Genomic DNA, 461373 nt, shown 5'->3' with positions numbered 1-461373 from the left:
CCGACCGCAAGACATTAAGCGAGCTTCTACAAAAGCTCGTTATTCAGGTTCACCTCTTGCCTATAGCTTTTCTGAATCAGGCTATACCAAATCAGTAACGATACTCGATGGGAAGCCGGGAAAAGAAATGAAAGTAACAGAAATTCCTTTATCAAGCGGAAGACCACTTACAAGATGGAGAGCGAAAAACGGTATCGCAGAAGTCTATCAGTGGTTGGATGAAGGAAAAGATAGCACTGCTTGGATTGATTTAGAGATTCACTTAGAAGATGCGCTGTCCCTTGAAGAAATTCACCGATTACGCAAGCTACACAAAGGGTTTATTCATATCCGACCGATTTTTAAAGAGGAAGAAACTGTTGATGTGCAACAAGAACAGCGAAACGTTCCGGTGGAAGAGTCTTTTGCGAAGTTCTACCGTAAGCAAACAGGTGGAGCAACGCCAAGTGACGAGTTGGTTCACCTCTTTTTATCATTGATTCATACACAAGAGGCAGAAGAGGAGGAGTAGAAGATGAAGCCTATTACTTTAACAATAGCAGGCTTGCACAGCTTTAGGTCAAAGCAAATTATCGATTTTACAAGCCTATGTTCAGGCGGTGTGTTCGGTATCTTCGGCCCAACCGGTAGCGGTAAATCTTCTATTTTAGATGCGATGACGCTTGCGCTTTACGGCAAGGTAGAAAGGGCAGCTAACAACACACACGGCATTTTAAATCATGCTGAAGACGAAGTGAAAGTTGCTTTTACGTTTGAATTAGAAAATGCAACTCATAAAAAGCGCTATACTGTTGAGCGTAGCTTCAAACGTTCGGATGAAATGCGGGTAAGATCAGCAACCAGCCGTTTTATTGAAGTAGGAGATGAAACCATCGTACTGGCTGATAAAACAAACGATGTAAACCAGCAAGTTCAATCGTTATTAGGTTTAACAATTGATGACTTTACGCGCGCTGTTGTACTGCCACAAGGGAAATTTGCTGAGTTCTTATCGTTAAAAGGAACAGAACGTCGTCAAATGCTGCAGCGTTTATTTAATTTAGAGCAGTACGGTGATCAGCTTAACAAAAAAATTCGTTCCAAGGTTCAGTTGTTAAAAGGTGAAATTGATACGATTTCTGCAGAGCAGACGGGATTAGGGGAAGCATCAGAGCAAAGCGTTAAGCAAGCGGAGCAAGTCCTTCAAGAACGTATCATTTTACTTGAAAAGCGTGAGCGCGAACTAAAAGATATCGAAACGTTGTATGATGAACAAACTGCAATTTGGAATGATATGCAGGTTAAACATGAATTAGAAGAAACGTTAAAAGGGTTGAAGGAGCAAGAGGGGCTTATAGAAGGGAAGCGAAAACAGGTAGCTATAGCTGAAGAAGCAAAAAAGTTGTTGCCCTATCTAAATGCGTACGAGCAGCTTGCGATGAAAAAGCAAACGACTCGTCAAAACGTATTAGTTATTCAAGAGAAGCTGCGTGCACAGTATGACAAGTATGAAAAAAGTCAGATAGCGTATGACCAAGCACGGTTAACAAAACAGCAGGAACAACCAAAGCTCTTTATTCGCAAAGAACAGTTAGAACAAGCCAAAAAAATTCAAGAATCAATACGGGAATTAGAAAAGAAATACGATGAAAAAGAAAAAGAGTGCAATCAGCTTTCAGCTGATGTAAAAGAGCGGGGGCAAATTCTACAAAAGCTTGAAGAGCAATTAGAAAAAGGTAAATTGCTGCAAAGTAGCTTAAAAGAAGAGTTAGAACAGGTAAAGGTCTCTGATGAAGAGCGTGAACAGACATATGAAGCTACTGTCAAAGCTGAGAAAGTAATGGAATTAAACAAGATAATAAAAGAACATGAGGAAAAAGTGAACAAAAAGCAGCTAGATCTAAAAGCAGCTGAAGCAAAACTTGCAACCCAAAAAGAATTAAAACAACGCCAAACTTCTCAAGCACAACAGCTATTTGTATCTACCCAGCGCATCTATCATGTTGTTTGTGAGCGTGAGCGTGAATTTGAACAATTTTTTCGCTCGATAAATCGTCAATTACAGTCACTGCGTGAGCAGCAAGTAAAGGAAAGAATTAATCACTTAGCCCATCAGCTGGCCGAAGATCTCAGTGAAGGAAAACCTTGTCCAGTGTGTGGTTCAATGGATCATCCTTCACCTGCTGTATCTAGTGAAGGACACGCGAACTTAAAACTGGATGAACACATTACGAGCTATGAAGAAGAAAAACATGTACTGGATGAGCAAAAGCAGGAGTACGGAGCCATGAAGCTTCGTTTAGAACAGCTTCATTCAATGTTACTCGATGCGTATCCTGGAATCACAGATACGAAGTATGACTTGCCGGTTATTCAACTATTAGAGGGAAACGGCGATGAATATAGCACTAAGTTAAAAGTTGAGTTAAAAGCGTTACAGCAAGATTATATTGAAGTTCGTGAGAAGCAAACAGAGCTGTTACAGAGCTATAAACAAAGTGAACAGCAGCAGCAAGATTTACTGTTCAGCATGCAGCAACTCATAAAAGAAGTAGAGGGTCTTGCTGAAGAGCTAAGTAAGTATCAAAATGATTTTAGCGTGCTTATTGAGGAATGGAATGAGCTATATCCACATCTAGAAATGAGTAAAATTTATGAAGTTCAAGAAAAAATGAAGGTGCGAATTGCAGAAGAACGAACGCTTGTAGAACGCATTAATAAAAGCTATCAGTTTTTTGACGAACAACAAAATAAAATTGCGTATGCGAGAGAGGGTTATGATCAAGCGACGCGTAAGAATGTTCAGTTAGAAGCAGAGCAAAAAAACGTTCATCAAGCGCTCCAACAACAAAAACAGATGCTTATGGAACTTTCAAAAGCAGGGGATGTGACGTCAGAGCTAAGAGAGGTTGAGCAGCGCATTATTGAGCTTGATCAAACGGAAAATACTTGTTATGAAATGCTAAATAGTATGCAAGTGACTTATCAAAAGCTACAGGCAGATGAGCATGCAGAGCGTAAGGTATTAGAGGATTTAACGGAACGATATGAAGAGGTCAAAAAAGACTGGGAAGAGCACCTTCAGCCATCATGTTTTTCAGAAAAAGAAGAAGTCAAAAAAGCGGTTCAAACAAGTGATGACATACAGAAATTAACTGAAGAAATTCAAGCGTTTGAGGATAAGCTAAAACAAGCCAAAGCTGATATAGCTAAAGTTGAGGGGAAACTTAATGGTAAATCTATAACTCAAGATAAGTGGGAAGAAACCAAATCGCTATTAGTAAATATAAAAGCAGCAGTTAACGAAGCAAATCAGCTAAAAGGTGGAGCAGAAGAGACCTTAAAAGACATATTAAAGCGACATGAACGCTTTAAAGAGCTTGAAAAGCAGAGAGTAGAAAAAGAAGCTTTGTTTGAACAATATCAAAAGCTACAGTCTGTGTTTAAAGGTAATACATTTGTTGAATACATGGCTGAAGAACAGCTGATGGCGATTAGTCGAGATGCTTCGGAGCGATTAGCCATTTTAACACGTCACCGCTATGCAATTGAAGTAGATTCTCAAGGTGGTTTTATTATGAGAGATGATGCTAACGGTGGAGTTAAGCGTCCGGTTTCAACTCTTTCAGGAGGAGAAACGTTCTTGACATCACTGGCATTAGCTCTATCGCTATCTGCACAAATTCAGCTTCGCGGAGAGTATCCTTTACAATTTTTCTTTTTAGATGAAGGGTTTGGAACACTGGATGGAGAGCTTCTTGATACGGTTGTTACGGCCTTAGAAAAGCTTCAGTCAGATAATTTATCAATCGGAGTTATTAGTCACGTGCAAGAGCTTAGAGCACGCTTACCTAAGCGATTAATTGTACAACCTGCTGATGCTACTGGTATGGGAACAAAAGTAGCTGTTGAAACTCTATAAAGGAAAGGGTTGAAAAGCAGTGGGAAAAAAAGATCGTCACGTTGGCTGGTGCGAATTATGCGAACGAGAAGATGTCGAAATTACGGTTCACCATCTTACCCCAAAAGAAATGGGAGGTACATTTGAGCCGACTGCTAACCTTTGTATTCCGTGTCATAAGCAAATACACGCTCTTTATACAAATACAGAATTAGCGATTCGCTTAAATACAATTGCCTTACTAAAGGATGATCCACAGATTCATTCGTTTATAAAATGGATTCAAAAGCAGCCATCTTCACGAGTGCCTAAAATTAAAAAGTCGAATGAGCGAAAAAAAAGATAAAAAACAGCTGGAATTCCAGCTGTTTTTATGCATTGGCAACGTTGTTTTGATCTGCAAGATCGGGATCAAGCGTATTTGTTCCAGAGATTCCGGTATTGGTATTGACGAAGTTACCGGTATTAACTGCCCCGGAGCCCGTATTGGTTTTTGATGAGCTTTTTGGGGACACATAAAAGGTATCTCCAAACGTCACAACACCGCCACCCACACTTGTGATACTAACAGGACCGATTAAAGCTGGCATGTTATCCACCCTTTATTATCGTGATAATAATCTAGTGTATGATAAAGCAGTAAGATTTGTTCATTCTGTGGAATCGTCTTCAAGAGTAGTTTCAACATCATCTGCTGTCATGTTAAGCTCCTTTTCTAACCCAACATCAGGTGTTTTAGATTCAATTCCATCCAGTTGTCTTATATGCTTAATGCGAGATTCTGCATCAAGCGTACAGGTCGAACCAATATGAATAACCGAAGAGAATGAACACCCTTTAATATTAATACGATTTACTTTAATGATAGGAGCAAGGTTAGTTACTTGCATATTTACAGCTTCAATTATTGGTTGTGGGATAGGTTCATTAAAAACATCATAATCATCAAAGTTTCCTTCTCTTCCATAGAAAAAAGGGAACTCTCGCTTGACAGCTAGTGCTCTTGTCTTTAACACCATCTGAGTAGAATCACCAATTTGACAAAGTGAACTGGATGACACAGAATTTATTGTTAAATGATCTACCTGAGACATTCGGGATAGCATAGTTAATTTCTCCTTTAAGATAAGGATAATGGAACGTAAGGACCAATTATGAGAGATTCTGCAGGTGTATCAAATGTTGCTGATAAATTTATATAGTGAGCATCTCCAATTAAAAGAACAGAAGAAGAAGATACGCCGGTAATATCAATATTTCCTACCATTAATTCTCGATTAATGACCGTATAATTCATTGGTTATGACCGCCTTTCTTTAACGAATCGGGTAAATAGGTTAAGAAAGCATCGATGCCTTTTTTGATGTCTTCATAGATTTTCTCAATAATTTGGGGTTTAATTGCTTCAAAGTTTTGCTCTAGCTCTTCAGATTGAACTTGATTTAAATAATAAGTAATACGTTGTTCTAACTGCTTTTTTACGTCTTCAATTATAAAGTCATAGTAGGCTCCTTCAATTGTCATGGAGCGTTGGTCAAGAACATGCTGAACCATTGAGTAGCCATGCTGGTCAAGTTCAGATGTCATAGATGCATATATATCTTCAACCCACTGCTTCGTTATATTGCGGTCAAGTGGCTTTAAACTTGGGTTTTGTGGCCCTTGCTGTGGAAGCGTAATTTCAGGGGTTTGGTTATTTATAATAATGTCTTCTAGGTTGTCTGGTGTAAGCGGGTTTAAGCCAATATTTAATGTGCCATCAAGCGAGTCGATTTTTAGCTGTTCAAATTTATATTCAATTTTTTCAATATTAATAGGAGTTTTTTCTTCTAGCTCTTTTATCTGCTGTTCTAGTTTTTGAACAGTTGATTCAAGGGTAGCAACTCGCACTGATAGTTGCTCAATATAACGATGCATTTGCTGCGTATAGTCCATGCTTTTCATGTTCCGCACCTTCTTTCACCCTGTATGCAAATTGTCATTTAAAAATGATATATTTTATACATATGGTGAGGAAGTTATGAACATGTCAGTTGTTCACCCGAACGGGTGGAGTGAGCGACTGAGAATAAGGTGCTGGAACTGCTGAAGATTGTGTCGGTGTGAAAGTAGATGGAGAAACTGATCCTAAAATTCCTTTCTTTTGTTCATCAGGTGCGGCTTCAGTAAAGCCACCTGTATTAAATAGGTTGGAGTTCGGTTTGATGATGCCTGCGCTTCCAATTTGTAATACAGAAGAGTTACTGACAGCACTTACCTTTAAGCTTTGGATACAAATGCTTTGATTTACATAGAAGTTCAATGGAGGTAGCTCCTTTCTGTTACAACTTAAGCATTAGCTGTAATGTTTTGGTCATTTACATCACTATCTTGGGTGTTCGTTGCGCTTTGCTGGTTAATGACATGAAGACGATCTCCAGTATTAAAAGATCCTGCTCCGGCAAATGTTTTAGCCGTTGAGATGGGAGCAATACTGTATACGTCGCCAATGTGCAGAACACTAGCAGAACCGACACTATTTACGTTGACAACGCCGACGATGGCTGGCATAGGCAAACATCCTTTATCATTATAGTCTCTTATCATGGTATGAAAAGAATGTTAAAAAGTTCTTTCTGTTCATATGTATTCATAGTTGAAGTAATATATGGCAGATATGTGAAAGTGATAAGTGCATTGCTGTTTGATGCTTATGTACAGTGGTGAGAAAGCTTGTATTCATGGTATGATATGGAATGAAAGGAGAGGATAAGATGATTCATTTACATGTAACATTATGGACATTATTGCTGATTGGTTTTGTGGTAGCGCTTGTTTTAACGAAGTCCGGTAAAGAAAAAGGCGCAAAGATTGTACATATGATTACTCGTCTGTTGTATGTGCTTGTGTTGTTATCAGGTGCTCATTTGCTAGCAGATTGGTATCAGTTTAAAGGACAAGCTCTTATTAAGGGACTGGCTGGGGTTCTAGTGCTAGTTGGTATGGAGATGGTACTTGTTAGGACAAAAAAAGCCAAAGCAACAGGAGGCGCATGGGCACTTCTAGTCGTAGCGCTTGTACTAGTATTCTACTATGGATATGTTGTTTTAGGTTAAAAGCTGCTGATATAAGCAGCTTTTTTTGTTGTTTGAAAGAGGAAAGGCACGCATACAACAGGAGGGATTTCCACTCGGATATGCTCCCTTTCCGCAGGGCTCGGCCTGAGCCTCCTCGTAAACTGCGGGGTCTCAGAACACTCGCTAGTCCTGCAGGAGTGTCACAACCGTCGTTGCAATCCCGAGCGTCTCAATAAAGAAAAAATCAGTCATCTTCATTGTATTTGTCTATAGTAGAAGGGAGGGAAGCACACAGAATTAATCTTTCTAAGAGTTTACCTATCTACTCGTAAATTAACGAACGAAAATATAGCACTTACAAAAAGTTTTTGAGGGGTTATTAGGAAAAAAGCTAACTTGTATGAAAGCTTAAAAAGGGGAGAAACTAAGAAAAATTAGTTTTTATACGGAGGACCGGAAAATTGCAAAAAAAGAATGAATTAACATCTCCTGAAATTGCAAACCTATGGACACATTATATCCGTGAAACCTTATCTATATGTGTAAACAAATATATGCTTAATACAATCCAAGACCCTGAAATACATAGCCTTTTTCAAACAGCTCTTCAGTACTCATTTAACCATGTAGATATGTTAAAAAAGTTATTTAAAAAAGAGAACTTTCCTATTCCCAAGGGGTTTACAGAAGAGGATGTTAATTTAGAAGCTCCTGCTCTATTTACAGACGTTTTATGCCTTGAATCTCTTTACATGATTAGCACACATGGACATAACGAAATAAGCCTATCTTTTACGACTTCTATACGCCAAGATATTGTAGATTTTTATTATCAATGCAACCTTGATGCGATGGAAATTTATAAAAAATCTAAAGATCTCCTTATTTCAAAACAACTGTATCAGCAATCACCTACTTATATAACACCTAGTAAGGTAAAAATGATTGAAAAATACCACTACGTAACAGATGTTTTTGGTAAACAGCGGCCGATGAATGCAATCGAAGCTGGACATACTTATTTTAATTTACAAAAAACATTGGTTGCAAAAGCGGTGATCCTTGGCTTTTCCAAAGTTTCAAAAAATCAAAACGTACGAGTATTATTAGAAAAAAGCCTAAAAGTCAAAAACAAACACATTGCTACATTTTCATCTTTATTAACAAAAGATAACCTTCATTTACCCAAATCATGCGAAACGGAGGTTACAGATTCTATTGTTTCCCCTTTTTCAGAGAGACTTATGCTTCTTCAAACTGGTTTCTTCTTTGGTGTAGCAGTGACGTATTATAACGCATCCCTTATCGCAAGTATGAGAGCTGATATTTCAGCGCGTTGTGAAAAGGCAGCCTTGGATAGCTTATGGATATATAGTCGTATTGGGAAAGATTTAATTGATAATCAGTGGATGGAACAACCTCCCCAAGCAGATGACCGGAAGAGATTAAATTATTAGATACACATTGTTAGTAAATAGTGTTTGACCCTTGGAGTATAACTCATCACTTAGTACAAAGTTACACGTGAGTAGAAAAAGCTACTGTTCAGAAGCAGTGGCTTTTTTGTTTTTCGCTACTTATGAAATGCTTAGTTGTCATAATATGAATTTTCAGAACTAACAATAAGAAAGAACCCTTGTTACACAAGGACCCTTTCACTTTATCCGTTTATTTTGCTTTTTATATAACCTTGATTTTTCATCATCTTGAGTGAATCAACAGTCTTTTTCATGCATGGAAAAGGTTACTTGTATTCACCTTGTTTCCTCCATAGCCCTTTTATATTCCTTGTGTTGCTTATTGACGTATGGTTGCATTTCTACACCTTAGTGAAGAATTAAATTCATAGAACGACTTCCATCGCTTAACGTGTATTCGAAACGGTCTAAACCATTTTCGCCACGCTCAAATAAGTGTTGAACGGAACAAATCATTTCTTCATTATCAAAAATGAGAAAATTTGCTCCTTTTGTATGTTTATCTTCCGGCAGGAAAATAAGTGTGTTATGACAATAGATGCAGTCATAAAGAGAGATGTTTAGAGAGTTTAAGTGGCTCGTAAGCGTGTGAAACGCTTCTTTTTTTAGGTGTTTCAGTAGTTGTTCATATGCGTATGGGAGCTTTCTCGTTACGCGAAGCTTATCACCATTTTTAATTCGATAAATCATATTGTGAAGCTTAAACTGGTGATCTGAGATAAATAGTCCCTTTTCCCAACTCATATTGATGTATACCTCAACGGATTCATTGAGGATATCGTTTAGCATAGATGCTTCATCTGTTTCTTCATCAAAGAAAATCCATTCTGAATCAATGTATTCAACAGTTCCCGTCATAAACGAACGAGGCTGGTTTTGTAGAATTGAATATTTTGAATTACTCTTCATTTTTAAGACCTCCATATACGAAATTGTTATTTGTTTGTATTTCCTAAAACGAAGGCGTTTATAACTAAAATAATTGAAATAAAATAGGTGGACAAATCAACTGTGCGAATTCCATGCATACAATGGCATTATTTCATTCATTACAAAGCGCGTAAGGAAAGGATGATAACTAATGTGTGGTATCACCGGATGGGTTGATTTCAAACGCTCCTTGTTAGGTGAACAAGGCACCGTTAAAAAAATGGCGGAAACATTAGAAAAGCGAGGTCCTGACGATACAAATGTATGGATTCAACAGCATGCGGCGTTTGGACATAAGCGATTGGTTGTGGTAGATCCACAAGGCGGCAAGCAGCCGATGACTAGAAAGAAAGAGCAAAAAGAATATACGATTTGCTATAATGGTGAGCTTTATAATACAGAAGATATTCGCAAAGAGTTATTAAAGCGAGGATATCAATTCCAAGGGCACTCTGACACGGAAGTACTACTAACAGCTTATGTTGAATGGAAAGAGGAGTGTGTGGACTATTTTAACGGAATTTTTGCTTTTGCTATTTGGGATGCATCTGAAGAAAAGTTATTTATTGCACGTGATCGTCTAGGCGTCAAGCCTTTATTTTATCGGTCGTACGACGGAGGGTTACAATTTGCATCAGAATTAAAAGCGATTTTAGCTCATCCAGAAGTACCAGCTGAAATCGGGTTAGATGGGTTAGCTGAAGTGTTAGGATTAGGTCCTTCACGCTCTCCAGGGCACGGTGTCTTTAAAGGAATAGATGAATTAAGACCTGCTCATGCCATGACGCTAAGTAAAAGCGGGCTTAAAGTGTGGAGATATTGGAATGTGAAGAGTGCAAAGCATACGGATTCATTAGCAGAAACAACGGAAAGAGTAAAGTTTTTAGTTGAAGATGCTATTGTGCGTCAATTAGTATCAGATGTTCCAGTGTGTACATTTTTATCAGGCGGAGTAGATTCTAGTGCGATTACAGCAATTGCAGCTAATTCATTTAAAGAGAATGGAAAAGGTCAGCTTCATACGTATTCAATTGATTATGAAGATAATGACAAATTCTTTAAAGCAAATGAATTTCAGCCGAATTCAGATTATACGTATATTCAACTTATGTCTGACACCTTCCAAACCAATCATCATCGTTGCGTTATATCAACGGAAGACCTTGTGCATCATTTAACAGAAGCGGTAATAGTACGTGATTTGCCTGGAATGGCTGACGTAGACTCCTCATTATTATGGTTTTGTAGAGAAATCAAGAAGGATTTTGTGGTTGGCTTATCCGGAGAATGTGCAGATGAAATCTTTGGTGGATACCCATGGTTTCATCGCCAGCACGATTTGCAATCCGATACGTTTCCTTGGATGCGTTCTTTAGAAGGACGAATGAACTTACTGCAAGATTCCTGGAGAAAGAAACTTAATTTAGAAGACTATGTAAGAGCTACCTACGATAAGACGATTAAAGAAGTGCCTGAACTAGATGGGGAGTCAGGTGAGGATGCGCAGCGCCGCAAACTATTTTATTTAAATATGGTTTGGTTCATGACAACGTTATTGGACCGAAAAGATCGTATGAGTATGGGAGCTAGTCTGGAAGTACGCGTTCCATTTGCTGATCATCGGCTAGTAGAATATGCATGGAACATTCCATGGGAGATGAAAATGGTTGGTAATAAAGAGAAGGGGATCTTGAGAAAAGCATTAGAAGGAGTATTACCTCATGATGTTTTATATCGTAAGAAGAGCCCGTATCCTAAAACCCATAATCCAGCCTATACAAAAGCAGTAACACTCTGGCTAGAGTCGCTTTTAGAAGACAAATCTTCAGCGCTTCACGAATTCTTTAATCGTGAGCAATTAAACACAATTATTAAGTCGGGTGGAGAAGACTTTAAAGTGCCTTGGTTTGGTCAATTAATGACGGGACCTCAACTTCTTGCTCACTTAGCACAAATTCACGTGTGGTTTGCACATAATAATATTCAAATTAAAGAGTAAAGTCATGTAGCCTTTTGATTCAGAGATTTCTACTGAATCAAAAGGCTTTTTATATGGCATGCTAGAGACGTCTATTTTATTTGGACAACACATACATATTTTTATAGAGGTAGGGTAAAAGATGGATAGATACTACTACTTATGCAATTGTATGAGCAGTAATTTTAAGTATTTTTTACTAAATAATAGATTGAAAATAAATTCCACATATTTTTAATTGTGTTTAGGAAAGAAGATTTGTATAATATTTGTATAATAAATGTATAACTATTAGGGGGTTTATCATGCGAAAGCGTGTTATTGTAATTGGAGCAGGTCCAGGTGGTTTAGCGGCAGCTATGCTATTAGCAGGTCATGGGTATCAAGTAGATGTATTCGAAAAACAGCCGTACGTTGGTGGACGAAATGCTTCCATTCATATTAATGGATTTACCTTTGATATGGGTCCAACGTTTCTCAGCATGCCTCAAATTTTTGAAGAGCTGTTTGAATCTGTAAATCGAAACGCATACGATTATATGGATTTAAAGCGGTTGAATATGATGTATGAGCTAATATTTGATCGCTATAATATAAAGATGACGGATAATCATGAAGAAATGAAGCGGGAGATCGAGCGCGTTTTTCCAGGAAACGGCGAAGGGTACGATCGTTTTATGAAAGAAACAGAAGAGAAAATGAATGCACTTATGCCTCTGTTGCAAGGTCAGATGGATCGATATCATCACTATTTAAAGCCGGAAGCGTTAAAGGCTTTACCGCATCTATCGCTTGGTAAAACATTATACGACGTATTGAGCTCTTATTTTACCGAAGAAGAGCTGCGCTTAGCTTTTACATTTCAATCGAAGTATTTAGGAATGTCACCTTGGGAGTGTCCCGGTGCTTTTTCAATTTTGTCATTTATGGAGCACGCATACGGTGTTTTTCATCCAATTGGTGGCGTTAATCAGTTGTCTAAAGCAATGGCGAAGGTGATTCAAGAACATGGAGGAACCATCCATCTCAATCGAGGGGTAAAGAAAATATTAGTTGAAAATAAACAAGCCAAAGGTGTACTTCTTGAAAATGGAGAGGAAGTATTTGCTGATCAAGTGGTGGTAAATGGAGATTTTGCTCATGCTATGACGAATTTATTTGATGAAGGCGTTTTGAGAAAATATAAACCTGAAAAATTAGCAAAGAAAAAATATTCATGCTCAACTTTTATGATTTACTTAGGAATCGATAAGCAATTTGATTTACCTCATCATACAATTGTGTTTTCAAAAGATTACAAGAAAAATGTAGAGGAAATTACGAAAAGCTTACTGCTTTCAGAAGATCCTTCCATTTATATTCATAACCCAGTTGTAACGGACAAAACACTAGCGCCTGAAGGGAAGTCTGCTTTATATATTTTAGCACCCGTTCCAAATAATTTTAGTGAAATTGAATGGGATGAGAAGCAAAAAGAATTTCGTGATCTTATCTTAAAAATCGTAGCGCAAAAAACTGGCTTTAAAAACTTAGAGGCGCATATTGAAGTCGAAAAAATCTTATCACCAAAGCAGTGGGAAGAAGATGTACTTGTATACAAAGGGGCAACATTTAATTTAGGACATCAGCTGTCACAAATGATGGTCTTGCGTCCCCATAATCAATTTGAAGAAGTGAAAAACTGCTGGCTTGTTGGTGGAGGAACACATCCAGGTAGCGGATTGCCTACTATTTTAGAGTCAGCGCGCATTACGGCAAAAGCAATCTTAAAGAAAGATCAACAGCTATTAAATGAACCATATAAAACAACGAATGAATTGGAGAGAGCCTTATGAAAATAGGAATTGTTGGAGGAGGTATAGGAGGTTTAACAACCGCTTTACTGTTGGCAAAGCAAGGGTTTCAAATCGATATATTTGAGAAAGAAAATCGGTTGGGAGGCCGTTTAGCGTTTGTTGAACACAATGGTTATCGCATCGATGAAGGACCAACAATTGTTTTATTACCAAAAATGCTAACAACAATTCTAGAGGAAGCAGGAATATCTTCAGACCAGTACGAATTAATCCAGTGTGATCCTCTTTACAAAATTCACTTTTCTGATGGTACAACATATACCAAGAGAGCTAAAGAAGAAGAGCAACTACGTGAAATTGAACGTTCGTTTCCGGGTGAATCCGAAAATTATAAACGTTTTATGATTGATATGAAAAAACGCTTTGAAGTGGGAGAGAAAGCCTTTTTGCAAAAGTCTTTCGTAAATAAATGGGATTTTTGGACGTGGCAAAATGTAAAGTTTTTAAAGCAGCTAAATGCTAATCAGTCTATGCATAAATTTGTGTCACGTTATTTTAATGATGAGCGCTTAGCTAGTGCTTATGCTTTACAATCTCTCTATATTGGTGGCAACCCCTATTCATCACCAGCAATTTATTCATTAATTCCATATAGTGAGCATGCTCATGGCATTTTTTATGTGAAGGGGGGCTATGCAAGCTTAGTTCCAGTACTAGAGAAAGCTTTAAAAAAAGCTGGTGTGCAAATTCATTTAAATGCGCCTGTAGATGAGCTAATTATTGAAGAGAATGAAGCTAAAGGTTTAAAAGTACGCGGTGAAATTAATGAATTTGACTCCGTGGTTTTAAACGGTGACTTTCCAAGTATGGCAAAAGTCTCAAAAGTAAAAGAAAAGAAATATGTACCTTCTTCAAGTTGCTTATTATTTTACTTTGGATTAAATAAGCGGTACGCTCATAGTAATATACATCAGTATTTTATGGGACAGGATTTCAATGAGCATATGGATCAAGTATTTAAGAATAAAACTGTTCCAACTGACCCTGCTATTTACACGTTTTATCCGTCTCTTATTGATGACACTCTTGCGCCGAAAGGAAAAGGTGTACTTTATGCGCTTGTTCCAGTACCCTCGGGTCATGACATTGATTGGGATACAGAATCCGCATTTATGGACCGAATAATTGATACGCTGGAGCAAAAAGGGTTCCCTGGCTTGCGACAAGCAATTGAATGGAAGCAAATTCGTACACCAAAGGATGCTTACGAATTTGGATTGTATGAAGGAGGTTCTTTTGGAATTGCGCCAGAGCTTTTTCAATCCGGTGTGTTTCGTCCACAGCTTCAACCCTACGAGTACAAAAATGTATACGCCGTTGGAGCGTCCATTCACCCTGGTGGAGGAGTACCTATTGTGATGCAAGGTGCTAAACTGCTAGCGGACTCGTTGGTTCAAGCATCTCATCAATCGTTTGAAAAGTTGTCATAAGTGAACATCATGAAAGATGGTAGACTGTATTGAATATTAATTATCCTTTTAAAACGAGAGGAGTAACGACTATGAGCCTACTATTAACGGAAGCTTATAAACAATGTGAAGTAATTATTGCAGCGAATTCGAAAACATTCTATAAGGCTTTTTCCATGTTGCCATCTAAACAAAAGAACGCGGTTTGGGCTGTTTATGCATTCTGTCGCCAAGTGGATGATATTGTCGATGAAGGAAACAACCCGAAAGCAGAATTAGAGCATTTTAAAGCGCAGTTCTCTAGATTTAGAAAGGGAGAATCGATAGATACAGCGATGTGGATTGCTTTAAGAGATGTATTTGATCAGTACGAAATGAATGAAAAAGCTTTTGAAGATATGGTTATTGGTCAAGAGATGGATTTAGTGAAGCATGAATATGAAACGCTTAACGAAGTTAAATTGTATTCTTATCATGTTGCTAGTACAGTAGGTTTAATGCTATTGCCGATACTAGCTCCGAAAACGCATCGCGAATTGGAAGCAGATGCAGTTTCTCTTGGAATTGCGATGCAAATTACAAATATCTTACGTGATATAGGAGAAGATCTAGAACGGAAGCGAGTATACTTACCAAAAGATATCATGGAAGAGAAAGGCTATACGATGGAGATGCTTTATAATCAAGAAGTTAACCCTGCATTTGTTTCAATGTGGGAAGAACTTGCGACTGAAGCAGAGCGGCTTTATGAAGAAGGGTTACAGTCTCTTCACAAATACCCAATTTCTTCACGGCTTCCTTTAAAAGGAGCTGCCCATTTGTATCGAGCGATCTTAGAGAAAATTCGAAAAGAAGAATATCGTGTATTTACTCAAAAGCATTACGTAACAAGTCTACAAAAACAAACGATTTTAACATCAATTTCCTAAAAAAGCGAGTAGTTGAACTACTTGCTTTTTTGTGTCTAAAAACATAATAAAATTCAATTTTTTTACAATAAATACAAACTTTTCTCTTAAAAATTTAATGATAACGATTACATAACGTGTTTTTGAAAAAAATCTTATTTTTTATTGAAATTAGCTTGAATTTTTTGAAAAATCATCATATGATATTAAACATAACATACAATGTAATAAAATCTTACATCAAAACAGGGGGAACGATGAATGAAGAAGGTGGAAGCAATTATCCGTCCAGAAAAGTTTCAGTCGTTACGTGAGAAGTTAGAAGAAGTGGGAATTAACGGTTTAACCGTTTCAGAAGTTGCAGGCTGTGGTCAACAAAAGGGAGAGCAAGGACTATTTAGAGGTCAAAGTTTTGAAATTAAGCTCGTTCCTAAAGTGAAGGTTGAAATGGTTGTAGAAGCCGAACACGTTGATGAAATTATCAAAATCGTTCAATCTACGTGCTCCACAAACCAAATTGGTGACGGTAAGATTTTTGTATATTCAATTGAAGATGCAGTTCGTATTCGCACAGGCGAAGCGGGTTTACAAGCTATATTATAAAAACAGTCTGAAAGGATGATCATTGTATGAAGAAGAAAATAGGTGCTTTGTTGATGTTAGGTTTATTAACATCAACGACAGCTTACGCTGCAGATCCAACAGTGGAATCGGTCAGTGCTTCAATCGATATGATGTGGGTCATGTTTGGAGCGGTACTAGTATTCTTAATGCATGCAGGCTTCGCCATGGTAGAGACAGGTTTTACACGTTCTAAAAACGCATTAAACATCTTGATGAAAAATATGCTCACAGTGGCAATTTCGTCAGTCCTATATTTTGTTATTGGTTTTGCTTTAATGTTTGGAGATTCAAGCGGTGGCTTTATTGGAACAAGTGGATTTTTCTTAAATGGTCAAAGTGATCAAATGAGTTTCTTTGTATTCCAAATTGTATTTGCTGCTACATGTGCAACGATTATTTCAGGTGCTGTTGCAGAACGTATGAAGTTATCGAGCTATATGTTGTTAACGATTGTAATGGTAGCCGTTATCTATCCGGTTGTAGGCCACTGGATTTGGGGTGGTGGCTGGTTATCAGAACTAGGCTTTGTTGACTTTGCAGGCTCAACAGTTGTCCACTTAACAGGTGCATTAGGTGCAGTCGTTGCAGTTTCATTCTTAGGAGCACGTCTTGGTAAATATGGTAAAGATGGTTCTGTAAATGCAATTCAAGGACATAATATTCCTCTTGGAGCGCTAGGCGTATTCATTTTATGGTTTGGTTGGTTTGGGTTTAATGGTGGAAGTACACTAGCTGCTGATCCTTCACTAGTGCCTTCAATTATCGCTACAACGTTAATGTCAGCATCGTGTGGAGTATTATCTTCAGCTCTTTATACGAAGCTACGTTATAAGCGTATAGATGCAAGTTTAACGTTAAATGGTGCTTTAGCTGGATTAGTTGGTATTACAGCTGGAACAGCAAATGTATCAATTCCAGGTGCAATCGTAATTGGTTTAATCTCCGGTGTAATTCTTGTTGAAGCTGTTAATATTATCGATAGTAAAATGAAGCTAGATGATCCCGTTGGAGCAATTACAGTTCATGGTGTATGTGGAATTTGGGGAACGTTAGCAGTTGGGCTATTTGATACAGCAAATGGGTTGTTCTACGGTGGAGGCGCTCAATTACTTGGAGTTCAAGCAATTGGTATCCTAGCGGTTATGGCTTGGACAATGGGGACAGTTGGAATTTTCTTATTCCTCTTAACAAGAATTACATCTATTCGTGTATCAAGTGAAGAGGAAATTGCTGGTCTAGATTTTGCAGAGCATGGCTCATCAGCTTACGAATTCCGTGAAAACTTATTATCTAAAGGAAATTCGGATATCAACCCAGAATTCGGATTAGGGCTGATTGACCGCTTAAACAGCGTTGGAAAAAGCTCTAGTAAAGTAAATAGCGGTGTGAAGGAATCGGTTTAGAAAGATGTTGAGCTAGGTGTTTATCACCTAGCTTTTTTTGTGTGTTAATAAGAGTTGATAAGAAAGCGTTGACGTTTAATTGTTAAAAGCGATACTCTAGAGAAAAGGCTCTATGACAGGGGAGATGAGGAGTGGGGAGAAAATTGATTAGCTTGCTGTTAGGAATGCTGTTTGTTAGCTTTATTCCTGTACAAGCTGATGCAAGAGAACCAATTAAAGACGAGATTATGTATCATGTGATGGTGAATCGTTTTCAAAACGGAGACGAGCGTAATGACTTGAACGTAGACTATAATAATCCTCTCAGTTTTTACGGTGGAGATATAAAAGGACTGCAAAACCGAATTCCATACATAAAGGACATGGGGTTTACAACGATTATTATAACGCCAGTATTTAAAAACGATGAACGTGGATACCACGGTTATAACGTTACCGACCATTATCAAATGGATGAGCGCTTTGGAACGTTGCCACAAATGAAACAATTTATTGAACAAGCTCATAAAGAAAAAATGAAAGTGGTAATGGAACTGCCTTTAACAATTAGTGAAAAACACCCGATGCTCAAAGATTCCAGTAAGAACGATTGGTTCACTAAGCAAGGAGAAACGATAAGTTTAAAAAGTGATCAACCTGGTGTGCAAGCATATATAGAAGATGTCGGAGAGTGGTGGATTAAACAGACAAATTTAGATGGCTACTATTTAACTGATATCAATGATTTTCCAGCGGCTTTTGTAAATCGATTGTCAGAACAATTTAAGCATGAGAAAAAGGGTTTTTATTTAATTGGTGAAGGTAAAAATGGAGAAGATATAAAATCTCGCTCATTAGATTTATTTGTGAACCAAGAGCAATCAATTGAACAAGCAAAAGAATTAAGTAGAAGCGGTTCATTTCCTCAGCTAAGCAATCATTTTAATCAAGTTGGCGGTGCTTTCTTAGACAGTCCGCGAACGGAGCGTTTCACGCGAACCATACTCCAGGCTAGCGAGCATCCAGTGGTGCGTACTAAGCAAGCATTAACGTATTTATATTTGTCTTCTTCAGTGCCTATTGTTTATTATGGTACAGAAATTGCGCTAGACGGGGGCAAAGGAACTGACGCGCATCGTCTGATGAATTTTCAATCGAACCCGGAAATTATTGAGTATATCACAAAGTTGGCAGGAGTGAGAGCTGAACTTATGTCCGTCCGTCAAGGCGAGGTCACTCAACTTTCAAATGACAAAGGAATGGGCGTGTACCTTTATAAAGATGAAGGTGAGCAAGCGCTGTTTGTGATAAATAATAATTCCCGTGCACAAGTTGTTCAAATAGAAGAAAAAGAAATCGGTGAAGATCAAGAGCTAAGAGGCCTTGTAGAGGGCGGCATCATCCGAGCTCGAAATGGACAGTATAGCATACAACTAGATTCAGATTCTTCTAATATATATCGAATAGCTAAAGATAAAGGAGTTAATATATGGTATATTAGTATGATGGTTTTTGTTTATGGCGGCTTTTTGATTTTTTTAATTGCAGCTTCTAAAAAAAGAAAAAAACGTAAGTTAACCAATGCTGAAAAACAATAGGATTTTCAATCGTTTGATGATACTATTTGATTATAAAATGTCAGCGCTATCAAGTGATGAAGAGATGATCATATAGGAGGGGACATACGGTGAGCGTCACAATAAAAGATGTAGCAAATTTAGCAAAGGTAGCTCCTTCTACAGTCTCACGCGTAATTGCAAATAGTTCAAGAATTAGTGAGAAAACAAAACAACGAGTACGTGAAGCGATGGAAGAGTTAGGCTATCATCCTAATATCATTGCTCGTAATTTAGCTAATAAAACAACAGAAGCAATTGGTATAGTGATGCCAAGCTCTGCTGGGAACGTTTTTCAAAATCCATTTTTCCCAGAAGTGCTACGCGGGATTAGTACAGGTGCTCACGAAAAAAAGCGAGCTATTTATATGTCAACTGGTGAAGCGGAATCAGAAATTTTAAGAGAAGTAATGCAAATGGTACAAGGGAGAAGAGTAGACGGACTAATTCTCTTATATTCTAAAATTGATGATCCAGTATTAGCGTATTTACAGGAGCAAAATATTCCGTTTGTTGTAGTTGGAAAGCCATTCAAAAATAGTGAGCATATCACGTATGTAGACAACGATAACTTTAAAGCAGCAAAAGAAGCAACAGAATACTTAATTGAACTAGGGCATAATCGAATTGCGTTTATTGGAGGTAGTTTAGATCTTGTTGTAACGATTGATCGTTTAACAGGTTACGATAAAGCAATACAAGGAGCCGGGATTCCCTATCGTAGTGAATATGTAATTCATGAAGAATTTTTACAAGAAGGTGGGAAAGAAGCTGTTTGTGAGTTATTAAGTTTAAAAGAACGACCAACTGCTCTCGTTGTAGCTGATGATTTAATGGCTTTAGGTGTACTCAATACCCTTGATGAGATTGGAATTTCAGTCCCAGAAGATATGTCCATTATTAGCTTCAATAATGTACTAATTGCTGAAATGGCAAGACCCGCACTTACATCGATTGATATTAATATCTTTGAATTAGGCTATCAGGCTGTCCGTAGCTTGACGAAAAAAATTGAAGCGTCTTCTCAACCAATTGAAAGTATTCGTATTCCACATTCAATTGTAACAAGGCACTCATGTAAAAAGCGGTAATAGGTAAGAAACGACTGTATATATACAGTCGTTTTTTCTATTAATCAAACGTTTGTTTAAATGTCAAAAACCTTGTGGTAGTAAGTGCGAATAAGATTACGCAAAAAAATTTTGCTTATTAACAAAAACTTTTTTTGCATGCAAATATTTTTTGCTATTAATTTGAGCTTAATTTCTTGAAAAATAAGAAAAAAACGGAGATACGCATGTTGGCATCAATCTTGCAATAAAGATTAGTGAGTAGAAAAGTTAATCTTAGGAGGTATTTACATGGTACGTACATATCAACATGAACCATTTACTAATTTTAAAGATGAAAAGAATCAACAGCTATTTCAAGAAGCTTTATCATACGTGAGTACACAATTGGGAAAAACATACCCACTTATTATTAACGGTGAGCGTATTGAAACAGAAGAAAAAACAACGTCTATTAACCCTTCAAACAAGACAGAAGTAATTGGCTACGTCTCATTAGCAAATCAAGAGCTAGCTGAAAAAGCAATGAATGCGGCGTTAGAGGCTTTTGAAGAATGGAAAAAGTGGAAAGCTGAAGATCGAGCAAATATTTTATTCCGCGCAGCAGCAATGCTAAGACGCCGTAAGCACGAATTTTCTGCCTATTTAGTAAAAGAAGCTGGAAAGCCTTGGAACGAAGCAGATGCAGATACAGCAGAAGCTATTGACTTCATCGAATATTATGCAAGGCAAATGCTGGAGCTTACAAAAGGACAGCCGGTTAACAGCCGTCCAGGTGAATATAATCAGTATAACTATGTTCCGTTAGGTGTGGGTATCATTATTTCACCTTTTAACTTTCCGTTAGCAATTATGGCTGGAACGGCAATTGCAGCCATTGTGAGTGGAAACACTATTTTACTAAAACCAGCTGATGCAACGCCGGTTATTGCTGCTAAATTTGTAGAGCTCATGGAAGAAGCAGGTTTGCCAAAAGGTGTTCTTAACTTTACTCCTGGTAAAGGATCTATTATTGGAGATTATTTAGTTGAACATCCAAAAACAAGATTTGTTTCGTTTACGGGTTCTCGAGAAGTGGGATGTCGTATTTATGAACGCGCAGCGAAAGTACAACCAGGCCAAATTTGGCTAAAGCGTGTGATTGCAGAAATGGGTGGTAAGGATACGGTATTGGTTGATCGCGATGCCGATTTAGAGTTAGCTGCTTCATCCATCGTTTACTCTGCTTTTGGTTTTTCTGGTCAAAAGTGTTCAGCAGGATCAAGAGCCGTTATTCATGAAGACGTATATGATGAGGTTGTCGAAAAGGTTGTCTCTTTAACACAAACTTTAACAGTCGGGAATCCAGAGAGCGTAGATACGTACATGGGACCAGTTATTCACCAAGCATCGTTTGATAAAATTATGAGTTACATTGAGATTGGTAGAACAGAAGGAGATTTATTAGTAGGAGGAGAAGGAGACTCATCTAACGGTTTCTTTGTCCAGCCAACTGTATTTGGAAACGTAGACCAAGACGCTCGTTTAATGAAGGAAGAAATTTTCGGGCCAGTTGTGGCAATTTGTAAAGCAAGAGACTTTGATCACATGTTAGAAGTTGCAAACAATACAGATTATGGATTAACAGGCGCAGTCCTATCGAATACGCGTGCTAATATCGAGCGTGCGCGCGAAGAGTTTCATGTTGGAAACTTATATTTTAATAGAGGGTGTACGGGAGCGATTGTTGGTTATCAGCCATTTGGTGGGTTCAATATGTCAGGCACTGACTCAAAGGCTGGTGGTCCTGATTATTTATTACTTCATATGCAGGCGAAAACAACATCTGAAATGTTCTAATCACATACGTAAGATAAAATGAAGGAGGATGACTTGAATGGTACAGGTAAAACAAACAGACACAATTATTCAACAAACGGAAAGATTTGGCGCAAATAACTATCATCCACTACCAATTGTTATTGAAAAAGCAGAAGGAGTGTGGGTGCATGATCCAGAAAATAATAGATATATGGATATGCTGAGCGCGTATTCAGCGGTTAACCAAGGGCATCGTCACCCTAAAATTATTGAAGCACTAAAGCGTCAAGCAGATAAAGTTACGTTAACGTCACGCGCTTTTCATAATGACCAGTTAGGTCCATGGTATGAGAAAATTTGTAAAATGACAAATAAAAATATGGCACTACCGATGAATACGGGAGCCGAAGCGGTTGAAACAGCAGTTAAAGCTGCTCGTCGTTGGGCTTATGATGTAAAAGGCGTTGCTGAAAATCAAGCACAAATTATTGCTTGTGAAGGGAATTTCCATGGCCGTACAATGACTGCTGTTTCGCTATCATCAGAAGCAGAGTATAAGCGAGGATTCGGTCCGATGCTACCAGGGATTAAAACAATTCCATATGGTGATTTAGAAGCATTAAAAGCTGCTATTACACCAAATACAGCAGCGTTTCTTATTGAACCGATTCAAGGTGAAGCAGGGATAGTGCTTCCGCCAGAAGGATTCCTAAAAGCAGCCTTTGATCTTTGTAAAGAAAATAACGTTCTCTTCATTGCAGATGAAATTCAAGTAGGGTTGGCTCGCACTGGTAAGCTATTTGCTTACGAGTGGGAAGGTTTTGAACCTGACATGCTGATTTTAGGAAAAGCATTAGGAGGAGGCGTGTTCCCAATTTCATGCGTTGTTGCAAATGATGATATCTTAGGTGTATTTAATCCAGGATCGCACGGTTCTACGTTTGGAGGAAATCCACTCGCTTGTGCTGTTTCCCTAGCATCGTTAGAAGTAATTGAAGAAGAAGAATTAGCAAACCGCTCATTAGAATTAGGCAATTACTTCAAAGAAGAGCTAAATAAAATTGGAAACCCGATTATTAAAGAAGTTCGCGGTCGCGGTCTATTTATTGGTGTAGAGCTATACGAAGCAGCTCGACCATATTGTGAAAAATTAAAAGCAGAAGGTCTTTTATGTAAAGAAACGCATCACACAGTTATTCGATTTGCTCCACCGCTCACAATTTCAAAAGAAGAGCTTGATTGGGCAATTGAGCGAATTCAAAAAGTATTTTATGCCTAAAAAGCCCAGTCGTACGGTGTTAAACCGTGCGGCTGAGCTTTTTTATAATAGAAGGAGATGTTGCGAATATGTATGAACAACTTGCTCACTTGTCATTAGAACAAAAAGTAGAAGTTCTTACAAAAACATTGGTAGAAATCGAAAGCGTCAATGGAACAGAAGGAGAGGAGAAGCTTGCTGAATTTGTAAAAGAGTTACTTCAAACATTTCCTTATTTTAGTGAAAATCCTCATCATCTATGGATACAACATGTTCCTCATGACCCCGTGAACCGGAAAAATGTTTTTGCATTTGTGAAAGGCGCAAAGCAATCAGCAAAAACCATTGTATACCATGCGCATTTAGATACAGTGGGGATAGATGATTATGGACATCTTAAGCATATTGCATACGATGCTGATGAATTAAAGACATATTTCATGATTCAGCAAAAAGATCCAGAAGTTCAAGCTGATGCAGCATCAGGTGATTGGCTGTTTGGGCGTGGAGCCCTTGATATGAAAAGTGGAATTGCCGTTCATCTTGTTAACATCCTTTACTTTACAGAAAAGATCAAGGAGCTGGAAGGAAATATCTTATTGGTCATTAATGGAGATGAAGAAAGTGAACATAGAGGAATTTTAGCTGCTGTTAAAGAATTGAAACGCTTGAAAATAAAATATCAGTTAGACTATGTAACAGCCATTAACAATGACTTTATTGCGCCTTTGTATGAAGGAGATCAAACCCGCTATCTCTATACAGGTACAGCTGGAAAAGTATTGCCATGCTTTTATGTTCATGGTCGTACGGTACACGTAGGCGATACGCTACGAGGAATTGATCCAAATGTGATTGCCTCTGAGCTTACACGAAGCATTCATAATAACATGAGCTTAGCGGAGGAGATTGAAGGTGAAATGATTTTACCACCGACTTGTCTGTACCAGAGAGATGGCAAAGAAACATATAATGTGCAGACAGCTGTATATACGCATTTGTACTTTAATTACTTCATGTATGAAAAGAAAATCAATGAAGTAACGAATGAATTGCTGAAGGTTGCACGTCAAGCATGTCAAGAGGTTGAAAACAGACTTAATCAAGCGTATGAAGATTTTTGCAGAAGAGCTCAATTGCCTAACCGCACCCTATCATTTGAGATAGAAGTTGTCACGCTACATCAATACCTTTTAGACTTACAGACACAAGGCATCGATCCGCGCCCCCATATCGAGAAAACCCTAATTAAATATGAGCTGTTAGAAGCTCGAATGAAAGCTTTTAAGTTAGTAGAAGTACTTCAAGCTTTGGATACTTCTCATAAGCCGCGAGTTATTTTGTTTTATGCACCACCTTATTTACCGCATAATCACGTCGATATAAGTACTGAAAAGGGAAATGAGGTTTTGAACGCGATACATGCTTGTGTAGAAAAGTTCACATCTGAAACGAATGAGCAATTCGAAGTGCGAAAGTTTTTCCCTTATCTATCTGATGGAAGTTTTTTGTCATTTTCAGAAACAAACGAAGAAATACATTCGTTCACGAGGAACTTTCCAGGTTGGGAATTTAATCAGACCATTCCGTTTCAAGAAATTAAAGAGTTGGACCTTCCGTCTATCAACCTTGGCGTATACGGAAAAGATGGTCATAAATGGACGGAAAGAGTCTATAAGCCTTATTCATTTAAGATTTTACCTCAATTTATCCAACAGGTGACAACGGAGCTGTTGAAAGCGAAATAAGGCAGAAGCCTTATTTCGTAATGTTCAAACGGCGCATTCGATATTGTAAGCTCTGCCTGCTCATTCCTAGTGCCTTAGCTGTCTGAGAAATGTTGTCATCATGTTGCTCTAGTGCTTCTTTAATACAGTGAGCTTCAAACTGCAAAAGCTGACTTTTTAAGGGGACATAAGCTTGATCTTCGTTCCGGACATGGCTTATCACTCTGGTATTAACAGGCGGAAGGAAGCGATTTTGATACTGGAATGGTAAGTGATGGTAGTGGATTTCCTCTTCACCAATCATCAAGTTCATCGCACCTTCAATAACGTGTTCTAACTCTCTAACGTTACCAGGCCATTCGTAATGTAAAAAAGATGACATGACTCGCTCATCAATTCCCATTACCTCCATTTGAAAGCGATCGTTGTACTTTTGAATAAATGTTTTAACGAGCGCTGGTATATCTTCTTTACGCTCTCTTAGAGGTGGAATCTGTATCGTGACAACCCCTAAGCGATAGTATAAGTCTTTTCGTAATCGATGTTCGTTAATAGCATTAATAGGGTCTTCGTTCATATTAGCGATAATACGAACATCTATCGTTCTTTCTTTCGTGTCGCCAATGCGACGAATCGTTTTTTCCTGCAAAACACGAAGCAGCTTCGCTTGAAGATTTGTAGGAAGCGAATTTATTTCATCTAATAGTAAAGTTCCTCCATTAGCTTGTTCAAAAAGTCCAGGCTGGTCTGCTGCGCCTGTAAAAGCACCTCGAACTGTTCCAAAAAGGAGGCTTTCCATTAAAGTATCTGGAATTGCAGCACAGTTTTGTGAAATAAACGGTTTAGCCGATCGACTGCTTCCATTATGTATGCTTTGAGCAAACAATTCTTTTCCCGTGCCTGTGTCACCTACAATTAAAACGGATGAAGGAGTGCGCGTGGCTCGTTTCGCGACATTTACTACATCTTGCATAGCTGTACTGCTACCGATAATCTGCTCAAATGTTATCATTTTTGGCTCTCGATGTCGGTTGTTCTCACGGATAAGCTTCTCAAGCTGAGTTACATCTTTCGCAATTTCAACTGCGCCTTTAATTTTCTCATTATCAATGATTGGAAATGTGTTATTGATGGTCGTAATTTCTTTTCCTTTATTGTTGAAATACGTTTGTTTTACGTTAATAGTTGATTTACCCTCACGTAGAGCTTTGACAAGCGTACTCTCTTGATTATCTTGAAACATGAAAACATCCAGCACGTTCTTGTGAAGCACATCGTGCTTTTCCATGGATTCCATTTGCATCATTTGTTCATTATAAATAATGGTTGTACCATGTTCATCAATTGCATGAATACCAGCATCAACCTCATTAATAATTTTTTCAAAGATGGACTGAACCAGCGGTGTAGAATAGTTAGACTTTGTCATTTCCTCAATCCCCTTTAAAGCAGCATCGTATCATCTATTATTTAAGCAGATATGTCTTTTATATGCAAAAAGAAGAAGCTGTAGAGAAGTCTACAGCTTCAATAACAAATTATCCATTTACAATGGTTCCACCGTTTATATGGATAACTTGTCCAGATATATATGATGAATCGCTGCTTGCTAAAAATACATAAGCAGGTCCAAGCTCAGAAGGCTGACCAGCACGCTGCATCGGCGTGTCTGCTCCAAATGAAGCTACTTGCTGTTCATCAAATGTTGAAGGGATAAGAGGTGTCCAAATAGGTCCAGGAGCAACGCCATTTACTCGAATCCCTTTTGCTGCTAATGATGCTGACAAAGAGCGAGTGAATGATACAATGGCTCCTTTTGTTGATGAGTAATCAATAAGCTGATCGTGACCATGATAAGCAGTCACAGACGTTGTATTAATAATAGAACTTCCTTTTTTTAAGTGAGGCATGGCTGCTTTTGTAAAATAAAAGAATGAGAAAATATTTGTTTGAAACGTTCGCTGTAGCTGTTCTGCACTAATCTGTGTAATATCTTTTTGAGGATGCTGCTCAGCTGCGTTATTTACCAAGATATCAAGTTGTCCAAACTTCTGAATGGCTTCATGAACCACTTTTTCACAAAACAGCTCTTCACCGATATCTCCAGAAAGAGCTAAGCACGACACCCCACATTCTTCAATGGTCTTTTTCGTTTCACCTGCATCGTCATGCTCATCTAAATACGTAAGAACAATATTGGCACCTTCCTTTGCGAAATGGTATGCAACCGAACGTCCAATACCGCTGTCACCTCCTGTAATAATCGCTACTTTTCCAGAAAGTTTTCCACTGGCTTTATAGTCTGTGGCAATAGAAGTTGGTTTTGGATTCATTTCTGATTCAATGCCAGGTTGTGTTTGCTGATGCTGTGGGGGAAAGGTTTGTTTTTGCTGTTGTTGACTCATTTGCTCATACACTCCTTTAAAAGTAATTGATGATATTGAACGTAAATAGTATGCGTGGTGCTAGAATAAGTATGCGTAAAGGAAAAAAAGACCAATAGCATAGCTACTGGTCTTTACCCTTAATAATAATGAATAAACTTAGCGATAATTAATAAACTGCACGTCAATTGATAAATCTGCTTCTCTAATTGCGGCAATGACTTGTTGTAGATCATCGCGGCTTTTAGCGCTTACACGCAGCTGATCATCTTGAATCTGGCTCTTTACTTTTAATCCGCTTTTTTTGATTAGAGCAGTAATCTTTTTAGCATTTTCTTTATCGATACCTTGAATCAGCTTACCGCGCTGGCGGACTGTACCACCTGAAGCGTTCTCAACTTTACCATATTCAATATTCTTTGTTGGTACACCGCGCTTAATTAATTTTGAAACCATAACATCCTTCAGTTGTTCCAGCTTAAACTCATCATCTGAAACTAATACGAGCTCTTCCTTATCAACAGAAATGTCGCTTTTGCTTCCTTTAAAATCATAGCGGTTTCGAATTTCTTTTAAAGCCATTGTGATTCCATTTGTTACTTCTTGTAAGTCAACCTGTGATACTACGTCAAATGAGCTATCTTTTGCCATAGAATCCTCCTTGTTTTTTTCTTTAATTATAAATAAAACGAAAAGGGGATACAACTGATATTGAACAAGCATCTTGAAATTGATACAATACAATTTTGAACGTTTGTTTTCGTAGTGTAGAATCAATGATGAGAGTACAATTCGATTATAAAAGGAATAAATGAACTTCACATAAAGGATGGATAAAAAATGAGTAGAGTAGAACCAGGCCAAAGAGCATATTTGACTGTAAGCCGTGAAACGCCGATGGGATATATGCTTGATAGCGAAGATGGAGAGATTCTTCTTCATAAAAATGAAACAACGCAAGAGTTAGCAGAACAAGAAGAAGTAGAAGTGTTTGTATACTTAGATAACCAAAGTCGACTAACAGCTACGATGCATATGCCAGTTGTTGAAGAGGGAACGTATGCGTGGGTTGAAGTAGTTGACGTAAATGATGATTTAGGTGTATTTGTGGATATCGGTATGAGCAAAGACATGCTTATCGGTTCAACGGACCTTCCAGCTCTAGAAAGCCTGTGGCCTGATGTAGGCAACAAGCTTTATTGTACGATGAAAATATCAAAGCGTGGAAAAATTTATGGCAAAGTTGCCACAGATGACGTTATGAAAGCAATGGCTAAGCCGGCTCCAAGTCATCTGTTTAATCGCGAAGTCACGGGTCGTATCTATCGCGTGCTACGAGTAGGGTCTTTTATTATGACAGAAGAAGGTTATGTTGGATTTATTCACGAATCAGAACGTAAGGAAGAGCCGAAGATTGGAGCGCTTGTAACGGGACGTGTTGTGAATGTAAAAGAAGACGGTACATTGAATGTTTCGTTACTACCCCGAAAACAAGAAAGTATGGATGAAGATGCGCAGGTGTTATACGATTACATGGAAAGTCGCGGAGGCGTTATGCCATTTTGGGATAAAAGTTACCCAGAAGATATTCGTACACGTTTTAATATGAGTAAAGCAGCGTTTAAGCGCGCCTTAGGAAAGCTAATGAAAGAAGACAAGGTGTATCAAGAAGAGGGCTGGACATACTTTAAAAAAGATAAATAAAGACGAAACAAAACCGCTTGGAACCATCCAAGCGGTTTTGTCATGAATTTATAGGTGATCTGTCTTTTTAGAAAATGAATGTTTTCCTGCTTGTCGATTTCTTTGTTCATGTAGATTCTTTTGTTCTTGCTTTGCTTGATTATCTTTTGCTTTTTTATCATTATCACTTGTATGAGGCATTCTAACACACACTCCTTTTTAGAACATATCGTTAGATTACCCTGAACTATAAGCATTATTCGATAATGTCGTTTAAAAAGAAAAGTGCAATCGTCCCAGGTCCAGCGTGAGAACCAACAGCTGCTCCAATCATGTTAATTAAAAACGATTTGGAGCCAAATCGCTCTTCAATTAGTACTTTTAACTGCTTAGCTGTTTCTTCATCATCACCGTGGCTAATTGCGATTGTTTGGTCCCTTAGATTTTTTGCACCGCGTTCTTCCATGATATCGACCATACGCTTTAACACTTTCTTGCGTCCTCTTAATTTTTCAATTGGAACGAGCTTACCATCTTCAACATGTAATAAAGGTTTGATATTTAGCAATCCTCCAACAAATGCAGAAGCTTTGCTTACGCGTCCACCTTGTGCAAGAAAATCAAGGTCGTCTACCGTGAAGATATGCTCCATGCTAGTCGCATATTGTTTTGTCTTTGCTACAAGTTCTTTAAAGCTGAGGCCAGTTGCCAGCTGTTGAACGGCATAGTGTACAACAAGACCCTGCCCAAGAGAAGCGCATTTTGTATCAATAATTTCTAGCTCGAAGTTAGGGTACGTTTCTAATAGTTCATTTTTAACCATCACAGCCGTTTGATAAGTTCCTGAGAGTTCAGAAGAAAATGCAATATAAACACATTGCTCGTCTAATTTGGCCAACTCTTCAAATGTTTCATATAAAGTAGTTGGAGCAGCTTGAGATGTTTTCGGCATTGCTCCTTCTCGAATGGCTTTGTATACTTCTGCAGGGTTGATTGTTTCTAAATCTAAATATTCTGTATCGCGTAAATGAACACGAAGAGGGAGTAACGAAACGTTATTTTCTTCGAAAAAAGAACGTGGTAAGTCACTAGCACTGTCTGTTAAAATTTTTATTGACATAAATGTCACCTTCCTACTACATTTATCTAAGCGTTTACTTTTTTACAGTTTGACGGAAAGAAAATAAATACAATAATAATACTAGTGTATAAGTACTGAGGAAAAAATACAATTTATGAATAATTTTTTTATAAAGTAAAAATGTTCATACTATAAAAAAAGAATGAGCAAATACTACATGTATACATAGTTTGGAGGTCTGAAACAATTGAACAAGTGGCTGGAAGTCAAAAAAATTATTGTTGTTACAGTTGGTGCTTTATTAAACGCAGTTGCTTTAAACTTATTTCTAATTCCAGCGAATGTTTATTCCAGTGGATTTACAGGAGTTGCCCAATTAATTTCAAGTGTTGTAACTGACTATACGCCATTTACAATTTCTACAGGTATTCTGCTGCTTTTATTAAACATTCCCGTAACGATTTTAGGTTGGAAAAAGGTAGGTAAGACATTTACGATTTATAGCTTCTATAGCGTCTTAGCTACAACGGTGTTTTTAGAGTTTGTACCGATTGAAGCTTTATCTCAAGACATCATTTTAAACGCGGTATTTGGAGGAGTCATTTTAGCTGTAGGAGTAGGAATTACGCTGAAGTTTGGTGCTTCAACGGGAGGGTTAGACATCATTGCTATGGTGTTATCACGTATGAAGGATAAGCCAATTGGTGGTTATTTATTTACGTTAAATGCTGTCATTATTGCAGCTGCAGGTTTGTTATATGGTGCGGAAAAATCATTATATACGTTGGTTGCTTTATATACGACGACAAGGGTCATCGATGTTATTCATACGCGCCACGTGAAAGTGACAGCTATGATTGTGACCAAAAAAGGCGAGGAGCTTAGAAAAGCCATTCATTCCAAATTAGTACGAGGTATCACTGCTGTTCCTGCAAAAGGTGGTTTTACAAATGAAGAGAAGGAAATGCTAATGATTGTTTTGACAAGGTATGAGCTGTTTGATTTAGAAAAAACCATTAAAGAGGTTGATCCTCATGCATTCACAAACATTGTACAAACGACAGGCATATTTGGGTTATTTCGCAAAGACGAATAAAAGATAAAAGCACGCTATGATATGTAGCGTGCTTTTGTCTTTGTTAATTCTTTTTCTCTAAATCTTCAGCAAGCTCATGTAGCTGTGCTTGTTCAGATGGAGAGGCATTGTTTTCAATATGAGATAACATATCTTCCGCAATTTCCATCTGACCTGCTGGTGTGTGTGATGAAGCAGCTTGCTTTGTGTTATATGTTTGATTTAAAGAATTTTCAAAATGCTGGATTTGCTCTTGTTCTTGAGGTGAAGCATCAGTCATTACGGCTTTTAACATTTCGCTTGAAATATCAAGTTCGCCGTTATGGCTTTTATGATTTTCATGATTTGACTGACCTTCTCCTTTATGATTCTCAGAGCGATTTGAAACAACATTTTGGATTGTTTCTTTTACTTGTTGAAAAAACGAATGTTTCATACGTTACTGACCTCCATGAGGAGCTTGACTTTGCTGGGCTTGAAACGCTTCAGCCTCCGCCATTGTCATATGATAAGGAATACGTTCATCATGCTTTTGTACTGAATCTGCACCTTGTTTGACAAAACGCTTTGATCGATTGCTTCTACCCATCATATCTTCCTCCTCTAAAATAAAGAAAATCGACACTTAACTAAGCGTCGATTATAGTGTGTGCAGCTTTAATGAAAAGATAGCGTAAAAAAATTACCTGTGCTTTCAAAAAATAGTTAAGTTATAAATTTAAGGTCTTTTCCAAATAATAAGCAATACCATTATCTTCATTTGAATACGTGACTTCACGAGCAATATCTTTTAGTTCCTGAATTCCATTGCCCATTGCAATCCCATGACCAGCAAATTTAATCATTTCAAGGTCGTTGTCTTCATCACCAAAGGCAATAATATTTTCTTGGGAGATTCCGTAATAATTTGCGACGCGTTCAAGCCCAACAGCTTTATTTAATCCTTTTTTGACAACCTCAATAACGTGCCAAGGAGCGCCCCAGCGGCGATGTTCAATCACTTCAGCATGTACATCAGATAGGTGAGACCTAATGTCAGCTACGTGTTCTTCATCCGCATGGATAAGTAGAGAAGTTGGGTTGTGATGAAGTCGTTGACGCAAATCTCCTGTTTCCAAGCGTGGATTTCCTAAGCTTAGAACATCCATCAGCTTTCGATCTTCAAAGTGTAGATACACATCATCTTTTACTTCAGCCAAAATGTTGTTAATGCGGAAGTTGCTCATTGCTTCGACAATATCATCAACGGTTTGTTTATGAAGCGGCTCATGATACACTCCCCAATTTTTTTCACGTGGATGATGAACCAATGCTCCGTTAAAATTAACGATAGGGGTCGTGAGTTCCATTTCTGCATAATACATCGCGCTTGAACGATAAGGTCTTCCAGTAGCAATCATGACGATATGTCCAAGTTCTTTCGCTCGTTCAAGCGTCCGTTTTGTTTTAGGTAGAATGGTTTTATTATCAGCTAATAACGTGCCGTCTAAATCTAAAGCGATTAAATGTTTTTCTGTATTCATAGGATCTCCTTTACACATCTTAATAAGTAATCGAACTTAATTAGTTGGTTTTATATATATTAAAAATCAGCGTAATTCATTCGCTTATTTTCTATCTTACATAAGTTTGTGAAAAGAACAAAGCACAACGTTTGACAGATAGAAACGAGATTGTTACGGTAAAACAATCGAAAAAGAATCTCATAATATGAAAGGAGATTGCGACATGGATGAACAATTAAAAGAAAAGATTATGGAATCACTTGAAGAGGTAGTTGATCCTGAACTAGGCGTTGATATTGTAAACTTAGGCCTTGTTTATGATGTAATGATGGAAGAAAATCAAACAGTTGTTGTGACGATGACGCTAACATCCATTGGTTGCCCATTAGCGGGAGCAATTACAGAAGATGTGAAGAAAAACGTAATTGGGCTAGATGGCGTTGAAAATGTCGAGGTGAATATTACCTTTAACCCTCCGTGGGAAAAGGAGAGAATGTCACGCTATGCGAAAATTGCACTAGGCATTCAGTGAAAAAAAGTACTTCAGCTTAAAAGTTGAAGTACTTTTTTTGAGTGTTTTTTAATAAAAATAAATTTGTGTGTATATTTAAAACAAATTAACAAACTTAAAAAAAGATAAAATTTTTTTAAATATTCGTTTGATTTTATTTTTATACAGTATTATAATGAGAAATAATTCAAATAGTTACGTAGAAAAAGGAGTAGTATTATGACACAGATTAACGTCGGTATTGTTGGAGCAACAGGTTATGGTGGCGCTGAACTAATTCGGTTGTTAGACGGTCATCCATATTTAAATATTCATTCAGTGTATTCATCTTCACAGAATGATTTGCCAATATCTGAAGTTTATCCTCACTTATCACATTTTGCATATAAATTAAAAGAAATTAACCCTAAAGAAATGGCGGAAGAGCTTGAAATGGTTTTTACAGCAACTCCTTCAGGTGTATCGAGTAAGCTAGTTCCTACATTAATTAACGAAGGATTAAAAGTAATAGATCTCTCGGGAGACTTTCGATTAAAAGATGAAGAGCTATATGAAAAATGGTATAAAAAGCCTTCTGCTAGTTTGGAAGACTTAGAGAAGGCCGTTTATGGTTTGTCAGAATGGTTTGCAGATGAAGTATCATCCGCTGATTTCATTTCAAATCCGGGGTGTTATCCAACGGCAACGTTATTGGGGTTAGCACCGCTTGCTCAAGAAAAAATAGTGGTTTCTAATTCCATTATCGTTGATGCAAAGTCCGGTATTTCAGGAGCAGGTCGCGGATTATCTCAACTGGCACATTATGCTGAAATCAATGAAAATATGAAAATTTATAAAGTTAACAAGCATCAGCATATTCCTGAAATTGAATCAGTTTTATCGCGATGGGATTCTGAAATTGGTAACGTAATGTTTAATACGCACCTTGTTCCGATGACGCGGGGGATTATGACCACGATGTATGCAGAGTTAAAGGAAGAGAAGTCGATAGAAGAACTTCATGAGTTGTATGTGCAAGCGTATGAAGCAAAGCCGTTTGTTCGAGTGAGAAAGCTAGGAGAATTTCCGTCAACAAAAGAAGTGAGCGGATCAAACTATTGTGATATAGGCCTTGATTATGATGAGCGCACGAAAAGGATCACAATCGTCTCAGTGATTGATAATTTGATGAAGGGTGCAGCAGGGCAAGCGGTACATAATGCAAATATCATGCTGGGCTTTGAAGAGAACTTGGGTATTAACGGATTACCTGTTTATCCATGATGAGCAGCGTAGGAGGGAATAATGTGATTACAGCAAAAAAGAGTTTGCTAGATATTAAAAAAATCGAGAATGGTACGATTGTTAGTCCAAAAGGATTTTCCGCTGCGGGAATTCATGCCGGACTTCGATATGAGAAAAAAGATATTGGCGTCATTATGAGCGATGTGCCTGCTAACTGTGCGGCGGTTTATACGCTAAATACGTTTCAAGCAGCACCTTTATATGTGACAAAAGATAGCATCAGCCAAGAACAAAAGTTACAAGCTGTTGTTGTGAACAGCGCTTGTGCGAATGCTTGTACAGGTGAACAAGGGTTAAAAGACGCATACGAAATGCGGGATACAAGCGCCGAACAGTTTCAAATACCTGCTCATTATGTAGCCGTCGCTTCTACAGGTGTGATTGGTGAACTATTAAATATGAAGAAGATTAATGCAGGAATCAAGCAGCTTCAACCAGCAAATACAAAGGAAGGAGCAGAAGCTTTCCAAACGGCGATTTTAACAACTGACACAGTAATGAAAACTGCTTGCTACGAAGTGGTTGTCGATGGAAAAACCGTTACGATTGGTGGAGCGGCGAAAGGATCAGGGATGATTCATCCGAATATGGCAACTATGCTTGGATTTGTCACGACAGATGCCAATATTGAATCAATAGTTTTACAAGATGCCCTTCGATCTATTACGAATAAAAGCTTTAATCAGATTACGGTTGATGGAGATACATCCACAAATGATATGGTGTTAGTCCTTGCAAATGGAAAAGCTGAAAACGAAATGCTAACGGTAAATCACTCTGATTGGAACGCATTTTATGAGGCACTTCGACTTGTGTGTGAGGATCTTGCCAAGCAAATTGCTCGCGATGGAGAAGGTGCAACAAAGCTTATTGAAGTAAATGTTGAAGGTGCTGCTACAAATGAAGATGCCAATACAATTGCGAAGCAAATTGTTGGATCAAGCCTTGTTAAAACAGCTGTGTACGGAGCGGATGCAAACTGGGGAAGAATTATTTGCGCAGTTGGCTACAGCGGGGTCAAAATTAATCCAAATGATATAACAGTGGCGTTAGGTGACATCGTGATGTTGCAAAATAGTCAGCCTCAAGCTTTCGATGAAGAAGCGGCTAAGAGCTATTTACAGCAGGAACATGTAGCTTTGAATGTATTTCTTAATGAAGGAACAGCTAAAGGAAAAGCATGGGGTTGTGATTTAACTTATGATTACGTGAAAATTAATGCAAGTTACCGAACGTAAGGAGAGAAGACGATGTCGGATGCAAAAACAATTGTTATAAAGTGTGGAGGAAGCATCATTAATCAGTTAACAAATTCATTTTTTAGAGACTTAAAGAAGCTGATTGAGAGTGGCCATAACATTGTATTAGTACATGGTGGGGGGCCAGATATTGCGAATATGTTAGCAAAGCTTGATATTAAAGCAGAATTCGTAGATGGCTTACGACGAACATCTAAAGAAGCTTTAGATGTGGTGACAATGGTGCTATCAGGAAAGGTTAACAAACAGCTTGTGCGTGATATTCAAATTCAAGGTCTTCAAGCAATTGGTTTGTCAGGGTGTGATGCTCAGCTTTTAGAAGCTGAAGCTATTGATTTTGAAAAATTAGGTTATGTTGGGGAAGTGGTTTCTGTCAATGAAAACCTTTTAAAGCAGCTGATAGAAAAAAGCTACATCCCTGTTATTTCATCGATTGGTGTAAATAGTCAAGGTGAGATGTTTAATATTAATGCTGATGTAGCAGCAGGTTCAATTGCTAAGGCACTCGGAGCACAGAAGCTTATGTTTGTAACAGATGTGCAAGGAGTTTTAAAAGACCAGCAGTTGTTAACAGAGTTGACGGTAGAAGAAGTGAGCCAGCTAATCGAAGAGAAAACCATTTATGGAGGGATGATTCCTAAGGTTATGTCAGCAGTCAAAGCATTGTCTCCAACGCTACACGAGGTCAATATCATCAGTGGTATTAACGGCTTTTTAGATCAAAGTGGAAACTTAGTTGGAACTGCAATTAAACATATTATTAAAGGTGGAGAGGATAAAGATGAGCTCGTTATTTCCAACGTATCAACGTCTTGATATACATGTAAAAGAAGCGAATGGAACGTATTTAACGGATGAAAATAACCAAACATATTTAGATTTCATTTCAGGAATTGCTGTATGTAACGTAGGGCATCGTCACCCTGAAGTTCAAAAAGCAGTAGAAGAACAGTTAAATAAAGTGTGGCATGTGTCTAATTTATTTCACCAATCCATCCAAGAAGAAGTAGCCAACTTACTTGTTGCTAATTCAAGCGGAGACGCAGTGTTCTTTTGCAATAGTGGAGCAGAAGCTAACGAAGCGGCTATTAAACTAGCAAGAAAGCATACCAAAAAGCATAAAATTATTACGTTTACGAAATCGTTCCATGGCCGTACGTTTGCAACGATGACGGCAACTGGGCAAGCAAAGATTCATGAAGGGTTTGGACCACTCGTTAATGAATTTGTTTATCTTCCTTATAATGATGTAGAAAGCTTAGAGGCAGAAATGGATGATACGGTAGCTGCAATTATGACTGAGGTTGTTCAAGGTGAAGGCGGAGTAGTGCCAGGAACAGAAAGTTTTTTAACAACTATTCAAAAGCTATGTCAGGAATACGGTGCGCTGTTTATTGTCGATGAAGTACAAACAGGAATTGGCCGAACAGGTAAACCATTTGCTTATCAGCACTTTAATTTATCGCCTGATATTATCACAGCTGCGAAAGGCTTAGGAAGCGGAATGCCTATTGGTGCAATGATTGGGAAAGGTCTTTTAAAGGAATCATTCGGACCTGGAACCCATGGTACGACATTTGGGGGGAATCCAATTGCCTTAGCATCGGCTAAAGCAACGCTGCAAATTATTTTTAATCAACAATTCTTAGAAGAAGTAAATGCCAAGTCAGCCACTTTCAAAAAACAGCTAACCGTCATGTTAGAAAGCTATTCAATTGTGAAAGAAGTTCGTGCAAAAGGTTTTATGATTGGTATTGAGTGCGGGAAATATCAAGCCCAGTTAATCACTGCTATGCGTGAAAAAGGACTGTTAGTGTTAGGTGCAGGTCCTCACGTAATACGTTTACTACCACCATTAACAGTTAGCAGTGAAGAGTTATCAGAAGCACTGACTGTTATTGAGCAAGTATTTCAAGAGCTTAAGATAACGATATAAACAGTTATTTTTTTGAAAGTGATGTATAAAAATTCTTTAAAATAAATAATTATTCGAAGAGGGATGCAAAATGAATGGATATTTACATTTAGCAAACGGAGATTCATTTGAAGGTAGTATTGAAAATACTGCCTCTCACCAAGCAAGCGGAGAAATTGTCTTTTTTACAGGAATGACAGGCTATCAAGAAGTTGTGACGGATCCTTCTTATAAAGACCAAATTATTGTTTTTACCTATCCATTGATTGGAAATTATGGGATTAATGAGAAAGACTTTGAAAGTAAAAAGCCTCATGTAGCAGGCGTTGTCGTATACGAATGTTCCGATGAAGGATTCCATTATGAAGCGATGTATAGCTTTAAGCAATATTTAAAAAAGTGGAATATTCCTCTTATCACACATGTGGATACGAGAGCGGTCGTTAAACGAATTCGAAAAGAGGGAACAATGCAAGCAGCCTTTTCCGCTTCTGCTCAAGGTAACGTAGTAACGGACTCTGAACCATACGTGGTTAAGCAAGTATCAACGAAAGAGGTTGTATCACACGCTGGAGATAAACAACATATTGTACTAATGGATTTTGGTTATAAAAAATCAATTTTACAAGAGCTATTAAATCGCAACTGCCAAGTGACGGTGGTTCCTTACTCGACTTCACTTGAAGAAATTAAAGCGTTAAAGCCAGATGGGATTGTTCTATCAAACGGACCGGGAGACCCAATGCAAGTAGCAGATCAATTATCAGAAATCAAAGCAATTATCAGTAAATATCCAACGCTTGGAATTTGCTTTGGTCATCAGTTAATCGGGTTAGCATTCGGTGCAAAAACCAAGAAATTAATGTTCGGTCATCGTGGAGCAAATCAGCCGGTTATTGATTTATTTACAAATAAAGTATGTATGACATCACAAAACCATAGCTATGTGGTAGATGAAGTGACAGTCGAGCAAACGCCTCTTAAAGTACGATTTAAAAATGTTAATGATCAGTCAGTTGAAGGTCTTGTACATGAGCAACTTCCGGTGTTATCGGTACAGTATCACCCAGAAGCACATCCAGGACCAAGTGATAGCACATATATCTTTGATGAATTTATGAAGCAAGTACAGCAAGTTGGGAGCGAAAAAGTATATGCCTAAAGATAAAACACTACAAACCATTTTAGTTATTGGCTCTGGTCCAATTGTGATTGGGCAAGCAGCCGAATTTGATTATTCAGGTACACAGGCGTGTCTTTCACTGAAAGAAGAAGGATATGAAGTCATTTTAATTAACAACAATCCGGCTACAATTATGACGGATACACATATAGCTGATCGTATTTATTTTGAGCCACTTACGGTTGATTCTGTTGAAAAAGTTATTGCAAAAGAAAAGCCTGATGGCCTTTTAGCAACGCTAGGAGGACAAACGGGACTGAATTTAGCATTAGAGCTACACGAACATCAAATTTTAGAAAAATACGGCGTGAAGCTGCTAGGTACACCAATTGAATCCATTAAGCAAGGAGAAAGTCGTGAAGAGTTTCGTGCCCTCATGCAGGAATTAAATGAGCCAGTTCCTGAAAGTGAAGTTGTAACTGAAGTTGAGCAAGCGTTAACGTTTGCGAAAGAAATTGGTTTTCCGGTTATTGTTCGACCAGCTTACACTCTCGGTGGAACGGGTGGAGGAATTGCACATTCATTAGAAGAGCTTGAAAAGCTTGCCACATCAGGCCTTCGAGAAAGTGCTATTCATCAATGTTTAATTGAGAAAAGCATCGCAGGATTTAAAGAAGTAGAGTACGAAGTTATGCGTGATGTTAACGGAACGTGCATTACGATTTGTAACATGGAAAACATTGATCCAGTTGGTGTACATACAGGAGATTCTGTTGTAGTCGCACCTTCACAAACATTAACAGACGTTGAGTATCAGATGCTGCGATCATCATCAATTAAAATTATCTCGGCTCTCGGTATTATTGGTGGTTGTAATATCCAATTTGCACTTGATCCTAACAGCAAACAATATTATCTAATTGAGGTCAATCCCCGCGTCAGTCGTTCGTCTGCTTTGGCATCAAAAGCAACGGGATATCCAATCGCAAAGATTGCAGCAAAACTATCGGTCGGGTATAACCTTCATGAGCTATTAAATCCTGTTACAGGAGATACGTATGCTAGCTTTGAACCAGCGTTAGACTATGTGGTTGTGAAGTTTCCTAGATGGCCCTTTGATAAATTTTTCTATGCAGAAAGAACGCTAGGAACGCAGATGAAAGCAACTGGTGAAGTGATGGCCATTGACCGCACCTTTACAAGAAGCTTCCAAAAAGCATTATCATCTCTTGAAATTGATTTAAATGGACTAGAAGTAGAAGAACTACAGGCTTTATCTTTAGATGCTTTATTTGATAAGCTAGCAGACCAAAGCGATGAGCGTATCTTTATCATTTTAGAATTGTTGCGTCGTGATGTGACAACAGCAGAAATTCATGAAAAGACGAAAATTGACTACTTCTACTTAAATCATTTCAGTCATTTAATTGATCAAGAACAAGAATTAAAGAACGTTAATTTTGATTCAATTGATAAAGAAGCACTAAAGCATGCAAAAGAACATGGCTTTACGGATGCATATTTAGCTTCTATTTGGAATGTGTCAGAGCTGCAGGTGCGCGCTAAGCGTAAAGATTTAAAGATTTATCCAAGCTATAAAATGGTTGACACGTGCGCAGCAGAATTTGAATCATCCACTGCATATTTTTATTCTAGCTACTATGGAGAAAACGAAATTGAACCGTCTTCAAATAAAAAAGTAGCAATTATTGGATCTGGTCCGATTCGAATTGGGCAAGGTGTAGAATTTGACTACAGTTCAGTACACGGTGTGTGGGCGCTTGAAAAGGCGGGTTATGAAACCATTTTGATTAACAATAATCCGGAAACGGTTAGCACAGACTTTGAGGTAGCAGATCGTCTCTATTTCGAACCAGTTACGGTTGAAGATGTCTTAAATGTCTTAGAAGCAGAAAACGTAAATGATGTTATTGTTCAATACGGTGGACAAACGGCTATTTCATTAGTTAAAGGTCTTGAAGAGGCAGGAGTTAACTTGCTAGGTATTACTAATAGCATGATAGACGCCTTAGAAGATCGCGAGCAGTTTTATCAGCTGTTAGACGATTGTGACATTCCACATATTCCTGGTGAGATGGCAGATAGTGAGCAACAGCTGGTTACAAAGGCAAAAGAAATGGGCTTTCCACTATTAATTCGTCCTTCTTACGTTATTGGAGGGAAAGGAATGCTTACGCTTCAAAATGAACAGGAACTCATGGATTGTTTATCATCGATTAAATCATCACATTTCCCAATGCTGCTTGATGCTTACTATCCTGGGCAAGAAGCTGAAGTGGATGTCGTTTGCGACGGAAAAGACGTTTTAATTCCAACGATCGTTGAGCATGTTGAAAAAGCAGGTGTTCACTCTGGTGACAGCTATGCGCTTTTACCAGCCCAAAGTGTAACGAACGCTCATAAACAACAAATGGTTTTATATGCTCAAAAAATTGTTCAAAAGCTTAACTATAAAGGGATTATGAATATTCAATATGTAATCTATAACGATGAAGTATACGTTTTAGAGGTAAACCCTCGTGCAAGTCGTACAGTTCCTGTTGTAAGTAAAGTATGTGATGTTCCGCTTATTTCGCTATCAACGCAAGTATTACTCGGGAAATCTTTGTCGGAAATGAGCGAACAAACAGGTTTATTGCCAGACCCAGCATACGTAACAGTAAAGTTTCCTGTCTTCTCGACAAGTAAATTATCAGGAGTAGATCCACTTGTTGGACCAGAAATGAAATCAACAGGAGAAGGAATTGCGATTGCTTCTACAATCGAGGAAGCGTCTAAGAAAGTATTTCATCAGTATGCAACGTCTAAAAAAGAAGCAGTTGAAATCTATATCGATGCAGTAGAAGTACCAGAAAAATTAAAAGTAGCGATTACTCAGGCTGGTTTGAAACTTGTAGATACGAAAGATCTACAAGCTTGGACAAAAAGCAAAGAAGCATTACTATTTGTAAGTTTTGATTCTGCAAAGAAAGATAATCGTATGCTTGCATTAAAGCACGGTCTGCTAGTATTAACAGAACTAGAAACGTTCGAACTGTTCTTACAGTCATATCATGTAAGTGAGTATAGCGTATCGTCATTACAAGAGTGGTTTCAACATAATGAAAAGGAAGTGACAATCTCATGAGTACTGTATCAGCATCTGCAAATTTAAAAGGTAAAGATTTGCTGACATTAAAAGATTTAACACCAGAAGATATTATGTTTTTACTAGAAAGTGCTATTAGCTTAAAAGAAAAGCATAAAAATGGAGAAATCGTTAAAACGCTTGAAGGAAAAACTTTAGGCATGATCTTTGAAAAGTCTTCAACAAGAACGCGAGTATCGTTTGAAGCAGGTATGCTTCAGTTAGGCGGAAATGCACTGTTTTTAAGCAGTCAAGACCTTCAAATTGGTCGTGGTGAAACTATCGGTGATACGGCTCAAGTGCTGTCTCAGTTTATCGATGCAATTATGATTCGTACGTTTGAACATTCTAAAATAGAAGAGCTGGCGGAATACGCATCTATCCCAGTAATTAATGGCTTGACGGATGATTATCATCCGTGCCAAGCACTAGCAGATTTGCTCACAATTTATGAGCATAAACAAACGTTCCGCGGCTTAAAGTTAGCTTACGTAGGTGACGGAAATAATGTAGCTCATTCGTTAATGATTGCATGTGCAAAAATGGGGATTGATTGTTCAATTGGTTGTCCTTCTGGCTATGAACCAAAGGCATTTGTAACGGAATATGCAAAAAAAGTTGCAAACGAAACTGGAGCAACCATTACTATTACAGAAGATCCTGTTGAAGCCGTTCAAAATGCTGATGCAATCTATGCAGATGTATGGACGAGTATGGGACAGGAAGAAGAAGCGAAAAAGCGTTTAGAAGTATTTGCTTCGTATCAAGTAAACGATGAACTTGTTCAACATGCCAAGTCAGATTATCTGTTTTTACACTGTTTACCTGCACATCGTGAAGAAGAAGTAACGGCGAGCATTATTGATGGGCCAAACTCTGTTGTGTTCCAGCAAGCTGGAAATCGCATGCATGTACAAAAAGCCTTGCTACAAGCAATCTTAGCTTAATGATGGTATAAAAAGGCCGTGACATAAGGGTTTTAATTGATGAAATATCCGAACTATTAAAAGTTAATTACTTTTGGTAGCTCGGATATTTTTTGGTAGAACGAAAAATTATTAACAACTAGTGGAGCACAATGGAAGGAACGTGGTTTTTTTAACCTAACTAGTCTAGAAACGTCATGATTCGTCTTTAAGGTGGAATTAGTTCGTTAGATCCAAGCCTGTTGTCTATATGTTTCTTTCATATCGGGTTTAATTTGTACATTCCAGGGGAACACCATAAACATATTAAGCAGAACGAAAGGTGAGGACATCTATGAAAGTTTTAGTAGTAGGAGCAAATGGAACAACGGGTAAACAGGTAGTGGAATTATTAGCTAACTCCAGTCAACATCAACCATATGCCATGATACGTAAAGAAGAGCAAAAGAAAGCTTTTGAACAGCAAAATGTAGATGTGATACTAGCGGATTTAGAAAAAGATGTATCAGAAGCGGTTAAAGGAATGGATGCTGTCATCTTTGCAGCGGGTTCTGGTGGTCACACTGGAGATGATAAGACAATTGCTGTGGATCAAAATGGAGCGAAGAATGTCATTGATGCGGCCAAAAAAGCAGGAGTGAAGCGCTTTGTTATGTTAAGTTCAATGGGAACAGACGCGCCTGAGCAAGGCCCAGAGGGGCTTCAACTTTATCTTCGTGCTAAAGCAATTGCTGATGAATACTTAAAGCAATCAAATTTAGCGTATACAATTGTTCGCCCAGGAAGTTTATCCGATGATCAAGCCACTGGAAAAATTGATGTGAACACAGACATTGCGGACAAATCTGCAACAATTCCTCGAGCAGACGTAGCAAAAGCACTGGTAGCAAGCTTAGATGAGGAAACAACAATTGGAAAAACGTTTGAAATACTAAGCGGAAAAACAGAAATTGAACAAGCGATTCAATTTGCTCATTAAAAAAATGCGGATGGTTTTCCATCCGCATTTTTTTAAAGAAAAATAACCACTAATGCACCGACAATAAAACAATAAAAAGCAAAATATTTTAAGTTTCCTCGCGCCATAATACCCATAAACCACTTTAATGAGAAATAAGAAGCAATTAATGAAGCAAAGAAAGCTACTGTATAGGGTAATAATAGCTCAGAAAAGTTTGGATCATTTAAGATGTCGCTAATCCCTAATACTGTTACACCTAAGCTTACGGGAATGTAAAGTAAGAATGAGAAACGAAGAGCCGTTTCTTGTTTTGTTCCGCGTAGCATAGCAGCAACAATAGTTGCTCCTGAGCGACTAATTCCAGGGATAAGTGCTACAGCTTGCGCTAGTCCAATAATAATAGCGTCTTTTACAGAAAGCGCTGCGTCATTTTTTCGTCCTCGAAGGTTACGAATAATCCAAAGGGCAATACCCGTAGCAATTAAAGCAAAACCAAGTACTTTCAACGATTTTAGATTTGCTTCAATCACATCACCAAAAAGTACTCCAATAATACCGGCCGGAATTGTTCCGATGATTAAGTAAATGATAAATTGAAAATCAGATTTTGCGTCTTGATCCTTTGTTTTTAAGAACTTAAGACCATTTACAATAAGTCGAAGAATATCTTCACGATAAATAATAAGTACTGCAATCAAAGAAGCTGTATTTACTAAAATTTCGAAACTGAGGCCTTCAATATTTAAACCAAATAAATGTTGAGCAAGTACAATATGTCCGCTAGACGAGACGGGAATCGGTTCTGTAATCCCTTGGAAAAGGCCTAAAAATAAATACTTCAAAAGCAAATAAAATTGTTCCATGCGTAAATCCTTTCTACATTTTCAATAGTTAATTTAAATATTTGTTAAAGGTACATCTTTCAGTATAAAAAAACTTTGCTTCACTGTGAAGTAAAAAGAGAAATTCCTTTAAATGTAAACACTTTTTCTAATGTTTTCCTAGTTCATATCCTGATTATGAAATGAAAAACAGGGGGCATAGTATAAGAGAAGAGCTGGATTTTTTATTAATGAAGGAGGAAGGGAAATGGGACAAAACCGTCATTTTACAGCAGGTCAAAAAGCACCAAATAACGGTGTTTATATAGAAATTGGTGAAACGGGAAGCAACGTAAATAATCCTAAAAAAGTGAAGTTGCAAGCTGGAGATCGTTTTCCAGAAACGTCGAATGATGATCGTCATTGGACATATATTAGAAAGCCTTAATATACAAGTAAAGCCATCTCCTGCAGATGGCTTTACTTGCGTACAAAAACCATTTTATAATATGAAATAAAGGTCAAGAATAGTCAAAGGTGGAGGGATTACAATGGATGTAAATAAAATGACGCAAAAGCTTCAGGAAGGAGTTATGAGTGCACAATCTGAAGCCATTAAGCGAGGTCATCAAGAAATTGATAGTCTTCACGTACTTTACTCGTTAGTTCATCAGCCAGATGGCATTGCGGTTCGTATTTTAGATCATTTACATATTGAAACAGAGCAGTTTATAAAAAGCCTTGAAGCAGAGTTAGCTAAAAAGCCATCTGTAACTGGTTCAGGTGTTGAAGCTGGTAAAGTATATATTACGTCGGCTCTACAGCAGCTGCTTGTTAAAGCTCAAGAAGAAGCAGATAACTTAAAAGACGAATATATGGCAGTAGAGCACCTGTTTTTAGCCGGGGCTAATAAAGATTCAAAAACTAGTTTGGGAAAGCTGTTTAACCAATACGGAATCACGAAGCAAAAGCTAATGGACGTTCTGCAAAAAATTCGTGGCAATCAACGTATTACGAATCAAACACCTGAAGGGACATACGAAGTCTTAAGCAAGTATGGTCGTGATTTGGTAGCAGAAGTAAGAGAAGGAAAAGTAGACCCTGTCATCGGCCGAGATCAAGAAATTCGTCGCGTCATTCGAATCCTTTCTCGTAAAACAAAGAATAATCCAGTGTTAATCGGAGAGCCTGGAGTGGGGAAAACAGCGATTGTGGAAGGGCTTGCACAGCGGATTGTGCGAAAAGATGTTCCCGAAGGATTAAAGGATAAAATGGTGTTTGCTCTAGATATGGGAGCCTTAGTAGCAGGAGCAAAATTTCGCGGTGAGTTTGAAGAGCGTCTAAAAGCTGTGTTACAAGAAGTAAAAAAGAGCAATGGACAGATTTTATTATTTATTGACGAGCTGCATACTATTGTAGGAGCTGGTCGTACAGACGGAGCCATGGATGCGGGAAATTTACTTAAGCCAATGCTTGCTCGTGGTGAACTTCACTGCATTGGAGCAACAACCCTTGATGAATACCGTCAATATATTGAAAAAGATCCAGCGCTAGAGCGCCGTTTTCAGCAAGTATTAGTTGAAGAGCCAACAGTAGAAGATACGATTTCTATTCTTCGAGGATTAAAGGAACGATTTGAAATCCATCACGGTGTAAATATTCATGACCGGGCTCTTGTTTCAGCCGCAGTTATGTCAGATCGCTACATATCTGACCGGTTTTTGCCTGATAAAGCAATTGACCTAATAGACGAAGCGTGTGCAACCATTCGAACAGAAATTGATTCTATGCCAGCGGAGCTAGACGAAGTAACAAGAAGAGTCATGCAGCTGCAGATTGAAGAAGCAGCATTAAGTAAAGAAACGGACTTTGCTAGCACACAGCGCTTAGACGCTATTCGAGAAGAAGTGGCAAACTTAACTGAAAAAGCCGATGTGATGAAGCTTCAATGGGAGAAGGAAAAGCAGTCTATTCAAGCTGTCCAAGATGTCAGAGAAAAGTTAGAGAAAGCAAAGCGAGATTTAGAAGAAGCAGAAGGACGTTATGACCTAAATAAAGCTGCAGAGCTTCGTCATGGGCATATTCCAGCCTATGAAAAAGAATTAAAACAGCTTGAGGCTGAAGCTTCGAAAAAACAAGAGTCACGCTTGCTTCGTGAAGAGGTTACAGAAGAAGAGATTGCAGAGATTGTGGGACGCTGGACAGGTATTTCAGTATCAAAGCTCGTAGAGGGAGAGCGAGAAAAACTGTTAAAAATGGAGTCCATTTTAAAAGCGCGCGTAATTGGACAGGATGAAGCTGTATCACTTGTAACTGATGCGGTGATTCGAGCGCGAGCAGGTATTCAAGATCCAAACCGGCCAATTGGTTCGTTTATCTTCTTAGGTCCAACTGGAGTTGGAAAGACGGAATTAGCTAAAACGCTTGCTGAAACGTTGTTTGACAGTGAAGATCATATCATTCGTATTGACATGTCTGAGTATATGGAAAAGCATGCGGTTTCACGCTTGATTGGTGCTCCTCCAGGCTATGTTGGGTATGAAGAAGGAGGTCAGTTAACAGAAGCCGTTCGCAGAAAGCCGTACTCTGTGGTCTTACTAGATGAAATTGAAAAAGCACATCCTGAAGTGTTTAACGTACTCCTTCAAATGCTGGATGATGGAAGAATAACTGATTCAAAAGGAAAAACAGTTGATTTTAAAAATACGATTATCATTATGACATCTAATATTGGTTCACAAACACTGCTGGAAGGTTTAACAGAAGATGGAAACATTGAGGAGGAAAGTCGGGAACAGGTACTTCAGCAGCTTCGACAGCATTTTCGTCCTGAGTTCTTAAATCGTGTAGATGACACAATTTTATTTAAGCCATTATCAGTGAGTGAAGTAAAATCAATTATTGAAAAGCTATTAAAGCAGCTTGAAAATCGTTTGCAAGAAAGACATATTACGCTGACGCTAACTGAGGGAGCAAAAAATTACATCGCAAAAGCAGGTTTTGATCCTGTCTATGGTGCGCGCCCGCTGAAACGGTTTATTCAGAAGTATGTTGAAACAAAAATTGCTAGGGAATTAATTGCTGGACATATCACCGATCACAGCGATGTAGTTATTGATAATAAAGGAGACCAGTTCGTTATTGAATAATAAAAAAAGACCATTTAGTAGTTGCTAAATGGTCTTTTTTTGCTTTGGAAAAATGAAGTACATTATCGTAAATGGTAGGAATATAGTATCTGTGTTTCCGTTGAGCAAAAAACTACCTTTGTGAGCATGGATTTTTACTATTGACTATAATTGTAAGCGCTTATAGAATGAGTATAAATTATTGAATTCGCTTTCTTAGTAAAGCACTATTTAGGATCCTAAAAGAAACAATGGACAGTAAACAATTATGCATGTACTTGTTTGGTTTCAAAAGAACTTATAGAGATAAAGGAGGAAAGCAATAGTAAACTAGATAAAGGTGATGCTAACAAAATAAGCGATGTTAAAGGATAACAAGCTAATAGCAGAGCACCTAATGAAACAGTCAATAATCCGGTTCTTTTCATTTCTATAAAGAGCTGAAGAGAAAGCCAGATTAAAATGAAATAGAATGGAATCATACATACGAGCGTAAATAAGCGATAACTATGCAACACTTGCTCGTTTACAAATGAAAAAATTCCATTGAAAATTACGACCATATATAATATGAAGAAAAACAAGTCGTTAATTTGCACAAAAAGAAGACAGGCTCTTACTTTCATTACTTTGTTTAATGCTTGCTGAATCAATAGCACATAAAAAAAAGTAAGTAGCAGTATAAATAGATTCACTAAAGAGGTATAGCTATCATCTAACTGTCTGACAAAAAACAGTATGATAATATGAAAACAACTAATTGTAAGCGGTACAAAAATAGATGGTTGGCTCAAAAGTATCTCTCCTTCATCAAAAATGCACACGACAGAAAATAGAAAAGGGTGTTCATCAATGAATATAGTCACTGTGGGATCGTTTATATTCTTTACCGTTTTAGTAGCATATATTTCATATCGCTTCACTCGCGATGAAAATTTAGAAACATCAGACGGGTATTTCTTAGGTGGAAGAAGCTTAACAGGCTGGGTAATTGGAGGCTCTCTTTTATTAACGAACTTATCGACAGAGCAGCTTGTAGGCTTAAATGCTGATGGCTATTCGTTTAATATGTCTGCAATGGGCTGGGAAGTAGGGTCTTCAATCGCTCTTGTATTGGTTGCATTATTTTTACTTCCACGCTATTTAAAAGGCGGAATTACAACGATTCCGGATTTTCTAGAATCTCGATTTGATTCAGGTACTAAACAGATTGTTACCATTTTATTTTTATTTGGTTATGTACTAAATTTATTACCCCCTATTTTATATTCAGGAGCCACTGCACTGAGCAGCATTTTTAATGTACAAGGTATGTTCGGAGTAAGTTCCACAACAGCACTTTGGATTACAGTATGGACCATTGGTATTATCGGTTCAATTTATGCAATATTCGGAGGATTGAAAGCGGTTGCTGTATCAGATACAGTAAATGGAATTGGATTATTAATCGGAGGGTTAATGATTCCAGTATTAGGACTAATGGTTTTAGGCGATGGATCTCCAGTTGATGGATTTAATAAAATTATGGAAAATACACCTGAAAAGCTAAATTCAATTGGTGGAGAAAAAGATCCTGTACCATTTGGTACAATGTTTACTGGAATGCTACTCGTTAACTTGTTCTACTGGGGTACAGCACAGCATATTATGCAGCGTGCATTGGCTGCCAAAAACCTTAAAGAAGGACAAAAAGGTTTACTCATTGCGGCTTTCTTGAAGTTATTAGGACCAGCATTTTTAATTATACCTGGTATTATTGCGTTTAATATTTTTGGCCCAGGGCTTGCACCTATGGAAGCGTATCCTAAGTTGGTTAACCATGTATTACCTACGCCGCTTGTTGGATTCTTTGCAGCTGTGTTATTCGGAGCTATTTTATCATCATTTAACTCAGCGTTAAACTCGAGCGTTACGCTTTTTGTTTTAAACATTTACAAGCCTTATTTTAAGCCAAAAGCAACAGATAAAGAACTTGTTAAAAACGGTAAGGTAGTAGGTGTATTCTTAGCTATTTTTGCAATGTGTGTTGCACCTTTAATTGCAAATGTACCAAACGGATTCTTTGAATACTTGCAAATGGTTAATGGATTCTACAATGTTCCAATCTTTACAATTGTGTTCATCGGCTATGTGACGAAAAGAGTGCCTGCACTTGCAGCCAAAGTGTCATTAGCTGTATTTATCTCAATCTATGCGGTAACGCAGCTAGTATGGGATACAGGTTTACACTATCTTCATATTTTAGCAATCCTATTCGTTTTATGCAGCGGATTAATGCTTATCATTGGAAAAATTGCTCCAAAACAAGATGTATATGTGTTAGAAGATCAAAAAGCAGTAGACTTAACTCCTTGGAAGCTTTTGTATCCGATGGGAATTGCAGCGGTTCTTGCAATGTTAGTGGTTTACGCGCTCTTTTCACCAATTGGAATTGCTTCATAAGACAAAAGAGGCTTGGACATAATTATTTCAGTCAACGAGATATCCGAACAATTGCTAGTCTGCAATCGTTCGGATATTTTTGTTTGTTGGGAAAACAAGTTAAAAACTAGTGTTTGGAGCGCGATGTAACAAAATTGTCTTTAGAGAGTACAGGATCTTACATATGGAATGAATATTTCTTGTCTTGCATATTGTCGAACGAAGTACTATCCTTTAAGATAATAAGCACAAAGCGTAATTCGATTAGAGGTTAAAGAAAGGAATCGATTGAATTTATGAAAGAACATGTTGAGCGCGTATATGATGAGGCATATGACTTTATTGATCAAGCACTTCAACAAATTAGAAGCGTTGAATGCACTGAAGAAGCAGATGATGAAATAAAAGAAAAAAGACAGCGTACAGAAATTGCTTTGCAAGCAGCACGCGATATCTTAGAGAATATGATTATTCCGGGTAAGAAGCTTACTTTTATTTATGAAAATGGATCCGTTGTTGTCGAGATACCGGAAAAATAAATAAAAACCCCCTTGTTGTCGAGAGTCCTAGACAACAAGGGGGATTTTTTTGCTTAAACGATTATTTTGGAAGAGTAAAAAGTTCATCAATTGATGAATTGCTCTTTCGATACTGTCCAGGCGTCATGCTTGTAGTTTTTCTAAATACCTTTGTAAGATAATTTGCATTTGCATAGCCTACGTTTTCTGCAATCTCTTCAATTGAGTATTTTGTTTGGTTCAAAAGTTCAGCTGCTTTTTGAATCCGCATTTTTGTTAAATATTGAATCGGAGTTAAGCCCGTTGTTTGCTTAAATAAGCGGCTAAAATGATAACGCGATAAATTTGCTGATTCCGCCATTTCATCTGGACCAATCTCTTCATGGTAATGGTTTCTAGCAAACAAGATAGAGCTAATAATGCTCTCAGGCCAGTCTTCAGTAAAAGAGTCCATATTCTTTACATATTGATAAAGCTCCATTACAAAGCGATAACACAGGCTTGATGCATAAAATGGGTCTGTGATATTTTTTTCACTTGCACGCTTATAGATTTGAGCGAGAAGTTGTATCGGTGCTGATTCAGGGTGAAATCGGATGACTGACTGGAACTTTGTTTGGATGTAATCCCAGCATTTTTTCACCTCATCACCATACAACGTTAAAAAAATAAATTCCCAATTTTCACTCTCTTTAGGTAAATAATATCTATAGTCGCCAGGCGTGCTGACAATAAAGGCTTTACCTGCATCTACCTTATATTGAGTTCCGTCAACTTCAATCATTCCATATCCAGACACTGTATATTGAAAAATATATTTTCCTACTTCTTTTCGCTGTTTCCCGCTCCAATTATAAAGAGGAGAGTATACCTCGTCCCATCCTACTGACCATAGCTGTGCAACATCACTAGTACGAGATTCAAAGAAACGATAAGCATAGGTGGCATATTCCTTTGTTTGAAATTGTGGTAGCAAATTTTCACCTTCTTTTTTAAAAAATATTGTTATTTATACTTTAACGTAATCGTTTTCATTTTGCTACATATATTTCACTTTATTTATGAAAATATTAAAAAAGGCTTTTTATAGTCTTAACTAGCTTCACATTATCGACAGATATTCACCGTTTTTATTAGCAGAAGGTGTTCATGAATGTTAGTTTGTTTCTTAGCAAGAAATTACCGTTTACAGGGATTATTTTTACCATTGAGAAAACGGGCTTAACGCTTTTAAAATAGAGTCATGAATACGTTTACAGTTTAGAGATAACGATATAAAAAAGAAACAGGTGATGTGACATGATGGGTGAATTAATTAAAAAGTTTCAGGAAATCTTTCAAACAACGGAAAACGTTCGCTGCTTCTTCGCGCCAGGACGTGTCAATTTGATTGGTGAACATACAGATTATAACGGGGGGCACGTATTTCCATGTGCTTTAAGTATTGGAACATACGCAGTTGTGTGCAAACGAACTGATCAGAAGATTCGTATGTACTCGGCCAATTTTGAGCATAAAGGTGTCATTGAATATAACCTTGATAATCTTGTATATGAAGAACAACATGATTGGGCTAATTACCCAAAAGGGGTAATCAGTACATTTATTAAAAATGGCCATCAACTAAGAAATGGATTTGACGTGTTATTCTATGGCAATATTCCAAATGGTGCTGGGCTCTCCTCTTCAGCATCTATTGAATTAGCAACAGCTGTTTTATTAAATCAATTAGAAGATTTAGATATTGATATGGTTGAAATGGTTAAGATATCACAACAAGCGGAAAATGAATTTATTGGCGTCAGCTGTGGAATCATGGATCAATTTGCAATTGGAATGGGAAAATCAGACAAGGCAATTCTTTTAAACTGTCAAACTCTTGACTACACGTACAGTCCGCTCCAGCTAGAAAATGCAGTGTTAGTAATTGCAAACACAAACAAGCGAAGAGGATTAGCAGATTCGAAATATAATGAGCGTCGATCTGAATGTGATCAAGCATTAGCAGATTTAAAAAGCGGTTATGAACTTGAATCATTAGGAGATTTAACGAAAGCACAGTTTGAGCAGTTAAAACATTTGATTAAGAACCCGACGAATCAAAAGCGAGCAAAACATGCAGTTTATGAGAATGAACGAACAAAAGAAGCTGTGGTAAAACTGAACAACGGCGACTTGCAGGGGTTAGGTTTATTAATGAATGAATCTCACCGTTCATTGCGAGATGATTATGAAGTTACGGGGGAAGAATTGGATGCATTAGTTGAAGCAGCCTGGGCTCAAGAAGGTGTAATCGGCTCTCGAATGACAGGAGCAGGTTTTGGGGGTTGCACAATTAGCATAGTAAAAGAAGATAAGGTGAATTCATTTATTGATGAAGTAGGTGCTGTTTATACAAAAGCAACAGGTTTACAAGCAGATTTCTATGTGGTAGAAGTCGGAGAAGGCGCACGAGAATTAGCATTAGAAACGGTATAAAAGGAGGAGCAAGAATGGCTGTATTAGTATGTGGAGGCGCTGGTTATATCGGTAGCCATACAGTAGCAGAGTTATTGGATAAAGGGAAAGACGTAGTCGTTGTTGATAACCTTCAAAAAGGCCATAAAGAAGCGATTTTAGAAGGTGTACGTTTATATGTTGGAGATTTAAGAGATACCGAGTTTTTAGATGAAGTTTTTCAGGAAAATGAGATTGAATCCGTTGTACATTTTGCAGCAGATTCGCTTGTTGGAGAAAGCGTAACGGACCCTTTAACGTATTACGATAACAATGTGTACGGTGCACTTTGCTTGTTAAAGGTGATGAATAAACACGGTGTTAAGCACATTGTATTTTCATCCACGGCTGCAACCTATGGAGAAGCAAAGAATTTTCCAATTTTAGAAGATGATCCAACAGAGCCAACCAACCCTTATGGTGAAACGAAACTAGCGATTGAGAAAATGCTGAAATGGTCAGAGAAAGCATATGGACTTCGTTATGTTGTTCTTCGCTACTTTAACGTTGCAGGTGCTCATTTGGATGGGAAGCTAGGGGAAGATCATACGCCAGAAACACACTTAATACCAATTATTTTACAAGTAGCTCTTGGGAAGAGAGAGCATATCTCAATTTTCGGTGATGATTACGATACAAAAGACGGCACGTGTATTCGAGATTATATTCACGTAACAGATCTAGCTGACGCGCATGTATTAGCGCTTGAAAAGTTAGCTCGTGACAATACGAGCGGTACTTATAACTTAGGGAACGGAAATGGTTTTACGGTTAAAGAAGTAATTGATGCTGCGCGTAAAGTAACGAATCACTCCATTCCAGCTATTGTTGCACCAAGACGTGCGGGAGACCCAGCCAAACTGGTAGCGTCTTCTCAAAGAGCAATGGATGAATTAGGATGGAATCCACGCTATACATCAATGGAGCAAATGATTGAAAGTGCATGGAAATGGTTTCAAGCACATCCAGAAGGATATAAACAGCCTCAACGATAAAAGCTGTGAGAAAATAGCTTATCGATAGATTACGGAACGAGAAGAAAGGAAGATTGTATGTCAGTCAACATTCATGAACAAATTCAAAGACTTATTCAATACGGATTGCAAAAAGAGCTTATAACAGTATGGGACGTTGATGTTGTTCGGAATAGGCTATTAGAGACACTGCAGCTCGATGAATATATTCCAGCAGCTGTTGATCAAGAAATCTATGAAAATCCGGTTGATATTTTAGAGAAAATGCTTGATTGGGCGGCTGAACACAATCTAATAGAAAATACCATCACTTACCGAGATTTACTGGATACGAAAATCATGGGCAGTTTTGTCCCACTTCCATCTGAGGTTAATCGTCGTTTTTATCAAACATTCCAACAAGAGGGTGCTCAGCAAGCTACGCAAAATTTTTATCAATACTCAAAAGATGTTCACTATATTCGAACAGATCGAATTGCTAAAAATGAAGGGTGGCTGACTGATACACCGTATGGCCAGTTAGAGATTACAATTAATCTGTCAAAACCAGAGAAAGACCCAAAAGCAATTGCTGCAAGCAAGACACTGAAGGAGAGCTCGTATCCAAACTGTCTGCTTTGCAAAGAGAATGCAGGCTATGCCGGACGTGTTAATCATCCAGCTAGGCAAAATCATCGCATCATCCCTGTTGAACTTGCAGAAGAACAGTGGTACCTGCAGTTTTCACCTTATGTTTATTATCATGAGCATGCCATTGTCTTTTCAGGTGAACATACGCCAATGAAGATTTCAGCGGCTACGTTTGAACGCCTGCTGTCATTTACGGATCAATTTCCGCATTACTTTTTGGGATCAAATGCAGATTTGCCAATTGTAGGAGGATCCATCTTAACTCACGATCATTTTCAAGGTGGAAATCATGAATTTCCAATGGCTAAAGCAAAAGTAGAAGCAACTTTTACAATGGAAGATTATCCAACAGTTCAAGCGGGGATTGTAAGGTGGCCGATGTCCGTTATCCGCTTGCAGAGCACGGATAAAAATGAACTAGTAGAATGCGCTAATCATGTATACAAAACATGGCAGCAGTACAGTGATGAAAGCGTTGGGATTCATGCTTTTACAGGTGATACGCCACACAATACGGTGACGCCAATTGCAAGGCGCAGAGAACAGCTATTTGAGCTAGACCTTGTGCTTCGAAATAACCGAACGAGTGGTGAGCATCCCGATGGCATTTACCATCCTCATAAAGAAGTCCACCACATCAAAAAAGAAAACATTGGACTAATTGAAGTGATGGGGCTTGCAGTATTACCGGGCCGCTTACAAGAAGAAATGCGTCTAGTCAGTGAATACTTGATTAATGGAGATTGTGCGATTCGAGATGAGCATGCGCATATTCAAAAGCATGAAGCATGGATGAAACAGCTCCGCGAAAGCTATGAGGATTTTACTAAAGAAACTGTTCAGCAAATTATTCGTAAGGAGCTTGGTACCACGTTTATGACGATTTTAGAGCATGCTGGTGTGTTCAAGCGAGACGAACAGGGGAAAGAAGCTTTTCATCAATTTACAAAACAGCTACAAAAACAAACGGCGCGTAGCGAATAACCTAGAAAACATTCTTATATTCATGTGATAAATAAACAGCTAAAGGGAGACTGAAAGATATGTATATTGGTGTTGACTATTATCCAGAACAATGGCCTAAAACAAGATGGGCAGAGGACGTACGCTTAATGAAGGAGCTAGGTATTAATGTTGTACGTATTGCTGAATTTGGTTGGCAGTTAATGGAGCCCAAAGAAGGAGTATACGACTTTTCACTATATGATGAAGCCATTGAACTATTAACAAGTAACGGAATCAAAGTAGTGCTTGGTACACCAACTGCTACTCCACCAGCTTGGATGATTCACAACTATCCAGAAATTTTACCGGTTGATGAAAATGGAGTAACGATCTCGTTTGGAGCGCGTAGACATTACACGGTCAATAGTGAAAAATACCATCAGTTTACGAAAAAAATCGTAACAAAAATGGCAGAAAAGTATGGTCAGCACCGTGATGTCATCGGTTGGCAGGTAGACAACGAATATGGTCATGAGAAGTCAGATCGTAGCTATGGAGAGCTTGACCGAGTTGCGTTTCAGCGCTGGTTACAAAAGAAGTATCAGTCGCTTGATCAATTAAACGAGAAATGGGGAACGGTATTTTGGAGTCAAACGTATACGGACTGGGCGCAAATTCCAACCCCGCGTAAAGTTTATCAAGAGCATAATCCGAGTCTTCTTTTAGATTTCGACCGATTCTGCGCAGATGCTTATACTGCTTATAATAAACTTCAAGTTGATATCTTACGTTCTATTGTTCGTAAAGATCAATTTATTACACATAACTTTGTATTTACAGACCAAGCCATTAATCAATGGGATATGTCAAAGGATTTAGATTTTGTCTCGTTTGATAATTATCCTGTCTGGGGCGGGTTAGCTGAGCCAATTAAACCAGCAGCGATTGCTCAACAGCATGATCTTTGTCGATCTGCAAAAGGTGGGAAAAACTTTTGGGTAATGGAAGAACTATCGGGAGCGCAAGGATGGAGTCGTATTGGCTACTTACCGCGTCCGGGTCATATTAAGTTGTGGACGTACCAAGCTATTTCTCGAGGCGCAGAAGCAATTGTTTATTTCCGCTGGCGCGCAGCGCAGTTTGGTACAGAAGAATTTTGTCACGGCATTTTAGATCATGATGGACTACCAAAGCGCAAGTACGAGGAAGTAAAAGAAGTTATTCAAGAACTAAAAACGTTTGGTGATGAGTGGATTAATGCTCCATATGAAGCGGAAGTAGCAGCTTACTATGATATTGAGAATGCATGGGCGTGGGGAATTCAGCCTCAAAGTGATGCATTTGCTTACAAGCAAGAGTTTCTGCGTTTCTATCGCCCGGTGCATAGTGCAAACGTATTAACGGACTTGGTTACCGCTGCAGATGACTTAGCGCGCTACAAAGTGGTTATCGTGCCGATTTACTTCTTAACAAATAGTGAGTTTACGGAAAAGCTACAGCAGTTTGTCTCAAATGGCGGAACAGCTATTTTATCATACCGTGCAGGTGTAAAAGAAGAAAATAATTTTGTCACAGGACAAACGCTTCCTGGTGCATTATCGGAGTTTACGGGTATTCAAATTCATGAATATGAATCTCTACAAACATCACAGCAAAATACGATTGTAGGTACAAAAGGTGCGATAAAAGGGCAAGCATCAACAGCAACAATTTGGTGTGATTTAATTGAACCAACAACGGCTGAAGTACTGGCAGAGTATAGAGATTGTTTCTATGAAGGTACTGCAGCTATTACAAAAAATAGCTTTGGAAAAGGAACTGTGTATTATATCGGTACAGCCGTTGAAGATGCTATGCTAGACGGATTGTATGATGATATCTTAGCTGAAGCACAAGTAGATACATTTAAAACCAATGGTGAAGTTGAAGTTGTAAAAAGAGGTCAATTCTATAGCTTCTTGAATCATTCAACAGCAGAGACAACATCAGTTGCGCTTCCGAACGGAAAATGGAAGGCAGCCGCAACCAATGAGCTTGTAAAAGGTGAATTAACGCTGAAGCCGCTTCAAGCGGTAGTGTTAATCAAAGAATAAAAAAAACCGCTAGCTTTTGCTAGCGGTTTTTTAATGATGATTTTCAACCGGTTCGTTTGGAACACCAGCTTCACCAAGTATAATAACAAGCAACGTGAATACCACGCTGATAATCGAAGCGGTTGCAAAATCAAACGCTTGACCAGACATAGAAGAAATAACGTATACAGACATGTTAATTAATAAAAATCCCCAAAATAAAGCAGCAATAACGCGCACAACTTTCACCCCATTCACAGTACAGTTTGACTTTATTTTATCATAGCGTTTACAAAGAAGAAATTGAATTTTTTATGAATAGTATTTTCTATTAAGTTTGTTTATACACAGAGCTCGTTTTTATTTTAAAAAAGTGTATACCTTATTGATAAACTCATGAATAAATAGGCATTCGAATCGGTCACATTGTGACGCTTTATCATAAGCTGTATGAAAGGAAAGTAGCTTTTTATACGGAGGATCAGTCATGATGCATCGGCGTTTTTTTAGTCTAGATACTCAATGGAATGTCGTACATGTACCAGAAAAGCCGAACGGTTTCGGTGTGTTAGTACTTGGTGATAAAGACCACTTTGTTGAAAGCTCTACAAGTCTTTGGATTCAGCACGGTGGCAGATCTCAACTGCTGCAATATTTACAAGATGAAGGCTATACTGTTTTTTATTCCAATTTATACGGACGCCATTGGGGCAGCCCGAAAGCAAACCGCTTAGCCAAACAGTTATATCACTTGATTATGAAACAAGAAATCTTAAATAAACGCATTCACATTTTGGCAGAAGGTATGGGGGCACTGCTCGCCATGCAATTAATGGAAGGCGGAGAAACGTTTATTCGATCGGTAGCTCTTTTGAATCCGTGTATTGATTTGCATACGCATGCTAGTCATGAGAAACAGAATAAATTTTTTTACAAGCAATTTACAAGAGATATGACGCTAGCCTATGATGTAGAGCGTAAACAAGTTACGAAAATGATTGCTCAGTATCCTACATGTGAACAACTAACGTCTACACTGCCTGTGAAAATTTGGACCACTGCTAATGAAGTGACTCACTATCCGCTTATTCACAGCAAGCAGTATGAGCAGCACCGCCTAAGCTTACAATCACCGATTTCATTGTCGCTTTATCTAATGGAAAAAAAATATCTGTTTGAACGTTCGCTTTTACAATTTTATAAACTAAATGAAAAAGTGTTATAAGGAGAGCTCCTATGATTATACATATCATAGGGGCTTTTTTTATGAATAAGACTGGGGGAGAAGAAATGGGGAATTGTGTAGTGATAGGAGCGAACCGTTTTTTGGGGTTCCACCTTTGTACGGCGCTGTTAGAAAATGGAGAAGAAGTGAGTGGATCTGTTCATAAAGCTCATAATTCTGAAACAAGTTTGCAAAATGAAATGGGGTTGCTGTTAGGACGGAATGCTAATTTTGAAAAGCGAACAGATCATGATGTTCTAGATATGATTACATTCGAAACAGATGCTGTATACTTTGCATACTTTGACGGTGGCGATTTTTATCATGATGATTTTTTACGAGAAGAGATGAACAATGCATATCAAACGCTGCGTGATGTAGTAAAAAAGTGCATTCAAACTCATACTAAGCTAATCTTGACATCATCTTTACGCGTATTTGGAAAAAAACAGTTAAAGGTAAGAGAAGAAACAAAACCTGAACCTGACAATAGTGAAGGGCGCCTCTTTCTCCAGTTTGAGCAGCTTATTAATAAGTATCGAGACAAGGGGTTAACGTGCATTATTGTCCGAATCCCCAGCTTGTATGGCCCGTGGCAGCCGCTTTCCATGTATTATTCACAGCTATTAAGTAACCAAAAGCCAGCGGATATAAGAGAAGGTACCGACTATATTGCGTATATTGAAGATGTTGTACCTGCCTTTTTAAAATGTAAAGAAGAAAAAACAAATGGAAATGAAGTAATTCACTTACTTGACCCCAAAATAGAAAAATGGGAGCATGGTGCACAGTTGCTGAATAAAGACTACGTGGAGGAAAATAATCGACACGAAGTTTACGAGTATAGTAAAAAAGCAAAAACACTTTTAAACTATGAAACAAAAACAACTTTAAAAGAGGGAATTCGCGCTCAAAGAAGGCATATGAGAACATTCTTTTAAAGATGTTCATGAGTGAGTAAAAGGAGAAGCTGTACTGGTTGTGCTTTTGCATAATAATCGCTAATATAAAATGTGAAACGAAAGAATAGATTTTTATTATGAAGGAGAAAGAATAATGGAACAACAAATGCAGTTTATGCAAATCGCAATGAAGTATTTACCAGAAGCAAAAGAGATTTTAGATCAAACAGGCGTAGAACTATCTATGGAGCATGTTCAACCAGTTCTGGGGCTTCTAACAAAAGTAATGAACGATGCTTATGAACTTGGTAAAGAAGACGCGTTAAAAGAACAGAATGAAAAATAACAGTCCAGAGTGGACTGTTATTTTTTGTCGAGGAAGCGATCAAGCAGTGGAGAAAGCTCCAGAAGCAGAGGAGCTAATTCATCGATTGAAACGATAATCTCATCGATTTGAGCAAGCAAGGATTCCCAGTCTACTTTTTCTTCCTCTTGCTTAGGAGAACGACCAAACATCACTTGTGAGAAAAAGTCAGGTGAGCGTCTGCGCGCCATGTTGGCTCATCCTTTCTTGGTAAGAGTAAAAACATTGCGTATAAACACTATATGTAGAAGCGATTAAATTCGACTAGGACAAACACCTATATAGACAAAAAATAAAAAATGAAGTAAAATTAGTACCAACTCATAATATTTGATTATATAAACTGTAAAAGATATAGAAACGATCATCTTAGTAGCGAGGATTGATCAAAAAGAGGCTGCTTTGTTCCATAAAGGCAGTCGTTAAGGTGTGTAGTTCCCACATCTTCTATAAAAGGAGTGAAGAGTATGAACGCTGGTGTAATTGGAATTGGACGCTATGTACCAGAAAAAATTTTAACAAACTTTGACCTTGAAAAAATGGTTGATACTTCAGATGAGTGGATTCGTACAAGAACGGGTATTCAGGAAAGACGAATCGCTGCAGACAATGAAGATACATCTGATTTAGCGTATAAAGCGGCAGTGAAGGCACTAGAAGATGCAAATATCTCAGCTGAAGATCTTGATATGATCATCGTCGCAACGGTAACACCAGACCAACCGTTTCCAACCGTTTCTTGTATGTTACAAGAAAAGCTAGGAGCGAAAAAAGCAGCAGCTTATGATGTGAGCGCAGCTTGTGCGGGCTTTATGTATGGCGTCATTACTGCAAAACAGTTCATTGAAACGAATGCTTATAAAAATGTCTTAGTGGTTGGTGTTGAAAAACTTTCAAAGATTACAGACTGGAACGATCGTAATACTGCCGTGTTATTTGGTGACGGTGCTGGCGCGGTTGTTGTTGGACCTGTATCAGAAGGTCGAGGCATTCTATCATTTGAACTAGGTTCAGATGGTACAGGTGGAAAGCACCTATATCAAAATGAACATGATCACATCATCATGAACGGCCGAGAAGTATTTAAATTTGCGGTACGTCAAATGGGTGAATCAGCTATTAATGTTCTTGATAAAGCTGGGTTATCAAAAGAAGATGTGGATTTCTTAATTCCACACCAAGCGAACATTCGTATTATGGAAGCATCAAGGCAGCGATTAGATTTACCAGAAGAAAAGATGTCAAAAACGATTCAGTACTACGGAAATACATCTGCTGCGTCAATTCCGATTTCAATTGTGCATGAGTTGGAGCAAGGTAAAATTAAAGATGATGATCTACTTGTAATGGTAGGTTTTGGCGGTGGCCTTACATGGGGGGCAATCGCAATTAGATGGGGAAGATAATTGTAGATAATTTTTTGAAGGAGATGAAGCTAACATGAGTAATAAACGTGTTGTTGTAACAGGTCTTGGAGCGGTAACGCCATTAGGAAATAACGTGGACACAACTTGGGAAAATGCAGTTGCAGGTGTATCAGGTATCGGTCCATTAACTCGCTTAAATCCAGAAGAATTTCCTGCCAAAGTAGCTGCGGAATTAAAAGATTTTAATGTTGAGGAGTTTATCGATAAAAAAGATGCACGCAAAATGGACCGCTTTACGCAGTATGCATTAGCAGCGTCTCTAATGGCAGTTAAAGATGCAGACTTAAACATCACAGATGAAATCGCACCAAACGTAGGAGTCTGGATTGGGTCTGGAATTGGTGGAATGGAAACGTTCGAAAACCAGTTTGAAACATTGCTTTCAAAAGGTCAGCGTCGCGTAAGTCCATTCTTTATTCCAATGATGATTCCGGATATGGCTACTGGTCAAGTATCGATTGCTCTAGGTGCAAAAGGCGTAAACTCTTGTACCGTGACGGCATGTGCAACTGGTACAAACTCAATCGGAGATGCGTTTAAAGTTATTCAGCGCGGAGATGCTGATGTGATGATTACGGGCGGAACAGAAGCGCCAATCACAAAGCTGTCAATCGCTGGTTTCTGTGCAAACAAAGCGCTATCCACTAATCCAGATCCAGAAAAAGCTTGTCGTCCTTTTGATAAAGACCGTGATGGCTTTATCATGGGTGAAGGTGCAGGAATTGTTGTATTGGAAGAGCTTGAACATGCGCTAGCACGCGGTGCACGCATATATGCAGAAATTGTTGGCTATGGTTCTACAGGCGACGCGCATCATATCACAGCGCCAGCTCCAGGAGGAGAAGGCGGCGTTCGCGCGATGAAAAAAGCCATCTCTGATGCAGGTCTTGAACCACAAGATATCAGCTACATCAATGCTCACGGTACAAGCACTGAGTACAACGACAAGTTTGAAACAATGGCGATTAAAGAAGTGTTTGGAGAGTATGCTAAATCAGTAGCAATCAGCTCGACAAAATCAATGACAGGTCATTTGCTAGGGGCAGCTGGTGGTGTCGAAGCAATCTTTAGCGTAAAAGCAATTGCTGATGGTATTATTCCACCAACAATCAATTATGTAACCCCTGATGAAGAGTGCGATTTAGACTATGTTCCAAATAAAGCTAGAAAGCAAGAAGTTAAGGCAGTATTAAGTAACTCTTTAGGCTTTGGCGGTCACAACGCAACAATTATCTTTAAAAAATATGAAGCTTAATTAAAAAACACAGCGGTTTAGCCGCTGTGTTTTTCTATGTCCATTCTTATAACTTTTCACCATTTGTTTGAATAACTTGCTTATACCAGTTGAATGAATCTTTTTTCAAGCGTTTCATTGAACCATTTCCGTCATTGTCACGATCGACATAAATCATACCGTAGCGCTTTTTCATTTCGCCTGTTGTAAAGGACACGATATCAATAATTCCCCAAGGTGTATATCCAAGTAAGTCCACTCCATCATACGTAACGGCTTTTTCAAGAGCTTCAATATGAGATTTTAAATAATCAATTCGCTGAGCGTCATGAATTGATCCATCTTCTTCTAGCGTATCGATAGCGCCAAAGCCATTTTCGACAATGAATAATGGGATTTGGTAGAGATCATAAAAGCGGTTTAACGTATATCTTAAGCCAGTAGGATCAATTGCCCAGCCCCAGTCACTTGACTCGATGTATGGATTTTCAACGCTGTTCGGTAATCCACCGTTCACAACGTCACCAGTATTGTCGTTTTGAACATCACTTTTTACAGTGGTAGACATATAGTAGCTAAATCCTAGATAATCAACTTTACCGTTCTTTAAAATCTCTGAATCTCCGTCTTCAAATGGAATATGATAGCCTTCTCTTTCGAATTCTTTTAAAGCATAGCTTGGATAATAACCGCGAACTTGAACATCTGGGAAGAAGTAGCGCTGTCTCATTTCTTCTTCAGCTAACATTACATCTTCTGGATTAGAAGAATAAGGGTAGATAGGAACATGTGAAACCATGGCACCAATTTGGAATTCAGGATTGATTTCTTTTCCTTTTGCCACAGCTAAAGCACTAGCTAATAGCTCATGGTGTCCAGCTTGATACATAATTTCTTTTGCGTTTTCTCCTTCTTTAACGATTACTCCTGAATTCGTCCATAAAAATAGGGGGTTATTCACGTCCATTTTGTTGTTGATTTCATTAAAAGTCATCCAATACTTCACTTTATGTTCATAACGTTTGAAGCATACTTCTGCGAATTTAGCAAAATGGTCAACTACTTTTCTGCTGCGGAATCCGCCGTATTCTCGCGCTAAATGAAGTGGCATTTCGAAATGAGATAGAGTGATAACAGGTTCAATACCGTGTTTTAGTAGTTCATCAAAAACGTTATCATAAAATGCTAATCCTTCTTCATTTGGCTCTTCTTCATCACCACAAGGGAAGATGCGACTCCATCCAATTGATGTGCGAAGGCATTTTAAGCCCATTTCAGCAAATAAAGCGATATCTTCTTTGTAACGATGGTAAAAATCAATCGCTTCATGATTTGGATAAAACTCATTTTCTTCAACTTTGTCAGTAATTCGACGCGGTACGCCATGTGCGCCCGCTGTTAAGACATCCACAACGCTCGGTCCTTTGCCTCCGGCGTTCCACCCACCTTCAAATTGATGCGCAGCTAAAGCGCCTCCCCATAAAAAGTTCTTTGGCATGTTCTTCATTGTTATTTCCTCCTTATTTCACAATGGTAAATAGGTTTGTTGTTACTGTGCTGGATTGAACATCTTCAGCAATGACTTTTTTATAAGCATGTGAATTTGTAATGATGATTGGCGTAATCGTTTTTAAGTTTGCTTGTTTAATAGATTCAAGGTCAAATTCAGCTATTAAATCGCCCTTTTTTACTTTATCTCCATCTTTAACATGTAAAGTAAACGGTTGTCCGTCTAGGGTTACAGTATCTAGACCGATATGAATCAAAAGTTCAATACCGCTGTCTGAACGAAGGCCTATAGCGTGCTTTGATGGTGCAATCATGATAACAGCACCGTCAAATGGAGCAACAAGTTTGTTATCAGAAGGTTCAATTGCTATTCCTTCACCCATGGCACCAGAGCTGAATACTTCGTCAGGAACTTGTGATAAAGGAATGACTTTTCCGGTCATTGGGCTCGTCATTTCTTCATCTTTATTCATTGTTTGACTGTCTGAAGCGGCTGCTACCTCTTGATTTTCAATAGCATTGCTGTCCGCACCGTCTGTTGCAGTATCTTCACCAAAACCAAAAATTTGAATAAGAACAATTGGCATAATAATTGCGATAGCACTTCCAATTAAAATTCCCCAAATGGAACTTGGGTAGTCTGAACTGATACCATTTACAAGTGTTAGAGGACCTGGTAAACCTGCATATGCAAAATAATATGGATTAAAAAAGCTTGCTACAACCGCTCCGGTCGCACCTGATAAGCATCCAAAAATAAATGGCTTTTTAAAGCGAAGGTTAACTCCATAAATGGCCGGCTCTGTGATACCAAAAATACCTGTAATGCCAGCAGAGACACCTACTTTTTTCACTTCCTGACTTTTTGCTTTTAAGAATACCCCAAGTACAGCACCAACCTGAGCAATAACCGCAATGGTTTGATATGCTTGGAAAGAATCTCTGCCGTATTGATCGAAGTTAGCCAGCACCATTGGCGTTACACCCCAATGGACGCCAAAAATAACGATTGCTTGCCAAAAACCTCCGATAATTGCTCCGGCTAAAGCAGGGACATTTTCTGCTAAAAAGTTGTATCCGTTTGCAATTCCATTAGCTCCCATTGTTGAAGCTGGACCAATTAACAAGATTGTTAGAGGAACCATGATGACCATGCACAGCAATGGTACAAATAATGGTCGAACGATAACGTTAATTTGCTTATTTAAGAACTTCTCAACATAAGACAAAATCCAAACTAAAAATAACGGTGGTAAAACAGAAGACGTATACACAGTTTCTGTTAAAGGTAAATTTAAAAACGTAATAGTATTCCCGTCTGCGATGCTTGCTGCCATTTCTGCCCATGTCGGACTAACGAGCGCAGCGCAACAAGCAACTGCAATATACATGTTTGTTTTAAAATGCTTGGATGCGGTAATGGCAATAAAGATTGGTAGAAAAGTGAATGGGGCCCAAGATAAAAAGCTCAATACTTGGTAAGTCCCGGTCGCGGCAAAGCTTTCCCAAGCCAAGTTAACTAAAATAAGCGTCCCTTGCAAAATACCCGCAGCAGCCAAAATATAAATAAAAGGTGCGAATACTGCGGACATAGTCGCAATAATTCGGTTTAAAATAGTTCCTTTATTCTCCTGAGATTCTTCATTTGTTTCAATATTGACTAAGCCGATAAATTCGTCATATACTTCCCCGACGTGTTGACCAATAACCACTTGAAATTGTCCGCTGTTTTCAACGACTGTAATAACGCCAGGCATTGCAGCAACCTTACGCTTAGCATCTGATTGCGATCGTTTTAATACAATTCGAAGCCGAGTTGCGCAGCGAGTCGCGCTAATGATGTTATCTTCACCACCAACTGCTTCCACAATATCTCCTGCAAGCTTACGGTAATCTCTTATTTTTCCCCCCATATAAATCTCCCTTTCGATTTAGTATACGCTTACATTATAATTGTATCGATACAATTTATCAATACATAAATAATTATATTGTATATATATAATGGGTGGAGTAATTCTTTTTTCTTTTATGATATAATTGTCGTACAATAAATTTAGAAAAAATATTTTGGGTAAGAACTTTACTAAAGCTTGTGGAAAATAGTCTAAGTTAAAGAGGAATGTTGTATGGTTAAGTATCAACAAATTGCAATTCACATTGAAAAGTATATTGAAGAGAATAAGCTTCAACAGGGAGATAAGCTGCCGGTATTAGAAGATTTAATGACAAAGTTTACCGTTAGCAAGAGCACAATTACTAAAGCATTGGATTTATTAGAGAAAAAAGGCGTTGTGTTTCAAGTTCGAGGGAGCGGTATTTTTGTAAGAAGACATAGACGAAAAGGCTATATTAGTTTGCTTTCAAATCAAGGGTTTACAAGTGAATTAGAAGGTTTTCGTTTAACATCTGAAGTCTTGGAGTTAGAAGTAAGAAAACCAACTCAAGAGGTAGCACTTAACTTAAATATTGATGTAGAGGAAGATGTTTACTATATCAAGCGAATTCGTTATATCAATGGGCAAGCGTTATGTTTGGAAGAGTCTTTTTATAATAAAAACATTGTTACATATTTGAATAAAGAGATTGTATCAGAGTCTATTTTTAACTATCTTCAAGAAGCATTGGGATTAAGGATTGGATTTTCAGATTTGTACGTGCATGTTGGGAAGCTAACAGAAGAGGTAGCTCATCATTTAAAACTTTACAAGGATGATCCCGCAATGTCTATTGAAACTGTGTTTCATTTAGCAAATGGTCAGCCTTTCGATTTTTCAAAGGTAACGTATAACTATCAGCAATCCCAGTTCTTTATTCAAGCAACTACTCATATTTTTTAAGATGAAAAGAGGCTGGTACATAAGTAATTCAGCTAATGATAAACCTAAGCGATTGAGAGTTTCTCACTTTTATTCGTTTAGGTTTTTTATTGGTTGTGAAAATGATTTTGGAAACACAGAGGAATGAAGCGAGCGGCCGTAGTGCAATGAAACAAACATGTTCTGACAACGTAAAGAAGTGAGAAAAGGGAGTCTTCGTCTGGTTGAAGATTTGTTTTGTTATATCCCAGCTTCTTTTTTATGCTTAAATATAGAGACCAAAAAAACGTCTACTACATAAGATGAAAGCGACAGTAATTTAAATTGAAGGTGATATAATGCCGATTGTCGCTACGTTAAAATGGACAAATGAAAAGGAAGTTGTGACCCGCCTTGAACGCTATTTTAAAGGTTTATCAAAAGACAAATTCTTAGATGTTTTAGTCGGATATGGGATGTGTCCACCTTCATCAACCTTCATGAGTGAATTGAAAAAAATAGGGGAAAGGCGTACTCTATGGAAAAAGATAAAGAGAAAATTTGAACTCTTGAAGCATGAGTGGGGAGGGCCAGATATACCGGTATTTTTGCTGCCCAGCAATCCTCATAATCATAAAATGCAAAGGGAATTTCATGGTAGAGCAGGAGTAGCGTTTACAGATAAAATCTTCGTACTGCTCACTACTCAAACGACTGATGAAGAAGTCCTCTCTGTTTTGACACATGAATATCATCATGCTTGTCGGTTAATGCAGATGAAAAAAAGTGATCGAACTATTACGTTGTTAGATGCTATGCTGATGGAAGGCTTAGCTGAATTGGCCGTAAACGAGTATTGTGGAAAAGCATATCTAGCGCCTTGGACAGCTTATTATACGTATGAAGAAGTAAAAAGGTTTTGGAACAAGTATGTAGAGGAATATATAAAATTAACACCTCGTGATAAAAAATACGATGATTTATTATATGGTCATAAGTGGTACCCAACAATGCTAGGGTACAATATCGGCTATCAAATGATTAACAAAATATCTCAGCAGTTTGGATATAACACAAAACAATTTTTTCAGCTTACATCAGAAGAAATTTTAAGTAAATCAACTTTTTAAAATGAAATCGATATATGTGTTTGTCAGAAGGTCTGACAAACACATTATATAATAGTAGAAACTTGAAAAAAGAAAGAAAATAACGATACAAAAAGCTTTGAAAAAATTAGAAAGAAAATAGTATGTTTTGGAATAAAACTTCCTTTGTCTGCCTATACTGAGGGGTAACAAACAGTTAGTAAGTGAGGGGTAAAAAATGCTATATCTTCATGATGTATGGGTTAATTGGTTTGAAGGCGAAGAAAATGGTTACAATGTTTGTCATTTTCATGAATGGCGAAAAGATGATTGTGTGGAGTTGCTAGATCAAGCGCCGTTGTTAAAAGTAAGTCCTTTATTATTCAGTTATATTGAAAATGATCTTTCCGAATTACCTCAACAGTTACTACAAGATGTTTATCAAAAAGCTTATATTCGGAAAAATCATGAGCGTACGCAAGTAGAGTATTGCTTTATTGTAACAGATGGAACGAATATCCTGGCAGTAGATACAATGGGGTATCAAATTCCAATTCGTAAAAGCAGGCTTATTCCAAGACAGGAACAGCTGGTGTATGAAATGATTGCTGATCAAGAAGTAATCGATTATAAATTTACAGAATCTGAATTGGTGGGCAAAGAATATCATATTTTATCGCCATCACCTGTAACAATGAGTGGGTTAACTCGAAAAGAGCGTCAGTTAAAACAGCTGTTGTTTATGGCATTAGATCAATTACATACAACGAAAAACACAGCTCAAATTCGCTATTGGTATACAGAGTGGAATCCAACGGAATACGAAGAAATTCAAATTATGTCATTTGAAGACGTCTGGTCCAAGCTCTATGAAGAAACAAAGCGAGGATGGTCATCAAAGCACAGGCAATTATGTGAGCATCTAATTAAAGGACAACCTTTCTTTGAAAAGCTTTGGGAAATTGAGCAAGAGCCAAAAGTAAATTAAAAAAGCTGTGCAGGTTTTCCTGCACAGCTTTTTTATCATGTGTTTTATCGTTTGCGTCCTAGTCCCATAGCATTGCGCATTTTACGCAACATTTTATTAGCTACGAAATTCGCTTTTTCAGCACCAGCATCTAGTATCTGGTCTAACTCTTCTGAATCAATTAGTTCATAGTAACGCTGCTGAATCGGTGCAAGTGCTTCTACAACAACTTTTGCTGTGTCCGCTTTAAAGTCACCGTATCCTTTTCCATCATACATTCTTTCGATTTCCTCAATCGATACATTTCCAAGGATTGAATAAATACTCATTAAGTTTGAAATTCCAGGCTTGTTTTCTTTGTCAAAACGTACGATGCCTTCTGAATCCGTAACAGCACTTTTAATTTTCTTTTCAATAACTTTTGGCTCATCCAGAATGGTAATGAACGCTTTTTGGTTTGGATCTGATTTACTCATTTTTTTCGTTGGTTCTTGAAGAGACATCACACGCGCTCCTACCTTCGGAATGCGCACTTCAGGAATTGTAAAGATATCATTGTATTTTTTGTTGAAGCGTTCAGCTAAGTCGCGCGTTAATTCTAAATGCTGCTTCTGGTCCTCACCAACAGGTACTAGATCTGTTTTGTATAGTAAGATATCGGCTGCCATCAAAGGTGGGTAAGTTAATAATCCTGCTGAAACAGCTTCTTTTCCAGCAGATTTATCTTTGAACTGCGTCATGCGCTCAAGCTCACCGATATAAGCAACGCATTGAAGCATCCATCCCGCTTCAGTGTGAGCTGGAACTTCTGATTGAATAAACAGCGTTGACTTTGTTGGATCGATACCAACTGCAATGTAAAGCGCAGCCAGGCTACGAATATTTTTTCGTAGAGCGAGTCTATCTTGCGGTACTGTAATGGCATGCTGGTCAACAATACAAAAATGACAGTTATAGTCATCTTGTAGCTCGACAAATTGTTTCATTGCTCCGATATAGTTTCCTAGTGTAATTGTACCGCTTGGCTGTATGCCTGAAAAAATAGTTTGCATAGCGTACTTCCTTTCTTTTTTTGAAAATAAAAAAGGTTTATGCAAGCCTAGCCGGAGCTAGGGACGCATAAACCGTGGTACCACCCTAATTAGATTACAAAGTAATCATCTTCATTTACATAACGCCAATTAGCGTTCAAGCTTTGCACTTGAAAGCTCCAAAGTCCATTCCATAGGCTTCACTGTTTGTTTACACCAACCACAAACTCTCTAAAAATGAAGGAACTATGTACTATTCTTTTTCATCGCTTTACAGTATGAAATTTTTCAGTTTGTAGTCCATTATAACGCGATTTTTAAAAAAATTAAACCGAAATCCTAAAAAAAAACATTTGCAAGTAAATCATTTTATGCTATATTTTTTGTAACATTATTGCAATATCTATTCTACAAAAAAGATTTTAGATGTCTGACAAGAAGTCATAATCCTCATAAAACCGGCTTTTGTAGGGTGTATCAAAAAAATACCAGTAAATAATAGTATTGCAATAAATTTTTAAAATATTTATAATAGGCGTAACAAACATATTTTTTACAAAGATATTACAATATCTTAATTTTTCAGAAAATATAAAATAGAAAATGTTTTATTACAACTAAGTAGCACGTCTTTTCTTACTAAATGGCATACATATAAACGCATGTACCACCGTTTTAAGAATTAAGGCATTCTTTTTGCTACAGGGGCTTTAATGCTCTACCAGGTGAAAAACTTTCTGACTATTTTGTATTGAAAAATGATTAAAAATTATGTTTGTCAGTCATACAATTCCAATGGGGGGTAAGATTCAATGAAGAAAAGATTATCCATTCTTTTCAGCATGCTGCTGGTAATGAGTCTTTTCTTGGCTGCGTGTGGATTCGGCGGTAGCGATTCTGGTAGCAGCAAAGACAAAGAAGGTGGAAGTGGCGACGGCTCAAAAGAGCAAGCACTTCGCGTAAACATTAACACAGAACCATTCTCTTTAAATCCAGGTTTAGCAAACGATAGCGTATCTGGTAACGTATTACGTCAAACATTTGAAGGTTTAACTCGTTTAGATAAAGACGGGAAGCCTACAGAAGCAATGGCAGAGTCAATCGATGTAAGTGAGGATAAATTAACTTACACATTCAAAATCCGTGAAGATGCAAAATGGACAAACGGTGACCCTGTAACAGCACAAGATTTCGAATATGCTTGGAAATGGGTTTTAGATGCTAAGAACGAATCACAATATGCTGAAATGATGTACTACTTAAAAGGTGGAGAAGCAGCACACAAAGGTGAAGGAAGCATCGATGATGTCGGTGTTAAAGTCGTAGATGATAAAACTTTAGAGGTAACGTTAGATCACGTAACTCCATATTTCTTAGAGTTAACAGCATTCTATACGTACTTCCCTGTTAACAAAAAAGTTGCTGAAGCAAACGACAAATGGTACACAGATGCTGGTGAGAACTACGTATCAAACGGACCATTCAAAATGACTGAGTGGAAGCACAACGATGAAATCGTATTAGAAGCAAACGACACTTACTGGGATAAAGACACAGTAAAACTTGAAAAAATCAATATGTATATGATTAACGATCCAAATACTGGACTTTCAATGTTTGATAAAGGTGAACTTGATTGGGCTGGTAGTCCATTAGGTACATTACCTACTGATGCAATTCCTCAGTTAAAAGAAAAAGGTAACCTGAATATTGAAGTGAAAACGGGTACTTACATGTACAAGTTTAACACTCAAGAAAAAGCTTTAAGTAATGCAAAAGTTCGTAAGGCATTAACTTACGCAATTGATCGTAAAGCGATTGTAGAAAACGTTACAAAAGCTGAGCAAGTTCCAGCATTAGCAATGGTTCCACCACAAGCATATGGTGATGAAAAGAACGAACTATTCAAAGATGCTGATGTTAAAGAAGCGAAAAAACTTCTTGACGAAGGTTTAAAAGAACTAGGTATGTCTGAATTACCTGCAATTAAGGTTTCTTATAATACTGATGAAGGCCACCAAAAGATTGCACAAGCAATCCAAGATATGTGGAGCAAAAACTTAGGTATAAAAGTTGAACTAAATAACCAAGAGTGGAACGTATACATTGATGAGTTACAAAAAGGTAACTATCAAGTTGGACGTATGGGCTGGATTGGTGACTTCAACGATCCAATTACATTCTTAGAAATGTTCAAAGATAAAGACGGTGGAAACAACGATACGTTCTGGGAAAATGCAGAGTATAAAAAGCTAATTGATGCTTCTCGCGGTGAAACAGACGTTGAGAAACGCTTAGACATCTTAAAACAAGCAGAAAAAATCTTAATGGATGAAATGCCAGCGGCACCAATCTATTACTATACTGATTCTTGGGTTCAAGATGAAAGCTTAAAAGATGTTGTTGTACTATCTACAGGTGATATCCAGTTAAAATGGGCTCACTTTGAGTAATAACTAGTTTTCACAAGTATATGGGGGTGATTCCTTACCCCCATATACTTTTCTGTTTAAAGAGCGAAAAATGTTAAATTATGGAGGTGTTTGTCGATGCTTAAATATATTAGTAAACGTTTGTTGTACATGTTCCTATCGCTTTTCCTTATTGTTTCAGCAACGTTCTTCTTAATGAGAGCAGCACCTGGGGGACCATTCTCAGCAGAGAAAAAGCTTCCACCAGAAATTCAAGCAAACCTAAATGAATTCTACGGGTTTGATCAACCACTATATGTTCAATACTTCGACTATCTAAAATCTGTTGCAACCCTTGATTTCGGACCATCGTTTAAATACAAAGGTCAAACAGTTAATGATCTAATTAGCAACGGTTTTCCAGTTTCTTTTATGCTAGGAATGGAAGCTATTTTATTAGCGCTTGCACTTGGAGTGCTGTTAGGAGTCATTTCGGCTTTAAAACATAATAAATGGCAGGACTACACGGCGATGATTATTGCAGTGCTTGGAATATCGGTACCAAGCTTTATCATGGCAACAGCATTACAATATTTCCTGGCTATGAAATTAGGGATTTTTCCGGTTGCGCGTTGGGAATCATGGGCACATACATTTTTGCCAGCCCTCGCTTTAGCATCTACTCCAATGGCGTTCATCGCAAGGTTAACGCGTTCCAGTATGCTTGAAGTTCTGAGTAATGATTATATTCGAACAGCAAAAGCAAAAGGTTTAAGTAAATCAGTTATTACGGTGAAGCATGCAATGCGAAACGCTATGCTACCAGTTGTTTCTTACATTGGACCACTGACAGCAGGTATTTTAACAGGAAGTTTCGTTATTGAAAAAATCTTTGGTATTCCAGGCTTAGGCCTTCACTTCGTAACAAGCATTACAAACCGTGACTACACGGTTATCATGGGCGTAACGGTCTTCTATAGTATCTTATTATTAGCGTCTGTTTTAATCGTTGATATCCTATACGGATTAATTGATCCACGTATTAAGCTAAGCGGCGGAAAGAAAGGAGCGTAACGAGCGATGCAACAAATTCCAAAAAATATGTTTGAACCAGCATCAGTTGATGCAAACGAAGCAGAGAAGATTTCAAAGCCAAGTTTATCATTTTGGAAAGATGTAGGCTTGCGCTTTCGAGAAAATAAATTAGCGATGTTTGGTGTTATATTACTAGCCTTATTAGTATTCATGGCAATTTTCGGGCCGATGATGACGCCTTATGATTACAAAACAAATGACTTAATGAATACGAACCAACCACCTTCATCAGAACATTGGTTTGGAACAGATGACCTTGGTCGTGATGTGTTTACAAGAACATGGGAAGGTGCGCGTATCTCGTTATTTATCGGTTTATCTGCGGCTTTAATTGATTTATTCATCGGTGTTATTTGGGGAAGTATTTCTGGATATCGCGGTGGACGTACAGATGAAGCAATGATGCGTTTTGCAGATATTTTATACGGTGTTCCATATTTGCTTCTTGTTATTCTTTTAATGGTTGTATTAGAGCAAGGTTTAGGTACAATGATTCTTGCGATGACCATCACTGGATGGATTAACATGGCACGTATCGTTCGTGGACAAGTACTACAGTTGAAAAACCAAGAGTACGTGATGGCAGCTCAAACGCTTGGAGCAGATACAAAACGAATTTTATTTAAGCACTTAATTCCAAACTCGATGGGACCAATTTTGGTAACAATGACGTTAACAATTCCATCAGCAATTTTTACAGAAGCTTTCTTAAGTTATTTAGGACTAGGTGTTCCTGCACCTCTTGCAAGTTGGGGAACAATGGCTTCTGATGGATTACCAGCATTAGAATACTATCCATGGCGTTTATTCTTCCCAGCAACGTTTATCTGCTTAACAATCTTAGCATTTAACGTAATTGGTGACGGACTGCGCGATGCATTAGATCCAAAACTACGTAAGTAAGGAAGTGAAACCTATGTCACGTTTATTAGATGTAAAAGATTTGGAAGTTTCATTCCAAACATACGGTGGAGAAGTTAAAGCTGTGCGAGGTGTTAACTTCCACTTAAATAAAGGTGAAACGCTCGCAATTGTAGGTGAGTCGGGCTCAGGAAAAAGTGTAACATCACAAACAATTATGCGCCTTATTCCAATGCCACCAGGCCGAATTAATAAAGGTCAAATTTTATTTGACGGTGTCGATCTTGTACAGAAAACAGATAAACAGATGGAAGCAATCCGCGGGAAAGATATCGGGATGATTTTCCAAGACCCGATGACATCTTTAAACCCAACAATGAAAGTTGGTAGTCAAATCTCTGAAGTGCTTGTTAAGCATTCTAAGATGTCCAAAGCACAAGCAAAAGAGCGTGCAATTGAGCTATTAAAGCTTGTTGGTATACCGTTCCCAAACCAGCGTGTTAACCAATATCCTCATGAGTTCAGTGGTGGTATGAGGCAGCGTGTTGTAATTGCAATGGCATTGGCATCAGATCCAAAGCTATTAATTGCCGATGAGCCAACAACAGCTCTTGACGTAACAATTCAAGCTCAAATTTTAGAGTTAATGAAAGAAATTCAAAAGAAAACAAATACATCTATTATTTTCATTACGCATGACTTAGGAGTAGTGGCTAACGTTGCAGATCGCGTTGCTGTTATGTATGCTGGTCAAATCGTCGAGACGGGTACAGTGGATGAAGTATTCTATAACCCACAGCATCCTTATACATGGGGACTACTTGCATCAATGCCTAGCCTTGACAGCGATACAAAAGAAGAGCTAGCTGCGATTCCAGGGACACCACCAGATTTAACTAACCCACCAAAAGGTGATGCGTTTGCTCCGCGTAATCCATATGCGATGAAAATTGATTTTGAGCAAGAACCACCAATGTTTCAAGTATCAGATACACACTATGCGAAAACATGGTTATTACATCCAGACGCGCCAAAGGTAGAACCACCAGCATCTGTGGTAAACCGTATGCGTCCGGTTAAAGGGACTTATACAAAACCAGTTTTATCCGGAAAGGAAGGTGAATAAGATGGCTGAAAAGTTACTCGAAATTAAAAATTTAAAGCAGCACTTTCCAACATCAAAAGGGACGATTAAGGCTGTTGATGGTCTGACATTCGACATCTACAAAGGTGAAACATTAGGTCTTGTAGGAGAGTCTGGTTGTGGTAAATCAACAACAGGTCGTACTATTATTCGCCTTTATAACGCAACGGATGGTGAAGTGCTATTTAACGGTGAAAATGTTCACGGTCGTAAGTCAAAATCAGAATTAAAGAAATTCAACCGTAAAATGCAAATGATTTTCCAAGATCCATATGCATCACTAAATCCGCGTATGACGGTAGCTGACATTATTGCAGAAGGAATTGATATTCACGGTTTAGCAACAAGTAAAGAAGAGCGTATGAAAAAAGTTCAAGCGCTTCTTGAAACAGTAGGGTTAAACCGAGAACATGCAAACCGCTATCCTCATGAATTTAGTGGTGGACAACGCCAAAGGATTGGAATTGCTCGCGCGTTAGCTGTTGAACCAGACTTCATTATTGCGGATGAGCCAATCTCAGCACTTGACGTATCAATTCAAGCTCAGGTTGTTAACTTAATGAAGAAGCTACAGCGTGAACGTGGATTAACATACTTATTTATCGCCCATGACCTTTCAATGGTAAAGTACATTAGCGATCGTATCGGCGTAATGTATCAAGGCAAAATTGTAGAGCTTGCGACAAGCGAAGAGCTATACCGCAACCCAATTCATCCTTATACAAAAGCATTGCTGTCAGCAATTCCATTGCCGGATCCAGATAGTGAGCGTACGCGCCTGCGCCAAGTATATGATCCAAGTATTCATAATTATGATGGTGAAGAACCTGAACTTCGCGAAGTATCACCAGGGCACTACGTATCTTGCTCACAAACTGAGTTTGCTAAATATACGAGTTGATAAAAACGATCTCACAAGAGGTCGTTTTTTCTACTTGTATAAGATAAGGAAATTATGTTACATACTCTGACATCTTACTTTAAAAGTATTATACATGAAAGTAGATTTAAATACTATTATAAATTTTCAGAAATTTATAATATCGCTTTCTTTATGCATCTTCTTCTTCTTTTTATCTCGGTTTATTCGACTGTTTATTCTGTTTTCTTGTATAAATATAAAAAGGGAACAATAGTTATATAGTTCCCTTTTAAAGAAATTACAGCTCAGATAGAATATCTGCATCTTGACGATTTTTATCTAATACTAACACTTCTTCAACAGGTTGATATTTTTCTCCGTAAATTTCTTTATCCTTGTAAGTGTGAATTAATTCATACGTTTTTTTCATGCTATTTAAAATGCTTTCTTCGCTTTCTTCAGAGGGAGACCAGTAGAGAATTTCCATCTGGTTGACTTCGTTTGTCGCTAGAGATCGACGTTTGTAGCCAATAGAAGTCGCGTGCTTAAAGCCTTCTCTTTTATAGAAGTGAAGACGTTTTTCAGTGTCTGAATCCGCATAATCGACAGGCTCAACTTCTAAGATAATAGGCTTGTGGTGATCTTTCAGCTTATTGATTAACTTTCCACCTAAACCTTGCCCTCGTGCATCTTTTGACACAAATAAGTAGTCAACAAAGATAAATTCATCTGTCTCGACATACATCAAGACGTGGTGAGGACCTTCGTCTTTGTTGTAAATCTCACTTTGCTCACTTAGTAATAGCTCTAAATGCTTCTTTGATTTCATTTCTTCTATAGGAAAGTATTGACTTAACTTTTCATACCAATTCATCATACCGCTCCTTTGGGATTAAGTGACTCACTTTGTTTTCTTTTTAGAGTTACCCGTTTTTCTTTAAAATAAACGACAATATAAATAGAAAAACCACTCATAACGGTGACTAAGTTGTTAGTCATCAGAATGAGTGGTTTAAGAGTAGAAGGTTAGCCTTCCTCAATCAAATTTTGTTCTTTTTTTGCTTTCTTTTTCAGCTTTCGCTTTTCAACCAGGTAGTAAATGACTGGAATGAAAATTAGCGTAATAACAGTCGCAAAGCTTAGTCCAAACACAATGACAATTGCCATTGGCTGCTGTAATTCTGTTCCTTCCCCAATACCTAATGTAAGAGGAATTAGACCGATAATCGTCGTAAGTGTTGTCATTAAAATAGGACGAAGCCTCGTTGGGCCTGCAAGTAAAATCGCTTCTTTTAATTCGTATCCTTCTTTACGAAGCTGCTGTAAATAATCGACCAACACAATCGCGTTGTTTACAACAATACCTGTCAAAATCAAAATTCCAATTAAAGAGCCTACGCCTAAAGGTTGATTGGTAATCAGTAATCCGCTTATAATTCCAATAAAAGTTAAAGGAACGGAAAGCATAATGATAAATGGATACAAGAAGGACTCAAACTGACCGGCCATGACCATATAAACAAGTACAACCGCTAGAGCTAATGCTAGTGAAAGTTTATAAAAAGCATCATTCATTTGTTCATTTTGACCACCAAATACAATTTTATATTGTTTATTCGGTAATGAAATTTCGCTTTTTAGCTGCTTTTCAATGTCATCTGTAATACTGCCAAGGTCACGTCCAATAATATCAGCTGTCACGCGAATTTCTCGCAAGCGATCTTCACGCGTAATTTGCGATGGACCTTGTCCTCTAGATATATCAGCAACTGCCTTTAGAGGAACTGTTGAACCAGTTGGCGATTTAATCAATAAATTTTCTAAGTCAGATGTTGACGCTGTATCTTTGCGATCAATTAATAAACGGACGTTTAGCTCTTCGCCGTCACGTGCAAGTTGACTAGCCACAACGCCTTGTGTAGCTTCTGAGATTGCGTTTGAGATTTGTGCGCTTCCAATTCCATACTGCGATGCTTTATCACGATTGATTGAAATCACAACTTCAGGGTTACCATCGTTATAGCTTGACTCCGGTTCCCTAACCCCATCAATTTTCGATAAAATATCAACAGTTTGATCTGAGATTCGAACTAACTCATCGAGATCAGGACCTGAGATTTCAAGAGAAATTGGGTCACCCGTAAAGCCTCCGTCACTTGCTGATACGGTTGCATCAACGCTTGGGATGTCTTTAAGCTTATTGCGGATTTCATCCGCAACTTCTTTATCTGAACGATTTCGCTCACCTATAGGCTTTAATAAAATATTATACGTAGCTTGATTGGTATTGGACCCAGCGGAGCCAGAAAAGTTATTCGACCCACCTACGGTAACGGATGATAAGTTAACCTCTGGAATACCTTTAAGAACTTCATTAATCTCTTCCGTTTTCTCATAGGTTGCTTCTAAGGCTGTTCCTTGAGGTAGCTTAGCTGTAACGGAAACCGTACTTTGATCTTGAGCAGGAAGGAATTCTGTTCCGATAAAAGGAATTCCTGCAAAGGATAAAGCAAATAGAAGTAAGACTGCACCAACTGTTTTCTTCGGATGGCGTAAAGCGGTATCTAATCTTTGTTTATAAAAATGTTTTACTTTACCAAACAACTTTCCGTCTGTATCTCTTTGTTCTTTTTCACGTGTTGTTAATTTAAGGAACAGTGAAGAAAACAGCGGTACAATAATTAAAGCTGTAAATAAAGATGCAAGCAATGAAAAGCTTATGACTAAAGCTAACGGTTTAAAGAGCTGTGCAGCCAGTCCATCTACGAATACAATTGGCAAAAAGACAACAACTGTTGTTAGAGTAGAAGCAATAATAGCTGTTCCAACTTGATTTGTCCCTTGAATGGCCGCATCCTTTTTTGATAATCCTTGTTTTCGAAGCCGGAAAATATTTTCAAGAATAACGATAGCGTTATCTACCATCATCCCAATTCCAAGAGCCAGTCCACCTAATGTCAGTAAGTTAAGGGTCTGACCGCTAAAATACATAAATACAAAGGTCGTGACAATTGAAAGGGGAATCGCAAGGCCAATAATAATTGTACTACGAAGATTTCGTAGAAATAGATACAGGATAATAGATGCTAAAATGCTTCCAACAATCATATTGGATGATACGGATTTAATGGACTGATTAATAAAGTCACTTTGATCCAAAATTGTATCTATTTTTATTCCTTCAGGAAGCGTTTTGTTTAGCTCTTTCAATCTATTATCAATTTCGTTTGCTACGGAAACTGTATTTGCGCCTGATTGCTTTAAAACCGAGATTCCTACAGCTTCTTTTCCATTTAAATAGCTGAGTTGGTCGGATTCTGCATAATCTTCTTTTATCTCCGCTAAGTTTTCGAGCTTAATAACACCGGATTGTGTAGGAATTGGAAGCTCTTTGATATCTTCAATTGAAGTAAATTGCCCTGTAATCCTTATTGGTAAGTTTTGATTTTGATCTTGAACATTACCAGCCGGTAAATTTAAGTTTTCTGATCCGATGATTTGTTGAAGATCTTGCAAGGTTAAGTTATAAGAGGACATCTTTTGCTGATCAAGTGTTAGTAAAATTTCTTTTTCAGCTCCGCCCGATACCGTAACGGATGCAACGCCATCAGCTCCATCTAGAGCAGCTTTAATATCTTCTTCTGCAATTCGTTTTAAATCTTCAAGGCTTTGCTCGCTTTCACTTGTTAGTGAGAGTTGAACAATTGGTAAATCACTTGGATCAAATCGCATGACTCGCGGTAGGGAAGCACCTTCAGGTAAAGCTTCGCGCGCCATGTCGATCCGCTCGCGCATATTTAACGTAGCGAAGTTCATATCGGTTCCCCAGGTAAACGAAACAAGCACGAGTACGCCACCATTTTGAGAGACAGATCGTACGCTTTCAACATTAGGAAGCGTACTCATCGAACTTTCAAGTGGTTCTGCAAGCAGGTTTTCAATTTCTTTTGGTCCCGCTCCGTCATATGTAGCGGTCACAGCAGCTACAGGGAAAGTTAACTCAGGAAATAAATCAACGGGCATATTTCTTCCACTAACGCCGCCAAGGATGAGAAGAAGAACAAGAACCATTGACATGGCAACAGGGCGAAGAACTGATAGCTTAACTATTTTCATCTTGTTCTTCACTCGCTCGTTGCTTTACTTCATTGCCGTCTTGTATCTGGTCTTTTCCATCAGTAACAACGATATCATTGGCTTTTAAACCATCGACAACTTGGTACTGATCATCATTTGTAAACCCTAATGTGATAGGTGTTTTAACCGCTTTTTTTCCATTAACAATGTATACATACGCTTGTTCTTCATCGTAGGAAATAGCGCTGGATGGAATGACTAATGCATCTGATAAAGAATCAATCGTTACTTCACCGGTTGCTTTCATACCACCTTTTACTTGGTTCTTTGCATTTTCAATAGGTGCTTTTACTGTAAAAAGTCCAGTTTCAGGATCAGCGGTAGGAGACACAGTTGAAATCGTACTAGTAAATTCTTGGGTTACTCCGTCAAATGTAAGTTTAATTGGGTTTCCAGCTTTTAATTGTGATACTTGATAGCTGTTAACTTGAAAGGTAGCATCCACGTTTGATTGATCGATGACCGTCATCAGTGGAGTATTAGGAGCCGCAATTCCATTTTCAACAGCACTGACATCCGCAATTGTTCCGCTTATTGGAGCGGTTAATCGAGTAGATGCAACAATCTGTTCAGCCTGGGCAACTGCTTGATTTGCTTGCTGTTTTTGTTGCTTTAACTGCGGAAGCATATCAGGAGTTAATGAAATTTGTGACAGCGACTTTTGAGCTAACTTTGCTTGCTTTAATGAAACTTCAAGTCCACTTTGTACTAAATCAGAAGAGGATACATCTCCGCTTTGCGCTTCTTCTAATAAAGATTCTGATTTGTTCATTGAGGCCTCAAGCTCTTTTTGAGCCTGTTGAAGTTCCTGTGATTGGTCAGGGATAGCCTTGGCTTCCGCTTCTTTAACTGCTTTATCAATATCAGCAGCTGCTTGTCTAGCTTCATTAAGTTGTTTAGTTGCTTCTGAAGCATCTAAAGACACGAGCAGATCACCTTTTTGGACAGTATCACCTACTTTAACATGAACTTTTTCTACGTTTAAGGGATTTGCTGTTAGAATAGGGACTTGTTTTGAAGGCATCGCTATTCCCGATAGTTCAGTGGTGTTGACTAAGTCACTTTTTGAAACTTTTGCTGTTTCTACTACCGGTACGTTATCTTTCGTATCTTCAGTAGTAATTTCTTGCGGAGCACAAGCTGCTAATAATAAAACAGTTGCCACAGCGCTAAGCTGCAAGATTTTCATGTGTAAATCACCTCGTTGGCCTAAATTTCGTCATAATAAACTACACGTCTCGGTTTGCATGTTATTTCTTATAAAATTATGATTCTTTTTGACAAAAGTCATGCAAAGATTGACGAATACCTATCTTTTAATATACACATATCCTTCTATTATTTCGCGTCATAAGGTGCTTATGTAACAAAAAATCCAAATCTATGATCTACATTGCGAAAGGAAACAAATAAAAGTTTGACAAAAAAGTGAACAAATAAAAAATTTGAAACTTAATTCGAGGTTTGAACGTATTAGTAATGTGGTAAATAATTAATGACAGATTTTAAAAATGGTTTTGCACAATAAAATAAGGATACCATTTCAATAAAAATTGTAGTATAATGCAAAATAGATATTATCTTATTTAAAGTAATTATAAAATAATATCGATTTTCATTATCAGTCATTAACTATTTACAATCGTTAATTTTTTATAAAACAGCACGATGTTAGTATAAAGCAAAACAACTTAAAGCTAAGGTTTTTGCCCATTATGACCGATTATGATAGAAGGAGTGAAGGATTAAATGGTTACATTATATACATCACCAAGTTGTACGTCTTGTCGAAAAGCGAAAGCATGGTTAGAAGAAAATGAAATTGCATATGTAGAACGAAATATCTTTTCAGAGCCTTTATCAATTGATGAAATTAAACAAATCTTACGAATGACTGAAGATGGAACGGATGAAATTATTTCAACGCGTTCTAAAACATTCCAAAAGTTAGATGTTCAAGTAGACGCAATGCCTCTTCAAGATTTATATGAGTTAATTCAACAAAACCCAGGTTTATTACGTCGCCCAATCATCATTGATGAAAAGCGTCTTCAAGTTGGATATAACGAAGATGAAATTCGCCGTTTCTTACCTCGTAAAGTTCGTACATTCCAACTTCGTGAAGCTCAACGCCTTGTTAATGGTTAAGTAGAACGTTAGATATAATATAAAAGCCTTCATGTTATACATGAAGGCTTTCTTGTTCCTATATTATGCTTATTGTGAGCGGAATTTATTAATTAATAGTCCGCTCGCTAAGACTAAGATGACAGTGATCGCTGGAATTGATGTATCAAGCGTATGATTATTGGCAAAGAAATCGTGTAGGTTCTTTTCATGTCGAATCATATTTCCGGCTGTGTAAGCTAGAATACCCGCTCCACCATAAATAAGTAGAGGAAAACGTTCCATTAAGTATAGGATAAGCTTACTTCCCCATACAATAATAGGAACAGAAACGAAAAGGCCAATAATAACGAGTAAAATGTTTCCATGAGCTGCACCAGCTACGGCGATGACGTTATCTAAGCCCATGACAAGGTCAGCAAATACAATGGTACGAACAGCTGCGCCTAATGTAGCACTTGCTTTGATAGTGGAGGAGTCGTCTTCATTCGAAATGAGCAGCTTAAATGCAATGACTACTAATAAAATTCCACCAATTAGTTGTAAATAAGGAATAGTTAATAAATAAACAGCTAAAATAGTAAGTAAAATACGAACTACAACAGCTAGCCCTGTACCAAGAACGATTGCTTTGTTGCGCTGTTTCTCTGGGAGGTTTCGGCTAGCAAGGGCAATTACAATTGCATTGTCTCCACCTAGTACGATATCAATACCGATAATGAGTAGGATGGAGGTGAGTAATTCCAAGTCCAATATACGTCGCCCCCCGATTTATGTAATAGTTTGTACTATTACACAGTATTGAGCCTTCAGTCGTATCACATTAAAGACGATAGCAAAACCGCCGGCTCGCATGGTTAGCAGAGTGTTTTATTTCCCTTCCATAGGATTTTATCATAGAATAGATATATGAGGTGTACAGAAAGATTCTATGCTTGTTCACGTGGAGTTAGAATACTTTACAAATTTGTAAAGTCCATGTAGTATTGCTTTAACATAAAGGAAAATAGTCCTTATTACGTTAAGGTAATGAGAAAGAAAGACCGTATTGCCTTCACTGATTTTTCCGAAGGGAGAGATGATAATGGAAATCGAACGCATTAATGAAAATACGGTAAAATTCTTTGTCACATACGTTGATATTGAAGAACGAGGATTTGACCGAAATGAAATTTGGTTTAGCAGAGAACGAAGCGAGGAACTGTTTTGGGAGATGATGGATGAAATTCATCAAGAAGAAGAGTTCGTAGCAGAAGGTCCGCTTTGGATTCAGGTACATGCACTTGAAAAAGGCTTAGAAGTTATTGTAACAAGAGCTCAAATTTCAAAAGATGGTCAAAAGTTCGAAGTACCAGTTGGCGAAAATGATAAAATCGATATCCCTGTAGACGGAAAAGTTGAAGCGCTGTTGGATCAGCATCAAGCGAACCAAAAGAAAAAGAATGAGCTTGAAGAGGATGTCATTGAAGATGAAGGCCTGCATTTTGTAGCTCGTTTCCGTGACTTAGAAGATTTAATCATGTTAAGCCACCATCTAGAATTAGATGAGCTAATCAACCATATGTATGTGTTGGAAGGCAAATATTATTTATATGTAGAATTTACAGATGATGAAGACTTCGTCACTGAGATTGATAATATATTGAGCATCATTTTAGAGTATGGAAACGAGTCTCATTTAACTGTGCACCGTTTAATGGAATATGGAAAGCAGTTAATGAGCGATAACGCATTAGAACAATTAAAGGCTCATTTTCCGTTAAGATAAAAGTGGCCGATTTCATGTATGTGAAATCGGTCTTTATTATGAACGAACAGCATGTTCATTCGTAGGATAGGTGGATAAAATTGAAAAATCGTTTACAGCTACTTGTGTTTATTGCAGGTCTTGTTGTCGTTCTTGTTTTGACAAAAGAATATTTGAGTGGTCAAATTATTGGGATTTTGAGTTTGCTCATTACAATTAGCGTAATCTTTATTGGATTGGTTATTTCGCTTGAAAACCGTCATCCAACTCAAACGTTAACGTGGCTTGTCGTTTTAGGCAGCTTTCCTGTTGTCGGCTTTTTCTTTTATCTACTCTTTGGACGAAACATTCGAAAGCGACGATTGTTTGCAAAAAAAGCGAAGCTAGATGAGCAGGTTTTATTGAAGATGGAAAGGGATTCTTCAATCTTCGACGAACAAGTTGAACGCTTTGGTGAAAAGCGTAAACAGTTATTAACGTTGGCTACTCAGCTAGGGAAAGCTCCGGTTTCATTTGCGTCTGATACACGAGCACTCACGAATGGTGACGAAACATTTGACGAAATACTGGAAGCCTTACAGCATGCACGTCACCATATTCATATGGAATATTACATTGTTAGGCATGACGATCTAGGGCAAAAAATTAAGGATATTTTGATTAAAAAAGTACAAGAAGGCATTTATGTGCGCTTCTTGTACGACGCAGTTGGAAGCTTTAAGCTTTCTAAGCACTACATTCACGAAATGCGAGAAGCAGGCATAGAAATGGTCCCATTTTTACCTGTGCGCTTGCCGTTGTTAAATAATAAAATTAACTTTCGAAATCACCGTAAAATTGTGGTGATAGACGGAACGATTGGATTTGTCGGAGGATTAAATATTGGGGATGAATATCTTGGTCAGAGCCGACACTTTGGCTTTTGGCGTGATACGCATCTGCAGGTTCGCGGTGAAGCGGTGCGCTCTTTACAACTAATTTTCTTGCAAGACTGGTATTATATGACGGGTCAAACGCTACTAACCCAAACGTATCTGTCACCCGACTTAATTGATGTCGATGAAGAAAGCTGCGGTGGAGTTCAAATGATTGCTGGAGGTCCTGACCGAGAGTGGGAAGTCATTAAACATTTATTCTTCTCGATGATTACGTCAGCTCGAGAGTCCATTTGGATTGCATCGCCATATTTTATTCCTGATGAAGATATATTCACAGCATTGAAAGTAGCAGCGCTTAGTGGAGTAGATGTTAGGTTGCTTGTACCAAAAAAACCTGATAAAAAAATCGTTTTTCACGCTTCACGCTCTTACTTTCCAGAACTACTAGCAGCAGGAGTGAAAGTATATGAGTACGAAAAAGGCTTCATGCACAGTAAAATTGTAATTGTGGATAAAGAAATTGCATCGATTGGCACTGCCAACATGGATATGCGAAGCTTTCATTTGAACTTTGAAGTAAATGCCTTTCTCTATAAAACAGCAAGTACTCAAAAGCTTGTTTATGAGTATATGCAAGACTTGGAGGTCTCTTCGGCACTTCATTTAGATCAATTTCAAAAGCGCCCCATTTTGCAAAGAATTTTTGAGTCAACATCTCGTTTACTATCACCTTTACTCTAAGAAAGCTACCTAACAAGGTAGCTTTTTTTTTTGAGAAAAGAAGGAATTTACTAAAGGATAACGAATAACAGTAAGAACCCAATAAGGAAGGAGTGTTAATTATTGCTCGTCGCAAAAACAGACCATAATCGTTTAGTTTCATTAGCCAGTGGCTTTACAGAGGCAGAGCTGCGGCGCTTGCAAAAAACGGGGGATTTTTATTGTCCAGCTTGTAATGAATCCGTTATGCTTCGCGTAGGAATAAAGCGCTGTTCCCATTTTGCACATCGAAAAAAAGAGTGTACAGTTGATCAGGAAGGAGAGAGCGATTATCACGTAACGGGAAAGCTGCAGTTATTTCGTTGGTTAAAAACTCATACCTCAGCTCAGTTAGAGCACTATTTGCCTCAACTTCAACAACGTCCCGATTTGTTTGTTGAAGTTGGAAAAACAGCTTATGCACTAGAATTTCAGTGTGCTTCATTGTCTACTGAAGCGTTCGTTCAACGGACGAATGGGTATAAATCGCAAGGTTACTATCCTTTTTGGGTAATGGGGGCAAAGCGATTAAAGCGCTTAGGTGCCTCACTTTTTCGCCTATCTCCTCAAGAATGGCAGTACCTCACTATCAGCGAACAATCGCCAACGCTTTATTATTTTTCACCCTTCACAAATGAGTTAATCAAACTTGAGCATATCATTCCGTTTTCCTCCCAAATTGCTTTTGCTGAATTGAAAATTTTCACGCCTAATTCCCATACATTTTCAGAATGGCTTACTTTGCATACGTCTCCTTCTTATCATGAAGGGTGGATTCAGAAAAAAAGGAATTTCCGCACGACGTACATGCTATATCCAGGCTTACAACATAAGCACTTTTTAGAAAAGCTCTATACTCTTCAAATTCCACCCACTCATTTTCCTTCTGAAGCTGGTTTTCCAATACCTTCTGCTTTTATGCTTGAAACACCTGCAGTAATATGGCAAGCTTGGCTCTTGCTTGATATTATGCACGTAAAAAAAGTGGGAGAAATAGTGAACCTAAAGCAGATATATATGCAGTTTAGTGCTAGGATTCGCCAAAAGCTTATTAAAGTACGCTCCGTTCCTTTTATGCATTCTACAATTGAAAAGCCACTGCTAGAGTATGTCGAAGTATTATGCAAGCTAGGTTTACTTTCTCCTGTTACGCATGATTCTTATCGAATTGAAAGAGGCTATACAGTTCCTTTGCTCAGCTCTGATGCTTTTTTGGAAGATGGGTTATTAATGAAAAAATGGTTAGACCAAGCAAAAGAAGTGACACGTTAGTAGAAAATAAGTACGCTTAAATAGAAACTCTGTTTAGGCGTGCTTACAAGCTGACTAATTTTTGAAAAGCCACATACAATAAAAAAAGGATTCGTCTTTTGTATAGCGAAGTTAGTAACAGAGTCGAAGTAAAAGATGGAAGGGTGTTAATATGAGTGAACAATCTACAGTGAAAAAGTTGCCAAACCGCAGTGAAATTAAGATAGAAGATACATGGAGATTAGAAGATATCTTTGAAACAGATGAAGCGTGGGAGAAGGAATTTCAAGCTGTTAAAGCGTTAGTTCCAGAGATGGAGCAATATCGCGGAAAGCTTGGAGAATCAGCAGACACGCTTTTTAAAGCATTGCAGCAGCAAGATGAACTAACAATGCGCGTCAGTAAGCTTTATACATATGCACATATGAGGTATGACCAAGATACAACCAACTCATTCTATCAAGGATTAAATGATCGAATTAAAACGTTGTATACAGAAATCGCGAGTGCATTATCTTATGTCACGCCTGAACTTTTAGGAGTAGATGAGGCAACGCTAAAACAATATCTAGAAGAAAGCAAGGATTTACAGCTGTATGCACACGCGTTAGATGAAGTAAATCGTGAGCGTCCTCATATCCTTTCTGAGAGTGAAGAAGCTATTTTAGCACAGGCGTCCGAAGCGCTAGGAGCATCAAGTAATACGTTCGGTATGCTGAATAATGCGGATTTAGAGTTTCCATCTATTAAAGATGAAAACGGGGAAGAAGTGGAGATTACCCATGGTCGTTATATACGCTTTTTAGAAAGCAGTGATCGCCGTGTTAGAGAAGATGCGTTTAAAGCCGTCTATGACACGTATGGTAAATTTAAGAATACATTTGCGAGCACTCTTAGCGGAACAGTTAAAAAAGATAACTTTAGCGCTAAGGTCCGTAACTACGAATCAGCTCGTCATGCAGCTCTAAGCGCAAACAATATTCCAGAAGAGGTATATGATAATTTAGTTGCCACGGTAAACGAATATCTGCCTCTGTTACAGCGCTATATTGACCTGCGAAAGAAAGTGTTAGGCGTTGATGAGCTTCACATGTATGATCTTTATACACCGCTTGTGCAAGACGTCAAAATGGAAATACCATATAGCGAAGCAAAAGATTATTTATTAAAGGGCTTGGCACCACTTGGAGAAGAGTATATTTCCATTTTAAAAGAAGGATTTGAAAACCGTTGGGTGGATGTGCACGAAAACAAAGGAAAGCGAAGTGGTGCTTATTCTTCTGGAACATATGGAACAAATCCATATATTTTAATGAACTGGCAGGACAACGTGAACAATCTTTTCACATTAGCTCATGAGTTTGGTCATTCTGTGCACAGTTACTATACGCGTAAAGAACAGCCTTACCCATACGGCGATTATTCAATCTTTGTCGCTGAAGTAGCATCTACGTGTAACGAAGCGTTATTAAATGATTATTTATTGAAAACAATCGACGATGAAAAGAAGAGATTGTACGTATTAAATCATTATTTAGAAGGCTTCCGCGGTACCGTGTTCCGTCAAACGATGTTCGCTGAGTTTGAGCATGAAATCCACGTTCGAGCTCAAAATGGTGAACCGCTAACACCAGAGTTGTTAACGAAGCTATACTATGATTTAAATAAAAAGTATTTTGGTGATAATTTAGTCATTGATGAAGAAATTGGCTTAGAGTGGGCGAGAATCCCACACTTCTACTACAATTACTATGTGTATCAATACGCAACAGGCTTCAGCGCAGCTGCAGCGTTAAGCAAACAAATTCTTGAAGAAGGGGATGCGGCTGTTGAACGTTACCTTGGCTTCTTAAAAGCTGGAAGCTCTGATTACCCAATTGAAGTGCTGAAACGCGCAGGAGTTGATATGACAACTGCTGAGCCAATCAAAGAAGCATTAGAAGTATTTAAAGAAAAGCTTGAAGAGATGGAACGTTTGTTAGAGAACAATTAAATGAAAATAAACAAAGCTTTGCGCATCCGCAAAGCTTTGTTTATTTAAATCCTCGAAATCGATTAAATGAATTAAGAAGCATAATAGTAATGAACAGAGAGAGAAGTAAAAGAGGAGCAGCAATTAGAAGCGGTGCAAGCTTCATTAACGACAGTAAATAAAAGATAAAGGAAAAACAGAGAATGGCGATGCTGATGATCACTCCGATTAGCTTTATGGTTGGTCACCTCGCTTGCTTGTCATGCTTGAACTATATGAAGTAAGGTATCAAAATATACTTTTTTTTAAAAAAATCATGAAAATCTCAAAAAGGGGTTGTCAAAACTCGACATAATTTGCTATAGTAATAATCGTGAAGTTTATCACAAAACAAACATATACCCCTTTGTTTGACCGTGAAAAATTTCTCCCATCCCCTTGTTGTCTTAGGACAAACAAAAAGACTTGGCATTTGCCAAGTCTTTTTTGTATACTAACAGCCTTTTTCTAAGCTTCTCCAAAACGTACCGTATTTCACTGGAACTTGTTCTACCAGGCGTTGAAGCTGAAGTTTTTTTAGTTCTCGCTCAGCTTGCTCAGTAGAGATATCATAAACAACGGCTACTTCTTTTGCTGCGACAAATTGAAAATAAGCTAAAAACGATCGCAGAGGTGGAAGCGGAAGTGGATTGATTTGTTCTTCTTCTAACATTTCATAAATGATGTGTACATAAGTTTCGTATGAATAATGACCAGAAATCTTAATTCCTTCTTCTTCAACTTTTTCGTTAAAAAACACAAGTGTCGGAATGTCAGTTACGTCCATTTCTGATGTGATTTTTAAATCGCATTGGAAGGCTTTTGTAGCATGCTCAGCGTGTAAATCTCGCACAAATTCGTCGACATCGAGTCCAATTTCTTCTGCACATTTTACAAGCACATCTTCTTTTTCAACGTTTTGTTTTTCTAAAAATAATGCTTCTCGAAGTTTTCGTAAAAAGCGAATGCCTTGTTTTTTCCCCTGTAAACCCGCAGCTTTAATTGCAATAGATGCGGCGAATGGTGTTGAAATAGGGTTTTCAAGCCACAGGTTACCGTCGCACGACATACCGGATCGGCAAGCTGTTTGTTCCCATGTTTTAGCCATATCTTCAAACTTCTTTTTTGTCCCAATGTTTAGCTGTTGTAAATTGCTGGTTAAAACATGTTTGAGGGTAATCCAGTTTCCATACTCAATCTGCAATTTTTTTAAGATAGGTTCTAGCGCCCAGCATTCTGGACAAAGTGGATCAACAAATACGTAAATTTCTAGTGGCTTCTGATTAGAACCCTGACAAAGGTGTCGCAATGATTGATGTTCGCTGTGTAAATTCTTCAATGTGAAAATCCTTTCTCATCGTTCTGTTCGTGTGAATTAACCATATGTTGAGCAGTCAGAATGAGCCGGTGATAAAGTTCATCTCGTAACGGACCTTCTAAGCCAATTTCATCCATTGCCTCATGCATACAATGAAGCCATGCTTTTGCGCGAGCTGGCGTAATCTCAAAAGGCAAATGTCTTGCACGTAACATAGGGTGTCCATGTTCTTCAGTATATAGAGCCGGCCCGCCTAAATATTGTGTTAAAAATTGTTTTTGCTTTCGTGTTGTTTCCGTTAAATCTATTGGAAAGATAGGGGCTAAATCTGGGTGACTAGCTACCCTATTATAAAAAGCATCAACAAGTTTGGAAATCGTATGTTCACCGCCCAATAGTTCGTAGGGAGATTTGACTTTTTCTTTCATGTTGATAACTCCTTTATCCTAGAAATATACTCCATCAAGTGTAATGGAGTAGTACCATCGTTTTTCTTAATTTTAGCAGTGTACCTTATTTATCTCAAACTATCCGCTTCAAAAAGAAAAGGTGATAGGGTAGCTAGATAAAGAAATCAGTGAAAAAGTAGCAGAGTTCATAGAAAAAATTTCTTCACATACCTTTTCCGAAAATGATGAGTTGCTTTCTATGCATTATAAGTAGACGTAATTTTAGCAACATAATTTTGTGTTTCTTTAAAAGGCGGAATACCACCGTATTTATCGACATTTCCTGGCCCTGCGTTATAGGCGGCAAGAGCAAGCTTAACGTTCCCGTTATATTTATCAAGCATTTGCCGTAAATATTTTGCGCCTCCTAAAATGTTTTCTCGAGGGTTAAGCGCATTTTGAACGCCAAGGTAGTTAGCCGTTGCGGGCATGAGCTGCATTAATCCTAATGCACCTGCATAGCTTTTGGCATTAGGATTAAAGTTAGATTCTTGTTTAATCACAGCTGAAATTAATTTAGGATCTAGATTATATTTCGAAGCTGCTTCATTAATCAGATCATCAAAGCGTGATCCAGTGATTGGTGATGTAGGCGAACTGCTTTTTTGAACCTGCTTATTGACATAAGGATCCGCATTCATTTTCAGAGGCAGAACATTAGATGCAAAAGTGAGTTGAGCTGTTGGCTCATTAGCACCTGTCTCTTCAGATATATATTGTGCCAAAATGTTTGCAAATATCGACGGATTTAAAAGTGTTGCAGGTGAAGTTGTCGGTTGCTTTGCCGTAAATGTTTGCAAAGTCTGTAGCTGTAACCACGTTTGATAAGCTCGAACATCCATTGATTTATTCCTCACTTAATAATTGATATTTGCGATCGTAAAAACGTTTGATCTTGTTCGCTGTATTACGCTTAGGGATTTCAAAGTCTTGCAGTAAGTTCTCGAATGCAAGTAGTCCTTGTTTTTCATCCTGAACTTCATACTCAATCTCTACATCATCGGTGTCCAAATAAAAACTATGGTCAAATACAAGCAAACCGCTCTTGTATTCAATTTCTGCTCGGTACGTTTGGAGTGTGCCAAAGTAAGTGAGGTCTGCTGATGATACACCAAGCTGCTGGAGAGCTACCGCCATTTCAGTTGGAAAGTTCTCTTTTTCAGTCATCAGCTCTTGTGCTTGTGGCTCTGTAATCTCAACATGTGTTTCTAATAACCCATTTTCATGAGGCTGCTTTAAAGTTAAAACAAACTTTCCATTTTTGTTTCGAATTCGTAAAGCAGCTCCTGCGCTTTTTAGCTGAAAGTCATTTGTATCAAAATAATGATTTTCCTGCATGATAAAATCACGGTCTGTTAGTTGGAAATAAGCTAGTAATTTTTTAAATTCACTCTTGTTTACTAAGTTTTTAAACTCAATTTCAATTTCTTGTTTCATGCTACATAAGCTCCTTTATGATGGATCTGTAAGGATATATTTAATAAGACGTTTTTTTATAATGTTTAGCATACCTATGTTTCTCTTTACGATTAGAAAAACAACTGCATTGTTATCATAAGATTTCATTTATAATCTATCATAAATTGGTTAATTTGTATCGTTAATATCTCGAATCAATCAACGTTTTGTAAAAGAGACGACATAGAAAGTAGGAGAAAACCTGAATAGATTTCGTTTCGCTTTATTAAACCGGGTTTGAATGTGTTAAAATAAGAACGAATTGTATAGTTGGAAGGAGTATATATATGCAAAATCGAATCGAGATCACAACCTGTGTGATGAAGAAAGATGAACTACATTTAAAGGCAGAGGCTATTGAACAACAAATCGAGCAGATTGAAGATATGAAGCAAGTGCTTGCTGATTCAGACAATATGTCATTCGTATACATTGTGGAGGTCAACGAGCAGTTTATGTATGTTGGACTAAGTGACAATATGTGGCCACACCTAAAGAACGTTTTACAAGATGATAAAAAAGTGTTTTTAGAAGTTAATAAGCAAGTCGTTGAGCTAACGGCTATGAAAGAAGAGTTAACATACTTAATCAGCAACATTGAAGGTAATGTAAACTACGGAGATGATATGGTAGCAAGAGTGGAAGAGGTTTTCTTAGATAAAAAAAGCAGTTAACAAGGTGAGGGGGATAGCAATGGTAAGGCATTGGGACTTATTTTTAGCACCGTATAAACAAGCGGTAGAAGAACTTAAAGTAAAGTTAAAAGGCATGCGCTCTCAATACGATATGAGGTCTACGCATTCTCCAATTGAGTTTGTAACAGGCCGAGTGAAACCCATTGCTAGTATTTTAGATAAAGCGGCGAGAAAAAACATTTCTTTAGAGCGTTTAGAGGAAGAGATGCAGGACATTGCAGGTCTACGTATGATGTGTCAATTTACAGATGACATTAAAGCAGTAGTTGAAATCCTAAGGCAGCGTACAGACTTTAAGGTAGTAGAAGAGCGAGATTATATTACTCATCAAAAAGAAAGTGGGTATCGCTCCTATCACATGGTCATTTGCTATCCTGTTCAGACCATACACGGAGAAAAGCAAATCTTAGCAGAAATTCAAATTCGTACGCTAGCGATGAATTTTTGGGCCACGATTGAACATTCTTTAAACTATAAATACAGTGGCAATTTTCCTCAAGAGATTAAAGAACGACTTCAACGAGCATCAGAAGCAGCTTTTCAGCTAGATGAAGAGATGTCAAAAATTCGAGGGGAAATTCAAGAAGCTCAGGTATTCTTTTCGCGTAAAAAAGAATCAGAGAAAACGGAAAATGAATAAAGAATAAAAATTCATATCAGGTTTTTCAACACAGATAGGGGGGAAGAAGGTGAGTAATATCAAGTTTGCTATTACGTCCAGGGGCGATCAAGTTTCAAATACATTAATGCAACGAATGAAAACGTACTTATTAGATTTTCACTTAGAGCAAGACGAAGATGAACCAGATATTGTGATTTCAGTGGGTGGAGATGGCACGTTATTGTATGCCTTTCACCATTATCAATATCGGTTAGACAAAACGGCTTTTGTTGGAGTACATACAGGACATTTAGGGTTTTATGCAGACTGGACACCAGATGAAATTGAGAAGTTAGTCATTGCTATTGCCAAAACACCTTATCAAGTTGTTGAATATCCACTGCTTGAGGTTATTATTCGTTACACAACCGGAGAAAAGGAAGCACGTTCTTTAGCACTCAATGAGTGCACGGTAAAAAGCGTGGAAGGCTCACTTGTTATGGATGTTGAAATTAGAGGTCAGCAGTTTGAAACATTCCGAGGGGATGGATTATGTATTTCAACTCCATCAGGAAGTACAGCTTATAATAAGTCCCTTGGAGGTGCTATTTTGCATCCGTCACTGCATGCGATTCAGATTGCCGAAATGGCTTCTATTAATAATCGTGTGTTTCGTACAATCGGATCTCCTCTCGTGTTACCAGGACACCATACCGCTTTATTAAAACCTGTTAATTACTCAGATTTCCAAATCACCATTGATCATTTAACGTTGCTACACCAAAACGTTAAGTCTATTCAGTGTCGAGTTGCGAATGAAAAGATTCGTTTTGCACGCTTCAGAGCTTTTCCATTTTGGCAGCGAGTAAGAGATTCATTTGTATGTGACTAAGTGGAGAGATATGATATGCACAAGCTATTTACGTTAACCTGGAACGTAACGGATTCATTTAGTGGCTCTTTATTACGTGACTTTTTAAAAAGACAACATATATCTCGAGCTGCATTAACAGATATTAAGTTTAAGGGTGGCTGTATTGAAGTAAATGACGAGAAAGTAAATGTTCGGTATAAACTTACTACTGGAGACTTTGTAAAAGTAACGTTTCCACTTGAATATCCAAGTGAAAGTCTTAAACCTGCATGCCTACCGTTAGATGTGATTTATGAAGATGACTACTTGTTGGTCATTAATAAATCCGCTGGGATGCCTAGTATTCCAACACGAGAGCACCTGGATGATTCGCTAAGCAATGCGCTGCTGTTTTACTATGAGCAAAACAGTATTGCTTCTACCATTCACTTAGTAAATAGGTTAGATCGTGATACTTCAGGTTTATTAATAGTCGCTAAGTATCGACACGTTCATTTCTTATTTTCTCAAGCTCAAGAGCAACGAGCAATTAAGCGTACATATCGTGCGCTTGTTCACGGAACCCTTTCTAAAAAAGAGGGGGTAATTAACGCTCCAATTGGAAGGAAGAACGATAGTATCATTGAAAGAGTGGTACGTTCAGATGGTCAGTATGCTGTTACGCACTACAAAGTGATTGAAGAGTACGATGGATTTTCCGAAGTGGACTTACAGCTGGATACAGGGCGTACGCACCAAATTCGTGTTCATATGGAGTATGTGGGGAATCCTTTACTCGGCGACTCTCTATACGGTGGAAGCAGAGAGAGAATAAGCAGACAGGCGCTACATAGCTATAAGCTCACATTCTTTCATCCCATTTTGCAACGGGAAGTATCATTTCAATCACCGCTTCCTGATGATATGCAGCGTTTGGTTCAACAAAGCAGAGGGTAAATACGATAAGAGCACTACTCGTGAGTAGTGCTCTTATGCTATCCTTTAAACTTTTCAGCTACATAAGGCATAGAAGAAGACACGGAAACAAGCTCTTTTTCAGGGTAGCGAAACGCAGTTAACTTGCCGCCAAATACAGCTCCCGTATCAATATTAATAGTGTTGTTACGTAGCTTAGGAGACGTAATGGGTGTGTGACCGTAAACAACCAATGGTGTTCCATTGTAGTGTTGAGCCCAGTCATTCCGCACAGGTGATCCGTCTGGATGGGTTTCTCCAGTAATGTCTCCGTATAAAACAAACGTTTTAACTTTTTTATCGCTTCGACCAATATAGTCTGCCCGAATTCCAGCGTGTGCAATAACAAGCTGTTCATGTTTTAAGTGAACATAAAGAGGGGCATTCTCATAAAGTTCCATAAACTTATGTTTAATATCTTGCTGCTGCGTTTGGGAGAGGGCATTATATTCAGCTACGGTTGTTTCTAACCCATGTTTAATTTGGACTTTGTTTCCTTTGAAAAATCGATAAAGCTTATTGCAGTGGTTTCCAGGGCAGTAATAAGCTTTTTTTTGTTTAACAACGAGATGCCAAACAAGCTCGATTACCTTTAAGGAGTGAGGTCCTCGGTCCATCAAGTCTCCTACAAAGGCTAAGTGTCTATTTTCTGGATGGACGGGATAGGAAGAGTTCCAGCTATAGCCTAGTTTAGTTGTTAATTCTACAAGCTCATCGTAGCAGCCATGAATATCTCCGATTATATCTAGCTTCACATTTCTTCACGCTCTTTTCTAATGAATTTTGTATCGTTTGAAAAATAAACCTTTTAGGATGTAGAAATTTCATTCTATATTGTGCAAACTATCGATAAGATTTATCACATAATACTTAGATAAACAGAAGTTTTTAAGATTTTACTACGAGTTATGAGTTGAAATCTAGTTCATTTCATAATACAGTAAGGGAAGTTTTGTTCTGAGAGGAGGAAATAGTTATGACTGAATCAATGGAAAGAGAAGAACAAAAGAGACTTCAAGAAGACTTGATTAACTTGCTCAAAGAAAATAAAATTGATGCATTTCGAGAAGAGTTTCTAGAGATGCACCCGTATGATCAAGGTCAGTTTTTTGAAGAGCTAGACGAAGATTTGCGATTTGCTCTCTATGAAATGCTTTCTCCAGAAGAAATGGCTGACATTTTCGAACAGGTGGAAGTGCCTGAAGAAGACTATCAGGATTTGCTTTCAGAGATGCACCCAACCTTTGCTGCGGATATGCTAGCTGAGATGTCAACGGATGACGCAGTTGATGTTTTAAACGAGTTGGATAAAGAGCAAGTAGCGAGCTATTTAACCATTATGGATGAAGAAGCAGCGGATGAAATTAAAGAATTACTTCACTATGAAGAGTACACGGCCGGCAGTATCATGACAACAGAGTTTATCGCAATTAAAGCAAACCAAACGGTTCGCTCTGCGATGCAAATTTTAAGGAAAGAAGCTCCAGGAGCTGAAACCATTTACTATACGTTTGTTGTGGATGAACAAAAACATTTAGTAGGTGTTATTTCCTTAAGGGACTTAATTGTTGCAGATGAAGAAACCATGATTAGTGATGTCATGAGTGAACGTGTTGTATCGGTATCCGTTGCGGAAGACCAAGAAGAAGTTGCACGCATTATGAGGGACTATAATTTCTTAGCGTTACCCGTAGTAGACTTTCAGCAGCACCTTCTTGGAATCATTACCGTCGATGATGTGATTGATGTAATGGATGAAGAAGCATCTGACGATTACTCTAAACTCGCAGGTCTTAGCGACGTAGACGATACGGCAAGCAACAACCCTTTTAATGCAGCTAAAAAGCGTTTACCTTGGTTAATTATTCTTTTGTTTTTAGGTTTGATGACGGCGAGTTTAATTGGGCGTTTTGAGGATACGCTAAATCAAGTAGCTATTTTAGCAATCTTTATTCCTTTAATTGGCGGAATGGCAGGGAACACCGGTACTCAAGCGCTAGCCGTAGCCGTTCGGGGAATTGCAACCGGAGAAATTCAAGAAGAAGGAAAATTAAAGCTTCTCATTCGTGAAGCATTAACAGGTCTAATTACAGGAGGATTCTCTGGTATTGCCGTAACGCTAATTGTATACGTATGGCAGGGTGACTTGATTTTAGGAGCGCTGGTTGGCATTTCTATATTTGCAACGCTAACTGTTGCAACGATAACGGGCGCATTTATCCCGCTATTCATGCATCGTTTGAAGATTGACCCTGCGGTGGCATCTGGACCGTTTATTACTACGATTAATGATCTTATTAGTATTTTAATTTACTTTGGATTAGCAACAACTTTTATGAGCTATTTAAAATAGAGTTGTTGACAGATTAGGCATCGCCTTTTATGCTTGACATTTAAATTTAACACTGGCTTAATATACTTTCATTATACTAAGCAGGTGAAGGAAAAGGAGGGAAAAGTAGATGGAACATCATGCATCCGTAACCTCACTTGTTATTGTAATTACGGTCGCTTTTTTAACACCAATTCTACTTCATCGCTTTAAACTCAACGTTATCCCTGTTGTAGTAGCTGAAATTATTATGGGGTTAATTATCGGAAAAAGTGGATTTGATCTCGTTCAACAAGATATGTGGTTAGAGACGTTGTCTACCCTTGGCTTTATCTTTTTAATGTTTTTAAGCGGGCTAGAAATTGATTTTTCTGCATTTGCAGGTGGACAAAAGAAGGAAAAGACGAAATCAGGTAAAACGATCCCAAATTCGTTTGCTGTATCAACCATTGTATTTATTGCTATTTTTGCTGTTTCCTTGTTATTATCCTATATCTTTGTCTGGACAGGGTTTATTGACAATGCGTTTCTAATGACGCTTATTATTTCAACGATTTCACTTGGCGTTGTTGTTCCAACGCTAAAGGATGCCCAGATTATGAAGAAGTCCATTGGGCAAACCATCTTACTTATTGCAGTTATTGCAGATCTTGTGACGATGATTCTTCTTGCTGTTTTTGCATCAATTTATGCAGAGTCGGGAGGAGGAAACACATGGTTACTGCTTATTCTGTTTGCTGCCGGTGTTCTCTTCTACTTTATCGGTAAGCAGTTTAAGCATCGCTCATTCCTTGAAACAATGTCTAAAGGAACGGTTCAGATTGATACGCGGGCAGTATTTGCTCTTATTATTATCCTAGTGGGACTTTCTGAATCAATTGGAGCGGAAAATATCTTAGGAGCCTTTTTAGCGGGTGTGCTTGTATCACTGCTTGCTCCAGATAAAAATCTCGTGCATAAACTAGATTCCTTCGGCTACGGGTTTTTAATTCCCATCTTTTTTGTAATGGTTGGAGTAGACCTTGATATTTGGTCGTTGTTTGGAGATTCAAAAGTACTTCTTCTAATGCCTTTATTGCTGTTAGCTTTATTGTTATCAAAGCTGTTACCAGTAATGATTATGCGCATTTGGTACGATACAAAAACAGTGTTGGCATCAGGCTTTCTATTAACATCAACGCTTTCACTCGTTATTGCCGCAGCTACGGTTGGTGAAAATATTGGTGTCATTGATTCACAGATGTCAGGGGCTCTCATTCTAGTAGCGGTCATTACGTGTATTATTACGCCAATCGTCTTTAGAAAGCTGTTTCCAAAGCCAGAAATCAATGACAAGAAGCTTAAAATCAACATGCTTGGTGCGAATCAATTTACCCTACCAGTAATTCGAGATCTTGATTTAAATATGTATGACGTAACGATTTATCATACATCAAATGAAAAGCTGGATAACCGTACGTCTGATTCTATCTTCAATATTAATGACATTGAATCTTATGATGTAGAGTATTTACAACAACAAGGTATTTTAGATACAGATGTACTCGTTGTTACAACAGGAGAAGAAGAGCGCAATACATCAATTGCTTTAGCTGCCAAAGAATATGGGACAGGTCGAGTCATTGCGCGTGTTGAAACGCCAGAACTCGATGAAAAGCTAAAAGCAAATCAAGTGGAAGTCTTCTCTGTACTATTATCAACCACAGCGCTATTAAAAGCGTTAATTGAGTCACCTACGGTTTTAAATATTTTAACGAACCAAGAGTCGGCTCTTTACCAAATCAATATGCGTAACCCAAAATATCAGGGAGTAGAGCTTCGTAAATTTCCATTTACGGGTGATGTCATCTTTGTTCGTATCTTTAGAGGGAAAGACTCCATCGTTCCTCACGGCGATACGGAACTTGCGTTAGATGACCGGTTGATTGTAACGGGATCACGTTCCTACGTAAATGAGCTCAAAATGCTTTTAGAGTATAAAATTCGTTAATAAAAATAAGCCTTTCAGTCAATAAGCTATCCGGAAAATTGAGAGTTAACTCTTAATTTTCCGGGTTTTTTAATATGTAAGCTAATTTAAAAGAGTAGTGAAGAGAAATGAAGCGAACTTGTACCTGTATTAGAAACGTCATAATTTGTCTTTAAAAAGCGAGCATTTTATTATGTCTCAGCTTCTTTTGTAGATATAAATGATAGCTTTTTAGACTTCTCCTATGTTATACTTATATTAATACCAGGTACTAATAACTTGTAATAAGTAGGAGGATATTAAAAGATGTTAAAAAGCTTATCCTTAGAGAACCGCACATTTGTTGTTATGGGAGTAGCAAATAAACGAAGCATTGCGTGGGGAATTGCTCGTTCATTGCACGAAGCAGGCGCACGTTTAGTATTTACATATGCGGGAGAACGCTTAGAGAAAAATGTTCGCGATCTTGCAGCTTCATTAGAGCGTGAAGATACGCTTGTATTACCTTGTGACGTAACACAAGATGAAGACATTAAAGCATGTTTCACAAAAATTAAAGAAGAAGTAGGCCATATTCATGGCGTAGCACATTGTATTGCGTTTGCAAATCGCGAAGATTTAGATGGCAATTTTGTAGATACGTCTCGTGATGGTTTCCTTTTAGCTCACAATATTAGCTCATATTCACTTACAGCTGTTGCTCGTGAAGCAAAAGAGCTAATGACAGAAGGCGGAAGCATCGTAACGCTAACTTATCTAGGCGGAGAGCGCGTTGTTCAGAACTATAACGTAATGGGCGTAGCTAAAGCTTCATTAGATGCTAGCGTACGCTATTTAGCTTCAGACTTAGGTCAGCACGGTATTCGCGTTAACTCAATTTCTGCAGGACCAATTCGTACGTTATCTGCAAAAGGAATTAGCGACTTTAACTCAATTTTAAAACAAATTGAAGAGCGTGCACCGCTTCGTCGCACAACAACTCCAGAAGAAGTTGGAGATACGGCAACATTCTTATTCAGCGATTTATCACGTGGAATTACAGGCGAAAACCTACACGTGGATTCTGGTTTCCATATTATTGGACGTTAATCGTTCTTGTAAGAGCGCTACAACATGTAGCGCTCTTTTTTTGTATGGTCATAAAAAAAGAAACAAGTTTTCTAGAAAGCAAGCATACATTTTTAAGAGAACGATAACAAGCAATGGGAGGTATGCTTCATGACTGACTCTCGCTCAAGGTCCGAAGACAACGAGCCTTTAATGTATATTGTGCAGCCCACTCAAGCACAAACAACAAGATCGATGCAATATTTTTATAGTTCAAAGCAAAACGAAAAAGAGCAGCAGCCTTTAAAAGAAGAACCAACTTTCTCACCTATTCAGGACGTAAAATCACAGGAAGTTAAGCCTGAGAAAGCTGGGTTACCTGCGAATGTTCATAAACACAAAGAGCAAAAGAAACCAAATAAAGCATTTCAATATATGAACATTAGTGAAAAAATTAATTTTCTATGTGGATTTCCAAAACATATGGCACAGCCCATTTGTGAAATAAGCGTAGAAGGAAAGTCATTTATTGGAACGATTGTAGAATCTGCAGACGGTGAATTATCGATTTTAGTTCCCCCACATGACAAGCCCAATCGTGTGCCTGTCAAAGATATTATAACGATTTCAATTGTTAAGATTTAAAGAAGCAAAAAGCTAACAAACGAATTTTTCTTGTTAGCTTTTTTCAGTAAAGGTGGGTTTCACATGACCTGGATTTATTTATTTTTATTTGTTTTTGCTACGTTTCGCCTCACAAGGCTGATTGTATTTGATAAAATCACAGGTTTTATTCGCCAGCCGTTTCACGAAATGGTTAAGGAAGTTGATGAACAAGGCAATGAAATGACTTACTTAACAGTAAAGGGAAAAGGGCTTAGGAAATGGATTGGAGAACTCTTAAGCTGTTATTGGTGTACAGGCATGTGGTGTGCAATTGCAATTTATGCAGGCTACACGTTTTTTCCACAGGTAGCTATTCCAGCAATCATTATTTTAGCCATTGCTGGATGTGCAGGCATTATTGAATCATTTATGAAATAAATGGACGGGCATAGAAAAAACAATCGACTTACAGCCGATTGTTTTTTATTCTTCTGTCGGAAGAGTGAGGACGATTTTATTTAGAAAAGGGATGCCTTGCTTCCATTCTTCACTGTAAAAATAACCTTCTACAATAACAAAAGATGAGCTTAGTTCTTTTGGAACGAGAAGCTGAAATGATTCAAAGCGCAATGGCTGATTAGGTGCTAGCTGGGCAGAGCGGGTAGGTCTAATCCAATATTCACCCTCTTGTTTGATTCTTTCTCGCCATTTTGGATGAGCATACTTCCACTGAATGGCTGATGGTGGAATAGTGGAATCTTCAATTTCTTTTTCATCCACAATCTTTCCAATTAGTGCTACGTTTTCGTGAGGTTTTACTTTTAAGCAGATAACGGGTGAAGCAAGCGGTTTGCTTGTTTGATTTGTAATCATAGCGTTTCCAAGGATCATCATTTCTTCCTCATCTGGAGTTGGCAACAAGACAGAGTGTTGAAAATAACTAATGACGTCAGTCGCTTGAAAGCGATCAACTTTTACTTCTACACGCTTTTCTACCACTTTCTCAACAGGTTTTTCGATGATTTTCTCAATGACTTTTTCTTCGATAATGGGATGCTTGCGAGAAATTCTTTCTTTTAAAGACTCAATGATAATAGCTTGCTCTGAGTGCTCATTTTTAAGCTGATAAAGCTCTCTTTCAAGCTCTTCAAGCTCTGTATCTTTGTCATTGATTGAATAGGCTTCAGCGTGCTTGTTTTTCCAAAACAAGGCGTTTTCTTTCTCTCGGTCGAGTGCTCGTTCCAGCTGTCTCAGCTGATTTTCATAATTTTTTAGTTCAGATTTATAGTGAATGAGCTTTTGGCGCATTACCATTGAATCATCTTTAGATGAAGGGGACATTATATAATCTCCTTTCGTAACGTAGCTATCAATATTTCATATGTATGCGAAGCAACGGCTATCGATGAAAAAAGAGGAGAAAAATTCTCCTCTGATTATGCATTGACTTATTCGAATTCGTATTCTCCACCGTGATCTTCTTCGTGTGAGTGATGAGTACCAGGGAATAACTCGTGGCATTGTGGTGGATGAATAATTGGTCCGCATCCTAACGTTTCTAGAAGCTCTGGACGAGGGTGGCAATAGCTGCCTTCTACTTCAATATTTACATAACGCTCTACTTGAACACTAACGCAAAGCATAATTTCTAAGTCTAAGCTTTCGAATCCACCAGTTGGCAAGGATTGAACGTCTCCTTGACCATCAAAGTTGTCTAAGCGAACAACTGGATATGTGCCTTCTGGTGCACATAAGTAGAAGCGCTGTGTTGTAGACCATGGTAAGACTGGTGACAAGTAACATCCTGGCGTACCTAGATCGTCACAACCGAACTCATTTCTTGTAAATTTGATACGAAAGAAACCACTCATAGATACTTTTACTTCGTGTAGAGTAACTACTTCTCCATCCGGTAATAAAATTTCTTTGTGCTTGCGTCCATGTTTTTTACATGTTGGAATTTCGATCACTTCTGCAATTGCATCTTCATCGTTTAAGTCAAGCGGATTGCCTGCTGCATCTGTTAAGATAACCTCAACGTCTACATAAGGTGATGTAGGATCAAAGTTGCCAAACTCTAATGAACCGTTGCTATAAAGACGCGTTAAAGAGATTTCACGTTTCACCCAATCATATACTTTAGGAACGCGAATACATAATGAATCTAAATGTTCTCCCATTCTTTTTTACCTCCTAATCGTAATTGTCCTTCCTTTATGCTATTCGTTAACTAGGTATCGGACTACTATAGTGTATGAATGACCCGGTTTTGTGTGACCGTGACAAAAGCGGAATTTAGAAAAGTTTGCTGCATGCATAAAATTTGAAGGAAATAATAAACTCACTTACAGCATATTCATATTAAGAAAAAGTGTTATTCATCTAGAAAGAAATTTTATGAGTAATTAGCTTACATGAAGGAGTGAATCGCTGTGGCTGAAGTAAAAGTAAGAGAATATATTGCAAGCTTAAAAGCTGAGTTAGAGTTTTATAAGGAAGAATATCAAAAATATAAGAGTGAAGAGTTAAATTATGAAGAACTTAAGGAAGACTTAGAGAATTTCAGAGAAAAAAATAAAAAATTAGTTGAAGAAATTGACTGGTTAAAAGCAATGATTAATGAACAAAAAGAGCAGGAGAAAAAAGCTCAGCAAAAGCCGAAGGCAAAAGTAGAGGAAGATGAAACACCGATAGAAGCAATAGAGGCATATTCATCATTTGATAAATCAATTAATCAAGGTCTTAGTGAACTTCAGCAAAAGCTAAGCGGGGTTCAGCGACATAAAATGAGACAACAAGCGGTGAATCGAGAGCGTGATATGAACAGTCAGGATCTATTTTTAAAGCTGCAGCGTAAAATGGACAAATAACACTGAACTTCTTACTACAAGCTGAATATAATGTCATAGATTGCATTTTGTGAAAAGGAGGGACCATAGGATGTATTATAATCAAAAACAAGCATACCCTCACCCGCACCCTCATTACTATCAGCAGCCTGTAATGAAAAAAGCAGTTCAATATCCTTCAAAGCCTGTACAAAAGCCAATGCCAAAGCAAGGTGGATGTGGTTGCGGATCTAAATTACCGAAGCGTTAAACCGTTTGTACTGCCTATCCTGGCAGTACTTTTTTTCTTCTTATACATAGTATAGATGGAGGTGAATGACGTGGCAGATTTTTTTGAGCAATTAGAGAAATTTTTTGAAGAGCAAATCATTGGTTCTCATGAAAAAAAGATGGATGAAGTGGAAAAGTTATCTCAGCGATTTGAAAAGCAAGAGCGTCAATTACAGCAGCAAGAAAAGCAGATTGATGATATTTATAATGATGACCCGTTTGGACAATAAAAATATTTCTTGACCAAAAGCCCATACCAATTCATGCCCCATCACATATTGTATAGAGAAGAAGGACAGAGGGGGTGTAATTATGGGCTTTGGATATGGCGGCGGATATGGCTGTGGCTACGGTGGTGGTTACGGCGGTGGTTTTGCGCTAATCGTAGTACTATTTATTTTATTAGTTATTATTGGTTGTGCATGTTACAACTAATCCCTTCTACTGAATATAGTAAAAGAGAGTACGAGTGAGCGTTCACTCGTACTTTATTTTGATATTGTACCTCACAAACCGTCGATTAAAAGTGGTCACCATCTGGGCAGCAGTTGCATACGATAAAGTATTCCGTACAGAACCGCTTCTTCTCACACAATATGGCGGCTAGAAACAATTTGGTTTCATAAGCTTTATATGCCAAAGGAGGCAATGTAAATGGATAACAATATGTTTAAGAATATTGAAAAGAAAACAGGCGTTAATATGAAGGATATTTTCGAGCTAGCGAACTCCGTGCAAAACGCCAATTTTAAGGATGAACAAACGGTGCGTAATATTGTAAAACGTGTAGCTCAAATTGCAAATAAACCAATTTCAAAACAAAAAGAAGATCAGATTGTCAAAGCACTTGCTAGCAACAACCAATCAATTGATTTTAGTACAATTTCTAAAATGTTGAATGAGAAGAAGAAATAAGTAAAGAGCCGGGATTCCCCGGCTCTTTACTTATGAAATGACTAGTATGTTTTTAAAAAAGGTTTTAAAAAGCGAGAAGGGTAAGCTGTTTTTCCTCTTCGCGTTTGTAAAATGGATAGGTATAGGGATAGCTTTGCTCGCGTCATGGCTACATAAAGCAAGCGTCTTTCTTCTTCCAATGCACCAACCTCACCGTTTCGGTACGATTCAAGCGCATAGTCATGCGGAATACCCCCGTCTACGTTACCTAAAACATATACGTGTTTATACTCCAGACCCTTAGCCCGATGAATGGTTGTTAAATGAACGCTCTCATTAAACTGCTTACTTAAAACCTTCATCTCTTTGTTCATACCAATCATGTGATCTGCGTGGTCAAGCAGTTCTTTGACGGTTGAAAATTTACGTACAACAACTCTTAAGTCCCGAACGTCATCTGACCCTTTTTCCATGGCATTCCCTTCATTTCCGCGCTTTTTGACAAAGTCATCAAAGCCCATATCTTTTGAAATAGTTTCAATGGCATTAACAGGCGTCATCTTTTTTAAGCTTGAAAACAGCGGAATAATCTTTTTCAACTTCTTTTGTTGAAACGATTTTAAATCCTTTAAATGGCCAAGCGCCTCGACAAATGATACGTCATTTAAAATACTTATTGCCTTTAAATCATTTAAGACATTTTTCTTTAAAAATAATGCCTGAACGATGCTAGTCAGGGATTGATTATCGTTTGGATCTAAGCTAAGGCGTAAAAAAGCAAGCATTGTTTTTACAATCCGACGTTCATAAAATGAATCTGCATCTTGCTCAATGGTAAACGGAAGATTTGACTGTGACAACCGTTCAAAGACCGCACGTGAAGAAGCATGAGTACGATATAAAATGGAAAAGTCAGAAGGAGATGCACCGGCTTGAACTTTCTCTTTTATATCTCGCACAATCATTGTGGCTTCTTCTTCTTCATCATAAGGAAAGAAAAAAGTTGGTATATGATCATGGTGAAACTGTGCTTTCATATTTTTTGGATGTCGCTCTGTATTGCGTTCAACGACCTTATTGGCAGCTGAAACAATTGAATGAGCAGAGCGGTAGTTTTGGTGAAGCGTTACTTTTTTCGTTCCTGGAAAATCTCTTTCGAAATTCAAAATAAAGCTTGGGTCACTGCCACGAAACGCGTAGATGGACTGATCATCGTCACCTACAACGCATAAGTTTTTAGAGTCAGCGCTCAACATTTTCATAATAGCATACTGAACTTTATTAATATCTTGAAATTCATCAATCAGAAAGTATCTGAATCGTTTTTGATAACGAACAAGAAGCTCAGGGTTATCTCTAAGCATTTGATAGCAGCCGTCCAGCATATCATCAAAATCGAATAACCCTTGCTTTTGCTTTGTTTGTTCGTAATGAGTATACAGGTGGTGAACTTGCTCTTCCCACTGGCTAGCAGGGCGAATATCTTTCACACCCAAAAGCGTATTTTTCCAATAGCTAATCTGTTGAATGGCTTGGTCGAATGGAAAATCTTTTTCGTCAAGATTTATTTCTCGTCCTGCTTCTTTTAAAAGTTGTTCCTTTTGCCAATCCCATTTTAACAATCGACTCATTTGCCAAGAATCCGGGGCATGATGAACAACCATCCGCAGAAAAATACTATGGAATGTGCCGACAAGCATCTGCTTAATGATTGATGGTGACATTCCAGGATAAGATGTGAGACGGTTCTTCATTTCTTTTGCTGCTTTTGATGTAAACGTTACGAGCATAATTGAACGCGGATCAATTTTATGCTCTTGGATCATATAAGCAGTACGAGCGGTTAATACTCTCGTTTTTCCACTTCCTGCCCCAGCCAAAATTAAAAGGGGACCTTCAAAGTGAGTAACTGAGCTCCACTGATTTGTATCTAACACGATTTGATGTTCCTGCAATGCATGAGAATAGGATGATTTCGCTTCTTTCACTTCCGCTTTTGATGCTGAAAAAGCAGGAATTGGGTTGAAAAAAGTGGAATTTTTCCATTGAAGTTCATTTTTTACTTCGCTTTTCCCAATGGCTCTGCTTTTTGGAATTCGAAACCCTCCTTGTTCTTCATAGCTTGTACTTGAAGCCAGCACAGGAACGGGTTGTTTTTGGGTGAATGGTTTCATACATTCTGAGCGTTCGTGAGGGGCATTGCGATGATAAAAATAAGGAGCTTGGTGAATTCCGATTGCAAGATGAACAGTTTCCTTACAATGAGCACAAGTTAATTCATTTCGAATTCCTGCTTCATAAATCATTTGAAACTGACTGCGACCTAATGTGTCGAGTGAAATCGTCTTCCCGTTATGTAGAGCATTTTGCATACAGCTGACCTCCTTTATCATTTCATTTCTGTTAAAACAGCTAAAAACTATCATACCATATTCAAATGACTATCGAACAGGTAGAGAGTAAAACAACTTGTCTAAGCAAAATGTCGAATATCTTTTGTTCAAACGGGAAAAAGATTATAAAAGGAGGAGAGGGTATGGGGTATATCTTACCTATTACGCCGTATCAATCGATTCAATATGCACAAAGAAGCCAGCTGAAAACCTACACTTTGCGAACCGTACAATCTGTCCAGCCAATCGTGAGCTTACAAAATAAGCGAAGCTCTACTTTACCTTTATCTTCTATGAACAACTATACGCACTATCGATCTAGGCAAGATCCGCAAGTAATTGAGCAAGATATTCCAAAAGGAACCTATATCAACGAAAAAGTCTAAATATTCTCGAGATGTTAATCTAAAAATAAAGAAGGCAATGCTTTTATTCTGTATTAACAAATGCTAATACTTTTGAATAAAGAGTTCATCGCCTTGTTGCCATTCTGCGTATAATACTTGTTTAACGCTAGGAATTCCTTGTTTTTCGATTTCTTGATGTAACCATTTTTCTGTAAAGCCTGACTCCGTTAAATTTTTAGTCAAAATGCGTCCGTCACTGATAAAGGCAATTGGAAGGGTAGGTTGTGTAACAGGTAATTGAAAGTCACCTTTAGTAGGGGCCGCATAGTCGGACTTTAATAAAACGCTCATTGTGCCGTCCGTTTCTAAGATAGCATATGCTACTTCGCGAATAGAAAAAGCGTTCTTAGAGCGGAGCATGTGCAACAATTGATCTACGTCTAATCGGTTACGCTGTAGTTCTCTGTAAGAAAGCTTGCCATTCCGAATAATAATGGAAGGTCGCCCTTCGAGAAACAAACGAAAAGGAATATTTTTTTGTGTAATAACTTCCGTAAAGTAAATGAGTGCACCCCAAACAGTTACAGCAAATGCAATCTTTCCAATCCCTATTTCAGAATCATACAGCGCGTTTCCGACCAATTCACCCAGCACAAGCGCTGAAATAAAGTCGAACGTTGTGAGTTGCGTAATGGTGGCGCGCCCCAGTAATTTCGTTAAAAAAAATAAGCAAACAAAGCCTACAAACAACTCTGAAGCAATCCTGATAAATTCCATTATTTCACCTTGTTTCCATCTTTGTTTATTAGTATGGAAAGATAAATGCTCTTTTATCCAATGAAATTTGACATGAAAAAGCTATGTATACAAAGCGGATTTTTGCTTGTATCTACATCAAAGCGTACCTACCTCTTTTTGCGTCTGTCCTTCCAGGAGAAATAAAATGCTTGGACAAAAAAAAGAAGGACAAGTAACCAAAGAGTAAAAGTTTCTCCAATGCCCATTAAGCGAAATGGACTTATAGCATTGTTTAGCGCCTCATGAACAGTGAATTGTTGAGAAATATCAATAACCAAGGAAAAGATTATTAAACAGCTTAACATTAGAAAAGCAATACCTATAATTTTCATCGCTTACACACTCCATTTAAGTAACCTTCCCTTTTTATCTCAATTTATAAAAAGATATAAAATGCAAAATCTCACATAAGAAATCCCTGTAAGGTTAAGATAATAGAAATAAAAAGAAAGGTGTTTCATTTCATGCCTTCGTTCTTTAAGAATCAAAAAAAACAAAAGAATTCGCATACGGCCAATGATTCTAATTCTTGTGTAGAATCTTCTCTAGAAGCAAACCGTCAGTACATCGCACGGAAAATGGGTGACAGTTCGGATATAGTTGTTCGACATTTAAAATTAGGGCTGAATTTGGAGATAGAAGTTGCAATTATTTATATAGAAGGAATTGTAGACAATCAATCTATTCAAGATTCTTTAATTGATTCTATAACCAAAGAGCCAAGCAAAACGAATGTAACTGTAAACAATGCTTTAGATGTGATTTCGAAAAGTATCGTAACTACTGATGATTTATCGGTTATTAATAAGTGGGAAGATGTGTTTTTATCCTTAACAGCAGGTGACACAATTATACTCGTAGATGGAATAAATAAAGTGCTAAGCGCTAGTACTGCTGGGGGAGAAACTCGAGCTATCTCTGAATCAACTACTGAAATGGTTGTTCGTGGGCCAAAAGCTGCATTTACAGAGTCTATAGGAGTAAACCTAGCAATGGTAAGGCGTATTATTAAGAGCCCTGATTTATGGACAGAGTCTTTGAAAATAGGCCGAATAACGAAAACGAAGGTCAATCTAATGTACATAAACGGCGTTGTGAAAGAAGAAATTATTCAAGAAGTACGCAACCGGCTGAAAGAAATCGATATCGACAGTATCCTTGAATCGGGGTATATTGAACAATTTATTGAAGATCAAACATTGACGCCGTTTCCTACTGTTTATAATACGGAAAGACCAGATGTAGTAGCGGGGAATTTATTAGAAGGGCGAATCGCTATATTTGTGGACGGAACGCCTTTTGTATTAATTGTTCCAGCTGTTTTTACGCAGTTCTTTCAATCTCCAGAAGATTACTATGCTCGCTTTGACATTGCAACATCTATTCGTTTATTACGAATCTTTATGTTTCTTATTTCGCTCATTGCTCCAGCTATTTATGTCGCTGCCACAACTTTTCACCAAGAAATGGTACCGACAACGCTCATTGTAGCGATTGCCGCTCAGCGAGAAGCCGTGCCGTTTCCCGCTTTTGTTGAAGCACTCCTCATGGAATTGACTTTTGAAATCCTACGGGAGGCAGGAATCAGGTTACCAAAAGCAGTTGGATCAGCCGTATCAATTGTAGGAGCACTCGTTATCGGGCAAGCAGCAGTACAAGCAAGTATTGTATCTCCTGCGATGGTTATTGTTGTTTCAATTACAGCTATAGCTAGCTTTGCCACTCCAGCTTTTGATATGGCTATTTCCGCTCGGTTAATTCGGTTTTTATATATGCTAGGTGCAGCAACGTTTGGGTTTTATGGAATTATCTTAGTGCTACTGTTAATGATTGTTCATCTCTGTAGCTTACGTTCATTTGGTATTCCATACATGGCTCCTTTTGCACCGTTTATACCAGGGGACAATCGAGATACAGTTATAAGATTACCGTGGTGGAATTTAAGAAATCGTCCACGACTAGTGAGTGATAATTCAGTTCGAGAAGAAAACGAGAAATCTGGTCCTCCCACAGGTCGGAATATGAAAAGAAATATTTCTCAAGAGGGTGACAACAGTGAATCATAATAAGAGAATTTTTCTATTAATACTTATACTTTTTCTTTTAACAGGCTGTTGGAGCAAAAAAGAATTAACCGACCTGGCTATTGTAGCAGCAATGGGCATTGATAAAACAGAAGATGGTAAATATGATTTAACACTTCAGATCATTAATCCTAGCAACGTAGCTGGAAGCTTTCAAGGAGGAGGAGGTTCTCAAAGTCCCCCCGTTACGGTGTATTCAGCTCAAGGTGATAATTTAGTTGAGGCAAGCAGGCGTGCTTCAACTAAAATCTCAAGACGATTATATTATGCTCATACAAACCTTGTTGTAATTGGGGAGAGGCTTGCAAAGGAAGATGGCGTAAATCTTTTAATTGATGCATTAGATAGAGATCCAGAATTCCGAATTACCTCTACCTTTACAATTGCAAGCAACTCAACAGCTGCAGCTCTTGTCAAAGCATTAACTCCTATTGACAAAATTCCAGCAAATAAAATTTTAAAGACCTTGGAATTTTCTCAAAGGCGGTGGGGAGGAACGATAAAAGCATCACTCCAAGACGTGATGAAAGGTATTCATTCTCCTGGGAAGCAAACCATTGTTTCTGGATTTCGTGTAGTTGGTAATGAAGAGCAAGCACAAAAATTAGGGAATTTGGAGGAGAGTGCGCCAGAGGCAACGCTCCGTGCTGCTGGAATTGCAGTTTTGAAGGAAGGGAAGTTAGTAGACTGGTTATACGGAGAAACAGCCAGAGGAACAGTATGGATTCTTGATAAGATTCAAGGTACGGATATTAATATCGATTGGGAAGGCACCAAGGAAGCAATAGCTTATCAAACGGTTCGTCAAAAAACAAACGTATCTTCACAACTAAAAAGCGGTAAGCCTCATATGACTGTTCATACTCGTGTGGAAGGGGAGATTGGGGCATTAAATGTACCGATAGATATAACGAACCCAAAGGTTATTAGAGAAATCGAAGAGGCGATTGGGAAAGAAATTAAAAAAGAACTAACGAAAAGCATTGAACATGCGCAGAGCAAAAAAACGGACGTTTTTGGCTTTGGAGAAGTTGTTCATCGTACCAGTCCAAAAAAATGGAAGAAACTAGAGCCTGAGTGGAGCGATGCTTACTTTCCTGAACTAACTGTGGATGTGAAAGTAGAGGCCTATGTTCGTCGCGCTGGATTACGAAATAAATCGTTTCTTTCAGATGTAAAATAGAGATAAAAGGAGGTGCCAATGAAATGGAGAAAGCAAGAATTAGTGCTATTCAGCTCTTCGTCTTAATGGTTCTTTTTCAAATGGGAAGTGCTTTATTGGTACCTCTTGCAATGGATGCTAAGCAAGATGCGTGGTTAGTAATCTTGATGGGGATGATTGTAAGCTTTGTTCTCTTTTTAGTCTATCATAAAATTTATTGGTACTATCCAAATCTTTTACCTACAGAATACATGCAAGAAATTTTGGGGAAAGTGATTGGAACAGTAGTGGCATTTCTATACATTGTTTATTTTATGTATGATGCTGCAAGGGTTCTACGTGATTTTGGTGAAATGCTATTAACGTTTGCCTATCCAGATACGCCTCTATTTATAGCGAATGCTTTACTAATTCTTGTGATTATCTATATGGTTTACAATGGGATTGAAGTCATTGCTCGTTCAGGGGAACTGCTTTTTATCTTTATGTATATTCTTGCTGTTACAGGTTTTATCTTAATTGTAACGTCAGGTTTAATCGATACGACAAATTGGAAACCGGTGTTAGAAGAAGGGTTGTCTCCTCTTTTAAAAGTAGTATTTACAGAAACATTGTATTTTCCATTTGCAGAAGCTATTGTATTTACAATGATTTTGCCTTATTTAAATAACCCTAGACATGCTAAACGAACGTTGCTAGGGGCAACAGCACTAAGCGGAATTAATTTAACTATTACGATGCTGATTAACATAGGCGTACTAGGAGTAGATTTAACTTCTCGTTCGCAGTTTCCACTCCTGACTACTGTTCAAACCATACAGGTAGCCAACTTTTTAGAACGATTAGATGTCTTTTTTATGATTGCGATGGTAACAGGGATTTTTTTGAAAGTAAGCATTTTGTTTTACGCGGCTGTTATAGGTGCATCAAGTTTATTTAACGTTCAATCACCTTCACGCCTTGCCTATCCTTTTGGAATCATTATTCTATTCACATCAATCATGATTGCAAGCAATATTCAAGAGCATCTTGAAGAAGGCTTAAAGATAGTAATGAAGATTTTACATATTCCTCTTTTTGTAGTTATTCCGCTTTTACTTCTTTTTGTAGCATTTTTACGAAATCGAAAGAAAACCTCTAGCAAAAAAGTTTGAAGTAATGCTGACGTAAATAAACAGCGCGCTGCTTGGAGGCAGCGCGCTGTTTAGTATGACTGTAAGAAACTACGGTTTTACAGCTTTTTAACCATTTCTACATGTGGGATACCGGCATCCATAAATTCACCTGACACCGTTACGTACCCGAGCTTTTCATAGAAGCCTTCGGCATGGGTTTGACCATGGAGCTTTAGCTTCGATAAGCCTTTATCCACGGCTAGGCTTTCCATTTTGTTCATGATAAGCTTGCCAACTCCAGCTTGTCGATGTGAAGGCATTACGCAAATACGCTCCATCTTGCCATAGCCATCCACTACGCGTAAGCGACCAGCCCCAACTGGTTTTCCCTCATCATACACAACAAGATGCGTTGCTTCTTCTTCGTACTGGTCGATTTCTTCTTCCACATCGACTTGTTGTTCTTCAACGAACACTTTTAGTCTTACATAGTAAGCATCTTCACGCTCGTCTTGTGTTGTTACTACTTTAATTTCCATAGGACTTTATTCCTTTCCAAATCTAAATGTTTCAAAGACCGTCCATGTATCGTTTTCTAATTGGTACATTAAGTGAAAGCGGTCGATAACTTCTTCGTGCGCAACGTCTACTAATTTAAGCTGACTGTATACATCTAGATGTTCATCATCTGAAAGTCTTTGCCCGATAGTGACATGTGGAATAAACGTATGTTCAGTCGGCTGTTCGAGTTGCCCTTCATGTAACATATTGTAAAGAGCCGTTAGTTCAGCTTTTTGTTCAACTTTTAAATAAATCACATTGTTCACAGGAGAGAATGAACTAACTTTGGTTACGTTTAGCGTAAATGGCTTAGCATCTTTTGCAACTTGACGAAGCTGAGTAGCAATATGCTCTATTTCAGTTTCTGAAGCTTCAAATACTTCTTTTACCGTTAAATGTGGTGCAATTAATGAATAATGAGGGTCGTAACGCTTTCGGTAAGAGTTCGCTACATCTTGCAGTTTTTTTGATGGAAAAAGAACAACGCCAAATTTCATAAAAAATCCCTCCAACATAAATGATTTAAAATATGTATATCATTTGTTTAGTATAACAAATTTTCCGACAATGTGACATCTTTCTAACGAAGCATCATTTCAAGTGAACGTTTAATATCTTTTTGCCAATATTTCCACGTATGATCGCCATCAAATTCATCGTAAAAGACAGCATAGCCTTTAGAATTCATTGCTTCATGAAGCTGTCGGTTCGGCTCTATAAAATTTAATACGCCGTCTTTTGTTGTTTTCACAGCTGTTTCTTGTGTGCCGATAACGTGATAAAAATCAAGCAGAGAAGGAGTTGAGAATTCATTTACGGCTTGTAGTACAGCTTCGTTCACAAACGGTGAGTGCATAATAACGTTGCCGAACGTGTTTGGGTACTGGATAGCTGTTAATAAAGAAACGGTAGCAGCCAACGAATCCCCGATAAGTGTGCGGGTTTTGCCCATCTGATAAGTAGGATACTTCTCATCAAGAAACGGAATAAGCTCATGAGCTAAAAAGCGAATATATGCTTCGTTCTGTGAGCCGTTTGGGTGATATTTTTCACGACGATCAGACGGATCCTTATAAGGGATACCAACAAAAATGGTGCGATCGATGGCCGATTCTTTCATAAGCTCATCAATTAAGCGAGGCGCTCGGCCGTACATGACATAATCTTTCCCATCTTGTGCGATAAGCAGTGAGTACTTATACAGCGTTGAATAGTTTGAAGGCAAATACACAAGTAGCGTCACGTCTTCTTGAAGTGACTCGCTGTAAAAAGATAGTTCCTCTAAATGACGTTTGCTTTCTGACATGATATCGACTCCTATACTGATAGTGAATGAAAACGCTACCTTTATTGTAGCATATTTATAAGTAAGTGGGATAAAGAGAAAGCCATCGTCTGAGCAATTTAGTCAGACAATGGCGTGAATTTCTTCAAAAGAGCTTTCTCTTCTTGATTATTTGGATCAATTTCTCGAACAATATACTCTTCTTCTTGTTCATTAATCACGACGTATTCGTCTTCATTTTTAATATAGCTGTAAACAGCGTTATTTGAGTAATACCCATTCACGTTATCTAAAATGACACCTTGAGTCTTTTTGTCGTATAAGCGATACGTGCCATCCTCATTAATGATGGAGTAGTGGTTTCCTGCGAAAAACGCAACTTCGTCTTTATTGCTGCTAAATCCTGAAATGAGCAAAAAGATAATTTGACTAATAAAAAACAGTGCTGTGATGACGATTGCAGCTAATAAAATAATTTTCCCAAGCCTTTTCGGCTTATATTCTTCTTCGTGTTGTGCCATGCTGGTGCGTAATCAATACCTAAAGGGATGATTTTACGCTGTCCCTCCTTTTTTCTTTCAATTAATAAAATGATTATACCAATTAATAAGCAGATTCGCATAATTGTGTATGGTAGAAGTCTTAGTGAAAAAGGGTTTTGAGTGGATGTGTAGAACTATTGAAGGTAAGTAGCATGTACATCATTAGACAAAGGAGAGGGAGAAGATGACATCCAAAAAAATCCCAACAAGTAAAGAAGTAACGGCAGCGACGCTGAGTTTATTGGAAGAAAGAGGCGTTTCAGTATTTGATATTGCAGAAATTGTGTATGATCTTCAGCTTCCTTACCACCCAGACTTAACCATTCAACAATGTGGAGAAAGCGTTGAGCGTGTCTTGCAAAAACGTGAAATTCAGCATGCGCTTTTAGTCGGTATTGAACTAGATAAATTAGCGGAACAAGGTAAGCTTTCAGAACCTCTTCAAAGCATTGTAGAGCAAGATGAAGGGCTATTCGGCATTGATGAAACCATTGCGTTAGGAGCAGTTCTTACATATGGAAGCATTGCTGTAACGACGTTTGGTTATCTAGATAAGGTAAAAGTAGGCGTAATTAAAAAGTTAGATTGTAAAAAAGAGAATGAGCATAAGGTTCATACATTCTTAGATGATTTAATTGCGAGCGTTGCTTCAAGCGCAGCAAGTCGCTTGGCTCACCGTCAGCGAGATGAACTAGAAAGCTACCAAGAATCTCTGGAGAAACGATAATTATTTCGTGAAAAAAGCGAGAATATGCATCTCGCTTTTTTTGTTAGAGTTTAGTAGAAAGAAGGTGACTAAGAGAGGTGAGTCCAAGGTTCTCGTAAAAGGATTTGGCTTTTTGGTTAAAAGCCCATACGGTTAGCTGCAGCTCACTTGCTCCTTTTTTACGCCCCCATTCTTTCGTTCGATGAAATAGCTTTTTTCCAATTCCGTAATTATGCCACTCTTTTCGAACACCAAAATATTGAATGTAGGCAGTGTACATGAAAGATTGATCGTCAACAGGAGGAGAATATTTTAGCTCAACAACGGAAGCACCGATGATACGACCGTTGTGTTCAGCGACTAGAATGTCAGTGGAGTTATAGTATAGGATGGCCTGATACTGTTCGAAAGAAACGACGACGTGGTCTGTGGTAAATAAAGAGGGTAAAGCGTGGGCGTGAAGCTCTAAAGATTCTTTTAAAACCGCATTAACGCCGTGATAGTCATTTATGCTTGCTGTTCGGTAGACGATTTCCATTTTTCGTTTCACCTGCTTTTTTATCAGTTTACGTTTGACTAATTAAAAGCCCACTTAGCGTGAATACTTATAGCATATGAAAAAAAAGAAGGAATGTTAAAAAGCCTGCGTTATCGTATCACAGGCTTTTAAATGCGTGTTTCTGAGATGGCGTCTCGTACTCTTTCTAAAGAGTGCTTTGCTTTCTCCTTATTGGCAATCATAATATTGACGTAAAGAGCATCAATTAAGCTAAGTTGGCCGATTCGAGAAGCGAGGGCTTCAGAACGATATTCCGTTTCCTCAGAGCTTGTATATAGGGCAACGTCTACATTTTGACTAAGAGGTGATTTTGGAAAGCCCGTGATTCCAATTGTTTTCGCACCGTGCTGCTTTGCCGTGTTCAAAATGTTTAACGTATCTTTATTTGTACCTGAATGGGAGATAATGACTGCGACATCATGTTTTGCTAGCTGTGATGCTGACATAAGCTGAAAGTGAGAGTCAATAAACGCAAACACTTCCGTACCCGTTCGAACAAATTTATGGTAAGCATCCATGGCGATAATAGCGGATCCTCCTGTACCGTAAAAGTAAACTTTTTTGGCTTGCTGCAGGAGGTTAGTTGCTTTTTCAATCGCTTCTTTGTCTAAAATTTGAAGCGTGTTTTCAAGCGTTCGAATATTTGAGCGGAAAATTTTTTCAGCAATGACGCGTTCATTATCATCCTCATTAATTTCTTCATGGATTTGCTGAATAGGCGTCATAATTTCAGCTGCTAAAGAAATCTTCATAGCTTGATAGCCTTTAAAGCCGATTCGTTTGCAAAAGCGAAAAACCGTCGCATCGGCAACGTTTAGGTTATCAGCAACTTCATTAATCGTGCTGTGAATAATATCTTCTGGGTGTTCTAAAATATAATTCGCGATTTTCTTTTCCTTATCGCTAAAGCGAGCATAATGAGATCGAATGTTTCCTAAGCAGTTTTGCGTCATAAACTAATTTCCTTTCAGAATATTTGTAAAGCTAGTATAGCATAGAATAATTAACGAAAAAAATTTTCTTGTAATCGTTTGCGGTCATGAAAAAAATTTCGTATAATAGTAAATAGACAAGAAAATTTTTTTCTGGAGGACATACATCATGAAATTAGGTTTAGTAGGTTTAGGAAAAATGGGTTACAATTTAGCATTAAATTTACGTGACCACAATCACAATGTCGTAGCATTCGACTTAAATAAGGAAGCAGTAACAAAAATGAATGGTGAAGGCGTAGAAGCGTTTGACTCATTAGAGCAAGTAATTGAAAAATTACCATCTCCAAAAGTTGTTTGGGTAATGGTTCCAGCAGGAGATGCAACAGAACAAACGTTAGCGCAGCTTAAGGGTTTATTAAATGAAGGAGACATTGTCATTGACGGAGGTAACTCTAACTATAAAGAATCTGTACGCCGTGGCAACGACCTGAAAGAAAAAGGTATTTTCTTCTTTGACGTAGGTACAAGCGGTGGTATGGAAGGTGCTCGAAACGGAGCATGTACAATGATTGGTGGAGATAAAGAAGTATTTGGCACAATCGAGCCATTATTCCAAGATATCTGTGTAGAAAACGGCTATTTATATGCTGGTGAATGCGGAAGCGGCCACTACTTAAAAATGGTTCATAATGGTATCGAATACGGCATGATGCAAGCAATTGCTGAAGGATTTGAAGTGCTTGAGAAAAGCCAATTCGACTACGATTATGAAAAGGTAGCGCGCGTTTGGAACAACGGATCAGTTATTCGTTCATGGTTAATGGAACTAACGGAGAATGCGTTCTCTAAAGATCCGAAATTAGATGAAATTAGAGGGGTTATGCAGTCGTCTGGTGAAGGAAAGTGGACGGTTGAAGAAGCGCTTGATTTACAAGCACCAACGCCTGTGATTGCACTATCCTTAATGATGCGCTACCGTTCATTAGAGGAAGATACGTTTACGGGGAAAGTAGTAGCAGCTCTTCGCAATGAGTTCGGAGGACATAGCACAGTTAAGAAATAATCAAACAAGGGGGAAAGCAGCATGAGCACCAAATATGCAATCGGAGTTGATATCGGTACAACAAGCACAAAGTCCGTTCTATTTTCAAAAGATGGAACGGCTCTTTCACGAAAGGGAATTGAGTATCCTTTATATGCACCCGTACCGGATGTAGCAGAGCAAGACCCGGAGGAAATCTTTCAAGCTGTCATTACAACGATTAAAGGTGTGATGAAGGAAAGCGATGTGAATCCGGAAGATATTCTTTGCGTATCGTTTAGCTCTGCGATGCACAGCGTCATCGCAGTAGATGAAAGCGGTAAGCCAATCACAAAGTGTATTACGTGGGCAGACAACAGAAGTGCGAAGTGGGCAGAGAAGATTAAGAATGAGTGGAACGGGCATGAGATTTATCTGCGTACGGGAACACCTATTCATCCAATGTCACCATTAGCAAAGCTGACTTGGCTATCTCATGAGCATACAGATATTGTGAAAAGAGCTCATAAATTCATTTCCATTAAAGAATATGTGTTTCATAAGCTGTTTGGCGAATACGTAGTGGATTATTCAATTGCATCAGCTACAGGTATGTTTAACTTAAAGAGCTTAAACTGGGATGAAGAAGCGTTAAAAGTAAGCGGCGTATCAGCTGAAAAGCTATCAAAGCCGGTATCAACGACGCATTGTATGAAAGGCTTAAATCCAGAGCTTGCAAACGAAATGAACCTTTTACCTACGACTTCATTTATTGTTGGAGCAAGTGACGGAGTGCTTTCAAACCTTGGTGTAAATGCAATCAAACCTGGAGTTGTAGCGGTAACAATTGGAACAAGCGGTGCCATTCGTACCGTAACGGATCGTCCGGTTGTAGATCCAAAAGGCCGTATTTTCTGCTATGCGTTAACAGAAAACCACTGGGTAATTGGTGGCCCGGTCAACAATGGTGGAATGATCTTCAGATGGGCAAAAGAGCAGCTGGGTGCAGCCGAAGTCGAAACGGCTAAGCGCTTAGGGAAAGATCCGTACGAAATGCTAACGGATATTGCAAACACGGTGAAGCCAGGAGCGGATGGCTTGCTGTTCCATCCTTATTTATCTGGAGAAAGAGCGCCGCTTTGGGATGCTAATGCTAGAGGTTCATTCATTGGCCTTGGCTTACATCATAAAAAAGAGCATATGATTCGTGCCGTACTAGAAGGTGTTATCTTTAACCTTTATACAGTTTTATTAGCACTTGAAGAGCTTATTGGTGAGCCCAAGCAAATTCAAGCAACAGGTGGGTTTGCTCGTTCACCGCTATGGCGTCAAATGATGGCTGATATCTTTAATCAAGACGTATCGGTGCCTGAAAGCTTTGAAAGCTCTTGTTTAGGAGCAATTATTTTAGGCATGTACGGTTTAGGAGAAGTCGATTCTCTTGAAGTTGTTTCCGATATGGTAGGAGCAACGCATCATCATAAGCCAATTAAAGAGAATGTTTCTATTTATGAAGAACTAACACCTATCTATATTCGCTTATCTCGTTTACTAGGTGAAGAATATGCGAATATCGCAAGCTTTCAAAAGAAACATGTGGAATAATAAAATCACAAAAAAAGTACCTTTTGGTACTTTTTTTACATTAAAATATTATTTTTTCGAAAATAAGGTTGAATTAAGAAAAATTTTTTCATATAATCTAAGTAATTGATGAAATCGTTTTCGGCTAAAAGGTAATTGAAAGCGATGACAAGTTTAATAGTTTGGAAGCTTACAAGGCTTCAATTTATTTAAATGAAAAAAGAAACCGATTACATATCAAACAAGAGAGGCGGAATGAACATGGATACTTATTTATTACTGATGACTTTAGCATCGATTGTAATCGTTATCATAGGGGTTTCAGTGTTTAAATGGCATGCATTTATTAGCTTAACAGTAGCCAGCATCTTCTTAGCGGTTACGTCAGGCTTGGAATTAGATCAAATTGTAAAAGCGTACGAAACAGGAGTGGGCAGTGTACTTGGACACTTAGTTGGAATTTTAGCTCTTGGAACCATCCTTGGTAAATTAATGGCGGACTCCGGAGCAGGTATGCAAGTGGCAGACTTTTTTGTTCGTTCGTTTGGTGCAAAGCGTTTACCGTGGGCGATGCTTATCGCAGGATTCATTATCGGAATTCCCGTTTTCTTTGAAGTTGGTATCTTAATTTTACTACCGCTCGTTATTTCAATTCATAAAACAACAAAACAAAATATCTTATTAATTGCTTTACCAGTTATCGCAGGGTTGTCGATTGTACACGGATTGGTACCACCCCATCCAGGTGCACTAGCTGCCATCAGCATTTATGATGCAAATCTTGGACGTGTTCTTTTATACTCATTAATCGTTGCCATTCCAGCAGCTATTATTGCGGGGCCAGTATACGCAAAATGGATTCATAAGCGCGTTGTTCCACAAGGTGAGCCAGAGCTTATTCGCGTAACAACTGTTTCAAAAGAATTACCTGGAACAGGGATTTCATTCTTTGTTATTTTATTACCAGTTTTACTCATGATTTTATCAGCGGTTGCGCCGTACTTACCGTTAGGAAGCAGCCTTGAAAAGCTTTTAGTCTTTATCGGTAGCCCGTTAATCGCACTATTGATTGCGTGTTTTGTCGCTTTCTATTTCTTAGGTATGAAGCAAGGGATGACAAAAGAAACAATTAAAAAGCTATCAGAAGAGTGCTTGCTGCCAGTTGGTTCAATTATTCTAATCATCGGTGCAGGTGGAGGATTTAAAGAAGTTCTAATTGAAAGCGGTGTAGGTACAACAATCGCTCAAATGTCAGAGAATCTTTCACTATCACCACTTGTTCTAGCGTTTATGATTGCAGGGTTAATTCGTATCGCAACCGGTTCAGCAACAGTAGCACTCACAACGGCCGCAGGAATTGTATCACCGGTTATCGAGCATATGTCAGGTGTAAATCTAGAACTTCTTGTTATTGCAACAGGCGCAGGTTCACTGATGTTCTCACACGTTAACGATGCAGGTTTCTGGATGGTAAAAGAATACCTAGGCTTAACGGTAAAAGAAACGTTCCAAACATGGACGGTACTTGAAACATTGCTTTCATTTATTGCGTTCGGTACGGTGCTTATCGTAAACCTAATTGTTTAATTTTGAAACGCTCTTTCTACATAGGAAGAGCGTTTTGTGCTACATTAGAGAAGTAAAGCATAAAGGGGGGAAAACATGCCACAGACGTTTCACGGAACAGAACTTTTAAAGGATTTCAAATGGTTTTCAGAGCCAATCCATTTCGAATTAAACGAGCAACATCTTGTCATCAAACCTGAGGCCAATACAGATTTCTGGCAGCGAACGCACTACGGTTTTCAAGTAGATAACGGTCACTTTCTTTATAAAGAAGTATCTGGAGATTTTCAGCTTACTACGAAAGTGCATACCAAGCCTGTGAACCGCTACGATCAAGCTGGATTAATGGTACGCGTCTCAAAGGATACGTGGATTAAATCATCCGTTGAGTACATTCCGAACGAAGCAAACAAGCTAGGAGCGGTTGTTACCAATAACGGCTACTCAGACTGGTCTACGCAGGATTTTGAAGAAGATCAGTCAGCTCTTTACTTTCGAATGAAGAAAGTAGGGCAAGACTACTCACTCTATTACTCTATTGACGGTGAGAAGTGGAAACAGTTAAGAATTGCGCATTTATTCACAGAAGAAGAGACTGTGCAAATCGGTATCTATGCATGCAGTCCGCAGGGAGAAGGATACGAGGCTTCGTTTGAATTTGTTGAAATTCAGCAATAAAAAAGCAGCGGGATGTTTAAAAGAGATATAACTCTTTTGCGTCCCGCTGCTTTTGCTTATCTTATGAAAAGCTGTCCATTAAAAATAAATAGAAGTGCTGTTGAAGAAGCATAGGAAGGTCTTCTTCCGCAATCGTTTCTTTCGTTTTCTGTCCATTTTCTGTAACGATGAGCGTCGAATCAGAAAGCGTTTTGCGTCCTTCCTTTGTGGCAATTGTAACTAAGCGCTTATGCGTAAAAGGCGACTCTGGTGACGTTTGATTAAACTCACACATCGGCGCAAACTCATGAAATTCTTTTGGCACTGTCGACACGCGGTGCAGCGTTTTCCATTGATTGTCTTCAAAGCGTTGAAGGTCATAGTGAGCTTCGTCTATTTGAAGCGCTCGGTATTCACCGCTAACGTCCTTAACAACCTCTCCAGAAAGCGGGACAGGTTTTCGAACTGAATCGCCAAAACCAACGTCCACCAGGTACGTTTCACCGTCTAGATAAACAAGATTCGTTGCGTGGCTGCCTTCAATCGTCCACGAACCGTCGGGCTTTTTCACCGTCGCTCCCACGTAGTGAGCATCATAGCCGATTTCACGAAGCAGCCAGCCAAACAAACCGTTTAGTTCATAGCAAAAACCCCCGCGAAGATTGATCACCACTTTTTCAAAAATGCGCTCAAGGTCCGTAACAATCGGCGTCTTGCTGATTACGTCCAGGTTCTCAAATGGAATATGAAGCATATGCTTTTCCTGCAAAAATGCCAGGTTCTCAAGCGTTGGCTCAGCGGGACGCTTAGCCAAAAAGCGAGTAAGGTAATATTGACTATTCAAAGGAACATCCTCCTTTAGTTGAAAGCGTTCTATATCCGATAAAGAAAGTATTGACAACTCATCAGATTCATCTCTATAATAATATCAATACATACATCATATTGCGACTTGTTAGCTCAGCGGGAGAGCACTTCCTTGACAGGGAAGGGGTCGGGGGTTCAAATCCCTCACAGGTCATATTTAAATAATGCTCAAATCCTTTTGTATAAAGGATTTGGGCATTTTGTTTTGATTATCCTAACCAAATAAATAAAATTTGACGATGAGTTATTGTTACCATATTTTAGATATTTTCACTTATATATAAAGTCAGCAATAAACTAATTAATAAATAATAAGGTTTACTTCAGTAAAATAAGGTATAGTATATTTGGTGAAGTAATTTTTAAAGGACAAGAAATGTAGGTGAACAAAGTGAGCAAATATCTATTGGATACCAAAGGCCAGATGGCTATGACAAAGTATCATGAAAAACAAAAAAATACTAAAGTTGATAAAAAGCAGCACCTTGAAAAACTTCGTGCGGAGTATTTGAAAAAGAAGCAAAAATAAATAGATGAATAAGGTGAATGAAAACATAGGAAGATGAAGATCTTCCTATGTTTTTTTATTTGAAGTTCTTTTTTAATTGATGATAGAGTTTATCATTTTCAAGAATTTTAATAGAAAAACTAATTTCTTTAGTGTTTTTTAATATTTTCCAGCTCAAATTTAGTAAACTAGTATAGATTGAGGAGAAATATAGGAGGACTTACTGATGAGCACTCAGACATTTGAAATGAACATAGATGGAGAAACAATTAGATGGGAAGAAACATCTCATGCTCAAATTTTTCGTAATTTCTGGCAGTTTTTTGTGGAAAAAGATTTACAAAAAACAATTGAAATAATAGAGCTGACAGGTATACGCACGGCCGATTCAGAATATATGGTAGGTAAAAATGGAATTAAAAGAAAAAATCTTTTTATAAAAGATAATTACTACGTCCACATGCACTTAAACCCAGCAGCAATGCAAAAAGTATATGAAAAATTCATAAAGAGCTGGCAGAGTATTGATAAACAATCTAAGGATGAAACTCTTAGCAGGGAACAACAGCAAGTGTTCAAGGAACTACAAACAGCAGAAAAGAAGAATGTGAAATCTATTTATGAAAAAAACCCTGCAGTTGCTGCAGTTGCGGCGAACCATAACTTATATGATAGCTCTGTAAGTGTAGAACCTGTCGTTACGAAACTATCTGACGGCACAGAACCTCTAAGAATTCTTTTTGGTCATTCAGCGAGCAATAATGAACCATTGTATTGGTACCCAACTACGACTAGCAAGATTATGCATACAAATACAGGTATCGTTGGTACGATGGGGACAGGGAAAACTCAGTTTACGAAATCTCTTATTAAACAAATACATGAGGGCTCTCTATCCAATTTAAATGGAACGCCTATTGATATTCTCATTTTTGATTATAAAGGTGACTATATTAAAGACGACTTTGTGGAAGCGACAAATGCTACAATTTATCAGCCATATCACCTTCCATATAATCCGCTATCGTTATATAGGGGGAAACAACCAAAGCCGTTATTACCTTTACATACAGCTAGTACCATTAAAGAAACCATTTCGAATGCATTTAATTTAGGTATAAAGCAACAGCAATTATTAAACGATTTAATTGTTGAATCTTATTCACAAGTTGGTATTCATAAAGCCGATATGTCTACATGGGATCTGGTACCACCTACATTAAATAATGTGTTTGAACGATTTATGGATAGAGAGGATGTAAAAGAAGACAGTCTGTATGCAGCATTAAAACAAATTTATGACTTTGAAATTTTCTCTCCAACTAGCGAGGAGACACAGTCTCTATACGACATGATACAAGGTGTAACGGTTATCAATCTAGCTGGTTATGACCAAAGTGTTCAGAATTTAATAGTAGGAATTACCTTAGACACTTTCTATTCTCAGATGTCTACAAAAGGGCACAGCACAATCCAAGGAGATTATCGTGAGTTAACAAAAATGATCCTTGTTGATGAGGCAGATAATTTCTTGAGTCAAAACTTCACTTCTTTAAAGAAAGTTATGAAGGAAGGGAGAGAATATGGAGTTGGTGTGATTTTATCAACTCAATTTTTAGATCATTTTGCAACAGCGGATAATAACTATACGCAATATATATTGACTTGGATTATACATAGAGTGTCTACGATTAAAAAGAAAGAAGTACAAGCTATTTTCAGTCCAGAAACCCAAACTGAGGGTGTACATATCGTTAATAAGATAGCACAACTTCCAAAGCACTATAGCTTAGTTACATCTGTTACCAATAATAAATACGAAATTATGGAAGATATGGCGTTCTGGAAGCTTTTAAGTTAAACATAAATTTCTGGTAAAGAACCCTTTGCGTAAGAACAATGGAGTGGATTGCAGGAGGTTAAAACATGAAGGGTTATATTGGAGTTACGTCTAGGGAGTGGTTTACGTATTTATCTTTGCATAATAAAGCAAGCGAATTTAACTTTTGGCGTAAGGATACTAAAAACTTTCAATCCCTAACCAAGGGAGAACCGTTCTTTTTTCTTGTGAAAAATGATAAGAGAGTTAAAGGCGAAAGAGCGGTATTGGGAATGGCTACGTACCTGCGTTTCGAGGTACTAAAAGCATCAGAAGCATGGGACAGATACCGTAATGCCAATGGTGATGACGAGAAAGAAGTTTTTATAGGTAGAATGAATACTATGTTTGGAGCTGGTGCACATACGGGGCAAATAGGATGTATCATTCTTACAGACTTCAAACTATTTTATAATCCAGTGTTATTAAGCGAAATAGGGATACCGTTTAAAAATAGCGTTGTATCTGGAAAAGGGATAACAGAAGCAGAAGTAGAAGCCGTTTTAGAGTATGGATTTAGTACGGTTGGTGATGTAATACGTAAGCTGACCGAAGCAGATCTTATTGGCTTTACGGAAGATGATGAAGGATTTTCAGAAGGGAAAATAAAGCTAAAACAACACTTAGTCAGAGAACGTAATCCTGAAGTGATCAAGCTAGCAAAGGAACGTTTCTTACAAAAGCACGGTAAGTTATTTTGCGAGGTATGCAAGTTTGATTTTCAGCAATACTACGGTGAGCTAGGAAATGGTTATATAGAAGGTCATCATACGAAACCTGTATCAGAAATGGACGACAATCATGAAACAAAAGTAGAAGATATCGCTCTAGTATGTGCTAACTGTCACCGTATGCTACATCGTAAACGACCATGGTTGTCAATAAGTGAACTCCAGCAATTACTACATATAAAAAATCCATGGATTTCATAAAATCCATGGATTTCATAAAATCCATGGATTTTTTATATGTCATTCACCTAAGCATAACTGATTCTTTCCAGCTCGGAATGTAAACTTCTCCGTTATACTGAACTTCACATATCGTTCTTAAACTGATTCTTCTTAATCTATACTCAATATTGTTTCTTATAAAAAACTGCTTATCATCATAATTTATAGAGGTAACGTTGATGTTTTGATTGTTTAATAGGAATCTCAGTGTTACATCTTGTCCGTCTTCATTGGCTTTTATAGTTCCTTTAAAAGGGTTTATTTTAATGTTGAATTGTTCCGACAGCTCTTTGGCAAATAGAGCTACCTGAGATCCATTGAGTTCCCATGTTGTGATCATTAAATCTAACAGCAACTTTTTTTGGTTTTCGAAATCCACAAAAATCACTCCTTTTTACTCTTAATAGTTACATAGGTATCGTAGACATTTATGCTAGAGGTTAGCAATTTTGTACACATATTTTTGTATTTTAATACATATTGTATCATAAATTTTCATATAATTTGAGGAATATTTTTGTTTTTGTGAATGGAATAACTTTGTTATTAATTAACTTAAAGAGAATTAATTAACAAAATTAAAAAGAATCTTTTATATAATCCATTCTTTTTGTGCCACTATTGATATGGTATACCCCTTATTAAAGGTAAAAAAATAGTATGATTTACATAGTTCTGAATTGGGTGATGTATTCTCTGATAAACACCATTTAAGAAAAATACTTATGGTATATTTTATTCCTATATAATTATTTTTGCATAAAACAAGTATATATATTGCATTCTTATTCTGTGTCTACATTCTTTCAAAAAGGTGATTAATGAAATTTTATTTCTTCTATATATAATAAAAAACTATTTATATGAAATTAGATGTATAAGAGATTACTAGTCGGGGAATAGTAGAACTAGAAACTTTTATATGGGAGGGAAATTCAATGAGCGAAAACAAAAACATTTTTTCTACATTTGTTAGTGAAGATCAATTTGACCTACGTTCATACATTACTTACTTATTTATTAATGAGTGCGAGCAAGGTGAATCAACAAGCTAAATTAAATACAAAACTTAAGGTCAAACTGATTACGGATAAAAAGACTTCTTACAAAATCTGCCGACTCTATGAAAGTTGTAAAATCCAAAACAAACTGGTTTTTATAAGTAATAACTCTCGAATTAGCTATTAAACGAAAATTACATACGCATAGTTTCACTTTTAATGGCATTGTCTTTATTCTCTAAAAAGAAAGAGAGAATGATAAATAAGAGAGACACACAAGAAGGTTTGCTAAGGATGTAGGGCAATCATGGGTTGCACTTCTTCAGCTACATCCATTGTCAATTCTACTTCAATAAAAAGCTCTCGACGCTTGTATATAAAGTATAAATAGATATAAATAAAAAGAGCCAGCCAAAACCTTTACTTTTATTTTGAAATTGTACCAGTCCTATTATTAACATGACTAAACCGAAAAGTAACGTCGCGTAGGGCTGCAAAGTATAATCCTTTGTTATGAAACTATATACGATAAGAGGAAGAGCTATAACCGACAAAATAAGTTGTAAACGGATTAACATTTGTAAGTACTCTTTTAGAATTATTTGCACGGTCGGCAGGACCCGCAATGCTAATGAGCGGATAGCATTGAACTTGTACCGGAATCTTCCTTGGGTGTATCATCATCGCTAGAATCTTCAACTGGTGGCACTGGAAAGTTCCTTTAAAGAGACCTCCTATTTCGCTAGATAGTCATAATGATGCTATATAATAGTCTTTAGAAAATAAAAAAGTATGAGAGTCATTGTTGGAAACATAATGGCTCTTTTTTATGTCTAGGTAAATAAAGTTGGTCAACCTTCTGTGCAAGAGCTTCCAATGAAATAACAATAAAAAGAATGAGAAGTAGTTCTAGGCTACCTCTCATTCTTTTTCTACTTTCGATGGGGATCTTTATTAAATACTTTACCTTTGTCTAAAAAGTTTCCTTAGGTAAAATATTTGGTATTATTATATTCCCTCATTCATAAAATATCAATAGAATCGGTTTATTTTACTTTTTTTATTCGAATAAAAAAATGTGCATTTTAAAACTGTTCTTAACCCTCTATAAATAGAGCTTGTTTGACCAACTCAATGAGAAAATGTTTACAAAATTGCGCATGGGCTATATAATTTGATTAATATAAAAAAGTTTCCTTAAGGAAAAATATTTTTACCCTGTTAGTAATGCAGCGGTATTATATTTTTTTACCTAAGTTTTGCCCATATGCAAAAAAGTTAAATGAACACAAAAGAAAGGAGATAACGTAAAATGACTGATGCAATCGTTGTAAAAGACTTGTTTGTATCGTATCAAGGTAATCAAGTAGTAAAGGATGTTTCGTTCACCATTGAAAAAGGGCTTCTTGTTGGAATCATTGGTCCGAATGGGGCTGGCAAATCAACGTTAATGAAAGCTATTTTAGATTTAATCCCTAATGATAAAGGACATATTGAAGTCCTAGGACAGGATATCCGAAGCGCTAGGAAGCAAATTGCCTACGTGCCCCAGCGAAGTGCGATTGACTGGGATTTTCCAATTACCGTTTTAGACGTTGTATTAATTGGGACGTATCCATCCTTAGGAGTAATGAAAAGACCTAAGAAAGAGCAGAAGAGCTGGGCGTTGCAGTGTTTGCACAAAGTGGGAATGGAAGAATTTAAAAACCGTCAGATTGGCGAATTGTCAGGTGGTCAACAGCAACGCGTATTCTTAGCAAGAGCGCTTGCTCAAAAAGCAGAGGTACTTTTCTTAGACGAACCATTTGTTGGAATAGACGTAACGAGTGAAGAAACCATTATTAATATTCTAAGAGAGTTGCGTCAACAAGGAAAAACAACGGTCGTTGTACATCATGATTTGAGTAAAGCAGAGTCTTACTTTGATAAATTGCTTCTTTTAAATAAAGAGTTGATTCATTATGGAGAAGTAAATAGCGTACTGGAACCAGCTGTGATGGTAAAAGCCTACGTCAATCAAGAACTATTCTTTAATCCCCAAACGGAGGTGCATTCATCATGAAAGTTGTGGAGTTTATGAATGCCTTAATGCAATATAGCTTTCTACAAAAAGCTTTGTTAACGTCCGTTATGGTGGGAATCATTTGCGGAGTGATTGGCTGTTTTATTGTTTTAAGAGGAATGGCCCTGATGGGAGACGCGATTTCACACGCGGTTCTTCCGGGAGTTGCGATTTCCTATATGCTTGGCATCAATTATTTTATCGGTGCAGTTTTAACAGGCGTTATCACTGCTCTTGGAATAGGGTTTGTTAGCCAAAATAGTCGTATTAAACACGATATGGCAATTGGAATTATGTTTACATCCGTATTTGCTATAGGAATTATTTTAATTACCTTTATGAAGAGCAGTTCTGACCTTTATCACATTTTATTTGGAAACGTGCTTTCTGTACGTTCTTCTGATATGTGGACTACACTCATTATCGGTTTCGTTATTATCGGGCTTGTGTATTTATTTTATAAAGAGCTTTTGGTATCAACGTTTGATCCAACCATGGCACAAAGCTACGGCTTGCCAAATAAATGGATTCATTACGGACTCATGGTTCTTTTAACGATGGTGACAGTTGCCTCGCTTCAAACTGTCGGAATTATTCTCGTAGTTGCCATGCTAATAACGCCTGCTGCTACAGCCTACCTATTAACAAACAGGTTATGGGTCATGATTCACTTAGCTGCTGGTATCGGAGCGCTTTCTTCTATAATAGGGTTATATTTTAGCTTCTCATACAATCTTGCTTCAGGAGCGACCATCGTTATTGTTGCGACACTCCTATTTGCACTAGCATTTTTCTTTTCACCTTCACAAGGATTATTTTGGAGAACGCTAAAAATTCGTAAAAATAGAGCTAAGCTTTCATAAGCGATTGGAGGATAAAGATGAAGTCAAAAATTTGGTTACTGTCGGCAATTAGTCTACTGATTTTTGCACTAGCTGCGTGTTCCAGCAGCACCAATGGAAACGAAGCGAATAGTGAAAAGTTGAAAGTTGTTACGACCTATTCCATTATCTATGATATTGTTAATCAAATCGGGGGGGAAAAGGTTGAGATTCATAGTTTGGTTCCAATTGGAAAGAACCCTCATGAATACGATCCGCTACCAAAAGACGTAATGGAAATGACGGATGCAGACGCTGTGTTTTATAATGGGTTGAATCTAGAAGAAGGTGGAGCTTGGTTTAACAAGTTATTGACAACAGCAGATAAATCAGGTGAGAATGCGCCTGTTTACCGGGTGAGTGAAGGGGTAGAGCCTATTTATCTAGAAACAAAAGGATTAGAAAAAGAGCCTGATCCACACGCATGGATGAACATTGAAAATGGCATCCTATACGCTGAAAATGTAAAGAAAGCACTTGTTAAAGAGGATCCTGATAACAAAGAGTATTATGAGAGAAATGCTAAAGAGTATATAGCAGAGCTTCAAAAACTACACGATGATACGGTAAAAAAAATCCAACAGCTTCCTGAAGAAAAGCGCTTCTTAATTTCGAGTGAAGGAGCTTTTAAATACTTTGGAGATGCATACGGAATAAAGACGGGTTATATCTGGGAAATCAATTCCGAAAGCCAAGGTACGCCTGATCAAATTCGAGACGTGGTAAGTTTAATTGAAACAAATAAAATTCCAGCATTGTTTGTAGAAACAAGCGTAGATAAACGCAGTATGGAAACTGTATCAAAAGAAACGCAGGTACCGATTGCAGGTACAATCTTCACGGACTCACTTGGAAAGAAGGGAGAAGACGGAGATACGTATTTAAAAATGATGCAGTGGAATACGGATACGATTATTAAGGGGTTGCAAAAATAAGCTAGTTTATATTAGAAACGAACAATGAATCAAAATGTGAATTTTAACGTAAGAAATATAAGTATTTGGTGCTAAAGCTCCTGTTTTCTTTATAGTAAAACAGGGGCTTTTATAAATAATTCAATAATATAGCTATTAACTTATTCAAAAGTCGGTGAATTCTTTATATCATGTATTAGATTAATTAACGCTTCACCATCAATTAGCTGAATAGGTTTGTCTTGTACATATTGTATAGATGTTTTAGCAAAACAGCTAGTAGTGACAAAAAAGCCTTCAATGGCTTGAGAATCAATTAGCGCACTGTGAAATTTCTGTATATCCGGACGTCCAATTTTTTTATGAGCATACCTTTTGCATTCTACTACTGAAGTTTTTCCTTCTCTTGTTAAAACAATATCTTTGCCACCATCTCCGCTTGCTGATGTTACAATGGCTTCGTATCCTTTAGTCGAAAATAAATCAGCTATGTAAAACTCAAATTCTCTAGGATGCATAGCTTTTAACTTATCCAGGTCGGCTAACTTTTTTAATTCTTGTAATTTCTTTTCTTCGCGTTGTTTCTCAATTAACATTTGGTTATGCGAGCGCATTTTTTGTTTTAATGAGCGGTAATTATAAAGAGAGTAAAGAAAAGCTATAAAGAGAGCGACTCCATATCCCCATTGAAGATAGTTCCAGCCTTTAGATACAGCTATAAAATAATCGATAAAAAAAGCAATCCAATATAAAACATAGCCTACTAAAAAGATACCCGTAAAGAGTATAAGTAATATAATTTCACTACTTTTTACTTTCACGTTACTTTTTCTTTTTCTCACCGCGATCCCTCCTACATTTAGTTTGACTCATAAAAAGAAAATAAATGAGATGTATTTACAACAGAATAAATTATTTATAGCAGCTATAAACAAAAGATAGAATTCTCCTCCAATCCCCATTACAATGTAAAGTTAAAGAGATGATATTTAGAGGAGGAAGACAGTTGTTTAAAGATTCACTTGAGTCGATGACGGAAGCAGCTCGCCAGAAAACAGATCACCTTAACAAACAGCTGCCGAGCTATTTACTGTTGGCAATTCTAGCGGGGGCTTATGTAGGAATTGGCGTTGTACTGGCCTTGTCAGTGGGAGCTCCGCTTGCACAAATGTCGCTGCCGGTTGTATCGCTAGTTATGGGCTTATCATTTGCGGTAGCGTTATTGCTTGTGACGTTCGCTGGAGCAGAGTTGTTTACGGGGAATCATATGTTTTACACAATTAGCACGTTGTCCGGAGTGACGACGTGGAGAGATACGCTGAAAAACTGGGCGTGGTGTTTTGTTGGGAATTTACTTGGTGCTTTCATCCTTTGCTTGTTAATAGTAGGAACAGGGTTATTTAAAGGAATTGATGAGGGGCATTTGATGATGACAATTGCTTCGAAAAAAATGAATTTGCCGATGAGCGAGCTGTTTTTTCGAGGGATTCTATGTAACTGGCTTGTGTGCTTAGCGATTTGGACAGCTTCTCGAACGAAAAATGATGCTGCTAAAATGATGCTGATTTTTTGGATGTTGTTTGCGTTTGTGGCCTCTGGATATGAGCATAGCGTAGCGAACATGACGTTTTTAGGCTTAGCTTTATTGCATCCCAACCCTGAGTCAGTGTCTTTAGCTGGCATGGTTCATAACCTAATTCCCGTTACTCTAGGAAACATTGTAGGAGGCGCTTTGTTTGTTGGAAGCGCGTATTGGTTTGTACAGAAAAAGAAAGCAGAACAAACACAAGAGGTGCAAAAGATTTCAACTGCATTAAAAGAAGAGGAATTATCAAAATAGTAGGAACATGCTTATTTTTCACTCGTGCAGAAAAAAAGATAATAAATCCAGTGGAAAGACTGAGCCCCACAAGCGTAGCGAGGAGGCTCAGGTTTCTCCTCACGTAAAGCGAGGGGCCGTAGCACAATGAAACGAACGCATCTTTACACCTAATGATGGTAGAAGCGAAATCATTCTTCTTTGAGAAAGAATGATTTTGTTTTTTCCGAGACTCTCTTTTGTACATAAACGGAAAGGCTTGACTAAAACTTCATGCTGCTGTATGATTCTTTAGTATTTGCGTAAGACGTGGTTCGGAACCATCCCACGTAAAAAAACTAAGGAGAGTATGCAGTATGAAAGTAAGAACACTTGCAGTCAACGGCATTATTGCAGCCATGTATATTGCGGTAACGATGTTTATTCAGCCGTTTGGCTTTACAAATATTCAATTCCGTATTGCGGAAATGTTTAATCATTTGATCATTTTTAATAAGAAGTATTTATATGGAATTGTCCTAGGCGTATTTTTAGCCAACCTATTCTTCTCACCAATGGTAGCGTATGATTTAGTATTTGGGGTAGGACAATCACTTATCTCGTTATTACTAATGATCTTTGCGATGAAGTTTGCGAAGGGTACAGTTGCTCGTATGATTATAAATACGCTCATCTTTACGTTTACCATGTTTATCATTGCGTTTGAGCTTCATTTAGCACTAGGGTTCCCGTTTTTATTAACATGGTTAACAACTGCAATCGGTGAGTTTGTAGTCATGCTTGTTGGAATTCCAGTAATGCTAGCAATTCATAAACGCGTGAACTTTACAAAGTTAATCGATTAATACGAAAAAAGCTTACAATCCTGTAAGCTTTTTTCATATTTAAATGGTTTTAATTTATAGAAAAAAGGCACAATATATGACAGAATTAGAGAGAAGTTGTTAATTACGCTAATACATAGTGGAAGTCACGCTTTATACTATACTTGAGAAGGAGAGAAGAGCTTGCTTGCAAATGATGATCATAAGGTAGAAGAACTAGCATTTATTAAAAAAGCCCTGGACTTTACAAGAGCTGGATTAATTTTAACTAACCCTGCTTTACCCGATAACCCGATTGTTTATGCGAACCAAGGTTTTCTGGATATGACCGGATACACAAAAGAAGAGATCGTAGGACAGAATTGCCGCTTTTTACAAGGCGAAAAGACCAATCGAGATACGGTACAACAAATTCGAGATGCTATCCGTGAAGAAAAGTCAGTCAATGTACAAATTCTAAACTATACAAAAGAAAACCAACCTTTTTGGAACGACTTATTTATTGATCCAACATGGATTGATGATGAGCTTTATTTTATCGGGGTTCAAAAAGATATTACGGAAAAAAAGAAGCAGGAAGAAGTAATTTATGATTACTACGAAAAGATGCAGGAGATGTCAGCGCCGATTGTTCCAGTAAAAGACGGGGTTTCTGTTCTACCGATTGTTGGTGTTTTGAATGAACAGCGATATCATATGATTGCATCCAAAGTATCAACATACATTGATGAAAGTAAAGATGATCATTTTATTATCGATTTCTCGGGTTTATTAGAAATGGATGAAGATGTGGTAGCCTATATTTATAACCTGCATGATTTAATTAAGATTACTGGAACGGAGGTTATTGTAACGGGTATTACGCCTTCTGTAGCGAAAAAAATGAGAGACCTCCAAGTAAACTTTACAATCTTAAAAACCTACACGCATGTCAAGGCCGCTTTAAAAGTACTTGGATATGCAGAATAAGTTCTCGAAAAAGTCCGTAAAACAATACGGACTTTTTTTGTTTATAAATCGTAATATATATATAAACCTAACCTAAAAAGCGAGTAAGTCCAGAATTGAACAAACTTCCAGCATTTGATATATTGGTTTTATGAAAAGAGAATTGATTAAACCCATTAAACGTTTATCACTGCGAGAAGAAATTTATCAAACTTTAAAACAAGGAATTATTACGTTAGAGTTTCCACCGGACCAACGCTTGAATGATAAGGAGCTAGCTGAAAAATTTAGCGTCAGCAGAACGCCGGTACGAGAAGCGTTAAAACGCTTGGAAGATGAAGGGCTTGTTGAATCGATTCCAGGCTCTATTACCAAAGTGTCTTCGCTAAATCCTGAAGAAGCAAAGCATGCGTTTACCGTTGTTGCGGTCCTTCACGCATTGGCAACTAAGCTTGCCGTTCCGCATCTGACAGAAGAAGATTTCAAAGCATTGGCTCGTCATAATGCGGAACTTGAGAGTGCGGTCGAACAAAACAATATCATTGGTGCAATTGAAGCGGATCAAGCTTTTCACCGCGTATTCTTGGAAGTTGCTGCTAACCCTGAAATTGTGTTAGCGTTAGAGCGAAGTGAGTCAAAAATTTACCGGTTGGAAGTGGCGAAATTTTCTTCAGAACAAGGATTTAAATCTGTAAATGAGCATCAAAAAATCATTGAAGTCTGTCAAAGCCAGGAGACAATACAAGCAGCGGGTCTTGTTGAGAAAAACTGGCTAAGTCTTGGAGAACTATTGGTGTAAAGAGTCTTCACAAACGTGAGGACTCTTTTTTATACGCTAAAATAGCATTGAATAAATAACCAAAATGCGATATATTGGTTTTACAATTTATTTACATTATTATGTGCTACATACGGGGGTTAAGGAATTGAAACCAATTATATTAGGCGTGTGCTCCGCGTTTTTCTTTGCGTTTACATTTGTTTTAAATCGTATGATGGAAGTTGAAGGTGGAAGCTGGATTTGGAGTGCTTCCTTACGCTTTTTCTTTATGGTTCCACTACTGTTAATCATCGTCATCGCTAGGAAAAAGCTGAACGCTACGTTTGCGGAAATGAAGAAAGCACCGATGCAGTGGGTGATGTGGAGCACCATTGGCTTTGGATTATTCTACGCGCCGCTTTGCTATGCGAGTGCGTATGGCCCGAGCTGGTTAATTGCGGGAACGTGGCAAATTACGATTATCTCAGGTTCGCTTTTAGCTCCTTTATTTTATGAAACAATCCAAACGAGTAAGGGACCTATTCAAGTAAAAGGAAAAATACCTTTTAAGAGCTTAGCGATGTCGCTTATTATTTTACTCGGCGTAGCGGTTATGCAAATTGAACACGCAACAACGCTATCGCTTATGAGCGTATTGCTTTGCACATTGCCGATTTTAGTTGCTTCGTTTGCTTATCCGCTTGGCAATCGTAAGATGATGGTAATTGTATCAAATCGCCTAGATGCTTATCAGCGCGTGCTCGGAATGACCATTGCCAGCTTGCCGTTTTGGATTATCTTAGCAATTTATGGTTTATTTACTGCTGGCCCACCTAGCGCTTCACAGGTCATTCAATCGGGCTGGGTTGCTTTGTTTTCAGGCGTTATTGCGACGGTCTTATTCTTTGCAGCAACTAATATGGTTACAGGTGATATGAAAAAGCTCGGAGCAGTCGAAGCTACTCAGTCGCTTGAAGTATTGTTTGCGTTACTTGGTGAAATGATTCTGCTTGGCATGCCGCTACCTACATACGTTTCGTGTATTGGAATTATACTTGTTATTGCTGGTATGGCGTTAAATAGCTACGTATCAAGCAGGAAAGGGAATAGGGAAACCAAACCAGAAATGAAGCAAGCAACAAATCTGTAAAAGTAGATGAAAATTTTGGAGAAAAAGGCTTCATTTACGTACATTAGTGGTAAAATAGAATATATATATTCTATAAAGGAGGAATGTCAGGTGAGTGCCTTAATTGTAGGCTTAGTAGCTTCCGTTCTTTCCGTTTGTTTACTGTTTTCCAATCGTCAGAAGCGTGTTAATAAGGTCCAATCTACGCAGTCGTTACATGCACAAAATATGAACAAGCAGAGTGAGCAAGACGATTCTCTCATGTATTATATATAGGAAGCTGTTACAGTAAAAGTAGGCCGAGAAGATGTAAATGCTTCTCGGCTTTTTCTTGTGGTTTTAGTTGCGATGTGAAAGCTGGGGTCCGCACTATATAAATATTTTAAAATTGAAGCAAGCGATAATCTTAACAACTTACTTAGTAAACGTTATAGTTTCCCTTACAATCTTAGCATTATAAATTTGAAAGTGTGTTGTACCTAGTATATTTTTAACCTTTTCATTTGATAACCTTGTCTTCCAATTGACTGATACGTCCCAATCATTTAATTCGCCTATTCTATTACAAGTTAAGCTATCTATGAATATAGATCTTTCCCCGATATCAACCATTGTTTTAATAATTTCAGCTTTTATCTGAGCACTGGTTATAAATTCTTTCTTATTATATATAACTCCTTGGCTGTCATAATAAGAAGGGATTTCATTTAGCTTATTTTGATTCCAAACATAATTGTAAAAATTGAAAATAAAAGAGGTGATTTCAAATGAAGTTAACTCTTTAGGTTGTTTATATGTTTCTAAGGCTAATTTAGTTTGCATCTCCATTCTCCTGTACATTGAATATAGTATTATAAATATAAAAAACCTCTCTATTTATAAAATAGAGAGGTTACATATTCTGCAATATGCTTCTTATCTTGCAAAGTAACTAACTTTGCAGGAATTAGCACCTTTTCAAACAAATGTTTGAAGGTTGCTGGGTTTCATAGGGCCAGTCCCTCCACCTCTCTGGATAAGTAATATAAAGTTAGAGATAATTTTACCATATATAACAAACATGTAAAGTGGTCGGGAAGCAATTAACTGAAATAATTTGTTTATTTTTCACAAAAAAAGTATACTTGACACATCGGAATAATATGTTTTATTATATTAATATAAATTAAAGCACATTAAATACAATTCTTGCCGACTAGAAAGCTAGAGGCTCCCATTTGAAACTAAATGGGAGCCTCTTTATTTCTACAGAAAGGAGAATACATTATGACGTCTTTCAATCAAAAAGCGTTGGAATTAACAGAGTATGAGATTACAAGTGGAATAACCAACAGCAAATATCTTAATCTGCCAGATTTGGAGTTCTCCTTATGGTGTCAAAGGAAATATAAAGTGACTAAAGGTATATATAATGAGCTCGATTGCTGGTTTTACGAGTACGACATTGTAAATGTCCATCATCGTCGCATTTATATTCTTGCGTTTTTAGAATTTATTAAAGAACAGAGTAATGATAAAAAGAAGTATTTTCAATTCGGAGCAGGGGGGTTAAATGGTAAACTCCATCAGTTTATAAGAAATTGTGAAATAGAGAGTTACAAAATATAAGAGAGTGTTGGAAAGTTAAGCAGCGGATGAAGGGTTAGCCATGAAGTTGTAGAACTTTTGCCAAAGTAGATGGTTCAGTTGCATATTTATTTGCCTACCACTTTCTATGCTTATCATCTATTCATTTATTTGGTTCTTCAGAGCAAACGAATAAACATTACAAGGAAGCATTAGAAAATCAGCTGTTTTGGACAAAAACAAACGGATAATGGCACAGTAGTATTTAATGAAGTAGAGATACTGTGTTCTTTTCAAACAGAGGAAAGTCAGCTAATCTCAACAATCAGACCGCATATTGCAAAAATAATCTTAATCTATATTCTACTTGGTATAGCTGAGGGGGCATTGGAAGAAGCCAAGAAATATACTAAGAATGAATCAAGGCCATGGGTAACCTCAAATGTTAATCATGCAACTAATGATCCTTATATCGGTGGGCACTCAATTATAAACTACCCGAGGTTACACCATATTCTTAAATATATACCCTAATTAAAAGGAGCGATCGTTTATGTCAAGCATAGTAGTTATTTCAGGAAGTCCGACTAAGCCCTCTAGGAGTGAGGCAATAGCTTCATATTTAAAGAAATATTTTGAAAGCAAACAACACCAGGTAGAAACAATAAATGTTCGTGACCTTCCCGCAGAAGACTTGCTACATGCTAATTTTAACAGCGGAGACATCAAGTATCGTTTGTCACAAATCAAACAAGCTCAAGCTGTAATAGTCGTTAGTCCCGTGTACAAAGCTAGCTACACTGGCATTTTAAAATCCTTTTTAGATTTAATTCCTGAAAAAGGGTTAGCTGATAAGATTGTATTACCAGTCGCAACGGGTGGTTCGTTTGCACATTTATTGTCATTGGAATATGCTTTTAAGCCTCTTTTCTCAATATTAGGTAGTCAACAAATTAATAGTGGGGTTTATTTGGTTGATTCCCAAATTAGCTATCAGCATCTTGAGCTTACTTTTCTTGATGACGAAATTAAAAGACGAGTAGATACAGCTTTACAGCAACTTTCAAATCAGCTAATCGAAAACGAGTCAGGTAGGAAACAATTTTAATTTCTTGTAAAAATAAAAAGGGTTTTGTGTTTATGTAAAAGAATGTTCTTGTGTTGAAATCAAGACAAGGGGAGGAATGATTATGACGCAAAAAAGAGAGTTGAAGCTTGAAACAGTAGCTATTCATGGAGGACAGGAAGTTGATCCGACGACGTTGTCAAGAGCAGTTCCAATTTATCAAACGTCCTCGTATGTATTTCATGATAGTGAACATGCGGCTAGTTTGTTCAGCTTGCAGAATGAAGGGAATATTTATAGCCGCATTATGAATCCTACTACGGATGTGTTTGAAAAGCGAATAGCTCTACTAGAAAAAGGAACAGGAGCGCTCGCGGTAGCATCTGGCCAGTCGGCCATTACGTTTTCAATCTTAAACATTGCGTCAGCTGGCGATGAAATCGTGTCGTCATCCAGTATTTATGGAGGAACGTACAATTTATTTGCCCATACGTTAGGGAAGCTTGGCATTAAGGTGCATTTTGTGGATGCTAGTGATGTCCGTAATTTTGAACATGCGATTACGGATAAAACAAAAGCTATTTTCGCTGAAACAATCGGTAACCCTAAAGGGAATATTCTTGATATTGAAGCAGTGGCAGACGTGGCTCATCGTCATGATATTCCTTTAATCGTAGACAACACGTTTCCAACACCGTACTTACTTCGTCCCATTGAACACGGAGCAGATATTGTGGTTCACTCCGCCACGAAGTTTATAGGCGGGCACGGTAGTTCAATCGGTGGTGTCATTGTGGACAGCGGTAAGTTTGATTGGAAAAAAAGCGGGAAGTTTAAAGGTTTAACGACACCAGACCCAAGTTATCACGGAGTGGTTTACACGGACGCAGTTGGAGAAAATGCTTATATTATAAAAGCACGCGTTCAATTACTGAGAGATGTAGGAGCAGCCCTATCACCATTTAACTCTTTTTTATTTTTACAAGGGCTTGAAACCTTACATTTACGAATGGAACGTCATAGCCAAAATGCACTGGCTGTAGCTCAATTTCTCGAGCAGCATGAAGCGGTTAAATCAGTAAGTTACCCGGGTTTAGAAAGTCACTCATCTTATGTACTAGCTAAAAAATATTTGCCACAAGGCCAAGGCGCCATTATGACGTTTGAAATTAAAGGAGGAATTAAAGCAGGTCAAAAGCTTATTGATTCTGTTCAGCTATTTTCTCATTTAGCGAACGTCGGAGACTCCAAATCACTAATTATTCATCCAGCGAGTACGACACATCAACAGTTGGCTCCTGAAGAACAGATAGCAAGCGGAGTCACGCCGGGGTTGATTCGTTTATCAATTGGAACAGAAGCAATTGAAGATATTATTGATGACCTTAAGCAAGCTATAAGTTTAAGCCAAGAATAATAAAAAAAGAGCAAAAGTGTTCATGGTGGCGAACTCTTTTGCTCTTTGTATTGAGCAAATGTAATACCTTCTCTCAGTAGTGGACAGGAGAATCAACTACATTCAATGAAAATATCTTTTTTGTTTCATCTTCTCTACAATTTAAGAATCCTAGCTCTACAAATAAAGATAAGTTTTTATAAACCGTATCGAAGCTGATTTTTTTATTTGTATTCTTCAAGTGATCAATTACTTGCTGAGCAGACAGCTCGGCATTTTGGCGACTACAGAAAAAGGATAGCAATACGCGACGTTGGCTAGTAATATGATAGCCATTTCTTTTTAAAAAAGTGATATATTCTTCTTGCATCATGTATGAACTCCTCAGTATAAACTGTATGAAGCAATAAAAAATTGCTTACTATTAAAATACTTGTTTAAACAAGTATTTGTCTAGTGATATGTTTTCTAACGTTTGTACGTATCCTAGTAGTTCCTTGTTAGTATAAAACTGGAAAAAAGACAAGGCTATTCTGCATTTTTCTAAACCTATTGAATCAAAATGACGAATTGTAGTAATCAGCAGAGCTCATTTTCTTATAATTAAGAGTGACACTTAGTCATAAAGTGGACTTTACAAATGAGGTGATGAGTTTTGAAGTGGAAAAAAACAATTGGAAAAGGCGTCGTGACAGCCGCTGTGCTCTCGTTTGGCATGTGGGTTTCAGCTGGTGATGCATCTGCTCATGGGTACATACAGGAGCCGGCAAGTAGAGGGTACGTTGGATCGCTTGAAAAGCAGGTCATTGGCTGGCAAGCTGCGATGGAGAAGTACGGAAGAGTCATCGACAGTCCTCAGTCTGTAGAAGGCCTAAAAGGCTTTCCAGAACGCGGGCCTGCTGATGGGCATATCGCATCAGCAGAAGGAGGACTGGGACAAATTGATCAAGTAATGGATCGTCAAACGGCAGATGCTTGGAAAAAGCAAGATTTAAAAGGTGGGTTAAATACGTTTACGTGGAAGTACACGGCTCCCCATGCAACTTCAAAGTGGCATTATTACATTACGAAAAAGAGCTGGAATCCCAATGAACCTTTAAAACGGTCAGATTTTGAACTAATTGGTACAGTGAATCATAATGGAACACCAGCAAATACAAATTTAAGTCATAAAATTAACGTGCCAACAGATCGGAATGGCTATCACGTTATTTTAGGTGTATGGGACGTAGCGGATACACCTAATGCTTTTTATAACGTCATTGATGTGAATTTAATCAACGATGAAGCAACTGACAAAGAGCCACCGTCAGCTCCTGCAAGCGTTGAAGCGTTAAGCGTTACAGATCGAACGGTTGAGCTAAGCTGGGGTAAATCAACAGATAATCAAGGAATTAAAGAATATGAGGTTTACCGCAACGGAGAAAAGGTTGCGACAACTACCAATACAGTTTACAAAGATTCCAGCGTTATGCCGGAAACGAGCTATGAATATTATATAAAAGCTATTGACTTTTCAGGGAACAGCAGCTCTGCTAGTCGAGTAGTTGCGGTGACAACTCAAAAATTGATTGAAGATACGGAAGCTCCAACAGCTCCAAGCGGTCTTCATAGTATGAAAGAGTCAGAGAGTTCCATTGAGTTAATGTGGTCGCCATCCGAGGACCAGGTAGGCGTTAAAGAATATGCAATCTACCGTGATGGACAGCTAATTGCAACGACTTCGAATACGTACTATGTAGATAAAAACCTGCAGCCGGCTACGAACTATACGTATACGGTCTTTGCCATTGACGCAGCGGGGAACGTTTCGGCTTCAAGTTCGTCACTAGAAGTTTCGACATTAAGCAGCAATTCTTCAGCAGAAGAGTGGAGTGAAAATAAAATTTATACTGCTGGTATGGTTGTTCAGTATAAAGGACTTGAATATAAAGCGAAATACTGGACCAAAGGCAATCAGCCTGATTCATCAGATGCGTGGGAGTTAGTAAGTGATGCCGTAGTGGAATGGAATGTCCAAAAAGCCTATCCAGGTGGTTCGAAAGTAAGGTATGGAAACCGCACATATGTAGCGCAATGGTGGACGCTTGGTGATACGCCAGGTACATCAGCCGTATGGAAGTTAGTAGAATAAGATTGTAGAATCAAGGAGGACATTCGTTTCAATGAGTGTCCTTTTTCATGTCACAGATCGGTATACCAAATTTATTTTTTGTAAATTCAAAAAAATGATTGAAATCAAAAACTGAAGGTGCTTTAATAAATGTAAGCGATAACATATCACATATGTGATAACTGAAAGGTGGGTGTTATTGTGAACGTAGAACGAATCGCTCGTAAAAAAATCTCAGAGTCAATTGAAGAGCAAATTGAAGCTATGATTGCTTCAGGTCAGTTCAAGCCGGGAGAAAAGCTTCCTTCTGTGCGAGAGCTATGCACATTATTTGGTGTAGGGCGCTCATCGGTTCGCGATGCCATTACCGCGCTTAAAGGTAAAGGGATTGTTGATGTGAAACAAGGAGAAGGAACGTTTATTTGTCAGTTCGATTCATCTAAAATGTTTCAGTATACGATGCTGTTGCCAAGCGAAGAGGATGTTCGAGAACTATTTCAAGTCCGAAAGATGCTGGAGCCAGGCATTGCTGAAATGGCTGCCAAAAATCGATCTCCAGAAGATTTAAAGAAATTAAAGCTAGCCCTCTCAAAAACATTTGAAAATGATTGGGAGGCTGATTACCACTTCCATCAAGTGATTGTCCATGCAGCCGGCAATAAAATGTTAACTCAATTCATCCAGTTTATTTCCACGACCATGCAAAAAGCAATGATTGATTTTTATCAGTACATTCAACCACACGAAGCAATTTTAAAAGAGATTGCGTCACACCACTATCACATCTATGAATCCATTAAACAATCAAATTCAAAAGATGCCTACATACACATGCTGAATCATTTAGAACTTGTTGAAAATATTCTACAAACAAGCTTAGCGCGCATCCAGCGCTAAGTCTTCATAAAAATTGAATTTCGATGGGGGAGTTTGATGATTGCAGAACGACTTTTTTCTGACCTTCAAGCGCTTTTTTCTGCTGAACAAGTGCAGGAAACAACAGAAGCACACCTGCTTGGAAATGGAGGAGAGGTTACGGTTTATCCCACTTCTGAAGCCGAAATTGCAGCTGTTTTAACGTATGCGAACCAACATGGATATACGGTATCCACCATGGGTGCAGGTACGAAGCGAGGCTTTGGCGGATTAGTGCAGTCTGCTAATATCTTGCTATCTCTTTCTCGCTATAAGGGAATTGTGGAGCATGTACCGGGTGACATGACGGTTACCGTAAAAGGGGGCACACCGTTTAAAGAGCTACAAGATTATTTAGCTACGTACGGCCAGCAACTTTCTTTGGACCCGTATTGGCCAGAAATAGCAACAGTTGGTGGCGTTGTAGCAGCAAATGACAGCGGGCCTAAACGCCATGGATATGGGTCTTGTCGAGATATTGTCATTGGCATGAGGCTTGTATATCCTGATGGGCAAATCATTCGTTCTGGCGGAAAAGTTGTCAAAAACGTAGCCGGCTACGATATGAATAAGCTTTTCATCGGTTCAATGGGGACGCTTGCAGTCATTTCTGAAATTACGCTAAAGCTTCGGCCGCTTCCAAAGTGTGAATCACTTGTTGTTATTGCGTTTCGGAGTCGAGCTTTAATGAATATCAGGTCTCTCGCAACTCAGATTTTGGATTCTATGCTAGAGCCTATATCGCTACAACTCATGAGTCCTTCTTTGAGTAGAGAGCTAATTGGAGAAGACGCTTACTGTTTAGCCATTGCGTTGGAGGACGTTGAGAGCTCCGTTCGTTACCAGGAAAAAGTGCTTCAAAAATTAGGAGCACCACAAGCAGTTGTTTCCATTCAATCCGAAGAAGAGCGAATTCGCTTTTGGCACCAGTTTTACCGAACAGGGATTAATGGAGCTACTTTTACACAAGGTGACTCTCTAACAGTGGGTTTAAAGATAGGAGTAAAAAATCTCGATGCCCTCAAGATAGTAGAAACCGCAGATGTGCTTGCAAATTCATATGATGTCCGCATTCGGGCACACGGAGGAATCGGTCAAGGCCTTTGTCAAATCGACATTAGTGGTGACTCTAAAGGTGTTCTAGCAGCGATTGCTGAGATGCGTAAGCAAGTTCATGAGCTAAAAGGGTATGCAGTTGTTACGCACGCACCGCTTGTACTTCGTCAGCAAATTAATGTTTGGGGAGAAAAGCCAGCTCACTTCTTTTTATACGAAGGAATTAAATCAAAGATAGACCCGAACAAAATGTTAAATCATAAGCGATTTGTGGGAGGGATTTGATTTATGAGTGGAGAGGTTGTAAATGAGCCGGCCTGTACAGAGAAGAGCTTAACAAACTATTTATGGAAAGATAAGCCGGATCCAACGAAATGGGCTGACTGTGTGCACTGTGGTATGTGCTTGGAATCATGCCCAACCTATGAAATAACAGGTCAAGAGCAGCATTCACCAAGAGGGCGCGTTCACCTCATTAAGTCCGTAGCTGAAGGAAAGCTTGAAGTAAACGAACAGCTGATTGATCCAGTTTTTGATTGCTTAGACTGCAGAGCCTGTACGACGGCCTGTCCAGCTGATGTGGACGTTGGGGGGCTGATTGAAGAAGCGCGCGGACAAATCCGCCAAGCGATGCCGCTTACCGGTGTGAAAGGAACCGTAAACGAGTTCTTTTTAAAAGGGTTATTTCCACACCAGCGACGTCTAGAGTCCGTCGGTTCACTGCTAAAGTTTTATCAAAAAAGCGGGCTGCAAAAAGCTGTTCGAAAGACGGGGCTTATGAACGTAATGCCAAAGCATTTAGCTGAAATGGAAGCAGTCATGCCAGATATTAAACAGCCTGTACAAAAAAAATATAAGAAACAAACAACGATTCCTGCCAATAATGAAGCAAAAGCAAACGTAGCCTTCTTAACTGGATGCGTCATGGACGTGATGTTCAGCGATATTAATGATGCGACCATTCAAGTGTTAACGCGCAACGGAAACAACGTGACGATTCCGAAAAACCAAACGTGCTGCGGTGCTTTGCATGTGCATGCTGGTGACCGAGATATGGGAAGGAAGCTTGCAAAACAAAACATTGAAGCATTTGAAAATGACGAAACCATCATTGTAAATGCAGCGGGATGCGGCTGTATGCTGCAAGAATATCCCGAGCTGTTTCGAGAAGAAGAAACGGAATGGTACGACAGAGCCAAAGCATTTTCCAGCAAAGTTCAGGACATTTCAAAATACCTATACGATACGGGTTATGAAAAACCGAACGCGTCTTTACACACAACGATTACTTATCATGATGCTTGCCATCTTGCGCACGGTCAAGGCGTGAGAAAAGAGCCGCGCGATTTACTTCTTAACATACCGGGAGTGGAAATGGTGCATATGCCAAATGCCGATCGGTGCTGTGGCAGCGCTGGGATTTATAATATGACCAATCCAGAAATGGCAGGTGAAATTTTAAAAAGCAAAATGGAAAGCGTGCCCGAAGATGCTGAGCTAATCTCTATGGGAAATCCCGGCTGTATGCTTCAAATGGCAATGGGTGTAAAAAAATACGGTCGCAGCCAAAAGATTGTCCATACGGTTCAGCTGCTGCAGTGGGCGTATGAAAAAGAAGATGAAGAAAAGGGGTATCGCTCATGAAGAAGAAAAAAATTCGTTCAAATGATGTGCATATCCTAGCGCTGGCTGCTCTTGTAGAAGGGAGAGGATCCATCTTATATGAAGAAGCGGATCTGCTCGCTTACGACTGCGATGGGTTTACCGTTCATCGCAAGCTGCCAAGAGCAGTGGTTTTCCCTGAGAATGCTGAAGAAGTGGCAAAAGTTGTGCGCTACTGCTCAAAGCATAATCTACCGTTTTTAGCTAGGGGAGCTGGTACAGGTCTAAGCGGTGGAGCAATTCCTCTCAACAATGAAGTAGTTATTAGCCTTGTTCGAATGAAGCGCTTGGTGAGCGTGGATCTTGAAAACCGACAGGCAGTTGTTGAGCCTGGATTCATTAATTTAAAGCTCACAAACTCAATTGCAGATAAAGGCTATTATTACGCTCCCGATCCATCAAGTCAATACTGTTGTACAATTGGAGGCAACGTTGCGGAAAACGCAGGCGGCGCTCATTGTTTAAAGTATGGCGTCACAACAAATCATATTTTAGCACTTGAAGTAGTATTGCCAAATGGTGAAATCATTACTATTGGGGGAGAAGGTATTCAGGATACGCCAGGCTATGATCTTTTGGGACTGTTAACTGGCTCCGAAGGAACGCTTGGAATCGTAACGAAGATTACAGTTCGGATCTTAAAAAACCCTGAAGCCAAGCAGACGGTGCTAGCTTATTTTGACCATGTTTCAGATGGAAGCCAAGCGGTGTCTGACATCATTTCAGCGGGTATCGTTCCAGCTGCTCTTGAAATGATGGATAAGATTGCGATTGAAGGTGTCGAGGCAGCGGCATTCCCAGTGGGCCACCCAAAAGACATTGAAGCGGTATTGCTTATTGAAGTGGATGGAATCTTAGCTGGCATTGGGGAACAAATTGATGAAATTCTTGCCGTTTGTCGACGGCATCACGTCAGAGAAGTAAAAGTAGCAAAAGATGAACAAGAGCGAGCAAGCTGGTGGGCAAACCGGAAAACGGGTTTTGGAGCGATGGGAGCAATCTCACCCCATTATCTAGTACAAGACGGCGTTATCCCGAGAAGCAAACTGCCAGAAGTGCTGGAGCGAATTAACGAAGTTAGCAAGCAATATGAGTTAAGAATTGCGAATATCTTTCACGCTGGTGATGGTAATCTACATCCGCTCATTCTATTCGATATGGCAAAACCGGGAGAAACGGACAGAGCGTTAAAAGCAGGCAGTGAGTGTTTACAGATTTGTGCAGATGTTGGCGGAACCATTACAGGAGAACACGGTGTGGGTATCGAAAAGAAAGAAGAAATGAAATTTGTCTTTACGGATGAGGAAATTTTGGCTCAGACAAACATTCGTGAAGTGTTTAACCCAGAAAATTTACTAAATGCGGGTAAGCTGTTTCCAACTCCAAGTCGTTGCGCTGAAATTAAGCGTGATTTAAAGGATAAGCAAACAGCTGGACGTCCGTAATTATTAAGAGGAGGAAGTAAAATGGTAGCTTATAAACAAATTGGAAAACTTCAAGTAGCACCTGTTTTGTACAAATTTATTAATGAAGAAGCTCTGCCCGAGACTGGATTACAAGAGGAGGCATTTTGGAAAGGATTTGAACAACTTGTTGATGAGCTGACGCCAGAAAATAAAGCACTGCTTGCTAAACGTGATGAACTGCAAGCCAAATTAAATCGATGGCATCGTGAAAATCGTGATTCCTTTGACTTTAATGCGTACAAAGCATTTCTTACGAGCATTGGCTATTTAGAAGCAGACGTAGCTGATTTTCAAATTTCAACAGCTAACGTAGACGATGAAATTGCGCTTCAAGCTGGGCCTCAGCTTGTTGTACCAGTTAACAATGCTCGCTACGCAATTAACGCGGCGAATGCTCGCTGGGGCAGCCTATATGATGCGCTTTACGGAACGGATGCAATCAGCTCAGAGAATGGAGCAGGAGTTCAAGGTCAGTATAATCCAATTCGAGGTGAAAAGGTCATTGCATTTGCAAAATCCTTTTTAAATCATACAATTCCATTAAAAGAAGGAAAGCATGAGAACGTTGTGCAGTACGTTGTGACGAATAAGGTGGAAGCTACGTTGGAGGACGGAACAATAACGGAGCTTAAAGAGCCGAGCAAGTGGATTGGTTATCAAGGTGAAGGTTCAAACCCAAGTGCGCTGCTGTTTAAAAATAATGGTCTCCATTTTGAAATTCAAATTGATCGTCAAGATGCGATTGGGAAAAGCGATGATGCAGGTGTAAAAGATGTGCTGCTTGAATCAGCTGTTACAACCATTATGGACTGTGAAGATTCGGTAGCTGCAGTAGATGCTGAAGACAAAGTGGAAGTGTATCGAAACTGGTTAGGCTTAATGAAAGGTGATTTAACAGCGACGTTTAAAAAAGGTACAAAAACAGTGACTCGTACGCTAAATAGCGATCGCCAGTATGAAACGACAAGCGGAAATACCGTGACGCTTTCTGGACGCTCTTTGATGTTTGTACGCAACGTAGGTCATTTGATGAGCAACAGCGCCATTTTAGACGCCAATGGTGATGAAATTCAAGAAGGTATCCTAGATAGCGTGATTACAAGTTTAATAGCAAAGCATACGCTGCTTGGAAACGGTAAGTATCAAAATTCCCAACAGGGCTCTGTGTATATTGTAAAGCCGAAAATGCATGGCTCTGAAGAAGTAGCATTTGCTAATAAGCTGTTTAATCGCGTAGAAGATTTAATCGAACTGCCTCGCTATACCCTTAAAATTGGAGTGATGGATGAAGAGCGCAGAACGTCACTGAACTTAAAAGCGTGTATTGAAAAAGTCAAAAATCGCGTTGCGTTTATTAACACAGGATTCTTAGACCGCACCGGAGATGAAATGCATACGTCTATGGAAGCAGGCGTCATGATTCGAAAAAATGATATGAAATCATCCGCTTGGCTAGCAGGCTATGAAAAATCAAATGTACTAACAGGATTAGCAAGCGGATTTCAAGGAAAAGCGCAAATTGGAAAAGGCATGTGGGCAATGCCAGATCTAATGGCTGAGATGTTGAAACAAAAAGTGGGTCACTTAAAAGCGGGAGCAAATACGGCATGGGTTCCATCACCAACCGCAGCTACGCTACATGCTCTTCACTATCATGAAGTCTCGGTTGTAGACGTTCAAAACCAACTGATGAACGATTCTACTAATTTGCGAGATGATATTTTACAGGTGCCGCTTGCTGAAGAAGCTAACTGGACAAAAGAAGAGATACAGCAAGAATTAGATAACAACGCACAAGGTATACTGGGCTATGTAGTACGCTGGATAGATCAAGGAATTGGATGCTCAAAGGTTCCCGATATTAACGATGTAGGCTTAATGGAAGACAGAGCAACGCTTCGTATTTCAAGTCAGCACGTAGCAAACTGGTTACATCACGGAATTTGTACAAAAGAGCAAGTTCTTGCGACGCTACAACGAATGGCGAAAGTCGTAGATAGCCAGAATGTGGGTGACGCTAACTATAAACCAATGGCACCTCATTATGAAAAGTCAGTTGCATTCCAAGCAGCGTGCGACCTTGTTTTTAAAGGATATGACCAACCAAACGGATACACTGAGCCAATCTTGCATGCGCGCCGTATTGAAGCAAAAGCAAAGCAAGCAATCCAACAAAAATAAGCGAAGCAAGGAGCGAGGTTACGTATGAAATTTGCGCGTTTTGAATTAGAAGGTGCGATACGCCAAGGAGTAGTAGAAAAAGAAAGCATTCGTGAAATAACAGGTAATGTATTTACGGAATGGGAATACACGGGGCGCACGTTTATACGAGAAGATGTAAAACTGTTAGCACCAATACAGCCAAATCAGATTATTGGTATTGGGGCTAATTACGTGAAGGCTGTGAGCGAGCTGCCTGAAAAGCTTCCTGACATTCCGGTATTTTTCTTTAAACCAACTTCATCTGTTATTGGGCCAGGTGAAGATATTATCATTCCGGAAGGAATTGAAGAAGTGAAATTTGAATCTGAGCTTGCGGTTGTTATCGGAAAAGAAGCAAAAAATCTTTCAGCTTCGAATGTTCGTGAGCATATCTTTGGCTATACGATTGGAAATGACGTAACGGCACCGCAATTTATTCATCCGGACGGCCATTGGACGGTAGGAAAATCGTTTGATACATTCACGCCGCTTGGTCCTTATATTGAAACGGAGCTTGATCTTACAAATATCCGTGTGAAAGCGACGCTGGATGGAGTAGAAAAGCAAAATAGCGGGATGGATCTTATCATCGTCTCAGTTGAAAAAATGGTTGCTTATCTCTCTAATGTGATGACGCTCAAACCAGGAGACGTTATTTTAACGGGTAGTCCGGTAGGGGCCGAATTAGTGGGCGCAGGAAGCACTATTGATTGTCATATCGATGAAATTGGTTCACTGAACAATGCTTTTAGCAAAGTAAAAGTCAGCGTGAATTAACAAGAAAGAATGATTTGAAACAGCTTGGTATCTGCGATAAACTTGCGTGTCTACACGAATAAAACAGGTTCAGGCTGCTTAGTATTTCAATCATAACAAAAAATGACCTGTTCGAATTGCGACGTAATCGGATTTCGAGCAGGTTTTTATTTATGAAAAAAGGTAATAGCTTGACTGAAAAGAATGTTCTCTCACATAAAATAAACTGTTTTTAACACTTGTTGAAAAGGGGGAAGAAAAGCATGAGTACTGGAATGTTAGCGCTTCTATCACTTTTACCGATTTTAGCCGTTGGTATTTTTTTAGTAGGCCTGAGGTGGCCTGCTAGCAAAGCGATGCCAATTTCTTACGTGGTGGCTGTAGGGTTAGCCTTGTTTGTATGGAAGGTACCTGGTGTAACAATTGCTGCAGCTTCTATAAATGGTTTGGTCGTCGCAGGGACGCTTTTATATATTATTTTTGGTGCAATTTTATTACTGAATACTTTACAGGAAAGCGGTGGTATTAAAACGATCCGTCAAGGCTTTACAGATATATCGCCGGATCGTCGCATTCAAGTGATTATTATTGCCTGGTTATTTGGTTCATTTATTGAAGGCGCTTCTGGATTTGGTACTCCAGCTGCCGTTGCGGTACCGCTTTTAGTAGGCCTAGGCTTTCCTGCCATGGCAGCGGTTATTGCAGGGATGGTTATTCAAAGTACGCCGGTTTCATTCGGTGCAGTAGGAACACCAATGCTAGTCGGCGTTCAAACAGGATTATCAGCAGATGCAAGCATTACGGATAATTTTCTAGCACTAGTAACTGAAATCGGTGGACAGGTAGCAATTTTACACATGATTGCGGGGACATTTATTCCACTGTTTGTTGTGGCACTCATGACAAAGTTCTTTGGGAAGAATAAATCGTTTACGGAAGGAATCCGTGTTTGGAAGTTTGCGCTCTTTGCAGCGTTTGCGATGACCATTCCATATGTACTGGTTGCAAATCTACTAGGTCCTGAGTTTCCATCCATGATTGGCGGGTTAGTCGGACTTGCTGTTGTTGTTTTTGCTGCTAAAAGAGGATTTTTAATGCCGGATAAAGAAGAAGCATGGGACTTTGAAGAAAAAAGTAAGTGGAATTCGGAGTGGGTAGGTAGTTTAGAAATAAAGGATGTTGCGTATCATAGTGGACAAATGAGCATGTTGCGTGCGTGGCTCCCTTACGTATTAGTTGGGGCATTCTTAGTATTATCAAGATTGAAAGCGCTTCCTATTTTGGGGTGGCTACAGTCGTGGACCGTTTCGTTTCCGAATATATTTGGTTCTGAAGTAAGTGCAAGTTTTCAGCCACTGTATCTTCCCGGAACAATTTTTATCTTTGTATCTTTAATCACTTATTTTCTTCATCATATGAATAAAAGCGCGTACAAAGCAGCATGGAAGCAGTCTGCTAAAACAACTGTTGCTGCGTCTACAGCGTTAATTTTTACGGTGCCAATGGTGCAGGTCTTTATTAATTCAGGAGGAGGAGCAGCGGGATTCGATAAAATGCCAATTGAATTAGCGAATGGTGCAGCTGCTTTAGCAGGCGAGTATTGGCCGTTGCTTTCCACTTTTATTGGAGGGTTAGGTGCATTCATTGCTGGCAGCAACACCGTAAGCAATATGATGTTTTCATTGTTTCAATACGATGTTGGTACACAAATTGGCGTAAATCCAACTTGGATTGTTGCTTTGCAAGCGGTGGGCGGAGCGGCTGGAAATATGATTTGTGTTCATAATGTGGTGGCAGCTTCGGCCGTTGTAGGGTTGGTTGGAAAAGAAGGAGCCGTTATTCGAAAAACATTGCTGCCGTTTATGTACTATGCACTATTATCAGGAGCAGTTGGGTATGCAATCGTTTGGTATGCTGAAAAAGGGTTACTTAATATCGGATCAATTATTGTTGTAGGTGTCTTCTTTGTAGCAGTTTATATAATCAGTACAAATAATCGTCGCACGCAGTTCATCTCTTCTGGAAATAAAACAAAGTTTTTAGACTAATAACCAAAAGCGAAGTGGAGAAAAAATTCCACTTCGCTTTTGGTTATTTTTGAACATAATCAGGGAAATCAGTAATAATGGCGTCTACGTTCATCGATAAAAGAAAATCAGCGGTTTGCTGATTGCGCACGGTCCAAGAGGAAATCTTCATTCCATTATTATGTACATTTGTCACTAACTCGCTTGTAACGAGCCCATAATGGGGATTAAAATAATCAGCATATGTGGCAAACTGCTGGAGCTTTTCCACTGTTATGTCTGCTTTAGATCCTGTTAAGACGCCAATTGGAACGCTTGGAAGCAGCTGGTCCATCTTTTTCATCGAGTCGAAATTAAATGACTGAACAATAATCTTCTCATTATTTGGCTTGTCCATATTGCGTTCTTGTAACTCATCAGCAATTTTTGCTTCAATACCTGGATAAAGTTCGGGCGACTTTAGTTCAATTAGAATCCCAATTTTTCCGCGGTATCGATCCAAAATTTCTTCAAATGTTGGAATGGGCTCTCCAGCAAATTCAGTTCCTTTCCAGCTTCCAGCATCTAACGATTGCAGTTCTTCTAACGTTAAATCTTTAACGGAGCCTGTACCGTTTGTCGTACGGTCTACGGTTAAATCGTGAATGACTACAAGCTCCCCATCTTTACTTTGCTGTACATCAATCTCAATATAATCTGATTTCATTTCAAACGCTTTATCAAATGCAGCAATCGTATTTTCTGGAGCATATCCAGATGCACCACGATGCGCTACGTTGTCTACGTCATGTTTTGCAGCTGATGCTTGCTGTAAAGGGCTTAGTAATAAAGCAAATGAAATCCCAACGCCTGCTAATACTTTCTTATTCATCTCTTCATCTCCCAACTCAAACTGTTTTCACGTTTCAGTATAAAATTGGAATATTGACACTGTATGAATCGTACATTGAGATTTGATTACAAGAAGATGAATAAAAATAGATACAAAGCCTTACTTTTATTTACAAATCAGCTAATGTTTCGACAGCTTTTAGACAGAATGGATCTCTTTTACACGCCCTACCTGTCCATCTGTTAGTCGAACTTTGATGCCGTGAGGGTGAAAAGAGGACTTGGTTAACAAATCTTTCACAATTCCCTCCGTTAATTTTCCAGTTCGTTGATCTGCTTTCAGAACGATCGATACCTTCGTTCCAGGAGAAATATCACTTCGATTTTGTCCGCTCATTTATAGCCACTTCACTTTCACGATGTGCTGACAAGTTAGTCAACCTGTACAAGCACATCTTCTTTATTTGGGTATGTTTTTTCAATATGATGCTCGCCCCATGCACAAAGAGCATCTAAAATTCCTTTAAGAGACCAGCCGTATTCCGTTAAAGAATACTCAACTTTCGGAGGAACTTGGTTATAGACTTCACGTAAAATAATGCCATCCTCTTCAAGCTCACGAAGCTGCTGGGTTAACATTTTTTGAGTGATTCCTGGCATCAAGCGCTTTAGCTCTCCGGTTCTCTTTTTTCCTTTTATCAAGTGACATAAAATCACTACTTTCCACTTACCACCAATTACTTCGAGAGAAGCTTCCACTGGAATATTGTACATTTTCATTGATAAAAGCCCCCTTATCTAACACTTTTATTTATTTTCTCATGCCACATGCAAGTGTCAACCTTGCATGGATTTGAATTAAGTTACTGTTATTGTACCGCTTTACGCCTAAAATAGTCCATTAGGTACTTTTTGGTGCCTATCGTACTTGAAAGTGCGTACTTTTTTTATGGATTTGTATCTTGCATAATGACTAACAGAGCTAGCCGGTCGGTGCTAGTTAGTTAAAAGTTTGACTCAGGAACTAGAAAGGCGCCTGTACTGAGATCAATATAAAGAGTTATCAAATCATGAAGGAGGAAAAAAGATGAATTCACTTTCACATACAAAAACAAATGAGAAAGGTGGAACCTTTGCATTATTAGCACTGGCTATTAGTGCATTTGGTATCGGGACAACTGAGTTTGTTCCAGTTGGTTTATTATCTAGTATATCGAATGATTTATCTATTTCAATTACGCTAGCGGGATTATTAATTTCTGGTTATGCAATTGGTGTATCCATTGGTGCCCCCGTCTTAACAGCTTTAACAAGTAAAGTGAACCGAAAAACATTGTTGATGGCACTAATGGTTGTATTTATTGTTGGAAACGCAGCAGCAGCAATGTCTACAAGCTTCTCACTATTGCTTATTGCTCGTTTCATTACGGCATTTTCACACGGGATATTCTTTTCAATTGGTTCAACTATTGCAGCTGATCTTGTGCCACAGCATAAAAGAGCAAGCGCAATTGCGTTTATGTTTACAGGGTTAACTGTTGCAACCGTAACAGGTGTTCCGCTTGGTACGTTTATCGGTCAAACATTTGGTTGGAGAGCAACCTTTGGGGCAGTGGCTTTACTTGGAGTAATTGGAATCATTGCAAGCGCCATTTTAATTCCAAATAACTTAAAAGAAGCACCGCCTGCGTCGTTTAAAGAACAAGTGAAAATTTTAAAGAATGGTCCGCTTTTATTAGCATTTGCTATTACCGCATTAGGGTACGGAGGTACGTTCGTTGCGTTTACTTATTTAACACCTCTTTTGGAAAATGTAACAGGCTTTAGTGCCAAATGGGTAAGCATTATCTTACTAGTCTATGGTGTTGCGGTGGCAATTGGTAATACTGTAGGTGGAAAAGCAGCAAATAAATCACCGCTTAAAGCATTGTTTTGGATGTTTATTTTCCAAGCTATTGTCTTAATTGTACTAAGCTTTACGGCACCGTTTAAGGCAGTTGGTCTAATTACAATTTTCTTAATGGGACTGTTTGCTTTCATGAATGTTCCAGGTCTGCAAATTTTAGTAGTAAACTTAGCTGAAAAATATGTTCCATCTGCTGTTAATGTTGCATCAGCGCTTAATATTGCTGCTTTTAACATCGGAATTGCTATTGGCGCATTTGTTGGTGGGATTATTGTAGATTCGATTGGCATCATTCATACACCGTGGATTGGTGGAGTAATGGTTATTGGGGCAGTACTATTAACAGCATGGAGTGCTCGCATAGAAAAAGCATAATGAACATAAAAGGCTTTAATCATTGAGTTCTAATGGTTAAAGCCTTTTTTTATGTACTTATTTACCGGTCTCTGTTTTTTGAAAATATTCTTGTTAAATTAACATAATTTCTTAAGTTGATTCATGATGAATTTTCTATAAATACTCATTTAGCAGGAGGCATATCATTGATATACCTATTGGAGTTATCTATAATGACTGATAAGAATTATTGTCAAATATGATAGGTGATGTTAATGGACTTAAATTATTTCTATACATTTAAAGAGGTTGTAAAGTGGGGGAGCTATACAAAAACAGGTGAACAATTGGGATATGCACAGTCTAGTGTGACGACCCAAATTAAAAAGCTTGAAGATCATTTTCAGGTTAAATTGTTTGAGAGAGTTGGGCGAAAAATGCGTCTTACTCAGTCAGGTGAAGAGCTCTATTATTACGTAAATCAGATTTTACTCCTCATGGATGAAGCAGAAGAGCGAATTTCAAACGAGCATAATTTGCGAGGTACTTTACGAATAGGTACAGTTGAATCACTGGCAGCATACTTTATAACGCCATACATTAAAGAGCTGAAAACTCGGCATCCTGACTTGAAAATTTTATTGGAATCAGGGCTCTGTCCAAAGTTAAAAGAAGGAGTGCTTGAGGGTGCGTTTGATCTGGCTATTGTGCTCGACCGGTATATTGATCACCCGGAATTGACCACAATTCCAATTCGTGAAGAAACACTAGTGATGATTGCTCCAAAGAATCACCGACTTCAGCAGCTTAAGGAAATGAACTTGCAAGAGCTTGAAGGTGAGACGCTGATCTTAACTGAGGAAGGATGTCCTTATCGAGTATTATTGGAACAGCTTTTAATGAACGAAACTATTCAAGTTAAGTCGGTTATTTCGTTCAGCAGCCTTGAAGCTATTAAACAGTGTGTAGCTGATGATTTAGGAATAGCAATTTTACCTGAAATTGCAGCAAGAAAAGAGATTGAATCCGGCAAAGTCACTCAGATTCCATTCGACCATGAAGAGATTCGCATTTATACTCAGATTGTTTATCAAAATAAAAAGTGGTTAACTCCGCCTTTAAGCCAGCTTATTACGTCTTTAAAAGATAACATCAAAAAAAATGATGAATAGCATAGAAAAGTATCGTATTTATTAATGTAAATGACGTGCTATACTATCTTCAAAACCATTCTAAGAGGTGCTCATTTTGAAGACATTTTTGCAATATAATCCTACAAAACTATACTTTGGACAAGGGCAAATAAAGCAACTATCAAATAGTTTGAATAAACACATAAATATACTGCTCGTATATGGCGGTGGCAGCATAAAGCGCAATGGCGTTTATAATGATGTGATGAATCAACTTAAACAGCTGAAAGCTACTGTATTTGAGTTAGCGGGTGTTGAGCCCAATCCCCGTTTAAGCACCGTTCGTAAGGGAGTAGAGATTTGTAAAAACGAAAACATTGACTTTATTTTAGCTGTAGGGGGAGGTAGTGTAATCGACTGTACAAAAGCTATTTCAGCAGGTGCTAAGCATGATGGAGATGCTTGGGATCTTATTAAAGGTATTGCTCCTATTGAAGCCGCCTTGCCGTTTGGTACAGTGCTGACATTAGCGGCAACTGGATCTGAAATGAATAATGTATCAGTTATTACTAATTGGGAGACAAAAGATAAGTTAGGCTGGAGTTCCCCTCATGTGTTTCCTGTATTTTCAATCTTAGACCCAACGTATACTTTCTCTGTTCCTCTTGACCAAACCGTTTATGGAATCGTTGATAGCATGTCACATGCTCTTGAGTATTATTTTCATCGTACGGAGAATACACCGATGATTGATGGATTTATCGAATCGTTATTGCGCACAGCGGTTGCAACAGGTCCAAAGTTAATTGAAGACTTGCATTCCTTTCAGCATAGGGAAACGATGATGTATCTTAGTACGACGGCTTTTAATGGACTACTGGCAAGCGGAACAGACGGAGGAGATTGGGCAACTCATCGTATCGAGCATGCAATTTCAGCTATCTATGATATTCCGCACGGAGGAGGACTTGCTATTCTATTTCCTAACTGGCTAGAGCATGTTCTTGAAGAGGACCCTTCGCGTGTCAAGAAGTTAGCTGTCAATGTATTTGGTGTTTCTACTGAAGGGAAAGACGATATGGAAGTAGCGAAAGAAGGTGCAAAAGCGCTGCGTGAGTTTTGGAATTCATTAGGAGCACCAAGCAGGCTGGCTGATTATAAGATTGATGACAAGGACCTTGATGCCATGGTAGAAAAGACGTTCATCAAACCAGGGGTCGGTACCTACAAAGAAATGAACGATGAAAGTGTACGTGATATTCTAAACCGTTCATTGTAATCTTATATAATAAAAGACTGGATAATAGGAATAAATGAAAACGAGCTCCTACTAAACGTTTAGTAAGAGCTCGTTTTCATATCGATTCTTAGTAATAACCAGGGCATTTTCTAATAAAGGGAAGGCATCTAATAAGAATGTCCTTTTACTCTTTAGACCATAGAGAAAGTAAAGGCCCATCCTCTCCGTAGACGGGATCTGTTTTAGGAAGAGGCACGTCTTCTATTTGCTCAACAGCCTCTGCATATTCAGCTGAATTTCCAGTTTTTAAATTATAGCTGATTCCGCCCGGATAAGCGCCAACTACTTGGAAATCAGCAGTTGATTGAAGACGCTTGTGACCTGTACCGGCTGGTAACACAATAACATCACCGGCATGCACAACAATATTTTCACCTTTTGGACCACCTAACTGCAAGCGAGCACAGCCCTTGATGATGCCAAGAACTTCATGGGCGTTACTGTGATAGTGGTGGAAATCATAAATACCATTAACCCAGCTATTCTTCCAATTGTGATTATGGAAAATAGTCTCGATCTTATCCTTACGATCAATTAGTGCATGTTCATAGAGTAAAACAGGAAGGGAAGGGTGATTGGGAATAACCCCATCATCATCAAAAAACAAAACTTTTACATCTGACACAATCTCTCCTCCTCCAAACATCGTATTTTCTTAACATTCCCTCTTCGTAAAAGAAATAAACTAATGGTGGATTAATTGTAAAAAAATGAAATATAAATAAATCTAAATTCCTAAAAAGGGGCGTTTGGTTCATTTGAACTATATGGGTTTATCTTGATAATAAAAAGTAAAAGTGGAATCTGAAAAAAAAGGAATGTACATGGTAAATATTATCATGGTAGGTTTTGTAAAGGGAAGAGTATATTGTTAACTAATTAAAAAATCGAATGAATTAGTGGGACGAAGTGAGTCGAAATACTTACAAAAATACTCTGGTGATTTAATGACTTATGGAAGATTGAAGATGTTTCAGGATTTCCTTATGATGGTAAAGGAGAATTAAGTAATGAACTTTATCAAATAATTGTAAAAAAGTAATTCGAAATAAATGATTGTGGGTATAGCAATTATGAATTAGTCGATGATGGAGTTCATGAAAACATAAAGAGAAACGGAGAGGATTACGTGAAAAAAGCAGCAGGTTTACTCTTAGTTGGAGCTCTCTCACTAGGCTTAGCAGCGTGCGGGTCAAGTGAAGAAGGAGCAAGTGCAAATAAGTCATTTGAAGCAAAAATTGCTGATGCACAGTACATATTAGTATCGGAGCAAGACGGTGGCGTAAGCGGAGATGAAGCTTTACTTGCGGTAGAGTTAGAAGTGAAGAATACGTCCAAAGATGCCATTTCGTTGTCTAGCAATGATGTTAGTCTTTATGATGGTGACGAACAATTAGAACCTAATACAGACGTATACAGCGATGAAATTGAAACGTCAATGCGATCCGGGAAAATTACGTCTGATAAATCGAAAAAGCTGACGTATCTTTTTAACGTAGAAAAAGATAAAGAATATGAAATTGGTGTTCAGCCAATTAGTCAAGACTATGAAAATAAGATTGAAGAAGTAAAGCTAAAATTAGACACAGCAAAGTATGAAAAAAGCTTAAAAAACTTAGAAACACCTGAAAAAGCATTAGCAGCCTATATTGACGTGTTGTTCTTAGGGAAAGAAAATGAAGACTTCGATAAATATGTAGTAGCGGATAAGGAAGAAGTTGAAAAGTCTGCTAATAAAGCATTCCGTGAGTCAATTAATAAAGTGTTTTCAAATGATTTAACAGAAGAAGGTGCGTCTAATTTATACAAAATATATAAAGACGAACTAAATTCAAAAGCGACGTTTGAAGCTAAAACGGTTGAAAATGTGAATGGAAAAGCAGTTGTTGAAGTGAAATATTCAAGTATCGGCGTATATAACTTATACAATACAGTTTCTGATTATAAACGCGCTTATTATCAAGAAACAAAAGAATATGATACGAAAAAACAAGAAGCTTATGCAATTTCAAAATTCAAAGATATTTTAGGTGGAGCAGAGCTTAAAGAAAGTAATTATCCATTAGAAATTGAAATGGTTGAAAAAGACGGAAAATGGGAAGTTAAGCCAAAAGATAAGTATAGCGATACAGTTGAAAAAGCATTCGCTGCGGGTGACATTAACTAAAGATGTAAGCCTAGAAAGAGAGAAGAGATAATCTGCTCTCTTTTTTGATTTTATAAAGCGCTTACTGTAAATTTTGTTTGTGTTTTGAGCAAATTTTAAAGTTATTTTTATGAAGATGTGCTAGTATGATGGTCTCAATAAAAGTTTTTACGTATATAGTTGGAGGAATGGAAGATGAAAGCAAAATATTGTAGAGAATCAAAAGCAGTTAGAACGAGTCGCGTGTTTCCAAATGATACAAATAATCATCAAACATTATTTGGTGGTAAGCTCATGAGCGATATTGATATGATTGCTTCAATTTCTGCTTCTCGTCATAGCCGAGCAGAATGCGTAACGGCATCAACAGATTCTGTGCATTTCTTACATCCGATTACTCCACAGGATTCGGTGTGCTTTGAATCATATGTCTCTTGGACAGGACGATCATCAATGGAGATCTTTGTGAAAATTATAAAAGAAAACTTAAAATCAGGAGAGCGAAAAATTGCCGCTACGTCCTTTATTACGTTTGTTGCGCTTGGAGAAGATGGCAAGCCTTGTGAAGTGCCGAGCGTAATCCCAGAAACGGATGAAGAAAAGTATTTATATCAAACAGCACCTGAGCGAGCAAAAATTCGAAAAAGTGTGCGCGCAAACAGCAATAGTTTAGCCAAATTCTTAAGTCTCAATCAGCCGTGGAGCTAATTGTAAATTATCTGTCAGCTAACCTTACCAACTAACAGACGAATGGTGCTGGAGATGCTAATCTTTAAATTATCATTTTCGTCTACAAACTGGAGGGGAAGCAGATGTTTAAAGATGCTGTATTAGCAAAAGAGTGGTTGCCAGTTGCGTACAGTCAAGATATAGGTACAGATCCACTTGCTGTGAAGGTATTAGAAGAGAGAGTAGTGCTTTTTCGGGTAAGAGGAACAATTAAAGCCTTTAAAGATCTTTGCATTCATCGAGGTGCTGCTTTATCGCTTGGTAAGGTAAAAGATAATTGTATTGTTTGTCCTTATCATGGATGGGAATATAATGTGGATGGACAGTGTACAAAAATTCCACAGCAGCCACCGAATAGAGCGATTCCACTCAAAGCAAAAGCTATTGTGTATCAGTGCAGAGAAGAATACGGCATGGTTTGGGTTCGACTCAGTGAACAAGGGTCGGATGCTGCTGAGCCTTTTCCTTATTATGAGGAATATGACCACTCATCTTTTAAGACTGTCCATGCATATTCTCACACGATGAACGCAGCTGCACCTCGTGTGGTCGAAAATTTTTTGGACGTGAGCCACCTTGCGTTTGTTCATGAGGGAAGCTTAGGACACCCAGACTATACGGAAATCCCCGATTACAAGGTGCACTGGCGTGATAACCATTATATCTCAGATGAGATTGAAGTATATGCCGATGCGGATGGTACAGGAAACTGGTCAACGATTTACTATACGTTTGAAATTCTTCGTCCGACAGTTGCGAGGTTGAAAAAAGTAAATTATCAAACCAACGAAATCTTCTCCATGCTATTTGCAGTATTGCCCCAAGAACAGCTAAAATCAACCGTCTTTGCACTTGTATCACGAAACTATGAGCTCGATAAGCCTGATGAATACTTTCAAGAATTTCAGCAGCTTATCATCGAACAAGATACAGACATTGTTGAAAGTCAAAAGCCGGAAGAGCTTCCGTTAGACTTACAAGCAGAGCTGCACCTTAACCCTGATCGCGTGAGCATTGCATACCGAAAATGGTTAGGAGAAATTGGCGTTGAGTTTGGAAGCGATGTGGGAAGAAAGGCAAAAACTATATAATAAGGAAGAAAAGGTGCTGTTTATCTTGATAAACAGCATCTTTTTTGTTGAGTATAAAACTATAAAAGTAAAAATATAGTAAATTAGTAAACTTTATAACATTTTTATGTTAAAATGTTACTGATTTGTTTATAACTTACCAATAGTGCTTGTGAAGGTAAACAAATAAAAATTTATTCAAAAAAGGAGCTATTATATGAATCCAGAAATTGCGACGACCGAGCAGGAGCAGGGTCCAAAGCCGTCCGTATTTAAGTTTATTTTTAGCCCAGGCGCTGAGTTTGACAAAATGAAGCAGCGTCCGGCGATTGTGGCTTCACTCATTCTCGTTATCTTACTAAGTGCCGCGGCATTCGCACTTAGTACCATTACGCCAGAAAACTTGGCTTCTTTACAAGAACTTGGGCTTGAGCCAGATGATTCTATGAAATTGTTTAGTATGATTGGAGCTGGAATTGGAGCGTTAATTGTCACGCCTATTGCGATGTTAATTGGTGCAGGAATTCTTTTACTTATTGTGAAAATCGGAAAAGGAACAGCAAAGTATAAGCATATGTTTAGTTTAACAGCATTCATTACGTTCATTACAATGCTTGGATTATTACTAAATACAGTCATTGCAGTTGTAGCTGGAACAGGAACAAACATAACGTCTTTAAACGGTTTAGTTGGAGCTGAAGGAGCTGTTGGTGGCGTATTGGCAAGCATTGAAATTTTCTCAATTTGGTCGCTAATTTTAACAGCAATGGGTTTACAAAAAGTAGGCGGTTTATCTAAAAAAGCGGCAATTATTATTGCTAGTGTCTTCTTTGTACTGTCTGTTATTTCACAAATTATAGGAAGTGTTATGGCATAATGAAAAAAGGTATCATCATCACAGTTGTTTCTCTCTTAATCGTAGTACTAATTGGCGTAAATGTGTTTAAAGCACAGAAAAGTGAAGACGTACAAGTTAGCGTGACGTCATTAAAAGATATGACGTTGCGCAGTACGGTAATGATCCCAGGTACCCTTAAGCTTGCCGATGAGCAGTATGTGTATTATCAGCCAGAAAATGGTGAGATCGAAGATATTAAAGTCACAGAAGGTACAAGGGTGCAGGTTGGTACACCGCTTGTCACGTATACAAATGATGATTTAGAGCTTGAAAAAGAACAAAATAAACTTGGCGAAAAATCAAATGATCTACAAGTTAGCTCACTAAATAAGCAGATTGCTAAATTAAAAGATAAGCAAAAACAACTTGAAAAAGAACTTCCAAAAGAAGAAGCGAAAGCACAAATCGAAGATGAGCGAACGCAGCTTAATTTAGACCTTGAAACAGCAAAAATTGAAGCTGAACGAAATAAGCTAGAGCGCAAGTCGTTAACAAAGAAAGAAAATAACCTTATTGAAAAGAGTGAATTAGCTGGCACAGTGCTGTCTGTAGATAAAGAAGCTGCTCATAATACAACTGAGGTTCAAAAGCCGCTTATACATATTGGTAATACGGATCAATATTTGGCAACGGGCGTTTTATCAGAGTATGATGCTCTTAACATTGAAGTAGGTCAGCCAGTGAAAATTACATCTGACGTAGTGCCGGACAAAGAGTGGGAAGGTTCTGTCCAGCAAATTGATTTTTTGCCACAGCAGTCCGATGCAGCGAGTGGTGGAGACGGAGCGAATCAATATCCAGTACAAGTGAAAGTAACGGATGAAGAAATTAAAAGCATTCGCCCAGGCTTTAAGCTTTTATTAGAAATTGAAACTGAAAGCAAAAAAGCAAAAGCTGTTCCATCAAAAGCGATTGTTAATGAAGGTGATGAGAAATACGTATATATTGTAAAAGATGGAAAAGCAGTTAAGCGAGAAGTGAAGGTTGGCCAAACAACAAACAAGTCAATTGAAATTGTTAAAGGCGTTACAAGTAAAGATCAAATCATCTCAAATCCATCTAATAAACTCGCAGATGGTGTGGAAGTGACAGTAAGATGATTAAATTAGAAAATATCTCTAAAAGCTATTATCTTGGTAAAGAAGAAGTGCCTATCTTAAAAGGAATCGATTTAGAGATTAGAGACGGTGAATTTGTTGCTATTATGGGTCCCTCAGGTTCAGGTAAATCAACCTTAATGAACATTATTGGCTGTTTAGACCGACCGACTTCCGGTGCTTACTTTTTGAATGAACTTGAGATTTCAACGTACAGCGATGATCAGTTAGCCAAGGTTCGAAACGAACAGCTTGGGTTTGTGTTTCAGCAATTCCAGCTGTTGCCACGTTTAAAAGCTGTGGAAAATGTAGAGCTACCGATGGTCTATACGGGTATATCTCGAAAAGAGCGACGAGAGCGTGCTGAAGCTGCGCTGTTAAAAGTAGGGTTAGGTGAAAGAATTAACCACTTACCAAATGAGTTATCCGGTGGACAAAAGCAGCGTGTTGCTATTGCTCGTGCCATTGTTAATAAGCCTAGCCTTATTTTAGCGGATGAGCCGACCGGAGCACTTGATACGAAAACAAGCGTATCGATTATGGAGGAATTTGCTGCTTTAAACAAAGAAGGAACAACTGTAGTGGTGATTACTCATGAGCCAGAAGTGGCTGAATATGCTTCAAGAACAATATTAGTTCGTGATGGAAATATCGTTGCGTACAACGGTAAGGAGAGTCTTGAACTATGAGCATGATGGAAAATATTCGCATGGCTTTGGCGTCGGTTGTTGCCCATAAATTACGCTCGATCTTGACGATGCTCGGTATTATTATAGGGGTTGCAGCAGTTATTATTGTAGTGGCGATTGGGCAAGGTGGAGAACAGATGCTTAAATCGCAAATTACAGGCGATAGCAATACGGTTGAGCTAATGTATGAACCTTCAGAGGAAGAAATACAAACAAACCCAAACATTTGGGAGCAGGCGTTTTTTACGTCGCAAGATATTGATAATCTAGGCAAGTTACCAGGTGTTGAAAACGTTGTGGCATCTCTGCAGGAAATGATGTCGGTCCGTTATAAAGAAGACACGTTAGATACAACGGTATATGCTATTAACCAGTCGTATTTGGACGTAAATGACGTAAAAGTTGCACAGGGACAAAGCCTAACCGATGGTGATTTCTTGTCCGGTAACCGAGTTGCCCTTATCAGTGATGAGTTAAATAAGGAAATGTTTAAAGATAGCAGTGGTATTGGTGAAATCATTTGGGTGAAAAATCAGCCAATTGAAGTTGTAGGAATCTTAGAAAAGCCAACCGGTATATTAGGGTCCTTTGGCATGATGGAAGTGTATATGCCAAGCAACACGTATAAATCAAGCTTTGGAAAAGTAGACTATACGTCTGTAAGCCTTCAAGCTTCTAATCCGGATGAACTACAAGCCGTTGGAGAGAGCGCAGCAAATCTATTAAATGAAACGTACGGAACAGAAGATTCCTACACGGTTATGAACATGGAAGCTATTGCAGATGGTATTGGTCAAGTCACAACCATTATGACAACCATTATTGGTTCAATTGCGGGAATCTCATTATTAGTTGGTGGCATTGGCGTTATGAATATCATGCTTGTATCGGTTACAGAACGAACAAGAGAAATTGGTATTCGTAAAGCTCTAGGTGCAACCAAAAGGCAGATCTTAACACAGTTCTTGATTGAATCAATGACGTTAACGTTAATTGGTGGTGTCGTTGGTATTTTACTTGGAGCAGGCGGTGCTTCTATCGTTTCTATGTTTGCAGGATGGCCACCGTTAATTTCATGGCAAATTATTGTCATTGGACTATTGTTCTCTATGACAATCGGCGTAATTTTTGGGATGCTTCCAGCAAACAAAGCAGCCAAGCTCGATCCAATTGAAGCATTAAGGTATGAATAAAGAAGAAAATCACTCAAAACCAGAGTGATTTTCTTTTTTTAGAAGAATCTATAATATAATAGAAGAAAAGGGGATATGAACAGGGGGAGAGAGGATGACTATTTCACTTTTTCTTATTATGTTTGTGGGAATTATTTCGCTAGTCGGAACGATATGGATTGCAAATAACGATGACAAACAATATAAAAAGACTGGAAAGAAACGAATTCGGAACTTATCATTTATTTATGTAGCGCTGCTAGTAGGTTCTGCGATTGCCGTTGCTGTTTATATTGTGAATATTTAATTGTGAAGCTATGTTAACCTCAAACTTCAATTTTCACATAGTAGAGGTTACTGAATTAACATATTTGAAGAAGAGGTTAAACTGTTGTGGTCGCTAGCTAAAGTATTTCAGTCAACTAGATATCCGAACGATTGCTACCTGCAATTGTTCGGATATTTTGTTGATTGCGAAAATAAGTTAAAAAAGCGAGTGTCTGTAGCACAATGAATGTGTTCTCACAGCCATGCTTTTTCTTTGAGATGAAAAACTGCATTGCTTTATCGTAAATTAAAATCTCCGCTTGAGACATCTACGTCCATTCGATGCGTACCTTTCCCATTTGTAGCTTCAATTTTACCTTCTTGTTCTTTGATTGTTTTAAAGTTAAACCGGTTATGAATATCTCCTACGCTCGCTTTAGCTTGTAGCGTAATATCAGCTTTAGGTGGCAGCGTAACGGTCATATCCCCAGAACTAACGTGAGCTTTAATCGAGTCAACCACTCTATTTATAGAAATAGAAGCATCTCCTGAAGATACGTGAGAATTCAATTTTCCTTCGTAGTTTTTAATCGCAAGATCTCCTGACTGTACATCAATTGAGCCTTCTTTGGTTCGCACTTTGTTGACTATGAGATCTCCTGAGGAAACATTGATGTCTAATTTATCTGCATCGATTCCTTGAATAACAGTATAGCCAGATTGTACTTTAATCGAAAAACTATCAAGTGATAAAGAGGTTTCGTTAAATTCTACATCTCCTGAACCAACGTTTAACTCTAAATGATTGCTGTATTCTTTTGGAATATAAATTGTTAGTTTACTACTATTTCCAAATGAAAAGAACGAAAAAGGCTTATTCTTATACGTAACGGTAATTGTTTTTCCGTTGCGCTGAACATTTACTTTTCCCTTGCCTTGTAAATCCGCTTTTACTTCTTTTTCATTGTACTCTTCAACGACTGTATTCACATTTGCAGTTTCAAGCTTAATACTTTCAATAGAATTTGTTAGAGCTGCTTCGGTTTTTGATAATCCCAATGTCCATGTAGATGTGGTAAATGGATTAGTTAAAAGAAAAGCAGCACCAATAAATATTAGAACTAAAAACAATAATCTTTTCATGCTTCACCCTGCTTTCAATTTTATAAAGAAATAAGATACATAACTAATTTTATCCATTTTGTGGTAGTTAATCAATGGCCCGAGGAATGAACTATAGGTAAGACCTGAGATGTAGTTAGAGATTGGTAGATGTTTACTTATTTTTCTAAAATAATGAATGAAATTCAGTTAGTGAAAGGTAAAAGTAAAAATAATCCATAAAATTCAAGTAACAGTCATAAAAATGTTAGTTTTATTACGAATTTTAAAGGAATTATATGGTTTGTAATATTATTATTTCTCTTGTAAGAAACTTAATCCAATCTGAACAAATGTTACCCATTCTTTCAATGAAATTGGCTTTCTCTATGCTAAGATAATGTCAGGTTATTTTTTCGGGAGGTATTTTTATGAAAAAAGGAAAATTGACAAAGTGGGTCATTACATCAGCTGCATCACTTTCATTTTTTGCAGTACAAGGAACGGCTGCATCAGCAGCATCTCATAAAGTATCGACAGGAGATACGCTGTGGAAGCTTAGTCAACAAGAAGGCGTATCCGTAGATGAACTAAAACAAGCAAATAATCGTACGAACGATATGATTTATGTTGGAGAAGTCCTAACAATTCCAGAAAAAGAGACGGTACATACGGTAGTACAAGGTGAGACATTGTTTAGTATTTCACAGACATATAATACAAGCGTAGATCGTTTGAAAGACTTAAACGGATTACAAAGTGATCTTATTAATGTAGGGCAACAGCTAGTGGTAACAGGAGAAAGAGCTTCTGAAGCAGCACCAGCACCACAGCCTACAGATGTAGGAGTTGCGGAAGCAGAAAAAGATTTATTAGCAAGATTAGTAGAAGCAGAAGCGAAAGGTGAACCGTACCAAGGTAAAGTAGCGGTAGCAACCGTGGTTATGAACCGCGTATCGTCACCAGAATTCCCTAACAGCATTACAGAGGTGATTAATCAGCCTTTAGCTAACGGCGGCTACGAGTTTTCTCCAGTCGGCAATGGAACAATTAATCAGCCTGCTTCTGATGAGTCAAGACGTGCAGTAGAAGAAGCGCTAGCAAATCCAGATCATCAAAACCCTGCGCTGTTTTTCTATAATCCGCAGATTGCAACAAATTCGTGGCTAGAAACAAAGCAGGTAACAGCAGTTATCGGAAATCATGTATTTGCTAAATAAAAAGAAGCGAGGACATCCTCGCTTCTTTTTTATTGCTTATAGGTATGCTTGTAGCTGTTGCGATAGTTTAAGAAATTCCTGTTTGTTGCGATTTAATAAGGCATGATCAATTTCTTTTTGAAGCTGTTGTTTTTGAAACATCCGAAGCGCATGGTCTAATACCATTTCAGCCGTTAATGAGTTCATTGTATCTTCTTCATTTTGTTTCTGGATATGATTCAAATGTTTTTCCACGGGGAAATCAACTCCTCAGAAATTTTTAATTACCTGTTCATGCTATAAGCTATGCGATGTTTCTAAAAATGGTTCGTAGTTCACAGCGCATATGGGGAGATAAGAAAGTCATATAAAATCGAATTGAGTAAAGATAATTGTACTATAACAGAATGTATATATCAACATTGTTATATAATTGATTGTCGTCTTTTTTTGACAAAAATCTATGGTCTAAACAAGGATGTTCTACCATAGGCGACCCTCTTATTCTTTATGAGTGTTTCCGATATTCCATTTGCTTATTCGCATTATTCTATTTGTTTATTGTACATAGAGGGTAGTATTCGTGTAAGATATGTATAAACATCAATATTGAAAGCGCTAACATTAATTGTGAGAGGGGAACATACAATGTCATTGCTTACATTGAAACGCTATGTTTTAAGTGAAAGGGATCGTGAAAAATTGGAAGATGCATTGCTTACTAGCTTTCCAGAATGTGAATCTGTTGTGTGGCATTTAGATGATGTAGAGCTTGGAAAGTTGTATCACGAAAAAATGCAAATAAAAGCTTAATTATAAAAAAAGGGCAACGTTTCATCAGAAAACGTTGCCTTTATTCTTGCTTGGACGAATCAATGCCGTATGCAAAGGGAACTAATGCACAAATTAAAGCAGCAGTGAGTTCAAACGTGAGCTGTAAACCGTTAAGTTCATGGCTTTGAAACATTGAAATTTTTTCTACTGTACCAAATACAATAAAACCTAAAATAAGATAGCGTGCAATCCAAATCGCTTGTCGATAAGAAAGCAAGCCTTGTTTTAAATGTGCTGTAATAGTCTGAATCATGCTTTTTCCTCCCTACCCAAACTAGTTATCTTTTAAACCTATTTTTATTGTAACAAATTATTTGATATTTTTAATTATTTAATGTTTTCCATTCAAAAAAACCTTCCTCAATTAGCTGAGGAAGGTTCATTTTTATTTTGCGACTGGTAGTGAAGAATCTGGACTTTGAGTTGGAACTGGCGGATGAAATTCATTTTCCATTTTTGAAACAACAACGGTTGCAACACCGTTTCCAATTAAATTTGTAATAGCACGAGCTTCAGACATAAAGCGATCCACACCAATTAATAATGCAAGGCCTTCAACAGGAATCATTGGGAAGGCTGCTAATGTTGCTGCTAGGGTAATGAAACCAGAACCCGTTACGCCAGCGGCACCTTTTGATGTTAACATTAACACACCTAATAATGTTAATTCTTGCCAAATTGTTAAGTCAACGCCATACGCCTGCGCAATAAAAATTGCTGCCATTGATAGGTAAATGGACGTTCCATCAAGGTTGAATGAATAACCAGTAGGGATAACAAGACCTACAACAGATTTAGAGCACCCATATTGTTCCATGCGATTCATCATTTTTGGTAAAGCTGATTCAGATGATGATGTACCAAGCACTAGTAAAATTTCTTCTTTAATAAACGCAATGAATTTTAGAATGCTAAACCCATAAAATTTAGCAATTGCACCTAAAACAAAAATGATGAATAAAAACATCGTGATATAAACAGAGCCCATTAATTTACCAAGTGAAACGAGTGAACCGATTCCAAAGTTACCAATTGTATAAGCCATTGCTCCAAAAGCAGCGATTGGAGAAATCTTCATAATCATATTAACGATTCCAAAGAAAATATCGGTTACGCGTTCAAAGAACGTAATAACGGGAGCTGCTTTGTCACCGAGAGCTGCTGTTGCAAGCCCAAATAATACGGCAAAGAATAAAATTGGAAGAAGTTCTCCGTTAGCCATTGCTCCAAAGACGCTGTCTGGAATAATGCTCATTATAAAGTCCATAAATCCATGCTCAGCTTCAGCTGCTTGCTTCGTATATTGTGAGACATCAGCTCCCTGTGCTCCGCTTATGTTAAAGCCCTCACCAGGTTTTACGAAATTAACAACGATGATGCCGATGGCTAAAGCAAAAGTTGTGACGATTTCAAAATATAGAAGTGCTTTACCTCCAATACGCCCAACCTTCTTCAAATCACCCATACCGCCAATTCCAATTACAACTGTTAAAAAAATAATGGGTGCGATAACCATTTTAATCAGTTTAATAAAGATGTCAGCCAAGACTTTCAGCTGTGCACCGAATTCTGGGAAAATAAACCCAACCATGATTCCTAAGATAATACCAATAATAACGCGAACTGTTAGGTTTTTAAAATTAATCTTCATCTTTCATCCCCCTTGACTCATGTATTGATAACGTTTTCATTAATCTTGTAAACTTATAGTACCGCATATGAAAGGGGGGTGAAATTTCTGGTGATAATGGTCTTTTTGTTCATTAAGTTCTTAGAATTTTCATAGAAAAGAGTTTGAGACATGACAAAATGAGTAATTTTAAAAGGCACACAATAGATGTTCCCATCTGTTTCTAAAATAGTTTTCCAAATCAGCAAAAACCCTGACCAATTAAAAGTTGTAAACTCTCAATCAGTTAGGGATAGTAGGGGGTGAACTGCCTATGTCTCAGTCTCTCTAATCACTTCTTATATGTTTCTTCCACAATCTCTTTTGTTAATCGCTTTTCAAATTCTGTGTAAAGGGGAGTAAAGCGCTGTTTCCATCTCGCTTTTTCTTGCTCTGTTAGGTAGTGAACTTGAATAGTAGACTCCCGTTTAATTTTTTCGAGCTGCTGATCATTCATTTCTTTCGAGTGTTCCCACATCCAAGCTGTTGTTTCATCCATTGCATTTGAAAGAAGAAGCTGAACATCGGAAGGTAAGCTGTTCCAATAGTTTTCGTCCATCATTACAGTGTAACCTAAGTAGCCGTGGTTACTAATGGTCATATACTGCTGTAACGTATATAGACGCTTTGAATAGATATTTGAAATAGTATTTTCTTGACCATCAAACTCCTGCTTTTCAAGTGACTCGTATACTCGGTTAAATGTAGCAGTGGTAGGTTTAGCCTCCAGAAGTTCAAACTGTTTTTTGATAACTTCGCTTGGCATAATGCGAAAACGTTGACCTTTAAAGTCATCTGGTACAGCTAGCTTCTTTTGATTACTCGTCATTTGTTTAAATCCGTTGTTCCAGAATGCTAGTCCTTTTAAATTCTCTTTTTTGAGGGATGCTTGCAGACTTTTGCCAATTTGACCATTTAAAGCTGTCTCAACTTCACCTTCATCTTTAAACATAAATGGGAGGTCAAAAAGTAACCAATCTTCGTTTATATCTGCAAGCTTTGAGAAAGAAGGAGCAATCATTTGAACGTCATTTCGCCTTAAAGCATCTACTTCTTCTTTATCAGAATAGAGCACACCATTTGAAAAAACTTCAACTTTAACTTTGCCATTTGATCTTTCATTAACAATCTTGGCAAATTTTTGCGCTGCTAACCCTTTTGGGGTATTCTCAGCTACAACATGACTAAAATTAATGACGATTTGCTCATCTAGCCCTTGTTGTTCATCATCTCTATAGACGTGTTCCGAATGTAAAAAAGAAGGAGGGAAAAGTAAAATATAAATAAAGAAAGCGCTAACAAATAAAGCTGTGATAATAAATACTCGCATAAGCTTTTACTCTCAGCTCCTTGCATCTCAATGAGAAGAATTATAATCTTATGATTTATTTTACCACGCAGATTTAGAGCATGGTAAAATAAATAAAGATGACATAGTTGAGAAAGAAGAGGGATTTTGGGCTTTATGAATCGATTTTCAATGCAAACGAAGATGACTGCCTTAATCTTCTTTATTATCGTCTTTGCGCTGTTTTTAGCTGGTATTGTCGTCATCAAAGAATTTATTGAATTAAAGGAAGAAGACTTGAGGCAGCGAGCGCTCGTGACATCAAGAACCGTCGCTGAAATGACGGAGGTTAGTGAAAAGATAACGGGAGATGAACGAAAAAGGCAGAAAATTAACACAATAGTAGATCCCATTCGAATTATTCACGGAGCAGATTACATAGTCGTGCTTGATATGAAAAAGACAAGGCTCTCTCATCCGGTCAACGCTATGATTGGTACGAAATCGCACGGAGAAGATGAAGGACAAGCATTTGCTGAACATACGTATACTGATAAAGCCAAAGGGGAGAGAGGGACTGTCATACGCTCGCTCGTTCCCATTATTAATCATCATCACGAACAGGTTGGTGTCGTGATTAGTGGCTATCTATTACCAACCTTTTCTGAAGTTATTCGTAGTGTAAAGAAGGAAATCTCTATCATCAGCCTTTTAATTTTACTGTTTGGAGGATGGGGAGCTTGGGTATTAGCTTCTCACATAAAAAAGCAAATGTTTGAGCTAGAGCCAGATGAGATTGCACGGCTGTTTGTTGAGCGAACTGAAACGTTTAATGCTATGCATGAAGCTGTAATTGCCATAGATAAAGATGAATATATTACTATTTTTAACGATAAGGCAAAAGCAATCATGAATATTCATGATGAAGTGATTGGACAATCAATCTATGATGTGATTCCAGATACGCGCTTACCAGAAATCCTACAGCTAAATCAACCGGTATATAATAAAGAGCTTCAAGTGCGTAATTTAACCATTCTAAGTAATCGTGTTCCCATAAAGGTAAAAGGAGAAACGGTGGGAGCGGTTGCGGTTTTCCAAGACCGAACAGAAGTAAAAAAACTTGCTGAAGAGTTAACCGGAGTAAAAGCATTTGTAAGCGCGCTTCGCGTACAGAGTCACGAGTACATGAACAAGCTGCATACTATTGCGGGATTAATCCAGCTAGGAAATAACGAGAAAGCGTTAGAGTATGTTTTCGAAGTTTCAGAAAAGCAAGGAGAACTGACGAACTTTTTGCACAAGAACATTAAAAATGAAAGCGTATCAGGACTGTTAATTAGCAAAGTAAGCAGAGGGAAAGAGCTGGGAATTACGTTAACCATTGATAAGCACAGCTATTTAGAAACATTTCCTAAACATTTAGATCACCATGACTTTGTTGTTGTTATCGGAAATTTGATTGAAAACGCTTTCGATTCTTACGTTGACTCATTCCAGGATGATAAAGAAGTTTATGTAAGTATTGAACAAACAGAAGACGTATTATCAATTTTGGTAGAGGATAACGGGTGCGGCATGACAGAAGAAGAGGTGAAACATATTTTTGAAGAGGGTTTTTCAACAAAAGCAAAAGAAAACCGAGGTATCGGACTTTATTTAATTTATCAAATCGTTCAAAAAGGCAATGGAGATATTTCGGTTGAAACAGAGCATGGGCATGGAACAGCGTTTACCATTACATTCGTAGTGTAGGTTATAAGCGAAAAGGGGATGGAAGCATGACGAAAAGCCAATGGAAGGTACTTGTGATTGAAGATGATTTAATGGTACAAGAAGTAAATAAGCAATTCATCGAGCAGGTAGAAGGATTTGTAGTAACAAGTGTGGCATCAAATGGCGTAGAAGGGTTACGAATGATTGAAAAAGATCTTCCTGATTTAATCATAATTGATATGTATATGCCTCACCAAGATGGAATTACTACCCTCCAAAAAATTCGCTCAAAAGGTTATCAGTCTGATGTAATTGCGGTCACAGCGGCCAGTGATAGTGAAACGATAAAGCGTGTATTACAATACGGCGCGGTGGATTACATTATGAAGCCATTTAAGTTTGAGCGTATGAAGCAAGCATTAGAAAATTATCGACAGCGCCAAAACAAACTAGGAAAAAGCCAAACCATTACGCAAGATGAAGTGGATACCCTGTTATTTAAAACAGCCTCTGAGAAAAGCACAATGTTACCCAAAGGACTGAACACAATTACATTAGCTGGAATAAGGTCATATTTACATAGTCAAACAGATCCGATTTCAGCAGAAGAAGTTGCAGAAGGAATGGGTATCGCAAGAGTTACAGCTCGTCGCTATTTGGAGTATTTAGATCAAGAAAAAGAAGTTGAGCTTTACGTTGAGTATGGACGAGTGGGCAGGCCTGTTAATCGCTATTTACTACAACAAAAATAGTCGCAAAAAAAAAGACCGGTTCTTTGCTAGACCGGCCTCTTTAGCTATGATTCATAGATTTCTTTAATTCCTGACAAGCGTAAAGATAACGTGTTGTGATTTTCATCCTGTAAAGATAATGTTTGCTCGACTAGGTTTAACTGTTTTACTTTTCCTTTGAAAGTCTCTAATAAACCATCACGATAATAATTAACTGTCACAGAACCGTTTTTTCGTAAAGCTTTTAAAATCATTAGATAATCTCCTCTCATGGTATGTTTTATTTATGAAAACCGAAGTAAAATGTAAGCGTTTTTTTATCTACTCTTAGTATACACAAAAATAGAAAGCGTTTTCACTTAAAAATTGAACACTTTGTGAAATTTTGCACAGTTATTTTTAAAAAGGCTTTTCACACTGTTAATCTTACCTTTTCTTTATGAAATTCAAGTGAAAAAACTGTTAATCTCATGTTAAGAGTTTGTTACCTAAAGGTTTCCTTGACAAACACCTTCGCCTCTATTAGACTGTTCAACATATTTGAAATAATCTGAAAGGTGGCTTTAAAAGAGTTTAAACTCTACATCCTATGAACCCAATTCAACATATTTTACATACACACCCTCTTGTTGTGCTCGACGGCGCATTAGCCACAGAATTAGAACGATACGGCTGTGATTTAAATGACAGCTTATGGTCAGCGAAAGTGTTAGTTGAACAACCAGAAGCCATTAAACAAGTACATAAAGATTATTTTGTAGCAGGAGCTGACTGTGCGATAACGGCTAGCTATCAAACAACAATTGAAGGTTTTGCAAAGCGCGGTATTAATAAAGCAGACGCGGTTCGTTTAATGAAGCTCTCTGCCCAGTTAGCGATTGAGGCAAGAGATGAATTTTGGCAAAACAATCAAACTGCCGCTCGACCAAAACCATTAGTAGCAGGCTCTGTAGGGCCATACGGAGCATACTTGGCAGATGGATCTGAGTATACGGGAAACTATAGCTTAACAGAAGAAGAGCTCATGAATTTCCATCGTCCTCGCATAAAAGCATTACTTGAAGCTGGTGTGGATTTATTAGCCTGTGAGACAATTCCAAGTTTACAGGAAGCAAAAGCAATCGTGCGGGTGCTTAAAGAGTTTCCCGATGCTTATGCGTGGATTAGCTTCAGTGCCAAAGATGAAGAACACATCAGCAATGGAACAGCGGCTGCAGCATGTGCAGAGTGGCTCGACTCGCATGAACAAGTGATAGCGATAGGCATTAACTGCACGCCTCCTCAGTACGTAAAAAGCCTAGTTCACAACATGAAAGCAAACACGAAGACACCGATTCTGGTATATCCTAACTCTGGTGAACAGTATGATCCAACAAGCAAAACGTGGAGTGGATCAGAAGCACAGCAGTCCTATCAGTGCTTTGCATCCGACTGGCGCCAAGCGGGAGCACAGCTTATTGGTGGCTGTTGCCGAACAACTCCTGAAGACATTGAATCAATTACAAAGCTCACAAGGTAACACGAAAAGACATCTTTGCTAGGCGAAGGTGTCTTTTTTAGTTTATGACGGGAAATCAGAAAGTAGAACATATATAGAAGTAAAGTCAAAGGGTAATATGATATTTTACAGCGTGCTCTTTATAAATCATACCAAGTAAAGGGTGTTGTTAGAATAGAAGAGTAACCTTATCAAGTTTTTCCCTATTCAAAAGTCCCGTGATTGAAATGAAAGGTGCGCCACTCCAGCAGGATTAGCGGGCCAGATGAGACCCCGCAGTTTACGAGGAGGCTCAGCGCTCGCCCTGCGGAAAGGAAGCAACCTGAAATGGAAATCACGCTATGCAGAGAACAAGTGCTTCCCCCTCTAAAAACAAGTTAAATCTGACATAACTAAATATAATAGCTAACGATAAAAAAACGATATTTTAACTATGGCTATAAATATCATATAGTTAAGGTAACAAAGAATTAATCGATTGTAGAGGAGGCGACAAGATGTTTTGGAAAAAAGATGAACCTGTAGCTGTTCATGGTGTACTTTTTTACGGATTGCTGAGTAAAAAGCAACGAGCAATTCTCAAAGAAATTGAAAAAGTTACTTCTCCTGAAGCCTGGAACGGTGTAAAGGGCGTTTATTGCCTTGGCAGTGTTAAGGTACAAGGGAGAGACGTTCTGGGCGTTTATTATGGACAATTTCCAAAGCAAACCTCCGCAAAGAAGCAGGCGCTACACTTTGAAATTAACTATAAAAAATACACAGTAAAGGAATGTCCAATTGTCTTTATTGACACCATGAAAAACAAAAAAGCTCATCAGTTTGCTTTCATTGTTCTTCATGAACTAGGCCATCACGTAGATCGAACTCAAAATCAAGTTGTATTAAGAGAGGGAAACAAGCAGCAAGAACTGTTTGCAAACACATATGCAATTGAACATTTTTTACAGATAGAAGGAATGGAATCCAAGCAGCTATATAACATTCCTTATCTTCAAGAAGCAATTCAGCAATATCAACAAGTGCATTCTCCACTACGCTCTCCGCTTACTCTTCGTGTTGAATAACAAACCTACTCCTATCTATGTTTTAAAAGTCATGAACAAAAAGGATTTAATTATATAAAAAGTTTTAAAAGTATTTATATGACGAATTATTTACAGCGAACCGAATCTTAAATTATGATTATTTTAAGAAAAAACAGAAAATTAAGGTGCTGTAAAAACAGAAGCTAGTGTAACTGGCAGCTCAATGTTTAACATCATGTAAATACAGATAAAACCATGGCTTTGTCACCTTTAATGAAAGCGTATACAAAACAAAGGGGTAGGGGGATTTATATGTTAGCAATACTTGGTTTTGCAATGGTATGTACCTTCATGTTTTTAATTATGACAAATCGCTTAACACCATTAATTGCACTGATGGTTATTCCCGTTATATTTGCAATCATTGGTGGATTTACAACAGATATAGGTGAAATGGCGTTAGCCGGTGTGAAGGAATTAGCACCAACGGGCGTAATGCTCATGTTTGCTATTTTGTACTTTGGTATTATGATTGATGCAGGTTTATTTGATCCAGTCGTAGGTAAGATTTTAAAGATTGTTAAAGGGGATCCACTGAAAATTACGGTTGGTACAGCCATCCTTGTTCTAACTATTTCGTTAGACGGTGACGGAACAACTACATATATGATTACGCTCTCTGCAATGCTACCACTTTATAAAAAGCTAAACATGAGTACGATGATGTTAGCCTGTATTGCCATTATGGGAAGCGGGGTTATGAACTTAACGCCTTGGGGTGGCCCAACTGCTCGTGCGATGAGTGCATTAAACCTAGATGCTTCTCAAGTATTTACACCGTTAATTCCAGCAATGGTTGGAGGAGCAATTTGGGTTATTTTCACTGCTTACTTGTTTGGTAAAAAAGAACGTCAACGCTTAGGGGTAATAGATTTGAAGGATATTTCACCTGTACAAGTTGCGTTTGCAGAGCAAGCAGCAGCAGTGGAACAGCCAAGCTATAAGCGACCAAAATTACTCTATGTGAACCTTGGTTTAACAATTTTATTAATGGTTGGGTTAATTAGTGGAATCATGCCTTTACAAATCTTATTTATGATAGCGTTTGCTATTGCGATTATGATTAACTATCCAAACTTAGAAACACAAAAAGAGCGAATTACTGCTCATGCCGGTAACGTACTAGCCGTTGTATCACTGGTTTTCGCAGCAGGGATCTTTACAGGAATTTTATCTGGTACAAAAATGGTTGATGCGATGGGCAATAGCTTAGTGTCGCTTATTCCAGATGCATTGGGACCTTACATGTCAGTCATCACAGCTATTACAAGCATGCCGTTTACATTCTTTATGTCAAATGATGCTTACTATTATGGGATTCTACCAATTATCGCACAGGCAGCAGCAACATATGGAATTGATGCAGCTGAAATTGCTCGTGCGTCATTAATTGGTCAGCCCGTTCACTTACTCAGTCCACTTGTTGCTTCTACATATCTATTAGTAGGTATGGCAAAAGTTGACCTTGGAGAATTCCAACGCTACACGTTAAAGTGGACAATTGGTACATCAATGGTCATGCTGCTTGTTGCTATTATTACAGGAGTCATCACCTTATAACATGAGAACTTATTCGCTTTCAAGCGGGTAAGTTCTTTTCTATATAATGAATAGATGAACTCAAGCTACAAAAGATAGTCTACTTCAATAAGAATGCTTTGAAATAATTAAGAAGGCAATAGAGTTCTTATCTTGAAGCTTCAAAGTAAAGGGACTCTTTTAAACTACCAAAAGAATGAAAAGTTCTCATTAAAAGTCAACTTAATAAAAAAGCCGTGATTGTAATTTTTATTAGTAGTGGTCCTTCCTTATCTGAAGTAGGGATTTCATATTTATAAAAGTCAGACAAATCAAAACGTAAGATAAAAACTTTGGTAGAATAAAAGAGGAGTGCAAATAGAAGAAGGATGTCAAACTAGAATGAAAAAAACAATTTCCATTTCGTTAGAAACAAAAACAGTTGGTCTGACCGTGGGTTTGGTCCTGCTTGTGGTTACGTTACTTGCTAGTATATTTTCTTATATGCAAGCAGTCGAATCAAAAAAGCAAGCGGAACAACTAGCTTTGCAGGCTGCCAAATCAATTTCCTTTATGCCAGAGGTCAAACAAGCTTTCAATGATAAGAATCCTTCAAAGGTCATTCAGCCTTTAGCAGAGCAAGTGCGTGAACAAATTGGTGCCGAAGCGGTTATCGTTGAAAACCGAAAAAAAGCCATTTATTCACCTGACGATGAGAAAATAAAAGACCGCCAATCTAATGCAAGTTCGAACTACCGTGCGCTTATGTTTGGAGGGTACTATACGCTAGAAGGCATGGGAACTTCCGGTCTATCTATTATGGGGAAAGCTCCGGTGATTAGCGAAGAAGGAAACTACCGCGAAATTATTGGTGTCGTTACCGTAGAGTTTTTAGAGCGAGACGTTCATGCTCATTTAATTAAACGCATCCAACAAATTATATTTTACGCTTTTCTTGTGCTTCTTCTTGGAATTGTTGGGGGAGTCTTGCTCGCCAAAAGCATTAAGAAAGATACTCTTGGATTAGAGCCAAACGAAATTGCTTCTCTGTATCGAGAGCGTAGTGCGATTTTGCGGTCAATAAAAGAAGGCATTATCGCCATTGATGCGAAAGGTCGAATTACGATGATGAATACATCAGCGAGGCATATGCTTGGCTTACAGGATAACTATATACCAAAGTCTATTATTGAAGTATTTCCTTATACAAACATGATGCGAGTGTTGGTAGATGGGCAAGCGCAAAATGATCAAGAAATTCGCTTTCATAATAAGCTTTTCATTTTAAATTTACTGCCCATTATTGAAAATGACAAAATCGTTGGTGTAGTAGCAAGTTTCCGCGATAAAACAGAGCTGAATCATTTAATTCATACGCTAGGAGAAGTACGAAGATACTCTGAGGACTTACGAGCACAAACACATGAATTTACAAACAAGCTTTATGTGCTGTCTGGACTGCTTCAGCTGGGGGAGTATGATGAAGCCTTTGAATTTATTCAAAAAGAATCCAATGCGCACCAAACGCAAAATCGGATTTTATTTCATCAAATCTTGGATGCTAAAGTACAAGCTGTGCTATTAGGCAAGATGGGAAAAGCGTCTGAAAAGAAAGTAGAGTTTACTATTGCGGAAGATAGCTTATTAAAAGAGTTACCTTCGCATATTGATGTCTCACACTTAATCATCATTATTGGAAACCTAATTGATAATGCTTTTGATGCAGTCAGTGCGCAAGAGGATAAGCAAGTCTCATTTTTTATTACAGATATTGGTCAAGATATCATTATTGAAGTAAGTGATAATGGAAGTGGAATTTCAGAAGATATAATTGATAAATTGTTTTCAAAAGGGTTTTCAACGAAAGGACAAAACCGAGGATATGGACTTTCAAATGTAAAAGAAATGATTAATGAGCTTCAGGGTTGGATTGACATTCATCCTGAAGAAGAAGGTACCACATTCTCCGTTTATCTACCGAAGCGAAAGTAAACGCAATTGGAATGAGAGAAAATCAAACAAAGGAGAGAGACATCATGTTAAAAGTAGCCATTGCAGAGGATGATTTTCGAATCGCTCAGGTTCAAGAACGATTTTTACAAGAAATAGAGAATGTGAAAGTAGTAGGAAAGGCTTTAAATGCTAAAGACGCCATAGAAATGCTTGAGCAAGAAAATATCGATTTGCTTATTTTAGATATTTATATGCCTGATAAAATGGGAACGGATTTATTACCACGCATTCGTGAACGGTTTCCAAAAGTAGATGTTATTGTGGTGACGGCTGCCACTGAAAAGGATATTCTAGAGCGATGCTTGCGCAACGGTGTGGTCAATTACTTAATTAAGCCTGTAAAAATGGAGTCATTCATTGAAGCAATCGAAGGGTACCAGAAAAAAAGAAGGTTATTGCAAGCTCGAGATGAAGTGGACCAGTCATTTGTTAACTCGTATTTTGGTTATGATAAGCAGCAGACAGTGGAAAAAGTCTTACCATCTGGAATTGACGGAATTACGTTAAAACGAGTGAAGGCTATTTTAAAAGACCTCACAGAAGGTATTACAATTGAAGAAATGGGCAAAACGATGGGCGTCTCTCGAACAACGGCCCGTCGCTATTTAGAATATTTAGTATCGGTGCAAGAGTGTCATGTTCAGTATGATTATGGGATTGTTGGTCGGCCGGAGCGAAAGTATCATTTAACATAGGTCAGGGTGAATACATGAAGAAGTGGGTTAGTTTAATAAGCGTAATTCTTATGTTAATGAGCTGCAGCAACCGTGATCAAAACGTTCAATTTGATCACGTAGAATTAGTAGCTCCAGGAGCGGTTGGAGGTGGAGCAGACTTAACCGCTAGGACTATGCAGCATGTGTTACAGCAAGAAGTAATGGATATACCTGTTTCTGTTGTGAATAAAACACAAAGTCAAGGAGAAGAAGCATGGCGGTATGTACAGAAACATGAAAAAGGCAATGTCATTTCAGGTAACTCTAGCTTATTAATTACGAATCATTTACTAGGACAAAGTCAGTTAACGTATAAAGACTTTACACCTCTTGCGATTTTGGCAACCGAATGGGAAGTCATCGTTGTTCCAAGCTCTTCCTCCATTACGACGATGAAGAGTTTGATGGATGCTTTAAGAGAAAACCATCATTTATTAAAGATTGGATTATCTCCTCGATTAGGAAATGACGATCATTTGTCGTTTGTACAAGCAGCGCAGAAAGCAAACGTTGAAACTTCTCGCTTAGCTTTTTATGTATATGGAAGCAGCCATGGCGTACTAGATGCGCTCCAAGAAAATGAAGTTCAAGTAGCTCCTATGTCGCTATCAGAAGCAAAAAGTGCGTACAAGCGAGGAGACGTTCGGATTTTAGGCATTTCAGCTCCACAGCGCTTAGCGGAATTTAACAATGTTCCAACTTGGAAAGAAGAAGGGGTTGACGTTGTTTTTAGCCACTGGAGAGGATTGATGGGTCCACCGAATATGACGCAAGAAGAAATTGATTACTGGAATCAAACCATATACAAAATGGTCAATACGAAGGCGTGGAAACAGCTTTTAAAAGAAAATGATTTTTACCCTTTTTATAAGAATAGCAGCGGTGCGTCTGTATTTTTGGAAAGACAAAGTAAGCTATATGAAGAATTAATGAACGGCAAGTAAAAAAGCTATATGATTCCATATAGCTTTCTTATCCGTTTAATGAATATCGTGCAGATTAATCTCTTCAATAAATTCAATAAAGGCCTTAACAATTTTAATTTCAAGTGACTCTTCATGAAAGTACATCCACGTCTTTCGAAGTAGAGCGGTTCCATCTTCGTTTTGCATCGGAATGACGTGAAGTCCTTCAACATCTTCAACTAGCATGTGAGGGAGCATCGCGTATCCAAGCCCATTTTCAACCATCTTTTTACACGTATCCGCTTTGTCTACGTGAATACTGACGCTTGGAGGTTGATTGAAATTTTCGCTCCACCAATGGTCAACAGCGGTCTTCAAAAAACGGTCTTGATGATAATCGATTCGAGGTAAGTGTGGGAGATCATCTATCTCAATAGGTTTTTTAGAAGCAATGCAAATGGTTTCTTCAAAGAGAAGTCTCTTTTCATTGCGCCAGTTATAATCACCTTTTACAAAAGCAATATGAACATCTTGATGGTGTAAGAGGTTTACAACGTCACTGCTCCATCCGGTGGTAACTTTAAATTCGACATCAGGATATTTGTCTTTAAATAAGCGCAAAAGTCCTGGTAATTTGTAATCCGTAAAGAAATTCGAGACGCCAAGCCTTAGTGTACCCGTTAGCTTATCGCCCATATTTAAAACGTGGTCTTTTATGTGTTGGAGATGCGCAATCATTTTATCAGCAGATTTTGCTAAATATTCTCCTTGAGGTGTAAAATGGATACCTCTGCGCCCACGATTAACAATTTGGACACCGAATTCTTTTTCCATCTGCTGCAAGCGGTTCGTCAGGGCTGGTTGTGAAATATAAAGTAGCTTTGCAGCTTTTGTGATATTTTTTTCTTGGTATAAAAGCTGTAAAATGAGCCAATCTCGATCGTCCATTTCTTCCTCCTTTATTTAGGTATTAATTTTTTTTATCTTTCTACATACAAATCCGATATTTCAATTATCTCTAAAAGTATACTATAGTTTAAATAGATAGAAAACGTAAAGCTCATCCGTATGGGCAAGAAGGTTTAGACCCTTTGTTTTTAGACTGACAAAGTAATCGTAGCAAAAATAGAAAGAAGGATTTGAAATGAAAGCAACATTATCTTTTTCATCTACGTTTTTATTGATTACACTAAGTGCTTTAGGCGGACTGCTACTATCTTCATTAGGAATGTCAATCGGCTGGATGATCGGCACACTTATTGTCGCAACAACTTTAGCAATTACTCGTCCTCAATTTTTGAAGATTCCTTCGAATTCTAAAGGAATGCCAAAGATTTGGCTGTACGTTGGTCAACTCATTCTAGCAATTGAGCTAGGGCAACAAATTAATCTAACAGTTGTCAGCACATTTGTAGACAATTGGCTTCCTGTATCTATCATTTTATTAATCTCTATTTTATTTTCATTAGGTTCTGGGTTTATTCTGTTTAAATTCACCTCAAATGATTTGTTAACAAGCTTGTTCAGTACAGCTCCCGGTGGATTAAGTGCCATGCCAGGGATTGCAGAAGAGGTTGGGGCAAACACCGCAACGGTAAGTGTTGTTCAGATTATGCGGGTGTTTCTTGTTGTGCTTACGGTTCCACTTCTTGTTTCATCGTTAGGCGAGAAAGCAATAGTAGCAACAACCTCTGAGGCAGCTTCTTCTTTTAGTTTGGAGTCAGTATTATGGACGTTTACATTAGTTGTTGCAGCTTTTATTGGATACCTAATTGGCAAGCGTTTCAAATTTCCGGCTCCCTGGCTTGTTGGAGGGATGTTGACTGTAGGTATTACGCAAGTGGCAGGCTCAGCGCTTGTGGGCTATAACTTAACGGCTTGGTGGCCACATCTTGTTTTAATTATGGCTCAAGTAATCATTGCAACAAGTATCGGTTCACGCTTTCGCGCTGATATGTTTCAGGGTATGAAACGAACGATTGGAGTGGCTTTTATTAGCACAATTGTGTTAATTGGTACAATGTTTATATGTGCATATATCGTATCTGAGGTTGGAGGCATTCCATTTATTACAACAGCACTTGCTTTTGCTCCAGGAGGAGTTGCGGAGATGGCGACTACTTCTGTTGTATTAGGAGCAGATGCACCGTTTGTGGTAGCTGTTCAAGTCTTTCGTATTTTAATTGTTTCGCTGTTATTACCACCCATCTTTAGATGGTTCTATCGCGTTGGGGAACAGAGAGTTCATACTCATGCCAAGGTTCAAGAAAGGTAATAGCTAAATTATAAAGAGAGGTAGTGGTGGGAGATGAATCATGAAAAAGAGCTAGTGGTGAGTCAATTTGGCAGTAATGCTAAAAACTATGTGAAAAGCAAAGGCCATTCCAAGGGAGCTGATTTAATTTTCTTAGCAGAAGCAGCGGCTGATTATGCGGGAGAAAAAGCATTGGATATCGCAACGGGTGGAGGTCACGTGGCTAATAAGCTTGCCGGTTTATTTGGTGAGGTAGTAGCTTTTGACCTTACTCCACAAATGCTTCTTCATGCAGAAGAATTTATTAAAAGTAACGGTCATGAGAACGTATCGTTTGTGCAGGGGGAAGCTGAGAAATTACCGTTTTTAGACGAAGCGTTTAATCTTGTAACATGCCGAATTGCTCCTCATCATTTTACAGATGTGCAAAGCTTTGTGAATGAATCGGCTCGGGTATTAAAAAAGGATGGAGCGTTTATAGTTGTCGATAACGTGGCGCCAGAAAGTGATGCGCATGATGCTTTTTATAACGAAGTGGAAAAGAAGCGAGATCCTAGTCATCATCGTGCTTATAAAAAAACAGAGTGGTTTAAAATGTTAGAGGAAGCGGGCTTTACAATTGAGCTAATGACGCGCTTTCCAAAAACATTTCTGTTTGATGATTGGTGTGAAATGATGAAAGTACCTCAAAACGATAAGCAAGAACTCACAGGAAAGATGCTGAGTGCTTCAAATGAATTGAAAGCGTTCTTTCATATTCAAACAGACGGCACAAGTATTCAATCGTTTCAAGCAGAATCGGTTTTAATTATTGCTAAAAAATAAGAGAAGCCGCGCTCCGGTGAGAGCGCGGCTTTTTAGTTAGCCTTATACTTTGATTGGTAGGCGGACGAACGTTTGATCCGTTCCCGAAGCGGTTAGATTGTCTTCTAATATAAAATCTGAAGCGGCTTCGTTTCTCGAAAATCTCTGAATAAAAGCTTCTAGCGCCACTTGCATTTCAAGTCGTACCAGCTGAGCACCTAAGCGAAAGTAAGGGCCATTTCCAAATATTCAATGCTTTTTATTTGTAGAACGATGAATGTCTAGAGTAAAAGGATTGCTAAACATTTCTTTGTACCAATTAATCAGAAAAAACTCTTCTGAACACGTTTGGGATTTTGGTATCTCAGTGACCGGAATTCCTTCTTGTTTCATTTTCGTTCCTCCTTCTGAAGAGATGAAAAAGAGCAAATGATTTCTCATTTTTTATACTTTTAGTCTAATATAAAAAGTTGAGCGTAAAGAAATAAGAAGATGTGAATCATATCCATATGCGGATGTGCTAGGTAAAGCGTATACTTGTAGCTCTACTCAGAAGAACGTGATAGGATATTAACTAGAATTGAGGTATAAAGGCGGTATGAAAGATGATTAAAGCAATTGTATTTGACTTTGATGGATTAATTGTAGATACAGAATCAGTTTGGTATGAAGTGTATTGCGATATGTTAGAACCTCGTGGCGTACATTTAAAAATTGAAGAGTTTGCGTCTTATATAGGAACAGATACTACAGCGCTTTACGACTTTTTATATGAGCAGTTTGGTCGTGAATTAACGAAGGACGAGATTGCGAAGGAGTCGTTAAAACGTCATCAAGAAAAAATGAAGCAGCTGGCAGCTCGTGAAGGTGTTCTGGAGTATTTAAAAGAAGCGAAAGAATTAGGTCTGAAAATTGGTTTAGCCAGCAGTTCAGACCGTGCGTGGGTGACGTCGTTTTTAAAGGAATTAGATCTCCTTGATCATTTTGAAGTGATGCAAACGCGTGATGACGTGGAAAAAGTTAAGCCAGACCCGGCTCTTTATAAGCAAACAGTTGAAAAGTTAGGCGTACATCCTTCTGAAGCCATTGCTTTTGAAGATTCTGCAAACGGTGCAAAAGCCGCTATCGCAGCAGGTTTACAATGTGTAATCGTACCGAATCGTCTGTCTGCACATTTGACTTTTGAAACGTATCATTTACGTATTGCTTCCATGAAAGAGAAGTCACTACAGGAGGTAATTGAACAGGTAAGTCATTAAGAAAGTGGAGCTAGCATTAGCTCCACTTTTTTACGGCTCTAAATGTATTTTTGGAAATGGGATGTGAGGAGGCTCTTCAAGCCAGCCTTGCTCAATACTAATGCGGGATGTTTCTTCAGCAAATTGTAAGATTTCATTTGTAAACTTTGTATATTTAGCGGATAAATCAAGCCTTGGATTAGTGGCCATAGACATGCCGTAGTTTCGAACGCTTTCCGATACCATTGCTGATACGTGAAACATCATGAGCTTTTCTGAAAAAGGTGGTACAGCAGATTTTTCAACTCCATAATCCCATTCCATGATGATGGGAATGTTTTCAACCATCAGTGGCTCAGACAGCTGTTCAATATGAGCCTGCATTATATGACGTCCTTTTAGTAAAAATGCTTTAATATCTTCAGAAGTTGCTGTCTGTGCAAAGCCAAGTAGCAAATCTTTTGCGATTAGATTCGTTTCAATATTTGAAATGAGATGTGATATCTCAATGACAGTAAGCGGTCTTTTTTCATCAAAAAAGTGACCCAAAAACATTTCTTTTCCAGCCATATCAGAAGAGTCTGCAATAGGGATTGGCGGGAGCTGAATATATACTTTTTTGGCTAAAAGTAAGTCGGTTACCTGTTGGTTTAACTGCTCGGCTAATAGCAGCAGTTTTCTGAAAAAAGTCCGAATGTCTTCACGTTTTGCAATGTCTACTCCATATGTAGCGGATAATAACAGCAAATTGGAAACATGCTTTAAATATAGTAAATAAAACGAATCCGAAAAGAGTCTAGGAGCGTCAACATGTAAATCTTCTTCATTAAATCCAAGCGGAATTGGCATGTTTTCTTTTAAAAACAATGCGCTTAAAACGTCTAGATTTCGTTCAATAATATGCTGAGTAGCTTTTAATGACTGCTCAATTTCTTGATCATCCACATGGCGCAGAAAGTGTAGTAACGTGCATGAGACAGCTTTATCATTCATGTACTGTTGCCAAATCGCAGCCATTTCAGAAGCGGATAATGGTAAAAATGTACTCATAGTATACTCCTTTATAAATATATGTGTTGTTGTTAGTTTTGACCGTTTAGATGTAGATATTCCATTAGTGTAGGGAAAGGAAAAATAACTGTCTATTTTAAATGTGCTTTCAAGCCTACTCATTCTTGAATTTTCTTTAAAACCTAATGAAAATAGAAAAAGTAAGAGAGTAAAGGAGATGTTAATATGCCGGAAGGGCCAGAAATTCGAAGAGCAGCAGATGAAGTACAAAGAGCGATTACTTCTAGGCCTGTAGGAGAAGTATGGTTTGCGTTTGAAGCATTAAAAAAATACGAAAGCATGCTTACGGGAGCATCGGTTAAGAGAGTTGATACAAAAGGGAAAGCAATGCTTATTCGCTTTGATAATGGATATACGATTTATTCACATAATCAGCTCTACGGTAAATGGTATATCAGAAAGGCGTATCAGTATCCAAAAACAAATCGGCAGCTCCGCTTAGCCATTCACAACGAGCAAAAATCAGCTCTTTTGTATAGCGCATCGGATATCGAAGTGCTGCTTGATGAAGAAGTTCTTGCTCATCCGTTTGTTTCGAGAGTCGGACCAGACATCTTAAGTGAACAAGTGAGCGTAGAGGACTTAATTGAACGTTTTACAAGCAAAGCATTTTATCGCCGAAAATGGACGTCTCTATTGCTTGACCAGAGCTTTGTAGCGGGCATTGGGAATTATTTGCGCAGTGAGATCCTGTTTTTAGCAGGTATTCACCCGGATAAGCGACCTTGTGATTGTACAGAAAAGCAGATTAAAAAAGCTGCGGAAGCAACAATTTTGCTAATGAAGCAGTCGTATGAAACGGGAGGGATTACAAACGATTTGTCTTTAGTTGAAAAGTTAAAGGAAAAAGGAGTAAAACGTTCTGCTTATCGACACTGGGTATTTAACCGAGAGGGAGAAGCGTGTCGAATAGATGGAACGGAAATTCAAAAAATTCCTGCTGCTTCGAGGCGGTTGTATTACTGTCCAACTTGCCAAAAGAAGTAAGCATACAAAAGCCGGAACTCTTAATTCCAATAGCTTGTCCCTAGTCTTGTATAATCAGCAGGGTTCTCAATTTTCTATGATAAGGTTAAACATAGCTCTTTTGTTAGTGTAGAGTTCAAATTGGAATTCTGTAAATTATATTGAACTATATGAGGTAGTGTGGTACAACTAATAGAGATAATAATCAGATAGCTTTACAAATAAATAGTCATTATTAAACCACTAGGGGTGCTTCTTGAAGCTGAGAGAGACATGGTCTTAACCCTTATAACCTGAACTAGGTAATACTAGCGTAGGAAAGAGGTATTGTGTGCTACATCTATGGACTTTTACAGGATGTAAAAGGGATATATGTGTATATTCAAGCGCTTCTTTTCTATGAAAAGAAGCGCTTTTTTATGTGGTTTAGAGGGAGGGGATTAGTATGAACATTACAGATGTGGTAGAGCAGGTGGATACTAGACAAGATGAACTTATTGAGCTTTTGACCAAGCTCGTCTCGTATAAAACACCAGCACCACCTGCACGTAATACAAAAGAAGCGCAGATATATATTGCAGAGCTGTTGGAAAGCTATGGTTTTGAAATTGACATGTGGGACGTGTACCCAAATGACCCTAACGTTGTAGGAACGTTAAAAGGAACAAGTCAAAGCGAATATCAGAGTTTAATTATTAATGGACATATTGATGTTGCGGCAGTCAACGAAGGCGAAGCATGGGATATAAGTCCTTTCCAAACGAAATTTGAAGAAGGATTCATAATGGGGAGAGGCGTTGCTGATATGAAAGGTGGACTCGCTGGAGCGCTGTTTGCCATTAAGCTTCTACATGAAGCTGGAATGGAATTTCCGGGGGATTTAACCTTTCAATCGGTTATCGGGGAAGAGGTTGGAGAAGCTGGGACCCTTGAATGCTGCAAGCGAGGATACAGCGCAGACTTTGCGATTGTGGTTGATACAAGTGAGCTGCAAATCCAAGGTCAAGGTGGAGTCATTACGGGGTGGATAACCGTGAAAAGTAAGCAAACATATCATGATGCCACAAGAAGGCAAATGATTCATGCAGGGGGCGGCTTATTAGGAGCCAGTGCAATTGAAAAAATGGCGAAATTAATTGGTGCACTGCAGGAGCTTGAGCGCCACTGGGCTGTTGTCAAAAGCTATCCCGGTTTTCCGGTTGGAACAAATACAATCAATCCAGCTGTTATTGAAGGTGGCCGCAACGCAGCCTTTATCGCAGACGAATGCAGGCTGTGGGTGACCGTTCATTATTATCCAAATGAATCATATGAAGAGGTAATGAAAGAAGTAGAAGACTATCTGTTACAGGTTGCAAAAGCAGATCCGTGGCTAAGAGAAAATCCTCCAACGTTTAAGTGGGGAGGCACATCAATGATTGAAGATAGAGGAGAAATTTTCCCTGCATTTGAAGTAGATAAAAATCATCCAGCAGTTCACTTGTTAGTCGGTGCTCATAGAGAAGTAACAATGAAAGAAGCGCATGTCAACGTTTCGCCAACGGTTACGGACGGTGGCTGGCTAGCTGATGCAGGTATAGCTACAGCTATTTATGGTCCAGGAGACTTAACGGAGGCTCACTCTGTTAATGAAAAGCTATCTGTTAATCAATTGCTTGATTACACGAAAGTGATGGTTCAATTTATTTATGAATGGCTACATACAAAAAAGGAGAATGCAAAATGAAATTTAGTGAACGTTTGTATGAAAAAGTAAAGCCGATTTGGAAGCAAACGCATGAGCATCCTTTTGTAAAAGGAATGGGAGAAGGAACGTTAGAACAAGATAAGTTTCGCTTTTATATGGTGCAAGATTACGTGTATTTGATTGACTATGCGAAGCTGTTTGCTCTTGGAGCAGTAAAAGCAACAGATGTTCAAACAATGGGGAAATTTGCAGCGTTATTACATTCAACAATGAATGAAGAGATGGAGTTACATAGACAATATGCAAAGCGTTTTTTAATTACCCCTGAAGAGTTAGAAACAGCAGAGGCAGCTCCAACAACGCTTGCTTACACGCACTACATGCTTCATGTTTCTCAAAACGGAACCTTAGCGGAACTTGTTGCGGCACTCCTGCCTTGCATGTGGAGCTATTGGGAGATTGGAAAAGAGCTTCGCACCAAGCCTGGTGCAAAGCATGAACTTTATAGTGAATGGATTGATATGTACAGCTCAGCTGAATTTGGTGAACTGGCGACTTGGTGTATTGATTTAATGGATCAACTAGCAGAAGGAAAATCAGAAGCAGATCTTACTAAGTTAGAAGAAATTTTTATTAATACGACGCGCTTTGAATACTTATTCTGGGATATGGCTTACGAAAAAGCGATGTGGCCTGTTCATGTATAAAAAGGCTTTGGAGTTTGAAACGGTGACTTTTTCATATGAAGAAAGCAGAGGAGCGATCTTGGAATCTCTTAATTTTGATATTGAAGAAGGAGAATTTGTAAGCATTGTCGGCGCAAGCGGTTCCGGAAAGAGCACGTTATTTCGCCTTATTACCGGGTTAGAGATAGAGCAGGCGGGACGAATTTTAATTAATAATCAGCAGCACCACAATCGCTTTGGGCATGTGGGATACATGCCTCAAGAAGATCTTCTTTTACCTTGGAGGACCATTCTAGATAACGCTGCTTTGCCTTTAGAGTTAAAAGGGGTACCAAAAGACGAAGCGTATATACAAGCAAAAGAACTGCTCAGTGAATTTGGTTTAAAAGGATATGAACAGAGGTTTCCATCTGATTTATCAGGAGGAATGAAGCAGCGTGTTTCATTCCTACGCACGGTACTGAGTGGCTCGAACGTGCTTTTGCTGGACGAACCGTTCAGTGCTTTGGATGCTATTACTCGTCTATCCATGCAGGAGTGGCTCCTTGAGCAGTGGCAAAAGCGTAATCAAACCATTTTGTTTATCACGCATGATGTGCAGGAAGCGTTGTTCTTATCAGACCGTATTTTTATCTTTGATAAGCAACCTTTAAAGGGATTTAAACAAGTGAAGGTACCTCTTGAAAGACCAAGAGCTCTGCAGGACATAGATCGACCAGAGATTGTAAAGCTGAAGCACCAACTAATGCAAGAGCTCAGGATGAAGGTGGATGCATGAAAAGGATACAAGAGTGGAGCTTACCTATTGTTTTAACGTTCGTATTACTAATTATTTGGCAGGTTACCGCTTATATTGTGGGAATGCCCTTTATTTTACCATCTCCAGTTGAAGTGTGTGTGAGAATATGGGAGCTAAAGGAAGTGCTTTTCATTGAACATTTACCTTCAACGTTACTGATTATTTTAATAGGTTTAGCTATTTCGATTGTTGTAGGCGTCTTAGTTGCAATTTGGATGAATAACAACAAAACCATCGAGCGGGCTATCTATCCTATTTTAGTAGCTTCACAAACTATTCCAATCATAGCGTTAGCGCCTATTTTTGTACTTTGGTTTGGCTATTCCATCTGGAGCAAAGTAGTGGTAACGGTCTTAATTACATTTTTTCCTATTACCGTGAACACGTTTGATGGTCTTCGCTCAACGAGACGTGAACACGTTGAACTTTTAAAAACGATGGGAGCGACCAAGCGAGACCTTTTTATGAAGCTAAGCGTACCAGCCGCTTTACCTCATTTTTATTCAGGCTTAAAGGTAGCGGTAACCTTAAGCGTTATTGGAGCTGCTATCGGTGAGTGGCTCGGTGCACAAGCAGGTTTAGGTTATTTCAGTCGACGAATGATGACACAGTTTGATGGAGCCGGTGTATTCGCTCCAATCGTTGTGTTATCTCTTATTGGCATCATCTCTTTTATTGGCATTACATGGATTGAACGTAGATCACTAAAATGGAGGAAAGCTAAATGAAAAAATGGCTAGTTAGTTTATCACTGCTGCTTTTAGTAGTAACGACTGCTTGTAGTAAAGATGAAACAAGTTCAGCAACTCATAAGAAAGAATTAAAAGAAGTATCGGTAATGTTGGATTGGTATCCAAATGCTGTACATAGCTTTTTATACGTTGCACAAGAAAAAGGCTATTTTGAAGAGGAAGGTGTAAAAGTAGACATTCAATATCCAGCCAATCCAACTGATCCGTTAAACTTAGCAGCGACAGGTAAAATTACGTTAGGATTTTACTATCAGCCAGATGTCGTAATGGCAAGGGCTAACGAAAATGTTCCCGTAAAGTCAGTAGGAGCGATTGTTCGTTCTCCATTAAATCACGTTGTCTTTTTGGATGAAAGTCCTGTTAAGCGTCCAAAAGATTTAGAAGGAAAGACAGTGGGATATACAGGAATTCCTTTAAATGAAGCGCTGCTGAAAAAGATGATTAAAACAGATGGAGGGAATCCGGACAAGGTTAAAATGGCTGACGTAGGCTTTGAATTAGGATCTTCAGTTGTAACGAAAAAAGTCGACGCGGTAATCGGTGCATATATTAATCACGAAGTTCCTGTTTTGAAAGACAAAGGGTATGATACGCGCTACTTTAACCCAACAGATTATGGTGTTCCTAATTATTATGAGCTAGTAGCAGTAACGAGCGATCGTACATGGGACACAGATGAAGAATCTATTCGCGCGTTTTGGAAAGCAGCAACAAAGGGCTATGAGTTTATGAATGAACATCCGGATGAAGCTCTTGACATTTTATTAAGCAATCAAGACAAAGCGAACTTTCCATTAGTGGAAGGAGTAGAAAAGCAAAGCCTTGATATCTTGCTTCCAAAGATGGAATCAGCTGAAGGGTTTGGCAGTCAGACAGCGAAGTCTTGGGAAGAAACGGCGAAGTGGTTAAAGGATTCCGGTTTAATTAAAAAAGAACCCAAGGCAGAAGATATGTTTATAAATCTCACAAATTAATGAAACATAAAAACGCATCGATTGATGCGTTTTTATGTTTAAACAGGGAATAAAATGATAGTCGATAACAAAAAGTATATAGAAATTCAATTTCTATATTAAATATGAAGAAAAATATTTTAAATTATAATTGACCTACTGTTTGTGAGTATGATAACATTAATCAGAACTTGATGACCGTATTTGTTTTTTGGTCAAACGGTCGATTTAACTGAAAAGCTATTGGGGGATTTAACGATGAATATGCTGAAGGGAGAATGGAAATCCATTATTTCAAAGCCGATGAATATTTTAATTATTGTTGGCTTATTATTTGTTCCGTTCTTATATAATGTAATTTTTTTATCAGCTTATTGGGATCCATATGGAAAAACAGATCAAATTCCTGTAGCGGTTGTCAATGAAGACAAAGGCGCTACTTTAGATGGGAAAGAACTTCACGTCGGTGATGATTTTGTTGAAAATTTAAAGGATAACGATACGTTTGACTGGCGTTTTACGAATAAAGAAGAAGCGCTAGAAGGCTTAAAGGATGAAAAATATTACCTCGTCCTAGAACTGCCAAGGAATTTCTCTGAAAACGCAACAACTTTAATGGATGAAGATCCAAAGAAAATGAAGTTTGTCTATCATACGAACGCTGGTAAAAACTACTCCGGCGCGCAGATTGGTTCAAATGCAGTAACAAAAATAAATGAACAAATTAAAGAAGAAGTAACAAAGCAGTATGCAGAAACTGTGTTTGATAGTTTTAAAGAGGTAGCAGATGGCCTTCAAGAAGCAAGCGATGGTGCTGGCAAAATTGAAGATGGTTCTAAAACGCTTCGTGATAATCTAAAAAAGTTAGCTGATAGCACTGTTACTTTTGAAGAAGGCGTAACAAAATTAGCAAGTGGTATTAGCGATGCCAATAAAGGTGCTAAAACTATTAATGAAAATCAAGTTAAGCTAGCAAGTGGATTAGGTGAGTTAACAGATGCTGGTGGGAAATTAGAAACGGCTTCTGGAGAGCTAAAAGGTGGAGCAGTAGCCATCGATGACGGCTTAAATCAGTTAGAAGGAAAACTTCCTGCTTTTGTAGGTGGTTTAAATCAGCTAGAGCAAAAACTTCCTGAATTCGTAAGTGGCTTAAACGAAGCAAATACAAAAGTAAATGAAGTTGCTAAGAAAATTGAGCAAAAGAAGCAAGAAATTAACGCAGTGAAAGAAAAAATTGATTCAGCTCAAGAAGCGTTTGATACTAGACAACAGCAAATTGTAAATTCTATTAACGAAAATGAAAATATTCCAGATGAAGAAAAGCAAAAGCTTATTGATGAAATTACAAAACTTTCTTCTGAACAATTTATGGAGCAGCAGCAGGCTCAAGTGAATGAATTAAAAGCGCAGGTTGATCAAGTTCAAGTACTAGCAGATGGCCTGAAAGAGTTATCAGCAGCCGGTGGACAAATTCAGGGCGCAGTGACTGATCTATCAGACGCTAGTAAACAAATTCAAAGTGGAGTCACAGAACTATCAAATGGTGCGACTAAGCTAGCAAGTGGTCAAGAAGAATTTAATAAAAATTTTACAACATTTAATAACAAGTTAGGGGAAGCAAGCGAAGGTGCAAACAAGCTTGCTGAAGGAACAAAAGACTTGGTGAGCGGCTTAGGTGAATTAGACAAAGGTGGTTCTCAGCTTGTTAGCGGTACAAAAGAGTTAGAAGAAGGCTCTGGTAAGCTTTATGATGGATCTTCTGAATTAGCAGAAGGTACAAGTGAGCTTCATTCCTCTCTACAAGAAGGGGCAAATGATGCCAAAGAAGTGAATCCAAATGATAAAACGTACAGCATGTTTGCTAGTCCAACTGACTTACAAGATGACAAACAGAACAATGTTGATAAGTATGGAGTGGGCTTAACACCGTATATCTTATGTATTGGATTATTTGCAGGAGCGTTGATGTTCTCTTCTGTTTATTCATTAAAAGACCCAGCCATTACGCCGACGTCTGGTTTGGCATGGTTCTTAAGTAAGTTTAGCGTAATTGCCTTTATGGCTGTTTTTCAATCAATTCTCGTAGCAACAGTACTGCTGTGGGGACTTGATTTACACGTAACGAGCGTGTGGAGATTTTATGTGTTTACAATAATTACAGGCTTAACATTCTTCACCCTCGTGTTATTTTTAACAACAGCTTTAGGTAAGATAGGGCAGTTCTTAACGTTTATCATGCTTCTCCTTCAAATTGGAGGAAGCTCAGGAACGTTCCCGAAAGCGTTGGTACCTGAATTTTTCCAAGTAATTAATCCATTCTTGCCAATGACGTATGCCATTCGAGGATTCCGTGAAATCATTTCGGTTGGTGATGATTATGGATTTGCTTGGAGCCAAGCAGGCGTGTTAGGAATATTTGCGCTTGTATTTATTATCTTAACCATTATTGTCTTCAGCTTGAATGTGCGAAAGTTTCGCAAAGTAAACGAAGACGAAGAAGCAACAGCTTAATAGAAAAAAAGCTTAGCCCTCACCAGGCTAAGCTTTTTTAGCATTCCTTAAACAAATTAATAGCATCTGGGCTTTGTGCTATGCGTTCGCTTCCCCAAGCACACATTAGGTTTAACACTTCTCTTAGCGTTTCCCCTTCAGTTGTTAACGAGTATACGACCTTTGGTGGTATTTCGTCATATAAAGTACGTTTAATAATGCCGTCATGTTCTAACTCTCTCAGCTGCTGAGAGAGCATTTTTTTTGTGATGTTTGGAATGACGCGCTGTAGCTCGCTGAATCGAAGAGCTTGCTCTTTCAAATGACAAAGGATTACAACCTTCCATTTCCCTCCAATCACTTCGAGAGTAGCTTCTACAGGAATATTATATTTAGTAGCCTTCAACGTTATCTCTCCTTATGCAATATAATAGAAGGATGTCAATTGGATAATCTATTAATTGAATTCGTTAAGGAGGTTACTTCTTGGTAACCTGGTTACACGAAAGTGCCGTCTATTCATGGATGTACGATTCCATTATACTGAAACCAATCTTAAATATGAAGGAGGAAACAATAATGAATCAACCATATCCACGTTCGTTTTCACATATCGGGCTTTCTGTTCCTAATGTGGACGAAGCCGTTAAATTTTATAAGGAAGTACTAGGGTGGTACGTCATTATGGAGCCATCTGAAATTATAGAAGATGACAGTGCAATTGGACAAATGTGTACAGATGTTTTTGGCTCTGGCTGGGGGAAGTTTCGTATTGCGCATTTAGCAACAGGAGATAAAATTGGTGTAGAAATCTTTGAGTTTCCTCAAAATGAAACGCCTGAAAATAACTTTGAATTTTGGAAAACAGGCATTTTCCATTTCTGCGTTCAAGACCCTGACATTGAAGGACTTACAGAAAAAATTGTTGCTCATGGTGGAAAGCAACGTATGCCAATTCGTGAGTATTATCCAAATGAGAAGCCTTACAAAATGGTGTACTGTGAAGATCCATTCGGCAATTTAATTGAAATCTATACGCATAGTTACGAACTGACATATTCAGAAGGAGCATACTAGGATGAAAGCTTTACTTTTAGAAGAAAAGGGACAATGGGAACACATGAAGGTGAGAGATAGTGAAAAGCCTGTGCCTGATGCTGGAGAAGTAGTCGTACGCGTACGAGCTGCTGCTCTTAATCCCGTTGATTATAAAACGGCAACGGGTGGAAACCCAAGCTGGTCATATCCCCATATCTTAGGATTAGACGTAGCGGGTATTGTTGAAGAAGTAGGTGCACATGTGACCGATATTCAAGTCGGGGATCGTGTTGTCTATCATGGTGACTTAACGAAAAAAGGTGGTTTTGCTGAATATGCTGTGACAACGGCTCATACGGTATCTGTTATCCCACAAGGCGTATCGTTTGAAGCAGCGGCAGCGTTACCTTGTGCCGGCTATACCGCATACCAAGCGCTATTCTCTAAGCTTCATATCGAGAAAGGTCAATCTATTTTAATTCATGCGGGAGCTGGTGGAGTAGGCGGTTTTGCGATTCAACTTGCCAAGCAAGCGGGGTTGACCGTCATTACGACAGCATCTAAAAAAAATCATGCGTACGTAAAATCACTAGGTGCTGATTATGCCATTGATTATAAAGAGGGGAATTTTGTGGAAGAAACGCTTGCCATTACAAACGGGTTAGGTGTTCATGCTGTGCTGGAAACGGTTGGAAGAGAAAATGCAAATAAATCACTAGAAGCACTTGCATTTAACGGGCAAATCGCTTTTATTGCAGGGCCACCTGACGTGAATAGCGCCATTTCATTTGCACATCCACTTTCTTTTCATCAAGTTGCATTAGGCAGTGCTCACCAATCAACTAATCGTCAAGAGCAAACAGCTCTAAAGGAAATAGGAGATGTCATGCTGCAACTTGTGAAAGAAGGGAAGCTAGATCCGCTTGTTGAGAAAACCATCTCTTTAGATGAGATTCCACAAGCATTAACACAGTTAGCTAGTCGTACCGTGACAGGAAAAATCATTGCAGTTCTATAAGCGTAAAGAAATAGCTCCCCTTGTGTAGGGAGCTATTTCTTTGTTTATTAATGCTTTACAGGACCTTGAATGCCCATGCCTGTGTTTGCTTTAACTAATACTTCATCAAACTTCTTCGCATCTGCTTTTTCACTTGAGACAAGCGTACCGATAATAGCAGCTAAGAATCCAAGTGGAATTGAAATGATCCCTGGGTTAGTGAGCGTAATAAGCGGTTCCCCAACAAAGATGGCTGCTCCTGCCTCAGGTGACCAAACGTTAGGACTAATTGCTACAAGAATAAGGGAGCTTAGTAAGCCTACAAGCATCCCTGTTACTGCACCTGTAGTATTAAATCGTTTCCAAAAAATCGTAAACAAAATGATTGGTAAGTTTGCACTAGCTGCTACTGCAAAAGCAAGTGCTACTAAAAAGGCTACGTTCATATTTTGAGCAAATAATGCAAGAATAATGGAGATAATTGATACACCGATTGATGCCCAGCGTGCCGCAACAACCTGTTCTTTTTCCGTTGCCTCACCACGACGAACGATATGGCTATAAAAGTCATGTGCAAAAGCTGAAGCTGCTGATAAAACGAGCCCCGCAACAACTGCTAAAATCGTTGCAAACGCAACGGCTGATACAAAAGCAAATAAGAAATCTCCGCCTAAAACTTGGGCTAATAGCGGAGCTGCCATGTTACCAGCAGAGTTTGCCGCAATAATTTCATCGTATCCAACAAAGGCTGCTGCACCAAATCCTAAGAAGATAGTCATAATGTAAAACGCACCGATAATCCATGTTGCATAAATAACGGATTTTCTTGCTGTAATTGCGTCTTTTACCGTAAAGAAACGGATAAGAATATGAGGTAATCCTGCAGTACCAAGCACTAAAGCTAAGTTTAAAGAAATCATATCAAGCGGGTTGGTAAACTTGTTTCCAGGATTTAAAAAGCCTTCGCCAAGAGGTGTTGCTGTCTTCATCTCTGAAAACATTTTTACGATGCTAAAATCAAACTTTGCAAACACCATCACGGAAATAATAAATGTCCCGATCATTAATAAAATAGCTTTGGCAATTTGAACCCAGCTTGTTGCTGTCATGCCACCAAATACCACGTAAATTGTCATTAAGATACCAACGATTAAAACAGAGTAGACGTAGTCAAGTCCTAGTAATAAATGAATAAGTGCGCCTGCGCCTACAAGCTGTGCAATCATATAAAAGATTGAAATCGTGATAGTATTTAAAGCCGCAACTCCACGAACTTTCTTTTGGTCAAAGCGTGCAGCAATCATGTCAGCCATCGTATATTTTCCAAGATTACGAAGTGGTTCTGCCACAACATACAACACAACAAGGTAAGCAACTAAAAATCCGATGCTGTAAAAGAAACCATCGAATCCAGAAAGCGCTACCATTCCTGCGATACCTAAAAATGATGCGGCAGACATATAATCTCCAGCAATCGCCATTCCATTTTGTAGACCTGTTAAGCTTCCGTCAGCCGTATAGAAATCACTGGAAGTTTTGGTTCGTTTAGAAGCTAAGTATGTGATTACGAGCGTTAATCCAACAATTACGAGAAATAGTGAAAATGCAAGTCCATTCATTAACAGATCCTCCTTCTTTAGCGAGCTTCAGCTTTAATTACTTCAACTAGTTCGTCAAATTTAGCTGCACGACGGGTATAAAGAATACACAGTGTCCACGTCATAATAAATTGAGCAAAAGCAAATACCCATGCCCATGTCATTGATAAAAAAGCAGGTTGATTTAATACGTTAGAATAAGCTGTTAAAATAGGTAGTGTAAAATAAAAAGCTAGGAAAAATAGTGATAATGGTAAAATGAAATTTCGTTTTGTTTTTAAGAGCTGTTGGAAAGATGGAGATTGAACAATTTTCGTATAGTCTGGTGAGGTAGGTTGTTCTTCGGTTTTTTGTAACGAGCTTCCGTTCATCGCCAATGAAAATACCCCCTTTAAATTAAGTTTGGAACATATTGGATAGATGTTCCTGTACACCGTCATTATATTGTTTTCAGAAAAAAAAGTAAATTTAGATTATATGACAAAAACTAAGAAATATCGACATTTCCTCTAGAGGTAAAAAAGTAAAAGCTAGAGAAGAGATAACTATGAAAGAGAATTGGATATAATTGTAGCATAATATGAACAAGCTCAAAAAAGGCTATTTACATCATAAAAAAGTTATTTTACCTAATGATATTTTTTATTGAGATAATAAAAAGATAGGTTTATTTATTAAAGAAACATTTTTTACTAAGAAGGTATTTATATGATTCTGTTATACATTGTATAGATAATATAAAAATATGTTATATAACAGAAAATGAGATGATAGAAAAAGGTGACACGATGGCATTTGGATTAAAGCGTGAAGAGTTATATGCATGGAAGGAAGCTGTGAATCGAGGAGAAATTGCATTTTTAACTCACTATTGGATTGATGAACGATTTCCGGGTGCAACAACGGTAACAAAAGTAGGTTGCAGCGATATAGCAAAGCTCATTCAGTGGGGAAAGAAATATAATATTCCTTCTAGATATATTGATAATCGTTCAGGCTACCCTCATTTTGATTTACTGGGACAACGGCAGCGCGAAATACTAGCAGCAGAAAATAAGTTAGATCAGCTAGAGAGATTTGAAAACAACGGCTCGAAATGAGCCGTTATTTAAACTGATTGTTTTTGGGTTTTCTTTATGACAATGAGCATATAAACACTAATTGCGGCGTATGAAATTAGTGAACTTACTACTAACCCAGTAGACTCTGATATTGAAAGAAAATCTATAATAACTTCAGGTAAATAAAGCAAAATAGGAATTAAAATGCTCACCCATGTTTTGGACCAAACTGATACGGCTACTAAGAATGTGATTGCTGCTAGTGCACTTACCAAGCCACTCAGTGAGTACAAGCCACCAGAAACAACAAAAAGTTTTATTTCTGCCTTTCTCTCTAGAAATACAAGCGCAATAAACCCACCAATCGATAAGACACTGTAAGGGATAAACAGAGTGAGCAAAGCTAATCCTGACAATTGTCTAGCTGCCACAACACGAAAGAGACTTAGCAAAATAAGCACCATAACCATGATGAAAATAGGCATGCCAATAAGCGTGTAGGCAGAATATGCAATATCACCATGAATGGCATCGCCAAGCAAGCTGTAAGCAAATACGCCTAAAATAATCATTGGCAAGTACTTCAACCATCCCATTAAGTCAGGCTTCATTTCACTTGATAAGCTTTCCATGTATGCTTTTGGGGATTGACCGATAATGTGGTGAACACTTTTCCCGTCTTGTTCTGCATCTGATAAATGATGAGATAACTCAAGAATAATATCTTCTGTTTCCCTTTCGTTTTTTCCGCTTGAAAACAAATAAAGGCGTAAATTTTGTAAAAAATCCGTGCTTTCTTTTGATAACGTCATATTCATTCCCCTTTCTATTTTTTGTTGTTCATTAACTGATTAACGCTGTGTGATAACAAATTCCAACGTTCTTGAAAGTCCTTTAGCTCTTGTTGTCCTTTCGGTGTTAACGTATAATACTTTCGTTTTGGACCATTAGGCGAAGCTTTCATAATGCTTGTGATAAGCTGTTCTTTTTGCATACGGAGAAGGAGTGGGTAAATGCTGCCTTCACTTACCATATGAAAACCGTGGGCTTCCAATTTTTCAATCATTTCATATCCATATGTTTCCCCTTTTGAAATGACTGCTAATAAACAGCCTTCTAAAATTCCTTTTAACATCTGAGTTGAAGACACAAACCGTTCCTCCTTAACTACCTTGTAATATAAGATAGTGGGTTAAAAAATGTTACTATTTTGTATTACAAGATACATAATACTAATTTCTGTAAAAATATTCAAGCGCTTTCTTGTTTAATTAGTAAAAATCGTGGAATACCAATTGTAGAAGGGTTTGATATTCTCTTTTATAGGGAATTTTAGTGAAGTGAGTTTCTTTATTTGATAAAAAATTATACCGTAATTATAATAAAATTATTATTCGGCTAAAGGAGGAGCTTAAAATGTCTGAAGTGGGTACATTAAAAAAAGGATTAGATATCTTCTCTTTATTAATAAAAGAGCCGAATATGACAATTTCTGAAATGATGAATGTGCTTCAATATAATAAAAGCACAATGTATCGCTTAGTGAGTACGCTTGAACAAAATGAGTTCATTGAAAGAACAGCCGATCACCGCTATCGCGTTTCTGCTGTGCTATTATCTCAGCTATCTGGTGGGAACAGCTACGATTTAAACTGGTTTTCTGTTCCACCAATGGAGAAGCTGAATCAACAAACAAACGAAACTATTTATGCGGGAGTTATTTCTGATAACAAAATGGTGACAACTCAAGTTGTGAGCGGCGAATACTATAGCACGCGTACACATTCAGAAGTAGGGAATAAAAAAGCAATTCATGCAAACGGCATTGGAAAGTGTATTCTTGCCTATCAGTCAGAAGAAGTGCAAAATCAAATCATTGAACAACTGGCGTTTGAAATTTTTACTTCTCATACTCTTACATCTCGTACAGCTTTGGAAGCGGAGCTGCATAAAATTCGTGAGCAAGGCTATGCGGTTGATAATGAAGAGGGGGAAATTGGATTAAGGTGTATTGCAGCACCTGTAAGAAAAAATGGGCAAGTCGTTGCTGCTGTAGCACTTTCAGGACCTTCGGGTCGGGTTTCTCAAGATAAAGATGAACATCATGCTAAGCTTGTCAAAAAATGTGCCGATGCAATTTCTCACACAATGACTCACAAGTTGTGATTCAAATATACAGTTATAGAGGGGATGAATTCTAATGAACAATTTACAATCAACAACAAAGTTAGCAAATGGCGTTGAAATGCCATGGTTTGGTCTAGGTGTATTTAAAGTAGAAGATGGACAGCAGGTAGTTGACTCAGTGAAATGGGCAATTAACGCAGGTTACAAAAGTATTGATACAGCCAAAATTTATGAAAATGAAGAAGGCGTAGGACAAGCAATTAAAGAAGCAGGTGTACCACGTGAAGATCTTTTCATTACAACAAAAGTATGGAATGCAGACCAAGGCTATGAGTCAACGTTAGAAGCGTTTGAAACAAGCTTAAATAAACTAGGTCTTGATTACTTGGATTTATATTTAATTCACTGGCCGGTAGAAGGAAAATACAAAGACACTTGGAGAGCGCTGGAAAAGCTATATAAAGATGGCAAAGTAAAAGCAATTGGTGTATCGAATTTCCAAATTCATCACTTAGAAGATTTAATGAAAGACGCTGAAGTAAAACCAATGGTTAACCAAGTAGAGCTTCATCCATTATTAACTCAAGTAGAGCTTCGAGACTTCTGTAAAAAGAATGACATTCAAATTGAAGCATGGTCTCCATTAGCTCAAGGTGAATTATTAGATAACGCGGTACTGAAAGAGATTGCAGATAAGCATGGTAAATCAACAGCACAAGTTATTTTACGCTGGGATTTACAAAGTGAAATTGTAACAATTCCAAAGTCTGTTAAAGAGCACCGCATCGTTGAAAATGCATCAATCTTTGACTTTGAACTTTCTCAAGACGATATGGCTAAAATCGATGCACTAAATAAAAACCACCGCGTTGGTCCAGACCCAGATAACTTTGACTTTTAATAAAGAACGACTCATAAAGAGCGTCGCTTGTTCCAAAGCGACGCTCTTTTATTGTTCATGTTGTCTTATTGTATACAAAGCATATAACAGATACTTTCGATATAGTTAACGAGTTTCTTCTATTATATAGTTACTATATAATTAAGCTTTACTAAGCTTCTTTTGAATCGGAATGTACAAATCAATTTGTTTATCTGTTTTTCCAAAGCATCTTTCATCATACAGCTCAAACTCCATTGAACCGTAATGTTCGTATCCTGATTGTGGAAACCACTCTGTGAAAACATAGTTCCATGTAGATTGAATGGAGAACGTAAAGTCGTCTTCACTGGACTTAGGCGTCGTGAAAACGGCATAGTCTATTTTAGGAAAGCTACGATATGTTAAGCCTTCAGGTGCAGCAGTATCTTCTTGCACTTCCATTCCAATTATATACGTAAATTCACCCGTAGAAGGGGTAAAGTCTGTGCAGATTCCTAGCTCTTTGTTTTTATATAATGGCTTGGGTATCTTAGTACTAAGCTGATTTTTGAGATAATGAGTCCAAAACGCAGGAATATCTTTGTTGTTTTGACCGTCGACGTTTTTTGTTCGTAATTCATATCCTATAATGTGAAAAGCATCTTTTGTGATTAACATAGGTTTCACTTTGTTTCCTCCTGTTACTGGTTTTTGTAGGTAGGCTTTTCCACGCAGGGGTCCACACAGCGTATTGGCACTGCGATATTCTTTTGGCGATAGTCCATATACCTTTTTAAAAGATCGATTAAAAGATTCGGTGTATTGAAAGCCAAGGTCAAATGCAATATCGATTACTTTATCATTTGTGTAAAATAATCGTTGAGCTGCAGCCGTTAACTTTCGCTTTCGCACGTATTCCATGACGGATTCACCAACTAGCGTTTGAAAGACTCGGTGGTAATGAAATGGAGAAAAACACGCTACTTCAGCTAACTGCTCTAAAGTAATTGATTCATGCAAATGATCTTCAATATAATCAATGGTGTTTAAGACACACTGTTCATACGTCAATTTGTTTCACCTACCTTATTGTTACTATACCAATAAACATCATGTGATTCTTAACATTACTTGCTCAATATTTACAGGTATTTAAACGAGTTTCTTCTATTATATATGTACGTTTTTTTTGAAAAAGAAAATAGGTGAAAATATTTGTGTTGTCATCAAAGCAATTTCATGATATATTATTAATGTAAACGGTTACATATAAAGGGGGGGGCATTCGTATGGTAACAATTCGAGACGTAGCGAAGCATGCTGGTGTATCTGTTGCGACGGTTTCTCGCGTGCTTAATAGCACAGGCTATGTACGCGAAGATACGAGAGAAAAAGTCATGCAAACAATTACATTACTAAACTATAGTCCAAATGAAGTAGCACGATCTCTATATAAGCGTGAGTCACGCTTGATTGGATTGTTGCTTCCAGATATTACGAACCCATTCTTTCCACAGCTTGCGCGCGGTATTGAAGATGAAGTGCATAGCCAAGGATTTCGTCTTTTATTTGGAAATAGTGATGAAAATCTAAAAAAAGAAGCGGCTTATTTACATACGTTTACTCAAAATCACGTTGTTGGTATGATTACAGCCAGAACGATATCTGATGATGAAACGTATGAAGGTTTAGGCTTTCCGGTTGTCTTTTTAGACCGTACATCGCCTCAATATCCATCAGTATATGCGGATGGAAGAGAAGGTGGGAAAATTGCTGCACAAGAAATTATAAAAAGAGGAAGCAAACAAATTACTCTTTTAAAAGGTCCTCCAAACGTAAAGCCAGCTCAAGAGCGTTTTCAAGGTGCACTTGAAACGTTAAGCGCAGCAAACGTCGATTTTCAAGTGATGAATACGACTTCATTTTCGTTTCATGAAGCGAAGAAATGGGCAAAAGAACTGTTTGAAAAGCATGCCAATACAGATGGAGTAATTGCCAGCAATGATATTGTAGCAGCAGCTATTTTACATGAAGCTTTGCGGCTAGGAAAGATAATTCCAGATGAGTTACAAATTATTGGATTTGATGATATTCCTCAAAGTGAACTGTTATTTCCAGCACTTTCAACAATTAGGCAGCCCGCTTATGAAATGGGAAAAGAAGCAGCAAAATTGTTATTAAAATATATCAAAAAAGAAATTGTTCAGGATAAACATATTGAATTACCGGTTACGTTTATTGAAAGAAATACAACAAGAAAGGTTGATTAAGATGGTGAAAATTTCGGTTATTGGTAGCTCATCAATGGATTTAGTAGTTACTTCAAGTAAACGTCCAGGCGCTGGAGAAACAGTGCTTGGAGAATCGTTTAAAACGGTTCCGGGAGGAAAAGGTGCAAACCAAGCGGTAGCAGCAGCAAGGCTTGGAGCAGAGGTATACATGATTGGCCGAGTAGGTGATGATCATTATGGAAAAGCCATTTTAAATAATTTTAAAGAGAATGGCGTTAACATAGATTATGTGAAACCGGTTACATATATGGAAAGTGGAACTGCCCATATTATTCTAGCTGAAGGTGATAACAGTATTGTTGTTGTAAAAGGAGCGAACGACCTTATTACGCCAGAATATGTAGACCAGGCAAAAGAAATTGTTAAAGCATCCGACATTGTACTTATCCAGCAAGAGATTCCAGAAGAGACAGTTGAATACGTAGCTTCGCTTTGTAAAGAAGTTAATGTGCCTCTTTTATTAAATCCAGCCCCAGCAAGAGAATTAAAAGAAGAGGTTATTGAACAAGTGACGTACTTAACGCCAAATGAGCATGAAACAACGGTTTTATTCAAAGACAAACCGAAGGAAGAAGTGCTCCATAAATATGCGAACAAGCTGTTTATTACGGAAGGTAAAGCGGGCGTTCGTTATTTTAACGAAAAGGAAGAAGTGCTTGTTCCTTCATATAAAGTAGAAGCCGTAGATACAACAGGTGCAGGAGATACATTTAATGCTGCTTTTGCTGTAGCGCTAGCGGAAAAGAAAAGTCTGAATGATAGCATTCGTTTTGCAAACAGAGCAGCTTCATTATCTGTCACAAAATTTGGAGCTCAAGGCGGTATGCCAACTAGAGAACAAGTTGAAGGGAACTTATAGAGATGAAACGTCACGGAATCTTAAATAGTCATATTTCAAAAGTGCTAACAGATCTTGGCCATACGGATATAATTGTCATTGCTGATGCAGGTTTACCAATCCCAGACGGGGTACCCCGTATTGATTTGTCTTTAAAGCTAGGTGTTCCTAGTTTTAAAGACGTCGTAGATACAGTAAGAGATGACATGGTTATTGAAAAAGTAATTCTTGCACATGAGATTAAGGAAAATAACAAAGAAACAATGAACTATATGAACGAAGCCTTTCACGACACAGAAAAGCAGTTTGTTTCACACGAAATACTGAAAGCGTTAACAAAGGAAGCGAAAGTCGTTATCCGAACAGGAGAAGTAACGCCCTATGCAAACTGTATTTTACAAGCAGGAGTTATCTTTTAAAAGGGGTGAATAGTATGCACATTAAAATGTCCAATGTTTATAAAGCATTTGGTACAAACCAAGTACTTTCAGGTGTTGATTTTGAACTGCTACCTGGAGAAGTTCATGCATTAATGGGAGAGAACGGTGCAGGAAAATCAACGTTAATGAATATCTTAACCGGACTTCATAAGCGAGATGAAGGCAGAATTGAAATTGATGGCCAAGAGCGTTATTTCTCAAATCCAAAAGAAGCAGAACAAGCAGGAGTTACCTTTATTCATCAAGAATTGAACGTTTGGCCTCATATGACGGTTCTTGAAAATTTATTTATTGGAAAAGAACTTTACTCACCGTTTGGAATTTTGAAAACAAAAGAAATGAAAGCGCAGGCCAAAAAGCAATTTAATCGCTTAGCTGTCAACATTCCACTAGAGCAAGAAGCAAGCTTATGCTCTGTGGGTGAACAGCAAATGATTGAAATTGCCAAAGCATTAATGACGAATGCGAAAGTAATTATCATGGATGAACCAACAGCAGCGTTAACGGATCGTGAAATTGAAAAGCTATTTGAAGTAATAAATGGATTAAGAGCCCAAGGTGTATCCATTGTTTACATTTCACATCGAATGGAAGAGATTTTTACCATCTGTGATCGTATTACTGTTATGCGCGATGGAAAAACAGTAGACACAACACCGATCCCCGAAACAAACTTTGATGACGTTGTGCGTAAAATGGTAGGGCGCTCACTGACCGATCGATTCCCAAGCAGGCAAACTAAAATTGGAGAAACGGTATTGGAGCTAAAAAACTTAACAAGAAAACATGCCTTTCATGATATTTCGTTTTCTGTAAAATCAGGAGAAGTTGTTGGAGTAGCTGGTCTTATGGGAGCTGGACGCACTGAAATTATGCGTGCTATTTTTGGTCTTGATCCTATTGATTCAGGAGAAGTTTTGGTAAACAACCAGCCTGTCAAAATTAAAACACCAGACGAAGCAGTAAAGCATGGAATCGGTTTTATTACAGAAGATCGAAAAGACGAAGGGCTTGTATTGGATTTTTCAATTCGAGAAAACATTGCGCTTCCAAACCTAAAAAGTTTTTCAACAAAAGGAATGATTGCTGAAAAAAGTGAGCGAGAGTTTGTCGAGTTGCTTATTAAGCGTTTAACGATTAAAACGCAGTCAGCCGACATTAGTGCGGGTAGCTTATCAGGAGGAAACCAACAAAAGGTAGTTATAGCGAAATGGATTGGTATCGGACCGAAGATATTAATTTTAGATGAACCAACTCGCGGAGTAGATGTTGGAGCCAAGCGTGAAATTTATCAGCTTATGAACGAGTTAACAGAACGTGGAGTGGCAATTATCATGGTCTCTTCAGAACTTCCAGAAGTATTAGGTATGAGTGATCGCGTTTTAGTAATTCATGAAGGAAAGCTAGCGGGAGAATTATTAAAAGAAGAAGCAACGCAAGAAAAAATTATGACATATGCAACAGGAGGTCAGTAATATGAATACGCCTAACGATTTACAGTCAAGCAAAGGAAATTATATGTCTAACATGATGCAAAAGCTAGGACCACTACTTGGACTCTTTATTTTAGTAGTCATTGTATCGGTATTAAATCCTAGTTTTTTGGAACCGCTTAATATTTTAAACTTGCTTCGCCAAGTAGCGATTAATGCATTGATTGCATTTGGAATGACATTTGTTATTTTAACAGGAGGAATTGATTTATCAGTCGGTTCAATTTTAGCTCTATCCAGTGCGTTAATGGCTGGGATGATAGTCTCAGGAATTGATCCAATCTTAGCGATTTTAATTGGGTGTTTATTAGGAGCTGCAATGGGCGCAGTAAACGGCTTGTTAATTACAAAAGGGAAAATGGCACCTTTTATTGCAACACTTGCTACAATGACTATTTTTAGAGGCTTAACGCTCGTTTACACAGACGGTAATCCCATCACTGGACTTGGAGACAATTATTATTTCCAACTATTCGGTCGTGGTTATTTCTTAGGCATTCCAGTACCAGCTATCACGATGATGCTTGCATTTATTGTATTATGGGTTATTTTACACAAAACACCGTTTGGACGTCGCACGTATGCAATTGGCGGTAATGAAAAAGCTGCGTTTATTTCGGGAATTAAAGTACCGCGCGTTAAAATTATGATTTATTCATTAGCTGGATTATTAGCTGCATTAGCCGGAGCAATCTTAACATCACGTCTAAATTCTGCTCAGCCAACTGCTGGTACTTCTTATGAATTAGATGCCATCGCAGCAGTTGTTTTAGGTGGTACAAGCTTAACAGGTGGTAAAGGACGAATTGTTGGAACGTTGATTGGTGCACTTATCATTGGAACATTAAATAACGGCTTAAATTTACTCGGCGTTTCTTCGTTCTATCAGATGGTTGTGAAAGGGATTGTTATCTTAATTGCGGTACTAATTGACCGTAAAAAAGCAGCGTAGGAGGGATCAACGTGAAAAAAGTATTATTACTTATTATGTCTTTGTCCGTTTTGTTACTAGGGGCATGTTCCTTAGAACCACCAACTTGGGCAAAGCCTTCTCAAAGTGGAGATATCAAAGATATGAAAATTGGATTATCGGTTTCTACTTTAAATAACCCATTTTTTGTGTCATTAAAGAATGGTGTCGTAAAAGAAGCAAAAAAACAAGGTATTGAAGTAATTGTAGTTGATGCACAAAACGACTCTGCCAAACAAATCAATGACGTAGAAGATTTATTGCAGCAAGGAGTTAACGCGCTGCTTATTAACCCTACGGATTCTTCTGCTATCTCCACAGCAGTTCAGTCAGCAAATGGTATCGGAGTACCGGTTGTGACGCTTGACCGTTCATCTGAAAAAGGAAAAGTAGAAGCGTTGGTAGCATCTGATAACGTAAAAGGTGGCCAAATGGCTGCAGAGTATGTGGTGAAAACATTAGGAAAAAATGCAAAAGTTGCAGAATTAGAAGGAGTACCTGGAGCTTCAGCAACGCGTGAGCGAGGAAGCGGATTTCATAATATCGCAGATGAGCAATTAGACGTTGTAGCTAAACAATCTGCTGATTTTGATCGTACAAAAGGGTTAACCGTGATGGAAAATGTCCTGCAAGGAAACCCTGATATTCAAGCGGTATTTGCCCATAATGATGAAATGGCGCTAGGAGCTATTGAAGCAATTACTAGTTCAGGAAAAGACATTGCAGTCATAGGTTTTGATGGCAACGAGGACGCTCTTAAAGCTGTTGAGTCAGGTGCATTAACTGCGACTGTTGCTCAGCAACCAGAACTTATTGGAGAACTTGCTGTAAAAGCAGCAAAAGATGTGTTACAAGGTAAAAAAGTTGAAGAAAAAATCTCTGCACCATTAAAACTTGTTACAAAGGAATAATAAAAACATAAAGCCTCTTGTCTAGTTTACTAGGCAAGAGGCTTTACTATTGTGAGAAAGTAAGAGACATGTGATGTTTTTACTATAACACCCAAGAAAAAAGTAAATAAAACCCTATAAAAGTAAGTAAATGTAAAATAATTACGTGAATTAGTTCACAAACACCCCATTTTTCGTTGTAACAATGTAATATTTCTGTAACATAACGACTTTTTGACAAAATTCTTCATTGTATATTGGACATTTTTTTACAGTCATTTAAAAGATGAGAAGTTAAAAAAACCTTTATACAGCAGGGGTTCACGTAAATGTATGAATAAAAAGTTATACTTATATACAGAAAATGGGAAACTTTTAACGGTATTGTAACATAACTCGCCTCTTTTTTATGGTATAACTATGTCTATGAGGAAAGGGGACTATTACTTTATGAAAATTTTAAAGCGTATGACTCTTGTAGCAGTCACGGGAATGTTCTTCACGGCAGGCATAACAGAGACTCACGCCCAATCGAATGAAGAAGCGCTCCAAAGTACTGAACAACAGCTTAAAGAAAGCGAAAAGACTGTTCAACAAAAAGAAAAAGAGAAACAGTCAATCGATACGGACGTAAAAGCATTACAAAGCGAATTAGATTCTTTACATAAAGTTATTTCTGATAATGAGAAAGAATTAGCTTCAACTGAAAAGAAAATTAAAGAAGCGAAAAGCATGATCGAGAAAAAGAAAGAAGAGATTGTAGAGCTTCAAGAAAAAGTTCTTAGTCGTAAAGACATTATTGAAGAGCGTTTAGTTGCATTGCAACATGATGATAAATCGAATGCTATGCTTGAAATGGTAATGAACGCTGAAAGCTTTGGTGACTTAGTTGCGCGCATGGGTGCAGCAACAACGCTTCTATCAGCAGACAATGATATTTTAAAGCAGCATCAACAAGACTTAGATCAGATTGAAAAAGATAAAAAAGAAATTGATAAGCAAGAAAAAGTACTAGAAAATGAAGAAGCTAATTTAAAAGCAAAAAAAGCTGAATTAGAATCAAATATCTCAAAACAAACAGCTGCTCTAACAAAAATGCAAGAGAAGTACAGCGCAGTTGTAAATGATATTGAATCAGCTTCATCTGAAAAAGCAAGCCTGCAGTCACAGTTAGCAACAATTCAAGATAAAATTTCTGCAGAGCAACAAGCGGCAAAAGAGCAAGCTGAAAAAGTAGCTAAAGAGAAAGAAGAAGCAGTTAAAGCTGAAAAAGAAGAAACTCAACGTCAAGCAGAGCTTGCAACAGCTAAAGCTGAAGTAAAGCAAGAAAAGAAGGTTGAAAGCACAAAACCAGTTGCTAAAACAGAATCAAAACCAGCTGCAAAGCCAGCATCTAAGCCTGCTTCTGAGTCTAAACCAGAAAAAGTAAGTGGCAAAGAGATGTATGTTCAATCAACAGCATATACGGCAAGCTGCGCAGGCTGTAGTGGTAAAACAGCAACAGGCATTGATTTAAAAGCTAACCCTCACTTAAAAGTAATTGCAGTTGATCCATCAGTCATTCCTTTAGGTTCTAAAGTGTATGTAGAAGGATACGGAGTCGCGGTTGCTGGTGATACAGGTGGCGCAATTAAAGGTTATAAAATTGACGTATTCGTACCAAGCCAATCTGCAGCGATGTCATGGGGACGCCGCACAGTAAAAATAACGGTACTTAACTAACAAAAAGCATGGGACTCTTCCCATGCTTTTTTATTACCCGATTTTACAAGCACCAAACTGTTATATATAAGTTACTAGAGGCAAGAAATGTTTTTATCAAAAGTTTCTCCTGTGAAAAAGCCCTGCAGTTTACGAGGAGGCTGCTGAAAGGAAGCAAGCTATAATGGAAATTACGCCAAGTAAAGAGGGGGGTTAAAATTATAAGAAACAAGTAATGTGGTCATTAAAAGCATGCCAAGTAGAGAGAATCGTTAGTGCCTTTAAATAAATTATTGCTGCTAAAAGGTCACCTTAGCAAAAAAGTCTCTTTGCAATAGCAAAAAAAACTGTTTTCCTTTTTCACCAGCTAGCAAACTACATTTTTGTAGCGTGAAATACAATTGTTTACAACTTTATAAAGGAAAGAGTGCTAAATACCTAAATTCCAACAAGTGATTGAATTTTCAAATTACTTATACGGAGGGGTTTTAGTTAACAAATGGTTAACTTATTCTAAACTCTTCTCTTTACTAGCAAACGTTATCCTTCTTTTAGCAAAGCCTTCCTTACTGTATAAATTTAAACAAAAGGCAAAAATGTATCATTTTTGCCTTTTATTTTTACCATTGAGTAAATGGTCAATCCTTCATATAATTTAACTAAGTTAATTGTATCCGCTTACATAAAGCTTGCAAAAAGGCAAAAAAGAATTATGTAACGTTTACATCAAACTCAAATTTTGTAAGAAAAAGAAAATGAGTTTATTCAGAGGGGGATTATGATGAAGCGTTGGTTTGGTCTTATCAGCTTTACACTTATTTTCACGCTGATCTTAGCGGGATGTGGAGGAAAATCAGCAGACGAAGCAAGTGGAAGCGGTAGTAATGGAAAAGAAGTAGTTGCTTGGGCATGGAACATTAACGTTCCTGTTTTAGAAAAGGCAGCTGAAGAATACCAAAAAGAAAATCCAGACTTTAAATTAAAAGTTGTAGATATGGGGCGTGAAGACGTTTACTCAAAACTAACAACAGGTTTACAAGCAGGAGGTAAAGGTCTTCCAGATATCGTATTAGTGGAAGATGATCGCTTCCAAGGATACGTTAATTCATTTCCAAAAGCATTCTTAAACCTATCGGAAAAAGGCTTTGATGAGCACGGTGATAAATTCCCTGAATTTAAAAAGCAGCTGCTTTCCAAAGATGGTGACATGTATGGCTTCCCATTTGACGCTGGTCCAACAGGTGTCTTCTATCGAACAGACTTCTTTGAGCAAGCTGGCGTAGATCCAGCTACAATCGAAACGTGGGATGATTACATTGCTGCTGGTAAAAAAATTAAAGAAAAAGTCGGCGTTGATTTACTAGGTCTTGATTTAAACAATGATGACGGATTATTCCGTATTGCATTAACACAACAAGGTACCTTCTATTTTGATGATAAAGGTGAACTTAATTTAACATCTAAAGAGTCTCAACAAGCAATGGAACTTAACAAAAAGTTAAAAGATGCTGGTGTTGTTCGTAACACAGTTGGTTGGGATGCTTCAATCAGTGCATTAGCTGAAGGCAAAGTAGCATCTTCTCCATCAGGCGCATGGTTATACGGTTCAATCGAGCAACAAGCACCTGATTTAAAAGGAAAATGGGGCGTGTTTTTACTTCCATCATTTGAAAAAGGTGGAAATCGTGCTTCAAACCTAGGTGGCAGTAACTATGTCGTAACAGCAAACAGTAAAAAAGCTGATGAAGCTTACAAATTTATGGAATACTTCTCGACAACAGATTCAGTTCAAGAAGCAGCAATGGAAGGTGGATTATTCCCTTCATTAAATACTGTATATGATTCAGAGTTATTCACACAGCCTGATGAGTACTTCAGCAACCAAACGATTTGGAAAACGTTCGCAGATGAAATGCAGGATATTAAACCAGTTAACTTTACTGGGAACTATTCGCTTGCGAATGATGAAGCTGTAAAAGCTGTATCAGAAGTAACGAATGGCAAAGACATTAAAAAGACATTAGAAGCAGCTGAAAAGCGTTTGGAAAATCGCATTAAGTAAGCATTTACTAAAAAAATAGAACGTTAAGCAAGCATTGAATTGGCCAGATCCCCTGCTTTTTTGAAGCGGGGGATTCAACTCAAAGTCTCATGCTTGCGGTGTAAAACGGAGGTCATCATGAAAACAAATAAATCATTGCCATATGTCTTTATTGCACCTGCCTTGATCTTGTTTGCATTATTTACGATTTATCCAATCTTTTCTTCATTTCTGTTAAGCTTTCAAACAATGGATGCAGGTGAATATACCTTTACAGGTCTTTCAAACTACACGCGCCTACTTGGAGATGATATTTTCTGGACAGCGCTTGGTAATACGGGAATCATTTTAATTGTTCAAGTTCCAGTAATGATTCTACTTGCATTAATATTAGCAAATGCGTTAAACAGCCAGCTCCTGAAGCTAAGAGGACTTTTCCGCGTATCCTTCTTCTTACCAGCGGTGACGTCTTTAGTTGCATATTCAATCTTATTCTCCATCATTCTTCAAGATGAAGGAATCATGAACACGTTACTTGGGTTTATCGGTATAGATCCAATACAATGGCTAGGAGATCCTTTCTGGGCGAAAGTTTCAATTATCGTGGCCATGACTTGGCGCTGGACAGGCTACAATATGGTTATTTTCTTAGCTGCATTACAAAGCTTGTCTCACGAAGTTTATGAAGCTGCCGATTTAGACGGAGCTAATCGCTTTCAAAAGTTTTTCCATGTGACGGTTCCACAGCTTAAACCAGTTATCTTATTTGCAACCATTTTATCAACGATTGGAACGCTACAATTATTCGATGAGCCTTTTAACTTAACTAAAGGTGGTCCAGCCGACTCAACGATGACGCTTGGTTTATACATTTATCAAAATGGCTTCGAATATTTTGATTTTGGTTATGCATCAGCAGTTGCATATGTTGTTGTATTACTAGTGGGTGTATTAACATTCTTCCAATTTAAATTTACGGGTGATAAATAATGAGTGTAGTAGAGAGAGTACAGACGACAACTGTTAATACAAAGTTAAATGCGAATAAAAAAAGAAAAAGTGGATTGCTGAGAAAAATTGGTTTGTACCTTTTATTAGGTATTTTTACCGTCATTTCTATATTTCCATTTTATTGGATGTTTATCGGTGCTACAAACGAATCGGGTAAGATGTTTACCAACCCGCCAACGTTAATACCTGGCGATCAGTTTATGACGAACTTTCAAAATTTAAATGCCTCTATTGACTTAGGACGCGTGTTCTTTAATTCAATGTTTGTATCCATTGTATATGTCATTGTAGCGCTAATGGTTTGTTCGACAGCGGCTTATGCATTATCTAAGTTTGAATTCAAAGGAAGAAACCTTATTTTTACAACGTTTTTACTATCAATGATGATTCCATATCAAGCAACATTAATACCGCTGTTTCAAATGATGTCTAATTTCAACTTATTGGATACGTATTTCGCGTTAATCGCACCGCAGCTTTGCTATCCATTTGCTATCTTCTTACTAAGACAAAACTTTTTAGCTTTTCCAACGGAGTTAATTGAGGCTGCGCGACTCGATGGAGCTGGAGAGTTTAGGATTTTCTTAACGATTGTGCTGCCTTCTATGAAACCAGCAATGGCAGCAGCTGCAATCTTCCTGTTTATGACGCAATGGAACAATTTCATGTGGCCTCTTGTTGCGACCACATCAAATGAAATGGCAACATTACCTGTTGCGTTATCTAGCTTAATTGGCTTATCGTTTATTGACTATGGACAAGTGATGATGGGCGTTACAATTGCAACAATTCCAATCATTATTTTCTTCCTTGCACTTCAGCGTCATTTTATCTCAGGGATGTTAGGAAGTGCTGTAAAATAAGAAAAAGCTCCGATTATCGGAGCTTTTTTGTTGGAAATGATTACGTTTTCAATGTATGCTAGAAACAAATCAAAAACAAAGGGGAGAAAAAATATGACAAGGATTCCAGTAGCAGTACAGCTTTATACGCTACGAGATGAGTTAGAAAAAGACTTTAAGGGTACGATTAAAAAAGTGGCGGAGTTAGGCTACGAAGGCGTAGAGTTTGCAGGTTATGGGGGATATTCAGCACAAGAGGTAAGAGAGCTTTTAGAGCAAGTAGGCTTACAAGTTGCAGCTAGTCATATCTCGTTAGAACAGCTTGAAGAGAACCTGGAAGGTGTTATTGCGTTTGAAAAAGAGCTTGGTAATACAGCGATTGTATGTCCGTATTTACTGCCAGAGCGACAAACAGAAGATGGCTATAAACAACTAATCAGCGTATTAAATCACGCGGAGGGTCGCTGTTCAAAAGAGGGTATTAAGCTTTATTACCACCATCATGACTTTGAATTAAAGAAACTACCAAATGGTAAGTCAGCTCTTGAAACAATTTTAGATGAAACAAATGTAGGCGTAGAGTTTGATGTATACTGGCTTACAAAAGCAGGAGAAAATCCTGTTGAATGGATGAAGAAATATCAAGATCGCGCTCGTTTAATTCATTTAAAAGACATGACGACAGATGACAAGCAGCTATTTGCACCTCTTGGAACTGGAGGAGTGGACATAACTGCCATTTTTAATCAAGCTGAAAGTATGGATGTTAAATGGTGGATTATTGAGCAAGATCAATGTGAAGGTTCAGCGTTAGAAAGTGTTAAACAAAGCTTAAACTATTATTTACAGCATGCATAAAAAACACATCTGCACATTCGTTTCGTTAACGAACTGTTGCAGATGTGTTTTTGGTTTTAAGGGGTCCATTCAATTTCACCGCATTGGTTATCATAGTCAATTTCAACGTGGAAGTCGTGTTTTTCATAAAAATGAACTAGTCGATTAACATGATCCCAATCGCGCTTTGCGATATCGCCTTTAATAGTGTGTATATTTTGATCAAGAGCTACTTCTTTTAAATAGTTCATGCAGATAGAACCATACCCTTTGTTAACTGGCCCTTTAATGTCACCAATATGAATGGTGTGGTCGTCTTCATATACCCCATGAATGGCAAAATCCCAAACGCCTTTATACGCTTTATGACAATTGTTAATCATAATTTTGCATTCATTTCCGTCATTTTGTGCCGATACAATAACTAGTTCATTTTCTTCAGGTTGATCAACACCAATGACCTCATATTTTTTAGCAATTTCTTTTAAGTTATCTTGCATGCGATATAACTGAAATTCTAATTCATCTAATGTTTCTTGTAATTCTTCCGCATCTTTGGGTTCTGATGGAGTAAATGCACTCAACACTGATATAATCTCCTTTCATCTAATTTACATTTTAGGAAAAATAATAATTGTGGAAAAAGCGTAGTGGTTATAGATTAAATAATTAGTCATAAGAATAAAAACTGAGGTGCTCTTTTTATCATTTATAACTAGGATATATTGTTCATATCATAAAATAAACAACGTTAACTACCCTAACAAATGAAGTAGTGATTGTCAATCATAAGCCCATATTTTAATAGATTGAAGAGGTTGTTTGCAATTGTAAAATGAGGTATATTTTTCTAGAGTAATAGTTTGGAAATTGGTAGGTCTTTATAACTGATAAAAAGTAAACCATTATATGTTAATATTAAGGTTTTTTATATAGCATAATGAAAAAACAAAAAAGGTGTTGTCTAAAATGGAAAAATATCAGGTAGCTTTGCTAATGAATATACGCAAGCAGTTGCAGGAATGGTTTGAAAAAAGTCAACCCGTACAGTACCAAGATGTAAAACGTTTCTTGCATTCGTTGGCTGGTACGTCTCAAACAATTGGTCTTGAATATTTAGGAAAAGTATCAGCAGAGCTTTTGGATGGAATATCTGAAAATCCACATTCAACTTGGGATACAAAAGAACTACAGAGCCTGCTAATTGATATTATAAAAATTTGTTATAAAGATGAGATTGTAGAAGTTGAGCAAATTATGGCCAACGATAAGCCACCTCAAACATCAGCTAGTATTTTATTAATTGATGATGATTTATCCATTTTAATTTACTTGAAAGAGCAATTTGAACAGCAAGGCTGGCACGTCTTTGTAGCGTCAAATAGAGAAAAAGCGATTACTGCTTTTTATGAATTAAAACCCGATTGCCTTATTTTAGATGTATACATGCAGGAAGAAGATGGATTTGAACTACTTTCTTATTTTAACGAGCAGGCGAGGCAACGTTTCATTCCGACAATTATGATTAGTGCAGATAACAGTAGAGAAACAAGGATTAAAGCATTTCAAATGGGAGCAGATGATTTCTTAGCGAAGCCTCTTGATATGGAAGAGTGTCTAGTAAAGATTGAGCGTCACTTAGAACGCCGTAAGCTGTTTACTGAGTATTTATTGGTAGATGAATTAACAGGTGCTTATAACCGCAAGTATTTAACCGAAGTGTATAAGCAGCAACAAACAAATTACATTCGTAATAAAGAAGCTTATTGCATCGCTATGATTGACTTAGACCATTTTAAAAAAGTAAACGATACATATGGTCATTTAATGGGAGATGAAGTCCTACAGAGATTTGTGAAGCATGTAAAGTCAAATATTCGAACAACAGACCAGCTGTTTCGCTATGGGGGTGAAGAATTTGTATTACACCTTCCAAGGACGAATGCTGAAGAAGCACAAACAACATTGAATCGTATTTTAAGTAGCTTTGGAAAAGAATCTTTCCATATTAATAATCAGACTTTCTTTGTCACATTTTCAGCTGGGATAGTTGAAGTGAGTAGTGAAAGTACTCTGGAAAACATATTAAATCAAGCTGACCGCGCACTTTATACAGCAAAGGAAAAAGGGCGTAACCAAGTAGTAGTATCGTGTCATCACCAACAAATGAAGCTGAAGAAATTTAATTTAGCCATTATTGATGATGATCCAATCATTCGTACTATGTTAACCGAATTACTCGGGCGAATTGATCTTGGAAATCGCTACGAGGTGCAAATTCATACGTATAAAGACGGTTTAGAGTTTATGAATTCAACTATTATAAATGAAGATACTCATTGCTTTGTTATCTTAGACGGAATGATGCCAAAAATGGATGGATTAGAAGTACTCCAGCGATTGAGAAAAGAAAAACGCCATGATCAATTTACAGTGGTGATGTTGACATCAAGGAATAGTGAAAATGATATTCAAAGAGCCTTGCAGCTAGGAGCAGATGATTATATGACAAAGCCGTTTAAGTTAATGGAATTAGAAGCAAGAATGCAGCTGTTAATGAAGAGAGTGAAATAATATGGAAATCATCAAGATTCAGTGGGTGTTTTATTTGTTTTTGATTTTGTTTATATTGTTGATTGTTTTCTTTGTATATTTACTTATGAAAAAAGCACGTGTAAATCGTAAAAGAGAGCAAGTAGAGAATTATAAAGAAAGTATTCAAGAGTCATTTATGCAGTATATGTACTTACAGGATGAAGGTTTAAGGATAAGTCCAAAAAATAGTGTGCAGATTATAGCTGTCGAAGAACTACTACTAGGACTTGTAAAAGTAGTGAATGGCGAAGAGTTGCTGGAATTTATTCGACGCTATGCAAAAAAAGAATTTGGGAATGTATATCGCAATCAGCTGAAACATCGAAGGTGGAGCGTGCGAATGAATGCTTTATATGCAATTGAAGAGCTACACATGGTATCACTCCTGGATGATGTTCTAAAGGTATTGGATAAAAAGAGAGTTACGATAGCGGAGGAAAGTCAAATATTAAGAATGCTAGTGCTTTTTCAACATCCAAAGTATGAACAATATCTATTGAGTAATCGTTATAAACGCTCAGAATTTACGTACCGATCTTTGTTAGGAATGATGAGTGCTGAACAATTTGAACGGTTCGTTGTTCGATTTAAAGAACACAAGGAAGCTGTACAGCTTGCAATAATAGATGTGATTGGGATTAATAGGAAAATTGAGCAACTTTCGCTTTTAGAAAGCCAGCTTTATTCTACATCAGATGAAGCTCGTATTAGAGCTTTAAAAGCACTACATCAACTTTCCTACGTTTCAGAGACATCGCGTTTGGTGAAGCATGTAAAATCAGATTTATGGGAAGAGAGAATGATGGCAGCAAAGTTATTAAGTAAAGTACAGGAAGAAGATGCACTGCTGTTGCTAGAGAAGCTATTAAATGACCGTAGCTTTCTTGTTCGGTCTAATGCAGCTCAAGCTATTACTCAGGCTCCAAATGGATATGAGCGGCTACGTGTGATTTCAGCGGAAACACAAGATCTCTTTGCACGTGACATGGCGAATGAATGGCTAGAAAAAGGCGGTGAACGAAGTGTTTAATACCATATGGCATTATGTTTTATATTTCCTTGGTACAGCTGTATTGATCTATATGGCAGTTGTACTCCTTTTTTATTTTGTTATGTTTTTAATTTCAGCTGTGCAATTAAGAAGACAGTACCAGCTGAATGATAAACAGCCTTATGAAGACTTACTGAAGGTTAGCTACACAACACCACTATCTATTTTAGTTCCTGCGTATAACGAGGAAAAAGGAATCATCGGCAGCGTTCGTTCTCTTCTTAGTATCGAGTATCCAGAATACGAGATAATTGTCGTTAATGACGGTTCATCAGACGGTACGATGAAGCAATTAATTGAAGAGTTTCAGCTGAAAAAAGTGAATCGAGTTATACGACAGCAGTTACAAACAAAGCAAATAAAAGCACTTTATCAATCAGAGATCTACGAATATTTATATGTAATTGACAAAGAAAATGGAGGGAAATCGGACGCTTTAAATGCGGGGATTAACATCTCACATTATCCTTATTTTTGTTCAATTGATGGAGATTCGGTACTAGAACGCGATGCATTTTTAAAAGTAATGAAACCAATTATTGATTCAAATGGCGACGTAATTGTTTCTGGAGGGAGCGTTCGGATTGCCAACGGTTGTCGAATTGAAAATGGAGCCGTTGTATCTGTAGGTTTAGCAAGAGAGCCACTTGTTGTAATGCAGGTCATCGAATATTTACGGGCATTTTTAATGGGGAGAATTGGATTGAGTCGACATAACTTATTGCTAATTGTTTCAGGAGCATTCGGCGTATTTTCAAAACGCTGGGTCATTGAAGCTGGTGGATATTCAAAAACAGTTGGTGAAGATATGGAGCTTATCGTTCGCCTTCATCGCCTCTTAAAAGATAAGAAAGAAAAAAAGCAGATTGTGTATATCGCCGATCCTGTTTGTTGGACGGAAGCACCAGATGAAATAAAATATTTAAGTCGTCAGCGTAACCGTTGGCATCGGGGCTTGTTTGATAGTCTTTGGAAACATAAGAAAATGATGTTTAACCCAAAGTACGGAAGTATTGGAATGGTATCGATGCCCTATTTCTTTTTTATTGAGTTAATTGGCCCAGTTGTGGAATTAGCAGGTTACTTATTTATTTTAGTTTCTCTTATTGTAGGCGGAGTATATCTAGAATTTGCTTATTTACTGTTTATGATTATGGTTATTTATGGTTCGCTCTATTCAATGGCAGCAGTATTGCTAGAAGAGTGGAGTCTCAAAAAATTTCCAAAAGTACGAGATATTGCTGTTTTATTTTTCTTCTCGCTTACAGAATCATTTTGGTATCGACCGTTAACAGTAATTTGGCGCTGTCACGGGCTCATTGATGTTTTACGTAAGAAAACAGGCTGGGGTGACATGCAAAGAAAGGGTGTGTCGCAATGAGAAAATGGCTTTGGACAGCAGGGATTACGGTTATTATATTGCTAGCTGTATCTCCATTTATTGTATGGGCTTTAAAAGGAAAAACGGACTTTAGTGTATTAATTATTGATAAAACAGTACCAAATTCAGAGTATCGGGAGCATCAAGGGCTTGTGTGGATGTTAAAACAGTCTAAGTTAGTTAAAGGCGGGAAAGCCTATGACCCCAAGAAAGACTATGTAGGATTTGTTCCAGAGGATAACGGTAAGTATACAATTCGCTCGTTACCAAAGAACAATGACTATGACATGATTTATTTAGCAGATGGATACGGAGTATATGAAGAGGATTTGAAGGACGGTGTGCAAGAAGGCAATCGCTCTAAGCTGTTGTATGGGGGAGTAACATCAGAAGATATTGCCTTTATCCGCACGTCTTTATATGATCACCATTCAACTCTTGTTGGAGAATTTAATACGTTTGCAAGTCCAACTCCCAAAGAGGTACGAGCAGAGCTTTACGATCTCTATAATGTCACTTGGACAGGATGGATTGGTCGTTATTTTGAAGATTTTAGCAGTAGTGAAGTTCCAAATTGGGCTAAAGTAGCGTATCGAGAGCAGTTTGGAGAAGGATGGGCTCTCAAAGGTAAAGGGTTATTATTTGTAAATGAACAAAATGAACTAATTGTAATTACCGAAAAAGAATTAAAAGATAATCCAGTTTGGTTTCAGTACACCAAGAGCGGTCAGAAGGAACTTGGGCTGAATGATGAAGCAGCATATCAGTATTGGTTTGATGTTATCCAAGCACAAGATGAAAGGGAGATTCAAGCAACCTATACGTTGAACTTAAAAGGCTCAGCTAAGCAAAAACTTTTAGAGCACAATATTCCAACAACGATTCCAGCAGTAACGTATCATAAGACTAGTAAATATGATACGTATTACTTTGCAGGGGATTTCGCAGATGAAGGAGAAATACCTGCTTTCCATCAAGCATCTTTTTATCCAACTTGGAAAAAATGGATCACATCTTTGCGAAGAGATGATTCGACTGCTTTCTATTGGAATGTATATATTCCGCTAATGAAAGAGGTTGTCACTCAAAGTAAAGAGGCGAAAGACCAAAAGCTTCCGATTGAAGTCTATAGTGGCAAGGACTATCAATCTACTGGAAAAGCAGGAGACGATTATCTGCAGGTTTATAAAGACGGAAAGTGGCAAGACATTCTAGTAAAAGGTGTTAATATGGGGATTGCGAAACCTGGACATTTTCCTGGAGAGACGGCTATTACAAAGGCAGAGTACATGAGATGGTTTAAGCAAATAGGTAAAATGAATGCCAACGCTATTCGGGTATATACGATTCATCCTCCAGGTTTTTATGAAGCTCTAGCTGAATACAATCAGCAAGCAAAAGAGCCTCTTTACATTTTCCATGGTGTGTGGATTAATGAAGAAGTATTTTATGAGTCGCAAGACGCTTTTTCAAAAGAAAATACATCTGAGTTTGTAGATGAAATTAAGCGCGTAGTTGATTTAGTTCACGGTAACGCAACACTACCAAAGCGTGCAGGGCATGCAAGCGGGACGTATAAAGCAGATGTTTCGCCATATGTACTTGGATGGATGATTGGAGTGGAGTGGGACCCAGACGTTGCATTATCAACTAATGAGAAGCATCAAGGAATGAAGGATTTTAAAGGTAAGTATATTTATACACAAGGAGCACAGCCGTTTGAGGTATGGCTCGCTGAAATGATGGAACAAACCATTGATTATGAACAGGGAAATTACAAATGGCAAAGGCCTATGAGCTTTACAAACTGGGTGACGACGGATTTATTGACGCATCCATCTGAACCTTCAGTAGACGAAGATAAAGTAACAGTTAATCCAAATCTAATTCATGCAACGGATGAGTTTGAACCAGGGCTGTTTGCTTCGTATCATATTTATCCTTACTACCCGGATTTTTTAAACTATGAATCTCGCTATGTGAGTTATGTAGATCACCGTGGCCAAAAAAATAATTACGCTGGTTACTTGCAGCATATGAAAGAAGTTCACGACATGCCGCTCCTTGTTGCTGAGTTTGGTATTCCAGCTTCCCGAGGTTTAACACACCGCAATCGATACGGATGGAATCAAGGATTTCATTCAGAACAAGAACAAGGAGAAATGCTAACGCACTTGTTTGAAGACATCGTCGAAGAAAAAATGGCTGGAGGACTTGTTTTCACATGGCAAGATGAGTGGTTTAAGCGAACGTGGAATACAATGGACTATGACAATCCTGACCGCAGACCGTTTTGGAATAATATGCAAACTAATGAACAGCATTTTGGTTTACTAAGCTTTGAACCGGGACGAGAGCAAAAAGTAATTATTGACGGAAAAGAGGATGATTGGAAGAAAGCAACAACAGAAAGCAGTTCCTCTTCTTCATTAAAGAACTTCCAAGTAACGAGTGATGAAGGATATTTATACGTAAAAGGGAAGTCAGACAATCTTAAAGATGAAAGTTTATATGTGCTTTTCAACACAATTAAAGATCAAGGTCAGTCGAACATAAAGCAGCTACCAGGCTTAAAAACACAAGGCATTGATTTTGTCGCTGAACTTAATGGAAAAGAAAACAGTCATCTTTGGATTGATAGCTACTATGATACGTTTTATTTTTCTTATGCACATAAGCTGCAGATGATTCCAACTGTACCGTATGCGAATCAAAAAGATAACGGGGTGTTCCATCCAATTCGATTAACGCTTAATAAAGAGCTTAAAATTAAAAATGAAAGCGGACAGAAAGAAACTATTCCGTTTGAATCATACGAAGCTGGAAAGCTTAAGTTTGGTACCACAGATCCCAAAGACAAGGATTTCGATAGCTTAGCAGACTATTATTTGAATCAAAAAACAGGTGTCTTTGAGATTCGTATTCCATGGGCGTTATTAAACATGAAAGATCCGAGTTCTAAAGAAGCAATGGGAGACGTATGGAAAAAAGGTGAGCTATCAGAAAGTGTAACTTTGGATGGAATTGATCTGGCTGTTGTAGCAGTCAATCACAAAACAAAAGCAATAACGGATACAATTCCAGTTATGAAAGAGAACCGTTTGCCATCTGAAAGCTTTTATCACTATACATGGGAAACGTGGCAGGAGCCAACTTATCACGAGAGGTTAAAATCGTCTTATTATATTTTACAAGATACTTTTAAAAACCAGCATTGAGGAGGAGAATAATGGCGAAAATTTTACTTGCTGAAGATGAAGCGGTGCTTCGTATGCTAATTGTAGATACGTTGGAAGATGAAGGGCATGAAATAGTAGAAGCACACGATGGTCAAGAAGCTGTTGAATATGCACAAAAAGAAGACTTTGATTTACTTATTGTGGATTATATGATGCCTGTGTTTACCGGTTTAGAAGTAATTCAGAAGCTAAAAGCAATCAATAGCGAGAAGTATAAACACATTCTCGTATTGTCAGCTAAAAATCAACTTGCTGATCAGTCTAGGGTCATTGAAGCAGGGGCCACGCACTTTATGTCAAAGCCATTTAGCCCTTTGGCACTAGCGGAAAAGGTTGAGGATATTTTAAATGAAAACTAAATTAAAAGTGGGAAGAAAGAGTATTTCTTCCCAGTTTATTTTACTGATACTAGTGTTTTTTGTTATGTTTGCAATCGGTTCTGTTGTGCTTATTAACGCTCAACAAAATATTGCCGAAACGTTTGACGAGCAGCGTAAAGAGTTAACGAAAAAAGAAAAGCTAATTATTGCGATTAAAAAGGATTTAAATGAAGCTTTTCTTCAAGCTCGAGGCTACATTGCATTTGATAATGAGAGCATGTATGAGCAAGCATTGAGTAGAAAAGAACCTCTACAGCAAAATATTGATGAGCTATTCCTTTTAGCTGACGAAAAGGATCAAGCTATGATTCGCAACCTTGATAATTTTGTAAATGTTTATTTCACCGAGACGATGCCAACATTTAAAGATGTGTATGTTAAGAAGGGAATAGAGGAAATACGTAAGAGTCAAAAGCGCAAAGATGCCACAGCAGGCGTTGAAAAAGTTCAACAAGACTTAAACGCATACCAACAGCAACTCTCAGATGAAATAGATGTAGCTTATGCAGATGCTTCTACGAATATGAATCAAAGCCAATGGTTCTTTATTGGTCTGTTAGGGTTCAGCTTACTAGTGCTCGTTGTATTAACAAGGGTCCTATTAAAACGAGTTGGAAAGCCCCTGAACGAGCTTGCTTATGTGGCTAGTGAAATTGCTGATGGTAAAGATTTATCTTATGAGCTAGATGAAAAGCGTGAGGATGAAATTGGCGTACTATCCAACGCTTTTTATAAAATGGTACGGAGCTTACAGGCGAATGAACAGGAATTGCTCGCTCAAAACGAAGAGCTAACTGCACAACAAGATGAGCTGCATAGTCAGCAGGATGAATTGCAAAGTGCATTAGATAAAATGAAAGAACGAGAGCATGAATTAGAATCGCGAAATGATTTTATAGATGAATTGAAAAATTCTCTGAAAAAACAAGAGGTCTTAGATAGCATTGTAAAAAACATGCGAAAAGTAATGAGAGTAGATTATGGATTCATTGCTCTTTTAAATGAAAAAGGGCATGCTTCAATTGGACTGTCAAATAGTGCCGTAGACCAAGCTCTTACAAACTTAGATAGTCATTTAGCTCTGCTTAAAGAAGAACATCAGCCTGTTGTTATTAAGCGGCTATGCCAACAGTCAGAGAAGCTTTATCATGAGAAAGAAATGTATGTATATGACGTTGTTGTACCAGTCATTTCATCCAAAGGTGAACTGATTGCTTGTATGTGCTACAGCCGATACACTAACGATTTTTCAAGTAACGATCTAGATACTTTCTCTGCTTTAAGTAAACAAGTAGCGCTTACATTAGAGAAAATTAATATTTACGAAGAGTCTGAGCATGATCGTTTATTGTCTCAGGATGTACTCAATTCTATTAAAGAAGGCATTCAGCTTGTGGATGTATCAGGTAAGGTTTTACAAGTGAATACAAATATTTGTGAAATCTTCGGGTGTCAGCATTCAAAAACTGTTCTTAACTCACCGTTGGATGAATGGACGAAGCAAATTAGTGAACGAGTAGATAATAGTGAAGAGCTGCTAGCATTCATTACTGACACCATTAATATGTCTAAAAATCGCCAGTCAACTGTCATATATCAAGTAAATATTGCAGGAGTAAATCGTGTAATTCAAGTATACAGCGAATACGTTTATCGTAACCGTCAGCATTTTGGCGTTTTATTTGTTCACCGAGACATTACAAAAGAGTTTGAAGTAGATCAAATGAAATCTGAATTTGTTAGTACAGTAAGCCATGAACTTCGAACACCGCTAGCGAGTGTATTAGGCTTCACAGAACTTATGTTAAACAAAACGCTTCGACCAGAAAGGCAAACGAAATATTTAAATACCATTTACCAAGAAGCTCAGCGTTTAACAGCTTTAATTAACGATTTTCTTGATGTGCAAAAAATGGAATCTGGAACGCAAACGTATCACAAAAATTATGTGAATTTAGTTCCGGTTTTAAAGCAAGTGGTAAACGTTCAGCAGGTGAATGCAGGAAAGCATACCTTTGATATCATTACAAGTAGTGAAGATCTTATTGTTTTTGGTGATGAGGATAAGCTCATACAGCTATTTAACAACTTAATTCACAATGCTGTTAAGTATTCGCCAGATGGTGGGAATGTACAAATAAAAGCACTTGCAGAGCATGATAAAGTGCATATCTCAATTAAAGATGAAGGAATTGGAATTCCAGAAGAAGCAATAAATAAGCTATTTACAAAGTTTTATCGCGTAGATAATTCAGATATGAGAAAAATTGGTGGAACAGGATTAGGGCTTTCTATTGTAAAAGAAATCGTTAAATCACACCAGGGTGAGATTAAAGTTAATTCAGAATGGAAAAAAGGAAGCACATTCACCGTTAGCTTGCCTTTAATGACAACTCATTCTGTTGAACAAATTGAGCAAGAAAAAGAAGACGGAAAGCGCAGCATCATCATTATTGAAGATGATAAAAGTTTAGCAAGCCTGTTGCAAGTAGAGCTAAAAGAAAGCGGTTTTTACGTTCGACATTTTGATCGAGGCGAAGCTGCAATAGAAGCGATACAAGCTAATCCGCCAGAAGCTATTGTGTTAGACATTATGCTGCATGAGCATGAGATGAACGGGTGGGATATTTTAAAGACGCTGAAAGGTGATCCAACTACTGAACATATTCCAATTTTTATTTCTTCAGCTCTCGATGAAAAGAATAAAGGCATGGAATTTGGAGCGTATGCTTATTTAGTGAAACCGTACCAACCTAGCAAATTAACAAATACAATTTTGCAAATGATTGTAGAAAAAAATGAAGGAAACGGGGAGATCTTAGTTCCACGATCAGACACAGAATAGTGTAAAGTACAACGCTAGAGCGAGACATGAAAAAAGAGTGGTGAAAGCCATTCTTTCTTTTAAAAATAACTTGAAAACGCTATCATAATGTGGTTTTATTAAACTATAGGCATAACAATGATGACCTTTGAACAACTTTTCACCTCCTTATTTGATATAAGGAGGCTTTTTTTATAAATTAGTCATAACTGGTCGATAGTATATAAAAAGGAGGGGGAATATGGATATTGCCCACATTATCGCGGAAGAAAAAATCAAGCAAGCGATTAACGATGGTGATTTCGATAATTTACCAGGAGCAGGAAAGCCGCTAGAGCTAGAAGACCTGAGTCATATTCCAGAAGAGCTGCGTCAAGCATATCGAATGATGAAAAATGCGGGCATGGTTTCAGATGAGAAACAGCTAAAAAAAGAAGTCATTACGCTCGAACAGCTGGCAGCTGTTTGTAACGGTGATGAAAAAGCTGATGTAGAACAAAAATTAACAGAAAAAAAAGTAAGGCTACAGCAAATCGTGAAGCAAAAAGGCATGGCGTCTTCTCCCTCTTATCGTCAGTATCAACGAAAGATTCATGCGAAATTTTTTGACTAACAAACGAGAGACAGCTAATATAGGAGTACAATCTTTTAGAGAAATAGTATGGTAAAGGCACGATCGGAGGCTAGCAGCTTGAGAATATTCATTTTGCTTCTTAGCATTATATTATTAGTAGCTTTTTGCTGGTATATTTTCTCGTCCCAAACAAAGCGTGCAAGTTCGTCGGGAGAAATACCTGTTTTGTTTATACATGGATATTTAGGAAATCAAAATAGCTTAGGTACGATGATAAAACGATTTGAAGAAAACAATTGGGGGCAAAAATCAGCTTATTGTATTGTGAGAAGTGATGGAACAGTACAGTGGAAACAAAAAGGGAAGTTAGCGGGGCAGCTGCCTATGGTACACATTGTGTTTAAAAAGGCAGATGCAAGCCTGGAACAGCAGACGAAATGGGTTGGACGTATTATCGATGACTTAAAGAAAATGTACCATGTTTCCTCTGTTGATTTATTAGGCCATAGTATGGGTGGTGTAACTGCTACAGCAGTTAGCTTAGAAAGACCTAAAGATGTTCATAAGTTGGTAACGCTTGGATCGCCGTTAAAGGGATTAGACTATGGTGAACTAATGGAAATGTATCCACATGCAAAGAGTCATCAGGCGTCTGAAGGAGCTCGCGATTTGGTCTTTCAATCTGCTGCATTAAGAGACATCCATGCTAAAAAAGAAGGTTTCGCAAAACATATTGATGTGTTTTCCGGAGCTGGAGATATTGGCGATGGGACTGATGGAGTTGTGACGATTGAAAGTGCCTATGGACTGGATTCGTTTACTGAGCATATTCACTTTCATACGTTTCATGAATCGCACTCAAATTTACATGAGAGCAACGAAGTAGATGAAGCCGTTTATCAATTTTTAAAAAGAGATTAAAAGCATGTATATGATGACATATACATGCTTTTTTTGTTTATTTAAAAAAGTATAGTTGACATTGATAATCATTATCATATAAACTGATAATAATTATCAATTACTAATTGGAAACAATAAGATTTTTTAACATAAGGAAGTCTTAGAGAGACTGAATTGAAATTTATAAATAGAAAGGGAGAAAAATCAATGGATAAACATTTAGTCGTAGTAAAGGCATTTAGTCATGAAGTAAGCTGCTGTTGTCCTGGAGAAAGTCACCAACACGTCATTACCTTTCATCAAGGAGACGCATGGACATTGACTGATGAACGGAAATATATTGATTCGTTAGGCTGGCATTCCTTAATGGATGTCAATCGAGAGTTTCAATGTTTCATAAGCACTGAAGAGCTTCAAGATTTATATCTGAACGGAGTCATTTGTTCAATCCTAGATTTAGATCTTCAAATGAATCATTTAAACTTTAAGATTAACGAAGCTCTCGATACGCAAAACCGCGAACTATTTCATTCAATGGTTAGCAAACGGTTTAAATTGCAAAAGATAAGAGATAAAGTGGATACAATTCATGCACAAATTGTTTAAATGCGAGTAAGAGGAGTAAAGAAATGGCAAAAATTCTAATTGGATATGCAAGTATGTCTGGTAACACAGAAGAGATAGCTGATCTGTTAAAACATAAAATTCAGAGTGCAGGACATGAAGTACATATGGAAGAGCTTGAATTATTAGATGTACAAGATTTACAAGCGTACGATGGTATTTTACTCGGAGCGTATACGTGGGGGAACGGAGATTTACCTTATGAAGCTGAAGATTTCTATGACAATTTAGGTGAAATCAACTTAATTGGTAAAAAAGGCGCTACTTTTGGTTCTGGGGACCGCGTTTATCCAGAGTTCTGTGCGGCGGTAGACTTACTTGAAGAAAGGTTAAAAAAGTGCGGAGCGGATATTGTTTGCACCGGTTTAAAAATTGAAATGGCTCCTGAGATGGAAGAAGATATTCGAGCCTGTGAAGCATTTGCTGTTACTTTTTTAAATGAACTAAATATTAGCGCTTATTAACAAAAACCTTCTGTACGATTACAGAAGGTTTTTGGTTTAACTGAATGAATAAAACTGGAAAAACACAGGTTTTAAAGAGATACAAAGTGGAATAGTAGTGGTAACAAATCGTATGATAAAGGAGATGGAACTGTGTTTGGATTAGATGATATTCCTAAATTTTTGTTTTCGTTTTTGCTCATTGTTCCTATTGTATCTATTATCCATCAGTCAGGTCATTCCTTTATGGCCTTACTATTCGGAGGACAGGTAAACTTTACAATTGGAAAAGGAAGAACAATCTTTAAATGGAAGAAAATTAAGTTGAAATCAATATATTTTTTAGACTCCGTCTGCGTATATGAAAAGCTAAAATATGATAACCGTTTTTCTCATGCTTGTGTCTATGCGGGAGGATCATTGGCTAATTTAGCATCCATCTTTATTGTAAATAGTTTAATTGAATCTAGTTTTTTTACAGCAAATCTGTTCTTTTATCAGTTTGTTTATTTTTCAGTTTACTATACGGTATTTTCTTTATTACCCGTTAGATTTTCGGAGAACTCTTCAAGTGATGGTCAAGCAATCTTTGATGTGCTTCGCCATGGAAAAGCATCATGTAATCCTGATTAAGATAAACTTTTCACCTGAATATCCCTTAAACTTTCTTTATAATAAAGAATAAAGGGAAAAAGGAGTGAGGGTATGCTGTACTTAATCCGTCATGGACAGACCGAATGGAATAAAAAGAAGCTTATTCAAGGGCAGCGCAATATAGGACTTGATGAGCAAGGCATGAAGCAAGCTCAGCAAGTTGCACGATTTTTAAAGAATGAAGGAATTGAAAAGTTATATTCAAGCGATTTAACAAGAGCTTACGATACGGCAGCAGCAATTGCGACTGCATCCGGTATTAATAACATTGAAACATGTGAAAGATTGAGAGAGCGCTCTTTTGGCCAGCTAGAAGGAAAGCCGGTTGCTTCGTTAAGAGACCTAGTTCCCAATTATGATACAAATTGGGGAAGCGAAGCTTTATACGATATGGAAGCACTAGAAGTCATTCAAGAGCGCCTTTTAAAACGTCTAACGGAAATTATGGAGGAATCCAAAGGAAGAAAGGTAGCCGTTGTGAGCCACGGAGCCATCATTAATACCTTTATCCACTACGTAACAAACGGAGAGCACGGCACAGGAAAAACAGCCCTGCAAAACACGAGCATCACAACCTTTACTTACGAGGACAAAAAGTGGAAGCTCCAAATATTAAACAACCATAGTCATCTTGTTTAATAAGATAAATTTTATCGTTATTTGTATGGATACTATAAAAGACTGGGACATAAGTAATTCAACTAATAAAAACTTGAACGGTTGAGCGTTCAGGTTTTTTGTTGATTGTGAAAGCAATGTTGGAAACTGAGTAGCCGTAGCGCATTGGAACAAACTTGGAGTTGGTTCATAAAGGTTTAATTTACTTTTTATGGTATTATGAGTGAGAGACTAGGTTTTAATTGTGAAAAGGAGAGGGAGTAATGATAGAATCACTGATTTTTGATATGGATGGAACGTTGTTTCAAACGGATAAAATTTTAGAGATATCACTGGATGATACCTTTAACCATTTACGTTCACTAAATGAATGGAATGCTGAGACGCCTATCGATAAATACCGTAACATTATGGGGGTACCTTTGCCGAAAGTATGGGAAGCTTTATTACCTAATCATTCCAATCAAATAAGAATGCAAGCAGACGCTTATTTCTTAAATAGATTAATTGAGAATATCAAAAGAGGAAAAGGTGCTCTGTATCCTAACGTAAAAGAGATTTTTAATTATTTAACAGAGAATGATTGTTCCATTTACATAGCCAGTAATGGTTTAAAGGATTATTTAGAAGCTATTGTAAGTTATTATCGTTTGGAGAATTGGATCACTGAAATATTTAGTATTGAACAAATAGAAACCTTAGACAAAAGCGATTTAGTTAAAGAGATTATAAAAAAATATGATATAAAACAAGCGGCAGTAGTAGGAGATCGACTATCGGATATCAACGCTGCCAAAAATAATAGTTTGATTGCAGTAGGATGTAATTTCGATTTTGCACAAGAACATGAACTCGCTCAGGCTGATATCGTAATAAATGATTTAATTGAACTCAAAGCAATTGTACCTATGTGTAAAGGGTTAGTGGTCAGTGAAAATCACGCCAAATAAAGAGCGTTCTCAGAATAAAAGAGTAGCCTCATTAAAAGTTGTTCCTATAAAAAGCCCGTGATTGGAATGAAGGATGCACCACTCCAGCAGGACTAGCGAGGTAGGTGAGACCCCACAGTATACGAGGAGGCTCAGCGCTCGCCCTGCGGAAAGGAAGCAATCCGAAGTGAAAATCACGCCGAATTAAGAGTGATTTTTAAATTATACTAAGAAAAGAAGCCATCCCTACTAACTAAATAAGAACTACTAATTACCATAAAAAATTTATATATATGCAATTGATTTTTATAAAAATACATAGTAGAATAAAACGGAAATATTATTCTATCAAAGTTTTACTAACAGATTAAAAAAGAAGAAAAGCATAAAAATAAAACGAATCTACTTTATATACAAATCCTATAGAGTCGTAGTTTAGGGTGGAATCAATATTCTTAAAACCCTCATTTACACCAGCATACACATCATTTATGATAAAGACATCAAATGTTTTTAGAATATTTTTAATAATTTGTTAGCAAACAGGAGGATTACTATGTCAAACGATTGGAAACATCTATTTAACAGAATGCCTGAGCTTTTAGCACCTACCATGGCAAAAGATCATCCAAATCTACCCGTTGTAAAAGAAGAAGGATGCTACTATTACGGATTAGACGGCAAACAATACCTAGACTTTACATCTGGAATTGCAACAACCAATGTTGGGCATCGTCATCCAAAAGTTGTGCAAGCTATTAAAGATGGAGCTGACCAGTTACTTCATGGACCTTCTGGCGTTATCATGTATGAGTCTATCTTGAGATTAGCTGACGAATTAGGAAAAGTTACGCCTGGCAACTTGGACTGTTTCTTCTTTGGAAACAGCGGAACGGAAGCAATTGAAGGCGCGTTAAAGCTTGCTCGTCACGTAACAAAACGACCTTACGTCGTGTCATTCTTAGGCTGTTTTCATGGACGTTCAATGGGAGCATTAAGCGTCACAACTTCAAAAAGTAAATACCGTCAGTTTCAGCAGCCTTCTGGGTTAACATATCAAATTCCATATGCCAATCCAAAAGAATGTCCAGACGGTGTTAATGTAGATGCTTATTTTGAAGACAAGCTTGAAAAAGACTTTAATACTTTGTTTAAGCATCAAGTAACGCCAGAAGAAGTGGCTGCTGTTATTTTAGAGCCCGTTCTTGGTGAAGGTGGCTACATCATTCCACCAAAAAGCTGGATGAAAAAACTTCGTGAAATCTGCGATCGTCACGGCATTTTACTTATTTTTGATGAGGTACAAACGGGATTTGGACGTACTGGCGAATGGTTTGCTGCGCAGACATTTGATGTCGTACCAGATATTATGGCAATTGCAAAAGGAATTGCTTCAGGCATTCCACTAAGTGCTACCGTTGCTTCACAAGAGCTTATGAAGAAGTGGCCTCTTGGGACGCACAGTACTACGTTTGGCGGTAATCCAATCGGATGTTCAGCTGCGCTCGCTACGCTTGAAGTACTTCAAGAAGAAAATCTTCTCGAAAACGCAAAAGAAATGGGTGCTTATGCGCTCAAACAATTGGAGCTGTTAAAAGAAAAGCATTCGCTAATTGGAGACATCCGCGGAGTGGGACTTATGATTGGAATTGAAATTGTACACCCTGAAACAGGTGAACCGAATGGGGATGCACTATTTGAAATTCTAGACTTAGCTCTTGAACAAGGCGTGCTCTTCTATTTCTGCGGCAATGCAAGCGAGGTAATTCGCATGGTTCCACCTTTATCCGTAACGAAAGAGCAGATTGATGAAGGTCTTGCTATGCTAGATCATGCCATTTATTTATATGAGCAAAAAGTTGCTATTAATGTATAAAGAGAGTGCTTAAAGCACTCTTTTTTTTGGTCTAGTCATGATAGCGGTATCATATTGTTAGAAAGAAAAATCTTTTCAGAAAAGTCATTGACATTCCCTTGTTCAGCGTGTAACATAGGATTTAAGTTATCAACAAGATTCTACAATATTCGACAAACTTCTTATCCAGAGAGGTGGAGGGACTGGCCCTGTGAAACCTCGGCAACGGACATTTGAACCGTGCCAACTCCAACAAGCGGTGCTTGATAGATAAGAAGAGAGCTGGTTCTTACATTACGTGATCCCAACCTCTTCTTACAGTCATTAAGCCACTGTAAGTGGAGGTTTTATTATTTTACAAATACATACTGTACGTTTTCTTATCTAGAGAGGTAGAGGGACCTGGCCCCATGACACCTCAGCAACAGGCTGATTGCACTGTGCTAATTCCAGCAAGCTTTTAGAAGCTTGGATGATAAGAAGCAGGTTCTTTAGTTAAGGAAGCTTCTTCTATGAAGCTTCCTTTTTATTTTTAGTAAATGAGGTGTAGGAATGAATTCAAAGATAGAAAAGCTTAAAGAAAGCATTATTGAGTATATTAACCAGCAAGCTCAAACTTACATAGATACAAGTCATGCGATCCACGACCATCCTGAAATCGGAAATGAAGAGAAATTTGCATCTTTTCTTTTATGTAAGCTTCTAGAAGAAGCAGACTTTACTGTAGAGCGTGGGGTAGCAGGTCATGCTACATCCTTTTTAGCAAGAAAAGCATCTGCAAGGAAAGGGCCGAAAATTGGGTTTCTTGCTGAGTATGATGCGCTTCCAGGGCTTGGACATGCTTGTGGACATAATATTATTGGAACAACTAGCGTAGGAGCAGCAATTGCACTTAGCCAAGTTCTTGACGAAGTAGGAGGAGAACTCGTTGTGTTAGGAACACCAGCTGAAGAAGGTGGACCAAATGGAAGCGCAAAGGGAAGCTTTGTAAAAGAGGGTCTTGTGCAAGACTTAGATGCTTGTATGATGGTTCATCCAGGGAAAGAAACGTGTATTACAGGGACAACGCTAGCTGTGGATCCTATTGATTTTGAATTTTATGGACAAGCATCTCATGCAGCATCAGCTCCTGAAGAAGGTATTAACGCTTTAGATGCTGTTATTCAGCTATTCAATGGAATAAATGCACTTCGTCAACATGTAAAGAGTAATGTGAAAATTCATGGTATTATCACAGATGGAGGAACAGCTCCCAATATTGTTCCCGACTATGCAAAAGCTCGCTTTTATATTCGCGCACAAACGCGTAAAGAGTGTGATCAAGTCACAGAAAGAGTACAGCAAATCGCAAAGGGAGCTGCTATGGCAACAGGAGCCAAGCTCAACGCATTTTTTATCCAAAACAAAGTAGATCATATGCAGCTAAATCGCGCTTTTGATCAAGTATTTAAAGAAGTCTTTACGGAATTAGGAGAAAACGTAGGTACGGCCCATAAGTCTGGAATTGGTTCATCTGATGCAGGAAACATTAGTCAAGTGGTGCCAACGATTCATCCTTATATTAAAATTGGTCCCGAAACGCTTTCATGGCATACAGATGAATTTCGTGAAGCGGCTAAATCTCCAGAAGGCGATAAAGGATTGATTCAGGGAACAAAGGGCCTTGCTATCATCGGTTTGCGCTTATTAACGGAAGGGGATACGCTTTTTACTATAAAAGGCGAATTTAATAAGAGACATAAAAATCTAGGTTAGAAAACACCTCTTCTTTCATTCACATAAAAGCTTCCTTTCACTCGTATGATAAAGAGAAAGTGAGTGAAAGGGGGACGCACTTATTATTATTGTGCAGGGTCGTGCACTAAATGTGAATGCCGTACCATATAGCATGCTTGAAGCGAATAAAGCACAGATTTTGAGAAAAATGGCTCAGTATCAAACAATCTATCGTTATGATAATATCGTGCAGTTAGATTTTGAGCTTACTACCCGCCTGCGAATTGTAGAAGCATCGTATTTGTTATATAGAAGTGGTGCAAGGTTTGCAACTTTTAAAGAATCTAAATGTAACGAAGCATATTGGCTTCGTACTGAAAAGGGAGGGTTCAAGCTAAAAGAGAACGTGTTGCCATCCGTCGCGTTAAACGATATTTTCTTTAACGGTTCGCTTTATGCGTTTGAATGTGCAGTTGCCATTGTCATGGTGTTTTATAAAGGCGTGTTAGAGAGTATCGGAGAGAGAAATTTCAATCAATTATTTACGAATCTAGTGTTGTATAGCGGTAAGTTTGATGAAGATCTGAATCTAAAAAATCATAATGGTTATGATTTTTTAGAAGGGGACTGCGCTTATTTCAAGAACCCTGATTACCATGAAGACACCCCTCAGTGGCAAGGTGAAAATACCATTATCGTCGGGAACGACTTGTATTTTGGACACGGCGTAGGCGTTAAATCCGCTGAAGGAATTATTGAGCGCCTAAATGAAAAAAGAAAAGAAAACGCAACAGAGTCTGCCTACTTAACGTCATACATTACGCGTGTTGGTTTCCGCTACCTTAGCCAATTTTATATTCATCGAGATGTCTTGGTTGACGTTGACTATGATAAGCTTCCGCTTGTTATCAGTCAAATTGGCTCAAGCACATACATTGGTTAATAAAAACCCCCGCTTTCACAAAGCGGGGGTTTCTTATAATAAATGATAGTAGTGAAACAATAAACATGCCTTAGTTACTATAGAAAGAGGCATATCCTGCTATAATAAATAAAAGAAGTAGTGCAATTGTGATACTAATAACCCACAACGACAATTTCTTCATAAAGAATACCTCCTCAATTTATTTAAAGAGTAGAAGATGAACCACCTGATGAACCGCTAGCTGTGCCGTATACAGTTTGGCGTTTTACACCAGCTGTTTTAAATCCAACCTTCCAATTCCAATCAATTTGTCCGTAAGCACGGTTAGAAGAAATCCATGTCTTGGAGCTTTGTTTTGAAATTGAAACTAGAGGATTGACGTTTTTCACTACTTTTCCACTCACGCTTTGTACAGATGTAACCTTCGATCCACTTGTAGAATAATAGACTGTAGCTTTCACTTGCGTTGTAGTAAATCCCGCAATTGTATACTTTGCTGTATAGGAAGCTGTGCGTGATATACTAGACGGTAATGTGGCAAAACGTGGCGTTGCATATGCAGATGCTACGGCTGTATTGCTTGTAGGTGCGTCATCGTAAACAACGGTCTCTGTAACTTCAATCGAATCAAGTAGTTCGTCTGGGTGATTTAAGTAGTAGATAACTTTTTCTTGCTTTTCAGGAGATAAAGCTGAAAATTGTTCTGCTGAATCCGACTCCCCTTGGCTATTAAGGTAAGCAATATATGAAGAGATAGTATATCGCTCAGACTCTGTGCCCATTGCTGAAGCAGGTTTTGTTGCAAGAAAAGAGAAGCCTAAAAGCATGATTGATAAACAAAAAATCATTTTCTTTTTTAACATTTGATGTCGGCCCTTTCCATAATTACTAGGTAAATAGAATCGTAACGACTATTACTTTACCATATTTTCCTGAAGAAACGACAAGTTTCTTTTAAAACAATCTAGAATAACTAGGTTAAGATGCCTTTAAAAAATTTCAATTTGCAAAAAAAGTATGTGAGGTTTTCTAACATCTTTCTGGCATTACTGTTAAAAAGAGAATATGATGTATTCAAGATCACATTATTCTCCTGCGATTTCGTATAACCTCTTGAAAAAGGGACTTAGGATTTTTCGTGAATCCACCTTCCTAGCTGTGTAAAACCAGCTAGGAATTTTTTTTACCTTTTCAATAGACAGAATAATTAGTTATTTGTTTATATATAATGAAACGCAAGAGAACGATGGATTTAAAGAGAGATTAGGGGGCTTGAAGAAATGCAGCACATTTTAATTAAAAATGCAGAAATTATTACAATGAATGAAAGGAATGACATTGTATATGGAGACCTATACATAGTAGGAGACCGAATTGCTGCTATTGGTAAAGAATTATCACCAGAAAAGGTCGATAGAGTCATTGATGGAACAAACCGGACAATTGTTCCTGGTTTCATTCACACTCACATTCATTTATGCCAAACAATGTTCCGTGGTCAAGGCGATGATTTGGAGTTGATGGATTGGCTTCAAAAGAAAATTTGGCCTTTAGAAGCTGCGCATGATGAGGAATCCATTTATTACTCCGCATTATTAGGTATTGGAGAGCTAATTAAAAGTGGCACCACAACCATTGTAGATATGGAAACCGTGCATCATACCGATTCAGCATTTGAAGCCATTGCACAAAGTGGTATTCGTGCTATCGCTGGCAAAGTAATGATGGATAAAAAGGCGGACAATATGCCAAAAGCATTACAGGAAACAACGGCATCTTCAATTGCGGAAAGTGTTAGGCTGCTTGAGAAATGGCATGGCTCTTATAACAATCGCATTCAATACGCGTTTTCTCCCCGATTTGTTATTTCGTGTACGGAAGATTTACTAAGAGAGGTTGCCCATTTATCTGCAGCATATGATGTGCATGTACATACGCATGCGTCTGAAAACCAAGAGGAAATCCGAATAGTAGAAGCAGAAACAGGCATGCGAAATATTTTATATTTAGATCATTTAGGATTAGCTAATGAGCGGTTAATTTTAGCGCACTGCGTCTGGCTGAATGACCAGGAAAAGGCAGTGATTAAAGATAGAGGAGTGAAAGTGAGTCATTGTCCAGGTTCCAATATGAAGCTTGCTTCAGGGTTTGCTGAGATTCCACATCTTCATGAGCAGGGTATTTGCCTCAGTTTAGGAGCGGATGGTGCGCCTTGTAACAATAACCTTGATATGTTTAATGAAATGCGCCTTGCGGCAACGATTCATAAGCCTTCCTATGGACCTACAGCGATGAATGCAAAGCATGTATTAGAGATGGCGACCATTGGTGGAGCAAAAGCTGTTGGGCTTGAAAATGAAATTGGAAGTATTGAAGTTGGAAAAAAGGCAGACTTAGCGATGCTGAATCTTTATCAGCTTCATACATTTCCATCTTACGGAGTCGACCCAATTTCACGCGTTGTTTATTCAGCTACGCGAGGAGATGTGGAAATAACGATGGTGGACGGCCAAATTGTGATGGATAACCGAGTTTTAAAAACAATTGATGAGAAGATTGTTTTAAAAGAAGCAAATGGCTCCATTGAACGTTTATTAAAAAGGGTATCGCTGCTTACGTCATAAGTAGCTAAATTTTTTATTCCTATTTTAATTTGAAAATTAAAAATAAATCGAATATAAAAAGTTTTATTATGATAACGTTTTCTGTCTTTGCATCTTTTAGAATTAGGACTATAATAGGACAAAAGATTTTACTTCAAGATGTGAAAAGTGTACGTTCTAGCCATAATAAGTGGTGGAGTTTTCTCTGCCGCTTATTATGTTTTTGTATGAGCTCTAATGAAAAAATTAGTTGTTCAAGACGCCTGATCACCACAGATTGAGGTTATTTTATAACAATAAACAGGGAGGCGCATGTTTTGGAGCGTAGTAGTATATTAGAGCGCGTGTTTAAACTCTCAGAACGTCAAACAACGCCAAAACAAGAAATTTTGGCGGGCTTAACCACCTTTATGACCGTTAGTTACATGGTTATCGTCAATCCGCTTATTTTATCTGACGCTGGGATTCCAAAAGAAGCAGCGTTAGCGGCAACGATTTATGCTATCGTATTCAGTACGTTACTAATGGCGTTATGGGCTAACTTTCCAATTGTTACTGGTCCTGGTATGGGATTAAATGCATTCTTTACGTATTCGGTTGTGTTAGGACAAGGTCTATCTTGGCAAACGGCTCTTGGTGCAGTCTTTATATCTGGTATTTTATTCTTTTTATTAACCGTAACTGGTATTCGTAGCAAAATCGTTGATGCCATTCCGAATGTTTTAAAAGCATCAATTGCTGTTGGAATTGGCTTGTTTGTTGCGTTTATAGGGTTAAAAAACGCAGGGCTTGTTGTAGCCAATGAATCAACATTTGTTGGTGTTGGAAACGTGTTGGACAAGGGGCCGTTATTAACAATATTCGGCTTGATTTTAGCCGCTGTTTTAATGGCTAAACACGTAAAAGGTGCGTTAATTATTAGTATTTTTGCTACGACTGCAGTAGCAATGATTGTTGGGTTTCAAGCTCCGCCAACCGCTATTAGCGACGTGTTTTCAGCAACTCCGCCAACAATTGGTGACACGTTTATGCAGATGGATCTAAAAGGTGCCATTGCATATGGAATTTTCTCTGTTGTTTTCTCATTTACAATTGTAGAACTTTTCGATACGCTGGCAACGCTAATTGGTTTATCTAAAAAAGCAAATTTAGTTGATGAAAATGGCAAGATTCCAAACTTAAATCGTGCGCTAGCAGCTGATTCAGTTGGAACAATGGCGAGTGCTATATTTGGTAGTACAGCTTTGAATACGTACATTGAAAATGCAACAGGAATAGCAGAAGGTGGACGTACTGGGTTAAAAGCATTAACAGTAGCTGTGTTGTTTTTATTTACCCTTTTCTTTGCTCCGTTAATCGACTTTATTCCATCAGTTGCAACGGCTCCAGCATTAATTATTATTGGTTCCTTAATGCTTAGCGATATCAAAAACATCAACTTTGATGATTTTACGGAAGTAGTTCCAGCGTTTTTAACCATTATTATGATGCCGTTAACTTACAGCATTGCTGAAGGGTTAGCGTTCGGTTTTATTTCATATACTGCTATTAAACTCTTCACTGGACGCTACCGAGAAATTCACTGGATGATGTACGTTATTACAGTTGCTTTCTTTATTAACTTCTATATGATGAGTCATTGAGAAAAGACGCCTTCTGCACAGCAGCAGAAGGCGTCTTTTAGTTTTCCTTAAGAACAAAGCTAATAATTTCATCAGCTACTTCTTCAGGTGTTAAGGTATCAGTTACAATTTTTTGATGATAGGATTGATAAATGGCTTGGCGATTATAAAATAGTTCTTCTATCTCTGCTAAACTTTTTCCTTGTAGAATAGGGCGTGTTGGAAGTAAATCATCCAATCGTTCTTTCCACGCATCAAAAGACAGAGATAAACAGATAACAATGCCGTCTTGTAAGCAAGCATCTCGAATGGCATCTTGTAAAAAAGCGCCTCCTCCAAGAGACAAAACGGTCTTTTTCTCTTTTACGAGCTGAGAAATCGTTTCTTTTTCTTTTTGCCGAAAAAATGCTTCTCCATGAACACGAAAAATTTCCGTTGTTTGCATGCCCATACTTGCTTCAATACGCTGGTCCGTATCAATGAATTGAAAATCTAGTTTGCGTGCAAGTGCTTGTCCAATCGTTGTTTTCCCTACGCCCATAAACCCAACTAAAACGATGGTTTGCTCCATGTTGTAACCTCTTTCTATCTATGAAATATTAATGGAATTATAATATAGGTTGAAGTATTTGTAAAAGTGAGACAAATTAGTCCGCTTGCTTTAACTCCATTGATAAATAAACCCGCGTCGTTTTACGATTCGTATATTTAGGGTTATTGCTTCGATTATATTCAGGGGACTGGTGTTTGATAGTGTAATGTTTTTCGAAGCTTTTAATCATTTCTTCAATTTCTTTGGCGTCCCCTGCGAGCCGTACCTCAATCATGTATAAGCGCTCCTTTTTCTGTGTAATTGCTACGCTATCATATCACGAAGAGTCGATTTTCGTAATTATTTCGAGTAAAGAATATCTAGAAATTCAACTATATTAGCGTTACAATAGAGAAGTTGAAAATAATGGATAAGAGCAGTACGTTAGGTGGGAGAGTTATTGAATAAATATAAAATTTACGGTGTTTTAGTATTCGTCATGTTGTTGTGGGGAGTGAACGTTGTTGCGCTCAAGCTACTTGTAGGCGCATTTGCTCCTGTTACGATGACGGCTTTTCGAATTCTTTTTGCGGGGATTGCCGTTTTGGTTTTTCTTAAAATTACAAAATCACTGCGTAAAATTACGTTAAAAGAGCTTGGGTTTATTACGATGGTTGGTTTTTTTAACGTTGTTTGCCATCATTTCTTTTTGTCAACGGGATTAAAAGAAACCAGTGCGTCAAACGGAGCGTTAATTTTGGGGCTAAGTCCAATTTTAACGACGATTTGTGCAGTTTTCTTTTTAGGCACGAGGCTAACATTCTTCCGTTTTGTTGGCGTAGTGAGTGGGTTTTCTGGAGTTGCTTTTATCGTATTAGCTGGAAGCGGAGCGGTCACGGGTGGAACAAAAGGTGATTTGTTTGTCTTTTTATCTATCTTAACGCAAGCCATTAGTTATGTGTTTATTCGACGTGCTTCAACAACATTGGATGCGCGTTTAATGACAGGATGGATGCTAATAACAGGGTCAGCGTTTTTACTTGGAATTAGCTTCATTATAGAACCACACGGATTGCAAACGATGGCACAAACAAGAATAGACTTATGGCTATTGTTCTTAGGTTCCGCACTGCTAGCAACAGCATTTGGACATATGGTTTACAATCAAGCCGTCCAACATATTGGACCAGCAGAGTCATCCATTTTTGTAAATTTAAATCCATTTTTTGCGCTTGTTAGTTCAGCTGTTTTTTTACAAGAAGAAATTCAAGCAGCTCAGCTGTTTGGCTTTCTATTTATTGTAGCAGGTGTATTCTTAGGTAGTGGCTTAATTGATAAATGGTTCAATCAAAAGAAAAATACAATACATTCACATGTGTAAGAGAGGCATTCTTTTAAAGAATGCTTTTTTATTGTTGACTAACTTGTATATACAGGTTAGTATAGAACACGTAATACATGTATATACAAGTTTTAGTTACGTTATGTTTTATACGTTAGCGCAATTAAAAATATGGGTACCTCTTTTATAAGAAATGAAAGCGATAACAAGGAGGAAGAGGATTATGGCTGTGAATCGTACATCTGTCGAGCAAATCATTGAAGCCGTTGGGGGAAAAGAAAACATTTCAGCAGCAACTCACTGCGTGACGCGTTTGCGCCTAGTGCTGCATGATGAAAAGAAAGTAAATGAAGAAGCGCTAAATAATCATGATTTAGTCAAAGGCTTCTTTTCAACAAATGGACAGTTCCAGGTGGTCATTGGCCAGGGAACAGTTGATAAAGTTTATAAAGAAATGGTAACGATTACAGGTATCGGAGAATTATCAAAAGACGAAGTGAAAAATGAAGCTGCGAAAAATTTAAACCCGTTGCAGCGAGCTATTAAAACATTAGCTGACATCTTTATTCCAATCTTGCCTGCCATCGTAACGGCTGGTTTGTTGATGGGGATTAACAACATCTTAACGGGGCCAGGGATCTTCTATGATGATAAGTCGCTAGTAGATGTTCATACACAATGGAAAGATTTAGCGAGTATGATCAACTTGATTTCAAATACCGCATTTGTCTTTTTACCGGGTCTTATTGGTTGGTCAGCTGTGAATCGTTTTGGAGGAAGTCCACTGCTCGGTATTGTGCTAGGGTTGATGCTTGTTCACCCAGACTTATTAAATGCATGGGGATATGGTGAAGCACTTCAAAAAGGTAACATTGATACATGGAACTTATTTGGTTTAGAAGTTGAAAAGGTAGGTTATCAAGGTCAGGTCTTACCTGTACTAGTTGCATCATTGGTGCTTGCTAAAATTGAAATCTTTTTAAGAAAGCGTATTCCAGATGGTTTTCAGCTTTTAGTTGTAGCACCTGTTGCGTTATTACTAACGGGATTCCTGGCATTCATTGCAATTGGGCCTGTAACGTTTGCAATTGGAAACGCTATTACAGCAGGAGTTGTATGGTTGTTTGAAACAGCTCCGTTTATCGGTGGTATCATTTATGGTGGACTGTATGCACCTCTCGTTATTACCGGGATGCATCATACGTTCTTAGCTGTGGATCTTCAGCTCATTGGTAGCATCGGTGGTACGTTCTTATGGCCAATGGTGGCATTATCAAATATTGCGCAGGGGTCAGCTGCATTTGCCATGATGACATTGGCTAAAAATGATGAAAAACTTCGCGGGTTATCACTAACATCAGGGGTATCTGCATGGTTAGGAATTACAGAACCCGCCATGTTTGGAGTAAACTTACGTTATCGATTTGCGTTTATTTCAGCCATTATTGGTTCTGCTATTGCAGGTGTTATCGTTACAATGAATGGTGTAAAAGCAGCATCCATTGGAGTGGGTGGAATTCCTGCACCGCTATCCATTTTACCAAGCGATTGGGGAGCTTTTTTAATCGGAATGGCAATTGTAATTGTTGTGCCGTTTGTTTTAACGCTACTTTTTGGAAAGCTACAGAAGAAAAAAGTATAATATCAAAATGAATTGTAAAGAAAGTGATGGTGATGAAGATGACGCAGCCGTGGTGGAAAAAGTCGGTTGTTTATCAAATTTATCCGAAGAGTTTCTATGATACGTCTGGCAATGGCGTTGGAGATATTAATGGAATTATTGAGAAGTTAGATTATTTAAAAACACTTGGGGTTGATGTCGTATGGCTTACTCCAATTTATCAATCGCCACAGCGCGACAATGGATATGATATTAGCGATTACTTTTCAATTCATAGTGAGTATGGCACGATGGAAGACTTTGAACGCTTATTAAAGGAAGCTCATAGCCGCGATATTAAAGTTATCATGGATATTGTTGTGAACCATACTTCAACAGAGCACAAGTGGTTTCAGGAAGCACGAAAATCGAAGGAAAATCCGTACCGTGATTTTTACATTTGGAAAGATCAAAAAGAAGATGGTTCGGCTCCTACGAATTGGATTTCCAAATTTGGTGGATCTGCGTGGGAGCATGATGAACTAACAGATCAATCTTATCTTCATTTGTTTGACGTAACGCAGGCGGACTTAAATTGGGAAAACGAAAAGGTTCGTAAACAAGTGTATGATATGATGCACTTTTGGTTTGAAAAAGGCGTTGATGGCTTTCGATTAGATGTTATTAACTTAATTTCAAAAGATCAGCGCTTTTTAGATGACGATGGGAAAACGCCTCCTGGAGACGGTCGTAAATTTTATACGGATGGACCTCGCGTTCATGAGTATATGAAAGAAATGAATGAACAAGTATTTTCAAAATACGATAGTATGACAGTCGGAGAGATGTCTTCAACAACGATCGATCATTGTATTAACTACACGCGTCCCGACCGTCAAGAGTTAAGTATGACGTTTAATTTTCATCATTTAAAGGTTGATTATCCTAATGGTGAAAAGTGGTCAGTTGGTGACTTTGATTTTCTAAAGCTTAAAGATATTTTATCAACCTGGCAAGTTGAGATGAATAAAGGCGGAGGGTGGAACGCACTATTTTGGTGTAACCATGATCAGCCAAGGGTAGTTTCTCGCTATGGAAATGACAAGGAGTTTCACGACAAGTCTGCTAAGATGCTTGCCACAACTATTCATATGATGCAAGGTACGCCCTATATTTATCAAGGTGAAGAGATTGGGATGACTAATCCAGGCTTCAATGATATTTCCGATTACCGTGACGTAGAATCACTTAACATCTATGAAATTAAGCGTAAAGAAGGCATGAGTAAGGAAGAGATTATTTCAATTTTAAAAGCAAAGTCTCGCGACAACTCACGCACACCCGTACAGTGGAACGACAAAGAACACGGTGGGTTTACGTCAGGAACACCTTGGATCAACGTGGCTTCTAACTACAAAGAGCTAAACGTAGAGGGTGCTTTAAAAGACAAAACATCCGTTTTTTATCATTATCAAATGTTAATTGCGCTTAGACAAGAATATGATATCGTTACAAGCGGAGATTACGAGCTTCTTTTAAGCAACCACCCAGAGATATTTGCATATGTGCGAAACGGAACGAATGAAAAGCTTCTCGTAGTGAATAATTTCTATGGTAAAGACGTAACGTTTGAGCTACCTGAAACGGTTGATGTCGAAGGCTATAAAAGCGAAATCTTATTATCAAACTATGATGATTCATCATTAGAATACGCTAAGGTGCAGCTTCGCCCTTATGAATCAATTGTATATCGTCTTAAAAAGTGAACGATGAGTGACAACTCATCGTTCTTTTTATAAAATAAACGAAGGTAGGTGAAGTCATGAAAGAAAATAAGTTTATGCAAATCTATGAAGAACTAGTGGAAAATATTAAACAAAAGAGATGGCCACCTCATACAAAGCTACCTTCTGAAAATGAGCTAGTGGTGGCGTATCACACGTCTCGTGAAACAATTCGAAAAGCCTTGAATCTTTTATCACAAAACGGTTATATTCAAAAAATTAAAGGCAAGGGATCTTATGTGTTAGAAGTATCGCGATTTGATTTCCCTATTTCAGGACTTGTTAGTTTTAAAGAGATGGCTGAAAAACTTGGACATGAATCAAGAACAGTGGTTGAAGACTTTGAATTAATTAAGCCTGATAGTGAACTGTGCACGCAGCTAAACAGTACATCGCGAGACTCCATTTGGAAGGTGGTACGTGCGCGTGAAATAGATGGTGAGAAAATTATCTTAGACAAGGATTTCTTTTTACAAAAAAAGGTTCCTCATTTAACTCGTGAAATTTGTGAAGGGTCTATCTATGAGTATTTGGAAAAAGAAGTAGGTTTAAGCATTAGCTTTGCTAAAAAAGAAATTTCGGTAGATGAAGTAACGGAAGATGATGAGCGCTATTTAGATTTAAAAGATTATACTCACATCGTCGTTGTAAGAAATTACGTTTATCTTAATGACGCAAGTTTATTTCAATATACGGAATCGAGACACAGGCTGGATAAATTTCGGTTTGTAGATTTCGCAAGAAGAGGCATTTAAAGAGCAGAGGGGGAAAATTCTCTTAATTCTTTAGTGCTTTTTCTTTTGCTTTGCCAAATCATAATCCGTGTCTTTTGGCACAATTATGATCGAAAGCTTGAAATAACGAGATTATTTTGATTAATTGAAACGTAGTGTGTAATTTTTTTGAGGTAGGAATTGAACGATTACATTCAAGAGACAATAGAAGGGAAGAAAGGAGTGGATAACGAGTGAACACTGAATACAACATTTATCCATTGGGAGATAGCGGTATCGTTGTCTCATTCGGTGAGGTTATTCATCCAGCAATACATACAAAGGTCCAACAGTTTATAGCGACTCTTGAAGCTAATCGTTTTGAAGGCATAATTGAATATGTACCTGCTTTTACAACAGTAACGATTTACTATAAGCCTTCTAATTTTGCTAATCGAGTTGGAAAAACCCCCTATGAAATCGTAAAAAATAAAGTAGAAGCCCTTCTTCAGCTCCTAAAAACTGAAGGCGAATCAACGTCTCGTATTGTTGAAATACCGGTTTGCTATGGTCATGAGTTTGGGCCTGATTTAGACCATGTTGCAAATTATCATCAACTTACGGAAGAAGAAATAATTAAGATTCATTCATCCGAAGACTACCTAGTTTATATGATTGGGTTTGCACCCGGCTTTCCATACTTAGGTGGAATGAACAAACGATTAGCTACTCCACGAAAGGGAAATCCTCAAGCGGCCATACCAAAAGGGTCAGTTGGTATTGCAGGAGAACAAACAGGAATTTATCCGCTTGAAACACCAGGAGGATGGCAAATCATTGGACGAACGCCCCTATCATTATTTAAGCCACTAAATCAAAAGCCAGTTCTTTTAAAAGCGGGAGACTCCATTCGTTTTATACCGATTACCAAAGAAGAATATGTGGCTCAAAAGGAGGGTGACCATGAGTATTAATATCATCCGGCCAGGGTTACTAACAACTGTTCAGGATTTGGGAAGACAAGGATTTCAAAAACAAGGAATTATCGTGAGTGGAGCTATGGATGCTCTTGCTTTTCGAATTGCAAATTTGCTTGTTGGAAATGAAGAGGGAAAAGCAGCACTAGAAATCACCTTAATGGGACCAAAGATTAAGTTTGAAGAAGATACGCTTATCGCAATTACGGGAGGAGATTTGTCACCAACAATTGATGATGAACCCGTTAAGATGTGGCGTCCTGTTTTTGTATCAAAGGGCAGTATGTTAGCATTTGGTTTTCCAAAATCAGGATGTCGTGCTTATTTAGCTGTATCTGGTTCATTTGCTATGAACCCAGTGATGGGAAGCTTATCGACGTCATTACGTCCAGAAATCGGTGGCTTTAAAGGGCGTGCGCTGCAGGCGGGAGATCGGCTACTTTGTCACCCTAAAACAAAAGTAGGAGAACTAATTCGTAGTCGGCTTATAACCAAGCAGACGGATAAGCCTTTCAAGCAAGCATTTTGGACCATTCATCCAGATTTTCTGCCGCGATACGAAGAAAATCCAATAATTTCAGTAATTGAAGGACCGGAATACAGTTGGTTTACGGAAGAAAGTAAGGTGTCTTTTTTTAATACAAGCTATTCAGTTACTCCTCAATCAGATCGAATGGGATATCGATTGCAAAATGAGAGTACAGTACTGAAGCAAACAAACCAACGAGAGCTGCTATCAACTGGGGTTACGTTTGGTACTATTCAAGTTCCAAATGACGGTCAACCGATTATTCTATTAGCTGACCACCAGACAACAGGTGGTTATCCGAGAATTGGTCAAGTAGCGTCAACTGATTTTTCTACACTTGCACAAGTACCGCCTGGAAAACAGCTGACGTTTAAAATGATTTCATTAAAAACGGCGCAAAAGTGCTTAATGAAACAAGAGAAATTACTTGATCATTTAAAGATAATGCTGAGGATGAAAAACTAAGGGAGGTGTCTTTTTGGTAACAATTGATTTGAATTGTGATTTGGGTGAAAGCTTTGGTGCTTACATTATTGGAAATGACGAAGCGATATTACCGTACGTAACGTCTGCTAATATTGCTTGTGGCTTTCATGCTGGGGACCCTTCTGTCATGCAAAGAACCGTCGAGCTAGCGCTTCGAGAAAACGTCGCAATTGGTGCGCATCCAGGACTGCCTGACTTAAGTGGATTTGGTCGAAGAAACATGGCTATTTCCGCACGCGAAGCGTTCGATATAACGCTGTATCAAATCGGTGCCTTATCAGCTTTTTGTCAAGCTTTAGGAGCACCGTTGCATCATGTAAAGCCTCATGGTGCATTATATAATATGGCGGCAGTGAACACAGAGCTAGCAGAAGGAATTGCAGAAGCGATTTACACAATAGGTGAAGAGTTAATTCTGTACGGACTAGCAGGAAGTGCGCTTGTTACAGCTGGAAAGCGAATTGGCTTATCAACCGCAAACGAAGTGTTTGCAGACCGAACGTATGAAAAAGATGGTACGTTAACGCCTCGAACGATTAAAGGCTCTGTTATTCATGATACCCAACAAGCCATCAATCAAGTTATTACCATGATCAAAGAAGGAAAAGTACATACCCGTCAAGGGGAACAAATAAAAATTGAAGCAGATACAGTTTGTATTCATGGGGACGGACCGAATGCTATTGTATTTGCAAAATCCATTCATCATCAGCTTAAGGAAGAAAGAATTATTATCCAAACAAGATGAGGTGACAGCATGAAAACAAACCGCAATTGGAGCGTCTTGCTGGGCGCTGCGTTCTTAATGGCTACATCAGCTGTAGGGCCAGGCTTTTTAACTCAAACTACGGTGTTTACCCAAGCATTAGCTGCTAGCTTTGGGTTTGTTATTTTACTTTCTATTTTATTAGACATTGGTGTTCAGCTAAATGTTTGGCGAATCATTGCAGTTTCAGAAAAGCGAGCGCAAGATATTGCCAATATGGTTGTACCGGGACTAGGTTTATTTCTAGCTATTCTGATTGTAATTGGAGGTCTAGCGTTTAATATTGGAAACGTAGGCGGAGCTGGATTAGGACTAAACGTATTATTTGGCATTTCACCACAGGTAGGAGCGATTATTACGGCAGTTATTGCCATTGGTGTGTTTCTTGTAAAGGAAGCTGGCAAGCTAATGGATCGATTTGCACAGCTGATGGGAGGCATTTTAATTTTACTTATGATTTATGTTGCCTTTTCGTCTTCTCCACCGGTAGGAGAAGCAATTGCTAAATCGTTTATGCCAGATCAAATTGATGTCATCGCAATCGTAACGTTAGTAGGTGGAACAGTAGGAGGTTATATTACGTTTGCTGGTGGTCATCGCTTGTTAGATGCTGGGATTAAAGGGAAAGCTGCTATTCCAGAAGTGACAAGAGGTGCTGTATCGGGTATTACCATAGCATCACTCGTTCGAATCTTTCTTTTTCTTGCAACATTGGGCGTCATCAGTCAAGGGTTTACGTTAAACCCTGATAACCCACCCGCATCTGTATTTCAGCTCGCAGCAGGAAATATCGGGTATAAGCTGTTTGGCGTAGTAATGGCGGCAGCTGCAATTACATCCGTCATTGGTTCAGCTTATACGTCTGTATCATTTATTAAATCATTTAATAAAAAAGTTGCTCAATATGAAAACTGGGTCATTATCGGTTTTATCACTATATCAACATTGGTGTTTTTAACTATTGGTCAGCCCGTTACCCTCTTAATTTTAGCAGGTGCTTTAAATGGGCTAATCTTACCAATCTCGCTTGGTACAATGCTTGTAGCTGCCTATAAGAAAAAAATTGTAGGAGACTATCAGCATCCACTTTGGCTTACCATTTTCGGCACCTTCGTTGTAGTTATTATGGCTGTTATGGGTGTGTATACGCTTTTTAAGCAGCTAGGACAATTATTTTAACGTAGCAGAGAACTGAGACATAAGTAGTGAAGTCCCTACTGTACCTGAACAATCAAAAGTTTTATAACTTTTGATTGTTCAGGTTTTTTATTTATTCGAAAAAAAATATTTGGAAACAGGAATGGACCGCAGCGCAATGGAACGAAGTTGTCTAGTGAACCCAAAGGTATGGCCATAGTTATTGTTTGTCTTCTAGAAGTAATCATTTTGTTGTGTCCCAAACTCTTTTTATGATTTCTAGCATAAATACTCTACTATTCCTCATATGGTAGTTAATAGATTCACATAAAAGTACTTAATGGAAATGATAGAACAGCCGGAGGTGGATGATAGAGTATGACGCTATCAAAAGTAAGTAAAGAGTTAGTTGGATTGTTGCTGCTGCTGTTGTTTGGGTATTGTTTTTTCTTTGTTGATATAGATACAAGTAACTTAGCTATTCCCACATCTTTACTGAATGTCAATACGATCTTTCTAAGCATTGTTTTTGAAGCTATACCATTTATTTTGCTTGGTGTGTTTGCATCAGCTCTGATTCAAGTGTTTATATCAGAGCGAGCGATTCAGCGAATGATTCCAAAAAATCCATATCTTGCACTCGTATCGGCCGTCGTAGTTAGTGCCATCTTACCGGTTTGTGAATGCGCCATTATTCCGGTTGTAAGAAGGCTTTTGAAAAAAGGAATGCCGTTGCATGTTGGAATGGTTATTTTAGTTGGAGCACCCATTCTAAATCCAATTGTATTTGCTTCTACGTTTTATGCATTTCAATCCGATTTGTCTATTGTATATAGTCGAATGGGACTTGCTGTGATTGTGTGTTTGCTCATTGGGTTAGCGATTTATTGGACGTTCCGCAATCAAAATCAGCTTAAGGATGTCCACGTCCACGTTCATTCAGATCATGGAAAAGGAAATCGTCTGAAGCAAACACTTTATCATGCGAGCGATGAATTTTTTGATATGGGAAAATATTTATTATTTGGCGCACTCGTTGCCAGCCTTTTTCAAACGTTTTTGGATCGACAGGTTCTTGTCAGCTTAGCCAGCAATGAATACGTATCGTCTGCAGTCATGATGGGGTTTGCTTACGTGCTTTCCTTGTGTTCAGAAGCAGATGCATTTGTTGCTTCATCTTTTGCTCATACGTTTACACCGACTGCGCTGCTTGCCTTTTTAGTGTATGGACCTATGATTGATTTAAAAAATACAATTATGCTATTTGCTTTTTTCAAAAAGAAGTTTGCTATTCGATTTATTTTAATGATCACGGTTATTGTTTACGGAGTTGTGATGATGTATGGATGGCTAATGGGATGAGGAGGATATTATGAAGCGAATGGATGAACAGTTTATCACCTATATCCGAGGCATTTTCTTAATTGGGTTTGCGCTTTTAATGTTTAAGCTTATTTTGACTGAGCAAATGGTTTACTTTATTGCTCCAAAAATGATGCCGTTTATTTATTTTTCTAGCATTACATTCTTTCTCTTAGGAGTTGTGCAAATTTGGCGAAGCAGTATAAAGGTTGAGGAGGGGGGAAGCTGCGCTTGCGAACATGATCATTTTGAAAAAGGGAAGGTTAAGACCTTGTTTATTTATCTCTTATTTTTACTGCCAATTATGACCGGCTTTTTATTACCTAATCATTCATTAGGAAGCTCAGTGGCTGAAAAAAGAGGAATTAAGTTTGCAGAAGGAGTAAAAGAAACTCCTACGCCAGAGCAACGCCAAGAATTGCAAGAGAGCGCAGATGCTGAACTAGAAGACTATATGAACCAAGTATTAGGAGCGGAAGTTGAAGAGCCACAGGAAGATGGAGGCGTTCCTTTGGAGCATCCCAAAGGGTTCGTACCTCAGCAGGCACCAGAAGGGTATTATGAAAAACTAGAAGCTAAGCTAATGAAGCAAGATCATATTGTAGTAAGCGATAAAGAATATATTCCAATCATGAATATCATCGAGACAAACGTTGAAAAATTTGTTGGAAAGACGATTGAAGTAAAAGGTTTTGTGTATCGGGAAGAAGGGTTTAAAAGAGATCAATTCGTAGTCGCCCGCTTTGGCTTATCTTGCTGCGTAGCGGATGCATCCGTATATGGAACGCTTTCAACCGCTTCGAATGCTACAAAACTGGAAACGGACGAATGGATTAAAGTACAAGGAACCATCGGCCAACAAGCTTATAACGGCGCTTCATTGCCATACGTAAACATAGAAAAAGTCGAATCCATTGATCGTCCAAAAAATCCGTATGTCTATGAGATGTATCAAGGTGAACAGCTTGTAGCACCTGGTGGGTCTTAAAATAAAAAAGAGGCGATAAATCGCCTCTTTTTTATTGAATTGCAATCGGTAGTACATATAAAAGAACCGCAAGAAAATGCGTGACTGTTCCCCCAAGTACAAATAAATGCCAAATCATATGATGGAAGCGAAATCCTCGCCAAACGTAAAAAATAGCGCCAATCGTATAAAGAACTCCACCGATAACAAGCAAAACTAAGCCTGGTGTTTCTAATGTTGCTTTTAGAGAATTCCATGCAAAGACAATCATCCAACCCATTAATACGTATAGGACTGTTGAAATAAAGAGGAATTTTTTTACGAAGAAAGCTTTAAACACAATTCCTGCAATCGCAATCCCCCATACAACAGCAAAGAGGGTCCATCCCATTGTTCCTTTCACAACGACGAATAAAAACGGCGTATAGGTTCCAGCGATAAATAAATAAATGGAGGAATGATCAAAGATTTCAAATAAATCTTTTACCTTGCCTTCAGGAAAGCTGTGAACAAGCGTTGATGATACGTATAGTAATAACATGGTAATGCCATAAATCGTAAAGCTAACAATATGCCAAGGTGTACCTTGTAATGAAGAAAATACAATAAGAAGAGTGAGTCCAACAATGCTTAAGATGACTCCAACTCCGTGCGTGATTGCATTTGCAATCTCTTCACCTTTTGTAAATGTATGTGTATTCGCCACTTACAAAATCCTCTCTTTATCAGAATATATGGTCTTATTATAGACCATTTTTTTAAAATTATCTAATTTAACAACAACTTGTACCAATAGATGAATGTGATTCATAGCTGTAAAACACATGTATGAGAAGGTAAGATAAATTTTTCCAAAAAGATAGAAAAGTTGTCATGCCTTTGCTATTTCAAAATACATATAGAATGAAATGATAGAGAAGAGGGTGATTGGGAAGTGAAAAGAGAAGCGATATTCGACGAAGAAGGAACATATCAATATTCTTTTAAAGTAGCTTGGAGTGCAAAGAATGATCGGACCGTAACGTTCATCTTATCATCTCCAATGAATACAGGTACTCAACAAAGTGAAGAAGAATTGCAGAAATGTATGCAGTTAGCACAACAGTGGGGCTTTGGTTCTTTAGAAATTGTCTATTTATTTAGCTATCAAGCTGAAGATGAGAGATTATTAGCGAAGCTCTCAAAGCAAGAAGCCGTCGGAGTTGGAACCAATCAATATTTGACGCAGGCCGTTAATCGTGCACATTTAGTAATTGCCGCATGGGGAGATAAAGGTGAAATTCACAATAGGCAAGAGGATATCTGTACAAATGGAAAGACACCGATGTACTGCTTAGGGATGACTGATAATGGCTGCCCTATAGCCGTTGAAGATATTCCACAAAGTGTTGAACTACAAAGATGGTCTTTCTCAGAAAGTGAGAAAGAAACAAAAGAGATTTACTCCTATATTGAAGAGGTGAACGATCAATTTTCTGAGCCTACATTTACTGAGATAAAGTCGTTTGCACAAGAGGAAGATCCTTCTGCTGTTATTGAAGAAATTATTGATATTTTCCGCTGAAGACCGTAATGAAATGAACTCTTGCATCATAGAATTGTATGAACCATGCTGTATAGGAGGTCATTACATGACAATTGATGAAGCGCTCAAAAGAGTGGAAACGTTGTATGAAATCATTTATACAACTTGCTTTCAATATGTAGAAGGAGCCAATGTCCAGGAAGTAGAAATTGATTTAACTATCATTGATGAACTTGGAAGTTTATTAAACTATTTATATGAATTAGATGTTCATGACGAAGCGTTATTACGCTCCATTTTAAATAAATTAGAATATGGACAACCTGTTTATGATCTCGCCATTTTGAATCCAATTTCTTTGGATGGAAATGAAGAGAAAATTGATGTTCTGTATGAAGAAAAGATTAAGGTTGAAAAAATGCTGCATGAAAGCTATAAGAAGCAACACGAGAGATTATTAACAAAAGCCATACCGCACTTAAAGCAGATGCAGTGTGAACTCCAAGCATTTTTGTATATTTGCAGTGTCAAACAATAATATATACAAATAAAATACTGCGTGTTAGAATGAAAAAAAGACCTTTCTTAATAGAGAAAGTCGTTACAACGGTATAGGTAATCATCTAAAGCATGAAGGTGATGGTAATGGTAGTTACCTTTTCCTTTGTGCTTTATTTATTATTGGCCAATTAGGTGAGTTACGGCTGCTTGCTGGGTCAAAAAGGAACGTTAAAATATGGATCAATATTTGTGGCGCTCCTTATCGTATTTTCATCTAGTAAGGCGTAAATATCATAGATTGACATCACTCTAGTTAAAAAATATTGAGGTGAAAAAGTCATGCTTAATCATGAAGAAAAAGAAGCAGTATACAAAGCTATTTATGGTCGACGAGATGTTCGAACATTTTTATCTAAGGAAGTATCAGAAGAAAAAATTAATCGTATTTTAAATGCTGCTCACCACGGGCCATCCGTAGGGTTTATGCAACCTTGGAATTTTATTTTAATTTCGTCAAATAGCGTAAAAGAAAAATTAGCTTGGGCAGCTGACAAGGAAAGACGAGCGTTGGCTATTCATTATGAAGGCCAAAAAGAGAAAGATTTTTTAGAGCTGAAAATTCAAGGACTGAAAGAAGCGCCGCTTACAATTTGTGTCACATGTGATCCAACAAGGGGAGGTTCACACGTCCTGGGGCGTAATTCAATACCTGAGACGGATATTATGTCAACAGCCTGTGCCATTCAAAACATGTGGCTTGCTGCTTACGCTGAGGGACTGGCGATGGGATGGGTGAGCTTTTATAAGAAAAATGATGTACGAGATATTTTAAATATCCCCCCGCATATTGATCCCGTAGCGCTCATGTCCGTAGGATATACGGAAAATTATCCGGAAAAACCAATTTTAGAACAAGCGAATTGGGCTCAGCGCCGATCTCTAGAACATCTCATCTATGAAGATGTGTGGGGAGAGAAAAATCAATAAATTGATTGATTCAAAATCAGTTGAGCTCATATAAAAAACGAACGAATTAACAATTATAAATTAAAATATTCGTTTTTATTGTTGACAAGCATGTCGAAACGAGGTATCTTTATATCAAGAAAAAGCTGAATACGGTCACTCATATATGTTTGAGAATATGGCTCGAACGTTTCTACCTTGTTACCGTAAATAACAAGACTATGAGTAAAAAGTAAATCTAGGTTCCCGCTTTTCAATATGAAAAGGTCTGGTCCAAGCGATTTACATGCTTAATGTTTTTGACAGAACGGCATGACACCGAAGGGATAAAAGCCCAGGCGGGTAGGTTTTTGCTCATCAATTATGAGATACCTACCTTTGCTTTGGGCTTTTTCTTATTGTATCTATTGCAACACTGTGTATGCTTGTCGTTGGGTGTGCCGTTAGCTTTCTGGGGAGACAAGCTAGCGGAGGGAGACGAAGCTACACGCTTTAGCATTTCTGCAAGCCCTCATTAACCATTGGAAGTACATTTATCTATTTTCTAGCATTTTTCTTTGTGTAAGCAGTGTGGGGACACTGCTTCTTTTTTTTTTGCTTGAATTTGTCGAGTGTTCGAATGATTTATCGAAAGAAAAAGAAGGTATTTTGGGTAATTTAGCGAATTAGTGCAAACAAGAGCTTCAGCTCCCCAATATGCTGAAGAGATAGTATCGCTTGCAAAAAAGAAAAGATTATAGAGGAGAGGGTTAAGATTGTTACATTTAGTTAACGTCCGCTTACCATTAATTCATGATCACGCACTTTTTGAAGTGAAAATTACAGATGGAATGTATACCTCAATTGTGTTGCAAAACGGCTATATGGAAGATGATGAGTTTGAAGAGCTGCACGCAGATATTTTGGGAAAAGAAACGGCTTTAGATGCTCAAGGGCGAGTTATGCTACCTGGATTTGTAGACATGCACATGCATTTAGATAAAGCTCACTCTTTACCTCAAGTGCCTAACCTTTCTGGTACTCTAGCTGAAGCAGTTGAAAGCTATGCGTCTAGCATTGCGCTGTTTTCTGAAGAAGAAATTAGACAGCGTATTGTAAAAACAGCACTACAGGCGTTAGCAAATGGAACGACAGCTATACGCACACATATTGATTTTAATTGTTTATTAGAAGAAGATATTCTATTTAGAGGACTTCAAGCAGCAGCGGATGCACGAGATGAGCTCAGTCCGTACATGGAAATCCAGCTTGTTCCGTTATTTGGATCGGTGAACATACATGATGACCATATTATGAGAAAAGTTGAGAGAGCAGTAGAGTTAGGAATCGATGCAATTGGAGGTTGTCCTCATTTAGCTAGTCATCCTAACGAAGATATAGACGCCTTGTTTATTCTTGCTAAAGAGTATGACTTGCCACTGGATTTGCATATTGATGAAAGTGACAATCCGGATGTCGATACAATCATTTATTTAGCTGAGCAAACCATTGCTCATAAGATGCAGGGAAAAGTAGTAGCTGGTCACTTGTGTTCGTTAGCAGGAATGGATGAAGAAAAAGTTCAGAAAATTTTAACTTTAATGCATGATGCTAAAATTGGAGCAGTAACGCTTCCAGCTGCAAATCTTTATTTACAAGGGCGTGAAGATCGAGGCATTATTCGAAGAGGAGTAACGCGAATTAAAGAGCTCCAAAAATCAGCTATTCCCGTAGCAACGGCTTCAGATAACGTTCATGATCCCTTTCATCCGTTTGGCAAAGCCGATTTATTACAAATTGGCTTGTTAACAGGATATGTTGCTCATATGGGGAGTCCTGAAGAACAAAAGCAGCTTCTTCGAATGATTACTAGTATTCCAGCAAAATTAATTGGAAAAAGAAAATATGGAATTGAAGAGGGAAATGAAGCAAACTTCGTCCTTCTAAACGTGCAGTCAATGCCAGAGATATGGACTGAAATCCCAGAGACACGCTTTGTTTATGTTCAAAACAGGTGGGTTAGTGTGAAAGAGACGCATCAGCGCTTAGCTGATCATAACTTGACAGCTCTATGGAAAGAGAATCAGTTATTAATTGGATAAAAAAAGAAGCACTCACGCTGTGAGTGCTTCTAAATTATTACTTTTGAACGTTAGCAGCTTGTGGTCCACGAGCGCCTTGTTCGATTTCAAATGATACGTCTTGACCTTCTTCAAGTGTTTTGAAACCGTCGCCTTGGATAGCTGAGAAGTGTACGAATACATCGTCTTGACCTTCAACTTCGATGAATCCAAAACCTTTTTCTGCATTAAACCATTTTACTTTACCTTGTACCATTGTAGTACCTCCTGTGTGGAACAATCCACGAATATATTACTATCTCTGCTCAATTTCAATAAAAATCACTTTAAAGAAAGTCTTTCTATTTCCAACACCGAACAAGAAATAATATACCTAGTATAACACTTTTTCTTTAAAAAGAAACCTTTTTTTCGAAAAAAACTATGTTAACTTCAAAAAAGAACTTAATATGTTACAATTTGGATAAAGAAGGGGAGGCGACTAGAATGGAAGACTTGTTTTCTCTATTAATATTTATTTTTGTTTTAATTTATGTTGTAGTGGCAAATCGAGAAGTGGTGGAAAAGCTAACTTGGCAACAACGTATTGGTGTTGCTGCTACTTTTATCATGACCATTGGACTTGCAGTTGGTTGCTTTTACATAGTTGGTCATGTGCTTCAAAGTTATATTGAAAATGGACTTGTACAAATGATGGGCAAAATCATCACTGTTGTTGCTGTTATGCTAGGAGCAACTAAATGTATGCATATGGTTTTTAGAAAGATTACGAACGGTTTAGTAGGAAATGATGTATGAGAGGATATAGAAATTAATTATTTTAACATATAAATACGTTATTTTTTATATTCATAAAGAGCTGTTACTAAGTGGTAAGAAAGACTGTTAAATTAAGAATATATAAAAAGCTGCATAAAGAATAAATTTAGAAAGCAAACGAGCTCTTATGTATCCAGGGCTCGTTTTTTTCTTTTTTGGTAAGTTTCGGAAATAATATTTATGTAAACTAGCAATATATATGATATACATAGTAATTAGAAGTTATATTATTGATAAAATGGTATAAAATCCAACGTCGAGGTATTCGTATGTATTTATTTGAACATGAACAAAAAAGAAAAAAGTTAATTCACAACTCATATTTGTCCATTTTTATTCTTTCTTTGCTGCTAAGTTTATGCTTTTTCCTGACAGACTACGGATTAGGAACGCAATTTATTGCAAGAGGGACAATCTCTGTATTGTTTTATGTTGTTGTTTTTTACTTTGCCATAAATGAAAAGAAGTGGGCCTTATTCCTAGTTAAAGTTAATGTATTAATGCTAATTTTTATGTTGGTTGTAGTTATTATTAGCTTAATATTTGGGCGTTAAAAACAATATGTTTAGTTTATTTAGCTTGAGTAACCTTTATTATACAGAATTTCTCATAAGAGAAGCCTTAAATTTATATACCATCTAAATTTAAGGCTAAGTCAATTAATGCAAAGATAAGACCTAATATGAATGAAAGGATAAATATGAATTTCCATTTCATTTTTTTCTCTATCTGATAAAGATTTAGTTTTTCTAACGCAAATGAAACAAGCCACATTATAATAATTGTTTCAACGAATTCAACTATAAAATTAAAAACAAAGTTCATTTGTTCTCCCTTTCTTGTTTTGAAATATTTACTCTTCTATTAAAACACTTTTATCTCTATAAAAAAATTATGTTAATCACGAATGAATACAAAATGATAAAATGTAATCGTGAGGAAAATAATGGAATAGAGGAGTTGTTTACTTGTTTTTAAATTTTCTCGGTATGTTAGCAGGGCTTATAATAGCTTTAAGCCACATTTTTGATCCTAGATTCGATGGGTTTATGCGTTGGGTAATGGTTACTTGTGGTTTGCTGATATTTATCTATCATTTAAGCATAGCTCTAGATAAGAAGAAAAATAGAGTAGTTAACCAAAATGAAGAAAAAAATTAAAACGTTATGAAAAAGCATCTAATACTGCGATTAGATGCTTTTTTGCTTCCTAAGCTTTTTGTTATTGAAAGAAATTACTATGCTTCCTTAAAATATATCATCAGGTCAGCTCACAAACGTTTATACCAAGAATCAAGGAGCATAACCTTATATGTGAAGGAAAAGAGTGTAAGCAATATATTGCAGAACAGACTGATTTATATGCTATAAAACAATTTGTAAGTAAACATGGATACCTCTTTAATATAGGAATCCAGCAGTAACGTGAGATTTTCATTCAACCATTACCACTTCTTACTATCTAAATATCCTCAAGTCTAAAAATCTTATTGACCTACACATCTAAAAACCTAAGAAGCATCTGTATAAAAAATACCGATAATTTACAATTTGAATATTTCAAAGTACCAAAGGGTGGATGCTACTTAAATTTATAAAGCCTAGTATTTCATGAATTAGAATACATTATTTAGGTTTTTATTTACATTTATTTCTAAAAGTGATATCATAATAATATGAAAAAGATATAAAGACAAAGGGGAGATTACTTTGCAGGAGCGTCAAGCGTGGATTTTAAATGGTTTTGTGGGTATTCTGTTGATTTTAGCAGCCATCATAGGCGGTATTTTTATGCTCATTCAAGAGGTGCCGCTTGTAGGACTTCCGCTTATTGCTATTGGTGGATTGTTAGCTTCCGGTGTGACGGTTGTACAGCCAAATCAATCTCAGGTTGTTATTTTCTTTGGAAAATATTTAGGAAGTATTCGTAGCAGTGGTTTGTTCGTAACTGTTCCACTAACAATTAGACGTACCATTTCACTACGAGTTCGAAATTTCAATAGCAAAAAGTTAAAAGTAAATGATGTAGAAGGAAACCCAATTGAGATTGCCGCAGTTGTTGTGTTTAAAGTAGTCGACTCTGCCAAAGCGGTGTTTGACGTAGATTCGTATGAAGAGTTTGTGGCGATTCAAAGTGAAACAGCAATTCGAGCAGTAGCGACACGTTATCCTTATGATACGTTTGAAAATGTAGAGCTTACGCTTCGCGGAAACGCAGATGAAATTTCTGATGAATTAGCAAAAGAGCTGCAAGACCGTCTTGAGGTTGCCGGTGTAGAAGTAATTGAAGCGCGTTTAACACACCTTGCATACTCAACAGAAATTGCAAGCGCTATGTTACAAAGACAGCAGGCAACAGCTATTTTATCAGCTCGTAAGAAGATTGTTGAAGGCGCAGTATCCATGGCACAAATGGCAGTTGAGCAATTAGAACAAGATGGTATACTAGACTTAGATGAAGAGCGTAAAGTCAATATGGTTAACAACTTGATGGTCGCAATTATTTCAGATCGAGGAACACAGCCTGTGGTGAATACAGGTAGCTTATACTAATTGGTTGTGAGAAGGAATGGCAAAAAAGAAAAGTTTCCCACTGCGAATTGACCCCGAGCTCTATAAGCTATTAGAGCGTTGGGCACATGATGAATTTCGGAGCGTTAACGGACACATTGAATTTTTACTCCGTGAGGCTGTGCGTAAAGAAGGACGGCTTAGTAAGCAAAAAGAGCAAAGTGACGAAACCTAGCAAGCTGGCGATATGCCAACTTGCTTTTTTCGTATACAAAGGAAAAGTACCTATTCGTAAATATGAAGATACCATGCCAAACAGAGAATGTTCTTTGATTTATCAGAAGAGAGACCAAGCCTCATCAAAGGCTGATCTTGCCCAAAAGCCTGTGACTAGAATGAAAGATGCGCCACTCCAGTAGGATGAGCGAGACAGGTGAGACCCGCAGTATACAAGGAGGCTGAGTGCTCGCCCTGCGGCAAGGGTGCAATTTGAAATGGAAATCAGGTCGAGCAGAGAAAATGTTTCATAGAGCTGAAAAGAAAGTCATATTCCGCTCATTGTGAATTATTAAAACGATTTCATTGCACTTTTAATTTGAACCAGGCTACAATAAGACGTATATGTAAAAAAAGGAGTGAATCAAATGATTCGTTTTGGCGTTATCGGAACAAACTGGATTACAGAATCATTATTAGAAGCAGCAAGTCACGTAGAAGACTTCAAATTAACCGCTGTGTACTCAAGAACAGAAGAGCGCGCACAGGAATTTGCTTCTAAATATAACGTAACAACAACGTTTACTAACCTAGAAGAAATGGCTACAAGCGATCAACTCGATGCAGTTTATATTGCGTCACCTAATGCGTATCACGCTGAACAAGCAATCTTATTCATGAAAAATGGAAAGCATGTTCTATGTGAAAAGCCACTTGCAGCCAATGCCACGGAAGTAACGCAAATGATTCAAGCTGCAAAAAACAACAATGTTTTATTAATGGAAGCAATGAAATCTACGCTTATGCCAAACTTTAAAGTCATTGCAGAAAATCTACATAAAATTGGGCCGGTTCGTCGTTATTTTGCGAGCTACTGTCAATACTCTTCTCGCTACGATAAATATAAGGAAGGCATTGTACTAAACGCCTTTAATCCTAAATTCGCTAACGGTTCTCTTATGGATTTGGGCGTATACTGCTTATATCCGCTGATCACATTATTCGGTGCTCCAAAAGAAGTTAAGGCAACTGGTGTTATGCTGGAATCAGGTGTTGATGGAGAAGGTGCTGTAGCCCTATCATATGATGATAAAGACGCTGTCGTGATGTACTCTAAAATCACAAACTCACACCTTCCAAGCGAAATTCAAGGTGAAAAAGGCAGCATGATTATTGATAAAATCAATAGTGCCGAAAAAGTAGAAATTCGCTACAACAATGGTGAAGTAGAAGAACTTACAGTCGAACAGAATCATCCGTCGATGTATTATGAGATAAAAGAATTTGTCGACCTGTTAAAGAGTGGGCAAACAGAATCAACTGTAAACTCATTTGAAAATTCATATGAAACAATGCATGTGATGGACAAGGTTCGCAGTCAGCTCGGCCTCGTTTTTCCAAACGATAACTAATACATATCAACAAAGAAGCAGAAGGATTACCTCTGCTTCTTTTTGATTTTTGAAATAAACGCTCCCCACTAAGAAATACGTAAGCTCGATTAGAAATGGTAGGGACTAATTTTTAAAGTAAGTATCTCCTAACAGAGAAGCGAAACTAAACACAAAAAGAAGAAGCCAGTCCAAAATGTCACTTTTCCATTAATAATAGATGTTTTAACGTCGGAATCTTTTTATCCATATTTTCATATATAGGATTAATTTATTGGTAATAACATGCTTGAAAACCACAGTTTGACTTTTAACATACTTATCCTTTAATATAAAAAAAGAACAAATGTTCTTGTTTTTGTTGTTTTTTTCTCAGCTTATCCCTTTTTATTTACTATATTTAAAAAAATAGGAGGTTATTTATATGGTTAATGAATCTGTACATCATCTTATCCCCCCATATTTAGAAACATCTTTTTCTGCATTTTACCGAAAAAATAGAGCAGCACTTTCTTCTCCTTTATTAAAGAACTTTTTAAAAAATGATCATCACTACGATTTATTACAAATGACGTTTCGCCACAAGAGTGAGCACTACGCTTCGTTAGTGGATGAAGTGTTCAAAGAATTTTATAGTGAAATTCGCTTTTTGTCTTACATTTCAATGTTATGTAAGCACTTTGTACGGGATAAAGTGCAGCTTTACCAGAAGACACAGTATGTAAAAAGCTTGGATCAGCCGATTGTAATGGAAGAGCAGCGAACGTACGGCGAAATGCTTGGTGTAGCAGATCGAGACTGGTGGAATAGATCATTTTTAAGCCATCAAATTGAAGATGAAGAGCTTTATAAAGCATTCGTATCCTTGCCTTGGAAGCAGCAGCTTATTTTGCATCTTCGCATTGTTGAAGGATGGACCAATGGTGAAATTGCTTCTTTTTTTCATGTTTCGCCTCAGGCCGTTTCTTTTAAGTATCGACGCTCACTTATGCACTTAAAACAACAATTAGAAGGAAGGGATGCACATGGTTGAATGGTTATCCGTTATTAATCAAGTTGGCTTTCCTATCGTGGTTTCGTTTTACTTATTAGTGAGGCTTGAAGCAAATATTAAGCAGCTGGAAGAAGCTGTAGAAAATCTTTCAAGTGACTTAAGAAAGAAGTGATGATGAATGACAACTCTTTATAAATTAATTGAACGAGTGAAAAAAGATGATGAAAAAGCTGTTGAAGAACTTCTGCAAAGACTATCCCCGAAAGTGAAGAAAGCAGCTCAAACAGCGTGCACAACAGAACGCGAAGACATTAAGCAAGAGCTGAATGTTAAAATTGTACAAGCAGCAAAAAAATTTAGTGTTGAGTATACACCAGGCTTTTGGGAAACTGTCTTAAAAGAAGAGCAGCAAAAGTAGTAAATAAAAAGCAGATGTCTACATGGACATCTGCTTTGTTTATGTGTTATGACTAAGAAGTAGGGTCATACTTGCTTTTGTGTTTTCTTTGTCTTATCATCTTCATCGTCTTCCATCATTCCTTTGGTAGCAAGCTTAAACTCTCGCAGCGTTTTTCCTGCTGCTTTTCCAAGCTCAGGCAGCTTTTTCGGACCGAATAAAAGCAAAGCAACAAAGACAATTAGCGCAATTTCTCCAAAACCAAGGTTCATGGTCATCGTCTCCTAGTCAAAGAATAGATACAAGTTCATTATAGCATGGATTATGTTGTTAAGATGTGAATTTTAATCCAATTACGCCAATGACGATAAAGGAGATAAATAAAAGACGCTTCCAATCTTTCTTTTCATTAAAAAGAAACATCCCTAACAATACGCTTCCTACCGCCCCAACACCAGTCCAAATGCTATACGCCGTACCAATTGGGATTTCGCGTAGAGCTAATGAAAGTAAATAAAAGCTCGCAAGGCTAAATACGCTAAACCCAATAGAAGGAAGCAGGCGCTTAAAACCATCTGACAGTTTTAAAAAGATAACAAAACCAACTTCACATATTCCTGCTCCAATTAAAGCAATCCAAGCCATATTAGCCTTCCTCCTTTACATCGTCTTCGCTTGATACCAGTTTAATGCCAACAATACCAACAAGCATCAATACCAAGAAAAAAATTCTTGTTAAGCTTGCATCTTCGTTTAAGGCAACCATTCCAATGACAGCTGTTCCAGCTGCGCCAATACCTGTGAAAATGGCATAAGAAGTCCCAACTGCAATGTCTTTTAGTGCTTTTGAAAAGAAGAAAAAGCTGATGACAATCGCAATTAATGTTGCAACAGAAGGCCAAAACTGCGTGAAACCTTCTGAATACTTCAACCCCATCGCCCACACAATCTCAAACAAACCTGCAATAATTAAATAAATCCAAGCCATGAATAAAACTCCTTTATTATTCTTTTATTCCTTTTTAATACCTAACCAAAAAATGCTCCAAGCATCTTCTATTTTGGTAGAATAGCGCTCTTGGTCGTAGTAAAAGCGTTGAACAAATAGCCCATCCGTTAAGCAATAAAAACTGTTAATGTAGCGGTCAATTTTCTCGTTTCGCATCGTTCCCTCCGTAATACCTTGTTCAAAGATGGAGGTTAATAATCGATCAGATAACTCTTCACTTGCTAAAAAGCGTTCTTTTACAAAGGTTTGCAAATGAAAAGGAGGAAACATAATTAAGCGCCTATACATTTGCCCAAAGCTATCTTCTTGTAGCGCAAAGCAGAGCTGAAATAAAAATTGCTTTAACTGATCAGGAGCGGGTGCATCTTTCTGTTCATCAAAAATCTTCTGCATCTTTTGAGTAAAAACAGCTACTAGGTCATCGACCGTAGCTAAAAAAAGCTCATCTTTATTTTTGAAATGTGCATATAACGAAGGTTTTTTTATGCCTACTTGCTCAGCAATATGAGCTAAAGAAGTGTCAGTGTAGCCTTTCTCGCCGAAAGCTGTCATTGCGACAGCTTTTATTCTGTCAACGGTTGATGGATGCTCCATACTTTATAACCTCCCTTTTAATCTACCTAACGTTCGGTAGGTAAAACTATATCAAACTATAAAAAAAGAAGCAAGGCTTATCCTGCTTCTTTTGGAAGGAATTTTGACATGGTCATAAATAATGCTGTCATAAAAATAAGTTCAAATGTATTCGTTACGGCACCGCTCTCGATTGGGAGCGGCATAGCACTTCCTAGAATCATTAAAATAACGCCAAGCATCATCACGCTCCATTTAGTATGACGAAAAAGTGAGATGCTCACTAGCAGTAAAATAAACGTAACGATTAACACCATAATTGGTGGTCCACTGCTCCCACCAACTAGTGTATAACGAAGCACGCCGTATTCTACTACTGGTTGAAGGGTTTGGTGCGTAATTTCTGTGAGTTCATACAGAATTAAGGCAATGGTAATAAGGAGAAAGCTATAAAGAGTAACGCTTTTCTTGGCCCATTGCAGTTCCGCATGCCTCCCAATACCCAAAGCAAAAAGCACAAGAGTGGGAGTGAAGAAAGCATGACCTAGAAACCTCCATAAGTTTAGCGTCTCAAGAGTTGATCCTTCGCCGATAAATATGCCTGTTGCTAATAGACCGTTATCATAAATGAGTCCCAGCGTCACGACTAATAAAAAGTATGCAAAAGATTGATTTATACGATTCCTATAAAGAAATAAGCCCCAGCCTAACAAGGCGATGTATAAAGCAGTAAAAGAAAAATAAAGCGCGGTATCGACCATTAAGTATTCACCCTTTTTATTGAATTTATATTTGTCTACGAGCTTTATACCCAAAATATTTAAAGCCCAATCCTAAAAAAGAACATCTATCTTCCTAAAAAAGAACTGGTTATAAAGTTTGTCTATGTATGTGAATTTGGTAGTTAGTGTACCCTTTCTGACTACTCTCTTTGTGAGTCTATTATATTATATATTTTACTTTTTCTTTAATGACTATAGGAATATGTTCATTTTAGTGAAAAGTCAGTATTTTAACAGTTTCTTTAGAAAGACATGAAGCAAAAAGTAAAATTAAGTTCAGTTTTAATCTTTTTATGGGTTTTACGTTACAGGAATGTTTCATGTGTTAAAGATATTGCATCTTCGTAATGTAGATGTGTAAAAAATATAAAAAAAAGATAAAGGATTAAAGGGCTTTTATTAGGCGAATGGTCACAAAGTATAGAGGAAATGCTTAGAAACAACAGGGTTATGAAAGTTCCTTGACCTTTCATAACCAATACAAAAAACATGTATCGTTTGAGCTATTGACCGTTTCTTCGTACGAGTGGTAGGTTTAGACCTGTTGAATTTGGTGCTCGAGCCCAAAAGTAAAAATGAAATTAGACAAAGAGAAGAGAAACGAAATCGCAGATGAACGCTAACTGTTTCAGCGGTCAGCGCTATTTTGGAAGGAGAAGGATAAGAGATGATCTTAATAGTCCTATGCTGCTTATTTTTACTAGGCTATGGCATTTGGGAGTATCGTAGACATTTGCGTAAACTACGTTCAATTCCAGTTCGAGTAAATGTTAACGGTATTCGAGGGAAATCAACTGTTACGCGTCTAATAACAGGAATTGTAAAAGAAGCAGGTTACAAAACAGTTGGGAAAACAACTGGTACCCAAGCACGAATGATTTATTGGCACACTTCAGAAGAAGAACCGATTATCCGTCGTAAAGAAGGGCCAAATATTGGTGAGCAACGACGCGTTGTAAATGAAGTTGCTGATATGGGAGCCGAAGCACTTATATGTGAATGTATGGCCGTTCAGCCAGATTATCAAATTACATTTCAAAATCAGCTTATTCAAGCCAAAGTGGGCGTTATTGTAAACGTACTAGAGGATCACATGGATGTAATGGGCCCAACTTTAGATGAAGTTGCCCAAGCTTTCCTAGCAACAATTCCTTATGATGGACACCTTGTTACAATTGAAGGTCCTTATTTAGAGTATTACAAAAAGGTTGCAGCAGAGCGAAATACAAAAGTAATCGTGGCTGATAATGATCGTATTTCTGAAGAGTATTTACGTAAGTTTGATTACATGGTATTCCCGGATAATGCTTCAATCGGTTTAGCTGTTGCTGAAGCACTAGGTATTGATGAAGAAACGGCAATGAGAGGAATGCTAAACGCTCAGCCAGACCCAGGTGCAATGAGAATTACGAAGTTTGGAGATACAAGCAATCCAGCGTTCTTAGTAAACGGATTTGCAGCCAATGACGCTTCATCAACACTTCGTATTTGGGAGCGCGTAGATTCTATGAACTACAGTCCTAAGCTTCCGATTGTCATCATGAACTGCCGCCCTGACCGTGTGGATCGTACAGAACAATTCGCAGTGGATGTAATGCCTTATATAGAAGCAGACGTGATGATTGCTATTGGTCAGACAACCTCACCTATAGCGGATGCTTATGCAAAAGGAACGTTACCAACGAAAGAGTTCTGGGATATGGAAGGTGCATCAACAGAGGAAATCCTTGAGCGCATGAAACCATACTTAAAAGATCGCATTGTCTATGGTGTCGGAAATATTCACGGTTCAGCAGAGCCGCTTGTAGAAGCGATTATTGAAATGAAAACGATGAAAAAAGCAGTTTAATCTAGGAGGCCATTTCATGTTCGGATCAGATTTATATATTGCCCTTGTATTGGGTATAACGCTCAGCTTAATTTTCACAGAAAAAACAGGTGTATTGCCTGCTGGATTAATTGTTCCAGGTTACTTGGCACTGATTTTTGATCAGCCAATGATGATTGTGGTTGTATTCGTTATTAGTTTACTAACCTATGTAATTGTTGTTTATGGTATTTCAAAAGTAGTTATTTTATATGGACGTCGTAAGTTCACCGCAATGTTGATTACAGGAATTGCAATTAAAGTTATTTTTGATTATTTCTATCCAGTCCTACCATTTGAAATATTCGAGCTACGCGGTATCGGGGTTATTGTACCAGGATTAATCGCTAACTCTATGCAAAAACAAGGTGTACCATTAACAGTTGGGACAACAGTATTACTAAGTGGAATCACATTTGGTGTAATGCAAATTTATTACCTGTTTTAATAAAAAGATAGAAGAAAGGAGGGCCAACGTCAGTGAAGAAAAAACAGCTTAACTTTCAAGAGAAAGTATTAATGTTTATTAAAAAAACAAAGCCAAGCAGCGGAAAGCAAGCACTTATCCTTACACCTATTTTAATCCTTGTTTTGGCACTAGCAGGCTGGGTTCAGCGTTCGGATGCGCTTCAAGATCCTAATCTTGCAAAAAAAGAGTCCAGTGATGATATCACCTTAACAATGGTTGGAGATATTATGATGGGTCGACATATTAAAGAAGTGACAAGCCGTCACGGAGAAGACTTTGTATTTCGCAATGTTCAGCCTTTCTTTGATGAGTCTGACTATGTAAGTGGAAACTATGAGTCTCCAGTTTTAACAAATAAAGAAAGTTCTTATGAGAAAATTGATAAAAGCATTCACTTATACAGTGAAGAAGAAGATTTAAAAGCTGTAAAAAATGCAGGCTTTGATGTATTAAGCCTAGCCAATAACCATGCGATGGACTACGGGACAAAAGGTCTTGAAGATACGCTTGCATCTTTTGAAAAAAATCGTATGAACTATGTTGGTGCGGGTCGCAATAAAGAAGAAGCAAAGCATGTTTCATATAAAGAAGTAGATGGTGTAAAGATTGCCTCTGTTGGGTTCACAGACGTATATGTTGCCGGAATGAAAGCAGGCAAAAACAACCCTGGAATCTTGGATGCAGATCCAGATGTTATCTTTGAGACGATTCAAGAAGCAAAAGAAAATGCAGATTTAGTTGTTGTAAATGCGCACTGGGGTGCAGAGTACGACGTAGAACCGAGTGAACGTCAACAAGGATTAGCAAAAGCGATGGTTGATGCAGGTGCAGATATCATTATTGGACATCACCCACACGTTTTACAATCATTTGATGTTTATAACGGTTCAATTATCTTCTATAGTCTAGGAAACTTTGTTTTTGACCAAGGATGGTCAAGCACGAAAAATACAGCAATGGTTCAGTATAACCTAAACAAAGAAGGTCAAGCTACGGTAGACGTCATTCCAATGGTGATTAAAGAAGGTACTCCAACGCCAACGGATAACCCATGGCGTATGAAGCGAATCTACAACGACTTAACAAAGTATGCATCAAATGAAGGTCGTTTAGAAAAAGAAGATAAGAAATTCCAAATTAAGCTTGATCACTCACACGTAATGAAACGATCACAGGAACGCCAAAATCAAAGTGAAGACGCTCCTGTTAACAACAAAGAAGAGGTATACACACAACAATAATTCAGCTAAAGGAGATGAAAGATGATGAAAAAACGAAAATTGCTTTTTGTAGCTGTTATCATCTTCTCTCTCATTATTAGCGTCGTAGCGTATCAATTTTTGTTTCCTAAAAAAGAATATGCCGTTAGTACGTCCGATCCTTATGCAACAAAAGTTGGGATGGATGTACTGAAAAACGGTGGTACTGCTGTTGATGCAGCGATTGCAATCTCCTATGCACTAGGCGTTGTCGAGCCATATGGCTCTGGTGTCGGTGGAGGCGGTGGCATGCTGATTGATCCAGCCGATGGAGATTCTACGTTTATTGATTATCGCGAAGTCGCTCCGAATTCAGATAAAGATGAGCAAGAAGGAGTTCCAGGATTTGTAGCGGGAATGGAATATATTCATCAGAACTATGCAACAAAACCAATGGGTGAACTAATGAACCCAGCCATTTCCTATGCCAGAGATGGCTTTAAAGTAGATCAAGATCTTCATGACAGGTTAATTTCCTATCAAAAAAACTTAGATGGAGATGAGCTTGAGCAGTTTTATCCCAATGAAGAAGCCATTAAAGCAGGGGGAATTTTGAAGCAAAAAGATTTAGCTAAGACCCTTACAGCGATTAAAGAAGAAGGTGCTTCTGCTTTTTATCGTGGGGATATTGGTGATGAGCTTGCTGATGAGACGGAGATTTCCAAAAAAGACTTGCGCGATTATGAAGCAATTGAGCGAAAGCCTTTAGAAACCAACTATAAAGGTAATCGCATTATAAGTGCTCCGCCACCGTTTTCAGGCGTAACGCTTATTCAAATGCTAAAGCTAGCAGATGAAGAAAAGATTTGGGAACTAAAAGGTGAGAAACCAAGCTTATTTAATCACTATTTAGGTGAGATTTCCAAAGTAACTTATCAAGATCGATTAGATAAAGTGGCTGATCCATCTTTTATTAAACAGGCTCCTGAAGACTGGATTGATGATCGTTACGTTCATTTGTTAGGCAATAAAATTAATGAAACACGCACGAAAAAAACGAAAGTTAGCGATGTGGAAGAACACGAAAGTACAACACATTTTGTTGTAATTGATAAAGAAGGAACGGTTGTTTCTACAACTAATACGCTAAGTAACTTCTTCGGAAGTGGAAAAAACGTTGAAGGCTTCTTTTTAAATAACACGCTTGGTACTTTCGGTGAAGGCATCAATAAAATCGAAGAAGGTAAACGACCACGTACCTTTACAGCGCCTACTATTATCCGCGGTGACGACGACGAGTGGGTAATGGGAATCGGTACACCTGGAGGAAATCGAATTCCACAAGTATTAACGCAGGTACTAGGCAACTATTTTGATGGTGGTCAATCAATTGATAAAGCAGTGCAGTCAAGCCGCGTCATTTTTGATTCTGACAAACTTTACCCTGAGAAAGAGCCAGAAAATAATGTGAAGGATCGCCTTAAAACGTATGGTTATGACGTCAAAGAAAACGATAATCCAATGTTTTACGGAGGCGTACAAGCCCTCATTCAAGACAGGAATGAGCATACGATTTCGGGGAGTGCAGATAAAAGAAGGCATGGTTTGTGGGATAAAAGTACAGAATAATTGAGGAGGAATAGTCATGGTAGTTAAACGTATTGTAGGAGTAGTAGCTCCAGTTGTCATTGTAGCAGGAGTTGTTGTTACGTTAGGAGCTTTAAAGCATCCAACAACTTTATCAACAATTGAAGAGCAGAAAATTGAGAAAAACTTAAAGATGATGGAGCAAACTGAACAACAAACAACAGCTGAGCAGCCTTCATTATCTTTAAATAAGTAAGTAAATCATCGCCGGTTAGCATGATAAAAAAGGCATCGTCATACACGATGCCTTTTTTATACTACATACAACAAAGAAAGAAGTGAACAGCATGTGGAATAAAAGGAGAGCTCTTATAGGAGGAGTTTCTTTATGTGTATTAATTGCGGGTTCAGTATGGTTTGTTCGTAATAACGATGAAAATAACACGCCTTTATTTAGCAATGGTGACTCATCTTATGGAGTTAGCTCTTCCAATCCCATTGCTGTTGATGTAGGTATGAACGTATTAAAAGAAGGAGGCAACGCTGTAGATGCAGCAATTGCTGTATCTTACGCGCTGGGTGTTGTCGAACCGTATGGCTCGGGCATCGGTGGAGGTGGTGGTATGCTGATTGCTAAAGAAGGTGAAGAGCCAACCTTCATTGATTATCGTGAAGTAGCACCAAGCTCTTTAAAAGGGAAAACAGGAGTTCCTGGCTTTGTGGCAGGAATGGAATATGTGAATAAAAAGTATGGAACAACGTCTATGACAAAGTTAATTGAGCCTGCTATTGAGTATGCCGAGGAAGGTTTTAAAGTAGATGACCTCTTAGCGAGTCGGTTATATTACGCAAGTGGACGAATGGACGCTGGCAATTTACCGAACTTCTTTCCAAAGGGAGAAGCCATAAAAGCAGGAGAAGAGCTAAAGCAACCTGAGCTTGCCGAGCAGTTAACATACATTAAACAAAACGGGGCCGCAGGTTTTTATCAAAAGGACATTGCTAAACGTCTAGAAGAAGAAACAAACATAACGTTAGAAGACTTACAAAATTATGAAGTAGAAGAAAGGAAGCCGGTTATTTCAACATACAAAGGAAATGAAATCATTGCCGCTCCACCTCCATTTTCAGGTATTACCGTTATTCAAATGTTAAAAATGATGGAAAAAGAAAACGTTAACATAGACGAGCAAGACGTAGATTATGGGGCTATTAAGAAAATCAAAGAAATAGCGTATGCTGCTAGAGTAAAAGAGATTAGTGATCCTGCTTTTTACCCGCAGGATGTAGAGCGTTTCCTTAGCAATGAGTATATTGAAAGCTTATTAGACAACTCGGAAGAACGAGCAGTGGAGAGTTCTGACCAAGAGCATGAAAGTACAACGCATTTTGTCGTCATTGATAAGGAAGGTACAACCGTATCTACAACCAATACGCTAAGCAACTTTTTCGGGCTCGGTAAGCAGGTGGATGGCTTTTTTCTTAACAATAATTCGGATACCTATGGTTCAATCGGCGTGAATAATCCTGAGCCTGGAAAAAGAGCGCGAACGTTTACAGCTCCTTTAATTATTCGTAAGGAAGGCGAGTGGATAATGGGGGTAGGAACGCCAGGAGGAACGCGTATTCCACAGGTATTAAACCAAGTATTAGCCCGCCATTTTCAAGGAGGAGAAGAATTGGAAAAAGCGGTGGAAACGCCTCGTTTTATCTTTGATGAAGAAACTCTTTATATTGAGCCGACTACGCCTGAAGAAGTCATCGAGAGAATGAGCGCTTTTGATGTACAAAGCAAAACAAGCGACGTCTACTATGGAGGAGTCCAGCTTCTTATGCAGGATCTTGGTAGTGGAAAAATCACTGGTGTCGGTGACTCTCGTCGAAACGGTGTGTGGAAGCATAGCTAAAAAGGTAGCAGACGCTACCTTTTTATCGTTTCATAGACTGATGGGGTTTGCATGTAGCGAATCGTATGAAACTCGGAATAATTCGAATGATAATGAACGTAAATCGGAGCTTGATCTAAACTGTGCACTTGCTTAAAGAAGAAATGATCTCCATATCGCAAAGCAGTTAAGAGCACCGGCATCTCTTTGTTGAAAATCGCGTATCGAATGGCTTGAATTGATTTATCGGTATGATGATCGCCAATAAAAACATACAAGTAAAGAGCGGTTGCATCTTTGTAATGAATCCACTCTCCAAACAGCTCGTTTCGCTGTTCATTGAGAACGTCTTTAGCAAATGAAGATCCGATAATTAAATACAAGGAATCCGTTTCAGAGACATAAGTCAGCGTATAGCGCCTTTTTAAAAGAGGTTGGGTAGGAGTTGCTCCTTGTCGGTACGTAACGCTAAACTCTTCAGGATTAAATGTAGCCATCCTGCGTCATCCTTTCATGCTTTTAAGTAGTGTATGCCCGCAGTAGGAAAAAAAGTCATGCAAAACCCTATCCTTTACAACACCTATCTAAAACAGCTAATCTATAAAAGTGTAGGCGACTAACGAGCGCTAAAAAACAAAGTGGAAAAGGGGGAGGCAGATGGAGCCATTCTATATCGTTCTATCCATATTCTTAGCAGCAATGCTTTCATACGACATCGCAAAATTTGTTCGAGGAGACAGGCCCGACTGGAAAGAAGGTCTTGTGACGTTTCTCGTATTTATTGGATTTCTGGCAGCCATGCAAATGGCATTTCAGATTGTATAGAAAAGACCCCTTATAGGTGGTCTTTTTTTATTTTAGACTGTGATGATTGTTAGCGATGACTATTTTTTATTCAATGAGCTATGGTGGAAACAAGTGAATTCGAACAAAAATCATCCCGAGCAGGGTAGTGGTATTTACATTACTCAAAGAGAGAAAAGTCCTCATCAAAAGGTGCCAGATAAAAAAATCCATGATTGAAATGGAAGTTCCACTAAGCAGAAAAAGCAGTGATCAAACGAAGTCCCGTCTTACTCTGCGTTTATTCAATGTGCTAAATGCTTGTTTAGATGAATAAGCTTTATAGTAGAAAATTAAACTACAACTGGCGAAGGAGCAGAGCTTTTGTATAACAAACGAAGGCGATTCATAAAACTAGTGCTCATTATTGGAGGACTGTTATCCTTACTAACATTAGGAGCTTGGGGATTTCAATTTACGTTTTTTTCTTCTACATATCATGCTAAGCATGTTGTTAAGGAATTCTATGATCTTGAGCAGAAAGGGAACTTCTCTGATTCATGGGAGTACTTTCATCCCGCTATGAAAGTTCGTTTTGAGAAGGGAGCTTATATTCAAGATCGGGCACACGTCTTTTTAAATCATTTCGGTGTCGAAACATTTTCCTATGACATTACCGAAGTAGAAAAGCTAGATACGTGGAAAATCACGGCTGATGGTGAAGAGTGGACGGATGTTTATCAAATGAAAGTGATTCAAATTTATAAAGGGAAATACGGAAATTTTTCCATTAATCAATGCGTGTTTGCAGTCAAAACTAAGGGAGAATGGACCATTGCATGGGATTATAATCAATAAAAAAGTGCACAAACTTGAACTGCATCTCTAACTTTTAGACAAAGTTTAATAGTTAGAGATGCAGTTTTTTTATGGAAACGCCGTTATGTTTTTTAAAGAGGGGGTACAATGAATAATGGAGGAGGTCAGTTAATGAAGTTTAAAGCCATTTTATTTGATGCATACGGAACATTATTTGATGTACATACCGTCATTGAAACCTGTGAAGAATACTATCCTGATAAAGGAACAAAAATAAGTCAGCTGTGGCGTCAAAAACAAATCGAATACGCTATGCAAAGTCAAATTATGGGGCGCTATGTTGATTTTTATGAACTAACAAAAAAATCATTACGCTACGCGGTGGATGTTGTTGATGAAGGGATAACGCCTGGAAGTGAAGAAGCGTTACTTCATGCCTATTCCAGACTAAACCTTTATTCTGAAGTGAAACAAGTACTGGCGTATTTAAAAGAAAAAGGCTATCTGCTTGCCATTTTTACAAACGGACCTAAGCACATGATTAATCCGCTTGTAGCTCATCATAGGTTAGCACCTTTGTTTGATGATGTCATTTCTGTTGATGAAATCAAACAGTTCAAGCCAGCGATGGCTAGTTATCACTACGCAGCTAATAAGCTAGAAGTAGAGCGTGACGAAGTGCTTTTCCTATCATCAAATCCGTGGGATATTGCTGGAGCAAAGAATTACGGATTTTCAACCGTGTGGGTAAACCGCCATCATCAAGTACCTGAGCATCGTGAATTAACGCCTAATCGCGTGATTCATGACTTAACGAATTTAGTCAAATAAAAAAACAGGACGCGCGTCCTGTTTTTTTATTCTAGCTGTAGGCCTGTTGATCTGTTTTGGACCTTGATCGTAACTTGATTAAGCGAACGATATTAAGCACCAATGTCTTAACAACCGCATAGAACGGCACGGCTAAAATCATTCCTAAAATTCCTGCTAAGTTTCCAGCTACTAAGAGTAGTAAGATAATGGTCAGCGGGTGGATATTAAGCTTTCTTCCCATGATAAGAGGAGAAATAACGTTTCCTTCTAGCTGCTGAACAATAACCATTACAATAATAACTAAAAAAGCCTTTGTAGGAGAGTCTAAGATTCCAATAATAACGGCTGGAGCAGCTCCAAAAAATGGTCCTAAGTATGGAATGATATTTGTTACGGCACCAATTAAGCCAAGTACAAGTGCAAATGGTAGCCCAATAATTAAGTAACCGATGGAAGCACATACGCCAACAAACAAGGCAACAAGCATTTGGCCTTGGATATAAGTCGCAACAGTTTCTTTCGTTTCCTCTAAAATCTTTAGACCTTCGTCACGATAAGACGGTGGAAAGAGCTTAACGATATACTTAGGTAAGCTATGTCCGTCTTTTAACATATAAAATAAAATAAAAGGCACAGTGACGATTGTAAGCGTGATGTTAGTCAGAACGCTAAAAATTGTTGATAAGCTGCTTGTGACACCAGTAGTAAGCGTAGATGAAAAGTTTGCAAGAGAGTCTTCAATTTTTTCAATTGATACATATTCCTGCTCAACAATCCACTGAAAACCTTTTGTTTCTGATAAATTATTAATCGCTTCTTGACTCTTATCTACATAAGTTGGGAGCTTGTCCGCAAACTGATTGGCTTCTTTCGAAAGAGCTGGTCCCAATGTTCCAACCGCAAACGAGATGATGCCGATGAAAATGGCATATAATACGAGAATTCCAACCGTTTTAGGAACTTTCTTTTTCTCAAGAAAAAAGACAATAGGACTAAATAAGAAATATAAAAATCCTGATACTAAAATAGGGAAAAAGAGCGTTGTGAAAAAGACAACAATTGGTTCAAATACAAATGAAATTTTCGTGCAAATGTAAATGAACAATGCAATTAGCACAAGCTGAATCGTCCAAAATTGAAACTTTTTTGCTTTTGACACTTCATTACCTCCAAATAACCAATTCAAATAATATCACTATCATACCCTTATTCAATTACTGTTCAAACGTTTTCTTTAACTCCCAGCTATTATAGACTTCTGAGTCATGGGGCCAAACTGAAAGTGAATGAGCTTCAATCGCTTTTAAGACGAGAGGAGAAGCATTGTTTTTATCCAGTTTTTTAATGGGCATCCACAGTGCTTCAGCTGCATCTTGTCCTTCAAATTGACTCGGCATATGTAGCAATTCTCCACCTTTAATCATGACGTAATAAAATACCGCAATATGGTGAACGTGAGTAAACTCTTTCCAAATGCATGGGTACTGGAAATCAGCTGCACCTGCTTGCTTCGTAATACTAACCTTAAAGCCAGTTTCTTCTAAGAATTCTCGCTGCATCGCATCCACCAGCGTCTCGCCATGCTCAAGCTGACCACCAGGTAAATCAAAACGATGAATATAAGGTCCGCGATTTTTGCGAATTACGAGAATCTCTTCATCTTGTATGCAAATTCCATACACTCCAAAGGCACGATCATATCGATCCATTCTATATTCACCCACTTTCTCCAATGGAATAATTCCCATTTTATCACATGTTTCAACTTAACTTTCTAGTGAAAAAGAAGATTCCTGACGAGCTCAGTATAGGGAATTTCATCAAATAATCCTTATTAAAAGTTTTCTCAATAAAGAAGCCCTTGATTGGAATGAAGAATGCGATCCCTTCAGAAAGGGAGCAATTTGAAATGGAAATCACGCTAAGCAGAGAGAAGCACTTTACTTAACACAGAAAAGAATTAAGCTTCAACCTATCTAGTAGGGTGTGACAACGTTTTAGTTAGTTGAATAACGGTTATTTCAATTTATTAGAAAAGCACTCTTCACAAATAAATGTACCTTCATTTCTTAAATATGCTTTAATTTCGGCAAAACCTTTTCGCTTCGGATATTGCATTTTTACATAAGTAACGTCGTCTTCTTTAATTTCTTTTTCACAATATATACATTTAGGTTTAGCCCACAACATTTAATAGTCCACTCTCCTTAGTCTAATCAAAAGTCTATATCTATTAATTAATAATACTATAACTTAGGAAATAACCCCCTTTTATTTACCAGTAAGAAAACAGAATATTTATCTAGTGTCATCCTTATATGCCAAGTAGAGAGTGTTTTTAAAGTATTAGAGAAAAGAGCAGCCCTCATCAAAATGTTCCCGATAAAAAAGCCCGTGATTGGAATGAAGAATGCGAGCCTCTAGCAGGACTAGCGAGACAGATGAGACCCCGCAGTATACGAGGAGGCTCAGCGCTCTCCATGCGGAAAGGGAGCAATTTGAAATGGATATCATACCAATCTGAAAGAGTATCACCATGGAAATCACCGCTCGGTAAGACTATTTTTATGCTCAGATGGAAATGCTGATTTTACAAGGGTTAAACGTATGCAGAAAAGGGAATACAAGAGTAACTAATCAATAGTTTGGAGAATACACAATGAAAAAAAGAAGAGTCGACTTTATCTTTTTATTTCTTATGCTCGTATCTTCCTATCTTTTTTTCTTTACAGATTTATCGAAAGAATGGAAAATCGCGCTAGTTACTTTATATGCGGTGCTAATCTTCGTCAGCATCTATTCCTTAATGCTTGAAAATCGGACGCCTCATAGTACGCTACTTTGGATGTATGTTCTCTTTTTCTTTCCTGTTGTGGGGTACATCTTTTATTTATATTCAGGTCAGCTTTACCTTAAAGGCTACTTATTTAAATCAAAGAGAATGAACAATCGTGAAACACTGAAGCGCATGACGGAAAAGGAAAAAGAAGCAAAGATAGACTTGTCTTCTCTAAGCCCTCATCAACGTTCATTTGCCGAGTATTCGGAACGGGTTTCATTTACAAAGGTAAATAACGGTACGAAAGCAAGAGTGTTAAAAAACGGACAGGAAACCTTCTCTGAAATAACCGCCAGTTTAAAAAGTGCAAAACACTTTATACATATGGAGTATTACATGATTCACTCTGATAAGCTTGGAAAAGAAATTATGAGCTTACTAATTGAAAAAGCTAAAGAAGGCGTCGAAGTTCGCTTCACCTATGATACCGTTGGAAGCATTTCACTATCAGGAGCAGATGTTAAAGAGTTAAGAGACAACGGCGTTAAAGTCTATGCCTTTTCGCCAATTCAAGCCGGCTTTTTTAATCAAAAATTTAACTTCCGCAATCATCGAAAAATCATTGTCATTGATGGTGAAGTTGGTTATGTCGGCGGCTTAAACATCGGCATGGAATACTTGGGGAAAAACAAAGAAATTGGATTTTGGCGCGATACGCATTTAAAACTAGTAGGAGAATCCGTACAAACTCTCCATGCAGTTTTTTTATTTGACTGGGAGTACGTTTCCGGAGAAAATTTAATTATTGAAGAGCGCTACACAAAGACCGTTCCTGTCGTAGGAGATGGTTTTACACAGATCATTGCGACTGGTCCTGATACTCATGAGAATATGAGCGAATACTATTATGCTATGATTGCATGTGCCACAAAATCAATTTGGATTTCAACTCCTTACTTAGTTCCAAATGAAACGATTCGAATGGCTCTTCAAGTCGCTGCTAAAAAAGGGATTGACGTTCGGATTATGGTACCAGAAATCAATGATGGTTTTCTGACTCAGTACGCAACAAGGTCTTACTTTGGAGAACTAATTCGTTCTGGAATTGAGATTTATTCTTATCAAAAAGGCTTTATGCACCAAAAAATTGTCATTATTGATGATGATTTTGCTTCTGTGGGAACAGCTAATATGGATATGAGAAGCTTTCACTTAAACTTTGAAGTAAATGCTTTTTTAATGAATTCAAAAGCTATTCAAGATTTAATCAAACACTTTGAAGAAGATATGGAAGACAGCGAGCTCATTAAGCCCGTTGCTTTCTATAAGCGAGGTCTTATGGAGCGATCAAAAGAGTCCTTCGCACGCTTATTTTCAGGAATATTATAAAGGGGAGGTACGTTTATGGTTGAAAAACAAGCCGTCGGTGAAAAAGCTGCTGAGTTTGTAAAAGACGATATGATTGTTGGTCTAGGAACAGGCTCAACCGTTTATTACACAATTTTAAAGCTTGGTGAACGAGTGAAAAGCGGCCTTCGCATACAAGGAGTACCCACTTCGAAAGAAACGGAAAAGCTTGCCCGCCAAGTTGGCATTCCTCTCGTGACGCTGGCAGATGTTAATAAGCTTAACCTTGCCATTGACGGAGCAGACGAAGTAGACAATCAGTTTTCACTTATAAAGGGTGGAGGTGGGGCGCTTCTACGTGAAAAGATGATTGCCAAAGCATCTGAGCAATTTATTGTCGTGGCAGATTCAACGAAACTAGTTCAAACGCTTGGGGCGTTTCCTTTACCTGTTGAAGTGGTTCGTTTTGGGTGGGAAATGACAGCTAAGCACATAAGAGACCTTGGATGTGTGCCACGTCTTCGATTGTTAGAAGACCATACGCCTTTTATTACGGATAATGGAAACTATATAATTGACTGTCACTTTCAAGAAATTAAACGCCCTCATGAGTTAGAAGTAACGCTTAATATGATGCCGGGAGTAGTTGAAAATGGTTTGTTTAATCATCTGACTAGTCGAGTCATTACAATCCGTAATCAGCAAGTCTGTATGATAACACCATAAAAAAGCTATGGCATCTGCCATAGCTTTTAGTCTTTAACGAGATAGAACGTTCCAATTTTGTTCTAGTTTATATATGTACTGGCGGGCTTGCAAAACGTTAGGGTGCACGAGCGTATCAACCGTCTTTGTTGGGCACGCTGCGCTGTAAAGCGTAAAAATGGTTATCTCATTATGCTTTAATGGAGCAACGATATGAGATAAGCACCTGTATGAAGGATTTACTAAACTTTGTACTAATATTTCTACATCTTTTTGATCATAAAAGTCCACTTCAATTTCAGTCTTCATTAAGTAACGTGTTTCCATTGCGCTGCTTCGATAATAATTGTAGCGACCGCCGATAAACTGTGAAGGGTTTGAAATGGATACATCAAGCGCCGTATAGGTTTGATCCTGGTTGCTGCTGTAGAAAATAGAGTCGTGCGTATATTTCATAAACTCTTGATAAGAGTCTTCATCTTTCCATAATGCAATAATGCACGTATCTGTTTCATCTTCAACATTCCATCCCCCTAGCTGTCCAATAAAACCATCGACATGGGCAAGTGCTGCCCAATGCTGTTGAGCATAGGAAAATGACCCCTTTTTATTCACCGGTATGCTGCCTTTTATAATTTTTGTCAACATGCTCTCATCACCTCTTTATCAAAGGTTCGCTCTTTGTTATAAAAATCCTGCCTTCATCCCGAAAATTACAGACATACATACTTCCATCGTCCCATACATTTCAACTATAAGGTCTTGCGATAGAGAGTGGGGGAGATAGAATGAAGTTTTTTCGAGCAAAAGCTTTTCCATCCGTTAGCCGAAAAGGATGGTGTGTGTTGTTTCAGCATCCTTTTCAAACAGATAAAAGCGGAAACAAATACCCGGTTGTGAAACGTTATCTATGTGCTGAACAAGAGGAAGTAGATGTGCTTGTTGAAGAACTGAATGAACTGTTACGTATAGAAGAGTATTGGACAAGCACCGTAAAAGGGCGAGCAAAAGCACGCTACGACCATCGCGTGGTGAACGCATTTTATGATGAAGTGGACGAACCAGATACTCCAACAGTGAACAAAGATACGGATGCTTATCAGATTTCACTAATCGGGGAAGCGGAAAGTGGGAAAACATCCATCGTTCGTGCTGTTTTTGGTATTCACCCTGCGCGCGAAAAATTTCCAATTCGTTTTCGGAAAGCAAGTTACGATACGGTTTATGAAATGACGCATAGCGCCACTTATGAAGCAAAAGTGTCATTTCTGTCACGCCAGCAAGTATATGAAACCCTTGAAAAGACGGTAATTGAAAGTGCTTTGGTTTATGCGAGTGGAGGAACGGACTATGATCTTGCAGTTGCACTTGTGCATGGGAATCCTGAGTTACACTTTGAAGCTTTATTTGGAGAGGTTCCTTATAGTCCTCGCTATTTTACAGAACAATCTTCCACTGCAAAGAGCACAAAGCGAATCTTTCAGTATGTTGAATCCATTAAAAGTCTCACAAATACCGTTTTAGAAGAAAGTACGGAAGTAACAGAGGATTTTGAACAGCTGTTTTTACAAAAAACGGAGTACCGGCAGCTAATTGAAACGCTCTTAACATGTATTGAAAGGTCATTTAAAGAAAAATGTGATTTTACTTGGTCATATGGAATTGATGATTGGCCTAAGTTTGCATTCATTTCAACGGAAAGTCGGGCTCATTACTTTACGGCCTTACATCGCTTGACGACAGAAGCGGAAAAAGCAGATGGAGCGAGCTGCTATCCTCTTATTACGTCTATCCATGCTACTATTCCTTCAGTAAAAGAACAGCTTATTGTAATTCAAGATAGTAGAAGAGGAACCAGTCTTCATGATCAAGTGAAAGAAGCGGATCATATTATATATACTCATGATGCTTCACGTGAAATAGAGATTGATAAGTTAAAACGGCTAATTTCATATGGATATGGATATAAGCTGCAGATGATTTTTACTCATGCTGAACGTTTGCAAGGTGAAAGATACGCTGAAGAACGAGCGAAAAAGCATTGTTTATCTGCAGCAATTCAAGCGTGTATTCAGCGAGAAGAACAAGCTGTTGCTACCCAGCTTTCTTATTACCTCACGGCTGTACGTGTAGATATCGCCTCCTATTTAAATCGAAGTGATGAAGACGATCATCAGCTGTCAAAAATGGTTTGCATCAACCAGGTGAGCAGCACTCCAAAACAAGTTGGTGCAGAGCTTAACCCCATTTATCTTAGTATATTGGCTCCTCCAATCATAACGAAGGCTATTAGTCATTTGTATTCGCACCTTCTGCAACAGGACGATAAAGTATTTCCTGAAGAGTTGACGAGTCAGCTAGCGACTGAGCTTTACTATGGATTTGTGACTGAGCCTTCAGGGTGGTCTACATCTTATCATTCAGCGACCGATCGTCAGCGTACGTTCCAAGCCATAGCGAATTCTCTTTTCTTAGCGATTCAAGCATACGTTTTAGAAGAGGGAGTAAATAGAGAGGGGAAGGAATGGGCAGCAATTCAGCGTACAAAAGGTGAAGAAAGAGAGTACTGCGTGAAAAAGTTACTCCAAACAAAAATGAACAAAGAGTTTGAGCGTGGTTTATATTATGTGGTGAAGCACGTGGTGGAAAGTCATGGAGGAATTTTCATTCATTAAAAGCAGCTGATTAAGGCTGCTTTTTTCGTGCGTTCATAATTTGTACTGAAAACGTACATATTACTACTGGTAAAAAAACTTTTAAGGTGGGCAAATAGCATTGGAAAACTATTATGATTGCATTATTATTGGAGGCGGAATTGCTGGTCTCCAAGCAGCGATTCAGCTTGGGAGATACTGCCACAAAACTTTAGTGATTGATTCCAATGACGGTCGTTCAAATCTATGTAACAGGTATCATAATTTATTGGGGTGGCCAGAAGGTGTAAGTGGAGAAGAACTAAGAGACCGCGGGAAGAAGCAAGCTATGTGCTACAACGTACAGTTTGTAACTGACCGCGTAATATCGGCAGCTAAGCACGAAAAAGCTATTGCTTTAACCACAAAGGCTGATGAGCGTTATCAATGTAAAACGGTTTTATTAGCAACAGGTATTAAAGATCACTTGCCAAGCTTTCCAGAGCTGATTGGTTGCCTTGGCATTAGCGTGTATATTTGTCCGGACTGCGATGGCTATGAAGTAAAAGACAGTCGAGTCATTATAATTGGTAGAGGCGAAGCGGGAGCTAGCCTTGCTTGTACATTGACTCATTGGACAAAAGATATTGTCTATGTTGACGAAGAAATGAAGGTCTTGCCTACTAAGACAAAGCGAAAACTCCAGGAGCAAAAGTTAACGTATAAAAATGAACAAATTAAAAAAGTGTTGGTTGAAGGGAAAAGTCAGTTTAAAGGGATAGAATTGCAAAGCGGTGAAATAATTCATGCCAATCATTGTTTTCTAGCGTTGGGTGGCAATAAGGTGCGAAGTCATCTAGCAGAACAGCTGGGTGTGTATACGACAGAGAATAACCATGTATTAACGAATCATCGAACCAAAGAGACAAATGTGGAAAACGTATGGGCAGCTGGAGATTTAGTTGCTCATTCTGAGCAAGCAGCAGTAGCCATGGGGGAAGGAGTCCAAGCAGCGATTTGGATTCATAAACGTTTGCTAACATAAAAATAACAACCTTCTTTTTTTAAGAGGTTGTTATTGGCTTGTATAGATATGGTGCTTAAACAGATTTACTGCCCCGATAATCGTTCCGATAGGACTAAAGATAAGCAGTGTCCAACCGATTAAGGGTGATACATAAATTTGCATTAAAATGAGTGGAATACTTAAAGAAATAATGACAAGCATCGTGTTTAAACCTAAGCTTTTTCGTAAATTCTCCATTGTTTCTTCTCCTTTTTGAAAGTTCGCCAGCGTTCGGTGCAGACATTCAAAGAAATTGTTAAAATTAAGCGTTAGAAAAAGAACTCAATCATAGACAGTTTCGACTTGTTTCGTAAATCCTTGTGTCTTTTTTCACTATTGAAAATAAGAGTATGTTAAGGTTTTGCAGGCGATAAACAATCTCTTTGTTACGTGAGGTGAGTAGCGCTTGTAAACTTTCACATTCACTTGTATTATGCTAGTCACAATAAAGGTTTATACATAGAGACCATGAAAAAGCAGAGCCTGTAAAGACTCTGCTTTAATTAATCGTATTATTTAGAAGAAAGAGCTTTATATGTGTTTGGACCAACAATGCCATCAGCAGCTAAGCCGTTTGCGCTTTGAAACTTTTTAACAGCAGCGCTTGTATTAGAACCAAACATGCCATCTACGCCGTTTGTATTAAAGCCAAGAGAAGTAAGTTTTTGTTGTAGAGCTTTTACAGCATCTCCTTTGCTACCAAGCTTTAAAGTTGGCCCTGATGTTAAACTAGGGCCTTTGCTGGGTGAAGAAGGCTTGCTAGCTGTTGTTCCGTTTAGTGCTTTTTGTGTAGCCGCATCAACGACTCCAGTGACAGATAGTCCGCGAGCTTTTTGAAACTGACGCAAAGCAGCATCCGTATTGTTACCAAAAATGCCGTCAATTCCTTTTGTACTAAAGCCAAGAGAGGTAAGCTTTTGTTGAAGAGCACGCACTTCGTTACCACGGCTTCCTTTCTTTAAACCAGTGCTTGTTGCTGGCGGTTTGACACCTGGTTTTGCTCCATTTAGCGCTTTTTGAGTAGCTGAGTCAACCACGCCGTTTACAGATAAACCGCGATCTTTTTGGAATCTTCTTAAAGCCGTATCTGTATTGTTACCAAATACTCCATCTACCCCTTTTGTATCATAACCAAGAGAAGTGAGCTTTTGCTGAAGAGAGCGAACTTCATTACCGCGACTTCCTTTTTTAAGACCACTAACTGTCGGTTGAGAAGGCTGGCTGCTGTTAGATACTTTGTATCCATTAGCGGCCGCAATCGCGTCAAATGATTTTGAAGAATTGGTAATCACAACTGGAGTTCCTACTGTTACTTGACTAAATAACCATTCCACTTCGTTATCGTACATACGAACGCATCCGCTGCTTATGTACTTTCCAATGGAACTAGGATTATTGTTACCGTGAATAGCATACGTTGTACCGTTTGTACCGCGAGCGTTAATTCCCATCCAGCGATTACCCAATGGATTTCGCGGATCTCCTCCCGGTATTTTACCCGTATAATAAGGACGATTTACAATCTTATTAACAATACGAAACTTACCCTCAGGTGTAAGTGAATTCGTACGCCCAGTCGCAACTGAAAAGGTACGAACGAGCTTATTGTTCTTATAATAAGCTAATTGATTGTTTGCTTTGTTGATGACAATGAAGTGAGTTGTACTTCCTGCAGCTTCTGTTTTATTTGCGCTGAAGAAAAGAGTTCCCATTACTAAAATTATCGCTAAAAATAAGACACTTACCTTTGTTTTTTTCTTTGCCAACTGACCATCCCCCTTTTATTTTTTGGTCGTTTACACGTGTTGACAACTGCAAATGATTCAAAAAAGATAGCGCTTGCTTTTTCAATATCTAGATGATACCTTGCGTAAAAATAGTACGAGAATGAACGTAAGTGTATAAAGTGAGGAGTATAGGAAACGAATGTTTATGGATCACGTTCACTCCATTTCTAGGAGTAGAATGGCCTAATATATTTGTGTAGGTAATCACGTCCTTTCATAAAAAACTCTAAACTATAATAGTTTTTAATAACTATTATTATACCAGATATAGACAAAATAGGAGGAAGTATCTATCTCTAATTCTCTGTATGAACCTACTATTTTCGACATCTTTTTCTTGTGTGTATGTCAAAATAACTAGATTTTTAACGTCGTTTTTTGACAAGCGTTCGACAGGGGGAGTTGACAGAAAGTCTAAAAAGGAAAAGAGGGAGGTTTTTTTCCTTTGTATTAATAGTAAGAGCAGCACCAAGTATCGGTGCTGCTCTAGTGTAATAGCGTAACGCTTAAATAAGCTATGTACAAAGCTTGAACGAAAAATAAAAGTCCCCAAATTCGACTTGAAACCATCGTGAGTTCTTTTAAGCTGGTTGCATCACCAGCATGATAAGGTTGCTTGACACTTAATACAAAAATAACAGCTGCTGATAAAACAGACTCAACCAACAAAATAGCTCCAACAAACATCATGCTATACATAATGAGAGTGGGTGAGTTTAGGTAGTAAACGCCTCCTAAAATGGCAAGGATAGAAATAAGCCAAAGTATTCCGTAACGGTTTCTTACTAAGAAAAGAAGGTTAAATAACAAAATGCCTCCTAATCCATAAAACAGTAGGTCGTAGCGATGTTGTACAAGCAGGTAGAAGAATAAATAAGTCATAGCTGAACTGAAAGGGTAACCGGCCAGTGCAATGATAACGCGGGGAAGCCAGCCGCGAGCACCAGCATAGGTGGACGTAATTGCTACTCCTTCTGTGTTTGTGTATAGCTCAATTCGCTTTACACCTTTTCCGAAAATCATCCCCATAAGAGCATGTCCATCCTCATGCAAAAGCGTATTTAAATTGGAAAAATAACGTCCTATATGTGTGAGGCCTTGGTTAAGACCGTGCATTTGCCGGCCGGCTAACGGAATGCCTCTCGTTAAAACAATGGCAAGAACAATAAACGCATACAAAATGGTGTGTTGTGACATAGTATTCTATTCCTTTGCGTATAAAATCAAAAACTACTATTACTTTACCCTGTTTAAAACAGAAAGAGCAATTTTAAATTATTATCTTTACAGTCTTTAAACGTTTGTTAGAAGTTATTACACATTCGTTGACCAATCATCCTGCAAGTTATTACGCTTAAAGGAGACATAAGCGAAAAGGGAGCGGTGATGATGAACGATAAATGGAATGCATTTCTTAATAAAGAAATAATCGTAGAGCCGATGAACGCCGGATTGTTAAGTGGAAAAACATTTGCTTTAAAAGATGTTTTTGATGTAAAAGGACATACGGCTAGTGCGGGAAATCCTTATTGGTTACGTACTCATGAACCAGCAAGTAATCATGCTGAAGTCGTTACAAGTTTGCTAGCTTCAGGTGCTAAGCTGACGGGCGTAACGCATACGGATGAACTAATGTATGGATTAAATGGTGAAAATTTTCATTATGGAACGCCTCTTCATCCAATTAATCACAACCGAATTCCAGGGGGGTCATCAAGCGGTTCAGCGGTGGCAGTAGCTGCTGGTCTCGTCGATTTTGCAGTTGGAACGGATACAGGTGGTTCAATACGAATTCCAGCGAGCTATTGCGGTATTTACGGATTTAGGCCGACGCACGGGAGACTATCGGTTGAAGGATTAATACCGTTAGCACCTAGCTTTGATACGATTGGATTTATGGCAAAAGATATAAACACGATGGTTGATGTTGCATCCGCTTTATTTGTGTCTCAAGCTCATGAACCTTCTTTTGAGAACATTGTTGGAGTAAGCAACTTGTTTGAACTAGCAGATGAAGAAGCAGGTAAGAACGTGAAGGCATTATTACAAGATCATCCTGTTGGCTACGAGAACATACAGCTTTCTTATAAGCTAAGTGAGTGCATGGAAGCATTTCGTATGCTGCAGGGAATTGAAGTTTGGCGCGCTCACGGAGAATGGATTAAACGATTTAACCCTACATTTGGTCCTGATGTAGCCGAACGTTTTGAATGGGCTAGTACACTAAAAGACGAAGAGATGTCAGATGCTAAACAAGTTCGTGAAACGATTACCAAAGAGCTTACTCATCTTTTAGATGAGAAAACAATCTTAGTACTACCAACAGCTCCAGGAGTAGCCCCTGTAAAGAATGCAGTCGGTCCAGAACTTCAAAATCGAAGGCTACATACGCTGCAGATGACATGCTTAGCTGGTTTAGCAGGGTTACCACAGCTTACGATTCCAGCTGGTTATGTTAATCAGCTTCCTGTTGGTTTATCCGTTATCGCAGGAAGAAATCAAGACCAGCAATTATTAACATGGGTGCAAGCATGGATGGGAAGTAAAGAAAGAGTCACCTTGAAAGAATAAAATATAAAAATGATAAAAAATCGCTCACTACCAAAAAGTGGGCGGTTTTTTGTGTTAAAATAATCAAGTGTTTTGCCGATTTATAAAATGATAGTTGACTAAACAAGTTTTGTTTGAAGAGTTGATTGCGCACAGATAGACCAGCAGCGCACGAAATGCAATGATTATGGAAAGGAATAAGGGAGCAATATGGAAGCTTATTTTTCAAAACAGTTTGACAAAGAGGAATTTACGTTTGTTTATCAGCCGATTTATTGTGTGAATAAATGGAGTAAAGTTGGGTTTGAAGCACTGTTAAGACTACAATCTTCTCATGCACCTATTATCGATTTATTTTTACAAGCACATGAAGATGAAAAGTTGGCGGAACTTGACATGATGGCGATTGAAGGAGCAATTGATTGTTTTCCATTTGAAATTTTACAAGGTAAAAAGCTATTTGTGAATCTTTTTCCATCTACCGTAATAGATAAACAGTTTCACTTTTTTATTCAGCATTTGTTAGTTATGTATCCAAACAGCTTCAAGCGCGTGGTATTCGAACTAAATGAAAGTACGTTTGAGCACAATATTTGGTCATCTCCATTGTTTAAAGAAGGGCTGAGCTATTTACGTCAATGTGGATTTCAAATTGCTATAGATGATGTAGGTACAGGGATGGGAAGTCTTCAACACGTTGTGGAGCATCGTCCAGACATTATTAAGCTAGATGGCTATTTTTCAAAAGGGTTAGCACATTCAAAAGAAAAGCAAGAAATGGTGAAGTGCTTATCGCAATATAATGAAGGAAACACTACTCTCATTTTAGAAGGAATCGAATGTGAAAAGGACTTGGCAATCGCGCTTACATTAGATATTAAGGTAGTACAGGGCTATTTACTAGATCGTCCTGCAGCAATCGATACGTTTTTAAAGAACCACCAGCTTAGGGAATCGTTGAGCTTTGGGGGTATTCGTTGAGGAACGTGAACTGTATTAAGTGGTGTGGGTACATAATAGGTTTACTATTTCTGTTAGGATGTACGATGGTCGTTTATCTATCCACTAATCTTCCATTTTTATTAGCAGGTATCTTGGTTGTGATTATGATTAACGCTGCGCTTGGCATTCAGTTTGTGTTATTTAAGAGCGAGTATATCAGTCGTTATGAAAAATCAGTGTACAGCTGTTCACAAACGGTGTTTGGGTATGCAGGTAAATGTTTTGCCATTTTATTTTATGGTATCTCGTATTTCCTTGCTAAAAAGACCGCTCGTTTGCCCATCATCATTGATTCTTTAGCACTTATTTTGCTTCTTCTCTTCTTACTAGTTATTGGGTTGATGAGTGTCACGCCTTATGAATAATAGGGAAAAGTAGCTCGGTAGCTGTTGAGGTAACAAAATCTTGCTATAATAAATAGAAAGAGGACTGACAAAAGTGAGGCGAGGGAGATGGGCAGTTTTTTCAAGCGAACGGAAGAGGAAAAGAAAGAATCTGCAACAACGGCTTGGATTGTAAAAGCAAAAAGCAGCCAAAAAGAAAGAGAAGTGGAATATGCTTCGGCACAGCTGCTAGGCATTATTCAAAAAGCGCAGCGTGAGAACCGGGATATTGTCTTTCTTTGTATTGGGTCCGATCGCTACGTAGGAGATTCTTTGGGTCCGTTGGTAGGGACTATGCTAGTAGAAAGAGACATACCTTTTGAAGTATATGGTACGCTAGAGCAACCGGTTCATGCTTTTAATTTAAAAGAGATGATTAAAGACGTGAATAAGCGATTCATAAAGCCTTTCATTATTAGCATCGATGCGTGCCTTGGGGAACAAAGCCAAGTGGGTGACGTAATAATAAAAGAAGGGCCGCTAGTGCCAGGGCAAGCGCTAGCAAAAGTGCTCCCTGAAATTGGCGACTATCATATAAAAGGAATGGTCAATTACGTGGATCCATTTCCTGCTACGCAGTTTCTAAATGACACGAGATTGTTTACGGTTATGACCATCGCAAAAACAATTGTCGATGTAATTAAGACAATACCTCAACATAAAAAAGAGCTGTGAACTTCGTTTCACAGCTCTTTTATCGTTATAAAACGGTAATGGCACCTGTTAGAATTGCGATAATGGTAATGGATAATGAACAAATAATGGCCCATTTAAATCCGTAGCGCTGCAGTTCTCCAATATCCGTTTTTACCATTCCAACAAGAAGCAGTGTAGAAGCAACTAATGGACTTAAAAAGTGAACAGGCTGCCCAAGAATAGAAGCTCTTGCAATTTCAACAGGGTCTACGCCATAAGCCGCACCGGCTTCAGCTAAAATTGGTAACACGCCAAAGTAATAAGCGTCGTTTGAAAGCACGAAAGTAAACGGCATGCTTGTTAACGCAACGACGACTGGAAAGAAAGAGCCTAAAGAATCTGGGATAATCGCAACGAGTGAGTTAGCGATTGCGTCTACCATTTTGGTACCTGAGAAAATGCCAGTGAAAATTCCTGCAGCAAACACAAGCGTCACAACGGTAAGCGCATTTCCCGAATGAGCCAGTAGGCGTTCTTTTTGTTGTTCGATGTTTGGATAGTTAATCATGGATGCTAGGACAAATCCAATTAAGAAGAGAACAGGTACAGGCATAACGCCCATAATAAGCACAACCATTACGACAATCGTTAACAATAAGTTGATCCAAATTAATTTGGGGCGTTTTAAACTTTCTGTTTGAGCTACTTCATAAGCAGCTGCTAATTCAGGCAGTTCCCCCGCATGATTTTTCTTATATTCAATATCAATAACTCCCAGACGCTGTCGTTCTTTTCTACCGAGAGCGTAAGCAACACCAATGACGGTTAATAAACCACCAAGCATTGTTGGAAGCAATGGGATAAAGAATTCGTTAGCATCTAATCCAAGTGAAGCAATTGCGCGAGTAGCAGGGCCTCCCCAAGGTGTCATACCGCTCATAATGCTTAAAGATAGAAGTGAAATAATAGCAAGAATTAGCGGATTCATCCCCAAGCGTAAATAAAGTGGTAGCATAGCTGAAATGGTAATCATATGTGTTGTTGTCCCGTCTCCATCTAACGCAACAGTAGAAGCTAAAATAGCTGTTCCAATCGCAATTTTAACAGGATCTCCTTTTACAATTTGCAGCATCTTTTTAATAAGCGGATCAAACAAGCCTGCATCTATTAAAATACCAAAAAATAAAATAGCAAACAGCAGTAGAGCGGCTGAAGGTGCAACTACTTTTAAACCTTCTAGCATCATTTCCCCAAGTTTAGATCCAAATCCACCTATAATGGCGAATACAATTGGAACAATTGTGAGCGCGTTAATAGGTGATAACTTTTTTGTCATAATTAAGTACGTAAAAACAATAACCATTGAGATTCCTAAGAATGTAAGAATCGTAATCCCCTCCTCTTTTTTTAATAGAAACCGCTTTCAAATAAGAGTTGTGAAACAGTAAGAATTTGCGTGGTTGTTAGTCGTTTAAAAATTCTATGTTTTAAGAATATTACACGGTAGGAGATAAGTGAAATATATATTTTTATCAAAAAGTCAAAAAAAAACTTATAACCTCACGCAGAAGTTATAAGTTAAATGGTGAAATGTTCGCAGTTTCTCTATTTAAAAAGTCGATGAAGTGCTTAACAGTTGATAGGTTTAAAACATCTTGGTGATACATAAGCCACGTATTTCGTAGCACGGGCTCATCGTTTTTATAAGAGAGTCCATAGACAAAAAGATTATCTGAAGGTTGTAAACAAATTTCAGGTAAAATAGAAAAACCCAAATCATTCTTTACCATTTCTTTGCACGTCTCTTGACGGTCTGTTTCCATCGTCACACGAGGAGGCTCAGCAAACTGATCATGCCACCAGTCATTAATTAAGTTTTTTAATGAGCTGTCAGTTTTATAGTTGATAAATGGGCGGCTGGGCAATTCGTCAATCGTTAACTCTGTTTTTGAAATTAGACATAACCGTTCTTTTGTTAGTAGAGACTTTACGCCGTACCAATCATAGTTTCCTCTTAAAATACCAAGCTGAACAGCAGATGTATCAAGAAGGTTCATAATATCTGTGCTCCAGCCGGTATTGACGTTAAATTGAACGTGAGGATATTGAAGCGAAAACTTCTTCAGTAACTTTGGCAGGCGATATTGCGCAAAGTTGCTAGAGACACCTAAGCGTAGCGTTCCACGCACCTCTTGTTTCATATTCAGCATATAATCCTTTGTTTTTTGAAGCTCAGCCAGCATATCTTGTGCATACTCAGCAAGGTAAATACCTTCAGAAGTGAATTCAATTCCTTTTTTCGTTTTAAAAAACAAACTTGTTCCAAAGTCTTTCTCTAAATTCTTCAAGCGATAGGTTAAAGCTGGCTGAGAAATATATAATCGTTCAGAAGCTCGGCTAATATTTCGCTCCTCAAATAGTATTTTTAAAGCAATCCAATCTTTTTCATCCATAGTTGACACCCCAAACTAAGTTATAAGTTTTTTTTCTTATTTTTGAAATAAATTATCTATTGTACTTATGAACAGATTTATCATACTATATTTTTGAAGAAAGAGATAGGAAAATTAAGAATAATTAGAATATAAAAGAAGGTGTGATGAATGAGAATTCCTGTAACGATTATGCGTGGAGGCACAAGCAAAGGAATCTTTCTAAACATGGACCATATGCCAAGTGATCAAGCGCTTTGGAAAGATTTTTTACTAGATATTATGGGAAGTCCAGATCAAAGGCAGATTGATGGATTAGGTGGAGCAAACTCGTTAACTAGTAAAGCGGCAATTATTAAGCAATCAGAAATTGAAGGAGTAGATGTAGAGTATACGTTTGCTCAAATTAGTGTCGATCATCAACTCGTTGATTTTAAAGGAAACTGTGGGAACATCTCATCAGCTGTTGGACCATATGCAATTGCACAAGGATTTGTGACACCAAAAGAACCAATCACTACCGTAACGATACTTAATACCAATACACAAAAAATTATTAAAGCCGAAGTGGAAGTAGAAGATGGACAAGTGAAGACGGAAGGAACCTATGAAATCCCTGGTGTTCCAGGTACTGGCTCACCTATTTATCTTTCATTTACCCAAGCTGAAGGAGCCGTAACAGGAAAGCTTTTTCCAACCGGAAATGCTATTGATATGATTAAAACATCCAAGGGACTTATACCAGCATCAATTGTCGATGTAGCTAACCCTCTTGTATTTGTAAAAGCAGAGGATATCGGCCTTACAGGCTATGAGTTGCCTGCTGAATATTCGGAAGACACTCTTTATTATTTAGAAGAAATCCGCTCACAAGCAGCTGAAATTTGCGGATTCGCTAAGAAAGAAGAGGCAACAATAAAATCACCAGCTGTTCCTAAAATGACAATTATTGCTCCTCCGAGAAATTATAAGGACAGCTCAGGAAGGGAACGGAAAAGTGAAGAAATGGATGTGGCTATTCGTATGATGTCTATGCAAAAACCACATCAAGCATTAGCTATAACCGGTGCGATTTGTACAACAGCTTCAGCATTTCTGGAGGGAACAATTGTTTCAAAACTCGTTGATATTCATAGCCCTGTCATTCGCTTGGCTCATCCTGCAGGTATCATGGAAACAAAAGTAGATTTCATTGCCGGACAAATGCAAGGCATTAAGGTGATGCGTACAGCAAGGATGATTTTAGAGGGGTACGTATATACAAAGCATAACTACCAAGTTGCGCACCAGTTAGCGTAAGCGGTAACTATCAAAGCTGTTCATAGAGAACAATAATTTCATGAAAACGGAGGGGTTCGAAGGATGTGGGTTGTGACCATCTATTCTAGTCAAAATGAAATGAGAATGTTTGAGTTTGAATCAGAACAAGAAGCACGTACGGTATTTGAGCAAGAAAAAGGGTACAAGATTTTATCTCAAGTTCTGTATCCAAGCAATCCTTCGCTGGCGTTAACGGTTGTGTGAGGAAGAGCCACATGAAAAAATTTCATGTGGCTTTTTTATATCTTTTTTTTCACAAACTATTATTTCATACAATGAATAGTCTTTTTTGTTTTCAATAGATACGCAAGAGAAAGTTTTTAATACATAACTACTTGGAGAGTATGGGAGAGATAATTAATATCTTAGAATATAGATTTGCTTGGAAGAAAGCATGCCTATAATTATAAAAAGAAAAAATTTTCTGAAAAAAGTTGTTGCTAATCTCCATAAAACTATTTATAATTCAAATCAATTAGGAAAGCGCTTTCTTTAATTAGGAGATGAAAGGGGTCTTTACATGATAGGTGACAATCAAGCGTTGCTTATAATGAAAGGAATTAAAAAGAGTTTTTCCAATAACCATGTTCTAAAAGGCATTGATTTAAATGTTAAAGCTGGAGAAGTACATGTTCTGTTAGGAGAAAACGGAGCTGGAAAATCAACTCTCATTAAAATTTTAACAGGGGCTTACGAAAAGGATGACGGAGAGATTTATTGGGAAGGAAAGCTTGTGCAGATTAACAATCCGGTAGATTCTATGAAGCTTGGAATCGCAACAATTTATCAAGAGCTTAACGTTATTCCACAGCTGAAAGTCTATGAAAATATTTTCCTTGGCAGGGAATTAAAGCAACGTGGAAAGGCTTCTCTTTTAAATCATAAACAAATGAGAGAAGAAGCAAAGCGCTACTTGACCATGCTAGGACAAAGCCCAGATCTTGCAGATAAGCAGCTCAGTGAATTAGGGATTGGTCAGCAACAATTAGTAGAAATTGCTAAAGCGCTTACCTTAGATGCGAAGTTAATCATTATGGATGAGCCAACTGCCAGCCTAAGTTCTACAGAAGTTGAACAGTTATATTCAACAGTAGAAGGCCTTACGAAAAAAGGTATTGCAATTGTTTTTATTTCTCATAGGCTGGATGAAATTAAGCGAATGGGAGACCGAATTACTATTTTACGAGATGGTTTTCAAATTGATACGCTACCAGTTCGCACAACAACAACGGATAAGTGGATTGAGCTTATGGTTGGAAGAACTCTAGATGAAAAATATCCAAAGCAATCATTTGTACTTGGAGGTGAAGGTTTTCGTATCAAAGATTTTCATGTCAAAGGTTTTAAAGAAAAGCTTAACTTTACCCTGAGATACGGTGAGATTGTCGGCATTTCCGGATTGGTTGGAGCAGGAAGAACAGAGTTGGCTAGAGCAATCTTTGGCGCTGACCAAAAAGAAAGCGGAAGCGTATATATCGATAAGAAAGAAGTTCATATTAAATCACCTAAAGACGCCATCAATGCAGGCATTGCATTCATTACCGAAGATCGAAAGAATGAAGGGTTACTGCTGGATCAACCTCTAGATTTTAACATCTCCTTAGCTAATACAAAAATGTTCAAGCAAAAAAACAATCTTATCAATTTAAACACCATTAAGAAAACAGCAGACAACTATATTAAAGAACTTCGAGTACGTCCTGACAATATTGAGCTTCATGCTCGTAAGCTAAGCGGTGGCAATCAGCAGAAAGTCGTTATTGCCAAATGGCTTTGCACGCAAGCAAAAGTTTTCATTTTTGATGAACCGACTCGAGGGATTGATGTAGGTGCCAAAGTCGAGGTATATCGTTTAATGAATGAGCTTGTAGAAAAGGGTGCAATTGTTCTTATGATTTCATCTGATTTACCAGAAATTCTTGGAATGTGTGATCGTGTACTTGTAATGAATGAAGGTAAATTTACGGCTGATTTAGAGATTCAAGAAGCAAATCAAGAAATAATCATGAAAGCAGCGACAGGAGGCTGAACGTAATGAGTGAAGTTATTATTCAAAAAAAGCCAATGCATAACGAAAAGAAGTCACTTAAGCACTACTTAGGTAAGTTTGGTGCCTTAATTGGTCTTGTTATATTAAGCGTTATTCTTACAATGCTATCTGACAAATTCCTTACTGTAAATAATATTATGAATATCGCTCGTCAGTCCTCTATTAATGCTCTATTAGCACTTGGAATGCTTTTACCTATTTTAACAGCAGGCATTGATTTATCTGTTGGATCAATACTAGCTGTTTCAATTATGGTCATGGGTATTGTCTCTGTTACTATGGGATTGAATCCAATTCTAGGTATTCTTGTTTGTTTATTAGTTGGTATATTCTTTGGATGGTTAAATGGAATTTTACTTACAAAACTTCGCTTGCCTCATCCATTTATCTCAACGCTTGGCACGATGAATATTGCTCGTGGTATTGCGTTAATTATTACTGCTGCAGCTCCTATTGCAGGCTTTCCTTACATGATTCAATTTTTAGGTGGAGAGTTTGTTGGGCCGATTCCAATCAGTTTTTTACTTGTCATTGTGATGTACGTTATCTTCCACATCTTTTTAACAAGAACACAAACAGGCCGATATATTTATGCAATTGGGGGCAATAAAGAAGCAGCCCACTTATCAGGAATTAATGTAGATCGCGTTCTCATTATAGTTTATACAATCAGCGGCTTTATGGCAGCGCTGGCTGGACTTGTTATGGTTGGACGCGTCAATTCTGCGTTCCCGCTCGCTGGTTTATCTTACGAATTAGATGCAATTGCAGCCGTTATTATCGGAGGAGCAAGCTTCTTTGGAGGGGTAGGTACTGTATGGGGAACGCTAATTGGAGCCATGATCATTGCCGTATTAAGAAATGGACTGAATTTACTCAATGTTTCAGCTGATTTTCAAATGGCGGTTATTGGAGTCGTCATTATCGCAGCAGTATATGTAGACGTACTTAGACAGAGAAAAAGTAAAAAAGGCTCATGAAAATTAAGCGTTTACATTTTGGTTATCTATTCTAAAGGGGGAAATGATGATGAAAAAAGGATTCAGAAAGTTAGGGATGTTAACAATGGCAGCTGGGTTACTAGTTGCGGCAGGGTGCAGTGGTGATAAAGCATCTGGAGGAGGAGAAGAAAGCGTAACGGTCGTGTTAAAAACGCTAAGTAGTCCTTATTGGAAGTATGTTGAAGCAGGAGCAAAAGAAGCCGGAAAAGATCTAGGTGTGGATGTAAATATAGTTGGACCAGCTTCTGAATCGCAAGTTATTGAACAGGTAAATATGATTGAGGATTCTATCAATCAAATGCCGGGAGCAATTGTAGTATCACCATCTCAGCCTTCAACGGTTGTACCTGTCTTAAAGCAAGCAACTCAAGGTAATTTACCAGTACTGTTAATTGATACAGATGCTGATTTTGAGGAAAAAACGGCATTTATTGGTACAGATAACTATACGGCTGGTCAAGAAGGCGGAAAACTTCTTGCATCCATGCTAGAAAAAGGGGATAGCGTTGCTTTAATTGCAGGAGCACTTGGGAATTCAGCAATGGATGCTCGTATTAAAGGAGCGAAAGAAGAACTTGAAAAGGCAGGTATGAAGATTGTAGCTGAACAGCCAGCTGATAGTGATAAAACGAAAGCGATGTCGGTTATGGAAAACATTATGCAAAAAAATAAAGATGTAAAAGGTGTATTTTCTGCAAATGATGATATGGCACTTGGCGCTTTACGTGCTCTTGAAGGCAAAGGAGATATTCCTGTAATTGGTACGGATGGAACGGTTGAAGCTGTTGAATCAATTATTGCTGGTAAGATGGCTGGTACGATTGCGCAAAGTCCATACGACATGGGATATCAAGGTGTAGAAAATGCGTTAAAAACGATTAAGGGTGAAAAAATTGAAAAACGCATTGATAGTGGAATTGATATCATCACACAAGAAAACGCTCAGGAAAAGCTAGAGTTCTTACAGAGTATTTCAAAGTAATAGCAGTGTTAAGCTCTTAATGTGCGATAGAAACTCTTAATCGGGCGTGTTAAGAATCCATGTAGAAAGCGCCTTGTAAAGGATATGAATAACTCATTCATGATAAGATAATTAAAAGAGAAGATTAAGAGGAGAAGAACTAGAATGAAAACAACAATTTATGATGTAGCGAAAAAAGCTGGAGTTTCTATCGCCACTGTATCAAAAGTTATTAACGAAACAGGTCGTATCGGTGAGAAGACGAGAAAAAAAGTTCACAAGGTCATGGAAGAGCTCGATTATCAACCAAGTAGCGTAGCTGCAGCTTTGACTGGAAAGAAAACGTATACAATTGGTGTGTTAGTACCAGATATTTCAAATCCCTTTTTTGCAGAGGTAGCGCGTGCTTTTGAAAATAGTGCGCAATCTGCAGGATATACACTGTTTCTTTGTAGTACGGATAATCAGCCAGAACGTGAAAACGAATATGTAGAGCTCTTGTTAAAAAAGCAAGTAGATGGCATTGTGGTTGCTACTGAGCTAAATAATTTTAAGTTAGTAAACAAAATTGTAAGCAGGGAGTTGCCACTTGTTCTGTTTTCTGTAGATCATCCGTCAGTTTCCACTCATGTTGTGACCACAGATGATGTAAGAGGTGGTTATTTAGCAGGAAATCACTTAACAAGTAAAGGGCACCGTCAAATAGCAATTATTATGGAACAAGATCGTAGCAGTAGTAAAGCACGTTTAAATGGGTTTACACAGGCATTAAACGAAGAGAAGGTTCTTTTAGAAGATAGTGATGTAATTAGCTGTCGTTCAGTTATTGAGGATGCCAAAAGAGCAGCGCGTGAACTTTTATCAGGCCCTAAAAAACCTACCGCTGTCTTTGCCTGTACGGACTTAATTGCCGTAGCGGTTATGAATGAGGCTCGAAAACAGGGATTAGCTATTCCTGGGGATTTATCGGTTATTGGATTTGACAATACAATCTATGCTGAAATGGCTGATCCGGGATTAACAACCATTGAGCAACCGATTACGCAAATGGCTGAATACACGTTTGCGCAGCTCTTAAAGACTATTAACGGAAGTGAGTCCATTAAACAAAGGGTTATGCTAACTCCTGAACTTATCGAGCGGGGGTCTGTTAAAAACATATTGGAGTAAAAGGGGAGAGGTTCTGTGAACAAAGTAAATGTAGGAATTGTAGGGTTAGGCAGGCTTGGAATTCAGCATGCTGAGAATTTAGCTTTTCGCATTCCAAACTGTGAATTAAAAGCAATTTGCGGCTTAAATACGGAGCAGTTAGCCGAACTAAGTGATAAGTGGAATATTCCATATACGTATACATCCTATGAAGAAATGTTACAGAACAGTGAGCTCGATGCCATTTTTATTGCTTCACCTTCTAATTTCCACTGTGATCAAATTCAGCAAGCATTAGAAGCGGGGTATCATGTGTTCAGTGAAAAGCCATTAGGGCTTTACTTAGAAGAGGTGGAAAAGATTGAGACAATTATTAATCGCCACCAAGACAAAGTATTTATGCTGGGCTTCATGAGAAGATATGATGATTCATATGCATATGCCAAAAAACAAATTGAACAAGGGGCAATAGGTGAACCTGTGATGGTTCGCTGCTACGGGTTTGATCCTACGGAAGGCTTGGAATCATTTTTGAAATTTGCCCAAAAAAACTATAGCGGCGGTATATTCTTAGACATGGCTGTGCATGATTTTGACCTTGCCAGATGGTATCTTGGAGCTGAAGCCGAGCAGGTGTGGGCAATTGGAGGAGCATATTCAGTTCCAGCATTCACAGAGTTAAATGATGCAGAAACAGGAGCGGCTCTTGTAAAGTTTTCAAATGGTACGATGGGCCTTTTTGCAGCAGGAAGAAATAGCCGTCACGGGTATCATATTGAAACAGAAATTATCGGTACAAAAGGAAGTCTGCGAATTGGAACTGTTCCTGAAAAAAACGCGGTAACCATTTTTAACGACGCAGGTGCTTTGAAGGAGTGCGTATCCAATTTTAATGAACGATTCGCACAGGCATATTTGTCAGAGGTTGAAGAATTTATTCATTGTATTCAAACGGGGAACAAGCCAACTATCACTGCTAAAGATGGCGTGCAGGCTTCGCTATTGGGATATGCGTGTAAAGAATCATTTGAAACGGGTGAGCTGGTTTATGTTAAATCTTACTCTAGCACAAAGTAACAATAAGACGCCTCACATTATGTGAGGCGTTCTCTACACCTTTTATGGAGTTATACGGACAGCCTTTGGTGTTGATCTGCAGGTTGATAACTCGTGGTTTGCTCAGGTAATGCTAAAAATCTTGTTAGGAAAGCGCCAACAAAGTAAAGGATGGCAAAGATCCACATTAAGCCACCGACACCGACAGGACCGATAAATAATGCCACAATAGCTGGACCAACAAATGCAGCTAGACCAGACCCTAAGTTCAATACGGACATTGCAGCTCCTTTATTATCAGGAGCAAGAGATGGGACAAGAGCAGTTAACGGCACGTACCCAGCTAAAGCCGCTCCATAGAAGCAGGCAACTAGCATCAATGCCCAGTAATTATGGCCAAAAATTTGGGGTGTATAGTAAAGTGCAAGTGTAGCTAGTCCGCATCCAACGCCACCGAACCACGTTACGGTGTTAACCCAGCCGAACTTATCACCAATAACACCAAAGATGAGGTTAAAGACAATATTGACAAAAAATAATGTGCCCCATATTTGGAGCCATTCTGTAATCGTAAAGTTAAAACCAACCATATACGTTGGTAAAAAGACCACAAAGCCAAATTTTGCAGCGGAATTAATAATCTTTACTACGCCACCAATCGCTACTTTCGGCTTCTCAGCCATAATAGTTAAACCTTTTAGAAGTTCTTTTGTTTTGTTATCGCTTACAATTTTACCGTTAAATCGATCTTTGTTAATGACGATAGATAAAATAGCACCAATCGCAACGAACACTAAAGCAGTCCATAGCGTCGCAACTTCTCCAATTCGGCTTACCATTATGCTAGAGTATAAAGCGCCGATAACGCTAAGACCAAGCTCAAAGACAAACCAAAACCAGCCAACAGCTCTAGCTAATGATTGCTGAGGCGTGTTATAAGAAACCCAAACTAAAAATGAATAAGCAAAAAGTGGATAGCCTAACCCGCGAAGTCCATAAGATAAGAGAATTAAAGGATAGTTCAAGCTTGGAATAGCTATGCCAATAAAAACAATAGAACCAATAATAAATGAAACAACGCCAATAATCATTGTCTTTCTCGGGCCCCACATTTGAACAAGGACACCTGAAAACCATGCGCTAATGGCAACAGTAATACCATAAAGGGAAAATAAAAAACCAGCTTGTTCCATTGATAAACCACGTTCTACTAGATAAGGTGATAGCCATCCGTGCTCAAGGCCATCTCCAATCATGAATACAACGATACCTATGTAGCCCCAAAATAGATTAGAAGGAATGCCCATTCTGTCAATCCATGAGTTCTTCGTTTCAAGCATATTCATTTGTCCATCCACCACTTTCAAAGTTTTTAAGAAAGGAAAGCGCTTAACTCTATTCATAAAAAGAAGTATACGGTTACATTTCTGAAAAGTCAATTAAATTTATGGGGTTTTTGGACTCTTTAAAATTCATTTTAACTTTGATAAAGGACAATTGAATGTTTATATAATAAGGTTAGAAAAAGATAATTTAGTTTTTCTCAGAAATTAAGTTATTTAAAAATTAAAAAAATATTGAGATTCACTAGAATGTATGTATAATAGAATTTAAGAAAGCGCTTAACTTAATTTTAAATTGAGCAATGCGTACTAGAGTTAACAGTATGGATGGGAGGATATAAAACAATGACTCATATTTTAACGGTGGGGATAATAGGAGCAGGAAGAATTGGAAAGCTTCATGTTGATAACTTAAAGCTAATTCCACAAATTAAAATTAAAGCGGTTTCAGATGTGGTGGTAGATCACCTGCATGATTGGGCTAAAACAAATGAAATTGACGTCTTAACAACGAACTATCAGGATTTATTAAATGATGGTGAAATTGATGCAGTGTTTATTTGTTCACCAACCAATACACACGCAGCTATTATTAAAGAAGCTGCTCAAGCAAAAAAACATATTTTTTGTGAAAAGCCGGTTAGCTTCTCTGTTGAAGAAACACACGATGCGTTAAAAGCAGTAGAAGCAGCTGGAGTGAAGCTTCAAGTAGGGTTTAATCGCCGCTTTGATCCAAACTTTAAAAAGGTACGAGAGCTTGTAAAAACAAATGAAATTGGGCAGCCTCACGTCTTAAAGATAACGTCTCGTGATCCACAGCCTCCAAGCATAGATTATGTGAGAGCATCTGGCGGCTTATTTATGGATATGATGATTCATGATTTTGATATGGCTCGCTACATAATGGATAGCGAAGTCGTTGAGGTTTCCGCTCATGGAACGGTACTAGTAGATCCGGCAATCGGAGAAGCAGGGGATATTGACACAGCGATTGTAACGCTAAAGTTTGAAAACGGAGCGCTTGGTGTCATTGATAACAGTCGACAAGCAGTATATGGCTATGATCAACGACTCGAAGTTTTTGGAAATAAAGGGGTAGCGACAGCTGATAACTGCATTCCGACAACGGTTCAGGTATCAACAAGTGAACACGTGGTAAAAGAAAAACCATTATACTTTTTCTTAGAGCGCTATACGCAAGCCTATGTTGAAGAAGTAAAAGAATTCGCGACAGCGTGCTTAACAGATCAACCTGTAACTTGCAGTGGAAATGATGGGTTTCAAGCAGAACGAATTGCGAAAGCAGCAAAAGAATCACTGTTATCAGGAAGACCTGTACGTCTAGAAGAATCATACGTAACAAATGGATGAATTACGTTTTATCATGCAAAATGATTAAGCGCTTAACCTAGTTGATAAAAAGCAGGAGGATAGATAATGAACAAACTACAGTTTAAGCAAGACCGTCCCCTTGATTTTGTTGCCCTTGGACGATTGTGTATCGATTTAAATGCTAATGAAACACAGCGTCCGATGGAAGAAACAAAGACGTTTACGAAATATGTTGGAGGTTCTCCAGCGAACATTGCAATTGGCGTATCTCGCCTTGGTTTGAACACAGGATTCATCGGTAAAGTTTCTGATGATCAAATGGGGCGTTTTATTACATCCTATCTCACAGAGAACAATATCGATACGAATCATGTTGCAATTGATCGTACAGGAGCGGTAACAGGATTAGCTTTTACCGAAATTAAAAGCCCGACGGATTGTAGTATATTGATGTATCGTGATAATGTTGCAGATTTAAAGCTTGATGTCCACAACGTATCAGAAGCATATATCAAGCAATCAAAAGCACTTTTAATTTCTGGTACAGCACTCGCACAAAGTCCATCTCGTGAAGCCGTTTTCTTAGCGTTAGAATATGCACGAAAACATGAAGTAGTAGTGTTTTTTGATATAGATTATCGTCCGTATACGTGGGCTTCAGAAGAAGAAACGTCAACTTACTATAACTTGGCCGCAGAGAAATGCGATGTGATTATCGGTACACGTGAAGAATTTGACATGATGGAAAAGCTATTAAACTTAGAAGCTTCTAGTGATGAGGTAACGGCAAATAGATGGTTTTCTTATAATGCCAAAATCGTGATTATCAAGCACGGTGGTGAAGGATCAATCGCCTATACGAAAGATGGCAACTCCTATCGCGGCGGCATTTTTAAAACAAAGGTGCTGAAAACCTTTGGTGCTGGCGATTCATATGCATCAGCTTTTATTTATGGCCTGATGACTGGGATGAATGTAAAAGAAGCCATGAGGTTTGGAAGTGCATCGGCTTCGATTGTTATCTCACGTCATAGCTGCTCTGACGCGATGCCAACCGCTGCCGAAATTAAAGAGTTTATGAGCTCAGCGGAAGAAATTTTACAGGAAACTTATTAATAACAAAGGGGAGATTTCACGATGACACAAACAGCCGTCAAAGACGTTAAAAACTATATTGGTGGACAATGGGTAGAAGCTTCTACTTCGAGAACGGAGCCTGTTTACAATCCTGCAACAGGCGAAGTGATTGCTAACGTTCCGTTATCGACAAAAGAAGATGTAGATCGCGCAGTAGAAACCGCAAATGAAGCGTTTCAAACTTGGTCACAGGTAGCCGTGCCAAAGCGTGCGCGTATTTTGTTTAAGTACCAGCAACTTCTTGTTAATCATTGGGATGAGCTAGCAAAGCTTGTAACGCTTGAAAACGGTAAGTCTTATAACGAAGCATACGGTGAAGTTCAGCGTGGAATTGAGTGCGTTGAGTTCGCTGCAGGTGCACCTACGCTTATGATGGGCAAGCAGCTGCCTGATATCGCAACAGGAATTGAATCAGGAATGTATCGCTATCCAATCGGCGTTATTGGCGGAATTACGCCGTTTAACTTCCCGATGATGGTGCCATGCTGGATGTTCCCATTAGCCATCGCTTGCGGAAATACGTTTGTGCTGAAACCATCTGAGCGTACACCGCTTTTAGCAGCACGCTTAGTAGAGTTATTTGAAGAAGCTGGTTTGCCAAAAGGCGTGCTAAATATTGTAAACGGTGCTCATGATGTAGTAAATGGATTATTGGAACATAAGCACGTGAAAGCAATTTCGTTTGTCGGTTCACAGCCAGTAGCCGAATACGTGTATAAAAAAGGAACGGAAAATCTAAAAAGGGTTCAGGCTTTAGCTGGTGCAAAAAATCACTCAATCGTGTTAAACGATGCTGATTTAGACGTAGCGACAAAGCAAATTGTAGGAGCCGCGTTTGGGTCCGCTGGTGAGCGCTGCATGGCTGCATCTGTTGTTACAGTGCAAGAAGGCGTAGCAGATGAATTGATCAATCGACTAGTTGAAGAAGCAAATCGCATTGTGATTGGAAATGGTCTCGAAGAAAATGTTTTCTTAGGTCCAGTTATTCGTGAAGGACATAAAGAGCGCACGCTTGGCTATATTGAATCAGGCATTGAGCAAGGTGCTAAGCTTGTTCGTGATGGCCGTAGTGACGCTGCGGTTCAAGGGAACGGATATTTCGTTGGCCCAACTATTTTTGATAACGTTACGCAGGAAATGAAAATTTGGCAAGATGAAATCTTTGCTCCGGTGCTATCAATTATTCGAGTTAACAATCTTGGAGAAGCCATTGATATTGCAAACCAATCACGCTTTGCAAACGGTGCGTGCATCTATACAGACAGCGGTTCGAGCGTTCGTGAGTTTCGTGAAAAAATTGAATCCGGTATGTTAGGGGTAAACGTAGGTGTTCCAGCCCCGATGGCATTCTTCCCGTTTTCAGGATGGAAGGATTCATTCTATGGTGATTTGCACGCGAACGGAACAGACGGTGTAGAGTTCTATACCAGAAAGAAAATGGTAACAGCACGCTGGTAAGTTGTAAACAAAAAATGAGAGGGGAGTATTAGGAACAGCTTGTTCTGAAGACTTCCCTTTGTTATGAAAGGGGAAAAAGAAATGACAACGGAAAGAATGACAACGGCACAAGCTCTTGTAAAGTTCTTAAACCAGCAGTACGTCGAAGTGGATGGAAAGGAAACAAAGTTTATCAAAGGAATCTTTACGATTTTTGGTCATGGTAACGTGGTAGGAATTGGGCAAGCTCTTGAACAACATGCGGGAGAACTGGAAGTCTATCAAGGAAGAAACGAGCAAGGTATGGCAAATGCAGCGATGGCATTTGCCAAACAAAAGCACAGAAAGCAAATCATGGCGTGCACTTCTTCAGTAGGGCCTGGTTCTGCCAACATGGTAACAACAGCTGCTACTGCTACTGCTAATAACATTCCTATTTTATTGCTTCCAGGTGATGTGTTTGCTACTCGTCAGCCTGATCCTGTTCTTCAACAAATCGAACAAACTCATGACTTATCCCTTTCAACAAATGATGCTTTTCGAGCAGTGAGTAAATATTGGGATCGCGTTAATCGACCGGAGCAGCTCATGACGGCAATGATCAACGCTATACGCGTATTGACCAATCCAGCTGATACAGGAGCCGTGACAATTTCGCTGCCGCAAGATGTACAAGGAGAAGCCTTTGATTTTCCTAGCTATTTCTTTAAAAAACGCGTGCACAGAATGGAAAGGCGTTTGCCTACGAGAGAGTGTGTGAGAGATGCCGTTCAGCTTATTGTAAGCAAGAAAAAGCCTATTATTATTTGCGGTGGGGGAGTTCGCTATTCGGAAGCAACAGCTGAATTAAAAGCTTTTTCAGAAGCATTCCATATTCCTTTTGGTGAAACACAAGCTGGTAAAAGTGCTATTGAGAGTGATTTCTTTTATAACCTAGGTGGGATAGGTGTAACCGGTAATCTCGCTGCGAACTCAATTGCTCGTGAAGCAGATCTAGTCATTGGAATTGGAACGAGGTTTACGGATTTTACAACGGGTTCAAAAGAATTGTTTCAGCATCCAGACGTCGAGTTTTTAACCTTGAATATCTCTGAATTTCATGCCAATAAGTTGGATGCCGTAAAGGTAGTGGCTGATGCGAAAGAAGCCCTTCGAGAGCTAACAGCTGAATTAATCCAGCATGGATATCACTCAGGTTACGGAACGGAAATCGTTGAGGCTAAGCAAAAGTGGCAAGCAGAGCTTGAACGTTTACATCACGTGCGTTACCAAGAGGAAGCATTTGTTCCAGAAGTAAGCGGACAGCTTGATGAGGTGCTTTCTGAGTATAAAGAAGCGCTCAGAACGTCATTAACGCAAACAAGCGTTATTGGTCAAGTAAATCATCTACTTGATGAAGATGCAATTATCGTAGGCGCAGCAGGCAGCTTGCCGGGGGATCTTCAGCGGATGTGGACATCGCGCACGCCCAATACGTATCACATGGAATACGGATATTCATGCATGGGTTACGAAATTGCAGGAGCACTTGGAGCTAAGCTAGCTGAGCCAGATAGAGAAGTTTATGCAATGGTTGGAGATGGAAGTTATCAAATGCTTCATTCAGAGCTGGTGACCAGCTTACAGGAGAAAAAGAAAATAAACGTTTTATTGTTTGATAATTCAGGGTTTGGCTGCATCAACAATTTGCAGATGAGCAATGGAATGGGAAGCTTTGGTACAGAGTTTCGCTACCGAAACGAACAGTCGAATAAGCTAGATGGTAACATTCTCCGCATTAATTTTGCACAAAGCGCAGCGGGATACGGAGTGAAAACGTACGAAGCGCGCACGTTAGAAGAGCTTAGATTTGCTCTTGAAGACGCGAAGAAACAAGAAGTGTCTACGCTTATTGATATTAAGGTACTGCCAAAGACCATGACAAATGGATACGACTCATGGTGGCATGTTGGAGTGGCAGAAGTTTCTGATAATAAAAGCGTACAAGAAGCGTTTGAAGAGAAAAGAACACATTTAACAAAAGCAAGATTGTATTAGGTACAACTGAATAAGAGCTTGAAGGGGAGAAGGGCTATGTTTAAACAAGGTGTAATTAAGCTTGGTATTGCGCCAATTGCGTGGACGAATGATGATATGCCGGAACTTGGTGGAGAAAATACGTTTGAACAGTGTATTAGTGAAATGGCGCTTGCTGGCTTTAAAGGAAGTGAAGTGGGCAATAAGTACCCACGTGATGTGAAGGTTTTAAAAAAAGCGCTGTCTCATCGTAGATTAGAGATTGCAAGCGCTTGGTTCAGCACATATTTGACGACAAAGCCATTGGAGGAAACGGTGAGTGCTTTTATTGATCATCGTAACTTTCTACACGCAATGGGTGCAAGCGTAATTGTTGTGTCAGAGCAAGGACGTAGCATTCAAGGACTTATGCATACTCCGCTTTTTGATGAAAAGCCCCAGTTTACTGAAGAAGAGTGGGAGCGACTTGCCCTGGGCCTAAATCACTTAGGGATGCTTGCCAATGAAAAGGGCATGCATATCGTGTATCACCATCATATGGGAACCGGCATTCAAACGACATCTGAGATTGATCGACTAATGGAGATAACTGATTCTGACTTGGTCCACTTGCTGTTTGATACGGGACATCTAGTGTTTTCAGGTGAAGATCCTCTGTATGTTTTAAAAAAGTATCTGCCACGTATTAAGCACGTTCATTTAAAAGATGTGCGACGCGACGTAGTCGAAGCTGTGAAAGCGAAGAAATGGAGTTTTTTACAAGCGGTTCGTCAGGGAGCATTTACTGTACCAGGAGACGGGAGCATCAACTTTGATCCAATCTTTGCAGAGCTTGCTAAGTCTGATTACGCGGGATGGTTTGTAGTTGAAGCCGAACAAGATCCCGCTATTGCTAATCCGTTTGAATATGCGTTAAAAGCACGTCAATTTATTAAAGAAAAAAGTGGACTATAAAGTAGGTAACGTAAGGAGCTGGAAGAAATGTTTGAAAAGCTTGGACAGTTAAAAGAAGGCTACAATGAATTAACGAATATGGCAAGCAAGCATGAGAATATGATGCTTGATATCGGAATCTATAGTTTAAGAGAAGGTGCGGAGCAAGTATTGCGAGATTCGAAGAAAGAAACAGCAGTACTTTTATTAGAAGGGAAAATCCGCATTGAGTGGGATGGTAATGTCCAAGAGATAGAGCGTGAAAGCGTGTTTGAAGAAGATCCATGGTGCCTTCACGTTGCATGCGATAATGAAGTGAAAATTACGTCGCTTAGAAAAAGTGAATTCCTTGTTCAAAAAACAGACAATGATCGTATGTTTTCTTCTAAGCTTTATATACCTTCAGATTGTCAAAGTGAAGTAGCGGGAGAAGGTGTATGGGACGGAACAGCTCAGCGAGTAATTCGTACCATATTTGATTACAATAACGCGCCGTATTCAAATATGGTTATTGGTGAAGTGATTTCTTATCCAGGTAGGTGGTCGAGCTATCCTCCCCATCATCATGACCAGCCGGAAGTTTATTACTATCGCTTTAATAAGCCTCAAGGGTTTGGCTGTGCAATGGTTGGTGAAGATGCTCATCGCGTTGTTCATAATAGCTTTATCACCATCCCGGGAGAACTAGACCATCCTCAAGCGACCGCTCCAGGGTATGCAATGTACTTTTGTTGGATGATTCGTCACCTTGACGGTAATCCGTGGAATGCGCGCATTATGGAAAAGGAACATGAGTGGTTACTTGAGCCTGGAGCCAAAATTTGGCCGGAAAAAGAGTAGTGAAAAGCGCCTAACAAAAGTTGGGCGTTTTTTCACAGTTTATGAGGAAAGAAAAGGGGAATATCTACACTAACAACTACTTTGATTGAAAAGGGAGAGTGGATAAGATGAAGCAGGTAACGACTCAGGAAACACAGGCGATTCAAGGGCAAGATCCTTCTCAAAAGGGAAACAAGCTTCTAACAGGTATTGCGGTAGGAGCAGCTGTTGGAGGTGTGGTAGCACTGGTGGATAAGCGTACCCGAACAAAGGTTATATCCGGCGCACAGTGCGCTAAAAGTTCGACAACAGATTTTGTCACGCGTTTACGAGAGAACCCGTCTGAGGTAAAAGGTGAATGGCAGCATCGCATTAAAGTAGCTTCAGGTGTTATTAAAGAAGTAACGTCAGATCTTAAGAGCTTATATGAGAAAGTGAACAATGAACTAAATGGTTCCGTACAGTCTATTAAAGAAGAGTCTTCTCAAATAGTAGAGTCTGCGCAAACTGTACAAGAAGACCTGCAAGAAATCGGTGATAAAGTAAAGCAGGCTGGTGAAGAAGTGGCTACTCCGACAAACCCTGAGCTCAAAAAAAACCCAACTCCTCAGCCTGAAACAATACCAAACAAACCAGCCTACTATCAATAAAACACAAAAAGGCTGGGACATCAGTATTTCAGTCATTTATCCGAGCTATCACAAGTAAATTAACTTGCGATAGCTCGGATGTTTTTTTGTTGGTTTGAAAAGCGAGTGTTTGTAGCGTAATGGAACGAATTAAATTGCTCTTACAGCCTGGCGATTGTAGAAGCGTCAGGCTTCGTCTTTGAGAGGAAATCATTTAGCTATGTCTCAGTCTCTTTTATATGAAAATCTCCGGAATACGAAATTTTTTAAAATAATAATATATACCCATAACAAAACAACTTATAGTTCAATAGGTCTGTTTAATATTCTTATAGTTATATTTTAACAGTTTTTTTACAATTTTTATCCTCTTTTTAGCCTATAATGTCGAGTTGTAAGACGACCTAAATAGAGAAATATGTAGGATTTTAGCGGTGTGTAATGCTTTATTACAAAAGCAAAAAACTATTGACCGACAAGAAACTTCAGATTAAAATAAATTTTGCTAATAGTGTGATAATTTTGAGGGGGGTATTATCTTTGGTTACATGGAAAAAAGTACTAGGAACATCGTTGCTAGCAACGACCGTTGCAATCGGTGGAGGACTTCCGCTGTTTAACGCCACAAGTGCATCAGCGAAAACAGCTGATCAGCTTGAAAGTCCACCGCTTGATATGAATATCGTTCCAGAAGAACGATTAGGAAAGGCGCTGCAGCAGCAAGGCATCATTTCGAAAAAAGCATCAAATCAAGAAGTGAAGAAGGCTGTCCAAGCATACATAGAGAATAAAGACAGTCACAAAGAGAGTATGAAAGGTCAAAAACCAAATAAAATTGATCTTAAAGCAAAGCAAGCACGTGCGAAAAATGTGGAAAAAGTAAAAGAAGCAAAGAACGTGAACATGAACGCTGTCACAAAAGGAAAAGGTGACGGAGTAAAAGTTCAACCTGCTAAAGATGCAAAATATAACGGTAAAGTTCGTACAGACAAAGTGCTTGTCCTGTTAGTTGAATTTGCGGACTTTAAGCATAATAACGTGGTTCAAGAGCCTGGTTATATGTACGCTGATGACTTTAACCGTAACCATTATGAAAAATTAATGTTTGGTGATAAAGAATTCAAGTTGTTTAACGGTAACAAAGTTCAAACATTCAAGCAATATTACGAAGAGCAATCTGGCGGAAGCTATACAATGGACGGAACGGTATCAGAGTGGTTAACAGTTAAAGGAAATGCTGCTGAATATGGTGCTGATAATCCAAAAGGTGGCCATGATAACCTTGGGCCAAAAGGGCCTCGTGACCTTGTAAAAGAAGCGCTTCAAGAAGCTGTTAAAAGCGGCATTAATCTAAAGGAATTTGATCAATTTGATCAATATGATTTAGATGGTGACGGCAACCTAAACGAGCCGGATGGTTTAGTTGATCACTTAATGATTATCCACGCTGGTACAGGGCAAGAAGCAGGTGGCGGTAAGTTAGGAAATGATGCAATTTGGTCACACCGTTGGACGCTAGGTCAGCCTTATAAAGTACCTGGTACTGACATTTCTGCTTATGATTACACAATTCAGCCGGAAGACGGAGCGGTTGGTGTTTTCGCTCATGAGTATGGTCATGACTTAGGTCTTCCAGATGAGTACGATACGCAATACTCTGGTCAAGGTGAGCCGGTTGGAGTATGGTCTATCATGAGTGGTGGAAGCTGGGCTGGAGAAATTGCTGGAACAGAGCCAACGAGTTTCTCTCCGCAAAACAAAGAGTTCTTCCAAAAGGTAATGGGAGGAAACTGGGCAAACATTAAAGAAATGGATTTAAAAGATATTAACAAGACTGGCGCTGTAAGCATCATTGATCAAAGCGTAACGAAATCTAAAAACCCAGGTATTGTGAAGATTAATCTTCCTCAAAAAGCCGTGCAAGGGATGAAAACTGATTTCGGTAAGAAGTTTTATTACAGTCAAAAAGGTGACGACCTGCGCACAGCAATGACAACAAAAGAGTTAGATTTAACAAATGCAACAAAAGCGTCATTTGATTTTAAAGCAAACTATGAAGTGGAAGCAGAATATGATTACTTATATGTAAATGCTATTTTGCCAGATGGATCTAAGGTTCTTTTAGATACAATTGGTGATAAAGCAAATAACGCTGATCATTCGGCTGAAACAACAAATGGTAAATGGGTAGATGTAAGCTATGATTTAAGTCAATTTAAAGGTAAGAAAATCAAGCTTCAGTTTGAATACGTAACGGATGGTGGACTAGCGCTAGAAGGTTTTGGCCTTGATAACGCATCACTTGTTGTAGATGGTAAAGTAATATTTACAGATGATGCAGAAGGACAAACAACGTTTACACTAGACGGATTCGAGCAAACAGATGGTTTAATGTACAAGGATAACTACTACTACGTTGAGTGGAGAAACTACGCTGGAAATGACAAAGCGCTGCAATTTGCGCGCGGAGCGAAGTACAATACTGGAATGCTATTGTGGTATGCTGATGATAGCTACTTAGATAACTGGGTTGGACAGCACCCTGGTGAAGGTTTCTTAGGGGTTGTGGATTCACATCCTAAAAAGGTTCTATACTTTAATGGAAACGGAATTAGCACAACGGCAAACACAACGCGTTATCAAATTGCAGACGCTGCGTTCTCATTTGATTCAACGCTTCCATGGACATATACACATGCAACAAATGGAACAATCTCTTCTAAAGAAGCAAAAGGCGTAACAAGCTTTAACGACCGTCGTTCTTATATCGATGATCGTATTAAAGATGCAGGCCGCATCCTTCCAAAACACGGTTTGAAAATCGATGTAATTGGCGAAGCGAAAGATAATTCAGCTGGCGCGGTTTGGATTCATAAATAAGAGATTCAGAAGCGGTAAGTGAAAAACTTACCGCTTTTTTCTATGGAAAATATTGAAATGAGGAACACAATGTGTATATAATGTATATAAAGTATATATACATTATTTAAAAGAGGTATGAATATGCATATTGTAATTTCAAATCAGTCAAAAGAGCCTATATATGAACAAATTTACCATCAGATTCAAAAGCAAATCTTAGCGGATGAATTAAAACCGGGAACCTCGTTACCATCGATGCGTCAGCTTGCTAAGGATTTAGGTGTTAGCGTCATTACAACCAAGCGTGCTTATGAAGAACTTGAAAAGGGTGGGTTTATCTTTTCAATTGTGGGAAAAGGCTCATTTGTTTCGGAACAAAATCATGAGATGATTCGGGAGCGAAAGCGAAGAGTTATCGAAGAACAATTAGCAGCTGCCATTCAAAACAGCAAGGGGATTGGAATTGAGCTGCAGGAACTTCAAGAGCTTTTAATTATTTTATATGAGGAGGAAAGGTAATGAATAGCGTGATTGAATTGAATAATGTAACCAAGTCCTTTAACGGATTTCAGCTAAAGGATTTATCTCTGTCAGTAAACAAAGGTTTTGTGACAGGATTAATTGGTGGAAACGGAGTAGGAAAGTCGACGATTATTAAAATGATTATGAATCTATTACAGCCTGATAGAGGGAGCATTTCTGTATTTGGCTTGAACTACATCAAGCATGAGAAAGAGATCAAACAACGGATTGGATTTGTATGCGATGAAAATATGTACTACGAAAACATTACGTTACGTGAACTTCATCGTATTATTAAGCCCATGTACAGAAACTGGGATGATACGTTGTTTACACAGTACGCGGAACGCTTTGAATTGCCTTTACGTAAAAAAATCAAAACATTTTCAAAAGGGATGCTGATGAAGGCTTCTTTAACGATGGCATTGTCTCATCATGCAGATTTAATTGTGATGGATGAGCCAACATCTGGCTTAGATCCCATTTTTCGAAGAGAGCTGTTAGAGATTCTACAAGAGCTCATGCTCAATCATGAGAAAACAATCTTCTTCTCCACGCATATCACCACAGATTTAGATAAAATCGCAGACTATATTACCTTTATCCATAACGGACAGCATATGTTTACAAAAGAGCACCATCAAATCTTTGAAGAATACGCCCTCGTAAAAGGGGCAGTTGATTTATTAGATCGTGACACGAAAAAAGAATTTCTAGCCATTCAAACGTCTAATCATGGGTTTGAAGCGCTCACTAACAAAAAGGACCGCGTACACGATATCTTCGGTGCAGAAGTGCTCATTGAAAAGCCGACGCTTGAGGACATTATGTTCTATACAAAAAAGGGGGAGCGTGAACATGCTACAGCTTATTCGTAAAGACTTTTTATTACAAAGAAATGTATTTATTATTTTACTACCGATCTTATTTATCTATTTACTAATTGATACGTCGACTACTTGGGTAGGTATTATCTTTAGCATTGCACTCATCATGAATGCTTTTTCAGAGGATGAGAAATCCGCTGTGCGGCTTTTGCTAAACTCACTTCCGTACACACGTAAAGAGATTGTATCAGCTAAATACCTTGGTGCGTTCCTGTTTGCAGTTATTACGCTTTTGGTCATTGCTATTTCAAACCGGATTATTCATGGTGAAGGGATGCAGTGGGGGCAATTAGTGTTTAGTATCAGCGTCGTTTTGATCTTTGTTTCCATTGCCTTTCCAGTTTCGTATATCTTTCACAGCAAATATTTAGGAATAGCTTTTATTGGGCTGTTTGTTATCTATATGATTATTGCTAATACCTTTGTTCATAATCTACAGGAACAAGTAATTAACGTTGCACGCACAATCATGTCTTTTAATGTTTCAGACCTTTATCTGTTTGTTCTTTTACCTGCGTTACTTCTCTACCTCTTATCGTGGCTTACATCGATTTTTATCTATAAACAAAAAACATGTTAAGTGGTTCCTTTTCTCTAGCTCTCAATGAACATACTATTCTTAAGAAAATAATAACAGTTTTGTAAGGATAGTCTTGCAAAATGAAACTGAACCTTTACAATTAAAAATAAGACTGATAGAGCGAGGAGAAAAGAGAACTAGATGCATGATTCATTTTTAAATCACATCGTATCCTCTAGTAGACAAGGCGCGATGAACGTTCATACTTTTAATACAGCACTCATAGAAGCTAGCTCATATGCTATTTTTTTGTTGGATAAAAAAGGGGATTTACTTTTTTATAACGAACAAGCTTCAGCTTTTGTATGTACTGAAGTGCAAGGACGAATCTCTTTTTTTCAACTTGCAAAGTACGGATTAGATCATGAAAAGTATTTTGCATATGCACTGAACGGTGAAGTTGTCCAATTTACAGCAATGTTAAAAACAAAGTGTGGCAAGAATATGAGGATGATGGTGAGTTATATTCCAGTCTTTATCCATGAACAATTACAAGCGGTGTATGCAATCTGTAAAAAACAGGCGGAAGAGCAGTGGCATTTATTAACGCTTCAAAACCAGCTGGATATGGAACAAAAGCTAGCGAATATCGGAAGCTGGTATTATGATGTGCTAGAAAATCGATTCTGCTGGTCGAGACAAATGCATTCAATTTTTGGAGTTAAAGAACATAGCGGTTTTCTTCCTTCATATGATAAAGTGCTGGAGTTTGTTCATCCGGATGATCAAGAATATATGAATCAAACTGTCAAACAAGCTATTAACAGGGGTGATAGCTATAGTATTAAATATCGTTTAATACAACCAAATGGTGATTTACGTATCGTATTTGAAAAAGCAGACCCCGTCATGAATGAGCAAAATCAAGTTGTGCAGCTTCTTGGTGTTGTATATGATGTAACTGAAATACATCATATAAAAAAACAGTTTAAGCAGGTTAAACAGAGGTTTTCTGTGAGGCAAGCTAATTTAGAAGTTGGGATATGGTCAGCAGATGTGCGTGAAAGCAAAGTGACGTTTTGCTCTGATGGCATTGCCGATATCTATGAGGAGTCAATAGAAAAGATTATTGAAAATCGATCGTTTTGGAAAGAGCGTGTACATCCTGATGATTTAGAAAAAGTAGAGTTAGCACAATTAAAGTTGATGAAGGGTGACCCTATCTGTCATTACTACCGTATTATTACGAAAAAAGGAAATGTTAAATGGTTAAAAGATCAGATAGTTCCTGATGTCGATGAAAAGGGAAACGTCATTCGATTAGATGGAATTATAGAAGATGTTACGGAGAAAAAGCATTATATAGACGAAATTGAATATCTAGCACACTATGATTACTTAACCAATTTACCGAATCGCCGTAAGTTTGAACAAACATTAACTGAAGTAATTACGCATGCTAAAAACAACGAGGCTTCTATTGCTGTTTTTTATCTTGATCTTGATCGCTTCAAGCATTTAAACGATAACCTAGGTCATGATATAGGTGACCGCATGCTGCAAAAGATAGCGCTTCGGCTTCAACAAAAAACACAGGGGAAAGGGTCTCTTGCGCGAATCGGTGGAGATGAATTTGCACTGTTTTTTGAATCAGCAAACTGCTTGGAAGATTGTATGCCAATTGCCAAACAGCTTTTTGAACAGGTAGAAAAGGAAGTTAAAATGGATGAACTTGACTTGCATACGACAACAAGTATGGGGATTGCAATTTATCCACGTGATGGAGAAGATGCGAAAACTCTTTTGAAAAATGCCAGCCTTGCCTTGCATCGAGCAAAAGAGCTAGGGAAAAATGAATGGCAGCTCTATTCACCTTGTATGGATAGTCAAATGTATACAAGCTTTCATTTAGAAAAAGAGCTGCGCAGTTCGTTTGAACGCAATGAGCTGTTTCTTCAATATCAGCCAAAGATTAACGCGCAAACGAGAGAGATTGATAGTTTTGAGGCACTGATTCGCTGGAAACACCCAGAGCGGGGATTTGTATCACCTGGAGAGTTTATTCCAGTCGCTGAGGAGTCTGACCTTATTGTCAAGATTGGTGATTGGGTACTAGAGAAAGTATGTCAACAGCTGAAAGAATGGAAGCAGTTGGGGCTGACGGTTGTGCCAGTGTCGGTTAACGTATCGTCGAAGCGCCTTTTGAAACCGCACTTTATTGAATTTATCACAGAGCTCTTAAAACGCTATGACATCGATCCCTCGCTTATCGAACTAGAAATTACGGAAAACTCTATCATTCATCATGAAGATCAGGTGAAAGAAATGATGACAACCTTAAGAAAGCAGGGCGTAACGTTTGCTTTAGATGATTTTGGAACAGGGTTTAGCTCGCTATCTCACTTGCAGAAGCTGGAGTTCGACGTACTAAAAATAGATAAGACATTTATCCAATCTGTTGTTGAAAATGAGAAACATCAAATGATTACAAAAAGTCTGCTCTACCTCGCACAAGGGCTGAACATGAAAGTTGTAGCTGAAGGTGTGGAAACGCATGCGCAGCTTTCGTTCTTAAAGAATCGGGGATGTTCTTTTATTCAAGGCTATATCTTTAGCAAACCTGTGTGCGAAGACAAAGCGGCTGACTACTTGAAAATGAAGTATTTAACGCCAAACGTATAGCATAGATAAGATGAAAAAACACTTGGACGTATCATCCAAGTGTTTTTAATTAGCTTTCTGAAAAACCAGTTGCGATAACGGTTACCATTACTTTATCTTGAAGGTCTTCGTTGATAACGGAACCGAAGATCATGTTTAATTCTTGATCAGAAGCAGACGTCACGATATCAGCAGCTTCCTGAACTTCAAATAAGCTGAGGTTAGAGCCGCTTGTAATATTCATGAGAATTCCTTGTGCTCCGTCAATTGAACGGTCTAACAGTGGACTAGAAATTGCTTTCTTTGCCGCTTCAGCAGCACGATCAGGACCGCTTGCAATCCCAATTCCCATCAGCGCATAACCTTGGTCAGACATAATGGTCTTTACGTCAGCGAAATCAAGGTTAATAAAGCCTGGGATAGAAATTAAGTCCGAAATGCCTTGAATACCTTGACGAAGTACGTTATCAGCTTCGCGGAAGGCATCAAGCATTGTCGTACGCTTATCACCAATTTCTAATAAGCGATCGTTTGGAATGACGATCAGCGTATCAACCGCGTTCATCATTTCGTCAACGCCGCCTGTTGCTTGACGCGTCCGTTTTGTTCCTTCAAAACGGAACGGTTTTGTTACGACACCGATTGTTAGCGCACCGAGCTCACGAGCCATTTCCGCAACAACAGGTGCTGCACCTGTTCCTGTTCCGCCGCCCATGCCTGCTGTTACAAACACCATGTCGGCACCTTGAAGAGCATCTTGGATTTCTTCTTTGCTCTCTTCCGCAGCAGCGCGTCCAACTTCAGGATTTGCACCAGCACCGAGTCCGCGCGTTAGGGCAGCGCCAATTTGCATGCGCTTTTCTGCTTTTGATAGATTAAGAGCCTGAGCGTCTGTGTTTACAGCCATAAACTCAACGCCTTGTACACCGTGTTCAATCATGCGGTTAACGGTATTATTTCCACCGCCTCCTACACCAACTACTTTAATTTTCACTAGTGGAGATCCTGTATCAAAATCAATCATATGTTCAGCCTACTTTCTTTCATTCGATTGTTCAAAAAAGGTAAGTGATTGTTTAAATAATCATCATCTTTATTTCCGTTGACATAATGATGTTAAATTCACTGTTTTATCGCCATTGTACCATTAATTAAGGTTGTCTGTCTGTATTTGACGAAAAACGTTATCAAAACGCAAAAAAGATGACCAAATAACTCGACTTTGGTCATCTTTTGAATGTATCAACATACTGTTTTGCTTGAAGCAAACCCCAACCTGAATCTTGCCTGATAGCTTTTATAATTTCTACATTTGTTTTTCCTTGTTCGATCATAGCAGAGGTTTTGGCTGTAAGTGCTTCTTGTTGGTCTTTTGTGAGTGGTATCGATTTAATTTGATTTTCGAGCAGACGAATCTTAGAATTTAAAGCAAGAATATAGAATACTAGAGCCGCAATAATGAGAAATAATGCTAGATTCAGCTTTTCTTCACACTCCTTTTATTTACTGCTATTACTAGTGTACAAGAAAAAACCTTCAGATAATTTATACCTAAAGGCGCAAGGTGTTATATTGCAATACGAGGACTATTCATGTGGATTTGTTCTGAAGTAAAAAATCTTTTACCTCTTCAGTTGTGAGACCAAGCTCCTTTGCATACTGCATGAGTGAAATCCATTCTTGTACATTTTCTTCTACACTGATTGTTGTTTGGTTTATCATTACTTCAATATCCTCCTCTACCCATTTCAGGGAGCTCAGCCATCATAGTGCTTTTCCACCTTAGATCTGTAGCTTTGCGTCGCTTTCTTTCAAAAGGTTTGCCTTTTTCTGAAGAGAACTATTTTTTAGTATCACTGACAGTATATAATGAGAAAAACGAAAAAGGTGTCGAAATATGGTATAGTTTTCAATAAAATTGAAAAAAATATCTTATTTATGAGTAAATATACTCATAAAATGTAATATTATAGATTTTTATGGATGGAAAATAGGTAATTTAAACGAAAAATATATGCTAAGGAAAATGAGCTACGGTATAATAATATAGCGGACGCTAACCTTAACGAAAATGGAGTCATAGGTCATGCATAGTGAACTACTAAAATATGTAGTAATCGTTGGAAGTTCAGGTGTTCTTATTTTAGCTTTAAGTTTATACGGTGCCTTTAAAATTCGCGAGGGCCCCGGTGTTAAGCATTATGTCATTTTAACCTGTATGTCTGCAGTTTTTGCTTTTGGATATATGTTTGAAATGATGAGTACTTCAATTGAAGAAGTGAAGTTTTGGCTAAGCATAGAGTATTTACCGCTTCCATTTATTCCAGCGTTCATTGTTTTAATGTGCTTTAACTACGTTGGCAAAAAGATTTATCCAGCATTTTATTATCTTTTATTTACTGTTCCAATTATTACAATTTTCACTCACAATACAAATGAGTGGCATCATCTGTATTATAAAAAAGTGGGATTTCGAAGCGATACGCCTTTTCCAGTGGCAGATTTAGTAGCAGGTCCGTTTCATTATCTCCATTCATTTTATTTGTTTGTCTGCATCATGCTTAGCGTCATTGTACTATTAATGGAACTTCGAAAATCAGCTTTTCAATTTCAAATGCAAATTTTATTAATGGTATTTGGCTTGCTAACGCCTGTTATCGCCAGCTATTTTTATTTAAATAAGCTTAGTCCATATGGCATTGATTTGGGACCTGTTTCCATTGGATTGACCTGCTTGTTTCACGGGGTGGCTATCTTTATGTTCCGTTCTTTTAACGTGGTGCCTATCGCTCGTGATGTGGTATTTGAAACGATGAAAGAAGGCGTTGTTGTACTAAATCAAAAGGGCATAGTGGTAGACTTTAATAATGCCGCTCGTCAAGTGATTCCCATGCTGCATCATAGAATGGTTGGTGAGCATGTTCTATCCATTGTAAAAGAAAATAAAGCACTAGCAACTGTAATTCAAGAAAGGAAAGATTGTGATTACCGTCACGAAACTGGAGTCATTCAGCACTTTCACGTTCAGTTTTCGGAAATATACAACACGAGCCAAGTATACCTAGGCCAAATGATTACGTTCAGTGACGTAACAGAACGAGTTAACATGCAGGAAGAACTTCGGAAGATTGCTAGTATTGATGGTTTAACAGGAGTGTATAATCGCACATTTTTTGTTCGACAAGCGGAAGAAATGCTCAGATCGCTCACGAAACGTGGAGGGTTAGCAGCTGTTATTATGTTTGACATTGACTACTTCAAAACAGTCAATGATACGTACGGGCATGAAATGGGAGACGCCGTGTTAAGAAAAATCAGTGAAATTGTTCAGAAAAATGTACGATCGACTGATATCGTTGGGCGCTACGGAGGAGAAGAGTTTATTATTTACCTTCCAGCAACTGCTCTTTCTGAAGTTTACAGCTTGGCAGAGCAGCTGAGGGAAGCTATTCAGAATACGGTAATCGAAGCTAATGAAGTGAAACAGTTTGTAACAGCGAGCTTTGGTATTGCTGCTTTTGATATACAACCAGGAAACACATCATGTACGTTAGATGAATTTGTACGAAAGGCAGACCAAGCACTATATACCGCAAAACGAAAAGGTCGAAATTGTGTAGAGGTTTGATCATTAATTATAGAAGGTTGTTTTGGATAGGGGTTTAGGATAAAATAAACTTTAAATGCGAACAATTATATAGGTTTTTTTTTATTTTTCGTATATCCTTAATGATATGGTTTAAGGGCAATACATAGAAACCACAAATTTCTTACTGCGAAAAATATGCTTCTTTAGCATATTTTTCGCAGTTTTTGGTGTACCTAGGGGGATGAAAAAGTCATGAAAAAGAAAGTGTATTTTAACCACGATGCAGGAATTGACGATTTAGTATCTTTATTTTTACTGTTGCAAATGGATGACGTGGAGTTAACCGGCGTATCGGTTATTCCAGCAGATGGCTATCTCGAACCTGGTATTAGTGCAAGTAGAAAAATTATCGATCGCTTTAGCACTCAACAAGTGGAAGTGGCACGTTCAACGTCAAGAGGGATGTATCCATTTCCAAAAGAGTGGCGCATGCATACGTTTTTCGTTGACGCGCTTCCAATTTTGAATGAGTCAGGCCAAATGAAAGCACCAGTCAGCGATCAACCTGCTCATCTTCATTTAATTGAAAAGGTGCGCGCAGAACAGGAAAAAACAACGCTGTTATTTACAGGGCCACTCACAGACCTTGCTAGAGCGCTTGATGAGGCACCTGATATTGAAAAGAAAATTGAAAAGCTAGTGTGGATGGGCGGAACGTTCCAAGAAGTAGGAAACGTTCAAGAGCCTGAGCACGACGGTACCGCAGAGTGGAATGCATTTTGGGATCCAGAAGCCGTTGATCGCGTGTGGAAAAGTGGATTAACAATTGAGATGGTGGCTCTTGAAAGTACCAATCAAGTGCCGCTAACCATTTCAGTGCGTAACTACTGGGCATCGCTTCGACGCTATACGGGAGTGGATTTCGTCGGTCAGTGCTACGCTGCGTGCCCGCCGCTTGAGCATTTTGAAACCAATTCCACGTACTATTTGTGGGATGTGTTAACAACCGCTTCTGTTGGCAAGCCAGATCTTGTGAAGATGAAAACCGTTTGTAGCGAGGTAGAAACGAAGGTTCCAAGCCAAGGAAGAACGTACGAAACAGCAGAGGGAAGACCGGTTCATGTTGTGTATGACGTTGATTCAGAAGCGTTTTTTCACTACATAACAGAGCTATCTAAAAAGCAATAAATACATGTAAGGTTGAGAAGTCCAAGCCGTCTGGTTTGGGCTTTTTCTTATATGCGCAAGCCTATTAGCCTAAAAGGTGTTCGTGTAAAAGCAAAAGTTTACTTTAGATTTTTTAGGAGCATTTTTTGCATCGGTACATATGATGAGAGTATCAACAAGAGGAGGTGAGACAATATGTACGGTTACGGAAACTGCGGTTACGGTTGTGGTGGTTACGGAGGCGGAAGCGGCTTCGCTTTAATCATCGTCCTTTTCATTCTATTAGTTATTATCGGTTGCGCTTGTTGGGGATACAAAGGCGATTGCTAATAGCAAGTAAATGATTAGTACTTCAACAGTTAAGAGTATGCTCCTCTTCATTCTCCTATTGTAAAGGCCTTAAAGAAGCTAGCGCACCGCTAGCTTTTTTCATGTTTTAATAAGCTGCTTTTCTTCCTTTTTAATCGTACACCGCAGCTGCATAATAACGTATGTTTTAATTGTTTGATTTCAGTCATACATACAGGGCACTGTTTGGCCATTGCTTTTTCATCCTTTCTACATTTGAAAATGACTGCCCACGCCAATTGACGTGGGCAGTAGAGAAATAGAGTTATTGAGAAACGAGAATAATAGTTGAGAATAGGTAGTCTAAATTTTCCTATTCGGTCATTTCACTTTTGCCAACGAAACGAAAAAGCCGTTTCCCAGTCAAAAGCTCCAATGCCTCTCATGGCTGAACAGTCGCTTACGCTTTTAGTGGTGTCCAGCTTCAGCTCCTAGCCATTCGGTCATTTCACTTTTGCCAACGAAACGAAAAAGCCGTTTCCCAGTCAAAAGCTCCAATGCCTCTCATGGCTGAACAGTCGCTTACGCTTTTAGGTTAGGAACTTCAAGTCCCAAGCCCCTTGCCACGCCCAAGCCGTATTCTGGATCAGCTTTGTAGAAGTGAGCAATTTGACGAAGTTTAATCTCGTCTTTTTCAACTGGCTTCATCGCTTCTACGATGTTGTTTACTAAGCGCTCACGCTCTTCTGTTGACATTAGGCGGTACAAGTCACCAGCTTGCGTGTAGTGGTCATGATGGTCATACGGTGCATTTTCTGCTACGCCGCTAACAGGAAAAGCTGTCTGCTTGTGTTCAGGCGTTTCAGTTGGACCACCGTAGCTGTTTGGTTCGTAGTAAACGGATCCACCACCGTTGCCGTCAAAGCGCATTTGTCCATCACGCTGATAGTGGTGAACGTCTGATTTTGGACGGTTGATTGGCAGGTGATTATGGTTGACACCTACGCGGTAACGATGCGCATCTGCATAAGCGAATAGACGCCCTTGAAGCATTTTATCTGGAGATGCCTCAATACCAGGAACGAATGCGCCAGGTGAGAACGCTGCTTGTTCAACTTCTGCAAAATAGTTTTCAGGATTGCGATTTAACACCATGCGACCAACTTCAATTAATGGATAGTCTTTTTGAGACCATACTTTTGTTACGTCGAACGGATCGAAGCGGTATGTATCCGCATCTTCAACAGGCATAATTTGTACATATAGCTTCCAAGCAGGGAAGTCGCCTTTTTCAATAGCATTAAATAAATCTTCTGTATGATAATCTGGGTTTTCACCAGCGAGTTTTGCTGCAAGGTCAGTTGGCAAGTTTTTTACGCCTTGCTCAGTCTTGAAGTGATATTTCACCCAAACAGCTTCTCCTTCTTTGTTTACCCATTTAAATGTATGACTGCCGAATCCGTGCATGTGACGGAATGTTGCAGGAATTCCGCGGTCGGACATAAGGATTGTTACTTGATGAAGAGACTCAGGTGATAAAGACCAGAAGTCCCAAACAGCATTAGGATTTTTTAAATGTGTTTGCGGATCTCTTTTTTGGGTATGAATAAAATCAGGGAACTTAATTGCATCGCGGATGAAAAATACCGGCGTGTTGTTCCCAACTAAGTCGTAGTTTCCTTCTTCTGTATAAAACTTTACTGCAAAACCGCGCGGATCACGAACCGTGTCAGCTGAACCACTTTCGCCAGCTACTGTTGAGAAGCGAATGAACATTGGCGTACGTTTTCCAACTTCAGATAGGAAATCTGCTTTTGTATAACTTGAAACGTCGTTTGTTACTTCGAAATAACCATGTGCACCAGCACCTTTGGCATGCACAACACGCTCTGGTACGCGTTCGCGATTAAAGTGAGCTAGTTTTTCTAATAAATGAACGTCTTGAATTAACGTAGGGCCACGATATCCAGCTGTCATCGAGTTTTGGTTATCACCAACAGGAGCACCCCAGCTAGTCGTCAATTTTTTGTTATTTTCAGTCATAAGATCACCTCGTAAAGTTTTAGTTGATAGTTTGATAATAACATATATTATATAAAAATCAATATTTTTTTATAATAATTATAAATAACTGAAAGTTTTTAATGGGTTTCCTAATTTCATAGATATGGGGAAAGGAGGAAAAACATTAATAAAAAAACGCCCTATCAAAAGATAAGGCGTTTTTTTATTAACCGCGAATTTGGCTAGCGATTTGGTTGTCTGTGTCTTCAAGAACGTTCGCAGAGTCATCAAGCTGCTTAGCGATTTTGTTAAGCAAGTTTGACATTTCAACGAATGATGGTTTTAATTCTTCGTACTGAGCGATGAATGCTTGGCTAGAAGAACCTTCCCACATATCTTGTAATTGGTTTCTCATAGTGTCAAGGCGACCTACTAAATCTTGTACTTGACCACTTTCATTATTATAGCGAGCTGCCATTTCACGAAGTTCAGCAGGCGTTACGCGAATGATTCCTGACATGGAAAAACATCTCCTTTACTATGTATTTTCATTTACTATTTTAAAAAAAAATTCCAGTAACAGTCAAAAGAAATTTGAAAAAATTAGCAAAAACGAATCGATAGTTCTATATAATAGAAGCCCTTATACTTATAAAGAACGATTAAATTTGGTTGTTCTGGTCTTTATTCCCACTGGTAAAATAGGTCTAATGTTTCCTGAATTGGAAGAAGTGTGTGCAGGAAGTAAGAGGTAGAACGCACATAAGGAGTGCCTCATCTTGGAAAACTATAAAAACAATTAGTAGTAAGGTTAAGCAAACAACCACAGTTCCTAGACAGCAAACATATGATTTGCAAACAAATGTTATTCATGACGTGATACGTTTTCAAGAAGTTGTAAATAAAATGAATGCGCAAAGAATGACAATCTACTATGATACTAAATCCAATTCAGATTTTGAATAAAGCAAAGCCCACACAAAAAGTTTGTTACAATAACGGCAGAGTATATTTGTGTGCAGCGGAGAGAACAAGAAAGGGTTTTAGAAAACGTTTTCTTTGTTGATGTTATGGCGTATTGTAGAGATTAAGGAGGAACACAACATGGTTTTAGATGAACGAAGTGCAGCACTGTTGCAGAACTTGCAGCAGGTAAAAAGCTTAACGATGGCTGAAATTGAAGAAAAGACCAGTCTGACAAGAAGACAAGTTCAGTATGGAATGAAAAAAGCAAATGACTGGTTAGAAGCACACGGCTATGAACCTATTCAGTTTGATCGAAAAGTAGGATACTACTTGATTGCTAGTCTTCCAGTGAAAGATTTACAGGCAAAACTGACAAAGCAAAGCTACGTGTTTTCAGAGAGTGATCGTGAACAAGTTTTCTACCTAATGCTGCTTCTTAGTGAGGAAGAGCTGTCCGTTTATCATTTTCAAAGCGCAGTAGGCGTTTCGCGAAATACCGTGTTGAAGGACCTTCAAAAACTAAAAAAGAAAGCCAAGAGCTACGGTCTAGATATTCACTATTCAAAAGTGAAAGGATATGTCATAAAAGGCGAGCATGAGTCAAAGCTGTATCTTCTTGAGCAAATCATTCATGAGCTTTTGCAAAACGGCAGCAGTCAGCCGGTTGTTACGTGCATTTGGGGAACGAAGCAAGCTCAGCTTGAACATATTCAAAGTGAGCTTGAGGCAGCGGAACATCAGCTTGGCGTGTCTTTTACGGATGAAAGGCTAGATGAGTTATCATTTTTATTTTTAGCACTAGATCAATTAATTTGTAAGGGCGACACCTTGCCATACCAAGAGAGCTGGCGACCTTTAGTTGAAACAAATGAGTACAAGGTAGTAGAAGCACTAACATATAGCCAGACATTTTCACCCGACTGGAGCAAGGATGACAAGCTATATGCAACGCTTCATTTACTTGGAATGAACCGAACAAAAGACGTTTCGCCTTTTCAAGAAAACGAACTGATTGAAACCTGCTTGCTGTCAGTTATTGATGAATTTGAGCGCTTGTCTTGTATTGAACTGCAGGAAAAAGAAGAGCTATATCAACAGTTATTTGTTCACTTTAAGCCTGCATATTATCGCATGAAGTATCAGCTTACGCCTGCTCATACGATGGTTGAACGTATTAAGAATGTGTATCCAGAGCTGTATCACTTAACGAATAAATCGCTTGGGCCGATGAGGAAAGAACTTGACTGCCCGATACCTGAAAGCGAAGTTGCCTACTTTACCGTTTATTTTGGCGGGTGGTTAAGAAAACAAGGAACAACGTTAGATGGTAGGAAGCGAGCAATTGTCGTTTGTCCAAACGGTGTAGGGATTAGTAATATTCTTATCTATACATTGCGCGAACTTTTTCCAGATCTTTTATTTTTGGACGCTTTGTCTGTGCGCGAGATGTCGACGTATTCGTTGAGCTATGATCTTATCTTTTCAACCGTTCATTTACGAACAAACGCACTGCTGTTTGTTGTTCCACCAATTTTAGGCATAGAGGATAAAGAAAAGTTAAAACAGCACGTCATGCAGGAGCTGTACGGATACACTTCCAACCAAGTGAACCTGGAAGCGGTTATGAAGGTCATTGAAAGCTACGCGACGATTCATCAGCGTAAGGAGCTGCAAAGCGCGCTTCAGTCACAGCTGCAGACGCATGTGCAAAAAACAACGAAGTATTCGTTAGAGGAGGTGGAAAAGCCGGTGCTAAAGGAATTATTAACGGCTGAAACGATTCAGCTAAAGCCAAGAGTTTCAAGTTGGCAAGAAAGCATTGAAGAAGCAGCCGCACCGCTTTTGAAGATTGGTGCTATTGAAAAGAGCTATGTGGAAGCTATGGTTACTTCTATAGAAGAAACAGGACCTTATGTTGTTATTACGCCGGGAGTTGCGATTCCACATGCTCGTCCTGAACACGGAGTTCGTTCACTGTCTATGAGCTTATTAAAGTTAGATGAGCCGGTGGATTTTGGAGGGAACAAGCTGGTTCAAATCATCATTGTGCTCGCTGCTACGGACAATGAGTCGCATCTAAAAGCACTCGTGCAGCTGACGCAGCTTTTAGGAGAACCAAGTAACATTGAAGATATGATTGCTAGCTCAAGCGCAGAACATATTTTAACTTATATTAATCAATATTCAGAGGAGGAAATGTAAATGAAAATTATGGTTGTATGTGGAAATGGATTAGGAAGCAGTTTTATTATGGAGATGAACGTAAAGAAAGCGTTAACAGAAATGGGGAAAACAGCAGAGGTAGATCACACAGATCTAGCATCAGCAAAAACGGAAACAGCCGATGTATTCATTGGGGCAGCTGATATTGTTGGGCAATTAAACGACGGTACGCGTCAAATCGTGACGCTGGAAAATATGATGAGCATTCCAGAAATCAAATCAAAGCTAGAGCCAATCGTTTCATAATTCCTGATCAATAAGGGGGTCAGACTATGTTAGACATCATTATGAAAGACATCTTAGGAACACCGTCCATTCTCGTTGGTTTGTTTGCGCTTGTTGGTTTACTTCTTCAGCGCAAGCAAACCGCGGACGTTGTGTCCGGTACGTTAAAAACAGTTATGGGCTTTATCATTATCGGAGCGGGAGCAACCGTATTAACGGGATCGCTTGATATTTTCAGCAATATGTTTGATAAAGCTTTTAACGTGGCAGGCGTTATTCCAAATAACGAAGCGATTGTCGCGGCTGCTCAAAGCAAATTCGGGACATCTACCGCTTTAATTATGGTATTTGGGATGATTGCCAATATTCTATTAGCAAAGTTTACTCGCTTCAAATATATTTTCTTAACAGGACATCACACGCTTTTCATGGCTTGCTTAATTGCAGCAACATTATCAATTGGCGGACTTCAAGGAGTTCCACTCGTGTTAATTGGGTCCATACTTTTAGGGTTATGTATGGTATTATTTCCAGCGCTTCTTCAGCCGTACGTGCGTCAAATTACGGGAAGTGATGATTTTGCCATCGGACATTTTGGAACAATCGGCTATTTCGTATCAGCAAAAGTCGGAAAAATATTCGGGAACAAAGAAAAAACAACGGAACAAATCAAAGTTCCTCAATCTTTAGGGTTTTTAAGAGATACGTCCGTTGCGGTTTCGCTGACGATGACGATTTTCTTCTTAGTTGTGGCACTGTTTGCCGGACAAGAGTACATTGAGTCTACTTTATCTGGCGGATCAAACTTTATTGTGTTCTCATTCATTCAAGCTATTACTTTTGCAGCCGGTGTGTACATCATTTTGGCTGGAGTTCGTATGCTGATTGCTGAAATCGTTCCGGCGTTTAAAGGAATTGCGGATAAGGTTGCGCCTGACACGAAGCCAGCCCTTGACTGTCCAACGGTCTTTCCATTCGCACCGAATGCAGTAATTATCGGGTTTTTATTCAGTTTTATTGCAGGATTATTATCCATGTTCTTCTTACCTTTACTAGGTTTAAAAGTCATCGTACCAGGTCTCGTACCGCACTTTTTCACAGGTGCAGCAGCCGGTGTATTTGGAAATGCAACAGGTGGGCGTAGAGGAGCGATGGCAGGAGCGTTCTGTAACGGATTAATTATCAGCTTCATTCCAGCTCTTCTATTAGTATTCATGGGCGACGTTGGGTTTGAAGGAACAACCTTTGGTGACTCTGACTTTGGTGTCATTGGAATCTTGATTTTAATGATTATGAAACTATTAGGGTTATCGTAAATAAAAAGATACAGACTGAAATATTTTCGGTCTGTATCTTTTTTTGTGCGTTTATATGCTTATATCAAGTATTTAGGGAGTGAAAAGTTCTTTTTTGCTTATGAAAGGTTATTGACTTGGTTTTTTTAACCTTAAATAGAAAATAAATGATTTAATGTGTGAATATTTATGCTAATATATAAAAATGTGACTCAAAAATAAGTCTTATGTACTGCGTCTTTATTCTTGGGTCAGAATAGAAAGGGAGGTTATGCGAATGGGGTTTTGTAAAGGATGTGGAACAAATAAAAAGGAAGGAGAGCACTTTTGTCAAAATTGTGGAAAACCGTTCGAGCAACAGATAGTTCAGTCTGCGGAGCAAGCAGTAACTACAAACTCACGACGTGAACAAAAGTCACCGATGACGAAAAAGAAAAAGACGGTAGTTATCTCGGTTATTGCTGCCATTGTAGTATTATTCGGTGGGTATCAGTACGGAAAAGCAGTGACTGATAAAAATAAAGTCATCGATGACTTTGAGGGAGCATTGATTAACGAAGACGAGAAGAAAGTTGCTAGTTTTTTAACATCTACAGATCCAAGTTTGAAAATTGGAGAAAAGGATGTCAAAGGCTTTGTAAGCTACTTTAAAAAAAATCCTGATGAACGAAAAGACGTTATTCAGTTTTTAAAGAGACAGTCAGCATCAATGGATGGCTCAGCTGTCAGCACGTTAGGTAATGAGCTAGAAGATAGTTCTATTAGGCTAAATAAAGGTGGGAAAACGGCTCTTATCTTTGATAAATATTCAGTTCAAGTGGACCCTGTATATATTGATATTAGCACTAATTATAAAAATACGGAATTATACATAGATAATAAAAAAATTGATACTGCAACATCGGATGATTTTAAAGATACATACGGTCCTTACTTACCTGGTACTTATAAAATTGAAGGTTAATTAAAAGCTGATTTTGTGGACTTAGTAGCTAAAGAAAATGTAGAGCTTACTAACACAGTAGATACAGAAAACGTCAACCTTTCATTAGACGGCTCCGATGTTACGGTGTATACCGGAATTGAAGAGGCAGAGATTTCATCTAACTTATTAATTGATGGACAAGACGTGGGCGTAGACTTAGCAAAAAACGATACGTTTGGTCCAGTATTAACAGAAGGTTCTATGAAACTTCAAGTAAAAGCAAAATTGCCTTGGGGAGAAGCTACGACTGCTAATCAAGCAATTGATGGGTCAGAGGTGTACGTAAACTTTGGTACCGATAAAAAAACACAAGATACGCTGATCGATACGATTGTAAGTTCAACCAAAGGCTGGTTAAGTGCATATACGACTCAAGACCCAAGTAAAGCCGTAAATGTAACGGCAAATCATCTAGCATATTTAAAAGGAGAAATTCAATCTAACCAGAGTATCGGTCGTCTCCACAAAATAAAATATATCGGTACTACGTTTAACTTAGATGATATGGATATTCGATATGAAGATGGAGACTGGATGGCGACGGTATACGGGCTTGAAGAATATGAAGGAGATTATTACTACCAAGGTGACACGCCAAAACTGAGTAAGCATAATAATTTTACGGAATACACGCTAATTTATGATAAAAAACAAGAAAAGTGGTTAGTTCATGACGCTTCTAGCACATACGGTGAGCTATCAAAAAAAGTGAAAGAAGTCATGGAAGATAAGCCAAAAATGTATCAAACAAGCGTTAGTTCATCATCAAAGAAAGATAGTGAAACAACTGAAGACGTAGAGCCGGTGAATGAAAGTCCGAAAGAGGAAAGTGAAGAAGCGCAAGCAAATCATTCATCTGATGAAATCGGTTCGTTTATGGCTGACTATATGGACGCAACCATTTCTTCTATTAATAACGAAGATTTCTCTATCGCATCACCTTACATTGACCCAAACGGCCCTAAATATAAAGAACAGAAGGATTATACAGCTCATCTAAATGAAAAAGGCATTACAGAAGAGATGCATACGTTTAATGTGAAAGATGTAAAAGAGTTAGGGGATAACTTGTATGAAGTGTCGACATATGAAGAGTATACAATTTCATACGCGGATGGGACTAGTAAACAAGCAAACTTTAATACCGTCCATCAAGTAAAAGATGTAGATGGTGAATTAGCAGTGTATAAGCTGGTTAAAACGACTGAAGCAAAGTAAAAAGAACAATAGCTGATAAATAGCTACTAATATTTAGAGGAGGATTTTATACGTGCAATGTTTAAACTGTGGTCATCAAAATGATGGCGGGAAATTTTGTGTGAAGTGTGGAAAAAAATTAGAAGAGGTGGCTGCTCAACAAGTAGCAGCAGGAGTAGAGACTGTGCCAAATCAACAACAAGCAACACCTAATTATTCACAACAACGAGTGCCACAACAACCGAATCAACACGTCGAAAATGCAAAGAACATTTCAAAAATGTATATCGGCTACTTTATGCAAGGACTAAAAAAACCGACTGCAACGGCTCAAGGAGTACGTGGAGAGCAGTTTATTAATGGACTTATTACAATGATTCTGTTTGCTATCAGCATACCGCTAATGATTTATCTTGGAATTGATTCCATCTTAGATAAAGTGCTTAATAAATTTTCAGTTCTACTATTGCCTTTGCTAGGCTCAGATTTTATAGATCTAAGAGAAGATTTGAAGAATGTAGTTAAGTTGGATTTCACGGATATTGTTATTATTAATGGACTTATTTCTATGTTATGTATTGGTGCAATTGCTCTTGTAACTTTTGGAGCTGTTAAGCTAGCAAAGGTTAATGTTTCTATTCAAGATGTCTTTGCACGTTTTGGTGCATTTTTAATTGCCCCAACAGCGATGATGCTTGTGGGTGTAGTATTCGCTTTATTAAAGATTTCACTATTTTCATATATCTTAGGTTTTGGAATCCTAGGATTATTTCTAACAGTAGCATTTACAATTTTAAGCTTTAAGCACAGTGGCTCAAATGGCTTAGATAGTGTCTACGGTACGCTACTTACTTATATCGTTATGGCAATTTTACTTGTACTTTTTGGACGACACTTAATTGAAGCCGTTGTTTCTAGTCTGGGTTCTAATATTCAGGATACGTTTGGTGACTGGTAACACATTAGAGTAAATCGTAGAAAAAGCATCGTGGCTAGACGGTGCTTTTTCATGTGAAGGAGAATAAAAGATGAGTTATTGTAATAATTGCGGTTATAAAATGAATGAAGAACAAACGTTTTGTCCCGAATGCGGAGAAGTTGTGAATCCTTCCAAAACAGCTACTACTGAAAGTGCACCTCCTGTTCAGAAGAAAGTAAGGGGATTAAAAGCAAAAGTTATCACAGCTACTGTTGTGGCTTTAGGTGCGATAGCATTTGGAGGGTTCTACATTGTTGATAAAAAGGTTATGTCACCAACTGCCATTTCAGATACATTCATAGAAGCTGTTCAACATAAAGACATCAAAACGGTTAAAAAGTTTGTGAATGAAGGTCAGATTGAATTAAAAGCTAGTGATCAGCAAGTTGAGCAGTTTGTTAAATATGTACATGACAATCCAAAAATGCTGACAGAAATGTCAAAAGGGTTAAAAAAGGATGCAGATGTATATGAAAATCGTGTGCAAATGGCAACAGGTGATGAAGCTACCTCTTCACACGTTCAAATCGAATCTAACGGCAAAAAATGGGTCTTATTTGATCATTATACGATTCGTGTTCAGCCTGCGTATGTGGAAGTAACGTCTAACTTAGAAAAAGCAGATGTTTACATTGATAATCAAAAAGTAGATACTATCAAAAATGCAGATGAATCCCAAACAGTTGGACCATTTTTACCTGGAGAACACGAAATGAAATTGTCTACAAAAGGTGATTATGGCACCGTTGAAATGAAACAAACCATTGAATCAACGGATGACGATGAAGTAACCAGTGCCGATTTTGACTGGGGAAATCATTACGTTTCGTTATACTCTGATTACTTTGACGGAACTGTATTCGTAAACGGGAAAAGTACAGGTAAAACGGTTGAAGAACTTGGATACATTGGTCCGATTAATCTAGATGGATCAGTAAAAATCCATGCTGAACGAAAATTTGGTTCAAAAACAAAGAAAACACCAGCTATCACTCTTGAAGATGATATTGAAGAAGCTGAACTTTATTTTAGCATGAGTGATAATTTTGACGAAGTAAGTATGGAAGATGATGCCTCTGATTCAATTGACGAAGAGACAGATATTGAAGATGCCGTTCGTTCTCACTACGATTATATTACATCGGATAGCTTTGCATCAGCACATGACTTGTTCTCATCAAGCCGAAAATCGAAAGTGGATTTAAGCGACTGGAAAAAAGGGCTACAAGCAAACACCGCTGATAATGTAACGAATATCGAGGTTCTTGATGTTAGTGGAAATGAAGCAAGAGCTTACGTTGAAATGACATCTTACGATGATAATGATGACGGAACGGAACTTGTCCAAGAGTGGGAAGGGTATTGGAGCCTTGTTAAGGAAGGCGGAGAATGGAAGTTAGATAGCGCTGATCTTGAAAAAGTAGATTCGAGAGTAGAGTAATAATGAAAAAAAAGTATACAGCATTTTTTCTACTTATACTTATTATCGCTGCAGGTGCATTTCTAGCCTTCAACTCTTCCAATGAAAAAGCGAAACCAGCAGTGCAAAAAGAAACAAATCATAAAGTAAAGAAAACAAGTTCCGAACCTAATTCTGAAGAAGCTTTTGGTGCACAAGATGATATTGAACAGCTTGTAGCCAATATGACGGTAGACGAAAAAATTGGTCAGATGATGGTCGTTGGTTTCCAAAGCGGTGAATTGGATGATCATGCGAAAAAAATGATTGAAGATTACCATGTTGGAGGGATTATTTTATTTGACCGAAACATGAAAAACCCAAAGCAGGTTGCTACGCTCAACCAAAACCTACAGAAGCTCGCTCGAAACCAAGAACATCACATTCCTCTAATTATTAGTGTGGACCAAGAAGGTGGTCAAATTGTACGTATGAAGGAAAAGGTATCTCCTATTCCTGCGCAGCAAGAACTTGGCAAGCAAAGTGATGAAAATAAAGTATATGAATCTGCTTATCATAACGCGCAAGAACTTAAAGCAATGGGGTTCAACGTGAATTTCGCTCCAGTCTTAGATCTGTCTGAAACCGATACAAGATCTTTTGGAACAAATCCACAAAAAGCAGCGGTATTTAGTAAACAAGTGATAAAAGGATTTCATGATGGAAAGATAACGGGAGCGCTTAAGCACTTTCCAGGTCATGGTCGAACGACAGTTGACCCGCATGTGGAAACTTCAGATGTAAAAGCCAGTTCTCAAGAACTTGAAAACCAAGATATTTACCCATTTACAAGTATGATTCATAATGTGGATCATAACCAGTTCTTTGTGATGGTTACCCACGTGAAGTACCCAGCTTATGATAAAGAAAATCCAGCCAGTGTTTCCCCTCTTATCATAACGGATTTACTAAGAAAAAAGCTTGGCTACCAAGGGATGGTTGTGACAGATGACTTAGAAATGGGCGCTGTAAATAAATACTTTACATATGGAGATTTAGGTGCAAAAGCTGTTGGTGCAGGCGTAGACTTATTGCTTGTGTGTCATACGCTTGAAAACCAAGAAAAAGTGTTTCGCGGAATTAAAAATTCAGTTGAAGCTGGTGAAATTTCCGAGGAGCGATTAGATGAATCAGTTAAAAGGATTTTGAGCTACAAACAACAAGCGATGAATCAAGAAATTGCAAATCCACAAAAAGCAGAGCAGCTCGTTGGGCAGTAACCAAAGAAGAAGTCAGGCCAAATTCGGCCTGACTTCATTTCTTTCTCACAACTTTATGCTATATATGTAAGTACAAAAGAGAGAAAGGGAGAAGGGGCATGGAGGGAAAAATGAAGGCTAGCGAAGAGTCCAAGAAGTCAATCTATAAAACAATTTGGCGCTGGCATTTTTATGCGGGGATTTTAATTGCGCCGTTTCTTATTGTGTTGGCAATTACGGGTGGCATTTATTTGTTTAAGCCGCAAATTGAACAGGCTTTATACGGTGAATATTATACGGTAGAAGCACAGGGTGAAAAGGTGGCGGCAACTGAACAGATTGATGCCGTAAAAGATGAATACCCGAACGCAATGGTTACAAAGTTTCGTCCTGGAGAGAATAATACGCGCTCAAGCGAGGTGTGGATTTTAACAAACGAAGTGACGAAAACAGTGTTTGTGAATCCTTACGATGGCTCGATCATCGGGGAACTTGACGCAAATGACCGAATTATGGATAAGATTGAAGAGATTCACGGGGAGTTGATGGCAGGGACTGTCGGCGACCGGATTGTGGAGCTTGTTGCCTGTTGGGCGATTGTTCTGCTTGTAACGGGGTTATTTTTATGGTTTCCACGCAAGAAGAAAAAAACGCTCGGAGGCACAGTTATTCCGCGCTTTCATAAAGGAAAGTATACGCTTCGCCGAGACCTTCATGCAGTTCCAGGCTTTTGGATCGCAGGCGGCATGTTTTTCTTAATTATGACTGGGTTACCGTGGTCAGGCTTTTGGGGTACAAACTTTCAGATTTTAGCTACGAACTCAGGAGAAGGTTATCCCCCTTCGGTTTGGGTAGGTAACGCCCCGGCTTCAGATGTAAAAACCAAAGAAATTGCAGAGGTACCTTGGGCTGCTGAGAATTTAGATGTTCCGCTTTCAACTATTAATGGACTTATCCCAGTTTCTATTGATAAAGTGATTGAAACAGCGGACCGGGAAGGTTTGTATCCTGGTTATACGGTTATCATTCCAAGCAAGACAGATGGAGTTTATACTATTTCATCCTTTCCGCCAAAGGCAAAGGATGAAGTCACGATGCATATTGACCAGTATTCAGGTGCCGTATTAGCTGACTATCGCTACGACAACTACGGCTGGCTTGGAAAAACAATTGCACTTGGGATTACGCTTCATAAAGGAACGGAATTTGGACTTATCAATCAGCTCGTTAGCGCACTTATTTGCTTAGGAATTGTATTACTTGCCGTAAGCGGCTTTTATTTGTGGCTGAAGAGAAAGCCGAAAAAAGAACTGGGAGCGCCAAAGGCACCAAGTATTCGTACGATGAAAGCTTTCTTGGCTATCATGATTGTGTTAGGTATTATTTTCCCACTCGTTGGGTTATCACTAATTGTAATTTGGCTTATAGATGTATTAGTTATTCGAAATATTCCAGTGCTCAAAGCGTTTTTAAACGCTTAAGAAAGGAGCAAAAACTCAATGAAAAAGTTAATTTCTGTGCTCATCTTAAGCATAAGCGCACTCAGTGCATGTTCGCTAAAAGAAGATGCAGCTTCTTTATACAAGGTAGAAGAGCCGCTGGCAGCAACAATCACTTTGCCTCAGGAGATGCACCCAAATGAACAACAAATTATTCATGTTTCGTTTACACAAGATAATAAACAAGTTAATGAAGTAGATATGCTTCATGTTCAGATTCAAAAGAAAGATGAGCCAAAACTAAATGATGATGTATTAGTAAAGCCTTTGAGTGATGGTGTCTATGAAGTACAGAGCACACTTACAGAAAGCGGACTCTATAACATTACAGTTCATGCAGCGAATAACAACTCAACGATTATGCCCACAAAGCAGTTTGTTGTGGGTGAACTGTCTGGAAAAGATCTGAAGTCTATTCAAAAAGGGAAATCGAAATCGTCAGGTCATCATGAACATCACCATTAATTGAGACTCCTATGAGCAGCTTTGTTCATAGGGCTTTTTCGATTGAAGAGATAAAGAATGAAATCTGAAAAAGGTTGTAAAATCCTCTAAATTGAACACCAAATGTGCAGTTACAATCCTTTTAGGCATTTATTTTGGTACCAATAGATGTGGAGAAATTCGACAAACAGTACATGTTTTTTATATAGTTTTATAGTTTAAGGTAATTAGTATGTAGCTAAATCAAGAATTATAAAATTGAATTTAAAGGAAAAAACATAGGTATTAAGAATTAAATATATCGTCTAATCGTCTGAAAATCTGTATAATAAGAAAAAAGTATTAGAAACAGAGGCGAGAATTCTAGGCATCTATTGGAACTGTCTTTGTTTTATTGTACTTTAAATTCGACTATTTTTAGAGAAGTGTCACGAATAGACAACTACTGGAGGAACATTATGTATAATGAAGGATCTTTTCGGTTTTTCTTTGATAATATGAAGCAACTTGTATTTTTAATGGAAGTAAGAGAAGACGAATTTTATTATAAAAATATGAACCAATCAGCTATTGAAATTTATGGACGAGAACTGATTGGACAGCCTCTAAAAAAGCTTACCAATAAAGGGTTATATGAGTATATTGTGCATTACTATCAAATTGTCAAAGAAACAAAAGAACCGACTACGTATCGAGATGTGAACATTTTTAACAAGAGTAAAGAAGCATATGAAACAGCATTAACGCCAATATGGGATCAAGAAGAGCAAACGATGTATATACTAGCTGTTACGAGTCACATCAATAACCAGCGTGAAAAAGAAGAAAATTTTGCTTTAATTGAATCATTTCTAGAACACACCTCCGATACCATCATCATCTTTTCAGCGGATGAAACCGTTGTACGTGTTAACGCAGCTTTTGAGCATATGTTTGGTTTCAATAGAAGCGAAGTAATTGGAATGAAGCATTCTGAACTTCCTGTCCTTTCAAAAGACGTTTGTTATCAATCTCAAACGGTTCCAGCAAAAGTTCGAGCAGGACAATCGATGACAATTAATGAAGAAATGAGAATCACAAAGGATGGACAAGCAATTCCCGTTTCGATTAACTATTCACCCATCTATAATTCTAGAGGAGAAGTTGTAGCATATTCGTCGATTTACCGTGACATTACACCTCTAAAGCAACTAGAAGCAGAGGTTGAAAAAGGAAAAGAAAAATATAAATCGCTTTTTACGCACCACAATAGCGGAGTGTGTATTGTTGATTTAAACGGACAGCTAATTAAAGTAAACGAGGCGCTCGAAAAAATGACCGGCCATTCCGCTGAGCAGCTAAAAAGTTTATCTTATCACATGCTTATTAAAAAATTTAGCGTTGTTTTTCATACAGATAAACATTCCAATATTTTTGACGGTGAAACCCATCGAGGCGAAATTACGATGCGCAATGAGGGTGGCGAAAAGATGTTTGTAACCTATAGTATTGTTCCAATCGTAGTGGACGAAAATGTAACCGGATTATTCATTGTTTTACAGGACCATACGAAAGAAACCGAGGCAACAATGCTGTTAACAAAAACGATGAAAGATCTTGAAAATATGAAGCATGCGTTAGATGAATCAGCCATTGTCGTTTCGGTAAATAAAAAAGGATACGTTACGTACGTCAATGATATGTTTGTTGATATATCCGGATATTCAGAAGATGAGGCTATTGGTTCATACTATGGAGATGTGGGGCTTAACACTGAACACGAAGAGCTTCTTCGTACCATTCGAGGAGGAAGCGTGTGGCGCGGAGAAGTGGCTAATCGGAATAAATATGGTCAGATTTATTGGGTGTATAAAGCTGTGGTACCGTTGAAAAACCTTGAGGGTGATATCGTTGAGTATATTTCTGTGCATACGGATATTACGGAGCGCAAGCATATGGAAAACCAGCTCCATTTTGAAGCTTTTCACGACGGGCTAACGAAACTTCCGAACCGTGAAATGCTTTATCAAAACGTAAACAAAGCCATTAGTAAAGGAACACCAGGATTCGTGTTGCTCTTCTTAGACTGCGATAACTTCAAGCAAATTAATGATACGTATGGCCATCAAGTAGGGGATGAGTTTTTAATTAAGTATTCCCAGCATTTACAAAAAACGATTCGCAGCACAGACGCTATTTATCGACTTGGCGGTGACGAATTTATCATCGTGCTTCAAGATACCAACCCACTAAAAGAAGATCAAGTGCATAAGCTTATCCAGCGTATTCAAGAGAACCTTCAAGAACTTTGGCAAGTAGATAAATATGAGCTTAACGTTACCACGACCATTGGAGTTGCGATGTATCCAACGGATGGCACTACGGTACAAGAGCTGATTGAATGCGCTGATATTGCTCTATACGAAGGAAAACGTGCTGGCAAAAATAACGTTACGGTATACGATGATGAACAGCTAGAATAGAGAATAAAAAGCAAGAAGTACAAGGACTTCTTGCTTTTTTATGCTAATGCTGTCGAATGGCGTGAATGTGTCAAGTTTTATATCTTTATAGGAGCTTTTGTAGAAAGCATTTCCCTTTTCTGTTAAAACCTTCATAATGAGTTTAAACAACTAAATATTCGGAAAAAACAGTGAAGGGAGAGAGAAAAATGAAGGAAAAGAATGAGTTAACGTTAGAGGATTTTATTACAGAGGATCAGTTTGACTTGGATATATATTTAGACTATCTCTTAAAGCAGTCGCGCTATCAACCGCCAATTGAATCAGTGGGTTGAAAGGGACAGGTTATTAAAAAAGCAGATGAGAATTTAAAATAACTGTTAAAAAATAGTTATCTATGTTACTATTAGTCTGAATATTTAAAATAAATGTAGTTTTGTAAAGGAGGCGTTCATTATGACAAATACGTATATTGTTATTTTTGCAATGAAACAGGAGGGAACGTCTGCCTAAATGTATACGTTCCCTTATTATGAAAGGGGAACAAAGAATGAAGCAATCTATTGAATTAGTCGAAATTAATGAAAAGAATTGGTATGAATGTTGCCAACTAGAAGTGATGGAATCGCAGAAAGAGTTTATGGAAAGCAACGCGGTTTCTATTTTACAGTCTAGGTTTGAGCCAACTTTAAAAGCATATGCTATTCATTTTGAAGATAGAATCGTTGGTTTTCTAATGTATAATTCCGTCAAGGAAGAGCTTGATGCCCACTGGGTCTATCGCATTATGATTGACCAGCATTTTCAAGGGCAAGGAATTGGTAGGTTAGCCACTGAACTGATGCTTGAACAGATGAAAGAGCTCTCAAGCGTAACAAAGGTAGTGGTGGGCTATCATCCAAGCAACGAAAGAGCGCACCACCTCTATGCATCGCTTGGGTTCATTGATGAAGGAGACCGCTTTGGACGTGAAATGGCGGTTGTGAAATATATTGCACGTTAGGAATGAGAAGAGGAGTTGGGCACTGGCCTAGCTCCTTTTGTATTATTACGGGTAAATAAACATAAGAAAAAACATGAAGAGAATAGATCTCTTCATGTTTTTTTACAGCATAATCGCTGCTAATATGATGAGCCCAAGCGTCACAGCGTTAATACTCATCTTGAATTTATCACCTTTTTTAATAGCTGAAAACAGCTCGAATGCGATAATAACTGCTAGAATGACTAACGCAATCCACAGCGGCAGATTAAAAAAATAAACGCTTAAAATAATGACGGCATAAATAATACTTAAAAACATGCTTTTCTTTGCTTCGGTCATAAGAAAGCTCCTTAGTGGTTATGTATAATAGATATTCCTATTAAAAAATTTACCATCTTTAGAGGGATTATTCAAATTTCTAGAAGAACTTTTAACTTTCTCGGATACGCTTTGCTCCGTAGTATTTAGGTGCCCAATAGCTATCTGCCTTGATGTTCGTCACCGTTACGCCTTTTGAGGGTGTGACGTGAACAACGTAGTCATTGCCGATATAAATAGCTGGATTTAAAGTGGATGCTTTAAAAAATACCATGTCACCAGGTTGAAGGTTTTCTTTCTCAACTGGTGTCCCTACGTTCCACTGGCTTGCTCCGTAGCGAGGCAAGTCCACGTTTAACGCTTCTTTATACACATACTGTACAAATCCACCGGTATCAAATCCATCAGGAGTTGTCCCGCCGCTTAAGTAAGGCACTTCTCCGATATATTTTGTAGCGATGGATACAACGGGACCTTCTTTCGGTAGGGATAACCCTTCAAAACGTCGAACCCCCGCAAATTTAGACGTCCAATAGCTGTTTGAAACGTAGTCAATTGCGACGTTTTCACTGCGCTTAGCGTGAATAAACTGATTGCCTCCAATGTAAATTCCAACGTGTGAGATACCTTCGCGGTACGTATCTTGAAAGAAAATAACGTCTCCAACTTGCATATCTTCTTTAGGAATTTCAGTTCCTATCTTCCACTGCTGGTCAGTTGAGCGTGGCAGGTAAACACCTTTAGCTTGCTCAAACACATACTGAACAAAGCTTGAACAGTCCACACCTTCTTCAATAGAGTCACTGCCAAATACATAAGGTGTTCCGATGAGCTTAAGAGCCTCTGCAACGAGCGGATCTTCTTTAGCAATTTCAGGTGAAGACGTAATTCGTTTTGCGGTCACGAACTTCGGTGACCAAAACGAACTATTTGCGAAATCTTGCTGAATTACGCTTCCTTTAGAAGGGGAAGGGTAAATCATCTCACCATTTCCTACATAAATTCCTACGCTTGTTATGCTTCCATTTTCTTGTGAGCTAAAAAATATTAAGTCACCAGGCTTAATTTCTTCACGAGAAATGGTTTCGCCAAGCTTTGATTGCTCTAGTAATGTACGTGGAAGCTTAACATTAATTGCTTGCTTCCAAACATACTGTACGAGTCCTGAACTATCAAACCCTTCTTTAAGCGATTCGCCTCCTGTTGCATGAGGCGCACCCAGCATTTCTTTTGCTTTTTGTGTAAGTAGAGCTGATGCTGTCTCAGTAGCTTCTACGTGTTCGGGTGATGATGAAAGGGAAGAAAGCGGTGTAGCTAAAAGGCCAGCGCTAAGTGTTGCAACTAATAAAGGCTTATATGGTTTCATTTTGATTCTCTCCTTATCGTTCTAAATATCTATATTTCTTATCGGAAGAGAATCGGAAAGGATAATAGACTTATATAAAATGGTTTGTAAAATAAGATAAAAGAACTATTAAACTGGAAAATAAAAAGAAGGTGAGACATAACAAAATAAATCCCCAAAAAGGCGAACACTCTCGTTTCCCCCCTCTTTACGTTGTCAGAACCAGTTTGTTCCATTAGGTTACGGCTACTCGCTTTCCTCAGGAAGGAACCTGAACTTCCTCGCTGCGCTGCTTAATCTCAGTTTTCCTTCTTTATCCCGCGGGAGTCGAGTGTCCTGCGCGCCATTTCATCCTATTTCCAAAGATTTTTTTCAATCAACAAAAAACCTGAACTCTCAACCGTTCAGGTTTATCATTGGCTGGATTGCTTATGTCCGAGCCTTTTTTACTAGACTTTGAATCGTTGAATTGATTCTTGAAGTTCTTGTGCAAGGCTTGCTAAAGCGGTGGAAGAAGAAGTGATTTCTTCCATTGAAGCGAGCTGCTCTTCGGTTGCTGCAGCTGCATTTTGCGTACTGCTTGCTGCTTCTTCAGCAACGCCGTTTACTTCGAATATAGCTTGTGTCACCTGGGCAGTACCGATTGATAGTTGTTCGACTGTTGCGGTCACTTCTTTAATTTGAGCTGCTAAGCTGTTTATGGTCTTGTTAATCGTGGCAAACGACGTACCGGCTTTTGTCGTCACGTCCATACCTTCTTTTACTTCTTCTAAAGCGGAGTCAATGGACTCGGTTGTTTGCTGTGTTTCACGCTGGATAAGCGTAATAAGCGATGAAATCTGCTCAGCGGACTGAGCAGATTGTTCTGCTAACTTACGTACCTCAGCGGCAACAACTGCAAATCCTTTCCCATGTTCACCGGCACGAGCAGCTTCAATTGCTGCATTTAGCGCCAGAAGATTTGTTTGACCAGCAATATTTGTAATTACTTCGTTGATACGCTCAATTTCGTTTGAGCGCTCAGCTAAGCTTTGAAAAACGGCTGATAAACTAATAACCGTATCGTTAATTGAGTTCATTTGTGTATTAACCGTTTGAATGACTGTACTACCCTCTGCAGATAGATTTGAGGCTTCTTTAGCTGTTGCAGCTGCTTTGTCGATGTGGTCATATACAAGGCTTGAGGACATTGCCATATTCTCAATAACTTGCAGTGACTGTTCAACAGAGCTTGCTTGTTGCGTTGCACCATCAGCTAATTCTTGCATCACGCTTGAAATGTGCTGACTTGCTGCCGTGCTTTGCTGAGCGCTGGCGCTAAGCTGCTGAGAAGAGGCTGCTACCTGTTCAGACGTCATATTGGTAGTGTGAATGACGCGTTGAGTATTTTGAATCAAATCTGTGAATGCATTTGTCAGAACACCAATTTCATCTTTTGATTTGTAAGTGCTTTTGACAGTAAAGTCGCCGTCCGCTGCTTGTAACGCTAATGTACGCAATTCTCGAATGGGCTGTGCAATTAAACGAGCAATAAAGGTACCGATAGTCATTAACAGAAGGAGAGACACACCTAACACAATCACTGTTAAATTGGTTGCTTCCTTAGCATCTTGTTGATTTTGTTTATAGATAACTTCAGCTTGCTGTGTGTTTAATTCTTGAAGCGTTGCTAAATAGCGGTTGGCAAAACTACGAACAGGGGCTACTTCGCTTGTATATAATTCATATGCTTCATCATTTTTATTTGCAGTGGCGAGCTCAATTGCCTGATTGCGTAATTCACGCAGTTCATTAAGCTTTTCTTCATATGATGCTAATGCTTTTTTTTGTTCTGGTAACATCTTAATCTTTTTAAGCTTTTCTACGTTCTTATCTTGCGTGCGAAGGATGCTAGTAATCTGAGCATTTAGTTCTCCGTTACGCCTTGGTTCCTTTGTAACCATCATTTCTAAAACAAACGTATCAAGAGCACGGTTATTGGTCTGGATTTGTTGAACAAGACTATTTGGAATTAATTGTTCCGAATACATAATTTCAGACCCACGAGCAGTAAATTGGGTGGACAAGTAGCCAATTGTTCCAACAATGATGAGAGAAATAGAGGCTATGGTAAGTAAAATGAAAAATTTCAATGAAAGCTTTAAATTACGAAGAATATTCATCCTTTTTCTCCTTTAGAAAATAAAATTAAATGCATAGTGTAGCTACTATATATATCGGACTATTTGCCTGAGAATTTATAGTCATCAAACATTGTCGGGATAAATAAAAAAACCATCCGCAAAAGCGGGTGGCCGTTATACTTTGAAATGCCGAATGGATTCCTGGAGTTCTCCAGCTAGCTCTGCAAGAGAGTTAGCTGAATCCGTAATCTCTTCCATTGAAGCGAGTTGTTGTTGTGTGGCGGCGGATGCATTTTGCGTGCTACCAGCCGCTTGTTCCGATACGGCTTTTACCTGAATGATAGAGTTTGTTACTGCTGTGGTTCCGTTTGATACTTCTTCAATACTCGCCGTTACTTCTTGAATTTGAGCTGCTAAGTCCATAATTGCATCATTGATTGTGGTAAACGATGTACCTGCTTCAGTTGCAATACTCATTCCTTCTTTTACTTCGTTTGATACCGATTCAATTGATTCGGTTGTTTCAGATGTTTCACGCTGAATAAGTGAAATGAGAGATGAGATTTGTTCAGCAGAATGAGCAGATTGTTCTGCTAATTTTCGGACTTCTGAAGCGACAACTGCAAATCCTTTTCCATGCTCACCCGCACGAGCTGCTTCAATAGCTGCATTTAAAGCAAGCAAATTGGTTTGGCTTGCAATGGTTGTAATTACTTCGTTAATGCGTTCAATTTGCTCTGAGCGTTCTGCTAAACTTTTGAATACGGAATTCAAACCGTTTACCTTTTCATTAATAGACATCATCTGTTCGCTTACTTTTGTGATAGCTGAGCGTCCTTGCAGCGACATAGAAGCCGTCTTTTCTACAGTGCCCACAGCATTTGTCACGTGAGAGTGAACCCTATTGGTTGATGAAATCATATCATTAATAACTTGATTTCCATGTTCAATGTTGCCAACTTGTGAAGCTGCACCGCTTGCAAGTTCCTGCATGAGTGTTGAAATATGCTCGCTGGCGCTTGTACTTTGCTGTGAGCTTGCACTTAATTCTTCAGCGGAAGCTGCCACTTGTTCAGCGGTTGTATTTACTTTCCCAATTACTGCACGCGTATTGTCCATCATTTGATTCACGGCGTTTGTGAGAATACCAATCTCATCTTTTGCTCGATATGTGCTTTTATGAGTGAAATCACCATCTGCCGCTAGTAAGGCAGTATCTTTTAAAGCGTGAATCGGTTTGGTAATAAACAGAGTAATGGCGACACCTACAGAAATTAATAGAATAATAGTTCCAATAGATACAAATAAAAGTAGTTGACTCGTGGATTGAAGATCTTGTTCATTTTGGTCATGAATCACTTTTGCTTGCGTCGCATTTAGATTTTGTAATGTCTCTAATTCTTTGTTTGTTACACTGCGAAGTGGAGAAACCTGAGAGAGAAATAAATTATAGGCTTCCTCATTGCGGTTTTGAATAGCGAAATTAATAGCTTCACTGCGTGCATTGCGAAGCTGTACCATATTGTCTTGTACCGTTTGAAGCTTCTTTTTTTGTTCAGGTGGAAGTTTAGTGTTAGATAACAGATTCAGAGTATTTTCCTGATTTTGTAATGTTCTTTTAATTTGATCATTGAGCTCTCTTTTTCGCGTACCTACAGTAGTCATCATCAGCTCAATTGTATAAGAATCCAATGCACGATTATCAGTACGGATTTCATTGATGTACTGATTTGGAATAAGCTGCTCGCTATACATAATTTCCCCGCCGCGGGCTGTTTTCGCTAAGCTATCATATCCAATGTACCCTACAATACCCAATGCTAGAGCTGCTATTACAATTAGCGTTGTTAGCTTCATGGACGTTCTCATATTGTGTAGCCAGTTCATTGTCTTTCCTCTTCTCTTATTTAGTTTTAATTCAGTATATTTACTATATCGGTAGAGAAAGAGAAGTGTTTAAAAAGCGATTGAAAAATGTCATATTCTTTGCGAGTAGACTAAACACGAAGCGAAGATGGAGGAGAAACAGATTATTTAATGGCTTCTAAAGATAAATAGAAGAAACCTACAGTAGTGAATAAGGAATACCTATAAAAAAAGAGTAAAGTCCCTTACCTGTGTAAAGGTAGGGGACTAGATGTTCAGATTTATTATTTGTTTGCATAATAGCCTAAAATAACGTTTCGATAATGATGAAGGCTAGGATAATCATCAAAGTTTGAAAGCATTCCTTGAATGACAGGAATTCGCGGCTTTTCTTTCGTTACTTCTTCTTTAATGACTTGAAGCGTTATGAACAGCTCTTCTTCGTCTAGCTTTTGAATTTCTTCTTCTAAATTGGCTACAATCTTTTCAAGGTTTGTTTCATTATCAAAAAGGAAGCGAGATAATAGTTCGTTTGCTTTGTCATTCGTGAGTAGGGGGGGATCGTTATGAATATCCTTTACGATGCTATCCATCCTGCTTAGAATAAAATTTGCGAGCTTAGTTAAATCTACGTCTTGATTTGACAGCAAGATAACGCGCATATATGAGTGAATCATTCCGTCGATTAAAAAGGTTAAGTCCCACGAGTAGTCTTCTATATTAGCACCATAAATATCTAACATGCTTTGACGATAATAGCGGTGTGCTTCCATTTGCTTTTCAAAAAGTAGCTTCTTAACCGTTTCATTTCGCGGTATAGCTTGCTCTTTTGCAAGCATAATAAAAAATTCTCGGTGATTAATAAAGTGAGAAAACCATGCAGCCTGCTGGTGAATAAACTTTTCGCGAGGGCTCTGGTTGGTCGCTGTTTGCTTATCGAATGCTTGGCTAATTATTGCAAATTGATGCTGTAAGATTGCTAATAATAAATCATCTTTGGATTTGAAATGTAAGTAAAACGATCCTTTTGAAATACCGCTTTCTGTTGCGATTTCTTGAACAGAGGTTGCTGAAAATCCTTTAGTTGCAAATAACTTCATTCCAGCTTCAATGATTTGTGTATCTTTCTCATTCATGAAAGAACCCTCCTTAAACACTTTGTTTTCCCGAATTTTTAGAGACCAAAACCTCTTAATTCGTTATGGATATTTTTTCGTTCCTTATCAAAATAGTTGACAGATAATCACTAGGACAATTATAGTTGATTTTGTGCTGACTGACCAGTCAGTTTAAAAAATTATACCGAATGCATAACACTTAAGCAAAAAGGAAGGTGCTATTTATTGAAGGGGTTAGTTAATTTCGTTTTAAAGAATAAGTTAGCCGTATGGTTGTTAACGATTATTGTCACCGTATCAGGTATTTATGCTGGAACGAGAATGAAAATGGAAAGCATACCTGATATTTCTGTTCCTTACTTAATCGTAATGGACGTTTATCCAGGAGCGACGGCAGAACAGGTCATGGAAGACATATCAAGACCGATGGAACAGAACATCGAAGGCTTGGAAGATGTGAAGGCTGTTTACTCAAACTCATCTGCAAACGTATCTCAGGTTCAAATCGAATATGAGTACGGGGTGGATATGGATGAGAAAAAGCGTGAGCTAGAAGCAGCTCTTGATAACGTCACGCTGCCGGAAGATGCGGAAGAGCCATCTGTTATGGCGATCAGCATGAACATGATGCCGGTTGTTGCGTTATCAATTAGCAGCGATAAGGAAGACATTGTTGATTTATCTTCAACAGTACAAGATACAGTTCTTCCTAAAATTGAAAACATTGACGGTGTAGCGGGCGCAACGCTCACAGGTCAACACATTGAAGAAGTAAACCTTGTCTACAATCAAGAGAAAATGAAAGAGCTTGGCTTAACAGAAGATAAAGTCAAAGAAATGGTTCAAGCAAGCGACATGTCACTATCACTCGGCTTAAAAGAATTTGAAACAGGGAAAGAAGCTGTTTCACTCGATGGTGATATCACAACGATTGAAGACTTAAAAGAAGTGTTAATTCCAGTTACACCAACTGCTCAAAATCAAAGTCCGTTTGTGAAACTAGGGGATATTGCAACCATTGAAACAGTTGGTAAAGTACCATCTATCTCGCGTACAAATGGAAAAGATGCGATTTCAATTCAAATTACGAAGACGCAAGAAGCAAATACCGTAGAAGTCGTTAATGCTGTGAAAGATTTAATTAAAGATCAAGAAAAAGAGATTGACGGTTTAGCGATTGATGTAACGCTAGATCAAGGTGAACCGATTGAAGAATCCGTATTTACGATGGTAGAGAAAGCACTATTCGGTGGTTTATTCGCGGTTATCATCATCCTGCTGTTCTTGCGCAGCATCAAATCTACGATTATCTCAATTATCTCAATTCCAGTTTCAATCTTCATGGCACTACTGCTGCTAAACTGGCTTGATATTACATTAAACATTATGACGCTAGGAGCTATCACGGTAGCCATTGGTCGTGTTATTGACGACTCTATTGTCGTAGTGGAAAACATTTACCGACGCATGAATCTGTCCGATGAAAAACTTCGTGGCCGGGCGTTAATCCGTGAAGCAACGATTGAAATGTTTAAACCAATTCTTTCGTCTACGCTCGTAACGATTGCTGTATTCGCACCACTTATGTTTGTTGGCGGTATGGTTGGTGAATTATTTAGACCGTTTGCTTTAACAATGGCATTCGCATTAGGAGCATCCCTACTGGTTGCCATTACAATTGTACCTGCGCTGTCTCACTTCTTATTCCGTAAGAACTTATCAGGTGAAAAAGAAGTAAAAGCGCATAAAGAAGGCGGGAAACTAGCAAACTGGTATAAAGGTTTCCTAGGAAAAGTTTTAAATCATAAGATCATTGCATCTCTAGTCGCGGTTGTTCTGCTTGCAGGATCACTTGCTTTAACACCGCTCATTGGTTTTAGTTTCTTAGGATCAGAAGAAGAAAAAGTAGTGTACTTAACGTATACGCCAGCAGCTGGTGAGCTCAAAGAAGAAACGCTCAAAAACGTTGAAAAAGTTGAAGAGCATTTCATGAAGCGTGATGATTTAGAAACGATTCAGTTCTCAATTAATGACGAAACAAGCACAGACGCATCAGCAGTCATGATGGGGGGCGGAAGCGGAGCGTTAATGTACTTATTCTTTGACGAAGATGTGAAGAACTTTGCTGACGTAAAAGAAGAAGTCCTTGACTATGCAACAAACCTTGACCAGTCAGGTGAATGGAAGTCACAAGACTTTGGTATGGGCGGCATGTCGTCTGATGAAGTAAGCTATACGCTATACGGTAAGAACTTAGACGATTTAAATAAAGCAGCTTCAGACGTTGAAAAAGCATTAAAAGACGTAAATGAATTAGAAAACGTCAAGTCTGATTTTGAAAATCCATATGTTGAACACATGATGAAAGTGAATCAACAAGAGCTTCTACAATATGGATTAACAACGGCACAAATTGCAGGAGCACTGTCGGCCCAAAACGCTGGTGACGTGCTGACAACCGTTAACAAAGACGGAGAAGAAGTGAACGTTACGGTTCAAAGCGATGCAAAAAAAGAGCCAAAATCAATGGATGAATTATTGGAAACACAAGTTCCAACGGCTCAAGGAACCCCAATGCCTCTATCTGAAATTGTGGAGGTAGAAGAAGGAACAACCTATACGACGCTTGCTCGTAATAAAGGGGAATTCTATACAACAATTTCGGGTAAAGTTGTCGGTGACGACGTATCAAAAGCAACAGCTGAAGCCGATAAAAAGATTGACGATATCGATTTACCAAGCGGTGTAAAAGTAGACGTTGCGGGAGTGGCGGCGGATATGCAGGAATCCTTTACGCAGCTGGGCGTAGCGATGCTGGCAGCGATTCTGATCGTTTACTTTATCCTTGTGGTAACGTTTGGTGAAGGTTTAGCACCATTTGCAATCTTGTTTTCATTACCGTTCGCGGTTATCGGTTCGTTTGTTGGACTGTGGATTGCAGGTGAAACCATTTCCGTATCCGTTATGATGGGACTACTGATGTTAATTGGTATCGTGGTAACTAACGCCATTGTGCTTGTAGACCGCATCATTGAAATGGAACGCGCGGGCATGTCTATTCGTGACGCGATTCTTGAAGCAGGGTCAACACGACTGCGTCCAATTCTAATGACGGCAATCGCAACGATTGGCGCTATGGCTCCAATGGTATTTGGTGCAGGTGGAGCGGGTCTAATTTCAAAAGGCTTAGCCATCACGGTAATCGGTGGTTTAACATCCTCAACGCTGTTAACGCTAGTCATTGTACCAATTGTATATGAAGCATTATCAAAGCTATTGAAGAAAAACCGTCGAGCAGCTGAAGAAGAAGCAATGTAACAGAAAGCGTCCCTGTCCGAGGGGCGCTTTTTTGTTGGAACGTTAACTCAAAAACTACTATCTTTCTAGTAATTTAGATTGTATAATTTTCCCTTAAGAAGAGGGTCGTTTGTTTATTTGACTATCTCTAAAGCCGGTAGCAAGAAGCGGAGCGTGACTACATGGAACCAATCGAAACAAAGCTTTTAAACAGTGATCGTTTAAATGAGTATCCTCTGTTTAAGAAGTTTTGTATGTTAAAAGAAAAAGGCCTGAGAAGAGAGAGCTTCAAAGAGCTTACTTTGTTCATTGAGGAAGCAAACAAGTGGAATGATGAAGATCAAATGGACTTTGCATTGTGGCTGTGTACTTTGTTGGAAGACTCAGATGACGTTCACTTCGTACTCGTACATCCTTTAGAAGAACATCTTTTAAAGCCCATTCTCTCCAAATGGATAGAGCATTTTCCTAGTGACTCAAGACCGTATAGGTGGCACGGGTTATTTTTTCAGAGCGAAGAAAGTAGAGAGTATTTACAGAAAGCATGGGAACTTGGTGGAAGTAGTGAACAGCTGTGCTTAGTGAAATTAATCGACTTAAACATCGACTCGCTTTGGTATTCTACTCACCACCTATCAGAAGATCTATACCTTGGAGATTTACAAGAAGATACTAACACAATTATGGAAACGTATGAGCTAAATGCTAGCGTTCAAGACCTACAAGTTAAACAGAATGTGAAGCTTGAACTGCAGCACTATAAAGAGTTACTAAAGAATTGGACTGCTTTTACGAAGGAACGAAAAGAAGGGTTTGTCCAGTGGTGCGAAGAAAAAGGAAAAAACTATCCAGGAGTAAAAGCGTATTATTACGAACAATAGTTAAACATTACATTGTGAATAACAAAAAATGGAGGTGTACCGAACACCTCCATTTTTTTATTCTGCTACTAATTCAACCAGACCAAACGGATTAAAGAAAAGGTCGTCTTCTTCATATCGAAAATCCTCTAGACACTGAATGCGGTAGAGGGCGGAACCTTCTTCAACGCTAAACGTTTGCCCGCTCTTAAACGCTGGCTTTTCTATCAAACTATATAAATTAAAGTTATTGAGAAGGTCAGCTGCCTCTTCAGGCGGAAGAACAGAAGAAGTGATGACATCCGGGCATCCAAAGGCTTTCATCCCACATGAAAAGTAGCTTTCCTCATTGCCAACTAACATGACGAAATGGGAGTATATAGGGAAATATTCTTGGTTACGAGCGAGTTCTTTCCATTCTTCTTTTGTATGTATAGTTCCGGATGTTTCAATTTTAACAGCTAAACCACCGGCTTTTACTAATCCTGCACCTACGTCTACAACATTTTTAAGTTCTTCAAAGTCACTTACCGTAGCGATTACGTAAGCGGTAAACGTATGATCAGTTATTTGCTTCATTAGCTGATCATCGTTTACATACGAAAATGCTTCTACTAGCTGTGGATCATGTTCATATACTTCCACTTGGAAGCCAACGTTCTTTTTCGCACAATGAATAATATCACCAGCTAGTAAGTAGCCATCGCTTTTAGAAGCAACAGCTTGTATTAACTCCGTTCAATTTTTCCACGTTCCGGGAACGCCAATAATGACCTGTACCTCAGTCATAACAACACTTCCTTATCCATTCGTAATAGCGTTCTAAAAAAGCTAAGCAGAAAAATCTCCTTTTTTCTTTCGCTTTCTAACCACGCGGAACAATCCAATTCCACTCAGCAAGACACCGAGGGCAATCAACACGTCGTAAACCGTCTTTTCTTGCTTTTCTTGTCCAAGCTGATAGTATTCTTTGTACGCTGTCACCGCCGCTTTGTTTTTCTTATAGGCAGCAGGGACATCCATTTTGGTGCCTAACTTCCAGCCGTCTTGGTACGCTTGTTTTTTGAACTTGGCAGCTTTTTTATTAGAAACGAAGCCTTGTTGGTAGACTTCTAGAAGCTGAACGTTCGATTCATACACTTTTGGTGCTTTGTACTTTTCATTCAGAAAAGCAGCATTAAACCCTTCCATCTTCACATCTTCTAAGCGTTTCTTTTCACCTTTTTTGTAGCCTTTTGTAAATGATTCAGTGGCTGCAGGCGTAAGTCCATCAGGAACGACGAGCGGCTCCATGCTGTATCCAAGCTTGTATCCGTCTTTTTCATGCTGCGCGTTTTCAGCCGCTTCTTTTTCGCTCATGGCTTTTTGAAAACCTTCTTCAAATGCTTTTTGCGTCATAGGATCTTCGGCATACAGTTCTGGTACTGACATCGCTTCATCCTGTAAGCCTTGCTGGTAACCTTCTTCTTTTGCTTTGACGGAAAGATTCATCGTTTCAATGGCTTTTTCATAGCCAAACGCGAAGCCTTCGTTCCAGTCATCCGACTTGCTTTTCATAGTAAGAGGCGTATAAGCGACTGTCGCGTTCTCATAGTCTTGGATTCCAACTTCGTATCCTGCTTTTTCACCAGCGCTATAGTCAGCTTCTTTTTCAGCCGTTTCTTCGTCTGTTTTGCTTCGCTTTCCGCTTTCAAAGCCAACCGAATAGCCTAGCATGAACCACTGGGCAGCTTCTGAGGGATAAGCTGCAAGCTGGTTATTCCCGTCAAGGCTTATGTATTTTTCACCGCTATACCCATCGCTTTCTCCCAGCGCATAGCCATCATCATATACACGTTCATACAGTACGTCCAAGTCCTCTTCAGGAGCGGTGTTTTCATTTGGCTCAACGGCAGTTGTAGCCAGCACCTTGGTCGGTATAAACGTATTTGTGGACAATAATCCGAACATTGACAAGCTCAGTATAAGCACCTTTTTTTTCATGTCTTCACCTTTTATGTGAGTTTATAGTTTGATTGTTTTGTTTCATTAAATGAGCATGGAGATAAATTTACAACTTACTAGAAAAAATGTGTTTAATTTCAATAAATATTACAGTAATATTACAATTGTAATGAAAAAAATGGTGTTTGTCATCAACTAAAAGATGTGAATTTTCAAACTCAAATAATAAAAAATCACCAAAATCTATCATTCGTCTAGGAGGCTCTATGTTAAAAAATCTATTTAAGCGAAATATTACAGCAGCGGAATTTTGGTCTTGGTTTGAAAAAAATCGTGAAGCATATTTTGAGCTGGATGAAAACAGCTACGAGATATTGTTTAATAAGCTAGGCGTACAGCTGTCAAAGTATCATAAAGAAGTAACGTTTGAGTTCGGTGTCGAGTTAAAAGAAGGAAAAAGAGAGTTTATCATCAGTGCAGACGGTATGCTTCCTGCGTTCCCAGCCGTACAGCAGCTTGTAGAAGCAGCTCCTTCACTTGATCAATTCGAAATCGTTGCATTCAGGCAGAGGGGATCCAGTGAACAAGAGGTGTGTTTTGAAGATGTAGTTCTTGAAACAAAAGACGTCTTCTTTACGTCTGAACATAACTCAGAACTAGATTGTTTAGATATTGTGATGTATATCAAAGGCTACAGAGAAGAGGACGATAACTTTATCGGTGCTGCCTTCATTATGCTTGATAGCTTAATCGGTGAGTTTGATGTCGGAACAAAACTTGGAGATATCCAGTTTAAAGCTTACGAAGGACAGAATGATGTGAAGCCAATTTTGGAATTGGTTACGTTAGTTGACGACATGTAGATAAATAGGTTTCATTTTGTAGTGAATAAGGGGGCATAACATGGTGGGGAAATTAAAAAGCAGTAAACCAACTGTAGAGTGGAAAAAGCGAATGGAAGAAGACGAGCTATTCACGGTAGAGAATATTCAAGCGACAGACGAAGTCCTAGACCTTTATTTAAACCAATTAAAAGATGCTAAAGGTGTAGAACAAGACATCTTACGCTGCGTGAAAGGAGTAGTGCTAAGCTTAAATGATTTAAATGAAGAGTTTGATTATTTCATTGAGACGATAGAAAGAGAAGAGTTGTATGAGTTTATTACTGAAGCGGCTAATTTAGCTGGTTTAGAAACAGAAGAAGATATAACTGAAGAGTGGAGAGAATGGTAACAAAATAACTTTCATTCAAGCAGCTTAAAAATCTAAAGACGTGAAATTTTTAGGCTGTTTTTTGAATTGTTTTTAAACTGCTAATACAAATCCTCCAACCGAAGCCGTTAGGTTAAACTTTGTTTTGGTTAAATACGCTAATGATATAGAGCCGAAAGCTATTATTGAGGTAACGCCCGATAGGACTATAAGTAATCTCTTCTTCAAAAAGGCTTGAGTAATACTCAAGTACCCCCTTCTGTCCATAACTACCATTCAATGATTTTATGTAAATAAACCCATTGTCGTTATTATTACATAACAATATAGTAGCCGAAATAAGTACTGCCAAGCAAACTTTCTCCCTTTAGCATAAGTTCTTAATCATTCACCTCTTGATAACCAACTTGGAGTCTTCATTCTTTTACTATTTGATTCTTTTGTACTATAATTCTCTTTGACTCAATTATTGCAACAACCATTTTTTGTATGTTCCACTAAACTAATTTAGTGTTACAATAGTCAACATGTGCAATTTTTACTAGTTAAAAGGAGTTAAAGGAATGAATATACAACACGTATTGGTACCTGGATTTGAGAAGCTGTCAAGCTTTGTTTTCTGGTATCCATTTATCATGTCTTTATTTTGGATTGCGGGTACGCTTATTTACATACGCTATCGTGACCGAGATCTTGAATTTGATGTGTCAACAATAGATTGGCCTTTGGTTAGCTTTCTCGTGCCGTGCTATAACGAAGAAGAAACGATTAGCGAAACGCTGCATCATCTTTTAGCGTTGGATTACCCATCCAAAGAAATTATTCTGATTAATGATGGAAGTACCGACGGAACAGCCGATATTTTAAAAGAAATCAGTAAAAAACATCCTGAGGTTCGCGTCATTCAGCTCTACGAAAATAAAGGGAAAGCCAACGCGCTGCACTTGGGTGCGCACGCATCAAAAGCTGAGTTTTTGATTTGTTTAGACTCTGACGCTATTTTAGATAAAGATGCTCCTTATTATTTAATGTATCATTTTCTTCATAAAGGAGAGCGCTTAGGTGCCGTTACTGGAAATCCACGTATTCGAAACCGCAATACGCTGCTAAGTCGAATTCAGCTAGTTGAGTATTCTTCTATTATTGGTTCGATTAAACGAACTCAGCGTATTTTAGGGAAAATCATGACTGTTTCCGGCGTAGTCGTAGCCTTTCGAAAGAAAGCACTGGTAGATGTTGGACTGTGGGATCGAGATATGATTACCGAAGATATTGCAATAAGCTGGAAGCTCCAGCAGCGTTTTTGGGATATTCGCTATGAGCCACGAGCATTGTGCTGGATGCTTGTGCCTGAAACCTTGCAAGGGATTTGGAAACAGCGTGTTCGCTGGGCTCAAGGTGGACAAGAGGTTATGCTTCGCCATTGGAGAGCACTGTTTCAATGGAAACAACGCAGAATTTGGATTGTATATTTAGAGCAGTGGATAAGTACAATCTGGTCCTTCTCGTGGCTTTTTGTAACGCTAGTGCTTCTATTTACAGCAAGCAGTCCGCAAGAGATGTTTCTTTGGTTTACATTTACTTCGTTTGCCTTGGTGTTTATGAGTTTAATTCAACTGCTTATTGCGCTAAAAATTGATTCGAAGTATGACAACGTTAAGCGATATTATGCTTGGGCAGCTTGGTATCCAGCTCTTTACTGGATTGTGAATGCAATTGTAGTAGTAAGCGCGTTTCCTCGTGCTATAAAATCTCGCGTGAAGGGAGGTTATGCTACATGGAGCAGTCCAGACCGAGGTTTGACGAAGAGCAAATCATAATTCAAGCTAAGCAGCCGCTTCCTCGATTTGTAATAAGCGTAATTATTTCATCTGTTTTTTGGTTGTATTGTGGAGGGGTTGTTTGGTTCTTTCTTTCAGCTATTATCGGTGTAAATGACCGTTACAGTAGCGTAATGAAAATTGCGTTTAAAACAACGAACAGCGAAGTTCGAACATTTTTAGTCCTTGGCCTTATCGTTTTTGCCTTCTTTTTCTTATGTTTATTTTTATGGAGAATTTACAATAAAAAAAAGTTTGGTCATTTAACTCGGCGAAAAATGCCGTCAAATACAAGTCTAAAAGACTTAGAAAATCTTCAATTACTGTCTAAAGATCAAATTCGAGCTCTTCAGAATGCGCATTACATTGAGTTTGATGTAAATCCGTTAAAACATACTGAAGAGAGGAAATATGCATGAAGAAATATCTGTTTCTAATGTCTATCTTTGCGGTGATAATTGGCTTTCTTTCTTTCAAAGCCCTTAAGTGGGAAGCAGAAGCGACGTCATCAACAACTTTAGAGAACAAGCTCGAAACAAATGGATGTTTAGGACTGAACTATCATCGTGTACGTAAGCACAATTGGTTTAATCGAGTCGCTAAATCGATGACCAAGTCTGACGAGTTGACCAAGTACAGCGTCTTCAGTACCGAATTTGAGGCACAGTTAGAAAAGCTCAAGCAATTAGATGCGACGTTTGTAAGTCCCGCAGATATTGAAGAGTATCAGCAAAAAGGTACGTTTCCAAAACGCTGCGTATGGATTTCTTTTGATGATATTGACCGGACGGTGTATGAAAATGCGTTTCCAATTTTGAAGAAGGAAAACATTCCGTTTACGCTGTATGTCATTGCAGGGCAGGTCGGAGCGAAGGACTTTCAAAACTTAAGTATGGCTTCATGGGATCAGTTAAAAGAAATGACAGACAGTGGTCTTGCGACTATTGGTTCCCATACGTACGATATGCATCACTTAGAAGGGGATAAGCCTTTATTTTTGACTCCTAATAAATACAGTGCATTTGGTGAAGATTTACGTAAAAGTAAAGAAACCATTAAGCAGCATCTAGGAATCGATCCGGTTTACTTTGCGTATCCGTACGGTAATACAAATGATGACGTAGCGAAGGTCGTAAAAGATGCAGGGTTTAAGCATGCGGCTATTCTTGCACCGCACGTGATTACGAAAGAGAACGATCCCTATTATCTAAATCGAATTGTAGTATACAACAAGACCTTTCAAGATCTTATTGTTCCGTGGCTACTTCGTCAAGAGTCATAGAATAAAACGTATGCTTGTTTCGACAAGTAGCAGCGACTGAAGGTAAGACAGTTGTTCTTTATAAATTAAATTATATAAAGCCCACGATTCTCGTGGGTTTTATTGTATTAATCTAATTTTAAGAAGGGTGTACAAGTGATGGAAAACAATAATTTTGAACGTAAGTTTAAAGAAACGTTAAAAAAAGTGAATGATATTGAGCTAGCGTTAAATGAATCATCCATCGTAGCAATTACAGATAGCCAAGGCTTTATTAACCACGTAAACGATAAATTCTGCAAAACTTCCCAATATGAAAGGCATGAACTCCTCGGCCAGAACCATCGTATTATTAATTCTGATTATCACCCAAAGCAGTTTTTTAAAGAGTTATGGCAAACCATCCGCTCGGGTAATGTATGGCATGGAGAAATAAGAAACAAAGCAAAGGACGGCTCATTCTACTGGGTAGATACAACCATCGTTCCTTTTTTAGACGAAAATGGAGAGCCGTATCAGTACGTATCTATTCGGAATGATATAACGAAGCGTAAGCTGTATGAAGAAAAAATTAAGCAGCTGGCTTATTATGATTCGTTAACGAATTTGCCTAATCGCTACTGGTTGAACAAACAGCTAAAAAAGCTTTTCATAGCCGATGAGTTTCCTGAACTTGTAGCAGTTTTATTTCTAGATTTGGATCGTTTTAAATCAATTAACGATACGCTTGGTCATTATTATGGAGATGTACTGCTTAGACGCGTCGCCGAAAGATTAGAAAACTGTGTTCCTTCTTCCAGCTTTGTCTCAAGGCATGGAGGAGATGAGTTTATACTGGTTCTGCAAGACCTGCATACAGTCGAAGAAATTAAGAAAATGGCTGAAAAAATTGTCAAGGAAATGGCGCTACCATTTTTCTTGAATGGCCATAAGTTTTTTACCTCGACAAGTATTGGCATTAGCTTGTTGTCAAAAGAATGCAAAAAGCAAGCTGCTTTTGAAGAGGTAGATGAACTAATTGAACAGCTCATTAAGCAAGCAGATATGGCAATGTATGTAGCAAAACGAAATGGACGAAATACATATGAGCTAAGTTCATCTTCATCCAACCAACGAATGATGAAGGCGCTAAATATGGAAAATGAACTGAAGCATGCGCTAGAAAAAAATGAATTTCAGCTCGCTTATCAGCCTTTAATCGATTTGAAAACATCTGAAGTCATCGGAGCAGAAGCTTTAATTCGTTGGAACAGTGAAAAATATGGAGTGATTCCACCTAACGAATTTTTACCTATTTTAGAAGAGGGAGGTTTGATTGTTCCTGTTGGGAAGTGGGTGTTAGAAGAAGCCTGTAAGCAAATGAAAATCTGGACGGACATGAGTTCACAAATGAAGAAGATAGCCGTAAACGTATCGCCTATTCAGCTGAAATCACCTGAATTTGTGAAGGAAGTTGAAGCTATTTTAAGAGAAACGGGGCTTAGTCCAGGCTTTCTTGAAATGGAAATTACGGAAAACGTCATTCAGCATAGTGAAGAGTTAAATAAAGTACTTATCCCTTTACGAGAACTCGGTGTAAAATTAGCAATGGACGATTTTGGAACTTGCTATTCTTCACTTAGCTACATTAAATATTTGCCAATTAATACGCTGAAAATTGATAAATCATTTATTGATGAATTGGATGAAGTAGGAAAAGTGCTTGTTCAAACCATTATCCAAATGGGAAAGCAGCTTAACTTTGAATTAACGATTGAAGGAATTGAAAGGCAGGAACAGCTGGAGTTTGTAACGAAACAAGACTGTCAGATTGGGCAAGGGTACATCTTTTATAAGCCTCTAACACCAGGAGAAATTTGCGAGTTATTAAGATAAGTGTAACTCATGCTAGAGTGAATGAGAGTTGCATATTCCTTAGCTATCTTTCACATGTTATATAAAAAAGATAGGTCGTGATTATATGGCTAAACTACTTTCCTTTCCATTAATTTGCCTTGGGGTGCTTTTAATGAGTTCATGGATTGATATTCTTCAAGGTAATAGTATCTTTCAATTCCTTCATAATCTTAGGTATCATTTAAAAACATGCATAGGGGAAGATTATTTGCTCATCTTTTTACTTTTCTTTCTCTTTGTTATTGTTAGTATTATCACAACGATGAAACGCCAGCAGCCACCCGAATTATAAAGCTGCTGGCTTTATTTTTTGCTTGATATAAGCCGTAACTAGTAGTAGAAGTGGAATTCCAATATGAAAAGGCAAATGGAAAAAGTAAGGCACCACTTTCAACCCTTCCGCTATATGAGCCTGATAACTAGGGGCAATCATTAGCGAAGAGAAAAAAATAATAATTCCAATAAAGTAAATAAATGGAGGTGAAGCTTTTATTCGAAATAAGCCACTGGCCCCAATGACCGCACAAAAGAAATAAATGGCGATTTTAACAAACCCCAGCATAACCATCAGAACAATAATGAACGTATCAAGGCGCTGAATAAAATTGCCGATATTAATATGGCTAGCAGCCGTAAATGCAGGAAAGGTAGATCTAAGAGTCGTATCTGCTCCTAATACAGATGTAAGGACAAGTCCATTAAAGGATAACCAAAGACCGCTGATTACAATTGCGAACAGGCCAACTTTTAGAGCTTTACTTGTTTTATTTAAATAAGGGAGAATCATTGTAAACGTAATAAGCTCTCCAAAAGGCACCGTCATGCCAAGAGGAAATAGCTCTTTCCACACTTTCTTAATTCCACCTCCAAGTACAGGCTGAAGGTTTTCAACTTTTATATAACCGCCTATTATATATAGGCTATTTAACGTTAAAAAAGTAATTAAAATAATAGAAAAGCAGAGGCACGTTACTCTGGAGAATCCTTCTATCCCTACGCAGATGGCGTAAATTAAGGCAAAAATCATACAAATTCCTACTGTCACAATGGAAGTGCGATAATAGGTGGTGCTCGTTAATAACTCTTCAAAGTCCCTTAGTACTCTGGAAGCAATATAAATAAAATAAATAACGTAACAGAAGCTTATAATGCTTCCTACATACTTCCCGAAAATTTTAATTGTGTACTCTGTTAGTGGGCTTTCAGGATATTTCTTATATAAATAAATATACACTAGAAACAAAAGGCATCCAAAAAAAGACGCTGATAAAGGGACGAGCCAAGCATCCTGTTTAGCTCCTTTTCCAATGTCTAACAAAAGAGCGCTACCTAGCATAAAAACCACCATTAGACAAAAGAGCTGGATGCCATCAATTTTTGTTTTTATCAATGTTTTCTCATCTCCTTTTACTCTGCCTCATAGGAATTCGTTCGCATTCCTGTATTTGTGATATTGACGTTAACTTTAATTGACGTTTTGGCATTCGAAAATAAGTTGCGCCAATTATCTTGATGTTTGTGCCAGTATGTTGGGTGTGTACGAGCCAAACTATCACCAAATCCAAAAATATCGGACTTTTCTTTTTGGGCAATTGCAATAGTCTGCTTAATTTGTTTTGTTATTTCTTTTTCAAATTCCTTTTCATAACGATTTAATAAGTGATGATCCGTTAAATCGGCTGCACATGATGATTCTAAAATCTCACCGGTCATCGTTGAGTTTAGATGAATAATGGGTTCGTTTTGACGTACGTCTGTTTTTATTTCGCTTTTCACTCGGTTGATCCCTAGACCTATATTTCCTTGCTTGCATTGAATTGAAACTACTGTACTATTTATGTCTGAAGTAATGAATTGAACCGCTCGAGCTTTTTCACCGTCTAACCACCTGACTAGTTTTCCTTCTTTAAACATAGCTAATCCATTTACTTCTATAACGGAAGGGTTGGTTGTTTCTAAGTTACTTGCTCGACTGCTTTCCGGAGAATCATTGTGTATGTTGAGACCTGGAATTGCTAAATCCTTTCCTTTACTTGAAAGGGCAGATATGGCATCGTATACGAGCATATTATTAGAGACTCCGTACAGTTTTTGGTTATTTTCACTGGTACTGATAATGCTTTTCACTGGATTGATTTCAAAAGGTTCAACACCATTAAGCACATGTTCAGCGGTACTATCTCGAGCAATAAACACGGGTAAACTTGTTCGTCCCTGTTTGCTTCTATCTAACGTATCAAAGAGAGAGTCAAGATTATTTCGTGCTAGTTTCTCACTGACGACAACGAGTGACATGTGAGTCAGGGTGCTTCTTCTAGGAATGATGGCAGATGCTTTTCGCGAGGTTTCAAGCAAGGTTTCTCCCGTCACCGTATAATTCACAACGGCCAAGCCTGTGTCTGCACTAGAAAGCCCTTGAGCTAAACCACTTGGATTAAGAACTTGATACGTTACTCGATAAGGCTCATTAGGGTCATCATTTTGGTCAAGGCCAACGCCTATAATTACTCCAACTTGATTTAGTTCTAAATAGTTTGAGCAGCCTGAAGTCAGGAATAAAATTATGGTAATCAATAAAAATAAATGGTTTTTTTTCATATGAAAACTTCCTTTAAGCAAGCGTTACTTAATCGGCTTAGGTTTATTTGGTTTTTTTAACAGAAATGGCAAAGGAAAACGAAGTAGGCCATCTTTTTGTTTTTGTAAGTTAAAAGGAGCAAACGGATTAAAATACAGAATACCAAATGATCGCAACGTGCTCATGTGAAGCCAGATACACAGCGTCACGAGCAGAATGCCATATAGCCCAATAAATGAAGCCGCTAAAATTAACATAAATCGAAAGCCACGAGCTACGCTAGAGATGCTGATGTTTGGAAGAGTGAAGCTACTAATGGAAGAAATGGCTACGATAATAACGACAGCTGCTGATACAAACCCTGCGTCTACGGCTGCTTGACCTAGGATTAGTGCTCCTACAATTGAAACGGCTGGGCCGATCGCCCTTGGCATTCGAATACCAGCTTCTCTAAGCGTTTCAAATGCCAATTCCATCAGGATAATTTCCACGATTGCCGGAAAGGGAACAATTTCTCTTTGAGCCATTAAGCTTACCAGCAGCGTAGTAGGAATAAGTCCGTGATGATGAGTTATTAACGCCAAGTAAATAGACGAAACGTACATCGACAGAAAGAAGGCAACAAATCTTAACAATCGTATAAAAGAGCTAATATAGTAATTTTGATAGTAATCCTCAGGTGATTGAAAGAACTGAGAAAAAACAACGGGTGTGATTAACACATAAGGCGTTCCTTGGATAATAACGGCGACGCGACCTTCGAGTAAATTTCCTACTACCGCATCAGGCCGTTCTGTGCTTAGGACTAAAGGAAAGATGGTTTTGCTGTCATCTTTAATAAATTCTTCAATATAGTTTGATTCAAGAATACTATTTACATCAATTCTTTTTAGTCGCTTCTCAACTTCTTGTTGAATGGCTTTATCTACTATTTCTTCTATGTACATAATAGCCACTTCCGTTTGCGTCACTTTCCCAATCTTCATGCTTTTTAATCGTAAACAAGGGTTTTGGATCTTAGCTCGAATTAAGGACGTATTGGTTCTTAGACTTTCAGTAAAACAATCTTTTGGTCCTTTCACAACCGTTTGCGTCGTTGGCTCCGTTATTGCGCGAGACTGTAGCTTTTGTGTATTGGTAATGAACAGCTTAGAACATCCATCTAACAAGACAACTGCATCTCCTGAGACAACTGCTGAAAGAAAGCTATCCCAGTCTTCTTTTATAGTTAGCTGAGAAACAGCCAAAGTGCCTTTTACGCTTTCTTCTAACTCCAACGAATTAGCTTCTTTAGTTGCGTTTGCCCATTGAATTAAAGGATTAATAACATGTTCGTTTACAATCGCATCATCAGCCAATCCATCAAGGTGGAGCACCGCTATTTTTATTTTTTCGTTGTGAGGTGAATGTATAAAGCGAATAAATAAGTCTGAGCTGTCTCCGAGCGCTATTTTTAACTTCTCTACGTTCTCATCTAAACGATTATGTAAAGGTTGTAGCGCTGGTGCCTCTGGCGAAGTTTCCTCTTTAGTTCGTTTAAAAAAGCGTCCGTAAGGCATTTTCTCTACCTTCCCAATCAATAAATTTGTTCGTATTTCTAGTTTTTTCTTATGAACCAATAATATGTATAAAAAGAAAATGTTTATTGCTTATAGGTAAAGGAATAGGTGTAGGAAGTAAAGCGGAAGGAGACAGGGGAAGTTAGTGTTCAATCTGGTCTGCGCTATTTGCTATTAGTTGCATAGAAGCCGTGAAGAAAATGACATTGATTATTGTAATATTTGTGTATCTATAGCCATACAGCAAACATAAATAAAAGAGCCTAACACTTTAAGGAAGTTAGGCTCTTTAGTATAGATATTTACTTTTTGTTACAAAGCAATCTTCTGCACGAAATTTAATGACTTCATATCCCCACGTCGAAAACGTAAGATATTGTTCATGTTCTTTTTTTGTGATGGGACGAATTTCCGTATACCCTTTTTGGAGCATACAATCATCGGCAAACATCTCTTGAGATCGAAAATAAGCTACTTCTAATTCATCTAAGGTTAAGTCTCGATAGCCTAAAATCATGCCGTTTAAGGCGGTTTCCACAATCATTTTAACGTGGCCATCACCTTGCTTGAGAATAGCACATCCTTTTAGATCTTCAGAAGTAGGTGGCTCAGGCCCGCACCAGTCCATAAGCCCAGCAATGAAATGCTTCGTGTGCTCAGCGCTAATCTCGAGTACTCTTCCGCAGGAAAATTGTCCATTGCTTAAAGGGATAGCCCAAAACTGCCCAGGGATAAGATAGCGATTGGATTTTGGTTGAAACGGATAGGAAATGGTCTTTAGCATGCGTAGTACCTCTCTTACTTTGAAAAAATAAAATAACAAACTTTCTATTCTTAGCAAAGTCTATATATGAGAATCTATCATTAGCTTGCATTATAAAAAATCTTTTTTACACTTTTAATAATTGATACTTTATAAAAGTAAGCACAGGTATTTTTAAAGTTTGACGTAATTCGACAAAAAATTCCCCTGTTTGTCATTATAGTTATATGGTACTATTATCAATGGCACTATTATCAATGGCACTATTATCAATGGCACTATGTCTTGTTCATAAGAAATGCTTTTATAATTCAAAGAAATATTTAAATTAAAAAAACACTATATCTCTTATATAACTTTAGTAGAAAGATGCCCCATTAACAATTATTTCACTGAAAACCTTATTTATGTCCGATAGGCAAATTTTTTGTTATTAAAGAGAATATAAGAAGAGATATTAAAGGTATGGTCATAAAGAGGGGTAAAAATTAGATAAAAAAGGTTAAGCAAGTTTAATTCTATTTAGATAATTCTAAATTGGGAAATAATCGATTGGGCTTTAGATATGTAAATGCAGGTTAATAACCTTTAAGTGCTAATTACTTAACAAAAAGTTAATAAGGTAAAACTTTGAACAGAATAGTAGTAACTAAGTATAAAATAAAGTGAAATTTAAGAAAATTATTAAAATTTTTAATTAAGGTATGGTTAGTTTTAAATTTATTTAAAAAATACGAGATACATTATTATGAAATATAAGTGTAAGAATTAATAGTGGTTTTAAGTGAATTATTAAATTGGGATTATTATTAATTCAAAAGGGTCTACTAATATTACAAACATATACTAGAATTACGAGGTGATAGTTTGTCAATTAAAATTATGCATGTAGGAGAGTATATTAAAGGGGGAGTTTATACATACTTGTATGATGTATTAGAGCAACAAACCAAGTTTAAAAATACGATTGTATATCTAGTTGCTAGTGAGTATAAATCTGAAAAAAATTACCCACTAGAAAAAGATAATACTTTTTTCTATAAATATCGCAGAACCCCCCTATATTTTATTTATGCAACTATATATATTTTTATTTTAATAAAAAAGATAAAACCTGATATTATTCATGTTCATAGTACTTTTGCAGGCCTATTTGTTAGAGTAATGTACCTTCTAAGAAGGGATAAAAAAGTTAAGATAATATATTGTTCTCATGGTTGGAGCTTTTTCATGGAAACGTCTAAGTTATCTAAATATATATATATAAAAATTGAAAAGCTATTAAGCAAGGTAACTACTAAAATAGTAAATATTTCAATGTTTGAGCAGACTGAGTCAATAAAATTAGGCATTCCCGAAGAGAAATCTACACTTATCTATAATGGTACAAAAAAAAACAATGTTAAAAAGAAAAACATACCTAATTTTCCATTAGTAAACAAAAGTAAGATAAATATACTATTTGTAGGTAGATTTGATAGACAGAAAGGAATTGACATCTTAGTTAATATCATAAAAAAAATTAATACAAAAGAAGTTCACTTTTATTTAATTGGAGACTCTATTCTTGATGAGGGTGTTAATTTGGATTCCATTAATAATGTAACTAAGTTAGGGTGGATACAAAGGGAAGAGATTGATAATTATTATAACATGGTTGATGCAGTAATTGTTCCGTCTAGATGGGAAGGTTTTGGTTTAGTAGCTATAGAAGCAATGAAAAATAAAAAAGCTGTAATTGCAAGTAATAGAGGTGCCTTACCAGAATTAATAAAAGATGGTGTTAATGGTTATATTTTTGATATGGATAACCTAGATTCACTAGAAAAAATTATTCAACATTTGGATAAAAAAACTCTAATGAGATTAGGAGAGAAAGGATATAGCAGTTATTTAGAAAGGTTTACAGCAGATAAAATGAATGATGAATTAATAAAATTATACAATTCTTTAATTGATAAATCTATAGTTAAATAAGACTTACAAAAGTAAAGTATTAGAGAAGATCATAATTAATATTAAGAGAAGTCATAGAGGTGCAGCATGCTTGGTTTAAGTGTAATTATACCTATTTATAACGTAGAAGAATATTTAGCTGAATGTTTGGATTCTATAGTAAGAAGTGTGAAACACAGCAAGAATGAAGCAAATATTGATATAGTTCTTGTCAACGATGGGACTAAAGATAATTCTGGGAAAATTGCTAAAAGATATTCAGAAAAGTACAACTTTAAATATGTTGAGAAGACAAACGGTGGTCTAGGAGATGCTAGAAATTTCGGGCTGAATTATGCTCAAAAAGAATACGTTGCTTTTATTGATAGTGATGATAAAATATCTGAAGCATTCTTTTCAGAAATATTCAATTCTCTAAAAACCAACCCAGATTTAGTGATTTTTGACTGGTATGATTACTTTGAAGGTGAAGACAATCCTGAAAAAATAGTCAAAGGAATAGAAAATCAAGATTATCTGTGGAGTGTACAACCTAGCGCTTGGAATAAAGTATATCGAAAGAGTTTCTTTGAAAATATAAAGTTTCCAATAGGAAAAGTATACGAAGATGTTGGATCTATATATAAGATACTTTCCAATGTAAAGACATATAGCTATATAGAAAGTCCATTATATATTTACAGAAAAGGACGTCAAAATTCTTTATTAACAACAATTAACCCAAAGATTAATGATATTTATGAAGTATTAGAGAACACGTATTTATATTACGCCGATGAAATTAAAAATGGTAACAAAGTAGTAGAACAAGGGCTCGCTTATCAATATGTTAAGTTATTAATGTGGTCAAATATGTATCGCCAACTGAAGTTTTATAAAGTTAAACTGTGGAGCTTTTATAAAAAAATGAAGTACACAAGATTATTAATTTATAAAAGATTTCCTGGATGGAAAGAGCATGAATTTATACAGAAAAACTCAGGGTTTTTAAAAGAAAGATTTGGTAAAAGTTATATATATTCAATTGATAAACTCGGAAAAAGTTTTTTTGAAACTAATTTAATTTTATTAGCGGTTATATTTAGAAATATAAGGCGTAAATAAGAAGCAAATTTTTAAGAACTGGGGATTTTAATAAAGTTACCTAATCTATTTACTACAAATCTATACACTTTAAACTTTTTTCTAATTATATATTATTAACTTAAATATGGACGCCATTAAATTAATTAAAAAATAATTCAAGTAAAAACATAGGTGGTTTTATGGGAATAGTCTATTTAATTTTAGCACATAATAATTTTCAGCAAATAAAAAATTTAATATATAAACTTGATAGTGAAAACAACTCTTTTATAATTCACTTTGATTTAAATGGAAATGACTATGATTATGAAAATTTGGAATTGGTGTTCCGAAATAAGAAGAATGTTTTTTTCTCAAAAAGAAACAGATGTTATTGGGGAGATATAAGTTTAGTTGATGCTTCTATAGATTGTCTTAAAACAGCTTATCATAACCAGGTTAATTTTGATTATGCTGTGTTAATTAGTGGGCAACACTACCCAATAAAAACAAATAAGGAGATAGAAAAATATTTAAAAACAGCGAATAATAAAAGTTTTATGAGTTATTTTTCAATTCCTGGTAAACAGTGGGAGAATGAAAATGGAGGAAAAGATAGAATTATATATTATCATTTTAATAAGCATCCACGAAAACGTTTGGCAACTAAAAGAGTAATATATAAAGGGTGTGCTCGCATATTAAAAGGATTAAGTGTTAAAAGAAAGTTACCTTTTGATATAGAAGATTTTTATGGAGGATCTCAATGGTGGTGTTTGACAAATGAATGTTGTACTTATGTTCTTAATTTCATTAAAGAAAAACCAGAAATATACAAGTATTTCAAATATGTTTTAATACCAGACGAAATTTTTTTCCAAACAATCTTATTAAATTCAAAGTTTAAAGATGAAATAATTAATGATAATTTAACTTATATAAACTGGGGTAAAACTCCAACACCTAGCCCCCTGATACTGAATGAAAGTGACTATTATAGAATAAAAAAAAGTAATAGTTTATGGGCAAGAAAGCTAGATATGGATACAAGTGAAAAATTAATAAAAATGTTAAATTCAGAAACAGGTTGACAGATAATAGATCTAATAATATGGCCAGTTCTTAATACTAATTATATTAATAGGATACGGCTATTTCGCTTATTGATTGTGTAATTTATATAAAGATAGAATTGGGAGTATAATTAATGACAAAATTAAAATCTAAAATTAAACGGTTTGTACCTAAATCTCTAAAATATAATGCTTATTATTATTTTGGAGGGGATTATTCCGAAAAATTTAATAAAAATAATAATCCCAGAGTGTTTATCATGCTTGCTGGAGACTACGAGAATCTTGGAGATATAGCAATTACTGAAGCCCAGAAGAAATTCATAAAAAAAGTATTGCCTAATCATGAAGTAATCCCTATTTACCTCAGAGAAACGCTAAAAATGGTTAAAACTATTAAAAAGGTAATACAACCTAGTGATATTATTACTATTATTGGGGGAGGAAATATGGGAGATTTATATGAGGGGTATGAAAATATGAGGCGAAACCTTATAAAGTCATTCCCAAATAATAAGATTATCTCATTTCCACAAACAATTGATTTTTCCAACTCAGTACAGGGGAAAAAAAGTTTTGAAAAGACAATAAAATATTATAACTCACATCAAAACCTTCATTTATTTGCAAGAGAATCCATTTCTCATAGAATCATGGAAAAAGCATTTCCTAATAACACAGTGAAATTAATTCCAGACATTGTATTAAGTATGGAATTGGAAAGCAAGAAAGCTTTAAAAAGAGAAGGTGTTGTGTTGTGTCTTAGAAATGACTCTGAAATAAATTTAAAACAAGATACAAAGGATAGTATAATAAAAGTAATTAAAGGTAAGTTTACTGCTGTTTCATTTCAGGATACACACCTTGGTAACGACACGGAAAATGGATCTTTTAAATCTTTGCAATCTTCATTTTATGATTTATTAAATTCATTTTCAAAGGCCGAATTAGTTATTACAGACAGGCTTCATGGGATGATATTTTGTGTGATTACTGGTACGCCTTGTATTGTTTTACCGAATAATAATCATAAAATTACGGGAACTTATCACGATTGGCTGAACAACGTAGATTATATAAAATTAGTAACTAAAGTAGATAATATTACGTCATTTTTAAAAGATGTAGATTCAATGTTAATGTTAGATACTAATAGTATAAAAATACCTAATCTGGAAAAATACTATCATCCATTGCAAAGTTCACTAAAATTGTAGTATTAAAAATTTAATGTTTGCCAATGATTAATTGTGGGAAACTTTTAAATTGTAAATTATAGTTTTCTATACAATATAAAAATGAATCACCTCTCCAAAGTATTATAATAATAGGAGAGGTGATTTAATTATCAGATATTTGGAAGGTTATCACATTTTTTGTTTCAGATTATTTTGAGAAAGTTTTTACTACAAAATTAAAATTGTATTTTTATGAAAAACAAACAGAAATTAATAAGGTTGTTGAAATGAAATGAATATCTATAAAAAATTAGTTAACAATTCTTTGATTTTTGCAGTAGGAAACTTGGGTACTAAGTTACTCATTTTCTTCCTTGTTCCATTATACACATTTTATTTAACAGAAAAAGAATTTGGTATGGTGGATTTATTAACTACTACTTTAAGTTTTTTAATACCTATTTTCACTTTGAGTGTTTTTGACTCAGTATTAAGGTTTGCAATGGATGAGAAATATGATAAGCAAGCAGTACTTTCAAATTCTTTAATAATTATAATAATTGGCTTTTTCCTCCTAATCTCTTTATATCCTTTGTTTGTTCATATATTACCGTTTAATAATTACATGTTTTATTTTTATACTATAGTATTACTTCAGGCTATTAACACTACACTTACACAATATGTTAGGGCTATAGGTATGGTTAAGTTATTTGCTGGTAGCGGTATAGTAAATGCATTTATTTTATTAGTTTCTAATATATTATTTCTTATGGTATTTCACATGGGTATAGTGGGTTATTTGGTTTCCTTAATTATAGCAAATATGGTAAGTTGTGTATTTGTTATTACTCTAGGGAAGATACAATATGATTTTAGTACTCGAAAATTAAATATGATATTAGTAAAAGAAATGTTAATATATAGCGTCCCTCTAATACCTAATGCTTTAATGTGGTGGATTATGGGGTTGTCAGATAGATATATTATTACTTATTATATGGGGTTGGGTGCTAATGGTATATATGCTGTTGCAAATAAAATTCCAGGAGTTCTAAATATAATTAACTCTATATTTTTTCAAGCTTGGCAAATATCAGCTATTGAAGAAGTTAACTCAAAAAGTAAATCTAAGTTTTTTTCCAATGTTTTTAATGTATTTTCTACATTAATGTTGCTTTCAACCTCCTTTTTTTTAATATTTTTAAAAAAAATTGCAGATATTTTAGTATCAAATAACTTTCCGGAAGTTTGGAGGTACATCCCTTTTTTACTACTAGGAGTGGTATTTTCGAGTTTTTCTGGTTTTCTAGGTACAAACTATATTGCTGCTAAAAAAACAAGAGGTGTGTTTAAAACGTCAGCTATAGGAGCAATTGTAAATATAGTTATAAATTTATTATTAGTCCCGGTCATCGGAATAAATGGTGCTTCACTAGGAACTATGCTTAGTTTCCTTATAATTTGGATATTAAGGGTTAAAGATACAAAGAAATTTGTAGACTTGCAAATAAATTCACTCAAAATTATAACTATGATTGCTATAATTAGTGTTCAAATATATATTTTATATATTGAGCTTTCAATAGAATATCTATTACAGATAGCACTGTTTTTAATAATGATGCTAGTCAATTTTTCTGAAATTAAAGAGATAGTAAACAAAATACTAAATATTATTAAGAAAAAATATTATAGATCTAGAGAAATGTAATAACCTCTATGACTTTGCTTAATATAAAGAATAGGTGCTGTTTTATTTTATATTTTAAAATGCTTAGAAAACCAAGTTTTGAGAAAGGTTAATTCTAAAAGGGGAATTTTATAATTAAATAAAAACATATTATAAATTTTATAATATAGGAGCTAGGTGAATAATTTGGCAGTCTACGTATTTTTGTTATTCTTAATCTCGATATTTTACTTAATAAGAAAATCTTTACCTGTAAAATTTCAAAATGTGATTATATTAGTTTTATTCTTGCTAATATCATTTATTGAAGGCTTTCGATATAAGGTTGGTACGGATACTGCAATGTATGAAACTATTTATAATAATTCTTTACATACGGTTTACTCAGATGAGTTTGTGGAGATAGGATATCTATATCTAAATAAATTTTTTGTAATGATGGGATTAAGTTTTCAATTATTTTTATTAGCAACATCATTCTTTATAAATTATAATTATATTAAAGGCTTTATAAAATTAAAAGTTGATACTATTGCCTTAGTTTTCTTTTATGTTACTTCGGGAATCTATTTCTCTACGTTTAATACACTAAGGCAGGCAATAGCAACCTCTATAATAGTTTTTTCGTTAAACTTAGTTCTTGAAAAAAAATATTTTAGGTTTACTTTATTAGTGTTTGTTTCATTCTTTTTTCATAGAAGCGTGTTTGTAGCACTACTTATTATGTTACTTATTCGAGTTACTATTAAACCAGTTACATTTGTATATTTAGTAGCAACAATATTTATTATTTTTAATCTTCCAATTATAGATGATTTAATTTTGGGTATATTTAAATTTTTGCCGGTTAAGTATTCAATGTATATGGAAGAAATATTCAGTGATGAAGGAGTAAAATTAGTAAATTTAATATTACCTACTATTGTACTTATAGCAGTAGTACTAAATTATAAAAAATTACTAAATATAAATGAAAATAATAGATTTTTTATTAACTTATTTTTTATATTTTATCTATGTTTAATAATTTCCACGAAATTTCTACTCTTTTATAGGATTTCCAGTTATTTTGAAATTGGATTAATATTAATATTACCATCAATAATTTTACTATTTAATATTAAGGATAGACCTATTGTAGACGTTTTCCTAGTAATAGTATTCGTTATTTACATAATTGGGAAAATACTAATGGGTCATTACGGAGTTTTTCCATATGAAAGTAACTTTAAATTGTGAGTTTATAGTATTGTAGCAAATTTAAGAGTTTACTGTCTTAGGGGTGAAGTTAGGTTATTTTATTTTTATAAATTTTCTCTTTATACTTTGGATTGTATATGGCGTATTTGAGCTAGAGCATCTCTAGGTATAATAAATAAACAGCTTTGACATTAAAAGAGTTGTAGCTATTTATTATACCCTCTTCTTAAAATAAAGTGGCTTTAAGGAGAAATGGTAAGGTTTATCCTAGGTTTTACTAATGTACCAATTTTAGTTTTCTATTATCTAATATTATTTATTAAAAAGAGGTATATTTATTGATTAACTTAAACTATATAAAGTGGATATTAGTCTTCCTTATTTTTCTTATTGTTTGCATAACATTTTCTCTATTGTTTGTTGAAAAGGATCAAATTGAAAAAGAAAAAAGTCCTCAGATAAACGAGTACTTAAGCGGTGAAAGTACTTTATCTTCAGGGGTCGGTATTGCTTTTCATTTCACAGGAAAACCTATTGATATAAGTATGATGAAAGAAGCTGGGATAAAGGTAGCACGAACAGATTTATTATGGTCAGAAGTAGAAAAGAAAAAAGGAAAATATAAATATAAACAATATGATGAATTAACACAGGGCTTAATTGAATCGGGTATTAAACCTTACTATATTTTAAATTATAGTAATAGAATTTATGAGGAGAATTTTTCGATTGTTACAGGCCAAGGACAAAAAGCCTTTGTAAATTATGTAGATAATGTTACCTATAGATATAAAAACAAAGGAATAATATGGGAAATTTGGAACGAACCTAATAATCTTAAGTATTGGGATACAAGGCCTAATTATGATGATTATGCACTTCTAGTAGAGAAAACATCAAAAGTTATACGAAAGAATGACCCCAGTGGCATTGTTGTAGCTCCTGCTTTAGCAGGTTTAAACGATAATTCTTTAAAATGGTTAGAAGAAGTTTTAAAGAGAGGAATATTAGACAATATAGATGCCATATCCGTTCATCCTTATCGTTCATACTTACCTGAAACGGTAATTCAAGATTATAAGCAATTAAGAGAACTACTAACTAAGTATGGTAAAAAAGATTTACCTATAATAACTGGAGAGTGGGGATATCCATCAGAAGTGCAGTGGGATGGTATAAAATTAAGTCAGAAACAACAGGCACAATATCTCGTTAGGACATATTTAATTAATACGTATCAGAAAATACCTATTAGTATATGGTATGACTGGAAGAATGACGGAGATAACTTGAGTGAAATTGAACATAATTTTGGTATTAGAGGATATGATGTTTTACAATCAAAAGAATCATATACCGCTTTGAAAAGCATGACCAAACTCTTGCAAGGATATATGTTTAGTAAAAGAATTGATGTGGGGAACCCTAATGATTTTGTACTTGAGTTTCTAAATTCAGATGGTAAGAAAATTATCGTTTTTTGGACGACAGATATAGACCATCGTATAAAGCTACTTGGTTCTGGGCAAGGAAATATCATTTTTATGTATGGAGATTATCTTGGGACTTTTCAGTTAAGTCAATACTCTTCTTTTGATATAACTGCAAGTCCAAGGTATTTAGTTTTTAATTAAAAGAACGCCATCTTGTTATTACAATAACCGGACTGCCCCCATAAAGTGAGACAAATAAAAACACCTTTAAGTTGAAAGCTGATTATGTAGTTACCTAATACGAACTTGGAGGTGTTTTTTACTATGAGGGCAAGAGTCGATTATCCAGTAGAAATAAAGTTAAAAGCGATTGAAATGAGGTTAACCGGTGTACCTGTAAAAGAAGTATTATCACAATTAAATATTCGAAATCATACCCAATTAAAGATGTGGATGAAATGGTATCGAAATGGAGAAGTGTATCGGTTAGAACAGCCTGTAGGCAAGCAATATGCCTATGGGAAAGATTCTCATTTTGAAAACGAGACATCTAATTTAGAGGCAGAGAACCGACAGGTAAAGCAATAGATTGAGATTTTGAAAAAATACTAGTAATTGGTACCAGAAATCCTAATAAATCTAGTGGAACAGCAAGTGGGTGAACAATAGAGTAGATAATTGTCAAAGTAAACATGTTAATTTAACAAAACTCATTTACAATATCAGGGTAAAAGAGTACGATAAAACTAGTCAAAACGGACTAAAGGAGAGGTTTTATGATTTTAGTAGTTGGAGGAGCTGGCTATATCGGTAGCCACCTCGTGAAAGAGTTAGTGAAAACAAGTGAAGTCGTTGTCTTAGATAACCTCTCAACGGGGCACCGCTGGGCGATTGATGAGCGCGCTCAGTTTGTAGAAGGAAATTTAGGAAACGCAGCGGACTTAGAGCATGTATTTTCTACTTATCAAATCGAAGCGGTGATGCATTTTGCGGCGAACAGCTTAGTAGGAGAGTCGGTTGTTGACCCTGTGAAGTACTATGAAAACAACGTCGCAGCGACTCTTACGTTATTAAAAACGATGATGAAACATAACGTAAAAAAGTTCATCTTTTCATCCACAGCGGCAACGTACGGCATTCCGTCCGTTGACATCATTACGGAAGAAACAAGCACGAATCCAATTAATCCGTACGGCCGTTCGAAGCTGATGATTGAACACATCTTAGCGGACTACGCGCATGCATATGGTATGGAATACGTGGTGCTTCGCTACTTTAACGCAGCGGGCGCGTACGAAACGGCAGAAATTGGCGAATCGCATGATCCAGAAACGCATCTCATCCCGATTATCCTTGAACACTTACTAGGCGAAAGAGAGCACATTTCCGTGTTTGGCTCTGACTACGACACGGAAGACGGCACGTGCATTCGCGATTACATTCACGTAACGGACCTTGCTAACGCACATATCGCTGCGCTTCAGTCACTTTTAGCAAGCGAAACAAAAACAGCGACGTACAATCTAGGAAACGGCCTTGGCTATTCGGTAAAAGAAGTCATCGATACGTGCGAGCGCGTAACGGGTAAAAAAGCGAACGTCGTGATGGCGGACCGCCGTCCTGGAGACCCAGCTCGACTTGTTGCGTCCTCTGATAAAATCCACCGTGATCTTGGTTGGAAAGCGGAACGTTCGCTAGAAGAGATTATCTCATCTGCGTGGAAATGGCATCAAAGTCAAGTGAAGGTAGTGAAGTAATAAAGAAGCCGAGACGTGAGGTCTCGGCTTTTTGACTTTTAACACGACTCTCTGTCCATAAGAGTTGGCGGGAAGCGATACAGTAAAGGAAGTGAAACTTCTGGTGTACCTGAATTATTCAGCCTTTCAAGCAGAATCGTTGCGGCCATTTCACCCATTTGCTGCGTGGGCTGTGCGACGGTCGTTAAGGTTGGGTTATAGACTTTGGCATAAGGCACATCGTCAATGCTAAGGATGGACAAATCGCTTGGAATGGATAGGTTATGGTTCTTCACGAATGTTAACACAGTTTCCAAGACTAGATCGTTCCCTGCAATAATCGCATCAGGCATTTCCTTATTCGATAACCATTCGGCTAGCCTAGTTTGTATATCAAGCAAAGTACCAGAGAAAACAAAATCAGAAATAACCTCTTGCTGAGACCGCTTCATAGCAGAATAAAAACCTTCTATCCGTTCGATCCTTGGCGTAATGTGCTGCTCGACAGGCAGCGTCATCATCGCAATTCTCTTCCGTTTCTTTTCTAAAAGGTGAGATACAGCTAAATAAAGAGCCGTTTCATTGTCGAGAATGACCGTGTCTGCTTTTAATCCTTCAAGCTTTCGGTCAATTAAGACAAGGGGGATTTGATCAACTAAAATCTTTTCATAAAGCGTCACGTCAGCGTTCGTTGGAAAAATGATTAACCCATCGATTTGCCTAGCGGTTAATAGTTCAATAAACTGTTTTTCTTTTTCTGGATTATCATCAGAATTGCAAATAATGGCCTGCAGCCCTTGAGCGCTTAGCTTTTTTTCAACGGCACTGATGATGTCAGTTGAAAACACATGTTTAATATTAGCCACGATGATGCCGATCATTTTGGTTTTCTTTGTTTTTAAGTTTCGAGCAAAATCGTTTGGGCGATAGTTTAGCTCAAGAATGGTTTGCTCAATTTTTTTCTTCGTATCATCACTCATGTACTTAAAGCGTTTATTAATAAACTGTGAAACGGTGCTTTTACTAACACCAGCAGCGTTTGCCACATCTTGGATCGTCACGTTCTTTTGGGAAGGCGCTTCTTTTTTCATCATGTATGCTTCCTTTCAGCAGGTTTAAAGATTGATATAAATCTATAGTATAAAAACCGGTTTATAAAAACAAGATGTATGACAAGCATACTTATAGTGCAAGAGACTCTCTAATGATGCTTAAATAAAGAAGAATTACGACTTTGTTTATAACTAAAGTAATAAAAATTTTCAAAAAGTTGTTGTAAACGATTACAACAATGTGTAATATAATACTAAACCGGTTTATTAAAAAGTGAAGGATGAGATATGAATGTTAGATGTACTAACGATTGGAGATGCTTTAATTAGCATGCATCCCCGGAAAAAGGGGCCATTACGATTCTCTCATTCTTTTGAAAGAGGAATGGGGGGAGCGGAGCTTAACTTTGCGATTGGCTGTGCTAGGTTAGGTTTAAAGCCTGGCTGGATCTCAAAATTAGGGGACGATGAATTTGGAAAATATGTCTTTGACCAAGTGAGAGGAGAAGGCATTGATTTATCACACGTAACGTTTACCAATAACTATCCGACTTCCGTTTATTTTAGAGAAATTCACGCAAATGGAGAGAGCCGTTCATTCTTTTATCGAAACGATTCTCCTACCTTAGAGCTTTCTCAGCGTGACATCGTTGAGGAATACGTTAAGAACTTCAAGATTTTACATATCACAGGAGTATTTCCTTCAATTCATCATCAAAATATCGAATTAACCAAATCCATCATTTCAATTGCGAAAAAGCACGGGCTGAAGATTTCATTTGATCCAAACGTTCGCTTGAAAATGTGGAGCGCAGAAGAAGCCGTAGCATTTATTTTATCGATTCTAAAAGACGTAGATATTATTTTAACTTCAAAAGAAGAAGCTGATTTAATTTTTGGCCTTCAGTCTGAGCGCAATCATATCGAAGCGTTTAAAAAATACGGAATTGAAACCGTTGTCATTAAAAAAGGTTCTGACGGAGCCGTTGGGGAGCATAACGGTGAATACCTAGAGCAGTCCGCTGTTCATGTGCCGTTAGTCGTTGATACGGTTGGGGCTGGAGATGGCTTTGACGCTGGTTTCATCAGTGCCCGTATAAAGGGAAAAACGTTTAAAGAATGCTTGGAATATGGAAGCATCGTTGGAGCTATGGTCGTTAGTGTTGAAGGCGATAACGAAGGGTTACCCACTTTGGATCAAGTAAGACACGCGATGGGAGAGTATAACTATGTTGAAAGGTGAGTCTCGTTTATGAAAATCATTGATCAGTTAATTTCCGCAAAATTTATTCCTGTTATTCGAACGGATAGTTTTCAAGAAGCTGAACAGATTTGCGATATCTTGGTTGAAGAAGGAATCAATACGATTGAGTTGACGCTATCAATCCCGGAAGCTACTAAGCTCGTAACGAAGCTGAAAAATCGATACGGAAACAATGTGACGGTTGGAATGGGAACTGTTCAAACAGTCGAGGAGCTTCAAGAATCAATTGATGCAGGCAGTGAATTTATTGTTACGCCGTATGCAGAAAATGAAGTGGTTGATCAGGTAACAGAAGTTCCGATTATTCCTGGCTGCATGACCGTAAGTGAAATTGCAAAGCTAAAAAGCAAAGGGTTTAAATTAATTAAAGTGTTTCCTGCATCGGTAGTAGGACAGTCATTTATAAAATCATCACTAAGCATTTTCCCTGATGTAAAGCTAATGCCTACTGGGGGAATTAGCGGAACGACAGGAATTGAGTGGATTGAAAATGGAGCTAGCTGTGTAGGAATAGGCAGCGATCTTAATAAAACGTATCAGACCAAAGGAGAACAAGGGCTACGTCAATATATCAAGCAAATCTTACAAGTAAAGGAAAGCTTAAATAAGGGGGAGACGTTATGTTCAAAAAGATAAAGTTAGGCCTATTGGTGAGTGTATCTTCTTTAGTGTTACTGTCAGCTTGTGGAGGGGGCGGAACAGCTACTACCAGCTCCGGTGAGAAGTCTGTGAGCCTGAGGCTTGCGCATAATCAGGGTACTGATCATCCTGTGCATAAATCGCTAGAAGAGTTTACGAAACTAGCAAAAGAAGAATCTGATAATAGCGTAAATGTTCAGGTGTTTCCAAGCGGGCAGTTAGGGCAAGAGCGCGATGTCATTGAGCTCGTGCAATCAGGCACATTAGACTTAGCGAAGGTGAGCGCCAGCGCATTGGAATCGTTTGAAGACAGCTACTCGATTTTTTCTCTACCGTACGTTTTTAAAAGCCAAGAACATTACTATAACGTAATGGATAACAGCAAATCGGTGCAAGAAATTTATAAACTTTCAAAAGACAAAGGTTTTATTGCTCTTGGCTGGTATGATGCTGGGCAGCGAAATGTTTATACAGGTGATAAAGAAGTGAAGTCACCAAAAGATTTAGCAGGCATGAAGATTCGCGTACAGGAAAGCCAAACGTCTATTGCTATGATCAAAGCAATGGGTGGTTCACCGACACCTATGGCGTTCGGAGAAGTATACACGTCACTGCAGCAAGGAATTATTGACGGAGCGGAAAACAACATCACTGCTTTAACGGTAAACAAACACGGCGAAGTAGCAAAAGCGTATACGTTAACAGAGCACCAGTACGTGCCAGACATTTTAATCGTCAGCACAAAAACGTGGGATAAGTTATCGGATAGCCAAAAAGATACGCTAGCAAACGCTGTGAAAGAATCATCGGAAAGTCATAAAAAAGTATGGGCAGATGCTGTGAAGTCGGAAGAAGAAGCGGCTGAAAAGCTAGGTGTTAAAATGTATGAAATCGATAAAGAGCCATTCATTAAAGCTGCTGAGCCGTTACATGAAGAGTTCGTGAAGAAAAACGAAAGCTACAAAAAGTATTTTGAAGATTTTCAAGCACAGAACAAATAATTGAAGAGATAGGGACGGTAAATGAGGATTTCAATCAATCGTCTATCCAACTTGTGGAGAGTTAACCTTTTTATGGTTTGAATATTTTGTTTATTTAGAAAACCATTTCGAAAAAGAATGGAATGAAGCGTAAGACACTCGACTCCTGCGGGAGATAAAGGAAGAGCTGAGACCCCGCAGCGTAGCGAGGAGGCTCAGCTTCCTCCCCGCGGAAAGCGAGAGTCTGTAGCGTAATGGAACAAACATATTCTAACAACTCTACTTGTTTTAAAAGAAACCATTTCATTATGTCCCAGCCTCTATCTCAAATCAATAAAACGACATTATAAACATCATTACCTAATGAAGTAGGAGGTTAACAATGAAAAAAATTGTTGATCGTATTACAGAATTTCTTACATGTTCCTTAATCGTTTTAATGGTATTGGCAGCTATCTGGCAGGTGTTTAGCCGATTTATTTTAAATACACCCAGTGCATTTACGGAAGAATTTTTACGCTATTCGCTCATCTGGTTAACGATGGTAGGCGGAGCTTACGCATTTGGAAAAAAAGAGCACTTAGCGATTGTGTTTATCGTACGAAAGTTTTCCAAAAGTGTACAAAAAGTCATTGCGGTTGCGACAGATGTTCTAGTTGTTCTGTTTGTGCTATCAATCTTCATGTACGGCGGCTCTTTGGCAATGAATAACGCGGTGGGGCAGATTTCTTCAGCGCTGCAAATGCCCATTCAATATTTATATTTAAGCTTAGTTGTATCAGGATGTTTGTTTTTATTTTATGCAATCTTTCATCTTCAAAACACGTTAGGCTTTGGCGTTAAAGAGAAAAACAAATCCAATAATTCAGAGGTGAATTATTAATGGCCTTACAAGCGAGTCTCGTCTTAGTCTTTGTATTTACGTTGTTACTTCTATTTAGCGTTCCAATTTCGTTTAGTATTGTTATTGCCTCTTTAGTTACGATTATTACGATTATGCCAGTGGATATGGCGATTTTTACAGCAGCTCAGAAAATGGTTACCGGCATTGATAGCTTTTCTTTACTAGCCGTTCCCTTTTTTATTCTAGCTGGAATCTTAATGAATAACGGAGGAATTGCTTACCGACTTGTGAATTTCGCTAAAGTGTTAGTCGGGAAAGCTCCGGGAGCATTAGCTCACTCTAATATTATTGGAAACATGATGTTTGGTTCTTTATCAGGATCATCCGTAGCGGCAGCAGCAGCAATCGGCGGCGTAATGGGTCCGCTGCAGAAAAAAGAAGGATATGATCCGCGATTTTCAGCAGCAGCGAATATTGCTTCCGCTCCTACGGGCTTAATTATTCCACCAAGCGGCACGCTCATTATCTACTCGTTAGTCAGCGGTGGAACGTCAATTGCAGCATTATTTATTGCAGGATACATACCTGGAATTCTATGGGGAATCGCGTGTATGGTCGTTGCGTTTCTTATCGCTCGAAAAAAAGGATACCGCGTAAACGAAAAAGTGACGGTAAAACTATTTTTCAAAACGTTCCTAGACGCTATACCGAGTCTACTGATGATTGTCGTTGTGATAGGAGGAATCGTTGCAGGAATTTTCACCGCTACGGAAGCCTCAGCGATAGCCGTGTTGTATACGTTTATTCTATCTTTTGCGATTTACCGTACGGTGAAGTTAAAAGATATGCCAGGTATTCTATTAAATACGGTTTCAATTACGTCGGTTATTATGTTTCTCGTTGCCGCATCTTCCGTTATGTCATGGGTGATGGCATTTACAGGGTTGCCGGCTTTAATTAGCGACGCTATCTTAAGCATCTCCACGAATATGTACGTGATTTTAATTGTTTTAAACATCATTTTATTAGCTATTGGTACCTTTATGGATATCACAGCAGCTGTTTTAATCTTTACACCTATTTTCCTGCCAATCGTACAGCAATTTGGAATGGATCCGGTTCATTTTGGAATTATGATGGTGCTGAACTTAAGTATCGGAAACATCACGCCGCCAGTTGGCAGCGCTTTATTTGTCGGTGCTAGCATTGCAAAGCTTGATTTAGAAGACGTAATAAAACCGCTTTTACCTTTTTATCTGGCGATTATCGTCGTTCTTATTCTTGTTACGTTTTTACCGGAAATCTCATTGTTTTTACCTAAAGTACTAGGTTACTAACACATAAAATGAAGGAGGCTTACATGATGACGTTAACAAAGACGTATCATTTTACATTAATAAAAGAAAAAAGTAATCAGCTTATGTTTAAGCTAGGGGACTCTCATCACTATGCATCTCTTTTCATTTTAGAAGAAGATCTGTTTCGAGTAATGGTGAGTAAGGGAGAAGAGTTTTCACCAGCAAAGACGTGGCTTGTGGCACCTGATATGGAAGATATTCCTTTTGAGGGTCGAAGCAGATTTGACCTTACGGGGTTTACCTTACCTGCTTACCATGTTGAAAAGAGTGAGGATGTCGTAACCGTTTACACAAAGCTCTTAAAAGCAGTAATAAAACTGGACGGCTTTAAAATCACGTGGCTAATGAGACGCAGTGAACAAGATAGCTGGCGACAGGTTGCGATGGACCGAAACACGCAGGCCTATAACTTTGACGGAGCGCTCGGAACCTCTACGTATCATTATTTACAGCGAACGTACGAAGAGTCGTATTATGGATTAGGTGAAAAAGCCGGTGAAACCAATCGATACGGAAGAAGGTTTCGCATGCTGAACCTTGATCCGATGGGATATGATGCGGAGTGGACCGATCCGCTTTATAAGCATATCCCGTTTTATATAACAAGAAATGAAAAAGAACAAATGTCCTACGGGTTGTTTTATGACAGCACGTCAGAATCCATTTTTGATATGGGAAATGAAATGGATAACTACCACGGCTTGTATCGTTACTATGAGCAAAAAGCCGGTGATTTAGACTATTACTTTATCGCTGGTCCAGAAGTGAGCAGCGTTGTAAAGCGCTATACGTGGTTAACGGGAAAAACGATTTTTCCACCAAAATGGAGCTTAGGTTATTCTGGTTCCACGATGACATACACGGATGCGCCAAATGCTCAGGAGCAGCTGGAACAATTTTTAGCGGACTGCGAGAAGAATGACATTTTATGTGATTCCTTTCAGCTGTCGTCTGGCTATACGTCCATTGACGATAAGCGGTACGTTTTCAATTGGAACCACGATAAGTTTCCGGATATCAAAGGATTTGTTCAGTCTTTTGCTGATAAAGGAATTCGCTTATGTGCCAATATTAAACCTTGCTTGCTGCAGGACCATCCCATGTTTGAAGAGCTTAAAAAAGAAAACATGTTCATTATGAACGCAGCAGGAGATGGACCGGAAATGGTTCAGTTCTGGGATGATATCGGTGCGTATCTTGATTTTACGAACCCTAAAACCGTTAAGTGGTGGAAAGCGCAAGTCGAAGACAAACTATTAAAATACGGCATTCAATCTACTTGGAACGATAACAATGAGTTTGAAATTTGGTCTGAAACAGCTCAAGTGAACGGCTTTGGCAATCCGCTTGCGTTTAATTATATAAGAAGCTTACAGCCAATCTTAATGATGAAAGCTTCGTATGAAGCGCAAAAAGAGAATAATCCAAATGAGAGACCGTATTTAATTTCAAGATCAGGTGCACCGGGCATGCAGCGCTATGTGCAAACATGGACGGGTGATAACTACACGAGCTGGAAAACGTTAAAGTATAACAATAAGATGGCGGTTGGATTAAGCCTTTCTGGAATCTACAACATCGGACATGACGTGGGAGGATTTGCTGGTCCTGCCCCAGAGTCAGAGCTGTTAGTTCGCTGGGTGCAAAACGGAATTTTCTATCCGCGCTTCACGATTCATTCGTGGAACGAAGACAAAACGGTAAACGTTCCTTGGATGTATGCAGAAACAACAGAAGCCATTGCCAACTTAATTAAGTTTCGCTATACCTTACAGCCGTATTTATATACAGCGCTGTATCGCGCGCACGCGTACTACGAGCCAATGATTAAATCGACGTTCTATGATTTCGAAGGAGATCAAAATACGTTTAAAGAAAACGATGACTTCTTGTTAGGTGAGTTTATGCTGGTTCCTTCAGTTGTCGAAAAGGGAGCGACAGTGCGAGAAGTGTATCTGCCTCATCACAAAGACGGCTGGTTTGATTTCCATACGGGTGACTACTATGAAGGAGGTCAATCCGTTACGTTACCAGCAGCGTTAGAAGAGAAACCGCCTCTTCTTGTAAAAGGCGGCGCAATCATTCCGATTAATTGTAACGAACCATCGTTTAATGAAACGTCAGACGAACAGCGCGCTATTTTACTGTTTCCTTCTAAGGGGAATCAGTCATCTCACTATGAACTATATGAAGATGACGGCATTACGGCGCACCATGAAGAGCAATGTAAGAAAATCAACATTAATATGGAAACGACAGAAGAACGCATTAACGTTTCTCTTCATTTAAAAGGTGACTATGAGGTACCGTATGAAGAACTGATTTTCACAGTACCCGCTGGAGAAACGCGAGAAGTCTACGTTAATAATGAATGGACTAAGATAGAAGATGGACGTTTCAGCGTACGATTTCGTTAAGAAGGAAGGAGACAAAAGATGGGATTCTTAAAAGAAGATTTTATGTTGCGTACACCAGCAGCTTTTAAGCTATACGAGCAGTTTGCCAAAAACATGCCAATCTATGACTACCATTGTCACCTAAGCGCAAAAGAAATCGCTGAAAATAGAAGATTTACTTCTGCTACGGAAGCGTGGTTAGAAGGAGATCACTATAAGTGGCGAGCGATGCGTACGTTAGGTATTGAAGAATACTATATTACGGGAGAAGCTTCTGCTAAGGAAAAATTCATCGCGTGGATTAAAGCCGTTCCGCTTCTCATCGGCAATCCACTTTACCACTGGACGCATTTAGAATTAGCACGCTACTTTGACTATCACGAAGTCGTGAAAGAAAAAGATGCGGAGAAGATATGGAATCACTGTGAAGAAATCGTTCGTTCAACAGAATTCACAACGCAATCGCTGATTAAGCAGTCAAACGTTTCCGTTATTTGTACCATTAACGATCCGTTAGAAGACTTATCGTATCACGTGGAGCTGCAGCAAAATGAAGAGTTTCCAGTAAAGGTATTGCCAACTTTTCGACCGGACGCCATTCTTCACATACAGAGTCAGAACTTTTCTTCTTACATCCATTCGTTTCTGAACGTATCGCCTGATGAAGTGACGATCGAGGCTTTAGTAAAGAACATCGATGCGTACGTAGACAAATTTCACGAAGCGGGCTGCCGCTTAGCTGACCACGGACTAACGACGTTTACGTACGTAGATGCAAAGCCGGATGAAGTGAATGAAATCATAAAGAAAAGGTTAGACGGAGCAGCGCTTTCTTTAGAAGAAGAACATAAGTATGTATCGCTTATCATGCAGCACCTAAGTGGGATGTACGCTCGTAAGGATTGGGCGATGCAGCTTCACCTGGGGCCAATTCGAAATAATAATACGCTAGCGTTTAAAACAAGCGGTCCTGACGCAGGCTATGATTCTATTTCCAACCAGCAGTTTGCCGAAGAGCTGAACAAATTTTTCGACGCGCTGAACGTAAAGGGAGAATTACCAAGAACCATTGTCTTTCCGTTAAACCCTACTGAACAAGAAGCGATTGCTTCAACGCTTGGCAACTTTCAGCAAGCCGGAATTAAAGGGAAAATGCAGCTCGGTACCGCTTGGTGGTTTAACGATCACAAAGAAGGCATGCTGCGTCAAATGAACGTGTTAGCCAACTACGGCGTAATCAGTACGTTTATCGGCATGCTGACGGACTCGAGAAGCTTCTTATCTTACGCACGACACGAGTATTTCCGCCGGATTTTATGCGACTTATTTGGTCAGTGGATGGAAGAGGGAGAAATTCCAAACGACGTAAACAAAGTCGGTGGAATCATTGAAGATATTTGCTATAACAACGCAGCGAACTACTTTACCATTAGCAATACAAAACTGAAGGTGGGAGTGTAAGCAAAATGAAAATGTCATTTAGATGGTACGGCAAAAGCGATACGATTCCATTAACATATATTAAGCAGATTCCAAGTATGAGAGGAATTGTTTCCGCTATTTATGATATACCGGTCGGTGAAGTGTGGCCTGAAAGCAGAATTCAAACGTTAAAAAAAGACATTGAAGACGCAGGTCTTGAGCTAACGGTTATTGAAAGCGTGCCTGTTCATGAAGATATCAAACTAGGCTTGCCAACGCGTGATCAGTATATTGCTAGTTTCCAGCAAACGCTGAAAAATCTAAGTGCAAGCGGCATTACGACGGTGTGCTATAACTTCATGCCGGTTTTCGACTGGACGAGGTCGTCACTGGAGCATCGTTTAGAAGATGATTCCACGTGCCTTAGCTATGATAACAACGTCATTGAGCTAATGGATCCGGTGAAAGGAAATCTATCGCTGCCGGGTTGGGATACAAGCTATGAGAAAGAAGAGCTGGCTCAGCTTTTTGAACAATATCGCTCAGTAGGAACAGAAGAACTTTGGGATAACCTTTCCTACTTTTTAGAACAGGTTATTCCTGTTGCTGAACAGGTAGGCATTAACCTGGCTATGCATCCGGATGATCCACCTTGGTCCATCTTTGGACTGCCGCGCATCATCACAAATGAACAGAATATCGAGCGCCTTCTTTCTTTATATGAAAGTCCAAATCACGGACTGTGTTTTTGCACAGGCTCTTTAGGAGCGCTTGAAACCAATAATTTACCACAGATGGTTCGGAAATTTGGCTCACAGGGGAGAATTCACTTTGTTCATGCGAGAAACGTGAAGCGAACAGGTGAAAAGTCATTTAATGAAACGGCTCATCCTTCTGAGTACGGTTCTGTGGATATGTACGAAGTGTTAAAAGCGCTTCATGACGTTTCGTATAACGGTCCAATTCGTCCGGATCACGGGCGTATGATTTGGGGAGAAACAGGTAAGCCTGGCTACGGCTTGTTTGACCGTGCGTTAGGTGCAACGTACTTAACGGGGCTATGGGAAGCTATTCAAAAAGACCAACAAAGCGTAAACGGAGGGAAAACACATGACGTTGCTGCCGTTAGAAAATAAAGTCGCTGTTGTAACCGGTGGAGCGGGTGTTTTAGGAGCTGCATTCAGCGCAGCTCTAGCTAAAGCGGGTGCTAAAGTGGCCATCTTAAACCGAACGTTAGAAAAAGCAGAAGCATTAGCGGATCAGCTCAATCAAGAGGGAGGTCAAGCGCTTGCTGTCAGCGCAGACGTCACCAATGAAGCATCCCTAAAAGCAGCAAAGGAAATCATCAATCGCCACTGGGGTGAAATTGACCTCTTGGTAAACGGAGCAGGAGGGAATCATCCTAAGGCAACAACAACTCAAGAATATTTCAGCCGTGACGCTGAACTCAGTGATAATACGGTTACTTTCTTCAATCTTGAGCCGGATGACGTCCGCTTTGTGATGGACTTGAACTTCATGGGCACGCTTCTTCCTACGCAGGTGTTTGCTGCGGATATGATTCAAAAAGAAGCGGGAACCATCATTAATATCTCGTCTATGAACGGCTTTACGCCGCTTACGAAAATTCCGGCATACAGCGGTTCAAAAGCAGCCATCAACAACCTCACACAGTGGTTAGCGGTGCACTTTGCGACTTCCAATATACGAGTAAACGCCATTGCACCAGGCTTCTTTTTAACGGCTCAAAATGAAAAGCTGATATTAAAAGAAGACGGTACGCCAACGGATCGAGCAAAAAAAATCGTTGACCATACGCCAATGGGTCGCTTTGGAGACAAAGAAGACCTGGTCGGCACGCTCCTATACTTAGCAGACGACAGCATGTCTCGCTTCGTAACGGGCGCTGTTATTCCGGTTGACGGTGGATTTTCAGCGTATTCTGGTGTTTGATTTGAAGCTTTTATCATAGAAATAGCCGAGCGCTGCGTGCGCATCGGCTATTTTTGATTTCATCGCTAAAAACCACGTATCATCACCATTTCTGTAGAATAATATCACTATTTCCCAGGAAAGTTTGAATCGTGTCTAATCGTCACCATCAAATTAGCTCAGTGTTCCTCATCTCTTACTTTCGGTAAAGTAAACGTACCGGCGGAATACAAGAAAAAGCGCGCTTTTTAAAAGGACGAATTCATGAAATCTCTATCGTTTGAACAAGTTGCAGAATCGTTTCACCCTCTCATTGTCTCGATGATTCAAAAGCACCATATCTACAAAGAACAAGAAGAATACTATCAGCTCGCCTTAATTAACCTGTGGAAAGCCTACCAAAAGTTTGATGAAAGCAAAGGCTCGTTTTCAGCCTATGCCTATAGCACCGTGCGCGGTACCATTTTAATGGAGCTAAAAGCAAGCGTAAAACGAGACGAGCGAGAAGCACTAACGGAAGACACGCTGTTGGTGACGCACCCAGACGATTCCCTTCCCGTGGCCCTGCAGTCGTCTATTATTCATGAAATGATCGAGCATCTCACGCCAAGAGAAAAGATTTATATTCTAGAATATCTATTAGGAGGTTACTCCTATAGGGAGCTCGCTGATAAGTACGGCGTCTCAACAGGAGCGGTGAAAAACTGGGGCAAGACCGCTCGGAAAAAGCTTAAAGAAACACTTTCACATTCATAGAACTAAGAAGCAGAAGGATATCACCTTCTGCTTTTTAAGAAGTAAACTAAAAATTTTGAATAATAGGTAAAAACTACTAGAAATTCAAAACTCTTTTTTGTAAAATAGTAATAAAGGGGTTGAGAAAATGGAAGTAAATGAAAACTACGTTATAAACGTTGATACAAAAGCATTGAAGCCAGTTCAACACTTTCAGTACCAAACAAAAATTTTGGATGCAAAAGGAGAGTATTATTCCACAAAAACATGTAAAGAGCTACTCATGGAGTCTTGCATCGAGAACCTCACAACCTTTGATGACGCACTGAAAGCCGTCAGAAAACGATTTGGCTTCACGAAAGAACCTCCGCTTGTCATTGATAAAGTCAATGAACTCATTGTCATTCCTACCAAGTCTCCAACATCACATCACTGCAGCTGGTATTTTTTATCCCATATTGACGTTACGCAGACGCTATCTTCTTCAAAAGAAACTTCGCAGGCCCAGACTATCTACTTCCACGACCAAACGCATCTTCCAACGTCACTTTCCCGGCATAGCTTAAAAGAGAAGTTAAGTAAGGCTTTAACGGTGCAGCATGATATTCGTCGGTAGATGGTACATAGCTGATTGTAGGAGTATTGAATATGTACTAATTGCTAAGATTTTGTAAAATTGCTTTCTAGACAGGAATGAGCATGGTTCATGATGCATTATATAAAGGGAACAATAAGAGCAGTTAATTCATGAACGAAAGGGTGTTAAAGGTGAAAATCGCGGTAGCAGGCACTGGTTATGTGGGGCTTGTCACGGGTGTATGTCTTGCCAAATACGGTCATTCTGTTGTGTGTGTCGATGTTGATTCAGAGAAAATCCTTTTACTGCAAACGGGGGTATCGCCCATCTATGAGCCTGAGCTACAGGAACTACTGACAGACTATAAAGACAAGCTGACGTTCACAACAAGCTATGAAGCAGCCTACAAAGACGCAGACGTCATTTTCATCGGAGTGGGAACACCAGAGAGAATGGACGGTTCCGCAGACTTAACATACGTATACGAAGCAGCCAAGCAAATCTCAAGAAGTGTAACAAGAGACTGCGTAGTCGTCGTCAAATCGACGGTTCCAATCGGAACGACCGATAAGCTAGATGAATGGATTCAATCTCAACGAAAGCATCCTGTCGAAGTAAAGATCGCATCGAACCCGGAGTTTCTTTCACAAGGAAGAGCGGTGCAAGATACGCTCTTCCCGTCAAGGATTGTGATTGGAATAGAGGATGAAAAAGCAGAAAAAGTACTAAGAGAAGTCTATCAAGACTTTCATGCACCGCTTGTTATTACAAATCGAAAAAGCGCAGAAATGATTAAGTATGCATCGAACGATTTTTTAGCGTTGAAAATTTCATTTATTAATGAGATTGCGAACCTATGTGAACGCATCGGGGCAGACGTAGAGGACGTAGCAAAAGGCATGGGCTTTGACTCTCGTATAAGCCCGGAGTTTCTACAAGCAGGTATCGGATACGGAGGGTCTTGCTTTCCAAAAGATACAAAAGCCCTTCACTGGCTGGCAAACTTTCACGACTATGAATTTAAAACGGTAAAAGCAGCAATCGACGTAAACGAAGCGCAAAAAATTAAGCTTCTAAAAAAAGCGCGCCGCTATTTTCCTAGCTTAAGAGGACTGACCGTTGCCATACTAGGTCTTACTTTTAAGCCTGAAACAGATGACCTACGAGAAGCGCCTGCTCTTGTAAACATTCCGCTTATGCTAGAAGACGGTGCAGAGATAAAAGCGTGGGATCCCGTAGCCATTCCACATGTTAAAAAGCGATACCCAACCGAAATCACCTACTGTTCAAGTATCGATGAAGCGCTTAGCGGATCTGATATCTGTTTTATTTTCACCGAATGGAACGCAGTGCAAGAATTTCCGTTAAAGCGCTATGAAGAACTCATGAGAACCCCAATTGTGCTAGACGGACGAAATTGCTATTGCTTAGAAGATGTGAAGAAAGAGAAGATGATTTACGACTCGATTGGAAGAGACGTTGTTCAGAATGTGGAGAGTGTGTTTGTATGAAAGAAAAAGCGTAGCAGAGTAATTCCTGCTACGCTTTCTTCGATTTCTTTATTAAATAATATAAAAACAAAAATAATGCTCCGCCGAACGAATCAATCATTACATCCACAATTCGGCCGTCCCGACCAACGATGAATGCTTGATGTACCTCATCGGTAAAAGCAAACAAAGCGAGCAGGACCCAAGCTTTTATATACCGAGTCTTCGATTCTCGTAAATTCCAATAAAACAAAAGAGCGAGTATTCCAAAGAACGTGATGTGCGCAATTTTTCGTAAAATGAATTCTGTATTAAAGCCGTAAGAATAAGCAGTGAAAAATTCACCGCTAGGGCTTAGAACAGATTTAATTGTAGCATTGTGATCCCATACAGAAGGGTTATTCCAAGTACCGGGGTCTGTTACTTGCAAATGCGGCGTGTGTGAAAAGTAAGCAATCGCAAGCATAAATAAAAGGGCAATCAGTTTCTTTACCATATGTAATCCTTCTTCTAACTAGTTTTAATTTATATCCTAGGAGAAAATGGGAGATAAAGCAAGTGTAAAGGATATTCGATATAAATTTACAAAAAAATCAAAAAAGGGGATGGTATTTTTATACTATTGAAATGTATAATAAACATATTAATTAGGTATTTAGGTTTAATTAAGAGAAAAACTTCTAGATAAACATCTTACATAGGCATCATTTCATCTTGTCTTCCATCTATATTAAGAATAAATTCTAATATATTCCTTATTTTAAAGACTTTAAAACTATCAAATGGATTATCCTGCAACAGAACAGCGCAAAAAAAGGACTTTTCGAGGAGTTAAAGTCCTATATTAAGCATTCAGTATAAAAGTCGACATTTAACGACAAAAACCCTCATTTAAAACCATAAATTGTTATGGTAACATTACTTTTTGAACAAGACTAATGAATTATTAAACTGATAATTTAAGTAAGAATAAAGGTGATATCTCCTAACCTTTATCAATGGAGATACTCGACTGTGCTGTGGGTGTCATGTAAGAAAAGCACCTTAGACACGCTTGTTGGCAGTAGCATGGTGTGAGGTAGGGTTAGATGCCCTGTTTTTTATAAATGTTTACGCAAGGGTTGAGGTGAATACAACCTTTTCTTAAGCATTTATATCTATATTTATCGGTTACTAAAATATGAAAAGAGGAATTATGCTATGAAAAAAGTACGCAAGGCCATTATTCCAGCAGCGGGTCTTGGGACACGCTTCTTACCAGCAACAAAAGCAATGCCAAAAGAAATGCTTCCAATCGTAGACAAGCCAACGATTCAGTACATCGTTGAAGAAGCAATCGAATCAGGTATTGAAGACATTATTATCGTAACAGGTAAAGGAAAGCGTGCGATTGAAGATCATTTCGATTACGCGCCAGAGCTGGAAAATAACTTAGTAGAAAAAGAGAAATTTGAGTTATTAGAAAAAGTTCGTCAATCCTCAAACGTTGATATCCATTATATTCGTCAAAAAGAACCAAAAGGGTTAGGTCATGCTGTGTGGTGCGCTCGCAACTTTATTGGTAATGAGCCGTTTGCAGTACTATTAGGTGATGATATTGTACAAGGTGATAAACCTTGCTTACGTCAATTAATGGATGAATATGAAACAACATTATCTTCTGTTATTGGTGTTCAAACAGTAGACGACAACGAAACACATCGTTATGGCATTGTAGATCCAAGTGCTAAAGAAAATCGTCGCTATAAAGTAAATACTTTTGTAGAAAAGCCTGAGCCAGGAACCGCTCCATCAAATCTTGCAATCATGGGTCGCTATGTATTTACTCCAGAAATTTTCAAGTTCTTATCAGAACAACAAATAGGAGCTGGGGGTGAAATTCAATTGACAGATGCAATTGAAAAACTAAATCAAATTCAAAGAGTATTTGCATATGATTTTGAAGGGAAACGTTATGATGTTGGAGAAAAGCTAGGGTTTATTCGTACAACTCTTGAGTTTGCACTTAAACATGAAGAGCTACGAGAGGATATGGTGAAATTAATTCATGAGCTTGCTTCACAATATATTGTTAAACAATAAGGAATGTTATAAAGGAGGAAATAAGTTTGAATGGACCTCAAAGCAAAGTATCATCTTCTTATCATGACGCTCTTATTTTAAACGCTGTTGAAAACAAGTCGACATTTTATTACATAGGGAAACGTACAATGGATATTGCTGGGGCATTATTAGGGATTATTTTATTATCTTGGGTGTTCATTATTGTTATGCTTGCTATTAAAATAGAAGATCCTAATGGGCCGATTTTTTTTAAGCAAAAGCGAATTGGGAAAAATGGACAAGAGTTTGGTATGTATAAATTTCGCTCCATGGTATCTGATGCCGAAGAGCGCTTAAAAAATTTATTAGATCAAAATGAGACCGGAAGCATCATGTTTAAAATGAAACATGATCCACGTATTACGAGAGTTGGAAAGTTCATTAGAAAAACAAGCATCGATGAACTTCCACAGTTGTGGAATGTCGTTAAAGGAGAAATGAGTTTAGTTGGACCAAGACCACCAGTGTTGCGAGAAGTTCAACAGTATTCTGAATACGATAAGCAACGTCTACTTGTTACGCCAGGCTGTACAGGTTTATGGCAAGTGAGCGGAAGAAGTAGTATCGGTTTTAAAGAAATGGTTGAACTAGATTTAGAATATATTCGTAAATGTAACTTACGGTATGATCTTCGAATAATTTTCAAAACGGTTAGGGTGTTATTTGGTTCAAATGATGCTTATTAGGATTAGTCATAACGGTTAATAGGTGAAATTATTATTGAGTTAATTACAAATTAAAATCAAGTATAACACGCTAGCATACTCAGTGAAACTCTAAGCTGAGATGACTGGAGCGTTTAACCTACAAATTAAGGTTTATACCAATTTAAAATCAGGAAATGAGATTCTCTTTAAATATAATTTTACTCTTTTTATGTAGGAAAGAAATTTAAAGTCAAAATTCTATGTTTTTAAATAAGGAATGATAACTGGAAAGTATAATATTAACAAAATGCTACATGATATTCATAATGAATGTTATGGTGTATCTAATGGTATTAATTATGTTTATATTGTCTGTAGTTTATTTCTGAAACATATATATATAGTGCGTTCTTATAAGGATGAAATAGCCTTTGATTTTGAAAAAATAGTGGTCATTAAAGAGCAAAATCTGCCAGAATTAAATTTTTCCACAGCTAAGGCTCCAAATTCTGAAGATTATGTAGCGTTTGAGTTAGCAATTTAATATGGAAAAGAAATAGTAATCAGAACTCTCTATGATGAAGAGAGCTTAGGAGTAGCGATGAATATTTCTTGTCAGGCAATCAAATGGTGCGTTAATGCTTTATTATTTACTATCTCAAAAGCAGAAGCAAGGTTTACTTCCTTCAAGCGGAGTGGTGATTGAGACTATTGTTACGTCTGAAATTGGACGTGCTATTTCAGCGATCTTCGGTTTGGAAACAATTGATACGCTGACAGGATTTAAGTTTATTGGTGAAAAGATTAATGAGTTTGAAAACACAAACTCTCACGTGTTCCAGTTTGGATATGAAGAGAGCTATGGTTATTTAATTGGAGACTTTGTTTGTGATAAAGACGCCGTTCAGTCAGCCATATTCGCAACAGAAGTAGCTGCTTTTTATAAAGGTCAAGGACAATCACTATACGAAGTCATTGTGGGGATATTTTGAATATATGGTTTTTTAAAAGAATCGTTAGAATCGCTAACGTTAAAAGGCAAAGACGGTTCGGAGCAAATTGCGGGCATTTTATCAAACCTTCGTCATAATCCACTGAAAGAACTAGCTGAAACAAGCGTGGTAGCCATTGAAGATTATAAAACTAGTGAGAAAAGGAAGCTAACAGGTAATAAGGTAAGTAAAATTAAATTACCTAAATCAAACATGCTAAAGTTGTACTTAGAAGACGGTTCATGAGTTGCAGTTCGCCCATTAGGAACAGAACCAAAAGCAAAATTTTATTTTGGCGTACAAAAGCCTTCGTTAAAAGACAGAGAAGACTTTAATCAACAATTAAAAAATGACGTAATGAATCTAGTAAATAATATTCTATCTATGCCGATATAAACAGTACTAAATAATCACAAGATTTACAGGAATATGTAGAAAAGAATAGTTTTGTGAATTATAATGGTAAATAGAGTCTTTACGAAGCTACAATTATTTAATTCGGAGGTCACCAATGGAAGAGACAATTGATTTACGACAGTTGTTCGGTACGTTAAAGAAACGTCTTTGGCTTATCGCCCTCATTACAATTATCGCAGCGATGATAAGCGGTATCGTTAGTTTCTTTGTGTTAACGCCTGTCTATCAAGCAAGAACGCAAATTCTTGTGAATCAAGAAAGTTCAGAACAGCAGCCCCTTAATGCATACACGATACAAACAAACATTCAGTTAATTAGTACGTATAACGAGATCATTACGAGCCCTGTTATTTTAGAGGATGTTGTTAAAAAGCTTAATTTAAACGTAACGGCTAAGCAGCTAAGCGGCCAAGTACAAGTAACGAACTCCCAGGATTCTCAAGTAGCGCATATCGTCGTACAAGACACGGACGCGAAGCGCGCAACGGATATTGCGAACACGACGGCAGATGTGTTCCAAGAGAAAATTTCTAGCATTATGAGCATTGATAACGTTAGTATTCTATCAAAAGCAGAGTTAGCTGACAGCTTAAATCCAATTAAGCCTGCGCCATTAATGAATATTGCGATTGCGATTGTAGTTGGGCTTATGCTTGGTGTTGGTTTAGCTTTCTTATTAGAATACCTAGATAATACAATCAAGACCGAGCAAGATGTAGAAACGATATTGGAGCTTCCGGTTATCGGTTCCATTTCAGTAATTAAAGACCGCGAACTTGAAGGAACTCGAGTAACACCAACAGGCGCAAATCATGCGGTGAGAGGAGAGACATACGGTGGGTAAGTTGTTTAAGAAAAGAAAAGGCGTATCATCTAACCGATTAACTCATATACGTAGCTTAATCTCTCATAAAAAGCCGAAATCACCGATAAGTGAGCAGTATCGTACAATTCGAACAAATATTCAATTTTCAAGTATTGACGGCGAAATGCGCTCTGTTATGGTAACGTCAACTCTAGCATCGGAAGGAAAGTCTACAACGGCTGCGAACTTAGCTGTTGTTTTTGCCCAGCAAGGAAAAAGAGTATTGCTTGTAGATGCAGATATGCGTAAACCAAGCGTACAGTATACGTTTCAGTTAGAAAACCATATTGGCTTGACTAACGTTCTAGCAAAGCAAACAAATCTAGCATCTGGTATTCAAGAGTCTCATGTGGACAACCTATGGGTGCTAACTAGCGGACCAATTCCGCCTAACCCATCTGAGTTGTTAGCTTCACAAGCGATGGAAAGCTTAATTCAAGAGATGTATAAGCAATTTGATATGGTGATCTTTGATACACCACCAGTGTTACCCGTTACGGATTCTCATATTTTAGCTAATAAATGTGAGGGGATTTTACTTGTTGTTCGCAGTAGACAAACAGAACGTGAAGCTGTGTTAAAAGCAAAAGATATTTTGCAGAAGCAACAAGGTAAACTGTTGGGTGTTGTACTGAATGGCAGATCAGAAGAAGAAGGAAACTATTATTATTACTACGGAACGAAGTAAGTTAGAAAAGACTTAAACCCCTCCTGCACATCAAACAGTAGTTTGATGTGCAGGAGGGGTTTTTTTAGTTATTTTTACCTAATTGTAATACAAAAATAGTGATAAGTTATTTAAATATACTTATGTAAGCGTTAACATTGTAATTTTTTGAAAAAACAAATAATTCGACGGACTCAAGAATATGAACGGCTTTTTTGCTAATATTTTCATTATACCCTTATTTTTGATAGGGATAAATAATCCTAGTAACTATGAATAAAATTACATTATAATAATTTATAAACAGAACTGAAGAGATTTTTGTAAAAAAGAGCACGAATTTTAGACAGCAAGAAAGGCATGAAACGACCATGTAGCAAGGGTTTGATATTTTTCGACAAAATAAGACATTGAACCTATTAGCGCACTATGCTAGTATTAAAGTTGCTTTTTTAGGTCTTTAGGAGGAATGTGTGGGATGATAGATTTACATTGTCATATACTGCCTGGCATTGATGATGGAGCACAAAATATGGATGAAAGTTTACATATGGCTAGAGTTGCTGTGTCTGAAGGAATTCACCAAATTGTTGCGACGCCTCATCATCAGAACGGAAGATACACCAATGAAAAAGAAGACATCATGAAGCGTGTTGAGGTTTTAAATCAAAAGCTAGACCAAGAAAAAATTCCTCTGAAGATTTTACCAGGACAAGAATCACGGATTTATGGTGAAATTATTCAAGATTATCATTTAAATAAGGTATTAACCTTAAATAACACAACCAAATATCTCTTCATAGAATTTCCTTCTAATCACGTTCCGCGATTTACAGAGCAATTACTATTTAACATTCAATCAGAAGGAATTACCCCCATTATTGTTCATCCAGAGCGAAACAGTCGTTTATTGGCTGATCCGGATATTCTGTACAACTTAGTGGCTAAAGGAGCCCTTACACAGGTTACGGCTGCAAGCTTGACGGGGCAATTTGGTAAAAAAATTAAGAAATTTTCATTTCAGCTAATTGAGTCTAATTTAACTCATATCATTGCATCTGATGCTCATAACACTTCAAGCCGGCGCTTTTGTATGGCAGAAGCTATGAACGTAATTGAGAAGAAATATGGGCTCGACTTTATTTACCTTTTCCAAGAGAATGCTGATGCAGTTATTAATGGAAAGGCGTGCTTTCGAGAACAGCCGGATAAAGTTGAGAGAAAAAAATTTTTAGGAATATTTTAATGATAGGAAAAAGATGACCTTGTTTCATAGGTTGTCATACTAATAGATAAAAAATAAAGGGTGAGGGTGCTTACTATGAAAACTGTAAAAAAAGCTATTATTCCAGCTGCTGGATTAGGAACACGGTTTTTACCTGCAACAAAAGCAATGCCAAAAGAAATGTTACCAATCGTTGATAAGCCAACAATTCAATACATTATTGAAGAAGCAATTGAGTCTGGTATTGAAGACATCATTATCGTAACAGGAAAAGGAAAACGCGCGATTGAAGATCACTTTGACTACGCGCCTGAGCTAGAGCAAAACTTACTAGAAAAAGGGAAAATGGAGCTATTAGAAAAAGTTCGTCAATCTTCTAACGTGGATATTCACTATATTCGTCAAAAAGAGCCAAAAGGATTAGGACATGCTGTATGGTGTGCACGTAACTTTATTGGTAACGAGCCATTTGCCGTACTTTTAGGAGACGACATTGTACAAGCTGAAACACCGGGGCTACGTCAGTTAATTAATCAGTACGAAGAAACACTATCTTCTGTTATTGGTGTTCAAACAGTTGGAGAAAACGAAACACACCGCTACGGTATTGTTGATCCGTCCGGAAGCCAAGGTCGTCGTTACCAGGTAGAGAACTTTGTTGAGAAACCAGCGCCAGGAACAGCACCTTCAAACTTAGCTATTATGGGTCGTTACGTATTCACGCCAGAAATTTTCAACTTCTTAGAGCAGCAAGAAATTGGAGCAGGTGGAGAGATTCAATTAACAGATGCTATTCAAAAGTTGAATACGATCCAACGCGTATTCGCTTATGACTTTGAAGGTAAGCGTTATGACGTGGGAGAAAAATTAGGATTCATTGAAACAACGTTAGAATTCGCTATTCAGCATGAAGATTTACGTGAAGATATTTTAAGATTCATGGATCAGCTTTTGAAGCGCGAACAAATTAAAGCATAATTAAAAACATTTTTTTACAAATAGCTTCATGTTACATGAAGCTATTTAGTGAATTATGAAAGCAAGTATTGGGGTGGGTATGATTGTCTAAAAAAGTACTTGTGATCTCTCAACATTTTTATCCTGAAATCGGTAGTGCTGGAAATAGAATGAAAAATATATATAAACTATTAAAGGCCAAAGGTTACGATGTAGAAGTGTTAACCACTGAACCAACGTATCCGAATAAAAAGATATATAGCAATGAACGACTTTGGGATGATGATGAAATAAATAATGCACGTGATATTAATAGAATTGAAGTAAAGAGTCGCAAGTATTCTAGAAGTATAATGAACCGCTTACTCTATTATCTTGAAATTGCTTTAAAAATGATTCTATTTATCCTATTTAATAGGAAAAAATATGACGTTATCTTTGTTACTTCACCGCAAATCTTTATTGCTGTTGTTGGTTTAGTAGCTAAGTATCGATACAGAAGCAAGATGATACTAGACATTCGCGATCTCTGGCCCGAATCGTTGAAGGGCGTAGGGGTATTTAATTATCGAATTGTCATATCACTGTTCAGTAAGTTAGAGAGATTACTATATGTAAAAGCAGACGAAATTATTGTAAATAGTAAAGGCTTCATTGATTTTATTGTCAATAACCATCGTATTCCATTAAAGAAGATTCACTTCATGCCTAATGCAGCTAGAAGTGAAGAAATTAGATTGGGACACAAAAAAGATGGTGAACGATTTAAGGTTATGTACGCTGGTAACATTGGGCTAGCACAAGATGTAAATATCCTAATGGAGTTAGCGAGAAAGTTAAATGAATATGATATTGATTTAACAGTAATGGGATATGGATTTAAGAAAAAAGAATTCGTTAAGTTTAAAGACGAGTTTGGTTTGAGAAATGTTACGTTTTTAAAGCCTTCTACGAGGTATGAATGTTTAAAAGAAATCTCAAATCACCATGTTGGAATTGTGACGCTTAATGGAAAAGAAGTATTCGAAACGGTATTGCCTGGAAAGATTATTGACTATATGACTTGTGGTACGCCAATTGTAGCAGCTGTATCTGGATATTCGCGAACAGTTATTGAAGAAAATAATGTAGGAATTGTTTCGAACGCACATACCGTAGAAGAAATGCTAAATCATGTTCTTTATCTCTATAAAAATCCTATTCTTCAAAAGAAAATGTCTAAAAACGCTAGGAAATATGTAGAAAGCCACTTTTCTTGGGAAAAAAACATTCAAGTTTTAATTGACCTGATTGAAGACCGAGAATTTGTTCCTGTCTATGAGCAGTTAAATTCTGTTGAGCCTGTAGCACCGGATAAGACGAATGCGTTTTAATAAGGAATTATTTATTGAAGATTGAACGCTATAACGGAGGAAAAAGATGTCACAGAAAGTCTGTATGTTTGTTTGGAATCATTTCACTAATGATGCCAGAGTTTTAAGAGAGTGCTCTTCACTTGTTGAAGCAGGCTATGAAGTCGATTTAATCGCGATTCATGATCGAAAGAATACAGGTTTAAAGAAAAAAGAGCTTCGTAAAGAAGGCTTTACAGTCATTCGAGTAAATAATCAATTCCCACTTTTACAGATGGTGTTGGGAGGAGCAAGAAAGATAAAGCATAGCGTAGCTCTACAGGTCGTAACGCTTATTGTTTCAGCCTTACTTATTTGGAAGCTGCCTTTACTAATGCTGAGCTTTATTGTATTGATGGCCTTATTCTTAACAAAAAAAGTACGTACATTTATGGTTCGAGGGTATATTGCCTCTCAAATGGTTAAGTTTGGACTTAAGAAAAACTATGATTTGTATCATTCGAATGATTTAAATACGCTGCCACAGGGTCTTGTTTGTGCAAAACTGCTTCGTAGGAAAAAATTAGTTTATGATTCTCACGAAGTTCAAACAAGTCGAACAGGCTACAATAGTCCGCTATATGGTATCATGGAGCGTTTTTACATTAAGTTCGTTGATGTCATGATTGCAGAAAATCACACGCGTGCTCAATATACTGAAGAATTGTATAACTTATATCCAGAAGTAATACATAACTATCCGTTTGTTGTGAAACCTGAGTTTAGTGAATCTATTAATCTGCACGAAAAGCTAAATATTTCTCCAGATGAACCAATCTTGTTATATCAAGGTGGTATACAAATTGGCCGTGGGCTAGATAAGCTTGTTCAAGCAGCACCATTGTTTAAAAAAGGCGTTCTCGTCTTCATTGGTGATGGTCGAATTAAGCCTGAACTAGAGAAGGCTGTAAAAGAACAAGGATTAGAAGAGAGAGTGAAATTCTTACCTAAAGTGCCAGTTGAAGACTTAATGCATTATACAAAAAATGCTTATCTTGGTTTTCAAGTGTTAAATAACATCTGCTTTAACCACTATTCAGCTTCATCTAATAAACTGTTTGAGTATATGATGAGCGGTGTACCGGTTATTGCTTGTAGTTTCCCAGAAATTCAGCGTGTTGTCGAAACGGAAAAAGTGGGTGTATGTGTTGATTCACATGATCCAAAATCAATTGCTGAAGGTGTGAACTATTTGTTAGATCATCCAGAAGTTAGGGAACAAATGATGCAAAATTGTTTCCAAGCGCGTGAAAAATATAACTGGAATGAAGAAAAGAAAAGCTTTATTGAGATTTACCGTAAATTAGCGTAATCTAATACGCTGAAAATATCTTGCTTTAGAATAGGAATGATTAGTTTGAGAGATTGTAAAGTCAGCGTTGTGCTTGTTAACTATAATAAAGAAAAATATATTTCTCAATGCATTGACTCGGTCATTAACCAGTCTTTAAAAGAAATTGAAATTATTATTGTTGACGACGGGTCATCAGACCACAGCAGTATAATAGCTCAACAATACGCTAAGCAATACTCTCACATCACCTATATCAATCAAAAAAATCAAGGTGTCAGTGCAGCTCGTAACATAGGAATCGTACAAGCTAAAGGTGAGTATATTACCTTTTTAGACGCTGATGATTATGTATATCCGAATGCCTATGAGCAACTATATCATTTTGCAGTTAAACATGGAGCTGATACGATTATTGGGAATTTTAGATGCTTTAATGAATATCGCACATGGCATTTAGGGTATATGAAAAAAGTTTTATCCAAAAACCTTCCATTGGTAAGACATATTTCTACGCATGTAGAACTACATCTTACTCCTTCAGCAAGTAATAAACTATTTAAAACAGAGCTTTTAAACAAGCACGGTATCAGGTTTGACGAAGCGTTGTCCATTGGAGAAGACTTACTCTTTACGCAACATGCACTTCATGTTTCGAATCATACGGTTGTAAAGGATGTAGATGTTTTACACTATCGAGTTAATAGTGACGAACAAACGTTGTCCAAACGGGCAAATTTATCATTCTTTAAGCAGCTTGTCCATGTACAAAGTAAGCTTACTGAGCTATATAAAAGCTTAAACATCCTATCTAATCTAACATTCATTGAACAACGGCAGTATACCTTCTTTTATCGTTCAATACTGAACAAAGTTTCTGGTATCCCTGAAGAAGACTGGCCCAAGCTATTAGATATTGGTAATGATTTTATGTCTTTGATTTCTCATAATCTTTATAAAGTAACGGATACACATGTGAATATAAAGTTACTAGCACATTTGATTATACAAAAAGATTATGAATTATTTGTTAAGTTTCTATCTATGTATTGTAAAAATTATGTTACAGATAAACTCGTTGTAGATAATGGAACGGTTTATAGTGCGCTAATTTATGATTTTCCAGTATATAAGCAGGCGCTTCTTGTTAATAAAGTGAAAGCAGTGCATCGTACGGAAGTTATAAAGCTAAATGGAACTATCCTGACCATAGGGGGCTATGCATTCTTTAATGGTTTATCTACAAAAGGAATAAAAAAAGAGTTAGTTTTTCAGTCAACTAATGATTGTAAAACAATTTTGTTACGAAACACGCTGCGAACAGATATTAGCTATTTATTCTCGAGTAATCAAATTAACTATGACGAAGCTGGCTTTGAGACAGTTAGCATCGATTTAGAAAAGCTTTTACCTCCAGGTAGGTGGAAAGCTTTTCTAAGAATAACGGTAGAAGGAATTGTTGTAGATTCTCCTATCGAAGTTGTGCTTGCTCAGCTAAGAAACTCTGCTAAGCCAACTCTACAGGGGAATCTCCAAGTAACTCCTTCATATGAAAAAGGACAAGAGCTAACGATTGCGTTGGAGAAAATAAAACCTATCAAAAAAATAAACTTTTATTTTAAACGGATGAAGAGTAATTTACGATATGATTTCAGCTTCTTAAAGGCAAGAGATTTTCATACATTCTCTGTTATTTGTACGTATAAGCTTTTTCATCGGTTGTTAAAGAAAAGAAACGTTTGGTTAATTGGCGAACGAAAAGATACGGCACAAGATAACTCATACCACTTATTTAGCTATATACGAAATCGAGATCCGAAAAAAAATGCTTATTACGTGATTGATAAACGATGCAGTGATTATAAACATATTGAGTCATTAGGCAATACGATACAGTTTAATAGCTTTCAACATACGCTTTATCTCTTAATTTGTATAAAGACCATTAACAGCTATGTGGAAACATCAAATATGTATACAGAAGCTTACAAAAAGATTGTTAAATATTATCCTGAATGGCAGCAAAACGAAAAGGTATTTATCCAGCATGGCGTCATTGGCGTCAGTCGTGTTAATCACGTTTTGCACAAAAATCGAATGAACTACAGTCAGTTTGTTGTATCCTCATCATTTGAGAAAAAGCATATCGTTGAAGAGTTTGGATATGATCAGGAGCAGGTCATTGAAACAGGATTGCCTCGCTGGGATGCGTTACAGGATACGGGCACAGGCAAAGAGATTTTAGTTATGCCAACGTGGAGAAGCTGGATTAAAACAGAAGAGCAGCTTTTCAGCTCAGACTACTGGCAACGCTATTCATCTTTACTTAATAACAAAGAATTTCATCAGATTCTTGAGAAATATAACTATACGGTTACCTTTTTCCCTCATTATCAAATGCAGAAACTTATTAAGAAGTTTCCAGATTTTCATCCACGAATTCGAGTGATGAAACAGGGAGAAGAAACGGTTCAAAATCTACTAAAAAGGCATTCTCTTTTAATTACGGATTATTCGACTGTTTCGTTTGATTTTGCGTATATGGAGAAACCGGTCATTTTTTATCAATTTGATTATAGTGAATTTTATTCGCAGCACTATAATGAAGGACCTATTGATCATAAGAACGACTTGTTTGGTGAACGAGTCAAGGATGAAAAAGAAGTTATTCAACTTTTGCAGCAACCAATGTCAATTATTAGTCAAGATAAGCTACCTAAGCTAGATAAGTATATTCAAAAGCCTACTGATACTACTCATAGTGAGTTGCTCTATCAACAGTTGAAAAGGAGGAAATAAGAATGAAAAACCCATTAATTTCGGTAATTTTACCAATTTATAACGTCGAAAGCTATATAGAAGAATGTTTGGACTCTCTATTAAATCAAACAATAGGGCACGAAAAGCTAGAAGTTTTAATGGTTAATGATTGTTCAACGGATAATACAGCGGAGATTATCGATCGATATGATGCAATGTATCCACACTTTAAAGCTATTCACTTAGAGGAAAACACGGGTGCTCCTGGTAAGCCAAGAAATATTGGAATTGAAAAAGCAACGGGTAAGTACTTAATCTTCTTAGATCCAGATGATTATATTCCATTAGATGCGTACGAAAACCTTTATCGTGTGGCTAAGGAAAAAAATTCTGATTTTGTCATGGGGAAAATGGTTAGCTTTGATGATGAAGATGGTAGACAATACGAACATATTACGTTCAAAAACTACTTATTGCACAAGCAATATTATAATGTGAACATCGAACAAGCTCCGTTTTTCTTACAAGTTAAAACAGCCGTATATTTAAAATTAGTGAAAACGTCTTTTATTAAAAGACATCGTATTTCATTCATTGAAGGTATGAAAAATGGCGAAGATAAATACTACGACATGCAGTTGTTTACAAAAGCTAAGCAGTTTAGCTACATTCCAAAGGTTATTTATATGTACAGAGCTCGTAACGATGAAAAGAACCTGTCGTTAACGCAGCGTGATATTGTTAGCACAGTAGAAAATGATGTAAAAGCTGCTAAGCTAGTAAAGCCTTTGCTAGATGAGAAAAGCTATAGCTATTTCCAAATTAATGCATTGCGCTCACTGCTATGGAAGATATGTGATCCAGACTTTAATAAGCTGGACCGTGATACAAAACTTCATTTAATTAATTTAGCGAAAGATGTAATTGTAGGTTATGACAAGAACATCGTTGAAAAATATATGGCATTAGAAGAGCCATTCTTAAGCCTAATTAGTAAGGGTTATATTGACGAAGCATTAGAGTATAACAGTATGTTAATCTCTCGTCGCTGGTGGTATAAGCAAGGAATTGAATTGCAAGCAAGATATAAAAAAGAAGCAAAAATTCGTAAAAGCTTCTCATGGAAAATAACAAAAATATTGCGCAATCGAGGCTTTAAAGTGAAAAAATTAATTAAGAGGAGATATGTAGATGAAGGTAAGCATAGTAGCACTGTTACAGGATAACAATATAGCAAACTTTAGTACTGCTATGGAATTGTTTAAGAAGCAGCATATTGGATATGAAAATCTAGAATTAATCATCATGGACCAAACAACTACGAAAACCGAAATCGAAACGATTGAAGTCGCTAAAGCAGCTCAAGAAGAAAATGTTCGTATCGTTCGAGAAGGTAAGGTGGATTTTGCAGCATTAAAAGGTTCATATGTTAATTTCTTTGATTTTAACTATGAAATTGGCAATGGCTTTTATAATACGCTGTATGATCTTTGTGAAAAAGAACAGCTGGATTTTGCATCAGCAAATATGACAGCTGATATTGACAAAGATTTGTCTAATTCAGCTCATGTAGTAGAGCTTGGGTTCGATGGTATCGTTTCAATGAAGTTAATTAAAAAAGATTTACTGTTGCAAAAAGGCTTTAGTTTTCTTAATGATGTTAATGCAAAAACAATTGAATTCTTGCAGTTTAAACTCTATCTTGTGCCGTTAAAGTTCAAGTACACGAACAGAGTAAGGTATCACCATTATTTTGACTTCAATGAAGAGTATATTAAAGACTCTGTGAAGAATGTCAGCTATACAATTAAGCAGTCTATAGAGCTTAACAATCAAGATATGTACAAAGACATTAGCATGATTGAGCTACAACACTTAATGTACCTCATTGATAAAAATACGTTTACGAATAATTTAATGGAAGAAGAACAATCGATTGCCTATGGTGCTGTCAGAGAATTATTAAAGATATTTAATTCTGAAGAACTAAAAGCAAATGACTTAGGCGGCTATTTGCCATTCTTTAATTTATTGAAAAAAGAGTTGGATGAAGAAGCAACTCATTATATTAAGTTGTTAAGAAGTAAGAGGCATTGGTATCAACAAAGCAATAAATACGAACAGTACTTTGAAAAAAATCCTCATAGTTTAGAAGATTCGCTATCGTGGAAAGTTACAAGACCTTTAAGAAAAGCAAAAAAAATGTCTCGTTCAGTAAAGTCCTTATTCCATAAAATATTCTTAATTATGCTTGCGAGCATTGTAAAACTATTTTTGTTTAACAAAAAGGTATGGCTTGTAGGAGAGCGTGAAGATCAAGCGGAAGATAACGGTTATTTCTTCTTTAAGCACTGTAGAGAGAACCATCCTAATCAAAAGGTGTACTACGTTATTAATGAAGATTCACCGCATCTTCACAAAGTAGAGAAGTATGGAAATGTCATTTATCATTCTTCTTTTAAGCATCGACTGTATATGTTGGTAGCTGACACTTATATTAGCGCGTGGACATTTGAAGAATGTTCATATCCAAGAGCTAAGAAAGAGTTCATTAAATTGTTTGGTAAGCAAATTGCTAATAAAAAGAATATTTGTTTGCAGCATGGTGTTATCATTCACAACATTTCACCTTATTTACACAAGGAACGATATAACCAAGATTTAATTATTTCAAGCTCTGAATATGAAAAGAAAATTATTCAAAATACATTGGGCTACAGTGACGAACAAGTAGCAATAACGGGATTAGCTAGATTTGATAACTTACACAACTTATCTGTAAAGAAACAAATTTTAATCATGCCAACGTGGAGAAGGCATTTATTTAAAATTAATAAACATAGCTTCCTAAAATCAGAGTACTTTAAAGCGTACAATAACTTAATTCGCAATAAAGAGTTTTTAGAAGCGATTGAAAAGCATAACATCCCTGTGAAGTTCTATATCCATAGCCAAATGCAAAAATTTATGGATAACTTTGTGTTCGAACATCCAAATATTGAGTTTTTAGTGAAAAGCACGGCGACTGTTTCTGAGCTATTAAAAGAAAGTGCGCTGCTAGTAACAGATTATTCTTCTGTTTCAAGTGACTTCTTGTATATGAACAAGCCGGTTATTATGTATCAATTTGATCCACACAACAATCACCATGCACCGGTAAAAGAAATTGAGTATCGTGATTTAGGAATGATTGCGTCTAATGAAGACCAATTAATCTCAAACGTATTAAAGACAATCGACCAAGAATTTAAAACAAATAAGCATTATATTAAAAATTCTAAGCGAATCTTTAAATATAAAGACCAGCATAACTGTGAACGTATTTATAATGTCATTTTAGAAAAAACATCGTAAAACAGCGTGAAAGTCGTTTGAAGTCAAAAAGTGCACCATATTTACATCGGTTCTTATGGTGCATTTTTTGGTTTATTATTAATAAGAGTAAGGTGGATTTATCAAGTGAAAAGGGGATTTTAAAATTAAAAAGGGGCAACAAGACATAGTCTTTTTAAACGGTATAAATTTATTAAAAGACAATCTTGAATTAGTATTTAACTTTAATAATGAAAGCTATAGTGGAGAAGTATTGCTGCATCTCGTTGGCAATCAATATGCGCCTTTAACTGTACAGAAAGAACGACTACTATTTCGCGTACCTCTTTCTGCGATTATACAATCGGATCAAGCATCTAACGTAGTAACTATGAAATTACAAGATTCATTAAGTAATCAAAAGGTGATATGTATTGTTGAGAGTGTAAGTACGTATTCAAACCACAATTATATAATAAATATAAGGGCATGCAGTGAAGGCTTTAAAGTAGAGGTGAAGGTAAAAGAAACTTCCCCTGTTAAAGTAGCCGTTCTAGGCTCTTGTGTAACAAGAGATAATTTTAATAGCCAATTTAATAAAAACTATAAAAAACTCTATGAATGTATTGCATTACAAAATCAATCTTCTATTATTAGTCTTATGGGAAAACCAGTACAATATAAGCCTGAGGAAATTGATGGATTGAATGAGTGGGATAGGTGGAATGTAAAAACAGATTTAGACAAAACATTTCTGACCAACTTACAAACAAATAAGCCTGATTATTTAATTGTCGATTTGTTTGCAGATGTGTTGTTCGGGTGTATTGAAATCGAGAAGCAGTTTGTAACCAATAATCGTTGGAAGCTATGGAAAACGAGTTACTATAAGCATTTATCAAATTTCACGTTCATTCATATAGAAGATGACTTTAAATATTATATGGAGCTTTGGTCTTGCGCGATAAATCAATTGTTTACCTTTTTAAAAGAATATTTGCCGAATTGCAAAGTGGTTCTACATAAATCACGTTTTGCCGATAAATATATAGATGAGAACGGAAAACTTCAAACCCTGGTAAATTCTATTAATGTTGAAAAGCTAAACAGATACTGGGAGCAGTTAGATGATTATATAAAGCAGCATTTTAACGTGACAATTATTGATTTAACAGGAAACGAGTTTCTATTAGATCGCCAACATCCATGGGGGCTGTTCAACCTACACTTTGAATCAACGTACTATCATCATTTTTTAAGAGCTTTGAATGAAATTGTTCTAAAAGATAGGATTGCAAAGCAAAGTTCTGTTCGAAAAGCTCTGTATAAAGAAGTTGTTTCAAACAATTAGGTTGCTAGCCTAAGGTTAAACAATAATTAATGAGTATAAAAGGAACTATGATATGAAATCAGTTAAAGTTATTATTCAAGAACAATTACAAAACATTTATATGATTGCTAGATTATCAGGGTATGAATTAAAGAAAACATATGCTGGTAATTTACTGGGTAGTTTATGGATTATTTTAAACCCTCTCCTTCAAGTAGGAATTTATTGGATTGTTTTTGGCCTAGGTGTCCGAGGGGGACAAGACGTGAATGGAACACCTTTTTTTGTATGGCTTATCTGCGGACTGATACCGTGGTTTTTTATGAGTGCTGCTATCTTACAAGGTTCTAATTCTATCTATGCAAGAATAAACACTGTGTCAAAAATGAACTTTCCTCTAAGTGTAGTACCAACATATGTAATTGTAGCTCAATTATATACACATTTAATATTAACAGTTGTTATGGTGATTATCGTTGTTGCTGTTCAAGGAATACACACGATAAATATTATTAGTTTAATCTATTATATAGTATCTGCGTTTTGTTTCTTGCTCACTCTATCCTTTGTAACATCAACTTTATCTACAATGGTAAGAGATATTCACTTATTAATTCAAACAGCTACACGTATGTTGTTTTACATTACGCCAATATTGTGGATTCCTAGTGATAATATGCCTGAGCTATTGAGGGATATCTTTGCTATTAATCCGTTCTATTATTTAGTTGAAGGATATCGCATATCGTTATTAGAAGGACATTGGAACGGAATTTTGTCGGGCTATAGTCTTGTGTTCTGGCTATTTATTATTATACTGCTGTTCTTCGGCTCGGTTATTCACGTGAAATTTCGAAAACAATTTGTTGATTACTTATAAAAGGTGAATTATATATGAGTTATAAAGTAGAGTTTCAAGGCGTAACAAAAAAATATAAGATGTACAATAAACCAGCAGATAAGATAAAGGATTTGTTATGGAATAACGGCAGTGGTGAGTACCATTATGCTTTAAATAATATTTCATTTGGTGTAGAAGAAGGCGAAATCGTAGGGATTGTTGGCCTTAATGGTTCTGGTAAAAGTACCCTTTCCAATTTAATAGCGGGTGTAACGATGCCAAATAGCGGAAAAATCCACATAGATGGCAGTGCATCTTTAATTGCCATAGGAGCAGGGCTTAATAACCAGCTGACTGGGATTGAAAACATTGAACTAAAAGGGCTAATGATGGGGCTTAACAAAAAGGAAATCCAAGAGATTATTCCAAAAGTCATTGAGTTCGCAGAGATTGGTAAGTTTATCAATCAACCAGTTAAAACGTATTCTAGTGGAATGAAATCAAGATTAGGATTTGCTATTTCTGTTAATATTGATCCCGATATCATGGTAATTGATGAAGCACTGTCAGTAGGAGATCAAACCTTTACTCAGAAATGCTTAGATAAAATGAATGAATTTAAGGAAAATGGCAAAACCATTTTCTTTATTAGTCATTCATTGTCTCAGGTTAAAGAGTTTTGTACAAAAGCGCTGTGGATTCACTATGGTCATGTCAAAGAATATGGCGATGTGCAGGATGTTGCGCGTAACTATCATTATTTTTTACAAGACTATAATAAAATGACGAAAGAGCAAAAAGAAGAACTACGCCAACAGCAAATGAAGGAGTTTGGTCATGGTTTACTTGGTGAAAAGCAACCAGATGAACAAACTCGCATGCCAAGAAAAAAGGCAAGAAGAAAAAAGAAACCGCTGCTAGCAGCATTATTTACAGCTTTAATTATTGGGCTCGGTGCTGGTGCATATGCCTTTATGAATCCACTGATTGAAAGTACGAAAAACTTTATAGGAAGCCAAAGTCATACAAACAATACTGGACAGAATGTACCTGTAACTAAGGAAAAAGAACCTGTTCAGCCAACTAAATATGTTGTAGGTACGCAAACGGCTTTTGTACGCTCGGATCCTAGTCTAGATAGTGCGCAGCTAGGACTACTATCTTTTGGTGACATGTTTGACGTGTTAGAAGAAAAAACAGATTCTGTCGATAATATTAAATGGGCTAAAGTTAAGAATAGTAGCGGAGAAGAAGTTTGGGTAAGTGCGAACCTACTTTATCCATACTATGAAAATAAAAATGTTATTAAAGATGATAAACTAGCTCCATTAAATAACGACATTTTTTCTAAATACGAAGTCGGGCTTGATATGCTGTTAAGTCACTTAGGCGGTAGCGTAGACACATTGAAAAAAGACTATCCGCTTTCCCTAACTAGTGAAAGAGAGTCATCAGATGGACTCCTAATGAATTATAATTATGTTCAGTTTGTAGCAAAAGATAACGAAGTAAATAGTGTGTTTTTAAGGAATTTCAATGAGTCTAGCGAAGAGTTTCTATCTAAAATAGATGGAAAACCAGTCTTTATAAACGAAACCGATGGGCTGTATTTTTATCAGACTACTAACTACTTCATTAAAGTATATGTAGATGTAAAAACAAACCAAACAAATCTAGTATCGTTTATGAAGAAGTAAAATATTAAAAAAATAAAGGTTGAAACTATGAGAGCAGATATAAAGAATATTGATATTAACGAAGTGAATAACAAAGTATTAATCACGATTAAAACAAATTCTCAGAACCCAACTTTTTTATTGAAAAAAAGAAAAAATCATCGTGATTTTGATTTTTCACAAGAAGAAACTGTAACTTCTACTGAAATTCAAGATAGTCATTTTAGAATTGAGGTTAACGTAGACCAACTACTGAATCAACATAAAGGTGATAAGGAAGCAAAATGGCTTATCTATATGTGTGTCGGTCATGAAGAGGTAGTAGTAGATGCAACAGCAATGGTTGGATATAAAGCTAAGCATTTTTACAAAGAAGGCAGTACGTTTAAAGTAGTACCATATATTACACAAGATAAAACCTTTGCTTTTTTAGTAAGGGAGATAGAGGTTCATGCTAAGGTCACGAATCTAGAGTATGCTGAAGGTCAAATGATGTTTGACATGGAGCTATATGGAAATGACTATCAGTACCTGAACAGCAATTCAGGAGAGTTATGTTTTAAAAGAAGAGTACAGACGGATACGCAGTTCTATATTGAAACATTGACAGCAATGCAAGGAAATTTTGAGCAAACGACTAGAGTTAAGTTGAATATAAAAGAACGTTTAATAGCGAACTATCATGACAAAGAAGCATGTTGGGATCTTTTTATTAAATTACAGGATGAGCATGAAAAAGGTCGCTTTGCTCTAATACCGTTAAAGGTCGAACAGACAGATAAAAATAAAGCTTTTCGCTATCATAGTATACAGAAAAATACGTTTGTTAAGGCAAAGCCGTTTATTACGGGTAATCAGCATGTAGCACTGTATGTATCAGATATCCCGAACAAAATGATTGCCACCCATCTAATAGATGAAGAGTCATTTATCGAACTCCAAGTAGAAGCTCGATTCAATCATTCTTCATCACTTAGTGAAGGAAAGTTAGTTATTAAGAGAAGATGCAGCGTGGGTAAGGATTTTGAATATCACGACGAAGAAGTATATGAAATGGAACTAAATGACAAACAGTTAACTGTACGTCTACCTAAGCAGAAGCTGCTATCTATCCATCATGTAAGACCGGATGAAACATGGGATTTCTTTATTCGACTAAAAGATGCAAATCTCCATCAAGCGGATTTACATATTGATATTCCAAACGAAGTGAAAAGAGCTTTTCCTTATTTTGAGTTAAGTGAATCAGCTTATAAAGCAAAGCTATTTGTTAATGGGGCTTCTAGGCTGTCATTGTATGTATCTAAAGCTTTAAGAATCAATAATAATGCTGCTAAGGTAGCAGTGTTGGGTACTTGCTTCAGTAGAAACGCGTTTAATTCTACTCAGTACTTTAATCCAGGCTATAAAGAAATGTTTAAATGTGTCTTTACTCAATTCCATTCTTCAGTAGTGAGCCTCGTATCTCAACCAGTAGATTTAAATCAATTTAATTTGGCTGGAATAAATGAACGAGATTTAACCTATGTAAAAATTGATCATGAGAAGACATTTTTTGAAGAGCTCAAACAAGCGAATGTAGATTATTTGATTATTGATTTATATTCCGATGCATCCAAGTCGCTATTTAAGCTTAGTGAGGATCAATACGTAAGCAATAGCTATATTTTAGAAGAGAGCGATTATGTAAAATCCGTTAATAACGTAGAAGTTATCACGCATGAGGATAGTGAACGCTATTTTTCTATTTGGAAGAAAGCAGTTCAACAGTTTGTTGTTAAATTGAAAGAAGTACTGCCAGAGGAAAAGATTATTCTTAACAAAGGTAGATTTACTGACGTATATTTAGATGAAAGCAGAAATATAAAAAGATTCTCAGATCCAGACTTGATCAAGCGAAACAATTTGTTTTGGGAAAAGCTTGATAATTATTTTATCCATCTTATGCCGCAAGTGAAAGTCATTGATTTGACTGATACTCCTTATATAGGAGATATTAAATATCCGTTTGGCTTATCTTATTCTCATTACGAAACAGGATATTATAAAGAATTTCTCAATAGATTAACAAAAATTGTGCTAACAGATCAGCTTAATAAGTAAACAAAAACCACTAGTTTTCATATGGAAGCTAGTGGTTTTTTACTATTATTTAAGATTTAAATGTTCTCTTAAAGTAGATGATAGCTGTTGTCGGTTTTCTTCTGATACGTTGTAGTAATAGACACCGTTCACTTTGCCACCGCTGCCCTCAACTTCAAGCTGATCTAACGTATGGCGTGCATCGCGGTAGTTAGCTTGAATCTCTTTCATATCATCAAACGTTAAGTTTGTTTTCACGTTTTCACCAATTGCATCTAAAATTGTACCGTAATTCGTTAAAGATTTAACGCTAGCACCTTCGTTAATAACGGCTTGAATAATCTGGCGCTGGCGCTCTTGGCGACCAAAGTCACCACGTGGATCTTTCTTACGCATGCGAGAGTAAGCTAATGCCTCTTCGCCATTTAACGAAATTTGTCCTTTTGAGAAGTTATAGCCATCATAGTTAAACGCAAGGGAGTTATTCACCGTAACTCCACCAACCGCGTCTACAATGTCTTTAAAGCTTTCCATGTTTACTTGTACATAATAATCAATCGGTACGTCTAAGAAGTTTTCAACCGTTTTCACAGCCATATCCACGCCGCCAAACGCGTAGGAATGGTTAATCTTGTCCTGTGTTCCTTTGCCGATAATTTCAGTACGCGTATCACGAGGAATACTTACCATTTTCATCGATTTATCCTGTGGGTTTACGGTAATTAAAATAAGACTATCTGAGCGGCCACGATCATTGCCGCGTGCATCTACACCTAATAGTAGGATGGAAATAGGATCTTTTTCATTAAAGTTAACTTTATCCGAACGCTTTTCAGATACGCTTCGCGATAAAGGGTCATGCGTTTGGTTAAACGTACTTTGAACAGAGCTATACAGCACTCCTAAATAGGTACCGATACCAATAATTAAAACTAGTAAAATGCTTAAAACAATTTTAAATCCTGTTTTTTTCTTCTTCTTTCTTTTTCTACGCTGTTCTTCCATATTAATCTCTCTTTCTTTATAAATTTGATAATAAATACATAAGTTCACTTTAATCCTTAAGAATCAAGACAAAAAGATTAAAAAAATGACAAATTTACTCATTTTTATTCAATTACTCTCAAATTATATTATAATAACAGAAAAAAGGAAAGCCACTAGTAAAGGAGATAGAAAATGAAAATTGCAGTTAACATCATTGCGTTTCTTATTTTAGTTATTTCTCTTGTTGTAGGAAAAATGTACTGGAATGAGAAAGTTGCCGCACAGGGCGTAGCCTCTCCAACGAGAGTAGCCGTTCAAAATAGCGAAGCAAAAGAGTGGAACGTAAAAAATTTACCAGAAGCGATTGTAACAAAGATGCAAAATGCTGAAGAAACAGGAGAACCTTTGAAAATTGTTATTGCTGGTTCTCAAGATACATCAAAAGAAAGTGATGCTTGGCCTGCTATAGTAGAAGAAGAATTAACGAATACATATGGATCAGATTTAGTGACGGTAGAAGTACAGGAATATGATCAATCGACCACGTTACAGTTTGTGAAGAATCAATCATACAAAAAGATTATTGCAGCACAGCCTGATGTGCTAATCTTTGAACCTTTTCTAGCCAACGATAATGGAGTAGTTGGCATTACAAATACGCTAGATAACTTGTCTATTATTATGAAACACGTAGAAGAACAAGTAGACGGCGTAGTTACAATTATTCAACCTTCTCATCCAATCTATAATGCCATTAACTACCCGAAAGAAGCAGAGCAGCTGCAAGCTTTTGCAGATGAACATGGCTATGAGTATATCAATCATTGGGAAAAGTGGCCAAAAGCGAGTTCAGAAGAGTTATTAACGTACTTAACCGAAGACAAAAATGCTCCAAATGAAAAAGGGAACAAAGCTTGGGCGGAAGCGGTAATTGAATATTGGGCAGCAGAGTAAAAAAAGCGTTCATTGTGAACGCTTTTTTACTTTGTAATCTAATTATATCGGCAGGTATATGAAAAAATTAAGGCCTTTCGAGTCCTTTTTAGCACATTTCGCGTATTAATCCATCTTTTTTACTACCAAAAAAACACATATGTCGATGCGTGTCGGATACTATGTGTGAAAATACCTATTAAGTAGATTATAATAATATAGATAATGAATTAGTAAGGAGTAGACATATGATAGACGTTTATACAAACATTCTACCTCAATTTGGCAGCGGGCCAAAAGATGAGCGTGAGTTTTTACAAATGGCGCAAAAGTTAGTAGATCAAGGCGTAAAGACCGTCATAGCAACTCCGTACTTTAACGGTAGTATGCAGGGGACGCATAAACATCAAATTCTTACATCTGTAGAAGAAGCAAATAGAAAGCTACAATCATCCTATTTACCTCTTACGATTCTTCCTGGTCAACGCATTTTAGCAACAGCGCACCTTTTACGCTCCAGTTCTCAAGAATATTTGACGCTAAGTGAAAAAGGGAAATATCTCTTTGTTCATATGCCTTTTGATAAGGGTGGAGAAGACTTTGAAACCATTGCCTACGAGCTGCAGCTAAAAGAGCTTGTGCCGGTAATCAGCGAGCCTGAGTGCTCTCAGTTCATTTTAAAGTATCCACAAAAGCTTTATCAGCTGGTGAAAAATGGTGCGATTGTACAAGTATCCGCTCAAAGCTTAACTGGAAAAAATGGACGCAAAGCGAAGAAAGCTGCACTTCAGTTTTTAGAGCATGGCTGTGTTCACTTAGTGGCAACGGGAGCAGATGCTAAAAGCTATGAGAAAAGTTCACTTCAAGATGCATACGAAGTGGTAAAAAAAGAATTTGGAAACGCAAAAGAGTTTATGCTTAGAGAGAATGCAGAAGCCATTGCAAATGGAGATGGGGTCTATCGCGAACGACCTGAGCGAATGAAAACACAGAAGTTTTTAGGTGTATTTTAAAAAAGTGAGGCACATAGCCAAGCTGGTTTGTTATATGGGACTATGTGGCTCCATGTGTTCTCAATAGCGAACTAGTCATAAAAGCATTGGTCGAATTATGACTAATGCTTTTTTACATGTGTTTCTATTGTTTTAAAACCGTAACCTTCATCATATCATTTACTTTTCCCCACACCTAAACAGGTAATAAATACATATATCTTCTCTTTTTCGATTCGTATTATCTAGTATAAAAGTATTGTTTTTGGCAGTTAATCCTGAAAAGCTAAGTTATGACTAGTCATAATAGGAATAAATTTGCTATTATGTACTTAATTAAGAACAAATAAGCGGTTAAATGTAAATTTTAGTTCTCAATTAAGAACAAGACCTATATCTTATGTCGTGAGAGGAGAAAGAATGAGTGCCATAGCTGGAATTTATCATAGGAACAATGATCCGGTATCCCAAGAGAATATGATGAGTCTCCTGGAGTGCTTATCACAATATCAGGCAGATGACACACGGTCATGGAAGAAAGACAACGTGGCGCTCATCAGTCATACACAATGGATTACACCGGAGTCCGTGGGTGAACAGCTGCCTTATTATGACTATGAAAAGCAGCTTGCCATCACGGCAGATGCAATTATTGATAATCGTGAAGAGCTGTTTAGGAAGCTACACGTTCATGATACACAGAGTGCGATAACGGATAGTGAATTAATTTTACTGGCGTATGAGAAGTGGGAAGAAGAAGCGCCAAAGTTTCTAGTCGGTGATTTCGCTTTTGTCATTTGGGATGAGCGAAAGCAGAAGATGTTTGCTGCCAGAGATTTTTCTGGTAACCGAACTCTTTATTTCTATAAAGATGACAGAAGATTCTCATTTTGTACAGCCATGAATCCGCTATTTTCTCTACCATATGTAAAAAAAGAGATAAATGAAGAATGGCTTGCCGAGTTTTTAGCCATCCCCATTACGTTTGAATCGACGGATGCATCGTCAACTGTTTACAAAGCCATTCAGCAAGTGCCTCCGTCTCATTCCATTACGGTGCGTGGTAATACGTTTCAGCTTAAGAGGTACTGCACGCTCAGTAGGCAAGAGCCATTGGGTTTAAAGTCGAATGAAGAGTATGAAGAAGCTTTTTACGAAGTGTTTCAACAAGCCGTGAATTCCAAACTGCGAACGCGAAAAAAAGTTGGCGCTCATTTGAGCGGAGGGTTAGATTCGGGTTCAGTAGCAAGCTTTGCTTCCCGAACTCTTTCTAAAGAAAATAAAAAATTACATACGTTTAGCTACGTGCCGATAGATGGCTTTCAGGATTGGTCACCTAAAAGCAGAGTAGCCAATGAAAAACCTCTTATTCAATCGACGGTTCAGTACGTAGGGAACATAGAAGATAACTACTTCAACTTTGAAGAAAAAAGTCCGTTTTCTGAGATTGATGAATGGCTCGATATAGTAGAGACGCCGTACAAATTCTATGAAAATAGCTTTTGGCTAAAAGGAATTTATGAGCAAGCTGCCAAGCAAGGAATGGGCGTCTTGCTAAATGGTCAAAGAGGAAACTGGACGGTATCGTGGGGGCCGGCTCTCGACTATCAAGCAAAGCTGTTAAAGCGTGCCAACCTAGGTAGCTTTCTGCGTGAAGTCCATTTGTACAGTCGACAGTTAGGCGTCAAAAAATCGCGCGTTTTCCCTGTTGTAGCAAAGAAGGCGTTCCCGAAAGTGCATTCGCTGCTTTCAAAGAAGAGTCCACCACCTTTTCCTCCGTTTATTAATCCAGACTTTGCGCAGAAGTTTCGCGTATACGACAAGCTGGAACAGCACGGAGTAAATACAAGCGGGCTGTTGGATAAAAGCGCATATGAAATTAAAAGAATTCAATTTGCAGAGCCGTACTACTGGAGCATAAACGGAACGTATACGACTAAGCTCTCTTTACACCATCCCCTATGGGACCGGGATCCCACAAATGACTTAAGAGTTGTTCGATTTTGCTTATCCGTACCTGAAAACCAGTTTGTTCAAAATGGCCAAGGCCGTTCGCTTATAAGAAGAGTAACCAAAGGCTTTCTTCCAGATGATATCAGGCTAAATCAAAGGACAAGAGGTCTACAAGGAGCAGACGGAATTCAGCGGATGACGTCGGATTGGAGTCTCTTTATGAATGAAATGGAATTAGTGACGAAAGCAGACTTCATGTCAGAATACGTAGATATGACCGTGATTAAATCCGCTATGGAAAATCTAAGAGATAACCCGCGGCCTGAACATGTATTCCATCATGATTTCAGAGTGCTCATGCGCAGTTTGATTCTCTATCGATTCATGAAAAGGCTGACTTGAAGGGAGGTGATACGATGAAAAGAGAATGGGAGAAACCGGTATTAGAAGTACTTGATGTGAACATGACAATGGCTGGACCTGGATTAAGCACACCTGACGCGGTACAGCCTGACCCTGATGAAACAATTCATTATAGTTAATCTCAAGTAGTGAGTGGAAACGACTGCCCTTATACAAGTAAAGATGTATAAGGGTTTTCAAAAAAATTGATGACATCTGGAGTGAAGTGAATGGTTAGGATACAAAATGATTATGCTTATAGTGCTTTTGGGCTTACGATTTCGAGTGAGCTGCCGCTTCCAGAATTAAACTCTCTTGATCTTCCAGGTGATACTATAGATGTTTCAATTAAACTAGCAGACTTCACAGAAACTAAAGTTCTTTTAAATCAAGAAAAAGGCTTCACCGTACACCAAGATGAAGTTGCGTTTGAAGTTCCGAATACAGCGCTTTTTTCAATACGAAACGGCAGCGAAATTATCGTAGTACCTCTAAAAGAATTTGACAAAGATCGAGTAAGACTTTACATCCTAGGCACCTGCATGGGGGTACTTCTCATGCAAAAGCGCATACTCCCTCTACACGGGAGCGCGGTAGCTGTGGACGGAAAAGCATATGCGATTGTAGGAAACTCTGGTGCCGGTAAATCTACGTTAGCTTCGGCTTTTATTCAAGAAGGCTATAAGCTTATAAGTGATGACGTCATTCCTGTCACGTTTTCACAAGACAATGTTCCCATTATCCAACCAACTTACCCCCAGCAAAAGCTGTGGGAAGAAAGCTTAGCTAACTTTGGAATGGATACAGGAAGATACGAGCCTTTATTTGAACGAGAAACAAAATATTCGATACCGGTGAAAGACAGCTTTTACAATGATTCTCTTCCACTGGCAGGAATATTCGAACTCGTGAAAGGCACTCCAGATTCTGTGGAGGTTCGAAAAGCTGATGGATTAGAAGGATTTCGGATTTTGCATCATCATACGTTTCGTGGCTCGCTTGTCCAAAGGTTAGGGTTAAAGAAATGGCATTTCGAGTGTTCTTCAACTATTTTAAAGAGTGTTCCAGCGTTTCAGTTAATCCGGCCTGTTTCAAGGTTTACACCATACGAATTGGTAGCCAAAGTAGTCGATAGCATGAAAGAAGGAGGATTAGGATGACTAGAGTAAAACAACTTTCAATGAATCATCTTGTGACACAACGAGAAGGAAATATAGTCAGTGATATGGGTAATGAAAAAGTCATGCTCAATATTGAAAACGGGAAGTACTACAACTTAGGAACAACTGGAGGCGAGATGTGGGAGCTTATTGCTGCGCCAATCGCTGTGAGTGAAGTAGTTACGAAGATTATGACGAAATACGATGTGAGCAAAGAGCAGTGTGAAGAAGAGGTTCTGTCATTTTTAGAGCATATGTATGAGGAAAAGCTAGTTCAAGTAACGACTCAAAAGTAAATGCTTCTCTTCATTTAATAGTAAAGGGAGAGGAGTAGCTGGTATGAAACTAATAAAAAAAATGAGAAATTTTTTATGCTTAGAAACAAGTGAAAAGATACTATTGCTGGAAGCCTTGTATTACTTAGGCTATGGAAGGATTTTTAAAGCGCTTCCGTTTTCAAGAGTTGCTCCTACTCTAGGTGAGCCTATGACGGAAACAAGCTTTTCCGAAAGCACATCCGATTATGTTGTGTTGCAAAATATTTCAAAGGCAATCCATCGAATGAGTCACTATACATTTTGGGAAAGCCAATGTCTAGTAAAAGCGGTAGCCGGTATGAAGATGCTAGAAAGACGCCAGATTGAAAGCACGCTTTACCTTGGAACCGGAAAGGATAAACAGGGAAAACTCATTGCGCATGCGTGGCTGAGAAGCGGATCTGTATACGTAACCGGTTCGGAAGGAAAAGAGCAGTTTACCGTGGTCGGGAAGTTTTCTAAGAGGATGAACAATAAAAAAACGACAATCACTCACAGCAAAACCTAAAGCATCATATACGGCTATGGGTTAGTCTAGGAGGACAGAACTTGGCACCACTACTATATTACGTAAAAAGATTACACCAATTTTCTGGGAAGATTCTTTATTTTAACCTATTTGGAATGGTGATTGTCAGCTTGCTTGAAGGAGTTGGCATTTTACTTATCATTCCCTTGCTGAGCATCGGAGGAATTATTGACGCGAGTGTTGGTTCAGACAAGCTACTCCCATTTTTCAATCTGTTTCATAACGTTCCTCACAGTCTCTATCTACCTTTTGCGTTAGGCCTTTATCTGTTACTGATTGTTGGACAAAACGTGCTGCAAAGAAGCCTATCGATTCGAGATGTAAGAATTCGAGAAAGGTTTAGCCGGCATTTAAGATTGGAGGTTTACAGCTCGCTCCTTGCTTCTGAATGGGGACTCTTTCTACGAAAAAGAAAATCAGATCTTACGAATCTATTAACCGCTGAGCTAGCTCGTGTGATAGGCGGAATCAATTTTTTTCTTCAATTTATTTCAAACGTGACGTTTATGCTTATCCAAGTTGCTATCGCCTTATGGCTATCCGTAAACTTGACGGTTGTCATTTTGCTATTGGGCGTTATTTTGGGGTATTTCTCCAGAAGGTTCGTAAAGAGATCAAAATACTTAGGTCATAGAACCTCTAAGCTTGGAGAAGAATACATGGCAGGCATAACGGATCAGCTAAATGGAATGAAAGATATAAAAAGCAACGCATTAGAAGAGTCACATGTTAACTGGCTGCAGTCCTTAACGCTTAAAATGAGTGACGAACAGCTAGAATATATTCGATTGAAATCAAGTTCCAAGCTTGTGTATAAAGTGACGTCTGCATTTTTGATTGCCGTATTTATCTTTGTTTCCTTAGAATTTCTTCAAGCTCAACAAGAGCAGCTGTTACTCATCATTCTTATCTTTTCCCGCTTGTGGCCAAGATTTACTGCTATTCAGTCAAACGTTGAGCAAATAGCCGCAACCATTCCTGCTTGCCAATCTCTTCTGGAACTAATGGAAGACTGTAAAAAAAGTCGGGAATTTACGAAAGAAACGACCGAAGCAGCCGCAAATCGTTCTAGTAATCAGCGAGAGATAGAATGCAAAGATGTATATTTCCGTTACAAACAAGAAAGTGAAAGCTATGTGCTAAAAGGAATTAACCTTACCATTCCTGCTAGGCAAATGACGGCTATTGTAGGTCCATCGGGAGCTGGAAAAAGTACGCTTATCGACGTGTTAATGGGGTTGAATTCACCTGAAAGAGGAAGCGTCTTGGTAAATAAGAATGAACTAAAAGGAAACGTCGTTTTGTCGCTAAGGCAGTCCATTAGCTACGTGCCTCAAGATCCCTTTTTGTTTCATGGGAGCGTAAGGGAGAATTTACTGATGGTGAAGCCTGAAGCAAGCGAAAATGAATTATGGAAAGCGCTTAAATTCGCTGAGGCAGAACAGTTTGTGAAGGAATTGCCGCAAGGGCTCGATACGGTCATTGGAGACCGAGGAACAAAGTTATCGGGCGGAGAGCGTCAGCGCCTCGTTTTGGCAAGAGCTATTTTAAAAGAGCCATCTGTACTTATTCTAGACGAAGCAACAAGCGCATTGGATACAAACAATGAAAACAAAATTAAAGAATCACTTGAGCGTTTAAAAGGCGAAATGACAATTATCGTTATTGCTCATCGCTTGTCAACGATAGAAGCTGCTGACCAAATTGTTGTGTTAGAAAAAGGAGAGATTACGCAAAGAGGCACGTTTCAGCAGCTTGCTGCTCAGCCAGCCGGTACGTTTAGGGAGCTGTTAAAAGGTCAGCTAGAACTGGTATAAGTGAGAGCTGTTTTAATCACCATAAATTTTGTAAGGAGAGTGCGAAAATGTCATGATTGGTTCCCGTGTTAAAGAAATAAGAACGCAAAAGCACATATCGCTTACACAGCTTGCAGAACGCTCTAAAATCACGAAATCGTATTTAAGTAATTTAGAACGTAATATTTGTGATAATCCAACAATTGATATTGTGCAAAAGCTAGCTGCTGGTCTTGGGGTTTCTCCTGTATCTCTTATTGGGTGGAGAGATACGTATAAAGAAAGAGAAAGCATTAGTAGCGTAAAAAATGAAATCATTCACATGGAGCTTACGCAGCTGGAGGAATTAAAAAAACATGTGGATTTAGTTATTTTCAAAAAAAAGAAGCTTCCTTTAGGTGATTTTCATGAATTTCTTTAACTTATTACAAGTTTGAGAGGAAGTTTCCTAAAAAATAAAGGCAGGTATAAAAGAAATGATGAGTAATCATTCTAAATTAGATTTAACCGTTTTATCTAAGGAGCTAAAGCTTTTAATCCAGCTAGTAAAATCAAAGAATGAATTGAAAGACATAGACCAGCTTCAGAATATTGACTGGCGCTTATTTTTAGATTTGGTTCATCACCATAGATGTCAGCCCATCATTTATTTGAAACTAAAGGACATGCCCCAAACAATCGTTCCGTTAGAAATTATCCAAGCCTTACAGCAGACGTACACAAAAAATACATTTAAGATGCTTCAGCTCAGCGGAGAAATGGAGCAGATAAGCAAGCTATTTGCTGAAAATGAAATCAAGACGCTGTTTTTAAAAGGTCCAGCTCTTGCTCATCACTTGTACGGGGATATTTCGCTTCGAACGTCAAAAGACTTAGACGTTTTAGTTCGGGAAACAGACTTAGACAAAGTAGATGCGCTGCTTTTAGCTTCTGGCTACGTAAAGGATGGAGCAGCCCCTATTTTAAATGAAAGGAAATGGAGAAGCCATCACGTTGAGTACGTCCACCCGCAAAAGAAAATTCAAATTGAAATTCACTGGCGATTACATAATCCGCCGGTGAAAGAACCGTCTTTTGACGAGCTTTGGCAGCGAAGAAGACGCAGCGCTCTGACAAGCTCGCCTGTCTTTTTTTTAGGTGAAGAAGACTTGTTTTTGCATCTTGTGGTTCACGGGGCACGTCACGGCTGGTTCCGTCTGCGCTGGCTAGTAGATATGGATAAAGTGTTTCAAAAAAAGCTGGATTATCAACAAGTAAAGGTATTAATGAAGAAATTAGGTTATGCTCACTTGGTCGGGCAAGCAATGATTTTAAGTTCTCAGCTGCTGAATACATCAGTTAACAAGGAGCTAAAAGCAACAACAGAAGGTTCGCGACAAAGGAAGCTAGCGGAAAAAGCATATTTCTATATTCATATCTCAAAAGAATTTACGTATGACCCTAGCTATTTAATCTCATTAAAATCTAATATGCAAAAGGTTTTTTATGCAATGATGTTATTTTATCCACGAAGCTGGGATGCAAGAACATTACCATTACCAAAACCTCTTCATTTTCTCTATTTCCTGCTGAGGCCATTTTTATGGATGGGAAGGAAAGTAAAGAAGCTCTCATAGTAAGCAAACAAGAAGAAAGGGTTAGTACTGCTATTCAATCTAAAGGTGGAAGAGCAGCGAATGTCAGCATTCGCTGCTCTTTTTGCTTTAATAAAAATTGCTAATTAATGATGTTAGTGAAATGCATTTCAACTCTTCCGCATACATATAAACGGTGACAATATACCCGTTGTGCAGTGAGTGGGAGACACACCTTGAAAATTATGTATGAGTAAAGGGGAATGAGGCATGGGAGCATTTTGTAGAGAGTGTGGCAAGCAGCTACCCGAAAATGCGGTCGCTTGTCCAAGTTGTGGAACGATGGTAAATGGAGTACGCCAAAGGAATGACAAAGAAGTTCGAGAGTCAAAGGGAGCGACCTCTTGGCTAAAGATATGGGGTGTGGTGGCCACTCTACTTGTGCTTGGAGGAGGCGGTTACTTCGTCTATGATTACGTAACGACGAACCAACAGAATTCGAATGAAACAACGACTCACGTAATTGAACAGGCAGCTGAAGCACCGACTGTAGCAGAAAAAGAAGTAGCCGATAATGAAGAGATGCCTAGGGAAGAGATAGCACCGAGAGCAAAGGCAGCGCCGACAGCTCCGAAACCAACGAATATCGTGAATGACTATAAAAAGAAGCTTGCGAACGTTTCTGTAAAAGGAAGCAGCGGAGCGTTTTCCGTTGATAGCTGGGAGATTGAGCACGATAAAGTAAATGGCACCCTTTATATAAGCGCAGATCGCCTTGGAACGCCGTTAGCGAACCGCTTTTTTACGCTTTACGATAAGGGGGAAATGAGCGTATTAAAAGCATGGGGAAAAGACGTGTATCATGTCAGCAGTGAATTGGCAACACGTTTGGACGCGTCTTTATATATTAGCGTAGGAACTGAGTGCTTAGGGGCTTACCCTTACGCTATGGATCCTTCTATGCTGGTCGATTATTCAGGTTCGTGTGGATATTCCATCCCTATTTTAATCGGCGAGACAAAAGATAACCTGATTCTCTTTGATGACGAGTATGTGTACTATGATGATGTGGTTGCAACACCACCACCTGTCAGTAATTCCGAGTATGTTATCACAGATAGCGACCGTCGTGAGCTGTCAGCTTCTGAGGTGGCAGGACTTAGTAAGCATGAGTTGTATATTGCGCGAAACGAAATCTATGCGCGTTACGGCTACGTATTCGAAACAGATTACTTGCAAAACTATTTTAACGCAAAGTCCTGGTACTATCCCGCTTCTTCAAACAACATTAAGCTCAGTAAAACGGAAGAGTATAACGTTGCGCTTTTAAAGAAAGAAGAGGAACGTAGGTAATGAAAGGTTGGTATTTACTACTGCTGGTTGCGCTTGTCTGCCTCGTTTGGGCATTCATGCTGGGAGTGGATAGAGAAAGCGATAATGAGCTTATGGAAGGAACGTATGAAACCATTCCAGTTAAGGTATTAAAAGCGAAATCATTTTCACTAGCGGAAGCTAAAACGGAAGAACCCCAAAAGTCGTTTATTGTTTATTTAGACCCCGGCCATCAAGCGCAAGCCAATATAACACATGAGCGCGTGTCGCCTCGTTCGAGCGAAACGAAAATGAAGGTCACGGGCGGAACAACAGGCGTTGCCACAGGAAAGCCTGAGTATGTGCTGAATTTAGAAGCGGCTTTTTTGCTTGAAGAGCTTCTAACAGAAAAAGGGTTTGAGGTGTATCTTACACGTTCTACTCATGACGTTGATATCAGCAACAAAGAGCGAGCAGAAATGGCAAATGAAAAGAAAGCAGACCTTGTGATTCGGCTTCACGCAGACGGAGCCGAGAATCCAAACGTTAGCGGCTTTGGGGTTCTCGTTCCAAGCAAAGAGCAAGCAATCTCCAAACAAAGTGAAAGCGCAGCAACTCTCATTGTAAGTGAAGTGAAAAAGCAAAGTGGTATGAAAGTAAACGGCATTCGCTACCGCAGTGACTTAACGGGCTTTAACTGGTCTACGGTGCCGGTTGTACTTCTTGAAATGGGGTGTATGACCAATCCAGAAGAAGATCAAAAGCTGTCTGATCCCATGTATTTAGAAGGAATGCTTGAAGCGGTCACGACCGGAGTGGAGAGATACACAGCATTACAATAGGAAGGAAAAGAATGGCTTCTTGCCATTCTTTTTGTTTAGGTCTAATTTCCTGAGTGTCAATTCGTTCTATGCAGGCGTTTCTACAATATGTAAAATATATGAAGATACGAAAAAATGGAGGGTTTCTATGCAGGCAGAGCAAAAAAGAAAAGAGTCGAAGTTGAGTGTTGTTTTTGATTTCATCTTTTCAGGTTCCATTATTATAGCAATCTTAGTTCTAATTTATAGTTCGTTATTTACGGGTTCATGGTGGATTGGCCTCATTTTTATGATTTTGTATTCAAGGTTTTATAAAAAATGCAACGACCAAATTATTTGGGTTATAATCTTTGGCACAGCCTTCCTTATACTCGGAGCGCTCTTTTTTGGGTAAGGAAGCTAAGAGCTGTGAAACAAGATAGAAATATAGTCAGCAGGACTCACCGTTTCGGACATTAATGTAGTGTTTTCTCATTCGTTACAGCTTTTGTCTTTTTATGTTGAACCTCTTTTAAAGAGAGGGTTGAGCCTGTTTTCAGCTATATTTGTTTCTTTAAAGCGATTAATAAGCGAATTTGGTGGATTTTGTTAGGACTTTTCGTATTTCTTGTAATTGTACGAATGATTGTTGGATAAGTTGTCGAGCGAATTCCATAGAGAATCTCCGTGAAACATCGTATGATAAAGATAGACAATTTGTGGAGGAGGGCATTGTTCAATGATTGATCTTCAAACCTTTATTTTGCCGAACATTGATAATGGACCAAGAGATGTGCAGACGTTTACGAATATGGCGCGTTCGCTTGTGAAAAAAGGCGTTCACTCCGTCGTCGCCACTCCGCTGTTTTGGGAAGAGTCCGACGTGACGCGCCATGAGCTTATTTTGTATGCGAGCGCCGCCAACGATTGGTTAGAAGAAGCGCTTATTCCACTTCGCGTTTTGCCAGGACAGCTCGTACCTGCCTCGCCTCAGCTACTTAAACACTATGAAAAACAAAAGCTTCTTACACTGAACCATACGGACAAATATCTACTAATGTCCCTACCTTATCATACGCTACCAGCGAATCTCGACAGCTTACTCTACGACCTGCAGCTTCAAGGAATTGTACCAATCTTACAAGCACCTGAACGTCATCCAGTCTTTCAACAACACCCAGATAAACTCTACGACCTTGTGAAAAAAGGCTTTGTAACGCAGCTTAGCGCTGGAAGTATTCTTGGACTTAACGGAAAGCAAGCGCGCAAATCTGCTTCAACCTTTATCAAGCACAGACTCGCTCACGTTATCGCATCAGGCGTAGACGAGCGAACGTATTGGGATTATTCTCTTTCAAAAGCCTACGACGTTATTTCCGATCAGTACGGAACAGGCCAGCTCTATACGTTTATGGAAAACGCGGAAGCAGTCATTGAAGGAATGGCTCTTGCGATGGAGGAGCCAGAAGCGGTGAAGAGAGGGAAGATTTTTAAGCTTTGGGCATAATAGATGACTACTAGAAGAGGGGCGGTGCTATTATAAGCACTGCTTTTTTCTTTTGTTTATTTTGTTAAATAATTGTAAAATATAACAATTATTCCTTTTTATCTGTTAATATAAGGATAAAAGGAGGAATCTAGTAATCTATGAAAAAAATCTTAAGTTTAGTCACATTGTTTATTTTTGCGATGGGAATTGCGGTCCCAACCTTTGCTGAAGCAGCTTCACAAAAGCTAATCCAACCGATTAATAATGCAAGAATTACCGCTGGATACTTAAATACGAACTACTATCAAAAATTTGGATTTAAGCATTATGGTTGGGATTTAGTATCAGCGACCACTGATCGTACGGTTTGGGGAAGTGGAAAAGGAACTGTTTTAGCAACAGGATATGACAACATTTTAGGTAATACGGTTATCGTGAAATATTCGCAAGCATATATTCACGGTACAAAAACGACGAAAGATGTTGTGATTCGTTATAATCACTTAGCTTCGATTAAAGTATCCAAAGGACAAAGCGTTACAAAGGATACAACGTTAGGAATTTACGGAAACACAGGTAAATACTCAACGGGTGCTCACCTGCATTTTGAAATTGATACAGACACAGCATACTATCAGTATTCACCAACTTTAGGGACAAGCTCAAATATCATTAAAGCTGGTACAGCAGGCACGGTTCTTTCACCAAAGAATGTTTTATACACGAAAAACTCTTCACCAGATAACCAACAAATATGGATCGTTGGTGACGGTTACCAGTCATCTACAGAAGATGATCTTCCAATCTTCTAATTCCTATTTGTCTACGAGGCTGCCTAGTAAAAGGCAGTCTTTTTTATGTGTAGTGAAATAGAGGTTCAGATGGTTTTATCTTACATATACATAGGTCTTTTATCTATTTTATTCCATTTTCCTCACAAATATTAGTAGAAAAAGAGAGGTTCTTCCTATTCAGAACCATTATTCGTTATTTTATACTATAAAATATGGAAAAATACTGTGCGGAGGTGCGGTCAGTGGATTACGCAAAGATTATTGCTGGGCTATCAAGTACGATTTCTCATCAAGCAGCGGAAGTGAATGAAAAAATTCGGCTGTTGGAGTCTGCCAAGCAACAAGTGACGTCAGAGAGAGCGCTCTCCATGAACGATATGAGCTTAGTAACCAATCCAGAGCTTGGAGAAGGATGGAAAGGAAAGCGGTCGATTCGATTTGATGAACAGCGTGAAAACGCCAAAGAAGAGCTGAAGCGAATTTTACACGATGAGTATGAAGACTACTTATCGGATATTGAATCGGCAATTGTGAAGCTTGAAAGTCAACAGCTTTTATTAAATGGGCTGAGCTTCGTGGCAACGGAAGCAAGTTCGCTTGTACATAAAGGAGAAGAAGCAGCGGAGGAGCTGCATCGAAAGATTAGTCACATCAGAGGGAGGCTGTAAGCATGGGAAACACCATTAAATTAAACTATGAATCGGTCATGAATGAGCTAAACGCGTTAAAGGTAGCGAAAGATGACATCGTCGTAAAGGAAATGAAGAGCGTTGGAGACAATCGTTTGCAAATTACGGAGATGATGAAAAACCAAGAGATGGAAATCCAGCAGCTTATGACGAATTATATTCAGCTTCTCACTAAGCAAATAGAGGATACGGAAAGCAACCTCAAACAGCTAAAAGAGCAGGATGAGATGATAGCGCGCAGCTAGGACGTGAGATGAAAGATAGATAGAAAACGTATATAATAGAGAGGAGCTTTTTGGAGTGCAAAACGCTGTATATGATGCGAGCGCGCTGCTAGAGACAGCAAAAGAGCGCATCAGTTCATATAACGAAATGGAAAAGCAACTACTAGTATTACAACAAGCGTTTAAGCGAATCGCCGCTTTAGATGAGGACCTTCAAGGAAAAGGCGCAGACAATATTAAAGCTTTTTATCAAAGCCACGCAGAGATTGCTAATCAGTGGCTGAACTTAATTGAAACAAACCGAGCTTTTTTTGAAACCATTGAAGCGAAAATGGGAACTTCAGAGCTTGAAGGAAGTACATTTGTAGCGGAAGCGTTTCTAGACCAAAACGTTCATCAAGGAAACATGCAAGCTAAGCAAATGATCATCCAGCAGCAAAACGCTCTGCAGGATATTTTCTATACGATTGACCATATCCTACCGCTCAACGTCTTTTCAAGTGCTAAGTACAATCAGTACCTAGAAGAAGCGGAACAAGAGCGAAAGGATACGCTCCAAGCCGTGAATCAGCTAGACGCGGATCTCGTTCAAGAATACCAAGGGCTGTCATTCTTCTATAATATGGTCACCCAAAACATTCAAGCCGTCACAAGTTCCACAAGCCAAGCAGGAAACGCGACGCCTCTTTACTTTGACCTTGATGCCTATAAAGCAAGCCCAGTGTATGGCATGCAGGGAGAAGCTAACAGCCGCGCCGTTTCGTATGTGGAAGCCAAAGAAGCCGAGCGAAAAGCCTACGAAAATCAAAAGAACATTCAAGCGCAAGAAAGCTTCACGCTTGAAGTATGCGAAAACCCACATGCCAAGAAGAAAGAAGAAAAAGGATTTTGGGGTGCGGCTTGGGGAAGCGTCACAAGTGGCATTGAACATGCATGGGATAAGACAACGGATGGTTTTCACGCAGGCGTTGACCAAGTCACCCACGGAGCAGAAGCTGCTTGGACCGCGACAAAAACAGGGTGGAACACCGGCGTACAAGCTGTTTCAGACGGCGTAAAGGAACTGAAGCACACAGCTCACGAAACGTGGGCAGATGTCCAATCCCAAGCAGCAGCTGGGCTTGCAAAAGCGAAAGTGAGCACAAAGCTTGCCATCGAAGTGTCCAAAGAAAGCTGGAAAGTTGGCGCTGAAAACATCAAGCAAGGAACAAAAACCGCGCTAGACGTCACAAAACGAAGCTGGGATGGCGTCGCTGGCGGAGCGACAGATGCCGTTGTCGATACGTGGAATGATCTCGTACATATGGTAGAAGACCCAAAAGGAACGTTACAAAGCATTGGAGAAGGCGCACAAGCCGTTTGGGATGATCCAAAAGGCGTAGCTAAAACCATCGGTAACGAAATTAAAGACTCCTGGAACGAACAGGTTATAAATGGCGATGCAAAAAGCAGAGGCCACTACTTTTCCTACCTAACCGCTAACGTTGCCATGAGCATAGTGGGTACAAAGGGAGCGGACAAGCTCGCAAAAACGACGAAGCTTGAACAACTCAGCGGTGCCGCCACGAAGAAACTGAATGAAGGTGCCGCAGCCATTAACGTGCGTACGCAGTCAGCTCTGCAGAACTTGGGCCTGAATGGACTGGATAATCGTTTAGCGTATCCAGGTGTTGGATCTGTGAAGGGGAATGGCGGGTATCAGTTTATTGAGCGTGTGGATGGTGGTAATGGGGTTGGGACGAAGGTTAGGGATGAGAGTGGTAAAGGCACGGGTAAGTCTAATTTAACAAATGACATTTATAAAGTAACGTCTAAAGATGTTCAACAAGCAATTCAAGGTTATGAACAAACGGGTAAATTTACAGCACAATTTAAAGGTTTTGAAGTGAAAGCACAACGTTCATTATCAAATATGTCAGATAAACAGTTGATATATTCATTTAAAAAAGGGTATGCACCAAAAGATGGAGTTTATGATACTATTATACTTCACCATCATGAACAAAGAGTTGAGGGACCAATAATTGAGATGCCTAGTAGGTACCATGATTTAGGAAACAAAAGACAGCATCCATTTGGAAATAAAGGTGGAGTTGGCAGTGGAGAAGCTAGGCAGGAATTCAATAAATGGCGTAAAGAATATTGGAAAGCAAGATATGCTAATGAAATGATTAAAAGGGGGATAATTGAATGAAAATAGAATTGTTAAATGCAATTGATGAAGAGCTTGAAATGTGCCCAGAAGCATTTGGAGGGACTGTTAATATTGAGGAAGTAATGCAAGCTGAAGTTGAGCTAAAAGTGAAATTACCTGAGGACTTTAAAATGTTTCTTTTGAAGTATGGTTCAGGAGCAGTTGGTGAAGCTATTGTTTTAGGATTGAGAGAAGCAGAGTTTGTTGCTACACCATCATTTGTAGAGAAATCTCTACAGTTTAGAAATATTCTTCCTGAAGGGTATGAGAAATTTATTGTTATTGGAGTAGACAGTGCAGGGAATCCAGTAGGTTTTAATTCACCTAATACAGAAATCATTACATTTGATTTTGATTTTGGTGGAAAAGAGATTATAGCAAGCAGTTTTGAAGAGTATTTAGAAAAGGCTCTTAAAGAAGAGATAAATATACATTTTTAATGAATTAGATGGCTACTTAGAAAATTAATGGGACCTTCAATAATTTTGTGTAAATACGAATTTGTTGTTCTTATAGATATTATTCACTAGTTTGTTTTAAACATCATTTGTAGCTCTGCTCGAGCTTGAACAAGATCTGTTGTAAATTGATTCATAGGAAGACCTTCTTTATTTGAATTGGTTGTGGTGATTTAATTCTAAAAGAAAAGGTCTTCCTTTTTGTATTTGTTCATTTATTCAAAATATTTTATTCTCTTTTACTAATTCAAATTATTTAAAAGAATTTGAATTATAAGGAGAATGATAGATGAGTAATGTAGCAATTAAAATAAGCTCTGATGGTCCATACCTGACGAAGTATAATTTGCAAGATTAAGTGAAAATAGAATTAGTTTTAAAAATAATTAAGCGGGCGCTTAGTAGTGTTAAGGAAGTAAATAAAGCAAAAAAACTAAAAGAATTAAAATTTAACTAAAAGCACTTGCCTTTTAAAAAGACAACGAGTGCTTTTTTATTTGAATAAATAATCTATGGCTAATCTTTACATTACATATATAAGTTATAGGGTGTTCAAGCTCAAGCGTGTTGGGAAGTCAGCATTGAAAACATCAAGCAAGGAACAAAAACCGCGCTAGACGTCACAAAACGAAGCTGGGATGGCGTCGCTGGCGGAGCGACAGATGCCGGTGTCGATACGTGGAATGACCTCGTACATATGGTAGAAGACCCAAAAGGAACGTTACAAAGCATTGGAGAAGGAGCACAAGCCGTTTGGGATGATCCAAAAGGTGTAGCTAAAACCATCGGTAACGAAATTAAAGACTCCTGGAACGAACAGGTTATAAATGGCGATGCCGAAAGCAGAGGCCACTACTTTTCCTACCTAACCGCTAACGTTGCCATGAGCATAGTCGGCACAAAGGGAGCGGACAAGCTCGCAAAAACGACGAAGCTTGAACAACTCAGTGGTGCCGCCACGAAGAAACTGAATGAAGGTGCCGCAGCTATTAACGTGCGTACGCAGTCAGCTCTGCAGAACTTGGGACTGGATAACCGTTTAGCATATCCAGGTGTTGGATCTGTGAAGGGGAATGGCGGGTATCAGTTTATTGAGTGTGTGGATGGTGGTCATGGGGTTGGGACGAAGGTTAGGGATGAGAAGGTTGCTGAGGGTACGGGTAAAGAATATAAAAACTATAAGGATGTAGAATATACTGGAACAACTAAAGTTAATGGAGAAGTAAGGGATATTAGCAGACGGGTTTTTCAAAGGTTAGATATTGATTATATGAGAATTGACCCTAAAACTGGTATGACAAATCTCCAATTAATGAAAAAAGGAAGAGCACCAATTTGGCAAGATGGGACTGCTATAGAACTTCATCATTTAATTCAAAGAGAGCCCGGATCAATGGTGGAGCTCCCGGATAGTATGCATAAGGAGTATGATAAAATATTGCATCGCTTAGTGGAGAATGGTGGAAGCTTTAGAAACGACCCTGTGTTAAAAAAGCAATATGAAAATTTCAGGTCGAAATATTGGAGATGGAGAGCTAAGCAAATAGATAAAGCTGAATTATAAAAGGAGGAATTTTGAATGAATAAAGAGGAATTAACCAATTTTATTAAGATAAATATGGAATCAGATGACTTTACTGGTGGAGTAGATAAAAAACAAGTTGATTATGTTCAAGATACCCTACAGTTAAAATTGCCAGAAAGTTATAAGTGGTTTTTAACTAATTATGGCTCCGGTGGGTTATTTGGTGTTGATATTTTAGGGGTTGCTAAGTCTAATATAGCTTCTGTTGTGATTGAAACAGAGAGTTATAGGGATTTAGGAATGAGTGAGAATTTAGTAATTATTGAAGATATTGGGGAATATGCTTATTGTCTAGACACTAGTAATATGGAAAACAAGGAGTGTCCAGTAATAGCATGGGATAGACAAGGTGGACTTGATGACTACAATACAGCAAAGAATTTTTATGAGTTTTTATCACAAAGGTTATTGGATGCAAAAGAAGCATGGGAAGAAGAGTTTTAATATAGATAAATAGAAAGAAATTATAAATGAGATTACTGAAAATCACAAACTTTTGATGGTTGTACCATTAAGAGTTTGTATAATGATATTTTTTATAAAAAATTGCCATATAATTATGCGGGATGCCGTTTTAATCTAATGGAGTATTTTATATAGCTAACTATAAAGCACTTGGTTGTCTGATAGGCAACAAGTGCTTTTTTTAAATAAGGATTGTAATAGAGTATGAAGTAATGAAGATGGTTTTAAAGTTCGTTACTCAAGTAGATAAACAATCAGCATAATGTAAAAGACATGACGCACACAGTTAACGAGACGTAGAATGACCTCGTACATATGGTCCAGCATCCAGTCGAAACAGCAGAAAGCATCGGTGAAGGAGTCAAAGCCGTTTGGGATGACCCAAAAGGCGTAGCTAAAACCATCGGTAACGAAATTAAAGACTCTTGGAATGAACAGGTTATAAACGGCGATGCAAAAAGCAGAGGGCACTATTTTTCCTACCTAACCGCTAACGTTGTCATGAGCATAGTCGGCACAAAGGGAGCGGACAAGCTCGCAAAAACGACGAAACTTGAACAACTCAGCGGTGCCGCCACGAAGAAACTGAATGAAGGTGCCGCAGCCATTAACGTGCGTACGCAGTCAGCTCTGCAGAACTTGGGTCTAAATAAGCTGGATAACCGTTTAGCGTATCCCGGTGTTGGATCTGTGAAGGGGAATGGCGGGTATCAGTTTATTGAGCGTGTGGATGGTGGTAATGGGGGTAATCAGAAGACTGGGGAGAAAGCTATTGCCAAGGGTATAGATGATGTTAAACCAGGAGATACAAGTTCTCTTGCACCTGGTGGTGGATTGGCTGCACATGAGCTAAAAGGTGGTCATTTAATTGAAAGACACGTTGGAAAAACTGATGAAGAATTACTAGAAAGCATAAAAAATAATCCTAGAATTAACGGCTCTTCTACTTTTACAGATAGGGCTACTGCTGAGAAAGTTGCTAGTAAAGTTCTTAATAACTCTAAGAATATCGAAAAAATTCAAAAGTGGCTATCTGACTCAAATAGTAGACCTAAATTACAATTAAAATACCAGGGTGACGGAGAAATAATTGGCAAGAGTGTTTCAAGAAATTCGGAAGTAGTGGAGAATGTAACAAACGCAAAGATTATTCTAAAAAAGAGTAACGATGGTAATTTTATTTTAACAGGATATCCTGTTAAATAGAAAGAAGGGAAAGGTTTATGGATAAAAACTATAATTACTTAGAGGAATTTGAAGATTTTTTAGGAGGTACATTTCATCAAGATATTAGTTCTCCTGAGCAAGCCTTAGATGAATTTATAAATGAAGTCAGTAGAGAATGTTTGGTGTCTACAATAAATGATTGTGAAGAATTCTTAAATAATCATTTAACAAAAGAAGAGAAAGAAGAATTTATTCAAAGTAATACAGAAGTTTATTTTCCAGCTATTGAAGTAACTCCTTTACAGTGGCTGTATACATTAGTAGAACAGATGCGAGAAGGATTAAAAACAAAGTAAAGGTACTGGTTCAAAAATTTTATTGATTCAATGTCTTTCAAGGTTTTTACGTTAATCTATATTAAAGTTTCGAACAGTAAGGAAACATGTGCTTAGAAATAGAGAGCGTAGGATGATAGTTCTCTTTTAATAATAAAAGGTATAGGTATCCAACAGCCAGAAACCAATCAGTATAATCGAAATGTAGCTCATATTGTGCTAGCTGTTTTCAAAATCAGAAACAGGTAGAGTTACTATGAGATGCGATTCTTTAACACGAGCATTAAAAGTATATAGTTATAAAAATGTCTTAATTATTGAATGCAAAAACAGACTAAAGATGATTGGTAGATTAGATACAGTTTATGAAATAAGTAATGGTCTAGAAGATCAAGAATAAGACTTCCAACAATATGATGATGTTGCGTTTATAGTACAACAAATCTTGTTGTCTCCAACTATGGAAGATGATTTATATAAATGGTTAAAAGAGAGGAATTCATTAATAGAAGTTTCTGCGTATGAAGACACTCCACTTGCTATTTGCTTACCAGACCTTCGAAAGATATGGGGAGGGAAGAAGAGGCAGTAAGGTAATTAATAAATAAATATTGTATTAAAAAATTAAGCACTTAATTGTCTCCTGTAGACGATAAGTGCTTTTTCACGTTCTCATATTCATATAAACTCATTCTTGTTTAATGTTTATATTTAATCAACAAAAGCTAAAGCCAAACAAAAAAGAAGAATGAACTATCCATTCTTCTTTCAAATGAAAAGGTATCTATTTAAAACGGTACACCAAGTGCGCGTTACTCTTTAACCAATTTAACAAGCATATGAGCAAGGTGGCGTTGTTCCTCATCATTACCAACTTTCCATAGCTCTTGTAGTAAGTATTCTTCTGCGTTTTGTGGTTCCTCGTGTTTTGCTAGGTAATCCCCGATTTTTTTAGCTGCTAAAGCCAGCTGATCATCACTTAACCCTAGTTTCTCACCTTTTGAAACTTTATCTCCTAAGTACGTTTGGAATTCGGTAAAGCTAGCAAGAATTCTGTCTTTCTTTTCTTGGCTCATTTCGTTTAGCTTATTCTCTACCTTGTTTTCAACTGTTTTCGTATTATTGTTCATTTTCAACTCTCCTCCTAATAAAGTAATGTCGTTCTTATAAGTTAAGTCCCCCAATTATTGGTATGTAAACCTATTATTTCATTTAAATGTGCTAGATAAGTATTTAGTCATAGTAGTTCAATCTTTTACCGAGCTGTTATGCAGCAATTCGCAGCTAAGTAGACTATCTCAAAAGGTACGGTCATATCTTATAGAAAGACAAGCTATGGAGTTGGAGGGATAACGTGACTATTCTAATTATTCACCTAGTGGTATTGGGAATCAGTCTTGCAGCACCATTAGGGCCGATTAAAGTAGAGATGATCAAGCGAGGAATTGCAGGTGGTTTTTGGCCTTCTTGGCTTATCGGCCTGGGAGGAGTTACGGGAGATTTCCTGTTTCTAGTCGTCATTTATTTAGGAGCTGAACATTTATTTCAACATCACTTGGTGGTTGTGTTTACATACTTGTTAGGTGGTTTTTTTCTCATTAAACTCGGACTAAGCAGCCTATCGAAACAGCATTCGTTCAAACAGGAAGATATGAAAACCACTTCGGCTCCGTGGTATAAAACGTTTTCTGTTGGCTTTTTAATTGCGTTATTGAATCCTTTAAATATTGTATTTTGGTTTGGGGTTTATGGCTCTACCTTACAGGAAATGACGCAGACGATGTCTCATTCTCTTTCTTTTCTCTACAGCTTATTTATTCTAGGGGGAATTATCCTTTGGAATCTGAACGTAGCTTTCACGGTACATTTCGGTAGGAATCTTTTGACGGATAAATTTTTGAAAAATATCTCGGTGGTTGCTGGGGGTGTGCTGATTTTATATGGTGTGCGGTTTATCGTTCGGTTTGGTAAAGAGATTTTAGCGTTTATATAAAGAAGAATAAGCACTTGAAGTCTGAGAAGGCAGTAAGTGCTTTTTTATATGGAAAATAAAAAAGTAATATTTAACTATAAATGGATTTAAAGAACATATATGAAATTTATTTAAATTATTGTAAAAAAATGTTTAAAGATGTAATATGATAGAGTGGTTTCCTGCAGGTTATCATTTCCAATTTATGAATATCACCTTAGATTACTATCTGTAATGTTAAATTTAAAAATCGTATATCCTCAGAAATATGGTCTGAGAGTCTCTACCCAATTCCCGTATAAAGAATTGGACTACGAGTTAAATTTTACTTTATTGGTGTTAAGAATTAATTTAAAAAGAATAATAGTGTGGGTGTACTTTAATAATTAGTACTTATTAGATGGGAGCATTTGATACAAAGCCCCATTCTCTTAAGCTATTACTTTGTAAGACACTTACACTTTATTTAAGCATAGTTACTTGTGTTTAACATAAGTAATACGTGCGTCTTTTTAATATTTATTTTTATAAAACCGAGTGAAAGTAAGACTTATCTCCTTTGGTAGAGTATAAGTACTTCTTTTTTCTTGGTTTTTTTTATTTGTAAAATTTTCGAATTAAGTGCTTTGACATTAATTTTTAATTGAAAGGATTATTTATTTTTATGGATAAAAGTATGTATAAAAATTTTGATTATCTAAGACTTATTGATAATTACAAAGAATATAATAATCCTTTTTCACATGACTTTAACATAATATTCCAATCTTCGCCATGTCAGTTATTATCAGAAAAAATGCAGTTAATTCCTGATCCTAAACATTATAATAATCGTTTATCTCATAGTTTAGACGTATGTAAAATCGCATGTTTAATCGTAGATTACCTGAATGTAATTATGGAAAAGAACCATATTAAATTAATTAATAAAGAATTAATAAAAGCAATTAGTTTTGCTCATGATATTGGACACCCTCCTTTCGGGCATACAGGTGAACGATCTTTAGATCAAATTATGCTTAAAAGTGGAGGGTTTGAATCAAATGCCCAAACAATTAGGTTAATGATTAGTGATCAGTTCAATGTAACTTTTAGAACATTAATTTCATTATTAAAACATAAAAGAATAATTCCTAACGTTAGAAAAGAAGGTACAGAATTAATTAAGGGATATTATGGATATATGAGTGGTGATATAGAACGTTTACTTTCAATATACCAAGAAAATGTCCTAGAACAATACATTATAGACATGGCAGATACAATATCATATGTCATTTCTGATATTAAAGATTTAATAGTTTTTTTAGGGAAAACGAGGTTTATTCAATTAGTTAATATGTACTTTACTGTTGATACACTGTTTGAAGATTCAAGACATATCTTCAAACATATAGGTACAAAGGAATTGCTTTATTTAGTTACTGATATTATTAAAGATATTAATGAAAATATCCTGGGACCTATACTGAATAGTATTGAGAATAAAACAAAAGCAAGGTGTGAACAATCAATAATTAGCAAATTTGTAAACAATATATCGCTCAAGGTTAATGATATAGATCCAATGTATAGTGAGTTAGAAATTCCTATACAAGATCAATTAAAGCTTTTTTTGCTGAATCAAATTACACGTAAATGTTTTTTAGAAAGTGAATTTAATAAAGGTATAGATACCAAGATAGATCTCCGTATAAACAAAACCTTTGAATACTTATTTAGCTTAAATACAGATGTAACGATACTCCCTTTAGAACAGCAAAATGTACAGAACTTGTTAAGTATTATTAATGATACTAATAAAGCAAGATATGTTTGTGATTTAATGTGTCAGTTATCAGAAAACCAAATCTTACATTTAATAAGCCATTTAGAAGAGAGAATAATTTTAACTTAGCAGGAGGATTACCAAATGAGTGTAATTGAAAAGAAATCTCTAGAACAGCTTAGCGTATATAGCAAAGAATATTTTGAAAACCGCTATGCTTATTATAAATACTTAAGAAACGAAGCACCTGTATACTGGAATGAAGAGATGCAATCATGGTTTATTACAAGGTATGAAGATGTGTCTAAGAATTTACCAGGAGAAAAGTTTATTTCAACTCCAGTTATTCCAAATAAAATGAGCAATCTTGCTGAAGGTGAAGATAAACATTTTAAAGATATCATAGATATAATTCAAACATGGATGGTATATAACAATCGTCCTGTTCACACGCAGCTTCGTGGATATATGAATCGAGCATTTTTGGTGAATGAAATTGAACTTATTACACCAGAGATAAAGAAAATAGTTTCTGAAATTATTGATAAAGTGGTAGAAAGCAAAATGAATTCTTTTGATTTTGTTGAAAAAATTGCGCACCCTATACCTGCAATGGTTCTGTGTAAAATGTTAGGCATACCAGGAGAAGAAGTTGAAAGGTTTATTAAATGGTCTGATGACCTTGCTTTGTTTATGCAAGACTTTGTTGTTTCTCATGTTCCTAGTAAAGAAATTAGTGAACAAGTTAGAGGAAGTGTAAGAGAAATTTATGCTTACCTCTCTGAAGCAATTGCAGAAAGAAGGAAAGAAAAAAAGAATGATTTGTTAAGTCGACTAATTTCAGATACTCCTGGGGTAGATGGAGAATTAACTGATGAACAATTAATTGCTCAAACGATGCATTTAATATTTGGTGGTCATAAAATTCCTCAATTTGTATTAAGTAATACCTTACATTTATTATTTGAAAATCCACATGTAATTGATGACATAAAGCAGGATAAATCACTGTTACCCAAAGTTTTAGATGAAACCATGAGATTAGAAGGACCTATTCAATATATTATTAGGCATGCAGCTGAAGATATCGAGATACATGGTCAACAAATTAAGAAAAACGACTCTGTGTATTTCTTTTTAGCATCCGCTGGTAGGGATGAAAGAGTATTTGAAAATCCAAATGTTATGGATACAACCAGAACAGGGTTTCGTCATGTGGCTTTCGGAGGAGGATACCATACTTGTATAGCAGCTGCTTTTGCTCGTGCGGAGATAGTTGAAATTCTCAAGGAAGTTGTAACCCGTTTTCCTAATATTGAAGCACTTTATGATTTGAAAAAACCAACCTGGTCATCTAACCCTACTTTTACAGGGATTGCAAAAATGCCGGTAAGATATTAAAGACACATTGTTTTTTATCGAGTTGATGGGATATTTGCAAAATAAGAATAGAATATAATAATCTATTCTTATTTTGCTTGTTTTATATGTAATGCATTCTCTCCTGGGAGCATTTGTTCTCCACTAATTTACTATTTTAGAGGTGTATAAATATTGGAAAGTGGACGGTGTAGAAGGGCAATTATAGTTGTTCATGAGATATATGGATTAAATGATCATATTAAAGGTGTTTGTAAAAGGTTAAAAAAATTAAATTATACTGTCATAAGTCCCAATTTACTTGGTGAAGAAATGCTTTATACTTACAGCGAAGAAGATAGGGCTTATCTGTACTTTGTTAATAAAATTGGATTTAATGAAGCTGCATATCAAATAAAAAAATTAGCGAGAGAGTTAAGAAGTGAATACACTGAGTTGTATATAGTGGGTTTTAGTGTAGGAGCAACTATAGCTTGGCTATGTAGTAATGAAGGGAATTTATTTACTGGTGTAATTGGATTTTATGGTTCAAGAATAAGAGATTATCTAAATATTATGCCAGCATGTGATACCCTGCTTTTTTTTCCAAAAAAAGAAAAGTCATTCAACACTAATGATATGATCAAATGCTTAGAAGAGAAAACCAATGTTCATATTGTAAAAGTAAACAGTAATCATGGTTTTACAGATCAATCGAATTCGGAATATAGTCAAGAGGATTCTGAGTTGTGTTTTGAAATAATGGAAAATTTTATTTTAGCACAGAACTATACGAAGAACTAAAATTAATTTTATAAATGGAGAAATACAATGACTAGTCAAAGATGGATGTCGTTTCAGTTTTTTGGTTTTTTTCTTACGTTTGGAATATTTGTACCGTATTGGTCTTCCTGGCTAATTACAAGCAAAGGTTTTACTCCAGATGAAGCGGGGTTTATTATTGCACTTGGTTTAATTACAAGATCAATAACAACACTTTATATATTTCCCCTTGCTTGCAAGTACTTGACTTTGTCTCAAATAAATCGAATCGTACCATTAGTATCTGTGCTATTAGTTATCACTTTAATATTTGTAGACAACATAGTATGGGTAGCCCTAGTTACAATTTTATTAAGTTTAATCTATCCTATGCCTTTAGCTATGCATGAAGCTATGGCCTCTACGTTGATACGAGAAAGTGGCCTCCAGTATGGGAAAAGTAGATCTTATGGTTCTATAGGGTATATTATTGCACTGATATTAACGGGAATAATAATTTCACTAACAGGTGAAACCATTATTATTTATTTAATGATTGTCGGGTGTATGGTCTTTCTATTTCTTACATCATTTAGTACTCCAGAACCTTTAAAAGTAAAAGTTTCATCAACTAAGATATCCTCTCTAAGTTTATTTAAATCGAAGTCATTCTTGTTAGTGTTAACGATTTGTATAATCATTCAATCCGCTCATGCTGCGTATTACAGCTACGGGGTTCTGTTTTTAAAAAATATGGGAGTGACAGCAAATTATACAGGAGCTATATTAGTGCTTGCTGTGTTATCAGAGATAGCTTTCTTTTATATTGCAGATAATTTGTTTAAAAACAAAAGTATTACTAGTATTTTAATATATTGCATTAATTTTTCTATTATAAGGTGGCTGATTATAGCTAGTTTCAGTAATGTTTCTATTTTTATTTTTTCGCAAATTTTACACTCTATTACCTTCGGTCTAACTCAGTTTGCATTTGTAAAATATTTAGATGAACATGTTGAAAATAAATATTTTCCGTTTGCACATGGTATATATGCAGCTTTTGCTTTAAGTTTGGGTAGTGGCATATTGACTTTAGGAAGTGGATATTTGTACTCTATTTCTCCATCTTTGACTTTTTTAAGTATGGCATTAATATGTGTTCCGTGTTTAATTTTATGTTATTTATTAAAAAAAGCACTTGATTTCAATGAGAATACGTATATAAACTTACAAACTAATAAATTAGAAGAGGTGAGCAAAGATGCTACTGACCAAAGAAAAACTATATAGCACTAAAAATAGCATGACATGTGATGATATTATTCAAACTGATGTCTACCATTTTGAACAAGAAAAATTAATTAAAGTCAAATTTATCAGCTCAAATTCTTCAAGAAACCAAGGAATAGTTTTTGTTGCAAATAATGGGATATGTCTGGAAGGAAAATTAAAGCAAAAAACCATTATCATATGGGAGAACGAACACTCATCTGAATTTACTTTAAGTTGTTCACAGGGAGTATTAAATATATTTAATGTATGGGAAGAAGAGCGAATGTTAGGTTACCATCAGTCTCATTCGGGAATGAGACTGATGAAAGAAAAAGACTTGTATATTTATAGTTGTAATGATTTTTCTATAAATGGTGATTTCACTTCTATCGTATTTTCAGTTCAAATAATTTGAATGAATGGTTCTTTGAACATTATTAACTCATACAAGCTCTTAAATAACCGTTTTAATTTCTTAAAAGGCAACAAAATTGGAGGTAATGACATGGACAAGAGTGGAATGTTTGAAGATTTTAATTTTAAGTTAGTGGTGATTGAAACGTTGTTAGATAAAGACCCTTCATTTCAAACAGAGTTAAACAGTTTGATAGATCAACATAGGAATGATTTTGAATGGTATACAGGCGCAGAGCCCATTGCTCCAATTAAAACATTTTTAGAAGAACTTACGTTAGAAAAGAGTGATTTAGAAAAAGTGGATTGGCTTTGCTTTGATGGTGGGAACGAAATTTATCATATTCTCAAGCCAGATTGGGACGGAGAAGATGAGCTATTTGACGTAAAGTCAGTTGAAGGATTTCAGCACTTAAAAAACCTCACAAAAGTAGATTATATTTCTCTTTGTGAACTAGAGGTGTTAGAGCCGTTAAAAGAAGCTGGAATTGAGGTTGAATAAAATAATAGCACGTGAATAATATGGGATTCTTTCAGCGTTTGTTTAGAAAAGTAGAAGAAGTCAATAAAGGAGAAGCAGCTGTTGCAGAGCTTGAAGCAGAGATGTATGTAGAGTCATCAGAGGAAGAAGCGATGAATTATTGGCTGGAAATGGCTCAGAAAATTATTGTGAATTCGGTAAAGGTGACTGGTAATTCAGTCGATCGAGCTTTTATTCTTATTGATATGGGAAAGAATCCTTCATTTGATGTGTTTTATCAGCAAGACGGTAAGCTTGTGATGTGGAACGAGCTTGAAGATGCTGAAGTGAAAGAAAAAATAGCCAACCAGTTATTGCCGCAAGCGGCTAGCGTTGCGTCTGCGGTGAACGGAAATTTTGAACAGACAGGTCTTCCGGCAATTGCTTATGCTCAGCTGCAGTTTGAATGGGCAACGAAAGCTTGGTTTTCTCATACAATTCGAGAAGATGAGGAAAGGACTAAGATAGAAAAAGACGAAATGCTACATAAATGGTTTGAGTTTTTAAGTAAAGAAATTCAAACGGCGGCTATAGATAGTGATGCAAAGCTTCCGTGGTATCCATAAGGTAGATAGAAAGAGCGTATTCATTGTTGTAGATGAATATGCTTTTTTGTGAAATTAAAATTATGACAGGTAAGCAAAATAACTGGATTCTCGCTAGGCGTGAGGACAATCGATTCAATTTAGAGGGAATAGCAAGAGCGGTTATTGACTATAATTATTCGGCAGAAAGGTAATTGTTAAGTGGGATAATATTTTTATTATATAAACTTTTACTTTGATATACTATTTAGAATGTAGTAAAATTATTCTATTAACAAAGTCAAGCGTGCTTCAAAGCACATTGAGTGATCGACGTTTGGTTTTTGAGGTTTCGAACGCTTAGGCTCGGAGCCTTTTTGTTTTTGAACGAATCTATAGGATTTATTTCGTTCACTAATAGCTTCTTGGTTTACACATTACAGCTTACAGAGAGCGTTCCTGTAAGTAAAAAGGAGAAGACGATAAGCATGGAAAATGAGCTTTTCACTTTAGGCGTCGCGATTTCATCAACAGCTATTATTGCGTTATTAAAAATCATTCTTATTGACATTATCTTATCTGGAGATAATGCAGTCGTAATTGCGATGGCTACACGGAATTTACCAAAAGAGCTGCAAAACAAAGCGATTTTTTGGGGAACGTTTGGAGCGGTCGTTCTACGCATCGGGTTTGCGGCAGTTATCGTATACCTACTGAAAATTCCATTTGTGACAATCATCGGCGGCGTGTTGCTTCTGTGGATTGCGTACAAAGTACTGGTGGAAGAAGAAGATAGTTCAAATATTAAGTCTTATAACGGCTTAGGAAAAGCGATTCAAACAATTATTATCGCAGACGCAGTGATGAGTCTTGATAACGTAGTAGCGGTTGCTGGGGCTGCAAATGGTCATATTGGAATGGTTGCTCTTGGCGTATTGATTAGTATTCCAATTATGATTTTTGGTTCAAAAGCAATCGTGAAAGCAATGGACAAGTATCCGTGGATTGCATACGTTGGAGCTGGAATTTTAGCTTGGACGGCAGCTGAAATGATTTTAAAAGACAAAAGCGTTGGCGAGCTGCTTCACATTCATCACGGGATTGCGACCTATCTGATTCAAGCAGTCGTAGTTGTTCTCATTTTGTTTGCTGGGTACAGCAAGAACAAAAGAATTAAAGAGAAAAACGATAGGGTTAAACAATCAGCATAATACGCAAAAGGGAGCGAGTGGTATTCGCTCTCTTTTTTTAGTATCTGTATCTTTGATAGAATGTAGTACATGGATCAGGAGAGAAGCATCATACGTGAAGATGTAGGAGAAAGCAGAAAGTAGAAAATAATGGTCATAAACTCTTTCATATTGCGAAGTGCTGCGATTCTTTGTAAAGTTGTACTATAGGAGTGATGAACATGAGTGAACGATGGCTTTCAAAGCAGTTTATTCCCATCTATTTTACTGCGACAGTGCTTGTGTTTGTATTGTTCAAAGTATTAGGTTCTACGTGGCTGCAATCCTTCGTGATCAGCTTGCCATTTTTAATTGCAGGGATGGCTGCGGTTGGTGAAAACCGCGATCGTCGTAAAAACAGCAAATAGATTGCTAGAGCGAGAAGCTACGCTGTTCGGTATTTAACCAGCGTAGCTTCTACGTATATAAAAGAGTATGAGGTGAAGCGATGTGTATGATGTTGTCATTATTGGAGCAGGCGTAAGCGGGGTGTTTTTAGCGTATACGCTGGCAAGACAAAGCCAAAACGTACTGCTTATTGATAAGGGAAAACAGCTCCATAAAAGGTCATGTCCTCTTGATGAAGGGAAGCTTTGCAGTTGTGACGTGTGCGGAAAATATTACGGTTTTGCAGGACTCGGAAAGTCAGAAGGGAAGTTTAACTACACCAATGATTTTGGCGGAGATTTAGAGCAAAAAGTAGGTCCAGAAGAAGCGCTTCGTCTCATGAAAGAAGTAGACAATGTGCTTTGTTCGTTCGGAGGGGATGAAGTAGAGCTGTATTCCACAGTGAATCCAGCACTTGTAAAGAATGCAAAAGTACATGGTCTCCAGCTTCTTTCAACGGAAGTTCGACACTTAGGAACAGCTCGTTCGACTTCTATTTTCCAGCGCATATACGACGTATTGAAGTCACGAATTGACATATGGTTTGAAGTAGACGTCCAGCGCATTGAGAAACAAGAAAATGAGTTTAAAATTGTTTCAAATAAAGGGGATGTACAAGCACGTCGCGTCGTGGTCGCAACAGGTAGATCAGGGAACGACTGGGCTGAAGAACAATTCTCAGCTCTCGGTGTGAAGAAAGGATTAACTCGCTTAGATTTAGGAATACGTGTTGAAATGCATGGTCGCCAGCTCAATCGTTTGTTAGAGCATACGTTTGAAACAAAGCTTGCCTCCCAACATGAAGGCGTCATTTCTTATACATATTGTATGAATCCAAAGGGCCGCATTATTAGAAAATATCAAGAGGGATTGGTCATGCCAGATGGTCAAAATTACCGAGAAAAAGGAAGCGGTACGGCAAATTTAAACTTCACTCTTTTTACACCTGCTTATTTTAATACGCTACAAGAAGCGAATACCTATGCGCAAAATGTGATTGGTGAACTAAACGCCGGAGGAGATCAGATTGTCGTTCAGCGCTTGTCCGACTTGCGACGTCAAAAAGCAACGTCCAAGGAAGACATGAGCGGTAATCGAATTCAGCCAACGCTTAGCGCTACCGCGGGGAATTTATTGAACTATGTTCCAACTAATTATATTTCTGCATTAGAAGCCTTTTTAAGAAAGCTCGAACGATTGCTTGGAGAAAGCATTCACGAAGATACGCTTCTTTATGGAATGGACGGGAAGTTTTATTCGCCGGTTGTGGAAACGGATGAATACTTCGAAACCAATGTGAAAGGGCTATATGTTATTGGAGATAGTTCTGGCGTTACGCATTCGCTTTCTCAAGCAGCGGCGAGCGGGATGTATGTAGGTGAAGTGTTCAATGAAAAGATTTTGTAATGGTTTATTAAGAAGCTAGTATTCTAGTACGGTAAATCTAATATTTGACTATCATAAACAAACGCTCAAAATGCTTTGAGCGTTTGTAGGAAAGAAGTATACCGTTAATGTAAATGAAAATAGAGATAAGACCCGCAATGAAAATGATGATAAATAGAAATAAGTCTGTATCTGTGAAGTCTTTTTTCTTGCTGCGGTTAGTTGGTGTCGATTTTTTCAATGATTATTGAACCTCTTTCTTAATTTTAATTTGTCCTTATGAATATTCTTACTTGCCAAAAGCTTGAAGCACAAAAACAATCACATAAAGGGGAATAGCAACAATCAATACTCCAGCCAAGAAATAGCATAAGCTTCGTATAAGAAACTTCATGACGTCATATAGAGAACCAGCAATGTCGTCAATGAACTTCAACATGTCTACCACCTGCTTTTGTTTTTAGTGAAAACGGCATTTTAAAACGTAGATGCTGTCGTATTCTTTTAGCTCTTTTTCGTGAGCTTTTGGATCTTTTAAATAGTTTAGCTGAATGCTTGATATGGAATCTTCAGAAGAATAAGCCATGTAGCCTAGTGGCATTTCTCCATCAATTTTTTGTACGTCTTGATAAAAGCCTTCCCACGTGCCAGCTAAGTTCTCTTTTTCTTCAATGTTCCTTTTTTCTGTGAAGCTTAACCCGGCGCTGCCCGTTTGATTTCCAACCTTTAAGTTAAACATAGTAATGACTTCTTCTCCGTCTTCATCTTCCGGATAAATATCGCTAGAAGTGAAAATAATCAGTCCTTCTTTGTCCACTTCTGTAGATAATTCATTTAGTTTTTCTACAAATAGCCCCTTTTCATACTTTTCAACCCAAACGTCGACTTCTTTCTTCTTGCTACCAGAGTCATATTCAAAGACAAACGCTTGATTAGTATTAAGCAGCATATCTTCTCTTGCCGTTAGAGAATGCGTGACGTTTTTAATGGTTTCGTTTTTTAACGTTGGACCTTTGCTACTAGTGACTTGGTCAGAGCTGTTTGAAAAAAACATTGTCATGAAGCCTCCAACCGCTAATAGGAAAAGAACTAATAAAAAAGCGATTTTTCCTTTTGACATGGTTTGTATCCTCCTTTTTAATCAAAGTTGTTTCACTAGATGTAGAGACTTTCTCATATTATTCATGACGTTCGTGAGAGCTGTGAGAGATGCATGGGCACTTACGGGATGAACGTCTAATGAATGATCCGCATCTTTTATAATGTCCACCTGAAAATTTGTCTCGTGAAGCTGCTGAAACTTTTGTTTGTCATAGTGAACGTCTTGGTCTCCAATCACAAGCAGTCCCCGATGCTTGCTTTCTTGAATACTTGTAAATAACTCAGGAAAGTTTAGCAGAGGAGTTAAGAGGAGCATTGTTGTGTCTGCAAAGCGGTCTTGCTTCATGAAGTCGTAAAGGATTGGCACGGTACCCAGCGACTTTCCTAGAAAAATGATTTCTTCATATGAATATGCTTCTAAAATATGAGTCAAAATAGGATCAATGTCTTTTATCATCATATGAGCAACGGTTTGAAGCGACTGCTGTAAAAAGTCGCGGTCGTAGCTGTAGTGAACGTGTACCACGTCAATACCTTCTTCAAGCATCAGCATCGTAGAATAGTAGAATAGAGGCTTCTCATAATGATAGCCCAGACCTGAAAACATCATACATACCTTTTTTGAACCACGATGAATGTGGGTATAAGGAACAGAGTGATAGGGAAGTGTTTGTTTCATCGATTACTCTCCTTAGTTAATTTTTACTATTTTAACATTTATTTCATTATTTTTGAAGAGGTTATATATTTGCATAGTATTTTAGTTCATATTCCAATATTTCATAGTGCTCTAAAGCTATTGTGCATTGTCAGAAAGTTATGATAGTATAAGGATAAAGTGAAGGAAAAACTTCATATATGAATAAATATGAAGTTTTGAGTGCGGAGGAGGATGGAATGAACCAGTCATACGTAGAAAAGATGAAAAATGACATTTATAAAACCTATGAGCATCTGCATACATATCCAGAACCGAGCGGCGAGGAAAAAGAAACGTCAGCTTATATTCAAAAGAAGCTAGAGGATGCTGGATACAGCGTTCGCACATTCTCAGAACATTATGGCTTAACTGCTGAGCTTCAAGGTGCTTCTTCCGAAGTGGTAGCGTTCCGAGCTGATTTAGATGCGGTCGTGCAGTGGATGGACGGAGAGCTAAAAGCCAATCACTCGTGCGGGCACGATGCTCATAGCACCATGCTTTTGTACACGGCTCTTGCGCTCAAGAAAATGAACATCAAGTCGCAAAAAACAATTCGCTTTTTGTTTCAACCAGCAGAAGAAACGGGTGCGGGAGCGAAGCAAATGATTGACTCGGGATGCTTGCAAAACGTGAAGGAGCTTTACGGTATGCATGTAAGACCTGAGTGGGAAGTAGAAGATAAAAAAGCATCTCCAGTGATTTTACACGGCTCAGCCTGTGCGGTTCATGGCATTATCCACGGTGTTCAAGCTCATGCGTCACGACCTGAGCTTGGCAAAAATGCGGTTGAAATCGCAGCAGACCTTGTACAGATGCTGAGGGGGATACGCTTAACAAAAACGAATGATTATTCAGTCAAAATGACGAAGCTCCAAGCTGGAGGAGACAGCACCAATGTCATTCCTGATGAAGGTGTGTTTGCGCTAGATTTGCGAGCCAATACAAACGAAGGGATGGATGAATTGAAATCGCGAGTGGAACACATCATCTCTCATTTGACTGTAATGTACGAAATAGCAATCGACTATCATTTTGAAGGGCGTACATACGCTGCGGTTCCAAACGTGGAGACCATTAAAAGAGCTACCCAAGCTATTCAAGCTGTCATCGGCAATGAAGGAGTCGCGTCAGCTTGCGAAACGAAGGGGGCTGAAGACTTTCACGTGTACACGAAAGAAACGGGCGTTGCTTCGACGATGGTAGGTCTTGGATGTGGATTAAAGCACGGCCTTCATCATCCTGACATGACGTTTAATAAAGAAGCACTCTTGACCGGAACAAACATTTATCTTAACCTTGCTCTTTTGGCATCCAAAGCAGAGGTGTAAGGAGAATGAGTGCACAGCGGTTTGAACACGTGGTAAAAGAAGCGTTTCCTCGTTTGTCATCTGGACAGAAGAAGGTTGCTCAGTATTTACTTGATTCTCTGCAAGAAGCGTCGTTTCAAACGGCGGCAGAAATTGGGCGTGCCTCGGGAGTCAGCGAAACAACGGTCATTCGCCTTTCGTATTCTCTTGGCTTTCAAAGCTTTTCCCAAATGCAAGATGCGATTCAGCAGCGCGTAATGGGACACGAAAAAACAGTTAAAAAAGAAGAGAATCAAAACGTTCTTAAGCGCGTATTAGAAAATGAACTGAGCATCATTCGCCGCTTGGAAAACGAAGAAAACACTCAGAGAATTTGGGAGGTGGTAGACAGGCTGATTCATGCAGATCAGGTGCTCATTGCCGGCTACCGAACTTCATACGGAGCAGCACACTGGTTTTCAATGATGCTTTCGACGCTTCGTGAACGTGTGCGATTAATCAATCAGCCGGGAGATATTCAAGAAAGCCTTTGCGATTTAACGTCTGAGTCAGTGGTCATTGTTCTTTCGTTTCCACGCTATGCAAAAGAAGCGACAAAGCTTGCCGCTTACGCGAAAAAAGTTGGGGTGACGGTAATTGCCGTTACGGATCGAGTTTTATCACCGGTTGGAGAGCTAGCTGACATTACGCTTTTAACAGAGACAAATGTACAGTCAGGATGCAACTCGATTGCGCCGGTCATTACGCTTTTAGACTTGGTGCTTACGGCATACCAAGAAAAAAATCCTGCTGGCGTTCAAAAGCGTCAGCAAAAGCTTGAAGGCTTATATACGCATCAAGATACATACATGGAATAAGCGAGGAGATAATATGGCGAATTTACGTATGGACGAGCTCATCATTCGGCGAGTGGAGCATCCCGAAGAGCTGCGAAAAGTAGGGGATTTAGAGCGAACAGTTTGGCAGGGAGAAGATGCGGTTCCAGTTGAAATGATGGTTGCAACGATTCGAAACGGGGGGCTGGTATTAGGTGCTTTTCATGAAGGCAAGCTCATTGGGTTTCAGTATTCATTTCCGGGCTTTGACGGCAAGCAACCTTACTTATGCTCTCATAGCTTGGGCATTTTAAAAGAATATCGTAGCTACGGTATTGGACAAAAACTGAAATGGGCGCAGCGCCAAGAAGCCAAGAAACTAGGCTATGAGCTGCTTGCGTGGACATATGATCCACTTGAAACGGCAAATGCTAACTTGAATTTACGAAAGCTTGGCGGGGTTGGAGCAGCTTATAAAGAAAACTATTACGGTGAACTAAATGACATTCTAAATACTGGAATACCGTCAGACCGCTTTGTGGTACATTGGTGGATTCAAAGCGAGCGCGTACAGGAACGAGAAGAAAAGAAGTATGAAGAGTGGGACGTTCACGAAGAAAATATTTTATTGAACTATGTGCTAAATAATCAAGAATTGCCAACCCCTGCAGCTATGAGCTCTGTGTTAATACATGACGTGTTATTCGTAGCGGTGCCTGCTCGCTATCAAGAGGTAAAGGCAAAAAATCAAGACCTGGCGCTACAGTGGCGCTTAAAAACAAGAGAAGCATTGAGCAAAGCTCTAGACGGTGGCTATGAAGTTACGGATTTTGTGAAAACAAACGGAGATATTCATTACTACGTAGTGACAAAAAAATAAGGTAGGGGGAAACGAGATGGAGGTTCAGCACATTATTTTGCGCCACGTGAAAATGGAACTTTTAGAACCGTTCACAACAAGCATTTTCACCGAAACGCATAAAGAGTTTATTCTAGTAGAAATTTTAGGGAAAAACGGCTTATCGGGGTGGGCAGAGTCTGTTGCTTCACCAGAGCCTTACTATAAAGAAGAAACGCTCAAAACAAATTGGCATATCATGGAGGATTATTTAATTCCGCTTTTGCTTCAACATCCTGTTTCCCATCCTAGCGAACTCCAAAAGTTGTTTGAACCGATTCGGGGTAACTCCATGGCGAAAGCAGCGCTTGAAGGTGCAATGTGGGACTTATATGCAAGAAGCAATAATCAGCCGCTTTGGAAAGCACTTGGGGGTACGAAAGAAACCATTGATGTTGGGGTTAGTTTAGGAATTAAAGATTCAGAGTATGAGCTGTTAAAAGCGGTGGAAAAAAACTGTGAAGAAGGATATAAGCGCATTAAGCTAAAGGTAAAGCCAGGCTGGGATCTCGATATTTTAAAAGCAGTTCGCAAGCGCTTCCCGGATATTTCCTTGATGGCAGATGCGAACTCAGCGTATACCCTAGGTGACATTGATCACTTAAAAGCGTTTGATGAATTTAACCTCACGATGATTGAACAGCCGCTTGCTTATGACGATATCATTGACCATGCGAAGCTGCAGCGCGAGCTTCAAACGCCGCTTTGCTTAGATGAAAGCATTTATACGCTTGATGATGCAAGGCATGCTATTGAGTTAGGAAGCTGTAAAATTATTAATATTAAAATTGGCCGCGTCGGTGGACTCTATGAATCGAAGCAGATTCATGACCTTTGTAAAGAGCACGGCATACCTGTCTGGTGTGGGGGGATGCTAGAAGCTGGTGTAGGACGTGCTCATAACGTTGCAATTACGACGCTTGATAATTTTACGCTTCCTGGCGACACATCGGCGTCTTCACGCTACTTTTCAAGCGATATCACAGACCCTGCGATTACAGTTGAAAATGGAGTGATTACCGTACCAACCACACCGGGGATTGGTTTTGAACCAAATCGTCAGCGAATTGAAGAGCGTACGTACTACAGTAAGCTTTATAGACTTTAAGGGTTATAACTTTTAAGGGGGGAGGGAGCGCCAGTGAGTAGCGTTCCAGCAAAGAAGGTACAGGACAAGGGGTATAGTAGAGGAGATTATGTTCGATTTATTGTTCCATCCGTATTAGGAATTTTATTATTTATGATTCCGATACCGTTGGAAGATGGAACGACCGTTTTCGTCGCATTTGTTGCAAACTGGCTTGGCGATGTATTTGCATCAACGATTCCAATGATTGCTGCTATTTTAATGGGAGTTACGTTTATTGGAACATGCGTTGCCAAGTGGGGAAAACCTAACTTTATCATGAACTCGCCGTTTTTAAAGAATTTGTTTGATGTCAGCATTCCGTTTTTTCTAGCGCGTACGCTTGGCTTTTTATTTGCGGCAATGGTTGTGTTAGGAGTAGGTCCCGCTTTTATTACTTCGGATGACACGGGAGGCTTTTTGTTAACAGGCCTGGTGCCAGTACTGCTAACCACGTTTTTACTTGCTGGCTTTTTCTTACCACTGCTTTTAGATTTTGGCTTACTTGACTTATGTGGAGTTTTATTTGCTAAGCTGATGCGTCCGCTCTTTAAGCTGCCAGGCCGTTCTTCGATGGACTGTTTAGCATCTTGGATTGGAGACGGGACAATCGGTGTGTTTCTAACAAGCAAGCAGTATGAAGACGGGCACTATACGGAGCGAGAAGCAGCGGTTATTAGCACAACGTTCTCGGTTGTATCGATTACGTTTTCAATTGTTGTTATCACTGAAATTGGTCTTGCTCACATGTTCGTTCCATACTATTTAACAATTGTTGCCGTAGGGTTAGCGCTAGCGTTTATCATGCCGCGCATTCCACCATTATCACTGAAGAAAAACACGTATTTTAAAGAGATTGAGCGTGAAGATGAATCGTTTATTCCAAATGGTCAAACGCCGTTTCAATGGGGAACGGAAAAAGCAATCGAGCAAGCGCGCAAAAATGGAAGCGTGTCCACGTTCTTTAGAAACGGTACAAAAAACGTATTGGATATGTGGCTTGCTGTTATTCCAGTTGTTATGACAATCGGGACGATTTCGGTTATTGTGGCGGAATATACACCGTTTTTTGAGTGGATTGGAAAACCGTTCGTGCCGCTTTTAGGGTTGATGGGCGTACCGGAAGCAGCTGAAGCATCTGTGTCTATCTTAGTTGGCTTTGCAGATATGTTTTTACCAGCTATTCTAAGCAGTGGGATTGAAAGTGAAATGACGCGCTTTATCATCGCATGCTTATCAGTGACGCAGCTTGTGTACATGTCTGAGGTTGGAGGATTAATTCTGGGATCTAAGCTTCCGATTCGCTTTAAAGATCTTGTGCTCGTTTTTATCCTTCGCACAGTAATTGCTCTTCCGCTTATCGTGCTGATTGCACACTTCATATTCTAATTGCGACTAGCCTGCTTCTGGAAGCAGGCTAGCTTTTTTTAGCTTGTTTTTGTCAAAAACTCTCTTATTAAACGATTAACTTCTTTTGGCTTTTCATGCTGAGGAGCATGTCCAACTCCGTCAAAGCGGTGAATGGTTACGTCGCGCACATATTCTTCAATTCCGTCTAAATTGCTATTTTCAAAGGCAGAATCCGCATTTCCCCACAGGATAAGCGTTGGCGATTCAAACATGGTATGAGGCAGGTTCAGCGGTTTTTTTACGCTTTCTTCAAACGGATAGAATCCTGCTGCTCGGTAGTAATGAAGCATGGACTTAAGCGCTTTTGGTTGCTGCCAAGCTTTCATATATTTTTCCGCGTCTTCGTTTGACAGGTAGCCTTTTTCTAGGCCCGGTACAATTAAGAGCTGCTTTAGTTTCTCGCAGTCATTTGCTAAAAAATAATCATGGGAATCAGGCTGTTGAAATTTTCCCATATAGCTGCTTGCTTGGCGCTGTGCTGGGTTTTCAGAAAGCTCTCTTCTAAACGTATAAGGGTGAGGCGCATCAAACATAATTAAACGCTTCACATATTCTGGGTATGTGTATGCGAATGCCCAAGCAATTGCGCCACCCCAGTCGTGTGCTACAAGTGTACACGTCTTTTCACCGAATGCTTCAATTAATTGGCGGACATCTTCCATTAAAATTGGCATTTTGTAGGCTGAGACGTCTTCTGGTTTATCCGATAAGTTATAGCCTCTCATATCCACTGCTACAACCCGGTAATCCTTTGAGAACTCTTCTAATTGATGATGCCAGTTATACCAAAAATAAGGAAAGCCGTGCAGAAATAACATAAGCTCTCCTTCACCCTTTGTCACATAGTGCAGGTTTACGTCGTTTACATTTACATAATTAGATTGAAACAAATTCATCATCTCCCTCTTACAAGTAGTTCAACAGTGAGATATTTTACTCCTGGTTGTTTATTTTAGCAATTAAATAGACATAGTCTTTAAATAATTAAGACTTCTAGAAGGTTATCGAATAAGAGATAAGTAGACAACGCTGGACCATTGACTCATTTTACTAGGACTTCATACGTATTTATAGAAAATACTATTCTTTTTTCTATAATAATCCTGCTATTTTAAAATCGGGAGGTCTGCTTCCTCCTAGACAATTGAAGATAGGGGAGAACGGTATGAGGCGTTTGTTCATGTTGATGATGGTTTTCTGGCTTGTTGTTCCGCTGGGTGCGCAGGCAGGAGGATTCGGAGGAAAAGATGATCCATCCGGCGTGCCTGGTCAATGGTACGTAGGAAATACACCTGCTTTTGTAGATCCCGCTAAACCTGTCGTTGTATTTGTTCATGGTTTTAACAGCTCTTCAAATACATGGTGGGAAGGAAATGATATGTACAACACGGCTTATCAAAATGGCTATCAAACTGCTTTTATCGATGTGCATCCGGATAAAAACATGTGGACAAACGGTCCGATTTTAAAACAGAAGTTTGAAGAAATCTATCGTCACTTTGGGAGCAAAAAGCTCGTTGTGGTTGCGCATAGTAAAGGCGGCATCGATACGCAAAATGCACTTGTACACCAAGGAGCATATCCTTATGTATCCAATCTGATTACACTATCTAGTCCGCATCATGGATCTCAGCTTGCAGACCTAGCCTACAGCAGCTGGACAAGCTGGTTGACAGGTATTCTCGGCAGTCAAAACGACGCAACGTACTCTCTTCAAACAGGCTATATGAAGAATTACCGTACCCAAACGGATTCACATGCTAATCGCTTGAAAAACCCAATTTATACGTTTGGTGGCACGAGTTGGGGCAGCTTTGGTTCAGCGCTTTATTTTGGGGGCGTTTATTTGAACTCCTACGGCTCTAACGACGGAGCTGTAACGGTGACAAGTTCTCGTTTACCGTACGGTCGTGAAGTTCGCGTGGGTTCATGGGATCACTCAACTGTTAAATCTAGCGCTACCTTCAATTTGTTTAAACCATACTTAACGACGACACAAGCACTTTCCGCTTCAAAAATCAGCGCATTAGAAACTACGCAGCATGAAGAAAGCAGCAACATTTACCGAGGTGGAGAATTTACAAGCTCTGCTGTACAAGAGTTTACGGTAGAAGAAAGCGCAACAAAGATTGAAGTAGACTGGCTTAGCGAGCAAAAAATGAATGACCTTGAGCTTGTTAGTCCAACTGGAAAGGTGTACAAAAACGCGATTCGCACCGTTGATGAAGGCGTATTTAAGGGCGCAAATCATCACATGTTCCAAGTAGCATCTCCTGAAGCAGGAAAATGGAAAGTACAAGCAAAGCATCAGAAAGCAACATACTTTTTAAATGTAAGTGTAAAAAGTAGCTTAAACGATGACATTGAACTTCAAAACGTAACTCCTTCTTCTGTCGACGTAGTTCATTCAGGTGACGTTGCAAAAGCAGACGCAACGCTACACATTAAGAAAAATGGCAAAGTGATAAAGAAGCAACACAAAGATATAAAGAAAAACCAGCAGTTTAACGCTTCCTTTGCTGAAGAAGGCGTCTACAATATCACTGCCGACATCAAAGGCAAAACAAAAGACGGAAAGCCGTTTGAGCGTACCATTGTGAAATCAATTTATGTAGATGCTAAAGGGAAGGTTTTTCAATAAGAAAAGAAGCCGGAGCACTTTTGTGCTCTGGCTTTTATGTGTCATTTTATGCTTCGTGTTTGTCTTGTCTATCGGGCAGAATCTTTTCAATAATAAATGAAATAAGAAGGTAGGATAAAGGACAGATTACGACGAGCAAATATATTTTGTCTTCAGGTAAGTGATAGAAAAGAAACACGCTTAACGTTCCAAAAAGCAAAGGAGGTAATAGTTCTTTTGTAAGCCTTCGAATCATTTGTCAGATCTCCTTATTGATAGAGTAAGTATTATTAGTTTAACTCTTTTTGGTATAATTGTATAATTTATGAAAAAAAATCAAACTTTTATTTTTTAGTACTAAAATACTATTATAACTATCAAGAAGGAGTGTATATAGCAGTGCAAAAGGTTTACTTCATGATGTCTTTGCTATTGTTTTGTTTGTTAGCTGCCTGTCAAGAGAATAACAGTACAGAGCAGGTTACTCAGTCAAAACATGTGGAATCGGTCTTGCAACTCATTTTAAAAGAAGAAAACTAAACCTTTAGGGGTGTTGTCTTTCTTTTGTTTTTTATTGGAAAGGATTCACAAAAGAGTTCCGGGGCAATTACTTGAAGAAAATATAAAAAAACCAAAAATCCCTAGATACTGTTGGTCTTAAGCAATTAACCCAAACAGACTTAATCACAACTCACATCTACGTCCGCTCCAGCGACGAGGAACGTAGGGGTGCTGTTAATAGGCTGTCAGCAGAAGAATAAGATTATGCTAAGAAATTAAGCTTTTTAGTCATTGTATTTTCCTTGTTTGGTTAATTGGAAGTGTTTATTTTAGTTCTTTCATTCCTTTTATTAAATCTTTATATTTGGGGTCGGTTTTTTCAATTTCTTTTTTAGAATAAGATCCGTTTTCTTCATCAATAACTATATAACTTGTATCTTCACCAAACACATAGCTTTTTTCTTTTTCCTTTTTATAACCTATTACATTATCTAAAATAGTAATGCCACTGTGTTTCTCATATAGGTTGTACGAAGTTGGAGGTCGACCAATTACATACTTATTATTAGAAAAGCCTGCTACATCATCTCTACCTAAACCTGTAGCAACACTACTAATAAACAAAAAAGTACCAACTGCGATAACAGTTAAAAATATACCCAGAGTAACTACAAGTGTTATAAGAATTGTATTTTTCATATTTATAATCACCTTTACCCTTGTTTTATATCCATTATTTTCATTATAAACCATTTATTTATAAAGGA

The 461373-nt window shown here is 38.0% G+C and carries 437 protein-coding genes, 1 tRNA gene, 9 riboswitches and 1 other annotated feature (1 of these 448 cut by a window edge); of the genes, 325 read left to right on the top strand and 113 right to left on the bottom strand.

Translation table 11 applies throughout. The features are described 5' to 3' along the window. The 3 genes in view from V2145_RS15850 to V2145_RS15840 are tightly spaced (at most 19 nt apart) and all read left to right on the top strand, a layout consistent with a single transcriptional unit that may run on beyond the window. A protein-coding gene (locus V2145_RS15850; RefSeq protein ID WP_330988001.1) for an exonuclease SbcCD subunit D C-terminal domain-containing protein crosses the window boundary here: on the top strand, positions 1-511 show its final stretch. 665 nt of this gene lie to the left of the window's left edge; only the last 511 of its 1176 coding nucleotides appear in the window; its start codon lies off the left edge, out of view; it ends in the stop codon at positions 509-511. A 3-nt stretch (positions 512-514) separates the two neighbouring features. Continuing rightward, the gene (locus V2145_RS15845; RefSeq protein ID WP_330988000.1) at positions 515-3901 is read left to right on the top strand and encodes an SMC family ATPase; all 3387 of its coding nucleotides are present in this window, start codon (positions 515-517) and stop codon (positions 3899-3901) included. Between the two features lie 19 nt (positions 3902-3920). After that, complete coding sequence (locus V2145_RS15840) at positions 3921-4226, top strand: hypothetical protein (RefSeq protein ID WP_094912880.1); 306 nt, start codon at positions 3921-3923, stop codon at positions 4224-4226. A 25-nt stretch (positions 4227-4251) separates the two neighbouring features. Here V2145_RS15840 and V2145_RS15835 read toward each other — a convergent pair whose 3' ends face one another. The 6 genes from V2145_RS15835 to V2145_RS15810 form a co-directional block, all read right to left on the bottom strand. After that, positions 4252-4470 carry a spore germination protein gene (locus V2145_RS15835; protein ID WP_094912879.1) on the bottom strand — a complete coding sequence of 73 codons (219 nt, stop codon included), beginning with the start codon at positions 4468-4470 and terminating at the stop codon, positions 4252-4254. 60 nt (positions 4471-4530) lie between these two features. Then, complete coding sequence (locus V2145_RS15830; protein WP_094912878.1) at positions 4531-4986, bottom strand: spore germination protein GerPE; 456 nt, start codon at positions 4984-4986, stop codon at positions 4531-4533. A 14-nt stretch (positions 4987-5000) separates the two neighbouring features. Beyond that, positions 5001-5177, bottom strand: a complete 177-nt coding sequence (locus V2145_RS15825) for a spore gernimation protein GerPD (protein ID WP_094912877.1) — start codon at positions 5175-5177, stop codon at positions 5001-5003. Beyond that, positions 5174-5824 carry a spore germination protein GerPC gene (gerPC, locus tag V2145_RS15820; RefSeq protein WP_286175299.1) on the bottom strand — a complete coding sequence of 217 codons (651 nt, stop codon included), beginning with the start codon at positions 5822-5824 and terminating at the stop codon, positions 5174-5176. The genes V2145_RS15825 and gerPC overlap by 4 nt, the downstream gene beginning before the upstream one ends. A gap of 85 nt (positions 5825-5909) precedes the next feature. Further along, entirely contained in the window at positions 5910-6182 is a 273-nt protein-coding gene (locus V2145_RS15815; RefSeq protein ID WP_094912876.1) for a spore germination protein GerPB, read from the bottom strand. Between the two features lie 26 nt (positions 6183-6208). Then, complete coding sequence (locus tag V2145_RS15810; RefSeq protein WP_094912875.1) at positions 6209-6430, bottom strand: spore germination protein; 222 nt, start codon at positions 6428-6430, stop codon at positions 6209-6211. A 203-nt stretch (positions 6431-6633) separates the two neighbouring features. Here V2145_RS15810 and V2145_RS15805 point away from each other — a divergent pair, with 203 nt between their 5' ends. Both V2145_RS15805 and V2145_RS15800 read left to right on the top strand, forming a co-directional pair. Continuing rightward, on the top strand, positions 6634-6975 hold the full coding sequence (locus V2145_RS15805) for a DUF1516 family protein (protein ID WP_094912874.1): 342 nt from the start codon (positions 6634-6636) through the stop codon (positions 6973-6975). 422 nt (positions 6976-7397) lie between these two features. Next, a complete protein-coding gene (locus V2145_RS15800; RefSeq protein WP_094912873.1) occupies positions 7398-8393 on the top strand; it encodes a DUF3231 family protein in 996 nt (331 codons plus the stop codon). A gap of 369 nt (positions 8394-8762) precedes the next feature. Here V2145_RS15800 and V2145_RS15795 read toward each other — a convergent pair whose 3' ends face one another. Continuing rightward, a complete protein-coding gene (locus V2145_RS15795; protein ID WP_131887374.1) occupies positions 8763-9323 on the bottom strand; it encodes a DUF2777 domain-containing protein in 561 nt (186 codons plus the stop codon). A gap of 172 nt (positions 9324-9495) precedes the next feature. Between V2145_RS15795 and asnB the strand changes: the two genes are divergently transcribed. The 11 genes from asnB to V2145_RS15740 all read left to right on the top strand — a co-directional run bounded on the left by asnB (position 9496) and on the right by V2145_RS15740 (position 24993). Continuing rightward, the gene (gene asnB / locus V2145_RS15790; RefSeq protein WP_094912871.1) at positions 9496-11343 is read left to right on the top strand and encodes an asparagine synthase (glutamine-hydrolyzing); all 1848 of its coding nucleotides are present in this window, start codon (positions 9496-9498) and stop codon (positions 11341-11343) included. A gap of 284 nt (positions 11344-11627) precedes the next feature. Further along, positions 11628-13157: a phytoene desaturase family protein gene (locus tag V2145_RS15785; protein WP_094912870.1), complete on the top strand. Its 1530-nt coding sequence runs from the start codon at positions 11628-11630 to the stop codon at positions 13155-13157. Then, positions 13154-14608 (top strand): phytoene desaturase family protein, encoded by a 1455-nt coding sequence (locus tag V2145_RS15780; RefSeq protein WP_131887372.1) that lies wholly within the window; start codon positions 13154-13156, stop codon positions 14606-14608. The genes V2145_RS15785 and V2145_RS15780 overlap by 4 nt, the downstream gene beginning before the upstream one ends. Before the next feature lie 71 nt (positions 14609-14679). Continuing rightward, a complete protein-coding gene (locus V2145_RS15775) occupies positions 14680-15516 on the top strand; it encodes a phytoene/squalene synthase family protein (protein WP_094912868.1) in 837 nt (278 codons plus the stop codon). 240 nt (positions 15517-15756) lie between these two features. Further along, positions 15757-16098 (top strand): P-II family nitrogen regulator, encoded by a 342-nt coding sequence (locus tag V2145_RS15770; protein WP_094912867.1) that lies wholly within the window; start codon positions 15757-15759, stop codon positions 16096-16098. Between the two features lie 26 nt (positions 16099-16124). Then, the gene (locus tag V2145_RS15765) at positions 16125-17522 is read left to right on the top strand and encodes an ammonium transporter (RefSeq protein WP_311859334.1); all 1398 of its coding nucleotides are present in this window, start codon (positions 16125-16127) and stop codon (positions 17520-17522) included. 131 nt (positions 17523-17653) lie between these two features. Continuing rightward, positions 17654-19099, top strand: coding sequence for an alpha-amylase family glycosyl hydrolase (locus V2145_RS15760; RefSeq protein ID WP_094912865.1), 1446 nt, complete (start codon positions 17654-17656; stop codon positions 19097-19099). An 89-nt stretch (positions 19100-19188) separates the two neighbouring features. Next, the gene (locus V2145_RS15755; RefSeq protein ID WP_094912864.1) at positions 19189-20208 is read left to right on the top strand and encodes a LacI family DNA-binding transcriptional regulator; all 1020 of its coding nucleotides are present in this window, start codon (positions 19189-19191) and stop codon (positions 20206-20208) included. A gap of 270 nt (positions 20209-20478) precedes the next feature. Then, positions 20479-22026 carry an L-glutamate gamma-semialdehyde dehydrogenase gene (gene pruA / locus V2145_RS15750; protein WP_094912863.1) on the top strand — a complete coding sequence of 516 codons (1548 nt, stop codon included), beginning with the start codon at positions 20479-20481 and terminating at the stop codon, positions 22024-22026. A gap of 37 nt (positions 22027-22063) precedes the next feature. Beyond that, positions 22064-23266, top strand: coding sequence for an ornithine--oxo-acid transaminase (locus V2145_RS15745; RefSeq protein WP_094912862.1), 1203 nt, complete (start codon positions 22064-22066; stop codon positions 23264-23266). A 68-nt stretch (positions 23267-23334) separates the two neighbouring features. Beyond that, entirely contained in the window at positions 23335-24993 is a 1659-nt protein-coding gene (locus V2145_RS15740; RefSeq protein WP_330987999.1) for a M20/M25/M40 family metallo-hydrolase, read from the top strand. Positions 24994-25003: 10 nt separating this feature from the next. Here V2145_RS15740 and V2145_RS15735 read toward each other — a convergent pair whose 3' ends face one another. The 3 genes from V2145_RS15735 to V2145_RS15725 form a co-directional block, all read right to left on the bottom strand. Then, positions 25004-26401, bottom strand: coding sequence for a sigma-54 interaction domain-containing protein (locus V2145_RS15735; RefSeq protein WP_330987998.1), 1398 nt, complete (start codon positions 26399-26401; stop codon positions 25004-25006). A gap of 109 nt (positions 26402-26510) precedes the next feature. Continuing rightward, a complete protein-coding gene (locus V2145_RS15730; protein WP_094912859.1) occupies positions 26511-27377 on the bottom strand; it encodes an SDR family oxidoreductase in 867 nt (288 codons plus the stop codon). Positions 27378-27515: 138 nt separating this feature from the next. Then, positions 27516-28007 (bottom strand): YajQ family cyclic di-GMP-binding protein, encoded by a 492-nt coding sequence (locus tag V2145_RS15725; RefSeq protein WP_131887367.1) that lies wholly within the window; start codon positions 28005-28007, stop codon positions 27516-27518. A gap of 189 nt (positions 28008-28196) precedes the next feature. Between V2145_RS15725 and V2145_RS15720 the strand changes: the two genes are divergently transcribed. Further along, positions 28197-29060 (top strand): CvfB family protein, encoded by an 864-nt coding sequence (locus tag V2145_RS15720; RefSeq protein ID WP_094912857.1) that lies wholly within the window; start codon positions 28197-28199, stop codon positions 29058-29060. Positions 29061-29108: 48 nt separating this feature from the next. Here V2145_RS15720 and V2145_RS15715 read toward each other — a convergent pair whose 3' ends face one another. Together V2145_RS15715 and V2145_RS15710 are read right to left on the bottom strand one after the other, a co-directional pair. Next, a complete protein-coding gene (locus V2145_RS15715) occupies positions 29109-29240 on the bottom strand; it encodes a DUF3941 domain-containing protein (protein WP_076513403.1) in 132 nt (43 codons plus the stop codon). A 55-nt stretch (positions 29241-29295) separates the two neighbouring features. Then, complete coding sequence (locus V2145_RS15710) at positions 29296-30159, bottom strand: DegV family protein (protein ID WP_094912856.1); 864 nt, start codon at positions 30157-30159, stop codon at positions 29296-29298. A 208-nt stretch (positions 30160-30367) separates the two neighbouring features. Between V2145_RS15710 and V2145_RS15705 the strand changes: the two genes are divergently transcribed. Further along, positions 30368-31216 carry a YitT family protein gene (locus V2145_RS15705; protein WP_094912855.1) on the top strand — a complete coding sequence of 283 codons (849 nt, stop codon included), beginning with the start codon at positions 30368-30370 and terminating at the stop codon, positions 31214-31216. 43 nt (positions 31217-31259) lie between these two features. On the opposite strand, the gene V2145_RS15700 is transcribed toward V2145_RS15705, so the two are convergent. The 3 genes from V2145_RS15700 to V2145_RS15690 form a co-directional block, all read right to left on the bottom strand. Further along, entirely contained in the window at positions 31260-31631 is a 372-nt protein-coding gene (locus V2145_RS15700) for a hypothetical protein (protein ID WP_094912854.1), read from the bottom strand. Between the two features lie 3 nt (positions 31632-31634). Further along, positions 31635-31787, bottom strand: a complete 153-nt coding sequence (locus V2145_RS15695) for a hypothetical protein (RefSeq protein ID WP_165932522.1) — start codon at positions 31785-31787, stop codon at positions 31635-31637. 118 nt (positions 31788-31905) lie between these two features. Further along, complete coding sequence (locus tag V2145_RS15690) at positions 31906-32718, bottom strand: Cof-type HAD-IIB family hydrolase (RefSeq protein ID WP_094912853.1); 813 nt, start codon at positions 32716-32718, stop codon at positions 31906-31908. Positions 32719-32923: 205 nt separating this feature from the next. On the opposite strand from V2145_RS15690, the gene V2145_RS15685 reads away from it, so the two are divergent. From V2145_RS15685 to V2145_RS15645, 9 genes are all read left to right on the top strand, one after another. Continuing rightward, positions 32924-33232 carry a metal-sulfur cluster assembly factor gene (locus tag V2145_RS15685; protein WP_094912852.1) on the top strand — a complete coding sequence of 103 codons (309 nt, stop codon included), beginning with the start codon at positions 32924-32926 and terminating at the stop codon, positions 33230-33232. A gap of 198 nt (positions 33233-33430) precedes the next feature. Then, a complete protein-coding gene (gene argC / locus V2145_RS15680; RefSeq protein WP_094912851.1) occupies positions 33431-34474 on the top strand; it encodes an N-acetyl-gamma-glutamyl-phosphate reductase in 1044 nt (347 codons plus the stop codon). Between the two features lie 26 nt (positions 34475-34500). After that, positions 34501-35733 (top strand): bifunctional ornithine acetyltransferase/N-acetylglutamate synthase, encoded by a 1233-nt coding sequence (argJ, locus tag V2145_RS15675; RefSeq protein WP_397428377.1) that lies wholly within the window; start codon positions 34501-34503, stop codon positions 35731-35733. A 12-nt stretch (positions 35734-35745) separates the two neighbouring features. Next, positions 35746-36570, top strand: coding sequence for an acetylglutamate kinase (gene argB / locus V2145_RS15670; RefSeq protein ID WP_094912849.1), 825 nt, complete (start codon positions 35746-35748; stop codon positions 36568-36570). Continuing rightward, a complete protein-coding gene (locus tag V2145_RS15665) occupies positions 36536-37690 on the top strand; it encodes an acetylornithine transaminase (RefSeq protein ID WP_094912848.1) in 1155 nt (384 codons plus the stop codon). The genes argB and V2145_RS15665 overlap by 35 nt, the downstream gene beginning before the upstream one ends. 70 nt (positions 37691-37760) lie before the next feature. Then, positions 37761-38831 (top strand): carbamoyl phosphate synthase small subunit, encoded by a 1071-nt coding sequence (locus V2145_RS15660; protein WP_094912847.1) that lies wholly within the window; start codon positions 37761-37763, stop codon positions 38829-38831. Continuing rightward, positions 38824-41940: a carbamoyl phosphate synthase large subunit gene (locus V2145_RS15655; protein WP_311859312.1), complete on the top strand. Its 3117-nt coding sequence runs from the start codon at positions 38824-38826 to the stop codon at positions 41938-41940. The genes V2145_RS15660 and V2145_RS15655 overlap by 8 nt, the downstream gene beginning before the upstream one ends. Then, positions 41937-42887: an ornithine carbamoyltransferase gene (argF, locus tag V2145_RS15650; RefSeq protein ID WP_131887364.1), complete on the top strand. Its 951-nt coding sequence runs from the start codon at positions 41937-41939 to the stop codon at positions 42885-42887. The genes V2145_RS15655 and argF overlap by 4 nt, the downstream gene beginning before the upstream one ends. Positions 42888-43200: 313 nt before the next feature. Continuing rightward, positions 43201-43845: an SDR family oxidoreductase gene (locus tag V2145_RS15645; protein ID WP_094912844.1), complete on the top strand. Its 645-nt coding sequence runs from the start codon at positions 43201-43203 to the stop codon at positions 43843-43845. 32 nt (positions 43846-43877) lie between these two features. On the opposite strand, the gene V2145_RS15640 is transcribed toward V2145_RS15645, so the two are convergent. Next, positions 43878-44690, bottom strand: coding sequence for an undecaprenyl-diphosphate phosphatase (locus tag V2145_RS15640; protein WP_330987996.1), 813 nt, complete (start codon positions 44688-44690; stop codon positions 43878-43880). Between the two features lie 226 nt (positions 44691-44916). On the opposite strand from V2145_RS15640, the gene V2145_RS15635 reads away from it, so the two are divergent. Both V2145_RS15635 and clpB read left to right on the top strand, forming a co-directional pair. Continuing rightward, complete coding sequence (locus V2145_RS15635) at positions 44917-45096, top strand: YjzC family protein (protein WP_094912842.1); 180 nt, start codon at positions 44917-44919, stop codon at positions 45094-45096. Between the two features lie 103 nt (positions 45097-45199). Then, on the top strand, positions 45200-47797 hold the full coding sequence (clpB, locus tag V2145_RS15630) for an ATP-dependent chaperone ClpB (protein ID WP_094912841.1): 2598 nt from the start codon (positions 45200-45202) through the stop codon (positions 47795-47797). Between the two features lie 245 nt (positions 47798-48042). Here the strand turns inward: clpB and V2145_RS15625 are convergent, their stop codons facing one another. Beyond that, complete coding sequence (locus V2145_RS15625) at positions 48043-48570, bottom strand: hypothetical protein (RefSeq protein ID WP_094912840.1); 528 nt, start codon at positions 48568-48570, stop codon at positions 48043-48045. Positions 48571-48628: 58 nt separating this feature from the next. Here V2145_RS15625 and V2145_RS15620 point away from each other — a divergent pair, with 58 nt between their 5' ends. Then, positions 48629-50218, top strand: coding sequence for a solute:sodium symporter family transporter (locus V2145_RS15620; protein ID WP_205687703.1), 1590 nt, complete (start codon positions 48629-48631; stop codon positions 50216-50218). A gap of 275 nt (positions 50219-50493) precedes the next feature. Next, positions 50494-50736 carry a hypothetical protein gene (locus V2145_RS15615; protein ID WP_025908171.1) on the top strand — a complete coding sequence of 81 codons (243 nt, stop codon included), beginning with the start codon at positions 50494-50496 and terminating at the stop codon, positions 50734-50736. Positions 50737-50797: 61 nt separating this feature from the next. Here the strand turns inward: V2145_RS15615 and V2145_RS15610 are convergent, their stop codons facing one another. Beyond that, entirely contained in the window at positions 50798-51691 is an 894-nt protein-coding gene (locus tag V2145_RS15610; RefSeq protein WP_131887361.1) for an AraC family transcriptional regulator, read from the bottom strand. Between the two features lie 323 nt (positions 51692-52014). Between V2145_RS15610 and V2145_RS15605 the strand changes: the two genes are divergently transcribed. The 4 genes from V2145_RS15605 to V2145_RS15590 are packed head-to-tail and all read left to right on the top strand — an operon-like array spanning position 52015 to position 57853. Beyond that, complete coding sequence (locus V2145_RS15605; protein ID WP_330987995.1) at positions 52015-53193, top strand: galactokinase; 1179 nt, start codon at positions 52015-52017, stop codon at positions 53191-53193. A 14-nt stretch (positions 53194-53207) separates the two neighbouring features. Next, entirely contained in the window at positions 53208-54206 is a 999-nt protein-coding gene (gene galE / locus V2145_RS15600) for a UDP-glucose 4-epimerase GalE (RefSeq protein WP_131887359.1), read from the top strand. A 57-nt stretch (positions 54207-54263) separates the two neighbouring features. Then, positions 54264-55799 carry a UDP-glucose--hexose-1-phosphate uridylyltransferase gene (gene galT, locus V2145_RS15595; protein WP_311859301.1) on the top strand — a complete coding sequence of 512 codons (1536 nt, stop codon included), beginning with the start codon at positions 54264-54266 and terminating at the stop codon, positions 55797-55799. Positions 55800-55858: 59 nt separating this feature from the next. After that, the gene (locus V2145_RS15590) at positions 55859-57853 is read left to right on the top strand and encodes a beta-galactosidase (protein WP_311859298.1); all 1995 of its coding nucleotides are present in this window, start codon (positions 55859-55861) and stop codon (positions 57851-57853) included. Between the two features lie 30 nt (positions 57854-57883). Here V2145_RS15590 and V2145_RS15585 read toward each other — a convergent pair whose 3' ends face one another. Continuing rightward, positions 57884-58072: a YjzD family protein gene (locus V2145_RS15585; RefSeq protein WP_094912834.1), complete on the bottom strand. Its 189-nt coding sequence runs from the start codon at positions 58070-58072 to the stop codon at positions 57884-57886. A 247-nt stretch (positions 58073-58319) separates the two neighbouring features. On the opposite strand from V2145_RS15585, the gene V2145_RS15580 reads away from it, so the two are divergent. From V2145_RS15580 to V2145_RS15570, 3 genes are all read left to right on the top strand, one after another. After that, positions 58320-59057 (top strand): alpha/beta hydrolase, encoded by a 738-nt coding sequence (locus V2145_RS15580; protein ID WP_330987994.1) that lies wholly within the window; start codon positions 58320-58322, stop codon positions 59055-59057. A gap of 41 nt (positions 59058-59098) precedes the next feature. Next, positions 59099-59998: an NAD-dependent epimerase/dehydratase family protein gene (locus tag V2145_RS15575; protein ID WP_256993398.1), complete on the top strand. Its 900-nt coding sequence runs from the start codon at positions 59099-59101 to the stop codon at positions 59996-59998. Positions 59999-60113: 115 nt separating this feature from the next. After that, complete coding sequence (locus V2145_RS15570) at positions 60114-60305, top strand: ComZ family protein (RefSeq protein ID WP_179289286.1); 192 nt, start codon at positions 60114-60116, stop codon at positions 60303-60305. A gap of 17 nt (positions 60306-60322) precedes the next feature. On the opposite strand, the gene V2145_RS15565 is transcribed toward V2145_RS15570, so the two are convergent. Next, entirely contained in the window at positions 60323-60514 is a 192-nt protein-coding gene (locus tag V2145_RS15565; protein WP_094912832.1) for a hypothetical protein, read from the bottom strand. A gap of 276 nt (positions 60515-60790) precedes the next feature. Here V2145_RS15565 and V2145_RS15560 point away from each other — a divergent pair, with 276 nt between their 5' ends. Further along, complete coding sequence (locus V2145_RS15560; RefSeq protein ID WP_210610962.1) at positions 60791-61729, top strand: beta-ketoacyl-ACP synthase III; 939 nt, start codon at positions 60791-60793, stop codon at positions 61727-61729. A 34-nt stretch (positions 61730-61763) separates the two neighbouring features. After that, positions 61764-63005, top strand: coding sequence for a beta-ketoacyl-ACP synthase II (gene fabF / locus V2145_RS15555; RefSeq protein ID WP_094912830.1), 1242 nt, complete (start codon positions 61764-61766; stop codon positions 63003-63005). A gap of 46 nt (positions 63006-63051) precedes the next feature. Here fabF and bglA read toward each other — a convergent pair whose 3' ends face one another. After that, complete coding sequence (gene bglA / locus V2145_RS15550) at positions 63052-64491, bottom strand: 6-phospho-beta-glucosidase BglA (RefSeq protein ID WP_330987993.1); 1440 nt, start codon at positions 64489-64491, stop codon at positions 63052-63054. A 13-nt stretch (positions 64492-64504) separates the two neighbouring features. Further along, positions 64505-66406, bottom strand: coding sequence for a beta-glucoside-specific PTS transporter subunit IIABC (locus V2145_RS15545; protein WP_131887355.1), 1902 nt, complete (start codon positions 66404-66406; stop codon positions 64505-64507). Positions 66407-66622: 216 nt separating this feature from the next. Between V2145_RS15545 and V2145_RS15540 the strand changes: the two genes are divergently transcribed. The 3 genes from V2145_RS15540 (at position 66623) to V2145_RS15530 (ending at position 69367) form a co-directional block, all read left to right on the top strand. Continuing rightward, the gene (locus V2145_RS15540; RefSeq protein WP_094912827.1) at positions 66623-67333 is read left to right on the top strand and encodes a GntR family transcriptional regulator; all 711 of its coding nucleotides are present in this window, start codon (positions 66623-66625) and stop codon (positions 67331-67333) included. Positions 67334-67650: 317 nt separating this feature from the next. Continuing rightward, positions 67651-68421: a DUF2268 domain-containing protein gene (locus V2145_RS15535; RefSeq protein WP_311859292.1), complete on the top strand. Its 771-nt coding sequence runs from the start codon at positions 67651-67653 to the stop codon at positions 68419-68421. Positions 68422-68617: 196 nt separating this feature from the next. Further along, positions 68618-69367, top strand: coding sequence for a YjbA family protein (locus tag V2145_RS15530; RefSeq protein ID WP_094913054.1), 750 nt, complete (start codon positions 68618-68620; stop codon positions 69365-69367). 44 nt (positions 69368-69411) lie between these two features. Here the strand turns inward: V2145_RS15530 and trpS are convergent, their stop codons facing one another. Then, positions 69412-70398 carry a tryptophan--tRNA ligase gene (gene trpS / locus V2145_RS15525; protein ID WP_025908155.1) on the bottom strand — a complete coding sequence of 329 codons (987 nt, stop codon included), beginning with the start codon at positions 70396-70398 and terminating at the stop codon, positions 69412-69414. A 56-nt stretch (positions 70399-70454) separates the two neighbouring features. Continuing rightward, positions 70455-70653, bottom strand: a binding site (T-box leader). 536 nt (positions 70654-71189) lie between these two features. On the opposite strand from trpS, the gene V2145_RS15520 reads away from it, so the two are divergent. The 5 genes from V2145_RS15520 (at position 71190) to V2145_RS15500 (ending at position 76789) form a co-directional block, all read left to right on the top strand. Next, entirely contained in the window at positions 71190-72830 is a 1641-nt protein-coding gene (locus tag V2145_RS15520) for a peptide ABC transporter substrate-binding protein (RefSeq protein WP_311859289.1), read from the top strand. A 96-nt stretch (positions 72831-72926) separates the two neighbouring features. Then, on the top strand, positions 72927-73862 hold the full coding sequence (locus tag V2145_RS15515) for an ABC transporter permease (RefSeq protein WP_131887352.1): 936 nt from the start codon (positions 72927-72929) through the stop codon (positions 73860-73862). A gap of 6 nt (positions 73863-73868) precedes the next feature. Further along, a complete protein-coding gene (locus V2145_RS15510; protein WP_131887351.1) occupies positions 73869-74786 on the top strand; it encodes an ABC transporter permease in 918 nt (305 codons plus the stop codon). Between the two features lie 13 nt (positions 74787-74799). Continuing rightward, positions 74800-75870: an ABC transporter ATP-binding protein gene (locus V2145_RS15505; protein ID WP_094913053.1), complete on the top strand. Its 1071-nt coding sequence runs from the start codon at positions 74800-74802 to the stop codon at positions 75868-75870. Between the two features lies 1 nt (position 75871). After that, positions 75872-76789 carry an ABC transporter ATP-binding protein gene (locus V2145_RS15500; RefSeq protein ID WP_131887350.1) on the top strand — a complete coding sequence of 306 codons (918 nt, stop codon included), beginning with the start codon at positions 75872-75874 and terminating at the stop codon, positions 76787-76789. A 259-nt stretch (positions 76790-77048) separates the two neighbouring features. Here the strand turns inward: V2145_RS15500 and V2145_RS15495 are convergent, their stop codons facing one another. The 3 genes from V2145_RS15495 to V2145_RS15485 form a co-directional block, all read right to left on the bottom strand. Further along, positions 77049-77624 carry a GNAT family N-acetyltransferase gene (locus V2145_RS15495; RefSeq protein ID WP_094913051.1) on the bottom strand — a complete coding sequence of 192 codons (576 nt, stop codon included), beginning with the start codon at positions 77622-77624 and terminating at the stop codon, positions 77049-77051. 152 nt (positions 77625-77776) lie between these two features. Continuing rightward, positions 77777-80866, bottom strand: a complete 3090-nt coding sequence (locus tag V2145_RS15490; protein WP_131887349.1) for an efflux RND transporter permease subunit — start codon at positions 80864-80866, stop codon at positions 77777-77779. Then, complete coding sequence (locus V2145_RS15485; RefSeq protein WP_330987992.1) at positions 80853-82076, bottom strand: efflux RND transporter periplasmic adaptor subunit; 1224 nt, start codon at positions 82074-82076, stop codon at positions 80853-80855. The genes V2145_RS15490 and V2145_RS15485 overlap by 14 nt, the downstream gene beginning before the upstream one ends. A gap of 560 nt (positions 82077-82636) precedes the next feature. Here V2145_RS15485 and spxA point away from each other — a divergent pair. Beyond that, on the top strand, positions 82637-83035 hold the full coding sequence (spxA, locus tag V2145_RS15480; RefSeq protein ID WP_025908146.1) for a transcriptional regulator SpxA: 399 nt from the start codon (positions 82637-82639) through the stop codon (positions 83033-83035). 69 nt (positions 83036-83104) lie between these two features. On the opposite strand, the gene V2145_RS15475 is transcribed toward spxA, so the two are convergent. After that, positions 83105-83767, bottom strand: coding sequence for a TerC family protein (locus V2145_RS15475; protein WP_094913049.1), 663 nt, complete (start codon positions 83765-83767; stop codon positions 83105-83107). A 331-nt stretch (positions 83768-84098) separates the two neighbouring features. Between V2145_RS15475 and mecA the strand changes: the two genes are divergently transcribed. The 4 genes from mecA (at position 84099) to pepF (ending at position 89642) form a co-directional block, all read left to right on the top strand. Continuing rightward, positions 84099-84782, top strand: coding sequence for an adaptor protein MecA (gene mecA, locus V2145_RS15470; protein ID WP_330987991.1), 684 nt, complete (start codon positions 84099-84101; stop codon positions 84780-84782). Between the two features lie 80 nt (positions 84783-84862). Continuing rightward, positions 84863-86380, top strand: coding sequence for a cardiolipin synthase (cls, locus tag V2145_RS15465; protein ID WP_094913047.1), 1518 nt, complete (start codon positions 84863-84865; stop codon positions 86378-86380). Between the two features lie 102 nt (positions 86381-86482). Then, a complete protein-coding gene (locus tag V2145_RS15460; RefSeq protein WP_330987990.1) occupies positions 86483-87670 on the top strand; it encodes a competence protein CoiA in 1188 nt (395 codons plus the stop codon). A 151-nt stretch (positions 87671-87821) separates the two neighbouring features. Beyond that, the gene (gene pepF / locus V2145_RS15455) at positions 87822-89642 is read left to right on the top strand and encodes an oligoendopeptidase F (RefSeq protein ID WP_330987989.1); all 1821 of its coding nucleotides are present in this window, start codon (positions 87822-87824) and stop codon (positions 89640-89642) included. A gap of 472 nt (positions 89643-90114) precedes the next feature. Here pepF and V2145_RS15450 read toward each other — a convergent pair whose 3' ends face one another. From V2145_RS15450 to V2145_RS15435, 4 genes are all read right to left on the bottom strand, one after another. After that, positions 90115-90999 (bottom strand): ClpXP adapter SpxH family protein, encoded by an 885-nt coding sequence (locus V2145_RS15450; RefSeq protein ID WP_280924296.1) that lies wholly within the window; start codon positions 90997-90999, stop codon positions 90115-90117. Then, on the bottom strand, positions 90996-91406 hold the full coding sequence (locus tag V2145_RS15445; RefSeq protein ID WP_061785625.1) for a globin domain-containing protein: 411 nt from the start codon (positions 91404-91406) through the stop codon (positions 90996-90998). Before V2145_RS15445 ends, V2145_RS15450 begins: the two co-directional genes overlap by 4 nt. A 218-nt stretch (positions 91407-91624) precedes the next feature. Beyond that, the gene (locus tag V2145_RS15440) at positions 91625-92269 is read right to left on the bottom strand and encodes a lytic transglycosylase domain-containing protein (RefSeq protein ID WP_094913043.1); all 645 of its coding nucleotides are present in this window, start codon (positions 92267-92269) and stop codon (positions 91625-91627) included. Positions 92270-92273: 4 nt separating this feature from the next. Beyond that, positions 92274-92864 carry a CYTH domain-containing protein gene (locus V2145_RS15435; protein WP_094913042.1) on the bottom strand — a complete coding sequence of 197 codons (591 nt, stop codon included), beginning with the start codon at positions 92862-92864 and terminating at the stop codon, positions 92274-92276. A gap of 308 nt (positions 92865-93172) precedes the next feature. On the opposite strand from V2145_RS15435, the gene V2145_RS15430 reads away from it, so the two are divergent. Genes V2145_RS15430 through V2145_RS15415 form a run of 4 tightly spaced genes read left to right on the top strand, consistent with a single transcriptional unit; the run spans position 93173 to position 95991 of the window. Further along, positions 93173-93559 carry a hypothetical protein gene (locus V2145_RS15430; RefSeq protein ID WP_094913041.1) on the top strand — a complete coding sequence of 129 codons (387 nt, stop codon included), beginning with the start codon at positions 93173-93175 and terminating at the stop codon, positions 93557-93559. Between the two features lie 19 nt (positions 93560-93578). Next, entirely contained in the window at positions 93579-94220 is a 642-nt protein-coding gene (locus tag V2145_RS15425) for a GTP pyrophosphokinase (protein ID WP_094913040.1), read from the top strand. A gap of 58 nt (positions 94221-94278) precedes the next feature. Further along, positions 94279-95073: an NAD kinase gene (locus tag V2145_RS15420; protein WP_330988148.1), complete on the top strand. Its 795-nt coding sequence runs from the start codon at positions 94279-94281 to the stop codon at positions 95071-95073. A gap of 15 nt (positions 95074-95088) precedes the next feature. Then, positions 95089-95991: an RluA family pseudouridine synthase gene (locus V2145_RS15415; protein ID WP_311859268.1), complete on the top strand. Its 903-nt coding sequence runs from the start codon at positions 95089-95091 to the stop codon at positions 95989-95991. 38 nt (positions 95992-96029) lie between these two features. Here the strand turns inward: V2145_RS15415 and prpE are convergent, their stop codons facing one another. Continuing rightward, entirely contained in the window at positions 96030-96764 is a 735-nt protein-coding gene (gene prpE, locus V2145_RS15410; protein ID WP_094913037.1) for a bis(5'-nucleosyl)-tetraphosphatase PrpE, read from the bottom strand. A 221-nt stretch (positions 96765-96985) separates the two neighbouring features. On the opposite strand from prpE, the gene mgtE reads away from it, so the two are divergent. From mgtE to V2145_RS15385, 5 genes are all read left to right on the top strand, one after another. Further along, complete coding sequence (gene mgtE / locus V2145_RS15405) at positions 96986-98362, top strand: magnesium transporter (protein ID WP_330987988.1); 1377 nt, start codon at positions 96986-96988, stop codon at positions 98360-98362. Between the two features lie 109 nt (positions 98363-98471). Next, entirely contained in the window at positions 98472-100331 is a 1860-nt protein-coding gene (locus V2145_RS15400) for a monovalent cation:proton antiporter family protein (RefSeq protein ID WP_330987987.1), read from the top strand. Between the two features lie 285 nt (positions 100332-100616). Then, a complete protein-coding gene (gene fabI, locus V2145_RS15395) occupies positions 100617-101399 on the top strand; it encodes an enoyl-ACP reductase FabI (RefSeq protein WP_025908127.1) in 783 nt (260 codons plus the stop codon). A 129-nt stretch (positions 101400-101528) separates the two neighbouring features. Then, entirely contained in the window at positions 101529-102002 is a 474-nt protein-coding gene (locus V2145_RS15390) for a CotO family spore coat protein (RefSeq protein ID WP_330987986.1), read from the top strand. 63 nt (positions 102003-102065) lie between these two features. Then, positions 102066-102401 (top strand): DUF1360 domain-containing protein, encoded by a 336-nt coding sequence (locus tag V2145_RS15385; protein ID WP_253346769.1) that lies wholly within the window; start codon positions 102066-102068, stop codon positions 102399-102401. 45 nt (positions 102402-102446) lie between these two features. Here V2145_RS15385 and V2145_RS15380 read toward each other — a convergent pair whose 3' ends face one another. Both V2145_RS15380 and V2145_RS15375 read right to left on the bottom strand, forming a co-directional pair. After that, positions 102447-103304 (bottom strand): hypothetical protein, encoded by an 858-nt coding sequence (locus tag V2145_RS15380; protein ID WP_330987985.1) that lies wholly within the window; start codon positions 103302-103304, stop codon positions 102447-102449. A gap of 107 nt (positions 103305-103411) precedes the next feature. After that, positions 103412-104143, bottom strand: a complete 732-nt coding sequence (locus tag V2145_RS15375; RefSeq protein ID WP_330987984.1) for a hypothetical protein — start codon at positions 104141-104143, stop codon at positions 103412-103414. A gap of 252 nt (positions 104144-104395) precedes the next feature. On the opposite strand from V2145_RS15375, the gene V2145_RS15370 reads away from it, so the two are divergent. The 5 genes from V2145_RS15370 (at position 104396) to V2145_RS15350 (ending at position 105997) form a co-directional block, all read left to right on the top strand. Then, entirely contained in the window at positions 104396-104833 is a 438-nt protein-coding gene (locus V2145_RS15370) for a hypothetical protein (RefSeq protein WP_330987983.1), read from the top strand. Positions 104834-104903: 70 nt separating this feature from the next. After that, positions 104904-105062, top strand: a complete 159-nt coding sequence (locus V2145_RS15365) for a hypothetical protein (RefSeq protein WP_179289296.1) — start codon at positions 104904-104906, stop codon at positions 105060-105062. 70 nt (positions 105063-105132) lie between these two features. Next, positions 105133-105312 carry a hypothetical protein gene (locus tag V2145_RS15360; RefSeq protein WP_094913029.1) on the top strand — a complete coding sequence of 60 codons (180 nt, stop codon included), beginning with the start codon at positions 105133-105135 and terminating at the stop codon, positions 105310-105312. An 82-nt stretch (positions 105313-105394) separates the two neighbouring features. Continuing rightward, the gene (locus tag V2145_RS15355) at positions 105395-105517 is read left to right on the top strand and encodes a YjcZ family sporulation protein (RefSeq protein WP_094913028.1); all 123 of its coding nucleotides are present in this window, start codon (positions 105395-105397) and stop codon (positions 105515-105517) included. A 219-nt stretch (positions 105518-105736) separates the two neighbouring features. Next, the gene (locus V2145_RS15350; RefSeq protein WP_025908120.1) at positions 105737-105997 is read left to right on the top strand and encodes a stage VI sporulation protein F; all 261 of its coding nucleotides are present in this window, start codon (positions 105737-105739) and stop codon (positions 105995-105997) included. A gap of 41 nt (positions 105998-106038) precedes the next feature. Here V2145_RS15350 and V2145_RS15345 read toward each other — a convergent pair whose 3' ends face one another. Further along, a complete protein-coding gene (locus V2145_RS15345; protein ID WP_330987982.1) occupies positions 106039-108348 on the bottom strand; it encodes an ATP-dependent helicase in 2310 nt (769 codons plus the stop codon). 164 nt (positions 108349-108512) lie between these two features. Here V2145_RS15345 and V2145_RS15340 point away from each other — a divergent pair, with 164 nt between their 5' ends. Then, positions 108513-108755, top strand: coding sequence for a hypothetical protein (locus V2145_RS15340; protein WP_311859243.1), 243 nt, complete (start codon positions 108513-108515; stop codon positions 108753-108755). A gap of 63 nt (positions 108756-108818) precedes the next feature. Here the strand turns inward: V2145_RS15340 and V2145_RS15335 are convergent, their stop codons facing one another. Continuing rightward, the gene (locus V2145_RS15335) at positions 108819-109496 is read right to left on the bottom strand and encodes a DUF421 domain-containing protein (RefSeq protein ID WP_330988147.1); all 678 of its coding nucleotides are present in this window, start codon (positions 109494-109496) and stop codon (positions 108819-108821) included. Positions 109497-109978: 482 nt separating this feature from the next. Between V2145_RS15335 and V2145_RS15330 the strand changes: the two genes are divergently transcribed. The 3 genes from V2145_RS15330 to V2145_RS15320 are packed head-to-tail and all read left to right on the top strand — an operon-like array spanning position 109979 to position 113914. Next, positions 109979-111580 (top strand): spore germination protein, encoded by a 1602-nt coding sequence (locus V2145_RS15330; protein ID WP_131887334.1) that lies wholly within the window; start codon positions 109979-109981, stop codon positions 111578-111580. Further along, positions 111570-112781, top strand: coding sequence for a Ger(x)C family spore germination protein (locus tag V2145_RS15325; protein ID WP_330987981.1), 1212 nt, complete (start codon positions 111570-111572; stop codon positions 112779-112781). Before V2145_RS15330 ends, V2145_RS15325 begins: the two co-directional genes overlap by 11 nt. A gap of 23 nt (positions 112782-112804) precedes the next feature. After that, entirely contained in the window at positions 112805-113914 is a 1110-nt protein-coding gene (locus tag V2145_RS15320; protein ID WP_330987980.1) for a GerAB/ArcD/ProY family transporter, read from the top strand. Positions 113915-113991: 77 nt separating this feature from the next. Here V2145_RS15320 and V2145_RS15315 read toward each other — a convergent pair whose 3' ends face one another. The 4 genes from V2145_RS15315 to V2145_RS15300 all read right to left on the bottom strand — a co-directional run bounded on the left by V2145_RS15315 (position 113992) and on the right by V2145_RS15300 (position 116242). Then, positions 113992-114414 carry a GNAT family N-acetyltransferase gene (locus V2145_RS15315; RefSeq protein WP_131887331.1) on the bottom strand — a complete coding sequence of 141 codons (423 nt, stop codon included), beginning with the start codon at positions 114412-114414 and terminating at the stop codon, positions 113992-113994. Positions 114415-114420: 6 nt separating this feature from the next. After that, positions 114421-114933: a YjcG family protein gene (locus V2145_RS15310; protein ID WP_094913020.1), complete on the bottom strand. Its 513-nt coding sequence runs from the start codon at positions 114931-114933 to the stop codon at positions 114421-114423. An 83-nt stretch (positions 114934-115016) separates the two neighbouring features. Beyond that, positions 115017-115742, bottom strand: a complete 726-nt coding sequence (locus tag V2145_RS15305) for an alpha/beta hydrolase (protein ID WP_330987979.1) — start codon at positions 115740-115742, stop codon at positions 115017-115019. 98 nt (positions 115743-115840) lie between these two features. Then, a complete protein-coding gene (locus V2145_RS15300) occupies positions 115841-116242 on the bottom strand; it encodes a hypothetical protein (protein ID WP_311859231.1) in 402 nt (133 codons plus the stop codon). 205 nt (positions 116243-116447) lie between these two features. On the opposite strand from V2145_RS15300, the gene V2145_RS15295 reads away from it, so the two are divergent. After that, positions 116448-116990 carry a phosphatidylglycerophosphatase A family protein gene (locus V2145_RS15295; RefSeq protein WP_311859228.1) on the top strand — a complete coding sequence of 181 codons (543 nt, stop codon included), beginning with the start codon at positions 116448-116450 and terminating at the stop codon, positions 116988-116990. A 43-nt stretch (positions 116991-117033) separates the two neighbouring features. Here V2145_RS15295 and V2145_RS15290 read toward each other — a convergent pair whose 3' ends face one another. After that, positions 117034-117507 (bottom strand): GNAT family N-acetyltransferase, encoded by a 474-nt coding sequence (locus tag V2145_RS15290; RefSeq protein ID WP_311859226.1) that lies wholly within the window; start codon positions 117505-117507, stop codon positions 117034-117036. A gap of 128 nt (positions 117508-117635) precedes the next feature. Next, positions 117636-118481: a MurR/RpiR family transcriptional regulator gene (locus V2145_RS15285; RefSeq protein ID WP_311859223.1), complete on the bottom strand. Its 846-nt coding sequence runs from the start codon at positions 118479-118481 to the stop codon at positions 117636-117638. 148 nt (positions 118482-118629) lie between these two features. Between V2145_RS15285 and gnd the strand changes: the two genes are divergently transcribed. The 4 genes from gnd to V2145_RS15265 all read left to right on the top strand — a co-directional run bounded on the left by gnd (position 118630) and on the right by V2145_RS15265 (position 123312). Continuing rightward, a complete protein-coding gene (gene gnd / locus V2145_RS15280; protein WP_094913014.1) occupies positions 118630-119526 on the top strand; it encodes a phosphogluconate dehydrogenase (NAD(+)-dependent, decarboxylating) in 897 nt (298 codons plus the stop codon). A 21-nt stretch (positions 119527-119547) separates the two neighbouring features. After that, entirely contained in the window at positions 119548-121089 is a 1542-nt protein-coding gene (gene gntK / locus V2145_RS15275) for a gluconokinase (protein ID WP_311859218.1), read from the top strand. A gap of 240 nt (positions 121090-121329) precedes the next feature. Next, positions 121330-122655, top strand: a complete 1326-nt coding sequence (locus V2145_RS15270) for a GntP family permease (protein WP_131887326.1) — start codon at positions 121330-121332, stop codon at positions 122653-122655. A 75-nt stretch (positions 122656-122730) separates the two neighbouring features. Next, complete coding sequence (locus V2145_RS15265; RefSeq protein WP_094913011.1) at positions 122731-123312, top strand: DUF1349 domain-containing protein; 582 nt, start codon at positions 122731-122733, stop codon at positions 123310-123312. A 61-nt stretch (positions 123313-123373) separates the two neighbouring features. On the opposite strand, the gene V2145_RS15260 is transcribed toward V2145_RS15265, so the two are convergent. After that, entirely contained in the window at positions 123374-124135 is a 762-nt protein-coding gene (locus tag V2145_RS15260; RefSeq protein ID WP_311859210.1) for an arylamine N-acetyltransferase family protein, read from the bottom strand. 105 nt (positions 124136-124240) lie between these two features. Here V2145_RS15260 and V2145_RS15255 point away from each other — a divergent pair. The 4 genes from V2145_RS15255 (at position 124241) to V2145_RS15240 (ending at position 127477) form a co-directional block, all read left to right on the top strand. Further along, positions 124241-124312: transfer RNA gene (locus V2145_RS15255), tRNA-Val, on the top strand. Between the two features lie 237 nt (positions 124313-124549). Further along, entirely contained in the window at positions 124550-124687 is a 138-nt protein-coding gene (locus tag V2145_RS15250) for a hypothetical protein (RefSeq protein ID WP_094913009.1), read from the top strand. 205 nt (positions 124688-124892) lie between these two features. Further along, a complete protein-coding gene (locus tag V2145_RS15245) occupies positions 124893-126527 on the top strand; it encodes an ATP-binding protein (RefSeq protein WP_330987978.1) in 1635 nt (544 codons plus the stop codon). Between the two features lie 65 nt (positions 126528-126592). Beyond that, the gene (locus V2145_RS15240; protein WP_256993410.1) at positions 126593-127477 is read left to right on the top strand and encodes an HNH endonuclease; all 885 of its coding nucleotides are present in this window, start codon (positions 126593-126595) and stop codon (positions 127475-127477) included. A 43-nt stretch (positions 127478-127520) separates the two neighbouring features. Here V2145_RS15240 and V2145_RS15235 read toward each other — a convergent pair whose 3' ends face one another. Both V2145_RS15235 and V2145_RS21475 read right to left on the bottom strand, forming a co-directional pair. Beyond that, a complete protein-coding gene (locus V2145_RS15235; protein ID WP_094912216.1) occupies positions 127521-127877 on the bottom strand; it encodes a hypothetical protein in 357 nt (118 codons plus the stop codon). Between the two features lie 966 nt (positions 127878-128843). After that, positions 128844-129077, bottom strand: a complete 234-nt coding sequence (locus V2145_RS21475; RefSeq protein ID WP_430488008.1) for a DUF3953 domain-containing protein — start codon at positions 129075-129077, stop codon at positions 128844-128846. A 734-nt stretch (positions 129078-129811) separates the two neighbouring features. On the opposite strand from V2145_RS21475, the gene V2145_RS15230 reads away from it, so the two are divergent. From V2145_RS15230 to V2145_RS15220, 3 genes are read left to right on the top strand one after another with little or no spacing between them, the layout of a single operon-like run. Continuing rightward, a complete protein-coding gene (locus V2145_RS15230; protein ID WP_311859181.1) occupies positions 129812-130561 on the top strand; it encodes a metal ABC transporter ATP-binding protein in 750 nt (249 codons plus the stop codon). After that, positions 130558-131424, top strand: a complete 867-nt coding sequence (locus tag V2145_RS15225) for a metal ABC transporter permease (RefSeq protein WP_311859179.1) — start codon at positions 130558-130560, stop codon at positions 131422-131424. Before V2145_RS15230 ends, V2145_RS15225 begins: the two co-directional genes overlap by 4 nt. A 17-nt stretch (positions 131425-131441) precedes the next feature. Further along, the gene (locus V2145_RS15220) at positions 131442-132377 is read left to right on the top strand and encodes a metal ABC transporter substrate-binding protein (protein WP_330987977.1); all 936 of its coding nucleotides are present in this window, start codon (positions 131442-131444) and stop codon (positions 132375-132377) included. A gap of 140 nt (positions 132378-132517) precedes the next feature. Here V2145_RS15220 and V2145_RS15215 read toward each other — a convergent pair whose 3' ends face one another. After that, a complete protein-coding gene (locus V2145_RS15215; protein ID WP_330987976.1) occupies positions 132518-133198 on the bottom strand; it encodes a restriction endonuclease in 681 nt (226 codons plus the stop codon). Positions 133199-133362: 164 nt separating this feature from the next. On the opposite strand from V2145_RS15215, the gene V2145_RS15210 reads away from it, so the two are divergent. The 6 genes from V2145_RS15210 (at position 133363) to V2145_RS15185 (ending at position 138112) form a co-directional block, all read left to right on the top strand. After that, positions 133363-134196 carry a formate/nitrite transporter family protein gene (locus V2145_RS15210; protein WP_330987975.1) on the top strand — a complete coding sequence of 278 codons (834 nt, stop codon included), beginning with the start codon at positions 133363-133365 and terminating at the stop codon, positions 134194-134196. Between the two features lie 282 nt (positions 134197-134478). Then, a riboswitch (PreQ1 riboswitch) is annotated at positions 134479-134523 on the top strand. 8 nt (positions 134524-134531) lie between these two features. Continuing rightward, entirely contained in the window at positions 134532-135020 is a 489-nt protein-coding gene (locus V2145_RS15205) for a QueT transporter family protein (protein WP_131887311.1), read from the top strand. Between the two features lie 162 nt (positions 135021-135182). Continuing rightward, positions 135183-135968, top strand: a complete 786-nt coding sequence (locus tag V2145_RS15200) for a PAS domain-containing protein (protein ID WP_094912223.1) — start codon at positions 135183-135185, stop codon at positions 135966-135968. Between the two features lie 130 nt (positions 135969-136098). Beyond that, positions 136099-136746 carry a GntR family transcriptional regulator gene (locus V2145_RS15195; protein WP_330987974.1) on the top strand — a complete coding sequence of 216 codons (648 nt, stop codon included), beginning with the start codon at positions 136099-136101 and terminating at the stop codon, positions 136744-136746. A 127-nt stretch (positions 136747-136873) separates the two neighbouring features. Then, positions 136874-137857: a DMT family transporter gene (locus V2145_RS15190; RefSeq protein ID WP_131887309.1), complete on the top strand. Its 984-nt coding sequence runs from the start codon at positions 136874-136876 to the stop codon at positions 137855-137857. 90 nt (positions 137858-137947) lie between these two features. Beyond that, entirely contained in the window at positions 137948-138112 is a 165-nt protein-coding gene (locus tag V2145_RS15185) for a hypothetical protein (RefSeq protein ID WP_153301192.1), read from the top strand. Positions 138113-138250: 138 nt separating this feature from the next. Here the strand turns inward: V2145_RS15185 and V2145_RS15180 are convergent, their stop codons facing one another. Beyond that, positions 138251-138658: a hypothetical protein gene (locus V2145_RS15180; protein ID WP_131887308.1), complete on the bottom strand. Its 408-nt coding sequence runs from the start codon at positions 138656-138658 to the stop codon at positions 138251-138253. A 90-nt stretch (positions 138659-138748) separates the two neighbouring features. Continuing rightward, a riboswitch (SAM riboswitch) is annotated at positions 138749-138858 on the bottom strand. 244 nt (positions 138859-139102) lie between these two features. On the opposite strand from V2145_RS15180, the gene V2145_RS15175 reads away from it, so the two are divergent. The 3 genes from V2145_RS15175 (at position 139103) to V2145_RS15165 (ending at position 141885) form a co-directional block, all read left to right on the top strand. After that, positions 139103-139444 (top strand): hypothetical protein, encoded by a 342-nt coding sequence (locus V2145_RS15175; protein WP_131887307.1) that lies wholly within the window; start codon positions 139103-139105, stop codon positions 139442-139444. Between the two features lie 511 nt (positions 139445-139955). Continuing rightward, on the top strand, positions 139956-140510 hold the full coding sequence (ssuE, locus tag V2145_RS15170; protein WP_131887306.1) for an NADPH-dependent FMN reductase: 555 nt from the start codon (positions 139956-139958) through the stop codon (positions 140508-140510). Positions 140511-140592: 82 nt separating this feature from the next. Beyond that, a complete protein-coding gene (locus tag V2145_RS15165) occupies positions 140593-141885 on the top strand; it encodes a homocysteine synthase (protein WP_131887305.1) in 1293 nt (430 codons plus the stop codon). Positions 141886-141958: 73 nt separating this feature from the next. Here V2145_RS15165 and V2145_RS15160 read toward each other — a convergent pair whose 3' ends face one another. Beyond that, positions 141959-142237, bottom strand: a complete 279-nt coding sequence (locus tag V2145_RS15160; RefSeq protein ID WP_131887304.1) for a Fur family transcriptional regulator — start codon at positions 142235-142237, stop codon at positions 141959-141961. A 282-nt stretch (positions 142238-142519) separates the two neighbouring features. Between V2145_RS15160 and V2145_RS15155 the strand changes: the two genes are divergently transcribed. The 8 genes from V2145_RS15155 to V2145_RS15120 all read left to right on the top strand — a co-directional run bounded on the left by V2145_RS15155 (position 142520) and on the right by V2145_RS15120 (position 154082). Next, positions 142520-143998, top strand: coding sequence for a lytic polysaccharide monooxygenase (locus tag V2145_RS15155; protein WP_131887303.1), 1479 nt, complete (start codon positions 142520-142522; stop codon positions 143996-143998). 180 nt (positions 143999-144178) lie between these two features. After that, the gene (locus tag V2145_RS15150) at positions 144179-144874 is read left to right on the top strand and encodes a FadR/GntR family transcriptional regulator (RefSeq protein WP_094912230.1); all 696 of its coding nucleotides are present in this window, start codon (positions 144179-144181) and stop codon (positions 144872-144874) included. 36 nt (positions 144875-144910) lie between these two features. After that, positions 144911-146233 carry an FAD-binding oxidoreductase gene (locus V2145_RS15145; RefSeq protein ID WP_094912231.1) on the top strand — a complete coding sequence of 441 codons (1323 nt, stop codon included), beginning with the start codon at positions 144911-144913 and terminating at the stop codon, positions 146231-146233. 3 nt (positions 146234-146236) lie between these two features. Further along, entirely contained in the window at positions 146237-147592 is a 1356-nt protein-coding gene (locus V2145_RS15140) for a (Fe-S)-binding protein (protein WP_094912232.1), read from the top strand. Continuing rightward, positions 147589-149055: an FAD-binding oxidoreductase gene (locus V2145_RS15135; RefSeq protein ID WP_330987973.1), complete on the top strand. Its 1467-nt coding sequence runs from the start codon at positions 147589-147591 to the stop codon at positions 149053-149055. Before V2145_RS15140 ends, V2145_RS15135 begins: the two co-directional genes overlap by 4 nt. Before the next feature lie 21 nt (positions 149056-149076). Then, positions 149077-151257: a malate synthase G gene (locus V2145_RS15130; protein WP_131887299.1), complete on the top strand. Its 2181-nt coding sequence runs from the start codon at positions 149077-149079 to the stop codon at positions 151255-151257. 24 nt (positions 151258-151281) lie between these two features. Next, entirely contained in the window at positions 151282-152055 is a 774-nt protein-coding gene (locus V2145_RS15125) for a fumarylacetoacetate hydrolase family protein (protein WP_094912235.1), read from the top strand. A 242-nt stretch (positions 152056-152297) separates the two neighbouring features. Next, entirely contained in the window at positions 152298-154082 is a 1785-nt protein-coding gene (locus V2145_RS15120) for an L-lactate permease (RefSeq protein ID WP_131887298.1), read from the top strand. A gap of 43 nt (positions 154083-154125) precedes the next feature. Here V2145_RS15120 and V2145_RS15115 read toward each other — a convergent pair whose 3' ends face one another. The 3 genes from V2145_RS15115 to V2145_RS15105 form a co-directional block, all read right to left on the bottom strand. Further along, positions 154126-154932 (bottom strand): glycerophosphodiester phosphodiesterase, encoded by an 807-nt coding sequence (locus V2145_RS15115; protein WP_094912237.1) that lies wholly within the window; start codon positions 154930-154932, stop codon positions 154126-154128. Positions 154933-155091: 159 nt separating this feature from the next. Further along, positions 155092-155289 (bottom strand): YwbE family protein, encoded by a 198-nt coding sequence (locus tag V2145_RS15110; RefSeq protein WP_094912238.1) that lies wholly within the window; start codon positions 155287-155289, stop codon positions 155092-155094. 35 nt (positions 155290-155324) lie between these two features. Beyond that, positions 155325-155672 (bottom strand): winged helix-turn-helix transcriptional regulator, encoded by a 348-nt coding sequence (locus tag V2145_RS15105; RefSeq protein WP_094912239.1) that lies wholly within the window; start codon positions 155670-155672, stop codon positions 155325-155327. A gap of 307 nt (positions 155673-155979) precedes the next feature. Here V2145_RS15105 and V2145_RS15100 point away from each other — a divergent pair, with 307 nt between their 5' ends. The 3 genes from V2145_RS15100 (at position 155980) to V2145_RS15090 (ending at position 159546) form a co-directional block, all read left to right on the top strand. Then, complete coding sequence (locus tag V2145_RS15100; RefSeq protein ID WP_094912240.1) at positions 155980-157173, top strand: MFS transporter; 1194 nt, start codon at positions 155980-155982, stop codon at positions 157171-157173. A 236-nt stretch (positions 157174-157409) separates the two neighbouring features. Then, a complete protein-coding gene (locus V2145_RS15095) occupies positions 157410-158306 on the top strand; it encodes a LysR family transcriptional regulator (protein WP_094912241.1) in 897 nt (298 codons plus the stop codon). Between the two features lie 76 nt (positions 158307-158382). Further along, positions 158383-159546: an iron-containing alcohol dehydrogenase gene (locus V2145_RS15090; protein WP_330987972.1), complete on the top strand. Its 1164-nt coding sequence runs from the start codon at positions 158383-158385 to the stop codon at positions 159544-159546. Between the two features lie 145 nt (positions 159547-159691). Here V2145_RS15090 and V2145_RS15085 read toward each other — a convergent pair whose 3' ends face one another. Then, positions 159692-160213: a cupin domain-containing protein gene (locus tag V2145_RS15085; RefSeq protein ID WP_311859155.1), complete on the bottom strand. Its 522-nt coding sequence runs from the start codon at positions 160211-160213 to the stop codon at positions 159692-159694. A 483-nt stretch (positions 160214-160696) separates the two neighbouring features. Here V2145_RS15085 and V2145_RS15080 point away from each other — a divergent pair, with 483 nt between their 5' ends. The 8 genes from V2145_RS15080 to V2145_RS15045 all read left to right on the top strand — a co-directional run bounded on the left by V2145_RS15080 (position 160697) and on the right by V2145_RS15045 (position 167675). Beyond that, a complete protein-coding gene (locus V2145_RS15080) occupies positions 160697-161734 on the top strand; it encodes a DUF5105 domain-containing protein (protein ID WP_311859152.1) in 1038 nt (345 codons plus the stop codon). A 174-nt stretch (positions 161735-161908) separates the two neighbouring features. Continuing rightward, positions 161909-162421, top strand: coding sequence for an acyl-CoA thioesterase (locus V2145_RS15075; protein ID WP_131887297.1), 513 nt, complete (start codon positions 161909-161911; stop codon positions 162419-162421). A 104-nt stretch (positions 162422-162525) separates the two neighbouring features. Next, complete coding sequence (locus tag V2145_RS15070) at positions 162526-163533, top strand: aromatic ring-hydroxylating oxygenase subunit alpha (RefSeq protein ID WP_131887296.1); 1008 nt, start codon at positions 162526-162528, stop codon at positions 163531-163533. A 196-nt stretch (positions 163534-163729) separates the two neighbouring features. Next, positions 163730-164389, top strand: coding sequence for a Yip1 family protein (locus V2145_RS15065; RefSeq protein WP_131887295.1), 660 nt, complete (start codon positions 163730-163732; stop codon positions 164387-164389). Continuing rightward, positions 164389-165510 carry an efflux RND transporter periplasmic adaptor subunit gene (locus V2145_RS15060; protein WP_330987971.1) on the top strand — a complete coding sequence of 374 codons (1122 nt, stop codon included), beginning with the start codon at positions 164389-164391 and terminating at the stop codon, positions 165508-165510. The genes V2145_RS15065 and V2145_RS15060 overlap by 1 nt, the downstream gene beginning before the upstream one ends. Next, positions 165507-166196, top strand: a complete 690-nt coding sequence (locus V2145_RS15055) for an ABC transporter ATP-binding protein (RefSeq protein WP_094912249.1) — start codon at positions 165507-165509, stop codon at positions 166194-166196. Before V2145_RS15060 ends, V2145_RS15055 begins: the two co-directional genes overlap by 4 nt. Further along, the gene (locus V2145_RS15050) at positions 166193-167389 is read left to right on the top strand and encodes an ABC transporter permease (RefSeq protein WP_131887293.1); all 1197 of its coding nucleotides are present in this window, start codon (positions 166193-166195) and stop codon (positions 167387-167389) included. The genes V2145_RS15055 and V2145_RS15050 overlap by 4 nt, the downstream gene beginning before the upstream one ends. A gap of 94 nt (positions 167390-167483) precedes the next feature. Next, positions 167484-167675 carry a hypothetical protein gene (locus V2145_RS15045; protein ID WP_210611044.1) on the top strand — a complete coding sequence of 64 codons (192 nt, stop codon included), beginning with the start codon at positions 167484-167486 and terminating at the stop codon, positions 167673-167675. A 257-nt stretch (positions 167676-167932) separates the two neighbouring features. Here V2145_RS15045 and V2145_RS15040 read toward each other — a convergent pair whose 3' ends face one another. Continuing rightward, complete coding sequence (locus V2145_RS15040; protein WP_330987970.1) at positions 167933-168778, bottom strand: DUF4097 family beta strand repeat-containing protein; 846 nt, start codon at positions 168776-168778, stop codon at positions 167933-167935. Positions 168779-169167: 389 nt separating this feature from the next. On the opposite strand from V2145_RS15040, the gene V2145_RS15035 reads away from it, so the two are divergent. Beyond that, positions 169168-169956 (top strand): cell wall hydrolase, encoded by a 789-nt coding sequence (locus V2145_RS15035; protein WP_330987969.1) that lies wholly within the window; start codon positions 169168-169170, stop codon positions 169954-169956. Between the two features lie 36 nt (positions 169957-169992). Here the strand turns inward: V2145_RS15035 and V2145_RS15030 are convergent, their stop codons facing one another. Beyond that, the gene (locus tag V2145_RS15030) at positions 169993-170190 is read right to left on the bottom strand and encodes an IDEAL domain-containing protein (RefSeq protein ID WP_256993380.1); all 198 of its coding nucleotides are present in this window, start codon (positions 170188-170190) and stop codon (positions 169993-169995) included. Positions 170191-170583: 393 nt separating this feature from the next. On the opposite strand from V2145_RS15030, the gene V2145_RS15025 reads away from it, so the two are divergent. Further along, positions 170584-170748 carry a hypothetical protein gene (locus V2145_RS15025; RefSeq protein WP_165932525.1) on the top strand — a complete coding sequence of 55 codons (165 nt, stop codon included), beginning with the start codon at positions 170584-170586 and terminating at the stop codon, positions 170746-170748. Positions 170749-170788: 40 nt separating this feature from the next. On the opposite strand, the gene V2145_RS15020 is transcribed toward V2145_RS15025, so the two are convergent. The 3 genes from V2145_RS15020 to V2145_RS15010 all read right to left on the bottom strand — a co-directional run bounded on the left by V2145_RS15020 (position 170789) and on the right by V2145_RS15010 (position 173768). Then, entirely contained in the window at positions 170789-171022 is a 234-nt protein-coding gene (locus V2145_RS15020) for a hypothetical protein (RefSeq protein ID WP_094912254.1), read from the bottom strand. Between the two features lie 132 nt (positions 171023-171154). Beyond that, positions 171155-172420, bottom strand: a complete 1266-nt coding sequence (locus V2145_RS15015; protein ID WP_094912255.1) for a dicarboxylate/amino acid:cation symporter — start codon at positions 172418-172420, stop codon at positions 171155-171157. 310 nt (positions 172421-172730) lie between these two features. Continuing rightward, positions 172731-173768, bottom strand: a complete 1038-nt coding sequence (locus V2145_RS15010) for a DctP family TRAP transporter solute-binding subunit (protein ID WP_131887290.1) — start codon at positions 173766-173768, stop codon at positions 172731-172733. Positions 173769-173903: 135 nt separating this feature from the next. Between V2145_RS15010 and V2145_RS15005 the strand changes: the two genes are divergently transcribed. Together V2145_RS15005 and V2145_RS15000 are read left to right on the top strand one after the other, a co-directional pair. After that, positions 173904-175481 carry an ATP-binding protein gene (locus V2145_RS15005; RefSeq protein WP_131887289.1) on the top strand — a complete coding sequence of 526 codons (1578 nt, stop codon included), beginning with the start codon at positions 173904-173906 and terminating at the stop codon, positions 175479-175481. Between the two features lie 26 nt (positions 175482-175507). After that, a complete protein-coding gene (locus tag V2145_RS15000; protein WP_131887288.1) occupies positions 175508-176194 on the top strand; it encodes a response regulator in 687 nt (228 codons plus the stop codon). Between the two features lie 44 nt (positions 176195-176238). Here the strand turns inward: V2145_RS15000 and V2145_RS14995 are convergent, their stop codons facing one another. Further along, positions 176239-176427: a YolD-like family protein gene (locus V2145_RS14995; protein ID WP_025910354.1), complete on the bottom strand. Its 189-nt coding sequence runs from the start codon at positions 176425-176427 to the stop codon at positions 176239-176241. Positions 176428-176762: 335 nt separating this feature from the next. Between V2145_RS14995 and mmuM the strand changes: the two genes are divergently transcribed. The 6 genes from mmuM to V2145_RS14965 all read left to right on the top strand — a co-directional run bounded on the left by mmuM (position 176763) and on the right by V2145_RS14965 (position 183947). Next, complete coding sequence (gene mmuM / locus V2145_RS14990) at positions 176763-177692, top strand: homocysteine S-methyltransferase (RefSeq protein ID WP_131887287.1); 930 nt, start codon at positions 176763-176765, stop codon at positions 177690-177692. A gap of 476 nt (positions 177693-178168) precedes the next feature. Next, positions 178169-178735 carry an ImmA/IrrE family metallo-endopeptidase gene (locus V2145_RS14985; RefSeq protein ID WP_131887286.1) on the top strand — a complete coding sequence of 189 codons (567 nt, stop codon included), beginning with the start codon at positions 178169-178171 and terminating at the stop codon, positions 178733-178735. Positions 178736-179008: 273 nt separating this feature from the next. Next, complete coding sequence (locus V2145_RS14980) at positions 179009-180316, top strand: CitMHS family transporter (protein ID WP_094912260.1); 1308 nt, start codon at positions 179009-179011, stop codon at positions 180314-180316. 360 nt (positions 180317-180676) lie between these two features. Continuing rightward, on the top strand, positions 180677-182266 hold the full coding sequence (locus V2145_RS14975; protein WP_330987968.1) for a sensor histidine kinase: 1590 nt from the start codon (positions 180677-180679) through the stop codon (positions 182264-182266). Between the two features lie 44 nt (positions 182267-182310). Next, positions 182311-182982, top strand: coding sequence for a response regulator (locus tag V2145_RS14970; RefSeq protein ID WP_330987967.1), 672 nt, complete (start codon positions 182311-182313; stop codon positions 182980-182982). Between the two features lie 14 nt (positions 182983-182996). After that, a complete protein-coding gene (locus V2145_RS14965; RefSeq protein WP_311859124.1) occupies positions 182997-183947 on the top strand; it encodes a tripartite tricarboxylate transporter substrate binding protein in 951 nt (316 codons plus the stop codon). A gap of 36 nt (positions 183948-183983) precedes the next feature. On the opposite strand, the gene V2145_RS14960 is transcribed toward V2145_RS14965, so the two are convergent. After that, the gene (locus V2145_RS14960; protein WP_094912264.1) at positions 183984-184856 is read right to left on the bottom strand and encodes a LysR family transcriptional regulator; all 873 of its coding nucleotides are present in this window, start codon (positions 184854-184856) and stop codon (positions 183984-183986) included. Between the two features lie 196 nt (positions 184857-185052). Here V2145_RS14960 and V2145_RS14955 point away from each other — a divergent pair, with 196 nt between their 5' ends. Both V2145_RS14955 and V2145_RS14950 read left to right on the top strand, forming a co-directional pair. Continuing rightward, complete coding sequence (locus V2145_RS14955; protein ID WP_330987966.1) at positions 185053-186183, top strand: AbrB family transcriptional regulator; 1131 nt, start codon at positions 185053-185055, stop codon at positions 186181-186183. Positions 186184-186216: 33 nt separating this feature from the next. Then, positions 186217-186987, top strand: coding sequence for a class I SAM-dependent methyltransferase (locus V2145_RS14950; protein WP_330987965.1), 771 nt, complete (start codon positions 186217-186219; stop codon positions 186985-186987). Positions 186988-187215: 228 nt separating this feature from the next. Here V2145_RS14950 and V2145_RS14945 read toward each other — a convergent pair whose 3' ends face one another. Continuing rightward, a complete protein-coding gene (locus V2145_RS14945) occupies positions 187216-187359 on the bottom strand; it encodes a hypothetical protein (protein ID WP_330987964.1) in 144 nt (47 codons plus the stop codon). 212 nt (positions 187360-187571) lie between these two features. Here V2145_RS14945 and V2145_RS14940 point away from each other — a divergent pair, with 212 nt between their 5' ends. Beyond that, the gene (locus V2145_RS14940) at positions 187572-188225 is read left to right on the top strand and encodes an HAD family hydrolase (RefSeq protein WP_094912267.1); all 654 of its coding nucleotides are present in this window, start codon (positions 187572-187574) and stop codon (positions 188223-188225) included. A 30-nt stretch (positions 188226-188255) separates the two neighbouring features. On the opposite strand, the gene V2145_RS14935 is transcribed toward V2145_RS14940, so the two are convergent. Then, positions 188256-189254, bottom strand: a complete 999-nt coding sequence (locus V2145_RS14935; protein ID WP_131887282.1) for a DUF3231 family protein — start codon at positions 189252-189254, stop codon at positions 188256-188258. A 186-nt stretch (positions 189255-189440) separates the two neighbouring features. Between V2145_RS14935 and nei the strand changes: the two genes are divergently transcribed. The 7 genes from nei (at position 189441) to V2145_RS14900 (ending at position 197629) form a co-directional block, all read left to right on the top strand. Then, a complete protein-coding gene (nei, locus tag V2145_RS14930) occupies positions 189441-190262 on the top strand; it encodes an endonuclease VIII (protein WP_330987963.1) in 822 nt (273 codons plus the stop codon). Positions 190263-190476: 214 nt separating this feature from the next. Continuing rightward, positions 190477-190578, top strand: a riboswitch (TPP riboswitch). 108 nt (positions 190579-190686) lie between these two features. Continuing rightward, the gene (locus V2145_RS14925) at positions 190687-191967 is read left to right on the top strand and encodes an acetylornithine deacetylase (RefSeq protein WP_330987962.1); all 1281 of its coding nucleotides are present in this window, start codon (positions 190687-190689) and stop codon (positions 191965-191967) included. Beyond that, positions 191964-192635, top strand: coding sequence for a thiaminase II (tenA, locus tag V2145_RS14920; RefSeq protein WP_311859114.1), 672 nt, complete (start codon positions 191964-191966; stop codon positions 192633-192635). Before V2145_RS14925 ends, tenA begins: the two co-directional genes overlap by 4 nt. Next, positions 192628-193392: an ABC transporter ATP-binding protein gene (locus V2145_RS14915; protein ID WP_311859113.1), complete on the top strand. Its 765-nt coding sequence runs from the start codon at positions 192628-192630 to the stop codon at positions 193390-193392. The genes tenA and V2145_RS14915 overlap by 8 nt, the downstream gene beginning before the upstream one ends. Beyond that, a complete protein-coding gene (locus V2145_RS14910) occupies positions 193389-194141 on the top strand; it encodes an ABC transporter permease (protein ID WP_330987961.1) in 753 nt (250 codons plus the stop codon). Before V2145_RS14915 ends, V2145_RS14910 begins: the two co-directional genes overlap by 4 nt. Beyond that, complete coding sequence (locus tag V2145_RS14905) at positions 194138-195139, top strand: ABC transporter substrate-binding protein (RefSeq protein ID WP_311859111.1); 1002 nt, start codon at positions 194138-194140, stop codon at positions 195137-195139. The genes V2145_RS14910 and V2145_RS14905 overlap by 4 nt, the downstream gene beginning before the upstream one ends. A gap of 237 nt (positions 195140-195376) precedes the next feature. Continuing rightward, complete coding sequence (locus tag V2145_RS14900) at positions 195377-197629, top strand: YhgE/Pip family protein (RefSeq protein ID WP_330987960.1); 2253 nt, start codon at positions 195377-195379, stop codon at positions 197627-197629. A gap of 37 nt (positions 197630-197666) precedes the next feature. On the opposite strand, the gene V2145_RS14895 is transcribed toward V2145_RS14900, so the two are convergent. Then, complete coding sequence (locus V2145_RS14895) at positions 197667-198014, bottom strand: winged helix-turn-helix transcriptional regulator (RefSeq protein ID WP_094912276.1); 348 nt, start codon at positions 198012-198014, stop codon at positions 197667-197669. 173 nt (positions 198015-198187) lie between these two features. Between V2145_RS14895 and V2145_RS14890 the strand changes: the two genes are divergently transcribed. Both V2145_RS14890 and V2145_RS14885 read left to right on the top strand, forming a co-directional pair. Next, positions 198188-198685, top strand: coding sequence for a lactoylglutathione lyase family protein (locus V2145_RS14890; RefSeq protein WP_094912277.1), 498 nt, complete (start codon positions 198188-198190; stop codon positions 198683-198685). A gap of 1 nt (position 198686) precedes the next feature. Then, positions 198687-199664 carry a zinc-binding dehydrogenase gene (locus V2145_RS14885; RefSeq protein WP_330987959.1) on the top strand — a complete coding sequence of 326 codons (978 nt, stop codon included), beginning with the start codon at positions 198687-198689 and terminating at the stop codon, positions 199662-199664. A 47-nt stretch (positions 199665-199711) separates the two neighbouring features. On the opposite strand, the gene V2145_RS14880 is transcribed toward V2145_RS14885, so the two are convergent. Further along, positions 199712-201262 (bottom strand): solute symporter family protein, encoded by a 1551-nt coding sequence (locus tag V2145_RS14880; RefSeq protein WP_094912279.1) that lies wholly within the window; start codon positions 201260-201262, stop codon positions 199712-199714. A 17-nt stretch (positions 201263-201279) separates the two neighbouring features. Continuing rightward, positions 201280-201612, bottom strand: coding sequence for a DUF485 domain-containing protein (locus tag V2145_RS14875; RefSeq protein WP_094912434.1), 333 nt, complete (start codon positions 201610-201612; stop codon positions 201280-201282). Positions 201613-202029: 417 nt separating this feature from the next. On the opposite strand from V2145_RS14875, the gene V2145_RS14870 reads away from it, so the two are divergent. Beyond that, complete coding sequence (locus V2145_RS14870) at positions 202030-202341, top strand: hypothetical protein (protein WP_131887272.1); 312 nt, start codon at positions 202030-202032, stop codon at positions 202339-202341. A gap of 8 nt (positions 202342-202349) precedes the next feature. Here V2145_RS14870 and V2145_RS14865 read toward each other — a convergent pair whose 3' ends face one another. Further along, complete coding sequence (locus tag V2145_RS14865) at positions 202350-203114, bottom strand: hypothetical protein (RefSeq protein ID WP_330987958.1); 765 nt, start codon at positions 203112-203114, stop codon at positions 202350-202352. A 14-nt stretch (positions 203115-203128) separates the two neighbouring features. Next, the gene (locus tag V2145_RS14860; RefSeq protein ID WP_330987957.1) at positions 203129-203452 is read right to left on the bottom strand and encodes a PadR family transcriptional regulator; all 324 of its coding nucleotides are present in this window, start codon (positions 203450-203452) and stop codon (positions 203129-203131) included. A gap of 266 nt (positions 203453-203718) precedes the next feature. Here V2145_RS14860 and V2145_RS14855 point away from each other — a divergent pair, with 266 nt between their 5' ends. Together V2145_RS14855 and V2145_RS14850 are read left to right on the top strand one after the other, a co-directional pair. Then, a complete protein-coding gene (locus V2145_RS14855) occupies positions 203719-204468 on the top strand; it encodes an IclR family transcriptional regulator (RefSeq protein WP_131887270.1) in 750 nt (249 codons plus the stop codon). Positions 204469-204502: 34 nt separating this feature from the next. Next, the gene (locus tag V2145_RS14850; RefSeq protein ID WP_131887269.1) at positions 204503-205330 is read left to right on the top strand and encodes an aldo/keto reductase; all 828 of its coding nucleotides are present in this window, start codon (positions 204503-204505) and stop codon (positions 205328-205330) included. A gap of 141 nt (positions 205331-205471) precedes the next feature. Here the strand turns inward: V2145_RS14850 and V2145_RS14845 are convergent, their stop codons facing one another. Beyond that, positions 205472-206362 (bottom strand): AraC family transcriptional regulator, encoded by an 891-nt coding sequence (locus V2145_RS14845; RefSeq protein ID WP_330987956.1) that lies wholly within the window; start codon positions 206360-206362, stop codon positions 205472-205474. Positions 206363-206580: 218 nt separating this feature from the next. Between V2145_RS14845 and V2145_RS14840 the strand changes: the two genes are divergently transcribed. From V2145_RS14840 to V2145_RS14790, 11 genes are all read left to right on the top strand, one after another. Next, positions 206581-207561, top strand: a complete 981-nt coding sequence (locus V2145_RS14840; RefSeq protein WP_094912286.1) for a LacI family DNA-binding transcriptional regulator — start codon at positions 206581-206583, stop codon at positions 207559-207561. A 1-nt stretch (position 207562) separates the two neighbouring features. Then, entirely contained in the window at positions 207563-208441 is an 879-nt protein-coding gene (gene rbsK, locus V2145_RS14835) for a ribokinase (RefSeq protein ID WP_330987955.1), read from the top strand. Positions 208442-208443: 2 nt separating this feature from the next. After that, positions 208444-208839: a D-ribose pyranase gene (gene rbsD, locus V2145_RS14830; protein ID WP_330987954.1), complete on the top strand. Its 396-nt coding sequence runs from the start codon at positions 208444-208446 to the stop codon at positions 208837-208839. 14 nt (positions 208840-208853) lie between these two features. Continuing rightward, the gene (locus V2145_RS14825; protein WP_330987953.1) at positions 208854-210335 is read left to right on the top strand and encodes a sugar ABC transporter ATP-binding protein; all 1482 of its coding nucleotides are present in this window, start codon (positions 208854-208856) and stop codon (positions 210333-210335) included. Position 210336: 1 nt separating this feature from the next. Continuing rightward, entirely contained in the window at positions 210337-211305 is a 969-nt protein-coding gene (gene rbsC, locus V2145_RS14820) for a ribose ABC transporter permease (RefSeq protein ID WP_094912290.1), read from the top strand. A 35-nt stretch (positions 211306-211340) separates the two neighbouring features. Then, the gene (rbsB, locus tag V2145_RS14815; protein ID WP_413691473.1) at positions 211341-212234 is read left to right on the top strand and encodes a ribose ABC transporter substrate-binding protein RbsB; all 894 of its coding nucleotides are present in this window, start codon (positions 211341-211343) and stop codon (positions 212232-212234) included. 429 nt (positions 212235-212663) lie between these two features. Next, the gene (locus V2145_RS14810) at positions 212664-213935 is read left to right on the top strand and encodes a 3D domain-containing protein (RefSeq protein ID WP_094912293.1); all 1272 of its coding nucleotides are present in this window, start codon (positions 212664-212666) and stop codon (positions 213933-213935) included. A 760-nt stretch (positions 213936-214695) separates the two neighbouring features. Beyond that, a complete protein-coding gene (locus V2145_RS14805; protein WP_311859094.1) occupies positions 214696-215976 on the top strand; it encodes an ABC transporter substrate-binding protein in 1281 nt (426 codons plus the stop codon). Positions 215977-216093: 117 nt separating this feature from the next. Then, on the top strand, positions 216094-216945 hold the full coding sequence (locus tag V2145_RS14800; RefSeq protein ID WP_094912295.1) for a carbohydrate ABC transporter permease: 852 nt from the start codon (positions 216094-216096) through the stop codon (positions 216943-216945). 77 nt (positions 216946-217022) lie between these two features. After that, entirely contained in the window at positions 217023-217829 is an 807-nt protein-coding gene (locus V2145_RS14795) for a carbohydrate ABC transporter permease (protein WP_094912435.1), read from the top strand. Between the two features lie 93 nt (positions 217830-217922). Then, the gene (locus tag V2145_RS14790) at positions 217923-218666 is read left to right on the top strand and encodes a sugar phosphate isomerase/epimerase family protein (RefSeq protein ID WP_330987952.1); all 744 of its coding nucleotides are present in this window, start codon (positions 217923-217925) and stop codon (positions 218664-218666) included. Positions 218667-218722: 56 nt separating this feature from the next. Here the strand turns inward: V2145_RS14790 and V2145_RS14785 are convergent, their stop codons facing one another. Then, positions 218723-219229 (bottom strand): hypothetical protein, encoded by a 507-nt coding sequence (locus V2145_RS14785; protein ID WP_094912437.1) that lies wholly within the window; start codon positions 219227-219229, stop codon positions 218723-218725. Between the two features lie 385 nt (positions 219230-219614). On the opposite strand from V2145_RS14785, the gene V2145_RS14780 reads away from it, so the two are divergent. The 16 genes from V2145_RS14780 (at position 219615) to V2145_RS14705 (ending at position 239374) form a co-directional block, all read left to right on the top strand. Beyond that, on the top strand, positions 219615-221219 hold the full coding sequence (locus V2145_RS14780; protein WP_094912298.1) for a response regulator: 1605 nt from the start codon (positions 219615-219617) through the stop codon (positions 221217-221219). A 1-nt stretch (position 221220) separates the two neighbouring features. Next, positions 221221-222270 carry a HEAT repeat domain-containing protein gene (locus V2145_RS14775; RefSeq protein ID WP_330987951.1) on the top strand — a complete coding sequence of 350 codons (1050 nt, stop codon included), beginning with the start codon at positions 221221-221223 and terminating at the stop codon, positions 222268-222270. Beyond that, positions 222263-223672, top strand: a complete 1410-nt coding sequence (locus tag V2145_RS14770; protein ID WP_094912301.1) for a glycosyltransferase family 2 protein — start codon at positions 222263-222265, stop codon at positions 223670-223672. The genes V2145_RS14775 and V2145_RS14770 overlap by 8 nt, the downstream gene beginning before the upstream one ends. Further along, positions 223669-226890, top strand: a complete 3222-nt coding sequence (locus V2145_RS14765) for a hypothetical protein (protein ID WP_330987950.1) — start codon at positions 223669-223671, stop codon at positions 226888-226890. The genes V2145_RS14770 and V2145_RS14765 overlap by 4 nt, the downstream gene beginning before the upstream one ends. Positions 226891-226901: 11 nt before the next feature. Further along, complete coding sequence (locus tag V2145_RS14760; protein WP_311859086.1) at positions 226902-227270, top strand: response regulator transcription factor; 369 nt, start codon at positions 226902-226904, stop codon at positions 227268-227270. Beyond that, positions 227260-230136, top strand: coding sequence for an ATP-binding protein (locus V2145_RS14755; RefSeq protein WP_311859084.1), 2877 nt, complete (start codon positions 227260-227262; stop codon positions 230134-230136). Before V2145_RS14760 ends, V2145_RS14755 begins: the two co-directional genes overlap by 11 nt. A 220-nt stretch (positions 230137-230356) precedes the next feature. After that, positions 230357-230728, top strand: coding sequence for a DnaJ family domain-containing protein (locus V2145_RS14750; RefSeq protein ID WP_094912307.1), 372 nt, complete (start codon positions 230357-230359; stop codon positions 230726-230728). Positions 230729-230806: 78 nt separating this feature from the next. Then, complete coding sequence (locus V2145_RS14745) at positions 230807-231610, top strand: alpha/beta fold hydrolase (RefSeq protein ID WP_311859083.1); 804 nt, start codon at positions 230807-230809, stop codon at positions 231608-231610. Positions 231611-231799: 189 nt separating this feature from the next. After that, entirely contained in the window at positions 231800-232198 is a 399-nt protein-coding gene (locus tag V2145_RS14740) for a hypothetical protein (RefSeq protein WP_094912311.1), read from the top strand. A gap of 23 nt (positions 232199-232221) precedes the next feature. After that, positions 232222-232680 carry a flavodoxin gene (locus V2145_RS14735; protein WP_311859081.1) on the top strand — a complete coding sequence of 153 codons (459 nt, stop codon included), beginning with the start codon at positions 232222-232224 and terminating at the stop codon, positions 232678-232680. A gap of 132 nt (positions 232681-232812) precedes the next feature. Then, positions 232813-233292, top strand: a complete 480-nt coding sequence (locus V2145_RS14730; protein ID WP_062686939.1) for a hypothetical protein — start codon at positions 232813-232815, stop codon at positions 233290-233292. Positions 233293-233364: 72 nt separating this feature from the next. Then, positions 233365-233952 carry a histidine phosphatase family protein gene (locus V2145_RS14725; protein WP_094912314.1) on the top strand — a complete coding sequence of 196 codons (588 nt, stop codon included), beginning with the start codon at positions 233365-233367 and terminating at the stop codon, positions 233950-233952. A gap of 242 nt (positions 233953-234194) precedes the next feature. Beyond that, the gene (locus V2145_RS14720; protein WP_210611082.1) at positions 234195-234881 is read left to right on the top strand and encodes an HAD hydrolase-like protein; all 687 of its coding nucleotides are present in this window, start codon (positions 234195-234197) and stop codon (positions 234879-234881) included. Between the two features lie 535 nt (positions 234882-235416). Further along, positions 235417-236736, top strand: coding sequence for an aspartate aminotransferase family protein (locus tag V2145_RS14715; RefSeq protein ID WP_330987949.1), 1320 nt, complete (start codon positions 235417-235419; stop codon positions 236734-236736). 158 nt (positions 236737-236894) lie between these two features. Continuing rightward, positions 236895-236992, top strand: a riboswitch (SAM riboswitch). Positions 236993-237092: 100 nt separating this feature from the next. Beyond that, positions 237093-237197, top strand: a riboswitch (SAM riboswitch). Positions 237198-237267: 70 nt separating this feature from the next. Further along, complete coding sequence (locus tag V2145_RS14710; protein WP_330987947.1) at positions 237268-238470, top strand: M20 family metallopeptidase; 1203 nt, start codon at positions 237268-237270, stop codon at positions 238468-238470. Positions 238471-238561: 91 nt separating this feature from the next. Continuing rightward, the gene (locus V2145_RS14705; RefSeq protein WP_094912321.1) at positions 238562-239374 is read left to right on the top strand and encodes a protein-glutamine gamma-glutamyltransferase; all 813 of its coding nucleotides are present in this window, start codon (positions 238562-238564) and stop codon (positions 239372-239374) included. A gap of 185 nt (positions 239375-239559) precedes the next feature. On the opposite strand, the gene V2145_RS14700 is transcribed toward V2145_RS14705, so the two are convergent. Further along, entirely contained in the window at positions 239560-240219 is a 660-nt protein-coding gene (locus V2145_RS14700) for a hypothetical protein (RefSeq protein ID WP_094912322.1), read from the bottom strand. Positions 240220-240636: 417 nt separating this feature from the next. On the opposite strand from V2145_RS14700, the gene V2145_RS14695 reads away from it, so the two are divergent. Both V2145_RS14695 and V2145_RS14690 read left to right on the top strand, forming a co-directional pair. Next, positions 240637-241980 (top strand): 5'-deoxyadenosine deaminase, encoded by a 1344-nt coding sequence (locus V2145_RS14695; protein WP_131887428.1) that lies wholly within the window; start codon positions 240637-240639, stop codon positions 241978-241980. Between the two features lie 296 nt (positions 241981-242276). Next, on the top strand, positions 242277-243602 hold the full coding sequence (locus tag V2145_RS14690) for an NCS2 family permease (protein ID WP_094912324.1): 1326 nt from the start codon (positions 242277-242279) through the stop codon (positions 243600-243602). Between the two features lie 37 nt (positions 243603-243639). Here the strand turns inward: V2145_RS14690 and V2145_RS14685 are convergent, their stop codons facing one another. Further along, positions 243640-244152, bottom strand: a complete 513-nt coding sequence (locus V2145_RS14685) for a shikimate kinase (protein ID WP_094912325.1) — start codon at positions 244150-244152, stop codon at positions 243640-243642. A gap of 76 nt (positions 244153-244228) precedes the next feature. Next, positions 244229-244408 carry a YvzF family protein gene (locus tag V2145_RS14680; protein ID WP_330987945.1) on the bottom strand — a complete coding sequence of 60 codons (180 nt, stop codon included), beginning with the start codon at positions 244406-244408 and terminating at the stop codon, positions 244229-244231. A gap of 165 nt (positions 244409-244573) precedes the next feature. Between V2145_RS14680 and V2145_RS14675 the strand changes: the two genes are divergently transcribed. The 10 genes from V2145_RS14675 (at position 244574) to V2145_RS14630 (ending at position 255797) form a co-directional block, all read left to right on the top strand. Next, complete coding sequence (locus tag V2145_RS14675; RefSeq protein ID WP_286175330.1) at positions 244574-245494, top strand: DMT family transporter; 921 nt, start codon at positions 244574-244576, stop codon at positions 245492-245494. Between the two features lie 184 nt (positions 245495-245678). Then, positions 245679-247097, top strand: a complete 1419-nt coding sequence (gene treP / locus V2145_RS14670) for a PTS system trehalose-specific EIIBC component (RefSeq protein WP_094912327.1) — start codon at positions 245679-245681, stop codon at positions 247095-247097. A 38-nt stretch (positions 247098-247135) separates the two neighbouring features. Next, positions 247136-248821, top strand: coding sequence for an alpha,alpha-phosphotrehalase (treC, locus tag V2145_RS14665; RefSeq protein ID WP_330987944.1), 1686 nt, complete (start codon positions 247136-247138; stop codon positions 248819-248821). Positions 248822-248877: 56 nt separating this feature from the next. After that, positions 248878-249594 carry a trehalose operon repressor gene (gene treR, locus V2145_RS14660; RefSeq protein WP_094912329.1) on the top strand — a complete coding sequence of 239 codons (717 nt, stop codon included), beginning with the start codon at positions 248878-248880 and terminating at the stop codon, positions 249592-249594. A gap of 212 nt (positions 249595-249806) precedes the next feature. Further along, complete coding sequence (pxpB, locus tag V2145_RS14655; protein ID WP_131887424.1) at positions 249807-250526, top strand: 5-oxoprolinase subunit PxpB; 720 nt, start codon at positions 249807-249809, stop codon at positions 250524-250526. Continuing rightward, positions 250516-251523: a biotin-dependent carboxyltransferase family protein gene (locus tag V2145_RS14650; RefSeq protein ID WP_131887423.1), complete on the top strand. Its 1008-nt coding sequence runs from the start codon at positions 250516-250518 to the stop codon at positions 251521-251523. The genes pxpB and V2145_RS14650 overlap by 11 nt, the downstream gene beginning before the upstream one ends. A 13-nt stretch (positions 251524-251536) precedes the next feature. Beyond that, complete coding sequence (locus tag V2145_RS14645) at positions 251537-252292, top strand: LamB/YcsF family protein (RefSeq protein WP_311859061.1); 756 nt, start codon at positions 251537-251539, stop codon at positions 252290-252292. A gap of 9 nt (positions 252293-252301) precedes the next feature. Beyond that, positions 252302-253489 carry an NRAMP family divalent metal transporter gene (locus V2145_RS14640; protein ID WP_094912336.1) on the top strand — a complete coding sequence of 396 codons (1188 nt, stop codon included), beginning with the start codon at positions 252302-252304 and terminating at the stop codon, positions 253487-253489. Between the two features lie 336 nt (positions 253490-253825). Then, positions 253826-254809 carry a permease gene (locus V2145_RS14635; RefSeq protein WP_330987943.1) on the top strand — a complete coding sequence of 328 codons (984 nt, stop codon included), beginning with the start codon at positions 253826-253828 and terminating at the stop codon, positions 254807-254809. A 10-nt stretch (positions 254810-254819) separates the two neighbouring features. Next, entirely contained in the window at positions 254820-255797 is a 978-nt protein-coding gene (locus V2145_RS14630; protein ID WP_131887420.1) for a TIGR03943 family putative permease subunit, read from the top strand. 31 nt (positions 255798-255828) lie between these two features. Here V2145_RS14630 and trhA read toward each other — a convergent pair whose 3' ends face one another. After that, positions 255829-256482: a PAQR family membrane homeostasis protein TrhA gene (gene trhA, locus V2145_RS14625; protein WP_094912341.1), complete on the bottom strand. Its 654-nt coding sequence runs from the start codon at positions 256480-256482 to the stop codon at positions 255829-255831. A 228-nt stretch (positions 256483-256710) separates the two neighbouring features. Here trhA and V2145_RS14620 point away from each other — a divergent pair, with 228 nt between their 5' ends. From V2145_RS14620 to V2145_RS14605, 4 genes are all read left to right on the top strand, one after another. Further along, positions 256711-257340: a DUF1643 domain-containing protein gene (locus V2145_RS14620; RefSeq protein ID WP_094912342.1), complete on the top strand. Its 630-nt coding sequence runs from the start codon at positions 256711-256713 to the stop codon at positions 257338-257340. 67 nt (positions 257341-257407) lie between these two features. Then, positions 257408-257839, top strand: coding sequence for a hypothetical protein (locus V2145_RS14615; RefSeq protein ID WP_330987942.1), 432 nt, complete (start codon positions 257408-257410; stop codon positions 257837-257839). 302 nt (positions 257840-258141) lie between these two features. After that, the gene (gene bluB, locus V2145_RS14610; protein WP_094912344.1) at positions 258142-258789 is read left to right on the top strand and encodes a 5,6-dimethylbenzimidazole synthase; all 648 of its coding nucleotides are present in this window, start codon (positions 258142-258144) and stop codon (positions 258787-258789) included. Positions 258790-258908: 119 nt separating this feature from the next. Next, a riboswitch (purine riboswitch) is annotated at positions 258909-259010 on the top strand. Positions 259011-259523: 513 nt separating this feature from the next. Next, complete coding sequence (locus tag V2145_RS14605) at positions 259524-260849, top strand: amidohydrolase family protein (RefSeq protein ID WP_256993382.1); 1326 nt, start codon at positions 259524-259526, stop codon at positions 260847-260849. A gap of 37 nt (positions 260850-260886) precedes the next feature. On the opposite strand, the gene V2145_RS14600 is transcribed toward V2145_RS14605, so the two are convergent. Then, positions 260887-261084: a cold-shock protein gene (locus V2145_RS14600; RefSeq protein WP_025908246.1), complete on the bottom strand. Its 198-nt coding sequence runs from the start codon at positions 261082-261084 to the stop codon at positions 260887-260889. A 230-nt stretch (positions 261085-261314) separates the two neighbouring features. Between V2145_RS14600 and V2145_RS14595 the strand changes: the two genes are divergently transcribed. The 8 genes from V2145_RS14595 (at position 261315) to V2145_RS14560 (ending at position 267176) form a co-directional block, all read left to right on the top strand. Next, a complete protein-coding gene (locus V2145_RS14595) occupies positions 261315-261626 on the top strand; it encodes a hypothetical protein (RefSeq protein ID WP_210611098.1) in 312 nt (103 codons plus the stop codon). Positions 261627-262615: 989 nt separating this feature from the next. Next, positions 262616-262807 (top strand): hypothetical protein, encoded by a 192-nt coding sequence (locus V2145_RS14590; protein ID WP_094912350.1) that lies wholly within the window; start codon positions 262616-262618, stop codon positions 262805-262807. 549 nt (positions 262808-263356) lie between these two features. Then, positions 263357-264199 (top strand): SPFH domain-containing protein, encoded by an 843-nt coding sequence (locus V2145_RS14585; protein ID WP_094912351.1) that lies wholly within the window; start codon positions 263357-263359, stop codon positions 264197-264199. A gap of 16 nt (positions 264200-264215) precedes the next feature. Then, positions 264216-264392, top strand: a complete 177-nt coding sequence (locus V2145_RS14580; protein WP_094912353.1) for a toxin-antitoxin system HicB family antitoxin — start codon at positions 264216-264218, stop codon at positions 264390-264392. A gap of 409 nt (positions 264393-264801) precedes the next feature. Then, entirely contained in the window at positions 264802-265785 is a 984-nt protein-coding gene (locus tag V2145_RS14575; RefSeq protein WP_131887416.1) for a Gfo/Idh/MocA family protein, read from the top strand. A 403-nt stretch (positions 265786-266188) separates the two neighbouring features. After that, positions 266189-266797, top strand: a complete 609-nt coding sequence (locus V2145_RS14570; RefSeq protein ID WP_094912356.1) for a sigma-70 family RNA polymerase sigma factor — start codon at positions 266189-266191, stop codon at positions 266795-266797. Continuing rightward, on the top strand, positions 266790-266930 hold the full coding sequence (locus V2145_RS14565) for a YvrJ family protein (RefSeq protein WP_311859050.1): 141 nt from the start codon (positions 266790-266792) through the stop codon (positions 266928-266930). Before V2145_RS14570 ends, V2145_RS14565 begins: the two co-directional genes overlap by 8 nt. 6 nt (positions 266931-266936) lie before the next feature. Beyond that, positions 266937-267176: a helix-turn-helix domain-containing protein gene (locus tag V2145_RS14560; protein ID WP_094912359.1), complete on the top strand. Its 240-nt coding sequence runs from the start codon at positions 266937-266939 to the stop codon at positions 267174-267176. A 65-nt stretch (positions 267177-267241) separates the two neighbouring features. Here the strand turns inward: V2145_RS14560 and V2145_RS14555 are convergent, their stop codons facing one another. From V2145_RS14555 to V2145_RS14535, 5 genes are all read right to left on the bottom strand, one after another. Further along, a complete protein-coding gene (locus tag V2145_RS14555) occupies positions 267242-267427 on the bottom strand; it encodes a twin-arginine translocase TatA/TatE family subunit (RefSeq protein ID WP_025908239.1) in 186 nt (61 codons plus the stop codon). 58 nt (positions 267428-267485) lie between these two features. Next, positions 267486-267800: a DMT family transporter gene (locus tag V2145_RS14550; protein WP_094912361.1), complete on the bottom strand. Its 315-nt coding sequence runs from the start codon at positions 267798-267800 to the stop codon at positions 267486-267488. 1 nt (position 267801) lies between these two features. Next, positions 267802-268143, bottom strand: coding sequence for a DMT family transporter (locus V2145_RS14545; RefSeq protein ID WP_131887415.1), 342 nt, complete (start codon positions 268141-268143; stop codon positions 267802-267804). Between the two features lie 24 nt (positions 268144-268167). Beyond that, a complete protein-coding gene (locus tag V2145_RS14540) occupies positions 268168-268758 on the bottom strand; it encodes a TetR/AcrR family transcriptional regulator (protein ID WP_094912364.1) in 591 nt (196 codons plus the stop codon). A 77-nt stretch (positions 268759-268835) separates the two neighbouring features. Then, positions 268836-269498, bottom strand: coding sequence for a hypothetical protein (locus tag V2145_RS14535; RefSeq protein WP_131887414.1), 663 nt, complete (start codon positions 269496-269498; stop codon positions 268836-268838). Between the two features lie 688 nt (positions 269499-270186). Between V2145_RS14535 and pgsB the strand changes: the two genes are divergently transcribed. From pgsB to V2145_RS14505, 6 genes are all read left to right on the top strand, one after another. Then, the gene (pgsB, locus tag V2145_RS14530) at positions 270187-271368 is read left to right on the top strand and encodes a poly-gamma-glutamate synthase PgsB (RefSeq protein WP_094912365.1); all 1182 of its coding nucleotides are present in this window, start codon (positions 270187-270189) and stop codon (positions 271366-271368) included. A gap of 16 nt (positions 271369-271384) precedes the next feature. After that, positions 271385-271834, top strand: a complete 450-nt coding sequence (gene pgsC / locus V2145_RS14525) for a poly-gamma-glutamate biosynthesis protein PgsC (protein WP_094912366.1) — start codon at positions 271385-271387, stop codon at positions 271832-271834. A gap of 32 nt (positions 271835-271866) precedes the next feature. After that, complete coding sequence (locus tag V2145_RS14520) at positions 271867-273096, top strand: CapA family protein (protein WP_330987941.1); 1230 nt, start codon at positions 271867-271869, stop codon at positions 273094-273096. 21 nt (positions 273097-273117) lie between these two features. Then, the gene (locus V2145_RS14515) at positions 273118-274683 is read left to right on the top strand and encodes a gamma-glutamyltransferase family protein (protein ID WP_330987940.1); all 1566 of its coding nucleotides are present in this window, start codon (positions 273118-273120) and stop codon (positions 274681-274683) included. Positions 274684-274699: 16 nt separating this feature from the next. Beyond that, positions 274700-274897, top strand: coding sequence for a CapE family protein (locus V2145_RS14510; RefSeq protein ID WP_094912369.1), 198 nt, complete (start codon positions 274700-274702; stop codon positions 274895-274897). A 91-nt stretch (positions 274898-274988) separates the two neighbouring features. Beyond that, a complete protein-coding gene (locus V2145_RS14505) occupies positions 274989-276548 on the top strand; it encodes a gamma-glutamyltransferase family protein (protein WP_330987939.1) in 1560 nt (519 codons plus the stop codon). Positions 276549-276562: 14 nt separating this feature from the next. On the opposite strand, the gene V2145_RS14500 is transcribed toward V2145_RS14505, so the two are convergent. Further along, positions 276563-277024 (bottom strand): staygreen family protein, encoded by a 462-nt coding sequence (locus V2145_RS14500; protein WP_330987938.1) that lies wholly within the window; start codon positions 277022-277024, stop codon positions 276563-276565. 160 nt (positions 277025-277184) lie between these two features. Here V2145_RS14500 and V2145_RS14495 point away from each other — a divergent pair, with 160 nt between their 5' ends. The 3 genes from V2145_RS14495 (at position 277185) to V2145_RS14485 (ending at position 278960) form a co-directional block, all read left to right on the top strand. Further along, positions 277185-277352, top strand: a complete 168-nt coding sequence (locus tag V2145_RS14495) for a hypothetical protein (RefSeq protein ID WP_165932531.1) — start codon at positions 277185-277187, stop codon at positions 277350-277352. A 342-nt stretch (positions 277353-277694) separates the two neighbouring features. Then, positions 277695-278168, top strand: coding sequence for a hypothetical protein (locus V2145_RS14490; protein WP_330987937.1), 474 nt, complete (start codon positions 277695-277697; stop codon positions 278166-278168). Between the two features lie 108 nt (positions 278169-278276). Next, positions 278277-278960: a haloacid dehalogenase type II gene (locus tag V2145_RS14485; RefSeq protein ID WP_286175317.1), complete on the top strand. Its 684-nt coding sequence runs from the start codon at positions 278277-278279 to the stop codon at positions 278958-278960. Positions 278961-278991: 31 nt separating this feature from the next. Here the strand turns inward: V2145_RS14485 and V2145_RS14480 are convergent, their stop codons facing one another. Then, positions 278992-280101, bottom strand: a complete 1110-nt coding sequence (locus V2145_RS14480; RefSeq protein WP_094912377.1) for an AI-2E family transporter — start codon at positions 280099-280101, stop codon at positions 278992-278994. Positions 280102-280156: 55 nt separating this feature from the next. Then, positions 280157-280651 carry an NUDIX hydrolase gene (locus V2145_RS14475; RefSeq protein ID WP_094912379.1) on the bottom strand — a complete coding sequence of 165 codons (495 nt, stop codon included), beginning with the start codon at positions 280649-280651 and terminating at the stop codon, positions 280157-280159. Between the two features lie 950 nt (positions 280652-281601). Between V2145_RS14475 and cls (V2145_RS14465) the strand changes: the two genes are divergently transcribed. Both cls (V2145_RS14465) and rpiA read left to right on the top strand, forming a co-directional pair. Continuing rightward, positions 281602-283110 carry a cardiolipin synthase gene (gene cls, locus V2145_RS14465; protein ID WP_094912382.1) on the top strand — a complete coding sequence of 503 codons (1509 nt, stop codon included), beginning with the start codon at positions 281602-281604 and terminating at the stop codon, positions 283108-283110. 15 nt (positions 283111-283125) lie between these two features. Next, complete coding sequence (rpiA, locus tag V2145_RS14460; RefSeq protein WP_094912383.1) at positions 283126-283794, top strand: ribose-5-phosphate isomerase RpiA; 669 nt, start codon at positions 283126-283128, stop codon at positions 283792-283794. A gap of 33 nt (positions 283795-283827) precedes the next feature. Here the strand turns inward: rpiA and V2145_RS14455 are convergent, their stop codons facing one another. Beyond that, positions 283828-284421, bottom strand: a complete 594-nt coding sequence (locus tag V2145_RS14455; RefSeq protein ID WP_094912384.1) for a YdbC family protein — start codon at positions 284419-284421, stop codon at positions 283828-283830. 140 nt (positions 284422-284561) lie between these two features. On the opposite strand from V2145_RS14455, the gene V2145_RS14450 reads away from it, so the two are divergent. Beyond that, positions 284562-286448 carry a hypothetical protein gene (locus V2145_RS14450; protein WP_330987936.1) on the top strand — a complete coding sequence of 629 codons (1887 nt, stop codon included), beginning with the start codon at positions 284562-284564 and terminating at the stop codon, positions 286446-286448. A gap of 100 nt (positions 286449-286548) precedes the next feature. Beyond that, positions 286549-287451, top strand: a complete 903-nt coding sequence (locus V2145_RS14445; RefSeq protein WP_094912386.1) for an NAD(P)/FAD-dependent oxidoreductase — start codon at positions 286549-286551, stop codon at positions 287449-287451. A 30-nt stretch (positions 287452-287481) separates the two neighbouring features. Here the strand turns inward: V2145_RS14445 and V2145_RS14440 are convergent, their stop codons facing one another. The 3 genes from V2145_RS14440 to V2145_RS14430 form a co-directional block, all read right to left on the bottom strand. After that, positions 287482-287670: a hypothetical protein gene (locus tag V2145_RS14440; RefSeq protein WP_094912387.1), complete on the bottom strand. Its 189-nt coding sequence runs from the start codon at positions 287668-287670 to the stop codon at positions 287482-287484. A gap of 314 nt (positions 287671-287984) precedes the next feature. Then, a complete protein-coding gene (locus tag V2145_RS14435) occupies positions 287985-289238 on the bottom strand; it encodes a L,D-transpeptidase family protein (protein ID WP_094912388.1) in 1254 nt (417 codons plus the stop codon). Between the two features lie 507 nt (positions 289239-289745). Further along, the gene (locus V2145_RS14430; protein WP_330987935.1) at positions 289746-290456 is read right to left on the bottom strand and encodes a M50 family metallopeptidase; all 711 of its coding nucleotides are present in this window, start codon (positions 290454-290456) and stop codon (positions 289746-289748) included. A 192-nt stretch (positions 290457-290648) separates the two neighbouring features. Here V2145_RS14430 and V2145_RS14425 point away from each other — a divergent pair, with 192 nt between their 5' ends. The 4 genes from V2145_RS14425 to yyaC all read left to right on the top strand — a co-directional run bounded on the left by V2145_RS14425 (position 290649) and on the right by yyaC (position 293869). Beyond that, the gene (locus tag V2145_RS14425) at positions 290649-291830 is read left to right on the top strand and encodes an amidase (protein ID WP_131887407.1); all 1182 of its coding nucleotides are present in this window, start codon (positions 290649-290651) and stop codon (positions 291828-291830) included. A gap of 189 nt (positions 291831-292019) precedes the next feature. Continuing rightward, positions 292020-292790, top strand: coding sequence for an EAL domain-containing protein (locus V2145_RS14420; RefSeq protein ID WP_131887406.1), 771 nt, complete (start codon positions 292020-292022; stop codon positions 292788-292790). Beyond that, positions 292787-293176, top strand: a complete 390-nt coding sequence (locus V2145_RS14415) for a hypothetical protein (RefSeq protein WP_330987934.1) — start codon at positions 292787-292789, stop codon at positions 293174-293176. The genes V2145_RS14420 and V2145_RS14415 overlap by 4 nt, the downstream gene beginning before the upstream one ends. A gap of 87 nt (positions 293177-293263) precedes the next feature. After that, complete coding sequence (yyaC, locus tag V2145_RS14410) at positions 293264-293869, top strand: spore protease YyaC (RefSeq protein ID WP_094912396.1); 606 nt, start codon at positions 293264-293266, stop codon at positions 293867-293869. 25 nt (positions 293870-293894) lie between these two features. On the opposite strand, the gene V2145_RS14405 is transcribed toward yyaC, so the two are convergent. Together V2145_RS14405 and V2145_RS14400 are read right to left on the bottom strand one after the other, a co-directional pair. Next, positions 293895-295217, bottom strand: a complete 1323-nt coding sequence (locus V2145_RS14405; protein ID WP_094912398.1) for a CitMHS family transporter — start codon at positions 295215-295217, stop codon at positions 293895-293897. Positions 295218-295401: 184 nt separating this feature from the next. Beyond that, positions 295402-296283 (bottom strand): LysR family transcriptional regulator, encoded by an 882-nt coding sequence (locus V2145_RS14400; RefSeq protein WP_131887404.1) that lies wholly within the window; start codon positions 296281-296283, stop codon positions 295402-295404. A 150-nt stretch (positions 296284-296433) separates the two neighbouring features. Between V2145_RS14400 and V2145_RS14395 the strand changes: the two genes are divergently transcribed. From V2145_RS14395 to V2145_RS14365, 7 genes are all read left to right on the top strand, one after another. Beyond that, on the top strand, positions 296434-297561 hold the full coding sequence (locus V2145_RS14395; protein WP_094912401.1) for a 2-methylaconitate cis-trans isomerase PrpF family protein: 1128 nt from the start codon (positions 296434-296436) through the stop codon (positions 297559-297561). A gap of 63 nt (positions 297562-297624) precedes the next feature. After that, complete coding sequence (locus tag V2145_RS14390) at positions 297625-297786, top strand: hypothetical protein (protein ID WP_210611120.1); 162 nt, start codon at positions 297625-297627, stop codon at positions 297784-297786. A gap of 316 nt (positions 297787-298102) precedes the next feature. Continuing rightward, positions 298103-299611 (top strand): sugar ABC transporter ATP-binding protein, encoded by a 1509-nt coding sequence (locus tag V2145_RS14385; protein WP_094912402.1) that lies wholly within the window; start codon positions 298103-298105, stop codon positions 299609-299611. A 5-nt stretch (positions 299612-299616) separates the two neighbouring features. Beyond that, positions 299617-300612 carry an ABC transporter permease gene (locus V2145_RS14380; protein WP_094912403.1) on the top strand — a complete coding sequence of 332 codons (996 nt, stop codon included), beginning with the start codon at positions 299617-299619 and terminating at the stop codon, positions 300610-300612. 49 nt (positions 300613-300661) lie between these two features. After that, positions 300662-301615, top strand: a complete 954-nt coding sequence (locus tag V2145_RS14375; RefSeq protein WP_094912404.1) for a sugar ABC transporter substrate-binding protein — start codon at positions 300662-300664, stop codon at positions 301613-301615. Between the two features lie 144 nt (positions 301616-301759). Further along, complete coding sequence (locus V2145_RS14370; protein ID WP_094912406.1) at positions 301760-302764, top strand: LacI family DNA-binding transcriptional regulator; 1005 nt, start codon at positions 301760-301762, stop codon at positions 302762-302764. Between the two features lie 15 nt (positions 302765-302779). Continuing rightward, positions 302780-303820, top strand: coding sequence for a Gfo/Idh/MocA family oxidoreductase (locus V2145_RS14365; protein ID WP_094912407.1), 1041 nt, complete (start codon positions 302780-302782; stop codon positions 303818-303820). Positions 303821-303870: 50 nt separating this feature from the next. Here the strand turns inward: V2145_RS14365 and V2145_RS14360 are convergent, their stop codons facing one another. Beyond that, the gene (locus V2145_RS14360) at positions 303871-305145 is read right to left on the bottom strand and encodes an MFS transporter (protein WP_094912409.1); all 1275 of its coding nucleotides are present in this window, start codon (positions 305143-305145) and stop codon (positions 303871-303873) included. 342 nt (positions 305146-305487) lie between these two features. Between V2145_RS14360 and iolG the strand changes: the two genes are divergently transcribed. The 12 genes from iolG to V2145_RS14300 all read left to right on the top strand — a co-directional run bounded on the left by iolG (position 305488) and on the right by V2145_RS14300 (position 320918). After that, positions 305488-306513, top strand: coding sequence for an inositol 2-dehydrogenase (gene iolG / locus V2145_RS14355; RefSeq protein WP_094912410.1), 1026 nt, complete (start codon positions 305488-305490; stop codon positions 306511-306513). A 66-nt stretch (positions 306514-306579) separates the two neighbouring features. Continuing rightward, positions 306580-307590: a 5-dehydro-2-deoxygluconokinase gene (gene iolC, locus V2145_RS14350; protein WP_094912412.1), complete on the top strand. Its 1011-nt coding sequence runs from the start codon at positions 306580-306582 to the stop codon at positions 307588-307590. A gap of 21 nt (positions 307591-307611) precedes the next feature. Further along, positions 307612-309069, top strand: a complete 1458-nt coding sequence (locus V2145_RS14345) for a CoA-acylating methylmalonate-semialdehyde dehydrogenase (protein ID WP_094912413.1) — start codon at positions 307612-307614, stop codon at positions 309067-309069. Positions 309070-309150: 81 nt separating this feature from the next. After that, complete coding sequence (gene iolD, locus V2145_RS14340) at positions 309151-311085, top strand: 3D-(3,5/4)-trihydroxycyclohexane-1,2-dione acylhydrolase (decyclizing) (RefSeq protein ID WP_094912414.1); 1935 nt, start codon at positions 309151-309153, stop codon at positions 311083-311085. Between the two features lie 36 nt (positions 311086-311121). Further along, entirely contained in the window at positions 311122-312018 is an 897-nt protein-coding gene (gene iolE, locus V2145_RS14335; protein WP_094912416.1) for a myo-inosose-2 dehydratase, read from the top strand. 27 nt (positions 312019-312045) lie between these two features. Further along, a complete protein-coding gene (locus V2145_RS14330) occupies positions 312046-312837 on the top strand; it encodes a 5-deoxy-glucuronate isomerase (protein ID WP_094912417.1) in 792 nt (263 codons plus the stop codon). 107 nt (positions 312838-312944) lie between these two features. Next, a complete protein-coding gene (locus V2145_RS14325; RefSeq protein ID WP_311859020.1) occupies positions 312945-313466 on the top strand; it encodes a YtxH domain-containing protein in 522 nt (173 codons plus the stop codon). 519 nt (positions 313467-313985) lie between these two features. Beyond that, complete coding sequence (locus V2145_RS14320) at positions 313986-316325, top strand: immune inhibitor A domain-containing protein (protein ID WP_397428372.1); 2340 nt, start codon at positions 313986-313988, stop codon at positions 316323-316325. 123 nt (positions 316326-316448) lie between these two features. Then, a complete protein-coding gene (locus V2145_RS14315) occupies positions 316449-316826 on the top strand; it encodes a GntR family transcriptional regulator (RefSeq protein ID WP_094912421.1) in 378 nt (125 codons plus the stop codon). Then, on the top strand, positions 316826-317707 hold the full coding sequence (locus tag V2145_RS14310; protein ID WP_330987933.1) for an ABC transporter ATP-binding protein: 882 nt from the start codon (positions 316826-316828) through the stop codon (positions 317705-317707). The genes V2145_RS14315 and V2145_RS14310 overlap by 1 nt, the downstream gene beginning before the upstream one ends. Next, entirely contained in the window at positions 317688-318296 is a 609-nt protein-coding gene (locus V2145_RS14305) for an ABC-2 transporter permease (RefSeq protein ID WP_094912423.1), read from the top strand. Before V2145_RS14310 ends, V2145_RS14305 begins: the two co-directional genes overlap by 20 nt. Positions 318297-318437: 141 nt before the next feature. After that, complete coding sequence (locus tag V2145_RS14300) at positions 318438-320918, top strand: EAL domain-containing protein (protein WP_330987932.1); 2481 nt, start codon at positions 318438-318440, stop codon at positions 320916-320918. Positions 320919-320967: 49 nt separating this feature from the next. Here V2145_RS14300 and ftsZ read toward each other — a convergent pair whose 3' ends face one another. Both ftsZ and sinI read right to left on the bottom strand, forming a co-directional pair. Then, positions 320968-321921, bottom strand: coding sequence for a cell division protein FtsZ (gene ftsZ, locus V2145_RS14295; RefSeq protein ID WP_094912427.1), 954 nt, complete (start codon positions 321919-321921; stop codon positions 320968-320970). 566 nt (positions 321922-322487) lie between these two features. After that, on the bottom strand, positions 322488-322619 hold the full coding sequence (gene sinI, locus V2145_RS14290) for a DNA-binding anti-repressor SinI (RefSeq protein WP_142299157.1): 132 nt from the start codon (positions 322617-322619) through the stop codon (positions 322488-322490). A gap of 26 nt (positions 322620-322645) precedes the next feature. Beyond that, positions 322646-322732: riboswitch (cyclic di-GMP riboswitch) on the bottom strand. A gap of 251 nt (positions 322733-322983) precedes the next feature. Between sinI and V2145_RS14285 the strand changes: the two genes are divergently transcribed. The 3 genes from V2145_RS14285 to V2145_RS14275 all read left to right on the top strand — a co-directional run bounded on the left by V2145_RS14285 (position 322984) and on the right by V2145_RS14275 (position 325983). Beyond that, on the top strand, positions 322984-324525 hold the full coding sequence (locus V2145_RS14285; protein ID WP_330987931.1) for a histidine kinase N-terminal 7TM domain-containing diguanylate cyclase: 1542 nt from the start codon (positions 322984-322986) through the stop codon (positions 324523-324525). Positions 324526-324593: 68 nt separating this feature from the next. Next, positions 324594-324693: riboswitch (purine riboswitch) on the top strand. Positions 324694-324738: 45 nt separating this feature from the next. Beyond that, positions 324739-325674 carry a nucleoside hydrolase gene (locus V2145_RS14280; protein ID WP_311859011.1) on the top strand — a complete coding sequence of 312 codons (936 nt, stop codon included), beginning with the start codon at positions 324739-324741 and terminating at the stop codon, positions 325672-325674. 174 nt (positions 325675-325848) lie between these two features. Continuing rightward, entirely contained in the window at positions 325849-325983 is a 135-nt protein-coding gene (locus V2145_RS14275; RefSeq protein WP_076512530.1) for a YjcZ family sporulation protein, read from the top strand. A gap of 540 nt (positions 325984-326523) precedes the next feature. On the opposite strand, the gene katA is transcribed toward V2145_RS14275, so the two are convergent. Beyond that, entirely contained in the window at positions 326524-327984 is a 1461-nt protein-coding gene (gene katA / locus V2145_RS14270; protein WP_094912431.1) for a catalase KatA, read from the bottom strand. A 187-nt stretch (positions 327985-328171) separates the two neighbouring features. After that, positions 328172-328465 (bottom strand): WXG100 family type VII secretion target, encoded by a 294-nt coding sequence (locus tag V2145_RS14265; RefSeq protein WP_025909237.1) that lies wholly within the window; start codon positions 328463-328465, stop codon positions 328172-328174. A gap of 584 nt (positions 328466-329049) precedes the next feature. Between V2145_RS14265 and V2145_RS14260 the strand changes: the two genes are divergently transcribed. The 13 genes from V2145_RS14260 (at position 329050) to V2145_RS14200 (ending at position 343860) form a co-directional block, all read left to right on the top strand. Next, a complete protein-coding gene (locus tag V2145_RS14260; protein ID WP_330987930.1) occupies positions 329050-331113 on the top strand; it encodes a BglG family transcription antiterminator in 2064 nt (687 codons plus the stop codon). Continuing rightward, complete coding sequence (locus V2145_RS14255; protein ID WP_094912739.1) at positions 331114-331380, top strand: PTS sugar transporter subunit IIB; 267 nt, start codon at positions 331114-331116, stop codon at positions 331378-331380. Positions 331381-331406: 26 nt separating this feature from the next. Beyond that, positions 331407-332675 carry a PTS ascorbate transporter subunit IIC gene (locus V2145_RS14250; RefSeq protein ID WP_094912740.1) on the top strand — a complete coding sequence of 423 codons (1269 nt, stop codon included), beginning with the start codon at positions 331407-331409 and terminating at the stop codon, positions 332673-332675. A gap of 256 nt (positions 332676-332931) precedes the next feature. Then, positions 332932-333618 carry a TcaA second domain-containing protein gene (locus V2145_RS14245; protein WP_330987929.1) on the top strand — a complete coding sequence of 229 codons (687 nt, stop codon included), beginning with the start codon at positions 332932-332934 and terminating at the stop codon, positions 333616-333618. 15 nt (positions 333619-333633) lie between these two features. Beyond that, complete coding sequence (locus V2145_RS14240; RefSeq protein WP_330987928.1) at positions 333634-334857, top strand: TcaA NTF2-like domain-containing protein; 1224 nt, start codon at positions 333634-333636, stop codon at positions 334855-334857. A 52-nt stretch (positions 334858-334909) separates the two neighbouring features. Then, the gene (locus V2145_RS14235; RefSeq protein WP_131887116.1) at positions 334910-335794 is read left to right on the top strand and encodes a zinc ribbon domain-containing protein; all 885 of its coding nucleotides are present in this window, start codon (positions 334910-334912) and stop codon (positions 335792-335794) included. A gap of 70 nt (positions 335795-335864) precedes the next feature. Beyond that, the gene (locus V2145_RS14230) at positions 335865-337256 is read left to right on the top strand and encodes a zinc ribbon domain-containing protein (protein ID WP_330987927.1); all 1392 of its coding nucleotides are present in this window, start codon (positions 335865-335867) and stop codon (positions 337254-337256) included. Between the two features lie 2 nt (positions 337257-337258). Next, on the top strand, positions 337259-338494 hold the full coding sequence (gene nagZ, locus V2145_RS14225; protein ID WP_330987926.1) for a beta-N-acetylhexosaminidase: 1236 nt from the start codon (positions 337259-337261) through the stop codon (positions 338492-338494). A gap of 98 nt (positions 338495-338592) precedes the next feature. Further along, on the top strand, positions 338593-339954 hold the full coding sequence (locus V2145_RS14220; protein ID WP_330987925.1) for a PepSY-associated TM helix domain-containing protein: 1362 nt from the start codon (positions 338593-338595) through the stop codon (positions 339952-339954). Positions 339955-339972: 18 nt separating this feature from the next. Beyond that, entirely contained in the window at positions 339973-340437 is a 465-nt protein-coding gene (locus tag V2145_RS14215) for a FixH family protein (protein WP_330987924.1), read from the top strand. A gap of 437 nt (positions 340438-340874) precedes the next feature. Continuing rightward, the gene (locus V2145_RS14210; RefSeq protein WP_330987923.1) at positions 340875-342878 is read left to right on the top strand and encodes a sensor domain-containing protein; all 2004 of its coding nucleotides are present in this window, start codon (positions 340875-340877) and stop codon (positions 342876-342878) included. Between the two features lie 188 nt (positions 342879-343066). Next, on the top strand, positions 343067-343192 hold the full coding sequence (locus V2145_RS14205) for a hypothetical protein (protein WP_256993394.1): 126 nt from the start codon (positions 343067-343069) through the stop codon (positions 343190-343192). 215 nt (positions 343193-343407) lie between these two features. After that, positions 343408-343860 (top strand): GNAT family N-acetyltransferase, encoded by a 453-nt coding sequence (locus V2145_RS14200; protein ID WP_330987922.1) that lies wholly within the window; start codon positions 343408-343410, stop codon positions 343858-343860. A 102-nt stretch (positions 343861-343962) separates the two neighbouring features. Here the strand turns inward: V2145_RS14200 and V2145_RS14195 are convergent, their stop codons facing one another. From V2145_RS14195 to V2145_RS14175, 5 genes are all read right to left on the bottom strand, one after another. Further along, positions 343963-344181, bottom strand: a complete 219-nt coding sequence (locus tag V2145_RS14195; RefSeq protein WP_094912749.1) for a hypothetical protein — start codon at positions 344179-344181, stop codon at positions 343963-343965. Positions 344182-344272: 91 nt separating this feature from the next. Further along, positions 344273-345526 (bottom strand): C40 family peptidase, encoded by a 1254-nt coding sequence (locus V2145_RS14190; RefSeq protein ID WP_330987921.1) that lies wholly within the window; start codon positions 345524-345526, stop codon positions 344273-344275. A 428-nt stretch (positions 345527-345954) separates the two neighbouring features. Next, positions 345955-347667 carry a methyl-accepting chemotaxis protein gene (locus V2145_RS14185; RefSeq protein WP_330987920.1) on the bottom strand — a complete coding sequence of 571 codons (1713 nt, stop codon included), beginning with the start codon at positions 347665-347667 and terminating at the stop codon, positions 345955-345957. A gap of 135 nt (positions 347668-347802) precedes the next feature. Beyond that, complete coding sequence (locus V2145_RS14180) at positions 347803-349515, bottom strand: methyl-accepting chemotaxis protein (RefSeq protein WP_330987919.1); 1713 nt, start codon at positions 349513-349515, stop codon at positions 347803-347805. A gap of 263 nt (positions 349516-349778) precedes the next feature. Next, on the bottom strand, positions 349779-350630 hold the full coding sequence (locus V2145_RS14175; RefSeq protein ID WP_330987918.1) for a TetR/AcrR family transcriptional regulator: 852 nt from the start codon (positions 350628-350630) through the stop codon (positions 349779-349781). 207 nt (positions 350631-350837) lie between these two features. Between V2145_RS14175 and V2145_RS14170 the strand changes: the two genes are divergently transcribed. Together V2145_RS14170 and V2145_RS14165 are read left to right on the top strand one after the other, a co-directional pair. Beyond that, entirely contained in the window at positions 350838-353930 is a 3093-nt protein-coding gene (locus V2145_RS14170) for an efflux RND transporter permease subunit (RefSeq protein WP_330987917.1), read from the top strand. Between the two features lie 161 nt (positions 353931-354091). Then, the gene (locus tag V2145_RS14165; protein ID WP_330987916.1) at positions 354092-354790 is read left to right on the top strand and encodes a hypothetical protein; all 699 of its coding nucleotides are present in this window, start codon (positions 354092-354094) and stop codon (positions 354788-354790) included. Positions 354791-354847: 57 nt separating this feature from the next. On the opposite strand, the gene V2145_RS14160 is transcribed toward V2145_RS14165, so the two are convergent. Then, positions 354848-355414, bottom strand: a complete 567-nt coding sequence (locus V2145_RS14160; protein ID WP_330987915.1) for a DUF4261 domain-containing protein — start codon at positions 355412-355414, stop codon at positions 354848-354850. 186 nt (positions 355415-355600) lie between these two features. After that, on the bottom strand, positions 355601-356752 hold the full coding sequence (locus V2145_RS14155; protein ID WP_330987914.1) for a hypothetical protein: 1152 nt from the start codon (positions 356750-356752) through the stop codon (positions 355601-355603). A 227-nt stretch (positions 356753-356979) separates the two neighbouring features. Here V2145_RS14155 and V2145_RS14150 point away from each other — a divergent pair, with 227 nt between their 5' ends. From V2145_RS14150 to V2145_RS14120, 7 genes are all read left to right on the top strand, one after another. Next, positions 356980-357576 (top strand): hypothetical protein, encoded by a 597-nt coding sequence (locus V2145_RS14150; protein ID WP_330987913.1) that lies wholly within the window; start codon positions 356980-356982, stop codon positions 357574-357576. Positions 357577-357616: 40 nt separating this feature from the next. Further along, a complete protein-coding gene (locus V2145_RS14145; protein WP_330987912.1) occupies positions 357617-357946 on the top strand; it encodes a hypothetical protein in 330 nt (109 codons plus the stop codon). Positions 357947-358488: 542 nt separating this feature from the next. Continuing rightward, entirely contained in the window at positions 358489-359745 is a 1257-nt protein-coding gene (gene pgaC / locus V2145_RS14140) for a poly-beta-1,6-N-acetyl-D-glucosamine synthase (RefSeq protein WP_094912760.1), read from the top strand. Then, positions 359703-360164 carry a poly-beta-1,6-N-acetyl-D-glucosamine biosynthesis protein PgaD gene (gene pgaD, locus V2145_RS14135; RefSeq protein WP_330987911.1) on the top strand — a complete coding sequence of 154 codons (462 nt, stop codon included), beginning with the start codon at positions 359703-359705 and terminating at the stop codon, positions 360162-360164. The genes pgaC and pgaD overlap by 43 nt, the downstream gene beginning before the upstream one ends. Next, positions 360161-361027 (top strand): polysaccharide deacetylase family protein, encoded by an 867-nt coding sequence (locus tag V2145_RS14130; protein WP_330987910.1) that lies wholly within the window; start codon positions 360161-360163, stop codon positions 361025-361027. The genes pgaD and V2145_RS14130 overlap by 4 nt, the downstream gene beginning before the upstream one ends. 138 nt (positions 361028-361165) lie before the next feature. Beyond that, on the top strand, positions 361166-362881 hold the full coding sequence (locus tag V2145_RS14125; RefSeq protein ID WP_330987909.1) for a putative bifunctional diguanylate cyclase/phosphodiesterase: 1716 nt from the start codon (positions 361166-361168) through the stop codon (positions 362879-362881). Between the two features lie 133 nt (positions 362882-363014). Next, the gene (locus V2145_RS14120; RefSeq protein WP_330987908.1) at positions 363015-363194 is read left to right on the top strand and encodes a hypothetical protein; all 180 of its coding nucleotides are present in this window, start codon (positions 363015-363017) and stop codon (positions 363192-363194) included. On the opposite strand, the gene V2145_RS14115 is transcribed toward V2145_RS14120, so the two are convergent. The 4 genes from V2145_RS14115 to V2145_RS14100 all read right to left on the bottom strand — a co-directional run bounded on the left by V2145_RS14115 (position 363189) and on the right by V2145_RS14100 (position 367823). Further along, the gene (locus V2145_RS14115) at positions 363189-364292 is read right to left on the bottom strand and encodes a GerAB/ArcD/ProY family transporter (RefSeq protein WP_330987907.1); all 1104 of its coding nucleotides are present in this window, start codon (positions 364290-364292) and stop codon (positions 363189-363191) included. The genes V2145_RS14120 and V2145_RS14115 overlap by 6 nt on opposite strands. A 17-nt stretch (positions 364293-364309) precedes the next feature. Further along, the gene (locus V2145_RS14110; RefSeq protein ID WP_094912766.1) at positions 364310-365500 is read right to left on the bottom strand and encodes a Ger(x)C family spore germination protein; all 1191 of its coding nucleotides are present in this window, start codon (positions 365498-365500) and stop codon (positions 364310-364312) included. A gap of 24 nt (positions 365501-365524) precedes the next feature. Further along, complete coding sequence (locus V2145_RS14105) at positions 365525-367039, bottom strand: spore germination protein (protein WP_330987906.1); 1515 nt, start codon at positions 367037-367039, stop codon at positions 365525-365527. Positions 367040-367328: 289 nt separating this feature from the next. Beyond that, positions 367329-367823 (bottom strand): hypothetical protein, encoded by a 495-nt coding sequence (locus V2145_RS14100; protein WP_330987905.1) that lies wholly within the window; start codon positions 367821-367823, stop codon positions 367329-367331. 846 nt (positions 367824-368669) lie between these two features. On the opposite strand from V2145_RS14100, the gene V2145_RS14095 reads away from it, so the two are divergent. The 9 genes from V2145_RS14095 to galE (V2145_RS14055) all read left to right on the top strand — a co-directional run bounded on the left by V2145_RS14095 (position 368670) and on the right by galE (V2145_RS14055) (position 379157). Further along, complete coding sequence (locus V2145_RS14095) at positions 368670-369779, top strand: glycosyltransferase (protein WP_330987904.1); 1110 nt, start codon at positions 368670-368672, stop codon at positions 369777-369779. 66 nt (positions 369780-369845) lie between these two features. Continuing rightward, positions 369846-370862, top strand: coding sequence for a glycosyltransferase family 2 protein (locus V2145_RS14090; RefSeq protein WP_330987903.1), 1017 nt, complete (start codon positions 369846-369848; stop codon positions 370860-370862). A gap of 161 nt (positions 370863-371023) precedes the next feature. After that, the gene (locus tag V2145_RS14085) at positions 371024-371914 is read left to right on the top strand and encodes a beta-1,6-N-acetylglucosaminyltransferase (protein WP_330987902.1); all 891 of its coding nucleotides are present in this window, start codon (positions 371024-371026) and stop codon (positions 371912-371914) included. A gap of 116 nt (positions 371915-372030) precedes the next feature. Further along, complete coding sequence (locus tag V2145_RS14080; protein WP_330987901.1) at positions 372031-373113, top strand: polysaccharide pyruvyl transferase family protein; 1083 nt, start codon at positions 372031-372033, stop codon at positions 373111-373113. A 253-nt stretch (positions 373114-373366) separates the two neighbouring features. Continuing rightward, entirely contained in the window at positions 373367-374788 is a 1422-nt protein-coding gene (locus tag V2145_RS14075) for an oligosaccharide flippase family protein (RefSeq protein WP_330987900.1), read from the top strand. Between the two features lie 165 nt (positions 374789-374953). After that, complete coding sequence (locus V2145_RS14070; RefSeq protein ID WP_330987899.1) at positions 374954-376006, top strand: EpsG family protein; 1053 nt, start codon at positions 374954-374956, stop codon at positions 376004-376006. A gap of 299 nt (positions 376007-376305) precedes the next feature. Next, complete coding sequence (locus V2145_RS14065; RefSeq protein WP_330987898.1) at positions 376306-377601, top strand: cellulase family glycosylhydrolase; 1296 nt, start codon at positions 376306-376308, stop codon at positions 377599-377601. A 123-nt stretch (positions 377602-377724) separates the two neighbouring features. After that, positions 377725-377988 carry a hypothetical protein gene (locus V2145_RS14060; protein WP_330987897.1) on the top strand — a complete coding sequence of 88 codons (264 nt, stop codon included), beginning with the start codon at positions 377725-377727 and terminating at the stop codon, positions 377986-377988. 188 nt (positions 377989-378176) lie between these two features. Continuing rightward, complete coding sequence (gene galE, locus V2145_RS14055) at positions 378177-379157, top strand: UDP-glucose 4-epimerase GalE (protein WP_330987896.1); 981 nt, start codon at positions 378177-378179, stop codon at positions 379155-379157. A 38-nt stretch (positions 379158-379195) separates the two neighbouring features. Here the strand turns inward: galE (V2145_RS14055) and V2145_RS14050 are convergent, their stop codons facing one another. After that, complete coding sequence (locus tag V2145_RS14050; RefSeq protein WP_330987895.1) at positions 379196-380230, bottom strand: LacI family DNA-binding transcriptional regulator; 1035 nt, start codon at positions 380228-380230, stop codon at positions 379196-379198. Between the two features lie 250 nt (positions 380231-380480). Here V2145_RS14050 and V2145_RS14045 point away from each other — a divergent pair, with 250 nt between their 5' ends. From V2145_RS14045 to V2145_RS13990, 12 genes are all read left to right on the top strand, one after another. Continuing rightward, entirely contained in the window at positions 380481-381431 is a 951-nt protein-coding gene (locus V2145_RS14045; protein WP_330987894.1) for a sugar kinase, read from the top strand. A gap of 9 nt (positions 381432-381440) precedes the next feature. Then, positions 381441-382088 (top strand): bifunctional 4-hydroxy-2-oxoglutarate aldolase/2-dehydro-3-deoxy-phosphogluconate aldolase, encoded by a 648-nt coding sequence (locus V2145_RS14040; protein ID WP_311858966.1) that lies wholly within the window; start codon positions 381441-381443, stop codon positions 382086-382088. Continuing rightward, the gene (locus V2145_RS14035; RefSeq protein ID WP_330987893.1) at positions 382073-383092 is read left to right on the top strand and encodes a TRAP transporter substrate-binding protein; all 1020 of its coding nucleotides are present in this window, start codon (positions 382073-382075) and stop codon (positions 383090-383092) included. The genes V2145_RS14040 and V2145_RS14035 overlap by 16 nt, the downstream gene beginning before the upstream one ends. Before the next feature lie 361 nt (positions 383093-383453). Then, a complete protein-coding gene (locus V2145_RS14030; RefSeq protein ID WP_131887090.1) occupies positions 383454-383954 on the top strand; it encodes a TRAP transporter small permease in 501 nt (166 codons plus the stop codon). After that, entirely contained in the window at positions 383954-385252 is a 1299-nt protein-coding gene (locus V2145_RS14025; protein WP_311858960.1) for a TRAP transporter large permease, read from the top strand. Before V2145_RS14030 ends, V2145_RS14025 begins: the two co-directional genes overlap by 1 nt. 26 nt (positions 385253-385278) lie before the next feature. After that, positions 385279-387690 carry a glycoside hydrolase family 31 protein gene (locus tag V2145_RS14020; protein WP_330988146.1) on the top strand — a complete coding sequence of 804 codons (2412 nt, stop codon included), beginning with the start codon at positions 385279-385281 and terminating at the stop codon, positions 387688-387690. Between the two features lie 18 nt (positions 387691-387708). Next, positions 387709-389130 (top strand): glucuronate isomerase, encoded by a 1422-nt coding sequence (gene uxaC / locus V2145_RS14015; RefSeq protein WP_330987892.1) that lies wholly within the window; start codon positions 387709-387711, stop codon positions 389128-389130. A 5-nt stretch (positions 389131-389135) separates the two neighbouring features. Then, on the top strand, positions 389136-390227 hold the full coding sequence (gene uxuA, locus V2145_RS14010; protein WP_330987891.1) for a mannonate dehydratase: 1092 nt from the start codon (positions 389136-389138) through the stop codon (positions 390225-390227). Next, the gene (locus V2145_RS14005; RefSeq protein WP_330987890.1) at positions 390202-391044 is read left to right on the top strand and encodes an SDR family oxidoreductase; all 843 of its coding nucleotides are present in this window, start codon (positions 390202-390204) and stop codon (positions 391042-391044) included. Before uxuA ends, V2145_RS14005 begins: the two co-directional genes overlap by 26 nt. Positions 391045-391287: 243 nt before the next feature. Then, positions 391288-391779 (top strand): sigma-70 family RNA polymerase sigma factor, encoded by a 492-nt coding sequence (locus V2145_RS14000; protein WP_330987889.1) that lies wholly within the window; start codon positions 391288-391290, stop codon positions 391777-391779. 127 nt (positions 391780-391906) lie between these two features. Further along, the gene (locus V2145_RS13995; RefSeq protein ID WP_330987888.1) at positions 391907-392374 is read left to right on the top strand and encodes a competence protein ComK; all 468 of its coding nucleotides are present in this window, start codon (positions 391907-391909) and stop codon (positions 392372-392374) included. A 131-nt stretch (positions 392375-392505) separates the two neighbouring features. Next, complete coding sequence (locus V2145_RS13990) at positions 392506-393846, top strand: UDP-glucose dehydrogenase family protein (protein WP_330987887.1); 1341 nt, start codon at positions 392506-392508, stop codon at positions 393844-393846. Positions 393847-393874: 28 nt separating this feature from the next. On the opposite strand, the gene V2145_RS13985 is transcribed toward V2145_RS13990, so the two are convergent. Then, positions 393875-394321, bottom strand: coding sequence for a VanZ family protein (locus tag V2145_RS13985; RefSeq protein ID WP_330987886.1), 447 nt, complete (start codon positions 394319-394321; stop codon positions 393875-393877). A 704-nt stretch (positions 394322-395025) separates the two neighbouring features. On the opposite strand from V2145_RS13985, the gene galU (V2145_RS13980) reads away from it, so the two are divergent. The 16 genes from galU (V2145_RS13980) to V2145_RS13905 all read left to right on the top strand — a co-directional run bounded on the left by galU (V2145_RS13980) (position 395026) and on the right by V2145_RS13905 (position 416402). Continuing rightward, the gene (gene galU, locus V2145_RS13980; protein WP_330987885.1) at positions 395026-395907 is read left to right on the top strand and encodes a UTP--glucose-1-phosphate uridylyltransferase GalU; all 882 of its coding nucleotides are present in this window, start codon (positions 395026-395028) and stop codon (positions 395905-395907) included. A gap of 74 nt (positions 395908-395981) precedes the next feature. Beyond that, complete coding sequence (locus V2145_RS13975) at positions 395982-396614, top strand: sugar transferase (RefSeq protein WP_330988145.1); 633 nt, start codon at positions 395982-395984, stop codon at positions 396612-396614. Positions 396615-397213: 599 nt separating this feature from the next. After that, complete coding sequence (locus V2145_RS13970; RefSeq protein WP_330987884.1) at positions 397214-397567, top strand: hypothetical protein; 354 nt, start codon at positions 397214-397216, stop codon at positions 397565-397567. A 511-nt stretch (positions 397568-398078) separates the two neighbouring features. After that, entirely contained in the window at positions 398079-398828 is a 750-nt protein-coding gene (locus tag V2145_RS13965) for a YveK family protein (protein ID WP_330987883.1), read from the top strand. Between the two features lies 1 nt (position 398829). Continuing rightward, complete coding sequence (locus V2145_RS13960; protein ID WP_330988144.1) at positions 398830-399537, top strand: CpsD/CapB family tyrosine-protein kinase; 708 nt, start codon at positions 398830-398832, stop codon at positions 399535-399537. 457 nt (positions 399538-399994) lie between these two features. Then, positions 399995-400762: a tyrosine-protein phosphatase gene (locus V2145_RS13955; RefSeq protein ID WP_179289284.1), complete on the top strand. Its 768-nt coding sequence runs from the start codon at positions 399995-399997 to the stop codon at positions 400760-400762. A 75-nt stretch (positions 400763-400837) separates the two neighbouring features. After that, complete coding sequence (gene galU / locus V2145_RS13950) at positions 400838-401719, top strand: UTP--glucose-1-phosphate uridylyltransferase GalU (protein WP_094912797.1); 882 nt, start codon at positions 400838-400840, stop codon at positions 401717-401719. An 83-nt stretch (positions 401720-401802) separates the two neighbouring features. Then, positions 401803-403071 (top strand): glycosyltransferase family 4 protein, encoded by a 1269-nt coding sequence (locus tag V2145_RS13945; protein ID WP_330987882.1) that lies wholly within the window; start codon positions 401803-401805, stop codon positions 403069-403071. 46 nt (positions 403072-403117) lie between these two features. Further along, a complete protein-coding gene (locus V2145_RS13940; RefSeq protein ID WP_094912799.1) occupies positions 403118-404401 on the top strand; it encodes a glycosyltransferase in 1284 nt (427 codons plus the stop codon). A gap of 45 nt (positions 404402-404446) precedes the next feature. Further along, positions 404447-407179: a bifunctional glycosyltransferase/CDP-glycerol:glycerophosphate glycerophosphotransferase gene (locus V2145_RS13935; RefSeq protein ID WP_330987881.1), complete on the top strand. Its 2733-nt coding sequence runs from the start codon at positions 404447-404449 to the stop codon at positions 407177-407179. Positions 407180-407181: 2 nt separating this feature from the next. Beyond that, positions 407182-408366, top strand: coding sequence for a glycosyltransferase family 2 protein (locus tag V2145_RS13930; RefSeq protein WP_330987880.1), 1185 nt, complete (start codon positions 407182-407184; stop codon positions 408364-408366). Next, on the top strand, positions 408332-410494 hold the full coding sequence (locus V2145_RS13925) for a CDP-glycerol glycerophosphotransferase family protein (RefSeq protein WP_330987879.1): 2163 nt from the start codon (positions 408332-408334) through the stop codon (positions 410492-410494). Before V2145_RS13930 ends, V2145_RS13925 begins: the two co-directional genes overlap by 35 nt. 232 nt (positions 410495-410726) lie before the next feature. After that, entirely contained in the window at positions 410727-411803 is a 1077-nt protein-coding gene (locus tag V2145_RS13920) for a DUF6270 domain-containing protein (protein ID WP_330987878.1), read from the top strand. Positions 411804-411855: 52 nt separating this feature from the next. Continuing rightward, positions 411856-412662 carry an ABC transporter permease gene (locus tag V2145_RS13915; RefSeq protein ID WP_330987877.1) on the top strand — a complete coding sequence of 269 codons (807 nt, stop codon included), beginning with the start codon at positions 411856-411858 and terminating at the stop codon, positions 412660-412662. 14 nt (positions 412663-412676) lie between these two features. Then, entirely contained in the window at positions 412677-414320 is a 1644-nt protein-coding gene (gene tagH / locus V2145_RS13910; protein ID WP_094912804.1) for a teichoic acids export ABC transporter ATP-binding subunit TagH, read from the top strand. Positions 414321-414347: 27 nt separating this feature from the next. After that, entirely contained in the window at positions 414348-416402 is a 2055-nt protein-coding gene (locus V2145_RS13905; RefSeq protein WP_330987876.1) for a DUF6270 domain-containing protein, read from the top strand. Positions 416403-416447: 45 nt separating this feature from the next. Here the strand turns inward: V2145_RS13905 and tagU are convergent, their stop codons facing one another. Continuing rightward, positions 416448-417386 (bottom strand): polyisoprenyl-teichoic acid--peptidoglycan teichoic acid transferase TagU, encoded by a 939-nt coding sequence (tagU, locus tag V2145_RS13900; protein WP_330987875.1) that lies wholly within the window; start codon positions 417384-417386, stop codon positions 416448-416450. Between the two features lie 174 nt (positions 417387-417560). On the opposite strand from tagU, the gene V2145_RS13895 reads away from it, so the two are divergent. The 22 genes from V2145_RS13895 (at position 417561) to V2145_RS13790 (ending at position 438556) form a co-directional block, all read left to right on the top strand. Beyond that, on the top strand, positions 417561-418322 hold the full coding sequence (locus V2145_RS13895) for an SGNH/GDSL hydrolase family protein (protein WP_061784878.1): 762 nt from the start codon (positions 417561-417563) through the stop codon (positions 418320-418322). Positions 418323-418549: 227 nt separating this feature from the next. Then, positions 418550-419314, top strand: coding sequence for a tyrosine-protein phosphatase (locus V2145_RS13890; RefSeq protein ID WP_330987874.1), 765 nt, complete (start codon positions 418550-418552; stop codon positions 419312-419314). Between the two features lie 399 nt (positions 419315-419713). Beyond that, positions 419714-421648 carry an asparagine synthase-related protein gene (locus V2145_RS13885; protein ID WP_330987873.1) on the top strand — a complete coding sequence of 645 codons (1935 nt, stop codon included), beginning with the start codon at positions 419714-419716 and terminating at the stop codon, positions 421646-421648. 14 nt (positions 421649-421662) lie between these two features. Beyond that, positions 421663-421788, top strand: a complete 126-nt coding sequence (locus tag V2145_RS13880) for a paeninodin family lasso peptide (RefSeq protein ID WP_025909593.1) — start codon at positions 421663-421665, stop codon at positions 421786-421788. A gap of 90 nt (positions 421789-421878) precedes the next feature. Then, complete coding sequence (locus tag V2145_RS13875; RefSeq protein WP_330987872.1) at positions 421879-422808, top strand: aldolase; 930 nt, start codon at positions 421879-421881, stop codon at positions 422806-422808. Beyond that, positions 422805-423104, top strand: a complete 300-nt coding sequence (locus tag V2145_RS13870) for a lasso peptide biosynthesis PqqD family chaperone (protein ID WP_094912810.1) — start codon at positions 422805-422807, stop codon at positions 423102-423104. Before V2145_RS13875 ends, V2145_RS13870 begins: the two co-directional genes overlap by 4 nt. 43 nt (positions 423105-423147) lie before the next feature. Then, entirely contained in the window at positions 423148-423633 is a 486-nt protein-coding gene (locus tag V2145_RS13865; protein WP_210608746.1) for a lasso peptide biosynthesis B2 protein, read from the top strand. Positions 423634-423674: 41 nt separating this feature from the next. Further along, positions 423675-425471, top strand: coding sequence for an ABC transporter ATP-binding protein (locus V2145_RS13860; protein WP_330987871.1), 1797 nt, complete (start codon positions 423675-423677; stop codon positions 425469-425471). A gap of 52 nt (positions 425472-425523) precedes the next feature. After that, positions 425524-425871: a helix-turn-helix domain-containing protein gene (locus V2145_RS13855; protein ID WP_210608728.1), complete on the top strand. Its 348-nt coding sequence runs from the start codon at positions 425524-425526 to the stop codon at positions 425869-425871. Between the two features lie 58 nt (positions 425872-425929). Further along, on the top strand, positions 425930-427066 hold the full coding sequence (locus V2145_RS13850) for a nucleotidyltransferase domain-containing protein (RefSeq protein ID WP_330988143.1): 1137 nt from the start codon (positions 425930-425932) through the stop codon (positions 427064-427066). A gap of 228 nt (positions 427067-427294) precedes the next feature. After that, the gene (locus V2145_RS13845; protein WP_311858897.1) at positions 427295-428377 is read left to right on the top strand and encodes a YARHG domain-containing protein; all 1083 of its coding nucleotides are present in this window, start codon (positions 427295-427297) and stop codon (positions 428375-428377) included. Beyond that, positions 428377-429177, top strand: coding sequence for an N-acetylmuramoyl-L-alanine amidase family protein (locus V2145_RS13840; protein WP_330987870.1), 801 nt, complete (start codon positions 428377-428379; stop codon positions 429175-429177). The genes V2145_RS13845 and V2145_RS13840 overlap by 1 nt, the downstream gene beginning before the upstream one ends. Positions 429178-429874: 697 nt before the next feature. After that, on the top strand, positions 429875-430642 hold the full coding sequence (locus tag V2145_RS13835) for a tyrosine-protein phosphatase (RefSeq protein ID WP_131887060.1): 768 nt from the start codon (positions 429875-429877) through the stop codon (positions 430640-430642). 140 nt (positions 430643-430782) lie between these two features. Then, positions 430783-431436, top strand: coding sequence for a M23 family metallopeptidase (locus V2145_RS13830; RefSeq protein WP_330987869.1), 654 nt, complete (start codon positions 430783-430785; stop codon positions 431434-431436). Between the two features lie 224 nt (positions 431437-431660). Then, positions 431661-432086 carry a hypothetical protein gene (locus tag V2145_RS13825; protein ID WP_131887058.1) on the top strand — a complete coding sequence of 142 codons (426 nt, stop codon included), beginning with the start codon at positions 431661-431663 and terminating at the stop codon, positions 432084-432086. Between the two features lie 2 nt (positions 432087-432088). Beyond that, a complete protein-coding gene (locus V2145_RS13820; protein ID WP_330987868.1) occupies positions 432089-432352 on the top strand; it encodes a DUF5344 family protein in 264 nt (87 codons plus the stop codon). A gap of 55 nt (positions 432353-432407) precedes the next feature. Then, positions 432408-434525 (top strand): T7SS effector LXG polymorphic toxin, encoded by a 2118-nt coding sequence (locus tag V2145_RS13815; RefSeq protein WP_330987867.1) that lies wholly within the window; start codon positions 432408-432410, stop codon positions 434523-434525. Beyond that, positions 434522-434965 carry an SMI1/KNR4 family protein gene (locus tag V2145_RS13810; RefSeq protein WP_094913402.1) on the top strand — a complete coding sequence of 148 codons (444 nt, stop codon included), beginning with the start codon at positions 434522-434524 and terminating at the stop codon, positions 434963-434965. The genes V2145_RS13815 and V2145_RS13810 overlap by 4 nt, the downstream gene beginning before the upstream one ends. A gap of 715 nt (positions 434966-435680) precedes the next feature. Then, positions 435681-436547 carry an HNH/ENDO VII family nuclease gene (locus V2145_RS13805; RefSeq protein WP_286175189.1) on the top strand — a complete coding sequence of 289 codons (867 nt, stop codon included), beginning with the start codon at positions 435681-435683 and terminating at the stop codon, positions 436545-436547. 15 nt (positions 436548-436562) lie between these two features. Further along, positions 436563-437012 carry an SMI1/KNR4 family protein gene (locus V2145_RS13800; protein ID WP_330987866.1) on the top strand — a complete coding sequence of 150 codons (450 nt, stop codon included), beginning with the start codon at positions 436563-436565 and terminating at the stop codon, positions 437010-437012. A gap of 336 nt (positions 437013-437348) precedes the next feature. Next, positions 437349-438239 carry an RNase A-like domain-containing protein gene (locus tag V2145_RS13795; protein ID WP_330987865.1) on the top strand — a complete coding sequence of 297 codons (891 nt, stop codon included), beginning with the start codon at positions 437349-437351 and terminating at the stop codon, positions 438237-438239. Positions 438240-438256: 17 nt separating this feature from the next. Continuing rightward, positions 438257-438556 (top strand): contact-dependent growth inhibition system immunity protein, encoded by a 300-nt coding sequence (locus tag V2145_RS13790; RefSeq protein ID WP_078990060.1) that lies wholly within the window; start codon positions 438257-438259, stop codon positions 438554-438556. A 791-nt stretch (positions 438557-439347) separates the two neighbouring features. Here the strand turns inward: V2145_RS13790 and V2145_RS13785 are convergent. Continuing rightward, positions 439348-439665, bottom strand: a complete 318-nt coding sequence (locus V2145_RS13785) for a DUF3243 domain-containing protein (protein ID WP_131887054.1) — start codon at positions 439663-439665, stop codon at positions 439348-439350. Between the two features lie 224 nt (positions 439666-439889). On the opposite strand from V2145_RS13785, the gene V2145_RS13780 reads away from it, so the two are divergent. From V2145_RS13780 to V2145_RS13730, 11 genes are all read left to right on the top strand, one after another. Further along, entirely contained in the window at positions 439890-440528 is a 639-nt protein-coding gene (locus V2145_RS13780; RefSeq protein ID WP_330987864.1) for a LysE family transporter, read from the top strand. A gap of 209 nt (positions 440529-440737) precedes the next feature. After that, a riboswitch (purine riboswitch) is annotated at positions 440738-440841 on the top strand. Positions 440842-441171: 330 nt separating this feature from the next. Then, complete coding sequence (locus tag V2145_RS13775; RefSeq protein ID WP_330987863.1) at positions 441172-442404, top strand: HD domain-containing protein; 1233 nt, start codon at positions 441172-441174, stop codon at positions 442402-442404. A 15-nt stretch (positions 442405-442419) separates the two neighbouring features. Then, positions 442420-443676 (top strand): cytochrome P450, encoded by a 1257-nt coding sequence (locus V2145_RS13770; protein ID WP_330987862.1) that lies wholly within the window; start codon positions 442420-442422, stop codon positions 443674-443676. 153 nt (positions 443677-443829) lie between these two features. Beyond that, positions 443830-444438 carry a dienelactone hydrolase family protein gene (locus tag V2145_RS13765; RefSeq protein WP_311858862.1) on the top strand — a complete coding sequence of 203 codons (609 nt, stop codon included), beginning with the start codon at positions 443830-443832 and terminating at the stop codon, positions 444436-444438. 27 nt (positions 444439-444465) lie between these two features. After that, on the top strand, positions 444466-445686 hold the full coding sequence (locus V2145_RS13760; protein ID WP_330987861.1) for an MFS transporter: 1221 nt from the start codon (positions 444466-444468) through the stop codon (positions 445684-445686). Beyond that, positions 445658-446083, top strand: coding sequence for a hypothetical protein (locus tag V2145_RS13755; RefSeq protein WP_094911721.1), 426 nt, complete (start codon positions 445658-445660; stop codon positions 446081-446083). The genes V2145_RS13760 and V2145_RS13755 overlap by 29 nt, the downstream gene beginning before the upstream one ends. Positions 446084-446173: 90 nt before the next feature. Continuing rightward, positions 446174-446584: a DUF6892 domain-containing protein gene (locus V2145_RS13750; RefSeq protein WP_094911720.1), complete on the top strand. Its 411-nt coding sequence runs from the start codon at positions 446174-446176 to the stop codon at positions 446582-446584. A gap of 20 nt (positions 446585-446604) precedes the next feature. Beyond that, positions 446605-447168, top strand: a complete 564-nt coding sequence (locus V2145_RS13745) for a hypothetical protein (RefSeq protein WP_094911718.1) — start codon at positions 446605-446607, stop codon at positions 447166-447168. A 446-nt stretch (positions 447169-447614) separates the two neighbouring features. Beyond that, entirely contained in the window at positions 447615-448337 is a 723-nt protein-coding gene (locus V2145_RS13740) for a TerC family protein (RefSeq protein ID WP_061785924.1), read from the top strand. A gap of 200 nt (positions 448338-448537) precedes the next feature. Further along, on the top strand, positions 448538-448723 hold the full coding sequence (locus tag V2145_RS13735; protein ID WP_062954658.1) for a hypothetical protein: 186 nt from the start codon (positions 448538-448540) through the stop codon (positions 448721-448723). A gap of 82 nt (positions 448724-448805) precedes the next feature. Further along, positions 448806-450149 (top strand): NAD(P)/FAD-dependent oxidoreductase, encoded by a 1344-nt coding sequence (locus V2145_RS13730; protein WP_330987860.1) that lies wholly within the window; start codon positions 448806-448808, stop codon positions 450147-450149. Between the two features lie 268 nt (positions 450150-450417). Here V2145_RS13730 and V2145_RS13725 read toward each other — a convergent pair whose 3' ends face one another. The 3 genes from V2145_RS13725 to V2145_RS13715 are packed head-to-tail and all read right to left on the bottom strand — an operon-like array spanning position 450418 to position 451908. Continuing rightward, positions 450418-450567, bottom strand: a complete 150-nt coding sequence (locus V2145_RS13725) for a hypothetical protein (protein ID WP_165932509.1) — start codon at positions 450565-450567, stop codon at positions 450418-450420. A gap of 21 nt (positions 450568-450588) precedes the next feature. Beyond that, positions 450589-451248, bottom strand: coding sequence for a hypothetical protein (locus tag V2145_RS13720; RefSeq protein WP_311858853.1), 660 nt, complete (start codon positions 451246-451248; stop codon positions 450589-450591). A 21-nt stretch (positions 451249-451269) separates the two neighbouring features. After that, entirely contained in the window at positions 451270-451908 is a 639-nt protein-coding gene (locus tag V2145_RS13715; protein WP_094911714.1) for an alpha/beta family hydrolase, read from the bottom strand. A 218-nt stretch (positions 451909-452126) separates the two neighbouring features. Between V2145_RS13715 and V2145_RS13710 the strand changes: the two genes are divergently transcribed. From V2145_RS13710 to V2145_RS13690, 5 genes are read left to right on the top strand one after another with little or no spacing between them, the layout of a single operon-like run. Next, positions 452127-453257, top strand: coding sequence for an amidohydrolase (locus V2145_RS13710; RefSeq protein WP_330987859.1), 1131 nt, complete (start codon positions 452127-452129; stop codon positions 453255-453257). 5 nt (positions 453258-453262) lie between these two features. Next, positions 453263-454093 (top strand): MurR/RpiR family transcriptional regulator, encoded by an 831-nt coding sequence (locus V2145_RS13705; RefSeq protein WP_330987858.1) that lies wholly within the window; start codon positions 453263-453265, stop codon positions 454091-454093. A gap of 13 nt (positions 454094-454106) precedes the next feature. Beyond that, a complete protein-coding gene (locus V2145_RS13700; RefSeq protein ID WP_330987857.1) occupies positions 454107-454931 on the top strand; it encodes a GNAT family N-acetyltransferase in 825 nt (274 codons plus the stop codon). Between the two features lie 16 nt (positions 454932-454947). After that, complete coding sequence (gene menC / locus V2145_RS13695; protein WP_330987856.1) at positions 454948-456057, top strand: o-succinylbenzoate synthase; 1110 nt, start codon at positions 454948-454950, stop codon at positions 456055-456057. 33 nt (positions 456058-456090) lie between these two features. After that, positions 456091-457464, top strand: coding sequence for a YjiH family protein (locus V2145_RS13690; RefSeq protein WP_330987855.1), 1374 nt, complete (start codon positions 456091-456093; stop codon positions 457462-457464). A gap of 38 nt (positions 457465-457502) precedes the next feature. Here the strand turns inward: V2145_RS13690 and V2145_RS13685 are convergent, their stop codons facing one another. Next, the gene (locus tag V2145_RS13685) at positions 457503-458381 is read right to left on the bottom strand and encodes an alpha/beta fold hydrolase (RefSeq protein WP_330987854.1); all 879 of its coding nucleotides are present in this window, start codon (positions 458379-458381) and stop codon (positions 457503-457505) included. Between the two features lie 269 nt (positions 458382-458650). Here V2145_RS13685 and V2145_RS13680 point away from each other — a divergent pair, with 269 nt between their 5' ends. Continuing rightward, complete coding sequence (locus V2145_RS13680) at positions 458651-460126, top strand: esterase/lipase family protein (RefSeq protein WP_330987853.1); 1476 nt, start codon at positions 458651-458653, stop codon at positions 460124-460126. 46 nt (positions 460127-460172) lie between these two features. Here the strand turns inward: V2145_RS13680 and V2145_RS13675 are convergent, their stop codons facing one another. Beyond that, positions 460173-460361: a hypothetical protein gene (locus V2145_RS13675; RefSeq protein ID WP_330987852.1), complete on the bottom strand. Its 189-nt coding sequence runs from the start codon at positions 460359-460361 to the stop codon at positions 460173-460175. Positions 460362-460504: 143 nt separating this feature from the next. On the opposite strand from V2145_RS13675, the gene V2145_RS13670 reads away from it, so the two are divergent. Continuing rightward, positions 460505-460645 carry a hypothetical protein gene (locus V2145_RS13670; protein ID WP_330987851.1) on the top strand — a complete coding sequence of 47 codons (141 nt, stop codon included), beginning with the start codon at positions 460505-460507 and terminating at the stop codon, positions 460643-460645. Positions 460646-460930: 285 nt separating this feature from the next. Here V2145_RS13670 and V2145_RS13665 read toward each other — a convergent pair whose 3' ends face one another. Continuing rightward, on the bottom strand, positions 460931-461305 hold the full coding sequence (locus tag V2145_RS13665; protein ID WP_330987850.1) for a hypothetical protein: 375 nt from the start codon (positions 461303-461305) through the stop codon (positions 460931-460933). Positions 461306-461373: the final 68 nt, after the last annotated feature.

It is taken from the genome of Priestia sp. GS2, assembly GCF_036409025.1.
Lineage (GTDB): Bacteria > Bacillota > Bacilli > Bacillales > Bacillaceae_H > Priestia > Priestia aryabhattai_A.
The sequence above is the reverse complement of the archived record's forward strand: the minus strand, read 5'-3'. Positions and strand labels throughout refer to the sequence as shown.

Coding starts and splice junctions, on each gene's coding strand:
- V2145_RS15845 (WP_330988000.1), top strand. CDS start 515: ATGAAGCCTATTACTTTAACAATAGCAGGCTTGCACAGCTTTAGGTCA.
- V2145_RS15835 (WP_094912879.1), bottom strand. CDS start 4,470: ATGCCAGCTTTAATCGGTCCTGTTAGTATCACAAGTGTGGGTGGCGGT.
- V2145_RS15830 (WP_094912878.1), bottom strand. CDS start 4,986: ATGCTATCCCGAATGTCTCAGGTAGATCATTTAACAATAAATTCTGTG.
- V2145_RS15825 (WP_094912877.1), bottom strand. CDS start 5,177: ATGAATTATACGGTCATTAATCGAGAATTAATGGTAGGAAATATTGAT.
- gerPC (WP_286175299.1), bottom strand. CDS start 5,824: ATGAAAAGCATGGACTATACGCAGCAAATGCATCGTTATATTGAGCAA.
- V2145_RS15810 (WP_094912875.1), bottom strand. CDS start 6,430: ATGCCAGCCATCGTCGGCGTTGTCAACGTAAATAGTGTCGGTTCTGCT.
- V2145_RS15805 (WP_094912874.1), top strand. CDS start 6,634: ATGATTCATTTACATGTAACATTATGGACATTATTGCTGATTGGTTTT.
- V2145_RS15795 (WP_131887374.1), bottom strand. CDS start 9,323: ATGAAGAGTAATTCAAAATATTCAATTCTACAAAACCAGCCTCGTTCG.
- asnB (WP_094912871.1), top strand. CDS start 9,496: ATGTGTGGTATCACCGGATGGGTTGATTTCAAACGCTCCTTGTTAGGT.
- V2145_RS15785 (WP_094912870.1), top strand. CDS start 11,628: ATGCGAAAGCGTGTTATTGTAATTGGAGCAGGTCCAGGTGGTTTAGCG.
- V2145_RS15780 (WP_131887372.1), top strand. CDS start 13,154: ATGAAAATAGGAATTGTTGGAGGAGGTATAGGAGGTTTAACAACCGCT.
- V2145_RS15775 (WP_094912868.1), top strand. CDS start 14,680: ATGAGCCTACTATTAACGGAAGCTTATAAACAATGTGAAGTAATTATT.
- V2145_RS15770 (WP_094912867.1), top strand. CDS start 15,757: ATGAAGAAGGTGGAAGCAATTATCCGTCCAGAAAAGTTTCAGTCGTTA.
- V2145_RS15765 (WP_311859334.1), top strand. CDS start 16,125: ATGAAGAAGAAAATAGGTGCTTTGTTGATGTTAGGTTTATTAACATCA.
- pruA (WP_094912863.1), top strand. CDS start 20,479: ATGGTACGTACATATCAACATGAACCATTTACTAATTTTAAAGATGAA.
- V2145_RS15745 (WP_094912862.1), top strand. CDS start 22,064: ATGGTACAGGTAAAACAAACAGACACAATTATTCAACAAACGGAAAGA.
- V2145_RS15740 (WP_330987999.1), top strand. CDS start 23,335: ATGTATGAACAACTTGCTCACTTGTCATTAGAACAAAAAGTAGAAGTT.
- V2145_RS15735 (WP_330987998.1), bottom strand. CDS start 26,401: ATGACAAAGTCTAACTATTCTACACCGCTGGTTCAGTCCATCTTTGAA.
- V2145_RS15730 (WP_094912859.1), bottom strand. CDS start 27,377: ATGAGTCAACAACAGCAAAAACAAACCTTTCCCCCACAGCATCAGCAA.
- V2145_RS15725 (WP_131887367.1), bottom strand. CDS start 28,007: ATGGCAAAAGATAGCTCATTTGACGTAGTATCACAGGTTGACTTACAA.
- V2145_RS15720 (WP_094912857.1), top strand. CDS start 28,197: ATGAGTAGAGTAGAACCAGGCCAAAGAGCATATTTGACTGTAAGCCGT.
- V2145_RS15715 (WP_076513403.1), bottom strand. CDS start 29,240: ATGCCTCATACAAGTGATAATGATAAAAAAGCAAAAGATAATCAAGCA.
- V2145_RS15710 (WP_094912856.1), bottom strand. CDS start 30,159: ATGTCAATAAAAATTTTAACAGACAGTGCTAGTGACTTACCACGTTCT.
- V2145_RS15700 (WP_094912854.1), bottom strand. CDS start 31,631: ATGAAACATTCGTTTTTTCAACAAGTAAAAGAAACAATCCAAAATGTT.
- V2145_RS15695 (WP_165932522.1), bottom strand. CDS start 31,787: ATGATGGGTAGAAGCAATCGATCAAAGCGTTTTGTCAAACAAGGTGCA.
- V2145_RS15690 (WP_094912853.1), bottom strand. CDS start 32,718: ATGAATACAGAAAAACATTTAATCGCTTTAGATTTAGACGGCACGTTA.
- V2145_RS15685 (WP_094912852.1), top strand. CDS start 32,924: ATGGATGAACAATTAAAAGAAAAGATTATGGAATCACTTGAAGAGGTA.
- argC (WP_094912851.1), top strand. CDS start 33,431: ATGACACAGATTAACGTCGGTATTGTTGGAGCAACAGGTTATGGTGGC.
- argB (WP_094912849.1), top strand. CDS start 35,746: ATGTCGGATGCAAAAACAATTGTTATAAAGTGTGGAGGAAGCATCATT.
- V2145_RS15665 (WP_094912848.1), top strand. CDS start 36,536: ATGAGCTCGTTATTTCCAACGTATCAACGTCTTGATATACATGTAAAA.
- V2145_RS15660 (WP_094912847.1), top strand. CDS start 37,761: ATGAATGGATATTTACATTTAGCAAACGGAGATTCATTTGAAGGTAGT.
- V2145_RS15655 (WP_311859312.1), top strand. CDS start 38,824: ATGCCTAAAGATAAAACACTACAAACCATTTTAGTTATTGGCTCTGGT.
- argF (WP_131887364.1), top strand. CDS start 41,937: ATGAGTACTGTATCAGCATCTGCAAATTTAAAAGGTAAAGATTTGCTG.
- V2145_RS15645 (WP_094912844.1), top strand. CDS start 43,201: ATGAAAGTTTTAGTAGTAGGAGCAAATGGAACAACGGGTAAACAGGTA.
- V2145_RS15640 (WP_330987996.1), bottom strand. CDS start 44,690: ATGGAACAATTTTATTTGCTTTTGAAGTATTTATTTTTAGGCCTTTTC.
- V2145_RS15635 (WP_094912842.1), top strand. CDS start 44,917: ATGGGACAAAACCGTCATTTTACAGCAGGTCAAAAAGCACCAAATAAC.
- clpB (WP_094912841.1), top strand. CDS start 45,200: ATGGATGTAAATAAAATGACGCAAAAGCTTCAGGAAGGAGTTATGAGT.
- V2145_RS15620 (WP_205687703.1), top strand. CDS start 48,629: ATGAATATAGTCACTGTGGGATCGTTTATATTCTTTACCGTTTTAGTA.
- V2145_RS15615 (WP_025908171.1), top strand. CDS start 50,494: ATGAAAGAACATGTTGAGCGCGTATATGATGAGGCATATGACTTTATT.
- V2145_RS15605 (WP_330987995.1), top strand. CDS start 52,015: ATGATGGGTGAATTAATTAAAAAGTTTCAGGAAATCTTTCAAACAACG.
- galE (WP_131887359.1), top strand. CDS start 53,208: ATGGCTGTATTAGTATGTGGAGGCGCTGGTTATATCGGTAGCCATACA.
- galT (WP_311859301.1), top strand. CDS start 54,264: ATGTCAGTCAACATTCATGAACAAATTCAAAGACTTATTCAATACGGA.
- V2145_RS15590 (WP_311859298.1), top strand. CDS start 55,859: ATGTATATTGGTGTTGACTATTATCCAGAACAATGGCCTAAAACAAGA.
- V2145_RS15580 (WP_330987994.1), top strand. CDS start 58,320: ATGATGCATCGGCGTTTTTTTAGTCTAGATACTCAATGGAATGTCGTA.
- V2145_RS15575 (WP_256993398.1), top strand. CDS start 59,099: ATGAATAAGACTGGGGGAGAAGAAATGGGGAATTGTGTAGTGATAGGA.
- V2145_RS15570 (WP_179289286.1), top strand. CDS start 60,114: ATGGAACAACAAATGCAGTTTATGCAAATCGCAATGAAGTATTTACCA.
- V2145_RS15565 (WP_094912832.1), bottom strand. CDS start 60,514: ATGGCGCGCAGACGCTCACCTGACTTTTTCTCACAAGTGATGTTTGGT.
- V2145_RS15560 (WP_210610962.1), top strand. CDS start 60,791: ATGAACGCTGGTGTAATTGGAATTGGACGCTATGTACCAGAAAAAATT.
- fabF (WP_094912830.1), top strand. CDS start 61,764: ATGAGTAATAAACGTGTTGTTGTAACAGGTCTTGGAGCGGTAACGCCA.
- bglA (WP_330987993.1), bottom strand. CDS start 64,491: ATGAAGAACATGCCAAAGAACTTTTTATGGGGAGGCGCTTTAGCTGCG.
- V2145_RS15545 (WP_131887355.1), bottom strand. CDS start 66,406: ATGGGGGGAAAAATAAGAGATTACCGTAAGCTTGCAGGAGATATTGTG.
- V2145_RS15540 (WP_094912827.1), top strand. CDS start 66,623: ATGGTTAAGTATCAACAAATTGCAATTCACATTGAAAAGTATATTGAA.
- V2145_RS15535 (WP_311859292.1), top strand. CDS start 67,651: ATGCCGATTGTCGCTACGTTAAAATGGACAAATGAAAAGGAAGTTGTG.
- V2145_RS15530 (WP_094913054.1), top strand. CDS start 68,618: ATGCTATATCTTCATGATGTATGGGTTAATTGGTTTGAAGGCGAAGAA.
- trpS (WP_025908155.1), bottom strand. CDS start 70,398: ATGCAAACTATTTTTTCAGGCATACAGCCAAGCGGTACAATTACACTA.
- V2145_RS15520 (WP_311859289.1), top strand. CDS start 71,190: ATGAAGAAAAGATTATCCATTCTTTTCAGCATGCTGCTGGTAATGAGT.
- V2145_RS15515 (WP_131887352.1), top strand. CDS start 72,927: ATGCTTAAATATATTAGTAAACGTTTGTTGTACATGTTCCTATCGCTT.
- V2145_RS15510 (WP_131887351.1), top strand. CDS start 73,869: ATGCAACAAATTCCAAAAAATATGTTTGAACCAGCATCAGTTGATGCA.
- V2145_RS15505 (WP_094913053.1), top strand. CDS start 74,800: ATGTCACGTTTATTAGATGTAAAAGATTTGGAAGTTTCATTCCAAACA.
- V2145_RS15500 (WP_131887350.1), top strand. CDS start 75,872: ATGGCTGAAAAGTTACTCGAAATTAAAAATTTAAAGCAGCACTTTCCA.
- V2145_RS15495 (WP_094913051.1), bottom strand. CDS start 77,624: ATGAATTGGTATGAAAAGTTAAGTCAATACTTTCCTATAGAAGAAATG.
- V2145_RS15490 (WP_131887349.1), bottom strand. CDS start 80,866: ATGAAAATAGTTAAGCTATCAGTTCTTCGCCCTGTTGCCATGTCAATG.
- V2145_RS15485 (WP_330987992.1), bottom strand. CDS start 82,076: ATGAAAATCTTGCAGCTTAGCGCTGTGGCAACTGTTTTATTATTAGCA.
- spxA (WP_025908146.1), top strand. CDS start 82,637: ATGGTTACATTATATACATCACCAAGTTGTACGTCTTGTCGAAAAGCG.
- mecA (WP_330987991.1), top strand. CDS start 84,099: ATGGAAATCGAACGCATTAATGAAAATACGGTAAAATTCTTTGTCACA.
- pepF (WP_330987989.1), top strand. CDS start 87,822: ATGAGTGAACAATCTACAGTGAAAAAGTTGCCAAACCGCAGTGAAATT.
- V2145_RS15445 (WP_061785625.1), bottom strand. CDS start 91,406: ATGAAAGAAAAAGTCAAATCTCCCTACGAACTATTGGGCGGTGAACAT.
- V2145_RS15440 (WP_094913043.1), bottom strand. CDS start 92,269: ATGGATGTTCGAGCTTATCAAACGTGGTTACAGCTACAGACTTTGCAA.
- V2145_RS15435 (WP_094913042.1), bottom strand. CDS start 92,864: ATGAAACAAGAAATTGAAATTGAGTTTAAAAACTTAGTAAACAAGAGT.
- V2145_RS15430 (WP_094913041.1), top strand. CDS start 93,173: ATGCAAAATCGAATCGAGATCACAACCTGTGTGATGAAGAAAGATGAA.
- V2145_RS15425 (WP_094913040.1), top strand. CDS start 93,579: ATGGTAAGGCATTGGGACTTATTTTTAGCACCGTATAAACAAGCGGTA.
- V2145_RS15415 (WP_311859268.1), top strand. CDS start 95,089: ATGCACAAGCTATTTACGTTAACCTGGAACGTAACGGATTCATTTAGT.
- mgtE (WP_330987988.1), top strand. CDS start 96,986: ATGACTGAATCAATGGAAAGAGAAGAACAAAAGAGACTTCAAGAAGAC.
- V2145_RS15400 (WP_330987987.1), top strand. CDS start 98,472: ATGGAACATCATGCATCCGTAACCTCACTTGTTATTGTAATTACGGTC.
- fabI (WP_025908127.1), top strand. CDS start 100,617: ATGTTAAAAAGCTTATCCTTAGAGAACCGCACATTTGTTGTTATGGGA.
- V2145_RS15390 (WP_330987986.1), top strand. CDS start 101,529: ATGACTGACTCTCGCTCAAGGTCCGAAGACAACGAGCCTTTAATGTAT.
- V2145_RS15385 (WP_253346769.1), top strand. CDS start 102,066: ATGACCTGGATTTATTTATTTTTATTTGTTTTTGCTACGTTTCGCCTC.
- V2145_RS15380 (WP_330987985.1), bottom strand. CDS start 103,304: ATGTCCCCTTCATCTAAAGATGATTCAATGGTAATGCGCCAAAAGCTC.
- V2145_RS15375 (WP_330987984.1), bottom strand. CDS start 104,143: ATGGGAGAACATTTAGATTCATTATGTATTCGCGTTCCTAAAGTATAT.
- V2145_RS15365 (WP_179289296.1), top strand. CDS start 104,904: ATGTATTATAATCAAAAACAAGCATACCCTCACCCGCACCCTCATTAC.
- V2145_RS15355 (WP_094913028.1), top strand. CDS start 105,395: ATGGGCTTTGGATATGGCGGCGGATATGGCTGTGGCTACGGTGGTGGT.
- V2145_RS15350 (WP_025908120.1), top strand. CDS start 105,737: ATGGATAACAATATGTTTAAGAATATTGAAAAGAAAACAGGCGTTAAT.
- V2145_RS15345 (WP_330987982.1), bottom strand. CDS start 108,348: ATGCAAAATGCTCTACATAACGGGAAGACGATTTCACTCGACACATTA.
- V2145_RS15340 (WP_311859243.1), top strand. CDS start 108,513: ATGGGGTATATCTTACCTATTACGCCGTATCAATCGATTCAATATGCA.
- V2145_RS15330 (WP_131887334.1), top strand. CDS start 109,979: ATGCCTTCGTTCTTTAAGAATCAAAAAAAACAAAAGAATTCGCATACG.
- V2145_RS15320 (WP_330987980.1), top strand. CDS start 112,805: ATGGAGAAAGCAAGAATTAGTGCTATTCAGCTCTTCGTCTTAATGGTT.
- V2145_RS15315 (WP_131887331.1), bottom strand. CDS start 114,414: ATGGAAATTAAAGTAGTAACAACACAAGACGAGCGTGAAGATGCTTAC.
- V2145_RS15310 (WP_094913020.1), bottom strand. CDS start 114,933: ATGAAATTTGGCGTTGTTCTTTTTCCATCAAAAAAACTGCAAGATGTA.
- V2145_RS15305 (WP_330987979.1), bottom strand. CDS start 115,742: ATGTCAGAAAGCAAACGTCATTTAGAGGAACTATCTTTTTACAGCGAG.
- V2145_RS15300 (WP_311859231.1), bottom strand. CDS start 116,242: ATGGCACAACACGAAGAAGAATATAAGCCGAAAAGGCTTGGGAAAATT.
- V2145_RS15295 (WP_311859228.1), top strand. CDS start 116,448: ATGACATCCAAAAAAATCCCAACAAGTAAAGAAGTAACGGCAGCGACG.
- V2145_RS15290 (WP_311859226.1), bottom strand. CDS start 117,507: ATGGAAATCGTCTACCGAACAGCAAGCATAAATGACTATCACGGCGTT.
- V2145_RS15285 (WP_311859223.1), bottom strand. CDS start 118,481: ATGACGCAAAACTGCTTAGGAAACATTCGATCTCATTATGCTCGCTTT.
- gnd (WP_094913014.1), top strand. CDS start 118,630: ATGAAATTAGGTTTAGTAGGTTTAGGAAAAATGGGTTACAATTTAGCA.
- gntK (WP_311859218.1), top strand. CDS start 119,548: ATGAGCACCAAATATGCAATCGGAGTTGATATCGGTACAACAAGCACA.
- V2145_RS15270 (WP_131887326.1), top strand. CDS start 121,330: ATGGATACTTATTTATTACTGATGACTTTAGCATCGATTGTAATCGTT.
- V2145_RS15265 (WP_094913011.1), top strand. CDS start 122,731: ATGCCACAGACGTTTCACGGAACAGAACTTTTAAAGGATTTCAAATGG.
- V2145_RS15245 (WP_330987978.1), top strand. CDS start 124,893: ATGAGCACTCAGACATTTGAAATGAACATAGATGGAGAAACAATTAGA.
- V2145_RS15240 (WP_256993410.1), top strand. CDS start 126,593: ATGAAGGGTTATATTGGAGTTACGTCTAGGGAGTGGTTTACGTATTTA.
- V2145_RS21475 (WP_430488008.1), bottom strand. CDS start 129,077: ATGTTAATCCGTTTACAACTTATTTTGTCGGTTATAGCTCTTCCTCTT.
- V2145_RS15230 (WP_311859181.1), top strand. CDS start 129,812: ATGACTGATGCAATCGTTGTAAAAGACTTGTTTGTATCGTATCAAGGT.
- V2145_RS15225 (WP_311859179.1), top strand. CDS start 130,558: ATGAAAGTTGTGGAGTTTATGAATGCCTTAATGCAATATAGCTTTCTA.
- V2145_RS15220 (WP_330987977.1), top strand. CDS start 131,442: ATGAAGTCAAAAATTTGGTTACTGTCGGCAATTAGTCTACTGATTTTT.
- V2145_RS15205 (WP_131887311.1), top strand. CDS start 134,532: ATGAAAGTAAGAACACTTGCAGTCAACGGCATTATTGCAGCCATGTAT.
- V2145_RS15195 (WP_330987974.1), top strand. CDS start 136,099: ATGAAAAGAGAATTGATTAAACCCATTAAACGTTTATCACTGCGAGAA.
- V2145_RS15180 (WP_131887308.1), bottom strand. CDS start 138,658: ATGCAAACTAAATTAGCCTTAGAAACATATAAACAACCTAAAGAGTTA.
- V2145_RS15175 (WP_131887307.1), top strand. CDS start 139,103: ATGACGTCTTTCAATCAAAAAGCGTTGGAATTAACAGAGTATGAGATT.
- ssuE (WP_131887306.1), top strand. CDS start 139,956: ATGTCAAGCATAGTAGTTATTTCAGGAAGTCCGACTAAGCCCTCTAGG.
- V2145_RS15165 (WP_131887305.1), top strand. CDS start 140,593: ATGACGCAAAAAAGAGAGTTGAAGCTTGAAACAGTAGCTATTCATGGA.
- V2145_RS15160 (WP_131887304.1), bottom strand. CDS start 142,237: ATGATGCAAGAAGAATATATCACTTTTTTAAAAAGAAATGGCTATCAT.
- V2145_RS15145 (WP_094912231.1), top strand. CDS start 144,911: ATGATTGCAGAACGACTTTTTTCTGACCTTCAAGCGCTTTTTTCTGCT.
- V2145_RS15140 (WP_094912232.1), top strand. CDS start 146,237: ATGAGTGGAGAGGTTGTAAATGAGCCGGCCTGTACAGAGAAGAGCTTA.
- V2145_RS15135 (WP_330987973.1), top strand. CDS start 147,589: ATGAAGAAGAAAAAAATTCGTTCAAATGATGTGCATATCCTAGCGCTG.
- V2145_RS15130 (WP_131887299.1), top strand. CDS start 149,077: ATGGTAGCTTATAAACAAATTGGAAAACTTCAAGTAGCACCTGTTTTG.
- V2145_RS15125 (WP_094912235.1), top strand. CDS start 151,282: ATGAAATTTGCGCGTTTTGAATTAGAAGGTGCGATACGCCAAGGAGTA.
- V2145_RS15120 (WP_131887298.1), top strand. CDS start 152,298: ATGAGTACTGGAATGTTAGCGCTTCTATCACTTTTACCGATTTTAGCC.
- V2145_RS15115 (WP_094912237.1), bottom strand. CDS start 154,932: ATGAATAAGAAAGTATTAGCAGGCGTTGGGATTTCATTTGCTTTATTA.
- V2145_RS15110 (WP_094912238.1), bottom strand. CDS start 155,289: ATGAGCGGACAAAATCGAAGTGATATTTCTCCTGGAACGAAGGTATCG.
- V2145_RS15105 (WP_094912239.1), bottom strand. CDS start 155,672: ATGAAAATGTACAATATTCCAGTGGAAGCTTCTCTCGAAGTAATTGGT.
- V2145_RS15100 (WP_094912240.1), top strand. CDS start 155,980: ATGAATTCACTTTCACATACAAAAACAAATGAGAAAGGTGGAACCTTT.
- V2145_RS15095 (WP_094912241.1), top strand. CDS start 157,410: ATGGACTTAAATTATTTCTATACATTTAAAGAGGTTGTAAAGTGGGGG.
- V2145_RS15085 (WP_311859155.1), bottom strand. CDS start 160,213: ATGTTTGGAGGAGGAGAGATTGTGTCAGATGTAAAAGTTTTGTTTTTT.
- V2145_RS15075 (WP_131887297.1), top strand. CDS start 161,909: ATGAAAGCAAAATATTGTAGAGAATCAAAAGCAGTTAGAACGAGTCGC.
- V2145_RS15070 (WP_131887296.1), top strand. CDS start 162,526: ATGTTTAAAGATGCTGTATTAGCAAAAGAGTGGTTGCCAGTTGCGTAC.
- V2145_RS15065 (WP_131887295.1), top strand. CDS start 163,730: ATGAATCCAGAAATTGCGACGACCGAGCAGGAGCAGGGTCCAAAGCCG.
- V2145_RS15060 (WP_330987971.1), top strand. CDS start 164,389: ATGAAAAAAGGTATCATCATCACAGTTGTTTCTCTCTTAATCGTAGTA.
- V2145_RS15055 (WP_094912249.1), top strand. CDS start 165,507: ATGATTAAATTAGAAAATATCTCTAAAAGCTATTATCTTGGTAAAGAA.
- V2145_RS15050 (WP_131887293.1), top strand. CDS start 166,193: ATGAGCATGATGGAAAATATTCGCATGGCTTTGGCGTCGGTTGTTGCC.
- V2145_RS15045 (WP_210611044.1), top strand. CDS start 167,484: ATGACTATTTCACTTTTTCTTATTATGTTTGTGGGAATTATTTCGCTA.
- V2145_RS15040 (WP_330987970.1), bottom strand. CDS start 168,778: ATGAAAAGATTATTGTTTTTAGTTCTAATATTTATTGGTGCTGCTTTT.
- V2145_RS15035 (WP_330987969.1), top strand. CDS start 169,168: ATGAAAAAAGGAAAATTGACAAAGTGGGTCATTACATCAGCTGCATCA.
- V2145_RS15025 (WP_165932525.1), top strand. CDS start 170,584: ATGTCATTGCTTACATTGAAACGCTATGTTTTAAGTGAAAGGGATCGT.
- V2145_RS15020 (WP_094912254.1), bottom strand. CDS start 171,022: ATGATTCAGACTATTACAGCACATTTAAAACAAGGCTTGCTTTCTTAT.
- V2145_RS15015 (WP_094912255.1), bottom strand. CDS start 172,420: ATGAAGATTAATTTTAAAAACCTAACAGTTCGCGTTATTATTGGTATT.
- V2145_RS15010 (WP_131887290.1), bottom strand. CDS start 173,768: ATGCGAGTATTTATTATCACAGCTTTATTTGTTAGCGCTTTCTTTATT.
- V2145_RS15005 (WP_131887289.1), top strand. CDS start 173,904: ATGAATCGATTTTCAATGCAAACGAAGATGACTGCCTTAATCTTCTTT.
- V2145_RS15000 (WP_131887288.1), top strand. CDS start 175,508: ATGACGAAAAGCCAATGGAAGGTACTTGTGATTGAAGATGATTTAATG.
- V2145_RS14995 (WP_025910354.1), bottom strand. CDS start 176,427: ATGATTTTAAAAGCTTTACGAAAAAACGGTTCTGTGACAGTTAATTAT.
- mmuM (WP_131887287.1), top strand. CDS start 176,763: ATGAACCCAATTCAACATATTTTACATACACACCCTCTTGTTGTGCTC.
- V2145_RS14985 (WP_131887286.1), top strand. CDS start 178,169: ATGTTTTGGAAAAAAGATGAACCTGTAGCTGTTCATGGTGTACTTTTT.
- V2145_RS14980 (WP_094912260.1), top strand. CDS start 179,009: ATGTTAGCAATACTTGGTTTTGCAATGGTATGTACCTTCATGTTTTTA.
- V2145_RS14975 (WP_330987968.1), top strand. CDS start 180,677: ATGAAAAAAACAATTTCCATTTCGTTAGAAACAAAAACAGTTGGTCTG.
- V2145_RS14970 (WP_330987967.1), top strand. CDS start 182,311: ATGTTAAAAGTAGCCATTGCAGAGGATGATTTTCGAATCGCTCAGGTT.
- V2145_RS14965 (WP_311859124.1), top strand. CDS start 182,997: ATGAAGAAGTGGGTTAGTTTAATAAGCGTAATTCTTATGTTAATGAGC.
- V2145_RS14960 (WP_094912264.1), bottom strand. CDS start 184,856: ATGGACGATCGAGATTGGCTCATTTTACAGCTTTTATACCAAGAAAAA.
- V2145_RS14955 (WP_330987966.1), top strand. CDS start 185,053: ATGAAAGCAACATTATCTTTTTCATCTACGTTTTTATTGATTACACTA.
- V2145_RS14950 (WP_330987965.1), top strand. CDS start 186,217: ATGAATCATGAAAAAGAGCTAGTGGTGAGTCAATTTGGCAGTAATGCT.
- V2145_RS14945 (WP_330987964.1), bottom strand. CDS start 187,359: ATGAAACAAGAAGGAATTCCGGTCACTGAGATACCAAAATCCCAAACG.
- V2145_RS14940 (WP_094912267.1), top strand. CDS start 187,572: ATGATTAAAGCAATTGTATTTGACTTTGATGGATTAATTGTAGATACA.
- V2145_RS14935 (WP_131887282.1), bottom strand. CDS start 189,254: ATGAGTACATTTTTACCATTATCCGCTTCTGAAATGGCTGCGATTTGG.
- nei (WP_330987963.1), top strand. CDS start 189,441: ATGCCGGAAGGGCCAGAAATTCGAAGAGCAGCAGATGAAGTACAAAGA.
- V2145_RS14925 (WP_330987962.1), top strand. CDS start 190,687: ATGAACATTACAGATGTGGTAGAGCAGGTGGATACTAGACAAGATGAA.
- tenA (WP_311859114.1), top strand. CDS start 191,964: ATGAAATTTAGTGAACGTTTGTATGAAAAAGTAAAGCCGATTTGGAAG.
- V2145_RS14915 (WP_311859113.1), top strand. CDS start 192,628: ATGTATAAAAAGGCTTTGGAGTTTGAAACGGTGACTTTTTCATATGAA.
- V2145_RS14910 (WP_330987961.1), top strand. CDS start 193,389: ATGAAAAGGATACAAGAGTGGAGCTTACCTATTGTTTTAACGTTCGTA.
- V2145_RS14905 (WP_311859111.1), top strand. CDS start 194,138: ATGAAAAAATGGCTAGTTAGTTTATCACTGCTGCTTTTAGTAGTAACG.
- V2145_RS14900 (WP_330987960.1), top strand. CDS start 195,377: ATGAATATGCTGAAGGGAGAATGGAAATCCATTATTTCAAAGCCGATG.
- V2145_RS14890 (WP_094912277.1), top strand. CDS start 198,188: ATGAATCAACCATATCCACGTTCGTTTTCACATATCGGGCTTTCTGTT.
- V2145_RS14885 (WP_330987959.1), top strand. CDS start 198,687: ATGAAAGCTTTACTTTTAGAAGAAAAGGGACAATGGGAACACATGAAG.
- V2145_RS14880 (WP_094912279.1), bottom strand. CDS start 201,262: ATGAATGGACTTGCATTTTCACTATTTCTCGTAATTGTTGGATTAACG.
- V2145_RS14875 (WP_094912434.1), bottom strand. CDS start 201,612: ATGAACGGAAGCTCGTTACAAAAAACCGAAGAACAACCTACCTCACCA.
- V2145_RS14870 (WP_131887272.1), top strand. CDS start 202,030: ATGGCATTTGGATTAAAGCGTGAAGAGTTATATGCATGGAAGGAAGCT.
- V2145_RS14865 (WP_330987958.1), bottom strand. CDS start 203,114: ATGACGTTATCAAAAGAAAGCACGGATTTTTTACAAAATTTACGCCTT.
- V2145_RS14855 (WP_131887270.1), top strand. CDS start 203,719: ATGTCTGAAGTGGGTACATTAAAAAAAGGATTAGATATCTTCTCTTTA.
- V2145_RS14850 (WP_131887269.1), top strand. CDS start 204,503: ATGAACAATTTACAATCAACAACAAAGTTAGCAAATGGCGTTGAAATG.
- V2145_RS14840 (WP_094912286.1), top strand. CDS start 206,581: ATGGTAACAATTCGAGACGTAGCGAAGCATGCTGGTGTATCTGTTGCG.
- rbsK (WP_330987955.1), top strand. CDS start 207,563: ATGGTGAAAATTTCGGTTATTGGTAGCTCATCAATGGATTTAGTAGTT.
- rbsD (WP_330987954.1), top strand. CDS start 208,444: ATGAAACGTCACGGAATCTTAAATAGTCATATTTCAAAAGTGCTAACA.
- V2145_RS14825 (WP_330987953.1), top strand. CDS start 208,854: ATGCACATTAAAATGTCCAATGTTTATAAAGCATTTGGTACAAACCAA.
- rbsC (WP_094912290.1), top strand. CDS start 210,337: ATGAATACGCCTAACGATTTACAGTCAAGCAAAGGAAATTATATGTCT.
- rbsB (WP_413691473.1), top strand. CDS start 211,341: ATGTCTTTGTCCGTTTTGTTACTAGGGGCATGTTCCTTAGAACCACCA.
- V2145_RS14810 (WP_094912293.1), top strand. CDS start 212,664: ATGAAAATTTTAAAGCGTATGACTCTTGTAGCAGTCACGGGAATGTTC.
- V2145_RS14805 (WP_311859094.1), top strand. CDS start 214,696: ATGAAGCGTTGGTTTGGTCTTATCAGCTTTACACTTATTTTCACGCTG.
- V2145_RS14800 (WP_094912295.1), top strand. CDS start 216,094: ATGAAAACAAATAAATCATTGCCATATGTCTTTATTGCACCTGCCTTG.
- V2145_RS14790 (WP_330987952.1), top strand. CDS start 217,923: ATGACAAGGATTCCAGTAGCAGTACAGCTTTATACGCTACGAGATGAG.
- V2145_RS14780 (WP_094912298.1), top strand. CDS start 219,615: ATGGAAAAATATCAGGTAGCTTTGCTAATGAATATACGCAAGCAGTTG.
- V2145_RS14775 (WP_330987951.1), top strand. CDS start 221,221: ATGGAAATCATCAAGATTCAGTGGGTGTTTTATTTGTTTTTGATTTTG.
- V2145_RS14765 (WP_330987950.1), top strand. CDS start 223,669: ATGAGAAAATGGCTTTGGACAGCAGGGATTACGGTTATTATATTGCTA.
- V2145_RS14760 (WP_311859086.1), top strand. CDS start 226,902: ATGGCGAAAATTTTACTTGCTGAAGATGAAGCGGTGCTTCGTATGCTA.
- V2145_RS14755 (WP_311859084.1), top strand. CDS start 227,260: ATGAAAACTAAATTAAAAGTGGGAAGAAAGAGTATTTCTTCCCAGTTT.
- V2145_RS14750 (WP_094912307.1), top strand. CDS start 230,357: ATGGATATTGCCCACATTATCGCGGAAGAAAAAATCAAGCAAGCGATT.
- V2145_RS14740 (WP_094912311.1), top strand. CDS start 231,800: ATGGATAAACATTTAGTCGTAGTAAAGGCATTTAGTCATGAAGTAAGC.
- V2145_RS14735 (WP_311859081.1), top strand. CDS start 232,222: ATGGCAAAAATTCTAATTGGATATGCAAGTATGTCTGGTAACACAGAA.
- V2145_RS14725 (WP_094912314.1), top strand. CDS start 233,365: ATGCTGTACTTAATCCGTCATGGACAGACCGAATGGAATAAAAAGAAG.
- V2145_RS14720 (WP_210611082.1), top strand. CDS start 234,195: ATGATAGAATCACTGATTTTTGATATGGATGGAACGTTGTTTCAAACG.
- V2145_RS14715 (WP_330987949.1), top strand. CDS start 235,417: ATGTCAAACGATTGGAAACATCTATTTAACAGAATGCCTGAGCTTTTA.
- V2145_RS14710 (WP_330987947.1), top strand. CDS start 237,268: ATGAATTCAAAGATAGAAAAGCTTAAAGAAAGCATTATTGAGTATATT.
- V2145_RS14700 (WP_094912322.1), bottom strand. CDS start 240,219: ATGTTAAAAAAGAAAATGATTTTTTGTTTATCAATCATGCTTTTAGGC.
- V2145_RS14695 (WP_131887428.1), top strand. CDS start 240,637: ATGCAGCACATTTTAATTAAAAATGCAGAAATTATTACAATGAATGAA.
- V2145_RS14685 (WP_094912325.1), bottom strand. CDS start 244,152: ATGGAGCAAACCATCGTTTTAGTTGGGTTTATGGGCGTAGGGAAAACA.
- V2145_RS14680 (WP_330987945.1), bottom strand. CDS start 244,408: ATGATTGAGGTACGGCTCGCAGGGGACGCCAAAGAAATTGAAGAAATG.
- treP (WP_094912327.1), top strand. CDS start 245,679: ATGGCTGTGAATCGTACATCTGTCGAGCAAATCATTGAAGCCGTTGGG.
- treC (WP_330987944.1), top strand. CDS start 247,136: ATGACGCAGCCGTGGTGGAAAAAGTCGGTTGTTTATCAAATTTATCCG.
- treR (WP_094912329.1), top strand. CDS start 248,878: ATGAAAGAAAATAAGTTTATGCAAATCTATGAAGAACTAGTGGAAAAT.
- V2145_RS14650 (WP_131887423.1), top strand. CDS start 250,516: ATGAGTATTAATATCATCCGGCCAGGGTTACTAACAACTGTTCAGGAT.
- V2145_RS14640 (WP_094912336.1), top strand. CDS start 252,302: ATGAAAACAAACCGCAATTGGAGCGTCTTGCTGGGCGCTGCGTTCTTA.
- V2145_RS14635 (WP_330987943.1), top strand. CDS start 253,826: ATGACGCTATCAAAAGTAAGTAAAGAGTTAGTTGGATTGTTGCTGCTG.
- V2145_RS14630 (WP_131887420.1), top strand. CDS start 254,820: ATGAAGCGAATGGATGAACAGTTTATCACCTATATCCGAGGCATTTTC.
- V2145_RS14615 (WP_330987942.1), top strand. CDS start 257,408: ATGACAATTGATGAAGCGCTCAAAAGAGTGGAAACGTTGTATGAAATC.
- bluB (WP_094912344.1), top strand. CDS start 258,142: ATGCTTAATCATGAAGAAAAAGAAGCAGTATACAAAGCTATTTATGGT.
- V2145_RS14600 (WP_025908246.1), bottom strand. CDS start 261,084: ATGGTACAAGGTAAAGTAAAATGGTTTAATGCAGAAAAAGGTTTTGGA.
- V2145_RS14595 (WP_210611098.1), top strand. CDS start 261,315: ATGGAAGACTTGTTTTCTCTATTAATATTTATTTTTGTTTTAATTTAT.
- V2145_RS14580 (WP_094912353.1), top strand. CDS start 264,216: ATGGCAAAAAAGAAAAGTTTCCCACTGCGAATTGACCCCGAGCTCTAT.
- V2145_RS14575 (WP_131887416.1), top strand. CDS start 264,802: ATGATTCGTTTTGGCGTTATCGGAACAAACTGGATTACAGAATCATTA.
- V2145_RS14570 (WP_094912356.1), top strand. CDS start 266,189: ATGGTTAATGAATCTGTACATCATCTTATCCCCCCATATTTAGAAACA.
- V2145_RS14565 (WP_311859050.1), top strand. CDS start 266,790: ATGGTTGAATGGTTATCCGTTATTAATCAAGTTGGCTTTCCTATCGTG.
- V2145_RS14560 (WP_094912359.1), top strand. CDS start 266,937: ATGACAACTCTTTATAAATTAATTGAACGAGTGAAAAAAGATGATGAA.
- V2145_RS14555 (WP_025908239.1), bottom strand. CDS start 267,427: ATGAACCTTGGTTTTGGAGAAATTGCGCTAATTGTCTTTGTTGCTTTG.
- V2145_RS14550 (WP_094912361.1), bottom strand. CDS start 267,800: ATGGCTTGGATTGCTTTAATTGGAGCAGGAATATGTGAAGTTGGTTTT.
- V2145_RS14545 (WP_131887415.1), bottom strand. CDS start 268,143: ATGGCTTGGATTTATTTAATTATTGCAGGTTTGTTTGAGATTGTGTGG.
- V2145_RS14540 (WP_094912364.1), bottom strand. CDS start 268,758: ATGGAGCATCCATCAACCGTTGACAGAATAAAAGCTGTCGCAATGACA.
- V2145_RS14535 (WP_131887414.1), bottom strand. CDS start 269,498: ATGGTCGATACCGCGCTTTATTTTTCTTTTACTGCTTTATACATCGCC.
- pgsB (WP_094912365.1), top strand. CDS start 270,187: ATGATCTTAATAGTCCTATGCTGCTTATTTTTACTAGGCTATGGCATT.
- pgsC (WP_094912366.1), top strand. CDS start 271,385: ATGTTCGGATCAGATTTATATATTGCCCTTGTATTGGGTATAACGCTC.
- V2145_RS14515 (WP_330987940.1), top strand. CDS start 273,118: ATGATGAAAAAACGAAAATTGCTTTTTGTAGCTGTTATCATCTTCTCT.
- V2145_RS14510 (WP_094912369.1), top strand. CDS start 274,700: ATGGTAGTTAAACGTATTGTAGGAGTAGTAGCTCCAGTTGTCATTGTA.
- V2145_RS14505 (WP_330987939.1), top strand. CDS start 274,989: ATGTGGAATAAAAGGAGAGCTCTTATAGGAGGAGTTTCTTTATGTGTA.
- V2145_RS14500 (WP_330987938.1), bottom strand. CDS start 277,024: ATGGCTACATTTAATCCTGAAGAGTTTAGCGTTACGTACCGACAAGGA.
- V2145_RS14495 (WP_165932531.1), top strand. CDS start 277,185: ATGGAGCCATTCTATATCGTTCTATCCATATTCTTAGCAGCAATGCTT.
- V2145_RS14485 (WP_286175317.1), top strand. CDS start 278,277: ATGAATAATGGAGGAGGTCAGTTAATGAAGTTTAAAGCCATTTTATTT.
- V2145_RS14475 (WP_094912379.1), bottom strand. CDS start 280,651: ATGGATCGATATGATCGTGCCTTTGGAGTGTATGGAATTTGCATACAA.
- cls (WP_094912382.1), top strand. CDS start 281,602: ATGAAAAAAAGAAGAGTCGACTTTATCTTTTTATTTCTTATGCTCGTA.
- rpiA (WP_094912383.1), top strand. CDS start 283,126: ATGGTTGAAAAACAAGCCGTCGGTGAAAAAGCTGCTGAGTTTGTAAAA.
- V2145_RS14455 (WP_094912384.1), bottom strand. CDS start 284,421: ATGTTGACAAAAATTATAAAAGGCAGCATACCGGTGAATAAAAAGGGG.
- V2145_RS14450 (WP_330987936.1), top strand. CDS start 284,562: ATGAAGTTTTTTCGAGCAAAAGCTTTTCCATCCGTTAGCCGAAAAGGA.
- V2145_RS14440 (WP_094912387.1), bottom strand. CDS start 287,670: ATGGAGAATTTACGAAAAAGCTTAGGTTTAAACACGATGCTTGTCATT.
- V2145_RS14430 (WP_330987935.1), bottom strand. CDS start 290,456: ATGTCACAACACACCATTTTGTATGCGTTTATTGTTCTTGCCATTGTT.
- V2145_RS14425 (WP_131887407.1), top strand. CDS start 290,649: ATGAACGATAAATGGAATGCATTTCTTAATAAAGAAATAATCGTAGAG.
- V2145_RS14420 (WP_131887406.1), top strand. CDS start 292,020: ATGGAAGCTTATTTTTCAAAACAGTTTGACAAAGAGGAATTTACGTTT.
- yyaC (WP_094912396.1), top strand. CDS start 293,264: ATGGGCAGTTTTTTCAAGCGAACGGAAGAGGAAAAGAAAGAATCTGCA.
- V2145_RS14400 (WP_131887404.1), bottom strand. CDS start 296,283: ATGGATGAAAAAGATTGGATTGCTTTAAAAATACTATTTGAGGAGCGA.
- V2145_RS14395 (WP_094912401.1), top strand. CDS start 296,434: ATGAGAATTCCTGTAACGATTATGCGTGGAGGCACAAGCAAAGGAATC.
- V2145_RS14390 (WP_210611120.1), top strand. CDS start 297,625: ATGTGGGTTGTGACCATCTATTCTAGTCAAAATGAAATGAGAATGTTT.
- V2145_RS14385 (WP_094912402.1), top strand. CDS start 298,103: ATGATAGGTGACAATCAAGCGTTGCTTATAATGAAAGGAATTAAAAAG.
- V2145_RS14380 (WP_094912403.1), top strand. CDS start 299,617: ATGAGTGAAGTTATTATTCAAAAAAAGCCAATGCATAACGAAAAGAAG.
- V2145_RS14375 (WP_094912404.1), top strand. CDS start 300,662: ATGAAAAAAGGATTCAGAAAGTTAGGGATGTTAACAATGGCAGCTGGG.
- V2145_RS14370 (WP_094912406.1), top strand. CDS start 301,760: ATGAAAACAACAATTTATGATGTAGCGAAAAAAGCTGGAGTTTCTATC.
- V2145_RS14360 (WP_094912409.1), bottom strand. CDS start 305,145: ATGAATATGCTTGAAACGAAGAACTCATGGATTGACAGAATGGGCATT.
- iolG (WP_094912410.1), top strand. CDS start 305,488: ATGACTCATATTTTAACGGTGGGGATAATAGGAGCAGGAAGAATTGGA.
- iolC (WP_094912412.1), top strand. CDS start 306,580: ATGAACAAACTACAGTTTAAGCAAGACCGTCCCCTTGATTTTGTTGCC.
- V2145_RS14345 (WP_094912413.1), top strand. CDS start 307,612: ATGACACAAACAGCCGTCAAAGACGTTAAAAACTATATTGGTGGACAA.
- iolD (WP_094912414.1), top strand. CDS start 309,151: ATGACAACGGAAAGAATGACAACGGCACAAGCTCTTGTAAAGTTCTTA.
- iolE (WP_094912416.1), top strand. CDS start 311,122: ATGTTTAAACAAGGTGTAATTAAGCTTGGTATTGCGCCAATTGCGTGG.
- V2145_RS14330 (WP_094912417.1), top strand. CDS start 312,046: ATGTTTGAAAAGCTTGGACAGTTAAAAGAAGGCTACAATGAATTAACG.
- V2145_RS14325 (WP_311859020.1), top strand. CDS start 312,945: ATGAAGCAGGTAACGACTCAGGAAACACAGGCGATTCAAGGGCAAGAT.
- V2145_RS14315 (WP_094912421.1), top strand. CDS start 316,449: ATGCATATTGTAATTTCAAATCAGTCAAAAGAGCCTATATATGAACAA.
- V2145_RS14310 (WP_330987933.1), top strand. CDS start 316,826: ATGAATAGCGTGATTGAATTGAATAATGTAACCAAGTCCTTTAACGGA.
- V2145_RS14305 (WP_094912423.1), top strand. CDS start 317,688: ATGCTACAGCTTATTCGTAAAGACTTTTTATTACAAAGAAATGTATTT.
- V2145_RS14300 (WP_330987932.1), top strand. CDS start 318,438: ATGCATGATTCATTTTTAAATCACATCGTATCCTCTAGTAGACAAGGC.
- ftsZ (WP_094912427.1), bottom strand. CDS start 321,921: ATGATTGATTTTGATACAGGATCTCCACTAGTGAAAATTAAAGTAGTT.
- sinI (WP_142299157.1), bottom strand. CDS start 322,619: ATGATAAACCAAACAACAATCAGTGTAGAAGAAAATGTACAAGAATGG.
- V2145_RS14285 (WP_330987931.1), top strand. CDS start 322,984: ATGCATAGTGAACTACTAAAATATGTAGTAATCGTTGGAAGTTCAGGT.
- V2145_RS14280 (WP_311859011.1), top strand. CDS start 324,739: ATGAAAAAGAAAGTGTATTTTAACCACGATGCAGGAATTGACGATTTA.
- V2145_RS14275 (WP_076512530.1), top strand. CDS start 325,849: ATGTACGGTTACGGAAACTGCGGTTACGGTTGTGGTGGTTACGGAGGC.
- katA (WP_094912431.1), bottom strand. CDS start 327,984: ATGACTGAAAATAACAAAAAATTGACGACTAGCTGGGGTGCTCCTGTT.
- V2145_RS14265 (WP_025909237.1), bottom strand. CDS start 328,465: ATGTCAGGAATCATTCGCGTAACGCCTGCTGAACTTCGTGAAATGGCA.
- V2145_RS14260 (WP_330987930.1), top strand. CDS start 329,050: ATGGTTTTAGATGAACGAAGTGCAGCACTGTTGCAGAACTTGCAGCAG.
- V2145_RS14255 (WP_094912739.1), top strand. CDS start 331,114: ATGAAAATTATGGTTGTATGTGGAAATGGATTAGGAAGCAGTTTTATT.
- V2145_RS14250 (WP_094912740.1), top strand. CDS start 331,407: ATGTTAGACATCATTATGAAAGACATCTTAGGAACACCGTCCATTCTC.
- V2145_RS14245 (WP_330987929.1), top strand. CDS start 332,932: ATGGGGTTTTGTAAAGGATGTGGAACAAATAAAAAGGAAGGAGAGCAC.
- V2145_RS14230 (WP_330987927.1), top strand. CDS start 335,865: ATGAGTTATTGTAATAATTGCGGTTATAAAATGAATGAAGAACAAACG.
- nagZ (WP_330987926.1), top strand. CDS start 337,259: ATGAAAAAAAAGTATACAGCATTTTTTCTACTTATACTTATTATCGCT.
- V2145_RS14220 (WP_330987925.1), top strand. CDS start 338,593: ATGGAGGGAAAAATGAAGGCTAGCGAAGAGTCCAAGAAGTCAATCTAT.
- V2145_RS14215 (WP_330987924.1), top strand. CDS start 339,973: ATGAAAAAGTTAATTTCTGTGCTCATCTTAAGCATAAGCGCACTCAGT.
- V2145_RS14210 (WP_330987923.1), top strand. CDS start 340,875: ATGTATAATGAAGGATCTTTTCGGTTTTTCTTTGATAATATGAAGCAA.
- V2145_RS14205 (WP_256993394.1), top strand. CDS start 343,067: ATGAAGGAAAAGAATGAGTTAACGTTAGAGGATTTTATTACAGAGGAT.
- V2145_RS14200 (WP_330987922.1), top strand. CDS start 343,408: ATGAAGCAATCTATTGAATTAGTCGAAATTAATGAAAAGAATTGGTAT.
- V2145_RS14195 (WP_094912749.1), bottom strand. CDS start 344,181: ATGACCGAAGCAAAGAAAAGCATGTTTTTAAGTATTATTTATGCCGTC.
- V2145_RS14190 (WP_330987921.1), bottom strand. CDS start 345,526: ATGAAACCATATAAGCCTTTATTAGTTGCAACACTTAGCGCTGGCCTT.
- V2145_RS14185 (WP_330987920.1), bottom strand. CDS start 347,667: ATGAATATTCTTCGTAATTTAAAGCTTTCATTGAAATTTTTCATTTTA.
- V2145_RS14180 (WP_330987919.1), bottom strand. CDS start 349,515: ATGAACTGGCTACACAATATGAGAACGTCCATGAAGCTAACAACGCTA.
- V2145_RS14175 (WP_330987918.1), bottom strand. CDS start 350,630: ATGAATGAGAAAGATACACAAATCATTGAAGCTGGAATGAAGTTATTT.
- V2145_RS14165 (WP_330987916.1), top strand. CDS start 354,092: ATGGAACCAATCGAAACAAAGCTTTTAAACAGTGATCGTTTAAATGAG.
- V2145_RS14155 (WP_330987914.1), bottom strand. CDS start 356,752: ATGAAAAAAAAGGTGCTTATACTGAGCTTGTCAATGTTCGGATTATTG.
- V2145_RS14150 (WP_330987913.1), top strand. CDS start 356,980: ATGTTAAAAAATCTATTTAAGCGAAATATTACAGCAGCGGAATTTTGG.
- V2145_RS14145 (WP_330987912.1), top strand. CDS start 357,617: ATGGTGGGGAAATTAAAAAGCAGTAAACCAACTGTAGAGTGGAAAAAG.
- pgaC (WP_094912760.1), top strand. CDS start 358,489: ATGAATATACAACACGTATTGGTACCTGGATTTGAGAAGCTGTCAAGC.
- pgaD (WP_330987911.1), top strand. CDS start 359,703: ATGGAGCAGTCCAGACCGAGGTTTGACGAAGAGCAAATCATAATTCAA.
- V2145_RS14130 (WP_330987910.1), top strand. CDS start 360,161: ATGAAGAAATATCTGTTTCTAATGTCTATCTTTGCGGTGATAATTGGC.
- V2145_RS14125 (WP_330987909.1), top strand. CDS start 361,166: ATGGAAAACAATAATTTTGAACGTAAGTTTAAAGAAACGTTAAAAAAA.
- V2145_RS14120 (WP_330987908.1), top strand. CDS start 363,015: ATGAGTTCATGGATTGATATTCTTCAAGGTAATAGTATCTTTCAATTC.
- V2145_RS14110 (WP_094912766.1), bottom strand. CDS start 365,500: ATGAAAAAAAACCATTTATTTTTATTGATTACCATAATTTTATTCCTG.
- V2145_RS14105 (WP_330987906.1), bottom strand. CDS start 367,039: ATGCCTTACGGACGCTTTTTTAAACGAACTAAAGAGGAAACTTCGCCA.
- V2145_RS14100 (WP_330987905.1), bottom strand. CDS start 367,823: ATGCTAAAGACCATTTCCTATCCGTTTCAACCAAAATCCAATCGCTAT.
- V2145_RS14090 (WP_330987903.1), top strand. CDS start 369,846: ATGCTTGGTTTAAGTGTAATTATACCTATTTATAACGTAGAAGAATAT.
- V2145_RS14085 (WP_330987902.1), top strand. CDS start 371,024: ATGGGAATAGTCTATTTAATTTTAGCACATAATAATTTTCAGCAAATA.
- V2145_RS14080 (WP_330987901.1), top strand. CDS start 372,031: ATGACAAAATTAAAATCTAAAATTAAACGGTTTGTACCTAAATCTCTA.
- V2145_RS14075 (WP_330987900.1), top strand. CDS start 373,367: ATGAATATCTATAAAAAATTAGTTAACAATTCTTTGATTTTTGCAGTA.
- V2145_RS14060 (WP_330987897.1), top strand. CDS start 377,725: ATGAGGGCAAGAGTCGATTATCCAGTAGAAATAAAGTTAAAAGCGATT.
- galE (WP_330987896.1), top strand. CDS start 378,177: ATGATTTTAGTAGTTGGAGGAGCTGGCTATATCGGTAGCCACCTCGTG.
- V2145_RS14050 (WP_330987895.1), bottom strand. CDS start 380,230: ATGATGAAAAAAGAAGCGCCTTCCCAAAAGAACGTGACGATCCAAGAT.
- V2145_RS14045 (WP_330987894.1), top strand. CDS start 380,481: ATGTTAGATGTACTAACGATTGGAGATGCTTTAATTAGCATGCATCCC.
- V2145_RS14040 (WP_311858966.1), top strand. CDS start 381,441: ATGAAAATCATTGATCAGTTAATTTCCGCAAAATTTATTCCTGTTATT.
- V2145_RS14035 (WP_330987893.1), top strand. CDS start 382,073: ATGTTCAAAAAGATAAAGTTAGGCCTATTGGTGAGTGTATCTTCTTTA.
- V2145_RS14030 (WP_131887090.1), top strand. CDS start 383,454: ATGAAAAAAATTGTTGATCGTATTACAGAATTTCTTACATGTTCCTTA.
- V2145_RS14025 (WP_311858960.1), top strand. CDS start 383,954: ATGGCCTTACAAGCGAGTCTCGTCTTAGTCTTTGTATTTACGTTGTTA.
- V2145_RS14020 (WP_330988146.1), top strand. CDS start 385,279: ATGACGTTAACAAAGACGTATCATTTTACATTAATAAAAGAAAAAAGT.
- uxaC (WP_330987892.1), top strand. CDS start 387,709: ATGGGATTCTTAAAAGAAGATTTTATGTTGCGTACACCAGCAGCTTTT.
- uxuA (WP_330987891.1), top strand. CDS start 389,136: ATGAAAATGTCATTTAGATGGTACGGCAAAAGCGATACGATTCCATTA.
- V2145_RS14005 (WP_330987890.1), top strand. CDS start 390,202: ATGACGTTGCTGCCGTTAGAAAATAAAGTCGCTGTTGTAACCGGTGGA.
- V2145_RS14000 (WP_330987889.1), top strand. CDS start 391,288: ATGAAATCTCTATCGTTTGAACAAGTTGCAGAATCGTTTCACCCTCTC.
- V2145_RS13995 (WP_330987888.1), top strand. CDS start 391,907: ATGGAAGTAAATGAAAACTACGTTATAAACGTTGATACAAAAGCATTG.
- V2145_RS13990 (WP_330987887.1), top strand. CDS start 392,506: ATGAACGAAAGGGTGTTAAAGGTGAAAATCGCGGTAGCAGGCACTGGT.
- V2145_RS13985 (WP_330987886.1), bottom strand. CDS start 394,321: ATGGTAAAGAAACTGATTGCCCTTTTATTTATGCTTGCGATTGCTTAC.
- galU (WP_330987885.1), top strand. CDS start 395,026: ATGAAAAAAGTACGCAAGGCCATTATTCCAGCAGCGGGTCTTGGGACA.
- V2145_RS13970 (WP_330987884.1), top strand. CDS start 397,214: ATGCTTTATTATTTACTATCTCAAAAGCAGAAGCAAGGTTTACTTCCT.
- V2145_RS13965 (WP_330987883.1), top strand. CDS start 398,079: ATGGAAGAGACAATTGATTTACGACAGTTGTTCGGTACGTTAAAGAAA.
- V2145_RS13955 (WP_179289284.1), top strand. CDS start 399,995: ATGATAGATTTACATTGTCATATACTGCCTGGCATTGATGATGGAGCA.
- galU (WP_094912797.1), top strand. CDS start 400,838: ATGAAAACTGTAAAAAAAGCTATTATTCCAGCTGCTGGATTAGGAACA.
- V2145_RS13940 (WP_094912799.1), top strand. CDS start 403,118: ATGTCACAGAAAGTCTGTATGTTTGTTTGGAATCATTTCACTAATGAT.
- V2145_RS13930 (WP_330987880.1), top strand. CDS start 407,182: ATGAAAAACCCATTAATTTCGGTAATTTTACCAATTTATAACGTCGAA.
- V2145_RS13925 (WP_330987879.1), top strand. CDS start 408,332: ATGAAGGTAAGCATAGTAGCACTGTTACAGGATAACAATATAGCAAAC.
- V2145_RS13915 (WP_330987877.1), top strand. CDS start 411,856: ATGAAATCAGTTAAAGTTATTATTCAAGAACAATTACAAAACATTTAT.
- tagH (WP_094912804.1), top strand. CDS start 412,677: ATGAGTTATAAAGTAGAGTTTCAAGGCGTAACAAAAAAATATAAGATG.
- V2145_RS13905 (WP_330987876.1), top strand. CDS start 414,348: ATGAGAGCAGATATAAAGAATATTGATATTAACGAAGTGAATAACAAA.
- tagU (WP_330987875.1), bottom strand. CDS start 417,386: ATGGAAGAACAGCGTAGAAAAAGAAAGAAGAAGAAAAAAACAGGATTT.
- V2145_RS13895 (WP_061784878.1), top strand. CDS start 417,561: ATGAAAATTGCAGTTAACATCATTGCGTTTCTTATTTTAGTTATTTCT.
- V2145_RS13890 (WP_330987874.1), top strand. CDS start 418,550: ATGATAGACGTTTATACAAACATTCTACCTCAATTTGGCAGCGGGCCA.
- V2145_RS13885 (WP_330987873.1), top strand. CDS start 419,714: ATGAGTGCCATAGCTGGAATTTATCATAGGAACAATGATCCGGTATCC.
- V2145_RS13880 (WP_025909593.1), top strand. CDS start 421,663: ATGAAAAGAGAATGGGAGAAACCGGTATTAGAAGTACTTGATGTGAAC.
- V2145_RS13875 (WP_330987872.1), top strand. CDS start 421,879: ATGGTTAGGATACAAAATGATTATGCTTATAGTGCTTTTGGGCTTACG.
- V2145_RS13870 (WP_094912810.1), top strand. CDS start 422,805: ATGACTAGAGTAAAACAACTTTCAATGAATCATCTTGTGACACAACGA.
- V2145_RS13865 (WP_210608746.1), top strand. CDS start 423,148: ATGAAACTAATAAAAAAAATGAGAAATTTTTTATGCTTAGAAACAAGT.
- V2145_RS13855 (WP_210608728.1), top strand. CDS start 425,524: ATGATTGGTTCCCGTGTTAAAGAAATAAGAACGCAAAAGCACATATCG.
- V2145_RS13850 (WP_330988143.1), top strand. CDS start 425,930: ATGAGTAATCATTCTAAATTAGATTTAACCGTTTTATCTAAGGAGCTA.
- V2145_RS13845 (WP_311858897.1), top strand. CDS start 427,295: ATGGGAGCATTTTGTAGAGAGTGTGGCAAGCAGCTACCCGAAAATGCG.
- V2145_RS13840 (WP_330987870.1), top strand. CDS start 428,377: ATGAAAGGTTGGTATTTACTACTGCTGGTTGCGCTTGTCTGCCTCGTT.
- V2145_RS13835 (WP_131887060.1), top strand. CDS start 429,875: ATGATTGATCTTCAAACCTTTATTTTGCCGAACATTGATAATGGACCA.
- V2145_RS13830 (WP_330987869.1), top strand. CDS start 430,783: ATGAAAAAAATCTTAAGTTTAGTCACATTGTTTATTTTTGCGATGGGA.
- V2145_RS13820 (WP_330987868.1), top strand. CDS start 432,089: ATGGGAAACACCATTAAATTAAACTATGAATCGGTCATGAATGAGCTA.
- V2145_RS13810 (WP_094913402.1), top strand. CDS start 434,522: ATGAAAATAGAATTGTTAAATGCAATTGATGAAGAGCTTGAAATGTGC.
- V2145_RS13805 (WP_286175189.1), top strand. CDS start 435,681: ATGGTAGAAGACCCAAAAGGAACGTTACAAAGCATTGGAGAAGGAGCA.
- V2145_RS13800 (WP_330987866.1), top strand. CDS start 436,563: ATGAATAAAGAGGAATTAACCAATTTTATTAAGATAAATATGGAATCA.
- V2145_RS13795 (WP_330987865.1), top strand. CDS start 437,349: ATGGTCCAGCATCCAGTCGAAACAGCAGAAAGCATCGGTGAAGGAGTC.
- V2145_RS13790 (WP_078990060.1), top strand. CDS start 438,257: ATGGATAAAAACTATAATTACTTAGAGGAATTTGAAGATTTTTTAGGA.
- V2145_RS13785 (WP_131887054.1), bottom strand. CDS start 439,665: ATGAACAATAATACGAAAACAGTTGAAAACAAGGTAGAGAATAAGCTA.
- V2145_RS13775 (WP_330987863.1), top strand. CDS start 441,172: ATGGATAAAAGTATGTATAAAAATTTTGATTATCTAAGACTTATTGAT.
- V2145_RS13770 (WP_330987862.1), top strand. CDS start 442,420: ATGAGTGTAATTGAAAAGAAATCTCTAGAACAGCTTAGCGTATATAGC.
- V2145_RS13760 (WP_330987861.1), top strand. CDS start 444,466: ATGACTAGTCAAAGATGGATGTCGTTTCAGTTTTTTGGTTTTTTTCTT.
- V2145_RS13755 (WP_094911721.1), top strand. CDS start 445,658: ATGCTACTGACCAAAGAAAAACTATATAGCACTAAAAATAGCATGACA.
- V2145_RS13750 (WP_094911720.1), top strand. CDS start 446,174: ATGGACAAGAGTGGAATGTTTGAAGATTTTAATTTTAAGTTAGTGGTG.
- V2145_RS13745 (WP_094911718.1), top strand. CDS start 446,605: ATGGGATTCTTTCAGCGTTTGTTTAGAAAAGTAGAAGAAGTCAATAAA.
- V2145_RS13740 (WP_061785924.1), top strand. CDS start 447,615: ATGGAAAATGAGCTTTTCACTTTAGGCGTCGCGATTTCATCAACAGCT.
- V2145_RS13735 (WP_062954658.1), top strand. CDS start 448,538: ATGAGTGAACGATGGCTTTCAAAGCAGTTTATTCCCATCTATTTTACT.
- V2145_RS13725 (WP_165932509.1), bottom strand. CDS start 450,567: ATGTTGAAGTTCATTGACGACATTGCTGGTTCTCTATATGACGTCATG.
- V2145_RS13720 (WP_311858853.1), bottom strand. CDS start 451,248: ATGTCAAAAGGAAAAATCGCTTTTTTATTAGTTCTTTTCCTATTAGCG.
- V2145_RS13715 (WP_094911714.1), bottom strand. CDS start 451,908: ATGAAACAAACACTTCCCTATCACTCTGTTCCTTATACCCACATTCAT.
- V2145_RS13710 (WP_330987859.1), top strand. CDS start 452,127: ATGAACCAGTCATACGTAGAAAAGATGAAAAATGACATTTATAAAACC.
- V2145_RS13705 (WP_330987858.1), top strand. CDS start 453,263: ATGAGTGCACAGCGGTTTGAACACGTGGTAAAAGAAGCGTTTCCTCGT.
- V2145_RS13700 (WP_330987857.1), top strand. CDS start 454,107: ATGGCGAATTTACGTATGGACGAGCTCATCATTCGGCGAGTGGAGCAT.
- menC (WP_330987856.1), top strand. CDS start 454,948: ATGGAGGTTCAGCACATTATTTTGCGCCACGTGAAAATGGAACTTTTA.
- V2145_RS13685 (WP_330987854.1), bottom strand. CDS start 458,381: ATGAATTTGTTTCAATCTAATTATGTAAATGTAAACGACGTAAACCTG.
- V2145_RS13680 (WP_330987853.1), top strand. CDS start 458,651: ATGAGGCGTTTGTTCATGTTGATGATGGTTTTCTGGCTTGTTGTTCCG.
- V2145_RS13675 (WP_330987852.1), bottom strand. CDS start 460,361: ATGATTCGAAGGCTTACAAAAGAACTATTACCTCCTTTGCTTTTTGGA.
- V2145_RS13665 (WP_330987850.1), bottom strand. CDS start 461,305: ATGAAAAATACAATTCTTATAACACTTGTAGTTACTCTGGGTATATTT.